A 461,373-nucleotide genomic window follows, 5' to 3' on the forward strand; every position below is an offset into this window, starting at 1 on the left:
GCAAGCTCTTTAACAATATAGACCTATCAATCTGTGTGGGCACTCGTTGATGATAATCGAATTAGAAGCTTTTGCTTCAAATACGGTTTCAATGAACTGAGTGACCAATCGAGATTAACTTGTTTAATCTTGGCACAGTCAATTCATTATCGTTCTGTTGGAACGATAATAGCTTTAAAATTACGTTTGTAGTTTGAAGTCAGTATTCGTTGAGCCGACAAAATCTTAAATTGAAGAGTTTGATCATGGCTCAGATTGAACGCTGGCGGCAGGCCTAACACATGCAAGTCGAGCGGAAACGACAACATTGAGCCTTCGGGTGATTTGTTGGGCGTCGAGCGGCGGACGGGTGAGTAATGCCTAGGAAATTGCCCTGATGTGGGGGATAACCATTGGAAACGATGGCTAATACCGCATAATGCCTACGGGCCAAAGAGGGGGACCTTCGGGCCTCTCGCGTCGGGATATGCCTAGGTGGGATTAGCTAGTTGGTGAGGTAAGAGCTCACCAAGGCGACGATCCCTAGCTGGTCTGAGAGGATGATCAGCCACACTGGAACTGAGACACGGTCCAGACTCCTACGGGAGGCAGCAGTGGGGAATATTGCACAATGGGCGCAAGCCTGATGCAGCCATGCCGCGTGTATGAAGAAGGCCTTCGGGTTGTAAAGTACTTTCAGTCGTGAGGAAGGGGATATCGTTAATAGCGGTATTCTTTGACGTTAGCGACAGAAGAAGCACCGGCTAACTCCGTGCCAGCAGCCGCGGTAATACGGAGGGTGCGAGCGTTAATCGGAATTACTGGGCGTAAAGCGCATGCAGGTGGTTTGTTAAGTCAGATGTGAAAGCCCGGGGCTCAACCTCGGAATAGCATTTGAAACTGGCAGACTAGAGTACTGTAGAGGGGGGTAGAATTTCAGGTGTAGCGGTGAAATGCGTAGAGATCTGAAGGAATACCAGTGGCGAAGGCGGCCCCCTGGACAGATACTGACACTCAGATGCGAAAGCGTGGGGAGCAAACAGGATTAGATACCCTGGTAGTCCACGCCGTAAACGATGTCTACTTGGAGGTTGTGGCCTTGAGCCGTGGCTTTCGGAGCTAACGCGTTAAGTAGACCGCCTGGGGAGTACGGTCGCAAGATTAAAACTCAAATGAATTGACGGGGGCCCGCACAAGCGGTGGAGCATGTGGTTTAATTCGATGCAACGCGAAGAACCTTACCTACTCTTGACATCCAGAGAAGCCGGAAGAAATTCTGGTGTGCCTTCGGGAGCTCTGAGACAGGTGCTGCATGGCTGTCGTCAGCTCGTGTTGTGAAATGTTGGGTTAAGTCCCGCAACGAGCGCAACCCTTATCCTTGTTTGCCAGCGAGTAATGTCGGGAACTCCAGGGAGACTGCCGGTGATAAACCGGAGGAAGGTGGGGACGACGTCAAGTCATCATGGCCCTTACGAGTAGGGCTACACACGTGCTACAATGGCGCATACAGAGGGCGGCGAGCCAGCGATGGTGAGCGAATCCCAAAAAGTGCGTCGTAGTCCGGATTGGAGTCTGCAACTCGACTCCATGAAGTCGGAATCGCTAGTAATCGTGGATCAGAATGCCACGGTGAATACGTTCCCGGGCCTTGTACACACCGCCCGTCACACCATGGGAGTGGGCTGCAAAAGAAGTAGGTAGTTTAACCTTCGGGGGGACGCTTACCACTTTGTGGTTCATGACTGGGGTGAAGTCGTAACAAGGTAGCGCTAGGGGAACCTGGCGCTGGATCACCTCCTTATACGAAAGATTATTGCGATGAGTGTTCACACAGATTGATACGGTTTATAAAGTTTAAGAGACGATACTGGGTCTGTAGCTCAGGTGGTTAGAGCGTTCGCCTGATAAGCGAGAGGTCGGTGGTTCGAGTCCACTCAGACCCACCAATTTCCTTCCCAGAAAATTGGCATACAGTATCGACACCTGATGGGGCTATAGCTCAGCTGGGAGAGCGCCTGCCTTGCACGCAGGAGGTCTGCGGTTCGATCCCGCATAGCTCCACCATCTTTAAGCGCATTCAATGAGTGTGTTTAAACATGGTTTTCATTAGAAAATCTAGCTCTTTAACAATTTGGAAAGCTGACTGATAACAACAACGTTGTTATCAAATAAAGTTCTCAATGTTTATCTTTAAGATAAACACCAAAACAACACATTCAAGTGTTCTTGGGAATATCACTATTGCAGTGATTATTCGAAATTGAGTCCGGCAAAATCGAAATGTCTCTCGCTCATTCAAATAATGAGAGACAACTTTGGTGATTTGAACATCAACTCGAAACTCCTTCGGGTTGTATGGTTAAGTGACTAAGCGTACACGGTGGATGCCTTGGCAGTCAGAGGCGATGAAGGACGTATTAACTTGCGATAAGCCCAGATTAGGCAGTAAAAGCCACTTGAGTCTGGGATTTCCGAATGGGGAAACCCACTTACATAAGTAAGTATCGCTGCGTGAATACATAGCGTAGCGAGGCGAACCGGGGGAACTGAAACATCTAAGTACCCCGAGGAAAAGAAATCAACCGAGATTCCGAAAGTAGCGGCGAGCGAAATTGGACTAGCCCTTAAGCTTTATAGGCGTCAGGTGAACAAGCTGGAAAGCTTGGCGATACAGGGTGATAGCCCCGTAACTGACGACGCATATGCAGTGAAATCGAGTAGGGCGGGACACGTGATATCCTGTCTGAATATGGGGGGACCATCCTCCAAGGCTAAATACTACTGACTGACCGATAGTGAACCAGTACCGTGAGGGAAAGGCGAAAAGAACCCCTGTGAGGGGAGTGAAATAGAACCTGAAACCGTGTACGTACAAGCAGTAGGAGCACCTTCGTGGTGTGACTGCGTACCTTTTGTATAATGGGTCAGCGACTTATATTCAGTGGCAAGGTTAACCATCTAGGGGAGCCGTAGCGAAAGCGAGTGTTAACTGCGCGACTTAGTCTCTGGATATAGACCCGAAACCAGGTGATCTAGCCATGGGCAGGTTGAAGATTGAGTAACATCAATTGGAGGACCGAACCGACTAATGTTGAAAAATTAGCGGATGACTTGTGGCTAGGGGTGAAAGGCCAATCAAACCTGGAGATAGCTGGTTCTCCCCGAAAGCTATTTAGGTAGCGCCTCGGACGAATACTACTGGGGGTAGAGCACTGTTAAGGCTAGGGGGTCATCCCGACTTACCAACCCTTTGCAAACTCCGAATACCAGTAAGTACTATCCGGGAGACACACGGCGGGTGCTAACGTCCGTCGTGGAGAGGGAAACAACCCAGACCGCCAGCTAAGGTCCCAAATTACTACTAAGTGGGAAACGATGTGGGAAGGCTCAGACAGCCAGGATGTTGGCTTAGAAGCAGCCATCATTTAAAGAAAGCGTAATAGCTCACTGGTCGAGTCGGCCTGCGCGGAAGATGTAACGGGGCTAAGTAGTAAACCGAAGCTGCGGCAATACTCTTTGAGTATTGGGTAGGGGAGCGTTCTGTAAGCGGTTGAAGGTGTGTCGTAAGGCACGCTGGACGTATCAGAAGTGCGAATGCTGACATGAGTAACGATAATGGGGGTGAAAAACCTCCACGCCGGAAGACCAAGGGTTCCTGTCCAACGTTAATCGGGGCAGGGTGAGTCGACCCCTAAGGCGAGGCCGAAAGGCGTAGTCGATGGGAAACGGGTTAATATTCCCGTACTCAATCAAATTGCGATGGGGGGACGGAGAAGGCTAGGTGGGCCTGGCGACGGTTGTCCAGGTTCAAGTGCGTAGGCTAAAGAGTTAGGTAAATCCGGCTCTTTTTAAGGCTGAGACACGACGTCGAGCACCTACGGGTGTGAAGTCATTGATGCCATGCTTCCAGGAAAAGCCTCTAAGCTTCAGATTTGATGGAATCGTACCCCAAACCGACACAGGTGGTCGGGTAGAGAATACCAAGGCGCTTGAGAGAACTCGGGTGAAGGAACTAGGCAAAATGGTACCGTAACTTCGGGAGAAGGTACGCTCTTGGCGGTGAAGTCCCTTGCGGATGGAGCTACTAGGAGTCGCAGATACCAGGTGGCTGCAACTGTTTATTAAAAACACAGCACTGTGCAAAATCGTAAGATGACGTATACGGTGTGACGCCTGCCCGGTGCCGGAAGGTTAATTGATGGGGTTAGACTTCGGTCGACGCTCTTGATCGAAGCCCCGGTAAACGGCGGCCGTAACTATAACGGTCCTAAGGTAGCGAAATTCCTTGTCGGGTAAGTTCCGACCTGCACGAATGGCGTAATGATGGCCACGCTGTCTCCACCCGAGACTCAGTGAAATTGAAATCGCTGTGAAGATGCAGTGTACCCGCGGCTAGACGGAAAGACCCCGTGAACCTTTACTACAGCTTGGCACTGAACATTGACCCTACATGTGTAGGATAGGTGGGAGCCTTTGAAGCACGTACGCCAGTATGTGTGGAGGCAACCTTGAAATACCACCCTTGTAGTGTCGATGTTCTAACTTAGCCCCCTCATCGGGGGTGAGGACAGTGCCTGGTGGGTAGTTTGACTGGGGCGGTCTCCTCCCAAAGCGTAACGGAGGAGCACGAAGGTGGGCTAAACACGGTTGGACATCGTGTGGTTAGTGCAATGGCATAAGCCCGCTTGACTGCGAGAATGACAATTCGAGCAGGTGCGAAAGCAGGTCATAGTGATCCGGTGGTTCTGAATGGAAGGGCCATCGCTCAACGGATAAAAGGTACTCCGGGGATAACAGGCTGATACCGCCCAAGAGTTCATATCGACGGCGGTGTTTGGCACCTCGATGTCGGCTCATCACATCCTGGGGCTGAAGTCGGTCCCAAGGGTATGGCTGTTCGCCATTTAAAGTGGTACGCGAGCTGGGTTTAGAACGTCGTGAGACAGTTCGGTCCCTATCTGCCGTGGGCGTTGGAGAATTGAAAGGGGCTGCTCCTAGTACGAGAGGACCGGAGTGGACGAACCTCTGGTGTTCGGGTTGTGTCGCCAGACGCATTGCCCGGTAGCTAAGTTCGGGATCGATAACCGCTGAAAGCATCTAAGCGGGAAGCGAGCCTTGAGATGAGTTCTCCCTGATACTTTAAGTATCCTAAAGGGTTGTCGTAGACTACGACGTTGATAGGCAGGGTGTGTAAGTGCTGCGAGGCATTGAGCTAACCTGTACTAATTGCCCGTGAGGCTTAACCATACAACACCCAAGGGGTTTTGATGGACTCAATACAAGAAAACTTGATTGTGTTAAGAACTGAAACAGCTTTCCAGATTATTAATTACTGCGTTGGCGGTAGTTAAAAAGAATTTGCTTGGCGACCATAGCGTTTTGGCCCCACCTGACTTCCATGCCGAACTCAGAAGTGAAACGAAATAGCGCCGATGGTAGTGTGGGGTTTCCCCATGTGAGAGTAGGACATCGCCAGGCTTTAAATTATGGACATTCGTTTTTACAACGGGTGATACCACTGCGGAGTGGTAGTTCAGTTGGTTAGAATACCGGCCTGTCACGCCGGGGGTCGCGGGTTCGAGTCCCGTCCACTCCGCCATTTATTTGAGAGTCGTCTCACTAAATACGTACTAAAGGGGTGTAGCTCCAATTGGCAGAGCAGCGGATTCCAAATCCGCGTGTTGGGAGTTCGAATCTCTCCACCCCTGCCATATTTAAAGCCTCAGCAGAAATGCTGAGGCTTTTTTGTATTTATCAAATTTACTTTAACTTTCTCATTTTTAAATCATATCAGACTCAATTTTTCTAGAAAAATTCCTGAGTATTTAAATTCAACGTTGTTGGATTCAGCCTAGTTGCCGCTTTAAGTGGCGTAGATGATTACAGGTTAAGTTCCTGTTATCATCATGCTTTAATGCTAATAATTAGGAATAAGTTTATGCCACATTTTAGATTGCGTGCTGTAGAGCCACAAACTGTTCAGGCACTATCAAAACCACTCACGGATGAGCTTTTGTCTTTAATGGATTGCCCACGTGAAGATTTTACTTTTGAGTATATCTACACTACGTTTTTCAGTGAAGGTGAGGTAAGTGCTGCATACCCTTTTATAGAAGTGCTTTGGTTTGACCGTGGTCAGGAAGCACAAGATAAAGTCGCTAAGATCATTACACAACAAGTTCGCGGTATCGTGGGTGCTGATATTGATGTAGCGGTTACCTTTTCAGCTCTGTCTCCTAAAGCTTATTATGATAACGGTGAGCATTACTAAAGGTTAAGAGTTATGAAGCTGAGTTTCGTTTTATCTTTAGTTTATGTTTCTCAGCTCCTATCCATGCAACTCCTTGGGAACAGGTCTCAGTCCCTACCCAAAACTCATCCTCCTCTATTGGCAGTTATGCGAATGGCTGTTTAGATGGGGCATTATCTCTCCCTCTTGATGGCGTCGGTTATCAAGTTTTGCGCCATAAAGCGAAACGCTACTATGGGCATCCTAATACGATAAGATTTCTTGAAAAGCTAGCACTTAAAGCTCATCAAGAGCTAAATACTACGCTACTGATTGGGGACTTATCTTTACCTCGTGGCGGACGTTTCTCTTCTGGTCACAAAAGTCATCAAACTGGTTTGGATATAGATATATGGCTACGGCTTGCTGATGAGCCGCTCTCAGATACTAAATTACGATTTCTTAAACCTATGAGTGTAGTGGATCTCAAGGGCTACGTGATATTAGATAACTACTGGGAAGGTCGACATTTTGAACTGATTCGCTACGCCTCACAAAGTGAAGATGTTGCACGGATATTTGTTCACCCCGTGATCAAAGAGAAACTTTGTGCGCAGGAAACGGGGAATAATCGGTCATGGTTACGTAAAGTGCGTCCTTGGTGGGGGCATCATTACCATTTTCATGTGAGATTATCTTGTCCTAACTCTAGCCGTTATTGTGTTGATCAAGCTCCTCCTCCTTCTGGCGATGGATGTGGATTTGAATTGGCGAGCTGGAAACCTAAAGTTATACCTCAATCTAAGACTTCTTCTAGGAAAACAGTTTCTAAACCAAAACGTGTAAAAGAAATTCCGCCGCAATGCCAACCTATTATCAACGCGAATTGAATTTGAGTATCTCTTTTATGAAACTGGAGAAACATCATACTTTTGTCTACAGTGAATAATACTAATACAAAAACTAATCTAATTGGTTCGGTGGCATGTTATAGAAATCTAAAATACACAGAGTTGCATTTATTCATAGGTCGCAATGACACCGTTATAATAGCCCTTTCATCACAATACTCTGATTTCTTAACAATATGGCTGTCAGTTGGTCAAAAAAGAGAAATAACAACGCAGACGAGGGTAGTTGTATTTACCTGCCGAAAGAGTAAATCAAGGATAAAACCATGACTATGATTTGTGCAAAAGAGTTTGCAGAGTGGTTAAGACACAGATTCAGCAGTGAAACTAAAGGGGTATTGTTGACTCGGGTAGATGTGAACCACCTGACAGGACGTCAGCGTCTTGACCCGGGCTTTGTTAATGATGTGCATTACGAACTGATGCAACACGGTATGGCTTTCGTTACGGATACGTGCCGAGAAAATTTTTATTTGGTACCAGTATTTCAGGCTGAAAACTGGCGGGATAGGTTGGAATATCACTTCGAAAAAGAGTTGTTCTGTAATATCTACCCTATTGAAAAATCAGGTTGAAAAAAGGTTCAACTTTGAAAGTTGAACCTCTTCTTTTTATGCGAACCCTTGAATAATTACGAATTTCTCAAGTAATTGCTCTTCTGTTTCAACATTGTTTGGATCGGTGATAATGCATTTTGTGATTGGGCAAACGGATTGACAGGTTGGCTTTTCGTAATGTCCCTTACACTCTGTACATAGAGCTGGGTCAATCTCGAAAATGTTCTCTCCCATGCTGATTGCCCCATTGGGGCATTCGGGGTCGCACATGTCGCAGTTAATGCATTTGTCAGTAATGAGCAAAGCCATGATTACTTACCAGTCGGATTACGGGTGTCCTGACCAACATTAAGGTTACGCATTAACAAGCCGTATTCTAAGTTCATATCTTCTGGAACTGGGATGAAGACAAAGTGACCGTTACCTTTTGCATCTTCAACTGGCTCAGACTTGCGGTTTTCCATTGCTTCCAGAGTGAACACAACGTTACCTTTAGGTGTCATCAACTCAAGACTGTCACCTACCAAGAATTTGTTCTTCACTTCTACTTCTGCCATGTCACCACGGCGTTTACCAGTGAACTCACCAACGAACTGCTGTGCATCTGATACAGAATAGCCGTAATCGTAGTTTTGATACGTGTCATGCGTATGGCGACGTAAGAAGCCCTCGGTGTAGCCACGATGAGCCAAGCTCTCTAATGTGCTCATTAGGCTTTCATCAAACGGGCGGCCTGCCACTGCGTCGTCGATTGCTTTACGGTAAACTTGAGCGGTACGAGCACAGTAATAGAACGATTTTGTACGACCTTCTATTTTTAATGAGTGAACACCCATCTTCGTTAGACGTTCAACATGTTGAATCGCACGTAAATCTTTCGAGTTCATGATGTAAGTGCCATGCTCATCTTCGTACGCTGCCATTTTTTCTTCTGGACGGTGCGCTTCAGAAAGTAGAACAACTTCATCCGTTGGTTTACCACGACCAATTGTGGTTTCAGGGCGTTCGTCTTGTACTTCGACAGGTTGAGCTTCAGACGGGTCAAATTTCTCAACGATATCACCAGCGTCGTTTTCTTTGCCTTCTTCCACTTTGTATTCCCAACGGCATGCGTTAGTGCAAGTGCCTTGGTTAGGATCACGTTTGTTGATGTAACCAGAAAGTAGGCAACGACCAGAGTAAGCCATGCATAGTGCGCCGTGAACGAACACTTCCAGTTCAGTTTCAGGACAATGCTCACGGATTTCTTCAATTTCTTCTAGAGAAAGCTCACGAGAAACGATCACACGCTCCACACCATTGGCAGCCCAGAATTTTACGGTCGCCCAGTTCACTGCGTTTGCTTGTACAGAAAGGTGAATTGGCATTTCTGGGAAAGCTTCACGAACCATCATGATTAGACCTGGATCTGACATAATCAGTGCGTCAGGCCCCATTTCTACTATTGGTTTTAGATCGCGGATGAAGGTTTTTAGCTTCGAATTGTGTGGTTGGATGTTACATACCACATACAGCTTTTTGCCTAGAGCATGCGCTTCATCGATACCGATTTTTAGGTTTTCGTGGTTAAACTCATTGTTACGTACACGAAGGCTGTAGCGAGGTTGACCAGCGTAAACCGCATCTGCGCCGTAGGCAAATGCGTAACGCATATTTTTAAGGCTACCTGCTGGAGACAGTAGCTCTGGTACGAATGCTTTCTCAGTTGTCATTGCTCAATTCTCTTTTATCTGATCACAAGTCAGGCCAATTCCACCTTATGGAAATGGGGCGCAAATTTTACGTCAAAATGTGAACTGTGACTAGGAGTATTGTGCTTTAGATGTAAAAACGCCCTCAGAAAAAGTGAGGGCGTTATGGTTAACCTTTATACAAGATTAAGCGTTAGGATTCGGTAAGCCGCCTAGTGCATCATACAGGTTGGGTAGGAAAGCACTGAACTCACCACACATTAAAGAGAAGTCTGCATCAAATCGAGCGGCTTGATCTTCACGTGGGATATCGTCGTTTTGATCTTTTAATTCATCAGAGAATTTTAGACGCTTAATACCCGCATCTTCGGTCATGATGAACTCGATACGATCTTGCCAATTCAGTGCAAGCTTCGTCACGACTTTATCTGCCGCGATGTGGTTGCGGATTTCATCTGTGGTCAACTCTTGCTTTTTACAGCGAATCACGCCACCTTCTTCAAGCACGGATTTTAGCTCAGCTTCGTCCATCATGGTGATGCCTTGAGGTGTGTCGCCCGTTTTCACCCACTCGGTTAGCGTCGTTTCAATCGCTACTTCTGGAATGGCAGGAACAACAGGCAAGCTACCCATGGTTTTACGAAGTAGTGCTAATACGTCTTCTGCTTTTTTGTAGCTGCTTGCGTCAACAAGAATGAAACCTTCTTTTGGCATGATCAATACGTGCGTATGGCTACTGCGACTGAAAGCGCGGGGGAGCAAATCCATCACGATGTCATCTTTGAGGTTATCTTTCTCTTTTTTCTTAAGAGGACGACCTTCTTGTTCTTCCATTGCTTCCACTTTTGCATTCAAAGACTCTTTGATCACGGATGCTGGCAGCATTTTTTCTTCTTTCTTGGCACAAATCAGAATGCGGTTTTCTGATACGTGAGTCATTATGTCGCCATGTCTACCCATTGCACTGACCCAGCCAAACTTTTGTTTATCTTGGCTGCCACACGGGGTGAATCGGAACTCAGCCAACTGAGTTTCTAGTTGTTCGGCGTTAAAAGTAACCTCGCGGTTAACGCGGTATACCAGACAGTTTTTAAACCACATAAATCTTCTCTAGGCTTGATGACAAGGAACTAATCATAGGGAATTTTTGTGCTGATGTCTTAATAGAAATGAAAAATATCCGAATGAAGTTCAAAAGAAAGTTATATGAAAATTTGTTTTCAAAGGTCACAAAAGTGTCATAATTGATAGTGATAATGCTGATGCATAGAGGGGCGCTTTGTCTCTTAAATTCATTAGCTCAACGAACATAAGGTTGCTCAATTATGTCTAGAAGGATTCTGGTTGTTGAAGACGAAGATCCGATTCGTGAAATGCTCTGCTTCGTACTTGAACAGAAAGGTTACCAAGCGGTAGAAGCGGCAGATTATGATACTGCAGTAACCAAACTGACTGAACCCTTCCCTGATTTAGTGTTACTGGATTGGATGTTACCTGGCGGTAGTGGTATTAACTTCATCAAGCATATGAAACGTGAAGAATTGACGCGCAACATTCCGGTTGTGATGCTGACCGCTCGTGGTGAAGAAGAAGATAAAGTGCGTGGTTTAGAGGTTGGTGCGGATGATTACATTACTAAGCCTTTCTCTCCGAAAGAGCTCGTTGCTCGCTTAAAAGCAGTGATTCGCCGCGTAACGCCTACCGCACTGGAAGACGTGATTGATGTGAAGGGCTTAAAACTGGACCCAGTATCACACCGTGTTACGGTTAATGATGAGCCATTAGATATGGGGCCGACAGAATTCAAAATGCTGCACTTTTTCATGACGCATCAAGAACGCGTGTATAGCCGAGAGCAGCTATTAAATAACGTATGGGGTACAAACGTGTACGTTGAAGACCGTACCGTTGATGTTCATATTCGTCGACTGCGTAAAGCATTGGAAGCCGCAGGCCATGATAAGTTGATCCAAACCGTTCGCGGTGCTGGATACCGCTTCTCAGCAAGGGCATAACACTTTACGCAGCTTATCTATACCATTTCTGGAGTTATGAGTGGTTGAAAGATTAACTTGGAAAAAGCTGGTTTGGGAGCTGGCTTTTTTTTACACCCCTTGGGTAATAGTAGGGTGGATATTTGGTTATATGCCGTGGTTGCTTTTAGCTGCCACGGCATTACAGCTTGCGTGGCATTTACATAACCAAGTGCGTCTGTCCTCTTGGTTGTGGGATGAAAAGCGCCTTACACCGCCCTCAGGTAGCGGCAACTGGGAGTCTTTGTTTAATGGTCTGTATCGCTTACAGCAGCGTCAGCGTCGTAAACGTAAAGAGCTGACTAATTTAATTCGCCGATTTAGAAATGGTGCAGAGTCTCTGCCTGATGCGGTGGTGGTTTTTCGTGCTGAAGGGAATATAGTTTGGTGCAACAAGCTGGCTCAGTATTTATTGGGTTTCCACTGGCCAGAAGACTCAGGTCAGCCAATATCAAATCTTATTCGAACGCCTGACTTCATTAAATACCTCAATAAGCAAGATTTCTCAGAACCATTAGAAATGCGTTCACCACTTAATGTGGAACGTATGTTGGAGTTACGTATTGTGCCTTACACCGAAGGTGAGCATTTGATGGTGGTGCGTGATGTGAGTCAGTTAAAAAAACTGGAAGGCATGCGTCGTAACTTCTTCGCTAACGTTTCCCATGAATTACGTACTCCTATGACGGTTCTGCAAGGGTACTTAGAAATGACGGAAGACCCTGACATGGTTGTGGGTCCTATGTGGAGTAAAGCTCATAGTGTGATGACAGAGCAGCTCAACCGTATGAACAGTTTAGTGAACCAGTTACTAACCTTATCTAAAATTGAAGCGGCGCCAATGCATGAGCTTGAAGAAGTGGTGAATGTGCCCGCAATGTTAGAAGTATTAGAAAAAGAAGCGGTCAGTTTAAGTGGTGATAACCATCATAAGTTGAACTTTGATGTTGATGCGAGTTTACGTGTGTTAGGGGATGACGATCAGTTACGGAGTGCTATCTCCAATCTCGTTTATAACGCTGTCAAATACACACCGCCGGGAGCGAATATTAACGTGCGTTGGTATCAGACAGAACAAGGAGCGTGTCTAGAAGTTGAAGATAGTGGTGACGGTATTGAGCCACAACACCTCCATCGTCTAACTGAGCGTTTTTATCGCGTAGATAAAGCAAGGTCACGCGATACAGGTGGCAGTGGACTTGGACTGGCGATTGTGAAACACGCGTTGACTCACCATGATTCTCATTTGGACATTCACAGCGAAGTTGGGGTAGGAAGTAAGTTCTCTTTCGTATTACCAAGCCGTTTGGTGGTTAAATAATGATATTCCAAGCAAGTAAAGCGTTAGGTTTGATTGCACTTGTGTGGTCAAGTGTTACTGCTGCTGAGGGGAAGCCGCTACCGAATTATCACAAAACGACAGGTATTGTCGGAAACTTATTGTCGGTAGGCTCTGATACGCTCGCCGGCATGACAACCTTATGGGTTGAAGAGTTTAAATCTATTTATCCAAATATTAATGCTCAGGTTCAGGCTTCTGGCTCCTCGACGGCTCCTCCCGCATTAACCGAGCAAACCGCTCAGTTTGGCCCCATGAGCCGTCCTATGCGTTTAAGAGAAATCGAAGCGTTTGAGCGTCAACATGGTTATAAACCAACGGCACTGCGCGTAGCGATTGATGCTATTGGCATTTTTGTTCATCAAGACAACCCCATCAAAGGCATTAATTTCAGTCAGTTAGATGCGCTGTTTTCTGCCACGTTACGCTGTGGAGAAAGTCAGTTTATTACCAATTGGCAGCAGTTAGGGCTGCAGCCCCAATGGGCGAAGCGCAATGTACAGTTGTTTGGTCGTAATTCGGTTTCCGGTACTTACGGTTACTTCAAAAATAATGCTTTGTGTGGCGGCGATTTCAAAACTCGCGTTAATGAGCAGCCAGGCTCGGCGTCGGTTGTGCAAGCCGTGGCTTCAACCATTAGTGGAGTCGGGTATTCAGGTGTTGGTTATCGAGTGGCGGGCGTCCGGTTGATCCCTGTGGCGAAAGTGGGCACTGATTATGTGACGTCAACTCGTGAAAATATTATTAGTGGTAAGTACCCACTGTCACGTTACCTCTATGTATATGTAAATAAACACCCTAACTACCCATTAACGCCCATTGAGGCTGAGTTTATTCGCTTTATCTTCTCTGCTCAGGGTCAAGCCTTGGTTGAGAAAGACGGTTATGTGTCAATTACGGCTGATTTTGCAGCAAAAGAGTTAAAAAAAGTCGGCTTATAAGTCGACTTTTTGTTTTAGAATGCGTGTAGAGATTATCAAAATGTGAGTGTCCACTTCGCGCTTTCCCACCGCTCTTGCTCTTCCTGTAAATCGGCATGCAGTAATTTATTATTTTCTAGCCACGCGCTATCTGTACATGTGAGTATCCACTTATCGTCTTTGATTGCCAACGTGATGTCCGGTAGCGGATCGTCATTACGTTGTCCATTGAGTAAGATCGAAAGTCGCAATATTTTGATGAGGCCTATCACGTCATCCTGTTTATATAGGTTAAAGTTTGCTAACTCTTGAAGCTTAAGTGCTTTACGTTGGAAGCGAGCTAACGTTGCCAGTACTAATTGCTGCTCGCGGTTAAACCCTTGCAGCGTAGAATGCAAAAGAATATAAAAAGAATGACGGTGGAAGCTACGCAAGTTGATACTCAGACCTACTTCATGAAGCAATGCTGCCCATTCTAATAGGTCAAATAACTCACTTTTTTTCTTAATGCCAAGTGCTGAGCGAACCTGACATAGCATCTCGCGCGCGTGCCCTTTAACACGAGCAGCATGCTCTAAATCGACGCGGTGTTTCTCGGCTAAGTTTTCAGTGGTACGCATACGGATATCGGAGCGAGCAAAGCGCTCTTCCATTTCATACAGCAACCCTTCACGAAGAGCCCCGTCAGAGAAGAACATCTGCTCGATGCACAGCGCTTTGAAAATAGCAGCCAAAATAGCCACACCAGCAGCAAAAACAGGTTTACGTTCTTCAGTAAGTCCGATGAGTTGAATGTCTTCAATTGAGTCAAAATTGCACAGGGCTTCAATCAGAATATTCAGTCGTTTGGTGGTGATCAGACCATCTTCAAAACCTAATCCGATTAGTACCTCTTGGATGGCTTTGATAGTTCCTGATGAACCGAGTGCGATGTCCCAACCTTTTTTACGGTACTTACTCGCGATAGACTCTAATTTTTGCTCCGTGGCTAACATCGCTTTATTAAAGTTTTTGACAGAAAGTTTACCGTTTTTAAAGAACTGCTCCGTAAAACTCACACAGCCCATCTGCTTGCTATTGAGAAGTTCAGGCTCAAACTCTTGACCAATGATCATCTCAGTGCTGCCGCCGCCGATGTCCACCACCAGCTTGGAGTTTGACTCTACTTGAGTATGCGCCACGCCTAGATAAATAAGGCGGGCCTCTTCTTCTCCAGAGATGATTTCAATGGGAAAGGGCATGACTTCTTTGGCCCGTTCTATAAACAAATGTGCATTATTGGCGCGTCTTAATGTATGTGTGGCGGCGATACGAACGTTTGACTCGTCAAAGCCTTGTAAACGCTCGGCGAACATCGCTAAGCACTCTAGCGCGCGTTCCATCGCGGCATGACTTAGGTTTAATTCACTATCAAGGCCTGAGGCCAAGCGCACGCGTTGTTTGTGGCGGCTTATCAGTTGTAAATCACTACCTACTACTTTGGCGACGACCATATGAAAACTGTTAGAGCCGAGGTCTATTGCGGCAATATGGCGTGTATCTTGTTCAAGCATTTGAGACATCTGACTTTTGTTTTCTAGTTTGTTTTTCTATATTTTTAAGATAGTCGTAGATAGCGACTTGTGAACGAACTTTCTTACGATTACCTCTCGGAACATAGGTGTTGCTCATTTCTTTATCGACGAAACGAGCCTTTACTGTATCGATAAAATGGATATTGATTATATCAATAATTCTCTGTTTCAAACGTGGATCACGAATTGGAGCGGCGACTTCTATACGATGATCGATATTTCGTGTCATCCAATCGGCGGATGAAATATAAACTTGTGGATCACCGTCATTATGCGTGATCACAACGCGCGGATGCTCTAAAAAACGATCCACAATGCTGATAATACGGATGTTGTCGCTTATTCCTTCAATACCCGGCACCAGTGAACACATGCCGCGAATGATCATCTTTATCTTCACACCAGCGTTACTCGCCCCATAAAGCTTGTTGACAATGCCTTTATCGACCAAGTTATTTACTTTGAGCGTTAGGCTGGCTTTTTTACCAAGCTTAGCATTGGCTATCTCTCCATCAATAAGGCGATAAAGTTGAGTGCGAGAGTTTCGTGGTGACACAATAAGATGATGAAACTTCACTGGGCGATATGGGTTTTCAATGTAATCAAACACGTTACGCACTTCATTCGTGATCTCTTGAACGGCAGTTAATAGCGTAAAGTCGGTGTAGATCCGCGCGGTTTTTTCATGAAAGTTACCGGTGCCAATATGGGCATAACGAATGATCTCTCCGTCTTCCCGTCGGCTTATCATCAATAATTTAGAATGAATTTTCAGCCCCGGTGCTCCAAATACCACATGTACCCCAGCATCAGTGAGCAGTTTTGACCATTCAATGTTTGCTTCTTCATCAAATCGAGCTTGCAGCTCAACCACCACCGTCACCTTTTTTCCGTTGTGAACCGCATCAATCAGTGAATGCATTAAACGAGAGTCTTTTGCTACGCGATAAATATTGATTTTGATACCCAAGACTTTAGGGTCAAAGGAGGCCTGACGAACCAGTTCACTGATATGGTCAAAGGTGTGGTAGGGATAATACAGCAGAATATCTTTGGCCTTAATCGCATCAAAGCTGTTGGCGTACCCTTCAAAGTCGGCGCACTGCATCGGAGGAAGCGGTTTATTTTCAAGATAATCTCGTCCAACATTAGGGAACGCAATAAAATCTTTAAAGTTGTGGTAACGGCCACCAGGAATGAGGTTATCGTAGTTTGAAATATTGAGTTTATTGCAGAGAAATTCCAACATTTGAGGTGGCATATCGCGTTCGTATACAAAGCGAACGGGTTTAGCGGTGAGCCGCTGATTGACGCCTACTGACATTTGCTCTAACAAGCTGTATTCTATCTCGTTACGTAGGTCGTACTCAGCATCACGGGTCATTTTCATGGCATAACCAGCCAATTCATCGTAATCGAAAAAGCCTTTAAACAACTCATCCAAACAGTGACGGATAATATTATCAAGTAAGATAATGGTTTTGCGACGCTTACCTTTTGGTTCTGGTACCATGACAAAGCGTGGCAAGTGATCGGTCGGGATTTCGATGAGAGCATACTGATAATGGTCTTTTTTACGTAATTCAACCGCGATGTAAGCATATTCATCTTTAAGAAACTGAAGAACGTCAATTTCATCTTTCATCAGAAGTGGCGTAATGTGAGGCATGACTTTTTTACGGAAGTATTTGGTGATCCACTTTTGTTGCGATTCATCCAGTTGCTGCTCGTTAACTAAGAAAATGCGCCGCCGTGCCATTTCTCGAATCAAGTCACTGTAAAGTTCGTCAAATCGTTCGTTCAGTCTCAACGCTTTCGACTGCATCTTGGTTAACAAACGTTTGGAACTATCGCTTCCGCCATGTTCTTGGCTGATTAATATCCGGCGCTTCACGTCAGCAAAGCGAACTTTGTAGAACTCATCTAAATTGTTGGAAAAGATCCCGAGAAAACGAATACGTTCAATTAAAGGGACGGTTTTGTCAGCGGCTTCTTGTAATACTCGTTCATTGAAAGACAACCAACTAAGTTCTTTTTCGATATATAGTTTTTCTGCGCTCATAACCTACCTAGCCAAAAGTGAAGTAATACGTACTCATCATGGAGGGAAAATCGATGAGTGAGAACATTATGAGATTTTCATTACAGATTAATTTCATACAACAAACGACATAGGAGTTGTATTCTTTTCAGGTGTTTAATGTGATCTGTAATATAATTGTCACCTTAACGACATATTCTAATACTAAGTAACAAAGGTAGAGAGATAAATGGCACAAGCCGAATTTTCATTGCAGGAAAAAGATAAGAAGCGATTAATTAAAGATCGTGTATTTCGACTTGCAGTGACATCCGGTGGAGTGGGCGTTTTGGCTGCGCTTATTTTGATCTTCGTTTATCTCGCCATCGTGATCATACCTCTCTTTTCTGATGCAGAGATTGAAACGAATCATAAGGTTCGAACTACTCAGGTGGGAGAGCCGCTGGCTATCTCGGTTGACGATTACGCTCAACTCGCCTTTGTGCTAACCCAAAGTGGCGAAATTCAATACTTTTCGATGGATGATCCGGCTAAACCGGCGATATATGCACAAGAAATTGTGAAAGAGCCGATGGCTTTTTCTCAGCCCGTACCAGGGGCGAGTTGGTATGGATTTGTTGACTTCAAAGGGAAAGCACATCTTTTCAAGCCTGAGTTTAACGCTAGGTTAAGAGAGAATACGCGCCCACCTGAGGTTATTGAGCTCAACAGCTCAATGGACTTGGTTTTAAGCCATCCCCATGACCCAGTAATTGATTTTGTGTTCGCTGCTTCAAGCCCCTTTCCTACCATTGTTTGGCAAACGCAACGTGGTGAAATCAAAGCGCGCTGGCAAGAGTCCTCATCTTTGGATCATCCACCGACAACGGTGAACTTTACGTTTTCATCCGGTTTTGATGCTCCACAGCAAATGTTACTCACACCAGACGGACAAACACTGTATTTACGCGATGGCTCTGAGTTGATCGTGTTGAAGAAAGCCGCACGCAAGTTTGCTGTGCGTGAAGTGATCGACCTCACTCAAGGCGATAAAAAGCATTCCGTTCGAACGATAGACTTATTAGCTGGCGCTTACTCGCTCTTGGTAACACACAATGATGGCAGTGTGTCGCAATGGTTTGATACGTTGCAAAATGAGAAACGTACGTTAACCCAGATTCGTGACTTTAAGTTGGCGTCTGAGCTGAAGTATTTATTACCTGATTCTCACCGCAAAGGATTTTACAGTTTCTATACTAATGGCACGCTACAAAGCCATTATACCACCAGTGAAAAGCTTGTGCTGTTTGAGCGAGCATATAACCAAGCGCCTGCAATGGCGGCAATGTCGAATAATGAACGCTACTTAATTACTTGGCAAAATAACGAATTAAATGTGGCACTTGTTGATAACGCTTACCCAGAAATCTCATTGTCTTCTTTATGGCAAGAGGTGTGGTACGAGGGTTACCCAGAGCCTGAGTTTGTTTGGCAATCCACTTCTGCAAGTGACGACTTTGAAGCTAAGTTTAGCCTCATTCCAATTGCCTTCGGCACCATTAAAGCGGCGATGTTTGCCATGTTGTTCTCTGTACCACTTGCCGTATTTGGTGCCATTTACACGGCATACTTTATGTCGCAACGAATGCGGCGCATCGTTAAACCGTCGATTGAATTGATGGAAGCATTGCCGACCGTGATAATTGGTTTTCTTGCGGGGCTATGGTTTGCTCCTATTGTCGAAGATCACCTGATCACTATTTTTGTGATGTTATTTGCTTTACCGCTGGGCACCATCTCGGTGGGAGGCCTCTGGGCCTTAATTCCTCAACCTTTACGCAACCGCCTGCCAAATGGTTGGCATGCGTTAGTGTTGATGCCAGTTATATTGTTGCTCACTGGTATTGGAGTGTGGGTTTCGCCCACCATTGAACAAACATTCTTTGGCGGTGACATGCGCTTGTTCCTAACAGAGCAGGGGATTGGTTATGATCAGCGTAATGCATTAGTCGTTGGTTTGGCCATGGGGTTTGCTGTGATCCCGACGATTTTTACCATTGCAGAAGATGCGATTTTTTCAGTGCCGAAGCATCTCTCTGATGGCTCTTTAGCGCTTGGAGCAACTCCGTGGCAAACGTTGATTTACGTGGTATTACTCACCGCAAGTCCAGGGATCTTTTCGGCTATCATGATGGGGTTAGGTCGCGCTGTCGGTGAAACCATGATTGTGTTAATGGCCACGGGCAATACCCCACTAATGGACTGGAACATTTTAGAAGGATTGCGCAGTTTGTCTGCGACCATCGCGGTGGAATTGCCTGAGTCGGAAGTCGGAAGTTCACATTATCGATTATTGTTCCTAGCGGCGCTAATCTTGTTTGTGTTTACTTTTGCCGTCAACGCATTGGCTGAGTGGGTTCGCCAGAGGTTAAGAGATAAATACCGTGCGTTGTAATAATGGTTTGAACAAAGAGCGAGTAATAACGTGTTAAATTGGATTCGTTCTGGCGCCCCTTGGATATGGTTAACGGGAGGCACTGTGAGTATCAGCTTACTCTCCGTGTTAGGCCTGTTATTACTGATTGGTTGGAAAGGCCTGACCTATTTTTGGCCCACGCCACTCTATCAATGGAATGTTGCTGCCCTGACGCCAGTGCAAGACGAGGTGTTGCATGAAAATACCATCTTGATTGGTCAAGTGTATGAACGCAGTTTTGTCCCTAAGGGTTACTTACCTAAAAGTGCCGCCCAACAGCTAGAGGACGATGAAGATTTCGCCACGCGGCTGAATATCAAAATCGCAAACCGAGAATTATACCCAGCGGATTTTATCTCTGTCCTGCAAATGCAACTGGACGAGCCAACGATGCCCAAAGAATGGGCGGTGATAGAGCGAAGTAGCGGTGGTTATTTTTTCGGTCAGCTGGTGGCGTTTCAGGATGGAGACAAGCTATACACAAGCGATATTCAAGCGGTTTTAAACAAGAAACTTGATGATGCAGAAACGCTGCGCCATGAAATTGATTCGCTGGTCGTCGATAAGCTCAAAGGACTTGGCTGGAAGCTAGAGCAATTGCGGTTAGAAAAACGTAAGCACGAGTTGAATGGTACCCTGACCGAAGATTTTTTAGCGCAAAATTTGACGCAAAAAGAGCAGGTAGAACAAGCGCTCGCGACGCTGGATTTACAACTTGATGGCTTAAGATTGCAGTTATCGGGTTATGCGTTAATCGTGGAAGATATGACCGGCTCTCAGGTATCTATCCCACTCGAAGACATTTTGGACTATTGGTACCCAAACCAAATGTCCTTACTGGATAAGGTCATGCATTGGGGGAAACAAGTCTGGAAGTTTCTTTCGGAAGACCCAAGAGAGTCCAATTCGGAAGGCGGGGTTTTTCCCGCGATATTTGGTACGGTATTCCTAGTTCTGATCATGTCGATCATTGTGATGCCGCTTGGCGTGATCGCCGCTATTTATTTACACGAATATGCGAAGAATAACACCCTAACCAGAGTGATCCGTATTGCGGTGATTAACTTGGCGGGCGTTCCGTCGATCGTTTATGGCGTGTTTGGTTTGGGCTTTTTTGTCTATACGATTGGCGGCTCGATTGACAATGTGTTTTATGCAGAGAAGCTGCCCGCGCCAACATTTGGCACTCCGGGCTTGCTGTGGTCTGCATTAACGCTCGCGGTGTTGACGCTTCCGGTGGTGATTGTCACCACCGAAGAAGGTTTAACACGTATTCCAAGCTCGGTACGTCATGGCTCTTTAGCGCTTGGCGCGACCCAATTTGAAACACTGTGGCGTGTGATTTTACCGATGGCAACACCAGCCATTATCACGGGGTTAATTCTTGCGATTGCCCGCGCCGCGGGAGAAGTGGCGCCATTGATGCTGGTGGGGGTCGTGAAGCTAGCCTCAAGCTTACCAGTCGATGGTCAGTTTCCTTACGTGCATTTGGATAGAAAATTCATGCACTTAGGTTTTCATATTTACGATGTTGGGTTTCAAACCTCGAATATTGAAGCGGCTCGTCCACTGGTGTACGCCACTTCTTTTTTACTCGTGACGGTCATTGTCGGGCTAAACTTAACAGCAATCAGTATTCGTAATAACTTACGCGAAAAATACAGAACGTTAGGACAAGATTAAGTATGTTTAATTTTGATAATACATTAGCTTATGAACCACCATTGGATGTCCATAATCTAACCGATGAACAAACGGCAATCTCGATAGAGAATCTTAATCTGTTCTACGCTCAGACGCAGGCATTGCACGATATTTCAATGCGTATCCCCAAAGGGCGAGTCACTGCATTTATCGGTCCATCAGGGTGTGGTAAATCGACGTTATTGCGCTGTATTAACCGTATGAATGATTTAGTCGAAGGGTGTCGGGTGTCCGGAAAAGTACGCTTGCATGGTAAGAATGTTTATAACTCGAATGTTGATGTGGCGACATTAAGACGAAGAGTCGGGATGGTATTCCAGCGGCCAAACCCATTTCCTAAGTCAATTTATGAGAACGTAGTGTATGGCTTACGCTTACAAGGTGTGAAAAACAGCCGAAGTTTAGATGACGCCGTAGAGCGTTCTTTGCGCTCGGCTGCATTGTGGGATGAAGTCAAAGATCGCTTACACGAGAATGCGTTTGGTTTATCGGGCGGTCAGCAACAACGCTTGGTGATCGCGCGTGCAGTGGCGATTGAGCCAGAAGTTCTGTTATTGGATGAGCCGACATCAGCATTGGATCCAATATCAACTTTAACGATTGAAGAACTTATCAATGAGCTTAAGACTCAATATACTGTGGTGATCGTTACCCATAACATGCAACAAGCCGCAAGGGTCAGTGATCACACAGCATTTATTCATATGGGGAAGCTGATTGAATACTCGGATGCAGATTCGATCTTCACCTCGCCAATGAAGAAAAAAACTGAAGATTACATTACGGGTCGTTACGGTTAAGCCGCGACCAAACACGGAATAAGGAAAACCATGCACTTTGGACGTCACATTTCAGGACAATTTAACGTAGAGCTAGAATCGATTCGGACCCATGTATTAACCATGGGCGGCTTGGTGGAGCAGCAGCTATCGTATGCTATTCAGGCCTTGCATAAAGAAGATGTCGAGTTAGCGCGTAAGGTTGTGCGTGAGGATCACAAAGTTAATGCGATGGAAGTATCGATAGACGATGCTTGTACCCGCATTATCGCTAAGCGTCAGCCTACAGCAAAAGATTTACGCCTGATCATGGCCATCATCAAAACCATTACTGATCTTGAGCGCATCGGTGATGTTGCGACCCGTATTGCGTACGTTGCAATCGAAAGCCAGTCATCCAAAGAGCGTCAGTTCCAAGTATCACTTGAACCGCTTTGCCATCAGGCGATTCAGATGCTACATCAAGTTTTAGATGCATTTGCACGTATGGATGTTGAAGCTGCGGCCAAGGTACACAAGCTAGACGACAAATTAGATGCAGAGTATGAAGCGGTGATTCGTCAGTTGATGACTTACATGATGGAAGATCCTAAGAATATTCCAAATATTCTTCAAGTCATGTGGTCGGCGCGCGCAATAGAGCGAGTGGGTGATCGTTGCCAAAACATTTGTGAATACATCATCTATTTTGTCAAAGGTAAGGATGTCAGACACCTCGGCGATCAAAGCATTGATGACGTGTTAAAATAAACGAAGTTGAAGCCAAGCAAAAGACCAGTTTGATGCTGGTCTTTTTTGTTTTTAAAACCAAGAGCTAATATTTATCTGGAACAAAAGTCTGATCGTCGACAGGCACCCTTACGTAGCCTTTTTTACTCAGCTTCGGTAACTCAATGGGCGGGTACTCAAGCGCTTGGTAATCAATTTGGTTGAGTAGATGACTGATGCAATTCAAGCTAGCTTTCTTCTTCGAATCTGAAGGGACGACCCACCAAGGACAACTCTTTGTGTCGGTGTAGGCGAACATCTTATCTTTCGCCTCGGAATACTCTACCCAGCGGTGACGCGATTCTAAATCCATAGGGCTGAACTTCCAACGTTTAATAGGAGTATTAATTCGGTCTAGAAAGCGTTTTTCTTGTTCTTCGTCGGAGACAGAAAACCAGTATTTGATCAGAATAATGCCAGAGCGTTGCAGCATACTCTCGAACTCAGGACACGTTTTCAGAAACTCTTCGTATTCATCAGGTGTGCAAAAATCCATGACTTTTTCGACTCCTGCGCGGTTGTACCAGCTGCGATCAAACAAGACGATTTCACCTGCAGATGGCAAGTGCGCCACGTAGCGCTGAAAGTACCACTGCGTTTTTTCTTTTTCCGTCGGTGCTGGCAGTGCTACGACGCGACAAACACGCGGGTTGAGCTTTTCAGTAATGCGCTTTATCACTCCGCCTTTGCCAGCGGCGTCGCGACCTTCGAATAGAACCACTACTTTTAATTTTTTGTGTTTGACCCACTCTTGAAGCTTAACTAACTCAATTTGCAGTTTTTTGAGTTCTTTCTCATATTCCTTTTTCTTTAACTTCGACATGAACCTTTCCTCACTCCTTGATAAATAATATGTTAGCTCTCAAAACAGTGTGCGTGAGGTTACGGTGGTCTATTTGAGAGCGGTGACGACGTCGGCAATGGCTTGTGTACTTGTGATGGGGATTAAAAAATCATCGACATCAGTCGCACCCATCTTACTTTGACTGGCGATAAAGGTCATTTTGCTCGGTCGAGTCGTTTTCCCTGACAAATGGATTTCTGGAACTTGAGTAGTGTCTACTAACGCACGAACGTTACTTGCATTAACGCCAGCCCCCGCCATGATAGCGATACGACCTTGAGCTTGGTTGACTAACGCTTGCAGTTCATCAATACCTTGTGGTGCCGAAGGGGCGAGTCCTGAAGTGAGAATGCGTTCGCAGCCCAAACTGATGATCTCTTCTAATGCTGATTGAGCGTTTCGACATTGGTCAAAGGCACGATGGAACGTCACCCCTAGTCCTAATTCCTGTGCAAATTCGCACAGTGCTTTTGAAAATGGTATATGAATATCACCTTCTTGGGAGAGTACACCAAGAACCACGCCGTCTAAGCCTGCTTGGTGAGCGGCTTCAATGTCCCAACGCATCATGTCTATTTCTTCTTCGCGATATAAGAAGTCGCCTTGACGCGGACGAATCATGGCATAAATAGGAACGGTGGAAAGCTTGGCGGCTTGCTGCATAAAGCCATAACTCGGAGTTAAGCCGCCTAAAGCAAGCGAGGAGCAAAGCTCAATCCGAGTTGCGCCACCAGCAATGGCGTAGTGCAGAGATTCAATATTATCGATACAGACTTCTATATGGGTAACCACGTTGATTCATCTCGCTAACGTTATAAGTAAGTGTTATGGCTAAGATATTAGCAGGGCTAGTAAGCAGAATCTGTATGGAGAGCATGAGAAATAGAGGTAAATTTTACGCCTAGGCGTTACCTCATTTTTGAGATTTTATTCGAGATAAAAGAAAGCCCAGAGCAAGGGCTCTGGGCTTTGATAAGACTTTACTTAGACTGATTGGCGTTTGCGATTTTCCGCTATAACTTTTTGTTTTATATACATCCAACCATGACACCCGTTGAGCTAGGGTGAAGGTCTATTATTTTTTGCCTAGGTCTGATGCGTGTTCAGATAGGAACGCTGCAACACCTTTTGGAGATGCGTCCATACCTGCTTTACCTTCTTCCCATTGTGCCGGACATACTTCGCCGTGCTTCTGGTGGAAGTTAAGCGCGTCAACCATGCGTAGCATTTCGTCGATGTTACGGCCTAGTGGTAGGTCGTTAACTACTTGGTGACGTACAAGGCCTTCTTCGTCGATTAGGAAAGAACCACGGAAAGCAACGCCTGCTTCTGGGTGCTCAACGTCGTAAGCTTTACAGATTTCGTGCTTAACGTCAGCAACGAGTGGGTACTTAACTTGACCGATACCGCCATCTTCGATAGCAGTGTTACGCCATGCGTTGTGAGAGAACTGAGAATCGATAGAAACACCGATCACTTCAACACCTTTAGCTTGGAAATCAGCCAGACGGTTGTCGAATGCGATTAGCTCAGATGGGCAAACGAAAGTGAAATCTAGTGGGTAGAAGAATACGACTGCTTTCTTACCTTTAGTGAATTCTGCAAAGTTGAAGTTTTCAACGATTTCACCGTTACCTAGAACAGCTGCTGCAGTAAAGTCAGGGGCTTGACGACCTACTAGTACCATTTTTTTGCTCCTAAAAAGTATGGTTAGTTCCAAACCGAATTCAGTTGTGTCGGTTTGGTCCGTGTTTGTACAAGACAAACTATAGTACAGATTGTAGTATAGAAAAAAGCGAAATAAATAGATTGAGTTAATCGAAAAAAGCGATAAAACCAAAACTATTATCTCGATCACTGGAACGACGGTATATACAAACAAAATTATGAATAAATGGCCCAGTTTGAAGCAGTTGCACTATTTAGTCACGCTGCATGAAACACGACATTTTAGCGATGCCGCAGAGCGTTGTTTTGTCAGTCAGTCAACTTTAAGTAAAGGTATTCAGAACCTAGAAGAATTGATTGGTTGCCCTTTATATGAAAAGAAAGACAAGAAGAGCCCATTAGTTTTTACCCAAACGGGTGAAATGGTGGTCAAGCAAGGACGAGAATTATTAGCGAAAGGGCAAGATTTGGTTGAGCTTGGACGCATGTGCCAAGGCGACGAAATGCAAGGGCAGTTAAAAGTGGGATGCATTCCTACGATTGCCCCGTTTTTATTATGTGATCTTGTGCAAGAAATAAACGACCGTTTCCCGCAGCTGAACCTTTTATTAAGAGAAGACACGACGACTAATCTACTGCAAGCGCTCAGACATGGTGAGTTAGATGTGCTCATTTTAGCGCTGCCTGTCGAAATTGATGGTATGGAAAGTCGAGTGGTGGGTAAGGACCCATTTCGGATGGTCATTAGTGCAAATCAAGCTCAATCGGTGCCTGTGCCGATTCGTTACGCTGATTTACCGGACGAATCCGTCTTTTTACTAGAGAAAGAGCATTGCTTAACGGAACACGCGGTATCAGCGTGTAAATTGACGGACAAGGAAAAAATCAATCCGTTTACGGCGACCAGTCTTCATACCTTAGTGCAGATGGTGGCGAATGGCTTAGGGACAACGTTTATTCCTCAAATGGCTATCGATCATGGTTTGCTGCACAATCAGAATTTAGTGGTGATCGATCCCCCAGGGAAACAAGCCTATCGCGAAATTGGCTTAGTGTGGCGCCCGAGTTCATCGCGAACGAAAACATTTAATCAACTTGCAGAAGTCGTTTCTGAACTACTTTAGCTATTAGTATTAGCTAACATTCTTCCTATATCCCTTCAAAAGCGCACTGTTTTTAGTGCGCTTCTTAGCATTTTATGCTGTTGGTGAACTTTAACTTGTAAAATTTCACAGCTCTTCTTTGATGAAGTTTTCATAAAATAGTGAAATTTCACAATGTTAACTTTACACAATGCCTCATGTGTCTTGTTTAATCCTTGTCTGAATTCATCACGCTAGCCCTTACGAATAAAGGTGTTTCTTTGTGAGTTCATATTCATACGCTCGTTTGAATTGAGAAAGCGACTTTAAAATTAACGTAATTTAATTACGTAATAATATACAAAAATAGGAGTCGAGATAGCGGTTTTTATCATGCGAATAAAACTTTGAATTTTCTGTTTTGTTGGTGTTGGGGGTTTCGCTAACCTCTGTGTTGATATAGCTTATTTAAAGGCAGATAAGACTTATGTCTAGATTGTAAATGCACTTAAGATTACGCAATCTATCGGCATAGCTAAATGAGTTGAACACAAAGTTGAAGGATGTGATTTGTTGTTCGTAACTTACAAATGTAGCTTTAGGTTGGCAGCCTAAGATAGATAAGCACGTTAAGGATGAATGATTATGCTTGCTCAGACAGAACAAAAAACACAACCATTACCACAGGCCCAAGCGATACTTGAAGTGACCGGAGTTGTAGCGCCTGAACATCAAATTATTTTCCCTGTTGAAGCCCAAACCTTTTTATCTCTACTGTGTGAAAAGTTTGCTGGACGTGTTGAACCGTTGCTAGAAGCACGAGAAGAGAAGCAAGCACGTATCGACGCTGGTGAGTTGCCAGACTTTTTACCTGAGACCCAAGACATTCGTGAAGGGAGTTGGAAGATCCTAGGGATTCCGCCAGATCTGCAAGATCGCAGGGTGGAAATTACAGGCCCGACAGATCGCAAGATGGTGATTAACGCACTGAATGCGAATGTGAAAGTATTCATGGCAGACTTCGAAGATTCAATGTCACCAGCCTGGAGTAAAGTGCTTGATGGACAAGTGAACTTGCGTGATGCCGTTAATGGCGCCATAAGCTACACCAATCCTGGCAATGGCAAGCATTATCAGCTGGAAGACGATCCAGCGGTGTTGATCTGCCGTGTTCGCGGTCTTCATTTAAAAGAAAAACACGTTACGTGGCACGGTAAGATCATTCCAGGCGCGCTGTTTGATTTCGCTCTTTATTTCTATAATAACTACAAAGCGTTACTGGAAAAAAACAGCGGTCCATATTTTTACATTCCTAAACTTCAGTCGCACCATGAAGCCAAATGGTGGAGCGAAGTTTTCCATTTCACGGAAGATTATTTTGGTCTTGATACCGGTACGATCAAAGCCACGGTTCTTATCGAAACGCTACCGGCCGTATTCGAAATGGATGAGATTTTGTTCTCGCTAAAAGAGCACATTGTTGGATTGAACTGCGGTCGCTGGGACTACATCTTTAGTTATATCAAAACACTGAAAAAACATTCAGATCGTGTGCTGCCAGATCGTCAAGTCGTGACCATGGATAAGCCGTTCTTAAATGCTTACTCGCGATTACTGGTGCGTACTTGTCATAAGCGTGGTGCTTTTGCGATGGGAGGAATGGCCGCCTTTATCCCATCCAAAGATCCGCAAGAGAATCAAAAAGTATTAGATAAAATCCAGACCGACAAGTCGTTAGAAGCAAACAACGGCCATGATGGTACGTGGGTAGCACACCCTGGCTTGGCAGATATTGCAATGGAAGTGTTTAGTGCAGTACTTGGCGAACGCACCAATCAATTAGATGTGAGTCGCTCAGAGGATGCCGCTATCACCGCGGCTGAATTACTCGAGCCATGTGAAGGCGAGCGCACCGAGACAGGCATGCGCCACAATATTCGTGTTGCGCTGCAATACATCGAAGCTTGGATTTCAGGAAATGGTTGTGTGCCGATTTATGGTTTGATGGAAGACGCAGCAACGGCAGAAATATCACGCGCTTCGATTTGGCAATGGATTCAGCATGGTAAATCGCTCGACAACGGTCAACAAGTTACCAAAGCCTTGTTTGAAACCTACTTAAAAGAAGAAATTGAAGTCGTCAAACAAGAAGTTGGAGAAGAGCGTTATCAAGCTGGTCGCTTTGAAGAAGCAGCGCAATTAATGGCGAAGCTAACTACTAGCGACGAACTGACCAACTTTTTAACCATTCCAGGTTATGACTACCTAGACTAGAAATTTCGATAGTAATACTCATCATAACGTGAAGAACTTTCAAGGCAGAGAGGGATGTACTGCCTGAGAACGGAAACTCAACGCACGCAAAAAAGTGCAAATTATAAAGAGGGATAGACCAATGACATTGACTCGCCGCCAACAAATTGAAGCTCTGGAAAAAGACTGGGCAACCAACCCACGCTGGAAAAACGTTAAACGTACTTATACGGCTGAAGAAGTAGTAGAACTGCGTGGTTCGATGATACCAGCAAACACAATTGCACAACGTGGTGCCGATAAGTTGTGGTCACTGGTCAACGGCAGTGCGAAAAAAGGTTACGTAAACTGCCTAGGTGCATTAACAGGTGGTCAAGCGGTTCAACAAGCGAAGGCTGGCATCGAGGCGATTTACTTATCCGGCTGGCAAGTTGCTGCGGATAACAATACCGCTTCAACTATGTACCCTGACCAATCTCTGTACCCAGTAGACTCTGTTCCGTCTGTGGTTAAGCGTATCAACAATTCTTTCCGTCGTGCTGACCAAATCCAGTGGTCTGCAGGTAAATCTCCTGAAGAGGGCGGCATCGATTATTTCTTACCTATCGTTGCCGATGCGGAAGCTGGCTTTGGCGGTGTGCTCAATGCTTACGAGCTCATGAAGTCGATGATTGAAGCGGGAGCCGCAGGTGTCCACTTTGAAGATCAACTTGCGTCTGTTAAAAAGTGTGGTCACATGGGCGGTAAGGTATTGGTTCCAACACAAGAGGCGGTGCAAAAACTGGTTGCGGCTCGTTTGGCAGCCGACGTAGCTGGCACTACAACGCTCGTTATCGCTCGCACCGACGCGAACGCAGCAGATTTGATCACGTCAGACTGTGACCCTTACGACAAAGACTTTATTGAAGGTGAGCGCACGGCAGAAGGTTTTTACCGCGTACGTGCTGGCATTGACCAAGCAATTTCTCGCGGCTTAGCGTACGCGCCATACGCCGATCTCATATGGTGTGAGACGGCAACACCTTGTCTAGAAGAGGCACGTAAATTCGCAGAAGCGATACATGCAGAGTACCCTGATCAATTACTGGCGTATAACTGCTCACCATCGTTTAACTGGGAAAAAAACTTGGATGCAGAGACCATTGCTAAGTTCCAGCAGGAATTGGCAAACATGGGTTATAAGTATCAGTTCATTACGCTAGCAGGTATTCACAACATGTGGTTCAACATGTTTGAATTGGCACACGCTTATGCTCAAGGTGAAGGCATGCGTCATTACGTTGAAAAAGTTCAACGCCCTGAATTCCAAGCGGCCAATAAAGGTTACACTTTCGTGGCGCACCAGCAGGAAGTGGGGACGGGGTACTTCGACAAAATGACTAACACCATCCAAGGTGGTCAGTCTTCCGTTACTGCATTAACGGGGTCTACTGAAGAAGACCAGTTCTAATTAACATCGACCCCCTTTCTTAACCAGCGTCAGTAATGACATTTGAGCGGCAACTCAGCCGCTCTTTTTTGGTTTTTTCTCGTGTGTTTTCCTTAAACTATCCCAGAAAACTGATTCACTGCGATCGGTCTTATTCTTCGGGTTCGATTTCTTCCGGCTCCACTTCTTCTTGCAGTTCTAATAAGTTAATCGCAATCGTCACAAAGTCGCTATCGGTGATAATCCCCACTAACCGACCTTTAGTTACTATTGGTAAACAGCCCACTTTATGTTTTTGCATATAAATGGCGCTCTCTTTGAGTCCTGCGATGGGTTCGGCAGTCATGATGTTGGTGTGCATCATTTCGTAGAGAGGGGTATCTAGAGTAAAAGATTGTTCTGCCTCATCTGGGTGCAAGCTGGATTCTTGAGCTGCAAGAATGTCGCGTTGAGTCACCAAGCCTTGTAAATGATTATTGGCATCAACAACCGGAATATGTCGAATATCGAGCGCGTCCATCATGCTTTTTGCATCATGTAAAGTATGCGTGCGTAACAAGGTATGAGGGTTGCGTGTCATCATGTCTTCTACCTTGATCATAGAGACCTCCAGCTGCATTGTTCTTTATTTAAATATAGAGAATATTTCACCGTATATCTGGGAGCTAACTCGTTTTTCATCAATTAAATAGTTTAATACGATGGCATGTTTTTTTTACGGCGCCATTAATCGACAATTTATACTTTTGTTAATTTAAAGGCAGCTGTTTTGTGTGCGAGGCAGTTGGCACTTTTTATGGGTAATAAATGAGCCTAAAAATTTAATCCAATGAATTGAATCGCACATTTTTACTTGTTTGATTCTCCTCGTTAAGCCTCTAGACGAAGATACAATTAGGCTTACTAGATCTGAAGATAACTATGTACAAGAAATTAATCGCGATAGCAGTCGTGGCATTCAGTGTGCAATCAGCACAGGCAATTATATTGGGTACAGAAGAGACCGATCCGGTGGATCGCGTGACATTACGAGTTAGTAACATGGCTGATTTTCCATCGTGTGGCGGAACCATGTTAGCTGAGCAATGGGTATTAACAGCGGCCCATTGTGTTGTGATGGGCGAGGGAATCAATGAAGCAAGCTACTATGTGACAGCGCCGGGCGAACTGTCGATCACGGCGAACGTTTATGACTTGAACGCTGCAAGTCTAGATAACTTCTATGCGGTTTCTCATGTTGTGGTTCATCCCGATTATACCCGTATTTCTAAAGCCAAAACCGATAGCAATGGTAACGTCCAACCGATTCAAACTGGCTTAGATTCAGATATTGCACTTTTATATTTAACGCGCCCAGTTGCAAATGCCAGATTTGCTGAATTAGCCACAAAGGTCGAGATGGAAAGCATTGAAGCACGTCTTGCTGCTGATTGGAACGATAATGACTTGACCAATCAGCGTGTAGATAACGTGCAAGTCTTTGGGTGGGGGACAACCAAGCCTGACGCGTCAGAATCATCTGATACGTTAAAAACGACCATCAGTAGTTTTCTTCCTATCGACAAATGTTATGAGCGTTTAGAAATTGGCAGTCGTTTCCCAGGGGTCATTAATTCGCGTGAAAATCAAACTAAGATTTGTACCCTGCCTACTAAGAATCAAGTGCTTGAACCGGACAGCAATACTCAATATGGTAACTCCGCATGTAAAGGCGATAGTGGAGGTCCGCTCTTGGATGTTGCTACGGGCAAACAGATTGGTATTGTTAGCGGCGCGCCTTTAATTCTGCCAACATGTGGCTCACTGACCATCCCGAGTTTTTATACCAAAGTGAGCCATTATTATGGCTGGGTGCAGTCTTATATTACGGCTGATGTTCCGCCGAGTGATTATATCATTGAGCCAAACTTCATTAGAGATGCCAATCAGGGAAGCGATGAAAGCGATGGTGGAGGGGGCTGTTACGATGGCATTGCCACCAACAACTGCAACTTCACGGGCTCAGAAGGCGATGGTGGTAGCGTCGGTGTTTGGTTGTTGGGGTTATTAATCACTCTGGGGTGGTTGCGTAGACGCGATAGCTAGATTCACCTCAGTGTTAAGAAAAACGAAAAGCAGCGAACTTCGCTGCTTTTTTTGTTTGTATATATTCTGAACATTTCACGTTTTATTACACTCTTAATAAAAGCTTTTACAGTCAATATTGGGGGATTAGCTTGCTATTGCAGCATGTAAACATATACTAGTCTGCTGCGAAAAACTCGTCGCAATTTTATTGTCGCTTTAGACGTGATTTTATCAATATATAAGACAAGTAGCATGCAAGTATCAGATTTCCACTTCGACCTTCCAGATGAACTTATCGCTCGTTACCCTCAACCAGAGCGTACCGCGAGTCGACTATTGTTACTGGATGGCAACACCGGAGAAATAATGGATGGCACGTTTACCGATGTACTAGACCAAGTTCAACCCGGTGACCTAGTGGTTTTCAATAATACCCGTGTTATTCCTGCACGTATGTTTGGTCGTAAGGAATCGGGCGGCAAGCTAGAAGTGCTGGTGGAGCGGATGCTTGATGAAAAAAGCATCCTTGCGCATGTTCGCTGCTCTAAATCACCCAAGCCAGGTAGCACTATTCTTGTGGGAGAGAACGATGAATATTCAGCCGAAATGGTGGCGCGTCATGATGCCCTATTTGAGCTGAAATTCAATTCTGATAAGACGGTTCTAGAGATTTTGGAAGAAATTGGCCACATGCCATTACCTCCATATATCGATCGTCCAGATGAAAACTCAGATAAAGAGCGTTATCAAACGGTTTATAACCAAAAACCAGGCGCCGTAGCCGCGCCGACAGCAGGTTTGCACTTTGATGATGTTCTACTTGAGCAGATCAAAGCCAAAGGGGCTGAGTTTGCTTACGTCACTTTGCACGTTGGTGCGGGTACATTCCAGCCAGTAAAAGTAGAAAACATCAACGATCACCATATGCACGCTGAGTACGTAGAAGTACCGCAAGAAGTCGTCGAAGCAATTAAAGCGACGAAAGCACGAGGTGGTCGCATTATTGCGGTAGGTACGACATCGGTACGCTCACTTGAAAGCGCTGCGCAAGATGCATTGAAGAAAGGCACCGAGCTCGTGCCATTTTTTGGTGATACCGAAATCTTTATTTTCCCAGGTTACGAATACCAGTTGGTGGATTGCTTGATCACTAACTTTCACCTACCAGAATCAACATTGATTATGTTGGTAAGTGCGTTCGCTGGTTATGAGAACACCATGAATGCTTATAAGCATGCGGTAGAAAACAAATATCGCTTTTTCTCATATGGTGATTCAATGTTCATCAAGAAGAAAATGATTTAGTAAAAAATAAGATTTACGAGTGCTAGCAGTAAGCTAAGAAATAGAGCAGAACCTCTGCTTTGTCTCTCGCAAGGAAAAGCGACCGCTCCTTAAAGTAGGGTAGAGCCCTAAACACTCAGTCAGATTGTTTCTCTGACACCCGGAGGCATCGTGAAATTAAAATTTGATCTTAAGAAGAAAAACGGCAATGCGCGTCGTGGTCAATTGACCTTTGAGCGTGGCACTGTTCAAACTCCTGCGTTTATGCCAGTTGGTACTTACGGTACGGTTAAAGGCATGACCCCTGAAGAAGTGAAAGGCACGGGTGCAGAAATTCTGTTAGGTAACACGTTTCACCTATGGTTACGCCCTGGTCAAGAAGTAATGAAAATGCATGGTGACCTGCATGATTTCATGAACTGGCATGGTCCTATTCTGACGGATTCAGGTGGCTTTCAAGTATTCAGCCTAGGTAAGATGCGCACCATCACCGAGCAAGGCGTTCATTTCCGCAATCCGGTAAATGGTGACAAGATTTTCATGGACGCAGAAAAGTCGATGGAAATTCAAAAAGATCTCGGTTCTGACATCGTAATGATCTTTGATGAATGTACGCCATACCCAGCGACCCATGACGAAGCGAAGAAATCGATGGAGATGTCACTACGTTGGGCACAGCGCTCACGTGATCACTTCGAGAAGCTAGAAAACCCGAACAACCTGTTTGGTATTGTTCAAGGTGGTGTTTACGAAGATCTACGTGATGTGTCGGTAAAAGGTCTAACGGAAATCGGTTTTGACGGTTACGCGGTTGGTGGTTTGGCAGTCGGCGAACCTAAAGAAGACATGCACCGTATTCTTGAGCACACTTGTCCGCAGCTTCCTGAAGACAAACCACGTTACCTAATGGGCGTGGGTAAACCAGAAGACTTGGTTGAAGGTGTTCGCCGTGGTATCGACATGTTTGACTGTGTCATGCCAACACGTAACGCGCGTAATGGTCACTTGTTTGTGACGGGTGGTGTGATCAAGATCCGTAATGCGAAACATAAAACAGATACAACGCCTCTCGATCCGCACTGTGACTGTTACACTTGTCAAAACTACAGCAAGTCGTACCTTCATCACCTAGAACGTTGTAATGAAATCCTAGGTGCGCGCCTGAATACAATCCATAATCTGCGTTACTACCAGCGTTTGATGGAAAGCATTCGTCAGGCGATTGATGAAGACCGTTTCGATGAGTTTGTACAAGAGTTTTATGCACGCCGTGACCGCGAAGTGCCACCACTAAGCAAAGCTTAAAAGAATTAAAGCCTTTGGCATGTCGCCAGAGGCTTTTGCGAATGAAGTAGGCTAACGTACGTTATTTTTGAGAGAGTGATCTCTATTCATTACTCTCAAACTTGAATCTAGAATGCGAAAGCCCAACTTGTTGGATTATTAAATAAAATATAATGAGGATGTTTTAATGTTTATTTCTCAGGCTCACGCAGCAGCAGAAGGCGCGCCAGCAGGCGGCGGTTTTGAAATGCTTATCATGCTTGGCATGTTCGCAGTGATCTTTTACTTCATGATTTACCGCCCACAAGCAAAACGTGTTAAAGAGCACAAGAGCCTTATGGCTTCTATGGGTAAAGGCGACGAAGTTTTAACCAGCGGTGGTCTAGTGGGTAAAATCACTAAGATTGCTGAAGATAATGACTACATTTCAATTGAGCTTAACGCGAACAATGAAGTCGTCATCAAGAAAGACTTCATCACTGCAGTGTTACCAAAAGGTACGCTTAAGTCTCTATAAAACAGCTAAAGGATCCTCGCTGTGCTAAACCGTTATCCATTATGGAAGTATTTGATGGTATTTTTTGCCATCATCACCGCTGCGTTATACGCACTTCCAAATATCTACGGTGAAGATCCGGCTATTCAAGTTACAGGGGCGCGTGGCGCCTCTGTAGATATGTCAACGCTGGATGCTGTCACTACTGCTCTTGATAAAGAGCAACTCTCTCACAAGTCCATTGCTCTCGAAAATGGATCAATTCTTGTTCGTTTTAACGACACTGACACTCAAATCAGTGCTCGTGATGTCATCAGCGAAGCGCTTGGTAAAGACACAATTGTTGCACTTAACCTTGCCCCTTCTACGCCAGACTGGTTAGAAGCAATTGGCGCGTCACCATTGAAATTAGGTCTTGACCTTCGTGGTGGTGTTCACTTCTTAATGGAAGTGGATATGGATGCGGCAATGGAAAAACTGGTCGGTCAACAAGAAGAAGCTTTCCGTAGTGAACTTCGCGAAGCGAAAATTCGTTACCGAGCGATTCGTCCTTCTGGCAAAGAAGCAGTAGAAGTGCTGTTGCGTAATGAAGAACAATTGGCTGAAGCTAAGCGTACGCTAGAGACGAATCATCCAGACATGAACTTTGTCGAGTCTGATTCAAATGGGCGTTACGCACTTACCGCAACTTTTACCGAGCAACGCTTGCAAGAGATCCGTAACTACGCGGTAGAGCAAAACATCACAATTTTGCGCAACCGTGTAAACGAACTGGGGGTTGCAGAACCACTGGTTCAACGTCAAGGTGCAAGTCGAATCGTGGTTGAACTTCCTGGTGTGCAGGACACGGCCCGTGCCAAAGAAATCCTGGGTGCCACGGCAACGCTAGAATTCCGCGAAGTCGATGACAAAGCCGACTTATCGGCTGCGGCGAATGGTCGTGCCCCCGCTGGCAGTGAAATCAAAATGGACCGCGATGGTCGCCCTGTCGTACTTAAGAAACGTGTTATTCTGGGTGGTCAAAGCATCACTGATGCAAGCTCGAGTGTCGATGAGTATGGTCGTCCACAGGTTAATATCTCGCTAGACAGTGAAGGTGGTAACAAGATGTCTGCGTTCTCTAAAAAGAACATTGGTAAGCTAATGGCTACCGTGTTTGCAGAGTACAAAGACAGCGATCGTCGTACGCCTGAAGGTAAAGTCATTCTTGATAAGTATGAAGAAGTCATTAACCAAGCGACGATTCAATCGGCTCTTGGGCGTAACTTCCGTATTACAGGTATCGACTCGGCTGCTGAAGCGCATAATCTCGCACTACTACTGCGTGCTGGTGCCCTTATTGCGCCTATCTCTATCGTTGAAGAGCGCACCATAGGCCCATCGATGGGTCAGCAAAACATCGATATGGGGATCATGGCGATGATTTGGGGTATGGCTGCGGTAATGCTCTTTACCTTGCTGTACTACCGTGGTTTCGGCCTGATTGCCAACATTGCTCTAATGGCGAACTTAGTGCTCATCATTGGTGTGATGTCGATGATTCCAGGGGCGACTATGACGTTGCCAGGAATTGCTGGGATTGTATTGACGGTCGGTATGGCGGTCGATGCGAACGTACTGATATTTGAGCGGATCCGTGAAGAGCTTCGAGATGGACGCAGTCCACAGCAAGCGATTCACCAAGGTTACGCGAACGCATTCAGCACGATTGCTGACGCAAACATTACAACCCTTATCACGGCGATTATCCTATTCGCGGTAGGTACAGGTGCAGTAAAAGGTTTTGCGGTAACACTATCAATCGGTATCTTAACGTCAATGTTCACCGCCATCATAGGTACACGTTGTATCGTGAACCTAATGTACGGCGGCAAACGCGTTGATAAATTGTCGATCTAAGGCTGGGAATTAATATGTTTCAAATTCTAAAAGCGGAGAAGACGATCGGCTTTATGCGTTGGTCGAAAGTGGCGTTCATTTTCTCAATCTTGATGATAGCGACCTCCATTTTTACTTTGTCAGCTAAAGGGTTGAACTTTGGGTTGGACTTCACGGGCGGTACGCTGATTGAAGTAGGTTTTGAAAAACCTGCAAATCTGGAAAAAATTCGTACCGGCCTAGACTCAAAAGGCTTTGGCGATGCGACGGTACAGAACTTTGGTAGCTCGCGTGAAGTGATGGTTCGTCTTCGTCCACGAGACGACGTTTCTGGTGAAATGCTGGGCAACCAAATTATTGGTGCAATCAAAGACAGTACGGGCGAAAGCGTAGAAATGCGCCGTATTGAGTTCGTGGGTCCAAATGTCGGTGATGAGCTAACAGAAGCTGGTGGTCTTGCGATCCTTGTTTCTCTGATCTGTATCCTGATTTATGTATCAATGCGATTCGAATGGCGTTTAGCGGCTGGTGCGGTAATGGCACTAGGGCACGATATCATCATCACGTTAGGTGTATTTTCGTTATTGCAGATCGAAGTTGACCTAACCATCGTGGCGGCGCTACTCACGGTTGTGGGGTACTCGCTCAACGATACCATTGTGGTATTTGACCGTATCCGAGAGAACTTCCGTAAAATGCGTAAAGGTGAGCCGGCCGATATCATGGACGCCTCCATCACACAGACATTGAGCCGTACCTTGATTACCTCGGGTACAACGTTGTTTGTGGTGATCGCACTGTTCATGCAGGGGGGGGCGATGATTCACGGTTTCGCGACTGCACTGCTGCTTGGTATTACGGTTGGTACTTATTCTTCTATTTATGTTGCATCAGCATTGGCTCTAAAACTGGGTATCCAGAAAGAGCATTTGATGCCACCACAAGTAGAGAAAGAAGGGGCAGAATTCGACGAGATGCCATAAAGCTAACTGAGAATATAAAACGAAAAACCGCTGAGCAATCAGCGGTTTTTTTGTTTCTGGGTTATCACGTACAGAGCTTAATTAAAAATAATAAAGGTCTTTACCTAACCAGTGTAAATACTCGCTCATAGCGTGGAAACATTAAGTATTCTTCTTACGTTTTACGTTATTTCTGCTCACTCATTTATTTGATAGGTATAACAAGGTTTGTGGAGAGTGAAATTGTGTAAGACACAAAAAAGCCCTGCTCATTGAGCAGGGCTTTTAAAATGGACTAAATATTCTTACTTAAGGAGTGCGCTGTTGCCACTTTCGCGAATGTGTTTAAGAATAGATTTTGTACCACGAGCGCTTGAAGCAACGATGTTTCCAGACTTCATGTACTCGGTACCGCCAGCAAAGTCCGTTAGGATTGCACCTGCTTCACGAGCGATAAGTTCACCCGCAGCCATATCCCATGGCTTTAGACCGAGTTCAAAGTAACCATCAACACGACCAGCAGCAACATAACATAGGTCAAGAGCTGCAGAACCGCTGCGACGGAAGTCAGCACATTCTGTGAATAAAGAGCCAATGATCTTGATGAAAGATTCAGAGTGTTGCTTCTGTTTGAATGGGAAACCTGTTGCTAGAATTGTACCTTGAAGGTCTTTTAGCGGAGTAACGCGGATACGTGCGCTGTTTAGCTGCGCACCAGCGCCACGTTGGGCGGTAAACAGCTCGTTTTGCATTGGATCGTATACACAGGCAACTTCAGTTTTGCCCTTGATGCGAACTGCAATAGAAACTGCGAAATGTGGATAGCCTTTAACAAAGTTATTTGTACCATCCAGTGGGTCGATGATCCATTGTACGTCTTGATCTTTACCTTCGATAAGACCTTGCTCTTCAGCAATGATACCGTGCTCTGGGTAAGATTGCTTGATAGTATCAATGATGATGTATTCTGCTTCTTTATCTACATTAGTGACAAAGTCATTAGTGCCTTTCAGTGAAGATTCTACTTTATCTGTGTTTTCTAATGATTTAGCAATATGATTGCCTGCTTTTCGCGCAGCGCGAATAGCAATGTTTAGCATTGGATGCATACGATTTTCCCAACGGATGTTAAAGAACAATTTAAAGCGGCGGCGAGTATACCAGAGATCAGTCAAAAGGGAAGTGGTTGTTTTTTGTTCTAAGTTGTTCAGTGTCATGTTATTGACCGAGTCGCACGCCACAACAATGACTAAGAATGATAGCAGAGGCCTGCTTCACTCTAGGGTGTGTTAAAAAATTATGGTAATATCCTGCGGTTTTAATTTAGGTAGCAAACACAGATGTTGGATCAAGTAAAAGTCGTACTCGTCGGAACTTCTCATTCAGGCAACATTGGTTCGGCTGCACGAGCGATGAAAGTCATGGGATTAAGTCAACTGGTATTGGTTGATCCTCAGTGTGAAGTGGATGAACAAACCCTCGCTTTGGCTGCTGGTGCCGCTGATATTGCACAAAATGCTCAGGTGGTCAGCACGCTAGAGGCCGCCATTGAAGATTGTAGTCTCGTTGTGGGCTCAAGTGCGCGTTCACGTACTTTAGAGTGGCCAATGCTTGAACCACGTGAGTGTGGAGAAAAGTTTGCTTTAGAAGGTCAAAAACATCCAGTTGCCCTCGTGTTTGGTCGTGAAAGAACGGGGTTAACAAACGAAGAGTTACAAAAGTGCCATTATCATGTTTGCATTCCTGCAAACCCAGAATATAGCTCGCTCAACTTAGCAATGGCCGTTCAAACGCTGAGCTACGAAATTCGCGTTGCGCACTTAAACCTTGAGCAGAGCCAGTTCGCCTTAAATGAATCAGAAGAGTACCCACGCCATAAAGAACTTGAGATGTTCTTCGAGCACCTTGAAAAGGTGATGGTGGAAACCCAATTCATTAACAAAGACCAGCCAGGGCAAGTGATGAACAAGCTTCGTCGTTTATACTCACGAGCAAGACCAGAAGCTCAGGAGCTAAACATTCTTCGTGGCATTTTGACCTCGATTGAAAAAACTTTGAACAAACAATAACCACTTTAGGTGTAAGGATGAATACCTGAGTAAAATGGTCAAATAAATACTTGACCATTTTACTCAGGTATGGAAAAATCTTAACCATTACAAACCATGTGGATACGGTGTGGTATGAAACTTACATCTAAAGGAAGATATGCGGTGACAGCCATGCTGGATGTGGCACTGCATTCGCAACAAAACCCTGTGCCTCTTGCTGATATTTCAGAACGTCAGGGTATCTCGCTCTCTTACCTAGAGCAGTTATTTTCAAAATTGCGCAAAGCAGGTCTGGTCTCCAGCGTTCGTGGTCCTGGTGGTGGTTACCGACTTGGTGCCGACGCAAATAGCATCGCTATTGGTACCGTGATTGCAGCCGTTGATGAGTCAGTTGACGCAACTAAATGCCAAGGTAAAGGAGATTGCCAAGGTGGGACCCGTTGCTTAACTCATACATTATGGCGTGACTTAAGCTCTCGCATTGGTGACTTCTTGAATAACATCACTCTTGGTGAGTTGATGAGAGACAATGAAGTCCTAGAAATTTCAGACCGTCAGAACATTGATCTGGTGGTAACCCATGGGCTATCAAACAAAAATACAACCGCCGCGCCCATCGGTGTAAACGTCCGCTCTTAGCGGTCAGCTTTTTACATTGGAGTAGAGAATGAAACTGCCTATTTATCTTGATTATTCCGCTACATGTCCAGTTGATCCACGTGTCGCTGAAAAAATGGTTCAGTACATGACAATGGATGGTACATTTGGCAACCCAGCGTCACGTTCGCATCGTTATGGCTGGCAGGCAGAAGAAGCGGTCGATACTGCTCGTGAGCAAATTGCTGACCTTCTAAATGCAGATCCTCGCGAAATCGTATTTACATCGGGTGCGACAGAGTCTGACAACCTTGCGATTAAAGGTGCAGCGCACTTTTACTCTAAAAAGGGTAAGCACGTTATTACATGTAAAACCGAGCATAAAGCGGTTCTTGACCCATGTCGTCAATTAGAACGTGAAGGCTTTGATGTGACGTACCTAGAGCCAGAGTCAAATGGCCTGATCGACCTTGAAAAGCTAAAAGCCGCGATGCGTGAAGATACCGTGCTGGTATCTATCATGCACGTAAACAACGAGATTGGCGTGGTACAAGACATCACTTCGATTGGTGAGCTATGTCGTGCACATAAAATTGTATTCCACGTTGATGCTGCACAATCTGCAGGTAAGTTGCCAATCGATGTTCAAGAGATGAAGGTTGACCTAATCTCACTGTCTGCACACAAAGCTTACGGGCCTAAAGGTATTGGTGCACTTTACGTACGTCGTAAGCCTCGTATTCGCCTTGAAGCGCAAATGCACGGTGGTGGTCACGAGCGTGGTTTCCGCTCTGGCACACTAGCAACTCACCAAATCGTGGGTATGGGTGAAGCATTCCGTATCGCAAAAGAAGATATGCAGAAAGACTACGACCACGCGCTAGCGCTTCGTAATCGTCTTTTTAACGGTGTGAAAGATTTGGAAGCGGTAACGGTAAACGGCGATTTTGAGCAGCGTGTTCCACATAACTTAAATATCAGCTTTGCTTTCGTAGAAGGTGAGTCACTACTGATGTCGTTAAAAGATCTCGCGGTCTCTTCTGGTAGTGCTTGTACTTCTGCAAGTCTAGAGCCTTCTTACGTTCTTCGTGCCCTTGGTATGGATGACGAGCTGGCTCATAGTTCGGTTCGTTTCTCATTCGGTCGTTTTACAACTGAAGAAGAAATTGATTACGCAATTGAACAAATCCGCGTTGCAGTAACTAAGCTACGCGACATGTCTCCTCTATGGGATATGTACAAAGAAGGGATTGATTTGAGCACAGTTGAATGGGCACATCATTAATCTCAGGGATTAGAATAGAGGATTCGAGGTAATTTATTATGGCATATAGCGAAAAAGTAATTGATCACTACGAGAACCCACGTAACGTTGGTTCATTTGACAAAGAAGATCTATCAGTAGGTAGCGGCATGGTTGGCGCTCCTGCTTGTGGTGACGTAATGAAACTGCAAATCAAGGTGACATCGGAAGGTATCATTGAAGATGCAAAATTCAAAACGTACGGGTGTGGTAGTGCAATCGCATCAAGCTCACTAGTCACAGAGTGGGTTAAAGGTAAGTCAGTTGACGAAGCCGCAGCAATCAAGAATTCGGAAATTGCTGAAGAGCTAGAGCTTCCACCAGTGAAAGTTCACTGTTCAATTCTTGCTGAAGATGCAATCAAAGCAGCGGTTGCAGACTACAAGAAAAAACACCAAGAATAATTATTTCGTAATATAATGGGGGCTTTTAGCGCTCCCATTCCAATCGTAATTTAGACAGACTAAGGTGCAGTATGGCCATCACAATGACAGAATCAGCGGCAAGTCGCATAAAAGCATTCCTAGATAACCGAGGTAAAGGTATCGGTTTACGTCTTGGAGTGAAGACGACTGGTTGCTCGGGCATGGCGTATGTACTTGAGTTTGTTGATGAGCTAAAAAAGGAAGATGAAGTTTTTGAACTCTCTGGAGTAAAAATTATCATCGACCCAAAGAGCCTAGTGTACTTGGACGGTACAGAATTGGATTACGTGAAGGAAGGGTTGAATGAAGGATTCGAGTTCAACAACCCTAACGCGAAAAGTGAATGTGGTTGTGGTGAAAGCTTCAACGTCTAATTGCTTGTCCTTCTGGGCAAACGAGTCCGGAAGGCTTTACTAGGACCCGATCTTAATGAATCACTTTGAATTATTTGGGCTACCAAGTCAGTTTAATCTGGATGGTGGCCTTCTTTCTTCTCAGTTCCGAGAATTACAAAAACGTTTCCACCCGGATAATTTTGCTTCGGGCTCTGAGCGTGATCGTTTAATGGCGGTACAGAAAGCGGCGCAGATTAACGATGCGTATCAAGTCCTTAAAAACCCTATCTCTCGCGCCGAGTATATTTTGGCAGAACAGGGAATGGAAATCCGCGGTGAACAGCAAACAATGCAAGATCCTATGTTCCTTTTGGAGCAGATGGAACTACGTGAAGAGCTGGAAGACATTGCTGGCAGTTCTGAGCCTGAATCAGCGCTTTTTGACTTCGATGTAAAGGTCAGCAAAATGTATAAACAGCATTTGGTAAGTGTCGAGCAAGAACTGGATCAAGGTCAATGGCCAGAGGCTGCAGACCGAGTTCGTAAGCTGAAATTTATTGCCAAACTAAAGAACGAAATTGAACTAGTTGAAGACAAACTTCTCAGCTAGTTAGCGTGACAAGGACCAATCATGGCACTACTTCAAATCGCAGAACCGGGCCAAAGCTCGGCACCTCATGAGCACAAGTTAGCAGCGGGTATCGACTTAGGTACCACCAACTCTTTGGTTGCTTCCGTACGCAGCGGTGATGCAACTCCTCTAGCGGACGAGCAAGGCCGTACCATTTTACCGTCAGTCGTAAATTATACGGAAGATTCTTCGACGGTCGGTTACGAAGCGAAAGCCAAAGCAGAGTTTGAACCAGAAAACACCATCATCTCGGTAAAACGCTTGATCGGCCGTTCATTACAAGATATTCAATCTCGCTACTCTTCGCTTCCTTACCGATTTAAAGAGAGCGAAAACGGTCTTCCGATTATACAAACGCCTCAAGGTGATAAGAATCCGATTGAAGTCTCGGCTGATATTCTAACAGTGCTTGGTAAGCGCGCCGAAGAGACATTGGGTGGTGAGTTAACTGGTGTGGTTATTACTGTTCCTGCCTACTTCGATGATGCGCAACGTGCCGGTACTAAAGATGCGGCCAAATTGGCGGGCCTACATGTACTTCGTTTGTTAAATGAACCAACGGCTGCAGCAATCGCTTATGGTCTGGATTCAGGTCAAGAAGGTGTCATCGCGGTGTATGATCTAGGTGGTGGTACATTTGATATCTCAATTTTACGCCTGTCAAAAGGTGTATTTGAAGTATTAGCGACGGGCGGTGACTCCGCATTAGGTGGTGACGATTTTGATCGTCTTTTAGCGGATTATCTTATGGCGCGAGCAGGACTTGAAGGTCCACTTTCAGCGGAACAAAACCGCACACTACTCAATATTGCCACCGCCACTAAGATAGCGTTTTCTGAGCAAGACAGCGTTGACGTTGATGTGTTCGGTTGGAAAGGTGCTGTGACTCGTGAGCAATTTGACGATTTGATCCGTCCACTGGTTAAGAAGACTTTGATGTCTTGTCGTCGGGCTCTGAAGGACGCGGATGTAAACGCAGATGAAGTGCTTGAAGTTGTGATGGTTGGCGGTTCTACACGTACTTTATTAGTTCGTGACATGATCGGCGAGTTCTTTGGTCGTACTCCACTAACCAGCATTAATCCAGACGAAGTTGTTGCGATTGGAGCTGGCATCCAAGCCGATATATTGGCGGGTAACAAGCCAGACTCAGAAATGCTGTTATTGGATGTTATTCCATTGTCACTCGGCATTGAAACAATGGGCGGATTAGTTGAGAAAATTATTCCTCGTAATACCACTATTCCAGTTGCTCGCGCCCAAGAGTTTACTACCTTCAAAGATGGTCAAACGGCAATGAGCGTACACATTGTGCAAGGTGAGCGTGAAATGGTGGATGATTGCCGTTCTTTAGCTCGCTTTTCGTTAAAAGGTATCCCCCCAATGGCGGCTGGTGCTGCCCACATTCGTGTGACCTATCAGGTGGATGCAGATGGTCTGCTTTCTGTTGAGGCAATGGAAAAGAGCACTGGTGTACAGTCAGAAATTCAAGTAAAACCTTCTTATGGTTTAAGTGACAACGAAGTCGCGGATATGCTGCGTGACTCAATGACGCACGCGAAAGAAGACATGCAAGCTCGTGCACTTGCTGAGCAGCGTGTAGAAGCGGATCGCGTTATTGAAGGGTTGGTTGCAGCGATGCAGGCTGACGGCGATGAGCTGCTGTCAGAGCAAGAAAAACAAACATTAGTAAAAGTGATTGAAGCGTTAATTGAGCTCCGTAATGGTGAAGATGCTGATGCGATTGAGCAAGGCATCAAAGATACCGATAAAGCGAGCCAAAACTTTGCATCACGCCGTATGGATAAATCGATTCGAGCTGCTTTGTCAGGTCAATCAGTAGACGATATATAAGAGATAAGTAGTTATGCCTAAGATTATTGTATTACCACACGATGATTTGTGCCCAGAAGGTGCCGTGTTGGAAGCAAACACTGGTGAAACCGTTCTAGACGTCGCACTAAAAAACGGTATCGGTATTGAGCATGCATGTGAAAAATCCTGTGCGTGTACTACCTGTCATGTGATCATTCGTGAAGGCTTCGACTCATTAGAAGAGAGTGAAGAACTGGAAGACGACATGTTAGATAAAGCATGGGGACTTGAGCCAGAATCACGTCTTGGCTGTCAGGCTAAAATTGTGGATGAAGACTTGGTGGTTGAGATTCCAAAATACACGCTAAACCACGCCTCAGAAGATCACTAAAACTATCCCCCATAAATAAAGGGAAAGAAATAAGGAAGATGAGCAATGAAATGGACAGATTCTCGCGATATCGCGATTGAGCTTTGTGACAAGTTTCCCGATGTCGATCCGAAAACCGTACGTTTTACCGATCTTCATCAATGGATCATGGAGTTGGATGAGTTTGAGGATGACCCAAATCATAGTAACGAGAAGATCCTGGAAGCCGTTATCATGTGCTGGATGGATGAAGCAGATTAAGTCTGTAAAACATAGCCTAGTTAACAATTCTTACTAAAAAAAGCGGACCTTAAGGTCCGCTTTTTTATCAAATTGACATTTTTATCCTACATAATGCTAACATCCGTGAGTTATTAAAAAGAAGCAGCGTAGGCAACGCCGCTATAAGACAAGGAGAAACCATGTCTACACAGATGTCTGTATTTATTAGTCAGGAATCGGCCGCACCACTCTGGGGTGAAAAAGCACTGCTTTCATTTGCTGAAAACGGCGCCACCATCCACCTAGGAGAAGGACACGATCTTGGTGCAATTCAACGTGCCGCTCGTCAACTAGATGGCCAAGGAATTCACTCTATTTTACTTTCTGGATCTCACTGGGATTTAGAGAGTGTTTGGGCTTTCCACCAAGGTTACCGCAATCCCAAAAAACATGGTTTAGTCGAGTGGACAGCACTGCCTGAAGAAGATCAAGTAGAACTGCAAGCGCGTATTACCGCGACGGATTTTACCCGCGATATCATTAACAAAACCGCAGAAGAAGTCGCGCCTCGCCAACTGGCGGCCATGGCTGCGGAGTTCATCAAATCTATCGCACCTCAAGGCACCGTAACGGCTCGTATCGTCAAAGATAAAGATCTACTTTCAGAAGGTTGGGAAGGTATTTACGCCGTTGGTCGCGGCTCTGAGCGCACTTCTGCCATGCTGCAACTGGACTACAACCCAACCGGCGATGAAAATGCGCCGGTATTTGCTTGTTTAGTGGGTAAGGGGATTACATTTGACTCTGGTGGTTACAGCTTGAAGCCCTCCCAATTTATGAGTTCGATGAAAGCGGATATGGGCGGATCAGGCACGATTACAGGTGGTCTTGGTCTGGCTATTTTGCGTGGTTTGAATCAGCGCGTGAAACTGATTCTGTGCTGTGCTGAGAATATGGTGTCAGGTCGCGCGCTCAAGCTGGGTGATATTATCACTTATAAAAACGGTAAAACCGTTGAAATCATGAACACGGATGCTGAAGGACGCTTAGTTCTTGCTGACGGTCTGCTCTACGCAAGTGAGCAAGAACCTGAGCTGATCATTGATTGTGCAACACTGACAGGGGCAGCGAAGAATGCGTTGGGTAACGATTACCACGCGCTATTGAGCTTTGATGATGAGCTATCTCATCAGGCATTAACGGCAGCGAATCAAGAGAAAGAAGGTTTATGGCCTTTACCACTGGCTGACTTCCATCGAGGCATGTTGCCGTCAAACTTTGCGGATCTATCCAACATCAGCTCTGGTGATTACTCACCGGGTGCAAGTACAGCGGCAGCTTTCTTGTCTTACTTCGTTGAAGATTACAAAAAAGGCTGGTTGCACTTTGACTGTGCTGGTACATATCGCAAATCTGCATCAGATAAATGGGCGGCAGGAGCTACAGGTATGGGCGTACGCACATTGGCTCGCCTATTAAATGAGCAAGCAGGTAAATGATACTAGTGACAGTGCTCATGGTTTGAGCGCTGCCATAGTCCAATTAGTCACTTTGATAAACAACCATTATTACAAGTATAGAAAGGAAACTTTATGGCTCTAGAAAGAACGTTTTCAATTGTTAAGCCTGACGCAGTGGAGCGAAACCTGATTGGTGAAATCTACGATCGTATTGAGAAAGCTGGTCTACGAATCGTTGCTGCAAAAATGGTTCATCTGACTGAAGAGCAGGCGAGCGGTTTTTATGCAGAACATGAAGGTAAAGAGTTTTTCCCACCATTAAGAGAATTTATGACCTCGGGCCCTATCATGGTTCAGGTATTGGAAGGTGAAAATGCTATTGCCCGTTACCGTGAATTGATGGGGAAAACGAACCCAGAAGAAGCAGCATGTGGTACGCTTCGTGCGGATTACGCACTTAGCATGCGCCATAACTCGGTTCATGGCTCCGATAGCCCAGAGTCTGCGGCACGTGAAATTGAGTTTTTCTTCCCAGATTCAGAAGTATACTCTCGTTAATTTAGGCTTGGTTTGCTTCAAATAAGCGCTAAGTCTAATCGCTAGAACATAACGTTAAGCCTCGGATATTTTCGGGGCTTTTGTTTATCTAAAAAACGCCTAAAGTTTATCATTATTGCTGTGCAAAAAAACAACCGCAGCAATGTTAATGCCTTAGCAAACTCAGGGTTTTATCCCCCTTGTTGTCGCTGCCTAAAGGCTGTACAATTCGCGCCCTTATTCTTGTTTCAGTCATTGAGAGGCAACATGACCACTGAAAAAATTAATCTACTCGACTTTGATCGCAAAGGTATGCGTCAGCTTTTCGCAGAAGAACTCGGCGAGAAAGCGTTCCGTGCCGATCAGGTTATGAAGTGGATCTACCATTTTGGTGTCGATGACTTCGAAAAAATGACGAACATTAACAAGAAGCTGCGTGAAAAGCTTTTGCACAAGTGTGAAATCAAAGCGCCTGTTGTGTCTGAGGCTCAGCACTCCTCTGATGGTACCATCAAGTGGGCCATGAACGTTGGTGACCAGGATGTAGAAACGGTTTACATCCCTGAAGATGATCGCGCAACACTGTGTGTTTCTTCTCAAGTCGGTTGTGCATTGGCATGTAAATTTTGTTCAACCGCACAACAGGGTTTTAACCGCAACCTCAAAGTGTCTGAAATCATTGGTCAAGTTTGGCGTGCTGCTCGTGAAATTGGTCTCGAAAAAGAAACTGGTCGCCGTCCGATTACTAACGTAGTAATGATGGGAATGGGTGAGCCGCTTCTTAACATGAAAAACCTAATACCAGCGCTAGAACTCATGCTTGATGATCTAGGCTTTGGTCTTTCTAAGCGCCGTGTAACGGTATCAACTTCAGGCGTGGTGTCTGGCCTTGATCAGATGACGGGAAAAATTGACGTTGCATTAGCAATTTCACTGCATGCACCAAACGATCAGCTACGTAGTGAAATCATGCCGATTAATGATCGTTGGGATATTCAAGACTTCTTAGCATCTGTGCGTCGTTACATCGCTTCTTCGAATGCAAACCGTGGCAAAGTCACTGTAGAATACGTATTGCTTGATCATGTGAACGACGATATGGATCATGCTCGCGAGTTAGCAGAGCTAATGAAAGATACCCCATGTAAGATTAACTTGATTCCTTTCAACCCGTACCCTGGCTCTCCTTATCAGAAACCAAGCAACTCACGCATTGACCGTTTTCAGAAAACGTTGATGCAGTATGAACACACGGTAACGGTACGAAAGACTCGTGGGGATGATATTGATGCTGCATGTGGTCAATTGGTTGGCGATGTTATTGACCGGACCAAGCGGACATCAATGCTAAAAGCATCACGTGGTGCCGATACCATTGAAGTCAAAGCAGTATAAAACGGCATCAGTTTATAGATAGCCAGAGCCATTTGCTCTGGCTATTTTGTATGTTGAAAGTGTAATTCAATCCAAAATGGGTGTTATAACCAAGAAACTTGAGGTGATTTGGCTATAATTTCGATTTCCTGTGTCAAAGTTTGGACAAAAGCTTGAGCTATCTGTTAGTTTGAGTGGAAAGGATTTTTGTCTTCGTTAGACATTCGCTTATTATAGGCATGATATTGACGTTGACACCGACAATTCTCAGCATTTTCTCACATACGCTTTGCTGATTTTTCGCAAACGAGTATTCACACTCAGATCGCTGAGAGTTTCTTAAACATATTATTTTGGTTAACACGTTTAGGCTAACTATCGTTCAGTAGGGCTTAAGAACAACAACGAAAATAAATAACCGCGTTAGCCATTAAAGCAGATTAAAATACCGCCATTATGACAGAACACGAAAATACGAATGAAGCGCCACTTTCTCTTGAAGCTGGCACACTACTGAAAAACAAACGCGAATCTCTAGGTATGAGCCAAAAGCAAATTGCTGACCGCTTGAGGCTTCGCGTTTCTGTTATTGAAGATATTGAAAGTAATCGTTTTGAATCTCAACAAGTTGCGACGTTTACACGGGGTTACTTGCGCTCTTACGCAAAAGTGGTTGGTCTTGATGAAAAAATGATCTTGACGGTTTTAGAACAAACCACAGATATACCGCCAAAAGAGCAAGAAATTGAAATGCAGAGCTTTTCTCGTAAAACCAAACAAGAGCAGCACAATAGCCGTATCATGCTACTGACGTGGGTGATCGGGATTATCATCATCGGTATTTCTGCGGCTTGGTGGTGGCAAAACCAACAAGAGAATAGCTTGACTAAAGAAGTCACGGAATCAAGCGTTGAATCGCCTCAGCCTACCGTCCAAGAACTGGCTGATATCGATTTAATGACCGCAAAAGAGTTAATTGCAAACTCGCCTGAAGACGTTACTTTAACAAATGACGAAGTTGTTGAAACGCAGACGACGTTAGTGGGACAGCAAACGGATATATTGGCAACAAAAACTGAAGAAACAGCAAGCTTAGATTCCGAACAATCAGTGGCAGTCATTGAAACTGAGGGAGAGGAACAACCTGCGCCATTAGTGCCTGAAGGCATGACACTTCTTACCATGAAATTTAAAGCGGACTGTTGGATTCAAGTGAAAGACACCGATGGCAAAACGCTGGTAAGTGGTACTCATAAACCAGGACAAGATGTAGAACTTGCCGGAAAAGCGCCGTTCAACGTAATACTGGGCGCACCGGAAGGGGTTACAATGACATTTGCAAGTGAACCTGTCGACCTTTCTGGGTATACTTCCGGCAAAGTAGCTAGATTCACTCTACCGTTATAAAGAATTATGCAACACGAATCTCCAATTATTCGTCGTAAATCGACGCGTATCTATGTGGGTGATGTGCCAATTGGTGATGGTGCGCCAATTGCAGTACAGTCTATGACTAACACTCGCACGACTGATGTAGAAGCGACAGTCGCACAAATCCGAGCACTAGAAAAAGTCGGCGCCGATATCGTTCGCGTCTCTGTTCCTACAATGGATGCCGCTGAAGCTTTTAAGCTTATTAAACAGCAAGTATCTGTGCCCTTGGTGGCTGATATTCATTTCGATTACCGTATAGCACTTAAAGTGGCAGAGTATGGTGTCGATTGCCTGCGTATTAACCCTGGCAACATTGGCAATGAGGAGCGTATTCGCTCTGTGGTCGATTGTGCTCGCGACAAAAACATCCCAATTCGCATTGGTGTTAATGGTGGCTCTTTAGAAAAAGATCTACAAATGAAATACGGCGAGCCGACGCCAGAAGCGTTGGTTGAGTCGGCAATGCGTCATGTGGATCATTTGGACCGCCTTAACTTTGAACAGTTTAAAGTGAGTGTAAAAGCCTCTGATGTATTCTTAGCGGTGGACTCTTATCGTTTACTAGCGAAGCAGATTGATCAGCCTCTGCATCTAGGTATCACTGAAGCGGGTGGCGCACGAGCGGGTGCTGTAAAATCATCCGTTGGTCTAGGCATGTTATTGGCAGAAGGTATCGGCGATACACTGCGCATCTCTTTGGCTGCCGATCCAGTTGAAGAGATCAAAGTGGGTTTCGATATTCTTAAATCTCTGCGCATTCGCTCACGTGGCATCAACTTTATTGCTTGCCCGAGCTGTTCACGTCAAGAATTTGATGTGATAGGCACCGTAAATGCACTTGAAGAACGGCTAGAAGACATCATTACACCGATGGATGTGTCTATCATCGGTTGTGTGGTCAATGGGCCTGGTGAAGCTGAGGTTTCCCATTTAGGGCTTGCAGGTAGCAATAAGAAGAGTGCGTTTTATGAAGACGGTAAACGTCAGAAAGAGCGCTTTGATAACAACAATCTTGTTGATCAGCTAGAAGCTAAGATCCGTGCAAAAGCATCTGTAATGGATAGCGAAAATCGCATCGAAGTGAAAGTACAAGATTAATCTCAACGATAATTACGGTAAGTATTGTGGCAAAAACAATTCAAGCAATTCGAGGTATGAACGACTGCCTCCCAACTCAGTCGCCACTGTGGCAGAAACTAGAAAACACAGTAAAAAATGTAGTTAGCGCATACGGTTATAACGAAGTGCGCATGCCAATCGTTGAGATGACACACCTATTTAGCCGCGCCATTGGTGAAGTGACCGATGTGGTTGAAAAAGAGATGTATACCTTCGAAGATCGCAATGGTGACAGCCTAACTCTTCGTCCAGAAGGGACGGCGGGTTGTGTGCGAGCTGGGATTGAAAACGGGTTACTTTACAACCAAGAACAACGTTTGTGGTACATGGGCCCTATGTTCCGTCATGAACGTCCGCAAAAAGGACGTTACCGTCAGTTCCACCAATGTGGCGTGGAAGTGTTTGGCCTCAACGGTCCAGACGTTGACGCAGAACTTATTATGATGACGGCACGTCTGTGGCGCGAGTTAGGCATTGAGAAACATGTGCGCCTCGAACTGAACTCAATTGGTTCGCTAGAAGCACGAACGAACTACCGTACAGCACTGATCGAATTCCTAGAGCAGCATATGGATATTCTGGATGATGATTGTAAACGCCGTATGCATACCAATCCGCTGCGTGTTCTTGATACTAAAAACCCAGACGTACAAGCGATTTTAGGTGATGCTCCTCGCCTTTCTGACCACTTAGATGAAGAATCTAAGCAACATTTTACCGGTCTGTGTGAACTTCTTGATGCAGCTGGCATCGAATACACAGTCAACGAGCGTCTTGTTCGTGGCTTGGACTACTACAACCGCACGGTATTCGAGTGGATCACTGAGAGCCTAGGTGCTCAAGGCACAGTATGTGGTGGTGGTCGTTACGATGGTCTTGTAGAGCAATTAGGGGGTAAACCAACACCAGCAGTTGGCTTTGCCATGGGCTTAGAGCGTCTAGTACTGATGTTAGAAACGTTGGAACTGACAGATGTTCGTCGCAGTGTTGACGTGTACGTAGTAACAGCAGGCGAAGGCACCATGATGGCAGGAATGAAGCTAGCAGAACAGCTTCGTGAGTCTATCCCTGGCGTTCGTGTGATGAATCACTTCGGTGGCGGTAACTTCAAGAAACAGTTTAAACGCGCAGACAAGGTTGGTGCTGTTGTAGCATTGGTTTTGGGCGAAAACGAAGTGGCGGATAATACCGTAGTACTGAAAGACTTGGCTGGTGGTGAGCAAGAAACTTACAATCAGGCCGAAGTTGCCGAAAAGATCGCAGCATTAATTTAAGGCTTTTAGTAAGCTAGCAAAAATTACATCCTAGTTCGTAAACTAAGGCTCCCAAATGTGGAGCCTTTAAACGAAATAGGAACAATGGCAGTTAAGCTGCCATTTACATGTTTTAAGAGGACAGGAAGTGGAACTTTACGATACTGAAGAACAACAAGTTGAAGCGATTAAAGACTGGTGGAAGGAAAATGGTAAAGCCGTCATCATCGGTGCGGTTGTTGGCTTAGGTGGCCTATTTGGCTGGCGTTATTACCAGGATTCTGTGATTCAGGCGAGTGAAACCGCTTCTCAAAGCTATACGACAGCAATGAACGCGTTGCAAGAGAAGGGGGTTGATGCGCAAGCAGACGTCCAATCTTTTATCGAGTCAAGCGAAGCGAAAGAATATTCAGTATTGGCTGCCTTGCAATTAGCGAAAGCACAGGTTGAGGCGCAAGACCTCTCAGCTGCGCTTGAGCAACTCAAATGGGCTCAAAGTAATACACAAGATGTAGCGCTATCGCCACTTATCAGCTACCGAATTGCTCGTATTGAAACTGAAATGGGTAACTTTGACGCCGCAAATGCAACGTTAGGTAAAGTAACAGATCCTGCGTGGAACGGTCGTGTTGCTGAACTTCGCGGGGATATTGCACTTCGCCAAGACGATCAAGATGCCGCTTACGCAGCGTACACGGAAGCGCAGCAAGCAGCAGACGCAAGCCCAACGCTACAAATGAAATTGGACGATTTGGCGAAATAAGGACCGTATTAAATGAAAAGAGTCTTTAAGAAAGCCTTGTTAGGGGCGTTAACAATGGGAATGCTTGCCGGGTGTGCTGGTGAAAAAGATACCATTGTTATGGCCCCATTGCCTCAGGTAGAGAGTGAATTTACACCTAATAGTAAATGGAGTACATCGATTGGTGATGGTGTTGACCATTACTTCTCTAAACTATCTCCAGTATTTGCGAATGACACCTTATTCGTCGCAAGTCGTGATGGTCAAGTTAAAGCTCTGGATCCTGAAAACGGCAAGCCATATTGGCAAGTGAATCTAGAAGAAGACGTGATTGCGCGTCTTTCTGGTGGTATCACGGCCGCTTACGGATACCTTTACATTGGCTCAGAGAATGGTGAGGCCATTTCTCTTGATCAAGAAACGGGTGAAGTAGTATGGCGAGTGAAAGTTGCTGGTGAAGTTCTGGCTAAGCCTGTGGCTGACTCTAATTTGATCATGGTCAATACCAGCCGAGGTATGTTGATAGCACTTGATAAGGACACTGGTGAGCAGCGTTGGGCGCTAAGCACGGAAGTGCCAAACCTTACCTTGCGTGGTGATAGCACGCCGACTGCGATTGGCGGTGGTGTTTTCTGGGGAACAGCGAACGGTCGACTAGCGGCAGCAATTGTTGAGCGTGGGCAGCTGATTTGGCAACAGCCAGTTGGCACACCAAAAGGTGCAACGGAGATTGATCGCCTAGTGGATGTCGACTCTTCTCCTATTGTTCTTGGCGGTACTCTTTTTACCATCGGTTACAACGGCCAGTTGATGGCGATCGATCTGCGCTCTGCAAATCCACTCTGGAAGCGTAATTATTCATCAGCGACTGATATTGCAACCGATGGTAGCCGTATTTTCGTTATTACTGAAAAAGATCATCTTGTCGCAGTTGACTCCCGCAGCGGTACAGAATTGTGGAAAAATAGTTTACTTGAGCATCGTCAGTTAACGGCGCCGGTCATTGTTGGTAATTATCTTGTCGTCGGTGACTCGCTTGGCTATTTACACTGGATGGACCGCTCGACCGGTGAATTCGTCGCACAGCAGTTTGTCGATGATAGCGGTTTTGCTGTTGGTCCAACGTTATTATCCGATGGTTATGTGATTATTACTCGCAACGGCGATGTAAAGAAACTAACCATTAACGAATAATAACGTGATATAATTCACATTCGGCTCCTGGTTGGTGACAGCTAGGAGCCGTTTTGTTGTTTGAATTTATTAACCCTGACGTGGTTATAGGTAAAGAGCTGGTTTGAGCTGGTTTGAGCTGGCATCGAGCAAGTCGTTACCTATAACTACAGAAGAAAGATTATTGTAGAGGTTGTTATGGTACCTGTTGTTGCTCTAGTAGGGCGTCCGAACGTAGGTAAATCTACACTATTTAACCGATTGACACGTACCCGTGACGCGTTGGTCGCGGATTTTCCAGGCCTAACGCGAGACCGTAAATATGGCCAGGCGAGACTTGGTGAAGAGCACGAATTTATTGTGATCGATACTGGTGGTATTGATGGAACAGAAGAAGGCGTGGAAACAAAAATGGCAGCACAGTCGTTAGCCGCTATTGATGAAGCTGATGTTGTGTTGTTTCTTGTTGACGGCCGTGCAGGTCTGACCCCTTCGGATGCCGCGATCGCGGCGCACCTACGTAAAGCCGAAAAACCAGCAATGCTGGTGGTAAATAAAATTGATGGTATTGATGCAGATGCGGCTTGTGCTGACTTTTGGCAATTGGGCGTAGAAGATATGTACCAAATTGCTGCGGCTCATGGTCGTGGTGTAACCGCATTGCTTGAGCGAGCGTTGTCTCCATTTTTCGATGATTTGCTAACCAGTGAATCTGAAGAAGGTGCAATTGAAGATCTGACAGAATTTGAAGATGCTGAAATTGAACCAGAAGAATACACAGAAGAAGAGGCCGAGCAAGAGTTTCAACGTCTTCAAGATCAGCCGATAAAGTTAGCTATCATCGGTCGTCCAAACGTGGGTAAATCGACGTTGACGAACCGTATCTTAGGTGAAGAGCGTGTGGTTGTGTACGATATGCCAGGCACCACGCGTGATTCAATTTATATCCCGATGGAACGTGATGGCCGTGAATATGTATTAATTGATACCGCAGGTGTTCGTCGCCGTGGCCGCATCAATGAAACGGTTGAGAAGTTCTCCGTTGTTAAAACTTTGAAAGCGGTAGAAGATGCGAACGTCGTGCTATTGGTTGTTGATGCACGCGAAAACATTTCAGATCAAGACTTGAGCTTACTAGGTTTCGCTCTGAATGCTGGTCGCTCAATTGTTATCGCTGTTAATAAGTGGGATGGCTTAGATAGTGAAGTGAAAGAAAATGTGAAGAAAGAGCTAGACCGTCGTCTAGGCTTTGTTGACTTTGCACGTATTCACTTTATTTCAGCATTACATGGTACTGGTGTTGGGCACTTGTTCGAGTCTATTCAAGAGGCATATAAGTCTGCGACGACTCGCGTTGGTACCTCAGTTCTGACGCGTATCATGAAAATGGCAGTGGATGATCACCAACCACCTATGGTTCGCGGTCGCCGTATTAAACTAAAATACGCACACGCAGGTGGTTACAACCCACCGATCGTGGTAATTCACGGTAACATGGTTCGTGAATTACCAGACTCGTATAAACGCTATCTGATGAACTACTTCCGTAAATCTCTGGAAATAATGGGGACACCGATTCGCATTAACTTCCACAACAGCGACAACCCATACGAGAACCGTACGAACAAGCTTACGTTGTCTCAAGAACGTAAACGCAAGCGTATGATGTCTGCGGTGAAAAACCGCAACAAATAATTGAACTCAAATACCCAAGTCTCTACTTGGGTATTTTTTTATATAAGAAGTAATGACAAACATGACTATCAAAGCAACAAAAATCCGTTTTTGTCACCAAACCTGGCATTTAGAAGTACAAGTACAACTTGTTAAATCGACAAATGATGTGACTTATATCGTTTCTGATCTAACCCCTTTTCATCCTGTTAGCCATATTTGGCCTGATCACCCAGCAGATAAAGGTTTTTTAAAAGCCAATGGTCTTACTTATGAAGTGATGGACTGCCAAGTTGGCGCTATTGAAGTTGCGACAGGAGAGCTCTATGTGGGCTCGTCTATTCCGGTAAAACGAGATGCACACGACTGGACGTTTGTCGTCGTGCATGTGTTAGCTCACACTGACTTGGTTAAGGTTGGTGATAGTATTGAGTTAGAAGTTGATAAAGAGCACCAACAGGCACTCAGTCGAGGTCATAGTGCGGGACACCTCGCTTACTTGGCTTTAAATAAAGTATTAGCGGAAGACTACTGGCGAAAGGACGCAGACCGTAAAGATCCTCACGGTCACTATGATTTTAATAGCTACGCGCAAGTCAGCAGTTTTGTCACACCGGATAAATGTCTAGATACGTATCGTTTAGGTAAAACACTCCGTAAAAAAGGGTTAAACAGTGCAAACATGCTAGAGGACCTTCAAGATATCGCGCTGAAGGTGAATGTCCAACTTCATAACTGGCTTCAGCGTGATGAGGCGATTGTTATAGACTGTCATGGTGATAACTTGACGGATTCACGTTATTGGAAGTGTGACTTAGGGGAAGACGAAATTGCTGTTATCCCTTGTGGTGGCACGCATTCAAGCCATTTGAAGGCGTTTGGTTCTATTCAGGTAAGGTTAGTTGAACTCGACTCTCAAACGATTGAAATGTACACCGATGTAAAGGCTCTCTTGTAGGGAATGGATCTTTTTATAAAGTTCTAAAAAATATTGATTTAAAATCAGTTAATAGATATTAATGTTGCTTTAAATTGAAATGCAGAATATGTAACTTATGCTTTCGGTGAGTGGTTATATAAATATTCTTTTAATAGGTGATCGCTGATCAAAGAGTAAATATCAGATGATCAGAACAGGATCTTTTTGAATCGAAACTATGGATGGTAACCAAAGCCAGCTAGAGCGGTGATGACGTTCAACGTGGAAAATACGATACTCAAATCGCTTCAAGATGTAGGGTTAGAGTACTCGTGCTGAACCGCAGATTGTGTGGTTATTTAGGTATAGAATAGAAGCACAAATAAACTGATGGAAAGTGATATGCAGCAGAATGTTTGCCCGACTTGTAAAGTCGAATTGGAATGGACAGGCCAATACTACTGTAGCCAGTGTGAGTCAGGCTTCAAAAAAGTAGGATTTTGCCCCGATTGTGAAGCTGAATTAGAGAAGCTACAAGCCTGTGGAGCCGCCAGTTATTTTTGCAATACATGCAGTGAACTCAAATCAAAATCGCGTGTTCGGTTTGAGTTCCAGAAAATCAATTAACTAAAATCGGATTAGTTAACCGTAGAGCGAATTTCGCCTTCGGCTAAACGGGTGATTAATACCTCACTCGCTTTTACATCTGAAGCTTGAGTGACCACCTTACCTTGCTCTGTTTGAGTGATCGAGTAGCCGCGCTTTAATGTGGCCAGCGGACTGACGGTATCCAGTTTTTCTGCGGCCATCGCAAGTTGATGGCGCATAGTCAGTAACTTGCGATCCATAGCATCCATCAGCTTTTGCTCAACACGCTCTAATTTGGACTTCTGCTCGCCAAGGCGTGTTACAGGAGAATTCAATTGCAGTCGGTAATGTCGACGTTCGATGCTCTGTTGGCGCAAGGCAATAAAACGACGCATTGCTCGCTGTAAGCGCATGTCTAAATCATCGAGTTGTTGAGATTGCCGCTGCAAGCGGTAGCTTGGGTGGTGTCGCTCTAAACGGTGCATTAATTGCGCAGATTGCTGCTTTTGTTGTGCTAGGTAGTAACGCATCGCGCTTGCTAACTTATGTTGGCGAGTAACTAAAGCTTGATCTTTGTGGCTGTTGTCACGGCTGACTAGCTCAGCGGCTGCTGATGGGGTAGGCGCGCGTACATCGGCGACAAAATCGGCTATTGTCACGTCTACTTCATGTCCAACGGCGCTAATAATAGGAATTTGGCTTGCTGCAATCGTGCGAGCTAATATCTCGTTGTTAAAACACCATAAATCTTCTAATGAACCGCCCCCGCGGCCCACAATTAGCACATCACATTCATCACGGCTGTTGGCGCGACCAATCGCTTGTGCAATTTGAATGGCAGCTTCTTCACCTTGCACCACTGTCGGGTAAATCACAACGGGTAGGGAAGGATCACGGCGTTTCAATACGTCTAAGATGTCGTAAAGCGCGGCACCAGTTTTCGAGGTGATCACACCAACTCGTTTTGGATGCTCAGGCAAAAGCTGTTTATTGGTTTGCGCGAACAACCCTTCTGCAGCAAGCTTCATTTTCAGCTCTTCAAACTCTTGCTGAAGACGGCCATCACCTTCCGGTTGCATGCTTTCGATGATCAATTGGTAGTCACCGCGAGGCTCATAAAGAGACAGGCGAGCTTTTACTAGGACTTGATTACCATTTACAGGTTTGAAAGTCACACGGCGATTGTTACCACGGAACATGGCACATTTAACTTGAGCGCGAGAATCTTTAAGAGTGAGGTACCAGTGACCAGAGACAGGAGCTGAAAAGTTGGATATCTCTCCGACGAGCCAAACGATCCCCATTTCGTTTTCAAGGAGTAAACGAACTTCTGCGTTGAGACGAGAAACAGTAAAGATGTTTTGATTGGTCTTGGAGAGCACAGCTAATCTCTTAGACGTGAATATGGAAATTAGCCGCAATATAATACATAGCAAGGGGGGGATTGCAAGAAAAAAAGTAAAAAATTTGTGGTCAAGCGATTGCGTTAAACGTATAATCCCTCCGCAATATCTAATCCAAATGTAATTGGTTACTTAAAACTAGTTACCCTCATTATGCGAAACGATGAGATTGGATTGTTCTTTTTACTCCTCTAATTGTGAGATATTGCAAATGCTAAGAATTGCCAAAGAAGCGCTGACATTCGATGACGTACTACTGGTGCCAGCACACTCCACCGTTCTCCCAAACACAGCTGATCTTCGCACTCAGCTGACGAAAAATATCACCCTGAATATTCCGATGATTTCTGCGTCGATGGATACAGTGACGGAAGCCCGTCTAGCTATCGCACTTGCGCAGGAAGGTGGCATTGGCTTTATCCATAAGAACATGTCTATCGAGCAGCAAGCTGCCGAAGTTCGTAAAGTAAAGAAATTCGAAGCTGGTATGGTGACTGATGCGGTAACGGTCAACCCAGACGCAACGATTGCGGATGTTGTTGCACTAACCGAGAAGCATGGCTTTGCAGGCTTCCCTGTCGTGACTGAAAGCCATGAGCTTGTCGGTATCATTACTGGCCGTGATGTTCGTTTTGTGACAGACCTTTCTAAGAAAGTCTCTTCAGTAATGACGCCAAAAGAAAAACTGGCGGCAATTAAAGAAGGTGCAACACGTGAAGAAGTGCAAGAGAAAATGCACGAAGCTCGCGTGGAGAAAGTGCTGGTAGTGAACGATGAGTTTCAATTGACCGGTATGATCACGGCAAAAGACTTCCATAAAGCGGAACGTAAACCAAATTCATGTAAAGATGAACGTGGTCGTCTACGTGTTGGTGCAGCCGTTGGTGCTGGAGCTGGTAACGAAGAACGAGTAGCCGCATTAGTTGAAGCGGGCGTTGACGTATTACTGATTGACTCTTCACACGGTCACTCTGAAGGTGTTCTAACTCGAATTCGTGAAACTCGCGCCGCGTACCCAGATTTAGACATCATCGGGGGTAATGTTGCTACGGGGGCTGGTGCTAAAGCCCTAATTGAAGCTGGCGTAAGCGCTGTGAAAGTGGGTATCGGTCCTGGTTCTATCTGTACGACTCGTATTGTAACTGGCGTTGGTGTTCCTCAAATTACGGCAATTGCCGATGCAACAGAAGTGGCGAACGAGTACGGCATTCCTGTGATTGCAGATGGTGGTATTCGCTTTTCTGGTGATATCTGTAAAGCAATTGTTGCAGGCGCATCTTGTGTAATGGTCGGTTCTATGTTCGCAGGAACAGAAGAGTCGCCGGGCGAAGTCATTCTTTATAATGGTCGTTCTTACAAAGCTTACCGTGGAATGGGATCACTTGGTGCCATGTCACAAGGTTCTTCAGACCGTTATTTTCAGTCTGATAATGCCGCAGACAAGCTGGTACCAGAAGGCATTGAAGGTCGTATCGCACACAAAGGTCGTCTAAAAGAGATCGTACATCAACAAATGGGTGGTCTACGTTCAAGCATGGGGTTAACCGGCAGTGCAACAATCGAAGATATGCGCACTAAAGCAGAGTTCGTTCGTATCTCTGGTGCGGGTATGCAGGAGTCTCATGTACACGACGTTCAAATTACCAAGGAAGCGCCAAACTACCGTTTAGGCAACTAGCTAATAATAGCTTTACGTAAACGGTTGCTTTTTTCTTGAAGCATTAATAAGAGGCGAGTACACTCGCCTCTGTTTTAATCACTTAGCTTATAAAGACTGCTCAAAATGACTAAAAATATTCATGACCAACGTATTCTTATCTTGGACTTCGGTTCCCAATACACACAGTTAGTCGCTCGTCGCGTACGTGAAATCGGCGTTTACTGTGAACTGTGGAGCTGGGACGTCGAAGAAGCGGATATTCGTGAATTCAATCCAGACGGTATTATTCTCTCTGGTGGTCCTGAAAGTGTGACGGAAGAAAACTCTCCACGCGCTCCTCAATATGTATTTGACTCTGGCGTTCCTTTACTTGGCGTATGTTACGGCATGCAAACCATGGCGGAACAGTTGGGCGGGAAAGTAGCAGGCTCTAACGAACGTGAGTTCGGCTACGCTCAAGTTAAAGTTTCTACTGAATGTGCACTATTTAAAGATCTTGAAGCAACTCAAGATGTTTGGATGAGCCACGGTGATAAAGTTGTAGAAATCCCTGTTGATTTTGAACAAGTAGGTAACACAGAAACTTGTCCGTTTGCTGCGATGGCGAACGAAGAGAAGAAATATTACGGGGTTCAATTCCATCCAGAAGTCACGCACACCAAACAAGGTTTACAGATGCTAGAGAACTTTGTTCTTGGCGTATGTGGCTGTGAGCGTTTGTGGACATCTGAGTCTATTATCGAAGATGCTATCGCTCGTATTAAAGATCAAGTAGGTGACGATGAAGTTGTCCTAGGTCTATCTGGCGGTGTTGATTCTTCGGTCGTCGCCATGCTGGTTCACCGTGCAATCGGTGACAAATTAACGTGTGTATTCGTTGATAACGGCTTACTTCGTCTCAACGAAGGTCAGCAAGTTATGGAAATGTTTGGTGATAAATTTGGCCTAAACATCATCAAAGTTGACGCTGAAGAGCGCTTCTTAGAAGCGCTGAAAGGCAAATCGGATCCTGAAGAAAAACGTAAGGCAATTGGTCATATTTTCGTTGATGTGTTCGATGAAGAGTCTAAGAAGTTAGCCAATGCGAAGTGGTTGGCTCAAGGCACAATCTACCCTGATGTTATCGAGTCAGCAGCCTCTAAAACGGGTAAAGCGCACGTGATTAAATCACACCACAACGTGGGCGGTCTTCCTGAAGAGATGCAAATGGGTCTTGTTGAACCACTACGTGAGTTGTTTAAGGATGAAGTGCGTAAGATTGGCCTTGAGTTAGGTTTGCCATACAACATGCTTTACCGCCACCCATTCCCAGGGCCTGGTCTAGGGGTTCGTGTTCTTGGTGAAATCAAGAAAGAGTACTGTGACTTGCTGCGTCGTGCAGACGCTATCTTTATTGAAGAGCTTCACGCCGCAGACTTGTATAACAAGGTTTCTCAAGCATTCACCGTATTCTTACCTGTTCGTTCTGTTGGTGTGATGGGCGATGGTCGTAAGTACGACTGGGTTGTATCACTACGCGCGGTAGAAACGATCGACTTCATGACGGCACATTGGGCACATCTGCCATACGACTTCTTGGGTAAGGTTTCTAACCGTATCATCAACGAAGTTGAAGGTATTTCACGCGTTGTTTACGACATTTCTGGCAAACCGCCAGCGACGATCGAGTGGGAATAATTTACACTCGATTGTTCAATTTATAAAAACCAGCCTTCGGGCTGGTTTTTTTGTGCTTAAAAATAGTGAAGGGGGATTTTACTTTTTTATTGAGAGATATATACATACGTTGAAATTAAATATATATTCACTTTAAGTGTTTATATATCTAAAGGTGTTGCTATGGAACAGGCTGAAGTTACCTCTCTTATTCCCATCCTTATTACTCTTTTTCTTGCTCTTACTACGAGAAATGTGGTCGTTGGTTTATTTGCTGGCGTGGTCAGCGGTGTAGCCATGCTTGAAGGCACATTTATCGAGACAGGGCTGCTCGACTCGTTTAGTGCATTAATGAAAAGCTATCTTTTACCTCAGTTAACCGATAGCTATAACGCGGGTGTGATCCTTTTATTGGTCTTTATTGGTGGTTTTGTCGCGCTGATGGAAAAGTCGGGTGGTGGGGTAGCTTTTGCTAAAAAGGTGACTCAATGGGTCGCGAGCAAATGCCAAGCTCAGTTATCCGCATGGTTTGGTGGTGTGGTGATCTTTTTCTCCGACCTTGGTACACCATTGATTGTTGGCCCGGTTTTCCGTCCTTTATTTGATAAGCTGAAAGTGTCACGTCAAAAATTAGCGTTTATTATCGACTCTACTTCTTCACCGGTCGCAATTTTAATCCCTTTTATTGGATGGGGGGTGTATATCATGGGACTGATTCAAAAAGAGTTTACGGCGCTTGAGATCAGTATGAGTGATTGGGATGCGTTTATCGGTGCCATTCCTTATCAGTTCTACGCATTCCTAGCGATTGCAATTGTTCCGATTATCTCTTTCTTCAAACTGGACTTTGGCCCAATGGCAAAAGCAGAACAGTTAGCTGAGCAAGGTTCTGATTTTGGAAAAGTTCAGGAAACGATGAATGTTTTTTCGCATAAAAATTCAAAATCCAGTTTTGTGTGGGCTCCTTTATTAGTGATGTTGGTTGTGCTGTGCACCATTCTCATTCCGCATGGCTTCCCTTTACAAAAAGTAGCGGGTTCAACGTTTCGTGCCGCGCTTTCTTCTGCTTATTTCTTTGCCGCATTAACGTTGATTATGCTGATGGCATTTTACGGAGTAAGAAAGCTGTCTGATGGTATCCACGTATACCTCAAGGGGATGTCAAATATGATGTCGGTTGCGGTTATCTTGGTGTTGGCTTGGGCTCTGAGTTCTGTAGGTAAAGAGTTAGGTGCAGCTGCTTATATTGCAGAGCAAGCTCAGTCAGGTTTCCCTTATTGGTTATTACCTGCGGTTGCCTTTTTATTGGCCGGTGTTATTTCTTTTGCTACAGGATCTTCTTGGGGGACTTTTGCGATCATGATGCCGTTAGTGATCCCAACCGCAGTTGCGATAGATGCACCAATGTTGGTTTGCATTGGCGCAGTCCTATCAGGCGGCTTGTTTGGTGACCATTGCTCGCCTATCTCTGAAACCACGATTCTTTCTTCAACGGGCGCAGGCTGCGAGCAGTACGAACATTTCCGCACCCAATTGCCTTACGCAGTGTTGAATGGAGTGATCGCGTTAGGGTGTTTTCTTCTGGCTGGGATATCAGCGTCGCCAGTGATTGTACTTGCGGCGATTGTTATTCAATGTACGATTTATTTTACGTTGTCTAAACAAAAACAAACCAAGCGGTTAGATTCGGTTTCTGCAAAACAATAGAGTAAAAATCACATCAGAAGGAGGTGAAAAATCCTCCGCTTTTCTTTGAGTAAAGGTAACACTTTTCTTGTGAAAAAATGTCTGTAAGGACTTATTTCCTCATTTTGTCTCGCAGAATGAGCCCACTCCGCACAGTGTTTTGTGCATATGATCCACTATGTGTCTAGCTATCCCTTATATATCGTCAATACTGGAGACTAGACATGTTTGCACTCAAACATCTTCCTATTGCATTAAGTTGTGTCCTAGCGGCGCAAGCGAACGCAAGTATGAATATCCAACCTGATCCGCAAAACCCAAATGGCTACGTCATTGTTCGTGGTGATATTCAGGTTGCAGAGCAGAGTAAGACCTCTGATCCTATGTATGCGACTTGGTCACAAGCCCTAGAAACGCGGCCCAATTCTGTGGTTGAGGCCATTTTTCCAAGTGCGGTAACCAACCCAATAAACGTTAAACGTGTTGAGCGTGTGTTCCCTGAGGGAGAATGGAACTTCCTTACCCAAATGGCGGCACCAGAATACACTTATACGCGTTTCCTACGAGCAATCGGTAAGTTCCCAGCATTTTGTGGCGAGTATACCGATGGGCGCGATTCTGATGCGATTTGTAAAAAGTCGATCGTGACGGCGTTTGCTCACTTTGCTCAGGAAACCGGTGGTCATATTTCGATTGATAACGTCTCGGACAACCCACTTGGTTTGGAGGAGTGGCAACAAGCGTTGGTTCATGTACGTGAAATGGGCTGGTCAGAAGGTCAAGAGGGTTACACCACCGGTTGTGGCCAGAACGATTGGCAGAACAAGCGTTGGCCGTGTGAGCCAGGACAGGGTTATTTTGGGCGTGGTGCTAAACAACTGTCTTACCACTTTAACTATGGCGCGTTTTCTGAAGTGATGTTTGATGGCGATGCGTCTGTATTGCTGAAAAACCCAGGATTGGTTGCGGATTCATGGTTGAACTTGGCGTCGGCAATTTGGTTTTTCCTAACCCCACAAGCGCCTAAACCAGCAATGCTCCATGTGATTGACCGTACTTGGGTTCCTTCACAACGTGAACTTGATGCAGGCATTGGCTACGGCTTCGGAACCACAATTAACGTGATCAATGGTGGCATTGAATGTGGTGAGCAAAACAAAGATAAAGGTCAGCCTGTTAACCGTATCCGTTATTGGGAAGGTTTGGCAGCACACTACCAAATCCCAATCGAAGCCGATGAAACGAACACCTGTTGGCAGCAAACGCCTTACGGCAGCCTAAACCTAAATGGTGCGACAGACGTTCTGTACACGAACTGGGATGGTAACTGGAAGTACTATTCAGATCGCCCAGGCGGCCACTCGTTTGAATGTGAACTGGTTGGTTTCCAAACGGCATACTCGGCGCTGGTGGCTGGGGATTACGAAAAGTGTGTGACTAACTTCTACCAATCTCATGCAGGGTGGCCAGAAGTTCGCGTGGTTGATAAGTTAGCCCCAGTTGATCCGGTCGATCCACCGGTAGGAGGGGTGGCAGCTTGGGATATTGGCAAAGTGTATAACACTGGTGACCAAGTCTCTTATCAAGGTGCGGTTTACGAAGCGAAATGGTGGTCTCAAGGTAATGAGCCAACACAGGGGGACCCGTGGAAACTGGTTTCTGGTGTGCCTAGCGAGCCGCCTACAACGGAACCAGAGCCGCCAATCACTGAACCTGAGCCACCGGTAACCAAGCCAGAGCCACCAGTGACAGGCAACTTTATTCAGTGGGAACTGGGGGCGACTCAAGTGGCAAACGGAGAAAAAGTCACATACCAAGGCAAATGCTTTATTGCTAAAAACGGTCCAGGCGTGTGGGAGACGCCAACGCAGAGCAATTGGTTCTGGGATGAGATCGCTTGCCAATGACTGAGCGATAAGTAGCCTAACTCTCTATTAAGACTCTGCTTTTCTAGCGGGGTCTTTTTTACGCTGAAAGATGATTATTTATGGAATCTAAGTTTCCAATAATGGGTTTTCTCTTTTGCTGGGAGGTCCATTAAAATTCGCGCGCATTTTTTATCAATTTTTTTGAAAAGGTATTTGTACATGTCGACAAAACTGGCTAACCCTGCACCGCTAGGTCTAATGGGTTTCGGTATGACCACTATTCTGCTGAATATCCATAACGCGGGATTTTTCCCAATTGACTCGATGATTCTAGCGATGGGCATCTTTTACGGTGGCCTTAGCCAAGTAATCGTTGGCATCATGTGCTTTAAGCGCGGTGATACTTTCGGTACTACAGCGTTTAGTTCTTACGGTCTATTTTGGCTAACACTGGTTGGTTTAATCGTGATGCCATACATGGGCCTACCTGCAAGCCCTGCAAGTTTTATGGGATGGTATCTAGCACTATGGGGAATTTTCACTGGTTTCATGTTTATTGGCTCTCTGTGCTACCCAACCGCAAAACAAGTAGTATTTGGTTCTCTGACTATCTTGTTCTTTTTGCTTGCAGCGCGTGATTTCACTGGTAGTGAAGTGATCGGGACTATCGCAGGTTTCGAAGGCATCTTCTGTGGTGCTAGTGCGATTTACTTCGCAATGGCGCAAGTACTAAACAACGAGTTTGGTCGTGTTGTTCTACCCGTAGGTAAAGCAAAAGTCGCGCGTAAAGTTGAAGTCGTAGCGACAGCTTAATACGGAATAAATAACAAAAAGGGGATTAACCTATGGTTAATCCCCTTTTTTATACCCCAACAGGGCCACTGCTTTTTCTTATTGTTAAGGTAGTGCTAGGTTGACGGTTGTTCTATCGTATCCGTTGTACCGCTGTCTGCCGTTGGCGCTTTGCCGGTTTTACGCGTGTATTTCTCTTCCCAGTAATCCGCGCCTTTGATGCCCAGAGCAACAGGGTTAAAGGTAAAGTCGGTCACACCGCGTTTTTGTTGTTCTTCATAATCGCTCAGTGCTTTTAGTGCTGGCTTAGACATGAAGAAGATGATCAGGATACCGACAATGTTCAACCATGCCATTAAACCAACGCCGACGTCACCCATTGCCCAAGCTAAGTTAGCCGTTTTTACCGTTCCATAGAATACCGATGAAATGATCACCACTTTTAGAATGAACATCAATCCATTGACTTTGAACGTACGACGAATGTAAGCAATGTTGGTTTCTGCAATATAGTAGTACGCCAAAATCGTCGTAAAGGCGAAGAAGAACAGAGCGATTGCGATGAATGGTTTACCGACACTCGGTAGAGCACTTTCAATTGCCATTTGTGTAAACACAGGGCCATTTGCACCAATATCCGCAGGTAAGTTCTGCACGAGGAAGGTGCCTTCTATCGCACCATTTACGTTGTATGCACCAGTGATAAGAATCATAAATGCCGTTGCTGAACATACAAGTAATGTATCGATGTAGATAGAGAAAGACTGAACAAGACCTTGTTGAGCAGGGTGGTCTACACTTGCTGCGGCTGCTGCGTGCGGGCCTGTACCTTGGCCGGCTTCGTTAGAGTAAACCCCACGTTTTACCCCCCAACCGATGGCCGCACCAAAACCTGCCATCGGTGTGAACGCGTCACCGAGGATCATGCCGAAGATGCGTGGAACTTCACCGATATTAAGAAGAATAATGACAAATGCCGTGATGATGTAAGCCAGAGCCATGAATGGCACAACGATTTGAGTAAAGCTGGCAATACGTTTTACACCACCAAAGATGATGAAAGCGAGAATAATACAGACAACCGTACCAGTGAAAATTTTAGCAAAACTGAAAGTACCAATAGCGGTTTCAATCATGTCACCGGAACCAAATGCAGCTTCTACCGCGTTGCCGATACTGTTCGACTGAACGCCCGGCAGTAGAACCCCACATGCAAAGATGGTTGCGATAGCAAAGATCCAAGCGTACCATTTTTGACCCATCGCTTTTTCAATGTAATAAGCAGGGCCACCACGGAATTCGCCTTCGTCTTCTTCTTTATAAATTTGTGCGAGAGTTGATTCTGCATAGGCAGTTGCTGCGCCAAAGAAGGCAACAACCCACATCCAAAATACGGCACCAGGGCCACCAAAACCGATGGCAGCGGCTACGCCGGCAATGTTACCTGTACCAACACGGCCAGATAATGAAACGGCCAGCGCCTGAAATGATGATATTCCCTTTGTTGAACTCTTTCCTGATAGCAACAAGCGCCACATTTCAAAGAAGTGACGAATTTGCACAAAACGAGTCATGATGGAATAGAATAAGCCTGCCCCAAGGCACAAGTAGATCAGAGCTGGACTCCAGATAATTCCATTCAAAAAATCAACTAATGACTGCATGAGTATTTTCCCTGTTAGTTGTGTTTATGGTTGTTTTTCACCCAAAACATTACCCTTTATGTAATGCAATTGTTAACTTTTTTGGCTAAAAATCCTTGGTATCGTGATGATGAACACAGAATAACTAGATGTTGTTAAAATTTGGTTCCTACTGCTTATTCGTCATTTTTAAGTCGTAAGATTTGTGTTTGATTAAATATGCAGCACGGTTTCATTGAAGTGTGCTGCCGTTTAGGTGAGTTAAAAATGCCAATTGTTATGCGCTTTGTGGAGTAATTAACTGTTGCTTTTGGTTCAATTTCGCGTTTAAGCATAGCGGTACAAGTTGAGTGCAGCGTTATCCATTACTTTTATTTTTTCTCCTAGCATGATGCTTGCCAAAAGTTGACCTGAGCCACAAGCCATGGTCCATCCTAGTGTGCCGTGGCCAGTATTAGTAAAAAGGTTACTGTAAGGGGTGGCACCGATGATAGGAGTGCCGTCGGGCGTCATTGGTCTAAATCCACTCCAAAACTCTGCTTGGTTGAAGTCTCCGCCGCGAGGGAAAAGATCACGGATAACCATTTCGATGGTGTCTTTTCTCTTTTGTGGGAGAGAAGCGTCGAATCCGGCGAGCTCTGCTGTCCCTGCTACACGAATTCTGTCATCAAAGCGGGTCATGGCGACTTTATAGGTCTCATCCATCACCGTGGAACGAGGAGCCCATTGTGCGTCTTTGAGAGGAATGGTGAGTGAATATCCTTTAACAGGATAAACCGGGATATCAATCTCGAGCTGTTTGAGTAGTGGCGTAGAATAGCTGCCAGAGGCGATAACAAATTGGTCTGCTTTGAATAACCCACGGTTCGTTTGGACACCTGTGACCTTTTTGCCTGCCGTAACCCAATTGCTCACTCCGGTATCGAACTCGAATCTGACGCCGTGGTTCTTTGCGAGCTCTGTTAGCTGTTGGCAAAACTGATAACAGTCCCCCGTTTCGTCATCGGGAAGATGCAAGCCGCCGACTAATTTGTCTTTCATTAGAGCCAGTCCAGGCTCTTGTCCAATGCAGCGTTCTACGTCCATCAGCTCAAATCGGGTTCCGCTCTGCTGCAGAAGCTGCACGTCTTTTTCTATCGCATCGAGTTGTTTAGGGGTGCGGAATAATTGCAGTGTCCCAAACTGGCGACCTTGATATTCAATGGCATGCTCTTGACGTAATTGTTCTAGGCACTGACGGCTGTGATTCGCAATGGAAAGCATGCGGGCTTTGTTAATCTGATAGCGCGGCAGGTTACAGTTCGCCACCATCTTACTTGCCCAACGGATCATCTCTGCATTGATAGACGGTTTGATTTTGAGTGGCGCGTGCTCTTCCATTAACCACTTGATGGCTTTAACAGGAATACCAGGTGCAGCCCAAGGGGAAGAATAGCCATAAGAGATTTGCCCTGCATTGGCGAAACTTGTTTCCATTGCGCTGCTGGGTTGGCGATCAATAACGGTGACTTGATAGCCTGCTTGAGATAAATACCAAGCAGAAGTTAAGCCGATAACGCCGCTGCCGACTACGATGACTTCCATTGATGTACTCCACACATTTATCAGTAGTGGTTAGTTTCTTTTCTTTACCTTTTGTTAACAATCGATATAAATTACATACAGCATTTAGAAAAACTATAGGCTTAAGGATGAGAGGTAATCGGATAAGTGGCTTATGGCTGTTTACTCAAGTGGCGGAGCATCAGACTTTTACTGGTGCTGCGAGGTTTTTACACCTTACGACCGGAGCGGTTAGTCAGCAAATTATTCAGTTAGAAGCGTCGTTAGGTTTTACTTTGTTTGAACGGCATTCTCGCGGTATTCGTTTAACCGCAAAAGGCGGTCAATTGCACCAAGCGACGCAGTTTCATTTTTCAGAGTTAAGTAAACTGCTTGATGAGTTGAAAGCTGAAAAGCACACCAATGAAATTCGTTTAAAGCTCACCCCTTCTTTCGCTTTCAAATGGTTGGTTCCGAAATTAGAGAGTTTTCATCACGATAATCCAGATATCCAAGTACAAATTTTTGCGGAAGGGGCCTTGGTAAATAGTGAACGAAAAGACTATGACGTCGCTATTGACTACGGGCTTCATCCATACCGAGACTGCAATGCAGAATTGATCCTCGATGAACAATTGCTGCCCGTGATGAGCCCAAAATACCTTGAGGATCATCTGTGGCTAAAAGCCCCTTTGAATGGTCAAAAAGGGTTAATGTCGTCAGAGCAGTGGCAGAAGGCGACGTTACTCCACGATGCGATGCCGTGGGAAAAAGCGACGCGTGACTATGAGTGGTTGTATTGGGCATCCAATATGGGGGTAGACTTGAAAACCGATGTCGGACACTTTTTCAACCGAACCGATATGGCGATGTCAGCAGCAGAAGCAGGGGTTGGCATTGCGATGGCAAGACTGGCGCTCCTCGACGATGAGTTGACGACGCAGCGTTTGGTTTCACCATTTGAGCCGATTCCGGCCAATGCTGGGTATTATTTGATCATGAACACACGTACTCATGCTACGGAAACGTTTCGAACTTGGCTGTTGCAACAATTGGGCTAGCATTTTATCTCTCTGTGAGTTATCCCTGTGTTCTTGGCTGAGAAAAACGGCAATATAACGTGATACCTCAAATAACACTGGGATACGATCACTAGAGCACCTTAGTGTGATTTTAAGGTGTGAATTAAATTAGACAAACATGCAGGGAAGAACATGAAAGACGAAACGCTGTCGATCCATTACGGCTATGAAACGGATCCAACCACCAAATCTGTTGCTACTCCAATTTATCAAACGGTCGCTTATGAATTTGAGAACGCCCAACACGGCGCTGATCTCTTCAACCTCGAAGTTCCAGGGAATATTTATACTCGCATCATGAACCCCACTAATGATGTACTTGAAAAGCGCATGGCCGCTTTAGAGGGAGGCATCGCGGGGTTGGTCGTCAGCGCAGGGAGCGCTGCGATTAACTATGCGATCCTGACACTGGCGCAAGCAGGCGATAACATCGTCTCTACACCGCAGCTTTATGGTGGCACTTACACCTTGTTCGCTCACATGTTGCCAAATCAAGGCATTCAGGTGAAGTTTGCTAAAGACGATAAGCCAGAAAGCTTGGCGGAACTGATTGATGAGAATACCAAAGCGGTGTATTGCGAGAGCATTGGTAACCCTGCCGGGAATATCATTGATCTAGAACGCGTGGCCGAGCTTGCTCATGCGCAAGGTGTCCCTGTGATAGTGGATAATACCGTTGCAACACCAGTGTTGTGTAAACCGATTGAATTTGGCGCGGATATCGTGGTGCACTCGCTAACAAAATACGTTGGTGGCCACGGCACAACACTCGGCGGCGTGATAGTCGATTCTGGCAAGTTCCCTTGGGCGCTACACAAAGAACGCTTCCCAGTATTCAACCAACCCGAGCCTTCTTATCATGGGGTGGTGTATACCGAAGCGTTTGGTGAAGCCGCGTTTATCGGACGCGCACGAACCGTACCACTGCGTAATACTGGCTCGGCTTTATCACCAATGAACGCGTTTATGCTGATGCAAGGATTAGAAACGCTCTCGCTACGGATGGAGCGCCATACCGAGAACGCACTCAAAGTCGCTGAATTTTTGGAACAACATGACAAAGTGAGTTGGGTCAGCTACGCCGGATTACCAAGTTCAAAACACTTCCCGCTCGCAGAAAAATACATGAAATGTAAGCCTTCGGCGATTTTGTCGTTTGGTTTGAAAGACGGTTATGAAGCGGGGGTGCGTTTTTATGATGCACTAACAATATTTAAACGCTTGGTGAATATTGGTGATGCGAAGTCACTGGCTTGTCACCCAGCGTCGACGACCCATCGCCAGCTGAGTGAAGCGGAACAAAAGCAAGCTGGAGTGTCACCTGAGATGATCCGTTTATCCGTCGGTATTGAACATATCGATGATATTTTAGCGGATTTAGAGCAAGCGCTAAACGCGTAAAAAAAAACTGATATAACGCTTTTGGGTTCCCATAGGCCAGCCTAGTAAAAGGCTGGCCTTATTGTATTTTTAATGATTTATTTCTTTTGGGTTGTGGTATGACAAAAGCTCATATGGGGTGAGTTTTATTCTCTTGTTCTTGCTGCCTTTACTCCTGATGATGTGGATGAATGTTGAACAGAGGAAGGGACTCAGATGTCGAATGTCTTTCATCGTTATTGTCACAACACACTACCAACTATCGACTATGGTGAAGGGGTTTACCTGTTTGATAAGCAAGGTAAGCAGTATCTCGATGTTTGTGGCGGCGCTGCGGTATCAAACCTTGGTCATAGCCATCGAGCCGTTAAGCAAGCCATGTTGGATCAAATTGAGCGCGTGCCGTTTGCCCATACTGGCTTTTTTACTAGTGAGAGTAGTGAGCGATTGGCGGAGCTGATTTGTCAGCACATGTCACCGCAATTTAATCACGTTTATTTAGTAAGTGGTGGCTCGGAGGCTATGGAATCGGCATTAAAAATGGCGCGTCAGTATTTTGTGGAAGCCGGAAAACCAGAGAAAAATCAGTTTATTGCTCGGCGACAGAGTTATCACGGTAATACGCTCGGTGCTTTGGCGGTGGGAGGGAATGAGTGGCGACGTGAACCTTTCAAACCCATTTTAGCACCCAGCCATCATATCGCACCTTGTTACGCTTATCGTCATCAGCAGCATCATGAGTCAGAGTTGGAGTACTCACTGCGCGCGGCAAATGAGTTAGAAGCGAAAATTCTCGAGTTGGGTGCAGAGAAAGTTATGGCCTTTGTGGTGGAGCCTATTGTAGGGGCGACGGCAGGTGCGGTGCCGGCAACTCAAGGTTACCTTACCCGTATTCGTGAGATCTGCGATCAATATGAGGTGTTGCTTATCATGGACGAAGTGATGTGCGGCGTGGGTCGAAGTGGGCGTTTTTTTGCTTTTGAACAAGAAGGTGCGGAGCCAGACCTTGTCTGTTTGGCGAAAGGGCTCGGTGCGGGGTATCAACCTATCGGTGCCGTAGTCGTGAATGACAACGTTTACCAAGCGATTGAAACCGGCAGTGGTTTTTTCCAACATGGACATACCTTTATGGCGCATCCCGTCGCTTGCGCGGCAGCGGTGGCGACAATTGAAACCATTTTCCAAGAAGACTTATTAGCCTCGGTTAATCAACAAGGGGCTCTTTTGTACAATGAGTTAATGGCAGCGTTGTCTCACTTGCCGTATATCGGAGATATCCGTGGGAAAGGATTATTTTTAGGCATTGAGTTAGTCGCGGATAAAGAGACCAAAGCACCGTTAAACAAAGCAACATTGGCAGATAAACGCATCAAACAGCAAGCGATGAAAAATGGACTCATGTGCTATCCAATGGGCGGCACGATTGACGGGATAAACGGACATCATATTTTGCTTGCTCCCCCTTTCATTATCCAGCCGCAACAGATTGACGAGCTAGTGGACAAATTAGCAGATACGTTAAACGAGGTCGCAAAAACATGGACGTAGAAAGAACGTTTACGAGGGAGCCGATCGCGCTTATCGTTGCGCCAAACGGTGCAAGGAAGAGTAAACAAGATCACGTTAACTTACCGATGACAATTGACGAGTTAGTTGCTGAAGCGATAGCGTGCCAAACGGCAGGGGCTGCCATGATCCATCTGCATGCCAGAGACGCCAATGGATGCCATTCATTAGACATTGCAGAGAACATGGCGATATACCAAGCCGTGAAAGAAGCGGTAGGAGAGGCGATGCTCGTCCAGCTCACCACCGAAGCGGTCGGCATATATACCCGACAACAACAAATGGCAGTCGTTAAAGCACTGAGGCCGGAAGCGGCTTCTTTTGCTTTGAGGGAATTGATCCCTGATAGTGGGTACGAAAATGAAGGAAGCGCCTTTTTTTACTGGGTGGCAGAGCAAAACATCCTGAGTCAAATCATTCTCTACGATCAGGCTGATATTGAACGCTATTTCTCACTGCGTGAGCGAGGCGTATTACCAATACATAATCAGCATGCGTTGGTGGTGCTAGGTCGTTATCAGCACGCACAACAATCGTGTCCATGGGATTTAAGAGGCTTGAGTTTGGAGCGTTTTATGGAACAAAAGGTGCGATGTGCGGTTTGTGCTTTCGGTGCGAAAGAGCAAGATTGTTTGACCAGTGCGATGTTATTGGGGCTAGATGTTAGAGTCGGGTTTGAAAACAATCATAGTGATGCAAGCGGCAAGTTGGCTCGGAGCAATGCTGCGCAAGTTGAAGCGTTAAGTAAGATAAGTCAACATTTGAAGATTCCGTTACACAATGCCCACTCATGGCATAACGCCTTACAGGTCACGAGATAGAAATAGAAAAAGGCACCAATGGCGCCTTTTATTGTTTTTTTTCGTTAACTTTCTGGCTGTATTACCGACTGTCGCGCTGGGTGTGTAACGAATACGGCGATCACGGCTGTAATTGCCAATGCAAAACAGTAATAAGAGTTGGCAACCACTTCGAGTGGAGACAAATTAAATACTGAGCCGAGTAACAGTACTTGAGCACCGTATGGTAAAACACCTTGAACCACGCACGAAAAAATATCCAACAAACTTGCCGAGCGACGAGGAGAGATATTGTTCTCTTCTGCTAACTGACGCGCAACACTGCCCGATACAATGATAGCCACGGTATTGTTAGCCGTACAGCCATTAACCATCGAAACCAGACCAGCAATGCCCAATTCACTTGCACGGCTGTTTGCGTGCTTAGAGTGGCGAGAGCCAAATGTGTGGATCAGGTTGCTGATTAAATTGGTCAAAAATGCAAGGCCTCCTTGACGACGCATGAGTTCACTCAGGCCACCGATCAGCATCGAGAGTAGGAAAATCTCCTGCATATTACCAAAGCCGGTGTATACGTCTTGCGCTAAGTTTGTCAGTCCATAATCATCAATCGACGCTAAGCTCACACTACCAGCTAACAAAATACCGATAGACAGCACAACAAATACATTTACCCCAGATATCGCCAAAATCAAAATAGTCACGTATGGCAGCACTTTCAGCCATTCAATGGCGCCAGTCTCAGGTACTTGGGTTGCGGTACTGTTGAAAGCAAAAATAACAATAGCGACCATTGCCGCAGGCAAGGCAATACGAATGTTTTCTTTAAACTTGTCTTTCATCTCACAGCCCTGAGAGCGAGTCGACGCGATGGTCGTATCAGAGATAATCGACAGGTTGTCACCAAACATCGCCCCACTTAGTACGACACCAGCTGTTAATGGCAAGCTCATGCCAGCAGACTCTGCAATCCCCAAGGCTACAGGAGCGACGGCCGCAATGGTTCCCATTGAGGTTCCCATAGCGGTGGCGATGAAAGCCGAGATCAGAAAGACTCCCGGTAAGATCATGCTTGTAGGGATGGCAGATAAGCCGAGGTTTACCGTTGCATCTACGCCTCCAGAGGCTTTTGCCACGGCGGCAAATGCGCCAGCAAGCAAGTAAATCATACACATAGCAATAATATCTTGATGACCTACGCCACGCATAAAGTGTTCAATAGAGCGGTTGAGCTTATCTTTACTTAGAAGAAAGGCAACGATGATTGCAGGCAATACCGCGATTGGAGCGGGCAACTGATAGAACGCAAATTCAACGCCCTGAAGAGACAAGTATGTACCTACACCAATAAAAAGCGCAAGAAAGACAATAAGAGGGATCAGTGCTACCGCAGAAGGTGTGATTGTTTTAGCTGTGTGCTGGGAACCGGACATGTAAACGACAATATTAATAATAAGAGAGAAGAGCAGACTAATCTCACATTTATGCATTGTCAACGTCTGGACGTCTAAATGGCTGTTGATTTTTTTCCTGACGAATAAGAGAAAAAGCTCGTGTTACATATCCAATTGATACCACGAGCTTTTATGTTGGCTAACGTGATTGCGTCGATTTGGCTTTTTTGCGCTTGATGACCCCAAAGAGCATCCACATAAACAGAATTGCAGCGAGTGCCCAAACAAGATATTTGTGCTCGGTATACAGGTTGCTAAGCAAGCTAAGGTGTTCGAAGGCATAGTTGGTAAACAAACTGAATACCAACACCCAGACTGTTGCTGCGAGTGCATTGCCGATTAAGAACTCTTTACGTGGCATCTTAGCAATGCCACAGGCAAGGGGCATAAATTGCTTCATGCCTTCAATAAAGCGACTTACCACCAAACATGTTGGCCCGTATTTTTGGATGGAGAGTTGAAGCGTCTGCATTTTTGGCCCAGAAATGTAGCCCTTTTTATCCAGCCAACCTTCAAAGTAGTAACCGATTAGGTAGCCACAGGTATTGCCCAAAAAGCAGCTCAACCAAGACACCATCATCACCATACTTAAGCTCATGACCTGTTCTGAAGAAAGGAGCGATGCTGCGATCATCAGAGACTGTCCTGGCATTGGAATGCCTACCCCCTCAAGAAAGATACTGACGATAAGCGCAAGATAGCCATATTGCTCCAGCAAAGGCTTCATGGACATGAGTAGATCGTTGATATGTTCCAAAAGCTTTCCCCTAATGAAGGCGAAACGAAGATGGAGTGATACTCCGATTGTATTATCCGGTCAATTGTTGTTTCTCAAAAGCACGGAAACTGACATCGTTTTAATAATTCTGGCTAACTTTACGTCGAAGATAAAGAACCCTCGCCAGCCATCGCAGGTGAAAAGCTAACGAGGTGTTGCCACTATTCTTTTGCTTTGGTGAATGCACCATACAAATCGAGGCGGCGATGACGTAAGTTGGTCACTGAGCCTTCGGTATTAAGTTGCTTCAACTTAGTTAGGTCAACGTCGGCAAAGATGATCATCTCAGTGTTGGCGCTGGCTTCTGTTAGCGTTGAGTCGTGTGGGAAATAGATATCGGAAGGCGAGAATACTGCCGATTGTGCGTATTGAATGTCCACGTTATCCACACGAGGTAGGTTCCCAACACTGCCGCCAATTGCAACGTAACATTCGTTTTCGATAGCGCGTGATTGAGAGCAGATGCGTACTCTTTGATAGCCGTTTTTGGTGTCTGTCCAGAAGGGGACAAACACAATTTGTGCGCCTTGTTCGGCCAACATTCTGCCCAATTCTGGAAACTCGCTGTCGTAGCAAATAAGAATACCGACTTTCCCTGCATCCGTTTCAAATACTTGAACGTGATCTCCGCCGTCAATCACCCAATCTCTTTGCTCATGTGGTGTGATGTGGATTTTATACTGTGCGTTGATTTGACCATCACGCTGCAGTAAGTAAGCGACGTTATAGAGTTTGCCGTCTTCGATAACTGGCATACTGCCCGCAATAATATTGATGTTGTAAGTCACCGCCATTTGCGAGAAACGATGTTTTATCTCTTCGGTAAAGCTCGCTAAAAAGCGAATCGCTTCTACTGAGTTTTTATCATTTTTTAATCCCATTAGTGGGGCATTAAAGAACTCTGGAAACAGAGCAAAATCCGCTTTGTAGTTAGCAAGAGAGGAGATAAAAAACTCGGCTTGATCCAATAAATCTTCCAAATCATTCATCGCCCGCATTTGCCATTGCACAACACCGATGCGGATCAACGTTTTTTCTACGTCGTGTACCGACTGAATATCTTCTTCGTAGAAAAAGTTATCCCATTCCAATAACGTTGCGTAGCCTTCAGAGGCGCTGTCTTCTGGTAAGTAACCACGCATAATGCGTTTAACATCGAAATCGTTGGCGAGTTGGAAAGATAAGATTGGGTCGTGCAGTTCTCGGCGCTTAACTTTATTGATGTATTCCGCGACGCTCAACTCATCTGAGTGATTATGGTAATTCGGAATACGACCGCCAGTTAATATTGCTTTGAAATTTTTGCTTCGACACAATTCTTTACGTGCATCATACAAGCGACGTCCTAAGCGAAGGCCTCGGTAATCTGGATGAACAAACACATCTAAGCCATACATCGCGTCACCCGTGACTTGATTTTGGATAACGTTATTTTCAGTAATGATGTCGGTGTATAAGTGAGGAAGTGAAAAACGATTGTAATTTACTTTTATTGTTAATGCTGCACCGATAATCTTGCCATTATCTTCGATACAGATCTGACCATCAGGAAACTGATGAATAAGATCCATAATTGTCAGACGGGGCCATGAGCCACCCACATCTGGAAAAACCAGGTCCATTAGTTCTGCGAGCTCAGGGTAGTCGGTTGGCTCAATGGTACGTAAAGAGAGCTTGGGCGAATTGGTGTCCATATCTTTCAATCCATTTATCCTTTTCAAACAATATTAATGAGAATGCCATAAATTTGAACATACATACACTAATAGCAATTTTGAGCTGCTGTGACTCATACAAATAAGTTAAGCGGAAGCACTGGTATGACTCAGCTTGCTTTTTAACCATTCGTGAAACATCACCACTTTGTTGGCGGATAAGCGATAGTTTGGAATCATCACGTAATAGCCATAACCACTTTCTAATGAAAGGTTGAGGATATGCTGAATATCTCCCCGCTGAATCGAATATCGCGCCATAAAGTCTGGCAGTAGCGCGAAGCCTTTTGTCATTCTGACCGCCTCACAAGCTAGATAAAAATGTTCAAACCCCACAGCGTGATAAGTGATTGGGTTATCCAAAGAGTGGGTGAGTTTGAATTGTTCCCATAATTGAGGGCGAGTGGTTTGAGGAATTAATGGATAATGGTTGATCGCTTGCTTCGTTTTTAATGTAGGGAGAGAGGCGTCGCCCACCAAAAGTAATGTTTCCTTACACAGAAGTTGGCTGTATTCATAATGAGTCGACAAAGGAAGGCATCGGACATGTAGATCACTTTCACCGTGAAGGTTTCTGAGTACGCTATCTCCGGTATGAATTTTTACCCGAACATTGGGATACCGCTGGTGGAAGTCATTAATATGCGGCACCAACCACAAACTCGCAAATGAAGGTGTAACATCTACTACCAGCAGCTCTTGCTCGGTGCCTGATTGAATCAGATTAGCGGTGGCATGCTGTATTAGCCCTAACGCTTCAGTAACTTCTGGTAGGTAACGCTGTCCTTCTTCCGTTAATTCAATACCATTTAAGCCTCGCTGAATAAGAGGCAACCCTACCAGTTGCTCTAGGCTAGCGATTTGTTTGCTTACGGCACTTTGCGTCACACACAATGTGTCTGCTGCTTTAGAAAAACTTAAGTGGTTTGCGACCGCGACAAAGGTTCTCAATGCCCGAATAGAAGGGTACTCACTGCCTTTTAACATTACTCATTTCCATTGAATGCTACTTATTGACAGAGTAGAGGATTTAATCGTTGGTGCAAACTTGTAACCCTCGTCCATCAGTGAGTGTCGTGGTACGGTGAGTAGGCAATGTGGTGGGGGGATAAATAACAGTTTTGTACAATACTTGTGTTAAAGAGAGTTTTATTGTGTAGCGAACGGTAAAAGGAATACACAATGATACCAAACAATGACAATTTTTGGCTTAGGCAAACCCCACACATAACCTCCATAGCAACACTAGGACCAGAAGGCTCAAGCAGCCAATGTGCAGCAAGATATCTATCCAGTCTTATTGGAGAGCAATTAGAAATATTATTATTCAGTACCTTTGAACAAGCGTCAGATCATGTAGAGTCCAATGATACATGTTTACTCCTCGTTGCAAATGCATATCAAAGGGTCGATAACTTCTACATGAATAATCAAACGCTCCTTTTAGGTTCGTTCTTTTTTCTCCTCCAGTCTATTACTAGGCATGTAAAAATATCACTGGTTACATTGAGTGATTTTTATTGATGTTCATCCTGTCACAAATAAAAATCTTGCGGTATTTGTCAATCAAAAAGGCTACGAAAGAGCAGAGTATTGGTCAGAAAACGGATTTAAATTCATTCAAGTAAATGAAATAACAGAGCCGTTGTACGGGCGCAATCCAATGTGGAATGGTGCGAAACAACCTGTGACTGAGATCAGATGGTATGAATCTGAGGCGTACGCAAATTTCGTTGATAAAGAACTATCAACAGAAGCCCAGTGGGAATTTTCAGCCAAAGGTAACGATAATAGGTTATATCCGTGGGGCGACTCCCAACCATCGACTTCAATAGCTAATTATGCTCCAGACTGTGAAACATTAGAACTTGATAGACGCTCTACTGAGTGGGATGACCACCCTCAAAATCGTTCTCCATTTGGGTACATGGATATGGCTGGGAATCTAGCAGAGTGGTGTCGAGATAATTACCAGCCTAACTATTCATGGGATAAGACTAATTCAGATCCTGTCTATATCAGTGTTCGACAAGATGATCACATCGTTCGTGGTGGCTCTGGTCTACATGATGAGGACTACATGCGTTGTACATGTAGAGATAATTATCCACCAACAGTACGAGACAACATTGTCGGATTGCGCTGCGTTAAAAATGTATAAGGGGAGATTCGCAACATGGAAACACCATATATTGAAAAGAAACCTTCTTCTCTTCGTTACTATCAAGAAGGACCGCCAGAGTCATTTGACGCAATAGATATGTCTACTTGGACACTAAAGGTATTTTTACCTTATGAGTCGTCACCGATTCAAATTACATTTGAAGAGCTCCAAAAGATCGCAACTATTACGGAAAATAGAAGAGTTGTTTGTGTATGTAATTGGAGTATCAGAAGAACTTGGACTGGTATTTTATTGGAAGAGCTATTCGAATATTTTGGGAGCAATCCATCGAGGTATCGTTGCTACAACCTTAAACAACTTAGTTTAGGCACAACGAAAGGAGTTTATGATTCAACTATCGAACTTGACAATGCTTTTGAAAACCGAGCTATAAACATTTGGGCTATTGATGGTGCGGCTTTGTCGTTGGAAGAAGGCTACCCAATCAGGTTGGTTGATTTCTCATTATATCGCTATAAGGGAGTCAAGTGTCTATCAGAGTTATATTTAACCGATGAGTTTGAGCAGGGGTATTGGGAGGGGAAAGTTGGCTATTGTAAGACGGGCAAGATAAAACCCAAAAGATATCGAATCGTTGATTTACAAGAGCACCGCTTCATTGATAGCACTGGCGAAGTAACCGATTTTTAAGGAACAATAATGATTTCACTACTAATAGCGATGACAGTTTTCGCACTGGTCACTTCGATCTCACCAGGTCCAGTAAATATTTTAGCCACTGTAACAGGAGCAAATCACGGATATACTCGTACTATGCCTCATATTACTGGCGCAACTTTCGGGTTTGTGTCAATTTTGTTTTTGTTGGGTTTTGGATTATCTCAATTTATGACCGAGACTCCTTATTTAGCAAAGGGTATGACGTAGGTAGGAGGAGGTTTTCTATTATATCTCGCCTATAAAGTTGCCACCCAAGAACCGGCTACTAAAGGTGAAGACTCAGAAGGAAGCAGTGCCGCGCCATCATTCTTACAGGGGATGATGTGTCAGTGGCTGAACCCTAAAGCGTGGATTGTTTCTCTTGCTGGTATTTCAGTTTTTTATACGGGACAAAACGTAGGACAGGAGATACTACTTTTATTCTGTGGGATATTCTTTGTCGTTTGCTACATTTCGATTTCAGCGTGGGCACTACTTGGGGTTACCATCAGTTCTATCATAGGGACCCCTAAGCAGTTCAGGACGTTTAACATTTCTATGGGGCTACTACTAGCGTTAACAGTTATATATACTTTCTTTATATCTAGTTGAAACAATATGAGTTCACATGACTAAACGGCAATTTTACCGATCCGATGTGGTTCCAATAGAACTGCGTTGTTCCACTAATTCAAACGCATGTTACGGCAAGCATACTCACGAAGAGTTCTCTGTTGGATCGGTAGATTCAGGCCAAAGTGATTACTTTAACAATAATATAGACAGGAAAATTGAAATGGGTTCTCTTGTCATAGTGAACCCATTGAAAGTGCACTCATGTAACCCCATTCCGGATACGAATTGGAGCTATAAAATGCTGTATGTATGCCCAAAGTGGTTGAGTAACATACAGTCCACGATAGTAGATAACCCGTCAAAAAAATTTATACCATTCTCGATTATCCATACTAATGATCCCGAGCTCTATTGGCAGTTCCAATCATTGGCTGACTCAATCATAAACAATGTCGGTCAGATGAAGGTAGAGGAAGAAAGCATCACATTCTTTTCTAATTTATTTCGCAACGCCAACAGTCTAGATATCGACGATTTGAGCCTAAAAAAAGCAAATATAACCAAGGCTCATAGCTTTATTCAGAACAACTTTAAAAACAATATCTCCATAAAAGAGATTGCTCATCATTCTGGCTTAAGTGAATACCACTTAATTCATTCATTTCGAAAATCTTATGGGATAACGCCTCATGCCATGCAAATTGCCATGCGGATAAATGAAGCCAAAGTGTTGCTAAAAAAAGGTCACAATATTGCTTCAGTAGCCACTGAGTTAGGGTTTAATGATCAAAGCCACTTTCATCGTAATTTCAAAAAGCTAGTAGCTGCCACTCCTGCTCAGTACAAAGATTAAGCCACATTAGCTCTTCCAGTGAATATTAGTGATGCCTCTGTGTATGGAAACAAATTTCTTGGTAAGAAATCAATTAAAAATAAAATGGTTTTCCGACTCTCACCTCCCGAACAAGGTGGTTGAGTTTTGACCGTTATAACCATTCTGCCAGAAAAAAGAGGGGGAGAAGTGGTGAAATGTTTTTCTGATATACATAGGTAATAAATAAAGGACCAGTATCATATACACTAGGGCGTGTTGACTTTTTCTGTGCATTTCATGTTCAGCAATACATTGGTAGCCACATTAACATAAATGCTAGCGATAACATGCTGACACAATTCCTTTCTAGCTTGTCATATCCTTTATCACAAACGATAATATTAACTTGATCGAGTTGCTCAACTCAACTTTCGACATGCACTATGTCGAAAGTTGACCTTCTGATAAATCAAAGCAAATCGGCAAGCCGCCACTATCCACTGCTAAATAAATTTTCGTTGAATTGCTCCCCCTATAGCTTTTTCCTATTTGTTCAGAGCTTTAAGTAGCCGCACCCGTACTATGTTGATGCGCTCGGACAATAAAGCCACCTAAAAAGACTCATTCAAAATCGTCAGAGCTTGATGACTGATTGAAAAATTTAACTAAGATGTCTTTCTTTGACCAAAGATTAAAACGCCTGTAGACAAAACTCCATTCACCAAACTCTTGAGGTAAATCTCGCCATGGGGTACCTGTTCTCATTCGATAGAGTATTCCTTCAAAAGTCATTCTGTGCTCAGACTTATCATAAATACGACCTGTGCTCTTCACAACTTGTTAATTTAGTAATCGCTGTAATTCAGAAATGTCCAATTCCGAGTTACCACGACTTGTTGTGTTTTGTGACTTATTGTGTTTTTAAGCTACCACCGCCAATGAAACTCTTGATTGAGATGCGTTGACGATATGCTTACTTCACCTATCCATAAGGTCTCTTCTGCGTTCTAGATAGTCTGTACGGTTATACGAACGCTGAGTGCTATCACCAATTGCGTGGGCAAGAGCAGCTTCCACCAACACGAAATCATGGCCATTCTCATTAAGGGTCGTACTAGCCATAGCTCTCATACCATGAGATACCAAGCGATCCTTAAAACCCATTCGCTTGAGTGCCATATTTGCGGTTTGACTATGCATTGGTTTTTTCGGATCTTTAATTGATGGAAACACATACTCGCTATTTCCATTCATTGCTCTCATTGTCTTCAGCAGATTAATTACCTCTTCAGTTAGAGGTATACGGTGTTCCTTTCGTTTTTTCATTCTTTCTTTTGGTATGAGCCATATACTTCTAGTAAATCAAATTCCGCCCATTTCGCGCCAGCCGCCTCATTTGGTCTTGTCATAGTATGAAGTTGAAACTCAATAAGGCAGCGTGTAGAGCGTTTAATGCTCGCGTTTGCTAGTGCATTCATTAGAGCTGGTAGTTCATTTGATTCCAGCTTTTTCATATTTTTCTTAGTGGGCTTTTTAAAAGCAGCTAGGATGTTGCTAATCGGATTTGATTGAAGTAGTCCGCAGTTCATCGCATAGACCATAACTTCATTTAAGCGCTGTGTTAGACGTTTAACAGTTTCCAGAGAACCTTTAGCTTCTACTACCTTTAGAGTTTCGATTACGGACTGTGCTGTAATCATAGATATAGGTTGTGAGCTTAAAGTAGGGAAAACATGAAGCTCAAATGAGCGCCAGATATCCTTCGCGTAGTTTTCGGTTACTTTTGATTTCTTTAGTTCCATCCACTCCAGTGACACATTGAATAGCGTGTGCTTATGTATAGCCTCGTGTTTTTCCTTCTCTTCTTTTTCGTGGTGTTTGGGATCGATGTTTAGTGCTACTAGCTCACGGTAGCCTTCTGCTTTTTTTCTTGCATTAGCTATCGATAGTTTCTTATATGTGCCTAAAGCTATATTAGCCCGTTTTCCTTTAGTGGGACTCTTGTATACAAAACGCCATGACTTCGTTCCATTTGGCATAACTCTAAGTTGTAAGCCTTGCCCGTCACTGAACACTTGTTCTTTTTCGGTTGGTTTAATGCCTTTTACTTTTTTATCTGTCAGTTGAATTACACGTCTTGCCATTTTTAAACCTATTTAGTACCCAAAGTATCTTGGATGAGAGTATAGGGTAATTGGTTGGGTACTAAAAACGTGAGCAGATATGAGACGCGATGAGACAGAATAAGACAGAGAAGTGAGTTAAATAATTGAATTTTTGAGGATTTAGATACAAAAAAGGCCACCCGAAGGTGGCCTTTTCCAAACGTTTGGGCTGGCGTAAGTTGATCTTGTTTGTTAATTTGTTGATTTTATTTAATATTGTTCAGTTTGATTTTTTACGGTGTACCTTGTGGTGTACCTATTGCTTACTATAACGATGAATCTATACTTTAGTCTCGCTTCAGAAGAGGTCTTCCAAAAGTTTTTGTTTCAAATATTTTATCCAAATTTGTAACCTTCTTTTTCTGATCCGATGGCATTGTAAGAGAGTCGTCGTTGGAATCTTGACCTACATTGCCCTCTTTAGCATTTTTTCGATTTTCCAACTCTCTATCGATCAACTTTTTAAGCTTGGCCTTGATCTCGTTTCTTCCATCGCTGCCAGTAAGCTCGATCAACTTAGCCCAATCCACCTCACTGAATGTTAGTGTTTTTTCTTCTTTAGTTTTGAAGGCGTTGCTTTGTGAAGATGAAGACTTAGCTTTTCTTGAAAACGAATCAGTGAGCTCTTTTGTTACCTTCTTAAATGCAACACCTTTGCTGTTTTCATCCCAAACTTCTGATGCAGTAGTAGCACAAAGTACGTCAAAAATGCACATAACGGTGTGTTTTTGTTTAATTGGGTCGTTCGTTGCATTTAAGCCTGTTCCTGGATACTTTTTCATTAAGTAGCGATAATACCAAGTATTCAATTTTTCATCGTTTGAGTTAAACACGTTCCACTCTGTGTTTACGTAACGACAACTTATTTGGTAAAGATTCTCAATATCATTAATTATGTCTAGGATTACTTTTTGGTCGTCTACATTACAAGAAACAGCAATGTACTGAAGTGCCCTGGCGATACTATCCCGAGCTGATGAAGATTTGTTTGGGCAGATGCTTTTTAGAGATGTAAGGAAGTGTGTTTTGTTGGTAGAGTCTAAGTGCATCTGAGCAAATGTACCCAGTGCAAATTTACCAGTATCTACCGTTGACTTTGCTGTTTTAAAGTCAATATTTGTTGCTTTAAAATCAACAGATGTTACAGGGTAAGACAAGTCTGCAATCTCGTTATTGATAACTGCACGCATCAATACTGAGAAGAAATATAGTGGCCTTGGTTCAGATAACCAATCTATCTGTTTACTAATATCTCCTCTTACTTGCTGAGCACGTGAAAATAAAGAGCTAATGAAATCATCCAAATCTTCGCTTTCATATTCAGTTAAATCATTTTCTTCTAAGTGTTTCCATTCAATGTCGAGCTTGTCTCTAATTAACTCTTTTAATGTCGATTGTAGTCCTGATTTATTCTTTCGGCTTAAATCAATAACCTCATCTCTTTTGTGCCCTAATTCCCATTCAATTATATAAATATAAAGTTCTAGGTCTTCTTCTGATGAGTTTTTAATCAGATCTAAATATCTGCTAGTGCTCATGGTCATTCGTTTGTACAGGATTTTTGTCGGTCTAGTGTAGGAGAAATGCAGGAGAATTGATAGTTTTACAACTGAGGTTTGTGGGTTTTTAGTGGGTTTGTCGTCGGTTTTTTGCTGGTTTTTCTATGGAATTTCAGATTCAACTCAGGATTGATGATTTAGAACGTCATTTAGTGATGAACAAAAATTGTACCGTCTATCCAGAACTGATATATAACTTAAATTATTTTTTACTTTGATTGAATTTAATATAATTCATAACTGAAGGATAATCAATTTAACGTTTTTATTTTATATAAACCGACTGGGGCATTACCCTATGGTAATCACATGTGTGAGTTTGAATGAATTAAAAGTTCTAAGGTGATAAGTTTCGAGTGAAATGAGAAATGATTATTCGTATGCGGATTTAAAGGTCATTACTCGATTCTTTAAATCCCTGAATGCCAAACTGGACGTCGATGTCAAACGAAAAGAAAACAACTAGGGAAGGTGCGGAGCTTGAGTAACAAGACCCGTTACATATGGGCAAAAGGGAAGAATACCTCTGAGCAGTATAGTGTCACTATCATGTGGCAGTTTTCTTGAATAAAGACATCTATCATCGACTTGGTGACGTAGTGTGCATTATCGAGATCTCACTCTTCATTAATTAGCTCAACGGATTGTCATTTAACTTGTAACTTACTTGGATTCGAGAGTGGAGAGCGGATATCGATTTTCCACAGTTCAGGGCCTAAGCGTTGATGATTAACTAGCACTTGCTTCTACAGATGGTCAGGAAATGAATACGTAGCAGTTTTTTGCATTGTCTGTCTGGTTAGTATTATTACCGTCATATCTACCATATTGATGTGCTCATTCCATCGGCATAAGTCCATCTACTGAGTCACCCCTAGTGACTCACAGTACGCAATTAAAAATAACGACACAGACCTATCTATGAACCTAAACACAGGAGTAGATAGGAATGAATGTACGTTCTCGCAAAAACAAAAACCTCAGACTGACCACCAAGCCAACCTTTTTGGGTAGACCTATCCAGACCGAGCACGGTCCACTCTACATCGACTACTTAGAAAAAATGTACGATACGGTTGATCTTGCATTAGACGAGTATCCTAGGCTAATGGCTGTTCGTGTGGATTTGAGGTTTCCCAAGCTAAGGAAAAACGAAAAGAGCGGTAATGTGATGACTGACTTTCTACGCTCATTACAGTCACAAATTGATCACTCGGGCAAACGAAAGAAAAGAGAAGGGAGTCGAGTGCATCCCTGCAAGGTTAGAATTGCTTGGGTGAGAGAACGTTCTAGCTCGATAAACGACCACTATCACCTAGTGCTCATGTTCAACAAAGATAGATTTAACTGGTTAGGGAAAACTCAAACACAACAGGAGAACTTAGGCTCCTTTATCGTAGAGGCATGGGCTAGGGTCGCTGGTGTCGACTACGAAGAAGCCAATGGATTAGTACATTTTTCAAAGAGAAGGAATAGCGACAGCGTGGTCATCCATCGCTTGAACAGTAAATCAGAAGAATTCGATGATGCGTTTGACGAGTTCTTTAAGCACATTAGCTATCTAGCAAAAGAGCGCACTAAGCACTTTGGTAGCGGTAGACGCAATTTCGGCCATAGTCACAAGTAGCTTAAAAATTACGGTAGTGACAGTTCCTGTGGGAATCACAACAAACCACAGGAACTCATCATGCCAAATCACATCAGCGTTGCTCACAACCGCTTAGAAGCGTCTAACCACCTCACTATCACTCATGACCGAACGTTTAATGGTAAACCACTCTACTACCATGAGGCTGGTCTTGTCTTTGAATACCTAGAGGGCATCGAGCGAGTACTGACTGAAGCACTAGGCCAATACCCTAAGCTTTGTGTCGCTCACTTTATTGTACGTCTACCGAGTGATTTCGATGGAGACCATTCTGAGGTCTTCAGTCGTTTCTTTCGCACTTTGGAGTTGGAAACCAATGAGTTGTGTCTAATGAAGTACAGGCGTAGATCACACCAATATCATCAAACGGTCATACGCTATGTTTGGTCCAAGGCGTGTGAGTCCACCAGCCAGTACCACCTTGTCTTGTTCTTTGATAAACGGCTGTATCTTTGTTTAGGCAAAAGTAGATTCGGGAGGAGTCGTTACCTGTCCAGAATCAGAAAAGCGTGGGATAGAGTGGTCGAAACCGACTATGGTAGAAAATGCTCAGGACTGGCGTATTCTCCATCTGATGACGTGTACGAACTTCTGAAAGGGGATGAAGCGTTTCCATTACACTTAAATGAGGTTTTCTATCGGATAAGCCGTCTCGCTAAGCCCACCACCAAACACGACGATAACCGTAGTACGAGTTTTGGTTGCAGTTACCACGCACCACTCACCTTAAAAAATACAGCGCGAGTAATTCCTATGCCATTCACAGACTCAGAGGGATTACTCATGTCAAACAACACTAACCTTCCAACCATCACCCATTCGAAAACGTTCAACGACTACCCCGTGTTTTTCAGTGACAAGGGGTTATACGAATCGGCCTTAACCAGAATGACGGAAGTTCTTGAACAAGCAATGGACGAGTTTGACGCGGCTTTGGCAACACGTCTGGATTTGTTTCTGCCAGAAGACCATCAAGATACCGACTTCAGCATCATTAACGATTACTTTACGCTGCTTAAAGAAAAGCTCGATACGGACTCTGTGTTCTATGTGTGGCGCAAGAGAGAGGACAAGGTGCCGTCACACAACTATCGCGTGATGCTGTTTACTGACTACAGCCAGCACTTTGGTCCCGCCATTTGCTGGGAAAAACGCAACGAATTGGTTGAGCACCTTAAAGAGGCTTGGCAAGAAGCGATAGAGAAGCACTACAGCGGCAAAGCGCGTTCATTGGTATTTCTCAATGACCGAGGTAATTATGGCTTGGGGACACGCTGTAGGGAGCAGGACACGAACATCAAACGCACTGTCTTTCATCGCATGAGCAGTCTTTCTGAGGCATGGAAAGAGCAGCGTTACTTCTTTGGCTCTAGTTCCGATTAGACCGACTGCACTTTTTTACAGTGGCGGCTTATTACATGGGTATATACAAAGCAGGAGACGATTCCCAATGACAATGAGATTTCTACGACTTAAAGACGTGATGTCACTAACAGGGCTAGGCCGCTCCACTATCTATAAATTCATGGCTGATGAAACCGACTTTCCTAAAAGTGTACCACTCGGTGGACGAGCAGTGGCTTGGGTAGAAAGTGAAATCGAGGAATGGATGGAATCGCGTCTGAGTATGCGAGACAACCAAGAATCTTTTCAGTAACACAAACATCAAATCACACCATCAATAGGGCGCTGGCTAAGTAAAGTCATGCGCCCTTTTTCAATTAGAGAGAGATAAAAAATGAGATATTCAATTTACGTAGACGGCGCAGCACCAAACAATCAACACGGATGTACACAAGGTGGCATTGGTATCGCAGCCTTTAACGAACACGGTGAACTAGAGTATCAAGATAGCATCACAATCAGACGCAGTACCACCAATGCAGAATTAGAGCTAATGGCCTTAATCGAAGGTCTAGAGTATGCGCAGGATGGCGACGTCATCTACTCAGACAGTGACTTTTGTGTGAAGGGTTATAACGGTTGGTTAGGTAACAATATAAGTTGAGGAAGAGGTCACACTAACCTCTTTTTTATGTGCTTATATTTATAAAAATAAATTCGTCTAATAGTCACATTTACAACTAAACACTGTTTAGTAAAGCCCGTGATTGCTTCATACATTCAGCTAATAAAACATCCCTTACACTGCTTATAACTTAATCATAACAGCTTATAGGTGGTTATAAGTCATGAGTACTAATGCAAAAGCTTGGGTTGAACAGGTTGTTCTTCCTACTTACCCAACGGGCAAGGTGGATTCCAATCCGCTGTTTTTAGAGAACCGTGTTTATCAAGGTTCATCGGGTTCCGTTTATCCTTACGGTGTAATTGATAGCATTACGGATCAAAAAGTCGATCAAAGTTATCAAGCGGTATATATCGAAAATGATTATATCAAAGTTATGCTACTGCCAGAACTTGGTGGGCGCATTCACCGTGCGTATGACAAGGTAAAAGGCCGTGATTTTGTGTACTACAACGAAGTGGTTAAACCCGCTCTGGTTGGTTTATTAGGGCCGTGGATTTCTGGTGGTATCGAGTTTAACTGGCCGCAACATCACCGCCCGACGACCTTTATGTCGAATGATTTCACCATTGATCATCATGATGATGGCGCTGTGACAGTTTGGATGGGCGAAGTTGAGCATATGTACGGTTTGCAAATCATGGCGGGCTTTAAGGTTTACCCAAACAAAGCCCTGATTGAGATCACGGGTAAAGTCTACAACGGTAATGAAACGCCCCGTCAATTCTTATGGTGGTCGAATCCCGCAGTTAAAGGTGGTGACGATCATCAAAGTATCTTCCCGCCTGATGTTACCGCGGTATACGATCACGGTAAGCGCGATGTCTCTAATTTCCCAATCGCTACGGGCGAATATTACAAGGTAGATTACTCGCCTGGTACCGATATCTCCCGATATAAAAATCTGCCTGTACCGACGTCTTACATGGCAGATAAATCGGCTTACGACTTTGTGGGCGCATACAGCCACAACGAACAGGGCGGTTTGCTTCATGTTGCCAATCACCATGTCTCTCCGGGTAAAAAACAATGGACCTGGGGTAACTGCGACTTCGGTATTGCATGGGATCGTCAACTCACCGATACCAATGGCCCTTACATTGAATTAATGACAGGTGTGTTTACCGATAACCAACCCGACTTTACATGGATCGATAGCCATGAAGAGAAGGTGTTTGTCCAGCACTTCTTGCCATACAGTTATCTTGGTAATGTGCATAACGCCAATACTGACGTGGTGATAAAACTTGAACGCTTAAATGGCACACTAGAGTGGGCAGTTTATGCCATTGCGGAAATCACTGATTACACTATGGTGATTTCAGGCGGCAAGAATACAGTGTACGAAACGTCATTAACCATGATGCCGGGTGATACTCGCCAAGGGACGTGCTTACTTGATGGTCAATGTGTCAGTCTTGTCGGCCAGAGCGAACTCACAACAACTAACCGCTTAACCATGACGGTCGCTTCTGCAGATGGTTTCAGCTCGTTATCTTATAGCGAACATATCGCCGCAACGGACGAATCAACGCCAGAACCTGCCACACCGCCCGCATTACCCGCTGATGTCGACAGCGTTGAAGCTTTGTATTTCATCGGCCAGCACCTTCAGCAATACCATCATGCAACGAGAAGCCCAGTTGATTACTACCAAGAAGCGTTAACGCGCGACCCGAACCATTACCAAACCAATGTAGCAATGGCATCGCTGGCGTATGAAGGTGCCGATTACCCCGCAACACTTGGCTACGCCAATGCCGCACTGGCGCGAGCTCATCAACTTAATAAGAATCCGTTATGCGGCAAAGCGAGTTACTTGCGTGGTTGTGCCAATGAGAAGTTAGGCCACTTGGACCATGCCTTTAGCGATGTCTTTAAGGCAACGTGGAGTGCTAACTGCCGTGATACTGGGTTTTTCGCCGCAGCTCGCATTGCCACTAAGCAATCTCGTTGGGGAGAAGCGCTGGATTATGCGAACCGTGCTTTACAACTTAACGGCATGCATTACCAAGCAGCGACTCTGAAAGCGCACTTGCTGATCACGCTGAACCGCGTCACCGAAGCGGCTGCCTTTATTAAAGCGCAAAAAACGATTCAGCCGCTGGGCTATGGGTTGGCTTTCGAGCAATACCAGCTCAGTCAAACAGCCGCAGATTTAGCTTTATTCAAGCACCTAATGAACGGGCGCGAAGCCAATGCGATCCATCTGGTGAATTTCTACTTATCGATTGGGGCAACGGAAAGTGCAAAAACCGTATTAGCTCAGTGTGATAGCCAAGGGGCAATGACTTGTATCTATCAGGCTTATTTGTCTGATGAGAAAGTTGACGTTAAGACGTGGCTAGACACGGCAGCACAAACCTTCGCTGATAACGTGTTGTTCCCCAATACCTTGACGGAAATTGGTGTGCTGGATGCCTTCCCCGATCATTACTTTACTCAGTACTTATTGGGTTGCTTCTTCTACGCCAAACGTAATTATTCTCGCGCAGTACGCCACTGGGAGCGGGTCTTACACCTAAATCCTGACTATGCGCCGGTCTTACGTAACTTGTCGGTTCACGCATACAACAAATGCCAAGATCCACAGAAAGCCATTGAGTTGATGTCGCGTGCGTTTGCACTTTCGCCTGACGATGCCCGTATTTTGTACGAGTTAGATTTTCTTCATCAAGCTGTAGCGACCGAGCCTACAACGCGATTAGAGCTTTTGCAATCGCACTTAGAGGTAGTTGCCAGACGGGATGATTTAACCGCAGAACTGCTCAATTTATACAATATCACAGGGCAGTTAGAGCAGGCTGCTGAGTGTTTAACTACAAGGCAATTTCACCCGTGGGAAGGAGGAGAAGGACGCATTACTGGTCAGTTTGTCGTGAACAAATTACGCACCGCTCTTGGCTTAATAAACCAACATGCGTATACCGAGGCAATTGAATGTTTACAAGGTGCGCTGCATTACCCACATAACTTGGGTGAAGGGCGTTTAGTTGGGCAAACCGATAACGATCTGTATTACTACCTAGGCTATTGCTACCAAAAGCTAGATCAACATCAACTGGCTGCTCAACATTTCAAGTGTGCTACACAGGGTAAACAAGAAATAGGGCAAAGCCGTTATTATAATGACCAACCTGCTGATTACTTGTTCTATCAAGCCGCAGCACTGTATCAGTTGGGTGATACTGAAAAAGCGGTTTCATTATATGAAAATATGGTGGCGTGGGCTGAAGCGGAAGCCGACACACCCGTTGAGACGGACTTCTTCGCGGTATCACTGCCTGCTTTGATTGTGTTTGACGGTGATTTACAGGCCGAGCATCAACAGCATTGCTTATTCGTAAAAACAATGGGGCAGCTAGGGTTGGCGTTGATAACCGAGCAGGGCAATCATATTGCGTACAGCGCAGAAGAACACGATACAGATAAACAATTAACGTTTGAACACACCTTGCAGGCATTGTTAACCCAATCGCCAGCACATACTAAAGCGAACTTATTTAAAGAAGTCGCGCAACATCGCTACGCCTTTGGCCGTTACGGTCAAATGTAATGGATAGGTCACCTCAGGTGATCTATCGCCTGAGGTGACCACAAAACAATAACTTGAATAAACGTGTACCTCTACAAGGATTGATTATGAGTAAGACAAGCGATCAACTTAACATGAGAAATATCTGGCTCATCAGCCTAGTTGCTGCCTGCGGTGGGTTGTTATTTGGTTACGACTGGGTGGTTATTGGTGGGGCAAAGCCCTTCTATGAAGCCTATTTTAATATTACTAGTGCGTCGTTGTCTGGTTGGGCAATGAGTTCAGCGTTACTGGGTTGTATGGCAGGGGCGTTCATCGCAGGTACTGTCTCTGATAAATACGGGCGTAAACGTCCTTTGATCTTAGCGGCATTCTTGTTTGTGATTTCTGCTTGGGGCACCGCAATGGCAGGCAGTTTTAATGCATTTATTGTCTTTCGTATTATTGGCGGGATAGGGATAGGTTTAGCCTCAGCGTTATCACCTATGTATATCGCCGAAATTGCACCTGCGGAAAAACGTGGTAAGTTTGTGGCGATTAACCAGCTAACCATCGTTATCGGGGTATTAGCGGCGCAAATCATTAACTTGGTGATTGCAGAACCTGTGGCAACTGGCGCAGCACAAGCTGACATTTTACAATCATGGAATGGTCAAATGGGTTGGCGTTATATGTTTGGTGCAGAACTGGTACCAGCACTCGCGTTTTTACTTCTGATGTTTGTGGTGCCTGAATCGCCACGTTGGTTAGTGAAAATGGGAATGGCAAAAAAAGCCAAAGGCACATTACGTCGTATTGGTAGTGAAAGCTATGCTAGCCGCACCGTGGCAGAAATTGAAAGTACACTGTCAGCCGAAACCCGTTCGCTACCTTTTAGTGCGTTGTTAAAGCCAGATGTAAAACCCATTTTAATCATTGGTGTAGTGTTGGCAGCGTTCCAACAGTGGTGTGGGATCAACGTGATTTTCAACTACGCCCAAGAGATTTTTGCTTCCGCTGGGTTTGACATTAACGACACCTTGAAATCGATTGTAGCCACGGGATTAATCAACCTAGTCTTTACGATTTTGGCGATTCCGTTTGTTGATAAAATCGGCCGTCGTAAATTAATGATTGTCGGATCATTTGGCCTAACCATTATTTACGGCTTAATGTCTGCGGCTTATGCATTCGGCATGTTAGGGCTTCCTGTGTTGTTATTGGTGCTGGTGGCTATTTCTATCTACGCACTGACTTTAGCGCCAGTGACGTGGGTTCTGTTATCTGAAATCTTCCCGAACAAAGTACGTGGTACAGCCATGTCGGTTAGCACGCTTGCACTATGGGTGGCGTGTTTCGCACTCACATATACCTTCCCATTGCTTAACGCAGGGCTAGGCGCATCGGGTTCTTTCTTACTGTACGGTGTTATTTGTGCTTGTGGCTTTGTTTTCATCTATCGCCACGTGCCAGAAACCAAAGGTCGCTCATTAGAAGAGTTAGAGAAAGAGTTGGTAGCTCAATCTGCTAATTTAGGCAAAGAAGTAAAAGTATAACCAATACAAATAACCATAACTAAAAAGATCACCTAACGGTGATCTTTTTTATGCGTGAAACAAACTATCTAGCTCCTGTTCAACCCATAAATAGCTCATGCCCATCACTCGTTCTATTTGGCTTAGCTGACCAAACGACACCAGTGTTTGATCTTGGCGGCGAGCATTCTTATCTTCAAACGGATTCGTGAGTGTTTGATCTGTGATCGTATTCAACCAAGGTTGACCCAAGGCACAAGTGTTGCCGTACAGAATGATCTTATTGATGTTTAGGGTGATCAGAAAATTATACAAAGCTTGACCAAGCACTATTGCGGCGCGTTGAGCGACATCTAATGCGATAGGATCGTTTTGTTGGTAGCGCAGAACAAAATCATCAAACGTGAGAGCTTGTTCTTTTTCTATCATTGCCTCAAGTGTTTGCAGGTAGTGCGTAATCTCACTCTTATGCTCCGCCTTACTTTGACTGTGTAACGCAGATTGTTGAGAGTAGCGCTCGCACAAGGCTTTTGAACTGGCTTCGGTCTCTAAACACCCTTCTCGGCCACAACCGCAAATAATGCCGTTATTTGCTACTTTAGTGTGACCGATTTGTCCACTACCAAACATTTTTCCGCGGTAGATATTATTGTTTATCAGGAACGAAGAGCCGATCCCGTAATCGATATTCAGTACACAGAAATCTTGCCTGCTGTGGCCACCTAACCATTTTTCTGCTAATGCCATCATTACACAATCATTATCAACTAGCACATCAACACGTAAGCGTTTTTCGAGAATGTATTTAAGCTCTATGGATTGTGTCCATGGGGCTTGTGGCATTCGCATTGACGATCCAACATGAGTATCCACTTGCCCATGTACTGCAATCGATAACCGATAAGGTGTGGTGCGGTTTATTTGGCGACAAGCAACAATCACAGTAACTATATCGTCGATGAGTGCCTCTGGAGTAGCAGGGGCGATGGCTTGATTGACGAACACAGAGCAAGGGGTAATTTGATTATCGACCATGACGGCCTGAATACGAGTCGGGGACACGTTAAGACAAATGGTATCGGGGCGATGGCGTGATACATTGTACAAGCCTTTAAAGTTGCCCTTGCTTACGTCTGGCGACACGGTATTTTCAACGCGACCTTGATCGATTAATGCATCAGTGATCTTGGTGATTGCTGGAATGCTTAACTGCGTTGCCTGCGCTAGTTGTGACTTGGTCATCCCTTTGTTTTTATACAGCAACTCCATGATGATACGGCAGTTATATTGTCGCACCTGTTGGTTGTTAAGGCCCTTATGGCCATTGAACCCTAAGGTATTGGTCATCATTGTTTGTCACCACCTAATCAAAGTCGCTCAATTGGCCGCATGATTAACCCTACTAATAAGCACCTTTAGGAGTCAGCGTTTAGTAATAAGTGTTTAGTAATCCCTGTGACCTCGCTATCACTTAACGAACCATCACCCACTTACAGTAGCTTCTAAGCCGGTTGCGGGTTAATTAGCAAGTAGCATGGTATCACAATGGTAGAAGGGTTAATTTATGGCAATTCACACACTCGAAAATGACACATTGAAACTGATAATTAATGAGTTGGGTGGGGTTATTGATGCCTTCCAATACACGCATAACAATAAATGCAATCAAGGTGAAGAACATGCTTTCAATATTCTGAGACCACGAACAAAGCTGAGTGAAAATAATGCGGGAGAAGCTAGTATGTTCCCTATGGTGCCCATGGTGAACCGCATTAGAGGTAATAGCTTTGAATGGCTAGGACATCAAATAACATTGCCTATTCATTCACAAATAGATCCCGATTTCTTTTTACACGGTGATGGTTGGTTAACCCATTGGCAATTGTGTCGACAGAACCAACAAGAGTTATGGCTAGAATTAGCGATGACGTCAGACATTAAAGGCGTGTGTCACTACCAAGCCAAGCAGCGTTTTCAGCTTGAACAAGACAGCCTGATTGTAACCATGACAGTGACCAATCTTAGCGAGGAAGCCTTTCCATTCGGGGCGGGTTTCCACCCTTTCTTTCATTGCTTACCGGATACGCGTGTGCAATTCCCTGCGCTTGGGTGGTGGCGAGAAGATGCGACTTATCTACCAATAGACTATACAAGCGTTATCCCTCCCCTATACAGTTTTGAACGAGCGAAGCCTATTCCCCAAATATGGATTAATAATGGTTACCGTCTGGATAAATCAGGAGTAAAAGCCACACTAAAGCACGATAACGGCTTATTGGTAACGCTTATCAGCCCGTGTAATTACCTACAACTGTATAAGCCTGTAGGGCAAGCAAGTTTTCTGTGTTTAGAGCCTCAAAGTCAAGCGGTCAATGCACATGCTTGTTTATCGTCATTATCCTCTTTTCACGGTAATTCAATTCATGAAAGCTTGGGACTAACCATACTTGAAATGCATCAAAGTATGGAGCTCACTATGACCATCAAAATTGATAGTAGTTTATATGGGCGTAACTCTAATGCTTGATAAAATTCAATTAGATGGCTTCTTAAATACAATCTTTTATATCATTAATTTATAGGTACAAGGTAACGAGTGCCGTCTATAAGATACAAGTGTTTTTATGTACAGAAGCAAAAAAAGAATGGGGAGCGCAATTGCTCCCCATTGTCATTTTTAGCCTTGGCTGGTGGCATTACTTATCTTTGATGGCTTCACAGCCTTTAGGTATCGCAACCGACGATACCTGTTTACCTGCGATTAGGGCTGCTTTCACATCCAGTTTGTATTGAGTGCATTTGCCTACACTGACGTTGACCGCTCCCGTTTCTACCGATGGATTACCTCCAAGCGAACCACCACCTTGAGCCAAAACAAAAGGTGATGCTAGGGTAGTCAGTAGAACAAGTGTGTTTGTTGTGATGTTTTTCATTGTGTCATTCTCACTATAATTTTAAAAAGAAAGTTGGGGATTAGTTAGACGTTTGTTCAGCTTCAGATGAGCACTTATTCTTATCGGAGATATGCCCGTTAAGCTTTCCACACGCATCGGCTGTCCAATGTAGAAGCGCTCCAGCGACAAGAGTGGATTGAGGGCCTTGTTTTCCATTCCAGTGTTTCTCCAGATGCTCCTTAGAGATATTTGGTGTTCCACCGAGCGCAGCGTTTGCCATTGATGAAACGCTTAGAGATGAGCTCAATGCAATCGCGATGAGTACGTATGATTTTTTCATATTCGATCCTTATTGGTGTTGATAAATAGATGAGTTGTTTTGCTTTCGGTTTAGAAGGTGTAAACAAAGGTGCCAGCCGTTGAAGTGACTTCAATTTCTTTCACGTTGTCTACGGTGCAGTTGTTGCTGTATCCCGTGTAGGTTTCCCCGAACTTCAATGAAACGTTTCTAGATAGCTCTGAGGCCGTACCAGCAGGAATACGACAATTACCTCGATTAATCACAACGTCGGTGATGACGGTGTTATCGGTAATCGCTTGTAGGTCAAAGATTAAGCTTCCCCAATGAGAGTTGGTGGATATCGATACTTCTATATCCGCAACGGCTTCAGGAGATTCTTCCTGTTCAGTGCATCCTGTTGCTCCTATAAACAGGGCCATCGTGACTGCGTATCGAACCGATTGGTTTAGTCGATGTTTTAGTTTGGTCATGGGTTTACTCTCCTCATTGGTGAGTGGAATTCTGGGTAGCCTGCTCCTTCGTGAGTCAGCATGAACTGCTCAACATTGAAGTCCGAGGGATAGGTAAATGAAAATGTCGATACACTGGCCTCATCAATGAGTGGTAAGGCAACGGTGTGTATTGGATGTTGGTCGGATAGCCGAAAGAGCAGCAAGAGCGCGTCGCACTGAACCGAGAGTCCCAGTGGTTCAATGAGCGTTTGCTCCTGCTGCAAAGCTTGGCTAGAGACCTTTAGCATTCGGTTGTTAAGTAATGCTTCATGGACTGACCTTAAGACTTGTTGCTGCTTGTTACTCCAGCTTCTCGTATTAGGTAGGTTGAGGTGTACTTTGCTTAGCCAAAGTTGTTCTTTTGAAATGGCTGAAGCCTTGTCCTGTAAGGGTTTGTCTCTCTCCGAGGACCGACCCTGTTCATAATTCAGCACATCAGGAATAAGCGGCTGTAAGTACTTGTTGGTCAGTTGCCAATAGAGCATTTCTTGCTTATTGAACGTCAGCAACTGCTCGGATGTTTTTCGGTAAACATGGGGCATGCTCATCGAATCACACTCCACGTTAAACACCTCCACAATGACTTCATCGAGGTAGCGTTTGATACTGCGCGTGGTGCGGTGGATATCGATTAGGGCCAACTGCTGCTGCAACTCCCTAACGGTGATCCATCGATGTTGAGGAATAAGCATCAGCGTGTGCAGCAAAGCAGATAAGCCTTCAATGCTGGTTTTATTGCTCATGGCTACTCTCTCAATACATAGCGCTCCACACCGGAGTCGGACATTTAATGTCGGGAGAATAGAGGTGGGTTCGACACATAATGTCCAACGGTTAAAGCGCCATCAATCGACTTAACGAAAGCGTGAGTCGATTAACATTATCGATGGTTGTTTTTATCTCTCAGCTCTGAGATGGCTACCAGCAATCCAATCAGCAGTACCACCAGAAAGCCTAAAGTTGTTAGGGTTCCTATGGCACCAAAGAAAGGGGAAAGAGAAAGTAACGTGATGAGGGCAGAGATAAGCTTGATGGTTTGTAGGAGAAGGGAAGTCATGAGTTATTGCGGGGTAAGAGTAATATCGTCGAATGCCTCCATCTCAACGTATGCGAGAAAATTACTCTCCCACAATTTATACAGCTCGACAGCGTCACGGTTATCGTTCATTGAAAACCAGCCGTGGTAGCTGGCAAAACATTGACGAGCGCGAAAGTCAAAATCCAAATTCCGCTCAAGCTCAGGGTAGTAGTTCCCCATATAAGCAAAGTCTGTGATGTACTCAACACACCATTCTCCTGTTGAAGACTGGCAAATAGAAATTTCGACAGGATGAAAGCCACCAGCATCAGCACTGTAAGTTTTATCACGAAGGTTAAAGACCACATGTCGGCTGGTGGAGAGCGTTTCATTGTTAAGCAAATGTGCCGAGTAACGCGCATTAAGCAATGCATACAGCTTCTTAGAAACAGGTAGGGGTAATGACGTAAAGGCTAATTGGGACATCGACAGTCCTCCTTGCTTAGGGATAAATCAGAAAGTAGTTAAGGGGTTAGTTAAACGAACTGACCAACGAGAGTTGCACGTTATCAAAGACGTTTCGGGTTAGGTGGCGAGTTAATGCGTTAATCCAAGCGGTGAGCACCTCTTGCACTTCTGGATGAGATAAATCCGTTGTTCCTGTATCGGGTTGATAGAACCAACGATTAGTAAGGTGAAAGTACAGCTCCGGCTCTACGCTAGTACTGTTATCATTAGGGTAAGAAAAGCTCGCAAAGAACACGATGAACCAAGGCTCTGAGATTGACTCTCGTTTGAGTTGTATCTCAATCGGGTGCAATCCTTGGCGATGGCGGTAGTAACTCATTTGACGGCAGTTCAGTACCAGTCTTTCAGCATGCATAGGAACTGTATGATCTGCTAGAAGATTTTCTAGTGACGAGAGCAGTGCATCATTGATACTGATGTCACCATAGTGTTGTTCAATCATAACCAGCCTCGCTCAGCAAATGAGGTGCAGACTTCACCCGTCACGATATGGTCCAATACGCGCACATCCACCAGCGCTAAGGCGTCCTTGAGCCTTTCGGTTATACGTCTATCCGCTTGTGAGGGGGTAGAGTCACCGGAAGGGTGGTTGTGAGCCATAATCACCGCTGCGGCATTCACTTCTAACACCGCTTTCACCACTTCACGTGGGTAGACGCTGGCCGCGTCCACCGTTCCTTGAAAGAGTTCTTTAAACTCAATCAATCGGTTTTGGTTATCCAGTAGCAGTAAAGCAAACACTTCACGCTCATAGCTGCCTAGCTTGCAGCGTGCATACTCTTTGGTCGCATCAGGGCTAATTAAGGCATCACCACGCACATAGCGCGTGGCGAGTATCTCAGCGGCATGCTCTAGGATTTCATTTTCCTGATAGCGCTGTTGTTTTTGGTAATCAGAATTTTGGGTAGTCATTACGGGCTCCTGTCGGATTCAATGATGGGGTTTCACATTGATGACATATGCCTGAAAATTTTTGGTTTAAGTCTTGTAGCGCAGAGGCTCAACGCATAACCGTCTTTTTTGCGTCAGAGCTTATTTAATGAGGACGGAATCGGCGACTGAAACATGAGATCTTTGAAGTTAAAAGAAGTAATAGGAAAGGCAGCACTGAACCGTTTAGCTTAGGATAAAGAGCGATTGCCTGGCTGGAAAGTGAAGTAGGTGATTGGATGGAAGGGCGCTTGTTTTTAAGTTTATTCATGCTGCTTTTTTAAGGAGGCCGTCACACTCTATCATTCTTCCATCATTCTTCATCGCCTTATGCAATCAGGCTGTATATTATCGTAACTTAATGATCTTTTAGGTATTGATAGGCTTTGATTAGTGGACAGTAGAAAAGAAAGCTCAATAAATATATTGAAATCCTGGCATCTCGTGGAGTTTTTTCAAGCCTACTCGGTGCCAGATAAAGACGATAGTAAAATTGCTCCAGTAAACGTGTCCGGTTACGAATTGCAGTCACATGGTAATCATCTACTTCCTTGGTTAAATCTGGCGACTCGTGACTCACTAGGTCTTACTCCGGGGAAAAAGTGTGTTTATACTCTTTATTTGGGCCTGTTTGATAAATCGTCGATAGATAAAAAAGTTGCAGAGTACTTTTCTACCAACAGCCAGGAGGATTGCTTCTCTGAAGAAATAGAACAAAGAAGAGACAATGAAGGGGCGTCTTGCTTTGCTAAGTTGATGTTGGATGAGTTTGGTACACCTCGACTCGATACCTTTTCGGTAAGCACGCTACCTTGGGCTTTAGCTGAGTTACTCGAGGGGAGAGCTGGGACAATATCTCAGGAGCGATTTGATAGTCGGTGCGACGACCTAAACGAGTTTGTGGAGCGCTGGGAAACAACCCTACCTAGCCACCCTAGCTCTGAGGGAAGGAATACTCTTTGTGTGAATAGCCTAATGAACTTGGTTCAAGGACTTTATCAATGGGCTGGTATTTCTAATCAGGACTTATTACTTTCAGAGAGCTCACAGGTTTACCCGTTTCAGATGGCTTTTTATGAGTATGAAGCGAAGTCTGACAACCTTTTGGCGGACAAAAACAAGCCAGGAAAAGTTGAAGACGATAATGAGGGTGACTCTAACGATGACGAATCTCAGCTACCCATTCTAAACAGCTTTTACATTCGAGATATAGAGCGTGCGATTAATGCGATTGCTTCCGACACGGCTAGTAAACCTCTTCAAGCTTATCTGGGACAATCCAGTCACAAGCACGTTGATCTATATACAAATGATTCTATTCCCCTAATTCATAAGCATTTGAATCCCAAGACGACGCCAGAAGGTAGATGGCTGACAGAACCCGCGCATAACATGTCTTTAATGCAGCAGTTTGCCATCAATACCGTATTTAAGGAGCTAAAAACAGGTGGCGTCATCTCCGTCAATGGTCCTCCTGGTACAGGTAAAACTACGCTGTTGCGGGATATAATTGCGCAAAATATTGTAGAAAGAGCGAAAGTTTTAGCTTCTTTTTCGAAAGCTCGTGACGGGTTAAGCCCTGAAGGGTTTCTTGTTGAAGAACTCACTGATTTTGAAATGGTCGTAGCATCATCGAACAACGCTGCGGTTGAAAATATTTCAAAGGAGCTTCCTCAAGCAAAGTCGATAGCTGGCAGATATGTTAATACAAGTTTTTTTCGTTCCGTAGCAAATCAAGTTAGTGCTGATGAAAAGAAAGGTCGTTTACAACCTTTGAATGACAAAAGACAGAACTGGGGAAATATCTCTGCTGCCATGGGGGCTTATAAAAAGAGGCAAAGGTTTCTCGATCGCTTTTTCTTTAAATATCACTATGAAAAAGGCAATGAGCCAGCGGTTAGAGAACCTTCTTTGGACTTCTTGAATTTTTGGCAATATCGCTCAACTTATACAGGGCCTTCTTTTAACACGGCCAAAAAATCTTTTAACGAGAAGTTATCTTGTTTCCATGAGTTAAATGACAAGTTAGCCTATTTTGATAGTCTGCAAAAAACTTTCGATGGCCAGCAATTCGATGTTGATTTACATCGAATGAACCGTGCTCTAAATGAGCTCGAAAACTATGCTCATTCGCTCTCTGTGGAGCTCGATGCCCTTAATTCAACAAGAAACGCTGAAGTGAAAAGGGAAGAAGAAATCGCAGTTTCCTTAGAGTTACTAAAGGTTAACTCTCCTGGTTGGTTCAGTCGGTTCTTTAACACTAAGAAAAATAAACAATACAAAGCCTCACTATCCCGAAAGCTTGGTGAGTACGAAAATGTCAAAAAAGCTATCCGGCTGACTGTTGGTGATGTTGAGGCCAAAGAGCTCAAGATAAAAGGATGTACAAAGAAAATTTCACAGCAGCTGGTTAATATTCAAGCTAAAGAGCTTGAAAAAAAGAAGCTTCTAGATGAGTTAGATGCCTATAGAACGGAGTTTAAAGGGTATCATCTACCTGAAATTACTGATGATATCGAGGGGCATGACAGGCAGAGGCATGCATGTTGGCAGCACGAAACCATTAATGGATTACGGTCTGACATTTACGTGGCAGCGTTAGAGCTTCACGAGGCTTGGTTGATAGAGGCCAGTAAGCAGAGTGTCTTTCTATCAAAGATAAGAAGTATCAATGATGTTGTGTTAGGGAAGAGTAGCGAAAATGCACTGGCGATTTGGCAGATACTATTTATGTTTGTCCCCGTGGTTTCGACGACTTTTGCTTCATTGGGAAATATGTTTTCTAAGTTGCCCCCAGAGTCTCTAGGTTGGCTCATGATTGATGAGGCCGGGCAAGCAATACCCCAAGCAGCGGTTGGTGGGTTGCTTCGTGCTAAGCGGGCTGTGGTTGTTGGAGACCCTCTGCAAATCGAACCTGTGTTTACTTCCCCACCAGAGCTTATTGATTACCTAATGCGATCTAAGTTGCAAGAGGAATCCGAGAAGTGGGACCCTTGTAAGTGGTCAGTTCAGACGTTAGCCGATCGCGTTAATCCATATGGCTGTATGATAGATATGGACGGTGAAGACCAATGGATAGGTATACCGTTATGGGTACATCGCCGATGTATAGAGCCAATGTTTAGCATTTCGAATGAAATAGCTTATAACAATCGAATGATACATGGCTCTGACAACAATAAAGATGTTGAGCCAAGAACTCATAAGGCCTTAGGACAAAATCGATGGAATGATTCACAAGGAGACTGTGTACTCAAACAGTACAAACGTGAGCTGGGCGAAGATGTTAAAGTTCTTCTACTCGAATTAGCAGCACAGAATGGTGACTTAAACAGTATCTATCTGATTACACCGTTTAAAGCAGTAAAAAAAGAGTTGAAAGAAGATCTAAGGCGTAGCAAGTCCGAGCTGCTTAGTCACTCGAGTTGGAATGGGAAGGAGTTTAATAACTTTTTGAAATACAACGTCGGGACTGTACATACCTTCCAAGGCAAGGAGAATGATATCGTTATTTTAGTTCTCGGTTGTGACACTAAAAACAGTGGTGGGGCATCTTGGGCTTCTTCGAAACCAAACTTGTTGAACGTAGCTGTTACCCGAGCCAAAAAACACTTGTATGTCATCGGCGATATTCAGGTTTGGTCCGACAAGCGCTATTTTGATAAAACATACAGTAAGTTGAATTATTTTAGTATGAATGACTATTCGCAGAGCGATAGTACAACGAAACACAAAGACCCATTGCCTGTTTAGGTTAGTAATAGTTCTATACTTATGATCTGCTGAATTATCAATATAGTGCGGAAGCTATCATTGCATTGATAACTATGAAACAAACCCCCACCAGCGAAAACTGGAGGGGGTTTGTATTTTTTCTATGCACTTAGTCTTGTATTAAGTCGCCCCACGTTGCCGATTCCCCAATTTTCCCATATTCTCTCACCATTAATTCTGATGAATAAAACCAACATGAGATAACACTCTGAATGGTCGACCAAATTTTAACCTTGAAAGAGGTGGCTGCTTACCTAAAGTTGGCCGAAAAAACAGCATACAGATTAGCAAGCGAAGGAAAGCTTCCTGGTTTCAAAGTCGGCGGTTCTTGGCGCTTCAAACGTGAAGACCTTGAAGCGTGGATAGAAGAGAATAAGAGCAAGCAATGACATTAATAAATCTCAAAGACTTAGAAGCGCACCTTTGGCATGCGGCCCACATCATTACGGGCCCTATTGACGCTTCAGACTACAAAACCTACATCTTCCCAATCCTATTCTTTAAGCGTATCTGTGATGTTTACGATGAAGAGTTCGAAGAGGCGATGGAGCAGGTGGGTGATGAAGAGCTTGCGAAAGGCGATATGTTTCACCGAATCCAAATTCCAGCTAACTGCCATTGGAAAGATGTGTTTGCAGAAACTAAGGATATCGGCCAAGCCCTAAAAGATTCATTCCGTGGCATTGAGCTAGAAAATCCACAGCTACATGGCATTTTTGGTGACGCGAGTTGGACGAACAAAGAGCGTCTATCAGACGAACTGCTATCGACACTACTCAACCATTTCAACAAGGTTAACCTTGGCGTATCGAGTGTGCGTAATGATGATATGGGTCGTGCTTACGAATACCTCATCAAGCGCTTTGCTGATAAAGCAAACAAGAAAGCAGGTGAGTTCTATACGCCACGTACCATTGTTCGTCTTATGGTTAATATTCTAGACCCACAAGCTAATGAAAGTGTATATGACCCGGCTTGTGGTACCGGCGGTATGCTGCTTGAAACTATTCACCACGTAAAAGAAAGCGGTGGTGATCCGCGTCTACTTAAGATCAAAGGGCAAGAGAAGAACCTGACCACCGAAGCGATTGCTCGAATGAACTTGTTCCTACACGGGCAAGAAGACTTCGAAATTGTTCGTGGTGATACACTTCGTGATCCTAAGTTTCTGAAGAATGACCAACTAGAAAACTTTGACTGCGTAATCGCAAATCCACCATTTAGCTTAAAAGAGTGGGGGCATGATTATTGGACCAGTGATCCTTATGGCCGTGCAAGCTTTGGCTTAGCACCAAAAAACAACGGGGATTTTGCTTGGGTTCAGCATATGTTTGCTTCATTGAATGATAAAGGGCGCATGGCGGTAGTACTGCCACATGGTGTGCTTTTCCGTGGTGGTGCAGAAGGTAAAATTAGAACCAAGCTATTAAAAGAAAATCGCATCGTGGCGGTAATCGGCGTGGCTTCAAACCTGTTCTACGGTACAGGCATCCCTGCTTGTATTCTCGTATTGCGTAAAGCAAGACCAGAAGAGCATAAAGACCATGTTCTGATTGTGAATGCGGAAGAGATCTTTACTAAAGGCCGAGCGCAAAACACCTTGTCAGAGCCTCAAGCTGATGAGATTTACGAAATCTATCAGAACATGCGCACCAATGGACCGAAGGCAGATGACATCGAAGGCGTCGCACGTTGGGTGCCACATAGCGAGATTGAAGAGAACGATTTCAACTTGAACATCGCTCGTTATGTACAAAAGCCGCTAGAAGAAGAAACCATTACCGTTGAAGAAGCATTGAAAGATTTCCAGCAAAAATTAGCAGCCTTAGAAGTTGCTGAACAAGAACTAGAAGCCTTGTTAATCAAAGAGGGCTTTGAGCTATGAACAAAAACAAATTAGAAGAGCTACTGTGGGGTGCAGCCGAGTTCCTGCGTGGGCAAATTGATGCGTCTGATTACAAGCAGTACGTATTCCCACTGCTGTTCTTTAAGCGTCTATCGGATGTATATCTAGAAGAGTATAACGAAGCACTAGAGTTGCATGAAGGTGATGCGGAATATGCCGCGATGTCTATGTACCACCGCTTCGATATTCCAGAAGAAGCGAGCTGGGAGAGAGTACGCAATACCAGTAAAGACATTGGTGAAGCGATTCAAAATGCACTGCGTTTGATTGAAGCAAAGAATGAACGACTACATGGTGTATTTGGTGATGGGCAGTGGACCAACAAAGAGCGCTTGCCAGATCACTTGCTATCAGACCTTATTCAGCATTTCAGTAAAATCCCACTAGGCATTAAGTCTGTGGCTCAAGATGACTTGGGTGAGGCTTACGAGTACCTGATCAAAAAGTTCGCTGACGATTCGGGTCACACTGCTGCTGAGTTCTATACCAATCGTACCGTTGTGCATTTGATGACCCGTATCATGAAGCTTAAACCTGGCGAGAGTGCGTATGATCCAACCTGTGGTACGGGTGGTATGCTGCTGAATGCTGTGATGGATTTACGCTCGCAAGGTGAAGAGTGGCGTGGTGTTCACTTGTATGGTCAAGAAGTAAACCTGTTAACTTCTGCTATTGCGCGTATGAACATGTTCTTGCATGACATTGAAGAGTTCGATGTGATGCGTGGCGATACCTTAGGTGACCCTAAGTTTATTGAGAATGATCAACTGAAACAGTTTGATGTAATTTTCGCTAACCCGCCGTACTCGATCAAAAAGTGGAACCGTGAAAAGTTCGCGGCTGACCCGTATGGGCGCAATATGTACGGCGTGCCACCACAAGGTTGTGCTGATTACGGTTTTTATACCCATATTATCAAAAGTCTAAAATCTGATACTGGCCGAGCAGCAATGCTTTGGCCTCATGGAATCCTGTTCCGCGATTCTGAGCAAGCGATCCGTAAACAGGTGATTGAATCTGACATCATTGAAGCGGTGGTAGGGCTTGGACCAAATCTGTTCTACAACTCGCCAATGGAGTCTTGCGTGGTCGTGCTTAACTGCAATAAGCCAGTTGAGCGTAAAAACAAGATTCTCTTTATCAATGGTGTAGAACATGTAACCCGCGAGCGTGCTCACAGCCGCTTATCTGATAATGATTTAGATGTGCTTTGTGAAGCGTATTTCAAACCGGACAACCAAAGTAGTATTACTGCGCTGGCTGATTTAAACACTATCAGTGAAAACCAATACAACTTATCTATTCCACTTTACGTGAAAGCCAAGGTTAGTGAGGAAGTACATGATATCGAACATGCTATTGAGGCATGGAAAATGAGCCGAGTACAACTGAAGAAGCAAACCAACAAACTATTAAATAGCCTCGAGCAGTTAGGTTACGAGGTAAAGAAAGATGACTGATAAGCAAACTGTAAAATTCGGTGATATCTGTAAAGAAGTAAAGCTAACGACTAAAGATCCTATTGGTGACGGCTATGAGCGTTACATCGGCCTTGAACACTTAGATTCTGGTTCTTTAAAGATAAAGCGTTGGGGAATCATTGCCGAAGACAACCCGAGCTTCACACGAGTGTTTAAGAAGGGGCATATCCTTTTTGGTAAACGACGCCCTTATTTAAAAAAAGCAGCAGTGGCTGAATTCGATGGAATTTGCTCAGGTGACATTATTGTAATGGAGCCGAAAGATGCACTTGAAGTACCTGCATTATTGCCATTTATAGTTCAATCAGAAAAATTTTGGGATTGGGCGATAAAAACATCATCAGGCTCTTTATCTCCGCGCACAAAATTTTCTGTACTTTCAACTCTTTCTTTGGATATCCCTGTTGTTGATAAACAACAGACGTTACTGAAGGTTTTGACAACTTCTCAGCAAGCAATTAACTGTGCAAGTGATATGTTGGTCAGTACCGAGAGGTTATTCCACTCAATGCTTACCGATATATTCAAAAAAGGGCTTAAAGACCCGAGCTGGAGTAGTTGTGTATTAGATGATTGCGCTGAAATACAAACCGGACTGGCTCTAAGCAGTTCCAGAGAATTTACTGAGGATACTTTTGATGTGCCTTACTTAAGAGTAGCTAATGTTTACGATGGTCGCTTTGAGCTGGATGAAATCAAGTATGTTAAGGCAACAAGAGCAATGATTGAACGTTTCAGAGTCAGACATGGAGATATTTTGGTCGCAGAAGGCGGCGATTTTGATAAGGTTGGGCGAGGTCATATTTGGACTGACGAAGTTCAAGATTTAATCCATCAAAATCACTTGTTTGCTATTCGAACAGATCAGAATGTTTTGCTACCTGAGTTCTTTAATTATCTAAAATCTAGCTTTATTGGCATCAAGTTTTTCTTGGGGATTGCTCAGCAAACCACTAATTTAGCGACAATAAATGCGACACAGGTTAGAAAGTTTCCTTGTATTTTTCCAACCCTTGAAAAGCAGCAACTGTTAATACAGCAACTTGATGATCTTAAAACCTCTTTGAAAGTAAGAGAGAGTCACGTTGAAGAGCTGAAGACTCTTAATCGTCACCTATTGGGCTAAGCAGGAACTGCCATAATGTTTAATGAACAAACCGTCACAGAAAATGGAATCATAGACCGTTTAAAAGGCTTAAGCGGAGTGAAGTGGAATTACTGCCATGGTGAAAGCTTACCCAAGCAAACACACGATATCTTCGTCGATACTTGGCTCAAAGATGCGCTTTGTTCGTTAAACCCCGATATTGGCAAAAATCCCGATTATGCCGATGAAGTTATCTACAAACTTCGTGGCTTGATGTTGGAAGCCAAACATACAGGCTTAGTCAAAGCTAACGAGAATTTTCATGAATGGTTAATGGCTGAGAAAAGCCTACCGTTTGGCGAGAACGGCGACCATATTACTATCAAGCTAATTGACTTTGATACCCCTGAAAACAACCACTTTGTTGTATCTCAACAGGTTCACTTCATTGCCGCGACAGAGGTGTTCTTCGATATCGTTCTGTATGTGAACGGTATTCCGCTGGTGGTGGGGGAAGTAAAATCTGCTACTCGTTCAAGTGTGACTTGGCAAGATGGCGCTGCTGATTTTATGGGCGGACAAAAGCACTATTGGAAAAATGTTGAGCCTTTCTTCGTGCCAAACCTTCTGTGTTTTGCTTCTGAAGGTCGCACCTTTGCTTATGGTGCAATCAATGCCCGAGTGAAAGACTGGGGGCCATGGCATAAAACCGATCAGCGAGATGAAATTCCAGCTAGCTTAGCTACCGTACTTGATAGCTGTGAAGGATTGCTGGATCCCGAAACTTTGCTACAAATGCTTGAGTCTTTCGCGCTGTTCTCTACTGTGAAAACAGGCAAAGACACGCCCCCCAAACGCATTAAGATTCTGCCGCGTTACCCGCAATTTGAAGCCGCAAAGCAAATTGTTGAACGTGTAAAAAAAGGCTATCCGAAAAAAGGTCTTATCTGGCACTTCCAAGGTTCAGGCAAGTCCTTGCTTATGCTCTATGCCGCACGCATGCTTCGTGCGGATAATAAATTGAAAAATCCAACCGTTCTTATTGTGGTAGACCGACGAGATCTCGATAGCCAAATTAATGAAACTTTCGGTGGGGCCGATGTTAAAAACCTCATCAAAGTACAAAGCTGTAAAAAGCTTGGCGAGCATATTGAACAAGATAGTCGCGGTATTTTGATCACCACAGTCTTCAAGTTTAAAGACGTCGAAATCGATGAGAGCAATGAAAACGGTTTAAACAGTCGTGACAACATTATCGTGCTGGTGGATGAAGCGCACCGTACTCAAGAAGGTTCGCTCGGCGACAAAATGCGCTGGGCACTGCCTCACGCTCACTTCTATGGTTTAACAGGTACGCCGATTTCTGGTATCGACCGTAATACCTTCAAACTCTTTGGTGCCGAAGAGGATGAAGGGCGTTACATGAACCGCTACAGCTATAAGCAATCCATACGAGATAAAGCAACTAATGCGGTCAAGTTCGAGCCTCGTTTGGCTGAGCTTCGAGTGGATCGTGCCGCGATTGATGAAGCCTTTGAACAAATGGTCAAAGACAACGACCTGGATGATGATGAGAAAATGGCGTTGTCTAAACGCGCCGGTCGCTTAGCGATTATGTTGAAGGCGCCAAAACGTATGGCCGCAGTAAGTGAAGATATTGCCAATCACTTTGTAAGCCATGTAAAGCCAAAGCAGATGAAAGGCATGGTTGTAGTCTATGACCGAGACGCTTGTGTTCAGATGTATTACTTACTCGGTAAGAAACTAGGCTTTGATGCGGTTGAAGTGGTTATGAACGTCGACCAAGCACCGATCAAAGACGACGATGAGAGTAAAAAGGGTAAGGTCAATAAAGACTGGCGTAAGTGGAAGCAAGAACTTGAGCTACCTATCATTGAGTCTGACTTTGAACGCTGGCAAGAGATAGACGGCAATGATCAAAAACAGAAGAGCCTAATTGAGGATTACAAAGATCCAAAACAACCACTTCAACTGTTGATTGTTACCGCAAAACTGTTAACAGGATTTGATGCACCTATCTGTTACTGCATGTACTTAGATAAGCCATTACGTGACCATACCTTGTTGCAGGCGATGTGCCGTACTAACCGTTTGTACGAGACTGACAATGTTAGCAAGCAAATGGGCCTTATCATTGATTACCTTGGCGTGTTTGAGAACTTGCGTACCGCACTGGCATACGATCCTGAAGAAATCGACGGTGTGGTGGAGGGCATTGAGGCCTTTAAAGAGCTATTGCCAGCTCAGTTAGATAAGTGCTTAAGTTTCTTCCCTAACGTCGACAGAACCATCGACGGCTTTGAAGGCATTATGGCAGCGCAAGCTTGCTTACCGACTAACGAAAAGCGCGATGAGTTTGCAGCCTCTTTCGGCGTATTAGCTAAGTTATGGTCTGCAATTAACCCAGACGCTTTCCTTACGCCTTACAGAGCCGATTATAAGTGGCTGGTTCAAATCTATGAATCAGTTCGTCCAGTAGGTCAGACAGGCTCGCTCGTGTGGGCTGCGCTAGGCCCAGAAACCATAAAGATGATCCATGAACATACCGACATTAATCGTATTCGTGATGATATTGATGAGTTGGTTATGGATGAGCACGCTATCTTCACCTTGACTGAGAAAGAACAAGAGAAGCGCGCAAGCCAGCTTGAAATCGATCTAATGGGCCGTCTACGAGGTAGCGGTAACCCGCAGTTCGTAGCATTAGGTGAGCGCTTAGAGAAATTACGCCAGGATTATGAAGCAGGCGTAATCAAAGCTATCGATTGGTTAAAAGGTCTACTCGATACAGCTAAAGACACTGTACAAGCCGAGCGTGAAACGGGCGATTCACCAGTAACCCAAGAAGATAACAAGCAGGCGTTAACAGAATTGTTTTTAGAAACACGCCCTGAAAGCACACCTAAGGTAATTGGTGATGTCGTCGAGCAGATAGATAAGATTGTAAAAGTCAAGCGCTTTAAAGGCTGGCAGAGCTCGAACAGTGGCCCAAGAGAGATTCAAAAGGCCTTGTTACTGACATTAGCCCAATTTGGTTTAGGAAAAGACAAAGAGCTGTTCGCCAAGGCGTACGGTTATATTGAAGAGCATTATTGATGAAGTATGTTGGTAATGAATTGCAGCGATTAGCATTAAATGAACCTGAAACAACGAATGCGGATTTGTTAGGTAGGAGTGCATTTAACCGTTATTATTACGCAGCTTTTTTAGTTACTCGAGAGACCTTAGGCTTTTTAAATAGCGGATGGAAGGGAACACCTCATGGCAATATTCCAGCACTGCTCGAAATGAGCTTAAAGAAAAAAGCTAAACCTGTAGCTGAAGGTTTCAAGCGAAAAGGGTTAATGACTCAAGGGGATTGTAGTCGTATCCTTACTGAAATTGATACCGTTGCTAAAGAGTTGGCGGAATTATTAAGGCATGCTTATGCGGCTAGAATATTGGCTGATTACGAGCCTGAAATTAAAACTGCTATAAAAGATAAGGTGATTTACTTAGAGATTCACAAGCTCACATCTGCAGAGATGTGGCCGAATAGAGCAGAAGCCCTTTGTAAAAGACTAAGAAAAGTATGGAAGGAGTTAGGTCTTGCTTGAGAAGTTAGATTCCCCTGAACTGGAGGCTTTAATTAAGAGTTACTTTGTTTCTGATGTTACGATTCGTTCATCTGATGGTTGTTATGTATTCTACGTACCAAAAGACCGTGTGAGTGAGGTTAAAAGTCAGGGGTTCATTTCCAAGAAGCAATTAAGTAACTTGCAAGATAAGCTAAATGAGCAGTATAAAATCAGGAGTGAAGTATTGCTTATCGACTCTGAGAAGTTAGATAAATTAAAGGTGAGTTTTGAAACTTTATTGCAGGTAACTTTTCCTGATGATATTGCGGATTGTAGCATTGAATTTTTAAACGCCCAAAGCGTGAGCGTTGAGGTTAGTCTCCATAGTATCGAAAGGGCTAATAAAAAAGCCATTCAAGGTCATCTAGAGTTAATACTATCTCCCGTTGGGGTAAGCCATGTTGCTTTGCGCTGGATTGATAATCAAGCTGAGTTTCCGTCTATTATTGAGGTTCTTTCTGCAACTAAGCGAGCGCAGCCAGCAACCATAGAAGAAATAGTTAACTCTCTATCTCGTGATTATGAACACGTTGGAGGAGGTTGGTTGAATAGGCAGCTAGACAAATTAATCAAAAAAAAACTAGTCGTTCGAGAGAAAGAAACTGCGACATACTGTCTTACTTTTAAGGGACTGAATGTGTTGCCTAGTGCCTCAAATAGAAATAATTCAGATATAGTAAGAGCACTTGATTTAGGTAGAAGAAAATGGTCCAATTGAAAAACGGAGCGGCGATAAATTGTCGCGAGGGTGTGTATCATGCCCGTTTGCGAAGGCTTGACACAGAAACACCGATGGACGAACGTCCATCCGTGCTTCGCCCGGCTGGACGTTCGTCCATCGTTGTAAACATCTTAAAAAGTACAGTGTCATGAATGCCGCGCCGCTCCTAGTTTCTTTCAACTCGATGGATAAGTTCATTGAGTCATTTCCGCTTTCTCAGGTTGAAAAATACCAGCAGAATATTCAATTTTTGTATGAGAACTCTCTTCCTCCAGCGGTATCTGCACCTTGTCTAGCTGTATTATTTGGCTATTCAACTGATTTTGTATACGCCTTATCTAAGAATCAGTATAAGTTCTATCGAACCTTTCAGATTAAGCATGGAAAGAAATTAAGAACTATTCATTCCCCTCGAGTTGCGCTGAAAGTGGTGCAGAAGTGGCTAGGTTATCATCTGAGTAGCGCAATCTCGTTTGACTCTCATGTTTGTGGTTTTATCAAAGGACGGTCTTTTGTCGATGCCGCCAAGATGCACGAAGGTGCTAAGTGGGTGTATTCTGTGGACATTGCAGACTTCTTCCCTTCAGTATCATCAGAGAAAGTCACAGAAGCTTTGGTAAGCATTGGTTATTTACCTGAGTCAGCAAAATTCATTGCGAACTTATGCTCACTAGATGAAGTTTTACCACAAGGTTCTCCGGCAAGTCCTGTCTTATCAAACCTAGTGATGAGAGATATGGATAAAGAACTCCTACAATTGGCAGATAAGTATGATTTGAAAGTTACTCGCTATGCTGATGACATTGTGTTTTCTGGTAGCGGAGATTTTATTCAAGAGCTTCCGGAAGCCCTTGATAGCATATTTGAGCAAAGTACTTTTTCGTTAAACCGCGATAAAACATTCTTTGCTGATACTGAGAAGGGGCAAAGACTCAAAGTCCACGGGCTGTTAGTCAAGGAAGATAAAGTTGTTTTAACCAAAGGCTACCGTAATAAAGTTAGGGCTTTTAAGCATATGCTAGCGCAAGGAAAAGTCTGTAAAGACGATATACCCCGTTTGCAAGGGCATATGAAATTTTCCGAATTTATCGAGAGTAAAAATACAAACAAGAAATAAGATAGTTGTTTTAGGGCTATATTACTTTCAGTTGTTTAGTACCAGTAACAGAAAGGCTGCCTTTGGCGGCCTCTTCTATATGCTCACTCCACCAGCACATCATTGGCCTACGTCGTTCAAGATAATCAGTTCGGTTATAGGCGCTACGTACTTGGTTATCATCAACGTGGGCTAATGACGCCTCAATTAAGTCACGATCAAAACCTTGTTCATTGAGTGTGGTACTTGCGAGAGAACGTAAGCCGTGACTAACAAGTCTATTTCTGAACCCCATGCGTTTCAATGCCATATTTGCCGTTTGGCTGTTACACGGCTTTTTAGGATCTCGATCTGAGGGGAAGATAAACTCTCTATGTCCACTAATTGGTTTCATTACTTCTAATAGCGCCAGCATCTGCTCAGTGAGCGGGATGCGGTGCTCTCTTCTTTTTTTCATTCTCTCTGCTGGAATGATCCATATCTTTTCTTCCAACTCAATTTCATCCCATTTAGCGCCTGCGGCTTCAGAAGGACGTGTCACAGTGTGAAGTTGCCACTCAATTAAACAACGAGTAGTACGCTTTATACTGGCATTTGCGATAGCTCCCATGAGCTCTGGTAGCTCGTCTGGTGCTAGTGCTGCCATGTTTTCTTTTTTGGGCTTTTTGAAAGCGGCTCGAATGCCTGTTAATGGATTAGCTTTAACAAGACCACAGTTTGCCGCGTAGTTCATTATTTCGTTTAAACGTTGAGATAAGCGTTTAACCGTCTCTAAACTGCCTTTTGCTTCGATAGGTCTAAGTAGGTCAATAACAAGAGGGGCATCAATATCTTTTACTGGCGTATTCGCTATTTGCGGAAATACATGAAGTTCTAGTGAGCGCCAGATATCGACAGCATAGTCTGGAGTGACTTCGTGCTTTTTGAGGTTGAACCAATCTTCAGAGACTTTAGCAAAGGTATGTTCGTAGATTTCTTTGTGAACGAGTTCTTGGCGTTTTCGTTCTTCTTGAGGATCAATCCGCTGAGCTAGCAGCTCTCTGGTTGCTATTGCATTTTTACGAGCATTGGCAAGAGATAAGTCTGGATATTTACCTAGGCTAAGGTTTGCTCGCTTCCCTGTAATGGGTTTGTAGTAGTTAAAGATCCACTGTTTTGAGCCGTTAGGCTTGATACGTAATCGAAGGCCATCACCATCAAACAAGTTGTATTCTTTATCTTTGGGCTTCGCTGATTTGATATCTTTGTCTGTTAGACGTGTAGTGATTTTTGCCATGTTGGGTACACCAGATTAACTCATTAAAACCAGTGTACCCTGTTGTGTACCCAAAGATCAAAGAAGTAGTTAGACGTCTTTGGATGTTAATGGATGATAAGTTATTGATTTTAGGTTGTTTTAGGCAAGAAAAAAGACGCCCTAGGACGTCTTTAAACTATGAATTGGTGGAGCTGGCGTACTCTGAATGATGTGTTTAAGTTGTTGCTTTTATTTGCATTAATCTTGAGGTGAATAATTTGGGGAACAAATTGGGGAACAGCAGTCAAGAAGGTGATTTAATTGCATTTTTTTGATGTTCCCCACATTGTTTTTTTCGATTCAACTGTTAAACGGGGAACTGAACCGAGATCTGAATCTTGAAGGACTGGATCTTGCGAGTGTAGCTCGATCTAGTGAATGATCTGATTAACGATCTAACCTGTCTGATTGCTTGTCTTTAACTTCTTCAAGTCGAATTCTTACCCTTCTAGCTACATCAGCAAGACGAAGCATTTTTGCTCGACTGGTGCGACCGATCTTCTCGCTCTGCTTCTTAACTTGTCTCATCATAAACACTCAGGGTGATTAAAGATGGTCGGCATTATACCTCATCTTGCTTGTGAATCCCCATCTCTGTGATTTTGTGCGCCGTTCAACTAGGAAGGAGTTCTTCCTGGTTCGGTCGGGGCGGAGAGAGTCAAGAGAAGAGTTTCCTTATGGTTTTGATTCTACTCGTACATGTCCATGCTTGTGATTTTTTACGATCTTTTAGCTACTTTTAAAACTTAAGTGCGAAAGTGCCTTCAGCCCTTATTCTACAAGGGTTCAGGTGTCAGAGAAAAAATATTATTTTATATAAGAAAAAGAGGGAAAAGTTCTGACACTCCAAAGAGGGAGGAATGAGAAGAAGTGTTAACTGCTTTGCAGTTAACTTCCCCTAATCCGTTTATCTTCTTTGAGTTTTTATTCATTATTTGTGCATATTATATTTCTTTGAGTTTAGAAACTGGCTCTTATCTATTTTTAAGCTCTAACTCGCTTTGAAGCCTTTCTAGATAAGGGCTTAGGCATGGACTATGTTTTACTTATTTTATATATAAATCAACATTACATAGTCCATAGTTTAGTGTGAATAAAAAATCATCCCGAAGGTAAGAACAGATAGAATAAGCAAACATGCGAAGCATTTTGCATTTAAATATAATCAAAACCGCTAAAGGTAAATATAATATTTAAAACTGGTTTTATTATATCAATCACTTTAGCGAACTTATTTATGACGATAATATTTATAATCTAGCTCCTTATGATTATAGTTAACCGAAAATTGAACCACCGTCACTCATAGCGTTGTCAGGAAATATAATGAAGAAAAATATTTCTGGGGGTGATAGTTATGAGGGTTTTTATAACCACACTCCAAACTCGCATCCCAATTAACTCCCCTGGTATAACCTTTGAATTTTTAATAGATTTTAATGGGTACTTATGCTCCTTGTTTTTAAAAAAAATTCTCTTTGGTGATTTTGAAAGTAAATCTTCCTTAAAGCCTTGCCAGATAAGGTTTGAGGTATGGGCTGTGGTTTACTTATTTTATATATAAATCAACACTAGATAATCCATAGGTTAGTGTGAATAAAAAAGCAAGCAATAAGCAAACAACAGATAGAGCAAGCAAACATGCGAAGCATTTTGTATAAAATAAAAACCAAGCACTCATGTATAATAAAAAATAATCAATTCACCTTTAATTTCTGTATTGGTAAAGATAGCTAAATTATAAGATTATAACTTGTAAAGTGAAATTAATTCACTTATACTGAAAGAGTAAAGTATAATTATAATCCCCATAGAGGGAAAGGCAGTTCTTAAAATGACGTGCAGTTGCATTAAAGGAGAAAGTGCAGTAGACACTCAACTCTTCATATTATCAGATGATGAAACACTTCTAGCTAAAGCAGAAGAATTCAATTCTACAGATAGAATAGTGGTTACACCTCAAAACAATCTTGTTTTGACTATCAGAAAGCATGAGGCTAAAGATAAAGTAATTGCAGCTATCCACTTCGACTTCAAAGCTAAGTATGCATCAAGCATTGCTCTTACTGCGATTAAGCATAAGCTAAATATGCACGACATAAGCACTGACACAAGAATCAACACAGGTAATAGTGATGTAAGTTTTGCTAAATATGTGTGCGAAGCTTTTAACCACTTCAACTCTGAGCTGCTTCTTAGAGAGAGCGCCAAGGCTGTTAAATCTCTAGTTCCTTCAGTACTTCCATCCGATGAAGAAGCTGTGAAAAGCCTTATCGAATGGACTGGCGTTAGCACAGAAAAAGTAGAAGCTATCTACGAAGAATCTCATTCCGACTTGATGGAAGAGATCATCAAATCTGTCACTCTCACTGCTGACCACAATACATACGAACTTCACGAAATGGAGATGGAAGTTTTCGCTCAGAACGAGCGTAACGTGGTTGTTCTGCGCTCTCCTACGGGTACGTGCAAAACTGAGTTTGCAAAAGCTCTAATTGAAAGAGAAGCAAGTAAAGGACGCAAGACAGCTACTATTACAGGTCTTATCGCTGTTGTTAAGCAGCACACACCATCAAATGTTGCCTCAGCGTTTTATGATGAACAAATGCATGTCATTGAAAATGCGACTCATCTAAGTGCTACTGTCAACTCTCTTACCAACGCTTTTACAGCAGAGACAGTAAAAGAAGCGGACACCATCATCATTGATGAGTGCGAGAAAGTTTTACAGTCCATCTTCGATCCGCGATCTGACTATATTAGCGAGTTAGCTAAAAGAACGATTAGAGCAGAACTAGCTCAAACTATAAGAAGCAACAAGAAAGTTATTTTTATGGACGCCGATGCTACTGACGCGATTTCCGTAAAGTATGCAAAAGCCTTTGGTCGCAAAGTTAAAACTGTGAATATGCGTAAAAACATATACAGAGATATCGTTACTACTGTCGATAGCATCGAGATGATGAATCAGGAGCTAATAGCTAAAAAGTTACTTGGTAAAAATCCGATGTTCATTGCTTGCGACAGAAAAAGCGAAATCGACCGCCTGGTCGAGCAGTCAGGCTACACAAACGCTAAAGGTAAGGTTGACTACAATAAAGCGCTAAAAGCGGGAATTCTGGTCGTACACAGCGAAAATAAGAGCGGGAAAGCGCAACGTGCATTTCTTAAGAATCCTAACAAGGAAATCGTTAAATACCGCACTGTTATTGTATCACCTTGCTTAAAAGAAGGTTTCAGCATTACTGCAAATCATGCTGATGAAGTCATAGTGCTTTGTAATCGCGTTATTCAGCCAGCAGCACTGGTGCAATTAGCAAGAAGACTTAGAACAGCAATCAGGTTGACTTTTGCTGTACCGACATTCTCACAAGCTGCTGCTTACACTGATTATCGTGCTGAAGCAATCAAAGGCAATATCACTAGCGAATTAGAAGCTGAGTTTCTTGTTCGAGATGAGCTACTTAAAAGTAACCTTCGATTTACGCTAGCTAAAACACTACAGCTACTAGGTTTTAATGTTGAGCGTGTTGATGTTGATTTTGAAGAAATTAAGGCAGCTTCAAAAGCAGATAAAGTATCAAAAGAAGCTTTCGAAAAGTCAGAGATGAAAGCTACTACTGAAGCACCTAACCTTAACAATGTATCAATTGCAGAACTAAAAGAAAAAGAAGAACTGACAACAGATGAAAGCTACGCAGTTAAGAAGTACGAGATAGCACAAAGACTGCGCATTAGCACTGAGCGTGTTGATGAAGATGTGTATGAGTTTAACAAAGTTTTCAAAAAAGATTTCCTGAAAGCACTTAAAGGCAACTTGCTTAACGGAGGCACCAACTCAAAAGAGGCAAAAGCTATGAAGGTGCTAGCTGATGCGCTTGGAGTTAAAGAGCTTAGTGTAGACACTGAAATCGTAGTTGAAGACACTACAGCAGTTTACAACCATCTCGTTGACAAACAGCATCGATCAACTTTTAACGCGGCAGGACTATCTGAACTAAAAGCTGGTAAGAAGCGCTCAGACACAAAAGGTAAAAAGGCTGCATCAAGAGCACTTAAAGAAATCATGACTGCACTTGGATTTGAAGAGAAGAGAAACAGAAAGGGCAACACCACGAATGGTAAAATCTACACGTTGCACAAGCTTGCCAAGTCAGCTTTGTTTGAAAGCAATGCAATAGACGAAATTCAAGCGCAGTTCGTTCTTGTTGATGACAAGAGAAGAGAAAGTGAAAGAGCTAGAGTTGAAGCGGAAGTCGCAGCAGAAAAAGCGGCAGCAGAAAAACACAGATAATAATATAAATAATAAGAAGGTAAATGCACATGCATAGTGTTAATAATTTAATCGAATCAAAACCATTCCTGAGCGGAAATGAAGTGTCATCAATATTGATCAAGAATGGTTACACATACAGAAACAAGGCATCTAGTAAAGCTTTAAGTGAAATGCTGTTTTGTACACAAAGAAAAGCGATTAATATAATAAATGACGGTTTAAAAGATAAAAGCACACTTGCATTGTTTTATTTGCAATTTGATTTGGCTGAAAGTGACATTTAAATGTTGATTATAATGTGTTAATTTGTTATATTAAAAGCGTGAGGTGATTGTACGTCAACTCATACTTTACAAAGCTTTTAACCCCAGTTGGAACTGGGGTCTTTTTCTGCCCTGACCTGTCGCTACTGGTCAGGGCATTTTTTTATCTTAAATAAATTATCTGTTTTAGTTGCATGAGTTTAAACAAACTAAAGACGCAATTGACAACAAGCGCCATTCTTCAAATCTTCTATTTTTCATTTATCTTCTCTGTATGTATTTTTTTAAATAAAATAAAATAAAAAATAACCATTAAAAATACGATTTATTATAATTTTACTATTTACAATTATAATGTAATACTTTATAATATAATTATGCAGTAAAGGAAAGCACTTAAACACCGAAAGCTAATAATAATAAAAAAACGGAAAATACAAAATGAAACCTCAATTCAAAATCAATTACAACAACCAAGTACTTTTAGTTGAAAAAGAAACAAGAATTGAAGAAAGCAACTTTGATGACGGTCAGCTTGCTGACAAGTACGTTACTTACAACATTACACTTGATGCTGAGTTTGTCGCTGTAATTCACATTGAGAACAGAAGTTTTCTTGACTGTGAAGATTCTGAGCTTATGTCTTTTGAAGAAGGATTCGAGCTTTCTAAAGTAATCGAAACTCTACCAAAAGTTGAAGCCAATGAAGCCAATGAAGCCAATGAAGCTGAAGAGGGCGTGGAGACTGAAGATGATGAATACATCAAGACACTTATTGCTGAACTTGAAGACAATGACTCAGAAGAGTTCGAGCTAGAACAAGATGGTGACATGCTAGAGCTTTACTATGATGGTGAGCTAATCGCTACTAAAGACACTGATACTGAATGTATTGATGAATTTGTTGATGTCAGTGCGTCATTGATTAGCCATAAATTCGATGTGCTTGAATACCATCGCTAGGTTGCACGAATAAAATCATGCAGTGAAGGAAAACACTTAAACACCAAAAAGCTAATAAAATAATAATAAAAATGGAAAATACAAAAATGAAAAATTTTAAAGAAACTGAAATAAAAGTTGAAAGTAAAAAAGAACTCCTTCTATCTCTAATGACAAAAGCTATCGCAGCACAAAAAGAAAGTCTGCTTTCAAGAGAGTGGGATGTTGATTACATGATCGAAGAAAGCGGTACTGTCTACCGATTCTTCGAAGAGAGCATTCTCAGTGAAGATGATGTATGCGCACGAGTCCTGTGGGAGTTCATCGATATTCACGAACTAGATTATAAGTTTGATTTGTTTGATTGTAGTTTTATCGATGAAGTAAGTGAAATGCGGTATGCGTTGATTAATGAGCTAGCCGAGCGCTATGAATCATAATCCTCCAAGAAGCCCCTGCGGGGGGGGGGGGCTTTAATAAAAATAATAAAGAGGCGCAGCATGCAACACACTAACGAAGTAATTGAATTTGCAGACAAGTATCTGCTCAAAGAAAGACACGGATACAACAACTCAGTCATCAACCCTGTTAGCAGTGTGGTGAAACTGACTGGGTTGTCTAGGAACACTGTTCAGCAAGCGTTCGCGGGAAAGAAATGCAGCAAGCTACAGGTTAAAGTTCTCGAACTTCTTGAAATCATTGTTACTGATGATCAAAAGAAAATGAAAGAGGTTCGAGAGATAGCAAGAAAAAATCAGTGATACCAAAAACACAAGCTAAAAGCCCCGTCGGGGCTTTTTTTATTTTCTGAAGATTTCTAATTATTAAAACCTGTAATCTGACAAAATATTTAACTTGTGTATAATTTGAGTTAAAAATAAAAATTAATTTAAAATAATCCGATTCATTTAAATTTATTGTTTGCAGTTATAAAGTAAATGCTTATTATGTAAACATAAACTAAAGAAATAAAATGATAATAAAAAGGTTTAGAGTATGGTTTACGAAGCAATAGATTTACTTTACAAGCAACAAGCAGATTTACAAGCGCAACAGCAAGCTCAGCTAGATAGAGTTGAAGCATTAACTAGTACTTTTGACGACAAGTTTAAATTAGAAATAGAAGCTGGAAAAGTTCATGCGTGGGGCGGTTCGAACAGAAATATAGATATAAAAGTAAGGTCATTAAAAACTGGTGAGACATTAGCTGTTGCTTCTGTGAATGCAGTGAGAGGTGACTACAGAGAACCTTTTAGCTGTCCTAAAAATACGGATAGGCTATTGATGGGGGGGGTAAGCAGACACGCACCAAAAATCATGCATGACTTTAATGAGTACATGAAAGAGAAAAAAATAAACATAGCTTTTAAAAAGTACTTGTTCAACAAAACTGATGAGTACTTAGAAAAGAAGCATAATGAAAAAGTTATGCACTAATAGAAATGCAATGTGAGAAAACACATAAAAACAATTAAACCTAAAACTATAATAAAAAGAGAATTTAAAAATGGAAAAACTAATCGAATTTTTAATAGACAGAAAACTTGAAGAAGAAGTATATGAGAGCAGCATCACTGGTACATTCTACTACAGAACTACTAGTCTATATGCATACAAAGTTATCGACAGTGAAGAGATTGTACTTTTAGCTGAAAGTCATGAACTCGAAGAATTATGGTCTAATGATGAAAAACTTATGGCTTACAAGCTTTTTGAAAATGAAGCGGAATACGATGAGTTTATTGAAGAATGCAAAGATGGATTGCATTACGGTGATTTTAACTTCACATCTAACGTATTTCATGAGCTTGAAGATGTAGATGAAGATGATGTCAATAGATATATAGAACGTTACGACCTGTGGAAACATATAAGTGACTAAACAAAGTAGAATCAAAAGCCCCGATGGGGCTTTTTTTATTTCTATCTAGGATAGGAGGTTTGATATCTTTAAATAATATAAATTGATTATAATTATAAATTTAATTAAAATGACATTTAATAATTAAAAGAATTCTTATAATAAAAGGGTGGTGTTAAATGTATTTTATATTTTACTCGCTACGCATTTCAGGTGCCATTGCTATTTTTGAAAATAATTAGATCATCGACCGTGTTTATATAAAAAAGACAAAATACATAAATACAAGGACCATCATTGATTTTCATAGGACAGTTCCACTTCTCTCTAACTTTCCCTATGCCATTTTTGTTTGTGAGCAATTCTGGGGTCAGCACAGAGACACTCCTACAACTGCTTTTGGGCATGGCAGAAGTTACGGATGCTTACTGCTAGCTGCTGAACAAGCAGGTCTTGAAGTCCACACAGTCTCACCTAGAAAGTGGAAAATAGATATGGGTTTCGGCAAAGACAAGCTAGAACCAGCTATCGAAATGCACTCTCGTTATCCCGAAATTCTCACCAAAAAAAGCAGGAAACCTTAATGAGAAGAAAGGTGACGCTATCGCTATAGGAGGGTGGTGGATAGAGCATGGCAAAGAAAAGCGCGAGATAGAGCTAATAGAAGAAGCTAAACGTGCAGAACGACTTAAAGCTAAAAAAGCAAAAAGCTACGAAGAACACTGTTCCTGCAAAACAAGAGGAACGGAATAATGGCAGGACGAAAAGCGTGGACACCTCCAGATCTAAAGATGGTTGAGAAAATAGCTGATAGCGGATTATCGCAGCGATAACTTGCAGTTTAGCTAAGTCTCTCTTACGCATAGAAGTGATTATGCAAAGAATGATGAACGAAACTATGTCAGAGAAATCAGTTTTGCATCATCTGTGTTAAGCTTGTGGCATAACAACTTTCTGGGCAGAGCCGATTTAGGGCAACCTGCCAGATTTGTTTCCATTGAGGTAACGAAACTGACAGATTGCATTCAGACTAATTCAGCTAATTTCAGGCTTGTTATCATGTGGACCAAGAAAACGGTCACCGTTGAAGTGAATCATATGATCTGGATTGTCTGCAATCCAAACCTCTGTTTCCCACGCAATGTCCGCTGCATTTTTTCTAAACTCAGCCCTATGAGGAAATGCGGTCACGTATACACGACCGACAGAGCAATCTTTCAAGGCTTCTTCAAGCTCTAGCCATCGCTTAGGGCTTACAGGACCATGGCTTGTCACTGCTTCAATCAGAAACAACCATTCACGCTTTTCATCATAAACAACAACATCTGGTAGTTTGTCGTGCGACATAGGAGGCACGTTTAATGATTCGAAATATTCAGTTTCAAGAACCATATGTTTCCCACCTTCGTCACGGCTACTTGCTGTATCGCCAATGTAGAGGACCTTACCTCCTTCACCCACGAACCTAGGACAAAACTCATGAACAATATCAGCATGAAGCTGGTTGTGAGCACCTGGGGACAGTTTTATTTCCTTACCGTCTGGCAATAGCACTGGAATCTTCTCTCTGTTGAGAGTTCGTTCATACATCTCCTGGAGTGTAGGAACATCATCAAGAAATTTGTTTACAAGTGCTTTCCAATCGCCATTTGGGTAGGCGTGAAGAATCTCAATGATAGGTGCATTTAAAGAGTAGTTATTGTCCTTGCTGTTTGTTGCTCGTGCAGGGTTGTCACGGTTTCTGTCAACAACTTGAGCTTGATCAAATTGATGTAAAGTTTGCCTTCTAATCGTTTCACGAGAGTTTGGCTTGTAATCCTTACCATATTCAGTCCGTATGAAATCCATAATATCTACAGTTGGCAGCAGGGGGGCAGTTGAAGCCTGCCAATCATCGTTTGGTTTAATATTCGCAAGTGCTAAAAACACCCAAGCAGATCTATCGTTGTATTGCTGCTTTGGTAACCCTAAAGCTTTGAGAATTTCCTTTGCTTGTTCTAGTTTTTTCTCTTTCATTTCTTTAATTATCAGTCATTAAAGTTTCAAGTTCCTCAATGTAACCTATGTGCAGGTTTTTTTCTTCCATTTGTGCAGGTTTTTTGCGATACTGCGAATTCAATAAATTACTGTATAAAAAAACATGTATGTCCGAATTGGCTAAAGACTTACCACTTAACTTAAATGACATAGCAGATGCAAACCGAGTTGAGGCAAATGGAAAACTCGATGAAAAGCTTAGAGGAAAGTTAGGTCAGTTTATGTCATCTTCTGCCGTATCTAAGCTTCTTGCTGATATGTTTGAAAGTGTAGAGGGTGAGCATCATCTTCTTGATGCGGGGGCAGGTGTTGGCTCTTTAACTGCTGCGTTTGTTGAACGAGTAAAGAGTGATGCAACAAGCATTGATTCAACTTGCTTCGAATTATCAAGTGTAATGAATCACTATTTATCAGATACATTAAAACATTGTTCAAATACTTGTGAATCGTATGGTGTCCAGTGGGATCAAACCGTAGTTGAAGAAGATTTTATTCAACATTCAGTAGAACAGCTTTTAGGTGATGATTTTAGACCTACATACAATAAAGCCATTCTAAACCCTCCTTACTTAAAAATTGCTGCAAGTGGCACAGAACGGTCAGCATTGAGAAAGGTTAGTTTTGAAACAGGTAATTTATACTCGGCATTTGTAGGGTTAGCAATAAAGCTATTACAAGAGGGGGGGAACTAGTTGCAATTACCCCGCGTTCATTTTGTAACGGTCCATACTTCAACGATTTTCGTAGGTTGCTATTAGATTCGTGCTCAATTAACAAAATTCACGTTTTTAATAGCCGTAAATCAGCGTTTAAAGCTGATAAAGTGCTACAAGAAAACGTTGTTTACCATTTAACAAAAGGCGAGACACAAAGAGACACCGTTATTGTTACCTCTAGCTCTTGTGCTGAAGACCCAAACCCGTATGTTTATGAAGTACCATTTGACAGAGTAGTAAGTGAAAACAATCCAGAACGTTTTATTCATATCATCACTGATGAAGAAGAACAGAACGTAGCGACCAGAGCAGGTGGTTTACCGTGTTCACTCGAAGATCTTGGTATTCAGGCAAGCACAGGTAAAGTTGTAGACTTTCGCACCAGAGAAAATTTAAGCATGGACTTTGTTAATGGTTCGGTGCCTTTAATCTTTCCGCAACACCTCCAAAAGTGTGCGATTGAATGGCCAGTAGAAAATGCGAAAAAGCCCAATGCGCTTTTAAACAACGAAAGCACTGCTAACCTGATGGTTAAGAATGGAACTTACGTCTTAACTCGTAGACTCACTGCCAAAGAAGAGAAACGTAGAATCGTTGCGTCAATCTATACGGCTGATATTGCAGGTGTTGATGTAGTGGGTTTTGAGAATAAAACAAACTACTTTCATGCACTTGGTAAGCCGTTAGATGATGATCTAGCAAAAGGCCTATGGGTATTCCTGAATAGTACGTTAGTAGATAAATATTTTCGTCAGATGAACGGTCATACCCAAGTAAATGCGACAGACTTAAGAACTTTACGATACCCAACAAGAGAGCAACTTGTAGCTATGGGAGAGATGGTTGATTTTAAAGAGTTTGATCAAGAACGTGTAGATCAAATTATTGAATATTTATTGTGATCTTTTGTTAGTTTTTACGGTGGTTAATTCATTCCCATGCATGGGAATGAACTAGCTAGCTGTAATTGCCATTCCTAAAATCGGAAGTGATCTCAACTGATATTGCGTTACTTATACGAAATGTTAATGCCTTAAATAAGGTGAGTTTTATTCGTTTTTAATTTTTATAACATAGTTTAACTACGTGGGTTTTTTAAAGTTATAAAACTATCAAAAAAATTAGACATACCGATGTAGTGATGCGCTGATATGCCGTGATTTTCAGCTAATGCTGTGATTTGACTCTTATAATTATTATAATAACACTCTGATAGTTTGATTAGCGAAGTACCATCATGTTCTGGAGCGAATCCACATAGCTGGTCATCTGTTAGATACGGTATGTCTGTTTCTTTTCTACTAGTAACTCTTATATAATTTTCTTTTAGTATAGATAGATCTAATGTACTGAATACAGGCCTTTTATTTTCGAATGTTTGTAAAAAAAAATCATAGTATTCTTTATTATCTCTCACGAGCGGGATAATTCAATCCAGCCGATGGAACTGGTTAGTATTTATAATCGGAATCCATTTGGGGTTGTGTAGCAAGCTCATTCCTAAAATAGGGTTGGTTATTGATTGAATTACAACACCATTTACCCACTCTAGCTCAAGTAACCGCTCTACTAAATAGTTCAAAACTCCTTTGTTTTGCCAGTGTTCTGTTAAGTATATTGAGTTAATTGCGGGATAAGAGATGTTGGGGTTAGGTATATCTTGAGCAAGTGATATTTCTAACTCTTGAAAAACTTCATTGTAGTAAAGAGTGAATGAATTTCTTGTCGCTAAATGGTTGAAAATGTTTTTTAATATATTATCAATGATATCTTTAACTTTATTGTTCATGATTATAATTGTTTATGGGTTGGTTTTTATTTTATAGCTTATCTATCTAAGTCTTTCAAGTTTTTATGTTTTATGTTTCTTGTTTTTAGTGTGGTAGTGAGTGGCTATTGTTTATTTGTTTTAATGATATATTTCTTTGCCATGTGGCAATAATGTAATGTGTTATATTAAATAATAATTTAATGAAAGGTAGTGGTGTTAATTTTTATCTATAATTTACAGTTTACATTCGAGTTGAATTTAAAGGTGTAGGCTTTTACAGCGCAACAGTAATATGAATAACCTAGAATAAAGCAATCCATACGTGGGAATAGAGCAGCTAACTTCAAATTAGCGGCACTTGATTTCGTTAACCATAACGATCTAGGTTGATTCCCATGCGTGAGAATGGGGGAGTCACCTTCACATCAGCGGCACTGGATTTCATTGAGTATGCCGAACATGGCTGATTCCCATGCGTGGGAATGGGGTAGTCAACTTCACATCAGCGACTCTCGATTTCATTGACCTGCCGATTCTGACTGATTCCCATGCGTGGGAATGGAGTAGCCAACTTCAAATCAGTGGCACTTGTTTTCACTGACGATACCGATCTAGGTTGATTCCCATGCGTGGGAATAGGGTAGTCAACTTCACATCAGCGGCTCTCGATTTCGTTGACCATAACGATCTAGGTTGATTCCCATACGTGGGAATGGAGTAGTCAACTTCACATCAGCGGCACTGGATTTCATTGAGTATGCCGATCATGGCTGATTCCCATGGGTGGGAATGGGGCAGTCAACTTCACATTAGCGACTCTCGATTTCATTGACCTGCCGATTCTGACTTATTCCCATGGGTGGGAATGGAGTAGCCAACTTCAAATCAGCGGCACTGGATTTCATTGAGTATGCCGAACATGGCTGATTCCCATGCGTGGGAATGGGGTAGTCAACTTCATATCAGCGTCTCTGGTTTTCACTGAAGATACCGATCTAGGTTGATTCCCATGAGTGGGAATGGAGTAGCCAACTTCAAATCAGTGGCACTGGTTTTCACTGACGATGCCGATCTAGGTTGATTCCCATGCATGGGAATGGGGGAGTCAACTTCACATCAGCGACTCTCGGTTTCATTGAGTATGCCGATCTAGGTTGATTCCCATGCGTGGGAATAGGGTAACTAACTTCACATCAGCGGCACTGGATTTCATTGAGTATGCCGATCATGGCTGATTCCCATGCGTGGGAATGGGGTAGTTAATCTCAAATCAGTGCCACTTAATTTCGCAAAGCATGCCGATCATAGCAAACACACCTTTGCCCCATTCCGATTTAGTCTCAATATTAAGACGCTAATTTCTCATAGTTATCGACTTACTTTTCCTAATCTAACTTATCTCTCAGAATCACATGTTTAATTGAAAAATTGACACATATGGAAAATAAGATATATGATATTTCATATGTTTAATAGTGTTGAATAGTTCCTATGTTCGATCCGATCCTGCTTTACAAAGCACTTTCTGAAGAAACTCGGCTTAAGTCTCTGCTGTTAATGCAGAAGCAAGGAGAGTTGTGTGTTTGTGATCTCATGGAAGCGCTGAATCTCAGTCAACCCAAAGTCTCTCGGCATCTTGCCGAATTGCGAAAGCACGAGCTTGTTCTGGATGAGCGACGTGGTAAGTGGGTTTACTACCGTATCAACCCCGCGCTAGCTCCTTGGGTCAAGCAAGTGCTGGAGATAACCCTTAAGCATAATTTGACATTTGTCGAGGCAGAGTTGCAGTTCATCAAAGGAAAATCATGTTCGAATGGTGTGAACGAATAATGCTCTATTCCGTTGGTTTATCAATTTTAAATGAAAGAGGTTTGTATGAGTAATGTCTCAAGCTGTGTCGAAACCAGCGCATCTGAAAAAATGAGTTTTCTTGATCGATACTTAACCGTATGGATTTTTCTTGCAATGGCAGTTGGTGTCGGGATTGGCGTGTTATTTCCTCAAGTCGCTCAGTGGAATGAAAGCCTATCTGTTGGTTCAACCAATATCCCACTTGCCATTGGCTTAATCTTAATGATGTACCCACCGTTGGCGAAAGTGAACTATAGCCTTTTAGGTGAGGTAACTCGTGATAAACGCGCGATAACGCTTTCTTTAGTGATGAACTGGTTCGTGGGACCGATTTTGATGTTCATCTTGGCTATCATTTTCTTGCGCGATCAACCTGGCTATATGGTGGGACTTATTCTGATCGGCCTTGCTCGATGCATCGCTATGGTGTTGGTTTGGAATGATATCAGTGGCGGAAACAAAGAATACGGTGCAACCTTAGTCGCTTTAAATAGCGCGTTTCAAATTGTCACGTACAGTTTTATGGCATGGCTGTTTATCACTGTTTTGCCCCCTTACTTTGGTCTTGAAAGTTTCGTTGTTGACATCACTATCTGGGACATTGCACAAAGCGTCTTAATTTATTTAGGCATCCCTTTCTTAGCTGGTTTCCTAAGTCGTAAGCTATTGGTCTCAGCAAAAGGTGAACAGTGGTATAACGAAGTGTTCATCCCTCGTATTTCGCCAATCACCCTGATTGCGCTTTTGGCAACCATCGTTTTGATGTTTAGCCTGAAAGGTGAAATGATCATTGAGTTACCGATGGATGTGCTCCGTATTGCAGTGCCACTTATCATCTATTTTATGGTGATGTTTTTTGTGAGCTTTTACATCGGGAAGCGTATGGGGATCCCTTACGACCAAAATGCATCCATCGCCTTTACTTCATCTGGTAACAACTTCGAGCTGGCTATCGCCGTATCAATCGCTGTATTTGGGTTAAACTCTGATCAAGCGTTTGCAGGCGTCATTGGACCTTTGGTTGAAGTGCCTGTCTTAATCGCTTTGGTTAACGTCGCCTTGAGGATGAAGCGTAAATATTATGCCTAAGAGCAGTATTTCGAAACAAACTTCAGCAGTGCCATGTCTCATTGAGACATGGCATCTTTACGAGTCCGAACTTTATTACTGGTTGCTTAAGCAAACAGGTGATCCTGAGCTGAGCTTTGATTTACTACAAGATACCTTCTTAAAGGCATTACAGCAGAGGCAAGCGTTTTGCGATATTCAAAACCAAAGAGCGTGGCTATATCGGGTAGCACGGAATATGCTCATTGATAAGCAACGTAAGGCGAATCAAGAACAAGTTCAGGATCTGAGTGATAATGAATCGTTATCGGAAGAACATGAACTCCCCGCCGTCGATAGCCTTGCGCAATGCCTACCTAAAGCGCTATCAAAACTGACTGAGCCTGAAAGCGAAATCATCAAACAGTGCGACCTACAAGGTCTTACTCAGCAGGCGTTTGCCGAGCAAAATGGACTTACGTTAGTGGCAACCAAATCACGCATTCAACGCGCCCGACAAAAACTCAAAAGTATTTTGCAAGCGCAATGTCACATACGTTTCGACGAACAGCAGCGTGTTTGCTGTTTTTTCAAAGATAGCGATAGTCTCTAAAATCGCATTAGTTCTAACTCACTAAGTCGATCTATATAGCCTTTTCCTATTCTTCATCACTACAGCACTCTTGCTGTAAGAAGTTGATTACTGCCTCTAAGCAATCATATTCGGCTACGCAATATAAGGTACGTCCCTCACGACGTTGAGAGATTAAACCTGCTGAGGCCAAGCTAGATATATGATGTGAAAGTGTAGACGCTGGAACGCCAAGTGCCTCTTGTATGACTCCCACCGCTATCCCGTGATGACCCGCTTTAACCACAACCTTGTAGATACTTAACCGAGTGGCATGCCCTAACTCTTTAAGCGCTTTCGCTACTTCTTCAAGTTCCATTGTAGTCTCTTTAAACAATCGTATCGAAAATACTTCGATGATAATGGAATCATTAATATCTGACAAACAGGTTCAGGCTGACTTCGATACAGTGAAAAACGACACACTCAATATTTCTATATTCTTAGAATTATGGTATTGACTGGCATTTGTCAAAAAACTAAAATTCCAGAATTATCGAAATATAGTTTCTAGCTGGTTGAACACTGTTACTGTTGAGAATGTGATTCGGAGATTCAAAATGAACCAAGAAATTGCCACCATGGTAAATGAAGCACTTGATATGTTTGCTTTTTTAGCGATAGAGCTAACCATACTTTTCCTAGTAATTAGTTATATTGTAGGTGCGTTGCAAGAAGTACTTACACCAGAAAAAATTCAATCAATCCTTAGCTCTAAGGGAGGAAAAGGGTGGTTCATCGCTGCCTTACTAGGTTCGATTACACCATTTTGTTCCTGCTCTACAATCCCATTCTTAAAAGGGTTGTTAAGAGCGAGAGCTGGTTTTGGCCCTATGATGGTGTTTTTATTTGCCAGCCCATTGCTTAACCTTGTGATCATTGGCTTGTTTGTCATCACCTTTGGGTGGAAAGTTGCCGTGTTCTATTTCGTGATTGCAATGACCGTGTCTGTGGTTTCGGGATATGTGCTTGAAAAATTGGGGTTTGAGCGCTATGTAAAACCTGAGGCGTATGAAGCGGCAGGTGGCTCTTCATGTGGCACATCCTGTGGGGAGCCAAGTAAGGAATCAGCATCAAGCTGTAGCCCTCGTTCTTGTTGTGAACCAACACCAGTTGTCGCCACAAAATCATGTTGTGGTGAGCGTACGCTAAAAGCTGAGCCTAAACTGGAAATATCTTGTTGCTCTGCCAATGGCAGTTCAAGTGCGACATTCGTTGAAACAAAACAACCAAGTCGTTGGATGCGAGTCTGGCATTCTACTTGGAAAGATTTTAAACAAGTGTTTCCATACCTCATGATGGGGATTGCAATTGGTTCCATTATTTATGGTTTTGTGCCAACAGATTTCATTGCGAAATACGCGGGTGAAACCAAATGGTATGCGATTCCAGTTGCTGCAATTATCGGTATTCCATTGTATATCCGAGCGGAAGCGGTAATACCGTTAAGTGCGGCTTTAGTGCAAAAAGGTATGGCTCTCGGTTCAGTAATGGCACTTATCATAGGTAGTGCTGGTGCAAGCCTCACCGAGGTGGTTTTGTTGAAATCTATCTTTAAGAACCAAATGATTGCCGCGTTCTTGTTTGTCATTCTCAGTATGGCGATATCTGCGGGTTGTTTGTATAGCTACTTCTTCATTTAAACATCGAGATCTTCGTTAGATTTAGAGGAAGGCATTCAGGAAATGACCACGGCGCTAAACAAGCCGTGGTCAACCTAACAATAAGCCCCATCACATCTTCCTCCACTTATCACTTAAACAGAGCTAAATCACTTTTCCCAAGCACGAAGATAATAAAAAATTCTTTGCATCCTTTCGGCACCAACTTCGTCTTAGTGACATCAAAGACAAATTATGAGGTTGAAGGGGCCGATATGTTTGAAGTCTTTACCCATCTTGCTGATTGGATGACCTACCAGCTATTTGCTATGCAGCAAGGTACTAAGCTGGCAGATGCTATTCACTTTTTTATAGAAGACACTAGTAAAATCATGGTGTTGCTGATTGTCATGATTTACGTCATTGCTTTGTTCCGCGCTTCTTTAAATGTTGAAAAAGTACGCCACTATCTTGCAGGAAAACGGCGTCTTTTTGGCTATGTGACGGGGAGTGTTTTCGGTGCAATCACCCCATTTTGCTCATGTTCAAGTATTCCCGTTTTTCTTGGCTTTACCTCCGCAGGTATCCCACTTGGGATCACCATGGCATTTTTGATTACCTCGCCATTGATCAATGAAATCGCAGTATTGCTTCTGTTTAGTCTACTTGGATGGAAATTCACCATCATGTACGTCCTGATTGGAATGCTTATCGGGATGTTGAGTGGCTGGTTGCTGGATCTGATAGGAGCAGAGCGTTGGTTACAGCCATTTGCAGCAAAGGCCATGCAGAAAGCCCAAGCCCAACAGCATACTCAGGGAAATCTGAACGTTAGTAACGAAGAGTCTGCAATCACACTTTCATATCGACATCAGTTTGCCAAACAAGAGATGGTTGAAATCATCGGTCGGGTTTGGAAATGGGTGTTTATTGGCGTGGGTATAGGCGCAGGCTTACATGGCTTTGTACCCGATGGCTGGATAGAAGCCCACTTAGGCGCGGGTCAGTGGTGGTCTGTTCCAGCTTCAGTATTGATTGGTATCCCTTTGTATTCTAATGCGACGGGTGTGATCCCCATCATGGAGAGTTTACTGAGAAATGGTCTTCCCATAGGCACGACATTAGCGTTTTGTATGAGCACTGTCGCTGCAAGTGTGCCTGAATTTGTCATGCTAAAACAAGTGATGCAATGGCGCTTACTGGGACTTCTTTTTGGTCTACTGCTAACAGCGTTTACTGTTATGGGGTGGATATTTAACTTACCGTTCTGGCAATTTTAGGAGATAAACATGAAAGCATTTAAAGTACTAGGGTCAGGTTGTGCCAACTGCGTTAATACCGCGAAACTGATTGAGAAAGTTGCGGAAGAGCAAGGCGTTGATGTTTCGGTTGAAAAAGTAACCGACCTTGAAACGATCATGAATTATGGCGTGATGTCTACACCAGGCGTTGTCATGGATGAAGAAGTGGTTCACGCAGGCGGGATACCAAGCTCCGAGAGCGTGATTAATTGGTTATCTCGCTAACTCAATATGAATGATAAAAGCCTTCCATTAGGAAGGCTTTAGATTCTATCGTATCAGTAGTTGAGGGAGTATCATGTCGTAAATGATTCTCGTCGAAAGTAGTTACAAGCTACTCTTTAAGTTTTCGTTTATGCTCTGTGTGACCTTGTTAGCTCCTCTCTTATTGCGGCCTAGGGCTATCTGTAGAGGTGGGGATCGAGAAAAATTGGTATTGCTGCTCTTTAGTTTATCTTCGAAATAGCGCCATTGTTCCTATAACTCTTGAACGAAAGTGTTGGCTTAGTTGATGTTTGAAGCGACTGGAAGGGACTGAGAGAAATTTGGATTTTTGCTTTTCATCCTCTGATAATGAAACAATAGGTCATAATGGATCAGGTGCTATTTGTCACATTCAATTGTCAAGAGCAAGTGAACGGGCTTTATGCGGGCTTTGTTGTACAGCTTCTAGTTAAGACGAGTGTTAATGGATGTAGTCGCTCAGATCGCGGCTTCTTGATTTAGCTAAGCAGCAACGCCATAGATATCGTAAGCCATAATATAATCATCAGGGTTTACAGATATAATTAGCATGATAGAATAAGAAATATTTACCGAGTAAAGCCAATGTAACATCTCCACTACATCATAAAAACGTGCAATAGTTTTTAGCTTATTTCCTATTTAGTGAAATAAGTGAAGTGGAGTATTTAAATTTATTAATCCTTTCACTTATTTTCATTAGATTAATTAATAGAGATTATTAAAGGATCTTAATGAACGATCAAGATATCAAACTTTATCACTATATGTTAAATATAGAATTAAAGCAGTTTATGAATCATCATCATCTTATCAATCATGATGATAAAAAATTCTCTGATTTTGTTAAAAAAGAATTTAAACGATTAAAAAATAATAAAAAAATAACATTGTCTGATTTTAAATATTTTCACGATGTTTTTCTGCCAAATAAAACTGGATTTAAAGAACGATGGAATAAACGACTAAACCGTTATCAGGAAATCTATAAAAAAAACAAAAAACTAATTAGAATATCTTTACAAGAAAGACTGAAATACTTTTTTAACGAGCTAGCTCGCTATCAATTTGTTATAAAAATACAACATGATGATGAAATTGAATTTGATGACTCTGAATCACATAAAATTCAAACTCTGGGATTTATTGGGATTCATAAAGATGAATTTTATAAAATTAATAGAGATCAAGAAGAATTACTGATAACTTATTATATTGGTCAATGTGGTGTAAAAGCAGAAACCATGTTGATTTATCACTTACAGAACTGTGGATTTAATATTGTATTAGGATCACAACGATCACAATGTCGATTAGCACATAATACATTCTCCTTCTTACAGATAGAACCTTTTTATCATAAACTCAGCTTTACCGAAGGAGAAAGCGAAAATGTTACAGCGTAAACAAAAAGCATTAGTGGTTGAAGGTGGAGCGATGCGTGGTATTTTTGCTGCTGGTGTATTAGATGCTTTTATCACTCATCATAACTATGATTTTGATTTCTGTGTTGGAGTTTCCGCAGGATCAACAAACCTAATTGGATATTTAAATAAACAATTTGGCCGCAGTGAAAAGATTATCAAGCAATATGCAACTAGTGATAAATTTATAAGTTTTCGACGTTTTTTAAAAGGGGGACACTTATGTGATGTCGAATGGTTATGGCGAGAGTCTTATCGTCGAGAGCCACTTAACCACCAGTTGTTTTGCCCTTTATGGGTTGTGACTACCAATGTAATTACTGGTCAGCCGCATTATCATCAAATGCATGGCTCCGATCTTTGCCATTCAGCTATCGTTGCATCTTGTGCAATACCTGTGGTATATCGAGATTACCCATTGATTAATGATATCCCAATGACTGATGGTGGAATAGCTGACTCAATACCTCTTGAATTTGCTTATCAACATGGAGCAAGAGATATTACCGTTATTTTATCTCGTCCTGATGGATATCGTAAAAGACCAATTTTTTTTACTGGCTGGCTAAAAAAGTTAACTAAAGAATATCCTAACCTTTATAAAGCAATTCGCAAGCGACATGAAAAATATAATCAAACATTAAGTTTTATGAGTTCACCACCAAAGGATTGTAAAATACGGATTATTTCACCTCCCCCTTTTTTTCCTGTTAAACGCTTTACTTATTCAAAAGATAAGTTGGAACTGGGATACCAGCAAGGTTTAGAAGCTGGAATTCGATTTCTTGATAATAATTCATAAAGTTTCCATTTCGATGATTTTAGGTGATAAAAATCCTTGTGAATAGTTATATACATTTTATACGTCAACAATGGCCACTGTTGACATTTGGCTTTCTGACCGTTTTTATCGGCAATGTTGGGCAGTCTTTTTTCTTAAGTTGGTTTGGAGCTGATATTCAACGTTCACTAGCTATGAGCGCTGATGATTATGGCTTTATTTATGCGATAGCTACTCTTAGCAGCAGCACTATAATTTTTATTGTGGGAGATATCGTTGATCGCTGGTCTTTATCACGAACAATTACTATCGTTGCACTATTATTAGCTGCTTCTTGCTTTCTTATGTCGCAAGTTCGCACCTCTTGGATGCTTTTTTTCTCATTTTGGGGATTGCGATTGGCGGGACAAGGGTTATTTCCTCACATTGCTCAAACCACTATGATTCGTAGTTATACTTATCAACGAGGGAAAGCACTCAGTTTATCCTCTAGTGGTGTAGCGTTTGGTGAAATGGTTTTACCTTTAACGTTAATGTTGATGATTACATTCTTAGGCTGGCGAACCAGTTGGATTGGATTATCTATTATTGTTCTTGTGGTGTATTTGCCTTGCGCTTTATGGCTATTAGGTCGATCTCAGCGCCACTTTGAAGAATTAAAAATAGCAGATAAAAAAATGTCGGTGAAACATTCTCGTGGACGGAAAGAAGTGATAAAAGATTGGCGATTTTGGTCAGTGATCCCGACAGTCTTAGCAGCTCCTTTCATTGTGACAGGCATTTTTATTCAGCAGCACTATTTACTGGATCAAAAATCGTGGCCTGCCTCTATACTCGCCAGTAGTTTTGTTGCTTATGGCTTTTTGCATTGGGTTAGCTCTATGATGGCAGGTTCTTTAGTTGACCGTTACCAAGCAAAACGTTTATTACCTTTTTTACCTTTACCATTAATTACTGGGCTACTTGTTTTAGCTACTTTAAACCAGTTATGGGCAGCCCCACTATTTATGATTTTATTGGGATTTGGAATGGGGGCTTCTAGTCCTATAATTGGATCGTTATGGGCAGAAATGTACGGTACTCAGCATATAGGTGCTATTCGATCAATGGTTACCTCAATGATGATTTTTTCCACAGCAGCGTCTCCATGGCTGTTTGGCTTGCTGATTGAGTTAGGTTGGTCGGCTTCAAGGTTATTTGGCTTTTTAGCGATAGGAACTGTAGGTATTTTATTACTATTATTACCTGCTTATCGATCGTTTCGAGCTGAACAAAGTACATAAGAAGATTTTCGTATCTCCTGTGCAGTTTAGAATTTGACGATTCTCTATTCTCGCTAAAACAACAAATCTCTCGTTGGTTATATGATTGTTACAGTCAGCATCTATGAACAAGACTCGTAGCGGTAAGGTTAACGACATAGCTTAAAGATCTGACCTTGTCCCAGTATCGTATCCTGAGTTTAACATCTTTTTTATATAAAGAAGCCTTCCGTTAGGAAGGCTTTAGATTCTATCGTATCAGTAGTAGAGGGACCGTTGTGTCGGTAATAATCCTTGTCGTATTACTTCCGACAAAGAACTGGCGAAGTTTAGAATGCCCGTAAGCCCCCATCACAATCATGCCAATCTTTTGCTGCTGCTGATAGGTCAAGATAGCGGAATGCACTTCACCTTGTAATTGGGCTTCAACAACGTTGATGCCCTTGGCCTTAAGTTTTTGCGCAGCATTTGAAAAAGCATCAGATTTACTATCAGAATCCTCAACCATCACAAGATGACAGGTCATGCCTTTTAGAAGTGGCGTGTTGATCGCTTTTTCAACCAGTTTCTCGCTGATAGTACTGCCGTCGAAGGCAAGTATATAACTATCTGGCGGAGAAAAATGACCTGAGGCAATCAGGATATGAGCCTTGAGCGAACGCACAACACTTTCTAACTGTGAGCCAATGGTTTTAGTGTCATTCTGATGAAGCTCACCAGACTTACCCATGACCAACACACGAATGTCTTGCTCCATATCGGTTAAAGTTTCAACAAGATTGCCATGCTTTTGTCGCTTCTGAATATTGTTGTGACCTTGTTCATTCAAGTGACTTTCTAGTTCACTTAATAGCGCTTTTCCGTGCTTAAGTGCAATCTTTGCTCGTTGCTCATCCAGTTCAACAAGCTCTGCCAGTAACTGCTCTCTCGCACCTAAGCCAATATTGCCACTTAATTCACTGTCCGCTTCTTGTGACGACGATTTGTCTAACACATGAAGTAACGTCAGGGGCGCAGATAGTTGTTGTGATGTCCATCCGCCAATGTCGGCAACCGCTTTAGAATAGCTTGACCCATCGATACACGCGATTATGTTTGTCATATGTGACTCCTTAGTGTCCGCCCATCAGTTTTTCAACTTCTTCTGGTTTATCGTGGATAGCAAACTTATCAACGATGGTGCTGGTCGCTTCATTCATACCAATCAAATTGACATCGGTGCCTTCGCGTCTGAACTTAATCACAACACGATCGAGAGAAGAAACCGAGGTAATATCCCAGAAATGCGCATTTGAGAGATCAATCGTGACACGATCAAGCGCTTCTTTAAAGTCAAACGCTTTTAAAAATTGATCTGACGAAGCAAAAAAGACTTGTCCCACAACACGATATGTACGCTCTTCACCACTTTCAGACAAATCGCTTTTCACCACCATGAAACGACCAATCTTGTTGGCAAAAAACAGCGAAGCCAGTAAAACACCGACAAAGACACCAATGGCGAGGTTGTGAGTCGCGACCACTACCACTACTGTCGCAATCATAACAATATTGGTCGATATAGGATGAGACTTAAGATCTTTAATCGAACTCCAAGAGAAAGTACCGATAGAGACCATGATCATCACGGCAACGAGCGCGGCCATTGGGATCTGTTTCAACCAATCGCCTAAAAAAACAACCATAACAAGAAGAAACACACCCGCGGCAAAGCTAGATAAGCGACCACGACCACCCGATTTAACATTGATAATGGATTGACCAATCATGGCACAACCAGCCATACCACCTAATAGCCCCGAACCAATATTGGCAATACCTTGGCCTTTACACTCGCGGTTCTTATCGCTGTTAGTATCCGTTAAATCATCCACAATCGTGGCTGTCATCATCGATTCAAGCAAGCCCACAATCGCAAGACCTAATGAGTAAGGTAAAATAATCCAAAGTGTTTCAAGGTTAAGTGGGACATCAGGCCATAAGAAAACAGGCAAAGTGTCAGGGAGTTGTCCCATATCGCCAACCGTACGAATGTCGATATTAAAGACAATCGCGACTGCCGTCAGAGAGATAATACACACAAGTGGTGATGGCAAAAGTTTGCCGACATAAGGGAGATAAGGGAACAAGTAGATAATCGCAAGACCCGCAGCCGTCATTGCGTAAACATGCCAAGTCACGTTGGTTAACTCTGGCAGTTGCGCCATAAAAATCAGAATCGCTAACGCATTCACAAAGCCAGTGACCACCGACCGAGAGACAAAGCGCATTAAATCCCCTAACTTGAGATAGCCTGCTGCGATTTGGATGATGCCTGTCAACACGGTTGCGGCTAATAGGTATTGTAAGCCATGCTCTTTAACGAGCGTGACCATCAATAGAGCCATCGCCCCTGTTGCCGCTGATATCATCCCTGGACGCCCACCGACAATGGATATGATAACAGCAATACTAAATGAGGCGTATAGACCCACTTTAGGATCTAAACCTGCGATAATAGAGAACGCAATCGCTTCAGGGATCAAAGCCAAGGCGACAACTATACCAGCCAGCACATCACCACGCACATTGGATAACCAATCACGTTTCATCGTTTCAATCATGAATTTACTCGTAAAATTAATAAATTAGTTAATGTATAGAAAGGAATTGAGGAAGGCGGGTGGTCTAAGGCGGCGTAAGTTGCATCGGCATATCCCTCTAAAATTTAAAAAACGTGACTATAATCACAAGCAGCATAAACTTCAACCTCTTTTTTGTTCTTCTTATACAGATAAGATCACTTACAATAATCACTTAAACTTGATGAGACATCAGAGGTGGTATGCAAATTGATTATAGTTGGTTTGATTCGATTAGAATGCCACTTATGATCGTGAATGATAAACTTGAACTTTGTTACCTTAATCACAGCGCTCAATCGCTTGTAGATAAGCATGAGAAAGGAAAGGATTTCATTCGTTGTTTGCGGCTTGAAAAGTACGATTGTCTAGTCGCTGATGTTATAGATCGGTTATTAAAAAATCTCAAATCAAATCAAACCACAGAATTAAATGAATGCTCCATCATAGGAAAACCTTTTGAAAGTCAGCTACTCATCACTAAATTATCATCTAGCCTATTTCTCATTCAGATTAATTTAAAACAAACTATCAGCACTGCTACACTATCTCTTTTTAATATTAGTCCAATAGCCATCATGATAACTGATGAAAACGATATTATTTTGTCAGTTAACCACGCTTTTGAACAATTACTTGGCTATGCTCAGCATGAGCTGCTAGGCCTAACCCCCACAGCTTTGCGAAGTAGTTTACATGATGATGAGATATTGACCTCAATGTGGCAAAAGGTGAACGATGAAGGTTTTTGGGAAGGCGAGATACATCATCGACATCGCAATGATTCAATAGTGACCAATACTCTATCAATCAGGCGTTATTTTGAACGTGAACGTTGTTACTATTTATCATTTTTAAATGACGTATCAGCTCATTTTAGAGAAATTAAGAAATTAAAAAAGCATGCATACTTTGATTATCTCACTAAATTACCTAATAGGTTTCTATTAGAAAGTGAGTTTAATCAATATAAAAGTAAATATAGCGAGTTTTATCTGACTTTTATTGATCTGGGTGACTTCAAAGAAATTAATGATAATTTCGGCCATGAAGTTGGAGATCAAGTTTTAATTGAGGTGTCAAGTTTTCTGCTAACACTATTCTGTGATAGTTTTGTCTGTCGATATGGGGGCGATGAATTTATAATATTAAGCACAACCAATGAGTTTAATTTTATCGATCCCCTCAATAAAGAAATTAATATTTGTAGTAATAATTTTAATATCCAAATTCATTTTGGAACCGCTCAGTATCCTAAGAGTGGAGATTGTCTTGAATCGATAATAAAAATTGCAGATAAAAGCATGTATGATCATAAATTTGGAAGGAAACAAAATGGACGTTAGAGACTTCAAAGAAAAGCTTCTTCAAATGGAAAGCGATCTCATTTCAGAAATGGAGATTAATAATTTCACAGGCTCTAAAAATACGGTTCACCTTGATCAACAAAGTGTAGGTCGCCTGTCTAGGATGGATGCGATACAAGCACAACAAATGGCGCTTGAGTCGCAAAGAAGAAGAGAAGTTAATCTAGCAGCGGTGAGGGCTGCATTACATCGAATTAAGAATAATGATTATGGTTATTGCCTATCATGTGGTGATGACATTAATCCTAAAAGATTAGATATTAATCCTTGTGTTGTTAAATGTATCAAGTGCGCAAGCTAGAATGAATAGAAGGACTTAATGGAATATTCCTTTATTCCTTGTGCTATTTTTTTAATAACTGAAATTCTGTTGGAAACTTTAATAAATTCAAGATTTCCACACAAGAATAAAGGGGCGAATATCGCCCCTTGTTGAGAACCATTAGTTATGAACTCTCCTTGAACGTAAATAGGGTATACCTTGAATTATGATGTTGTAAGTAATAACAAAAACACTGACACCGAATATCAATATACCTATTTCAGCACTATTGGGAGAATAGTTGATGGAAGAACCAAACCAAGTTATTTTTGGACCTAACACAAAATTCTGACCTTGGATAACAAATATAAGCTCTATGCTAAATACCGAAGCGAGTAAAAAGCTTGCGCTGATTTTCGGCAACGTTTTTACCAGCAGCCATGCTAATGCGACGCCTAGCACTGAGAATATTGGTAGCCATTGAGGCTCTTCTAACACATGTGCTCTTGCTAAATAACCCCATTTGATCGTAAGGAAAATCGTCAAAAGACCAAACATCCAACGTGCAACACTGAGATAATAATTGTTGATCTTATTTTTTGATGTTAATAGGATCATAGCAACACCAGAGCTTAAAGCACAGATGAAGGTTAAAAATGAAGCATCTATGCCACTGTAGCCTTCTCGTCCAATAACCGTACCAAAAACACTGCCCAACACTAAACTTGCCGTTACTGCCACAATAAGCGTAGCGTAAGTTAAAAACGTATCTAGTGACGAATGTTTATCAAATAGAATCATTGTTAACTTAATAAACAGTAAGAGCAGCTCTATTGAGTAAAGTGTCCCCATCCACCAAATCGGTGACAATAAGTTAGGGCTGAACACTAACCAGAATACATGTAAAGGCGACCCCATCTCTGTGGCTAGTGAAGCAAAAGCCCCGACTAAAAGCCCAAGAGCAAGGCCAATCAATGGAAGTTTGTTTGCCTCAATACCTTCTATCTGCTTAAGAGAACCATACGCATAAACAATGGACACGCCTGTACTGGACAAAGCCAAAAATATGTAGCTGATTAGAGGTAATGTCCAAATCATCGCGTCATTGGTAGAAAATGAAGGTTGAATAAACCACTCTTCTATCGCGAAAAAACCACCAAATACTAAACCAGCGAGACTGATGATGAGTAATATTTTATTGCTGATATTCATTGTAGCCTCCTGCTATCTTAGTGGCGTTGGGGAGTATAGCGTCGGATATAAAACACCTTCGCTTGCGTTCCCAACTCAGCTCGAAGAGGTTGTCCGTTGTATTTTTTGATCAGAACAGACACCTCACTATTTGGATCATCTAAATCCCCAACGACACGAGCACCAGAAGGGCAAGCATCAACACAGGCTGGGTTTAGCCCTTCTTTCAGACGGTGGGCGCAGAACGTACATTTTTCTACCGTACCTCTTGATCGCATCGAAGGGTAGATGTTCGCCGATTCTGGGTTGCTTTGTGGGCTACCCGTGCCTCCCGTTGCTTCCAACATGCTTTGACCTGTGAATCCGCCTTGAACCACTGGTATATCACTTTTCCAGCGCTGGTGAGGTTTTTCCCAGTTAAAGCTGATGACACCATATGGACAGTTCACCATACACGCTTTACATCCAATACATTTATCAGGATCGTGTAAAGTCAGCCCACCTTCTGCTTTGTGCATGGCTTGCGTAGGGCATCCCTTGACGCAGGGAGCATCATCACAGTGGTTACACATGGTTGAAATGTATTCAAACTCTATATTCGGATATTTGCCGCCTTGACGGATAATTTTATCGCACCAATTGATGGTTTCAGGTGTATGATTTTCGGCTTTGCAAGCCAAGACACATCCCGTGCAGCCAACGCATTTTTGTTGGTCGATTACCATGCCATATTTCATGATTCATTCTCCTCAAACTAGGCTTTTTCTACACGAACACCAATTTGTCCATAAAATGCAGATGAACCTGAGAGTCCCTCATAAGCTGGAGGTAGTAACTCATTATTATTTCCTCCTCTAGCTTTGGCACCAAACTTCTCAGAAGCAATACGACCATAAGCCCAATGCCCTTGACCATAAGCCTTTGCAATCGTTCCAGGGCGAACACCTTCAAACAGAGAAGCAGTGCAGTGAATGCTGCCTTGTTCAGAGGTAATCGTGATAGGGTCACCTTCTTGTATGCCAAGGGAATTGGCATCTACAGGATTAATTTTCGCGACATCGGCGTTTTTTCTAGAACCAGGGTCTATATCAAGATTGTTCTGATACCAAGGAGTATTAGCGCTGCGCCCTTCTCGGTTCAAGCGAGATTTATGATCCACCAATAGCATCGGGTACTGTTCGGGATCTCCGTATCTAAACGGCGGCTCATAGTGTGGCATGAAAGCCTGTTCCCCTCTCGCTGTGTAGCCTGTTGCTTGCATGACCTCATCAACAACTGCATGGTGTTTTTTCGCGTGTTTTTCCAACGCCAGTTTTAAAGTTTCACTATAAAATTCAAATTTTTTCGTTGCCGTTTTCATATCGCTCCAGCGTGCGCGGAAAGGATAAGGATCCGAGTTCCAAACACCTTTTTGTCTAAACTCCTTCCAGCCCGAAAATCTGTCGCCACTTTTATACATTTGTGGATCCCAAAGAGGTTGAGTTACAATTTTAGTTGCGTACTCAGCAATTTCTTGAGGTGACGCTGGCGATTTACCTGTTTCTGGATCACGAAATTCTTGAGTTAAGTAATCAAGTGGTTCAGTGAAACCACGAGCGGCGAGTTCCTGAGCAATAAGCCATGGAATACCACATTCGTCTTCATGTATTTCTCCCATCGCAGGAACAAGCGGTTGCGTAATTGACAACTGGGAGTATCGATTTCCAGAGGTTTTTTGGATCCCCCAACGCTCGAACATGAAGTGAGGTGCAGGTAGGAGTAGATCGGCATACCAACTGAATTCGCTCACGTTTGTTGTGATATGGGTAACAAAGTCTACTTTCTTTAGCGCCTCCTCCCACCTTTTAGCGCCAGGAGCAGAGAAGCTAAAATTATTAAAGTATCCCAATACCACTTTCGGTAGATAAGGGTCTTCTTCTAATATACTTTGAGCCACAGCATTGGTGACAACGCCCCCTCCACTCTTACCTTCTTTTAATGCAGGAAACTCTAATCGACCACGGCGATCAATTTTCTCGTATTTCAGCCCATTAGCACCGATTTCATCAACATAGTTCTTGCTAGAAGGGATTTTGTTTGCGGGTACTGAATTCCATTTCAATACACCGCCTTCTTGGTCAATCGCGCCCAGTAAGCCATTCAAAGCATGAAGCGTCATTGCGGTATAGGCACCACGGTGCTGCATCTGCACGCCACGCGAACGCCAAATTTGCACTCTCGGTGCTGCATCGACTAATTTAATTGCCAAGCGCTCAATCTGTTGCTTGGAAATACCACACAATGGCTCTGCCCATTCAGGAGTGCATGTTTTGAGTACTGAATTCCACCAATGAACTAAACCATGGGTATGTAGTTCATTAAAACTGTTTTCATCCACATCACAATTTGCGATGAAGCGATTGACTCCACCATTAAAATCCCCAACAAAGGGTTTATGCCAGCCACCGAGAACGAGTATTTGATGAGCTAGGGCTAACCCTAACGCACCATCTTGTCCTGGTTCAATCGGTAACCATTCATCAGCCTTTGCGGCTGATGCGGAATAGCGAGGATCAACAATCGCTACTTGAGCCCTGTCGAGCGTATTTCCCCACTCTGAGCAGTAATAGGAAACTTGTCGGTTTGCGCTTAATGGGTCAACACCAAAAGAGAGTATGTAACGTGTGTCTTGAATATCGTATTGACGATAGCCCCAGTCACCTTCAGTAAAAAAGCTACCGAGTTTGTCAGCTTCAGCACATAACGCACTGTGGGTAATATCATTCGGGGAACCAAGAACGTGCGTGAAGTTTTTGATTAGCACATCACTAAGCTCAGAATACCGACCGCGTAATGCAACGTATTTATGTGTCTCATTGGTTTCACGCAAGGCCATAATTTTATCGGCAATGAGCGCAATTGCACTGCCCCACGAAATGGGCTTAAACTGAGGATCTACGCCTCGCCCTTTTTTAGGATTCGTTCTGATAACAGGCTGGGCTAGGCGATCTGGGTCGTACAACTCCTGCAAAGCGATATACTGACGTGGGCAGCTTGACGTGCCATGTACTTTTGAGAATTCATTTCCTCGTATATGCAGTGCTCTTCCTTGTTGAACATAGACTTGTTTTGCACAAAAAGAAGTGCAGCCGTTGCATGTTGTTGCTATCCACTGACCACTATTGACAGATGCGGTCGTTGTATAACCTGCTCTATCCATCGCTTTTACAATAGGGTTTATACCAAATAGGGCTAGTGACGTGGCTGCGCCAGCGCCTATCAAAAAATGGCGTCGTGAAATATCCAGCGACTCTTTATTGATTATGTTCATACCACATTGCTCCTTATAATGTTATATGGATAACTGTATATGGAAATAAAGAGCAAATATTAGAAAGTGCTCACTCAATGCGGCGCTAATGATAAAAATATGAGCATCACTTGATTTACATCAAGTTAACACCAGATGATGAAGTGACTACGAGGGAAAAGCCAAGAATGGTATGAAGGTTTGAGGGAAGAAAATTGTCAGGGGTGCTCCCCCTGACAACTAAAACGAAGGATTAACCATTCACCATAAACTGTACGTCAGTGGCAATGTCACTGATATGATCACCTGCTCGCTCTAGCCCTTTCGCAATAAACAACAGTTCAACCAGTTGTTCAGATGATGTGGCTTGTTGGTTAAAGCTCTGAATGAGCAGTGTGTATACATCTCGATAATAGGCATCAAGCGTATCATCGCCTTCCCAGACAACATTCGCCTGAGTGGCATTTTTAGTATTGTATGCCTCAATGACACTACGCAGCATTGTCACTAGGTGACAATGCATCTGGTGAAATATCTCATTGAGTTCATCAGGGATGACTTGTTTGAACTGACTCGACTTTACCGCCATCGATTTTGCATAATCACCGACACGCTCTAACCTGGGTGCGATGCGCATTGATGAGAGGATAAAGCGCAGGTCATCGGCTACGGCATGTTGACGTGCTAATACCCTGGATCCATGTTGCTCGATGTTATTCAAGTACTGGTTGGCGATACGGTCTTGAGCAACAATGTTATCGGCTAGCTCAGTATTAGGTTTATCAAAGACATCAATCGCTTGCTCGAACTCTGTTAACACAATGTTGGCGAGTTCATTGAGTTCGATTTTTATCTGTTCTAAGTCACGATCAAATGTCTTTAGAGTATGATTTTCCATTTTATATTCCTAACCAAAACGGCCTGTGATGTAGTCGCGAGTCTTCTCTTTTGCTGGTGACGTAAACAAGGTATCTGTTGGCGCAAATTCAACCATTTCGCCCATATGCATGTAAGCGGTATAGTGAGAGATACGCGCCGCTTGTTGCATGTTGTGCGTCACCATGACTACCGTAGTCTCTTTGTGCAAGTCGCTCAGTAGATCTTCAATCTTGGCAGTTGCAATGGGGTCTAATGCCGATGTCGGCTCATCCAGTAGCAGCAAATCTGGCTTTGGCGCTAATGCTCGCGCGATGCAAAGGCGTTGTTGTTGCCCTCCAGATAACCCATAGGCTGAGGTGTGAAGTCTGTCTTTGACTTCATCCCAAATCGCTGCGCCTCTTAGCGATTCTTCTGCACGAGCATCAAGCTCGGCTTTGTTACTGACACCGCGAATACGCAGCCCAGCCACCACATTTTCATAAATGCTTTTCGGGAAAGGGTTAGGCTTTTGGAACACCATGCCGACCGTTAAACGAACTAGGCCAGGATCCATATCAATCAGATTGTGAGCACTAGGATGCAACAGGATTTCTCCTTCATAGCGATTGCCTGGATAGAGGTCATGCATTCGGTTAAAGCTGCGCAGCAGCGTACTCTTACCGCAACCAGATGGACCAATCAGTGCGGTGATCTTTTTATCCGCAATCGGTAAATTGACATTGTGCAAAGCATGAACCTTACCGCCGTACCAGAAATTGAGGTTTTTGACTTCTGCACGAAGCGTTTCTTTCACTGAGGAGGCGTACGATATCGCTGCGCTGCGTTTCACGCTATCTTGCTCGGTTGCCACTGATTGGCTAGAGAAAGTTGAAATAGTTTGTGTCGTCATTGCTTGGTTCTCTCTTACTTCAGGTTACGACGCAGTCGGTATCGGATATAAATGGCAATACCATTCATCAATATTGTCATCGCCATGAGCACAACACCTGTCGCAGCAGCGTTAATGTGGAACTCCGCTTGGGGGCGGGACACCCAGTTAAATAGTTGGATAGGCATCAAAGTGAACGGGCTGGACAACCACTCAAAATTAATGAATGGGAACTCACTTTGAAATGGTGAACTTGGCAAAAATGCAATAAAGGTTAGCGCACCAATGGTAATCACAGGCGCAGCTTCACCAATGGCACGAGCCAGACCAACTATCGTGCCTGTTAAAATGCCAGGTCTTGCTGCGGGTAATATGTACATGCGCACGGTTTGCCATTGGTCAGCCCCCAGACCATAAGCGGCTTCACGTAGCTCCTGAGGAATGCTGCGAATCGATTCTCGTGTCGAAACAATAATCACTGGCAGTATCAGTAGCGCGAGGACTAATCCCGCCGTAATGATGCTTTCCCCTAAACCAAAACCATAAATAAACAAGCCCAAAGCCAGTAAGCCGTAGATAATGGAAGGCACGCCTGCTAGGTTACTGACGTTGATTTCAATGATATTCGTCAGCCAGTTCTTTGGTGCATACTCTTCGAGGTACAACCCTGCGGCGACACCAAAAGGGATGGCGATACAAGCCGTCACCAACATCACAAGACTGGTGCCAACCCATGCAGATAAAATACCCGCACGCTCTGGGTGTCGTGAAGGAAAGTTGGTATAAAAATCAGCGTCAAAAAGACGAGGAAATCCAGAATAAATCAGCTCGGCAAAAACACTGACCAGCAGTGACATCGCAATAAGCAGGATAATGATCCCAATCGTTGCGACGGTGAGATCGGCTTGTTTATTTTTACGGACGATCTGTTCGAGAGTTAAAGTGGTGTTTTGCATTAGTAAACCTCTCTGAATCGACGGCGTAGATAGAAACCTAGGATGTTAAAAATCAGAGTGATGATGAAAAGTACTAAGCCTGCGGCAAAGACAGACTGATAGGCAATCGTGCCATGGGGTAAATCTCCCATCGCCATCTGTACGATGAATGATGTGATGGTGGCGGCTCCTTCAGTAGGATCAAAACCAAACCGTGGGTTTTGCCCCGCAGCAATCGCGACGACCATGGTTTCACCAACCGCGCGTGACATACCTAGAATACAAGCGGCTGTAATGCCAGATAAGGCAGCAGGGATCACGATATGTGTAGCAACGCGAAAGCGAGAATAGCCCAACGCATAGCCTGCTTCTCTTAAGTGCATAGGCACAGAACGCATGGCATCTTCACTCACGGAGGCCGTATACGGCAGGATCATAATCCCCATCACAATACCTGGTGCTAACAAGTTAAAACCAGAGAGACTTGGAATGAAGGTTTGCAGTAGAGGTGTAACAAAAAGCAGCGCAAAGAAGCCATAAACAACCGTTGGCACGCCTTCTAAAAGCTCCAGGAAAGGTTTAACTACTTCTCGTACTCGGTTGCTGGCGTATTCACTCAAATAAATGGCAAGGCCAATCCCCGCAGGAATGGCAACCCCAAGAGCGATACCTGCGACGGTGAGTGTTGCTGAGACTAACGTCATTACACCAAAGTGAGCATTAGCAAACATCGGTGTCCACTGAGTGTCAGTGAGAAAATCGAGAATAGATACATGCTGGAAAAAGGGTAATGATTCTGAAACCAGCACATACACAATACCCACTGTGACAAAAATGGAAGCCAGAGCCGCAGCCAGAAGAAGGTAACGGCTCACCACATTCCAAAATGCACGTCGTTTTAAAAAGGCTTCAGATACCAAGAGGCTTGAAGAACTGGATTGAGTAGTATTCATATTCATTGCCTGAGTAAAGAGAACAAGGAGGGCAGCAAAGCTTCCCTCCATGAATCAATACAATAATGACTTACTTAGGAGTACGAGCTAACAGCTCTTCAATGCCGACACCGACTTCGGCTCCGTGGAAAACAGAACCAGTGCGACGTTGCTTAAAGTTTTCTTGCGCCAACTGGTAGGCTTTGTTAGGCAGTGGAACGTAGCCAACTTCTTTTACCAGCTCAGGAGCGTGCGAAGTATCCATATAGAAGTTTACGAAACGTTCAACGTGGGCTTTTTCATCGGCTGATTTTTTGTTCACGTAGATGAAAATTGGACGTGAGAGTGGTTGGTAGGTTGCATTCTTCGCATTTTCAACACTTGGCTCTACAGGTTGACTGCCTTTCCAACTAATTGGTGCGGCTTTTAGTTTGTCTTTGTTTTCTTCATAGTAAGCCAAACCAAAGAAACCCAGTGCATCAACGTCATTAGAGACCCCTTGTACGATGATGTTGTCGTCTTCGCTGGCGGTGAAATCGCCACGGCTAGACTTGCCTTCAACAATCGCTTCAAGGAAGTAATCATAAGTACCAGAGTCAGTACCAGGACCAAAAAGTTTAAGTGGTCGATCAGGGAACGCAGGATTCATTTGCTTCCATGTCATGACCTTACCTTGAGCTGCTGGTTCCCAAGCTTTTTTCAGATCTTCGACGTTCAGGTGTTTAACCCAATCATTTTTCGGGTTGATAACCACAGTCAGTGCATCGAGTGCCGCAGGAAGTTCAATGAACTCAATGCCGTTTTCAGCACACAGTTTGCGCTCAGAATCCTTAATTGGTCTAGAGGCATTCGAAATATCCGTTTCACCACGACAGAACTTTTTAAAACCACCGCCAGTACCAGAAATACCAACAGTGACCATAGTTTTACCTTTCTCTGCAATCTGAAACTCTTCAGCCATCGCCTCTGTAATAGGGAAAACTGTACTAGAGCCATCAATTTTAACCAGATCACGAGCGAATGCGCCTTGACTAGCTGCGAGTAACGTCGCGCCAACTAAGGCTGCTGACAAAGTATGTTTCATGACTTATCTCCATGTTTTGCGTCATTGATAACTTCGATGGTTACGTTACTACTCATTTGTGACACTTTTGTGTCCGTTTATTTAAATATACATGTATCCATATGTACGAACTTAAAAATATACTGTATGTTTTTACGACCGTGGAATCTTACTTATTGATGAGAATGCCAGGATGGATAAGAGAACTGTACATTTCATTAGCTACCCAACCTCCGATCTAGCCTGTATTGCTGCTCAGCTTCTTTTTAGTCGCTCTAGTGACCGATATCACATCAGTTATGAAAGGCTGCCCAACGAAGAAGACTGCGGCGATACGCTGGATTGCTTTGGATATTTTGGTTATCTCTTTTTAGATGCCTCGGATGAGATAGAGCCAGGCTATGACTATGTCATTGACATCAACTATGCGATGCATCGAGTTGGAAGGCGTAGAGAGGCATATCAAAAAAACCTTTATTGGGAAGTGACTTGTAATCAAAACGCAATAGAAGAACTACAGAATCACATCAGCTATTTCTCTTCTCGTTGCGACGTCATCCTGTAATCTCCCTGCGTTTTTTTGTTGACAGACGATACACATCAAATAATATATACGCATATGCAGATAAATAGGATTTGGCATGTTACCTCACCAGTTTTTTAAATTACTTTCAGATGAAACGCGGGTTCGTTGCTTGTTAATGATTGCCCGTGAAGAAAAGGTCTGTGTCGGGGAGTTGACAGAAGCCCTTAATGAAAGCCAACCCAAGATTTCTCGCCACCTTGCATTGCTCCGTTCGAGTAGTGTGGTGGTTGATACCCGTCAGGGGCAGTGGGTTTTCTACCGTTTATCGGATCAGCTTCCTGGTTGGATGAGAAAACAGATCCAAGGGTTAGTTGACTCTAACTGCCTGAAAGCAGAATACCAGCAAGATATTCAACGCTTATCCGAGATGAAATCTCGTCCAGAATGTTGTGTTTAAAGGAAAAATTAAGATGTCTATCAAAGTAGGAATTAATGGATTCGGTCGTATTGGACGTTTAGCGCTGAGAGCGTCGTTTGATTGGCCTGAAATCGAGTTCGTTCAGATTAACGATGTGGCAGGTGATGCGGCAACCTTAGCTCACCTGCTTGAGTTTGACTCAGTGCAAGGTCGCTGGCACCACGAAGTGGCGAGTGAAGGTAACTCAATTGTCATCAATGGAAAAACCATCGCCACCTCGCAAGAAAAAGCTATCGATGCAGTAGATTGGTCTGGTTGTGATGTGGTGATCGAGGCAACGGGTAAACACCGTAAATCCGAGTTCCTGAATCAGTATTTAGCTCAAGGTGTTAAACGCGTGGTGGTTTCCGCTCCAGTCAAAGAAGAAGGTGTTGCTAACATTGTTGTTGGTGTTAACGACCACATTTTTGACCCAGAGAAACACCAGATTGTGACTGCTGCATCTTGTACTACTAACTGTATTGCACCTGTGGTGAAAGTGATTCATGAAAAACTCGGTATTGAGCAATCTTCGTTTACGACCATTCATGATTTGACAAATACTCAAACCATTCTCGATGCTCCGCATAAAGACCTTCGCCGTGCGCGTGCTTGTGGTATGAGCTTGATCCCAACGACCACAGGTTCTGCGAAAGCGATTATCGAAATTTTCCCTGAACTTAAAGGAAAAATTGATGGTCATGCAGTGCGTGTTCCGTTAGCTAACGCTTCATTAACCGACATTATTTTTGATGTTAAGCGAGACACTACGGCTGAAGAGGTGAACGACTTACTTAAAGAAGCGTCGCAGAATGAACTGAAAGGCATACTTGGTTTCGAAGAACGCCCTCTTGTTTCTATTGATTACAAAGGGGACCAACGTTCAACGATTGTCGATGCGCTTTCGACTATGGTTGTTGGCAAGCGTATGGTGAAAATCTATGCGTGGTATGACAACGAAATGGGTTACGCAACACGTACCGCAGAACTTGTTCGTAAAGTCGGCCTAGCATAAGGAAGCAAACCAATGACACATCCTACGTGGGAACTGCCTGTTGAAGACAATGTTGAAGACAATAACGCAGCGTTAGTACTAACTCCTTGTCCTGGCACTAAAGAAGCGTCGCTGAGTGACAGTATTGATCAACTCAAGTCTCAAGGTGTAACCATCGTTGTTACGGCACTGAGCACTCATGAGATGCAAGAAAAAGGCGTTGGTGACTTGCCAGACATTGTTGAGCAAGCAGGCTTGCAATGGTTCCATACACCAATAGAAGATGACTGCGCACCAAACGAAGCGTTCTTAGCTCGTTGGACACATATATCCCCTTCGTTACACAAAGCTATAGAAAATGGCGAAAAGATAGCGATGCATTGTATGGGAGGATCAGGGCGTACTGGTTTGCTTGCTGCCCATCTCTTGCTAGAGAAAGACTGGGAGTTGCAAGAAATCATTACCCATGTCCAGTCATTAAGACCTGGCGCGTTTACCAAAGATGTACAAGTTGAGTACATCCACCAATTTGCTAATCAATAGAAGCCTTGAAGAGCTGCCTTAGGCGGCTCTTTTTTTAAAGAGAGTGAATATGTTGTCTAAACTCAACCAAAATGTCCGCCAGTACATGTTGGTCACATTTAACTATTGGAACTTCACTGTTACCGATGGCGCATTACGCATGTTGGTGGTGCTCTATTTTTATGATTTGGGGTATTCAACCTTAGAGATCGCCTCCCTTTTTCTTTTTTATGAATTCTTTGGCGTCGTCACTAACCTCATCGGTGGCTGGCTAGGTGCTCGTCTTGGGTTGAACCGAACGATGAATATCGGTTTGGGAATGCAAATCATCGCTCTGTCAATGCTGGCTGTCCCTGCAAGTTGGCTCTCGATTCCATGGGTCATGGCGGCACAAGCCTTGTCAGGTATTGCCAAAGACCTAAACAAAATGAGTGCGAAAAGCTCCATCAAAACCTTGGTGCCAGAGAATGCGCAAGGAGCATTGTATAAGTGGATTGCCATACTTACAGGCTCTAAAAACGCGCTAAAAGGTGCAGGATTTTTCTTAGGTGGTGCGTTGTTATCGATGATTGGCTTCCAATATGCGGTAGCTGCGATGGCTGGTGTTCTTTTACTGGTCTTTATCGGCAGTGTGATTAGCCTTAAATCCGACCTGGGCAAAGCGAAAAATAAACCTAAGTTCTCTGAAATTTTTTCCAAATCTAGCAGCGTAAACATTCTATCCGCTGCTCGTATGTTCCTGTTTGGTGCGCGTGATGTTTGGTTTGTGATTGCACTGCCTATCTATCTGGGATCTGTGTTTGGATGGGATCATAGCGCAGTAGGTGGATTCCTGGCTATTTGGGTGATCGGTTACGGAATCATTCAAGGAATTGCACCAAAGATAACTGGCAGTAAGTCTGGGCATACTCCAGATGGTAAAGCCGCGATAGTGTGGGCGTTAGTATTGTCTGTAGTGACTGGCGTAATTGCTTACAGTGTGCAGCAACAATGGCACCCAGAAGTGGTTATTGTCGTTGGACTGATGATTTTTGGTGCTGTGTTTGCGGTTAATTCTTCTCTGCACTCGTACTTAATCGTCAGCTATGCCAAGGGTGATGGCGTCTCTCTGGATGTCGGTTTCTACTACATGGCAAACGCAATGGGACGCTTGATAGGGACTGTTTTATCTGGATGGGTGTTCCAAATGTGGGGGTTCTCAGCCTGTCTATGGGTATCCTTTGCCTTTTTAGCATTAACGACCATTATTTCGTTTTGGTTGCCTATAGGTACAAATCAAAAACTGGCTCAGCAATAAATAAAACTAAGCAGATTTGTTCACCAATGCCAGCAATCGTAGCTGGCATTATTTTTAAACCTTAAGTAATGGAAGAAACGAGAGCTGTAAGAAACCTTTAATGAAGTAGTATCAGTTCGTTACGCATACACTTATCGACATTGATTTTAGATCCAGAAAATGCTGTTTTTATTTCTTCAGAATCGAGAGTTTGAAAATCGATGTTTGCATGAGCTTCAATTCTTCGTTTTAGAGAGGAGTAAACGTTATCGCACTGCTTGTTAAATTCGGAAACTGAAGCTTCATCATTAGATCTGGATGGAAGCTCAGCCCTTCTTCCCATGACGAGCTGTGAAACTCAGAGGCATCAAAACCATGCATATCAAGGTATTGTGCAATAAGAGGATTGATCTGACCCTTAGGATGGCTACCGCCACTTGCGATTTGGAAATTTTCAGGCAGGTGTTTTTTTGCAATTGCTTCAGCCAAAATGCTTCTGTTTGCATTATGTTTGCACACAAGTAATATTTTCATCAATTGCCCTGTAAATGTTTAGGATTACTAAATTCGACATTTATCATGCTTCCATTACAGTTTTTTGACGATTGAAAATAGGCATGAGCTAACTCATGGAAATACGCTGAGAAAGCGAGTCGTCTGCACTATCAATCAATATTGCACAATAAGTTTTGCCATACTTTAGATAATAGATGGTTCACTAAATTAGAAAGATGTATAAAACAGTTCTGTTCAAAGGTGTACTAACGCAGCTCACAGAAAATACACCTTTGTTAAGAATTGAACTGTTAACACCTTACTTTAGGTATATCTAGCCAGTTGGTTGTGTATTGTGGAGTAAGCATTTCTCTCCGTATGCTCCATTTCTGCTCTATGCCTTGGGAACCAACAAAAAGCGTATCAGTGCCATACCGATTATTAAGACTATCAAACACTTTCATTAACTTATCATTACTCGGGGTTTGATTTAACAGATCTAATTGTTCGTGCTGCCCATTAACTAGATCGATCAAGCCGATGCCAATTTTGTAATAACGTACACCAGGTTTGAACAATTGTGTTGCTGCCTGTGTAGCAATTTTGACCAACTGCATTGAGTCAGCAGTTGGATAAGCAAAATGATGAACTATACGGAAGCTCTGAGGTTTATCATGGAATGGTGAATTGGAAGCAAAGCAGAGCATAGCTTTACACAGCGACTTTTGATTTCGTGCTTTATGTGCTGCTATAGCGGCGTGTTTACTTAGTGCTTGCTTCAGTAGTTCAAGGTCGGTGATTCTTGTTCCAACACTACGAGTTGAGTAAATCTGCTTTTTATCAGCTCTAGCTGTGTCCCAGCCCTTGCAAGCGACACCATTTAATTCACGAACGGTTCTTTCAATTTCGACTGAAAATTCTCTACGTGCTTGTTCTGGGGCATACTGAGACAAATCATAAGCCGAGTTAATCCCCATATGTTTTAATCGTGTTGATATTTTTTTGCCCACTCCCCATACATCACCAACTTCTAGCTGCTTTAATATAGAGGTACGCTGATGTTCATTGTCGATAACGCAAACGCCCTTACAGCCTTGAATTTTTTTAGCTGCATGATTGGCAATTTTGGCGAGGGTTAGCGTTGTTCCCATACCTATACATACTGGTAATCGACACTCTTTCCAAACGGCTCGTCGGATTAAAGAGCCATGTTTTCGTAAGTCTTTAATGGCAGGAAAGCAGCGATGAAAGGAAAGAAATGATTCAATGGAGTATACATATTGCTCAGGCGCAAACCGCCCGATAACATCCATCATTATTCGACAGAACGATTACGGGCTTACCTCTCCACTCGGGTCTAAAAACTTGCTCAGCACTACAATAAAAGGAATTAGCATCAACTAGGGCAAACATTATTTTCTACGAGATGAGAGTAAATAGCTTGGGCGGTGACAACGGATAGATTGAATCACTACACCTTCAATCGAAAATGTATCTTGAGCATGAATACAAATAGGCATCATTGTTTCATTTGCAGATAAGAGTGATCGACGTGTCATATCTAGCATTTTACAAACGAACTCACCATTATAATTGGCCACGATTACATCAAGGTTTTGGACGGCAACGTGACGATCTACAATCAATAAGTCACCATCAAAAATGCCAATTTCTTGAATAGATTCCCCCATTGCTTGTCCGATGAATGTAGCACTTGGATGCTCAACTAGCAGTTCATCAAGGCTGATTCCTAGTTGTCTGTATTCAGCAGCAGGGCTTTCAAAGCCTGTAATACCAGCGCTTGCTAAGATAGGGATAACTTTCATAATAAAAATAACTGTACATATATACAGTTATTTTGGAACTAAACGGTTTGATCGTCAAGGACATTAGAAAGAAAATACCGCACTTATCCTACTAAGTGTTTTAGGATGTGTCGGGTCGGCAGTAGGGCTACCTATCGTGCATAATTCGCCAATTTCATATACATACACCGATAAAAATGCATGAAAAGAGGGTTTAGCTGTTTCAGCAAAGAAGAAACCCAGCATTTCTTAGACTTCTCATGCACATAAGGGACGTTACGAAGCATTTTGGTATCCAACGCTCAGACACGATTTAAACGTACTTGATAGCAACCCAGCTTCGAAAACAATTGCTGTCGAGAACTGTTACTACAGCAGCTATACGCATGCTAATTATAAGCATCTTTATTTTTTGATGATCGATGGTTCTATTGAATTAAGAGAAGCAGTAAAAGCAACAGCGAGAGGTAACACAGAGCTTTTAGAGCTTGATTCAGCTTTATCTGAGATAGCTGTGGAACAGTGTTCTTTGCTGCACAAATGTAGGTTCGTAAGTGATGAGAGTCGTTTTTATCATAAGACTGATGAAGTAGCTGAAATTACTAAAACCTTGAAAGTTTTAAATGGATAACTGGATTTTAAAATCTGCGGTAGTTTTGCTTTTTAAGTCTGTTAGATTTTAAAATAAAGGGGCTGTTTTTGTTGTAATGTAATTACATTAAAAATTGTCATTATAAGGCTTTGGGGTTTGCATTGCATTGGGGGTCTTATAATTTCATATAAACCACACCTAAAGCCATGGAGTGCATAAATATTTATATCGGTCAATGAAATTTCAATGTTTATTCTCTGTGATTTAATTGCACAATTTGTTGCTTTTATATTTTTGTATCATGCCGAGGTTGAAAATTAACACGCTTAAAACGACAAGTCTCTTACTTTTTAAAATTGAAAAAAGAAAAGTAAAAAGTTAGAAATGCCCAAAAGTAAAAACCACCGCATCGGTGGTTTTACTTTGTTATCTAAAAGAGAATACTGTCTCTGATTCAATAACTTCATTATCTTCTATTCTTGCTTTATTTATTTCAAACTCCAGTTCGAAAAGATTTTCTCTGTAGTTGATATATCTCAAAAGCGTAGAAAGATTGTTTTTGTAGTGTGTACTGCCACCCTCGGTGTAGATAACCAGCTCGTGCGTGTCGGTCGGATCTATCTTGCTTGCAACTTCAGTATAAATCAACATGATAAATGCTTGTATAACTTTATCGATATTGTTTCTTATCGTAGCCTGCTTGTTGATGTTGCCTAGATCCTGAGCAGCTTCGTATGCGGTTTTGTTGTTTTTTATAACTTCGATAACACTCTCTCTAAGCTCGCCTTTTACTGCTCCAAAAGTAATGCTTTTAATTATTAACTCTTTCATGTTTTTAATACATTTTTATTCTAGTTTTTATTTTTCTTATTATGCCCAGTTTGCTAAGTCAAACTCTTGATAGATTTTTGACTTACCTCGCTTGGAAATTTTTCTGTAAATTATATTGTTATCCAAGTCAGCGTAGAACCTGTTAGCGTTCTCATTCAAGCTATAGCCTAGTTCTGTGATTTTGTTGAATTGATCTAGAGTTAAGTAAACTCTGTTGCAGTTGTGAGCTGTGTATTCTTTACCGCCAAGCTCTACTAGTCTTTCTTTTATTGTTTTAACTTCTTGTTTAGTCATTGCCCACGCCATCTTTAGTGATTCTGAAAAAAATTCTTTTGCTTTGTAACCAGTTCTTTCCGCTGCTTCTTTTGCGATGTTCCATGCTGTTTTCATTACTTCTGATTTAGTCATTTTATTGCTCTCTTTATTTTTATTATCATTTAGCTTATATTTTTATAATAATGCAATGATTATATTATTGCAATGGTTTTTTTTACTGCATTTGTTGTTTTTTATGTTTTATTTTAATTCAATAAAAAACCACCCGTTGGGTGGTTTAATATGTCAAATTAAATGTCTTCGTAATAACAACCGCATTCTTCGCATGTCCGTCCATAAATCACATCCTCATCGATATGATTATTTATACCCACCTTTTCTTCTTTGTGAACTGTTTCTTTACCGCATCTTAATAATCTCTTTGTTATTTTTTTGTTTTAATTGTAATATTATTTAAGTTAGGATAGATTAAATTATAAAAAATAAAAAATAAAAAATAAAAAATGGGTTTTATTTGTATTTTAAAATTGAGTTATTTTCTTTTAAAACAAGAAGCGGAAGTAAGGTTTGGAATTTAACGTCAGCAGATAGTGAATACCTTGCAAGTGACGGAGCTGTTTACACTCCAGCGGTGATCGGATGTCCCGCTTTTAAAACAATGACAAGTGAATATCGTCTCTGTGTACTTGTATTCGAAACCTGTCTAAATACCTGGATAATTTCGAAAAAATGGAGCTTTGCACTATTGAAAACCTAGTAGATGCAATTGTAATGTCTAGCTCATCATTTACCAGCGGCGTCAGTTTTTTTGAAGACGAGTCAGCTCTAACTAACTACTATGACTCAATCTTTAACTTGCTGTTTCTCGCAACGGGAGCGACTGACAACAATCTCAAAAACCACTTTTTGATTAAACTCAAAGAGGATGAAGTTTCAAGCTCTATTCCAAAGAGAGGGAGTGGTAAAAAGCTCATCAAGTTCACCCTTAAACCTCTCCTCAACACGACTAAAGCTGACTATGTTGCAAGACAATTAGCCGCCTGCTATGTCGGCGGGATGCAAGAGTATGACACTCTAGTCACAACTGAGCCTACCTTCTCATTAAGACAATACCTAAAGGTGTACCTTGTTGAATATGTTTCTTTAATACTTGAAGACGAAGAAGATATATTGCAACATTTGGGCAATGTGCTCATCGTTTATGAAGTTAAGTAGCCAATCTGAAGATATGGCTAGGTATTTGATTAGTTCATGCACAATTTTCAAAGTAAGAGGCTCGGTTTCGGCAAGTGGCGGACACATTCCAGAAAATATCTTGCGAGAAAAACTGACAGAAATGGGGCTTAAGCCTGATGTTGACTTTAATACTTCTGATGTTGTGATCGGTGAGGAAGTGGTTACTGAAGGGGGCAAACGTAAGAAAAAAACAAGAGCGTATGACTTCGTTCTCCCATACAAAACGGAAGGCTGGCAACCCAAGTTATTTATTCAGTCACAATTCTATGCGGGTGATAGCGGTAGCGTCTCGCACAAGGTAGTAGACCAAACCTCATCATCTAGACAATTCACAAAAGAAAAATACCCTGATGCGAAGTTTATCGAGTACTTAGACGGGGCAGGTTACTACGCTTCATTGAGAGGCGACTTGGAACATATGCTAACCATGTCAGACACTCATACTTTCATTCAAGTGAAATCAATACTAATCAGACTTCGACGCGAATTTCAGCACATTCAGTACCTTACGCCTGTTGAGTTTGAGCACGCAATTTTTGAAACCGCTCTCGGAGTTAGAGATGATGTATTCGCTAACTTAATAAGAGATGGCTACGACTTAAATGAGATCGAACGTGTTGAAGCAGAGGTACTAGCAGATAGCCAGATCACCATATCTAATTTACAGTACAATATCGAAGAAAACAGAATTAACTACTCAAGAAAGCTATTCTTGCTTGATATTGCAGCCACCAAAGCTGAGAAAATTACGAATGAACAACGCCGTTCGGGGAGGTATATCCTAGTCCCAGGTTTTGGCTCAAATTACGGAATACTTGGTTCTGAGCTTGCAGGCTTGGTTTGTCAAAAAGCAAACTATATAGAAATAACCCCTGCTCAATACGAGGAAGATCTGGAGTGGCTCCTTGATGAAAAGGTCATTGCTCGCTGCTAAGCCAGCGTCTGAGATTTTGAAGATAGTCAGTGTCTTATCAATCAGCTTAAACTAGAACTAAAGCTATTCCCACGCATGGGAATGGCTTGATTCTGACTCACCACTTCTCTCCGTCATCATCCGAGTTCGAGTAGATGCTTTCGCTTTTCTGAACAATATGCATTTCGAGATTTAGCGAAGATAAGATGCGAAACAATGTCTGAATACTTGTGGTTTCTGGATTAAGTTCAAACTTAGAAACAGTGTCTTGTTTTAAGCCCACAGGATCGGCAACCTTAGTTTGAGACAGATTCTTGCTTTTTCTGTCATCACGTAGATGTATGGCTAACTGCTTAGGCGATGTTATCAACATAACAATTCCTCGTATTTACCCGCTATAGAGGGTAGTTTGTGCTTTACCCGTAGTCAAGGGTAAAAAGGAAAAACAGCCCCATCGGGGCTGTTGGTTCTATTCTACTTTTTGTTTGAGTTCTTCGATTTTTCTTCTTAATGCTACTGCTTTTGTATCAGTTTTTGATGAGTCACGGTCACGAAGCTTTAGAGGGGTTAGCTTAGAAAAGACTTTAACAAATCTCATAAGGCTAGCTTTGTCTTCAAGATTAAACTTACGCTTGCTGCGCATATGCTCAACAAATTCTTTATCATCTTCTTTAAAGAGAAACTCGTTATAGTAAGTATCAGGCATTCTTGCTGCTCTGAGTCTGTTTTTCACTCTGTACAAAGCCTGATGGATTTCTTGTGCTTCAAGGACATCAATCTCATCTTCACCCTCTAGCTCGTCAAAAGCATTTGATGCTTGATGTATCAATGCAGCAATCTTGCAGACTTGCTTTTCTTTTGAATTAATAACAACACTTTGCTTTTCATGCAGCTCTTCTTTTCTGTACTTCTTATATAACTCGTTAGCTGGTCTGAAGTGAGACATGATCTCGTCAAAGTTGTGCTCAGTGATTTCGTACTTTCCAGATTTAGCTTCATCAGTACCGTACTTTGCAATTAAGTCTTTTATTGATCGTGGACATGTGGGAGCGGTAATCGGTAGCTTTATTAATGTTACATGCGTTGCGTTGCCGCTTGAGTTTTTCAGCTCTGGGTCTCTGACAATGATGTAAAGCATCTTGCCACTTTTGTTTTTCTGAAAGCGGGGGAGGGGAGATTTTTTCTGTTTCGCAGGAACTGTAACGTTATCAGTTAACTCATTATTTATCTTTTTAAAAACACTCATATTATTATCTTTTTATTATTATATTTATACTTTAATTATATCGTTTAAATTTGTAATATCAATCATAATGTAAGTGTTTATATTAAAATCATTATTTAATTTGATGGTTTTTAATAATAAATTATTTGTTATTTATATTGTTATAATAAAAATAGAGATTCAACCCTCTTTTTTTAAATTAATATGTATTTTCAACGATATCTTCGGGTTTCTTCTTGATATTGTGTCTTCTGTTCTGCTTTTTTTTGTCAGCAAAGACACCTTCGTTTCCATATGTTTTTTCTATATTTTCAATAGCTTGTTTAATTGCTGGCTCTTGGTCTTCGTGTTTCGCAACTGGGGTGATTTTTAATTCCCAGTGATTTTTCTTGTCCATTTCGAAGAGGATTAGTAGTAGATGATAGAAGAATTTACTAAGCGTTTTAGATGCTGAGTATATGCCCTTTTCTTGTTCATAAATTGCGTGAACGAAAGCTTTGTCGCGTTTGTTAATGCGCTTACCGTGATAGAGCCAAAAATCGATAGCATCTTCCATCGCTTTTTGGTGCTGCTTTTTGCACGAGATAATGAAGCAGTTAAACATGTGCTTATCCCACTCTTCAGCTTGCTTCTTTACTTTATCAGCATGTGCTTCAGCGTCTTTTCTTACTGTTTCAAATCTTTGCTCTGCAAAATCTTTTTGCGATTCAAACATTTCTCTAAGATCATAATTTTCGACTTGTGACTCGTCATAGCTACTTATAATGTTTGCATCACTTTTCAGGACACCAGATTTTATCAAGCCGCCGAGGGTGAACTTGTTACCGCTCCTGAGCTTAGAAGCTGGTATGATGAAGTCATTGTATTTGTAAACAAGACCAACGAATTTTTCGTTGCTTCTGTCTTCTTTAAGTATTACTTCAACGCCATTTCTTAATAGCGCTATTTGATAAAGAGCCAAGCTTGCTTTAGTAGTGTGCTCATCGTTTACACCTAGTTTCTTTAGCATGTTTTCTCTAGCTTGCACTAACGCTGGTAGCTCTTTAATGCTTGATTCAACTAAGCGCCTTACCATCAGCTTCACTGAGTTTGAATATTTGTCAGAAGTAACTGCTTCACCTCTTGCCAGTATCTCTGATGAGTTTTCTAGTTGTCGTAATCCAAATTCCTTTTCTTGTTCACGCATGATTTCTTGAGCAGCTTCTACAGCCATCCAATTTGATATCACTTTGTTTGTTTCGAGATCTTGTGTAGATGCTGTTATGTGTACGTGTTGAGAATCAGTATCTTCGTGTCTAAATGCGATGTAGCGTGCGTTTTTGTAACCAAGACTATTCATAGTCTTTCTTACTGTTTTACGCCACTGCTTGTCTGTGAGGTACTCTCCTTCGTCTATAGAGATGACAAAGTGGCGGAAAGGGTGCTTGACTGTCGGGTTGTGCTTATAGCTGCTTTGCAGTTCAGTGATAGCATCGTGCCAGTCCGCACCAGTGGCTAGTTCGCCCATGCTAACAGGGATAGAGTCTATTTCGTTAGCGCAGATGAAGAATGAGTGTCCTTTAGAGGCAGGAGCATGTTTTGTTTTACCTGCGCCATATTTCACCAAGTTATCTGCGTCTTTTTGTTTTGCGCCGTATTCTACGAGGTTCTGTGCATCCCTGGCTGTCTGTTGACTTCTTGTGCATTCTAATTCTGTAAATATCATTTTATTGTCTCTTTATTATTATTGTGAGTGAGAAAGTAATAAGAAAAGGTAGATAAGCCCTCCTTACATAAGGAGGGAATTCAGGCTTTATAATTCAGCTTCTTCTAGAATCTTTTGTTTACATAGCTCGTCTAGCTGACGCGAAGATAAGTATTTTAAAGCTAGTACTTTAGCTGTTGCTGATGAGTGAGAATCTATTGCTAGCTTGCGTGTAGCGTCAACGCTCTTCTTAAGCTCTTTAATGCATTTACTTAGTTTAGCTATCTTAGCGCTGTCAGCATCTTCAATGTCCTCTGCAAGCACTTGAAGTGCTTTTGATAGCTCTTTAGTTTCTTTGAAGTACTGTAAATACGCTTCGTCATTGTTCGGTCGCGGCTCGATTTGGTTTGAGATAATATCCCTCAGAAAAGCAGCATCAGAGCGGTAGTTGTAACTATTTCTGCACGCTGTGAAGCGTTTTTTGGTTTCTTTAGTTACATGTGTTTTTATTGCTACATCGCATAAGTCTTTAGTTTCTTTGCGCTCTTCTTTGAAGCCATTTTCTACTGCGTCCAGGATGTGACGCGAGTCATCAACAGCATTTTCATCAAAGTTATCTGGATTATTTTTAACGTAAATGCTTTTTACTATGAAGTTGCAAAAATGCGCATGAGAGCTAAATGTAATTTTTGATGTGTTTGAAAATTGCGGAAGTAAAGACGGTACAATAAATTGTAATTCTTCTAAGCTGTAATCTGTCTGCTCGATAAGCGCTCTTAGCTTGCCTTTATTTTCTCTTTTTGTGTTAACTACTACTTCTCTTATTATTTTATTTAAGTCTTCTTTTTCTGAAATCTTCATTTTATTATTTCTCTTTTTATTATTATTTTATTTTTATTATCTATAGAGCAACAGCGTGCGACTTAGCGATAACTGCGAAGCATGTTAGCGCAACCGACTGAAGGGAGGCTAAATCTACAAACTTGCCAATTTGGAACAAATTGGGAAGAGCAGTATCCGCTTGTTACCTTCTATATATTTATATTATAAGTTTATTAATATTATAATGTCCATTAAAATATTATTATAAAATATATTATTTCAATAAAAAATGGTCTTCGTGCATCGTGTTTTGTTTGCACTATATGTAAGCAGTCAAAGTGCGATGCACGAAAAGTTATTTTACGTGCATGCATGTTTTCTACTTAAGCATGCAACATCAATGCATATATACCATTAATTTAAAGGGGGTAACTAATGTAGTGTGGAGTTATTTTTATAAAATAAATGAATGAGGTGTGTTTTCTTTTTATTTCTAAATAAATTAAGGTGGTGCTATTTATATTCTTAAAATAGAATGCACTCGTTATGCGCTATTTTTGTAAATAATTTGTATGGTGAGTGCTGGTTATTTTTAAATGAGCGCTTTATTTACTCTTTGATTTGCTTTAAATTATACATAATGAAGTTCAAAAGTAGACACCAAAACAATGAGTAAAGAGCTAACAAACGAGCAATTGCAAGCACTTCTACAGTCACCAGACCTAGCTGAAAAGCTTGCCTCGCTCGGTGGCGATGCTGTTCAAGCATTCACTAAAGCAGCGACAGACGCTGTACAAGTGCAGAAAGAGAAGCAGGAAGCTGAGCGTAAGCAAAAGATTGAAGACTTGATTGATAGCATTGAGCGCGATTTAGAAGAAGAGTCTATCTCGAAAGAAGATTTTGCATTAGCTATTGCTGCTCGCTTTAAAGTGAGTGTTGCAGCTCGCACTAGAAGCACAAAGAGCAGTAATAACAAAGAGAGAAAGAACGCACCAACACGTCCGCAATACCGCATTGTTTTGGACGGCAAACCGCATGTCTGGTCGGGCAAGGGACGCTCTCCTGAAGCATTCAAAGCTGCGAAAGAGAATGGCGAGCTAGATAACTACAGAATGAGCGAAGAAGAAGTTGAAGCGTACATGCTAGCTCATCCCGAAAAATATGGTTTATAAACATCATACAAAAAAGCCAGCTCGGTGAGCTGGCTTTTTTAATTTCTTGAATCTTACATATACATCTCAAGGATCGGCTTAAACGTATCTTCTCGCTTCTCTAAGATTTTTTGTACTGTCTCTTTCTCATCTTTCTCAAGAATTTTACTAGCTAAGTAAAACTCTAGCTCTGATTTGATGAATACAATAGTGTTACCACCCATGCGAATCTGCGGTGGAAATTCGCCTTTTTTAATCTTATCGTAAATCGCAGTTTTCTTTAGTGTAACAAGTTCAATTACTTCTTTTAGCGACATAAATTGTAGTTCGTTCATTCTTTATTAAGCCTTCAAAACAAACAAAAGCATTCTTTAAATAATTAGTAAGTGAATTCTCTACATTGTGAGCTGATATCTTGCCAGCGCATCTTATGCATGATTCTTTTTTGTTATATTGTTTTAAAGTTATTTTGCTTATTATTTGTTTGCAACTTTCTAAAAAAGTAGTTACTACACTTTTTAATGCTTTTGCTTCGCAGTTGTGCGAGTTGATTAAGGTATGATCGATATGATGGTTTGTAAAGTGTTTTTTAAGGTTTTTGTATTAATAATTATAATCTGATTGGCTTAACGAGATGACTATGTATAATTAAAATAATTTTATTGCACTAGTTATGTATAATAAAAGACAGGTTTGTTTTTAAGAGAGTGGTGACAGAAGGGGGATTCAGCCCTCTCATGCTCAGAGGGCTGTAGTGTAGGTTACTTGAAGCGTGCGGCGATTGAGTGATAGTTAGCTGTTTGTTCGACGATATAATCGCCCCAAAATTCGAGAATTTCTCGTCTCATCTCTATGTACTCTGCGCTATTGTAGATATCACGAATCTTGTTTTTATCGTTGTGCGCAAGACAAGCTTCGATTGCATCAGGGTCAAATTTCTCATTCGCTCCGTACTTTTTAGAGTCATTCAAAAAAGTACTGCCTGTGTGTCGAAATCCATGCGATACAGCTTCATCTTTAAAGCCAGCTCGCTTTAGGTTTGCGTTGATGCTCTGCTGATTCATGTGATGACGAGTTGAGCGACCATCAGGCGGCAAGACATACTCTAGATGGGAGCTGAGTGGTTTTAAGTACTCCAGTAAGCCGCGCGTATACTTGGTCATCGGTATGAAATGTGGTTTTCTACGTTTAATGCGGTAGCCAGGTATCTTTATTAAATTATTTTCGAAATCTATCTCATCCCAGCGGGTTTTAACTATCTCAGACGCCCGAGACAATGTGTGAATTTGAAGTTCAAATCCGACACGAACAATTTTTGTCATGTTGCGTTCACCCATCGCTTGCATTAACTTATCGAGTCCTTCAGGGGCGACTGAGGGCTGGGGTTTGGACGTTTTGTTTACAAACACTTCGCTCAAGTCACTGAGAGTATTTGATTTCGTGTAGCCAAGTGTTTTTGCGTATCGCATTATGCGACTAGAGATTTGACAAATCTTGTCCATGTTTATGCCCTTCGCATAGCTCGGTAGCAGAGCTTCTTGAGCAAGATAAATCTCTATCTTAGCGATTGGAATATTGCCCAGCGCAGGTAATATATGATTATTTAAGCGTCCTCTTATGTCTTTTGCGTATCTGATATCGCGCAAGACTGTGTCAAGCTCTTGCTCAGAAGCTTTTCCTCGCCCCTCTGCTTTCGCACGTTTGTTTGCATCGTCAATTATGTCTTGTTGCTTCTTTTTGTCTTCAGCCAAGATTTTTTCTTCAAACCACTTTTCAGCTACGTCTTTAAATAGAATCTTTGTCTTGTCTAACGCTTCGACCCCGCCTGTGCGCTCGTACTCTTGCGGGTCGATGTTTTTTTTAAGTAACTTATGATATTCATTTGCTTTATCACGAGCATCAGCGAGTGAAATAGCTGGGTAGCTTCCAATTGTTAATTTGATGCGCTTTTTAGTCAGAGGATGATGATAGTTAAACTGCCACGATTTTCTCACCTCACCTTTTCCTGAACGCAAGCGCATATAGAGATTATCAATGTTGTCAGAGATGAGTTGTTCGTTCTTGCCCTCAAGAAGAGTTGCGTTTTTATAAGTTGTGTCAGAATTTTTTTTAGCCATCATTTAGATCCTTTTTAGTGCTCCCCAAAATGCTTGGGGACGCCAACTGTTCCCCAGCAATATAATTGGGGAAATTGGGGAACGCAATGGGGAACAAAAACTGGCGGATTGCACCGATTTCAACCGAACGCTTCCGAACGATTTGGATTTCTAAAAGTGTGATGAGCGCCCGTTCTATAAGGCTTCAGGCGAAAAAAAAAGCGCTCTTCCGAGCGCTTCTGTTTTGATGTTTGGTGGAGCTGGCGGGAGTTGAACCCGCGTCCGAAAACCTTTCATCATTGGTACTACATGCTTAGTCGATCTTTAATTTCGCCACCCATCTGCGAACCGACACGCTAATGAATGACTAGCCTGAATTAGAATTCGCCTTTCATCTCTCAGGCGGGAGAATCCGGGCTAGCGCGTTTGGGTTTGATCTCTCGTTATTCCCCGTCTTACGTGCGGAAGCTAGGGCGAGAGAGCTCTGAGCAGGTTATTAAGCTGCTAGTGCGTAGTTTTCGTCGTTTGCGACTATTTTTTTGCGGTTTGTTAACGAGGCCTACCGCACCTCGGCATGCACCTCAGACTTCTGAATTCCCGTCGAATCCTAAATCAGCCCCAGGTAATGTTGGCATAGTAACAGAAAAGCATTGCCTGTCCAGTACTATGCGTTTAAGTGGTCAAGATTAACGCAGTGTGCTCTTCATTACGCGTGCTTTTTCCCTTGCCCAATCTTTTTCTTTAAGATCTGTACGCTTGTCGTGTAGTTTTTTACCTTTAGCTATACCAATTTTTAGTTTCACCCAAGAGCGAGACCAGTACAGAGAGAGTGCCGTTAATGTCATTCCTTCACGGTTAACACGTCCAAATACGTTGTCTAACTCACGACGACTCATGAGTAGTTTACGCACACGAGTAGGGTTCGCCACTACGTGTGTCGATGCCTGATTTAAAGGAGTGATTGTCATGCCACTCACAAAGGCTTCACCGTCACGCATAAATACGTAACTTTCGGAAATATTGGCTTTACCTTGGCGAAGGGCTTTCACTTCCCAACCTTGGAGCTCCAAGCCAGCTTCGATTTCATCATCAATGAAATATTCGTGGCGAGCTTTTTTATTTAGCGCGATAGTGTTACTACCCGCTTTTTGCTTCGTTTTTTTCTTTGCCATAATAGACCATTATACGGATTGGATATCGGATAGGAAATCCTTTATTTGCGCAATCGTGGAATAAAAGTAAAATTGGCATGAGCTTAAGTCTGTACATGTATCGATAGGAGTATGTATGAAGCAGGTCACTCGTTCTGCATTGGTGTCTTTTAGCGCAGAACAGATGTTTAATCTGGTCAATGATATTGCTAAGTACCCTGATTTTCTGCCTGGTTGCTCAGGCTCTAGGATCATTGAGTCTTCGGGTAATGGTATGGTGGCTTCTGTCGATGTGGCGAAAGCTGGTATCAGCAAAACGTTCACCACCTCAAATGAGCTTATTCCCGGGCAAGCCATTATGATGAACTTGGTCGATGGACCGTTCAAAACGTTACGAGGTGGTTGGATTTTTACTGCTCTGGATGAACAAGCCTGTAAGGTTGAATTGAAACTAGAGTTTGAATTCTCTAGTAAAATGATTGAAATGGCTTTTGGTAAAGTTTTTAACGAGCTAACCCATAATATGGTTAACGCATTTACCAAACGGGCAAAACAGGTGTATGAGTGTTATGAGTATTGAGTCGGATATGATCCACGTCGAGGTGGTTTACGCGCTTCCACATGAACAACGTGTATTTAACTTAGTGGTGAATAATCACGCAACAGTAGAAGAGATTATTCGTCAGTCCGGTGTGCTGGAGTTGTACCCAGAAATAGATTTGTCTAAAAACAAAGTTGGCGTGTTTAGCCGTAATGTAAAGTTAGACGCTACCGTTCGTGATAGAGATCGAATCGAAATTTATCGACCATTGTTAGCCGATCCAAAAGAGATCCGTCGTAAACGTGCTGAGCAGGCAAAAGCGGCGGGGAATGCAGATCCTGTAACTGGCGGTAGACCAAGTTCGGTGCGTAAGAGTAATTAATACAATAAATAACGGGGCACCTAGCTTGTTTGATGACACGTAAGCAATGTTGAACTTTCGAATTTATAAAGCAAATGTGCTGAGTGAAAGGAGCCTTGTTTCTGCGTTATTTTAGAACACTATTTTGATTGGCGGAAGTGCAAGAGGTATGCAAAAAAGACCTTCCAATAGGGAGGTCTTTTACAAAAATTGTTTACTGAATTTGCTCGTAAAAGGCATCACTTTTCGGAAAGTTACCACTAATATCAGCTAATGTACCCTGATCGTTGAAGTTGACGATCAGGTCTTTTTGTTCAGGCTTTCCGTGCCCAGGGGTATGATGATAGATGTAATACCAAGTGTTTGGGTAGCCATTTTCGATAAGCATTGGCGAGCCTAATACGAAGCGAACCTGTGCTTTAGTCATCCCAAACTTTAATTTATCTACCGCACTTTGTTCTACATAGTTGCCTTGGTTGATATCAATGCGATAAACCAGTTTTTCTAATACCGAACATCCTGTCAGCAATGTCATTGCTAATGGTACGGCAACTAACCACTTCTTTAATTGCATAATAATTTCTTAGTAACCTTTAAAATACTGCGCTGATAATAAACAAGCTCGACGCAGATGTAAAAAACTATGCGCCGTATGATAGGAAATCTGACAATGAATTTTGAGTTGAGTTGCATTTATTAACAGTTGTGAGCGTATGTTTGTGCGCAGAAGTTATTGTCGATGAGTTTTACTGGTTTGTTGGACTACTTGCTTCTCAGTGTCTTCACTGAAGCAGCCTCAGAGCGAGTTACTGATTATGTGTCAGTAACTCGCTCTGTAAACTTGACGTTAAGCGGCGATCAGTAGCTCTTTGGCATTCGCGAGAGTTGAGTCTGTTATCTGGCTACCACCGAGTAAGCGTGCTAACTCTGCCACACGTTGTTGTTCATCTAAGGCATGCATTTGCGTTTCGGTTTGGCCCGCCTTAGTTTGCTTAGCGACAAACATTTGTTGGTGTCCATAACCTGCGACTTGAGGAAGGTGCGTCACACATAATACTTGGGTTGACTCCCCAAGTTTTCGTAGCATCTTGCCAACCACTGCTGCTGTTGGGCCACTGATCCCCACATCAACCTCATCGAAGATAAGGCTAGGAGTATCGACCTTTTGAGCTGTAATAACTTGAATGGCTAGAGAGATACGTGATAGCTCACCACCTGAGGCTACTTTTGCGATGGGCTGTAGCGGCTGACCCGGGTTGGTGGAAACCAAGAAACACACGCTATCCATACCAAGAGGAGATGGATGACCATTATCGCTGTTTACTTCGATTCTGAAGACGGCCTTTTCCATACTAAGTTCATGCATGCTTTGGGTAATGAGTTTGTTCAACTCTTTTGCATAACGGCTGCGTGATTTATGTAGTCTTTCTGCTTGGGTTAAGAAGTTTTGATATTTCTGTTCTACTTCTTGAGCCAGTTCATCCAACTTTTCATCAGAGCAATCTAACGCTTCTACTTGGGCTAGAAGATCTTGATGATGTTGATATAGTTCTTCTGGCATCACGTGATGTTTACGTGCAACAGACATTACTTTCGAAAAGCGTGTTTCTACATAGGCCATACGACTAGGATCGACATCAATACCATCTAAGTAACTACGTAATTCGTTCTTCGTTTCTTCGAGTTGGATCATTGCTTCTGAAAGCATATTTGGTAGCTCGGATAACTTTTCATCTAACTCGCCCAATTGAATTAGGGAGTGATTGGCCGATTGCAAAATACCAAGTGCATTGACTTCTTCACCCTCGTAAATCAGTTCGATGGCTTGCTGGCAGGTAGTGGCGAGCTCACCGCTATTGGATAATCTTTTGTGTTCTTGTTCGAGCTCTGCAAATTCTTCTTCATCTAGTGATAATTCATTCAGTTCTTTGATTTTGTATTCAAGTAACTGTTTTTGCGCTTGGTTCTGCTGGCTATTTTCTTTTAGCTGCTTGAGGCTATTATCTGCTTGGCGCCAATGTTGGTAGGCGCTTCTTGTGCTTTTTAATAGGTTTAAATGTCCTGCATATTGATCGAGCATAGCCATTTGATGATCGCTTTTCATCAATTGATGGTGTGCGTGCTGCCCATGGATATTGATTAGTAGCTGCCCTAGAGATTTGAGTTGTGATAGTGGAACAGGGCTGCCATTAATGAAGGCTCTTGAGCGGCCTTCTTTTGTGATAATGCGACGCAAAATACATTCACTGCCATCAAGCAGATCGTTATCTTCTAGCCAACGCGTTGCGTTTAGATTGCTGTCTAGTAAAAAAGCAGCGCTAACTTCGGTTTTTTCTTCACCTTGTCGCACCATACCAGTATCTGCTCGTCCACCTAAGCAGAGTCCTAGTGCATTGATAGCAATGGATTTACCCGCGCCTGTTTCACCTGTAATGGTGGTCATGCCCTTAGACAGCTCGAGTTGTAAAGATTTAACAATCGCAAAATTATTAACACTTAGATGACCCAGCATTTTATTTACCTGTATAACTGAACAATACTGTATAAGAAGACAGTATATACTGTTTCTTTATACAGTAAAGTCAGGTAAGAAAAATTTTCTATATGAGGCGTTTTTTGTGATGGAGTAGGAAAAATGAGCCGGTGTGATTACAACGACTCATTAAAATTGAACAGGTTACGGACGAGTTGGGTGAATCGTTAGTGGTTCTAGTGTGATGACGGCATTCACCCCAGCTCCTGGATGATCAACGTATGATGTGTCTTGCATTAATGTGTAGTAAACGTCGACAAAGTCATCGTCGTTCGTCAGCACACCGTCAGGAAGCGTGTCGATGATCTTATTCGTGATTTGCGGAATAATCGCGTAAGCCTGAACTTCTGGATCTGGAATCGCTTTTAGCATTTCTCCAGCAACTTGAACGAGGAGTTTTGCCAATTGTTTATAGTCTGTACCGTCGTCTTGCTCCATTAGTACAATGTCCGCAGCGCCCCATCGGTAACGAGACCAGTGAATAATAATCTGATTCGGGTAGTAATCTTGATTATCGTAGTCTAAGTATGGAAGTTCCACTAAATCAAGAGTGGGTTCATCACGACTTGGGTTGACGCCTGTTACGATAGCGTAGATTTCTGCCTTGCCAGAGACCCAAGGTTCTTTGTCATCAGCCAGACGGATGTTTTTAATAGTGTTGTCTGAATTGACGTTATTTCCCTAAGTAACAAAACGTTAGAACAATTTGCTAGACCAACCAAGCTTGTTACGTAAAACGTGGTAGTAACTGTAATCTTTTGGATGGATAAGTTTGAGCACATTTAAACTTTGATAAATATGGATTTCGTCACCAGGTGATACCGGTAATGATACTTGTCCATCGCAACTGACCTCTTGTGCACCGCGATTTTCCGGAGACACAATCAGCTTGACTCGTCGTTTTCCATCAACAACCAATGGGCGGCTTGAAAGCGTATGCGGAAACATCGGCACGAGCGAAATCGCGTTTAAACTTGGTGAAAGAATGGGACCACCACCTGAGAGTGAGTAAGCGGTTGAGCCGGTAGGCGTAGAGACAATTAAACCATCGGCACGCAGTGAGAAAGCAAAACTGTCATCAATGTAAACCTCAAATTCAATCATATGAGCTATCTGCCCCGGGTGGAGAACGGCCTCGTTTAAAGCTGCATTGTGGCTTTTTATTTGACCATGACGATGCACTTCAGCTTCAAGCAGAAAGCGTTCTTCTTCAATGTATTCTCCATCAAGTACCGCTTGCAGAGACGCTTGAAATTCGTCCGGATTTAAATCTGTCAAAAAGCCAAGGTTCCCTCGGTTAACACCTATCACGGGGACATCAAATCGTGACAAAATACGCGCTGCGCCGAGCATATTGCCATCACCGCCGACGACAATCGCAAGATCTGCGTTTTTTCCAAGCTCGACTAAGCTGGCAAATTGACTTTGCGGAATATCGTCTAAAATTGCAGCAAGGCGATCATCAATAAATACTTTGTAACCTTCTGAAGTTAGCCATTGGTACAGTTCTTTATGAGTTTGAATAGCTTGTTGATCTCTTGGTTTTCCGATAATCGCGATCACGTTACATGGATTTTTCATAGACTTTCCGCATTAAAGAGGCTTGAATCAGGAATCTTCATCCCCATAATAATGGCAAGTCACCTAAATATGCGAATTTTTATGTGGTTAAAGTCCGTAAAGTGTGCGTGGCTTTAAGAACATTATGTTGAATTCTGGAGATATCATGAGCAACGAAGAGAAAAAGATCCAAGAAGAAGAGCTAAAACAGCAAGAAACCGTTGAACAAGAAGCGGAAGCTGTCGGCACTGATGGTGATATCGAATGGAACGAAGAAGAAGTGGAACTGGACGAAACAGAAGCAAAAATTGCTCAGCTTGAAGCAGCGCTTCTTTCTAGTGAAGCGAAGGTAAAAGAACAGCAAGAGGCCGTTTTACGCTCTAAAGCTGAAGTGGAGAACATGCGTCGTCGTACCGAGCAAGAGATCGACAAAGCACGTAAGTTCGCGCTTAACAAGTTTGCGGAAGAGCTGTTGCCTGTTATTGACAACCTAGAGCGTGCAATCCAAGCGGCGGATACAGAAAATGAGACTGTTAAGCCATTCCTTGAAGGCGTAGAACTTACGCATAAAACCTTTATAGATGTTGTTGCTAAGTTTGGATTAACCGCAATTAATCCTGAAGGTGAAGCGTTCAACCCTGAGTTTCATCAAGCAATGTCTATTCAAGAAAGCCCTGATCATGAATCAAACACAGTGATGTTTGTTATGCAAAAAGGCTATGAGCTAAATGGTCGAGTGGTTCGTCCTGCGATGGTCATGGTTGCTAAATAATAATTATTAACATCCTTATATAGATAAAATGCTCGTCACAATAGTGATGGGCATTTTTTTTAACGCTTTTGGTGAGCTAATGACTTTTACTGGTATCTTTGCATTGGGGCGATCATTTTCCTTTAGCGTTTGATTGGCGAAGGTAGTGAGCCTAGCGGCGCGAAGTGATGGTAGGCATACTCCTACCTTAAACTAAGGTTTTATTGAGTCACGACAGTGAGACCAACTCCCAACAAATCAAAAAGAATAGGATTAATTCAGAAAAAAAACGCTTTTTTTTAATTCTGCCCTTGAAAAGCATTTTGCCGCCCTTATCTATGTGGCATAGAGAAGCAAACATTGATTATTTTTGTTTGTGAGCAAGGGTTGAAACCCGATTCTCCTTCCCCCACATTGGGGTTATAACCAAACGAAAATAGAATTTATTCGGAGATAGTCAGATGGGTAAAATCATTGGTATTGATTTAGGTACTACTAACTCATGTGTTGCTGTATTGGACGGCGACAAACCACGTGTAATTGAAAACGCAGAAGGTGAGCGCACCACAGCATCGGTCATTGCTTACACTGACGGAGAGACGCTAGTAGGTCAACCGGCGAAACGTCAAGCAGTCACTAACCCTGAAAATACGCTATATGCAATTAAGCGTCTGATTGGTCGTCGTTTTGAAGACGAAGAAGTACAGCGTGACATCCAAATCATGCCTTACAAAATCGTTAAGGCTGACAACGGTGATGCTTGGGTAGAAGCGAAAGGCCAAAAAATGGCGGCTCCTCAGGTTTCTGCTGAAGTTCTGAAGAAAATGAAGAAAACAGCAGAAGACTTCCTAGGTGAAGAAGTAACAGGCGCTGTTATCACAGTACCTGCTTACTTTAACGATGCTCAGCGTCAAGCAACCAAAGATGCTGGTCGTATCGCTGGCCTAGAAGTTAAACGTATCATCAACGAGCCAACAGCGGCAGCACTAGCTTACGGTCTTGATAAGAAAGGCGGCGACCGCACTATCGCGGTATACGACCTTGGTGGTGGTACATTCGATATTTCTATCATCGAAATCGATGAGGTTGAAGGTGAGAAGACGTTCGAAGTTCTAGCAACTAACGGTGACACTCACCTTGGTGGTGAAGACTTTGACAACCGTCTAATCAACTACCTAGTAGATGAGTTCAAGAAAGAGCAAGGTATCGATCTTAAAAACGATCCACTAGCAATGCAGCGTGTTAAAGAAGCAGCAGAAAAAGCGAAAATCGAGCTTTCTTCTACTTCTCAAACTGACGTAAATCTACCTTACGTTACTGCAGATGCAACGGGTCCTAAGCACATGAACATTAAAGTGACACGTGCGAAACTAGAATCTCTAGTTGAAGACCTAGTACAACGCTCTCTTGAGCCATTAAAAGTAGCTCTAGCTGACGCTGACCTATCAGTAAACGACATCACTGACGTAATCCTAGTTGGTGGTCAGACTCGTATGCCAATGGTTCAAGCGAAAGTGGCGGAGTTCTTTGGTAAAGAAGCGCGCCGTGACGTAAACCCTGATGAAGCAGTAGCTGTGGGTGCTGCAGTTCAAGCAGGTGTACTTGCTGGCGACGTTAAAGACGTACTATTGCTAGACGTAACTCCACTGTCTCTAGGTATTGAGACAATGGGTGGCGTAATGACTAAGCTAGTTGAGAAGAACACCACTATCCCAACTAAAGCGAACCAAGTTTTCTCTACTGCAGAAGACAACCAGAACGCGGTAACTATCCATGTTCTACAAGGTGAGCGTAAGCAAGCGATGTACAACAAATCTCTAGGTCAATTCAACCTAGAAGGCATCCAGCCTGCGCCACGTGGTATGCCACAAATTGAAGTAACTTTCGACCTTGATGCGGACGGTATCTTACACGTATCAGCGAAAGACAAGCAGACTGGCAAAGAGCAGAAGATCACAATCCAAGCTTCTGGCGGTCTAAGCGATGAAGACATCGAGAAAATGGTTCAAGAAGCAGAAGCTAACAAAGAAGCGGACAAGAAGTTCGAAGAGTTAGCGATTGCACGTAACCAAGCAGACCAAATGGTTCACGGCACTCGTAAGCAAGTAGAAGAAGCTGGTGAAGCTCTACCTGCAGAAGAGAAAGAGAAGATTGAAGCAGCTATTTCTGAGCTAGAAACTGCGCGTAAAGGTGAAGATAAAGAAGCTATCGACGCTAAAGTTCAAGCGCTAATGACTGCTTCTCAGAAGCTGATGGAAATCGCTCAACAACAAGCTCAAGCGCAGCAAGCAGAAGGTGCTGACGCCGGTGCACAGTCTAAAGAAGACGACGTTGTAGATGCCGAGTTCGAAGAAGTTAAAGACGACAAGAAATAAACGTTCTTAACCAGATGGCTGAAAAGCCATCTGGTGTCGATAAAACTTCTGTGTGCGGGCGTTAGGGGGGACTCTTACGCCCGTCTGTTTGTAAATGCTGTCTTTCTAGTTAAGTATGTTGCGGATAAGTGCACTTACCTAGAGCGATACAAACACTAAACGGTGAATTAATGCCGTTTGTAGTAATTAACTGGTGACGAAGAACATGTCAAAACGTGATTTTTACGAAGTATTAGGCGTAAGCCGTGATGCCTCAGAACGCGATATTAAAAAGGCGTACAAGCGTCTAGCGATGAAATTCCACCCTGACCGAAATCAGAGTGATGAGTCTGCGGCGGACAAGTTTAAAGAAGTAAAAGAAGCGTACGAAGTTCTGACCGACCCTCAAAAGAAAGCGGCGTACGACCAGTACGGTCATGCTGCTTTTGAACAAGGTGGCGGCGGTTTCGGCGGCGGCTTTGGTGGCGGCGGTGGTGCTGACTTCGGCGACATCTTTGGCGACGTATTCGGCGATATCTTCGGTGGCGGTCGTCGTGGAGGCGGAGGTCACCGTGCCCAGCGTGGTGCTGACTTGCGTTACAACATGGAATTAACGCTAGAAGAAGCGGTACGTGGTGTCACAAAAGAAGTCGAAGTACCGACCCTTGTACACTGTGATACTTGCGATGGAAGCGGTGCGAAGAAAGGCTCGTCTGCGGACATATGCGGCACTTGTCATGGTCATGGTCAAGTACAGATGCGACAAGGTTTCTTTGCTGTACAACAAACCTGTCCTACTTGTCATGGTAAGGGTAAGATCATCAAAGACCCTTGTAACGAGTGTCATGGTCAAGGCCGTAAACAGAAAACTAAAACACTTAACGTTAAAATCCCAGCGGGTGTTGACACTGGCGATCGCATTCGTCTATCTGGCGAAGGTGAAGCGGGAGAAATGGGGGCGCCAGCCGGTGACTTGTATGTACAAGTTCATGTGCGGGAACACCACATTTTTGAACGTGATGGCAACAACTTGTACTGCGAAGTGCCAGTTAGCTTTGCAATGGCGGCTTTGGGCGGTGAAGTTGAAGTGCCAACTCTAGATGGTCGCGTGAGCCTAAAAGTACCTTCAGAAACGCAAACAGGCCGTATGTTCCGTATGCGTGGTAAAGGTGTGAAGGGGGTTCGCGGTGGCGGTATCGGAGACTTAATCGTTAAGTTAGTTGTGGAAACGCCTGTGAAATTGAGCTCTCGTCAAAAAGAACTGCTAAAAGAGTTTGAAGAATCATGCGGCGGTGAGGCGGCGACACGGCATAAGCCGAAAGCTGAAGGTTTCTTCAACGGTGTGAAGAAGTTCTTCGATGATTTGACGAGCTAAGACTCAGCGAATAATTAGCTAAAAGAAATACAAAGGCCTGCAGAAATGCGGGCCTTTTTATATGTGTATTTCGAGACTTTTACTTCCAGCATGTGGCTGGTGTTTCAATATTCGTAGAGGTTAGTTTGATGCTGTTTTCCCGTGGAGGGAAGCAACCGTCTGCATCCTGTCCTAGGTCAGACTTCGCTGTCGCCTCAATCGTATAAGCCATACTTGCTGAACTGACGATAGAAAATGAAAACCTATCAGTATCAGAGTCACATAACGTACAACTGCCACCAGAAATAATATGGCTCCAGTCATATCCGTTATCATAAGACGTTTCTAACGCCAATTGAATGCGACTGAGGTCACTCAAAGCAACGGTGCGGTGAGACTTGATCACATGGCGAGTATAAGAAGGATAAGCAACCGCAGAAATGATCCCGATAATTACGACGGCGATCATTAATTCGATCAATGTCATCCCTCTTACTCTTTTTTTGTAGCTGTTACAACGAGAAATTCGAATCATCACGAGTAGTTCCCTTTTCACTTTTCCGCCTATTTTTGGCAGGTGATAGCATCAGTGCAAGATGAATTACAGCCTACTGGCTGTTTGCATAGGAATTTGGGAAATGCCTCGCGGGTTTACGTTATTGGAGCTTCTAATCACTGTTGCGGTACTGAGTATTTTATTGGTGACGGCAGCGCCATCTTTCCAGAGTATATTTGAAGCTAATAAAATGCAGCGTTTAGCAAATGAATTGCATGGTTTCATTATTCAAGGAAAGTCGGAGGCCGTATTACGTCGTGAGAGGCTTTGGGCCCACGTTATTATGCCTGGTAATTCATCCAGTGATGGTAACTGGCGTATCGAGCTGACTGATAACGGAACAGAAGGAGTGGGCACTGTGTTGTTTTCTTTTTCTGGCGAACCTTATGGCGGTATAGCCGTTACTCCTCACTATGCTTCCGACCAAATCAGCTTTGACGATGTTCACGGTCGGCCATCTTCTGGCAACATTCGATTTTATCCGGTTGGTGAGTCTTCAAAAGCACTTAAGTTAATTTCTTCTACTTTGTCTGCTCGCATTCGAGTGTGTAGCGATGATAACAATACCGAGTTCTTCGGTTATTCAACTTGCTCATAAAGGATGGATATGCTTAAGCAAAAAGGCGCGGGCCTAATTGAATTTATGATCGCATCCTCACTTGGGCTGATTTCCCTTGCTGTCGTTGGTTCGCTTTACATCAGTGGTCAAAAAATGACGATGGAGCGCTCTAAAGAACTGATGCTATTACAAAATACTGCGAGTGTTTTACAGATGCTAAAGAGTGATGTGCAGCGTGCTGGTTTCGATGGGAGCGGTGGAGACTCCCTAAAAATATCAGGCGCAACAAATACAATCTATACCAGTAATGATGTGAATAGAGGATTAGTTGCGTATGCCTATTACATAGGCGTTTCAGGAGCGAATCCGCTGTATAAAAATGTAATTTATGAACAGCGAGCCACTTCTCCTAAAGTGTTATATGTTTGTGAGAAAAAACGAGTTTCACTTATGCATGTCAATGATTTTGCAGGACTAACCGGTTGTAATAAGCTATTTGATGAAGGAGCTGTCTACGTAAATTTGTTCGATGTTAAAGAGGAATCGGTAGGAAGCTCTACTGTGAGTAGTGCGATAGTGACTATCTCTTTAGGCACAAGATTAGTCGGGGCGCCAAGCATTCATTCGGAGCAGTCATTTGCCGTAAAACAAAGGAATTGGCAGTAATGGGAAAACAACAAGGAGCTGTTGCGTTATTAGTTGTTAGTGTATTGCTTATCGCAGCATTGATGATGTCACTCGGCAGCTACAAATCTCTCTTTTACCAAATTAAACGCGCCAACAACCAAATCGAAGCTAGGCAGGAGCATTGGCGGGCGGAAGGTGGATTAGAGTGTGCCTTCGCCATAAATAAAGCCGATATGTCAATGATACCCAGTTCGCAAGACTATTCTAGTTGCTCGCTAAGTAATATTACAACTACTCAGTCTATGGTTGAACCTCAGTTCTTTCAGTTCTCTTCTATTGTAAATAATCGTGCTAAAGTTTTTAAAAGTATTGAAATCATTGGAAGACCGACTGGAGCTATTCAAGCTCGTTCCGATTTAAAACTTATAGGGTCTTATTCATTCACGCCTGAGTTTGTTTACCCAGATACATGTGTGTCTGTTCGCTTTCAAACATCAGTCATTTTGGAAGGTGGTTTTGTCACTAAAAATCCTTCCGGTAACACCTGTAGCTCTTCTCATATGACGAACACAGAGCGTGCAGGATTGTGTATTGCAGGTGACTCTAATTGCGATGGTTCAGGCGCCCCCAATAACTATGAAGTAAAAGTTATTGGGAACAACTCTAATTACATCGGTGACGAAAAGATGTTCGAAAATGATTTCATTCATGATAATCAACTTGATCCATTTGAGGCTTTTTTTGGGTTGCCAATATCAGATCTATCTGAAATAAAGCAAGATTTTGAAATTGTCACTGGTATAGTGAGTGGAGTTGGAACAGCAAGTTGCCAAAGCTTAATTAAGTCAGCTTTCTCTCTAAACTCTAAAGTTTGGGTTGAAGGCGATTGCGATTTAGAGGATGGGACGCAGCTTTCTACTGCCAGTATTGGTACTTCACCAAAATTACTCGTTATCGAGAATGGTCTCTTAGCTGTCGATGGATCTAATAGGTTTCCGGGAACCATCTATCATTTGATTTCTCCCAGTGTCACTAATATGACATCACGCTGGACATCTGATGTTTCGGTGAGTGCCTTTGTAAATGGTCTTTCTCCGAAAGAAAAAGAAAAGTTAACCTTTTACTCTAGAGGAGCGTTTAAACCTACAGGTGGCTACGTTTTTGATACTGTTGGCGGTTTGAGTGTATTCAATAGCGCGGTTGATCTAGAGTTTGATTCTGCGGCGGTTCCTAACGATCATAAGAAACTAGAATGGAAAAAGGGCTCTTGGAATGACCTCTAAACAACAAGGTTTTAGCTTAATCGAGGTACTGATTTCTTTTCTTTTACTTGGTGTTGGGGCGCTTGGGTTAACAAAGCTACAAATTTATATGGAGCGTGAATCCGACTATGCTATTCACAGTATTGAAGCGCTGCGTCTTGCAGAAAACCAATTGGAATGGTTTCGTACTCGCGGGGCGTCTGATGCACTCTCAACCATTTCTACGGCCAGTTTTGCTTCTATTGTAACAGGATCTTCTGTTGCCGGTGCGTATACCGTGGAGTGGGACGTGCCGCCAGCGACTGTCTCCGGTTCGCTCAAAACGATTACGGTTACCACAAGCTGGGAAGATAGAATGGGACAGGCACAATCCGTGAAGCTACAAACGATGATTTCGCAGTACAGCGAATTCGATAATTAAGCGGATGAAGTAAAAACAAACCTAATTTTTGATGAGACTTCTTGTATCTTAAGTGTGATTTCGTCTCATTTAACTCCGTTAATGGATGGTTTTTGAACTGTTAAAGTGAATGATGCGCAACTGTTTTTATTATGTTTAGTTGGGATGGTGTTTTTGCAAAATATGTCTCCAATTATGGAAAAACTTGTAGAACCTTGTGCTTTCTTTATTCGTATTCACTAGAATACTCGGTTGATAATAGGCCGTTATAATTATTCAAACAGGCTATGGCACCAACATCATTCATTATGGAGTTACCATGAGTAACCAAGCTGTAAATAAAGCACCATCATCGAAGCCGAGCGGGATGGAGCGCTTTCTAAACTTTATCGAGCGAACAGGTAACAAAATTCCAGATCCTGCGATTTTGTTCTTCTGGGCATTGATTCTCACTTGGGCTGCATCTGCACTTTTATCGAATGTCACATTCGACCTTCCAAACCCTCGAACGGGTGAAGCTCTGACTATCACCAACCTTTTGACGGGAGAAGCACTGGCAAGTTTCCTAGCGAACATGGTGACTACCTTCACCGGTTTTGCGCCGCTAGGTATCGTACTGGTTGCCATGTTGGGTGTTGGTGTGGCGGACTCTTCTGGCTTTATCACCACTGGCCTTAAGAAAATGCTGAACTTTACCCCAGCTAAGCTTCTTACCCCAATGCTGATCTTAGTGGCTATCGTATCGCATACTGCAGCAGACGCAGGTTACGTGTTGGTTATTCCTCTAGGTGGTATTATTTTTCACGCTGCAGGTCGCCATCCGTTGGCGGGTATTGCCGCGGCGTTTGCCGGTGTATCCGGTGGTTTCTCCGCAAACTTTATCCCTTCAGGTATTGATCCACTACTGGCGGGTTTTACTCAAACGGCAGCACAGGTTCTCGACCCTGAATATGTGGTTAATCCACTCGCAAACATCTTTTTTACTGGATTGTCTTCCGTTCTGATTGTGGCTATCGGTTGGTATGTCACCGAGAAAGTGATCGAGCCTCGTCTCTCTAAAATGCCGATAGATGATGATGCTGAAACTGCGCCAAACCTAGGCTCTTTCACTGAGATTGAATCAAAAGCATTCAGCTACGCAGGTTGGGCGATGATGGGGGGCATTGCACTGCTAGTCGCAGCACTGCTGCCAGAAACGTCAGCACTACGCTCTCCTGAAGGTGAAATAACGGCGTTCTCTGCGCCTATCATGAAGTCTATTGTGCCGTTGATCTTCATTTTATTTATCATTCCTGGTTACGTATACGGGCGAGTTGCAGGGACGTTCAGGACCAGTAACGACATCATTAAAGCAATGGCTGACACAATGTCGACCATGGGCGCTTACATTGTAATGTCTTTCTTTTGTGCGCAGTTTTTATCGTCGTTTGCTCAGTCAAATATCGGGACAATGCTTGCGCTATATGGTGCCGAAGGGCTGAAAGCGATGAACCTACCAGGTGAGGTTACCATCATAGGTATGATCCTTCTGACGGCGTCTGTAAATCTGCTTATCGGCTCGGCGTCAGCGAAATGGGCTCTGATTGGGCCGATTTTGGTTCCTATGCTTATGGCGGTTGGCATTTCCCCTGAACTTTCTCAAGCAGCGTATCGTGTTGGTGATTCGGTATCGAACATCATTTCACCTCTGATGGTATTCTTCCCTCTCGTGGTGGTTTACTGTCAACGTTACGTGAAGTCTGCCGGTATTGGCACGTTGGCGTCGATGATGATGCCGTTCTCTATTGCGATGCTGATTGGTTGGTCAGTGTTCCTAGTCGCTTACTGGATGATAGGTATCCCACTGGGAATTCAAGCACCCTACACTTACACTATGTAATTGATACTACAACCAAGCTTAAAGCGCAGCCCTAGGGCTGCGCTTTTTTTCTCAGAGAGGGAGGCTTTTTCCTTTGAATTTTTACTAGACGTTTCATTACCCAGTTGTGCGGCTGTAGCGAAACAAAACTTAGTGGTAATATTCCTGCACTCAACAGCTATTTTTCTCTGGAGCCCTCTTGTCTAACCATCCATTTACCCCTCAAGACGAATTGTTTATGCGCCGAGCCATCGAGCTTGCCAAGGTGGCCGAAGTGGAAGGTGAGGTGCCCGTAGGTGCCGTTTTAGTCAAAGACGGAGAGATCATCGCTGAAGGTTGGAACCGCTCTATCTGTGCTCACGATGCGACAGCACACGCCGAGATTCAAACATTACGCAAAGCCGGTAAAGTGCTAGAGAATTATCGTTTGCTTGATACCACGTTATACGTGACTCTAGAGCCATGTCCAATGTGTGCAGGGGCCTTATTACACAGTCGAGTCAAGCGAGTGGTGTTTGGGGCGCCAGATCTCAAAGCGGGCGCTGCTGGTACGGTACTTAACCTTTTTGAAAGTCAGGCTGCCTACCATTATGCAAGGATCGATAAAGGCCTTTTAGAAGATGAATGTCGTACACAGCTGCAAGCGTTTTTTAAGCGTCGCCGTAAAGAAACGAAAGCCAAAAAACAAGCACAAAAAGCGCTAGAGAACGGTCAGGGTGGACAATAAAACGAGCGAAACTGAGATTTAGTCGAGGTTTGCCTATGGATACAAACCACAAGTGCTCTCTTTGGTGCCAGTATGGTGCAGTGCTTCGTCAACAACCACAACGGATAAGAGTTACATTCAATTGTAAGAGGTAATCCGCTTAGGGTGCTCGAATGGATAATGGTTTGTATTACTCGCAATATTGGATTTTAGAGAAGCTTTAGCTTAGTTAGGGCTTAATAAAAATGACGAGCTTATGAGCTCGTCATTTTCTCACTTATTCTTCGAGAGCTTCTTTTATTGGCTCTTCAACCGTTACTTTTGAGGCGCCAGACACTTGCTCTGCCATTGTCTCTACGGCCCCTGAAGTGAGTAGCTCAGGGTTGAGTGGTGGAATGACTTGCAAGTCATCACCGTCCTCATCAACCGTTGGCGTCTGGCTAACATGCCCAACGATTGATTGATAGTAGCGACGAATGTTTTCGACGTAATTGAGTGCTTCATCCCCTCGGGCGTAACCATAGCGAGTTTGGCTGTAGTAACGCTTTTGGCGTAGTAACGGTAGCCTGTCTTTCACATCGGCCCATGCATTAGGATCGCCACCTTGTGCTTTGGTGAGCCGTCGAGCATCCATCATATGGCCATAGCCGATATTGTATGAGGCCAAAGCGAACCATATTTTTTCATGCTCATTGATACTATCCGGAACTCGGCCAACAATACGACGCAAGTACTCGACGCCTCCTCGAACGGATTGCTCCGGATCAAGTCGGTTTGTAACGTCAACACTCTTCGCGGTAGGGAGGGTGAGCATCATCATTCCTCTAACGCCGGTAGGGGACTTGGCTCTTGGTTTCCAATGGGATTCTTGATAAGCCAATGCTGCAATTAGGCGCCAATCAAATTCTTCACTGTATTTTTGGAATAGGGGGGCCCACTTCGGCAACTTATCATCAAGAGCTCGAATAAAGGCTCGTGTATCCACGTAGTCAAAAGCTTCGATATGACCGATGTACTTCTCTTCGAGTGTGGCGAGATCTCCCGATTGTTTGATGTTACCGAAAAACTCAATCAGCATGGCATACAAGCTTTCATCTTCAGAGCGGCGCGTAAACCAAGAGACTGGTTGATCTTCTGTCAGTTCGAAAGCAAGCGCTAAATCTGGATAAAGGCGCTGAGCCAGTGACAGCTCGACTGAGTCAGTTACCGTAAAACGAAGTTCACCCGTTGACACATATTTTAGTAAATCTCGAGTATCCGCATCTCCCACAATTTCAAATTGCAGTTCTGGATACTGTTTTCTCAATGCCGTCAGTGTGGGAACATATTGTGACTGCTCGACGATTTTCAGTGTTTGAGCACCAGCGTTGGTACCTTCTTCAGCTTGGCTGTCTTTCGATGCTTGGTACTCAATCAGTTGTTCAATGTCGCGAGGTCGAAGTTGTCCATTTTTATAAACAACTTGTTGGCTTACGTAGTAATAAGCTGGGCCGGGCCTAAATCGCTTCACGGCTTGAGGCGTTTGATTTAAACCTGTCGCAATAATATCGATATCCCCTTTCTTCAGAGCAGGGAAAAGATCAGCTTGACGAAACGCAGGCTTAATTTCGAGTTTTACGTCGAGTTGTTCTGCGAACTGACGTGCCAGTTCGTAGTCTAATCCTGCGGGACCGTCGGGGCCAATATAATAGGAAAGCTGGTCGTTTAGCGTGCCCACTCGAAGCACACCACGTTCTTGAATTTGTTCGAATTCACTTTTTGGATCCGATTCAATCTGACAGGCAGAAAGTAGTAGCACAGAAACAGAAAGTAGGGCGCTGCGCTTGAATCGGTTGAACTGACTTATTTGCATTAATAGGTACGTCTCGGGAAATTTCTATCTACCTTTATATCAAAGCGCGGTCATGGGGCAAAGTGAATCACACAGTTAGAGTGCGACGTTGTGTGTTTTATCGACATTTTGGCTTCAACTCATATTTGATGAAAAAATGACGCAAACGGTTGCCTCTGGTGTTACATCACAAAAACAATTGCTATATAATGCGCTCGCAGCGGAGAGGTGAAATCGGCATAAGTTCGAGGTTTATTGTTTTAACATACTGAATTTATTCCAATATCATCTTAATCAATAGTATAAGAGACCTAAGCTCATGAGAATTTTGCGTGGCTCCCCAGCTCTTTCTGAGTTCCGTGTTAATAAACTTCTGGAACTTTGTCGTGAACAAGCTCTGCCTGTAACGGGCATTTATGCCGAGTTTATGCATTTTGCAGATCTCAAATCTGACCTTGACGGCCAAGAGTTCGAAAAACTTCAAAAGTTGCTGACTTACGGCCCAACTATCGAAGAGCATAAGCCTGAAGGCCTTCTACTGCTTGTTACCCCTCGTCCTGGCACCATTTCTCCTTGGTCTTCTAAATCTACGGACATTGCCATTAACTGCGGTTTAGACAAAGTGAAACGTCTTGAAAGAGGCACGGCGTATTACATAGAAACGTCCACTGCACTTTCTAACGCCCAAGTAGCCGACGTAAAAGCACTTATCTATGATCGTATGATGGAAACGGTATTCACAGAATTCGAAGCTGCGTCAGCATTGTTCACAGTCGCAGAGCCTAAGCCTGTGGCGCATGTTGATATCTTAGCGGGCGGTCGTCTTGCGCTTGAAGAAGCAAACGTTTCCCTAGGTTTGGCGCTAGCCGAAGATGAAATTGATTACTTGGTAGAGAATTTTACTAAGCTTGGTCGTAACCCAAACGACATTGAATTGATGATGTTTGCTCAGGCTAACTCAGAGCACTGTCGCCACAAAATTTTTAACGCAGATTGGACTATCGACGGGGTTGAGCAACCGAAGTCGCTGTTCAAGATGATCAAAAACACGTTTGAAACGACACCAGACTACGTTCTATCTGCCTACAAAGACAATGCGGCGGTGATGACGGGGTCTAAAGCTGGTCGTTTCTTCCCAGATCCAAAAACACGTCAATACCATTACCACCAAGAAGATGCGCATATTTTGATGAAGGTTGAAACCCACAATCACCCAACGGCAATTTCACCGTGGCCTGGGGCTTCAACCGGTTCTGGTGGTGAGATCCGTGACGAAGGTGCAACCGGTATTGGTGGTAAACCAAAGGCTGGTTTAGTTGGTTTTACGACTTCGAATTTACGTATTCCTGGCTTTGAGCAGCCGTGGGAAACGGACTTTGGCAAGCCTGGCCGGATAGTCAACGCGCTAGACATTATGCTAGAAGGCCCTTTAGGTGGCGCAGCGTTTAACAACGAATTTGGTCGCCCAAACCTATTGGGGTACTTCCGTACTTACGAAGAAAAAGTGACGTCACACGCAGGCGAAGAAGTGCGTGGTTACCACAAGCCAATCATGATTGCTGGTGGTATGGGTAACATTCGTGACGAACATGTGCAAAAGAAAGAAATTCCAGTTGGTGCGAGCCTGATCGTACTTGGCGGCCCAGCCATGAACATCGGTCTTGGGGGCGGGGCTGCATCGTCAATGGCGTCTGGTCAGTCGGCAGAAGATTTAGATTTTGCGTCAGTACAGCGTGAAAACCCAGAGATGGAGCGTCGCTGTCAGGAAGTGATCGACCGTTGTTGGCAGCTAGGCGACGACAACCCAATCGCATTTATCCACGATGTGGGCGCGGGCGGTATCTCGAATGCCTTACCTGAGCTTGTCGACGACGGTGAGCGTGGCGGTAAGTTCCAGCTCCGTGATGTTCCCAATGATGAGCCGGGCATGAGCCCGCTAGAAATCTGGTGTAATGAGTCTCAGGAACGTTACGTGCTTGCGGTCGCACCAGAGAACATGGAAGTATTTGATGCGATTTGTAAGCGTGAACGAACACCGTACGCTGTTGTCGGTGTCGCAACAGAAGAACGCCATCTAATATTAGAAGATTCGCACTTCGATAACACACCTATCGACATGCCAATGGATATCCTACTTGGCAAAACACCGAAGATGCACCGCGACGCTAAAACACTGAAAGTGGAGAGCCCAGCAATGTCGCGTAATGGTATCGAAATCAATCAAGCGGCAGACCGAGTCCTACGTTTACCAGCCGTCGCGGAAAAGACCTTCTTGATCACCATTGGTGACCGCACAGTGTCAGGCCTAGTGGCTCGTGACCAAATGGTTGGCCCTTGGCAGGTACCAGTGGCGAACTGTGCAGTAACTGCCGCGAGTTACGATACTTATCACGGCGAAGCGATGTCGATGGGGGAGCGTACACCCGTAGCGCTGCTCGATTTCGGTGCATCAGCACGTCTAGCGGTCGGTGAGTCACTAACTAATATCGCAGCGACTGATATTGGTGATATCAAACACATCAAGTTGTCGGCAAACTGGATGTCGCCGGCGGGTCACCCAGGTGAAGATGCGGGTCTTTATGAAGCGGTGAAAGCGGTCGGTGAGGAGCTGTGTCCAGCGCTCGGTCTGACTATCCCAGTAGGTAAAGATTCCATGTCGATGAAAACTCAGTGGGAAGAGAAAGGTGAGATCAAAGAGGTCACATCGCCACTGTCTCTTGTGATCACGGCATTTGGCCGTGTGGAAGACGTACGTAAGACCGTGACCCCACAACTACGCACTGACAAAGGTGAATCTTTCCTTATTCTTGTTGACCTAGGTAACGGTAAGAACCGTCTGGGTGCGACAGCATTGGCACAGGTTTACAAACAGCTTGGTGATAAACCTGCTGATGTTGATAACGCTGAGCAGCTCAAAGGCTTCTTCGATGCGATGCAATCTTTAGTTCGTGATGACAAGTTGGTGGCTTACCATGATAAAGGCGATGGTGGCTTATTCGTGACACTTGCTGAGATGGCATTCGCGGGTCACTGTGGTGTGAAAGCAAACATCGCCGAGTTAGGTGATGATACGCTTGCTGCGCTATTTAATGAAGAATTAGGTGCGGTGGTTCAGGTTAAGAACGATGACCTAGATGCAGTGCTATCAACGCTAGCGGCAAACGGTCTAGAAACGTGCTCACACGTGATTGGCTCTGTTGAAGCTTCAGATAACGTCGTTATTACTTCAGGTGATGCAGTTGTACTTGAACGTTCTCGTACTGAACTACGCACTATCTGGGCTGAAACGACGCATAAAATGCAGGCGTTACGCGATAACCCAGCATGTGCAGACCAAGAATTTGAAGCGAAGAAAGACAACACAGACCCAGGTTTGAGCGTGAAGTTAAGCTTTGATGTTAACGAAGATATCGCAGCGCCTTACATTGCAAAAGGTGCGAAGCCTAAGATGGCGATTCTACGTGAGCAAGGCGTTAACTCCCACGTTGAAATGGCAGCAGCGTTTGACCGAGCAGGTTTTGAAGCGACGGATATCCACATGAGTGACATCCTAGCGGGTCAAGCCGTTCTGGATGAATACCACGGCCTAGTGGCTTGTGGTGGCTTCTCTTATGGCGACGTACTAGGTGCAGGTGAAGGTTGGGCTAAGTCTATCCTGTTTAACGCACAAGCTCGTGAGCAATTTCAAGCGTTTTTCGAGCGCAATAACACTTTCTCTTTAGGGGTGTGTAATGGTTGTCAGATGCTATCAAATTTGAAAGAGCTGATCCCCGGTGCTGACTTATGGCCGCGCTTTGTACGCAACCAATCAGAACGTTTCGAAGCGCGCTTTAGTCTCGTTGAAGTTCAGAAATCTGATTCTGTATTCTTCGGCGGTATGGCAGGTTCGCGTATGCCAATCGCAGTTTCCCACGGTGAAGGTCGTGTAGAAGTACGTGATACTGACCACCTAGCTGCGATTGAAGCATCAGGTACGGTTGCGGTTCGTTACGTGGATAATCTTGGTAACCCAACGCAACAATACCCAAATAACCCGAACGGTTCGCCAAATGCGATTACCGGCTTAACAACGCAAGACGGCCGTGTAACTATCATGATGCCTCACCCAGAGCGTGTATTCCGCACCGTGGCGAACTCATGGGCACCAGAAGGTTGGGGTGAGAACGGTGCATGGATGCGTATGTTCCAAAACGCGCGTAAGAATCTCGGTTAATCCAGTTTCGCCTTGAAAAATGACAAGCGCAGTTCGAAAGAGCTGCGTGTTTTTATTATTAGCGTGGAGAACATTGCATCGTGTATTTTTCGCGAAAAAATTACAGCAAAACATTGGATTTTATGCTCTAATACCGCGCTTACCAAGGGATGGTGTTAAACAGCTCAGCTTAGATGGAGTTATCAAGTTGACCGAATCCCTGATTAATCCCTTAGGAAATGAAAGACATGTCTAAAAATCCAAAATTTGCTATTCGTATCACTGAAAAACGTAATGGTTGGAGCGCTGAAATCACTCGACAAGTGACGTCTCGTAAAACCGTTGTATCAAAGCGTGAAACTGGCTTTGACAGTGAAGCCAAAGCGCAAGCTTGGGCTGAAAAAGAACTGGCTGAATTTATTCAAAACCAAGTTGTTCGTAACGAGCGTAAAGCAGTACAACGCCAAGAGCGTGAGGCTGAACAGCTTGCAGCAAAAGCTCGCAAAGAAGAAACTCGTCAAGCGCGCGAAGCCGACGCTGACGAAGAATAATTGCACATTGCCAAGCGTTGATTTTTATGCCGCGGGGCATGAAGTTAGAAATGCCCTGAGTTTATCTCGGGGCATTTTTATTTACGCAGAATTATAAACCGTTCGAAGAAACCGATAGATTAAACGGCCCTTTTACTCGCATTAAAAATTGCTCATTTCAGGTTGTTCATTATTTTCGTCGCTGACTGTACCAGTAGGTTGCTAGCTCGTAACCTGAGTCATTCACAATCTCACCATTGCCAGCTTTCATGTTATCAGAGTCTTCTTCTGGGCCATTTACGAGGAATAAAGTGAGTCGTTTTCGCCTAGAGTGTTAGCGTATAAGTATTTTTTCATGCGTGGCAAAGTACGAGGTAGCGTGTTATGAAGGAATAAAAAAAGCCCAGCAGTTGAGAAGCAGGGTTAGTAGTTGGTTGTATAAAAATGTAAACAAGGTAGGTCAGTTAATGCTTCACGTTGGCACTATGGGGTCTCAAGCCTAATCTGTCCGGTTGTGACTTGATCAACATCGAACTCCGTCAGCTCTTCGATATAATTTTCTACAACTTGTGCTGCCATACCATCACCTAGTTTGAAGTAAGCCAGATGGAAGGTGGCGTCGCCTTCATTAACCAATGGCAGTGTTTGTTGGCCGATAACAAAACCACTTTTTGGTGCCTTTACTTCGATCTCATTGTGGCCGAGAGGAGAGCTGATGTAAGCAAGGATTTCTCCTTGTTCGACTTTGTCTCCTAGGTTCACGACAGTGCGTAAAATGCCGTTTCCAGATGCGCGCACCCAGCTGGTGGATTTTGCAATCACAGGTTCTCGGCTCTTTTTGCGACTGGCGCGTAGCATACCGATGGCCTGCATGACGCGTTGAACACCCAGCACCCCTGCGCTGATTGATAACGGGTCAAAGCGCAACGCTTCCCCAGCTTCGTAAGTCAATACTGGAATATCGCATTTCTCGGCTTCACTGCGTAAAGAGCCGTCACGCAACGCAGAGTCTACAATCACTGGTGTGGCAAAAGCTTTGGCGATGCGCAGGGTTTCGGGGTTACTCAAGTTTGCACGGATCTGAGGCAGGTTGGTGCGGTGAATGGCACCTGTGTGTAGGTCCAAAATGTAATCACAGCGTTTAGCGATATTATTAAAGAAACCGTGTGCGATACGAGACGCGAGGGCGCCTTTTTCACTACCAGGAAAGCAGCGATTGAGATCTCGTCGGTCGGGTAGGTAACGGGATTTATGAATAAAACCGAACACGTTGACAATTGGGACCGCAATGACCGTGCCTTTCAGCTTTTGCGGATCCAGTTGATTGATGATCTGACGAACGATTTCTACACCATTAAGTTCATCGCCATGGATAGCAGCGTTCACCATTAATACTGGCCCTTCTTGTTTACCATGGATGATCTCCACTGGAATCGCGAGGGGGGAATGTGTGTACAATTGTGCCACTGCGAATTCGATCTCTAATCGTTGCCCTGGTTGGACTTGATATCCGAGAAGCTCAAATACTTTATTTTTTTTAGTTCTGGTCATAAACCATCTCTGCCGTATGCGTTAGCAACAATGTAACAACTGCTTCAAAATCACACTAATCATTCTCATTACCGACACGATAAATTGTTTTAATCAATCTGAGTAAAATTTCATCAGGTGTTATATTTTCGTTTTAATTCTAACTTTATATCAGTGTAATACATAGCTCGATAAAAAGAACAGATGGGAATAATAAGCTTTATCGCGACTTGTGCCGAAAGCTGCGATAAAGCATAAAAAAGGTGCCACTGAGGCACCTTTTTTATGTATGACGTTTGTTTTGCAATTATGCTTTTTCAGGAATGGCTTCTAACAACGCAACCATTTGATCCCAATATAATTGAACCGTATCAATCTTCACTTTCTCATCAGGAGAGTGAGGGAATTTGATCGTTGGACCGAAAGAAACCATGTCCATATGTGGGTAAGGTTCTTTGAACAGACCGCACTCAAGACCCGCATGGATCACCATAATATTTGGTTTATGACCGTAAATGCCTTCGTACATGTCACGGAAAATGGTCATGATTGCTGAATCTGCATCTGGCTTCCAACCAGGGTAAGCCCCAGAGAACTGAATTTGTGTACCCGATAATTCGGAGATTGAGCGAAGCATGCTTTCTACTTGGCTACGGCCAGAGTCAATCAGCGAGCGAATCAAGCAAAGCACGGTGACCTTGTTCTGTTGTGTATTAATTACACCAACGTTGAGTGATGTTTCTACGACACCTTCCACTTCATCACTCATGCGTATTACGCCGTTTGGGCAAGCATTAAGTGCGGCAATGAAACGCTGCTGATCCGCAACAGAAAAAACTTGGGCGTGAATAGTTATGGCTTCGTTGAAAGTGACGATATCAGTTTCAATTTTACCTAGCTCAGTTTTAAGTAGAGCTGTGTATTGATTAAATAGCGCCGATAATGTTGCTTGGTTTTTTTCAGGAAGGGCAACGGTGACAAACGCTTCACGAGGAATGGCGTTGCGTAAGCTACCACCACGGAACTCCACTAAACGTAAGTCTAGTTCCTGAGCATGGGCAGCGAGGAATCGACCAAGCAACTTGTTTGCGTTGCCTCGACCAGTGTGAATATCACAGCCGGAGTGACCACCTTTTAGTCCTTTAAGTGTTAACTGACGAGTGACGAAACCTGCCGGAATCGATTCTCGATTGATATCGAAAGCCATAGTCGCATCGACACCACCGGCACAGCCCATGTACACTTCGCCTTCTTGCTCAGAGTCAGTATTTAGAAGGATCTCACCTTCTAGCCAACCTGCTTGAAGGCCGAAAGCGCCCGTCATTCCTGCTTCCTCATCGATGGTTAGCAGTACTTCTAGAGGCCCATGCTGGATCTCTTGTGACGCCAGCACGGCAAGACAAGATGCCATGCCAATCCCATTGTCTGCACCAAGCGTTGTCCCTTTTGCGGTGACCCACTCGCCATCAATGTAAGGTTGGATGGGATCGGTTGTGAAGTCGTGCTCGGTGTCTTCATTTTTTTGCGGCACCATGTCGATATGCGCTTGAAGGACAACGCCCTTCTTATTCTCCATTCCAAGTGTCGCAGGTTTCTTAATAAATACGTTACCCGTTGGGTCTCGACGAACATCAAGTCCTTGCTCTGTGGCCCAGTTAGTTATGTATTGGGCTAATGCTTCTTCATGTTTGGATGGATGAGGGATAGAACAAATCTTATCGAAAAACTGCCAAAGTGGAGCAGGTGATAAGGTACTGACTTCAGAATGGAACTCAGACACGGAGGACTCCTTTTTTATGTGCTTTGCCAAATATATACCGTAAAAAGTTATTGGGTTAGCATTAAATGCTGGACGATTTGGCTTTCAGATTATCGTTTAGCATACCACCAGATAAAGGGGACGAGTAGTCGCTGGTGTAAGGATTTCTCCCTGAACTGCCACACGTTTATAAACGTTAAATCGGTCTTTGTGCTCTCTTTTTATACCGATTGAAAGGTAGCTTATTTTTAAATTACAGATATGTAGTTTAATTACATTAAAGATTTGACCTGGATCGGTATAAATAACTTTTTGTGACTTAAATCACCAAATTAGTTGTAATTAAATTTCTTAGTGGTATATTTATAACCAGCTTCTGAGAGAAGAACGAAATGCTCAAAGGATGAGTCCGTTTTATCGCCTCCAAGGAACCGAGAAATCAACGATTGTTTTAATTGATTTAAAAGGTGATAGTTATGAAAGGTTTACCAAGTGCAATGTTCTGGAATAGCAAATCTGTTTACACCGGCAACTTTGTATACCCAACAAGCTTTGGCTACTAATTGCAGTCAACGCATGTGACTCGAACAGTTTGTTCACCCCTATAAATTGGAATTTCTTTTCAGCGATAGCGCTGATATGATTCGCCGCCACCCAGTTTGGGTGGCGTTTTTTTATGCCTTTTTTCTACTGTTGGCTAAGTTATCGCCATCAAGCCTCCATTCTCTGACGAATCCTTCTTGTTATTTCATTTTTCTATTAAATCTGCCTGAATTTCATGCCAAAAAGCGTCTTTTTTGTTTGAAAGTTTAGTACATTGTTCAGTTTATACACGGTGCAAAGTTTCGGGTTTGTTTTTTTTAATCTTTGTTTTATATGCTTTTTTTCTATTTATGGTTTTGTATTTCTAACTAATAAGTTTCATATCCTACGAAAAAAAATGCATTAGAGTGAAGATTCTACCTAGAATTTACTATTTGATAACTTTATAATTCACGCCAATCGATTACGCAACCGTTTACTTCTTCACCTTTACAGGATTTGATCATGCTCGAGAGGCTATTTAAACTCAGTGAAAATGGCACTAATGTGCGCACTGAGATCATCGCAGGTATTACCACCTTTCTTACCATGGCTTACATTATTTTTGTAAACCCAGCTATCCTTTCGGATACAGGTATGGACCGTGGTGCTATTTTTGTTGCGACTTGTCTTGCGGCGGCTATTGGCTGTTTCATTATGGGATTTGTTGCTAACTACCCAATCGCCCAAGCTCCAGGCATGGGACTTAACGCATTTTTTACTTATTCTGTTGTATTGGGAATGGGTTACACATGGCAAGTCGCATTGGCTGCTGTGTTTGTTTCTGGTCTGCTGTTCATTCTTCTGAGTGTGTTTAAGATCCGAGAGTGGATCATCAACTCGATTCCACACTCTTTGCGTACTGGCATCTCGGCCGGAATCGGACTTTTCCTTGCTTTTATCGCATTGAAAAACGCAGGGATAGTGGTTGATAATCCGGCAACATTGGTTTCAATGGGAGACATCACTTCATTAACTTCAGTGCTGGCGGCTATTGGCTTTTTTCTAACGATTGCGCTGGTTCACCGTGGTGTGAGAGGCGCAGTTATGATTGCTATTCTGGGTGTTACGGCGCTGGGTCTGTTATTGGGTGATGTGCAGTGGGGGGGCATTATGTCAACACCACCAAGTATCGCCCCAACCTTCATGCAATTGGACTTCTCTGGTTTGTTTGAAGTTGGCATGATCTCAATTGTATTTGCTTTCCTATTTGTCGATTTGTTTGATACCGCAGGTACGCTAGTTGGTGTTTCTCAAAAAGCAGGCCTAACTGATGAGAATGGCAACATTCCTCGCCTAAACAAAGCGCTCCTTGCGGACTCAACCGCGACTTCTGTTGGTGCTCTACTGGGCACGTCGAATACGACTTCTTATATTGAGAGCGTTTCTGGTGTCGCTGCGGGAGGTCGTACTGGTCTAACAGCAGTGGTTGTTGGTGCACTCTTCCTGCTTGCTTTATTGTTCTCGCCACTAGCAGGTATGATCCCGGCTTACGCAACGTCGGGTGCTTTGTTTTATGTCGCGATTTTGATGCTGTCTGGGCTCGTAAGCATCGACTGGCGTGACCTAACTGAAGCCTCACCAGTGGTGGTGACTTGTTTGGTTATGCCATTAACTTTCTCTATTGCAGAAGGTATTACACTTGGTTTTATCGCTTACTCCGCTATCAAGCTATTCAGTGGCAAAGGGCGTGAGGTGTCGATGAGTGTTTGGGTGATGTCAGCTATTTTCATCGTTAAATACCTGATCGGTTAATTTTTCGCAACCAGTTAGTGTGAATGTTCGTCCACACTGACTGGTTGTTTGTAGAGTATACTCGAATTCACCGAATAGGATTTTTCTGCACAGTAGACAGAGAATTTTGACATCAGCGTTGGTATTAATAACGTGTTTCGGTAGAATAATCGTTTGCGCAGCTTGAAACCCCCATCTTTTTACGTAAGAAGATTCTAGTAAATACATCGCTATATTTAAGGAGTATTACTGGAGCTGGGGGATGCATATTTTCAAATTATTAGGTTATTACAATGAGTAAAAAATTCATTATCACTTGGGATGCAATGCAGGCTTATTGCCGTGAACTGGCTGAGAAACAAATGCCAGCTGAGCAATGGAAAGGTATTTGGGCGGTAAGCCGTGGTGGCTTGGTACCAGGCGCTATTTTGGCTCGCGAGCTAGGCATTCGTTACGTAGATACTATTTGTATTTCAAGCTATGACCATGATCATCAGCGCGATATGACAGTGCTTAAAGCACCGGAAGGCGATGGTGAAGGTTACTTAATCGTTGAAGACCTAGTAGACAGCGGTGATACTGCACGTAAATTGCGTGAGATGTATCCAAAAGCGAAAATGATCGCTGTTTGCGCTAAGCCATCGGGTAAAGAGTTGTTAGATGACTACGTCGTGGACATCGCGCAAGACACATGGATCGAACAGCCATGGGATATGTCCATCCAATATGCTGAGCCAGTGAATCGCAAACAAAAATAATTGCTATTGAAGAATATTGAGAAATGCCCCTGTATAGGGGCATTTTTTTTATTATCATTATATTTATTGCCAATAGCCTAGGGTTCTTTCTATGTCTGAAGACGTCAGTAAAAATATTTCCGAAACTTTGTTCGTGAAACATAAGCAAGCAAAAGAAACCTCAGCCCTCACTCAATACATGCCGAGCAGTCAAAAGATTCTTGATGAGCGAGAATCACAGGGGGGGAGTGCTTGGTATCGTCATTTACGCCGCTTACAATGGGCATGGCAAGGGTTGTCGCCAATAGAGATGGAAGGTGTACTGTCTAAGATCGCTTCTTCCTCACACTCTCGAACTAATGATAACTGGTTAGATACCGTCATGGGTTACCACAACGGTAACTGGACGTTTGAGTGGATCAAATTAGGCATGGAGCATCAAAGGCGTTCGAGTGAGTTGCAAGGTGAAGCGGCCGCGGATGAGCTGTTCACTGCCTCTTTGTGTTTCAGTATCGCAGGCTATCCACACCTTAAGAACGATAACTTGGCATTACAGGCTCAAGTGCTGGCAAATAAGGCTTATTCAGATGGTGCAGAAAAAACGCAGTACACCATTAAGCAAATTGAAGTGCCTTATCAAAATCGCAAAATCATTGCGAATCTGCATCTACCTAGAACCGATAAACAATTGCCAGTCGTGATGGTGAGCGCGGGGCTAGACTCGTTGCAAACCGATATGTGGCGTTTGTTCCGTAACCATCTCGCCCCGAAAGATATTGCGATGTTGACGGTCGACATGCCGTCAGTAGGGCATAGTTCACACTGGCCTTTAACTGAAAATTCAAGCTGCCTTCACCAAGCAGTACTGAATGAGCTTTATTCACTACCTTGGGTCGATCACCATAAAGTTGGTTTAGTCGGATTCCGTTTTGGCGGTAATGCGATGATACGTCTCTCATTTGTCGAACAAGAGAAGATCAAAGCGTGCGTCGCATTGGGCGCACCAGTGCACGATATCTTTACTTCCCCAGAAAAGCTGCAAAAGATGCCGAAGATGTATCTGGATCTTTTAGCTTCTCGGTTCGGTAAGAATACCGTCGATATTAACAGTATGGCTGGGCAGATGATGGCGTGGTCGTTGAAAGTACAAGGGTTTTTGAGTAGTCGAAGAACGAAGGTGCCTATTCTGGCACTGAGTTTAGAAGGGGATCCTGTCTCGCCACACAGCGATAACCAACTTGTCGCGTTGTTCAGTCAGTATGGCCGAGCTAAGAAGATCAGTTCCAAAACGATTACAAAAGGATATGAGCAATCCCTCGATTTAGCCATAAAGTGGTTAGAAGATGAACTATTAAGATGACAAAGCTTCTAAATTAGTTAAAAGTGATATAACTGAGCAAAAAACAAGCTCATGATAATTAAAATAATAATCATTCTGGGTGTGTACTTTTAACTATGGAAATGGAGATTCATATGTCAGAGACAACTAAGGGCCCAACCCACTTTCGCTTGATATCAAAGTTGAAGGCAATTGGCCCCTATCTACGCGAACCGCAATCACAAGAGGGGCGTTACTATTTTGATTGCTTATCGGTTTGTATAGACGAAAAAAAATCGCCAGAAAAGCGAGAGTTTTGGGGCTGGTGGATGGATTTGGAATCCATCGAAGGAGGCTTTACAGCAAAATATCACATCGGTAAATACAATAAAGAAGGCCTGTGGGTATCAGAAGTATTACCTAAAAAAACGACAGAGGAAGTCTACCTAACACAGAGAACCTTCCATCAAAAACTCGTTGATACTTTAGAAGAGCATTTCAAACTAGAAGTCGAATATCACACGGAGTCTTTCGATTTCGTCTAATTTGCTGGCTTTAATTTAGAACAAAACAAAAAGGTGCGTTTTCGCACCTTTTCTCTTGTTAAATCCTTATTTGATTGTTAAAACATCCCCTCTTTATTTGTTTTTCACTTCAGAAGACATCATGACAACGAATCAACAAAATGCAGTTGTTTCACAACCACAAACCGTCGTTGTGAAACTGGGTACAAGTGTGCTAACAGGCGGCACGTTGGCGCTCGATCGTGCTCACATGGTTGAGCTGGCGCGTCAGTGTGCAGAGCTTAAAAAACAAGGTCATTCAGTAGTAATGGTTTCGTCTGGTGCGATTGCAGCAGGCCGTGAGCACCTTGGATACCCCGCATTGCCCAACGATATGGCGAGCAAACAGCTACTTGCCGCGGTGGGCCAGAGCCGTTTGATTCAGGCATGGGAATCGTTGTTTAGTATTTATGGGATTAAAATTGGTCAGATGTTATTGACGCGTGCCGACTTAGAAGATCGTGAGCGTTTTCTTAATGCACGTGACACCATTAATGCCCTTGTTGCAAATGACATTATTCCTATCGTGAACGAAAATGATGCCGTGGCAACGAGCGAAATTAAAGTCGGTGATAATGACAACCTTTCTGCTTTGGTCGGCATTTTGTGCGGTGCAGATAAACTGTTGCTCCTCACCGACCAAAAAGGCTTATTTACTGCCGATCCGCGTAAAGATCCAAGCGCAGAGCTGATCAAAGAAGTGAAAACCATCGATGACACATTGCGTAAAATTGCAGGTGGAAGTGGGACAACGCTAGGCACGGGCGGTATGGCAACCAAACTGCAAGCGGCAGATATTGCTCGCCATGCGGGTATTGAAGTTATTATCGCTGCCGGCAGTGCACCAAATGTTATCTTTGACTCTTTAAGTTCAGAACCACAGGGCACACGTTTCTTGCCCTGTTCAGAAGCACTGGAAAATCGTAAGCGTTGGATTCTTGCTGGTCCTGCCGCCTCTGGCGACATCATTATTGATGATGGTGCCGTTAAGGCTGTAGTTGGTAAAGGCAGTAGCTTGTTGGCAAAAGGAGTGGTCAAAGTTAGTGGTGACTTTGCCCGTGGCGAAGTCGCACGCATAACAAATTCTCACGGAAAATTGGTGGCTCGGGGTATTAGCGCTTACTCGAGCGACGATCTTACAAAAATCACGGGTAAGCACAGTAAAGATATCATCTCTATTTTGGGCCATGATTATGGTTCAGAGGTGATTCATCGTGATGATCTGGTCGTCATTCAAGAATAAAACTAGAGGGAAGCAACGTGGATTTAACGAACATGGGTAAAGCTGCCAAAACTGCAGCTTTTGAACTGGCGACAGCGTCAACCGCGCAAAAAAATCAAGCACTCTCTATCATCGCTGACGAGTTAGAAGCGCACTCTGCAACTATTTTGGCGGCGAATGAAAAAGACATTGAGTTAGGCCGAAAAGCGGGCCTGACAGAAGCGCTATTAGATCGCTTACTTCTCAATGAAGAGCGATTAACGGCGATAGCCAATGACGTACGCAATGTTATTAGCTTGAATGACCCTGTTGGCAGTGAAATGGATAGCAAAGTGCTAGAAAACGGTATGTCGTTGTCTCGCCGCCGAGTACCACTGGGTGTGGTTGGTGTGATTTACGAAGCACGGCCGAATGTAACGATCGATATTGCAGCCCTGTGTTTAAAAACGGGCAACGCCAGCATCTTACGTGGTGGTAAAGAGACGTTTTTCTCAAATGTGGAACTGGTGAAAGTGATCCAGTCTGCATTGACAAAAGCCAACCTGCCAGCGGCATCCGTTCAATACATTGAGAAGCCAGATCGTGAGCTTGTCTCTCAGCTACTAAAATTGGATGAGTTCGTGGATATGATCATCCCACGTGGTGGTGCGAGTTTGCACAAAATGTGTAAAGAGAATAGTACGATTCCAGTAATTATTGGCGGCTTTGGTATCAGCCACATCTTTGTGGATGAATCGGCGGATCTTGAGAAGTCTTTAAATGTGGTTGAAAACTCAAAAGTGCAGCGTCCGTCGGCATGTAACTCTTTAGATACCTTGTTGGTGCATGAGAAAGTTGCAGCGCAATTCCTACCAATAATCGTTGAGCGCATGAACGACAAAGTCACGTTCGTTGCAGAGCAAAAAGCCAAAGTATTGATGGCGAAAGCGAAACAAGTACGTGATGCGGGGGAAGATGATTTTGATACGGAATGGTTGAGCTACACCCTAGGAGTCAAAGTTGTGTCTGACGTAAAAGACGCGATTGACCATATGCGTGTGCACAATGCCAGCCATTCAGATGCAATCATGACTAACAGTTTGGAAAACTCAGAGCTGTTCATCAATTCTGTAGGCTCTGCGGCGGTTTATGTGAATGCCTCAACGCGCTTTACTGACGGTGCGCAATTTGGTCTAGGGGCTGAAGTTGCAGTATCCACGCAAAAGCTGCATGCCCGCGGACCAATGGGATTGGAAGAGCTAACTAGCTACAAGTGGGTTGGTAAAGCAAATTACTTAGTACGCGGTTAACATATTCGACTTGATATTGATTGAAAAAGGGGCGCTAACGCCCCTTTTTGTTTTCTATGGCATATCAATTCCGCTACACTACAGGGGCTTTGATTCGGCTCTATACCCAAATGACTTCAAACAAGACGAAGTACATGGCCGTGGTTAACTGATGCCAACTTTCGAGGTTATTTTGGTATAGATATGGAGGTGATATGCATTGTCCTTTTTGTTCCGAGAACGATACAAAAGTGATTGATTCTCGCTTAGTCGCAGATGGCCATCAAGTCCGTCGTCGTCGTCAATGCCTAGCGTGCAGCGAACGTTTTACTACGTTTGAGACGGCTGAGTTAGTGATGCCAAAAGTGATTAAATCTAATGGTAATCGCGAACCATTTGATGAAGATAAAATGGTCGGCGGTATTCAGCGTGCGTTGGAAAAACGCCCAGTGAGCGCAGACGCGATAGAGTTAGCGATCAGTATGATTAAATCGCTACTGCGAGCAACAGGTGAACGTGAAGTACCCAGTGACATGATAGGTAATTTGGTGATGGACCAGCTTAAAGAGTTAGATAAAGTGGCTTACATTCGTTTTGCTTCCGTTTATCGTAGCTTTGAAGATATTCGCGAGTTTGGCGAAGAGATTGCCCGCCTTGAAGACTAAGTTGCCCATGACTCAATACACTCCTCAAATAGAATTTTTCTCTCAAGATTTTTCCATGATGTCGCGAGCAATCATGCTAGCGAAACGTGGTGTTTTCACCACCGCCCCAAACCCGAATGTCGGTTGCGTTATTGTGCGTGATGATGAGATTGTGGGCGAAGGCTACCATCATCGTGCCGGTGAGCCTCATGCTGAAGTGCATGCATTGCGTATGGCTGGTAAGAAAGCCGAGGGCGCGACTGCTTACGTTACCCTAGAGCCGTGCTCTCACTATGGCCGAACGCCACCTTGTGCTGAAGGGTTGATCAAAGCGAAAGTGGCACGTGTAGTATGTGCAATGCAAGACCCAAATCCTCAAGTTGCTGGTCGCGGTATCCAGATGCTGCGAGATGCGGGCGTTGAGGTTCATGTAGGCTTGTTAGAACATGACGCGAATGCACTCAATCCGGGTTTTATTAAATTTATGCGTACCGGGATGCCGTTTATTCAGTTGAAAATGGCTGCAAGCTTGGATGGCCAAAGTGCCCTGAGCAATGGCCAAAGCCAATGGATTACCTCCCTAAGTGCTCGCCAAGATGTACAGCGTTACCGTGCCATAAGTGGCGGTATTCTCTCTACCAGTAAAACCGTGGTTGATGATAACGCATCGCTGAATGTGCGCTGGGATGACTTGCCAGAAAGCGTCCAAGCACAGTATTTGCGAGAAGATCTTCGCCAGCCCGTAAGAGTGATTTTAGATCGCCAGAATCATCTTACGGATACGCTTAAGCTGTTTAATACTGAGGGGGAGCGTATCATCGTTAGCCAAAGTGGTGACATAGTTCCGCAATTGGATAGCTCTGGTCACGTGGATCTTGCGGCGATATTCAAAAGCGCTGCGAACGATTTCCAGATCAATCATTTATGGGTAGAAGCGGGAGCAACCTTCGCGAGTGCGCTAATTAAAGCTAATCTTGTCGATGAGTTGATTGTTTATCTCGCGCCAAAATTGATGGGAAGTGACGGTCGTGGCTTAATTGGTGCGCTTGGGCTGACTGAGATGGCGAAAGTCATTGATTTAAACATTACTGATGTTCGTATGGTGGGGGTGGACATCCGCATCACCGCTACGATCAAACGCACTGAAATCTAGATAAGAAGCATTATGTTTACAGGAATTGTAGAGGCAGTTGGCATACTCACTGCCATCACGCCGAAGGGCGAAGACATCACCGTCACCGTTGAAACAAGTCAACTTGATATGTCTGATGTCAAATTAGGTGACAGTATTGCGACCAATGGTGTTTGTTTGACTGTGGTTGATTTCGGCAACCACTATTACAGTGCCGACTTGTCTTTAGAGACACTGAAAAAAACGGGGTTTGCAGAATATCAGGTTGGCGATAAGGTAAATTTAGAAAAAGCCATGCTGCCAACCACGCGTTTTGGTGGTCATATTGTTTCTGGTCACGTCGATGGCGTGGGAGAAATTGTAGAACGTAATCACGTTGGCCGAGCGATAGAGTTTTGGGTCGCAATGCCAGCTGAAATCAGCAAGTATGTGGCAGGAAAAGGCTCTATCACGGTTGATGGTATTAGCTTGACCGTGAACGACTTACGTAAAAATGCGTTCAAATTGACGATTGTTCCTCATACTAGTGAAGAAACCACTATTGACCAATTTCAAGTGGGACGTAAAGTTAATCTAGAAGTTGATGTGCTCGCTCGTTACATGGAGCGCTTGCTGCAAGGTCAGCAAGAAGAGAAGTCAGAATCTGGAATCACCATGGACTTTTTACAGCAAAATGGTTTTGCCTAATGCCTGTATGGTCGAGGTGATTAAGTCAAACCAAAGCTCAGACGGTAACGTTGAGTGTATGAGTAACAAGACGTTAACCATTGCTGCCGCAATAATAAATTTAGAATAACGGGAAACAGATTATGCCAATCAGTACGCCACAAGAGATTATTGATGATATCCGCACGGGTAAAATGGTCATCTTAATGGATGATGAAGATCGTGAGAACGAAGGGGATTTGATCATGGCTGCCGAGCATATTACGCCGGAAGCGATCAACTTTATGGCAACTCACGGCCGTGGTTTGATTTGTTTGACAATGACAAAAGCGCGTTGTGAAAGTTTAGGCTTGCCACCAATGGTGCAAGATAATAATGCGCAGTACACCACGAATTTTACGGTTTCAATTGAAGCAGCTGAAGGTGTCACAACGGGAATTTCTGCAGCAGATCGCGCTCGTACTGTTCAAGCTGCGGTGGCTCCAAAAGCGAAAGCCGCAGACTTAGTTCAGCCTGGTCATATTTTTCCTTTAGCGGCACAAGATGGTGGCGTATTAACTCGTGCCGGTCATACAGAAGCTGGTTGTGATTTAGCTCGGCTAGCGGGTCTTGAACCAGCATCGGTTATCGTCGAAATCTTAAATGACGACGGCACCATGGCTCGTCGCCCTGATCTAGAGATCTTTGCAGAGAAGCACGGCATTAAACTAGGCACTATCGCCGACTTAATTGAGTACCGCAATAACACCGAAACCACCATCGAGCGTGTGGCGGAGTGTAAATTACCGACAGAGTTTGGTGAATTTACGCTGGTCACTTACAAAGATACCATCGATAACCAAGTGCATTACGCAATGTGCAAAGGTGACTTACAAGAAGGCGCTCCATTGGTACGTGTGCACCTACAAGATATCTTTACCGATTTGCTGCGCAGTGACCGAAATGCGGAACGCAGTTGGACGCTAGACAAAGCGATGAAACGCATCGGTGAAGAGGGCGGGGTGTTGGTCGTGCTTGGTCATGAAGAGTCAACAGAGTTACTCATCCATCGCGTGAAAATGTTCGAAGCGCAAGACAAAGGCGAAGCGCCAACGCTTGCGAAAAAGCAAGGAACGTCTCGTCGTGTGGGGGTGGGCTCGCAAATTCTGGCGGATTTGGGCATACATGACATGCGCCTTTTATCGTCGACTAACAAAAAATATCACGCATTGAGTGGCTTTGGTCTGAACGTGGTTGAATACGTCTGCGATTAACGGCTGGACGATAAGTTTCTAGTCTTTTACGAGCTTAAGCTACAAACGACTAGGAACTGGTGGTCTGCATCCAATTTCCATTAGATATTGCTCACAAATTTGTGCTAGAATCCGGCGATTCTCACTTGATGAACATATTTCACTTATAAATAGAGTTAAAGGAAAGCTTATGAAAGTGATCGAGGGTGGCTTCCCAGCGCCAAATGCAAAAATTGCTATCGTTATTTCTCGCTTCAACAGTTTTATTAACGAAAGCCTACTTTCTGGTGCGATCGATACACTAAAGCGTCACGGACAAGTAAGCGAAGACAACATCACGGTTGTGCGTTGTCCAGGTGCCGTAGAACTACCTCTAGTAGCTCAGCGTGTTGCTAAAACTGGCAAATTCGACGCTATTGTTTCTCTAGGGTCGGTTATTCGCGGTGGAACGCCTCACTTTGACTATGTTTGTAGTGAAATGAACAAAGGTCTGGCACAAGTGTCTATGGAATACAGCATTCCTGTAGCATTTGGTGTGTTGACTGTTGATACGATCGATCAAGCAATAGAACGCGCAGGAACCAAGGCTGGTAATAAAGGTGCAGAGGCTGCACTAAGCGCACTTGAAATGATTAATGTACTATCTGAAATAGATTCCTAATGGGGGCCAGTGTGAAACCAGCCGCACGTCGTAATGCACGTCAATTCGCTCTACAGGCGATCTACTCATGGCAAATTACTAAAGAGAACGTTGCCAAAATCGAAGAACAGTTTTTGTCTGGCGACAAATACGATGAAGAAGAACTTCACGCATCAGAGCCAGCGCTTGCTGCTCCAGAGACTGACGTCGCTTACTTCCGTGAACTACTAAGCGGTGTTGTACTTAGCCACGCTGAGCTAGATAGCAAAATTCGTCCATATACCTCTCGTCCGATGCAGGACCTAGATATGATGGAGCTTGCCCTTCTTCGCCTTGCTATGTACGAGATGACTCGTCGCGAAGATGTTCCTTACAAAGTGGTAATCAACGAAGCGATTGAACTTGCTAAAGTATTCGCAGCGGAAGACAGTCACAAATTTGTGAATGGTGTGCTAGATAAAGCCGCCCCTCACGTCCGTAAGAAATAACGATTTCTTCAGTGAAAAGGTCAGCTCATGCTGGCCTTTTTTGTATTATCCCCATACCATTAATCTCTATCCGGCTCTGTCTGGTTTAAGAGCACAAGAACGGCGTTAAAGGTATGCCTGTAGCGTTGCTATTTAACGCACTGTTTCTTTGTTTTTGCGCTCTTTCCAGCGCCGTTTTCGAACCCTAATAAATTGCATTGGCGTGAAAAGATAAATGAATTATGTCTGGTGAATTTAACCTGATCGATAAATACTTCGTTGGACGTCAGAACCAACGTAAAGATGTCCACCTCGCCGCAGGTGATGATTGTGCACTCGTCAAAGCTCCAGCTAATGTTCAGATTGCCATTAGCACTGATACGTTAGTATCTGGCACTCACTTTCTGTCACACGCCAACCCTGCTTGGGTAGCACATAAGGCGCTTGCTTCTAATATTAGTGATTTGGCGGCGATGGGCGCAACTCCTGCTTGGGTAAGTTTTGCGTTAACGATGCCAGAGCCGGATGAGACGTGGTTAGCTCCTTTCGGTGATGCGTTTTTTAAGTTGGCCGATTACTTTGGTATTCAGTTAATCGGTGGGGATACGACCAAAGGCCCTCTGAGTCTGACGTTGACAGTGCAGGGTTTTGTACCTGAAGGCAAAGCGTTAACACGATCAGGTGCTAAAGTTGGCGATTGGGTATACGTTACAGGCCATCTTGGGGATGCGAAAGCTGGGTTGGATGTCATTCTCAATGCGTCTCTGCGTAGCCGAACGGGCGCAGAAGAGCTAGAGCGGGCGCATTACCTCAGTACGCCTCGCATACTTGCAGGGCAAGCCTTAGTCGGCTTAGCATCATCCGCTATCGATATTTCAGATGGTTTGATGGCTGATATCAACCATATTTTGCGACGATCTCAAGTTGGCGTGAGTATTGATGTCTCTCAGTTACCCATATCTTCGGAATTAATGCAGTTTTTAGATGATAAGGTTAGTGCTCAGCAGTATGCTTTAGCAAGTGGCGAAGAATACGAATTGTGCTTTACTGTGCCTGAACAAAACCGAGGTTCACTGCAAAGTGCACTGTCGCATACTGGTTGCAAAGTTACATGCATTGGCCAAATTCGACCCAATGGTTTTTTTGAGCTGCATGACAGTAACCAACCTCTCGATTGGGATCTCAGTGGTTTCGACCACTTTAAGTGACCTTAAGATTGAAACCAAATTAGCAGTATAGGCTTTAAGGATATGACCAACCCTCTTTCTCTGATTTCACTAACGAATCCATGGCACTTATTGGCGACTGGGTTTGGTAGCGGCTTATCACCTTTTATCCCTGGCACTATGGGAACATTAGCGGCGATACCGTTCTTTTTACTTTTGGCTCAGTTACCATTTCCAGCGTATGTCATTGTCGTTCTGATTTCGTGTGTTATTGGCATTAAAATTTGCCAAATCACTTCTGCAGATATGGGGGTTCATGATCACGGGTCGATAGTATGGGATGAGTTTGCTGGTTATTGGATCACGATGGGTATCGTACCGGCTCTAAACATTCCATTAACCGAATGGAAGTGGCTGCTCACTGGTTTCATCTTATTCCGTTTTTTCGATATGGTGAAACCTTGGCCGATTGGTTGGTTAGATAAGCGCGTTCACGGCGGATTCGGCATCATGGTGGATGACATAGTGGCAGGTATTATGGCGGGGATTACGCTGTTTTTAGTCGCGAAATACGCGGGCTGGATGAACTAGATATTCATCAACAACAATCATGGAAGAATTAAAAAGGGATGCGCATGGCATCCCTTTTTCGCATTTTGGTTAGGCTATTTGTCGAGGTAATCGACAATGGACTTCTCTATCCCTTTCGCATCGAGTCCAAGCGCTGCATGCAACTCGTCTTGAGTCCCTTGGGGGATAAATTCATCTGGGAGACCTAGGTTTAAAACTGGTTTAATGGTTTTATCTTTCATCATAAATTCCACGACACCAGCACCAGCGCCGCCAGAAATGACGTTTTCTTCCAGTGTGACCAGTACGTCATGGCCTGCGACGAGTTGACGAATTAGTGCTTCATCAAGAGGTTTGACAAAGCGCATGTCAGCCACGGTCGCATTGAGCTTATCTGCCACTTCGAGCGCATTGCTTAAGAAGGTGCCAAAGTTCAAAATGGCGACTTTCTCCCCTTTACGTACGATGCGACCTTTACCAATTTCTAGCGCAGTGAATTCCGTTTCCATCTCTGCCCCCATACCATTTCCACGTGGGTATCGAACCGCACTTGGACCAGTATGCTTGTGACCAGTGTAAAGCATTTGACGACATTCATTCTCGTCGCTTGGTGCCATGATCACCATGTTTGGGATACAACGCATAAAGCTGAGATCGAACGCACCTTGGTGAGTTTGGCCATCAGCGCCAACGAGACCTGCGCGGTCAATAGCGAACATCACAGGTAAGTTCATGATCGCCACATCGTGGATCAGTTGATCATAACCGCGCTGCAAAAAGGTGGAATAGATGGCAACGATAGGGTGATTGCCCGCGATGGCCATGCCTGTCGCGAGCGTGACTGCGTGCTGCTCTGCAATCGCCACATCGAAGTACTGTTCTGGATACTCTTTTGAGAATCGAACCATGCCTGAGCCTTCACGCATCGCTGGCGTAATCGCCATTAGCTTCGGATCTTGCGCGGCCATATCACATAAAAAATCACCAAAGATTTTTGAAAAGGTGGGCTTTCCGCCGCTGCTTTTAGGCAGGCAGTGATGCGTGGGATCAAATTTAGGAACGCCGTGATAACCAATCGGATCTTTTTCTGCGGGTTCATAACCTTTGCCTTTCTTGGTCATGATGTGCAGGAATTGAGGACCTTTAAGCTCACGCATGTTTCTCAGGGTTTTGACCAGCTCATTCACATCGTGTCCATCGATTGGACCAATGTAGTTGAACCCAAATTCTTCAAACAGCGTGCCCGGTACGACCATCCCTTTTAGATGTTCTTCGGTGCGGCGAACCAGTTCTTTAATGGGGGGCACGCCAGACAGAACCTTCTTACCGCCTTCACGAATGGAAGTATATAAACTACCAGAAAGCACTTTGGCGAGGTGATTATTGAGAGCGCCAACATTTTCTGAAATCGACATTTCATTGTCGTTTAGAATCACTAACATGTCAGAGTGAACATCACCCGCGTGGTTCATCGCTTCGAATGCCATGCCTGCGGTAATCGCACCATCACCGATCACACTCACCACTTTACGACCTTTGCCTTCTTTTTGTGCGCTAATGGCCATGCCCAGTCCTGCACTGATAGAAGTAGAAGAGTGACCAACAGATAACGTGTCATACTCGCTTTCTTCACGCCAAGGGAAAGGGTGTAGACCATCTTTTTGGCGAATGGTTGGCATTTGATCGCGGCGGCCAGTGAGAATTTTATGCGGGTAAGCTTGATGACCAACATCCCAGATCAACTGATCGATTGGGGTATTGTAAACATAATGCAAAGCGACGGTTAGCTCTACGGTGCCTAAGCCAGACGCTAAATGTCCACTAGATTGGCTGACTGAATTTAGCAGATACGTTCGCAATTCATCACACAAAGCTGGTAATGTTTCTTTCGGAAGAAGACGTAGCTCTTCCGGAGTGTTTGCTAACGCCAGTGTTGGGTACTTTGAAATATCAAGAGTCATATAAATGCGCGCTTATAGTGTTAATTTTTGCGCTCGATGACATATCGGGCGAACTCTTCGAGTAACTGAGTATTGTATGGGATAGCTTCTAATGCTTGAAGCGCTTCCTGTAACAGAGTGTGAGCTTTCTCTATCGCTCCGTCTAAACCCAGCAAGGAAGGGTAAGTGCTCTTGTTCAATTCTTGGTCTGAACCTTGAGGCTTACCCAGTGTTTCTGTGTCACTGATGATATCAAGAATATCGTCTTGAACCTGAAACGCCAAACCAATAGCTTTCGAGTAACGTTTTAGGTGAGGTAAAACCTCAATACCTTTTTCACCAGCGGCGAGAGCGCCTAGTTTAACTGCGCAGTCAATCAGGGCTCCGGTTTTCTTCCGATGTATCACTTCCATTTCTTCAAGAGAGACTTGACGGTTTTCTGCACCTAAGTCCAGAGCTTGTCCGACGCACATCCCCTGAGCACCAGAAGAGTGAGCCAGCGCCTTTATCATATTGATACGTTGCGTCTCTGCGACTGGATTTAACTGGCCATCAGCAATAATAGTAAAGGCGAGAGTCTGGAGTGCATCGCCAGTTAGTATTGCCGTTGCCTCATCAAATTTGATGTGACAAGTGGGCTGACCACGACGCAGCTCATCATCATCCATGGCAGGCAGATCGTCATGAATAAGTGAGTAAGCATGAATACACTCAATAGCCGCGGCAGGCGTGTCTAAGTCTTCAGATTTACAGCCGAGCATTTGACCTGTGATGTAAACAAGAAAAGGGCGAACGCGTTTTCCACCTAGCAAAAGGCCGTACTTCATTGCTTGAATCAATGGCAACTCTTGATATGGGAGATGATCGAGCCACAAATTCAATTGCTGATTGTTTCTTTGTTGAAAAGACGTCAATGTCTGTTGCATCACATTGCTCACTACTGATGATTATTCTGAATCTGGTTTGAAGTCACTTAATGATACTTCGTCATCTTCGCTAAGAAGAATGCTTACGCGTTGTTCGGCGTCGCTGAGTTTGGTTTGGCCAGCTCGAGCTAAGGCAATGCCTCGTTCAAACTTACGTAGGGCATCATCTAGGGCAAGGTCGCCATTTTCTAATTTATCAACCAAGCTATCAAGCTCTTCAATGGTTGCTTCGAAGGTCATGTTTTCTGGTTTCTTGACCGCCATCTATTTTCTGCCTTAATCAAGCCTTGGATAAGATGCACGAAAGTTACCTTAGCCTAATAACTTGGTCAAATTTAACCTTGTATAATTGTCATAAAATTAGCTCTAAACGGGTCTCAGCGGTGAAACTCCATATTTTGGTTAAGGTTGTTCGGCGTAATTTGTGATCCATTAGCTAAGATTTTTCTAAAAATTCTGTTCTAGCTGTCGATACAGGTAGTATTCCGCCTAGTGGCAGTATTTGAGTATAGCGTGAGGAGTGCTTTGTGGATTTAGCTACCCTATTAGGTTTGATTGGTGGTTTGGCATTCGTCATTATGGCGATGGTGCTAGGAGGCAGCATTGGTATGTTCGCCGATGTTACCTCGATCCTTATTGTCGTTGGTGGCTCAACATTTGTCGTGTTAATGAAGTTCACGGTGGGGCAGTTTTTTGGTGCGACTAAAATCGCAGGTAAAGCCTTCATGTTTAAAGCGGATGAACCAGAGACCTTGATTGCAAAAATTGTAGAAATGGCAGATGCAGCTCGTAAAGGGGGGTTCCTTGCTCTAGAAGAGATGGAAATCAACAACACCTTTATGCAAAAGGGGATTGATCTGCTCGTTGATGGTCATGACGCAGACGTAGTGAGAGCGGCGCTGAAAAAAGACATCGCCCTGACGGATGAACGACATACGCAAGGTACTGGCGTGTTTAGATCCTTTGGTGATGTCGCGCCTGCGATGGGGATGATCGGGACCTTGATTGGTCTGGTCGCGATGCTTTCGAACATGGATGATCCTAAAGCGATCGGGCCAGCAATGGCGGTGGCACTTTTAACCACATTATACGGTGCGATCCTATCGAACATGGTGTTCTTTCCGATAGCCGATAAGCTCTCTTTGCGCCGGGATCAAGAAACGCTCAATCGACGCTTAATCATGGATGGGGTGCTTGCTATTCAAGATGGTCAAAACCCGCGAGTTATCGATAGTTACTTGAAGAACTATCTCAACGAAGGTAAACGTGCCCTCGAGATTGACGATTAACCTTGGAGAGTAGTGATGGATGATGATGACGATAATAAATGCGATTGTCCGCCACCCGGCCTTCCTCTCTGGATGGGGACTTTTGCGGACTTAATGTCGCTGCTGATGTGTTTCTTTGTTCTTCTGCTTTCGTTTTCTGAGATGGACGTACTGAAGTTCAAACAGATTGCGGGATCCATGAAATTTGCCTTCGGTGTACAAAATCAGCTTGAAGTGAAAGACATTCCCAAAGGCACTAGTATCATCGCGCAAGAGTTTAGACCAGGTCGACCTGAACCCACCCCGATTGATGTCATCATGCAGCAAACCATGGATATTACGCAGCAAACGCTCGAGTTCCATGAAGGGGAATCGGATCGTGCTGGTGGCACTAAACGTGATCAAGGTAAGTTAACGGGAGGGCAATCGCCTGAAACGTCAACGAAGAACAACCAATCAGCGGAAGCAGACATGCAACAACAGCAGTCTGAAGACATGTCTCAAGAGATGGAAACCTTGATGGAAAGCATCAAGAAAGCGCTTGAACGAGAGATTGAACAAGGCGCAATTGAAGTCGAAAACCTTGGGCAGCAGATAGTGATTCGTATGCGTGAGAAAGGCGCTTTCCCTGAAGGCTCTGCATTTTTACAACCTAAATTTCGCCCTTTGGTTCGACAAATTGCAGAGTTGGTGAAAGACGTTCCTGGTGTCGTGCGGGTATCAGGACACACAGACAATCGACCGCTGGATTCGGAGCTCTATCGCTCAAACTGGGATCTCTCTTCTCAGCGTGCGGTGTCAGTAGCGCAAGAGATGGAGAAGGTCAGGGGGTTCTTTCATCAGCGTTTGAGGGTTCGAGGAATGGCGGATACGGAGCCATTGTTACCGAATGATTCTGATGAAAATCGTGCGCTCAACCGGCGTGTTGAAATCAGCATCATGCAAGGTGAACCACTTTATAGTGAAGAAGTGCCCGTAATACAGTAATCACGCGTTATAAGGTCTAATCTAGCGACGAGGCCTTTTATTGCTTGCTGGCGGATAACTTTGCCTCCTCTTTTTTGATGAGGCAAAGACTTTCTTCATCTCGGGTATCTATCAGAAAGAAGCCATGTGGGAGCCGTCTTCTGTATCGAGTCAATAATATTCGTCATTTATTTATTAACAAGCTTGAACCTAATTGGATTAGGGCGACGGCATTTATCTGCCCTACCACAAAATGCCATCAAGCCTTTAGATTCTCTTTTTGATTAGCGTATCAATTAATTCGTAATGATGTGGCTGCACGCCGGCAAGGTTGCCATATTTCGGCTGATGGCGGTCATTCTCTTTCGCATAATGCCATCCGATTGTGTGACGCACAAAATGTTCTGCAAAATCGTGGGACACCTCTAGACAACCCGCCAAAACGGTGTCGACGTAGCTTTGCATAATTGGGCTTTTGCCACAGGGCGGTAATGGTTCATCTTTTACGTACACCCAGATGTCATGGTCGTGATGAAAGCTGGAATCAGTTTCAATCTGCTCTGGCTGGATTTGGATGCGATGGTACCCGCGTTCACGACGGTCAAATTCTGTTAATGCATCTTCATTCACTTCGAGCAAAACACCGTTTACCTGACCATCGCCTTCATTAACGATGAGTGGAGACAAAGTATAACTGTCATCGATTTTCCCCCAGTAGCGAACCAGTCCATGCGCAATGACGGGAATGGCTGTCCCCGTTTGTCCGGTCAACTTGCGTGAAGCAGAATTGATCAAACTGCCATAACCAAAAATGTACATCTTAGTTGCGTCCCTTAGCTTATTATGATCACTATTGGCTTTATACCTAACCCGCCACCGAAGCACAATGTTACCCCTAACGTATCACTCCAATCTTTAACATGTATTTTTTATGCATGTTTGTGTTAGCATGGAGCTCGTCGTTGAGTTAACCAGCATCGAGAGAAGCTTGAGGGCAAAATAATGCTGAATATTACTGATAAAAAAGTGGAAGAAAAAATTCCTGCATGGCTGCGATTAGGCTTTCGGCCGTTTTTCCTGTTTGGTTCGATTTACGCCATCCTTGCGATAGCGGTATGGGTGTGGATGTTCCAAAGCGGCCAGCCAAACGCATTAGGTGTGCCAGCGTTGTGGTGGCATGTTCATGAAATGTTATTCGGCTTCGCGATGGCAATCGTTGTGGGCTTTGTGCTAACCGCAGTGCAAAACTGGACAGGCATTAATGGTACCAAGCATTACACGCTTTTAGCGCTGTTTAGCTTGTGGCTAGTGCCAAGAGTATTGTTCTGGACACCTACACCGCTATGGTTAATCAGCAGTGTAGAAGCGATTTTTTTATTGTTCGTCACGTATGAGATTGGTATTCGTGTGTACCGAGCTAAAGGGTGGCGCAACTTGTTTTTTGTGCCGCTGTTTTTATTAGCCATCTTTGCCAATTTTGCCAGCTACGCAACGATCAAAGGTATGCCGCCGTTTACATCATCAGCTGTGTGGCAAGCCATGTTGTGGTGGTTCACGTTGCTGCTTTCAATAATGGGGGGACGAGTGATCCCATTTTTTACGGCGCGACGTTTTAATTTCGAAAAAGCACAACCGCTGATGTGGCTGGACTGGATGGCGAACTTGCCGCTGGTGATGTTGTTTGTGTTGAGTTTTTTCCCAGTGACGTTTGCGGAATTAGGTAAGCCTCTGATGTTGTTGGCTGGTATTGCACAGCTGAGCCGTTTCTTGCGGTGGAAGCCTTGGTTAACGTTAAGTGAGCCCTTAGTGTGGTCTCTGCATGTCGCGTATCTGTGTTTGCCACTAAGTTTGATTTTTCGTGGCGCGTGGGGAGACGCTTTTGCCAGTCATAACTTAATTCATTTATTTGCGATCGGTGCTTTGGGTGGTTTGATTTTGGCGATGATTACGCGTGTGACCATGGGGCATACTGGGCGGATGATCTACAAAGGGCCGAATATGAGTATCGCGTTTGTCGCCATTATTGCCGCTGCGTTGGTGCGCAGCTTGGCGGTGATATTTGACCCTGCCAACATGATGCTTTGGATTGACATCAGCGCCGGCTTATGGATTTTATCCTTTGGGATGTTTGTGTGGCGCTTTGGTATCATGCTCATTACGCCTCGAGTTGATGGTCACCCAGGGTAAGTATCAATAAAAGAAAGAAGAAGAGGAGCGAATGCCTCCTCTTTTTTTTGGCTTAAATGAGTTTAACTGTCATCATCTTTATTCGTAAACCCCAAACGTTTGAACAGTAGCCACTCGAGCGCGAAGATCACAATTAAAGCGATACAGAACCAAGTGAACGCCGCCGCTGACTCTACGCCTGGCATCCCCCCAATGTTGATCCCCAGTAGACCTGTTAAAAAACTCGTCGGTAAAAAAATAGTGGCAACTAAGGTAAATAAATAGCTGTTTTTATTCGTTTTCTCATCGCGGTTGTATTTTATCTCATCTTGGAAAAGAGCCACTTCACCAAGGTAAAACTCAATCGTTTCGTTGATTCGCGTAATGTTATTATGAGCAAAGCGATACTGGTGAGGCTTGGAGGCCACCAGCCCTGACTCGGAATCAATTAAATCTCGAATCGCGTACTGTTGCGGACGAATAAAACGTTTAATTGAAATAAGTGCTTTTTGAATTGAAAGATGCTTGTAGGTTGATTCGTCATTAACGTTGAATTGACTCAACGTATCTTCGATGGTGTCGAGGTACACGTCAATTTTACTGTTCAACCCTTCAATGATTTGATGGAGTAGGCTTGCGAGGCTTTTGGGACCGTTGTGCTCAACTAACGCTTGGCGGAGCTCCATAATGGCGCGCGATGGGATCTTACGCGTTGAAATAAGGGCACCTTGAAAGTAAAGAATGCGGATACTGAGCATATCCTCTGGTGATGCATTTTCGTTCATGTTAACCCCACGTAGAATCAACATAAAGTTTTCATCATCCAAGTGATGAAAAGAAGGACGGCTTTCGTCGGCCAGCAAATGATCAATGGTTGCACGAGGTACTTGATTGTGAGCTAGCCAGTCTCGAATGTCAGGGTGCTGCCTTTCGCAGTGGTACCAATGGTTTGCTTGGATATTGTCTGACGTTATTGCTTGTTGAGTCGCCACCGGAACCGAAAAATCCCAATGTTCAATCATAAAACCCATTTTATTTCCCTTATCATGAGCTTATTTACTTAATTACAATAATTATGAAGTCATTTGAGTATAAGTGCTACGAGTAATTAGGCTTAAACGCATTCTAGCGGTGCAAGATTGTGAGTCGTCAGTAGTGATGAAAAGCAACAAAGCCTGCCACGAGGCAAGCTTTGTCATCGGTGAGAAAAGGAACGGTTAGCCAACTTGAGAAAGATTAACCACCTTCTGCTGTAGTTTTTCTTTTAGGTACTCCGTAAGAGCGTGTTTTTCTTCATCGTTCATGTACAAACCAAGCTTAGTACGACGCCACAAAATGTCTTCATCGGTCATCGCCATTTCATGGTTCATCAAGTAGTCGATCTCGCGTTGATATACGCCACCGGCTTGTGAAGAGAAAGCATGGCCAAGGTCGGCTGCGCTTGTTGTTCCTGCCATTAAGTCCCATGTTTGTGTACCAAACTGAGTTACGTAACGAAGGATCAGTGCTTCAGGTGCCCATCGGTATTTTGCATGGATTTGTTTTGCTAATTGCTCACGGCTACAGCTAAAGTTACCGCCTGGTAATGTTTGGTTTGCTGTCCAATCACTGCCCATTTCTGGTAAGAAAGGAGCCAGTTTTTTCATGGCGGCTTCACCGAGCTTACGATAGGTTGTCAGTTTTCCCCCAAATACAGAAAGCAGAGGCGCGTGATCGTATTCAGCATCCAGTTCTAGGGTGTAGTCTCGTGTGATCGCTTGAGGAGAGTCAGATTCATCATCACATAAAGGGCGAACCCCGCTGTATGTCCAAACCACATCTTCACGAGTTAGCTGGTGAACAAAGTGTTGGTTAACGATATCAACGAGGTAATCGACTTCATCCTCTGAAATCGCCACTTCTCGTGGATCACCATTGTATTCCAAATCTGTGGTACCGATGATAGAAAACTTATCTAAGTACGGGATCATAAATACGATGCGGTTGTCTTTGTTTTGAAGAATGTAGGCTTGCGGCTCGTTGTGGATACGAGGAACCACAATGTGCGAACCTTTGATCAAACGTATGTTACGTGGGGAAGTTTGTTCTAATCCATCATCAAAGAACTGTTTTACCCAAGGCCCAGCCGCATTTACCAACGCTTTAGCTTTGCGTTCGAAGCGTTGATCCGTCATTACGTCATGGATAGTGACATGCCAGATGCCGCCTTCACGATGAGCTTTCTCTACTCGACAGTAGTTACGTACTTCTGCATGATTTTCACGTGCAGCAAGGACATTAAGCAATACCAAACGCGCGTCATCGACCCAGCAATCTGAATATTCGAAGCCAGTTTTTATTTCAGGTTTGAGCAAACCAGACTTTGCTAAGTTAACCGTTTTACTGCCCGGCAGCGTCGTCCGTTTACCTAAATTATCGTAAAGGAATAAACCACAGCGGATCATCCAAGCTGGACGCAAGAATGGGCGATGAGGTAAACGGAAACGCATTGGCAGCGCAACGTGTGGTGCTTTACGAAGAATCACTTCACGCTCTGCTAGCGCTTCCGAAACTAAACGAAATTCGTAATGTTCAAGGTAGCGTAATCCACCATGAATAAGTTTAGAGCTTGCCGAAGACGTTGCAGATGCAAAATCGTTAGCTTCGTACAAACCGACGTTTAAACCACGTCCTGCTGCATCGGCTGCAATACCAGCCCCGTTAATGCCGCCACCGATCACGATCAAGTCTAAGGCAGTGGATGAGCTAGTTGTGGCGTCATTTTGTTGTATACTCATAAATTTGACCTCTTGGTGAGCGAACGAGCATTTTAGAACATGTTGTAATCGTAGCTTAGCTTTCGTTTGTGATCATCTATTATTTTCGTTTGTGAGTGTTTTGTGTGATTTAGGCACAAAAAAACCTCTGCCAGATTAAGACAGAGGTCATTTGAAATGCCAAAATTGAATGATTTATTTATCCGTTTTGAACGCTATCTCGTTGGCCTCTACCACCTCAAGGGGGATCGCGGCTTCTTTCAAAATCGACAGAATTTCTTCTGGGGGCTGTTTGTTGGTGAATATCATATTCAATTGCGCGATATTGCCCAATTTCACCATTGCGTTGCGTCCAAACTTAGTATGATCGACTGCAAGGAATACACTCCGGCTGTTGTCGATGATTGCTTGCTTCACTCGCACTTCGTGGTAATCAAAATCCAATAACGAACCATCGAAGTCGATACCACTGATACCGAGAATGCCAAAGTCGAGACGAAATTGTTTAACAAAATCTAACGTTGCTTCCCCAACAATGCCACCATCACGATTTCGGACTTCTCCGCCAGCCAAGATAACCTTGATCTCAGGGTTAGGGAATAGAATGGTCGCGACATTCATGTTGTTGGTGACAACACGCAGTTGTTTATGACTTTTGTTGAGCGCTCGTGCTATTGCTTCGGGTGTGGTACCGATATCAATAAATAAAGTGGCACCGTCAGGAATGTGCTTCACCACCTCGTCTGCGATGACATCTTTTTCATTGAAGTTGAGCGCTTTGCGCGTGTTGTAAGATGTGTTTTCAGAACTGAGAGGGATGGTGGCACCACCGTGATAACGACGAATCTTGTTGTCGTCGGCGAGTTCATTCAGATCGCGGCGGATGGTTTGTGGGCTGACATTGAATCTTTCTACTAACTCATCCGTGCTGACATAGCCTTGTTTTTTCACCAATTCAACAATCTGCTGGTGTCTAGGTATTTGCTTCACTTACCACTCCCTTGTGCATTGGTAACGGCCAATGCTTCAAATTCGAAGCGTTATTGTGCGCGAATTTGCGCGTTGTGAGAAGTAAAGGGCATCAGGAATCCGGGATAAAACGCAAAAAAGAGCGCTCAAATGACGCTCTTTTTTCGTATGGATGGAAAATTAATCCTCTTCGTCGTGAAGTTCAGACCAAGTTTGTGCGCACTTCACTGCACGTTTCCAGCCTTTGTAACGACGATTACGTTTCTCTTCGTCATCATGCGGCTCAAAGGTGTGCTCAATAACGGCTTTGTTTTGTAATTCGTCGATACTGTCCCAGTACCCAACGGCTAGGCCTGCAAGATATGCTGCACCTAACGCCGTCACTTCGGTGACTTGAGGACGGTGCACTTCGGTGTTCAATACATCAGATTGGAACTGCATTAAGAAGTTGTTGGCGACCGCGCCACCATCTACGCGAAGGTTTGCGAGCTTAATCCCTGAGTCCGCTTGCATCGCATCCAGTACATCACGGGTTTGGTAAGCAATGCCTTCCAATGTCGCACGGATAATGTGGTTTGAATTGACACCACGAGTTAGGCCGAGAATAGTGCCACGTGCATACGCATCCCAGTACGGCGCACCAAGGCCTGTAAAGGCAGGCACCACGTAAACGCCATTGGAGGTGTCGACTTTTGTTGCGAAGTATTCGGAGTCTTCCGCGCCTTGGAGGAGCTTAAGTTCATCACGTAGCCATTGAATCGAATGCGCCCCCCATAAATACTGCACCTTCAAGCGCGTAAGCAGGCTCACCATTTGGACCACAAGCCAGCGTGGTTAGTAGGCCGTGCGTCGAGGTCACTTTTTCTTGCCCTGTGTTCATTAATAAGAAACACCCCGTGCCGTACGTGTTCTTCGCTTGGCCTGCCTTAACACACATTTGCCCATAAAGAGCGGCTTGTTGGTCACCTGCAATACCAGAGATAGGAATACGAGTACCGCCTTTACCACCGATGTTGGTTTTTCCGTAAACCTCTGATGAGCGTTTTACTTCGGGCATCATTGAGGCTGGAATGCCCAGTTCATCTAACATTTTTTGATCCCAACAGAGGTCATTAATGTTAAATAGCATGGTACGTGAAGCGTTGGTGTAGTCGGTTACGTGCACACGGCCTTGGGTCATCTTCCAAACCAACCAAGTGTCGACCGTTCCGAATAATAGTTTACCTGCTTCAGCGTCTTCGCGTGCGCCTTCAACGTTATCTAGAATCCATTTGACTTTAGTACCTGAGAAGTACGGATCAAGCACTAAGCCTGTATTGTCACGAACGTAATTTTCTAGGCCGCGAGCTTTAAGCTCTTCGCAGATTTCAGCAGTACGACGGCATTGCCATACGATAGCGTTATAAACAGGTTTACCGGTTTCTTTATTCCAAACGATGGTGGTTTCGCGCTGGTTGGTAATGCCGATGGCCGCCAGTTGATCGCTACGAATGCCTGATTTAGCTAAAGCTTCAACAAGGGTAGAGCTTTGTGTCGCCCAGATTTCCATTGGGTCGTGCTCAACCCAACTGGCTTGTGGGTAAATCTGAGTAAATTCGCGCTGCGCGACACTTACGATGTTCGCATCATGGTCAAGAATAACGGCGCGAGAGCTTGTTGTACCTTGGTCTAGGGCAACAATATATTTTTGCTCAGTCATGGTAAGAATCCTTTTGTTTCGTTATTTATATTTTAGTAAATGTTGGGGCTACATAGGGGTTAAGCTCTCGCTTCTTCTGTTTCTTCTTCCGTTTCACATTGGTTTGGAATAGTGCAGCCGTGCCCTTGTTGTGGAAGGTAAGCGGCAATCGCTTTTGGATATAGCCACCCACCGAAACACGCACCAGCGATTGGAGCAAGCAAAGGCACGATAAAGTAAGGAATATCTTTTGCGCCTGTTAGTGCGTAATCCCAGCCAGCAAAGTAAGCAAAAAGTTTAGGTCCAAAGTCACGAGCAGGGTTCATCGCAAAGCCTGTTAATGGACCAAGTGAGCCACCAATGACAGCGATCACAATACCAATTAATAGCGGGTTCATTGCCCCACGCTCTGCACCGTTTTTCTCATCTCCTAGGGCCAAAATTGCAAACATTAGCACTGCAGTAATAACGAATTCCACAGCAAAAGCGCCAAAGAAAGAAAGTGAAGCGTGTGGATAGGTTGAGAAGATACCCGCGGTTGCCAGTGCATCTTGGCTACTACGAACGAAGTTATGCGCAATTTCGTAATCAGTAAAAAGATTGCTGTATAACCCATAGACCAATGCCGCTGAGCAGAAAGCGCCGAGCATTTGAGCAATGATATATGGCAGTACTTTTGTTTTGTCAAAACCATGGAACATCGCCAGAGCAATAGTGACCGCAGGGTTGATGTGCGCACCTGAGAGGCCGGCAGTACAGTAAATGGCGATGGCGACACCTAAGCCCCAGATAATACTGATTTCCCATTGGCCAAAAGATGCACCAGTTAAAACTAAGGCGGCGACACAGCCTACGCCGAAGAAGATAAGTAAGCCTGTACCGATAAACTCGGCCAAACATTCTCCGAGCAGAGAGGGGTGTTTGTTTGTTGTCATGTTAATAGTCCTTTGTTCATGTTGACTTGTCTAACGCAGCAATATTGTGCACATATAAACGTTTGCGAAAACAAACGAGCATAAAAAGTGAGTGTTTGAGCGTAAAGTTGTTAGTTAAATTCTTTATTTTTGTTAAATGGCGCATTTTTTAATAGAAATAGAGCACAACGGAAAGAGACCTTGGGTGATGAACTGTGCTGGCGGAAGCGCTTAAATTACCGATGTGGAAAAGAATGCACAACTGGTAAGAGGAGTTTTGTGAGGCGGCGTCATTACTGAAGAGTTATTACGCACTTTTTGTATAGAGTTTAACCCTAAATAGGCATGGGAAGCGAGGTACAACAAAGGATCGAGGGGGGGGATGAATGTTTTCAACAATACCTCAGGTGATAAAGTGTTGCTTTTGATTGCAGATAACAATGTGTTTTTTAAAAATAATAAGGACGGTTTATGTCGTTGAGCTCTCCGGCATGGTTGCTATTGTTCGTCGATCGTTTTCAAGTTTTTTTATTTCGTTTAACACTAAATGTCAGTTTTTTTTAGCCTTTTAGTTATTACTCTTTTTTCAATCATTTAGTGGTGTTAATCGCATTATTTGTCCCTAATTTTTATTCCTATTCGAGTCCTAAGTTTGTTTTGTTGCGATCGTGAATGCTCAAATTCGCTCTTTTCATCTTAAATATATAGTAACGCTTTATGAGTAAAGTTGAATCACTGTCTAATTAATGATTTATAAAGCTCTGTATTTAAAGTGATTTAATATGTGTGCAACATTTATCACAAAAATAAAATCCTAACGCCATACAATAAATTTGCTTTCGAACGAATTTTTTTGTTTCGTTCGCTCCTTTTGGGTTTCTACCATCGCATACAAAATAATGAGGTTCCTATGTTTGGAATATTCAAACCTAAGGCGCACATTGATCGCTTATCGTCAGATAGCATTGATGGTGTCTACTCCCGATTACATTGGCAGCTTTTTATCGGTATTTTTGTTGGTTATGCCGGATACTATTTAGTTCGTAAAAACTTTAGCTTGGCGATGCCTTACTTGATCGAACAAGGGTTTAGTCGTGGTGAGCTTGGGGTTGCACTTGCCGCTGTTTCAATTGCTTATGGTTTATCTAAATTTTTGATGTGACCGTTCTAATCCGCGTTACTTTTTAAGTGGCGGCTTACTGATGTCTGCATTGGTTATGTTTTGCTTTGGTTTTATGCCATGGGCGACTGGCAGTGTGACGGCAATGTTTATTCTACTTTTCTTGAATGGCTGGTTCCAAGGCATGGGATGGCCCGCTTGTGGCCGAACCATGGTGCACTGGAGCTTGCGCCGAAGAAAGCCGCAGGTACGGCTGCGGGTCTAACGGGCTTATTTGGATACTTAAGAGGGGCGGTTGCCGCTAACGCGATTCTTGGTTATACCGTAGATCACTTTGGTTGGGATGGGGGATTCATCATCTTAGTTGGCTCTTGTATTACTTCCATCGTTTGTTTGCTGTACGCGTTTTTTGGAGAGCGTGCGCACCACGAACAAAAAGAGCGTGAAAAGGAAGCGCTAGCGTAATATTTATTTAAAGAGGCAGTGGAATACTGCCTCTTGGCTTTATCAAGATCAAGGAAATAACGATGAAAACAAAGTCAGTATGTCTTACTTTTTTAGCACTTGGCCTCTCTGCCGGTGCGATTGCGAAACCGCTTGTGATTGCTCACCGTGGCGCATCTGGTTACTTACCTGAGCACACGCTGGAAGCTAAAGCGCTTGCTTACGCAATGAAACCTGATTACATCGAACAAGATGTGGTGATGACCAAAGATGACCAGTTGGTGGTTCTCCATGATCATTATTTGGATCGCGTCACCGACGTTGCTGAGCGCTTCCCTGATCGCGCGCGCAAAGATGGTCGCTATTACGCGATTGACTTTACTCTGGCAGAAATCAAATCGCTACGAGTCACGGAAGGGTTTAACATCGACGAAAAAGGCAACAAAGTAGCGGGTTATCCAACTCGATTCCCAATGTGGCAATCGGATTTTACCGTGCCGACATTTGCTGAAGAGATAGAGTTAATTCAAGGTCTTAATAAAACATTGGGTTACGACATCGGCATTTACCCAGAGATCAAGGCCCCTTGGTTCCATCGCCACGAAGGCAAAAACATCTCTAAAGCTGTACTTAAAGTCTTGAAGCAGTACGGTTACGACTCGCAAGACGACAAAGTCTACCTGCAGTGCTTTGATGCGAATGAACTGCAACGTATCAACAGTGAGCTCATGCCTGCAATGGACATGGATTTAAAGCTCGTTCAGCTTATGGCTTACACCGATTGGAACGAGACCATGGAGTACAAAGACGACAAGGCCACACCATACAGTTATGACTGGATGTTCGAAGCCGGTGGTATGAAGAAAGTGGCGAGTTACGCCGAAGGGATTGGTCCTTGGAAACCGATGCTGGTGGATGTTAAGTCAACCAAAGACAACATCATCATTAAGCCTCTGATGAAGGCAGCAAAAGACGCTGGCTTACAGGTTCATCCATACACGTTTCGTGCCGATCCAGGACGCATTCCAGCGTATACGGATAGCTTTGATGGCATGATGGATGTTTTCTATAACCAAGTGAAAGTCGATGGGTTGTTTACTGACTTCCCAGACAAAGCAGTGAGTTTTTTAAATCAGTAATCAGTAATCAGTACGTCAGGCATTCTGCTTTAAGCTAAAAAATCCCCCAACAGTTTCCTATTGGGGGATTTTTAACACTGATACTACAGCTTAGTTGTTTTTATGCAGTTCGCTGTTCAGTTCAACCGCGCTCTTATTTGCAAGACACTCGATTTGACCCGTTACAGAGTTACGACGGAACAGGAGATCAGACACGCCTGCAAGGTCGCGCGCTTTTACGATTTCTACTTCATTGCCTTCAGAATCTAGCATGCGTACTTTAGAGCCAGCTGTCACGTATAGGCCCGATTCGATAGTACAACGGTCACCCATTGGGAAGCCTAGACCTGCGTTTGCGCCAAGGAGTGAGTTTTCACCGATAGAAACCACCACTTTACCGCCGCCAGATAGCGTACCCATGATAGATGCGCCACCGCCGATATCTGAACCGTTACCAACCACTACGCCAGCAGAGATACGACCTTCAACCATGCTCACGCCAGTTGTACCTGCGTTGAAGTTGATGAAGCCTTCGTGCATAACGGTTGTGCCTTCGCCCACGTGCGCGCCAAGACGTACGCGAGACGTGTCTGCAATACGAACGCCTGCAGGAACCACGTAGTCCACCATTTTAGGGAACTTGTCGACGCAATCAACGCTTAGCGTACGGCCAGCTAGGCGCGCTTCGATTTGACGCTCTGCTAGTTCAGGGAGGTCGATTGGACCTTCGTTTGTCCATGCGATGTTGTGCAGCAGGCCGAAAATGCCATCCAGTACTGTGCCATGCGGCTTAACTAGACGGTTAGAGATAAGTTGAAGTTTTAAGAAGCCTTCAGCAACAGATTGTGGCTGTTCATCCGTAGCGAGGATAACCAGTACAAGCGGTTGTGCTGATTCTGCTGCTTTCGCGGCGAAAGATGCGTTTGCTGCATCGCCGTTTGCTTCGAATGCTGTTGCAAGTTCTGCGCTTTGTGCTGCAGGACATCTCAATAACTTGGTTGCCTTGTTCATAACCAACCACTGCTGCTAGTGCGTTGACTAGTGCTTCGCTTGGGTTAAGAGCGGGGTTTGGGAAAAACGCTTCAATGATTTTGCCATCGCGGTTTTTAGTCGCTGTACCATAGGCTAGAGAAAAGAAAGCCATAGTTGTTCTCCATCTGTTGAGTCTGTGTCTCGTCTATTTGCTGACAAGAAATTATTTAGTTGTGAGTCATCATAAAGAGAGTGCTGGGGAGTTTAAAGAGGGGAGTTAGAGAAAGTCCGTAGATGGATATCGTTTGTCTTTTGGGAGATGCATCTGTCTGATGAGAAATATTTTCTAAGGGAGGGAAATCAGCATGATGCGAACGATGTTGTCGTAGTTGACGAAGCCTGACAGCGCTTTAATCTTTACTGGTTTTAGTTTGAAAGTACGCGCAAAAAGACATCGCTGTACTTTTTCCATGCTTCACATGGATTAAATTAGCAGCCTATTTTTTAGGCTGCTTTATTATTCTTATTTCTTCTTTCGTGGTAACCAGAGAGCCAGCGTTAAACTTAGCACCACCCAAAGGTACAATGGCCAGGAGCCAAAGGATCGGTAGGGCGTTTGTCCATCTGTTGGCGTCAGCTCTGCACGCAAAACGGCAGTCTCGAACTGAGGGATTTGTTCGATGATTCTACCTCTGTGGTCCGTCACTGCCGTTAAGCCATTGTTGGTCGAGCGGATCAGTGGTTTTCCTAGCTCTAATGCACGCATACGTGCGATTTCCATATGCTGAAGTGGGCCGATAGAGTGACCAAACCAGGCATCATTAGACAGAGTCAGAATGAAGTCTGTGTTGTTAGTAACATTCTGGCGTACTTGCTCGTTAAAAATAATTTCGTAACACAACGCCGGGTTCATGTGCTTACCGTTTGCTACGGTGTTTGGTTGGACAAAGTCCCCACGGCTAAACGATGACATCGGCAAATTGAAGAATGGTGCCAGTGGGCGCAATACGTCTTCAAAAGGGACAAACTCACCAAATGGCAGTAGATGGTGTTTGTGATAACGTTCGCTCATATCAAAGTTGTAATCGCCGTATGGTGTGACACCAAGCGACAGAATGCTGTTATAGAACTGGCCATTTTCATCTTGGTTGACCACGCCAGTGATAATCGCGCTATTGTTCATTTTCGCAGCCGCGTCAATGTTTTTCAGGAATGACGGCACTTCGATTTCAAACGCTGGAATCGCGGCTTCAGGCCATACGATGATGTCAGCATCCCAATTCTCACGCGTGAGATCGGCATACTTCATGATGGTCGGCCAGCGTTGGCTCGGTAACCATTTTAAACTTTGATCTACGTTGCCTTGAATAAGCGCTACTTTTGTTGTGTCTTCTGAGCGTGGAGTCACCCAGTCGTAATGGCGAATACCAAAGCCAGTGCTTAAGAAGACGGCAGGAATAAGAATCATCAACCACTGCTTGTGAATCCAAGCATAAGCTAATGCACCAGCACTGATAAGAATCAACAGCGTAAGTAGTTCTACACCGCCAATAGGCGCAAAACTTGAGAAAGGGGCATCGATTTGACTGTACCCCAGCCAGAGCCAAGGAAAGCCCGTCATCACCCATCCTCGCAACCAATCACTGATTAACCATAGCGCTGGAGCTGCAAGTAGTGCTTTCGTCAGAGTGAATTGAGGAAAGAGTTTGTTGTTGAGCCAAGCAAACAAGCCTGAATAAACCGCCAAGTAGGCAACAAGCAAGCCCATTAAAAATAAATTGGCAATCAGCGGCATTCCGCCAAAGCCAGAGATGCTGATGTAAACCCAGCTAATGCCCGTTGCAAACTGACCTAAACCCCAGGCATAGCCAATCCCAAGTGCACGTTTAGAGGATTGATTTGCGAGCAGGATAAGTAAGAGAGCCGGGCTTAGAATGGCAATAGGCCACAGCTGATAAGGAGCAAATGCTAGGGTAGTCGAGGCGCCAACAAAAGCGGCCGCTAAGGGCCGCTTGAGGCGATGAAAGAGTTCATTCATCATTATATTTTCTGATATTCCCGTAGGGGATCGCGTTACTCTTGAGTGATCTCAACCATGGACTCTTCGTCTGGAATCGTCACTTGAAGTTGAATGACACGACGGTTATCGGCAGCGGTGACTTTGAAGTTATAGTTTTCAATCTCAACCAGTTCACCACGAGAAGGTAGATGACCAAAGGCAGTCATGACCATGCCGCCAACGGTATCCACTTCTTCATCGCTGAAGTTGGTGCCGAATGTCTCATTAAACTCTTCAATGGTTGTTAGAGCTCTGACAGCATACGTGTGCTTACTCAGCTTACGAATGTCAGTCTCTTCGCTTTCATCGAATTCGTCTTCGATATCCCCGACGATTTCTTCAAGGATATCTTCAATGGTCACGAGACCAGAGACACCACCGAATTCATCAACAACAATTGCCATATGATAGCGTTCTTCACGGAATTCTTTGAGCAGGCGGTCAACACGTTTGCTTTCCGGTACCACGACTGCTGGTCGAATTACTGCTTCAATATCAAATGGGTTACTGTCCGAGCCTAAGTATTTAAGTAAGTCCTTCGCTAGGAGAATGCCTTCCACATGGTCTTTGTCTTCGCTGATCACAGGGTAGCGAGAGTGTTGAGCATCGGTAATTAACGCGACCAGTGTATCTAGATCGTGAGTACGCTCAACCGTAACCATTTGCGAACGCGGGATCATAATATCACGCACACGCATCTCGGCGATTTCCATAACACCCTCAAGCATATCGCGGGTGTCATGATCAATCAGGTCATTGATTTCTGAGTCGCGGATAACATCCACAAGCTCCTGGCGGTCTTTTGGTTCGCCCTGAAATAGTTGACCTAGACGTTCAAAGAAGGACTTTCTACTCGGACCTTCTGCCTTTTCTTTCTTACCTTCGTTAGAAGAGGGAGAATTATCTTCGTTCATTGTTTCTCAATTAAGTAACGCTATCAGAAGTGTGATAGCTCACATCGAGAGGCGAACACGAGAGTAATCTAGGTGGTTCGCCTTTCCTTATCGAGTGCCCAAGGGCTACTCTTTTTCAGCAATGTAAGGGTCTTCATAACCCATACCCTGCATGATTTCTGTTTCGAGGGACTCCATCTCTTGGGCTTCGTCATCCTCAATATGATCATAACCTAGCAGATGCAAGCTGCCATGTACAACCATATGCGCCCAATGTGCTAGCAGAGGCTTGCTTTGCTCAATTGCCTCTTTTTCAACGACTTGGCGGCAAATGACTAAGTCACCAAGGAGGTCTATTTCCATGCCCGGTGGGGCTTCAAATGGAAAAGACAGCACATTGGTGGGTTTATCTTTGCCTCGATATTCGTGGTTGAGTGTGTGGCTTTCATGCTCATCCACAATTCGAATCGTGAGTTCTGCTTGTGGCTGAAAAAGAGGAATGGTCTTATCGAGCCACAATTGCAAATCTTGTTTTGAAGGTAATCCTTCTTCGCTTTCGACTGCCAGTTGTAAATCAAGTTCAATCGCCATGATTATTCCTTAGTTGACGCAACTTGGGAGCTCAGTTCTGCTTTTGCTGTTTCTAGCAATTTGGCGTCACGCTCTTCACGACGGCGTTTTTCGAATTCTTTACGTTCTTTTTGGTCTTGCGCTTCCCACTTCTCATAAGCATTAACAATACGAGCCACAACTGGGTGACGTACCACATCGTCAGCTTGGAAGAAGTTAAAGCTTATGTCGTCAACCTCGCTCAATACTTCGATCGCATGGCGTAGACCAGACTTTGCACCGCGTGGTAAGTCTATCTGAGTTACGTCACCAGTGATGACGGCGCGTGAGTTAAAGCCAATACGTGTCAGGAACATTTTCATTTGCTCGACCGTCGTATTTTGGCTCTCATCGAGAATGATAAAGGCATCGTTTAATGTACGACCACGCATGTATGCCAGAGGTGCTACTTCAATCACGTTACGTTCGATCAACTTCTCAACACGTTCAAAGCCCAGCATTTCAAACAGAGCATCGTACAACGGGCGTAAATATGGGTCGACTTTCTGGCTTAAATCACCAGGTAGAAAGCCCAATTTCTCCCCAGCTTCAACCGCAGGGCGAGTCAATAGAATACGACGAATTTCTTGACGCTCTAATGCGTCAACCGCTGCCGCAACGGCGAGGTAAGTCTTACCGGTACCCGCTGGGCCAATACCAAAAGAGACATCGTGCGTGACCATGTTGACCAAGTATTGAGCTTGGTTTGGCGTGCGCGGTTTAATCACCCCTTTCTTGGTTTTGACGAAAACTTCTTTACCATGTTCAAAGTTGGACTCAGTGTTTTGTTCCAGAATGCCTGATTCTTTAATCGCTAAGTGGATCTGTTCAGGTTCGATATCTGGGAGCTCACCTCGGACAGGGGCGGTATCAACATAAAGAGTTTTTAGGATATCCAGCGCAGCTGCTGCGGTATGAGGTTTGCCCACAATGGTAAAATGGTCACTGCGGTGGTTGATTTCAACGCCTAGACGACGTTCTAAATGCTTGATGTTGTCATCGAATGGACCGCACAGGCTAGCAAGTCGGCGGTTATCTGAAGGTTCTAGGTTGATTTCTAAAGTTACGATTTTATTGCTCAATGTTGCCTCTCATTTTATGCCACTTAGTGAAAGCCTGATAACGACCAGGCTCTCCATGGCTATTTGTACGAGCTTAAGGCGTAAAAGTGGCTACACCCAGCTCATCTTCGCGGCGTGTTTTTGCCATCATCTGCGTTGGCGAAATCATGCTACGAAGATCCATGTCTGTTTCAGTACGTATTAGCTCACCACGCAGTGAGTTTGCAAATACGTCTACAATCTTCACATCAACGAACTGACCAATTAGGTCTGCGCTACCTTCAAAGTTTACTACACGGTTGTTTTCTGTACGAGCGCGCAGTTCCATAAGATTCTTCTTCGAAGGGCCTTCAACCAAGACACGTTGTTCTGTGTCAAGCATTAGACGAGAATAACGCATAGCTTGAGCATTAATGGTTTGCTGTAGTTCGTAAAGACGCTCTTTCTTTACTTCTTCTGACAGGTCACAAGGGTAGTCCGCTGCTGGCGTACCTGGACGTGGAGAGAAGATAAAGCTAAAGCTCATGTCAAAGTCGACTTCTTTGATGAGTTTCATCGTATCTTGGAAGTCTTTGTCTGTTTCACCTGGGAAACCCACAATAAAGTCTGAGCTGATTTGAATATCAGGGCGTGCTTTGCGTAGTTTACGGATGATAGATTTGTACTCGATTGCTGTGTGAGGACGTTTCATCATCGTAAGAATACGGTCACTACCACTTTGTACTGGTAGGTGCAGGAAGCTTACGAGTTCTGGCGTATCTTCGTAAACCGCGATGATATCGTCAGTAAACTCAAGTGGGTGACTGGTCGTGAAACGGATACGGTCGATACCGTCGATAGACGCGACTAGACGAAGCAGCTCTGCGAATGAACAAATCTCACCATCATGAGTCGGACCACGGTACGCGTTTACGTTTTGGCCGAGAAGGTTCACTTCACGCACGCCTTGTTCTGCTAGTTGTGCGATTTCGAATAGAACGTCGTCCATTGGACGGCTTACTTCTTCACCACGAGTGTACGGCACTACGCAGTAAGTACAGTATTTTGAACAGCCTTCCATAATCGAAACAAACGCTGTCGCGCCTTCAGCTCGTGGGTCTGGTAGACGGTCAAACTTTTCGATCTCTGGGAACGAAATATCCATAACTGGTGCATCGTCAGATTGAGATTTTCTGATCATCTCAGGCAAGCGGTGCAGAGTTTGTGGGCCAAAAATCACGTCAACATATGGAGCTCGTTCACGAATATGGTCACCTTCTTGCGTTGCTACACAACCACCAACACCGATAACCACGCCTGCTTTTTTATCTTTTAGTGTTTTCCAACGGCCGAGCTGGTGGAACACTTTTTCTTGCGCTTTTTCACGGATCGAACAGGTGTTAAGTAGAAGTACGTCTGCTTCCTCTGGCTCTTCCGTCAGCTCGTAGCCGTTTGCAGCATTAAGCAGGTCGGCCATTTTTGATGAATCATATTCGTTCATCTGGCAGCCCCAGGTTTTAATTAGCAGTTTCTTACTCATCTCACTTTCGCTCGTTCAGTTGTACTTAAATTGGAGAGCTGTTGCTCAAATTATAGCCGCCATCACGGCGGTAAGCGGCGTATTGTACTGCTTTAAAAAGCAGCTGACTAGTGATCCGGTTAATTCTCTGCAAAGCCTGATAATATCTAGGCTTTCGCCTTATATTGGGCAGGGTTTTTAATCTCGGGAATCAGGCCTAAACTTTAGGCTGTAAACTTAAAATACTACGCCTGCCACGCATTTTTTACAGGAAAGATAAACCGTTTTGTAAATACAATCGCTGAAAGTACAATTAACAAGGTTATAGACAATGAAGAACGAAAATGAATAGATATGACATCGCCGTAATTGGTGGAGGCATGGTTGGTGCGGCAATAGCGATAGGGTTTGCACAGCAAGGCAGAAATGTTGTCGTTGTTGAGGGGGCCGAGCCACAGGCATTCGATGCATCGCAAGCCATGGATATTCGTGTATCAGCCATCTCACATCAATCCGTAACGTTACTTGAATCTCTTGGTGCTTGGTCTTCGATTCAAGCAATGCGTATCTGTCCATACCGTCGTTTGGAAACGTGGGAGCACCCTGAGTGTCGTACCCGTTTTCATGCCGATGAACTCTCTTTAAAGCAGTTGGGCTTCATCGTTGAAAACCGCCTGATCCAATTAGGACTTTGGCAAACGTTCACTCAATACGACAATCTAACCGTGATGTGCCCAGAGCGATTAAAAGACATTGAATGTGCAGATGCGAATATTGTAACGCTAGAAAGCGGTGCGCAGTTCGAAGCACACTGGATTGTTGGCGCCGATGGTGCCAATTCTAAAGTACGTCAATTAGCGGGTATTGGTGTGACAGCGTGGGATTACCGTCAACACTGCATGTTGATTAACGTGAAAACAGAATTGCCACAGCAAGATATCACTTGGCAACAATTTACACCTTCAGGCCCGCGTTCATTTTTACCTCTGTGCTCTTTGACTAACGAAGACGGTCAAGAAGTCGGCCAAGGTTCGTTGGTTTGGTATGACTTGCCAAAACGCATTAAACAGCTGTGTGCGATGAGCAAACCTCAACTAAGGAAAGAAATCTTACGTCACTTCCCTGCTGAACTGGGAGACATTGAGGTTTTACAGTTTGGCTCATTCCCACTCACTCGTCGTCATGCGCAAAGCTACTCAAGCAAGAATTGTGTATTAGTGGGGGATTCTGCCCATACGATCAACCCGCTTGCAGGACAAGGGGTAAACTTAGGCTTCAAAGATGTAGACGTTCTCCTTTCGGTAACGGAACACCAAGAACTGCTGGAAGATGCCTTACTCGCGCAATACGAACGCACACGTCGACCTGACAACTTACTCATGCAGACGGGCATGGACTTTTTCTATAAAGGCTTTAGCAACGATCTTGGGCCTCTGAAGTTTGCGCGTAATGCGGCATTGAAGCTCGCTGAAAACTCAGGACCGATTAAGTCTCAAGTGTTGAAATACGCTTTAGGTATGTAAGCTATTCAACGAACAGATAGAAAAAAAGCGAGCCATGAGCTCGCTTTTTTAATTCGGAAAACCTAATGATTTCCCGAGTCCAGAATCAAAAAAAAGAAAAACCCAGCAAAATCATGCTGGGTTTTCCGATAATGGTGCGGAAGGAGAGACTTGAACTCTCACACCTTGCGGCGCCAGAACCTAAATCTGGTGCGTCTACCAATTCCGCCACTTCCGCAACTTAATCTATAGATATCAAGATAATTGGTAAAATCTCAACGTCGTTGTATGTGGCAGGGCTACCTGGATTCGAACCAGGGAATGGCGGCATCAAAAGCCGCTGCCTTACCGCTTGGCGATAGCCCTACAGCTTAAATAGTCGATGACTACTTAACTTCTCTTATCGAGAGAGATAATGGTGCGGAAGGAGAGACTTGAACTCTCACACCTTACGGCGCCAGAACCTAAATCTGGTGCGTCTACCAATTCCGCCACTTCCGCGTGTTTTGATAGTGTAGATTAATTTAAGATGGTGCGGAAGGAGAGACTTGAACTCTCACACCTTGCGGCGCCAGAACCTAAATCTGGTGCGTCTACCAATTCCGCCACTTCCGCATCTTAAATCTACACGACTGATAGCTTATGCTAACAGTTCAATCAATGGTGGCTACGACGGGATTCGAACCTGTGACCCCATCATTATGAGTGATGTGCTCTAACCAGCTGAGCTACGTAGCCATTTGAAACATTTGATCAAGAATGGTGCGGAAGGAGAGACTTGAACTCTCACACCTTGCGGCGCCAGAACCTAAATCTGGTGCGTCTACCAATTCCGCCACTTCCGCAACTTGATCTATAGATATCAAGATAATTGGTAAAATCTCAATATCGTTGTATGTGGCAGGGCTACCTGGATTCGAACCAGGGAATGGCGGCATCAAAAGCCGCTGCCTTACCGCTTGGCGATAGCCCTACAAATTAAATAGTCAAACACTACTTAATTTCTCTTATTAAGAGAAAGAATGGTGCGGAAGGAGAGACTTGAACTCTCACACCTTGCGGCGCCAGAACCTAAATCTGGTGCGTCTACCAATTCCGCCACTTCCGCAACTTATTCTGTAGTTATTAAGGTAATCGGTAAAACCTTAATAACGTTTTTATGGTGGCTACGACGGGATTCGAACCTGTGACCCCATCATTATGAGTGATGTGCTCTAACCAGCTGAGCTACGTAGCCATTTTAAACATTTGAACAAGAATGGTGCGGAAGGAGAGACTTGAACTCTCACACCTTGCGGCGCCAGAACCTAAATCTGGTGCGTCTACCAATTCCGCCACTTCCGCAACTTGATCTATAGATATCAAGATAATTGGTAAAATCTCAATATCGTTGTATGTGGCAGGGCTACCTGGATTCGAACCAGGGAATGGCGGCATCAAAAGCCGCTGCCTTACCGCTTGGCGATAGCCCTACAAATTAAATAGTCAATGACTACTTAACTTCTCTTATTTAGAGAAAGAATGGTGCGGAAGGAGAGACTTGAACTCTCACACCTTGCGGCGCCAGAACCTAAATCTGGTGCGTCTACCAATTCCGCCACTTCCGCAACTTATTCTGTAGTTATTAAGGTAATCGGTAAAACCTTAATAACGTTGTATGTGGCAGGGCTACCTGGATTCGAACCAGGGAATGGCGGCATCAAAAGCCGCTGCCTTACCGCTTGGCGATAGCCCTACAGTGTAAATAGCCAAAGACTACTTAACTTCTCTTGTTAAGAGAAAGAATGGTGCGGAAGGAGAGACTTGAACTCTCACACCTTGCGGCGCCAGAACCTAAATCTGGTGCGTCTACCAATTCCGCCACTTCCGCAACTTGATCTGTAGATATCAAGATAATTGGTAAAATCTCAATATCGTTGTATGTGGCAGGGCTACCTGGATTCGAACCAGGGAATGGCGGCATCAAAAGCCGCTGCCTTACCGCTTGGCGATAGCCCTACAGTGTAAATAGCCAAAGACTACTTAACTTCTGAAAGAATGGTGCGGAAGGAGAGACTTGAACTCTCACACCTTGCGGCGCCAGAACCTAAATCTGGTGCGTCTACCAATTCCGCCACTTCCGCAACTTATTCTGTAGTTATTAAGGTGATTGGTAAAAACCTTAGTAACGTTGTTTATGGTGGCTACGACGGGATTCGAACCTGTGACCCCATCATTATGAGTGATGTGCTCTAACCAGCTGAGCTACGTAGCCATCTTTTAGAGCGAAACAATATAAACCTTCGCGCTCTTAGTGACAACCCCTTTTATAAAGGAATATCACTGGAATAATGGCAGGGCTACCTGGATTCGAACCAGGGGATGGCGGCATCAAAAGCCGCTGCCTTACCGCTTGGCGATAGCCCTACAGCTTAAATAGTCAATGACTACTTAACTTCTCTTATTCAGAGAAAGAATGGTGCGGAAGGAGAGACTTGAACTCTCACACCTTGCGGCGCCAGAACCTAAATCTGGTGCGTCTACCAATTCCGCCACTTCCGCATCTATCCCTAACAGCTCTTATATAAAAGAACGTTTAGGGATGGTGGCTACGACGGGATTCGAACCTGTGACCCCATCATTATGAGTGATGTGCTCTAACCAGCTGAGCTACGTAGCCAAAACCATATTTTTGTTCTCAACGCTTTGTAGTCTTGTCGTCGGGAACGGCGCGCATTATGCGAAGTTGAGTGAGATCCGTCAACAGTTTTTTTTATAAATTTCGGAAAAAACCTTGTTCGCTTTCTTTTTGAACAAAGAGGCGCGTTTATGATCTAAAACTGGAAATAAATTAGCTTGCAATTAGGTAGTTAATTTTTTGAACTTTGATTGGAAGCATAAAAAAACCAGCACAACGGCTGGCTTTTAGTGTAAATGAAATGTTTAAAATTCATTCATTTAATTAAACGTTGAAGCGGAAGTGCACGACATCACCGTCTTTAACTATGTATTCTTTACCTTCTAGACGCCATTTACCTGCGTCTTTTGCGCCACTTTCACCGTTGTATTGGATGAAATCGTCGTAAGCCACCACTTCTGCACGAATAAAGCCTTTTTCAAAGTCGGTATGGATCTTACCTGCTGCTTTGGGCGCTGTTGCCCCTACAGGGATTGTCCATGCACGTACTTCTTTAACGCCGGCCGTGAAGTAAGTGTGTAAGTTAAGTAGCTCGTAACCTGCACGGATAACACGGTTTAGCCCCGGCTCTTCAATACCAAGATCCGCTAAAAACTCTTCACGTTCGTCATCTTCCAGTTCCGCCATCTCTGACTCGATTGCCGCACATACTGGAACAACAATGTTGTTTTCTTTTGCAGCGTATTCACGGACTGCGTCGAGGTATGCGTTGTCTTCAAAACCGTCTTCATTAACGTTAGCGATATACATCGTTGGCTTTAGAGTTAGAAAGTTCAGGTAACCTACTGCTGCGAGCTCTTCTTTAGCAAGCTCAACAGTGCGTGCCATCCCACCTTCTGTTAAAACAGGAAGCAACTTTTCTAGTACTGCCAGTTCGAATTTTGCGTCTTTATCGCCGCCTTTTGCCTTCTTCGCGTTACGTTGAATCGCACGCTCACAAGCATCAAGGTCAGCCATTGCGAGCTCAAGGTTGATAACTTCAATATCTTCGATTGGAGATACTTTACCTGAAACGTGAACAATGTTGTCGTTTTCGAAACAACGAACAACGTGACCGATAGCGTCAGTTTCTCGGATGTTAGCTAGGAATTTGTTACCTAGGCCTTCACCACGTGATGCGCCTGCAACTAGACCCGCAATGTCTACGAATTCCATTGTAGTAGGCAGAACTTTCTGTGGGTTAACGATCTTTGCTAATGCGTCTAGACGTAGATCGGGCACAGGAACCACACCAGTGTTTGGTTCGATAGTACAGAACGGGAAGTTTGCTGCTTCGATGCCCGCTTTAGTTAGTGCGTTGAACAGAGTTGATTTACCCACGTTAGGTAGACCAACGATGCCACATTTAAAACCCATGATAGTAACCTTATTCAGCTTTGAACGTGTGGAGGCGATTTTGTGCTTTAGATAGGCCATCCTTAATTAGGATGTCTAGACAGCGAACAGCTTCATCAGCCGCGGCGTCTAAAAGCTCTTGTTCTTTTGCTGGAGCTTTACCTAGTACAAAACCCGCCACTTTATCTTTGTGTCCCGGATGACCAATGCCAATACGAAGACGATAAAAATCTTTGTTGTTGCCCAGTTTGCTAATGGTATCACGCAGGCCGTTATGCCCTCCGTGACCACCACCTTTTTTAAATTTAGCGACACCCGGCGGTAAATCTAGCTCGTCATGAGCGACCATGATTTCTTCAGGCTTAATTTGATAAAACTTCGCTAAAGCAGCGACCGATTTACCCGATAGATTCATGAAAGTGGTAGGGATAAGCAAACGGAGATCCTGGCCGTTGACCATAATGCGCCCGGTTAGGCCAAAAAACTTTGGTTCATTCTTCAGTGTAACGTTGTGAACGCGTGCTAATTCTTCTACAACCCAAGCCCCTGCATTGTGACGGGTTTTGGCATATTCTGGTCCCGGATTAGCAAGACCAACAAGAAGTTTGATTGGTTGACTCAAGGTTAGGATCTCTCTGGAATCTCAAAAAGCGAAGTATGATAGCACAGAAAACTCACAGTGGGCGACCAAGTGATTTTCGTTCGATTAATATCCCCCAAGTAACCCCAAGAACTGTAGTTCTGCGAGAGTAACTTAGTCGATAGGTGCGGCAACGTTCTGAAATTGGCATCTTAGATATAGAATAAAAAACACCCCTAAAGAGGGGTGCTTTCAATTTGGCTTATCTGAAACGTCTGTATTAGTTGAACATTGCAGAAATTGATTCTTCGTTGCTGATACGACGAATCGCCTCAGCGAGCATGCGAGATAGGCTTAGTGTGGTCACTTTGCCAGTTGCTGCCATCTCTTTAGATAGAGAGATAGAGTCAGTCACAATAACTTGATCAAGAACGGAGTTCTTAATGTTGTCCGCCGCGTTGCCTGAGAATACTGCGTGAGTTGCGTAAGCGAATACACGCTTAGCACCACGCTCTTTAAGCGCTTCTGCTGCTTTACATAACGTGCCGCCAGTATCGATCATGTCATCAACAATCACACAGTCACGACCTTCAACGTCACCGATGAGGTTCATCACTTCAGAAACATTTGCACGTGGACGACGCTTATCGACGATGGCAATGTCGATATCACCTAGCGCTTTCGCTGTTGCGCGAGCGCGAACAACACCACCTAGATCTGGAGAGACGACAACAGGGTGATCTAGCCCACGAGCCTGCATATCTTCAAGTAGCACTGGAGTGCCAAAGATGTTGTCTACAGGTACATCGAAGAAACCTTGGATTTGCTCTGCGTGCAGGTCGATAGTAAGAACGCGGTCAACGCCAACGTTAGATAGAAAATCAGCAACAACTTTTGCAGTGATTGGCACACGCGAAGAACGTACACGGCGATCTTGGCGAGCGTAGCCGAAGTAAGGGATAACAGCAGTGATACGGCCTGCTGAAGCACGGCGCATTGCATCAATCATAACAACCAGTTCCATTAGGTTGTCGTTAGTCGGTGCACAAGTGGATTGAATGATGAAAACATCGCTACCACGAACATTCTCATTGATTTGAACTGCAACTTCGCCATCAGAAAAGCGAGAAACAGATGCATCACCAAGAGAGATGTAAAGACGATCAGCAATACGTTGGGCTAGTTCAGGTGTTGCGTTACCAGCAAATAGCTTCATATCAGGCACGGTGGAAACCTCAGGTTTGCGTCCAGTTTAAATAGGTCGGTGTGAGGCTGATTGGTATTCAGCCAAGGTCTCTTTTAGCGGCGAAATATTGCGCCCTTGAGCGACAAATGCCGAGACATTATCAGAGAGTTGTGCAAGGATAGTTTCTGCTTCAGGTTTGCTTGAAAACTCAGCAAAAATGCAAGAGCCTGTCCCCGTCAATCTTGACGGCGCGTATTGTAGCAGCCAAGAAAGTTTCTTATCAACCTCTGGGTAGAGCATTCGTACAATTTTTTCGCAATCGTTTACGCTTGGCGTATTCAAAAGCGTTTCTAAATCTCGTTTTGGTGTGTTTCTCGTCAAGTCTGGATGACGAAATACATCCACAGTAGCGATAGAAACATCCGGTCTAACAACGAGGTACCATTTTTCTTCCGGATAAGCGGGAGAGAGCTTTTCGCCTACACCTTCCGCAAAAGCTGCAAACCCTCTTACAAACACCGGGACATCTGCCCCAAGTGTTAAGCCGATTTCAGCCAGCTCGTCATCCGTCAATTCAAGTTGCCACAAATAGTTGAGCGCAACTAACGCGGTTGCGGCGTTTGACGAACCGCCACCGATGCCGCCACCCATAGGCAAGACTTTATGCAGCTCAATGTGCGCGCCAAACGGGCAATTTGCGTAAGTTTGTAATGCGGTTGCAGCTTTCCAAATTAAATTATCTTGAAGAGGAACGCCTTCTATCTCCGGCGAAATGGTGATTTTGCCAGAATGATTGGCTTGGATAGTCAGTTCGTCGCCATGATCGACGAACTGGAAAAGTGTTTGCAGCTCGTGATAACCGTTTTCTGTACGGCCATTAATGTAAAGAAAGAGATTCAATTTCGCAGGAGAAGGCCAGCGGGTTGAAAGTTCGATCATTGGGTGATGTTCCATTTTGTAATCACTAAATTTATTTTGACGTCTGACGAGGTGAGTCTCAGTTGGCTTGGAAGGGGCAGTGTCTGCTCATGCCATTGAATATCACCATAACGCTGATAAGCAATGTTCCAGTTATTTAAACCAATTTGTTTGTTTAGAGCTTGCAGTGTATTTGTAGGAGATAATTGGAACTTGTCTGCATCGGTCGGTAAACCCAATAACCAGTCAGGCATATGATCGACGGGCATCATCAAACCAGTTAGGCGGTAAATGAGTTGATTAGCGCTGCTTGATGAGAGGGTTTGATCATCGTAAGTCTCTACCGTTGCACCCTGCGGCGTTATAGTGAGCTTTAGTGCGGTTTGCCCAAGGATGGTCGTTAAGCGAAGTTGGCTGAGTGCCGCCGAGTGTTTCCAAAAAAAGTTTAGGTTTTGTCTTTGGTCCGGACCAATATAACCTAGCTTGCCTGTCGCTTGAAAATCTTGAATGGCTTCAAGTCGTTGCTCGTGAGCTTGCCATTCAACGCTGGTGATACTCTCGGGAACGGAAGTACAGCCAGCGAGTAGTAAGCTCGACAAGAAAAAAATAATAAAGGAGCGTAAGGTCATGGTTGATGGCTTATTAATCAGTTTCATCGAGAATCGCTCACAACTATAGCATTGAAAAGACACACGTAGGAAAACAAATCCGGCTTACCCTTTCAATAACTGCGTGCTTACAGTAAAATTCTGAACCTATTTTATAACCTATCTCAGAGATACCACGTTAGATGTCCTTGCTTGCTATTGGAATCAATCACAATACAGCGTCTGTCGACTTGCGAGAGAAGGTGGCGTTTGGTCCGGATAAACTCGGGCCGGCACTCGAGCAACTTAAACAGCACGAAGCGGTTAACGGCAGTGTGATTGTTTCAACCTGTAACCGAACTGAGTTGTACTGCGATGTTAAGCAAGGAGCGCGAAACAAGTTAATCGATTGGCTTGCTCAATTTCATCAAGTGAGCCGAGAAGACTTAATGCCGAGCTTGTATGTGCATGAAGAACAAGCCGCAATTAAACATTTGATGCGCGTATCATGCGGTCTTGATTCTCTGGTATTAGGTGAACCTCAGATTTTGGGTCAGGTAAAACAAGCGTTTTCTGACTCACGAGATCACCAAGCTGTCGATACGTCGATTGATAAGCTGTTCCAAAAAACATTTTCTGTTGCAAAACGTGTTCGAACGGAAACCGACATCGGTGGTAATGCTGTGTCTGTGGCTTATGCCGCATGTACATTGGCAAAACATATTTTTGAATCTTTATCTGATTCAACCGTGCTTTTAGTTGGTGCGGGTGAAACCATAGAATTGGTTGCTAAGCATCTAGCGTCCAACGGTTGCTCTAAAATGATCGTGGCGAACCGCACCAAAGAGCGGGCGCAAGGCTTAGCTAAACAATTTGGTGCCGAAGTGATCAGCCTGAATGAAATACCTGATCATCTGGCAAAAGCGGATATCGTGATCAGTTCAACTGCGAGTCCTTTGCCTATTATTGGTAAAGGTATGGTGGAAACGGCACTTAAACAGCGCCGACATCAACCCATCTTGCTGGTTGATATTGCGGTACCAAGAGATGTGGAATCGGAAGTCGGTGAGCTCAATGATGCGTATTTGTATTCTGTCGATGATTTGCAATCGATTATCGACAGCAACATTGAGCAACGTAGAGTAGAAGCGATTCAAGCTGAAGCAATTGTCAGTGAAGAGAGCGCTGCGTTTATGACGTGGTTGCGTTCACTCCAAGCGGTGGATAGTATCCGTGACTACCGTAAAGCAGCCAGTGAAATACGTGAAGAGTTACTGAGTAAAAGTTTGCAATCATTAGCTGCTGGCGCAGAGCCGGAGAAAGTGCTGCGCGAACTCAGTAATAAACTCACCAACAAACTGATTCACGCCCCTACTCGAGCATTGCAAAATGCGGCAGAGCAAGGCGAACCAGCAAAATTAACGATTATCCGCCAAGCACTTGGTTTGGATGATCTATAACTCACGCTTTTTATTAAGAAAACGACATTATGAATGCCTCTATTCTGACTAAGCTAGAAACGCTAGTAGAACGTTACGAAGAAGTTCAACATCTTCTTGGTGATCCTGACATCATTGGAGATCAGGACAAATTCCGTACTCTATCAAGAGAATACTCTCAACTAGAAGAAGTAACCAAGTGCTTCCAAGCTTATCAACAAGCGCAAGAAAATCTTGTCGCCGCTGAAGAGATGGCAAACGAAGACGACGAAGAAATGCGTGAAATGGCGCAAGAGGAAATCAAAGAGGCGAAAGAAATCATCGAACGTCTTGCTGATGAACTGCAAATTCTTCTTCTACCAAAAGATCCAAACGATGATCGAAACTGTTTCCTAGAGATCCGAGCTGGTGCTGGGGGGGACGAAGCAGGTATTTTCGCGGGTGACCTGTTCCGTATGTACAGCAAGTACGCGGAGAAGAAAGGTTGGCGTATTGAAGTGATGTCTTCAAACGAAGCGGAGCACGGTGGTTACAAAGAGATGATCGCAAAAGTGAGCGGCGACGGTGCGTACGGGGTACTTAAGTTTGAGTCTGGCGGTCATCGTGTTCAACGTGTTCCAGCAACAGAATCTCAAGGTCGTGTCCATACTTCTGCCTGTACCGTTGCAGTAATGGCAGAAATCCCTGAAGCGGAAATTCCGCAAATTAAGGCCGCAGACCTGAAAATCGATACTTTCCGCGCGTCAGGCGCAGGCGGTCAGCACGTTAACACCACAGACTCTGCAATTCGTATTACACACTTACCAACGGGCACGGTGGTTGAGTGTCAGGACGAGCGTTCACAACATAAGAACAAAGCGAAAGCAATGGCGGTACTGGCTGCACGCATCATCCAAGCGGAAGAAGCGAAGCGAGCAGCCGAAGTGTCCGACACACGTCGTAACCTGTTAGGCTCTGGTGATCGTAGTGACCGTATCCGTACTTACAACTACCCTCAAGGTCGTGTTTCTGATCACCGCATCAACCTAACGGTCTACCGTTTGAATGAAGTGATGGAAGGGGACCTACAAAGCCTGATCGACCCTGTGATTCAAGAGCACCAAGCGGACTTATTAGCGGCGCTTGCAGAGAACGGCTAATCGATGAGCCAAGTTCAATCTATTGAGCAAGCACTGAAAAGTGCAACGGCAACATTGACAGAAGGCGGCAAAGAGTCGCCTTCTCTCGATGCGACTGTCCTGCTTTGCCATGTTCTCGGCAAACCAAGAACTTACCTGCTTACATGGCCAGAGAGCAGATTAGAAACTGAGCAGCAAGCTCAGTTTGATGCTTTACTGGCAAGACGTTTAGCTGGAGAACCCGTTGCTTACATTATAGGTGAACGCGAGTTTTGGTCTTTACCGCTCAAAGTCTCTCATTCTACCTTGATTCCACGACCGGACACTGAACGATTAGTGGAAGTTGCGTTGGACAAAACTCATGGACAGGCTGGGCCGATTTTAGATCTCGGAACGGGAACGGGAGCGATTGCAATCGCTTTGGCTTCAGAGTTGCCGGAACGTCAAGTCATGGGTGTGGACCTTAAGCAAGAAGCAAAAGAACTCGCCGAGTACAATGCGGCGCAATTAAACCTTAAAAATGTGACGTTTGACCAAGGTAGCTGGTTTGAGCCTATCGCCAGCGGAACAAAGTTTGCTTTAATTGTTTCCAACCCACCATATATCGATGAAAAAGATCCGCACTTATCTCAAGGGGATGTGCGTTTTGAGCCAAAGTCTGCATTGGTCGCAGAGGAAAATGGTTTAGCGGATATACGCCATATTTCGGATTTGGCACGTCAATATCTTGAAGAAGGTGGGTGGCTTGCTTTTGAGCATGGCTATGATCAAGGCGACGCCGTACGTGAGATAATGCTTGGCTTTGATTATCATCATGTTGCTACGGAACAAGATTATGGCGGGCAGGACCGAGTGACATTTGGTCGCTTCGCCTCCAAATAATAAACGAGCAAGTCTGCAAACACTTATCAAAAGAGAAGAAACATGTACGTAGCTCTAAAACATATTCACTTAGTGACGATCGCACTTAGCGCGACACTACTATCGATTCGATTTGCGCTCATGATGATGGATTCACCAAAGCGTCATAATCGTTTTCTAAAAGTTTTCCCGCACATCGTTGATACCGCATTACTAGTGTCTGGGATTGGCCTTATTTTTATCACTGGCTTTATTCCGTTTACCGACGCCGCCCCATGGCTAACAAACAAGATTACCTGTGTATTGGCGTATATTGCTCTTGGCTTTTTTGCATTGAAATTAGCGAAAAATAAACTATTGAAAGTATTTGCTTTCTTCGGTGCGTTGGGCTGGTTAGTGATGGCTGCGAATATTGCTGTATCCAAAAACCCAACGTTGTTTGGGTAATGGTCATGCTTGAGTTTTTTGACGAAGATTTTGACAACGTTGCGTTGGTCGAAGGTGCGCTTGAGTTAAACAAGGCAATCAACCCAGAAACTAAGGTTCATTGGGCACAGCAAGAATTGGAACGCCTTTACCAAGACGCTAAAGCCGCTTTAATTGGCGAGACGGATGAAGAGCCGCGATTTGATGCTTTTTTGCACCTATTTTTCCAAGAGTGGGGCTTTAAAGGCGACGAGCAAGAGTATTTTATTTCTGACAATAGCTTTATTGATAAAGTGCTAGATCGCCGAAAAGGTATCCCTGTCAGCCTAGGTGCCATTTTACTGTATTTGGGTAAAAAGCTCGGTTTTCCATTGCAAGGCGTCACTTTTCCAACCCAGTTTCTTTTAAAAGTTGATTGGGAACATAAAAAACCGGATTACATCAACCCTTTCAATGGGGAGTATGTAAGCAAAAGGATTCTTCACGCTTGGCTGATTGGTCAAGAAGGGCCACTGGCACAGCTGAAGCCGGAACACTTTAAAGAGGCGGACAATCCAACCATTATTGGTCGTTGGTTAGCCCTTATCAAAAGTGCCATGTTACGTGAAGAACACTACACACAGGCGTTACGCTGTACAGACCTTGCGCTAACCTTTGTGCCGGATGACCCCTACGAAATTCGTGATCGTGGTTTCATTTTCCAACAGCTGGAGTGCCATCAAATCGCGGTGTCTGATTTTCAGTACTTTATTGACCAATGCCCTGACGATCCTGCGTCTGATCTACTAAAATCACAAGTTAATGTGATGAGTGAAAAGCACATTACGCTTCACTAAGTGTGACATGTCTAGAGCGACAAACACTAAATTTTATCGGTGTGCCTCACTAGGCGTACCGTAGACAGAAAAAAGAGAATCAAAATGGAACAGAAAATCGTTAATATTGGCGACATTCAGGTTGCTAACGACAAGCCATTCACCTTATTTGCAGGTATGAACGTCCTTGAGTCTCGTGACCTTGCAATGCAAATTTGTGAGCACTATGTCAAAGTGACAGACAAGTTGGGCATTCCATACGTATTTAAGGCGTCGTTTGATAAAGCAAACCGCAGTTCTGTTCATTCATACCGTGGGCCTGGCCTTGAAGAAGGTATGAAGATTTTCCAAGAGCTGAAAGACACATTTGGCGTGAAGATCATTACAGACGTCCACACGGAAGCGCAAGCGCAGCCTGTTGCTGAAGTGGTGGATGTGATTCAACTTCCGGCGTTTCTTGCGCGCCAAACGGATCTTGTTGAAGCGATGGCAAAAACCGGCGCTGTTATTAACGTGAAAAAACCTCAGTTCATGAGCCCAGGTCAAGTTAATAACATCGTAGAGAAGTTTGCTGAGTGTGGTAACGAAAATATCATCCTTTGTGAACGTGGTTCTTGCCACGGTTACGATAACTTAGTGGTTGATATGCTTGGCTTTGGTGTGATGAAGAACGTATCGAAAGGTAGCCCAATCATCTTTGACGTAACGCACTCATTACAAATGCGTGATCCATCTGGTGCTGCATCTGGTGGTCGCCGTGAGCAAACCGTTGAGCTTGCAAAAGCCGGTCTTGCAACCGGGATTGCGGGTCTATTTATTGAAGCGCATCCGAACCCAGATCAAGCACGTTGTGATGGACCATCGGCATTGCCATTAGACAAACTTGAACCTTTCCTAGCACAAATGAAGTCACTGGATGATTTGATCAAGAACTTCGCAGATATCGACATCAAATAATCAATAACACTAAACGGAAAGATGAAATGGTCAGCATTATGCTGGCCATTTTTGTTTTTTGGTCTCGAGTTTGTGCAAGATCACAGCAAAACGATTGCTTGTGAAAGTGTTTATAATTCAGTGAAATATTCTCGTAGCGTTGCAGTTTATAAAATAATAATGAGTGATCGAGGCATCATAACCTTGAGATCAATATGTTAGATCCATTTTTTTCTTTTAGACTGAATCAAGTTTTTGCTCTTCCACTGTCAGGAACAGAGCTTCCCCCATTACTTTGAAAGTGCAATGCCGTAGACCCAGACAATAAAAAGGTAAAACAATGAAAAAACGCCTAATGATAAAAACCGCTTTGAGTGCCGCGATTCTCGCTACGTTAGCTGGGTGCGCTACCGAGCCTGCGCATGAATGGAATGAAAAAACGACGTATAAGCTAACGGTTTTGCATACTAACGATCATCATGGCCGTTTTTGGCAGAATAAATACGGCGAATACGGCATGGCTGCACGCAAAACGTTGATCGATGATTTACGAGCAGACATCCAAGCGCAAGGTGGCAGTGTGTTGCTATTGTCTGGCGGGGACATCAATACGGGTGTTCCTGAGTCTGACCTGCAAGATGCGGAACCCGACTTCAAAGGTATGAGTAAAATTGGTTATGACGCGATGGCGTTGGGTAATCATGAATTCGATAATCCATTAGACGTACTCTTTAAACAGGAAGACTGGGCAAACTTCCCAATGCTTTCAGCTAATATCTACCACAAAGAGACGGATGAGCGCCTATTTCAACCATACGCCATGTTTAAAAAACAAGGCATCAAAATCGCGGTTATTGGCCTAACCACGGAAGATACTGCCAAGATCGGTAACCCAGAATACATTGTGCAAGTCGATTTTCGTGATCCAAAAGAAGAGGCGACAAAACTGATTGCCGAGCTAAAAGAGACAGAAAAACCAGATTTGATTTTTGCTGTGACACACATGGGACACTATGAAAATGGTAACCATGGTGGTAATGCGCCGGGTGATGTAGCGTTAGCGCGTTACCTAAATGAGGGCGATCTGGACATGATTGTGGGTGGTCACTCACAAGAGCCTGTGTGTATGGAAGGGGCAAACACATACAACACAAACTTCAAGCCGGGTGATGAGTGCAAACCGGATCAACAAAATGGGACCTACATTGTGCAAGCGCACGAGTGGGGAAAATATGTAGGCCGTGCTGACTACGAATTCCGCAATGGCGAATTATCCATGGTGAGTTATGACCTGATCCCAGTTAACTTGAAGAAGAAAATCAAAGTTGACGGCAAGTCACAGCGCGTCCTTATTGAAGATGAGATTGAGCAAGACCAAGATCTCTTAGAGTTTTTAAAACCGTACCAAGAAAAAGGCCAAGATAAGCTCAGTGTGAAAGTTGCCGAGTCAAACGGCAAGCTTGAAGGCGATCGAAATGTCGTTCGCTTTAAGCAAACGAATTTAGGTCGATTGATTGCAACGGCCCATATGGAGCGAGCGAAAGCTGACTTTGGCGTCATGAACTCTGGCGGTGTTCGAGATTCTATTGCGGCAGGAGACATCACTTATAAAGATGTGCTTACTGTTCAACCGTTTGGGAATATGGTGTCATACGTGGATATGACGGGTAAAGAAGTGCTGGATTACCTAAATGTCGTGGCAACAAAACCTATCGATTCTGGTGCGTATGCTCAGTTTGCGGGTATTGCGATGAGTGTTGAAAACGGTAAAGTGACCAATGTGTTTATTGGTGATGAGCAACTCCGCTTGGATGGTCATTACCGCTTTACTGTTCCAAGCTATAATGCTTCAGGTGGTGACGGTTACCCTAAAATTGATGAGCACCCTAATTACGTAAATACGGGTTTTACCGATGCTGAAGTATTGAAAGAATACTTGGAAGCATACAGCCCGATAGACGTGAATGAGTTTGCGCCCTCTGGTAACATCACTTACACAACTAACAACGTTATTGATCAATAGAGTAGATAAAAAGCGATTGACTCAAACTCGCTGATATCTTTAACTGAAAGCGCAGCCGCGACTTACTAAGGCTGCGTTTTTGTTTCTATTAGGAGAATCTTGATGACTCCGGCCATTAAGCTTGCAGAAAAGAAAAAAATCCCCCACACCATTCATCAGTACGTTCATGATCCTCGAGCTGATAGTTATGGATTAGAAGCGGCCGAGGTGTTGGGACAGGATACAAATAAAGTATTTAAAACGTTATTGTTTTGCCTCAACGGCGAGCCAAAGAACTTAGCGGTAGCGATTATTCCTGTCGACCAAAAATTAAATCTGAAATTGGCAGCCAAAGCAGCGAAAGGAAAGAAAGCCGACATGGCTGACCCAGAGATCGCTCAGAAAGCGACAGGCTATGTTGTCGGTGGTATTAGCCCACTAGGGCAAAAAAAGGCCTTACCAACATTTTTACACGAAAGTGCGGGCGTACAAGACACGATCTGCGTGAGTGCGGGCAAGCGCGGTTTAGAAATAGAGCTTGCGCCAAAAGACCTACTGGCGCTAACACGCGGCCAGTTTGCGGCGCTGTGCTTATAAGACGCATCATTATAAATAACGGGTTATCTTTGTTGGTTAACATTTTCGATAACCGCGTTATACAAGCTCAGCTTGCCCTTAAGTATTGCCCTCACGTCATTCATCAGCGCTGACTTTATGGTGTTATTATTTTTTCAGGCTTAACGTGCCGCTCGTTCGTTTTGCTGGTTTCTTTGGCTTGGTGGAGCCTAGGTTGTCATAGCGTAACTTTGGTTTACGCTCAGGGCCTGTGTTCTTAACGCTATCTTTGGAGGAGCGGGGGTTGTCGCTATCGTCACGGCGTCTTTGTTGACCCCTTTTAGAGTTAGGTGCATGACGGAAGTCATCGGCATTGTTACCGCGGTATGTTCGTGGCTTTTGATTACGGCGAGAGTTCGAGTCTTGGTGCTCGTCGCGGCTATCAAACAGCTTAGCATCCGTCGCTTTGCGAATATTGCGGCCTTTAGAATCAACTTGAGACGCCTCTTCTGTACTAACCGAACCATCACACATCGCTAGGATCTCTGACACTTCATTGTCCGTTAAATAACGCCATTTTCCGTTTGGAATGCCATCCAGAGAGATGTTCATAATGCGGACACGGCGAAGCTTAAAGACTTCGTAGCCTAACGTTTCACACATGCGACGAATCTGACGGTTTAAACCTTGAGTCAGTATGATACGGAAAGAGAATTTAGTCTCCTTGGTGACTTTACAAGGTAGCGTTACCGTATCAAGGATTTTTACACCACTCGACATCTGCTTAAGGAATTCACCTGTGATCGGTTTGTCGACGCGTACCACGTATTCTTTTTCGTGGTTGTTGCCAGCACGGAGGATTTTATTCACGATGTCACCATCGTTGGTCAAAAAGATCAGACCGTCGGATGGCTTATCCAAGCGACCGATCGGGAAAATACGTTTTTTATGCCCGATAAAGTCAACAATATTCCCTGGTACATCTCGCTCAGTCGTACAAGTGATACCGGTTGGTTTGTTGAGCGCGATATAGATAGGCTTCTCTTTTGCTGCGACCGGCTTGCCATCCACACAAACATCATCACCTAATAGGACTTTTGTTCCCATTTCTGGTTTATGGCCATTGACGGTGACACGACCTTGTTCAATCAGTCGGTCGGCCTCACGACGTGAGCAAAAGCCCGTTTCACTGATGAATTTATTTACTCGTTTTGCGTTGTCTTGTGACATGTTGTCTCCTAACGTTTCACAACGGCGAATGAAGTTTCCTTCCCCTAAAAGAAAGGAGGAATAAAGGCGGGCATTCTAGCACTGAGGTGAAAGTTAGCCTAACCGTTTTTGGTGACGTTCACGGGTTTCTAGCTTCTTTTCCGCGCTTTTTCTTAGTAGGACGTATACGGCTCCAGTTCCGCCATGAAAGCGCTGTGTACTATGCACGCACTGTACTTCCCTGATTTGTTGTAGCCAACTGCTCACAAAGCTTTTCATCATTGCTGGTGGGTTGGAGCGTTCTCCTCGACCGTGGACAATAACGACCGTTCGGATGTCCATTGAGAGGCACTGTTTTAAAAACTTCACGACCTCATCACGAGCTTCTTTTAACGTTTTACGATGCAGATCGAGGCGGGCTTGAATGGGATATTTACCAAGGCGAAGTTTGCGGTACACTCCGTCCTGCACCCCATCACGCTTAAACTCAACAAAGTCGTCTGGTTTTAGCATTTCGGCGTGATCAAGCGACAAATACTCAGGGTCGTCTTCCGTTAACCATATTGCCGCTTCACGTTTCGCAAGCTGCGCTTCGGTCACTTGGTGAACCTTTGGGTGTTCGGCGGTGTCTTGAGTGATTGGCTTTACATCGCCCATCATCTGTTGGAACAGATCAAAATCGTCATCGTGAGACATAGTAGTAATCTCATTAAGAACAGGGAGGAATAATAGGATTATATCAATGAGTGGTGCATTGAGATCAAATAAAAAACCGGAGTAGGCAAGTAACCGACTCCGGTGCAAAGCGTTTCTAGAGCTAAGCGAGATCTAGTGAGGAGATTTGTCGTTCATAATCTTGTATATGAAGAAACCGCCGTAAAACAACATCAGACCAATTGCCCCAAAGATTACTATCATTGATGATAGACCCACTGCATTACCAAATAGGAGATCAAGCCAAAAGTCCATATGTTTCCTCCAAGATATTTCCGACAAGCATAAAGTTAAAGGGCGGCGATTTTATGCACACTGATCTGGATCAATTATGTTGCTGAGGTTAATAAAGTGTATTTTGTTGTGAGTTATCAATCACATTTTACGTGCTAGTGTTCAGTTCATCATCAAACAAATTCAGATCTTTGTTTTTTTGTAAAAAGCACTTGCGTCTCAGATCAGAATCCGTAATATACCCAGTCGTTGACGAGGATAAGTCCTTGGTTAAACATCTCGGTGAATAGCGCAGTTTGGTAGCGCATCTGGTTTGGGACCAGAGGGTCGGGGGTTCGAATCCCTCTTCACCGACCATATTCAAAAAAAGGCTCTGTAGAAATACAGAGCCTTTTTTGTATCTGATAATAGGTGAGTGGGAGAGACTCGCCCGTGAGCTGGAACGTCAGGCCACCGAATGTCTCTTCTCCGATCATTTGATAAAGCCTGTTTTTATAGCAGGCTTTCGTTGTTGTGGCGCGGGTCAATTTCATGAGTCATGAGTCAGCCCCGAGTGGGTTCGTGTGAAGTTAGCATATGATACTTCATGAGAACTTTCTAAAAGGTTCTGGATAAAAACAGAACCTTTTTGACGGCTAATGTTTTGGCATCTTAATTTAGCTTTAGGTTCTTATTAAGATAATAAGCCTAGATATTACACATGGCTTGACGAGTATGACCGAGCGGCTTAACGTCAAAACCACGCTTTTCAAGTAGCTCAATAAGATTATCTTTACCGACCAGATGTAAACTGCCGACGACTACCGTGTAGCGACCTGAATTTTGAGGTAGTACGCTGCCAGTATCGAGCTGTTTCGCCCAATCTCGATTGCGTTCATATAAGAAGGCCTGATTAAAGTCGTCTGTTGCCTGATCAATTAATGAAACTTCTACCAACATATTGCCATCACCGCTTTTCCAGCTTTCTATCAGGCACCGGATTAACTCTTCTCCGCCATTATACTCTTCAATGGATGATAGAAGCATCTCTTTACCTGCGTCGGGTTGGCCAGCGAGCAAATCAATTTGAAATTGCACCGACTCTAATGGAATGACCGGAGTTTGATTTTTATCTGCTAATTCAATCAAATGCATGTCGACGCCGTAGTCTGGAATGTAACCGAGTTTATTGACTAAAGCGAGTTGAATGGTAAGTGCTGCGGCCCATGGTGGCGAGTTCAAAAGCTGAGTTTCAGGCAAGCCTAGATCTTTCGCTATTTTTACAAGATGGCGACGTTGAGTTCTGTCTAGGACGTTTTTAGAGCGAGTCGCGGTTTGTGGATAAACCACACCTTTTGAGTTTCTTACGTCCGCTTCGATAATTAATCCGGCACTTTGATTTAAATACTGAGTGATTTTTTTAGGTAATGGGTACATGCTTTTATCACCCACATGTACCGAACCGATGATCATCAGCTCTATTTCATCTTTTTTCGCTAACCAGTGTTGTGGCTCTGCATAGGATGAAAAAGAAGTAATGGCGACAAGTAGAGATGACATCAGCGTCAATAGACGGAACATAGTTTTATCCTCAGGTACGGGGTCTGTAAACTTTATCCCCAAACAAGCCGTGTGACGAGCATCGAATAATGGCGCTGGTTGTTTTACAATTAGAGGCTGTTTGCTGAAAGCCCTCAACATATGTTGAGGGCTTGGTTTTTTATTGGTCGTTACCTTCGTGATGGCGGTATTCGAATACTTGGCCTTGTTCGTTGAAGGCGTAAACCGTATAACTGTCTTTCTTATCGCCATACTCCATCCCCGGAGAACCCATTGGCATACCTGGTACAGCTAGGCCTTTGGCGTTACGTGGTGGATTTTCTAAGAAGGCTTTAATGTCTTTGGCTGGAATGTGACCTTCGAATAAATAGCCATTGATCTCCGCAGTGTGGCAAGAGTAAAGCTGTTCATTGTTGATCCCCAGATCGCGTTTGATGACATTCATTTCATCGTGCAATTTTTCTTCGACCGTAAAGCCGTTCTCTTCCATGTGTTTTGTCCATTCACCACAACAGCCACAGTATGGCGATTTGTGGTTAATGACATCGGCTGCCAATACGTTGGCGGATGCGGTCGCAAGCATTGCAAAGGTCAATAATTTCAACTTCATAATAGCCTCAAATATTAGTGGTTATTTTACTGAAAAAAGTCGTAGTCGATTTGCATTACTAACGACAGTAATAGATGACAGCGCCATTGCCGCGCCTGCGACTACTGGGCTGAGCAAAAATCCAAACGCAGGGTAAAGTATGCCTGCCGCAACAGGGATCCCCAGCGAGTTATAAACGAAAGCACCAAATAGGTTTTGTTTCATGTTTTTAAGTGTAGCGCGCGACAGTGCTATCGCATGTACGACTGCCATTGGTGACGTATTCAAAATCGTCATTTGTGAGCTCTCGATCGCCACATCGCTACCGCTTCCCATCGCAATACCAAGGTTGGCTAACGCAAGAGCAGGGGCGTCGTTAATGCCATCCCCCACCATTGCAACGGTGTGGCCTTGAGATTGAAGTTGCGCAATGTGCTGTGCTTTTTCATCAGGCATGACTTGCGCAATAACCTCATCAATGCCCAACTCTTTACCGATGGCATTGGCTACATGCTGGTTATCACCGGTTAGCATCACGGTTTTAATATTTTGCGATTTTAATGCAGAGAGCGCTTGTTTTGCGTCCGGTTTGATTGGATCAGCAATGGCTATCAAACCTATTAGCTCGCCGTTCAATGCCACAGCTACCGGAGTCCAAGCGCTTTGAGCGCATTCATCTATTGCTTGTTGAAGCGTCTCTGTTGCAACGTTTTCCGCCTGCATAAATTGCAGCGAGCCAATAAGCAGCGGTTTATCTTGATACGTTGCCAAAATGCCGCGCCCACGGATATTCTCAAATTTATCTAAGGTCACCTCTTGTGCATCGTGCTGTTGCGCGAAGTCACACACCGCTTTTGCCAGTGGGTGCTCTGACTGACGTTCGGCGGCGTACGCTAACCCCAACAGATCTTCTTGACTGGTGGCGTGAGTAAACACGTGCTGCACACTCGGTTTTCCTTGGGTAAGTGTGCCCGTTTTATCAAAGACGACGGTGTCAATTTTGCTGGCTAACTGCAACGCATCCGCGTCTTTGATTAAGATGCCTAGCTCTGCGGCTTTACCCACCCCAACCGTGACAGAAAGTGGGGTCGCGAGGCCAAGAGCACAGGGACAAGCGATGATCAGCACCGTCGTTGTTACGACTAACATGTAGCTGGCTTTTGGCTCTGGACCGACAGCAAACCAAACCAATGCAGCCAGTATCGCTATACCGACAACAACCGGCACAAATACCGATGAGATCTGATCGGCCAATTTAGCGATAGCAGGTTTACTACTTTGAGCAGTGCGTACCATACGAATGATGCGTGCCAGCATGGTGTTCGCCCCAATGCCCGTAGCCTCAATAATGAGAGAGCCGTCGGTATTTAATGTGCCTGCAGAAACGTGGGCCTCTTGTGTTTTGAGTACCGGAACGGGTTCACCCGTTAACATGGACTCATCGATGTATGACTCGCCATTAGCGACTGTACCGTCGACGGGCACTTTCTCTCCCGGCTTGATACGTAACTTCATTCCTAGTGTGATTTCTTCTACCGAGATTTGCTTATCACCTTGTTCAGTGATGACTGTCGCTTGTTGAGGCTGTAAGTTCACCAAAGCCTGCAATGAGCGAGTGGTGTTCGCTTTAGCTTTGGCTTCGATATAGTGGCCGAGTGAAATCAAACCAATGATCATCGCACTGGCTTCGAAGTAAACATGGCGAGAGGCGAGTGGGAACCAATCTGGGAAGATCACCACAAGCATGGAATAGAACCACGCCGCGCCAGTGCCGAGCGCTACTAAGGTATCCATCGTGGCGCGTTTGTGAGTAGCCGCTAACCAAGCGTTACTGAAGAATTGTTTTCCAGCAGTGGCAAGCAGCAGTAAACACACAACACCGATCGCGCCCCAAACCAATTGGTCATTGGTATTGCGAATCATCATATTACCGCCAGCAATCCCCCAGATCATCAAAGGAGCCCCGACGACTAAACCAGCCATGGCATCCAACTTAAAACGTTTTTGTTGCTGATGTTGTTGTTGTGCCTGCTTTTCTTGTTGAGTTGCGGCATCTTGAAGAACTTCCCCTTGATAACCCGCTTGTTTGACGGATTCTAAAATCGTTTGATGCAACGCATCAGAGTCCTCAGTGACAAAGACAAGCGCACTTTGTTCGGCTAAGTTCACTTGGGCTTTTTCTACCCCTTGGACCTTGGTCAGTGCTTTTTCTACGGAAGCCACACAACTGGCGCAAGTCATGCCTTGAATTAACATTTGCAGTTGAACCGTATCGGTTGGTGGCTCTGCTTTTGTTTGGTTGTCTGGCTCGGTATTTTGGTTTTGTTCTAACGTTGATGTTGCTGGTGATTGTTCTGTTTGAAATTCGTTGTTCGCGGTATAACCCAAGCTTGCAACGAGTTCGATGACGCGTTGCTCAGTGAGTAGGGTGCGAATCGCTAAATGCGAGGTAGAAGCGTCAAATGAAATCACTTCAGGGTCAGACGCTAGTAAAGAAGACAGCTTTTTAACGCAGCCGTCACAGCTCAAGCCAGATAAGTGAAACTCATAGTTATGACCTGCTTGATAGCCAAGAGATTCAATCGTTGCAACGATCTCGGATACAGCTGAATGGGTTTTGAGTTTTACTTGGGTCGGGGACAAATTGAGGATGGTGACATCGTGATCCGCGTGTAAAGCTTTTTCTACTTTTCTTGCACAACCCATGCAGTTAAGCCCCGCTAAAGGTACAACAAATTGATTCATAATTTGCCCTCGTTAATAGTGATGCATTGAGCTTAAACCTTGCCGTTAGGGTAAGGTCAAGCCTTTCAGCCTCGACATCAATTTCGTCAAAACCAACGGAAATGTGGCGGGAACGTCAGGTTTTCTTGCGAGTCACCTCAAGATTTTTTCTCTCTGAATATAAAGTTCCGTTAAAACACCTAAAAGGTGAATGAAGTCGATCGTGATTTTAAACCCGCCTCAATGTCAGCGCGGTGTGAAAAATCAATTTTGACGTTTTTTTGTTTTTACTTATTTGGTTAAGTTACTGAAAATATTTAATTTATATTCTTTTTGAATTTCTCACTTTGAAGTCGCTCAGATTGCTAGTGGTCGCGTTTTTTACCGCGAAAAAAGTTTGTCATATTTATCCCGTCCAAACGTTATTTCAAGTTCCTTTCATGTCCTAGTTAGCGAATTTGAAAATGGAAAAACTAAAAAAATATAGGGGTTAAAAATGTCTTACCTAAAGAAAAGCCTACTTGCTACGGCAATCACAGGCATGATGTTCAGTGGCGCTGCTTTTGCTGATGGTGCAAACAGCGATGCAGCGAAAGAGTACCTAACTAAAGATTCATTCTCTTATGAAGTTTATGGGATCATCGCGATGCAGGCCGCGTACCGCGATTACGATTCTGGTAGCCAAGCAACGGACGATGACCTTGGTGGTATGCAGCTCAACAACGAATCTCGTATCGGTTTTCGTGGTAAAAAACAATTTGCTAACTTCAACCCTACCTTTATTTGGCAAATCGAAGGGGGTTACGTAGACCCTAGCTTTGGTGGTGAAGGTGCAGGTCTTGGTGAACGTGACACATTCGTCGGTTTTGAAAGTGCATCTTGGGGGCAAGTTCGCTTAGGTCGCGTATTAACACCGATGTACGAGTTGGTGGACTGGCCAGCGTCGAACCCAGGCCTCGGCGATGTATACGACTGGGGGGGCGCAATTGGTGGTGCTAAGTACCAAGATCGTCAATCAAACACCATTCGTTGGGACTCGCCAATGTACGCAGACAAGCTCTCTTTGGACGTTGCTGCTGGTGCGGGTGATAAAGCGGGTCTAGGTGAAGGTGATGACTATTGGGGTGGTATCGCCGCTCACTACAAACTTGGCCCAATTCAGTTAGACGCGGCGTACGAGGGTAACCGCAACATTAAGACGGAAGGCCAAACATGGGAAAACAACACATACCTGGTTGGTGCGCAAGGTTGGTTTGATAACGGTATTTCTTTCTTCGCGCAGTACAAATACATGGAAGCCGACGCAAGCAACGGTGTGAATGAGAAGCAAGATGCGTTGTCGACGGGGTTGATGTACACCACTGGTGACTGGCAATACAAACTGGCTTATGCAGCGAATTTCGATTTAGAACGTGACGGCAAGACAATCGATGATACCGCAGATGATGTTGTTTCTGCTCAAGTCATGTACTTCGTCGACCCATCGGCAGTGCTTTACGTACGTGTTCGTACTCTAGACTTTGGTGACGGTGCATCTCAACTGGATAAACCAGCAGATGCACGTTGGAAGTCAGCGGACTACGACGAGTTCTCTGTCGGTGTTGAATACTACTTCTAATCTAGAAGCAGCTAAAAGGGCGGAAACGCCCTTTTTGTCTTGATAACTATTCAAATAAGCCTTTGAAATGACCAGTCTGTAAGTTTCAGAGGCTTATCTAAATTGGTATAAAGTGAGAACCACGATGAAAAAAACAACGACACTTCTCGGACTTTGCGCAATGCTTTCTGCGCCTGCTTTTGCTGCTCAACTGACTCTGCAAGCGGAATTGGTACCTCGCGTGCTCAATGGTGAGTTTGTGTACCCTGAGTGGATTTCTAAAGACAACAGCATTGAACTCAAAGAGGTTGAGAACCAGTTAGTTGTGACGGTTGGGCAAATTGTATATGAAGACGGCAAGCGCCGTAAGTTCGACTCGCAGCCGCTGGTATTGGAATTTGATGTAGAAAAAGACGCCGAACTATCGCTGACTTACAAAGCGTTCCGCACCATCGAAGAAGCGAAAGCCTTCGAACTCGAATCCAAAAGTGGTATTAAAAGACAAAAACGGCAAAGAAGTGGAATTCTCTATGGTTCAACTTCGTAAAGGTGGTTTGCAAGGTTTTCGTGATTACGAACGAGAAGTGGCAGACTATAACAACGCAATGAACAAAGCATCGACCAAGGCAAGCATTGCGTCTTCTCCGGTGGAAACCAAAACACTAAAAGTATCGTTTAATCATCTGAGCCGTGAAGAGCAACAAGAGTTTATGCAATGGGCGATGCAGAACCTGAAGTAATTTCGTTCCGCGCTTAAACCGTAAAATATGAGGGCAGTGCCTGTACTGGCGCTGCCCGTTTGTATTTCTGCTGTCAAACCGATTGTAGAATTGACTTACGGTGGTAAAATGTCGCCACTTTTATCCTTGACATTACAACGAGAGATCTCTCGTTGATCATTACCCCTAAGGAACTCAAATGACGGTTAAAACTCGTTTTGCTCCTAGCCCAACTGGCTATCTACACGTTGGTGGTGCACGTACTGCACTTTACTCTTGGCTATACGCTAAAAACCAAGGTGGCGAATTTGTACTGCGTATCGAAGATACAGACCTTGAGCGTAACTCTCAGGAAGCGGTTGATGCGATTCTAGAAGGCATGGAATGGCTAGGTTTGGAGTGGGATGAAGGCCCTTACTACCAAACTCAACGTTTTGATCGTTACAACGAAATGGTGGATAAGCTGCTGGCAGAAGGCAAAGCTTACCAATGTTACGCGTCTAAAGAGCTGCTAGATGAAATCCGTGCAGAGCAAGAAGCAAATAAAGAAATGCCTCGCTACGATGCCAACCATCCAAAAATCAAAGCGGCAAACGAAGCGGCAAAAGATGGCGATCCATGCGTAATCCGTTTCCGTAATCCAAAAGAAGGCAGTGTGGTATTTGACGACCAAATTCGTGGTCGCATCGAAATCCGCAACGATCAAATGGATGATCTGATCATTCGCCGTACCGATGGTTCACCAACCTACAACTTCTGTGTGGTTGTTGACGACTGGGATATGGGCATCACGCACGTTGTTCGTGGTGAAGACCACATCAACAACACGCCTCGTCAGATCAACATCTACAAAGCGTTAGGTGCGCCAGTACCGACTTTTGCTCACTGTGCCATGATCCTAGGCGATGACGGTGCAAAACTGTCGAAACGTCACGGCGCAGTATCGGTAATGCAATACCGCGACATGGGTTACCTGCCTGCCGCACTTAACAATTACCTAGTACGTCTTGGTTGGTCTCATGGTGACCAAGAGATTTTCTCTCAAGAAGAGATGATTAACCTGTTCAGCCTAAACGCCGTCTCTAAGTCAGCATCGGCTTTCAACACTGACAAACTGCAATGGTTGAACAACCACTACATCAAAAACTCAGATCCAGCGTACGTTGCAGAGCACCTACAATGGCATCTAGATCAACAAAAACTGGATGTGACTAACGGTCCTGCAATCACGGAAGTGATCAAGCTAGTAGGTGAGCGCTGTCACACGCTAGTTGAGCTAGCGGAGCAAATCCGTTACTTCTACGAAGATTTCTCTGAGTTTGAAGCGGGCGCAGCGAAGAAGCACTTACGTGGTGTGGCTAAAGCACCGCTAGAGCTGGCTCTAGCAAAAGCTGAAGCACTGACAGAGTGGACGACAGCGAACATCAAAGATGGTGTTATTTCTGCTGTCTGTGAAGAGTTGGAAATCGGCATGGGCAAAATCGGTATGCCATTACGTGTTGCTGTAACAGGCGGCGGTCAGTCTCCTTCTGTAGATGCAGTAATGGAACTGGTTGGCAAAGAGCGTTGTATTGCTCGCATCAAAATGGCACTAGCATTTATTGCCGAGCGTGAAGCAAACGCATAAACACGATGAATGACTAGTCAAAAAGCCGTGATATTTAACACGGCTTTTTTGTATTCTAAAATTGACAAGTATCCATTCTTCTATCTTTTGATTTCTATTTTTAATCGTTAAAGATCCCTCAAGATTCATCGCTACAGATGCATGGATTACTTGAGGTCAATACTATTTAATCGCCCCATGAACGTCAGGATCTCTAAGTTATCTTTGTGTGCTTCCAATAATGCTTTTTTGGTTTGCATATAGGCAGCCAACTTACCGTATTTACTGATAGAACGTACGATGGTTTTATATTTATATTCGCCATTTTCGTTAAACTCTCGCCATTTAGCGATGTAACAAGTATCTCGGTTGTCAGGGTTCTCAAGAGTTGGATTAGGTTTGTGAACAATTTTAGGTTCAACGCTGTGAGGCAGCCGAGTCATTAGGTAGGGATCTTTCAATAGACGTCGCCAAAATTTGCCCCACATTTGCCGACCTAATTCATTCCTGAGTTTGATGGCTTTCTTCAAGCCTTTCTTTTCTCCAGTACGCACAAATCCCACCGAGCGGTGCAGTACCGTATCCTCCGGTGTATGGATATGAATCTTGAAGGCAGTTTTGCCTTTCGAAATAAAGCGGTGTCCGGTGTTAGTGATTAAATTGCTCTTAGACATAGTGCTAACTAATAATCTTGTTAATAGCCAAAAGGGTAAGCAAAACTCATAGACAATTAAAGTAATAAAATACAAAACTGTAAATAGAGTGCCAATAAAATGATTTCAAGAGGAGGAGGTCTGAATAGTAAGTACTTACGTGTCAGGACATTCTCGGCAAAGGTTTGTACCTATAATGTCCCGGAAAATGAGTATAAAAAGTCTTAGCCCAGTAAGGAGCTAAGACTAAAATATGGCGCCCCCAGTAGGATTCGAACCTACGACCTGTCCCTTAGGAGGGGACTGCGCTATCCAGCTGTGCCATGAGGGCGTAATGCCAATAGTCGTAATTCATTGGAGCGTATTGCTGAGTCAAAGCTTGGCAACGGTATCGATTCATTTGTCCGTGTCAATCTGAACACCTAACGACGACAATGGGCATCATCAAAAAAGATGACTTGCCTATGATATTCAAAAGTGAGGATACCTCAAGGTTTAATGCTGCTTTTATAATATCTTGTTCATAACGTCGCCAATTTGGACACTCGATGCTAAATTTGGCTGATCAATGGTCAATTCTGCTTCGTTTTCATAAATACGTGATACCGTCAATGTGATCTCACTTTGTGAAACTTTGTTACGTGGTAAACCATTTTGGTCAATGAAAGAGGCGGTATGCCACAGTTGCAAGGTGTCACCTTCTTTTACGCCATGCATACGACCAAGATCCATGGTTACAGTGTTGCCATAAACCGCCACCACTTCTGGCAGTGTGATTTTACAAGACAACTCTGACTCCAAATCCAGCATGATATTACGACTAACGCGAAGCATCATCTCGCCGTAGGCCGACGCCCAAAAACGAGCGCTTCTGGTATCGACTTGACTGGTTTTCGCAAATGGCCAATGAGCGACTTCTCGATAGTTTTTGTGGAAGACTTCATGGCCGGTTTTGCCATCAAAAACCTTCATTTCTAACGCAAACTGACGGTTGATAATGTCACCTTGCAATATTTGAGACTCGACTGTGGCGGTTAAATCCGTAATCACGCCACCAATGATGTATTGTGCTCCGTTGTCTTGAGCAATCATTTGAGTGCGGGCAGGGTAATGGCTGTTGACGGAATAGTCAGTGGTTCCTACGGACACAAAGCTACGAGAGGTTTGATCCAATTGGCGGTTCACCACTCGGCTGAAGTCATCCCCAACTTGATAGAGCTGTCCCATTACGGCTTGCTGTGGTGATGCGATCTCAATGTTACCGACAAGCATCGTCTTCTTGTATTGAGCGGTATGGCAACCCGTTGCCGACGGATAAATGTCTACACGGATTTTGACCTCGACTTTTCCGCGGCGCTTACGTTCAGATTCGACCAGAATGTAACGGACTTCATGGTTAGTGAACAGATACTCTTTACGACTTTCTTCCAATAGCGGCATTAAATTGCTCACACTGCCAATATCGGCGCCCGAAAAATTAACAGCTTTAAATAGAGCGTCTTCCAGTGCATGTAATCTTGCCGTTTCTTCAGAAGAAACGATGGTGGCAACGCCTGTTACTTCGTACCACGATGCCACGGCTCTAAAAGGCAAAAGCATTATGAAAGTGATTGAAAATAGGCTGATTAATATTTTTTTCATTGATTATAACCATTCAGGTATAAATATTGCTTTAACAATTCTAGTGAAGTTTGGTGGATTTGTCTTCGTTAGGCAAACAAAGGAAAGCAAAGATTGTTCCAATATTCACTTTCTTGGAAAGTAATTAATGAGAGCTGTGTCACCTAAGATTATCTGGAGAATCAAACCATGAGAAAGTGGCTTATCGCCGCATCGATGATGGCGCTTTTGACATCATGCGCGTACTCACCAATTTACAATGGTAAAGAACCCTATTCGGGGAGCCAGTTCATGCTTATGGACAGTCCACGTCATACGATGGACTTTTTCATTGAAAGCATGACGGAAGATCTAATGGTTTCTAATGTAGCGGTATCAGCGCGCACGCCGATTGCTATTACGTCGTTTGTTGATCTACAAAGTATGGATGCAACGAACTGGTTAGGTAACTCTGTATCTGAAGGGTTTATTCATCAGTTCCAGCGCCGCGGTTTTAAAGTGGTTGATTTTAAAACCACAGGCTCAATTCAAGTGACTCATCAAGGTGACTTTGCGCTCAGTCGTGATTGGCAAGAGTTGGCCCACGAGCAGCAAGTTCAATATGTATTAACCGGAACCATGTTGCGTCAAGAAGGTGGCGTATTGGTGAACGCTCGTGTGGTGGGCATGCAAAGCCGTGTCGTCGTCGCAACAGCACAAGGTTTCTTGCCTGCGGATCGTATTGGTCGTGATTTAGATACATTAAACAGCATCCGCACACAAGATGGTGTGCTGATTCGTTCTGATCCAACCATTCGTCAGCCTTACACCGTGATCCTCCGTCCATAGGATAGAACCATGAAGAAGTTATTATTTATTATTGCCACACTGATTTTGGTGGGGTGTCAGCCATTACAACAGATGCGCCAAGATGAGATCTTAGTGGCGGTGGGTTATGCAAGTGTCACTGAACAAACTGGTCGTACCGTTGAAGAAAAGCGTGTGCGTGCTATGCGAGCATCAAAAATCGATGCTTACCGCGAGTTAGCGGAACAAGTTTACGGCATGAGAGTAAGCGGTCGTGCAGAGTTACAAGATCAGCGTTTAGGCATAGAGAATACGACGGGAGCCGTTGATGGCGTAATTCGAGGGGCTGAAGTCGTGCGGAGTTACCTCGTCGAAGACAGTTACGTGACAGAGCTTCGTCTCGATATTCGTAAAATGGATAAATTGCGTGATTACGGAGAAGTACAACAGGTGCCAGAGAAGCGACAACAGACCTTGTTCTAATTCGCATAGAGCGAATATTCCCAGTGTAGATAATCTGTCCAGCGGCTAATTAATAACAATTGGTCGCTTTTTTACACGTGACATACCGGACTGGGGGATTTAGCTGTGATAGTTAAGCTTTAATATTGGTGCCTAGTGTGGAAATAGTGTGGGTTTTCCCGCCAGCATTGTAAGTCATACCCACTTTGCCATGGGTGCGCTGAAGCATGTTATTGAGTTTATTAAAGCTCAATTGTGCGCGATGGAGCGATTCACCGTTGACTTGATTGACTTGTTGGCAGTCAAGCACGATTGATTGAATTTGGGTGACAACCTGACTTAGGTTTTCATCCTCACTAAGCTGATTGACGTGTGGATGAGAGGCGATTCGCTGATCTGTGGTTCTCAGTTGTTCAATAAGTGTCATTTTTTGTTTAGCAATACTTTCTATCTCTGTAGAAACATGGGCGGTAATCGCTTGTGTTTCCTGACGCAAAACAGCAGAAAGTGCCTTGGCATTTTCTAGTTGGAAGTTTACGAGATCGACTAATGCTGCCATACAATACTTACCTTGAGCCTAAGTCAGTTAGCTTTTGCCTTGCAATTCGTTTTCAAACTTAATCATATTGTCAGCCAGTTTTTCAGGGTCGACTTTGTATGAACCGCTTGTTATTGCTTCTTTGATTGCCGCCACTTTTGCGCTGTCATAAGCCGGTGAATCAGCCATATCCTTTTGGAGTTTGCTGACGGCTTTACCTTGTTGACTGAGTGATACCGCGTCTTGTTGTGCTGGCGATTTTTTTGATTCTGTCGTGCTGGTCGCATTCGAATCGTTACGTGCAGGTGTGCGGTTGGTCGTCGTCATCACTTGCCCTGAACGTATATTGTCTATACCTGCCATGTTTAACCTTTTGCCTTGTATCGTAATACGGGTATTCAGGGTATCGACCTATGCAAAAAGAACTTTAGTCCTATTTTGCGTTTTTATTGATCAAACTTGAACACGTTAACAGTGAGTATCAAAAATTAACAGTGATTTCCGCAATGTCAGTCACTATGCCTTCAATTATACGTTGTGACTTATCATTTTTCACTCTGACTTGATCGCCAGCTGCACCATCTTGCAGCGCTGTGCCTTGTGTTGTGATTGTCATGCCAGCATTTATCGCTTTTATGGTCACTCTCTCATTGCGGCACACTACGCAAACGTCATTCCGCTCAACAACATCACCAAGACGTACATTACGCTTCAGTTTTGCTCCAATAGCTTGTTCATAATGAGAAAAACCGTCTTTACGAAAGCGTTGTAACTCAATCATAGAAATCGTTACGTCGGCGGCGCTGATAATTTCTCCTCTTCCAAGCGGGCGCGTGGCCACAATCATGGGGATCGAGACTGAAACCCTCACAGGTACATACACTTTCCAATCGTCAGCTGGGCATTCGACCAAAACATTAATGTTGCTACGTGTGCTGCTGGTGGAAGAGGCAGAAGTATCAAGGGGGGCTGGACAATCCGTTGCTTTTATTCTTGAGTCAACATTTGCCGCATTAGCGGATAACTCGCCACCTGTAGGTTGTTCAACGGTGGCAAGAATATGCTGCTCTGCGGCCGCTTTTATTTGTTCTATCTGACTATCAGTGGCTGAGTGAACAAAAAAACTAAACATACTGAGTAAAATGCCGATAAACTTAGCGTATTTTGTAATTAGCGCTCTACATGTTGCCATAGTCAATGGTGTCGAAGTTAAAGTGAAATACGCCATACTGTCTCCTTGGTATCGTGTTGACCAAGGGTAGAGTATCATTTAAAAACAAAAAGTTTGAGATGGAGATGAGCATATGACGGGGATTCTTGACTCGGTGAATCAGCGTACGCAACTCGTCGGTCAGAACCGATTGGAATTATTGACCTTTCGACTGATGGGGCAACAGCGTTACGGCATTAACGTATTTAAAGTGAGAGAAGTACTGCAGTGCCCTAAGCTGACGTTAATACCGAATCTACACCCGCTGGTAAAAGGTATCGCTCATATCCGCGGGAATACTGTATCTGTTATTGATTTGAGCCTGGCAATTGGTGGCCGTCCAACCACTGATATTGATAAGTGTTTTGTTTTGATTGCTGAGTTTAACCGTTCTATCCAAGCGTTTTTGGTCTCGTCGGTTGAGCGTATTACCAACGTACATTGGGAGGCGATATTGCCGCCGCCAGAAGGGGCAGGTAAAGCGCACTACTTAACCGCAGTGACGAATATCGATAACGAGTTAGTTGAAGTTCTTGATGTTGAAAAAATCTTGGCTGAAATCGCGCCAGTGGATGAAACGATGGATTCCGCTATCGGTGAAGAGATTGCGCAAGCAGAACAAGAAAAGCCTATCGTGCGACGCGTGCTTATTGCTGATGATTCCACCGTGGCTCGTAAACAGGTAGAGCGAGCGATTACGTCAATTGGCTTCGAGGTCGTATCAGTGAAAGACGGCAAAGAGGCGTACAATAAGTTGATTGAGATGGCTCAAGAGGGCAACATCTACGAACAAATATCACTGGTGATTTCCGATATTGAGATGCCAGAAATGGACGGTTATACATTAACCGCTGAAATTCGAAGACATGTCGATTTGAAAGACCTTTATGTTATCCTCCACTCATCGTTAAGTGGTGTTTTCAACCAAGCGATGGTTGAACGTGTAGGGGCCAACTCCTTCATTGCGAAATTTAACCCAGATGAATTGGGTAACGCGGTTAAATCTGCATTAACACAATAAAAGAGACATTAATGACTGCTATTACAATCAGTGATCAAGAGTATCGTGACTTTAGCCGTTTTCTAGAATCGCAATGTGGCATCGTACTAGGGGATAGCAAGCAGTATCTCGTGCGTAGCCGACTGAGTCCGTTAGTGACGAAGTTTAAGCTCGCATCCTTATCTGATTTGCTACGTGATGTCGTATCAGGGCGTAATCGTGAGTTACGCGTAGCCGCTGTCGATGCGATGACGACTAACGAAACCTTGTGGTTTCGAGATACTTATCCGTTCACCGTTTTAGCTGACAAACTATTACCAGAAGTGGCGGCAAATAAACGCCCAATAAAGATCTGGTCTGCAGCCAGTTCATCAGGCCAAGAGCCATACTCTATTGCGATGACGATTCTGGAAACGCAACAGCGTAAGCCTGGCATGCTGGCAAATGTTTCCATTACGGCAACCGATATTTCTGCGAGCATGTTAGAAATGTGTCGCGCAGGCGTGTATGACAACCTCGCTTTAGGGCGTGGACTTTCTCCTGAGCGTCGCCGAACTTTTTTTGAAGATGCCGACGGTGGTCGAATGAAAGTGAAAGACAATGTGAAACGCTTAGTCAACTTTCGTCCACAAAACTTGATGGACAGCTACGCGCTCATGGGCAAGTTTGACATCATTTTTTGCCGTAATGTGTTGATTTATTTCTCACCTGAAATGAAGTCAAAAGTGCTCAACCAAATGGCAAACAGCTTAAATCCAGGCGGTTACTTGTTACTTGGTGCGTCAGAATCGTTAACGGGTCTGACTGACAAATTTGAAATGGTACGTTGTAATCCAGGGATCATTTACAAGCTTAAATAGCGAAATCTCTTAAATAGATAATAAAGCCTGACCTAGTGTCAGGCTTTTCTTTTTCTGTGTTCATTGTCACTTTGGTTTCGCCTTTATTCTTGAGTGTAGGCGATACACCTCGCGCTTCTCTTAACGAAACCGCCTCTCATTTTTGCCTAGTCATCTTATCTAGGTGTATCTTTACTAAACCTAAGCATCTTTAGTTTATTTGAGTATAAATAACCTGAACTCCGCTTATGTAAGTGAAGTGGGATGACATTCCAATCACTTTGGCTTACTTATTGCTGTCTAAACGGATGATAGCGAGCCACCTACATAGTGCTCCCTTTTTTTGGCACACTAATTGCTTTTAGTTATCAATAACGGTCAGTTCTTAATTGTAGAGGCAAACATGGCTATATCTTTTGACAATGCACTAGGCATCCACCAGCACACGGTGGGCGTACGTGAGCGTAATGCTGAGGTGATTTCTACCAACATTGCGCAAGCAAACACGCCTGGTTACAAATCAAGAGGTTTAGACTTTGCTAAGGAATTGCAGGCGGCAACCTCAGGGGCAAGCATTGGTCTTAGTCGTACTGATGGTCGGCATATTCCTGCCACTGCAACGTTGACAGGTGACAAACTATATCGTCTTCCCACTCAACCAGATACGGGTGACGGCAATACGGTCGATTTGGACTTAGAGCGTAACTTATTTATGCAAAATCAAATCAGACATCAAGCATCACTCGAGTTTCTAGGCAGCAAATTCAAGAACTTAACCAAATCTATTAAAGGGGAATGATTTAGATGAGCTTATTTAACGTTTTCAATGTGACAGGTTCCGCAATGAGCGCTGAGTCTGTTCGTCTGAATACTACCTCAAGTAACTTGGCGAACGCTGACAGTGTTAGCAGTTCTGCGAAAGACACCTACAAGGCGCGTCATGCTGTATTTGGTGCGGAGTTAAGTCACGCCATGCGTGGCGGTGATACGGTGCCAGTGAAAGTGATGGGAATTGTAGAAAGCGATAAACCGCTGAGTGCGGAGTACAAGCCTGATCATCCCCTTGCAAACGAAGAAGGCTACATTTACAAGCCGAACGTTAATGTAATGGAAGAAATGGCAAACATGATTTCGGCTTCTCGTGCATACCAAACCAATGTGCAAGTCGCGGATTCAAGTAAACAGATGCTGCTGCGTACGCTGCAGATGGGTCAATAAGGATAAGGAGGTAGCGTATGGCCGGAATTAATAACGTTGGTCAAAGCGGCTTGTCCTATATCGACCAGCTTAAAAGCCTACAAGAGAATAAAAAGACTGAAGAGAGCACTGGTAAGCAGGATCTTAAACAAGAAGACTTCCTATCTTTGCTTACTAAGCAATTGTCTCAGCAAGACCCTTTTAAGCCGGTCAGCAATGATCAGATGATTGCGCAAATGGCTTCATTTGCGACCGTAGATGGTATTGGCAAAATGAACACTCAGTTTGAGAGTTTAAACTCGTCAATGACATCGAACCAAGCGTTGCAAGCTTCCTCTTTGGTCGGGCGTGATGTGTTGGTCCCAGGCGCTGCTGGTGTGAAGCAAAATGATGCTTCGATGGCGGCAATGGTTAAGCTTTCACAACCTATCGACAATTTATTTGTTCGTGTAGAGGATGAAGCAGGCCAATTGGTTCGTACTTTTGAGGTCGGTGCGAAACCCGCTGGTGACTCTCGTGTGCTTTGGGACGGTAATGATCAAAACGGAAATCCACTGCCTGCTGGTAAATACAAAGTCAAAGCGTCTGGCTTAGTGGATGGGGAGTCAAAAGAGTTCCCAGTATCCACTTATGCCAATGTAAATAGCGTATTGCTGGGTAAGGGTGATGGAAACGTATTACTCAATCTAGCTGGTTTTGAATCACCAGTTCGACTTGCAGAAGTACTGGAAGTCGGTAAAGCGTAAGCAATAGCTCGCTAGATTAGGAGATTTTTGGAATGTCATATGTATCTTTAAGCGGTTTGTCTGCCGCCCAACTGGATTTGAACACCACCAGTAACAACATTGCGAACGCTAATTCGTACGGCTTTAAAGAGTCCCGTGCTGAGTTTGCCGATGTGTACTCAAATTCTTTATTCACTAACGCAAAAACCACACCAGGTGGTGGTGCACAAGCAAGCCAAGTGGCCCAACAGTTCCACGAAGGTTCAAGCATTAACACCAACAACCCTATGGATTTACGTGTGTCGGGAACCGGGTTCTTTTCTGTAGCAAAAGACCGATTGACCCCACAACAAAATGAAATGACACGTAATGGTGCTTTTCATTTGAATAAAGACAACTATATGGTGACCGCGAACGATGAGTTCTTACTCGGTTATCAAGTGAACCCAGACTCCGGTGAGGTTGCTTCTTACGAGCCTCAGCCAATCAATATTCCGGCAGAATTTGGAAAACCAAAACAAACGGCAAATATTGAAGTGGGCGCAAACCTACCTGCTAATGGCGACTTGAAAGATCCAGCGCAGTTTGATTTTTCAGATCCAGATACATATAACCGTTCAACGTCTTCGACTATTTATGACTCGATGGGTCAGTCTTATAAGTTAAGTACATACTACTTGAAAGATCAGACTCAACCGAACACTTGGAACACTTACTACACAGTAACGGATAAAACGGGTGAGAAACCTCTGGACGTCGCTGCGGGTGATGCTCAAACGGCAACAGGTCACGTCGGTCATACAATGAAGTTTAACAACGACGGCACATTGGCAAGTCTCAACGGTGGTAATCCCATTACGTCTGTTGCACTTGGCGACCCTGCAACCAATACGACCCCAGTCGATATGAATGGCGCCGATCCTGCACAAACTCTGAACTTTGGTTTAGGCTCTACAACGCAGTTTGCCGCTCCCTTCGAGCTGACGAAGTTTGACGAAGATGGTGCTACGACGGGCTTTTTAACCAAAGTTGACTTTGATGAAAATGGCAGCGTATTGGGTACATACTCAAACGGTGAGAACGTGACATTAGGTCGAGTGGCACTGGTGCGTGTTCCTAACGAGCAAGGTCTAGATAAGAAGGGTGGGACCCAATGGGATTCAACTCAGAACTCCGGTGACAAGATCTGGGGGGAATCAAATAAAGGCTCTTTCGGTACCATCAACAGCGGTATACTGGAGCAGTCAAACATTGATATGACTCAGGAACTGGTGGATCTGATTTCTGCTCAGCGTAACTTCCAAGCTAACTCACGGTCGTTAGAAGTACACAACCAGTTACAACAAAATATTCTGCAGATCCGTTAATTTACTTAAGTAAACATGGCGTGCACTTGTCGGTTTGCTCACATCATGACATTCAGCTGCTTAGTCTGACACACCTCAAGTCGGACTGAGCATGCTTCTATCTCTCACTTGCCGCTGTTGCCGCCAAGGGGGATCCAAATCTTGCCAGCTTTAATGGTTTATCCATTCGGATTGCCACCCACATTCTTCCTTTTATCTTATCCTGTTGATTAATAACACTATTTTTTATTGGCATAACTATTGCTTTCTCCATTGTATAAAGAAGTTTTGGGAGTAATTTATGGATCGCGCACTGTTTCTCGCAATGAGTGGCGCCAAGCAAAATATGCAGGCTCTACAATTGCGCGCCAATAACTTGGCAAACGTGAGTACGACAGGCTTTCGTGCTGATTTAGCGCAGGCTCGTTCAATGCAAGCGTATGGTGAAGGTCACCCTTCGCGTGTATTCAGCATGACAGAGCGTCCGGGACATAATTTTGCACAAGGCAGTGTGATTACGACAGGCCGTGATCTGGATGTCACGATTGAAGGCAGCGGCTGGATATCGGTCTTGGATCATACTGGAAAGGAAGGGTTGACCCGCAATGGCAACCTTAAAGTCGACCAAAATGGCATGTTAACAAACGCAAGTGGCCATTTGGTATTGGGCGAAAACGATGCGCCGATTACTTTGCCTATTCCTCTCTCCAAAATTGAAATTGGTCGTGATGGTACCATCTCTGTACTTCCTCAAGGTGCCCCGGCTGAAGCATTCCAAACGGTTGATCGTATCAAACTTGTTAAGCCTAACGATCAAGGCTTATTTAAAGACACCAATGGCTTATTTCGCCATAAAACTCCAAACCAACCTTACGAAGCAGACGCGACGGTCAGTCTCCAAACTGGAGCCGTTGAAGGCAGTAACGTCAATGCCGTAGGTGAGATGACGGCATTGATTGACTTACAACGTCAGTTTGAAATGCAAGTCAAGATGATGAGCACCGCTGAAGAGATGGACAAATCTTCAGATTCACTGCTTCGTATGAGTTAACAGAGTTAGAGGTTCACTATGCATCCAGCACTATGGGTAAGTAAAACGGGTTTAGATGCCCAACAAACCAATATCGCAACCATTTCAAACAACTTAGCGAACGCCTCGACAGTCGGCTACAAAAAGAGTCGTGCGGTATTTGAAGATTTGTTCTACCAAAATATCAATCAACCTGGTGGTCAATCTTCACAAAATACGGAACTGCCAAGTGGCTTAATGTTAGGTGCGGGTTCCAAAGTGGTGGCAACGCAAAAAGTGCATACCCATGGTAACGCACAAACAACGACTAATGCATTGGACATGATGGTTGAGGGGGATGGTTTTTTCCAAGTCACGCTCCCTGACGGTAATATCGGTTACACCCGCAATGGTCAGTTTACATTGAACGGTGAAGGAACACTGGTAACGTCAGGTTCTGGTTACCCTGTTGAACCTGAAATCGTAATTCCTGAAGATGCCATTTCCATCACGGTTGGCAACGACGGTGAAGTATCTGTCCGTGTTCGTGGTCAGCAAGACAACCAAGTCGTGGGCCAGTTGACGATCACTGACTTTGTTAACCCAGGAGGTCTAGAGCCAATCGGTCAGAACCTTTACTTACCAACGGGCGCAAGTGGTGATCCGCAAGAAGGTGTTCCTGGTTTGGATGGCTTGGGGGAAGTTCGCCAATCCATGCTAGAAGCGTCTAACGTGAATGTCACCGAAGAGCTGGTTAACATGATAGAAGCGCAGCGCGTTTACGAAATGAATTCTAAAGTGATCTCGTCCGTCGATAAGATGATGGGCTTTATTAACCAGCAGTTATAACAGTTGAGAGCAGGAAAAAGATGGCCACAATGAAGCGTATTTGCCTACTTACTCTGATTGTCACGATGTCTGGTTGTGCCATGTTGGAGCCGATTGATACGGATGAAGTGACTCAGTCAACAACGGTTGTTGACGCAGTTGAAGGTGATAAATCGAAAGAAGAAAGCAGCGGCATTGTGGATACCCTGCGTGGCAGAAGCGATCCGGTGGCGGGTGACCCTGCATGGGCACCGATCCACCCGAAAAAGAAGCCAGAACATTACGCAGCAGCAACGGGGTCTTTGTTTAGCGCCGAGCATATCAGTGACCTTTATGATGACTCTAAACCTCGTGGCATTGGGGATATCATTACGGTTACGCTCGATGAAACAACCAGTGCGACCAAGAGCGCTAATGCGGATTTATCCAAAACCAACGAAGCGCAAATGGATCCGCTCGAAGTCGGCGGAGAAGAGCTACAAGTTGGCGGTAAGTACAATTTCTCCTACAACTTAAACAACACGAACACATTCGCTGGTGATTCCTCAGCAAAACAGAGCAACAGTATCAGTGGCTATATTACTGTGGAGGTGATCGAAGTGTTGGCAAACGGCAACTTAGTGATCCGCGGAGAGAAGTGGATGACACTCAATACTGGCGATGAATACATTCGTTTAAGTGGCAGTATTCGCCCAGATGACATCAACTTTGACAACACCATTGCGTCAAATCGCGTTTCTAACGCAAGAATTCAGTACTCAGGCACAGGGCTACCACAAGATATGCAAGAGCCGGGTTTCTTGGCACGATTCTTTAATGTAGCACTGTAAGGTGTCGCGTTGACAGCAATTTGACGGCAAGAGATAAGTAAGCATGAAGAAAATCCTTTTAGTACTGATGAGCGTTGTGTTGTGGTCTACCGCAGCCCAAGCCGCACGTATCAAAGACGTCACGCAAGTGGCGGGCGTGCGGAGCAACCAACTCGTGGGTTATGGTTTGGTTTCAGGCTTACCAGGTACAGGTGAAGCGAACCCGTTTACTGAGCAAAGTTTCGCCGCGATGCTGCAAAACTTCGGCATTCAAATGCCGCCAGGCACCAAACCAAAAATCAAAAATGTGGCCGCGGTAATGGTCACGGCAGAGTTGCCGCCATTTTCTAAGCCAGGCCAGCAAGTGGATGTCACCGTCTCCTCCATTGGCAGTGCAAAAAGCCTGCGTGGTGGCACATTGCTACAAACCTTTCTAAAAGGTCTGGATGGTGAAGTCTACGCGGTGGCACAAGGCAACTTAGTGGTGAGTGGCTTTAGTGCCGAAGGCGCCGATGGATCTAAGATTGTCGGCAATAACCCGACCGTTGGCCTTATCTCTAGCGGCGCAACGGTGGAGCGTGAGATTCCCAACCCATTTGGTCGTGGTGATTACATTACCTTCAATTTACTTGAGTCTGATTTCACTACAGCACAACGCATGGCTGATGCCGTTAACAACTTTCTTGGCCCACAAATGGCCAATGCGGTCGACGCGACATCGGTACGTGTTCGTGCGCCGCGGGATGTGAGTCAACGTGTGGCATTCTTATCGGCGATTGAGAACTTAGAGTTTAATCCAGCCGATGGCGCCGCAAAAATTATCGTCAACTCCCGTACCGGTACTATTGTTGTCGGTAGGCATGTGCGACTTAAGCCAGCGGCGGTGACTCACGGTGGGATGACCGTCGCCATTAAAGAAAACCTTAACGCTAGTCAACCAAATGGTTTTTCTGGTGGCGAGACGGTGGTGGTCCCCGACACTGATATTGAAGTGAGCGAAGAGCAGGGCAAAATGTTTAAGTTTGAGCCTGGTTTAACCTTAGATGACTTGGTCCGTGCGGTTAACCAAGTGGGCGCTGCGCCTTCGGATTTGATGGCTATCTTGCAAGCATTAAAGCAAGCTGGTGCCATTGAAGGCCAGTTGATTATCATTTAAAAGGTTAGGCGCAAATTATGGTTAAAAATCCTAACGACATCGGCTTTATTCATGACATCAGCTCGCTTGACACGTTGCGTCAGAAAGCAGTCAAAGAAGGCAAAGAGGGTGAACAAGAGGCGCTGCGCGCGGCGGCTCGCCAGTTCGAATCCATTTTCACGTCAATGATGCTCAAATCGATGCGTGAGGCCAACGAAGGCTTTGAGTCTAATCTGATGAACAGTCAAAACGAAAAGTTTTATCGCCAGATGCAGGATGAACAGATGGCGAGTGAACTCAGTGCTTCTGGCTCGATGGGGTTAGCCGACATGATTGTGGCACAACTGACAGTCGGGCAAGGTAACGATAAGAGTGAAACGGCAATGCGTGATGCGTCGAACAACGCGGTGGAATACCGTCGTGTTGATCCGAAAAAAGCGCGTGAAATCGAGCAACGTTTGATCGAGTCAGGTCAGTTATCACGGCCAAATCGTGAGTTAACTCAATTCGATTCGCCAGAATCTTTCGTCAATTCAATGAAGCCATATGCTGAAAAAGCGGCAAAAGCGCTGGGTGTTGAACCATCTTTGCTTCTTGCCCAAGCAGCGCTTGAAACGGGGTGGGGACAAAAAGTCGTCAAGAATGCACGCGGCAGCAGTAATAACTTGTTCAACATCAAAGCCGACCGAAGTTGGCAAGGTGATAAAGTGACGGCTCAAACGCTAGAGTTCCATGACAACACGCCAGTTAAAGAAACCGCTGCTTTCCGTTCTTACTCGAATTATGAAGACAGTTTTAATGACTTCGTGCGCTTTTTAAACGATAACCCACGTTATGAGACTGCGCTACAGCAGGGTACAGGTTCTGAATCTTTCATTCGTGGTATTCACCGCGCCGGTTATGCAACGGATCCAACCTACGCCGATAAAGTTTTGCAAGTGAAGCAAAAAATCGAAACGATGTAATACCAGCCTTGGTTAATTACTGAGTACCCTCGTCTGTTCAACGACTAATCGAAATGTGGCTTTGTGTTCATGCATTTTTCCGCCGCTAGTTTCTAAACCATTACTCACGGTAATTTGAATAACTCCCTCCGTTATCCTTAAACTGCTTTTCGAAGGCTTGCCGTCATAGTGCAAGCTTTTATTTTCCGTTCTTCTTATAAGATTCAGCTGGCACGCCTTTTGCTTTAATTAAATCAGTGGTCGGTTTTGACCGATTTTATTTCGTTTTTGGGGGCATGTATGGCGTCAGATCTTCTGAATGTAGGTACTCAAAGTGTGCTTACCGCTCAGAGGCAGTTAAATACCACTGGTCACAACATTTCCAATGCTAATACAGAGGGTTATAGTCGCCAGTCTGTTATTCAAGGTACGAATGACCCGCGTATGTTTGGTGGTTCTACCTACGGTATGGGCGTGCATGTGGAAAATGTTCGCCGCTCGTGGGATCAGTTTGCCGTAAATGAACTCAACCTTTCTACGACTAACTATGCCCAAAAACTCGATGACGAAAAAAACCTAGACCTTCTATCGAGCATGCTTTCTTCGGCTTCCTCGAAAAAAATCCCTGAAAATATGAACGAATGGTTCGATGCTCTAAAAAGCATGGCGGATACTCCAAATGATATGGGGGCACGTAAAGTTGTATTAGAGAAAGCCCAACTGATCAGCCATGCCTTAAACGACTTTCATGAAACGGTACGTCAGCAATCGGATGTGACAAACAAATCTCTAGATATGGGCATTGAGCGTATGAATCAACTGGCTGTTGAGATCCGTGATGTTCATCGGTTAATGATGCGTTCTCCTGGTCCTCATAATGATTTGATGGATCAACATGAAAAGTTAGTGAATGAGTTATCCGAGTACACCAAAGTCACGGTGACGCCGCGTAAAAACGCTGAAGGGTTTAACGTGCATATTGGTAATGGTCATACCCTAGTTTCGGGAACAGAAGCCAGCCAATTAAAGATGATTGATGGGGCACCAGATGTTCACCAACGTCGACTAGCGATGGTTGAAGGACAAGGGATAAAACCGATCAAAGCGGATGGTATTGACGGCAAAATCGGTGCACTACTGAAAATGCGTGATGAGCATCTTCCACAGGTGATGGACGAGCTTGGTCGTCTGGCAACGGGGTTTTCTAGCGAAGTGAACCATCTACAATCGCAAGGTTTAGATCACAACGGCAACGTGGGTGAACCGTTATTTACCGATGTGAACTCTGAACGGTTGGCGACATCACGTGTGGTGGCAGGGCCGCAGTCGACGACTGATATGGCGGTATACATTAATGATATTAGTGCGCTGAAAGGTGGTGAGTACTCGCTACGTTATGACGGCGATAATTACAATGTGACAAAGCCAAACGGTGAAACCTCAAAGCTGAATACTGATGGCAATAATGCGTTTTATCTAGATGGTATGAAAGTAGAAGTACGTCAAGCACCGAAAGTCGGAGAAGCGATTCTACTTCGTCCTACACGTGCTGGTGCTGCTCAAATGACAGTAGAAACCAATGACCCTAAAGCCATTGCTGCGCAAAGTTATGAGGCATCGACAACTTTTGCGCAAGGTAATGCCCAGTTTGAAATCATGCAGGCAGGTGACTTACGTGAATTTGAAGTGGTGGTTTCTCCTGATGGAGGCCAATTTGCCGTTACTGATACCAAAGGCAATGTGATCATGGCGCCACAGGCATACCCGCCAACTGGCCCCGTTGCTGTCAGTTTACCCAGCAACCACCCCGACTTCATAAAGGGTGAGGCAACAGTATTTGAGCTCAGTGGTGGGGCATTTGCGAACGATAAGTTTGCAGCAAACTTAGTCCCATCTGAAGGTGACAACGGCAACTTACGCAAGATGCTAAACATTCAAACCGACAAGAAGATGAACGGTGACGATTCGACTATTTTAAATTTGTATTTTAATTTGAATACCGACGTGGGGTTGAAAACGTCAACAGCAACTCGATTAGCCGACGTGGCAAATTTAGAAAGTGAAGCGGCGCATGAGCGTGTAGCGTCTATTTCTGGCGTGAATTTAGATGAAGAAGCGGCAAACATGATGAAGTTTCAACAAGCATACATGGCCTCTTCACGCGTGATGCAAGCGGCGAACGATACGTTCAACACTATCTTGCAGTTGCGATAAGAGGAGGTTGTAGATGTTAACGCGTATTTCCAGCTTCCACAATTACCAGTCGGTGCAGAACGATCTACGCCGCCAGGAAAACAAAATACACCACAATCAGGAGCAGCTTGCTTCTGGTAAGCAGTTGACTAAACCAAGCGATGATCCGTTGGCGACACATTACATTCAGAGTATTGGTCAACAAGAAGAGCAATTAAACCAATACCTAGACGCAATTGTGTTGATTCGTAACCGTTTAGAGAATCAAGAAGTCATGATTGCCAATGCCGAAAACTTTGCCGATGAGTCTAAGCGCTTGACGATGGAAATGATTAATGGTGGGTTTTCCGTTGAAGACAGGCAAGCTAAGAAGCGTGAACTAGAAGAAATTGCGAGTAACTTTCTTCATTTAGTTAACTCGCAAGACGAGTCTGGTAACTATGTCTTCGCGGGCACAAAACCGAAAAATCAGCCTTTTTATCGTGACCAAGATGGTAGCGTGCAATATTCCGGCGATGACTACCAGCGCAAAATGAAAGTATCCAGCATGCTTGAAATGCCAGCAAATAACCCTGGCAGCAAATTATTTATGGAAATAGCTAACCCGTTTGGTGACTATCAACCGAATTACGATCTACAAGATGGTTCTGAACTACTTCTCAATAAAGCCACCAATGCTGATGCGAAAGACGAGGCAGCTTACCGAGTGACGTTTGTTGATATGAGCAATGGCAAATTTGGTTACCAATTGGAACGTAATGGAAAAGTCGTTGATGCTGATGAGTTTTCTCCGGAAAAAGGCATTGAATACAAAGGTCTGAATATGCAGATAAAAGGTCAAATTACGCCTGGTGATAGCATTGAGATCGAAAAGCGCGAGTCTTTCAGTATTTTTGATACCTTTAAGCAAGCGATATCTTGGTCTGATGAGTCGGTATCGGACACGTCGGCCACGGCCAAGCTGCATCAAATGACGGAAGAGTTCCAAGCCGCATTTATCCATTTAAACAAAGCACGATCCGATGCGGGTGCGCGGTTAAGTACGCTCAATATCCAAGAGCAAAACCACGAAGATTTTAATTTGTCTCTAGCCAAAGCGAAGAGCAACTTTGAAGACTTGGATTACTCCAAGGCGGTTATTGAATTTAGTGAAAACTCACGCGCGCTGCAGGCATCGCAGCAAGCTTTTGGTAAAACCAAAGACTTAACGCTGTTTAACTACATTTGATTTGGCTCACCGTTCATTGTGCGGATTTTAATGCCTTATGTGCCAAGCCTTAAGTGCGAAAAATCGACAGATAATGTGAGTAATTAACACTGAGCAACACGATGTTACCTAAAGCGGCAATACCCACTAAGCGGCAACAAGAAAACCGTAACGGCAATGAGGAAGATAGCCTCTATCGTGGTAGGCGTTTCAGTTTTGAGTGTAAGTTATTGTTAATTTTGGTTTTTTTGTTAGTTGTAAAGGTTGGCACACAAATTGTATTAAAAACACCAGAACAAGTTTGGAAATTCTATACCTGCGTTAAGGCAGATTTAGCAAGTTAGTATTACGGTCAGTGCTTATCCAAATGAGAGTACAGCTGGCCGCTTCGCAAAAGCTTGCGGACTCAAAAGGAGAGCAAAATGGCTGTAACAGTTAGTACTAACGTTTCTGCGATGACCGCACAGCGTTACTTAAACAAAGCGACAGACGAATTAAATACTTCGATGGAACGACTATCTTCAGGTCAGAAGATTAACAGTGCTAAAGATGATGCGGCAGGCCTACAGATTTCTAACCGTTTAACGGCACAGTCTCGTGGCCTTGATGTTGCCATGCGTAACGCGAATGATGGTATCTCGATAGCCCAAACCGCTGAAGGTGCGATGAATGAGACAACGTCGATTCTACAGCGTATTCGCGATTTATCGCTTCAATCTGCGAACGGAACGAACTCATTGTCTGAACGTTCCGCGATAAACGAAGAAGTTAACGCACTACAAGATGAGTTAAACCGTATCGCAGAAACAACGTCGTTCGGTGGGCGGAAACTGCTTAACGGCTCTTTTGGAGAATCTTCCTTCCAAATAGGTGCGAGCTCTGGTGAGGCGATCAGCATGGGTTTATCCAGTATCCGTGCCGATGATTTTCGTATGGGCGGCCAAAGTTTTATTGCGACTGAAGGCAAAAATAGTGAATGGGGCGTACCAACGGATGCAAACGACTTAAAATTTGAATTCACCACCCAAGATGGTGAAGCCGTTGTTGTTGACTTGTTTGCAAAGCAAGGGGATGACATTGAAGAGCTTGCAACGTATATAAACGGTCAGACAGACAAGCTGAAAGCGTCGGTTGACCAAGATGGTAAGCTGCAAATATTTGCCGCAGAATCGGATATTGAAGGTAACCTAGCAATTTCCGGTGGTCTAGCGACGGAATTAGGGCTTAATGATGGTCCAGGTGCTAAAACAACCGTACAAGACATTGATGTTCGTGATGTAGGCGGGGCACAAAACGCAGTCGCTGTTGTGGATGCTGCACTTCAATACGTCGATTCACAACGTGCAGATCTTGGTGCAAAACAAAACCGTTTAAGCCACAGCATTAATAACTTGGCAAACATCCAAGAAAATGTAGAAGCGTCAAACAGCCGTATCCGTGATACAGACTTTGCGAAAGAAACAACAGCGATGACCAAAGCACAAATTTTGCAACAAGCAGGTACCTCTATCCTTGCTCAAGCGAAACAATTGCCAAACTCTGCAATGTCTCTATTGCAGTAGTTTACCTAGCTTGTGTTCATATTATCCAGACGTGGATAGAGCGCGAGCTATTGGCAAGCAGCTTTAAAATGGAATGTGCGGCTCTCTCACTTTTATCTGCCAATCATTCTCGATGTAAAGCTGCCCCCGGTATGCCGGAATGGGGTCATTTCTCTTGATCTCCACATAGGCTCTGGCGACCAACCTAGCCCCAGTTCTCTCAAAGGAAAAGGGGCTTTTCTTTTCTTACTTGCTGAGATTGTTGTATTTTTATTGGTGGTTTTTCATATCATCAGGCCCTTCTGCTCAACTTCGAGAAACTTGATCTCTTCCTGACTTTTCTCCCATTTTTTAAGCTAAATCTCGCTCAGTTCTTTTTTTCAATTTTTTCCTAAAGCTTCTGACTTTGGTGTCGTTAATAAAGGTAACTTTGAGAGAACTACTTGGTTTTCCGAGACGTCGGAAACCGCATTACCGGAAAATCAATTGGAGAAATTATCATGGCAGTGAATGTAAACACAAACGTATCAGCAATGACCGCTCAGCGTTACCTCAACAACGCAAACTCAGCGCAACAAACGTCAATGGAGCGTTTGTCTTCGGGTTCTAGAATCAACAGCGCAAAAGATGACGCTGCGGGTCTGCAAATCTCAAACCGTTTGAATGCACAAAGCCGTGGCCTGGATGTGGCTGTTCGTAACGCGAACGACGGTATCTCAATGGCACAAACGGCGGAAGGTGCCATGAACGAGACCACCAACATCCTGCAACGTATGCGTGACTTGTCTCTACAATCGGCAAACGGCTCTAACTCAAAATCAGATCGTGTGGCGATTCAAGAAGAAGTAACCGCACTGAACGATGAACTCAACCGTATTGCAGAAACCACATCGTTTGGTGGTAACAAGCTGTTAAATGGTACCTTTACAACCAAGTCGTTCCAGATTGGTGCCGACTCTGGTGAAGCCGTGACACTCACGTTGAATAACATGCGTTCAGACAACGTGAGTATGGGTGGCTCTAGCTATAAAGCGACAACGGCAAAAGATCCGGACTGGGGAGTGTCAGGCACTGCAAATGATATCGCCATCGAACTGACTGACACGAACGGTGAAGCTCATACCATCAATATCGCGGCGAAAGAAGGCGATGACATTGAAGAATTGGCAACCTACATCAATGGTCAAACCGATTTGGTAAAAGCGTCAGTGGATGAAGAAGGCGCGCTACAAATTTTTGCAGGTACGAATAAAGTGGATGGCGACGTCACATTCAGCGGTGGCCTTGCTGATGAGCTAAACATGGGCGCGGCCAAGGCGGTCACGGTTGATAATATCGACGTCACCTCTGTTGGTGGCGCACAAGAATCGGTAGCAGTGATTGATTCGGCGCTAAACAACGTCGACAGTCATCGTGCAGAATTGGGTGCCTTCCAAAACCGTTTCGACCATGCGATCAGCAACTTGGACAACATTAACGAAAACGTGAATGCGTCGAAGAGCCGTATCAAAGATACTGACTTTGCGAAAGAAACCACCGCGATGACCAAGTCACAAATTCTATCGCAAGCGTCAAGCTCTATTTTGGCGCAAGCGAAACAAGCGCCAAACTCAGCATTAAGTCTGCTAGGTTAATGGTGCTAAGCAAGTCTTTAAAAAAAGCCAAGTTTTGCTTGGCTTTTTTTAGCGCATTAATATTTTAGGTGACCAGAAGAGAGCATGTGTAGGTCAGATGGTCTCTTTAAAAAGCAAGTTCTAAGTTTGGATGGTTAAATTAATAAATGACCGGAAATAAAAAACGCTGCCATTGGCAGCGTTTTTTTGTGTTCAACTCAGTAAATCTTTACTTAGTTACACGTAAAACCGGAGTCTCACCAACAGTTACAGAACCGGAAAGCTTGTTCAGCTCTTTGATTTCATCCATGTTAGAGATTACAACTGGAGTTAGCGTTGATTTCGCTTTTTCTTCTAGAAGAGCTAGGTCGAATTCAATAACTGTATCGCCAACTTTAACCGCTTGGCCTTCTTCAGCGATGCGCGTGAAGCCTTCGCCTTTTAGCTCAACAGTATCGATACCGAAGTGAACGAAAAGCTCAACACCGTCGTCAGATTCGATCGAAAATGCGTGGTTAGTTTCAAAGATCTTACCGATAGTACCGTTTACAGGAGCTACCATTTTGTTACCTGATGGCTTGATAGCAATACCGTCACCAACGATTTTCTCTGCGAAAACCACATCTGGCACGTCTTCGATGTTCACGATTTCACCAGAAAGTGGTGCGATGATTTCGATTGCACCAGCATCAGCGCTGTCATCAGATACAAGCTTCTTAAGTTTGTCAAACAGACCCATTGTGTCATGCTCCTAAGGTTTGGTTTTATTCTGTTGAATTATAGTATACCAATATAGTCCATTAGACGACTTTTTTCGCCGTCTAATGGTCATTAAGTATTGAATTAATTGGTACTACTGATTACTGAGCTTTCTCGGCAATAAACTTTTCTACGACTGCTTCGATTTCTGCTGCCGTTGGTAGAGAAAGGGCTTTTTCGGCCATTGCCTTCACGTCTGCGAAGTTAGAGTCACGAACCACTTTTTTCACTTTAGGGATAGAGATTCCGCTCATTGAGAACTCGTCCAAACCCATACCTAGAAGTAGCAATGTTGCACGTTCGTCACCTGCGAGTTCACCACACATACCAGTCCACTTACCTTCAGCATGCGAAGCATCAATAACTTGCTTGATTACATTCAGTACCGCGGGTGACAGTGGGTTGTATAGGTGAGAAATCATCTCATTACCACGGTCAACCGCTAGTGTGTACTGAGTTAAGTCGTTCGTACCGATAGAGAAGAAAGAAACTTCTTTTGCTAGGTGGTGCGCGATTGCTGCCGCTGCAGGTGTTTCAACCATTACACCAATCTCGATGTTTTCGTCGAATGCATGACCTTCAGCACGTAGCTCCTCTTTGTACTCTTCGATGGCTTTTTTAAGCTCACGAATTTCTTCAACAGAGATGATCATTGGGAACATGATGCGTAGCTGACCGTGCGCAGAAGCGCGCAGGATACCACGTAGCTGATCACGAAGGATTTCACGACGATCTAAGCTAATGCGTATAGCACGCCAGCCTAGGAATGGGTTCATTTCTTTTGGCAGGTCCATGTACGGAAGATCTTTGTCTCCGCCGATATCCATAGTACGGATGATGACAGCTTGCCCTTCCATTGCTTCAGCAACTTCTTTGTAAGCTTGGTATTGCTCTTCTTCTGTTGGAAGTGCATCACGGTCCATGAAAAGGAACTCAGTACGATACAGACCAACACCTTCACCACCGTTACGGATGATACCGTTACAATCTTTCACTGTGCCGATATTACCGCACACTTCTACACGATGACCGTCAGTGGTTTCTGCGTGTAAGTCTTTTAGTTTTGCTAGCTCTTCTTTTTCAGCGAGGAATTCCGCTTTAACGGCTTTCGCTTCTTCAAGTTCAGCTTCTGAAGGGTTAATAACGACCTTATTATTCATCGCATCAAGAATCAGCATATCGCCGTTCTTCACTTTCTTAGTGATGTCGTTAGTGCCAACGATAGCTGGAAGCTCAAGCGAGCGAGCCATGATAGACGTGTGAGAAGTACGACCGCCGATGTCACAAGCGAAACCCAGTACGTAGTCTAGGTTGATTTGCGCAGTTTCAGATGGGGTTAGGTCGTAAGCCACTAGGATAACTTCTTCACTGATGTCGCTTAGAGAGACAATATTGATGCCTAGTGCGTTTTTCACAAAACGAGAGCCGATATCACGGATATCTGTTGCTCGTTCTTTAAGGTATTCGTCGTCTAGTGATTCAAGAGCTTTTGCTTGCTCTTCGATAACTGAGTAGATTGCCTGATCCGCAGTCATCTTATCGTTTTTTATAAGTGCTAGGATTTCCTCTTCTAGCTCTTCGTCTTCAAGAAGCATGATATGACCTTCAAAGATCGCTTCTTTCTCTTCACCAAACGTTTCAAGCGCTTTTTGCTTGATTGTTTCTAGTTGAGCTGCAGATTTATCACGAGCGTCAAAGAAACTCTGAACTTCAGTTTCTACTTGATCGTCAGAAATAGTGTGTGTGTTTAGGACAATTTCATCTTCTTGAAGTAGTAATGCTTTACCGATTGCAATACCAGGAGATGCTAGGATGCCTGAAATCATAGCCTTACCTTAAGTTTGGTCAACTTTATAAAACGGGAGAATAATGGGTGCGCTAACGAATAGTTTTAGCTTAGTTTTGAGCTTATTTCCAATGAAGCCATTTTGCTTTCACAAAATGGCTTCTGAAATAGGAGACCGAGTTAGTGTAGTTGGTCCATTAGAGCAACTAGGTGATCAACGGCTTGCTGAGCTTGTGGGCCCTCAGCAGAAATAGTGACTTGAGTCCCTTTTACTAGGCCTAATGTTTGTAGTTTGAATAGGCTCTTCGCGCTAGCATTTTTACCATTAGAAGTCACAGTGATGTCTGCGTCGAATGCTTTTGCTTCTTTAACAAACTGTGCAGCTGGACGAGTATGAAGACCGTTTTCTGCTGTGATTTCTACTTGCTTCTCGTACATGTGATATACCCCAATAAATGTATTTTTTTGTTAGTTGTGACTAGATTTAGCTTAACTGCTTTATATCTTGTGCGCTAGCACGGGAGAGTTCAAAGCGAGTCAGTTCTGATACTAGTCAAAAGTTTGGTAACAACGCAACTGTTAGCTAGCGTCATTACTTTAAAACTTTTTTGTTTCGCTTCTTTATTTTGAAGCTAAAAATAAAACACCCTGATATTACCAAAGGTTGGGCAGGGATCAACAAAAAAGCCCCGTTCAGGGGCTTTTTTAAACGAAAAATTGATTTGGACACATATTATTGTTGGTTCTCTTTTTCGGTAAAGATACCTGCAAATAGTGCTGTACTGAGGTAACGTTCCCCTGAACTTGGCAGAATTGTAACAATGGTTTTCCCTTCAAATTCAGGGAGTTCTGCAAGTCGGTTGGCTGCAACAACAGCCGCACCTGATGAGATGCCGGCTAGGATACCTTCTTCTTCCATTAGGCGTCGAGCCATCTCAATCGCTTCTTCTGAGGTGACTTGTTCAACGCGGTCAATAATGTCTAAATCGAGGTTACCTGGAATGAAACCTGCGCCGATACCTTGGATTTTGTGCGGAGCTGGTTGGATTTCTTCGCCAGCAAGTGCTTGTGCAATCACTGGAGACTCTGCTGGCTCAACTGCGACAGAAGTGATGGCTTTGCCTTTTTCACCTTTGATGTAACGGCTTGTACCTGTGATAGTACCGCCCGTACCGACACCAGCAACGAATACGTCGATTTCACCGTCTGTCGCTTCCCAAATCTCAGGGCCCGTTGTCTTTTCGTGAATTTCTGGGTTAGCAGGGTTGTCAAATTGCTGAAGAAGTAGGTACTTCTCAGGGTTGCTAGCGACAATTTCTTCCGCTTTAGCAATCGCGCCTTTCATGCCTTTCGCTGCTTCAGTCAGCTCAAGGTTAGCACCTAGTGCTTTAAGTAGCTTACGACGCTCTAGACTCATTGATTCAGGCATGGTCAAGGTCAGCTTGTAACCGCGAGCGGCTGCTACGAACGCTAATGCAACACCTGTGTTACCACTGGTAGGCTCTACAAGTTCTACACCTGGCTTAAGAAGACCCGCTTTCTCTGCTTCCCAAATCATGTTTGCACCGATACGGCACTTAACACTGAAGCTAGGGTTACGCGCTTCAATTTTCGCGAGAACTTTACCTTTGCTCACTTTGTTTAGGCGAACGATAGGTGTGTTACCAATAGTAAGAGAGTTATCTTCGTAGATTTTGCTCATAGTGATGTTCCTTCATTACACGTTGTGTGAATATGGATAGAAGAATATGCGGTATGAAAAAAAGGGAAAAGGATTAAAAAGTTATATCTTATTAGGTTGGCCCAGATCTCAATAAAAGAAAAGGGAAAAGCTTGCGCTGATCCCTTTGCGTAATCTCTAGTAGATTATCGCTGGTGCTTAAATTCCGCTACCCACATTGCGGTTGCACCGCATATTGCTACGGGCATCACGATAAGGTTCAATATTGGAATCGTTGTAAAAACGGATACCAACACACCAAAGCTATATGCTTTACCTTGCTTTTGTTTCAATTTGTAACGCATGTCATTGAATGAGATTTTGTGGTTATCAAATGGATAGTCGCAGTACTGAATCGCTAACATCCAAGCCGTGAAAATAAACCACAAAAATGGTCCGACCGTTTGTCCCAGAGCTGGGATGAGTAATAGCAAGAACAAGCCAATCGCTTTAGGCAGTATGTACAGCAGCTTTCGCCATTCTCGACTTAAAACACGAGGAACATCTTTAATGACTGCGGTGAAACCATCATCATTCACTTTTTTCCCTGTCAGGCTCTCTTCCACTTTTTCTGCCAATAGACCATTAAACGGTGCGGCGATGAAGTTAGCGAGTGTGCTGAAGAAATAGGAAAAGGTGGCAAGGATGGTCAAGGCGAGTAAAGGCCATAGAATATAGGTCAGCCAAGATAAAAAATCGGGTAGTTGTCCAATCCAGTCTTCAATCCAAATGTTAAGGTTTGAAAACAGATAGAAGAGCGCACCACCCACGAGCAAAATATTTGCAAGTAAAGGTAACACGACAAAGCGTCTTATCTTGGGGGCAAGTGCTAATTGTATTCCGTATAGGAAGTAATCAAATCCGGTTCTTTGTTGATTATTTAGCTTCATGTCTTTATTTGCTTCGTGTGAATGGCAACTCATTGTACCTGTGAGGATTTTTCTTTCAATGTCCTGACAAATGAGGTGCTGTTAAGTGGAATCGTGGCAAGAATCACAACAAAAAATGGAACTTCTTGCATTAAGTTGTTCTAAATCTACATATAGTTTTGGTAAAGTAAACGCATCATTCAGATTTTTTGCACTTGGGTTGCTGCTCAAGAACTACGAGTAGTAAAAACAAGTATATTGAGAGTAAATAATGCAGGAATTGCGATTCGTACTCATTGTTGTTGGCGCATTAGCCATCGCGGCATTACTGTTTCATGGTTTATGGAGCAGTAAAAAAGAAGGCAAAGCAAAATTTGGTAACAAGCCGCTTGGTAAGCTGGATGTTGATCAAGGAGACAAAAACGACGTTGCCGATAAAGCACGAAACTTTGCTTCGGCTCCTGAGGATGACTTTGAGATCATTCGTAAAGATCGCAAAGAACCGGATTTTGGGGGGGAGAACGCGTTCGACAATAAGTTCGAGTCCGACCCTTTGTTTGACGGTATACCAGAAGTAAAACCCTCAAAACGAGAACCAGAAGATATCCCTCCTTTTGTCGCTGCCAAAGATAATGAAGAGGAAGTCGAGTCTGTTGCTCAAGCCCCATTGGTTGAAGAACCATCTCAGCCACAACATGTGGAGGAAGAGACGATTCCATCAGCGTTTGATATAGCGGATCAAGAACAAAAAACAGAAGCGGCTAGAGAACCTGATGTGGCAGAACCTCAACAAGAGTCAAAGCCAGAACCTGAAATGCAAGTGATTGTATTGAACGTCCATTGTGCTGGTGAAGAGCCATTTGTCGGCACAGACCTATTTGAAAGTATGCAGCAAAATGGCCTAATTTATGGTGAGATGAATATCTTCCATCGACATGTTGACCTATCTGGCAACGGCAAAGTGCTGTTTAGCGTCGCTAATATGATGCACCCTGGTACGTTTGAGCATGCTGATCCTGCTGAGTTTACAACGAAGGGTATTTCATTCTTCATGACATTGCCTTGTTATGGCGAGGCTGAACAGAACTTCAACTTAATGCTCCGAACAGCGCAGCAAATTGCTGATGACTTAGGTGGTAACGTACTTGATGACCAGCGCAACTTAATGACGCCCGATCGTTTAGCATCTTATCGACGTCAAATAGTTGAGTTTAATGCCGCTAACGCATAATCTTAACAGCAAATAATAATAGGGCTCCGGATGGAGCCCTTTTTCTTGGATTTCCCAACCTCACCGATTGAAAATACACGGGGCTTTACTATGTCTGAATCAGTACTTCAGCGACTAGAAGAACTAAAAGAGTCGTTGCATTACCACGCTGTGCGTTATTACGTGGAAGATAACCCAGAGATCCCTGATGCCGAGTACGACCGTTTAATGCGAGAGTTACTGGATATTGAAGCAGAAAACCCTGATTTAATTACCGTAGACTCGCCAAGTCAACGTGTGGGTGGACAACCTCTCTCTGCGTTTAGCCAAGTGACACATGAAGTACCGATGCTTTCGCTTGATAATGCGTTTGATGACAGCGAACTTGATAGTTTCCACAAACGAGCACAAGAGCGTGTAGGCACTCAAAGCGTTAAGCAATATTGTTGTGAGCCGAAATTGGATGGGTTAGCCGTGAGCTTGCTGTATGAGAACGGTGTGTTAGTTCAGGCGGCAACACGAGGCGATGGCACTACTGGCGAGAACATCACAGAAAACGTGCGTACGATTAAAGCCATTCCTTTAAAACTCAGAGGTAATGACTGGCCAAATCGTCTTGAAGTTCGTGGTGAAGTCTTTATGCCGAAAGCTGGGTTTGAAAAGCTCAATGAATTAGCAAGGAAGAAAGGCGAAAAAATCTTTGTCAACCCACGTAACGCTGCGGCTGGTAGCTTACGACAATTGGATTCACGCATTACGGCTTCTCGTCCGCTTAGCTTCTATGCATACAGTGTGGGCGTGGTGCAAGGTGCTGAATTGGCGGCAAGTCACTACGAACGCTTCTTGCAAATTAAATCTTTGGGATTACCAATGTGCCCGGAGACCAAGCGAGTTGAAAGCTTGGCGGATGTAAAAGCTTACTACCAAGATATCTTGCAGCGTCGTGATGCCCTTCCTTATGAGATCGATGGTGTCGTCATTAAAATTGACGATATTGCCGTGCAAGAGCGTCTTGGATTTGTTGCTCGCGCTCCACGTTGGGCGATTGCTTACAAATTTCCTGCTCAGGAAGAAATGACGACGCTGAATGAGGTGGAATTCCAAGTCGGTCGTACTGGTGCGATTACGCCTGTTGCTAAACTGGAGCCTGTATTTGTTGGCGGGGTAACGGTAAGTAATGCGACGCTTCATAACGCAGACGAGATAGAACGTCTGCAAGTTAAGATCGGTGACCAAGTCGTCATTCGTCGTGCTGGCGACGTTATCCCTCAGGTGGTGTCTGTTATTAAAGAACGTCGACCAGAAACGGTGCGAGACATTGTTTTCCCATGCCAGTGCCCGGTTTGTGGCTCTCACGTTGAACGTATTGAAGGGGAAGCCGTGACTCGCTGTACCGGCGGTTTGGTCTGTCAAGCTCAGCGAAAGCAAGCCCTCAAGCACTTTGTATCTCGTAAAGCATTAGACGTTGATGGTTTAGGTGATAAGGTTATCGAGCAGCTTGTCGACCGTGAAATGGTGAAAACACCGGCTGACTTATTCAAGTTATCGGCTGGAATTTTAACAGTGTTGGACCGTATGGGGCCTAAGTCTGCGCAGAACATTGTGAATGCGTTAGAAAAATCCAAAGAAACAACATTGCCTCGCTTTTTGTATTCTCTTGGGATTCGTGAAGTTGGCGAGACAACCGCCGCAAACCTAGCAAGGCACTTTAAAAGCTTAGAAGCGATTCAAAATGCAACGAAAGAGCAGTTGGTTGAGGTGCAAGATATTGGTGTGATAGTAGCTCAACATATCACGACATTCTTTAGCGAAGAGCAAAACCAAACGGTAGTTCAAGACTTACTCGAGCAAGGCATTCATTGGCCTGAAATTAGCGCGGCCGAACAAGAGGGTGAATTACCATTAGCGGGTAAGACGGTGGTATTAACGGGAACACTTTCTCAATTAGGTCGTACTGAAGCTAAAGAAGCACTCCAAGCTTTAGGCGCGAAAGTCACGGGCAGTGTCTCTAAGAAAACGGATATATTGTTTGCAGGTACAAGCGCGGGCTCTAAATTAACAAAAGCGCAAGAACTTGGTGTTGAGATTAAAACGGAGCAAGATTTAATCGAATTAATGAATTAATCCATATCAAAAAAAGTAAAAAATAACTAAAAGCCCCACAGGGTATGCCTGTGGGGCTTTTTCTTGCGCATAATTAAGTCGTTTTTTTCATCTATCTTAGAGTTTTAATCATTTCAATGATCAAGACCTATCCTTGAGTTATTCAAAGGGTTTTATCTTCTATTTTGCGACTTGCTTCATCTATAGTTTGTGCGTTTAAAGGTAACGTTTTGATATTGATAGGTTTATATAACTGCTAGGTAACATTGTTAAAAGTAAGATCTGGATCAACAACTTAGATGGAACTTTGGTGTGGCTCATATTTTTTTAGAAAAAAAATAAGTTCCATTTGGTTTTTTTTAGGTGCGAAGTTAGTCTTGTGCTCGTGGGTACACATTGTGTATGCAGTAACAAAAAAGAACCGAATTAATAATAATGAGGTTTGTTTAGGAATTGACTTCTCTCCTTCGGCGGCCAACTAAAGGCGAGATAGAAATTACAGCTATATCCATTTTTAGGAGTTTTTCCATGGACAAATTTTTTAAAGTATCTGCGATCACTGCAGCTATGATGGGCGCAGTCGCTGCCGCTCCAGCAATGGCGAATGATCCAGTTGGACCAGAGTATTCAGAAGCAGTTTCAGAGTTTTTCTCTGAGTCGACTATCAGCGGTAACCTTAACTTTTGGATGCGTGCTCGTGACCGTGGTAACGTAGATGCTAATGGTAATGACACTAAAAAGGTAACGAACCTAGACCACGGTTCTATCTTTGCAAACCTAGGCTTCAACTCTGGCTACGTTGGTGATGTTGCAGGTCTTGATGCTGTTATCTACAGCACATTTGATATGTGGCAAAACGGTGGTGCTGACCACGAAATGAACTTCTGGGGGGTAAACAACCCTTACGATAAAGAAGCAAAAGACAGCGCATGTTCTAATGTATGGACAGATTGTACTGACAACGGCGTTTCATTTTCTACAGTAGCGGCTAAGTTTAAGTTTGGTGAATCTGGTACTGCAAAACTGGGTTATTTCCAACCATCAGTACCTAGCTCCCTAGGTGTTAACTGGTCATTTGCTCCTGGTACATACCTAGGTGGCCAAGTTGGCGGCAACATCGGTGGTTTCGACTTAGGTTTGGTTGTTGCAACGGAATACAAAGCGCCTTGGTTTAAGTCCACTTATGAGTTCCAAACTACGAACGGTGAAGATGCAGGTACGCTGTACTCTGTAGGTGGTCGTTACACGCTAGACAATGGCATGTCTCTTGATGCGGCATATGGTGGCTTAACTGACGGTGATCGTTGGAATGCACACTTCAAAGTGAAAGGTACTACTGAGGGCGGTCTATACTGGTCTCCACAACTGTATATCGTTGATGACAGCGAGCAGTTCGATAGCACAGCATTCCAGGTAGCTTTATTAACTAGCATCTCTTCTGGTCAATACTCATACCGCGCTGAAGCAACGTACACGGGCGCAGATTCGGGTGATGCTAATGTCGTTGGTAACATGTCTTACCGTCTAACTAGCCAATATGGTGGTTCAAATGGTGCTTACGAAATCTGGTGGAACAACCGTTCAGACTTTAACCACGACGAAGAGCTAGCGGTATTTGGTTCTGTATCTCGTGACTTTTCTGACATCGGTGGTAAAGGCTTTAGTGGCGGCCTAAGTGCAGCTTACGGCTTTGGTTCATCTGCCCCTGGTGTGGATGATCTATCAGAGTACGCTTATAGCTTGTTTGCTAACTACGCAATTCAAGCTGGTGCGTTGAAAGATGCGAACATTAGCTTCTATTACACTAATTACTACAATGACACAAATGCTGGGAACTGGGCTCCATACACAAACCTGTTCCAAGACGAGGAAGATTTCAAACTAGCATTAACAATTCCTTTTACAGTTAAATAAGCGAACTGAATACTCTAAATGGTGTCTAAAAAGCTGAGCATTCGCTCAGCTTTTTTTGTATCCGAGGAGCTAATTATGAAGAAATTGCTTTTTATCCCTTTTATATTGTTAACTCTCCAAGCTTGTAATAGTACTCCCCAGACATCAGCAGAGTATTGGCATGGGCAAGGTGAACGTTTTGGTTCTAATGGCTACCAATACGACAATGATGTTTTAACTAACTTAAAAGAAAATGTCGATTTTGATGAGGATTCATACAAGGAAGGTTATGAGGCGGGTAGGGCAGCTTACTGTGATCCGTTTAAAGCATTTGAAAAAGGCATTCAAGGTATACGCTATACCAATCAATGTGAGGGGCAGACTCAAGAGGTTATGATCAAAGCAGAGTGGCAGAGAGGCTGGGATGCATTTATTGGTTCGGACTTTTATAAGTTTTAGACATATCAACCAACAACGTGTCAACGAAGTTTATCTAGTAAATTAAGCAGATAAACTTCGTTAAAAGCATTGAGAATATTTATTATTTAAATGTACCACCGTACATTCTACATAATTCTCTAGGTAGATGTTTGACTGTACCATCGCTAAATGTACACTCGATACCTGCACCAAAAACATGCCCCGCTGAATTTTGTGCCAAAGAAATTGGTGATGCAAAAATAAAGCACGCGATAAATAAAGCAATCTTTTTCATAACACATCCTCTTACTTACCAAAATAAACAGCATTTAAGTTAAATGCTATGCGTTAAGTATGTATAGGGACTTAAAAAGATCAAAAAATAATTCAATAGTATTTTATTTTTTTAAATTAAATTAGAAAGTATTTTTTAGTTCAATACGTTTCTATCTTATTGATTATGATATTTAGATAAAGAGGTTATTGATATTTAAGGAGAGGATGTTAATAATATCATGTTACTTAATTATTGTTGGATTTTAAATAAAATAATGAAATTAAAGAGTTTTTTAGATAAGCAGTAATGGAGCCGAGTTCGCTCCATTATTTTTGCATAATTTAATCAGACTCTGGCTCAATTATTAAAATTATGCCATCTACAGCAGTGATTTTTACGCGTGTGCCTGCTGGAAGTGCTCGCTCCGATTGTGCAGACCAAGTGGTATCGGCAACCTGAATTCGATTGAGTCCGATATTAAAGTCTTCTTCTATGGTGATGGTACGCCCTATGAGCTGCTTATATTTTTGGTTTAAGTCTCGCTCTTGATCTTCTTGTTTGTCTTTTGACCATTGTCGACGCCACCATAGCCAAGTTGTGATTAGGCTGAAAGTGGCAAAGCATAGCCATTGCAATTGCCAACTCATAGGAAGAACGGTAAGCAGAGCCCCGACAATAAGGGCTGAGAGACCAAGCCAAAGAAAGTAACCTACCGTGCCGAGCAACTCTACAGCCAGAAGGGCAAAACCGAATGCTAGCCAATGCCAGAAAGAGACACCTTCCAGTAAACTAAAAAAGTTCATAAGCTATTCTTTATTTTGTGGTTTAAACATCTCAGCAATACCAGCAACCGATCCCATTAGTCCAGTTGCTTCTAACGGTAGCATAATGATCTTACCATTTTCGGCTTGACCGATACTCTTGATCGCTTCGGTATAACCTTGTGCGATAAAGTAATTTACGGCTTGCATGTCACCTTTTGCAATCGCTTCTGAGACCATATAAGTGGCTTTCGCTTCTGCTTGCGCTGCACGTTCACGAGCTTCAGCATGGAGAATCGCAGACTGCTTCTCCCCTTCTGCTTTCAGAATATCCGATTGTTTATGACCTTCTGCTTTTAGGATCTCCGCTTGGCGAACGCCTTCAGCTTCAAGGATTTCAGCTCGCTTATTACGCTCTGCCTTCATTTGTGCGTTCATCGCTGCAGTCAGATCTGCTGGTGGTTGGACATCTTTAATTTCAATTCTCGTGACTTTTACGCCCCACGGATTTGTTGCTTGGTCGACGATAACAAGTAGTTTTGAGTTGATCATATCGCGTTGGCTCAGCATTTCATCCAGTTCCATGGAGCCTAATACGGTACGGATATTCGTGAGCGTCAGGTTTCTTATCGCATGCTCGAGGTCATTAACCTCATAAGCGGCTTTTGCGGCGTCAACGGCTTGGACAAAACATACCGCATCAATGACCACATTTGCGTTGTCTTTACTGATTACCTCTTGTGCAGGTATATCTAATACACGTTCCATCATGTTGATTTTATGACCGATTCGATCAATGAATGGAATAATCAAGTTTAGTCCTGGCTTAAGCGTAAGGGTGTAGCGGCCAAAACGTTCCACTGTCCAGTTATTTCCTTGAGGAACGGTTTTTATTGCGGAAGCAAGAATGACAACGGCAAGAACGACAAAAATACCGATGGTAATCAGTGAATCAATAGGCATGAGTTATTCCCTTAAGTGCATAATGTCGGATTCATTTTTACCTATTTATAGACAATAGACAATTGAAGTTCTGAGAACCTTAAGAGGTTATTGGGTTTTTTATATCACAAAGGCCGGAATATCCGGCCTTTTATTGAAGTTTTCGCTTTTCAGTAAGTTAGTACAGAATCGAATATAGCTGACGGCGATATTTGCTTGCTAACGCGTTGCCTTGACCTAGTGCGCTGAGAATATCCATAAAAGTCTTCTTCACTTCACCGTCTTGGGCTCCCAAGTCTTTTTTAAGAATATTCCAAAGTAGATCTAGCGCTTCTTCATCACGACCCACTTGGTTATATTGTACGGCAAGTTCACAAGCGAGTGCGAAGTTTTCCATATCTGCAGCATAGGTTTGCTCCAGTCGCTGCAATTCAGGGCTATCCGCGGCCTGTAAGTGCAGTTCGAGCTTTGCGATTAGGCTCTTGTAGTAGTTATCTTGGTATTCAAGTGAGATAGAGCCTAATAGCTCTTGGGCAACATCAAATTGTTTGGTTTCTAACAAACAATCTGCCATGGCTAATTTTACATCACCACGCTCTTGCAGCTCTTGTGGCAGAGTATGGATAATACTCAATGCTTGGGCATGTTCACCTTGCTGAAGAAGCTCGCTAACCTGCTTTAGCAGTTGTTCATCCGGGCTTGGTAAGTGTTTTTGCAACATAGTCGCAATGGCGTCAATAGGCTGAGGACCACCTAAACCATCAACGGCTTGGCCATTGACAAATAAAGCGATAGTTGGAAGTACTTGTACGCCAAACTGGGAAGCTAAGGCTGGTTGATCTTCACAGTTAAGTAAAGCAAGCGTAAATGCCCCGTTGTATTGTTGAGCCAGAGATTGTAACTCAGGGAGTACCTGTACGCTTTCTGGTTGAGTATTTGCCCAAAAGTGGATCAAAACAGGGGTGTTCATTGATCCTTCAAGTGTTTCGCGAAAGTTCTGTTCTGTTATCTCAACGATAAATGGGGATTGCATCAGAGTATCCTTGCTTTGTTTCTTGTCGTTGATTGTAGATATGGAGTTGATTTATGAGAAATTCAAGCAGTAGAAAAGAAAAACGCGACCTAAGCAGCGCTGTCGTTATAGCGCGCGAAGCTGCTATAAAAGTATAAAGCGTTCTCGAGGTGGATGGTGTGGTATCAAAATAGGATGAACATGGCCAACACTACACCCACACTAAGCCAGTTAAGCTGATTCAATGTCATTGTTGTCTCGCATTAGTACAAAACATAATGGGTGGCGGCGATACCAAATCTAGTCAAAGTTAAGTACTCAATTCGTATTATTGAGTGCAGAATTTTGTCTAGGAATTGATTCGTTTGGTTGAGGCTTTTTAACCTTCATGCTCATAATGACATCACATTATTACGCTAAAATTACATGACGACAAAAATCATGCGACTCGCTGCAAAATCTTATCAAGTGTGCGGGTTGGTAACACTCGTTTGAGTACCGAAAACAGTTTGGTTGGCATTGTAATACGATAACGAATTTTAGGAGAAGAGCTGGTTAATGCATGAAGAACCGGTTCGATACAGGCTGATGCGGGTAAAACAAACTTATTATTAGACTTATCGTTATCCAAACGTTTTTTTTGCCCTTCATAAGCGAGACGGTGCGGGCTGGACCCAACATCAATCCACTGTTCGAATGCTTTTAATGCATTGCTTCTAAATCGGGTCTCAATTGGACCTGGCTCTATCAATGCTACTTTGATGTTGGTATCGGCGAGTTCTAAGCGCAGTGTATCTGTCCAGCCTTCTAGTGCGAATTTCGATGCATTGTAGGCCCCTCGATATTTCATTGCAGCAAAGCCAAGCACGGAACTATTTTGGATAATACGTCCTTCGCCTTGTGAACGCATATGGGGGAGGACTTCCTGAACCAGTTGATGCCAACCAAAAAAGTTGGTTTGGAACTGGGCTTTTAAAGCCTCGGTCGGTAAATCTTCAAGGGCACCTGGTTGACCGTATGCGCCATTATTAAATAGTGCGTAAAGCTTACCGTTGGCTATTTTCAGGGTTTGTTCGGCACCAATACTGATGCTGTGGGGGTCATTGAGATCCAATTGGATACAGTTCAATCCTTCAGTTTGGAGCCGTTCCACGTCATGTTTATGCCGGCAAGATGCAATCACATGAAAGCCTTTCTTGTTCAGAGCATGCGCGCAGACATAACCAATTCCAGTGGAGCAACCAGTGATAAGAATCGACTTTTTCATAAATTTAGCTCACAGAAACGATGAATGAACCTCATCATTCATCAGCTTCGCTCTTGAAGCAAGTGCTTGAGTGCAGGCTCTATTCTGGAGTAGCTAAATTTAAAACCAAGTTCTGTAAGTTTTTTGGGTTTGGCTCTCATGCTATCGAATAATAAGCAGGCAGATTCGCCCATTGCGATTTCCATGACCCACTTCGGTGTGAAGAGAATGTGCGGCCGCTTTAGGGTTTTAGCGAGAGTGCTGCTGAAAATCCGGTTAGTGACGGGATGAGGTGCGCACATATTGAACGCACCGTGTGCATGAGAAGTTTCAAGCAGATACATGATGGCGCGAACCATATCGAGGATGTGGATCCAAGGCATATATTGATTGCCGTTTCCCAGTGGTCCGCCGACCCCAAGTTTATAAGGCAATAACATTTTCGCTAAAGCCCCGCCATGCTCTCCCAGCACCACGCCAGTTCGTAAAAAGCACACACGAGTCTGCTCTGACTTGGCTCTTTTGGCAATATGTTCCCATTGTGCGCAAACCACGTGCGGGAATTCATCACTGTTTACTTTGAGGCATTCGTCGAAAGGATGTTCTTGTTGATCGCCATAGTAACCAACAGCGGAACCGCTAATAAACACGGAAGGAGGTTCGGTGCTCGCGTGGATCAATTCAACGATTTTCTCGGTAATTTCCCAGCGGCTTTTGCAGATTTTCTCTTTTTGTTGGCGGGTCCATCTTTTGTCTGCGATAGGCTCACCCGCAAGGTTAATCACGGCGTCAATATGATTGAGATCGGCCAGGCGATCAAGAGAATCAAGGTATTCAATATTACCAAGATCAGTGTGTTGTAAGTGTTGTCTTGCGCGCTCAGGAGAGCGTGTGAGGAGCACCACTTGGTGTGTGGCGAGTAGCTTAAGCAACTCTGAGCCAATAAACCCAGTTCCACCTGTTAGTAATATTTTCATGGCATCTCTTTGAATGTACAACTATTACGACATTATAGTCGTTTTGTGCTTGGCTGATCATCTCTGCGCTTCTTATTTTGTTGATTCTCACGAAGCCGTAAAGCGCGCTATCTACTTCACATATTGAAAAAATGTAACTAAATGTTATTAGTGGAATGGGCTTGTTCACGGTAGGGGAAATGAATTTATGCCAAACTGAAAGAATCGCCAATGGAGCTGGTGTGGATAACAACAAACACGGCCAGCAAGGAGGACCAGTATGGAAGCATTTATCGCTCTCTTTAGAGCGCTGATGAATAGTACTCGAGACCTGCTACCTATTGTTATCGTCATCACTTTTTTTCAATTAGTTGTATTGCAAGAACCTCTTCCTCATCTTGCTTCCATTCTTTTTGGCTTATTGTTTGTCGTTCTAGGGCTTACCTTTTTTATTTTTGGTTTAGAGCTTGGCCTTTTTCCTATTGGAGAAAGCATGGCACAAGCGTTCGCGAAAAAGGGCAGTGTATTTTGGTTGTTGGTGTTCGCATTTTGTTTGGGATTTGGCACGACGATAGCTGAGCCGGCTTTAACCGCTGTTGCGGAAGAGGCCTCTGAGGTGGCTGCTGAAGGAGGGATGATCGCAAATTCAGAGCAGGCCATACAGGAATATGGTTTAGGCCTACGAGTGACCGTCGCGCTTTCGGTGGGGATTGCCATTGTTGTTGGAGTGCTGCGCATTTTAAAAGGATGGCCGATTCACTACATGATTATTGGAGGTTATGTGGGCGTCGTTGCATTAACGTGGTTTGCGCCTGAGTCGATAATTGGGATCGCTTATGACTCGGGCGGAGTAACCACATCAACGATTACCGTGCCTTTGGTGACGGCGCTCGGAGTGGGGCTCGCATCCGCAATTAAAGGGCGAAACCCCATGGTGGATGGCTTTGGGTTGATCGCTTTTGCTTCATTATTGCCGATGATGTTTGTCATGGTTTATGGAATGGTCGTGACATGATTTCGTTTGCGCACTTTACTGAGACATTGTTGTCGACGGTTCGTGATGTTATTCCCATTACGACCATTATTTTCGGGTTTCAATTGGCCGTATTACGGCGTCCGGTCAATAACCTCAAAAAGGTATTGTTGGGATTCTTTTATGTCATTTTGGGGTTGTCACTGTTTTTGCTTGGGCTCGAAATGGCGTTATTTCCGCTAGGGGAAACCATGGCGGCTCAGCTTACTGCACCTGATTTTTTACGTGAGTTTAAAGTGTCGGTTGGCCAGAGATTAATATGGGCTGATTATTACTGGGTTTACACTTTTGCCTTTTTTATTGGTTTTAGTACCACTATTGCAGAGCCATCGTTAATTGCGGTTGCAATAAAGGCAAATCAGGTATCGGGTGGCAGTATCAGTATTAATGGCTTACGAGTTGCGGTTGCACTGGGCGTTGCGATTGGCATTTCTCTTGGCAGTTATCGAATCGTCGTGGGAGACCCGATCCATTACTACATTATTGCCGGTTACATTGTGGTCGTGATTCAAACCTTCTATGCGCCTAAATTGATTGTTCCTCTCGCTTATGATTCAGGAGGCGTTACAACTTCTACAGTGACCGTTCCACTTGTGACCGCGCTGGGGTTGGGGCTTGCCTCGACAGTACCAGGGAGAAACCCAATGATAGATGGTTTTGGTCTGATTGCCTTTGCCAGTTTGTTTCCGATTATATCCGTAATGGGGTATGCGCAAATAACCCAGTGGCTGAATAAAGACACCTCGGAGGATGAATGAAATGCGCTTTAAATTGATACTTGCGTTTGTTGAAGACAGCAAAACAGACAAGGTGCTGGATGCGGCTCGCGATGCTGGCGCCACAGGTGCGACCGTTATTAATAATGCTCGCGGACAAGGCTTAAACCAAAAGCGAACTTTTTTTGGTTTAACGTTAGAAGTACAAAAAGATGTGCTGCTATTTGTGGTGGAAGAACATCTTTCACGACATATATTGGAAACCATCAATGAGGTTGGAGAATTTGACCGAGAGTCAGGACAGGGTATTGCGATTCAGATTGATATTGAAGACGCAGTAGGCGTCGCGCACCAAGTCGAGACGTTGACGAAAGTGGTCGAGGATGAGTTATGAGTAATCAAGAAATAGTCAGAGTTCGCGATGTGATGGCGGTTACTTACGTCATGGTCGATGGTTTAATGACGGTTTATGAAGGCATTACGCTCGCCAAAAAATATCAGGTTAAAGCGCTGGTGGTGAAAAAGCGCGATGATAATGATGAATATGGCATTGTCTTGATGAATGATATTGCGAAGAAAGTACTCGCAAATAATCGTTCTTCCCAGCGCACTAATATCTATGAAATTATGACCAAGCCAGCGTTGTGTGTCGCTCCTGATATGAATGTGAAATATTGTGCTCGTCTGTTTGAACGGTTTGGGATTAGCCGTGCTCCTGTCGTTGAAGATGGAGAAGTCATTGGCATGGTCAGTTATAACAATATCGTGATAAATGGCATGGTACGAGAGGAAGAGATGAATTTATATTTAGAACAATGATGCTTTTGAATGCGGAGACGAACAGTACGGTGTATGTCTCGTGGTGTTACTCCAGCTTTTAAATGGAATCAGTACGGCTCAGTCCTGGTTGAGCTGTTGTCAAAAAGCCGTAGAATAGCCTCATACTTTTTGAGGAGACGAAGTCGTGAAACTATTTTTTGCCTCAGATTTGCATGGCTCTTTGCCTGCAACCAAAGAAACCATCGAGTTGTTTCTTGCTTCTGGTGCTGAACACTTAATTCTGTTGGGTGACACACTCAATCACGGACCAAGAAATCCAGTTCCAGAAGGTTACAATCCGCCACAGGTTGCGGAGCTGTTGAACCAGTACAGTGAGAGCATCATTTCCGTACGTGGAAACTGTGATAGTGACGTCGATCAAATGTTATTGAACTTCCCTATGATGATGGATTACTCATGGGTGCTGCTTGAATCGGGTACGCGAATCTTTTTGACTCACGGCCATTTATACCATTCCACGAAACGACCGCCACTGCGAAAAGGTGATGTTATCGCTCATGGCCATACGCACATACCGGTTGCGGAGAGGCAAGAAGGTGTCGTGACCTTTAATCCAGGCTCAATGACGTTCCCACGTAATGGTTTACCGAGAAGCTTTGGTTTGCTGGATGAAGGCACTCTAACGGTGCAAACCCCAGAAGGTAAAGTACTGGCTCAGACAACCATTTAATTTGGCATAAAGTCGATGCATTTGAAAAAAGAAAGGCAAGGGAGCCGAGTGTTCCCTTGCCTTTCTTTTTATATTGACTGAGTTCAGGTTTTAGCCTCTGCATGACCTAAGTCGCGCTCAGGATCAATTATATCTCTTACTCGCTGTTTTAGTACTTTCGCTTCTGGGAATCCGCCGTCTTTTTTCCGCTCCCAAATCTGAATGCCATTACAAACAATCTCAAACCGACCACCTGTATCTGGGTGCAGACTAATGATTTCGATTTCTTCACTAAATGTGTGTAAGAGTTCTTGTGATAACCAAGTTGAACGCAACATCCAGTTGCACTGGCGACAGTAATAAATGTTGATACTCGCTTTTTCCATACCCCTTCCTCTGAGCGACCTCCAGCAAGAGTGAGAATACTTGGCCAGCCCATACGCAAAAACAAAGGGGCGTCTGCCCCTTATTATTCAAACAAAATTAGTTTTGAAACAGTACCGTAGAGCCGTGATTGAGGCTAGTGAGCAGCAACGTTTTTTCGTTGACAACGTCAATGCGACGACTTTGCTCCGCATCAAGTTTGAAAATTTGAGTGATCAAACGTAATTGCTTTTCAGAAAAATCTTTCGATTGAGAAGAGGAAATGTCTTTAAACTCAGAAGGCGATACGAGCAGATAGTTGTCACTCACTTCCCAATGGCCTTTTTCTGAAATATTAATGGTTGATTCTGCGGCCGAGCTTTGAGCGAAAAGCTTGATATTGGCTACGCGGATATAATTTCCGTTAGGCAGATATTTGACGTTAGATTCAACATTAACACGACGTAGTAGACCTACCGGATCATCGGGCAAATTATCTGATATGACGGTGACCATCGTCGATTGCCACTCATTCGAAGTGAGAACCTGTTCAACTTTTAAATCGCTATCCCAGTATAACCAAGCACTGAAAAGAACGGATACGGCCAAAACCGCAGATGCTACTTTTATCTTCATTCTGGCCTCCTTTACTTACATATATCGGCTAGGTCGTTTTGCTCGGCGAGAATACGCAAAGTCACGTTTTCATACGAATGTTGGCTGTCATGAATATAGTTCAGGATCAGTTGATTGTTTTGACCACCTGTCGCTATTACTTCAATCGGCATAGAGTCTTCTGCATGGTATTTAACATAGCGACTGATGCACTGCTCAATCGACGGTAGCCATTTATTAATTTGAGGGTGATTGACTGGCGTCATCACCGGCACTTTTTGGTATTCGCCGATCTGACGGAACTGAGACTCTGCCGGATTAGTGAATAACAATACACAGATCGGGAACAGCAGAGCGACTAGGACAATAACGCGAGAAAGCCAGTTGTTGTTCGTATGAGGCGCTGGTTTTGGCTGCGGCTCTGCTGGCTTAGTAAGCGGGTTAGCGTCTAACGTTGTTTCTGGAGTATATTCTGTCGATAAGGGCTCGTCAGTCATTTCAGCTTCAGAAACAGGAGCTTCATGGTCAGAAGTTTGTTGTTCCGCTTCTGTTGTAGAGTCAGCGGATAGTGGGCTCATGCGTTCAACAGAACAAATGAGTTGGTAGCCACGCTTTGGCACAGTTTTAACAAATTCTGGAGATTTTGTTGAATCTTTCAACATCTTACGCAGAGTAGAGATAGCTTGCGTTAGGCTTGAGTCATCCACCTCAAAACCTTGTTCACGCCAAACAAACTCGTGAAGCTCATGACGGGTTAAAATTTCGTTTGGTCTCTCTGCCAACATCAGGAGTATACGGCTTTCGTTGCTTCCTAATCGCACAATGTCGTTGTCGTTTTGTTGGTCAGCGAGCGAATTACTATTTGGGTCAAAGGTAAACCTTTGAGCAAGTAGAAATTTGGTGCCGATGTTAGTCATTTAGTTCTTCTTAGATGGATGATGTTGTAATAATAGTGATTTATATCACAAAATTACGTAGACGCATGGAATATGCGTGATGTTTTAGATGCTTTTAGTCGAGTAGGATAATTAAATTTTGCTAAAAAAACACCGTTTTTAGCAATATTGACCTTGAATTTACATTTGTCAGCCACATGTTACATGACATATCAGTAAGGCAATTTCCGGAGAGTTACACACTTCTCTCCATGGAAAAGCCGATTAGTTTAGATGTTATGGAGCAAACATGAGCGAAACCGTATCTCAAAACAAAGAAACGCGTGGTTTTCAATCAGAAGTTAAACAACTATTGAATTTAATGATCCACTCTCTTTACTCAAATAAAGAGATTTTTTTGCGCGAGCTGATTTCTAACGCATCAGATGCCTCGGATAAGCTGCGTTTCCAAGCGCTTTCAAACCCTGATTTATATGAAGGCAATGCCGAGCTTGGCGTTAAGTTGTGGTTTGATGAAAGTGCGAATACCTTAACCATCTCTGATAACGGTATCGGTATGAGCCGTGAGGATGTGATTGAGCACTTAGGTACCATTGCCAAATCAGGGACCGCGGAATTTTTCTCGAAACTATCCGAAGAGCAGGGCAAAGATTCACAACTTATCGGTCAGTTTGGTGTGGGCTTTTATTCTGCATTTATCGTTGCGGAAGCGGTGACCGTGCGCACTCGTGCTGCTGGCCTACCTGCAGAAGAAGCGGTTCAGTGGCATTCGACGGGTGAAGGTGAGTACACCATTGAAACCATTACCAAAGCGTCTCGCGGTACTGACATCGTTCTTCATATGCGTGACGAAGGTAAAGAATTCTTAAATGAGTGGCGTCTACGCGATGTGATCAATAAGTATTCGGATCACATAGGTATTCCTGTTTCAATCCAAACTGCCGTGCGTGATGACGAAGGTAAAGAAACGGACGAGAAAAAGTGGGAGCAAATCAACAAAGCTCAAGCACTATGGACTCGCAATAAATCTGAAATTTCAGAAGAAGAATACCAAGAGTTCTACAAACACGTATCGCATGATTTCGCGGATCCACTCGTTTGGAGTCATAACCGCGTAGAGGGTAAAAACGACTACACCAGCTTGTTGTACATTCCATCGAAAGCGCCATGGGATATGATGAACCGCGACCACAAGTCAGGTCTTAAGCTTTACGTACAACGTGTGTTCATTATGGATGACGCAGAGCAATTCATGCCGTCATACCTACGCTTTGTACGTGGTCTGATAGATTCAAACGATCTGCCATTGAACGTATCGCGTGAGATTCTACAAGACAACAAAGTCACTCAATCGCTACGTAATGCTTGTACTAAGCGTGTGCTAACGATGCTAGAGCGCATGGCTAAGAATGATGAAGAGAAATATCAATCATTCTGGAAAGAGTTCGGTCTTGTGATGAAAGAGGGGCCAGCAGAGGACTTCGCAAACAAAGAGAAGATTGCTGGTCTATTGCGCTTTGCTTCAACTGAAGTGGATTCTGCGGAGCAAACCGTGGGTCTGGCTGCTTACGTTGAGCGCATGAAAGAAGGTCAAGATAAGATCTACTACTTAACGGCAGACAGCTATGCGGCCGCGAAAAACAGCCCTCATTTAGAGCAGTTCAAAGCCAAAGGTATCGAAGTTATCTTAATGTACGATCGCATTGATGAGTGGTTGATGAACTATCTAACTGAGTTTGATGGTAAGCAATTCCAGTCAATCACTAAGGCTGGCCTTGATCTGAGTCAGTTTGAAGACGAAGCGGAAAAAGAAAAGCAAAAAGAAACGGAAGAAGAATTCAAGTCGGTCGTTGAGCGTGCAAAAACATACTTAGGTGATCGCGTCAAAGAAGTGCGTACTACGTTCAAGTTGGCTTCAACGCCAGCGGTTGTGGTAACGGATGACTTTGAGATGGGAACGCAAATGGCCAAGCTGCTTGCTGCTGCAGGCCAGCCAGTGCCCGAGGTGAAATACATCTTCGAAATTAACCCAGAGCATGAGCTGGTTAAGCGCATGGCAGATGAAGCCGATGAAGAAGCATTTGGCCGCTGGGTTGAGGTTCTTCTTGGTCAAGCGATGCTCGCGGAGCGAGGTTCAATGGAAGACCCAACGGAGTTTTTAAGCGCAATCAATACGCTTTTGACTAAGGTCTAACCGCCTAGCTACATCAAAAAGCTCGCACTTCGCGAGCTTTTTGTTTGTTGTCGCAAAAATTTGCATATCCGGTGTTGAGTTAGCAATCAATAAAAGGTGAAAGGGGACACTGTTAACATTCTTTAGTCTTAATTCACTTTTTGCTCATAGAACCTGTGGTAGAATTTGCGACTTGAATGTGAGTAATAAGGCGTGTATTTTTGCTCGCCTAAATGTTATACCGAAACTTATCGTTGCGAGTGCTTCTGAGGTTTAATATCTAGGAAGTCCGGCTATTGTGAGCTTCGGTATAAATCTTAAATATTAAAGAGGATAAATCATGCGCATCATTCTTCTAGGTGCTCCAGGTGCTGGTAAAGGCACACAAGCAAACTTCATCATGGAAAAGTACGGTATTCCACAAATCTCTACTGGTGATATGCTTCGTGCTGCTATCAAAGCAGGTACAGAGCTTGGCAAACAGGCTAAAGCTGTTATCGACGCTGGTCAGCTAGTTTCTGATGATATCATCCTTGGTCTTATCAAAGAGCGTATCGCTCAAGAAGACTGTGCAAAAGGTTTTCTGTTAGATGGCTTCCCACGCACTATTCCTCAGGCTGATGGCCTAAAAGAAATGGGCGTTGACGTAGATTATGTTATCGAATTTGACGTCGCTGACGATGTGATTGTTGAGCGTATGGCGGGTCGTCGTGCTCACCTTCCTTCAGGTCGTACGTACCACGTTGTTTACAACCCACCTAAAGTGGAAGGTAAAGACGATGTAACGGGTGAAGAACTTGTTGTTCGTGATGACGATAAAGAAGAAACGGTACGTGCTCGTCTAGGTGTTTATCACGATCAAACAGCACCACTTATTGATTACTACGGTAAAGAAGCAGCAGCAGGCAACACTAAGTACCTAAAATTTGATGGCACTAAGCAAGTTGCTGAAGTTAGTGCAGATATTGAGAAAGCACTCTCTTAATTTGCTGAAGTCAAAAAAATAATATTTTGATATATTGAAAGCGGCCCAAGTGGTCGCTTTTTTTATTCAGATGCTTGGTATGATGAACCTTTTCACTAAGTGATCGTACAATCCAAGCCGTTTACCATGATTAGGATGTTATGAAAGAGAATAATAAACAAGGTGTGCTCTTGGTTAACCTAGGAACACCTGACGAACCAACAGCTCCTGCCGTAAAGCGTTTTTTAAGTCAGTTTCTTCATGATCACCGAGTGGTAGACATGACTCGATGGCTTTGGTGCCCACTCTTACACGGAGTGATTTTGCCTGTACGTTCACCAAAAGTTGCTAAGCTTTACCAATCAGTTTGGATGGAAGAGGGCTCGCCTTTGATGGTGTACTCAAAACGTCAGGCAGAGAAGTTAGCTCAAAGGCTTAACATGCCAGTAGAACTTGGTATGACTTACGGCAACCCAAGTTTGCAATCTGGTTTCGAAGCATTGCTGGCTCAAGGTGTGGATGAAGTGATTGTATTACCTTTATACCCACAATACTCAGGAACAACGACAGCCGCCGTTTCTGACGGGATCACGAAAGCATTCAAAAGTTTACCAGTGATGCCAGCATTTAGTTTTATTCGCGATTACCATAATCACCCCCAATACATTGCTGCGCTGGCGCAATCTGTTCGAGATCACTGGCAAGAGCATGGCCAAGGTGAGTACCTACTGTGTTCATACCACGGTATTCCTCAGCGCTACGCAGATAATGGTGACATTTATCCTCTTCACTGTGAAGAGACTACGCGTTTATTGGGCAAAGCACTTGAATTAAATGAACAGCAAATAGGGATGACCTATCAATCCCGATTTGGCCGAGAAGAGTGGTTGCAACCATATACGGATAAGACACTTGAAACACTGCCAGAAAAAGGCGTAAAAAAAATCGATGTTATTACACCGGCTTTTTCTTCGGATTGCTTAGAAACGTTGGAAGAAATCTCAGAAGAGTGCCAAGCAATATTTCTTGAAGCCGGAGGAGAAAGTTTTAACTATATTGCTTGTTTAAATGATAATGCACTTCATATCGAGATGATGGCTGAACTCGTTCGTTCTAAGATTTAGCATAATCGCAAGATGCTTTGCATCTCGGTGCTTGAGCCAGTTTGGGTCAATACAAAAAGGGTCGCTGATGCGACCCTTTTTGTATTGTTTGCTAGAGCGATTAAGCAACCTGTACTTGTTGCTCTTCTACTTGCTCTGCAGTGCTGTTAGTGTTTTCGGCACCATGCATCCAACCAACCAGTGTATTGGAGAACAGGAGTAGGATCACACCACTGACGGTCGCACTTACCGCAATACCACTAAAGATAGCTAAAGCACCTAACTCACCCACGTGTGAACCGACATAACCCGCGACATAGTTTGCAATTGCATTACAACCAAACCATGCCCCCATCATCAGTGAAGCAAGGCGAAGTGGCGCAAGTTTTGTTACCAGTGACAACCCAATTGGTGATAAGCACAGCTCACCCAACGTGTGGAAGAAGAAGGCACCAACCAGCCAAAACATGGATGTTTTCGCGGCAGTATCACCACCTTGCTCTAGTACGGCACCAACCATACACAGAAAGCCAATCGCTAAGAAAAACAATGCCATTGCGAATTTCACGGGTGAGTTTGGTTCTCGCTTGCCCAGTTTGACCCACAGAACGGCTAGGACAGGAGCCAGCGTAATGATGAAAAATGGGTTCAATGATTGGAACCACGCCGCAGGAATTTCGAAGCTGCCGATCATTCTGTCCGTGTATTGTTGAGTATAAATGTTCATCAAGCCACCGGCCTGTTCAAAGCCAGCCCAGAACACAATGGTGAACAAGCTCATAACTAAAATAACTTTCAATCGATTTGCTTCTTCTTTTGTCAGTGGTTGCTTCTTGTTCGAGTGTTTATTATCGAGACCTCGTGTGGCTGCGGGTTCACGACCTATATTGCCTAACCAAGATTGAGCTAACCCCATTTGCATAACGAGACTGATCAGCATACCGATGCCCGCTGCGACAAAGCCAGCTTTCCAGCCATAAGAAGTCGTGACAGAACCTGAAATTACACCAGCGAGCAAAGCACCTATGTTGATCCCCATATAGAAAATTGTAAACGCGCCGTCACGACGGTTATCACCTTCATGATATAGGTCACCAACCATGGTTGAGATATTGGGTTTAAATAGACCATTACCTGCAATGAGTAGGCCAAGACCCAAATAAAAGCTATGCAGTGAGCCAATACCTAGAGCATCTGCTGGAAGTGCGAGGGTAAATTGACCGATTGCCATCAGAGCGCCACCCAGCAAAATCGAACGGCGTTGACCTAAGTAATTATCGGCAAGATAACCGCCAATAAGAGGAGTTATGTACACAAGTCCTGTATAGATGCCGTAAAGATCCAATGCATCTCTGGTTGACCAACCAAGGCCGCCATTCATTGTTGTGTCAGTAAGGTAAAGTACTAGAATGGCGCGCATTGCGTAGTAAGAAAAGCGTTCCCACAGTTCAGTACCGAACAATAAGAACAAGCCACGAGGGTGGCCGAAATATTGATGTTGGTTTGACATAAGGTCTTCTAATAGTAGTTATTACATTTTTAACGACTTTTACGTATACATCGCAATTCAACGACTGACAAACAATAAAATTTCGCTTAATGACCAAAGGTGATTATTAAGTCTCTGTTTTTGAGTGTTTTTATAGATTATATGGTGGTGATTTGGTCGTGTCACAAACTTAATTTTCATTTTTGACTATGGACTTGTTGCCGTAACCTTTTGAAAAGCATCTCTTATACGATCAATGTATCATCATAATCTTTGTCGATAGTTTGAATGGCAATGACGCACCTTTGGCTTAATGCTAGGATAAACAAAATTATAATTGGCTAGAATAAGATGAAGCGTTGGTATCTACTTTATTGTAAACGTGGGGAGCAAGTTAGAGCGAAAAAGCATCTTGAAAATCAAGGTGTTGAGTGCTTTTACCCTACAGTCGAAGTTGAAAAGATTTTGCGTGGGAAAAGGCAGAAGGTCGAAGAGCCGCTGTTCCCTTGCTATGTTTTTGCACATTTTGATTATGAGCAGGGGCCGAATTTTACCTCTGTTCGATCGACTCGCGGCGTTGTTGACTTTGTTCGGTTTGGTGCACAACCAAAAGAAGTGCAAGACGACTTAGTGTCCGAATTGATACAGTTGGAAAAATACTGTAACGACAACACTGCTTCAGAGTGCATGCCAAGGCCCGGTGACCAAGTTAGAGTGAAGAGCGGTCAGTTTGCAGGTATTGATGCCATCTTCCAAGAACAAGATGGTGAGAAACGGTCGATCATGCTGGTAAAAATGATCACCAAGCGAGTCCCCGTCAGTATCAAGAACAATGATTTAGATTTAAAATAACCAATGCTGCCAATGCCGAATCATAATCTGGAGCTATAAATGGCCTAGAGCTTGGTTCGATTGGTATAAATCAAGCAGAGAAGCTAATGCTCCTCTGCTTGATTTTATTATATTTGTTAAGAGTCAGATTTGTTCCCCAACGCTGGTGATTTAGTATGCGTCGTTGTGAACGGTTTGTATGGCACGGCCTGATGGGTCAACACAGTTTTGGAATGATTCATCCCACTCAATGGCTTTTGCTGACGAACAGGCGACGGAAGGACCACCTGGCACACACTCAGCCGCTGAAGGTAGTGGGAATAGCTCTTCAAAGATCTCGCGGTACACGTAACCTTCTTTTGTGGTTGGCGTGTTGTATGGGAAGCGGTATTGAGCCGTTTCCATCTGCTGATCCGTCACTTTTTGTTCTGCGACTTCTTTCAACGTATCAATCCAGCTGTAACCTACGCCATCAGAGAACTGCTCTTTTTGACGCCATGCGATTGATTCAGGCAAGTAGTGCTCAAAACATTCACGTAGAATGTGTTTTTCCATCTTACCGTTGCCACACATTTTGTCCGCTGGGTTCAGACGCATTGCAACATCAATAAACTCTTTATCTAAGAACGGTACTCGGCCTTCAACACCCCATGCCGCTAGCGATTTGTTTGCGCGCGCGCAGTCAAACATGTTCAGAGCAAGCAGCTTACGTACCGTTTCTTCGTGGAACTCTTTCGCGTTAGGTGCTTTGTGGAAGTACAAGTAACCACCAAAGATTTCATCAGCACCCTCGCCAGAAAGCACCATCTTAATGCCCATTGCTTTAATTTTACGACCCATTAAGAACATAGGCGTGGATGCGCGGATAGTGGTCACATCATAAGTTTCGATGTGGTAAATCACGTCACGAATCGCATCGAGGCCTTCTTGAATCGTGTAAGTCATTTCATGGTGAACCGTACCAATTTGGTCGGCCACTTCTCGGGCGGCTTTTAAATCTGGTGCGCCCTCTAAGCCAACAGCAAAAGAGTGCAATTGAGGCCACCATGCTTCTGACTTTTCATCATCTTCAATACGCATTGCCGCAAAGCGTTTCGCTACAGCCGATGTGATTGATGAATCTAGGCCACCAGATAGCAACACACCATATGGAACGTCAGTCATCAGTTGTCGCTTAACCGCTGCTTCAAGTGCTTCTGTTAATTCTTCCTTGCTGGTGGCGTTGCCTTGCACAGCTGCGTACTCATTCCAATCACGAATGTAATAGCGTTGTGGTGCTGAGTCTTTAGAACTGTAGTAACTGCCTGGAGGAAATTCGCTGACTGTTTTACAGACTGGTACAAGCGCTTTCATTTCAGACGCAACATAGTAGTTGCCGTGCTCGTCGTGACCTTGATAAAGAGGGATAATCCCAATGTGATCACGACCTACTAGGTATTGGTCTTTCTCCTCATCGTAAAGGACAAAGGCAAAGATGCCGTTCAGTTCTTCAAGTAGGTCGACACCCATGTCTTGGTATAGCGCCAGAATAACTTCGCAGTCTGAGTCTGTTTGGAAATCGTACTTGCCTTCGTAGCGTGCACGGATTTCTTTTTGGTTGTAGATTTCACCATTTACTGCAAGGATGAGTTTTTTATCAGGGCTGTATAGCGGTTGAGCACCACTATTTAAACCAACAATTGCTAAGCGCTCGTGCGCCAAAATTGCACGCTCAGAAGCGTAGATCCCAGACCAGTCTGGACCGCGATGACGAAGTTTTTTCGACATTTCTAATGCGATAGGGCGTAATGCAGCTGCATCACTTTTAATGTCTAAAATGCCAAAGACTGAACACATACAACATCCTTTTTAAACAAGATAATTTTTAATCGGTATGGCTTCAATTTGCCACTTTCAGTAAAAAAAGCAACGTTTTGTGATTATAAAAATAATAAAAAGCCTTTATGATTAGATTTAATTTAAAAATAACCTTGTTTTGGTGAATGAAATCAAAGTTCGGTATGGAAAGTGAACAAAAAAGCCTTTCTAATATTAGAAAGGCTCAAGGAAAATATTAATATCACTACCTATTTTTTTGCGTGAATGTCGGTTCAAGTTGTTGGCAGACATGCCGAGCAAATCCGCTGCCTGCCTCACTGTAAATGTTGAACGCGGCATCAACTCCATTTTCTAATAAACCTTCAAGCTGATCGGGGTATTCGGCAATAGCTGCAATTTGGCCTTTATAATGTCGACGCTGCAGCTGCTCTAGTGCTGTTTGGTTCCCTTGGTGATGGGGCATAGCAAGCAGCACCAGTTTTACATGACCAGTGTCTAAAATTCGCTCCCAAAAATCAGGATCAGTAGCATCACCTGAAATAACATTGCGCCCCTCAGAGCGGTGTTTTTGCGCGGCGTCTTCACGAATTTCTATGCCGAGTGAAATTTTGCCGTAACGAGTGTGTAATTCATCGTAGGCGCCGGTGCCGATTCGACCCATACCAAGAATCAGTACTTGAGCATGACCTGGGTTGATTAGTTGGTCGCGCTGATTGAGCTTTTCTGCCGCAGTTTCTTGCAGCCATTTACCTGAGTGCTGATAAATTTTGTGGCCTAAACGGTTGAGTGGTGCAGAAATGATAAAGGATAGTGATACAGCGACAGCAATTGCGGCCAGAATATCACTCGGCATCCAGCCCATTGTGTATGCCAAGCCAGCCACAATTAAGCCAAATTCGCTGTAGTTGAACAACGACAATGAGGCGAGTAAAGAGGTACGAACTCGAAATTTAAAGTAATTGAGCGTTACGAAGTACAGTAGCCCTTTTATTGGCAGCAACAAGATAAAGAGTAATGCGAGTGCGACCCCAGTGAAGCTGAGCGAAGCCGACAAACCTATGTTTAAGAAAAAACAGACTAAGAACAGCTCTTTCATGTTAAATAGTGATTTCGACAATTCTGAAGCTTTAGGATGACCGGCGAGCAGCATACCTAGAATGAGGGCACCGAGATCTGGCTTCATGCCTACCAGTTCAAATAGTCCCGCTCCGACGACAAGTGCGAAGAAGACGCCGAATAGTACCAGCATTTCGCCGTGTCCGACTTTATCGAGCAGTTTATAGAAGAGTGGACGCAGTAAAGGAAGCGCAAACAAGCCAATTGCATACCATTCTGGGATCTTACCAGTAGAGACTGTAAGAAAAATTACGGCAAAGATGTCTTGCATGACTAAGATACCGATTGCAAGCATCCCATAGGTTGCATTCATTTCCCCTTTTTCTTGCAGTATTTTTACAGCAAAAACGGTACTAGAGAATGAGAGGGCAAAGGCCAGAAGCAAAATTTGGCCATTGTCCATGCTGGCAAGCGAGGTCAGACCTAGCAGTTTTAGGCCTGAAAGCGCCAGCGCAAAAAAAGCGGTTGAAAGTAGATTATGTGCAGTCGCTCCTCCCCAAATCTCTTTGGAAAGCAGTGTTTTTACATCGAGTTTAAGCCCGATAGTAAAAAGGAGGAGGGTAACCCCGAGATCAGCAAGAGTGACGATAACATCATTGCTTTGATAACCGAATGCATGTAACCCAAACCCCGCTAATAAAAAGCCGACGAGGGGAGGAAGAGTGCATTTCAGTGCAATAAAGCCAGCTAAAAAAGCGGTTGTAATTAAAATAATTTCCATACTATTAAGCGAGATTCCTGATCGACAAAAACGGGCTGTGAAAACACAGCCCGAGATTGTAACTCAATTAGTTGTATAAGCTTAGTCTTCTAGTAACTTTTGTAACAAAACTCCGTTCAACATGGCACGCTTGATCATTGCGAATGCGCCCATTGTTGGATGTTTATCAATATGTGAGGCAACAATAGGAAGATCGTTATGGAAAGTTTTTAGTGACTGATTGGCTACGTTACGTTTAATTGCTGGAAATACAATCTCTTCTGCGGCAGTAATATCACCTGCAATAATAATTTTTTGAGGGTTAAACAAGTTGACAGTAATTGCTATCGCTTTACCTAATTGATTGCCAACGCGCACAAGACTCTGTTTTGCGAGTTCATCTCCACTCACTGCGTGCTTACAAACATCTTCAATCGTGATGTTCTCGACCTCAGTAAGGCTTGATTCATACCCTTGAGCAATCAGTTGTGTTACTCGCTGAATAATCGCAGGGTTCGCCGCCACTGTTTCTAAACAGCCAAAGTTGCCACACTGACATTGTTCACCAAGAGGATCGATTTGGATATGGCCGATTTCGCCAACGTTTCGGTTAAAACCAAGGAATACTTGACCGTTGACGATAATACCAGCGCCAGTTCCACGGTGGACGCTAACTAAAATTGAGTCCTGACAATCTTGGCTTGCACCAAAATAATGTTCTGCCAGCGCCATTCCACGCACGTCGTTACCGACAAAACATGCGGTACTGAATTTCTCGGCCACGATTTCACCAAGAGCAAGGTTGTCGATGTCGGTGTTTGGCATGTACTCAACCACACCTGTCGTTGGGTTAACCAAACCTGGTAGTGTAATGCCGATTGCAATGAGTTGATCTATTTTGTCTTCACAACGATTTACGAATCCTTTTAAAAGCTCAATAAGTCCGGCGATCAGGTCTGCTTGGTTGGTGTAGTGAAGTTCATATTGATCTTCAGCTATCGCTGTGCCACCTAAGTCGTACAAACAGAATTGCACGTAGTCTCGGCCTAAGCGAACGGCAACAGAGTGGAAGGGTTTGACCTCCGTGGTCAACGAAATCGCTCGTCGACCACCAGTCGAAGCTTGTTGAGCGACCTCTTTAATGAGGCCGCGCTCTAAAAGTTGGCGGGTTATTTTGGTAACACTGGCTGGTGCGAGTTGACTCACATCCGCAACTTGAATGCGGGAAATAGGACCTTGCTGATCTATCAGTCTATATACCGCAGCGCTGTTAAGCTGTTTTACTAAATCTACATTACCAATCTGTCCGCCATTCATGCTTAATTTTGCTCGTATTGTCCGTTAACTATCGTCGCTTTGACATTGAAGTCACGATCGAAAATAGTCAGGTTTGCCACCATGCCTTTTCGAACTCGGCCTAGTCGATCCTCAACACCAATTGCGGTTGCTGGGTACAAAGTAGCCATTCGTAGAGCTTCGTCTAAAGCGATCCCCGCGTGCTCAACTGAATTCTGAACTGCTTCAATCATAGTCAGAGCTGAACCGCCTAGTGTGCCATTTTCATCCACACACTTACCATCTCGGTAATATACTTTCTTACCGACAAAAATAAAGTGATCAATGTTAGCACCTGCTGGAGCTGTGGCATCCGTCACCAAAATGAGCTTTTCACCTTTAATTTTATGAGCAATTCGGATGTTAGCGTAGTCGACGTGGAAACCATCAGCGATAATGCCAGCATAAACTTCAGGAGTATCGTATATTGCACCAACAACGCCAGGTTCGCGGCCCATCATTGGCGTCATAGCGTTAAAGAGGTGTGTAGCGAAAGTAATACCAGCTTCAAAGCCTTTACGCGCTTCTGCGTAGGTTGCATTAGTATGGCCAATAGAAACGACAACTCCGGCTGTTTTCAGACGAGAAACATGTTTAGGGTCGTTTTGTTCTGGCGCCAGCGTTACTTTGGTAATGATGTCGGCGTTTGAGCAGATAAGATCAATCATTCCTTCGTCAGAAGGACGGATAAAATCGACATTGTGAATGCCTTTTTTCGCAACGTTAAGGTAAGGGCCTTCTAAGTGGAGACCTAGTGACTGATTTTTGAATTTGTTGTGGTATTCACGAGCGGCAGAGATAGCCGCGCGCATATCTTCATCGGAAGATGTGATAAGCGTAGGGAGAAAACTCGTGCATCCGGACTTAAGATTCGCTTCATACATAATTTGCATCGTTTCTGGTGTGATAGCGTCATTTAACATTACCCCACCACATCCGTTAAGTTGAAGATCAATAAAGCCAGGGCAGAGGTTTGCCCCCCCAAATCTTGAATTGTGGTGCTTTGTGGTAGTTCGGCAACAGGCACAATAGATTGAATCAGGTCGTTTTCGATGATGACCGCGTGATCGGTAAGAACATCACTACCGGTATAGATTTTACAATTACTTAGCGCGTACATAGTCAGCTAGTCCTTATAGATGAGAATTCAATTTCTGTATCGTTACCTAAGTGGTGATTACATGAGCCTTGTGGATACTTAGTTTGTATCACTGAATTAGATAACGAGTTAAATGCAGCAAGTTGCGTTTTTTTCGATGATATTTTTAAGGTAACTAACTGAAAATTTAATGAGTTATTTGTTTTTTTATGATTCTTTTTCAGAGCGAAGTTACGGTGAGTTACTTGCCTAAATACCAAAATAACACCGATTCTGCTTTGCATAAAGTGCGAGAATATTATCTCTAAAACACCATTCTTTTGTATAATAAAATAAGTTTTATGATCTCGCTAGCAAAAACCTTCTGAAAGGGCAAGTTCAGGTGATTATGATCACAAACAGTGAGCTTTTAATTTGCGGGGCAAAATTAATATCATAAACTGAGCATGACTAAATTGGACGACTAAAATAAGTCATTCAACATAACATCTAATCCTATAGGGGGAACTAAAGGTGAATATTCTCGGATACTTCCAGAAGGTGGGTAAGGCGCTTATGGTGCCGGTCGCCACACTTCCTGCAGCAGCAATACTCATGGGTATTGGCTACTGGATCGACCCAAATGGCTGGGGCGCGAACAGTGCACTTGCTGCATTTCTTATTAAAGCTGGTGCAGCAATTATTGACAATATGTCAGTATTGTTCGCTGTTGGTGTTGCTTACGGAATGTCTAAAGACAAAGATGGCGCCGCTGCACTTTCAGGCTTCGTGGGCTTCTTAGTTGTCACAACGCTTTTGGCCCCTGGTGCAGTAGCACAAATTCAAGGCATTGATCCAAGTGAAGTATCGGCTGCATTTGGTAAAATCAATAATCAGTTCGTAGGTATCTTGGTTGGTATTGTTTCTGCTGAATTGTACAACCGTTTTTCTCACGTAGAGCTGCACAAAGCACTGGCGTTTTTCTCTGGTAAGCGTCTTGTACCGATCCTAACTTCTTTTGCTGGTATCGTTATTGCGTTCATTTTAATGTACGTTTGGCCATCAGTTTACGGCGGTCTGGTAAGTTTTGGTGAAAGCATTCAAGGTATGGGTGAAGCAGGTGCAGGTGTTTACGCATTCTTCAACCGTCTTCTAATTCCTGTTGGTCTGCACCATGCACTAAACTCAGTGTTCTGGTTTGATGTTGCTGGTATTAATGACATTCCAAACTTCCTTGGCGGTGCGAAATCATTAGCTGAAGGCACGGCAACGGTAGGTGTTACGGGGATGTACCAAGCAGGCTTCTTCCCAATCATGATGTTTGGTTTACCGGGTGCTGCTCTAGCGATGTATCATACTGCGAAATCAAAGAATAAAGAGAAAGTGGCATCTATCATGATTGCGGCTGCGTTTGCTTCATTCTTTACCGGTGTAACAGAACCACTTGAATTTGCATTCATGTTCCTTGCTCCAGGACTGTACGTTCTTCACGCAGCATTGACTGGTGTATCAGTTTATATCGCGGCATCAATGCAGTGGATTGCAGGTTTCGGTTTCTCTGCTGGTTTAGTCGACTTAGTATTGTCAACTCGTAACCCGCTAGCAGTGAACTGGTACATGCTCATTGTACAAGGTCTTGGTTTCTTTGCGGTTTACTACTTCGTGTTCCGTACAGTGATTGTTAAGTTTGGTCTTAAAACACCAGGACGTGAAGATGATGAAGAAGTTTCATCTAATAACGTGGTTGGATCAAGCAGTTCTTCTGAGCTTGCTCGTCAATACTTGAAAGCACTTGGCGGTCATGACAACCTAAGTTCTATCGACGCCTGTATTACTCGTTTGCGCCTTTCTGTGAAAGATATGAGCGTTATCAATGAGAAAACTCTGAAAGATCTTGGAGCTATGGGAGTTGTGAAGCTTGGTACAAACAATCTACAAGTTATCCTTGGTCCATTAGCAGAGATTGTTGCTGGTGAGATGAAGAATGTATCAAAAGATGAAGACTTAAGTGGTGTCCAGCTACCAGCTTAACTGTTTAATAGTGGTGTGATTGTTTGTTATTATAGTATTGCAGACACTTGATACTACAACATTGAAAAAGGCCTCCTCAGGAGGCCTTTTCTTGTTTTGGCACTTTGAATCTGCTGTGCTTTCGCATTAATTCGATAAATATTGTCGTTTTAGCGCGAGTTCTTGTTGTTTAATTGGTTAGAATTGTGGATCATTAGAAATAATGCGCTCTGCAAAGCCGTGATTGGATGTAGAGTTCCGTTTTCTCTGACAATACTATTATTTTGAGGTGCTATAGATGAGTGAAGCTGATGCTCGTCCATCAAACTTTATTCGCCAGATCATTGATAAAGATCTAGCGGATGGCAAACACACTAGCGTGCATACTCGATTTCCGCCGGAACCAAATGGTTATCTGCATATCGGTCATGCAAAGTCTATCTGTTTGAACTTCGGTATTGCTCAGGACTACCAGGGTCAATGTAATCTACGTTTTGACGATACGAACCCTGAAAAAGAAGACATCGAATACGTTGAGTCTATCAAGAAAGATGTAAACTGGTTGGGCTTTGAGTGGAGTGGTGAAGTATGTTACTCATCAAACTACTTCGATAAGCTTTACGAATATGCAATTGAATTGATTAACAAAGGCCTAGCGTACGTAGATGAGCTAAGTCCAGAGCAGATTCGTGAATACCGTGGTACGCTGAAAGCGCCAGGTAAACCTAGCCCGTACCGTGACCGTTCTGTTGAAGAAAACCTAGTGCTATTTGAAAAAATGCGTGCAGGTGGATTTGAAGAAGGCAAAGCATGTCTTCGTGCTAAGATCGACATGGGCTCTTCATTTATGGTGATGCGTGATCCTGTGCTTTACCGTGTGCGTTTTGCGACTCACCATCAAACAGGTGATAAGTGGTGCATTTATCCAATGTACGACTTTACGCATTGTATCTCTGATGTGCTTGAAGGCATTACGCACTCTATTTGTACGCTAGAATTCATGGATAACCGTCGTCTTTATGATTGGGTGCTAGACAACATCACGATTGATTGCCGTCCACACCAGTATGAGTTTAGCCGTCTAAATCTTGAATACACAGTGATGTCCAAGCGTAAGCTTAACCAGCTAGTGACAGAAAAACTGGTAGATGGTTGGGATGACCCACGTATGCCGACGGTATCTGGCCTACGTCGTCGTGGTTTTACACCAGCTTCAATTCGCGAATTTTGTAAGCGCATTGGTGTAACAAAACAAGAGAATATGATTGAGTTCAGTTCTCTAGAATCTTGTATTCGTGATGACCTAAACGAAAATGCACCACGTGCCATGGCAGTATTGGATCCCGTTAAGGTTGTTATCGAAAACTTTAAAGAAGGCGCGGTAGAAACGCTGACGGTTGCTAATCACCCAAACAAACCTGAAATGGGTGTGCGTGAAGTGCCATTTACGCGTGAATTATGGATCGAGCGCGATGATTTCCGTGAAGAAGCAAACAAAAAGTACAAGCGTTTGGTTCTAGGTAAAGAAGTGCGTCTACGTGGAGCTTACGTGATTAAGGCAGAGCGCATTGAGAAAGACACAGAAGGTAATATTACGACTATCTTCTGTTCTTACGATATGGATACGCTAGGTAAGAACCCAGAAGACGGGCGTAAGGTAAAAGGTGTGATCCATTGGGTCTCGGCTGATAAGGCATTACCTGCTGAAATTCGTCTATATGATCGTTTATTTACCGTTCCAAACCCGGGCGCAGCAGAAGATTTTGCTTCTACAATCAACCCTGAATCTTTAGTTGTGATCAATGGTTTGGTCGAGCCTAGCCTAGCGTCTGCAGAAGCAGAGAAAGGCTATCAGTTTGAACGTACAGGTTACTTCTGTGTGGACTCGAAAGATTCTTCAGCAGATAATCTAGTATTCAACCGTACGGTTGGTCTACGTGATACATGGGCAAAGATAGAGAATCAATAATCTCATAAATGCTAATACTAATAAAAATGCCAGCTACTGCTGGCATTTTTATTATCGGAATCATATTTATAGATTGTAAGAAACAAAAAACGCCAGCAGTAGCTGACGTTCATTTTAAGTCTATAAGCAATTATTTTGCTGATTTGTGTGCATTTGGATTGTCTTTACAACCACCGTCACGACACTTACCGTACAAGTATAGGCTGTGATTTGTTAACGTTACATTGTACTTAGCTGCAATCTCACGTTGACGTTCTTCAATTACTTCGTCAGAAAACTCAATAACTTCACCACAGTCTAGACAAACTAGGTGATCATGGTGATGTTGAGTCGATAATTCGAAGACTGACTTACCACCTTCAAAGTGGTGGCGAGTTACGATACCAGCATCATCGAATTGGTTTAGAACTCGATAAACAGTTGCTAGGCCAATTTCTTCACCTAGGTCAATCAACTTTTTGTACAAATCTTCAGCACTGATGTGCTGGCAGTCTGGCTGCTGAAGTACTTCTAGAATTTTTAGCCTTGGAAGGGTTACTTTTAAACCCGCATCCTTCAGCGCCTGATTATTATCTGACATATACTTTCCCGTTGGATCATCTGCAGCGATTTAACAGAATTTAATCTGATTACCATTATAGGATAAGCGCTGAGAACATTAAACCACGAACTTCAAAGGGTTAATAGATTCTTTTTGTAAATTGGAAACTCGTCGATTATATTACAGATCTGACCAGTTACAAATTTATAACATGAGCTTAGGGAGGGCACGGATCGTAATGAATAAGCGACTTGCAAAGGTATACAAACCAGGGATTGTAAAACTCTCGTTGAATATTTGGCCCCCATTCTGGGGAGCTGGAATTAAAATCTTACATATTTCTGACGACTTTCGAACAGTGAAGGTGCGTTTGAAGCTTCGCTGGTGGAATAAAAATGCCAACCGGACCCAATATGGTGGCAGTATTTTCTCCCTCACTGATCCAATTTATTCACTTATGTTGATGGGCATTTTACGCGAAGAATATTACGTGTGGGATAAACAGGCGAGCATCAATTTTATCAAGCCGGGGGTGAGTGATTTATTTGCAGACTTTGAAGTTACGGAAGGGATGCTGGAAGATATTTATCAAATAACACGCAATGGAGAAAAGTGCTTTCCGGAATTTATTACTCATGTCAAAGATAAGCAGGGTAATGTCGTGTCTGAGGTTCAGCGCAAGCTCTATGTAAGAAAGAAACCGGAGTATCGTGAAGAGGAAGAACTCAGCAATGCTCTGTAATAAGTGCATACAAAAAGACCTCCAAGTGGAGGTCTTTAAAATGCTTACTCAGCCTTCAAGTTCTGCTAGGCACATTTCTTCGTAAATCTGTTTAACCCAGTTCTCTACACGTTCGTCCGTCAGTTCCGGTTGACGATCTTCGTCAATACATAGGCCTACGAATTGGCTCTCATCACCCTCAACAAGTGCTTTCGATGCTTCAAATTCATAGGTGTCAGTTGACGTATGGCCAAGGATTGTTCCACCTTTAGACTCAACGATGTCGCGTACTGTACCCATCGCATCACAGAAGTATTCTGCGTAGTCTTCTTGATCGCCACAGCCAAAGATAGCCACTAGCTTAGTAGAGAAATCGATCTGCTCAAGCTCAGGGAAGAAGTCATCCCAATCACATTGTGCTTCGCCGTAGTACCAAGTTGGGATACCTAAAAGGAGAAGATCAAAGTTATCGATGTCCTCTTTGCTGCTTTTTGCGATGTCTTGAACGTGAACTAAGTGCTTACCTAGTTGCTTTTGAATCATCTTTGCAACGGCTTCAGTATTACCTGTGTCGCTACCGAAGAAGATACCTACACTTGCCATAGAGTCTATACCTTTACATTGTTTGTTATTGGCGATGGTACTGAGGGTTTAACCTAACCCTGAGCCTTCCCAAGTTAGCTGAATTACACCTTTTGCCACAAAACCAGCACAGCCTAGGAAAAGGACTAACCATACAATACGACGACCAAAAACAGGTACATTGCCTTGCTTTAGCACATCTTTTATCGCCATCCCGATGAAAAAGAAGATAGCAGCAAAAAGAAGATCGAGCCCAATAGACTCGAGCATATCCATATAGTCGTAAAGCATTTTAGCCCTTCATGCCGAAAATTCTTGGGCGAACTATACCACTGTTAAACGGTAAAGTTAATGCACTACAAGAAGGGTTATTTCAATAATCTATCGTTGCTTTCCGATTTTGTTAACTCGAAATGTATTTCCGTATCACTCTCATTACTTCAGCGGGTTTTTCTGCATGCAACCAGTGACCTGTGTTAGCGATAATATGTGCTTTCGCTTGCTTGAACTGCTTTTGTACCGCTGGTTGGTGCTCTGGCATTAAGTAATCGGAATCACCACCTTTGACAAACAGTGTTGGTATTTCTGTGGGAAGGATTTCCTGCCAGCCAATAATTTCTGTGTAATTATTAAAAAGGTTTTGTACGTTGAACCGCCAGTCCATTTTATCGCCATTTTTGTAAAGAGATTTAGAAAGAAATTGCCTCACAGCATCAATGTCAATATGTTGAGCAAGAATATCCATCGCTTGTTGACGGTTGGTAGGACTGTCTTTGATAACGGCATGTAAACCGTTGAACACGTTGTCGTGGCGATTTGTCGTATAAGCGACTGGAGCCATGTCGAGTACGACCAACTGGCGGACTAGATCCGGTGCCAGATCTACGAGTTTCATGGCGACTTTACCACCCATGGAGTGACCGATAATAATTGCCTGTTCTATGTGCAAATGATGCAACAACTGCGCGACATCTTTTGCCATCTCATTGTAATTATGGGTATTAGAATGAAAAGAGAGACCATGATTTCGTAGGTCGATACTGATCACTGAGTGATCTTTTATAAGGTCACGAGCTAGTAGGCCCAGATTACTTAAACTACCAAACAATCCGTGAATCAAAACAACTGTTTGACCTTGGCCTTCCTGCTTATAATGGAGTAATGCTGACATTTTATCTTATTCGTGATGGGTTTAACGTGGAGTATCCGAGAGGATCTCGTTATAATCCCCCAGAGTTTAAACACTGAGAATGTGAAAAGCGAATGAAAACAATTGAGGTTGATGAGGATCTATACCGTTACATTGCTGGCCAGACTCAGCATATCGGTGAAAGTGCCTCGGATATTTTGCGACGCCTTTTAAACCTTGATGGTCAGTTGCAGGAAGCTGAAGCCGCTCCTGTAGTAGAAAAGCCACAAGGGATTGTAGTAAGTAAAGATGCGGGTAAAACAGAATTGGTTGATGTAGTGAAAGAAATGCGTTCACTGCTAATTTCTGATGAATTTGCCGCTCTAAATAAAGCGATTGATCGCTTTATTTTAGTACTATCGACCTTACATCAATTAAATCCAGAAGGGTTCGCTCAGGCTACGAATGTGAAGGGGCGCAAGCGCGTTTACTTTGCAAATAATGAAGAAACCTTATTGGCAAACGGTAATACGACCAAGCCAAAAGCCATTCCTGGCACGCCATTTTGGGTAATCACGAACAACAATACCAGTCGTAAAAGACAGATGGTTGAACAAGTGATGGCACACATGGGGTTCCAATCTGAGTTAATAGAAAAAGTAACAGGTTCAATCTAAGAAACCTGATAGAAGCCTCATAATGTACCGCAATTACTGGATATTATGGGGCTTTTTTAATTTTACTATTTTTAGAAGAAAGGATGTCAAACATGGCTATACACCCTCGTGCTGGGCAAAAAGCGCAGCAGGAAGATCTTCATAATATTCCGGCACTCGTTGCCAATTACTTCTTGCTTCAACCTGATGCTAATAACCCCGATCACAAGGTTCAATTCGGCACATCAGGTCACCGTGGTACCGCTGATAAGCATACATTTAACAAAAACCACATTTTGGCTATTGCTCAAGCGGTTGCTGAAGTTCGTGCCCAGCGGGGAACGACAGGGCCACTGTTTGTCGGTAAAGATACTCACGCACTTTCTGAGCCTGCTTTTTCAAACGTGATTGAAGTTTTGATTGCAAATGGCGTAAAAGTCATCGTTCAGAAGAATAATGGTTACACACCAACGCCAGGCATTTCTCATGCGATCCTGACTTACAACACCAAACATGTTGAAAATGCAGATGGTATTGTGATCACACCTTCTCATAACCCACCACAAGACGGCGGTATCAAGTATAACCCAACTCATGGTGGTCCAGCGGAAGCTGAGCTAACACAAGCGATTGAAGAACGAGCCAATAAGTTAATTGCTGATGGTCTAAAAGAGGTAAAAAGTCTTCCTCTAGCAGAGGCAAAAGCATCTGATTTGTTTGTTGAGATGGATTTAGTCAAACCATACATCGATGACCTAGTGAACGTTATCGATATGGACGCGATTCAAAATGCAAACCTGAAAATAGGTGTAGATCCATTGGGTGGAAGTGGTATCGACTATTGGCGTCAAATTGGTCAGGCATACAACTTAGATCTAACCCTAGTGAGCGAAGCTATTGATCCGTCTTTCCAATTCATGTCGTTAGATAAAGATGGTGTAGTGCGTATGGACTGTTCTTCTCCATACGCAATGGCAGGACTGCTCGCTCTGAAAGATGAGTACGATTTGGCGTTTGGTAATGATCCTGACTACGATCGCCACGGTATTGTAACGCCAAAAGGTTTGATGAACCCGAACCACTTTCTAGCAGTATGTATCGATTATTTGTACCGTCATCGTGATGCGTGGAGCAAAGACGTTGCCGTTGGTAAAACACTGGTATCAAGTGCTCTTATTGATCGTGTAGTAACTGACCTAGGTCGTGAGCTTTGTGAAGTGCCTGTAGGCTTTAAATGGTTTGTTGATGGCCTTTACAACGGTAAGTTTGGCTTTGGTGGTGAAGAGAGTGCAGGCGCATCTTTCCTTCGTAAAGATGGAACCCCTTGGTCGACAGACAAAGACGGTATCCTGCTTTGTTTGCTCGCTGCTGAGATTACAGCGGTAACAGGTAAGAACCCTCAAGAGTACTACGAAGAGCTTGCCGCTAAGCACGGTGAGTCGAAGTACAATCGAATCCAAGCGGTAGCAAATGGTCCGCAAAAAGACGTGCTGAAGAAACTGTCGCCAGAAATGGTCTCTGCAGAAACATTAGCGGGTGATCCAATTACGGCTCGTCTAACACATGCGCCTGGTAACGGGGCTGCGATCGGTGGGTTAAAAGTCACCACTGAAAACGGTTGGTTTGCTGCGCGTCCATCGGGCACTGAAGATATTTACAAAATTTACTGCGAAAGCTTCAAAGGTGAAGAACACCTCAAACAAATTGAAGCGGAAGCGCAAGAAATTGTGAATCAAGTATTTGCCGAAGCAGGTCTGTAAGAAGCAATCAGATTGTAACTGCATAAAGCAAAGGGTTGATGTCAAAGCATCAACCCTTTTACTTTTTAAGAGTGCTAAGTAGCGTGATTCTCTGGCCATGAATCCGGCACTACAAACCAGAATTGACCGTCCTCTGTTTGTGCATGCACAAATCGGTTTAAGGGCTTTTCAATCGGGTGAGAGAAATCATCTGTACCAATCGCCCAATAAGGTTTATGTAAGTGATACAGTGATTTGCCAATTAACTCCCACTGGCTTTGATAACACCAATAGCCATTAATCTGACTTGGATTTAGCTCAAAGCCTAAGCATTCTGTTGGCGTTGATTCAGCAGAAAAAGGGTTGATATAAAGGCGGCCTTGCATTAATAAACGCTTTTCAGGCGAAGTATCTAACGGAAGAATTTGTTGGAACTCAGGCCTTTCACTCATTTTCAATTGGTGGGTGAGCATTCTATCAAGCTTTTTATGCAGCTGATCGTGAGCATTTGGACCGTACCAGATCCCTTTATGTAGAAGATAAAATTTAATCGCGACTTCCCAGTGTTCTAATCGGTCGTCTTCCTTATTTTTTAACATCAAGTCTATCGCGCCAATTGTTCTACCATCGGCGTCATTTAGCTGGATTTCTTCTGCGATAAGTTGATAGCGATTTGAGCTGACGAGAGCAGACGTACACAAATGTTGATATAGAAATCCCAACCTCGGATTGCCATGGTATTGTTCAGAGTTATCTAGAGGTGTAATAGATAAATGTTCTAAGGTTGCAAATGGAAGGCACAACTGAAAAAGTGGCGGCGAAGAAACGATCCATTGATAAAAGCGTTGCAGTTGATTCATCCATATTCCTTAACAGCGTTGAAGAGATGATAAGCCGTACTATTGTAACTAAATTTAGTTATGAGGATAGGGTGGCTAGCATCGCGATCAAGGTTCGAGATACACTTTGAGGTACGTGCTACAAATTGGAAGTGATAGATAATGAATAATTTAAAGCTAGAACAGGTTCTTACTGACAAACTGTCACCACAGTCAATTAAAGACTATGCCCCAAATGGATTACAGGTAGAAGGGACATCAGCCATAAAACGAGTTGTCACTGGCGTAACCGCGTCTCAAGCCTTGATTGATAAAGCCATTGAGATCAACGCCGATGCACTATTAGTCCATCACGGGTACTTCTGGAAAGGAGAACCTGAGCCAATTCGTGGTATGAAAGGCAAGCGAATACGTAGTTTGATCAAAAATGACATCAATCTATACAGCTATCACCTCCCACTAGATATTCATCCCGAATTGGGAAATAACGCAGAACTTGCGCGTTTGCTAGAAATTGACGTAGTAGGTGGTTTAGAAGCACATCCTCAGTCAGTCGCGATGTGGGGGCGTTTGAAAAAGCCGATGTATGGCATTGAATTTGCCAATAAAGTAAATCAAGTGCTTAATAGAGAGCCTTTACATATTGCCCCTGAATATGTCGATAAAATCATTGAAACTGTCGGCTGGTGTACTGGCGGAGGGCAAGACTTCATTGAGCTGGCCGTACAACATGGATTAGATGCCTTTATTTCCGGTGAAATTTCTGAGCGCACAACCTATACCGCACGTGAGATGGGTATTCACTATTTTGCGGCGGGTCATCACGCAACAGAAAGATACGGTGTCAAGGCGCTCGGTGAGTGGTTGGCGGCTGAGTACGGGATAGACGTAGTGTTTATTGATATTGATAATCCGGTTTGATACCGCGCCGCGTCGAAGTCGAGGGCTTACATTGATTAAAACAACAAAAAAGGGTTGAGATGCCTATCTCAACCCTTTTTGTTTATCATCTATCATTCAAACTGAATGATTATTCGCGCTCGTGAAGCGGTGAAAATTCACGCTGCGTTTCACCAGTATAAAGCTGACGAGGACGACCGATACGGTTCAGTGGATCGCTGTGCATTTCGTTCCAGTGAGCAATCCAACCGATGGTACGAGAAATCGCAAAGATTACTGTAAACATCGACACAGGAATACCGATTGCTTTCAGGATGATACCAGAATAGAAGTCTACATTTGGATATAGTTTCTTCGACACAAAGTATTCGTCTGATAGTGCAATGCGCTCTAGTTCCATTGCCACATCAAGCAATGGATCGCTGATGTTTAATTCTTTAAGAACTTCGTGACACGTTTCGCGCATTACTGTTGCACGCGGGTCGTAATTTTTGTAAACACGATGACCAAAGCCCATCAAGCGGAATGGGTCATCTTTGTCTTTTGCTCGAGCGACATATTCAGGGATGTTATCGACGCTGCCAATTTCTTCTAGCATTCTCAAACAGGCTTCGTTTGCACCGCCGTGAGCAGGGCCCCAAAGAGAGGCTATACCCGCGGCAATACAAGCGAATGGATTAGCACCAGATGAACCAGCCAAGCGTACGGTTGAAGTCGATGCGTTTTGCTCGTGATCCGCATGTAGCGTGAAAATTTTATCCATCGCACGTGCAACAATAGGGTTAACTTCGTACTCTTCACATGGATTGGAGAACATCATGTGCAAGTAGTTTTCCGCATAGCTTAGATCGTTGCGAGGATAGATAAATGGTTGGCCAATCGAATATTTGTAACACATTGCCGCCAAGGTCGGCATTTTCGATAGCAAACGGTAGGCCGCTATATCTCGGTGTTTATTGTTGTTAACGTCAAGTGAGTCATGGTAGAAAGCTGCCAGAGCACCGACGACACCACACATTACAGCCATGGGATGAGCGTCGCGTCGGAAGCCATGGAAGAAGCTTGCGATTTGCTCATGAACCATAGTGTGACGAGTTACGGTCGTTTTAAATTTTTCGTATTGTTCACGGGTAGGGGCTTCACCGTAAAGAAGGATGTAGCACACTTCTAAATAATCGGCGTTATTGGCTAATTGATCAATCGGGAAACCGCGGTGCAAAAGAATACCGTTGTCGCCATCAATGTAAGTGATTGATGATTCACAAGATGCAGTGGCAAGAAAACCGGGATCAAAAGTAAAGTAACCATTGGCTCCCAGCTTACGAACATCAATTACAGGTGTACCGAGCGTACCGTCCATAATTGGCAGTTCGATTGGCGCTTGACCTTCAATATGAAGGGTCGCTTTCTTATCCGCCATAACAATCTCCTTTGTTTATTATTTAATCCGTCCAGGATGTTTATGTGCCATTTTTGTACTGGTGTTAAGGCTTAAAGTCAATTCTTCTCCATCTTTGTGTGCACTTATTATGATTTTTCTCATGAAAATCGTTAAAAATCTGTTCTATGTAGCATAATTTGTTACATCAATTGTATTAGAATGTTGCTCGCCGTATATTGGCTTAGAAAATTTTAGTTAAATCCTTATAAGTTCGGGGGCTAGAAACAAAGAGTGAGGTTTGTCGCTGGACTCCGTAAGTTAACAAATAGTTTACAATCAATCGAGGTGCTTATCTGTGATTGTTGTTAATAAGATGTTAACTTTTGTACGTTTGGAAGCTGAAATTAGTTATAACAATAAATGCTCAATGGAGCTGAGTGAGCAAGCCCGTGAAAGAAAGAAAGTCAAGACCTGTTAATTTAGATTTACAGACCATCCACTTTCCTATCACAGCAATCGCATCGATCCTACACCGTGTGTCTGGGGTAATTACGTTTGTTGCGGTGGGTATACTACTTTGGTTACTGTCTATTTCTCTGTCATCCCCAATGGGTTTTATGGAAGCTGCAGACATCGTCGATAGCTTCTTCGTAAAATTCATCTTATGGGGAATCCTGACTGCACTTGCCTACCATATTGCTGGCGGTATCCGCCATCTGTTGATGGATCTAGGTCATTTTGAAGAGCTCGATTCTGGCATGATGAGCGCGAAAGTCGCGTTTGGTGCAACTGCAGTATTATCACTATTGGCGGGGATCTTGGTATGGTAAAACACGTATCTTCATTTGGTCGTAATGGTGTTCATGATTACCTATTGATTCGTGCAACAGCCATCATTATGACGCTATACACGATTTATCTGATCAGCTTTTGCGCGTTTTCAGATATCTCTTACGCATCTTGGACCCAATTCTTTGGTGGTACCTTCACTAAAGTATTCACCATGTTGGCCCTTGTTTCGATACTGATTCATGCGTGGATTGGTTTGTGGCAAGTATTAACTGACTACATTAAGTGCTCTATGCTTCGTGGTGCGCTTCAACTTGGTGTTATTGCCGTATTATTCGGCTATGTCTTCTCTGGTCTATTTATTCTGTGGGGTGCGTAAGTGTCTATTCCAGTTCGTGAGTTTGATGCCGTGGTAATCGGCGCTGGTGGTGCAGGTATGCGTGCTGCACTACAAATTTCAGAACAAGGCTTGTCATGTGCTTTGTTATCTAAAGTCTTCCCAACTCGTTCTCATACTGTTTCCGCGCAGGGCGGTATTACTGTTGCCTTAGGTAACTCGCACAAGGACGATTGGCAATGGCATATGTATGATACGGTGAAAGGTTCCGATTACATCGGCGACCAAAATGCAATCGAATACATGTGTAAGAATGGCCCCGAGTCGGTTATCGAGCTGGAGAAAATGGGTCTCCCATTCTCTCGTTTTGATAATGGCTCAATTTATCAACGTCCATTTGGTGGCCAGTCGAAAGAGTTTGGTGGTGAGCAAGCTGCACGTACAGCGGCAGCAGCAGACCGTACTGGTCACGCGCTTCTTCACACGCTTTATCAACAAAATGTGAAACACAAAACCACCATCTTCTCGGAATGGTATGCACTAGACTTGGTGAAAAATCAAGACGGCGCGGTGATGGGTTGTACAGCGATTTGTATGGAAACAGGTGAAATCTGTTACTTCAAATCAAAAGCAACGATTCTAGCAACGGGTGGTGCAGGTCGCATCTACGCGTCGACCACAAACGCACACATCAACACTGGTGATGGTGTAGGTATGGCACTGCGTGCAGGCGTACCAATGCAAGACATGGAAATGTGGCAGTTCCACCCAACGGGTATCGCTGGTGCAGGTGTTCTTGTAACAGAGGGTTGTCGTGGTGAAGGTGGTTACCTTCTAAACAAAGATGGCGAACGCTTCATGGAGCGCTATGCTCCTAACGCGAAAGACCTTGCTGGTCGTGACGTGGTTGCACGTTCAATGATGATTGAAATTCGTGAAGGCCGTGGTTGTGATGGTCCTTGGGGTCCACACATCAAGCTGAAATTAGATCACCTTGGTAAAGAAGTGCTTGAGTCACGCCTGCCTGGTATCTGTGAGCTGTCTCGTACCTTCGCGCACGTTGATCCAGTGAAAGAGCCAATTCCAGTAATTCCAACTTGTCACTACATGATGGGTGGTGTGCCTACGCAAGTGTCTGGCCAAGCAATCAAGCAAAAGGCTGACGGTAGCGAGATGGAAGTGCAAGGTCTATACGCATGTGGTGAGATTGCTTCTGTATCGGTTCACGGTGCAAACCGTCTAGGCGGTAACTCATTACTAGACTTGGTCGTATTTGGTCGAGCAACAGGCCTACATCTTGGTGAAACGTTAGCAGCACAAGCGGAAGCGCGTCCTGCGACGGAGTCTGACATCGAAGCTTCTCTTGCACGTACTATGCGTTGGGAGAACAGCACCGGTGGTGAAGACCCAGTTCAAATCCGTAAAGACCTACAAGCATGCATGCAAAACAGTTTCTCGGTATTCCGTGAAGGCGATGCAATGGCAACAGGTCTAGAAGAGCTGAAAGTGATTCGTGAACGTTTGAAAGATGCACACTTAGCGGATAAGTCTTCTGAGTTCAATACACAGCGTATTGAGTGTCTCGAACTAGACAATTTGATGGAAACTGCGCTCTCTACTGCTGTCGCGGCTAACTATCGTACAGAAAGTCGTGGAGCACATGCTCGTTTCGATTTCCCTGATCGTGATGATGAGAACTGGCTATGCCACTCAATCTACAATCCGGAAACAGAGGCGATGACGAAGCGTGATGTCAACATGATGCCAACTCTGCGTGACGCTTTCCCGCCGAAAATACGTACATACTAAGGGAGGATACGACTATGAAATTGAACTTCTCTTTGTACCGTTACAATCCGGACGTAGATACTAAGCCTTACATGAAGGACTACACACTTGAAGTAGACGAAGGCTCGGATATGATGGTTCTTGATGCGTTAATTTTGCTGAAAGAGCAAGATCCTAGTATTGCATTCCGTCGCTCATGCCGTGAAGGGGTATGTGGTTCTGATGGTTTGAACATGAATGGTAAAAACGGTCTAGCATGCATTACCCCTCTGTCTGCGCTTCAAGGTGACACGATAATCATTCGCCCATTGCCAGGTTTACCAGTAGTGCGCGACCTTATCGTTGATATGACGCAATTCTATGATAACTATGCGAAAGTGAAGCCATTCTTGATTGATGATGGTGCATTACCGCCATCACGAGAGAACCTGCAATCGCCAGGTGACCGCGCCCACTTAGATGGATTGTATGAATGTATCATGTGTGCATGTTGTACAACGGCTTGTCCGTCGTTCTGGTGGAACCCTGATAAATTTATCGGTCCTGCTGGTCTACTTGCGGCTTATCGCTGGTTAATTGATAGCCGTGATACAGCAACAGATGAACGTTTATCTGATCTTGATGATGCATTTAGCGTTTTTCGTTGCCATGGCATCATGAATTGTGTAAGTGTTTGTCCTAAGGGACTAAATCCGACGAAAGCCATCGGTCACATTAAGTCGATGTTGGTCAATCGTTCGGTTTAATTTACTCGCGCTTACGAAAGTTGCAGTGTTGTGGTGTACGCGATGTGCCCACTGCGCTGCATCAACACTATTCGAGTAAAAGAATACAAAAATTGCTGACTATTTCTGGTTGGCTCTTAATAGCTCGGCAAAGACCGAAGCAAACGTGAAAACTACTGGTTAAGGGAAAATATGCACAACGGCGTGATGAAGGCATGGCTCGAGTCTTCACACTTGGCTGGCGCCAATGCAATGTATGTAGAGGACCTCTACGAACTGTATCTCAGTGACCCCGATCTGGTAAGTGAGGAGTGGAAACGTGTGTTTGAAGGCTTACCTAAGCCATCAGAAGAAGTGGTTGAACAACCACATTCACGTGTCCGTGACTACTTCCGACGACTCGCTAGAGAAACAACGCATTACAATGTCCAAGTTAGTGACCCTGATGTCGATGCAAAACAAGTAAAAGTTCTACAGCTAATTAACGCATACCGTTTCCGCGGTCACGAAGCTGCAGAACTAGACCCTCTAGGTCTATGGCAACGCCCATCCGTGGCGGAGCTAGCCCCTGCTTTTCATAGCCTCACCGAAGATGACTTTGAAGAAACTTTCAACGTAGGTTCGTTTGCCATTGGGCAAGAAACGATGAAGTTGAAAGATATTTATGAAGCTCTCAAGAAAACATACTGCGGCTCAATCGGTGCTGAATACATGCACATGACCGACACAGAACAAAAACGTTGGATCCAACAACGTCTTGAGTCTGTTGTAGGCCAGCCATCATTCAATAAAGATGAGAAACGCACGTTTTTGGAAGAGTTGACCGCAGCAGAAGGCCTAGAGCGTTATCTAGGGGCGAAGTTCCCTGGTGCAAAACGTTTCTCGTTAGAAGGTGGCGATGCCATGATTCCAATGACGAAAGAATTGATTCGTCATGCGGGAACAAGTGGAATGCGTGAAGTGGTTATCGGTATGGCTCACCGTGGTCGTTTGAACATGCTAGTGAACGTATTGGGTAAGAAACCACAAGACCTATTTGATGAGTTTGCAGGTAAGCACGACGAAACCTGGGGCACGGGTGACGTAAAATATCACCAAGGCTTCTCTGCCGACTTTGCTACACCGGGCGGAGATGTTCACTTAGCACTTGCATTCAACCCATCGCACTTAGAAATTGTAAACCCTGTGGTTATGGGGTCGGTACGTGCTCGTCAGGACCGTCTTGGAGATAGTCAAGGCAGCAAAGTGCTGCCAATTACCATACATGGTGACTCTGCCATCATTGGTCAGGGTGTGGTTGCGGAAACGTTCAATATGTCACTTGCTCGTGGTTTCCAAGTGGGTGGTACCGTTCGTATCGTTATTAACAACCAAGTTGGTTTTACAACTTCAAACCCACGTGATACTCGTTCGACAATGTACTGTACTGACATTGCAAAGATGGTACAGGCGCCGATTTTCCACGTTAATGCAGATGATCCAGAAGCGGTTGCTTTTGTGACTCGTATTGCGTTGGATTACCGCAACGAGTTTAAGCGTGACGTTGTGATTGACTTGGTGTGTTACCGCCGCCATGGTCATAACGAGGCCGATGAGCCAAACGCGACTCAGCCGTTGATGTACCAAAAAATCAAGAAGCACCCAACACCACGCAAGCTTTATGCTGACGTTCTAATTGATAAAAGCGAATCAGATATCGAGACGGCTACTCAACTCGTTAATGAATACCGTGATGCACTTGATCGCGGTGAAGTTGTGGTTAAAGAATGGCGTCCTATGGCATTGCACTCTGTCGATTGGTCCCCTTACTTAGGGCACGAATGGGATATGAAGTGGAAGTCGAAATACGACAAGTCGCGCCTTGTAGAGCTAGGTAATCGCTTATGTCAGTACCCAGAAAGTCATAAGTTACAAAGTCGTGTAAACAAGCTGTACAACGATCGTCTAGCAATGATGACCGGTGAAAAAGCGATCGACTGGGGGATGGCTGAAACACTGGCATACGCCACATTGGTTGATGATGGTAAGCGCATTCGCTTGTCTGGTCAGGACTCAGGTCGTGGTACTTTCTTCCACCGTCACTCGGTTCTTCACAACCAAACAGATGCCAGTACTTACGTTCCATTATCGAATATTCACGACAAGCAGGGGCCTTTCCAAGTATTTGACTCTGTACTTTCAGAAGAGGCGGTTCTTGCATTTGAATACGGTTACGCGACTGCTGAGCCTGGTGGTTTAACAATCTGGGAAGCGCAGTTTGGTGACTTTGCCAACGGCGCGCAGGTTGTGATTGATCAATTCATCTCGTCAGGTGAGCAGAAATGGGCACGTTTGTGTGGTTTAACGATGTTACTACCTCACGGTTATGAAGGTCAGGGACCTGAGCACTCATCAGCGCGTTTAGAGCGTTACCTTCAGTTGTGTGCTGAGCAAAACATGCAAGTTGTGGTTCCTTCAACACCTGCGCAGGTGTATCACATGATTCGTCGTCAAGTAGTACGCCCAATGCGTCGTCCGCTGATTGTGATGTCACCAAAATCGTTGCTGCGTCATCCTCAATGTACTTCGACGATAGAAGATTTAGCGGAAGGGACCTTCCAATCTGCAATTCCAGAAGTAGATGACTTAGACCCAAGCAAGGTGAAACGCGTGGTGTTTTGTGCGGGTAAGGTTTACTTCGACCTCATTGAGCAGCGCCGTAACAATGAGCAAGACGATGTTGCAATTGTACGGATTGAGCAGTTGTACCCATTCCCGATGAAAGAAGTACAAGCTGCCATTGTTCAATACACCAACGTTGAAGACTTTGTTTGGTGTCAGGAAGAGCCTCAGAACCAAGGTGCTTGGTACTGTAGTCAACATAACTTCCGTGCCGCTATTCCTGCAGGTGCAGATCTTAAATACGCAGGTCGCCCAGCTTCTGCTTCGCCAGCAGTGGGCTGACATGTCGGTGCACTTGAAACAACAAAAAGCGTTGGTTGAAGACGCTCTGAATGTGAACTCAAAAACTTCGAATTAAGAACTAGAAGTTAAAGGAAGAAACAGATATGACAATTGAAATTCTGGTTCCAGATTTACCTGAATCAGTTGCTGATGCAACCGTAGCGACGTGGCACAAACAACCAGGTGACGCAGTAGAGCGTGACGAGGTTTTGGTTGATATCGAAACAGATAAAGTTGTGCTAGAAGTGCCAGCTCCGGAAGCTGGCGTTTTAGAAGCTATCGTGGAGGCCGAAGGTGCCACGGTACTTTCAAAACAAGTGCTTGCGAAGTTAAAGCCAGGAGCTGTTGCGGGTGAGCCTACTGCGGATAAGACTGAGGGCACTGAAGCTTCGCCAGATAAGCGTCATAAAGCCGCGCTTAGCGAAGAAAGCAATGATGCACTAAGTCCAGCTGTACGTCGTCTGTTAGCTGAGCATGGCCTAGACGCAAGCCAAGTAAAAGGTACTGGTGTTGGTGGTCGTATTACGCGTGAAGATATCGAAGCGCATCTAGCAAGCCCGAAAGCAGCGCCGAAAAAAGATGAAGTTCCGGCGGCGGTTGATGTACCTGTGGCGGCTCGTAGCCAGAAGCGTGTACCAATGACTCGTTTACGTAAGACAGTAGCTAACCGTCTACTAGAAGCGAAGAACAACACAGCCATGCTAACGACGTTTAACGAAGTAAACATGAAACCAATCATGGATCTTCGTAAGCAATACAAAGACCAATTCGAAGAGCGTCATGGCATCCGTTTAGGGTTTATGTCTTTCTACGTAAAAGCCGTAACAGAAGCACTGAAGCGCTACCCAGAAGTGAATGCTTCTATTGATGGTGATGACATTGTTTACCATAACTACTTCGATATCAGCATGGCGGTTTCTACGCCACGTGGACTAGTCACTCCAGTTTTAAAAGACTGTGACAAGCTGGGTTTCGCGGATGTTGAAAAAGGCATTAAAGAACTGGCTATCAAAGGTCGTGACGGCAAGCTAACGGTCGAACAACTCATGGGCGGTAACTTCACGGTCACTAATGGTGGTGTGTTCGGCTCGCTAATGTCTACACCTATCATCAACCCACCGCAAGCCGCGATTCTTGGTATGCACAAAATTCAAGATCGTCCAATGGCAGTGGATGGCAAAGTGGAAATTTTGCCAATGATGTATCTAGCGCTATCTTACGACCACCGTCTAATCGATGGTCGAGAGTCTGTTGGTTTCCTAGTCACCATTAAAGAGCTGCTAGAAGATCCAGCGCGTCTGCTATTAGACGTTTAATATCGCTAAAACGTCTAGTTATCGTAGGTAGCTAGACGCTTAAAATTTCAATGGCTAGACTCGCTCAACGTCTGGCCTTCATTTGAATCCCACACCATGAGTACTCGTGATGGGGGATTGATTTGAGAAGACCCTACAGACGTACAAGCAGCCAAGACTGCAGCGTTATGGAAATAATAAATCCCTCAAGGGAAAAACAAACGGAATATCGAAATGAATTTGCATGAATACCAAGCCAAACAGCTGTTTGCAGAATTCGGTTTGCCTGTGCCAGAAGGCTACGCGTGTGATACACCACAACAAGCTTTTGAAGCTGCAGGCCGTATAACGACAGAAAAGAAAGTAGCTAAATGTCAGGTTCACGCTGGTGGCCGTGGCAAAGCGGGCGGTGTAGAGCTGCACGACACGAAAGAAGGCGTTAAAGAGTTTGCTCAAAAGTGGCTAGGCAAAAACCTTGTGACTTACCAAACTGACGCTAATGGTCAGCCAGTAACTAAAATCCTTGTTGAAGAAGCTTCAAACATTGCTAATGAGCTCTACTTAGGTGCGGTTGTTGACCGCGCGAGTCGTAAAATCGTGTTCATGGCTTCAACTGAAGGTGGTGTGGAAATTGAAAAAGTTGCGGAAGAAACGCCGGAACTTATCCACAAAGCAGCAATCGATCCACTAGTAGGCCCACAAGCTTATCAAGGCCGCGAACTCGCGTTTAAACTTGGTCTTGCAGGCGACCAAATAAAACAGTTCGTTAAGATCTTTATGGGTCTTGGTACGATGTTCTCTCAGTACGACCTTGCACTACTCGAGATCAATCCGCTGGTGATTACTGGCGAAGGCAACCTGCTATGTCTGGACGGTAAGATCAACATCGACTCAAATGCGCTTTACCGTCAGCCTAAGCTTCGTGAAATGCACGATTCCTCACAGGAAGATGAGCGTGAAGCCCACGCCGCTCAGTGGGAGCTGAACTACGTAGCACTAGACGGTAACGTTGGTTGTATGGTCAACGGCGCTGGCTTAGCAATGGGTACGATGGATATCGTAAACCTACATGGCGGCAAGCCTGCTAACTTCCTAGACGTTGGTGGCGGCGCAACCAAAGAACGTGTTGCTGAAGCATTCAAAATCATCCTATCGGATGACAACGTAAAAGCAGTTCTTGTTAACATTTTCGGTGGTATCGTACGCTGTGACATGATCGCTGAAGGTATAATCGGTGCGGTTAAAGAAGTCGGCGTAACACTTCCTGTTGTTGTTCGTTTAGAGGGTACTAACGCAGACCTAGGTCGTGAAGTGCTTGCTAATTCTGATGTTGATATCATTGCTGCTGAGTCGCTAACAGATGCTGCTCAGAAAGTTGTTGCTGCTGCGGAGGCGAAATAATGTCTGTATTAATTAACAAAGACACTAAAGTAATCTGTCAGGGGTTCACTGGTGGTCAAGGTACCTTTCACTCAGAACAAGCTATCGCATACGGCACTCAGATGGTTGGTGGTGTTTCTCCTGGTAAAGGTGGTCAAACTCATCTAGGTCTGCCGGTATTCAACACTGTGCGTGAAGCAGTAGAAGAGACTGGTGCAACGGCGACCGTCATCTATGTACCTGCTCCTTTCTGTAAAGATGCTATCTTAGAAGCGATCGATGCAGGTATCGAGCTTATTGTAACCATCACGGAAGGGATTCCTACAACAGATATGATCGACGTGAAAGTGAAGCTAGAAGAAACTGGCGTTCGCATGATCGGTCCTAACTGTCCTGGGGTCATTACTCCTGATGAGTGTAAGATTGGTATCATGCCTGGCCATATCCACAAGAAAGGCAAAGTTGGTATCGTATCTCGCAGCGGTACACTTACTTACGAAGCCGTTAAGCAGACTACTGATGAAGGCTTCGGTCAGTCTACTTGTGTTGGTATCGGTGGTGACCCAATCCCAGGTTCAAACTTCATTGATATTCTAAAACTGTTCCAAGAAGACCCTGAAACTGAAGCGATCGTTATGATCGGTGAAATCGGTGGTACCGCGGAAGAAGAAGCAGCCGCGTTCATCAAAGAGAATGTAACTAAGCCAGTGGTTTCCTACATTGCTGGTGTGACTGCTCCTCCAGGTAAACGTATGGGTCACGCTGGTGCAATTATTTCTGGCGGCAAAGGCACAGCGGAAGACAAATTCGCTGCACTCGAAGCGGCGGGCGTTAAGACGGTTAAATCTCTAGCAGAGATCGGCCAAGGTCTACGTGAAGTAACAGGCTGGTAATCACCGACTCGAAGCTTAAAACTAAAAAGCCTAGCAACTGAACTGACCCCCAATAGTTGGACACCAATTATTGGGGGTCTTTTTATGTCCAAATATAGCCGCGAGCTAAAATGTATCATTGCTAAACAATGCTTAGATGGTGCGTCATCTCGCTATTTAGCAAAACAATATTCAATGTCTTCAAGACAGATACGGTATTGGGTTCAAGTCTTTGTCATCCATGGTGCTGATTCATTTTTACCAACTAAGCATGCTACTGCTCAGGAAAAACGAAAAGCATTGAATTTAATGTGGACGAATGATTGGTCTCTCACGCACACTAGCGCAGTATTAAACCTCTCATCCCCGGGGATACTCTCTGTCTGGCTCAAAAGATTTAATGAGCTCGGTATCAAAGGGCTCAAAATGCGCCAGAAAGGAAGACCCTCAATGAAACAGCAACCTCAACGTACCACTAAACCTGATAATGAAATGACACTTGAGGAGCTAAAAGAGGAGTTGGTCTACTTACGAACTGAGAATGCCGTTCTAAAAAAGTTGGAAGAGTTGGAGCAGGAAAAAAACCGTCGAACAAAGAAAAAGCGGTCATAGCTCTAACTCTTAAAGGCAAGTACCCGTTGAAGCACTTACTGCACACTCTACAGTTGGCAAAAAGTGTCTTCTATTATCAGGCTCAAACGAGTAAGCGCCCAAATAGCTACGAACGTGAGCTGCGTTTGATAAAGTCAATTTATCATGAACATAAGGGTCGATACGGCTACCGCCGTATTCACTTGGAACTAAAAAATCAGGGGGTTATGCTTAATCACAAAACGGTTCAAAGACTTATGGCTCAGCTCAACCTTAAATCGACGGTCAGGGTTAAAAAGTATCGTTCATACCGAGGAGAATCTGGAACAGCAGCTCCTAACGTGCTTGAAAGAGATTTTAGTGCGACTCAACCCGATGAAAAATGGGTAACAGATGTCACGGAGTTCAAAATCAAAGAGCAGAAAGTATACTTGTCTCCCGTTGTCGACTTGTTTACTCAGGAAGTGGTTGCTTATAGAGTGGCCAAAAATGCCTGCTTGCCGCTTGTCACGGATATGCTGACGGAAGCTATATCAACGCTTAAACCCAACTCAAAACCAATTATACATAGCGATCAAGGTTGGCAATATCGCCATCGACAGTATCAGAAAAAGGTAGCGGAGAATGGGTTAACGCAAAGCATGTCGAGAAAAGGTAACTGCTTGGATAATGCTGTTGCTGAAAACTTTTTTGCTTTACTCAAAACAGAGATGTATCACAACCAAAGCTTTGAAGATGCAGATGCTCTGATAGAACAAATTAAAGAATACATCGAGTACTACAATACCAAGCGTATAAAAGTGAAACTAAAAGGCCTGACTCCGATAGAATATCGAACTCAGGTCTTGAAAGCCGCTTAACAGAAATGTCCAACTTTACGGGGTCACTTCAAACAGTTGCTAGGCTTTTTTGTATCAAGGTGTTTTTTACGATTTTTGGCGAATTAATTGGCTAAGCATAAACAGGGATGTTGCGCTGATTACCACTGATGGGCCAGCCGGCGTATCGAAGTGCCATGATAGGCTAAGCCCCATCAGTACTGCCACAGAACCAATAATCGATGCGAACAGCGCCATCTGCTCGGGTGATGAAGAGAGCTTACGTGCAGTAGCAGCAGGGATGATCAACAAAGATGTCATGATAAGTGCGCCGACAAACTTCATTCCCACAGCGATAACGACACCGACCATGAGCATTAATATCAAGCGAACCAAATCCGTGTTGACACCTTCTATGGCTGCGAGCTCCTCACTTACCGTGCTTGATAAGAGCGGTCGCCAAAAAATATACAAACATGCACTTACGGCCACTACACCAGCGTAGATAAATATCAAGTCTTGAGGTGATACTGCCAATAAGTCGCCAAATAAGTAACTCATTAAATCAATACGGACATTGTCTAAGAAACTGACGGATACTAAGCCAACAGAAAGGGCACTATGGGCGAGGATACCGAGTAGGGTATCTGTTGCCACGAGTTGTTGTTTTTGAAGCGTCACCAATAAAACCGCTAATACTAAACAGCAAACAAGTAAAGCCAAATAAAGGTTGACGTTGAGTAGGAAACCGAGAGCAAGCCCCATTAAAGAAGCATGCGCTAATGTGTCACCAAAATAGGCCATCTTACGCCACACGACAAACGAGCCCAATGGGCCAGCAATGATCGCGATGCCGATACCAGCAAGAATCGAAGGTAAAAGAAATTCAATCATGGTGGTGATGTCCGTGTTTATGGTTGGAGCATGATGTCGCATCGCCAGTTACTGGCGTTCCGGATAAATCATGATGGTGATGTTCGTGATCGTGATGATAAAACGCGAGTGATTCTCTCGCAGCATTGCCAAATAATGCAATGTAAGAAGGGTGCTGAGTAATGGTTGCGGGGGAACCTGAGCAGCAAACATGATGATGTAAACAGATCACATCATCTGTTTTAGCCATCACTAAATGTAAGTCGTGCGATACCATAAACACTCCGCAGTCAAAGCGGTGGCGGATGCTTTCAATTAAATCATACAGGTCGATTTGGCCTTGGATATCCACGCCTTGCGCGGGTTCATCCAAAACCAAAAGTTCTGGCCGTTGAAGCAAAGCTCGTGCAAGCAACACGCGTTGGTTTTCACCACCAGAGAGGCGATGCATATTGTTACCCAACAAATGTTCGGCACCAACCAATCTCAGCGCATCAATACATTCTTGTTTACTGTATTTACCCGCTAAATTTAGAAAGCGAGTAACGCTTAATGGTAGAGAGTCATTGAGTTTCAACTTCTGTGGGACATAACCAATTTTTAGCTTTCTTTTCTTGTTTAGTGTTCCACTCGTCGGTTTTTGGAGACCTAGAATAACTTTGACTAGCGTGGATTTCCCCGCTCCATTGGGGCCGATCAGGGTTGTTATTTTCCCCTTTTCTAATTCCATACTAATATTATCGAGAACTCTGCGGCCATCGAACTCGACGCATAAGTGCTTAAGATGGACTAATGAAGGCATGAATGAAACTCATTTGCAAAATGATAATGTTATAATGTAACATTATTGCACTTTCCACACTATATCCCAAGTCATACTATGAAAAGAGCAATAATTCTTGCTGCTACTGTAATGTTAACTCTGCCAGTGCAAGCAGTAACTGTACTTACCAGTATCAAACCGATTCAGTCGCTGGTGATGGAGCTTACTCAAGGAGTCACATCGCCCGATGTATTATTACAATCTAATACATCACCACATGACTACGCATTGCGCCCATCAGATGTAAAAAAAATCGCAGCCGCTGACCTAATCATCTGGTTTGGTTATGATCTAGAACCCTTTCTCGAAAAAGTTGTGGTTGATCGAGAAAATATTTTAACAATTAGCCAAATTCCAGAGCTTGAACTGCGTGAATTTGAGAGTGGGCATAAGGATGATCACGATAGTCACGATCATGGATCTCATGATCCACACTTTTGGCTAGGGATTAACCAAGCTAAGCAAGTTGCGCGTGCTGTGACGAATAAACTGATGGCGAGCGATCCAACAAATGCGGATCAGTACCAAGAAAACCTTGCTAAGTTTGAGACACAGATCAATAAGACCGATAACAAGATAAAACAACAATTATCACCAGTGAAAAACAGAGGTTACTTTGTCTTTCACGACGCTTACGGCTACTTTGAAGAGCGCTACCAATTAAATCAACTTGGCCACTTTACGGTAAGCCCAGATCGTAAGCCCGGGGCGAAAACGCTAATTCAAATTCGTCAAAAGTTAAACTCTGGGCAGGTTGCTTGTGTGTTTTCTGAGCCTCAATTCACGCCAGCAGTTGTAGATAGCGTTATGCGTGGCAGTAACGTGGCAAAAGGTGAGCTTGATCCATTAGGCAGCACAATAGAAGTAAAACCCGGCAGTTACTTCACTTTTCTCAACAATATAGCAAATAGCTTTGAGCAGTGCTTGAGTCAAAGCAGGATTAAGTAACTTTCTTGGTAGGAGTTATCGTTTTAACGTGATCCAGCAGTAAGAATTACAACCTTTGGCAAGACGACCCTTTTTTTAGATAATAATTAAGATATCATTATCAATAATTAGCAGCCCAAAATAACGGAATAAGACAGTATTACAAAAAGCATGGAAGGTTATGGGCTGATGTGAATGAATATAAAGGTTTTTGTCTTGCTACGCCAGTTGGCCCTTACTCTAATGGGCTTCGCCATTTCATTTCAAGCATTCGCACTTCACAATGCGAATGCCATTTTTTACCCTTTGCCGACCCAGGTTAAGGGGACTTTTATTGCGGCAAAAAAATTGTTCTTAGGCGAGCAAGGTGGTTTGTGGATACATGATGTCCATGACCGAGTCTTATTCTATGATGGACAAAATATCTTTCCAAAGTCAGGCAGTTTTTTACAAACAGCGGCCAAACAAGTTGCTTATCATAAAGGCTCGTTTTGGACTTTTGTCGAAAATGAGGTTTATCAAAGCTACCCCAACGAAGAAAGACGTTTAGTCTTTAGCTTAAATCCTGGATCGCAAATAAGAAAAATTGGCTCTTCAGAGAATTATATTTGGGTCAGTGATGGCGCGCATTTCTATACCTACAACCTCGATACTAACGAACTGAACTCTTTCTCTTTATTGCAACTCTATCAGCATAGTGACAACAGCTATGTTTATATCAATGATGCTATGCTGGTTAAAAACAAATGGGCGCTTGCTACGACCTCCGGTTTTTATCTATCGGAAGGTGACAAGTTTAACCACATTGTTTCCTCTGGCCAAAACCACATCGAAAAAATTTATTACTCTGATGCGAGACGCGAGATCTTAGTTGGAACGCTAAGAGGTGCACTGATTTTCAACATTTATGAACCAGATAAAGAAGTCATCAGAATTGGAGGCTCTCATGTTTTGACTTTTGCTGAGACCAATCAAGAGTACTGGGTTGGAACAGAGCATGGTTTGTATCTGTATTCATTTTTGTCTGGAGAAGTGACAGAAGTGACTCCTGCAAGTTTTCTTGAGTTGGAGTTAGACAACACTAAAATTTACTCGCTGTTGAATGACAAGATGGGCGGAATGTGGGTCGCAACGAATCAAGGTATTCGCTATTACTCTCTATTTAGCAAAAAATTTGAACGGGTTACCTTTAGCAGTTATGACTCACAGACCTTATCGGGCCGAATTAGACAAACGGTGGTCGGGCCGGATGGCGCACTCTGGTTTGCCGATGACCGAAAGCTTTACCGTGCTGGAAAAGGTCACAATACCAATGTGATAGAGGTTGATTCACAGATCAATGAATTTGCGTTCCAAGGTAATATGCTTTGGCTTGCCACATCGGAAGGGCTGGAAATATTTGAGTTAGATAGCTTGAATAAAGTGACATTTCCTTATTTGCAAGTGATGGCCGGGCATGCTGTCGAGCATATCACTGTCGATGGTGAAGATCGGCTTTGGGTTTCGAGTGGATACCATCTGTATAATGTCGATATTAAAAAGCAAAGCGTAAGGAACCTCGGCAGTGATTGGATAGTAAGTCAATACTTACCTGCGAAGATAACTCGTTTATACGATGCTGAAGGCTTGTTATTGATTGGTACTGACCATGGTGTATATGAATACGGTAATGAAAATATTAAGTTTAATCGCTTCTCAGAGAAGTTTGGTGAATCACTAGATATGATTACAGCCGTGGATGGCAGCAAATGGTTCGCCTCGTCCTACGGTTTGTTTAAGACGGGCAATGACAGTGATGAAAAGCGTGTTTTAGACATGAGTGTGGCTAATGCTCGACCTGCCTGTATGATCAGCGATGAACAAGGTGTTTGGCTGGCGTCTTCGATTGGACTCAGTTATTACCATCTTTCTGGCGAGTTACTAAAGCATTATTCATCTGCGTCGGGGTTGATCAACAATGAGTTTCTGCCTGGGGTATGCAGTGTTATACAAGGCACAGCAGAAGGTGAGCGTGAGCTGGTTCTTGGCTCGAAGTATGGCTTGGTAAAAGCGAAGGCGTCAAAGTTGCTCCTGTCTAACCCGCCCGAATCGAGGCTCATTGTCAGTCAAGTTGTGCTCGAGAATCAAGTTTTACAAGTTGGTAGCGCTGATCTTGAAGGGGTGAAACTAGCGTACGGCTCTTCTCTGAGCTTTCTTTTTGGTGTTATGCCCAAGCCAGACAACCAGAACTTGTATTATCGATTGAACAACGATGATGCTTGGCAAGCGTTGGAAGGTGGACAACTAACGCTTGAGCACCTCAACGCAGGAGAGTATTACTTACAAGTCAGTAATGAATCTCAGGTTGCAGCCGGTTTAGTAGGGTTGGAGTCACATTTTGTTGTGCTTAAACCATGGTATTTATCTCAACTTGCGATTTTAGTCTTTATCGTTTTAACCATCACTATCATAACGTTACTCATGTATTGGCGTTCGCGTTACATTGTACAAATCAACCGTGAACTGGCAGCACAAGTGACACTAAAAACTAACCAATTAAGACACCAAAGTCGTGTGCTCTTGAGCAGTAACCATCAATTGCGTAAGCAAATTCAAGTAAGAAAATTGCTAGTGGATCATGTTGCTCAATCAATTAAATCAAGCGTTGACTTTATCGCAGCTAAATTATTGCCAGTGACTCTGGATGCAACGACGGAAGATCATCTGGCTAAAACTTACTGGCAGTTAAATGAACTAAAAAGTGTGCCTGGTGAGGCGAGTAACGGTAGCCAAAACTATAACTTAAGTCAGATAACCCAATCGGTAATTGATGTATGGCAAGACGATTTTACCAAGGCTAGAATTGTGGTCGAGCTTGAAGATGAGCGGAAAGCGAGCCGAATTGCACTCGGAAGTTTTAACTTAGATGTTATCTTTAATAGTATTTTTGCCAATATTATCAAGCGTTCATTCAGAGGCCAGACGGTCAGAATCATAGTGAAAGAGGAAAATGATGTTGTGTCATTGAGCTTTCTTGATTACGGAGTGCAGTTGCCTAATAACCTATCGACAGGACGCCCTTCCAATATATCCCCCTCAGAACCGAACATCGACCATCTCGCTCAGTTGGTGACGATCAGTGGTGGTCATTTGGCGGTGTTTACTTCTGACGCCCAAAATAAAATAGAGATCACGTGGCCAATTGCAAAAGAACTGAGCCATGTAGATGACCCCTTGCCTGAGCTCGAAGCAAAACATCCCACAGAAGAAAAGGTGACCCCAGAGAAGGAGTGGCTACAAAAAGTTTATCAATTGGTTGCTGAGCATTATCATGATCCGGATTTTGGTACGGCTCTAGCAGCTAAAATGCTATTTATGTCTGAACGCAGTTTACAAAGGCGCTTTAAATCCGCTTCGTCAAGAACGTTACAAGATTATTTAACAGAAGTTCGTTTAGAAATGGCGTGCGAGCAGTTACTGGCTGGCGAAAAAATCAGCGAAGTGGCGTTCAATTGTGGCTTTAATGCTCCATCTTACTTTAGCCAAAAGTTTAAATTACATTTTGGTTTACCACCTTCAAAATTTGCTGTGACTCAGGAAAGCCCATAAGCAAACTAAAAACTCAGCTCTTATCTCTCTTATTTTTATACACTCTAGTTATTGAATTAACGAACTATACCGAAAGCAGAAGCGTAATGTTGACGCTTCAGGTCTATCGGTATTTGCAAGTCTCCTTTTTTAACCAAAGTATCTCATGTCCAATGATACAAGCCTATAGTCCCCCCTCGTTAACGCACCACCGCTCCTCTGGAAGTCTCAGTAGGATAAGTGCTAAGGCAGTATTAAGTTAAGATAGGGTCAAGCTTAGCTAACCTTTGTATGCTGTGGACTAAGTCGCTGTACTTAACACCCCAGTCCATAAACAATATTTGAAGTCAGACCTAAGGTCTAAGCATATAGCACGGAGCGAGTAACCACTATTTCTATAGTGGTGCTTCCTTCTGCCCATATCACTATTATCGCAGTGTGTGGCCTTCTATGGGGAGAATAAGAGAGCATTGAATAGATACTGGGTTTGGTCGATATTTGAATGATTGAATTTGAATAAAAAATAAGAAGAGTCTAAGTACTAGGGGTTGGTCGGGAAGAAAAAAATATCGTGGTATAGCCGGGGGACTATACCACGGGTGTCAATGACACCTTCGCTTGCTGCCGGAGTGACATGTTGCCATGCCACCTCTGGAATTAATTTAAGAGGTTGCCCTCTCGATGGATTAACTATACGAGAGGTTACTTATTTTTCTTATAAAAATAACGACATATTGATATTAGAAAAGCGACAATATTTAATTTTTTATTTAAGTTGCTGTTTTTATTGGCTTTTAAAATTTTATGTTGATTTTTATTACACTTTTGTTTCAGTGTGCCAGTTTCATAAACGTCAATTTTGACGTAAATGACGAGAAGAAACTTGACGGAGTTGACGTCTTAAACTGCGAAAGCATTTATGAAATCTTTGATTTCACACAATGAATGCAAGAAGGGAGAGGAGTAATATTGTCGTCCAAATTATTAAATAACAATGTTTCTCATTATCAATACTCATAAGGGCCACTATGAAGTTATCAGATATTAAACCTGGCGATACGGTGACAATAAGGTTGTTAGATGGTCTTTCATCGGATATCAGAAAAAAGCTTATGGTAATGGGGCTGCTTCCTAATACTGAAGTTAAAGTGATTCGACGGGCGCCGATGGGCGATCCATTACAAGTAGAAGTACGTGGTGTATCTGTGGCACTGAGAGGAACCATTGCTCAAAAAGTTGAAGTGGAGAGAATGTAATGCAATATCAAATTCTCACTGTAGGTAACCCGAATAGCGGTAAAACCACTTTATTTAATGGCTTAACTGGAGCTAAGCAGCAAGTTGGTAATTGGGCGGGTGTCACTGTTGAAAAAAAAACAGGTCAGTTTAAGCATGCAGGTGACGAATTCTTGCTCACAGACCTTCCGGGTATTTACTCTTTAGACAGTGGTAATGATAGTAACAGCATTGATGAATCAATCGCTTCGCGAGCGGTATTAACACATACAGCCGATTTAATTATTAATGTGGTGGATGCGACAAGTTTAGAGCGTAGCTTATATATGACGTTACAGCTTCGCGAACTCGGCCGCCCGATGATTGTTGTCCTCAACAAGATGGATGCGCTAAAACGTGAACGTCAAATGATTAACGTTTCAGAGCTTGAGAAAACGTTAGGTTGTCCTGTAGTAAGTTTATCTGCAACCAATAAAACTCAAGTTGCAGAGTTTAAAGAAAAGCTTCATAAGTCCATCGTTCAAGGAGTCGCGCTTAAAGAGATATCTTTGCATTACGGTGAGAAGATGGAGTCGGCGATCCAAACTATTTCCGCACTTTTTAATGATCAAACCGTCGCCCATCGTGCATTAGCGATTCGTGCGCTTGAAAAAGACACGATGGTTCTCAATAGCCTTTCCGATGTTGATAGAAGCAAAGTATTGGACGTCATTGCGACTTTAGGTTTGGATATCGATTTGCACGTCGCGGATACCAAGTACACGCATTTGCATGAACAGTGTAAAAAAGTGCGCCGAAGCGAAGGCAAATTAAGCCGTAGCGTAACTGAAAAACTCGATCAGTTTATTTTGAACAAGTGGATTGGGATCCCATTCTTCTTTGTTGTTATGTACCTGATGTTCATGTTCTCGATTAATATCGGTAGTGCATTTATCGACTTTTTTGACATCGGTGTAGGCGCATTACTGGTTGATGGTGGTCACCACCTTCTTGACGATCATTTACCGATATGGCTTGTTACCGTTATTGCTGATGGGCTAGGCGGAGGCATCCAAACTGTCGCTACCTTTATCCCGGTTATTGCGTGTTTGTACTTGTTCCTCGCGGTTCTTGAAAGTTCTGGTTATATGGCGCGTGCGGCATTCGTGCTCGACAAAGTGATGCAAAAAATCGGTTTGCCAGGTAAAGCCTTTGTTCCACTGGTTCTTGGTTTCGGTTGTAACGTACCGTCAATTATGGCGACGCGGACATTAGATCAAGAGCGAGAGCGTAAACTGGCAGCGTCGATGGCTCCATTTATGTCGTGTGGTGCACGTCTACCTGTGTATGCGTTGTTTGCTGCTGCTTTCTTCCCAGGATCTGGTCAAAATGTCGTGTTTGCGCTTTACTTACTCGGTATTGTCGCTGCAGTGTTTACTGGTTTGTTCCTGAAACATACGCTCTACCCAGGCAGTAGTGACAGCATGGTAATGGAAATGCCGAATTATGAACTGCCAACCGTACAAAACGTTGTCATCAAAACATGGCAGAAGCTGAAGCGCTTCGTATTGGGGGCAGGGAAAACCATCGTAATCGTTGTTGCCATTCTGAGTTTTCTCAACTCAATAGGCACCGACGGTAGTTTTGGTAACGAAGACAGTGAAAAATCTGTGTTGTCAAAAGCCGCACAAGTCGTGACGCCAATCTTTGCACCAATCGGTATTCAAGAAGATAACTGGCCGGCAACCGTCGGCATTATTACCGGTATTTTTGCCAAAGAGGCCGTCGTGGGAACGCTCAATAGCCTATACACCACGCCAACTGATGGCGACGAAGGGGAGTTTGACTTGATGGGTAGCTTAGAGGACGCGTTTATGAGTATTCCTGAGAATCTTGTTGGTTTAAGTTACTCTGATCCTTTAGGTATTGATGTTGGCGACCTAGCCGATTCTCATGCAGTCGCAGAGGAGCAAGAAATCGATGAATCGATCTTTGGTAACATAAAAGAGAAATTTGTTTCTGGTCATGCTGCTTTTGCGTACCTTATTTTTATCTTACTTTACACTCCTTGTGTGGCTGCGATGGGGGCTTATGTTCGTGAGTTTGGCAATAACTTCGCGCGCTTTATCGCGGTATGGACGATGGGGCTCGCTTACTTGAGCGCGACTTTCTATCATCAGCTTATGCATTTCGCTGATAGCCCTATCACCAGCGGCGTTTGGATTGCCGTAATTGTTGCGATTTTCTTTGGCACGTATCGCGTTTTCAAGCGCGTAGGCAAGAAACATCAAGGCGAGTTTGAGGCGCAAGTTGTATGATTTTAACAGAGCTTTATCAATATATTGCCGAAAAAGGCACGGTTTCCCAATCTGAACTAGCAAAGCAGTTCGGAATGAGTGAAGACGGGGCAGACGCCATGTTAAGTGTGTGGATTAACAAAGGTCGTATTTCTCGCTTGGTAGATACAAATAAAGCTCATCATATAACGCGGATACGCTATGCAGTCACAAAGCACGATGGTTTGTCACTTACCGTAACCATGTAGTAGACAGTAAACTGTCGTGCACAAACAACAAAGCCGCATCAGCAATGATGCGGCTTTTTAGTCTCTGGCTAAACCGAAAGTTATATAACGGTTACGCTTTACGAAAGATAGAGCTTAACGACAGCACATTGCGAATTCGGTTAAGAATCTCTTCCTGTTCTTCGTCAGTACGGAACTCGCCTTGGGTGTTGCCCCAAACAGGGCCTGGCCAAGCAACATCATCCTTAAAGCGCGCAATATGGTGAATATGCAATTGTGGAACCATGTTACCCAAAGCGCCAAGGTTTAACTTGTCTGGGCGGAATGTCGCTTCCAGTGCTTGGCTTACCGCTTGAGATTCGAGCAAAAACTGTTGTTGCTCTTGCATTGGCAAGTGGTGAAGCTCTTTCAAATTTGCGCGTTTAGGCACCAAGATAACCCATGGCACAGCATTGTCTTTATGTAGAAGTGCAACGCAAAGCAGGAAGTGGCCGATCACAGTGGTGTCTTTTGCCAGTTGAGGATGAAGTTCAAAACTCATGGTTGTTTTCCAATTTATTTTATTGGGATTAGTATACGTCAGATAAAACAAAGGTTGACGTTTTCACGCCAACCTTGGTGATCATTAAGCTTTAGCTATTTGAGTTGTAGACTAAAGTTGCTTACATGCGCTCTAGTGTATCAATACCTAGTAGAGATAGACCTTGCTTAATGGTCTTTGCCGTAAGTGCTGCAAGTTTCAGGCGGCTTTGTTTTACCGTTTCGTCTTCAGCAATGAGGATAGGGCAAGCTTCGTAGAAGCTAGAGAACTGACCTGCTAGTTCGAATAGGTAGCTACACATGATGTGTGGTTGACCTTCACGAGCGACAGATTGAACCGCTTCTTCAAACTGCATAAGCTTAGCGATAAGCGCTTTCTCTTTTTCGTCAGTGATTTTGATTTCACCTTGGATAGCGTCCATAGCAACGCCAGCTTTAGCAAAAATAGAGGCAACACGAGTGTACGCGTACTGCATGTATGGTGCAGTGTTGCCTTCAAACGCTAGCATGTTGTCCCAATCAAAGACGTAATCCGTGGTACGGTGCTTAGATAGATCAGAGTACTTAACCGCGGCCATTGCCACTGTTTTAGAGATCTTCTCTTTCTCTTCTGTACTCAACTCTGAGTTTTTAGATTCGATCAGTTTAGCTGCACGCTCTTCTGCTTCATCCAAAAGGTCAGCCAAACGAACAGTACCACCAGAACGAGTTTTAAATGGACGACCATCTTTACCCAGCATCATCCCGAATGCGTGGTGCTCAAGAGAAACCGATTCAGGAACATAGCCCGCTTTACGAACGATAGTCCATGCTTGCATAAGGTGCTGGTGCTGACGTGAATCAATGAAATAAAGCACACGATCTGCGCCTAGATTTTCGTAACGGTATTTCGCACACGCGATATCTGTGGTTGTGTATAGGAAGCCGCCGTCGCGTTTTTGAACGATAACGCCCATCGCTTCGCCATCTTTATTTTTGTATTCATCTAGAAATACCACTTGCGCGCCATCATCTTCCACCGCAAGGCCTTGCTCTTTAAGGTCCGCAACGATCTTAGGCAGCATGTCGTTGTACATGCTTTCGCCCATTACGTCGTCACGAGTCAGTGAAACGTTGAGACGATCGTAGTTGCGCTGGTTTTGGATCATGGTGACGTCAACGAGTTTCTTCCACATTTGTGCGCAGTACTCGTCACCACTTTGCAGTTTGACTACGTAGTTACGCGCTTTTACGGCGAATTCTTCATCTTCATCATAAAGCTTTTTCGATTCACGGTAGAACGCTTCTAGGTCAGCCAGTTCCATCGAAACTTCGCCAGACTCTTGCTGTACACGCTCAAGGTTGGCGATAAGCATGCCGAACTGTGTGCCCCAGTCACCGATGTGGTTGGCACGAATTACTTTGTGGCCAAGGAACTCAAGCGTACGGACTACAGCATCACCGATGATGGTTGAACGCAGATGGCCCACGTGCATTTCTTTTGCCACGTTTGGCGCTGAGTAGTCAGCAACAATGGTTTGCGCTTTTTCTTTAGCTACGCCAAGACGAGCGTCTGCTAGTGCTGCGTCTGCTTGTTTTGCAAGGAATTCTTCGCTTAGGAAAATGTTAATGAAACCAGGTCCTGCGATTTCTGTTTTACTCGCAATACCGTCTAGGTCTAGAACATCCAGGACTTTCTGTGCAAATTCTCGAGGGTTAGTACCCAGTTTTTTAGCAACGCCCATTACGCCGTTTGCTTGGTAGTCACCAAATTGTGGCTTTGCTGATTGACGAACCGCCGCAGGGCTGCCTGCAGGTGCGCCAGCGGCTTCTAGAGCCTGAGATACTTTGTCATTAATAAGTGCTTGGATATTCACACGCGTTTCCTTCAATTCAAGGACGAAAAACTCGGCAAAATTGGGCGCCGAGTTCTGTTGGAGTTCACAAAAATGGGGCTAATGATAACAACTTTATTGATTTTCATACAGAGAGGATTTGGGTAAATTTTTACTTTTTCGATTGAATGGAAATGTCACTCTATTTACGTTTATTATTACGCCCAAAATAGAGATAAGAATTGCCCGAAAAGAGAACAGCATGACCACTCCACTCGTTGAAAAACGCTTAACTCCTGAATTGATGATCCAAGACTTAGATGCCTTTATGTCAAAGGTTGAAGTGCTCGCTGAAATATTGAAGCTCGATCTACATTTGGCTCAAGCCGATCACATCGCCTTACGCATCAATGATGCGAACACCGCAAAGGCTGCTCATGAGGCGTGGATGCCGTACGGTAAGGTGATTTCCCAAGCTCAAATCAATGGTCGGCCAATTATTGTCATTGAATTTGATAAAGCGTTGGAAAGCCGTGGGTGGAAGATTGAGTGCTTAGAGTTGCCATACCCAGCTGAAGGAAAAGTCTACCCAGTTGAGAGTTGGGAGCACGTGGAGTTTGTGATTCCATCATATGCCGAAACCGCAGATGAGTTTCTGCATGATCTGAAACATACTTATCCGAGTTTTGGAGCACAGGTTGAGAAACTTGATGAACTGGGTGTAAAGATCAAACTCTCTAGCCCGAAAGGCGAGGGGGAGCGTCTACATAACCCGACCGTAGCATTTAAGTACCAAGGTTTGTGTATCAAGCTTCACCCACACTCTCTTAAGCGTATTGTGGAATCGGAACGAGCATGATTTAGAGCTTGCTTGTTGTGAGCGCGTAATAAATAGGAGCAGCTTGCAAACTTATCACACGCTCACCTCTGACTTCCTGAGCCTTATCGAAAAGTCTATGCGGCTCGATGACGACTGTTACAGAATCACGGTTTTGTTGCCGTAAACAAAAACGTGGTCGTTGAGTACTTTATTCAGCGCTCTACTCAATACGTTCTTCTCAACATCGCGTCCTGCTTGCGCCATATCTTGAGCGCTCAAGGTATGATCGACTGGAATCACATCTTGCTTAATAATTGGGCCTTCATCTAAGTCATTGGTCACAAAGTGCGCGGTAGCTCCAATGATTTTCACGCCGCGGTCGTACGCTTGCTGATAAGGTTTTGCGCCGATAAAAGCAGGCAAGAAACTGTGGTGAATATTAATGATCTTATGATGATACTTTTCTACAAATGCTGGTGTAAGCACGCGCATGTATTTTGCTAGTACCAAAAAATCCGCCTTGTACTGACTGATCACTGCTGACATTTTTTGTTCGTGTTCTTCACGAGTCAAACCTTCATGTGTGACATAGTGATAAGGGATATCGAAACGTTCGGTCAGTGTTTGTAATTTGTCGTAGTTACCGACAACAGCAGCGATTTCGATATCTAGACTTCCATCATAATTCTTCATCAAAATATCGCCCAAACAGTGCGCTTCTTTCGTAACGAGGATCACGATACGCTTGCGGCGAGAGCCCACCAATTTGTGCTTCGCACCTTGTGGTAGCGCTTGGTCTAAATCGGCAAGAAACGTTTGATCGTTGAAGTACCCCTCCAACTCCGTTCGCATGAAAAAGTGCCCACTGGTATTATCAACAAATTCGTTATTGTGAACGATGTTGAGTTGGTGTTTGTAACAGATATTCGTGATTTTTGAGATTAGGCCCGGAGCGTCAGAGCAATGGGTCAACAGTGTTTTCTTTTCCATAAATCAGGTACTTCCATGCATTAATTATTTTCGCGTACGAAATGTTTGTTATCCCTTATCGGATTAATCGTACTGCCATCTTTGACCATAAATAATCTATTCTTACGTCGGTTTCAACAAAATATCCGTGTGTCGCCGCAAGCGGGTGTAGTTGTGGGCTGATGTCACTCCTATTCCTCTGGTATACTCTCAACACTTTTTCAAACCAGATATCAGACATGATCGCAAAAACTTTTTCCTCTGATGGTGCGTTGGGCAAGGCCATTCCTGGCTTTCAGGCTCGTCAGCCACAAATCGATATGGCAGAAGCCGTCAGTCGCGCGATCAAAGAACAAAACCAACTGGTGGTTGAAGCGGGAACAGGAACAGGCAAAACCTTTGCATACCTTGTCCCCGCGTTATTAAGTGGTAAAAAAGTGATCATCAGTACGGGGTCGAAAAACTTGCAAGAGCAGTTATACCATCGTGACCTACCGCTGATGGTCAATGCGCTGGGTTTTTATGGCCAAGTGGCATTATTGAAAGGCCGTTCAAACTATCTGTGTTTGGATCGCTTGAGCCGCCAAATGATCGAAAGCCACACTAATGAATCTGACCCGACGCTGTTAACCCAACTGGTTAAAGTACGAGCTTGGTCGTCAGAAACCAAAACTGGTGATCTTGGTGATTGTGATGATCTGCCAGAAGACAGCATGATCATTCCAACCATCACTTCAACTAATGATAATTGTTTGGGTAAGGAGTGCCCGAGCTACACCGATTGCTTTGTATTGAAAGCGCGTAAGCGAGCCATGGACTCTGATATTGTCGTGGTAAACCATCACTTGTTCCTCGCTGATTTGGCGATCAAAGAAACAGGGTTTGGCGAACTGATTCCAGAAGCCGACGTGTTTATTTTTGATGAGGCTCATCAGTTACCGGATATTGCCAGCGAATACTTCGGCCAGTCAGTTTCAAGCCGCCAAATTCACGATCTCGCCAAAGACATTGAAATTGCTTATCGCACCGAAGCAAAAGACATGCGCCAATTGCAAAAAGTGGGCGACAAACTCATGCAAAGTGCGATGGATATGCGGATTGTACTGGGTGAGCCTGGCTTTCGTGGCAACTGGCGTGAGGCGTTGCAATCAGAATCCATTAAGCGAGAATTGTTGCGCTTAACCGATAGCCTTGAATTGGCGATCGATGTTCTCAAAATAGCCCTAGGGCGCAGTCAGTTACTGGATACCGCCTTTGAGCGTGCTAATTTGATTAAAGGCAGAATAAATCGAGTTTGTGATGTCGACATCACAGGGTATTCATATTGGTTTGATACGTCACCTCGTCATTTTACTTTGCATATCACGCCGCTTTCGGTCGCCGACAAGTTTCATGAGCAAATAGAGATTAAACAAGGCGCATGGATTTTTACCTCGGCGACCTTGGCGGTATCGGGTGACTTTAAACATTTTACTGATCGTCTTGGTCTGAAGCCTACACAGCAGTTTTCATTGCCGTCCCCCTTTGATTACCAAAAGCAAGCGCGCTTGTGTGTGCCTCGGTACTTACCAGAACCAAACAGCAATGGTTTAGCGGATAAACTGGTCAAAATGCTTGCTCCGGTGATTGAAGAAAACGATGGTCGTTGTTTCTTCTTATGTACGTCCCATAGCATGATGCGTGAACTGGGTGAAAAGTTTCGTGAAGTACTTGATTTGCCAGTGCTGATGCAAGGGGAAATGAGCAAACAGAAGACGCTTGCAGAGTTCATGGAGTTGGGTAACGCTTTACTGGTGGCGACGGGCGCTTTTTGGGAAGGGATTGATGTTAGAGGTGATGCGCTGAGCTGTGTTATTATCGATAAATTACCGTTTACCGCCCCTGATGATCCATTGCTTAAAGCCCGAATCGAAGATTGTCGGTTACGCGGCGGTGAGCCATTTGCAGAAGTGCAAGTTCCGGATGCCGTGATTACGTTAAAGCAGGGAGTAGGGCGATTAATTCGAGATCAAAAGGATCACGGTGCGTTGATCATTTGTGATAATCGCCTCGTCACGCGAGATTACGGTGGTGTTTTCCTTGGAAGTTTGCCTCCCATCCCAAGAACGCGAGATTTAGATGGAATCAAAGCATTCCTAAAAACCGAACAATCTGTCACAGACGCAAGTGCTGAGGCATAACCCAATAAATGAGAGTTGTAGAGAGTTAAATGAGCGCAAAAATTCTTGCTATCGATACCGCAACAGAAAACTGTTCAGTTGCCCTATTGGCTAATGATCAAGTGATTTCACGCAGTGCGATTGCGCCACGTGATCACACCAAAAAAGTACTGCCAATGGTTGATGAAGTACTCAAAGAAGCAGGTCTGACTCTACAAGAGCTAGACGCGCTAGCATTTGGACGTGGTCCAGGTAGTTTTACTGGCGTTCGTATCGGTATTGGTATTGCCCAAGGTTTAGCATTTGGTGCTGAGCTACCCATGATTGGTGTGTCAACATTGGTGGCGATGGCTCAAGGTAGCTATCGTTTGCATGGTGCGACTGATGTCGCTGTGGCCATTGATGCGCGCATGAGTGAAGTTTACTGGGCGCGCTATTCTCGTCAAGAGAATGGTGAATGGGTTGGTATTGATGAAGAATGTGTTATTCCACCATCTCGCCTAACTGAAGAAGCACAAACAGATGACAAAACGTGGACGACAGCAGGTACGGGTTGGGATGCATACCAAGAAGCGTTAGCAGACCTACCGTTTAATTTGACTCGTGGCGAGGTTCTGTACCCTGATTCACAAGACATCGTGATTCTTGCTGAACAAGAATTTAAAAAGGGTAATACCGTGCCGGTAGAAGATTCGAGCCCTGTTTATCTGCGTGATAATGTGACATGGAAAAAACTTCCGGGCCGCGAATAATCCGTTTTCATTAACATAATAAAAAGCAGGGTATTTGCCCTGTATTTTAATGGAGCGTTATGGCGTCGATTAATGGCTTACCTCCTTCACTGGCCCCTAGTGCGAATCGCAGCAATAAAGTCAGCAAAAAGAAGCAGGTAAATAAATCACAAACAAAGCAACCTGTCGGTCAGCCTTCAAAGGTCGCTAATGCCGTGGCGCATTCCATAAAACACATGGATGAGTCCCAAATTCACCGAGCTCAAGTGCAATATGACCTTCCCGAAGGAAGCGCACGTAAAGCGATGGAACAGTACATGGATATCATGAATCGAGCTAAAAAAGAGGAACTGGCTCAGTTACTTGGTGTCGATATTTACGTGTGAGATTTCCTCTGCTTGGGATTACTAATAGTGAAAGGTGGTTTATGAAAGTTTTTGGACGATTTTTTCTCGCGTTATTTGCTGCGGTTACTTTGTCTGCGTGTAGCTCGTTGCCTGAGGAGCTAAATGCCAGCACAGAACAAGTCGTTACTGATTATAAAGCTTTCGCTGAGTCTCAGGGGCAAGTGAGTGAAGATGTTCGCCTTGGCGGAATCATCGCAAAAGTGGATAACTTCAAAGCTAAAACCCGTCTAGAGATCGTAAACCTACCAATCAATAAATCGGGTAAACCGGATATTGATCAAGAGCCAATGGGACGCTTTATTGCTTATTTTGATGGTTATTTAGAGCCTGTCGCCTTTAGTGAAGGCCGTTTGGTGACGGTGGTAGGCAAAGGCGCCGGAGAAGAAGAAGGAAAGGTTGGTGAACACCAATACGTATTCCCGATCATTAAAGGGCAAGGGTACCGTTTGTGGAAAATTGAAGAACGTGTCCGCATGTATGACTCACCAACTTACTTTTACCCGTGTTACTCAATCAATTGCCGCATGTGGCGTAATGATTTTCCACAAGACGGTAAAGTGATAAAACAGGTCAAATAATCTGTGATACATGAGCGTCAATTCAAGCTTCCTGCCGGAAAAATGGCAGCCCTAGAGATAGGGAACGAAAAAACGGCTGACCTGTCAGTCGTTTTTCTTCATGGATGGTTAGATAATGCGGGCAGCTTTAAAGCACTCATGGAACAGTTGAATCAACTTCACCCTCACTTACACCTTCTTGCCATTGATCTGTTTGGTCACGGTTGGTCTAGCCATAAATCTCACGATAATTATTACCCCTTTCACGACTATATTGCCGATTTATATCAGTTGTTGGATGAATTATCACCAAACAGACTGATATTAGTAGGGCATTCACTTGGTGCTTTAATCGCAAGTTGCTATAGTGCTGCGTTTCCAGAGCAGGTCGAAGCTCTTGTGCAAATTGAGGGAGCGGGTCCTCTTACTGAAGATCCTGCTAACAGTTTGCCTCGTCTTCGTGATGGCGTTTTAAGTCGAGTAAGACAGCACAACAAGCCAGAGCGAAGCATTACCTCCTTCGATCTGGCGTTAAAATTACGCATGCAAGCCAACCAACTAACCGCTGAGCAGCTTCTGCCGATAGTCGAGCGTGGAACTGAGCTGCGAGGAGATAAATGGTATTGGCGGCATGATACCAAGTTAAAGTGTGCGTCGCTTTACCGAATGGCGCAAACGCATGCTAACTCGATTACCAGCCAAATACGTTGCCCTCATTTGATCGTATTAGGCGATCAAGGATTTCAGAATTTACCATCTAACCCAGTTTATTGGGGAGAGAATCCACCGCAAGTAGTTTCTATCGAGGGTGGTCATCACTGTCATTTAGAGCAAATACTCGAGGTTGCAACGCGAATTCTTGGTGTAGTTAACAAAATTTAAACAAGTGTTTGAGAGTTGCGTGCTCAAGCACGTTCGCTGTGCTGTAATAGCTTTCAAAATAAAAAGGACGCTATTTTTTAGCCAGTTATAAACGAGGAGTAACATCGTGGATAAACCATGGCTTTCACGTTATCCAAGTGACGTACCTGAAACCATTAATCCAGAGCAATATGAGTCTTTGGTAGAAATGTTTGAGCAGTCTGTACAAAAATATGCAGACCAACCGGCATTCATGAACATGGGCTCGGTTATGACCTTCCGTAAATTGGAAGAGCGTAGTCGCGCATTTGCAGCGTATCTGCAAAACGAGTTAAAACTGCAAAAGGGTGACCGCGTTGCTCTAATGATGCCAAACCTACTGCAATACCCAGTGGCGTTGTTTGGTATTTTGCGGGCAGGTTGTATCGCCGTCAACGTTAACCCACTTTACACTCCTCGTGAACTTGAACACCAATTGAATGACTCAGGTGCGACGACGATTGTGATTGTGTCTAACTTTGCCAACACACTTGAGCAAATTGTCGATAAAACACCAGTCAAACACGTAGTGTTAACCAGCCTTGGTCAAATGCTGCCACGCGCGAAAGGCACGGTTGTCGATTTTGTCGTGAAGTACGTTAAGGGCATGGTACCTAAGTACGATTTACCTGGTGCGATCTCAATGCGTCAGGCATTGCGTAAAGGTCGTCGTCTACAATACGTTAAACCGTTTATGTCTGGGGATGACATCGCATTCCTACAATATACAGGTGGTACGACAGGCGTCGCGAAAGGTGCAATTCTTACACACCGTAATATGATTGCGAACGTTCTACAGGCGAAAGGCGCGTACGGACCGGTTTTATCTCCGGGCCGTGAATTGGTCGTGACAGCGCTACCGCTGTATCACGTATTTGCTCTTACCGTAAACTGCTTACTGTTTATCGAAATGGGTGGTCGTAACCTACTTATTACGAACCCTCGAGATATTCCAGGGTTCGTAAAAGAGTTACAAAAACATCCGTTTACTGCGATTACAGGCGTGAACACCTTATTTAATGCACTGGTTAACAACGAAGATTTCCACGAGTTGGATTTCAGCAACCTACGGTTAGCCGTCGGTGGTGGTATGGCTGTGCAGCGCTCAGTGGCAGAAAGATGGCAGAAGACCACCGGTTGTTATCTACTAGAAGGTTACGGTCTAACCGAGTGTTCTCCATTGGTTGCGGCATACCCGCATGATCTTGTTGAGTACAACGGCTCTATCGGTTTACCTGTGCCATCAACAGAAGTTCGAATTGTGGACGAAGAAGGCAACGCACTTCCAAATACTGAAACCGGTGAGCTTCAAGTTCGTGGCCCTCAGGTGATGCAAGGTTATTGGCAGCGCCCTGAAGCAACGAAAGACACGATCAACGAAGACGGCTGGTTATCCACCGGTGATATCGTTAAGTTCGATGACGAAGGCTTCCTACATATAGTTGACCGTAAGAAAGACATGATCTTAGTGTCTGGCTTCAACGTTTACCCGAACGAAATTGAAGAGGTGGTTGCATTGCATGGTAAAGTGCTCGAGGTTGCAGCCATTGGTCAGCCACATGAAGTGTCAGGCGAATTAGTTAAGATCTACGTCGTAAAACGCGATCCGAGCTTGACTAAAGACGAAGTGATTACACATTGTCGTCAACATTTAACAGGCTACAAAGTGCCTAAGTTGGTCGAGTTTCGTGAAGATCTGCCTAAGACCAACGTTGGTAAGATCTTACGTCGTGTTCTTCGTGAAGAGAATGATGCCGAACAGGCCAAGAAGAGCGCTTAAGCCGATTTCGTTGAGTCGAGATAATTAAAAAATGATAGAATGCCAGCGTTTTGCTGGCATTTTTTATAGCGAGAAGTATGTGAATTATAAAATTATTATTAAAAACAAAGAACTAGAAGATGTTTGCGCTCAAGCCAGAGATGCAGACGTAGTCATGTTGGATACCGAATTCGTTCGTATTCGAACTTTCTATCCTCAACTAGGTCTGATTCAGCTTTTCGATGGTAAACATCTTTCATTGATTGATCCGACTGAACTGACAGACATGACACCGTTTGTCGATTTGCTGAAAGATACTTCTGTACTAAAAGTTCTGCATGCTTGCGGTGAAGATCTAGAAGTCTTTCAAAATGCTTTCGGTTGTACCCCATTTCCAATGGTCGATACTCAGTTGATGGCGGCTTTTCTTGGTCATGGTTTATCTACGGGCTTTGCAACCCTAGTGGACGAATATCTTGGGGTAGAGCTTGATAAGAGTGAATCACGTACTGATTGGATGGCGCGTCCACTGACACAAAAGCAACTTGATTATGCTGCCGCAGATGTTCATTACCTACTACCACTTTACGAAAAATTATTGGATAACGTCACTGAAGCAGGCTGGTGGGGTGCGGTTCAACAAGAAAGTGACTTGTTGGTTTCTAAGCGTATCCGTGAAATCAATGAAGAAAATGCCTACCTCGATATTAAAGGCGCTTGGCAGCTTAAGCCTTCAGAGTTGGCCGTTTTAAAGCCACTGGCGACATGGCGTTACCGCGAAGCAATCAAACGAGATTTAGCACTAAACTTTATTTTTAAAGAAGGCGACTTGCTGACGGTGGCTCGCCTCGGTCTGACTAGTTTTAAAACGATGGAAGCCGAAGACATCGATGTCCGCGCGATCAATCGCCATGGTGCAAGGATTGCTGCGATCGTGAAGCAAGCGAGACAGACGCCTGTGGATGAATATCCACCTAAGATTGAGCGATTAATGGACTGTACGGGCTACAAGCAAGTCTTCAAAAATATGAAAGACATAGTGAAATCGGCGTCGCAGAAGTCTGGCTTAGCAACGGAGTTCCTTGCTTCTAAAAAGCAGATCAATCAATTAATCAGTTGGGCTTGGAAAAAAGAACGTGATCCAGAAATAGTACCAGATTTAATGAAAGGTTGGCGCTTTGAGCTATTGGGCGAACAGATGAATAAAGCGTTGAAGTAATCGCAAACTAAAAAGGTTGACCATAGCGTCAACCTTTTTTGAATCACATGAGACCGTCAATCGATGAGCCTAGAGGAGAGCTGGGCGATATATCTTGAGAAAATAAAGACAAGTTACTTGCACAGCGTCTTTACAACACCCAGTAGTAACTTACTTCTCGTCGTCAGGTAACTTCACGTTCAGCTCAAGAACAGAGATATCATCGTCTTTGTGCTCAAACGTCAAATCGACCATATTCGGGTCAATCGCCACGTACTTGCTGATCACCTTCAAGATATCCTCTTTTAATTGAGGCAAGTAAGAAGGCGCGGGATCATTTTGGCTGCGGCGCTCCGCAACAATGATTTGTAAACGCTCTTTAGCTAGATTCGCAGAAGTTTTCTTCTGTGGGCGGAAAAATTCTAATAGTGACATGTCTAGCCTCCAAACAGTCGTTTAAAGAGTCCTTTCTTTTCCTCGGTAAGGAAACGAAATTCAACCTGATTGCCTAATAAGCGATCAACAGTGTCAGAATAAGCCATACCCGCATCAGTATTTTCATCAAAAGTGACAGGCACACCTTTGTTAGATGCGTTAAGCACTGCTTGGCTTTCTGGAATCACGCCCAATAGTGGAATGTGTAAGATATCTTCTACGTCCTCAACGCTCAGCATCTCGCCTAGAGTGACTCGAGATGGGTTGTAGCGAGTCAGCAGCAAATGTTGCTTCACTGGCTCTAGCCCTTGTTCTGCGCGCAGAGACTTAGAATCTAAGATGCCTAAAATGCGATCAGAGTCGCGAACAGAAGACACTTCAGGGTTGGTGGTTACAATTGCTTCATCGGCGTAGTAAAGCGCCATGAGTGCGCCTTGCTCGATACCGGCTGGTGAGTCACAAATAATGAAGTCAAAGCCCATTTCATCTAGCTCACTAAACACGCGCTGTACGCTATCTTTGGTTAGGGCTTCTTTATCGCGTGTTTGTGACGCTGGAAGAATGAACAGGTTGTCTGTGCGTTTATCTTTTATCAGCGCTTGGTTCAATGTCGCTTCACCGTTAATGACATTCACAAAGTCATACACAACACGACGCTCACAACCCATGATGAGATCGAGGTTGCGCAAACCGATATCAAAATCGATCACCGCGGTCTTATTTCCCTTCAGAGCTAGACCAGAGGCGATGGCTGCGCTTGAAGTGGTTTTACCAACGCCGCCTTTACCAGACGTTACTACAATAATGCGTGCCATTTTTTTTCCTTTTTAGACTAAATCGCGAGTACTTCTAAATGTAATGAGTTTTCGGCTTTACTGATCATTATTTTCTTTTGCCAGTACTCACTCTCAATTTGATCGCTTAACCAGTAGTCACCTGCAATGGATACTAGTTCCGCTTGTAAGTCGTGGCAAATAATACGTGCTTCCTGCTGGCCACTTGCCCCAGCAATCGCTCGGCCTCTCAAAGTACCATGGATATGAATCGAACCATCGGCTATCACTTCAGCGCCAGCGCTAACGTGCGCGAGGACGACTAAATCGCCGTCTTTAGCGTAGATTTGCTGCCCAGAGCGAACTGGTGTTCGTACCACTTTGGTTGGCGCCATTTCCGCTGGTGCTTGGCTTGGTGATTTGCTCGCCGACATGATCGCGAAGCCGGCTTCGGAAGCAAGATTTTGTACACGTTTATCTTTACAGCCCGTTACACCGACCGGAATAAAACCCGCATCCGCAATGCCCTGTTTAAGCGTTGGGAAATCAATATCGCCTTGTACTTTTGCTATATTGATTACCAAAGGCGCTGATGCAAAAAAAGAAGGTGCTTGAGATACTTTTATTTGCAAAAATTCGATAGTCTTTGTGATCTCATTGTCAGAAAGGTGTAAAACTGACAAAGTAAAACTGCTACCTTTAAGGTCTGGTGAATAGGTCATCGTGGACTTCTTGCCTTTGTTGAAAGAGCGTTGCCTTAAACTAGGTCTGTCATGTTATATTTCATCCTTTGACGCAGCAAGTTCTCTCGCGGGCAAATAGGTGAATTAATCCCAAATTTGCTATTAAGTTTGCGAGAATTTGACGTTTATAACTCAATCCGCACTCAAAGCGGCTAAATCAGCATAAAAGGCGTGTCATGCTTTGTTCTATTTATAAAAGCTCAAAAAAAGAAGGTACTTATCTCTATATTCCTAAAAAGGATGATTTTTCACAGGTTCCTGACACCTTAATGCAGATGTTCGGTAAGCCTATCGCTGTCATGACGATTAAACTTGATGGCCGTAAATTGGCACAAGTTGATATCGAAAAAGTGAAGGCTTCATTGCAAAATGACGGCTTCTTTTTGCAGGTTCCGCCTCCGCCGGAAAACTTACTAGAAAAGTACAAAGAACAAAAAGCCCAGCAGAAAGGCGAATAACGTCATCGTTTTTCATCTGGGATTTCTGCCTTGCTCAAGGAGGGCAATATGAAAAAAATACTGGCTACCATGCTTAGCGTTGGTGTGTGTACCTCGGCTTTTGCAAGTAGCGAGGGCTTCGATGAATACTTGAATAAGCTGCGTGCTGAAGCGCGTGATAAAGGTATCTCAGAGCAGGTCATTAGTGCTGCTTTTGCGAATGTTGAGTACAAACCTCGAGCAGTAAAAGCGGACCGAAACCAACCAGAGAAGAAACTGACGCTGGATGAATACATTCCTCGCGCGGTGCCCGAATGGAAGGTGAAGCAAGCCAGAGAGTTATACAAAGAGTATGACACCGAGCTAAAGCGTATAGGCGATGAGTATGGTGTGCAGCCTCGCTTTATCGTGGCGCTGTGGGGGGTAGAAAGTAACTTTGGTAAATTTACCGGTAACTTCAAAGTGATTGACGCGCTATCAACCATGGCATTTGAAGGTCGTCGTGAAGCATTTTTCCGTAAAGAAACCATGTCGGCATTGCAGATCCTCGATCAAGGCCATATTGAACTAGAAAACTTCAAGGGGTCATGGGCTGGTGCGATGGGGCAATGTCAGTTTATGCCAAGCTCTTTTCTTCGTTTTGCCGCTGACGGCAACGGGGATGGTAAAAAAGACATTTGGCAATCTGAAGCCGACGTGTTTGCCTCTACTGCTAACTATTTGAGCAAGTCCGGCTGGGATGACAAATACACTTGGGGTCGCCAAGTGAAAGTCCCTAAAGGCATTGATCGTAGCTTAGAAGGGCGCACGGCTGAAAAAGGTAAATACCTTCAGGAGTGGAGCAAACTTGGCATCACAAAATACGACGGTAGTCCGTTGCCAAAACTGGATGAAGACATCAAAGCATGGTTGATCATGCCGGATGATGAAAATGGTCGTACGTATTTGGTTTACAATAACTACAACGTACTGATGAAGTGGAACCGCTCTTACTACTTCGCACTCGCCGTGAGTCACTTGGCTGACCGGATAAAATATTAAGTTAGTATCAAGTCTTCGTTCATAAGGGCTCCTTTCGGAGCCTTTTTAGTCTCTGAATATGGTTACTTTTTGGTGTGGAACTGTTCGCAAGCAAGCATAGTGTTCTCAATTAAGCTTGCCACTGTCATTGGCCCAACGCCACCCGGTACGGGGGTAATAAAGCTAGCGCGTTCACGTGCCTTATCGTACTCCACATCGCCCACTAACTTACCTGTTTCAAGACGGTTGATACCTACATCAACGATAACGGCACCTTCTTTAATCCACTCACCAGGAATGAAGTTTTGCTTACCAACCGCGACGACAACAATCTCTGCTTGGCGGACATGGCTTTCCAGATCTTTGGTGAATCGGTGACACGTCGTGGTTGTGCAACCAGCAAGAAGCAGTTCAAGCGTCATGGGACGGCCAACAATGTTTGATGCGCCAACAACCACGGCATGTTTGCCACGCAGCTCAATATTGTAACGGTCGAGTAGGGTAATGATGCCTTTTGGTGTACAAGAGCGAAGCTTAGGAATTCGCTGAGCAAGGCGGCCGACGTTGTATGGATGGAAGCCATCGACGTCTTTTTCTGGATGAATGTGCTCTAAAACGTGCGTAGTATCGATACCTGCTGGCAAGGGTAATTGAACTAAAATGCCGTCAATGTCATCATCGTTGTTCAATTCATCAATCAGTGCTAACAGTTCTTCTTCAGGGGTAGATGCAGGAAGGTCAAAAGACTTAGAAACAAACCCCACCTCTTCACATACGCGGCGCTTACTGCCTACATAAACTTGTGAAGCAGGATCTTCACCAATTAGAACCACGGCAAGACCTGGAGCACGCAACCCAGCTTCAACACGAGCTTTAACCCGTGCTGCAACCTCGGAACGAACCGTTTGGGAAATGAGAGTTCCGTCTATATTTTGAGCAGTCATGACTTTCCTTATAAATTTAAAAGGCAAATTATTTGCCGCGCATTGTCGCAGAAATTCGATTTAACATCCATACGCAAACGTTTGCCTTGTGGCGTTTTTGAACATCTTTCGTTTTGGTGTCCTTTTTTTAGGCACTCAGATCATAATGTCAGTAAAAGCCGTTGATTTACCTGTTTGAACTCGTATAATCCTCTCCCTGTAGCGCGCCCTTAGCTCAGCTGGATAGAGCACGTCCCTTCTAAGGATGTGGTCGCAGGTTCGAATCCTGCAGGGCGTGCCATTTATTTCAGGGCGTAGCAAGTTAATACTTGCTACGCCCTTTTTCGTTTCTGCTATTTTTTGGTAGAAATCATGAAAAATGGACTAATGTTATTCCACATATTTTTAATATCTCGCCCAATGAAACTGAAATAGAGAATATTTAAGAGTGATTCACAACGCTGGACGCTCTCGGTTCAGGTTGAATCTTTCGTGTGCGGTGCAATGGTTTAAGTTAAGTGCCAGCGTTGCCATTAGCTTAATGCAGCACTATTACAACAAGTTAAGTTTGGCAGGAGGCATGAACTCATGGGCAAGCTCCTCTTTCTCACATTATCTATGCTTTGTTTTTTTGCTAATGCAAATATCAATGTGACTTCATTCGATACAACAGGCATTGGTGCATGGGATAAACAGCTATTTTCAGGTGAAACCGTATATGAGTTAGTTTCATTTGAGGGTGAGAAAGCATTAAAGGCGTCGAGTCATGGCAGTGCTTCGGGGCTTGCTTTAAAAACGCGAATTGACTTGCTGGATACACCGTATATGAGTTGGCGTTGGCGAGTGTCCCAAATGCTCCCTATGTTAAATGAGCATAATAAAAATGGGGATGACTATGCTGCAAGGATTTATGTCGTCATTGAAAAGGGTTTTATGGGCTTAAGCACGAAAGCTCTTAATTACGTTTGGTCGAGTTCGCAAAAGGTTGGTAATGTCTGGGATAATGCTTATGCTGGTTCGAGCGTTAAGATGATCTCAGTTCGTGGACATCAGTCAAATGTAGACACTTGGTACTATGAAAAACGTGATGTGTATAAAGACTTGATTGATTACTTCGGTGATATGGGAAGTATAGAAGAGAACGTAGAAGCTTATCGTTATATAGATATTATTGCTGTCATGACAGATACCGATAATAGTGGTGTGATGGCGGAGGCCTATTATGGTGATATTTATTTTAGCTCCGAGTAGTGTTGTTATAACAAGAGACAATGAATCCATTACTAATCTCTGGCGATATTGTGGAAGGTGACCACCTAACGTGACGAGATAGGACAAGTGTTTATTCTATATCTTTACTATTTAGTTGGATCTTCAAGCTCTTTTAGTACTCTGACTTGCATGATGCGATGTTTTTTTATATGGAGTATTTCAAACCGCCAGCCTTGGTACACAATATGCTCACCAGCGTTTGGTACTCGGCCCGCAAGGCAGGTCAAAAGACCATTCAGAGTTTGAAATCCTTCGCGTTCTTCGCCTTCAATACTGCCAAGTTCAAGTTTATGCTTGAGCTCATTGAGTGGGATCAAAGCATCCATTAACCAACTGCCATCTTTCTGTTGCTTTGCCCATACTTGCTGTGGTGCCATGCCTAATTCGCCTGCAATGGACTTCAACAAATCATAAAGAGTTACTAAACCTTGTACATCGCCATACTCATCCACAATGAATACCATTTCAGCACTGGTTTGCTGCATATAGTTAAGCAGGGGTAGTCCTTTCATTGATTCAGGAACAAAACGGGGGCGTTTAAGTTGCTTGGCCAGCGTCCCGATAGAGAGATTCTCGTATTCATCCAGCAATACTTTGGAAGAGATGGTGCCAATGATGTTGTCTAAACCGCCTTTACAGACAGGCCATACCGAATGCTGGGTTTGGCGAAGGTGGATGAGAATGGCATCAATGGGTAGGTTTGCGTCTAGATAGTGAATATCACAACGTGGTGTCATCAACGATAGAGCTAAACGATCGTTGAGATGCAATAAGTTACGAATCATCAACTGTTCTTGTGGTTCAATGGCTCCAGAGACAGAACCCTCGCTAACGATTGCAAAAATATCATCTTCCGTGACGATTTCTCCGTTGTTGTCGTTTTGGCGGAATAACTTGAGGAAGGTATCTGTCGAAAAGGTTAATAGGAAAACAAAAGGAGTGGTGAGTTTGGCTAACCAATGAATCGGGAAAGCCACAATGGTAGCGATGTTCTCAGCATTATTTTGGGCGAAACGTTTGGGCACCAATTCGCCGACGACAATAGCAAAATAGGTGATCAGCAATACCACGCTCGTCGTTGATAACACCGTGGCGATTTCTCTTTCTAAGCCTTGAGTTACTAACCAGTTCTCGAAGGGCACGGAAAGTGCCGCTTCGCCAAAAATGCCGCTTAATAATCCAATAACAGTGATGCCGATTTGAATGGTTGAAAGAAACTGAGTGGGATTATTTTTGAGCTCGAGGGCTAAGGCGGCAGCGGTATTGTGTTCTGCCATTAACTTCAAGCGTCCACTTTTCGCTGCAACCAAAGCGATTTCTGACATTGCAAAGGCGCCATTGAGTGCGATTAATCCAACTAGCAATAAAATGTCCATAAAGCCTTCCAGTAATGTGCACATTAGCAGCATAGCGAGATTCACCTGCAAGAAATGTGACGTTGCAAATAAACCGCGTACTTATACCCTAATGACGTTAAGAGGCAGCTTAAGAGCATTGTCACGGAAGCACGCGTCTTACGGTTATTGAGTTATATTCAAATAGCCTTCGCGAGTGAATCCTTCTGTTACTTAATTCGGATTCTGATACACTACGCGCCCATTTCCTCAGTTGAGACCTTTCTATGCCATTTTCTAAGCTTGGTTTAAGCGCGCCCATTATTGATGCAGTAAAGGCGCTAGGCTATGAAAAACCGACTTCTATCCAACAAAAAGCCATTCCAATTGTATTACGTGGTAGCAATTTAATTGCTGCAGCACAAACAGGGACCGGTAAAACGGCTGGTTTTGTTCTGCCAATCTTAGAAAAGCTTAGCCAAGGGGAAACACAACGCAAAAAACGTGCGCGTGCAATCATCTTGACACCAACACGTGAACTGGCACTTCAGGTTCACCAAAGTATTGAAGCATACGGCAAAAAACTATCACTGCGCTCAATGGCGATGTTTGGTGGCGTAGACTACGCGCCGCAAAAACAAGCACTGATTGATGGCGTTGATATTGTGGTAAGCACGCCGGGGCGCTTGATTGATCTGTACGGCCAGCGCGCGATTCACTTTGATGAAGTGGAAATGCTAGTGCTGGATGAAGCAGACAAAATGTTGGATATGGGCTTTATCGATGCGATCGATAAAATTGTGGACTGCATGCCTGAGGATGTACAAAGCTTGTTGTTCTCGGCAACGTTATCAAACCCTGTCCGTGATTTGGCGAAGAACGCGATTGTGGACCCTGAAGAGATCACGATTGCGAAACACAGTGCATCAAAATCAAACATTAAGCAGTGGATCACGACAGTTGATAAAGACGTGAAGTCTTCGTTACTCAGTCATATGTTGAAAGAGAATGACTGGTCACAAGTGCTGGTGTTTATTGAAACGAAACACGGTGCAGCGAAGTTGGTTAGCCAGCTTGAAAAACGCGGTATTATCGCGGAGGCCTTCCATAGCGGCAGAAACCAGCGTGTTCGCCAGGAACTGATTGAGAAGTTTAAAGCGGGTGAGATCCAATATTTAGTCGCCACGGGTGTTGCGGCGCGTGGTATCGACATTGATAATCTGCCGGTCGTAATTAACTATGATTTGCCATTTCCTGCCGATGAGTATGTACACCGTATTGGTCGTACTGGTCGCGCTGGTGCGCAAGGTGAAGCGATTTCTTTGGTATCGAAAGATGACTTTAAAAACCTTTGCATGATCGAAAGTCGCTTAGGGCACTTATTAGAACGTGTTGAAATCGAAGGTTTTGCCCCAAGAAAGCCCGTTCCCATTTCCATTCTAAATTACATGCCTAAAAATAAACGCAAGCCATAGGATGAGCGACTACCGCGTTGAATAGTACCGTGAACAATACGCAGTTGTGATAAATAGTCGTTCAAAAAAGAAGCCGCAATAAATGCGGCTTCTTTTTTGGTTTATTTCAGCAAGACGAGCGTTTAATTCGTTTTCACTTTAGCCAAACGCTGCTGAACGAATTGAGGTTCAGTTCGCATCCCCATGACCAAGCTGACACACATCACCAGAAGAATGATGGTGAACGGCAGACCTGTCGAAATGGTGCCGGCTTGTAACGCTTGTACGGCTTCCGTACCACCAACCCAAAGTAATACCGCAGCAATTGCGCCTTCTATTGAAGCCCAAAAGATGCGTTGTGGGACAGGGGCGTCGACTTTACCACCGGCAGTGATGCTATCTATAACGAGTGAAGCCGAATCAGAAGACGTGATAAAGAAAACCATGATCAACACGATTGAAATAACAGAGAGTACGGTACTCATTGGCATTGCTTCATAAGCATAAAATAGCGAGAGTGTAATATCAGTGAGGCCGTTAGTACCCAGCTCGCCGACTTGGTTCACTACTTGCTCAATAGCGAGACCGCCAAAGGCTGACATCCAAACTACTGTAATTATCGTTGGTATGAGAATGACCGCGGTTAAGAATTCACGAACAGTTCTTCCCTTCGATACGCGAGCGATAAACATACCGACACATGGTGACCAAGAAATCCACCATGCCCAGTAGAAGACAGTCCAACCGTGCATCCAAGCTTCATCTTCACGTCCATGTGGATTGCTTAATGGAATAATGTTTTCAATGTAGCCCATTAGCGTGGTAGGTATCGTACTTAGCGTAATGGCTAATCCAGCGACAATGACAAAGACAAGCAACGCAAATGCGACCACTAAGTTTAAGTTACTCAGTACTTTGACTCCGCCATTAATCCCTCGGATAACAGAGACTACCGCCAGGATCGTGACAAACGTGATCACGGCCAGCTGCATTCCAATACCCGTTTCGATGCCCAGCACATGCCCAATACCACTTGCCGCCTGTTGAGCCCCAAGGCCAAGAGACGTAGCCAAGCCAAATAGGGTGGCAATGACTGCCATTACATCGATAGCATGACCAAATTTACCCCATGTCCGATCGCCAAGAAGAGGATAGAATGCGGAACGCATAGACAGGGGCAGGCCTTTATTAAAAGCAAAAAACGCCATAGAAAGTGCGACAACAGCGTAAATGGCCCATGGGTGCAAACCCCAATGGAACATGGTGGCGCCAAGTGCTAACTGTTTCGCTTGTTCGGTGAAGGGTTCCACACCCAGCGGTGTTTCATACCAACCGGTAAAGTACGCGACAGGCTCTGCTACCCCCCAGAACATCAGCCCTATGCCCATCCCTGCAGCGAATAGCATCGATACCCACGACAGGTTGGAGTGTTCTGGGCGAGCTTGTTCACCGCCGATTCGGATCTTACCAAAAGGTGAAAAAATAAGCCCAATGCAGAAGAGCAGAAAGATATTTCCCGCCCACATGAAGAGTGCATCAAATGAGCCGATGATCTGCCATTTGATACCGTCAAGTGCTGCTTTTGCCGTAGCTGGGTCGACCATTAAAAGTGCAACTATAAAAAGAATCATCAGACCCGCGCTAGCACCAAAAACAGGGTTGTGAACGTCAAAACCCCACTTCTGCACATTGTCTTGCCCGACCGTATAATCAGTATTTTCAATACTGTATTTATCCTTATTTGTAGACATCATCCCTCTCAAACTAATTAGAGTACAAACTATTTTGTCGGCGCGAACTATAGCAAAGGTCAGATTAAATGGCTAATTTAATGAGTTTTTGGTCATTTGCATTGCTATTTATGCATGTCAAATACAATGAGGACGAAGTATATTCTCAAGTCATCAGGCGGTATAAACCGCTCAATAGAGAAGCGTGAATCACCGCTAAAAAGTTTCACAAAACTGGCGTCAAGAAACGTTAATAAGGCGCTATCCATCGTGCAGTCTTGGTAAAGTGAAATCATGTCATACGCGAATAACCATGCACAATTTATGGCTGAACTGGAGGCGGATTCAGACGTATACTCAGGATAGAACGTCTTTGATACAAGGAACCCAATATGTCCATTTGGCAACGGGTCAATTTTACCCATCGATTCAGCGACCTACCATCCCCATTCTATACGCGAGTTGCGCCCCAATCGTTAACGAATACACGTTGGGTGGCATGGAATAGTGAGTTTGCCGAGCAGTTTGGCTTGCCCAAGGTTCCCAATGACGAGTTATTGCAGGTTTTTTCTGGCCAATGTGACTTTAATGGCTTTTGTCCACTGGCGATGAAATACGCTGGGCATCAGTTTGGCGTTTACAACCCAGATTTAGGCGATGGACGTGGGCTACTGTTGGCTGAAATTCAACACCAACAGGGAACTTGGTTCGATATACATTTAAAGGGCGCCGGTTTAACGCCATATTCGAGAATGGGGGATGGCAGAGCCGTACTGCGTTCAACAATTCGTGAATATCTGGGCAGTGAAGCCATGGCCGGCTTGGGTATCCCAACGACCAGAGCGCTTGGGATGATGGTGAGTGATACTCCGGTATATCGTGAAAAAACCGAATTTGGCGCATTACTCATTCGAATGGCCGAGACTCATATTCGCTTTGGTCATTTTGAACATTTCTTTTATACCAATCAATTAATGGAACACAAGCTTTTAGCTGACAAGGTGATCGAATGGCACTTTTCTGATAGTGCTTTGGCAGAAAAACCTTATGCCGCCATGTTTGAAGCGATAGTCAGCCAAACAGCGGAGATGATTGCTTATTGGCAAGCTTATGGCTTTGCTCACGGGGTTATGAATACCGACAATATGTCGATACTTGGACAAACTTTCGATTACGGGCCATTTGGGTTTCTGGATGATTATGAGCCGGGGTACATTTGTAATCACTCGGACTATCAAGGTCGTTATGCGTTTGATCAGCAACCGAGAATCGCACTATGGAACCTCTCAGCATTGGCGCATGCTTTGTCGCCATTGGTGGAACGTGAAGACTTAGAAGCCGCATTAGGTCAGTTTGAAGTACGTTTAAGTCAGCAATTTAGTCAGTTAATGCGCAGTAAGCTTGGCTTGAATACCAAAGTGGCGGAAGACGGACGATTGTTTGAAGCGATGTTTGAGCTTCTTCATCAAAATAAAACGGATTACACCCGTTTCTTTAGAGAATTATCCAACCTTGATTGGCAATCCTGCCAAGTGGTTATAAACCTATTCATTGATCGAGACGCCGCTCGTGCTTGGCTCGATTTGTATTTGGCGCGCTGTGAGTTAGAAGTCGCTGAGAGTGGCGATGCAATTTCTGCAGAGCAACGTTGTGAGCAGATGCGTAAAGTAAACCCAAAGTATATTTTGCGTAACTATTTGGCCCAGCTAGCCATTGATAAAGCAGAGCAGGGGGATTTTAGCGAAGTACAACGCTTAGCTGAACTATTAAAGTCTCCGTTTGATGAGCAACCTAATTTTGATGATTACGCCAAGTTGCCACCTGAGTGGGGCAAAAAGATGGAAATCAGCTGTTCCTCATAATGGGTCACTTTCCACCCATTAAGTGCATCTCTCTGTCTGTTTATTCCTTGGGATGATTGTTTAAAACCAAAATGAAAACTTATAACTACTTATGGTTAAATTTATTAAAGTGTGACTGTTAATTAACAAAAATACATGAACTTACAGACATCCCAACGCTCTTATCCTGTTTTGTCATAACTAAGCTGTGTTAACATAGCGTTTCGTTCATTATTTAGTTGAATCTCTATGTTAGAAGTGTCTAACCTGACAGCGATCCGTGACGAAAGGGTTCTGTTTGAAAATTTGCAATTTGAAATTAAGCCGAGTGAGTTAGTCCAGATTGAAGGACGTAATGGTACAGGTAAAACCACGTTGCTGCGTATCGTAACAGGGTTAGGCGATAGAGAAGAAGGCATTATCAAATGGAAGGGCGTTGAGGTTGAAAATTCCCGTGATATTTTTCATCAAGATTTGCTTTTTCTAGGGCACCAAACCGGGGTAAAACGAGAACTTACTGCGCTCGAAAACTTACGTTTTTACCAATCGATCCAAAATAATCGTTCTTCTGATGAAGAAATCTTTACTGCTTTGACCCAAGTAGGCTTAGCTGGCCGAGAAGATGTGCCTGTAGCACAGCTTTCTGCGGGACAACAGCGAAGAGTCGCTCTTGCTAGGCTATGGCTCAGTAAACAGATTTTATGGATTTTGGATGAGCCTCTTACTGCCATTGATAAGCAAGGTGTCAAAGTGCTTGAAGCGTTGTTTGCCAGCCATGCAGAAAATGGTGGGATTGTGATTTTGACCACGCACCAAGATATGTTTGCAGACCACTCGACACTTAGAAAAATAAAGCTGGGTGATTGATATGATTTCGTCCATGACCACTATTATCCGTCGTGAACTTTTGATCGCGTTTCGTCGTCAAGCCGATATTCTGAACCCGCTTTGGTTCTTTATTATTGTTATTACACTGTTCCCACTAAGTATCGGACCTGAACCAAATTTGTTAGCACGTATTGCAGCGGGCATTGTTTGGGTTGCCGCATTGCTATCTGCCTTATTATCATTAGAGCGTTTGTTCCGTGATGACTTTCAAGACGGTGCATTGGAACAAATGATGCTGATGCCGATTCCTTTGCAACTTGTGGTGATGTCTAAGGTCATCGCACATTGGCTGTTAACTGGGCTGCCGCTTATCTTAATTAGCCCGTTACTGGCGGTTTTACTTTCTCTTGATTTCAGTACTTGGTTGTCTATTGTGCTGACATTAGTGGTGGGTACGCCAACGCTGAGTTTTATTGGTGCCATTGGTGTTGCACTAACGGTGGGTCTACAAAAGGGTGGTGTGCTTTTGAGTTTGCTTATTCTTCCGCTCTACATCCCAATTCTGATTTTCGCGACATCGGCAATTGATGCCGCCGCGCTCGGTCTGACGTATAACGGTCAATTAGCGATTTTGGGGGCGATGTTGGTGGGAGCGATGACGTTAACGCCTTTTGCCATTAGTGCAGCATTGCGAGTTAGTGTTAACTAACTCAATAAAGTATCGACGAACCGACGCTCGATCAAAGAATCATTATTAAAGCACTGCTACGGTCTCAACCTTTTAGCAGTGTCCCTGAAGTAAGAGTGAGAACTAACATGTGGAAATGGCTACATCCTTATGCCAAGCCAGAAGCCGCTTATCTGTTGAGCGGTAAGCTTCTGCCTTGGTTTGCTGTATTGGCCCTCGTATGCTTATCGGTTGGTACGGTTTGGGGGCTCGCATTTGCGCCTTCAGATTATCAACAAGGAGATAGTTTCCGAATCATTTATATCCATGTCCCGTCGGCTATCTGGTCTATGGGGGCGTACATGTCGATGGCGATTGCGGCGTTTATTGGTTTGGTATGGCAGGTGCGTCTATCAGACATGGCGGCGCTTGCGATGGCACCGATTGGTGCGGTTTTCACCTTTATCGCGTTATTGACAGGGGCCGTTTGGGGTAAGCCAATGTGGGGCACTTGGTGGGTATGGGATGCTCGCCTGACTTCTGAACTCATTCTTCTGTTTCTTTACTTGGGTGTTATCGCGCTTTATCACGCATTTGATGAACAAAAAACAGCAGCGAAAGCAGCGGGTATTTTGGCCATCGTGGGCGTTGTGAATTTACCAATTATCCATTTCTCTGTTGAATGGTGGAACACACTTCACCAAGGTGCGACGATTACGAAATTTGAACAGCCCTCTATTTCATCCGATATGCTTTGGCCGTTGTTGTTGAATATCTTTGGTTTTGCGTTCTTTTTTGGCGCTGTGACGATGGTGCGTTTTCGTAATGAAATCATCAGTAAAGAAAGTCACCGCCCATGGGTTCGTCAACTCGTTAATGAAAAAACTCAGTGAGGTAATTGATTATGCATTTTGAATCTCTGAGCGACTTTTTTGCCATGGGTGGCTACGCATCATACGTATGGAGTGCGTTTGGTATTACTTTCTTATCCATGCTGATTCTTCTGATCACTAGCCTTCGCCGCGGTGATGCATTACTAAAAGAAGTGAAAGCAAAAATTGACCGTCAAGCGCGTATTGACGCTGCGAAGAATATGGAGAACACCTTATGACCCCGAGACGTAAAAAGAGGCTCGGCATTATCCTAGCTATCTTTATCGGTATTAGTACCACCATTGGTTTAATACTTTATGCGCTTAACCAAAACATGGACTTGTTCTATACCCCAACAGAATTGGTCAATGGGAAACCTGATGGCACTAAGCCAGAAGTTGGCCAACGTCTACGGATTGGTGGCATGGTGGTTGAAGGCTCAGTGCGTCGTGATCCTACCTCTTTAAAAGTGAACTTTGACCTGCACGATGTCGGCCCAAAAGTCACGATTACTTATGATGGTATTCTTCCGGACTTGTTCCGTGAAGGGCAAGGTATTGTGGCTCAAGGTGTTTTAAAAGACGCGACGACAGTTGAAGCCTTTGAAGTCCTTGCAAAGCACGATGAAGAATACATGCCGCCAGAAATTGCTGAAGCGATGCAGAAAACGCATCAACCATTGCAATACAGTACAGAACAGACAAAAGGAAGCGGCCAATGATTGCTGAAATCGGTCACTTTGCTCTCATCCTCTCGCTAGCAATGGCAGTATTGCTAAGTGTATTACCATTGTGGGGAGCATCGAACAACAACACCATGCTCATGAACACGGCACGACCGCTTTCATGGTCCATGTTCATCTTGCTGTTGTTTTCTTTTGTGATTTTATGTTGGGCGTTTTATACCAATGATTTTACGCTGCAATACGTTGCGGGTAACTCAAATAGCCAACTTCCTTGGTACTATCGTTTAACCGCAGTATGGGGCGCCCACGAAGGCTCATTATTACTTTGGGTGTTGATCCAAGCCGCATGGACCGTCGCTGTTGCCACTTTCAGTCGCGGGATGCCGCAAGAATCTGTCGCGCGAGTGTTGGCGGTGATGGGGATGATCTCGGTGGGTTTCCTACTGTTTATTATTATCACGTCTAATCCATTTTTGCGTACTTTGCCATTCTTCCCGGTCGATGGTCGAGACTTGAACCCGCTTCTGCAAGATCCGGGGTTGATCGTACACCCTCCAATGCTCTACATGGGGTATGTAGGTTTCTCGGTCGCCTTCTCATTTGCGATTGCATCTTTAATGACGGGTCGCCTTGACACGGCGTGGGCGCGCTGGTCTCGCCCATGGACAACCGCGGCATGGGTCTTTTTAACGGTAGGTATCGCACTCGGTTCTTGGTGGGCTTATTATGAGCTTGGCTGGGGCGGCTGGTGGTTCTGGGATCCCGTTGAAAACGCATCGTTCATGCCATGGCTAGCTGGTACGGCGCTAATGCACTCACTAGCGGTCACTGAGAAGCGCGGCACATTTAAAGCATGGACGGTACTGCTGGCCATCTCTGCGTTCTCATTGAGTCTGTTAGGCACTTTCTTAGTTCGTTCCGGCATCTTGATCTCGGTACACGCATTCGCGTCAGACCCATCACGCGGTATGTTTATCCTAGGTTTCTTGGTCTTTGTCATCGGTGGTTCTCTGCTGCTATTTGCGCTGAAAGGTGCATCGGTGCGAGTGCGAGGCAGCTTCAATTTAGTGTCGCGTGAGAACGCGCTACTAGGGAACAACGTGCTCTTGATTGCTGCGCTTGTGGTTGTCTTGGTCGGGACGTTACTACCATTGGTTCATAAGCAATTGGGCTTGGGATCAGTCTCTATTGGTGCGCCATTCTTCGACATGCTGTTTGCGTGGTTAATGATACCATTTGCATTTCTACTTGGGATCGGCCCTCTAATACGTTGGAAGCGTGATAACCTGTCAAAACTCGTTAAGCCAATGATAGTTTCTGGCGTGCTTTCTTTCACGTTGGCAGCGATTTGTATATTCCTATTTGCAGACTTCTTCTCAACGATGGCTTACATCGGTTGGGTAATGTCAATCTGGATCATTTCAATGCATGGCTTCGAATTATACGAGCGTGCGACACACCGTCACCGTTTTATAGAAGGTGTTGGTAAATTGCAACGCAGCCACTGGGCCATGATGTTGGGTCACATCGGCCTTGCTGTCACGGTGATTGGTATCGCTATGGTGCAAAACTACAGCATCGAGCGTGATGTTCGTTTAGCGCCGGGGGAGAAGTTCCAGATCCAAGGTTATGATTTCTATTTCTCTGGTCTGCGTGATAAAGATGGCCCTAATTATGATGGGTACATCGCGGATTTCGAAGTGACACACAATGGCAACTACGTCAACACACTTCATGCTGAGAAGCGTTTTTACCGCACGGCCAAGTCTATGATGACAGAGGCTGCCATCGATCGAGGTATTAGCCGTGATCTTTACATTGCCATGGGGGAGCGCTTGGATGACAACCGTTCTTGGGCAGTACGTATTTACTACAAACCGTTTGTTCGTTGGATTTGGGCTGGTTCTTTAATTATGGCTTTAGGCGGAGTATTAGCGATTTCAGATAAGCGCTACCGCTTCCGTAAATCCTCAAAGAAAAATGCAAAGTCAAAAGAGCAGGAGGCGTAATATGAATAAGAAAATCTTGTTTATCCCGCTGATCGCTTTCATGGTTTTAGCGGCTATCTTCGCCACCCAGTTGGTACGTAACCAAGGCGGCGATGATCCAACGAAGCTGGAATCAGTATTGGTTGGGAAACCGGTTCCGGAGTTTCACTTAGAAGATTTGGCGGAGCCTGGTAAGCAATACGACCAATCGATCTTTAAAGGTGAGCCTTTGCTTTTAAACGTTTGGGCGACTTGGTGCCCAACTTGTTACGCTGAACATAAGTATCTAAATGAACTGGCGAGTGAAGGCGTAAAGATCATCGGTATGAACTATAAAGATGATCGCAACAAGGCTATTGGTTGGCTAAACGATTTAGGCAATCCGTACTTGATAAGTTTGTTTGATGGTAGCGGTATGTTAGGTCTTGACCTTGGAGTTTATGGCGCGCCAGAGACTTTTATTATCGATGCAAATGGCGTTATCCGATACCGCCATGTGGGAGACGTAAACTCGCGTAATTGGCAGGACACGCTAGCGCCGCTTTACAACCAATTGGTTGAGGAGGCGAAGCAATGAAAAAATTGATCCTTGCCGTTCTCGCGGCAATGACGTTATCACTTGCGGCTCACGCGGCAATTGAAGTGTATGAGTTCGAGAACCTAGAACAAGAGCAGCAATTCAAAGAGTTAAGTCACACGCTGCGCTGCCCTAAATGTCAAAATAACACGATCTCGGACTCCAACGCTGAATTGGCGCAAGATTTACGTCATAAAGTCTATGAAATGACCAAAGACGGTAAGTCTAAAGAAGAGATCGTTGATTATATGATTGCGCGTTATGGTAACTTCGTGACTTATAACCCACCCTTTACCGTCGCGACGGCAATTTTGTGGCTTGGCCCGCTGGCTGTTGTATTGGGCGGTTTTGGTTTGATTGTACTGCGCAGTCGCAAGTCTAAAGTTAAAGCCGTTACGAGCAGTGGCGAGCAATGGGACGAGCAAAAAGAAGCGCGTTTAAAAGCACTGCTTAAAGAAGAGAACGACGGAGATAAGAAGTAATGACACTATTTTGGATTTCCACCGTTGTTCTAACGCTAATAGCTTGTGCATTAGTGGCATTACCACTAATAAAACAGAAAGCGAACAACGATGAGATGTTGCGCGATGAGCTTAATAAAGCGTTTTATAAAGACCGTTTGTCTGAGCTTCAAGAAGAAACGGAAGAAGGCTTGGTCGAGAGCCAAGAAGATTTGATTTCTGATCTCAAACAATCTCTGTTGGATGATATTCCAGGAGATCAAGAGAGTAAGGAAACAAAAATTTCTCCTATTGCGGTATTAGTGCCTTCAGTGATTCTCACGGTCGTGTTGAGCTACGGACTGTATTATAAGTTTGGTGCGTCGGACGATATTGTAAAATGGCAAGGAGTGTCCGCAAGCCTGCCTGAACTGTCGAAAAAGTTGATGTCAGCATCCTCTGAACCATTAAGTGATGAAGAAATGCAAGATCTGACGTTGGCGCTGCGTACTCGTCTGCATTACCAACCGGAAGATTCAACGGGATGGTTACTACTGGGTCGTATAGCGTTGGCAAATCGTGATGTGACGACGGCTATCGACGCGATGGAAAAGTCATATCGTCTACAGCCAACAGATCCTGATGTCATGTTGGGGTACGCACAAGCTTTGATGTTGTCTCAAGAGGAAATGGAACAAGCAACAGCACGCTCGTTACTGGGGAAACTAATGCAACAGGATTATGTTGACCTAAGAGTCTTTTCGTTGTTGGCCTTTGATGCGTTTGAGCGTCAAGATTTCCCAGCGGCGGTTAAATACTGGGGCATCATGCAACAAATGATTGGCCCTGAAGATAGCCGTTATGAAATGCTGTCTCGCAGTATTGAGAGTGCTCGCAAGCAAATGGGCCAAGCGGTTGCCCCAGGCAAGAGCGTCTCAGTGACCATCAATGTAGCGCCAAACGCACAACTTGACCCTAATGCAGTGTTGATTGTGTCTGTTCATCAAGCGGATGGTTCGCCAATGCCTATTGCTGCGGCTCGTTATCCACTCGGTACCTTTCCTCGTACGGTAGTACTGGACGATGGCAATGCCATGATGCAGGGTCAAAAGCTGTCATCACTAGAAAAGCTCATTGTACGTGTACGAATCGATTCAGATGGCAACGTAGCAACGCGTGATCAAGATTGGCACGGGGAAAGCGAGGTTGTTGAATTTGGTCAACCTGTTGAGGTGAGTATTGACCAACAATATCAATAATTAACCCTTGTCTCTGAATCATAACCTCGGGTTAGAATCAATCGCCTTCAGTGGTATGATTTTAACCATTCGAGTAGAATGACCAAGGCCAGCATTAGCTGGCCTTTATTTATTCCCATACCTAAGCCATCTTTATAAGTGCATTGCTTAACATACGTACACAGTTAACTGGGTAACTTAGGTACATTAATAGTCGTTATGGAAAAGAAAATGTATAAAAAAGGTAAATCCATCTTCTTGTTACTGTTAGCCGTTGGACTGGTTGGCTGTTCAACTGCTCCGGATGAAGCAGCAAGCGGAGAAGAAACAAATCAAGCGACTTCTGATGTGTATGATCCGTTGGAAGGCTTTAACCGCACGATGTGGGATATCAACTACGATTATTTAGATCCGTACTTAGTACGCCCAGTATCACTGGCGTATGTGAACTATACGCCAGTACCAATCCGTACTGGTATCGCCAATTTTTTATCCAACCTAGATGAGCCATCTAGCATGGTGAATAATTTAATCATGGGAAACGGTACTAAGGCGGTGGATCATTTTAATCGATTTTGGATTAACTCGACGTTTGGTATTTTCGGTTTGCTTGATATCGCAACGGCAGCGGGAATTACAAAGTACGATGAAAAAGCATTTGGTGATGCCGTCGGCCACTATGGGGTCGGCAATGGCCCATTTTTTATGCTGCCAGGTTATGGTCCTTACTCTTTGCGTGAGGTGACTGATACCGTCGATGGTATGTATCTCCCTCTTTCTTATCTGAATTTTTGGGCTAGCTTAGGGAAGTGGGCGTTTGAAGGTATGGAGAAGCGTGCATTGCTCGTTCCGCAAGAGGCGCAATTAGATTCCTCACCAGACGCATACATTCTAACGCGTGATGTTTATATTCAGCGCCAAAACTTTAAAGCAGAAAGAGAGACTGTTGAAAAAATAAACGTTGAAGAAGAAGCTTACTTAGATGAATATTTAGAAGACTTTTAAACGCGTTTGTGCACGTAATAGCAAGATATAAAAAAGGCTTAGCAGCAATGCTAAGCCTTTTCTGTATTTGTTGCTTGCTTAGAAGCGGTAGTTTGCTTGAACGCCAATTAGCCAAACATTACCTGTCGTTTCACCAACGAATTGACCGCCGACTGCTTCTGCAGCGTCGTCTGACGAGTAGCCACGAGATTCAACGATTGGCGCATCTTTCGCGATGATGTATGTGAAACCGGCGTCTAGGCTCAGATCTTTATTCCAATCATAGGTTGCGCCGATGCTTAGCCATGTACGGTCAGTTTCTGGGATAGTGATCGTACGGTTTTTATCGCTTACCGCAGACGTATCATAAGCAATACCAGTACGTAGCGCTAACTTTGGTTCAAGTTGGTAAGTAGCACCAACAGCAAAGCGATAGTTATCTTCCCAGTTTTCTACTTTAACCATATGCGTGCCAGCGGTATCTAAACGTGCTTCCAATTTCTCGAAAGAGCTCCAATCCGTCCAGTTGAAGCTTGCATGTAGCGCCAGTTGGTCTGTTACTTGGTGGAAACTTGCCAACTCAGCCGTTGCAGGCAGGTTTAGGTACATATAGCCGTTATCACGCGTCTTATTTGGGTAAACGGTACCAAAGCCAAATCCAAGACCTTCAGCATGGCCTTCAAGCTTCAGTTCAACTTCGGACTTGTATGAGAAACCGATACGGTTATTGTCATTGATCTGCCATGCAGTACCAACTTGCCAGCCCCAAGCGGTATCGTCACCTTCCATGTATTTTAGAGCGGTACCTTGAGGTTGGTTTAGTGCGTTTATTTGTGGGGTTGTCGCACCAAAGCTGCCTTCACCGAGGATGTAACGAACACCACCACCAATGCTGATTGATTCATGAATTTTGTAGGCGGCGTTTAGGTTCGCTTCCATCGTGGTTACACTTGCTTCGTTACCGAAGTGTGAGGCACCAAAGCCTTTGCCGAGGTCGGTTTCCATGCCGTAGTTGGTGCCAAATGCCAAACCAATCGCGAATTTGTCATTGTATTGGTGGGATAGGTAGAAGTTTGGAATGATTGCATCATGGGCGAAATCATCTGAAGATGCAGAAGAAGTGCTACCGTGGAAGTTTACATCACCTTTCACATCAATGTTTGGGTTTACATAGATTGCACCAACGGACACTTGAGTGCCTTCCAAATAAGTTAGCATGGCAGGGTTACGCCATTGTGCACTTGCGTTGTCAGCCATTGCTGCTTCACCAGCGTATGCACGACCTAGGCCTGTTGCTGAATATTCAGCAAGTTGGAAACCTGCCGCGTTAGCCATGCTTGTAGTGCCAAGTAGGCTCAGTGCCACTGCTGTAGATAGAAGAGTCTTATTGGTTTTCATTCTTATGTTCGCTGATTTGTTTATAACGTGGGGACAAAGTTTACGTTTAGAGTGATCACTTTAAAAATGAAAATCCGATAAAATCGTGTTTTTAGTTGAATTGTCTGTCCATGAGATTTTATCTAGTGGATTTATCCAACTGTGAAAACACTGTGAAGGAATTTCAGCGAACAGTTGTGCGTCATAATTGCCAGTTTTAGTACAGGTGTTCACTCAAATGAAGCAGGCAGTAAATGGTAGATAATAAAAAAGACTGGTAATCCAGTCTTTTATATCGAGTGTTTTTTCTATTCACTCACTACTGCGAACTTAGAAGCTGCGGCTGTATTGTAAGCCGAATAGAATTGCATCCGCGCGTGTTGTTGCTGACAAGCTCGAGATGTTCTGAGGGCTTTGAGCGTCACTTGGGTCGTACATTGGATTCGGTGTTGATTCATTTACATCAACATCTTTACCCATTAGGTAGGTAAAGCCAAAGTCGACATTTGATTTACTATTAATGTGATAAGTAAAGCCAGTAGAGAACCATTGGCGATCTGAATCAGGAACGGAAACAGACGTTAAGTCAGCTTGAGCGCTCGTGTCGTACATATAACCAGCACGCAGTGTCCAGTTGTTGTTTAGGTAGTAAGTACCACCAATGGCGTAGTGCCAACCGTCCTGCCATTGATACTGTTTGTTGTACGTTGAACCTAAAGGTGAACCTTTTAGGTTAGAGAACTCAATTTGATCAAAGGTTTCCCAGCCAATGTATTGGAGGCTGTAGTGCACGGCAAAGGGAGTGTCTTGGATTTTGTGGAAACCTGAGAACTCGGCCATACTTGGTAGCGGCAAAGCTATCTTTTGGCCTTTATCGTCTTTCGCTTCCATTTCTGGGCTGTGACGGTATGCAAGACCAAAACGGTTGTTTTCATCCATCTCGAACACAGTACCAACGTTGAAGCCTACCGCCCAACCATCAGCTTCATCGACATTAACTAGCGTACCTAGTGCCGCATGTTCACGTTTCATGGTGCCTTGACCGTAGATTAGGTCTACGCCTGCACCGAAGCTCCATTGATCATTTAAGCGGTATGAACCTACTAAACCTAAGTTGAAACTCTTAACGTCAGTTAAGCCACCATATTCTTTTGCAGCAAAGCTATTATCGAATTCTGTCTTAGTGCCGAAGTTAGAGTAAGCATTTACGCCCCATGCAAACTTGTTATTAACAGGAACGATTAGATGAATGTTCGGTGCAATAGAAGTATCGCCAGCATCATCATAATTAGAGTCAACGGACTTGAAAAGTGTTGGTACAGCTTGGCACGATGCGCCGCAGTATTTCGCATCTTTCACTTCAATCATGGAAGTAATGCTTTCAAAACCAAGCGACAGTTCCATTTTATCAAATAGCGCCATGGCTGCTGGGTTACGAGCCATTACAGAGGCGTTATCTGCGATTACTGCATCACCAGCAAATGCACGGCCGATGCCTGTTGCTGATTGGGCGTTGATTTGGAAACCTGCTGCCATCGATTGACCTGAGGCAAAAGCTACCGTGACGGCTAGGAGAGTCTTGTTAAACAGACGCGTGTTCTGAGTCATTTATTTTTCCTTATTAGATTCGTCTCTTTGGACGATAAATTGAGCTTTTGCTCAGTTGCGCAGATAGTAGTATCAACAAGGAGTTAGACAAATCCGACCATTGGATAAAAGTGAATAAAAATTGCAGAAATGATGTCTAAATGAAGGGAAATTGCTCTCAAATTGCATAAATTAGAGCTTTAGCTCTAAATGTTAAGGGTTAATGAGTGAATGGTTTATCATGGATAAAAAAGCCGCCAAATAGGAACATTTAGCGGCATTTCTTAGATATTAACTTGGTAGCATCGAATGTCTTACATGGGTTTGATCATTGGGGCAAGGGTGTTGGCGATAGCATCGACATCTTCACTGCCTTCTCCAATTAAAATGAGACTAGAAGTTCCGATGGGATGGACGATTCCTGTCATACCGTCTTGGTTAAAGTTGACACTTTGTTCACTCGAAATACCAGTCATAAATAGCGTAACCTTACCTTTGGGGCCTTGGAATACCATGTGCACGGCGTTAGAGTCACCAAAACCACAGTGATTTAAATAGTAAACGTGATATGGGAAGTTCTCGCTAAACTGATAATGAAACGGAGACATTTTGGCGTTAATTTGCGAGCTTGGAACGCCTTCATTTATATGTCGGATAAATGGTTCTTCATGAATCACGTGTTTAATCGCGGTATCTGCAAGGCTGGCTTGCGCTGGAGAAACAAGGACGTTGCCCCAATTTATTTGGCCAACCAGTAATCCAGCGGTAAAAGCAACAGAAGCCGCAAGCGCCATCGCTTTGCGCACAAAGTTTGGTCTAACCACCTTCTTGTCATCAAGCACGCTGGATGTCTGACTGAACAGAATCTTATCAGCAAGATCTTCAGGAACATCCACATTCATGGCTTGTTTAATCTTTGTGTCGAGACCCAAAACGTCATCAGCAAACTTATTATTGGCCTCATTGCCAGCCAAAGCTTGCAGAATCTCCTCATCCTTCTGTTTTGGATCCGACAAAATACGACGACGAAATTCTAAATCATCCATTTTTTTGTCCTCTTTTAGTATCTTGAGAATCCAACATCTCTTTCAGCTGATTGCGAGCACGAAATAGTCGAGTCATCACCGTATTTTTATTCAAATCGAGGATGCCTCCAATTTCTTCTCCGCTAAAACCTCCTACAACTTGCAGAAATAACGGTTCACGGTATTCAACGTCTAATTTCATGATTTGTGCTTGCAGCCACTCTTGTTGATGGTGAGGATCATCGCTGACCTTAGCATCGTTGCCATAATCATCGATATCCACTAAATCAAATTGTTTGCGTTCGAAGCGGCGCGCATTTTCTCGTCTTAGTATGGTAATAAGCCAAGATTTGGCAGCTTTTTCATCCTGAAGACTATCGAGAGACTTCCAAGCTCTAAGGCAGGTTTCTTGAACCAAATCTTCGGCTACGGCTTTATTTTTGCACAGCCAGTATGCGTAGCGGTACAAGTCTCGGTGATAACCCCGGACGAGCGCTTCGTATTTTCTTTGCTTGTCCATATCAGAGTTGACCGGACTGTTGGACTTTTTCTTTCCAAACATTGTTAATATGGCCACAGGAGCCTCCATCCTCGCTCTGCGAATTTATCGATCTTATGAGCAGATTTCCTCACTGCCCAATATCGCTAAGACAGCATTGGGTGATATATCAAGTTTATACGCAAAAGCCACCAATAGGCATACGTGCGATGGTAATAGGTGTTAATAATATCATTATCTATTTATCAATGACTTAGTTAAATGAGTATGAGTTACGATTTATCAACGATTCACATGACTACGGGGTCATACCGCAACGCATCTTGAAGAGGGCTGCGTGAAGTGCGCGCTTAGCCATCGTTCGGAGAGCTGAGTGATTCGTGTATAGATGCATTCAGTGATCGTAAAATCACTATAAAATTGATCTATTTCAAAATATCGAGCCGTGAAGGGGTTATAGTACATCTTGTCATCTCGTTAGTCATTGCGACTAGCATGTTGAGCAAGATGACACTTCCTTTTGAAGGCTGACTTTACTTTCTCCTAATCAGGAAACTGATTAATTTTCAATTGGCGTAAGTTAATTGTTTTATAGATATTCCGACCACACAGTTCTGTGTGGTTTTTTTTTGCCTCAATTTTATCTTAAGCGCACTTCCCGTCGTTATTACTCTCTATAGTTAATCAGGTTATATTGCAAAATAATCAATGCACTAAAGTGATTGATCTACTTGCTTCACGTTTATTTAAACGCACGTTTGATAAATTTAACAACTTGGTTACAATAAATCAGGTCAGACCTCTTGTATTTAAGGAGAAACAATGGGCAAGCAGGAAGTAAAAACACGTAATGGTGAACGTGTTGCTATTGTCGCAGGGCTTCGAACGCCCTTTGCTCGTCAAAGCACGGAATTTAGCCAAGTGCCGGCGGTGGATTTAGGTAAAATGGTAGTAAGCGAAATGCTTGCTCGCACAGATATTGATCCAACGTTAATCGAACAAGTGGTATTTGGACAAGTGATACAAATGCCTGAAGCACCGAATATTGCACGAGAAATTGTGCTTGGAACGGGGATGAATGTCCACACTGATGCTTATAGTGTGACGCGCGCGTGCGCCACTAGTTTCCAGGCGGCGGTAAACGTTGCAGAAAGCATCATGGCAGGAAACATTGATATTGGCATCGCGGGCGGTGCGGATTCTTCTTCCGTGCTGCCGATTGGTGTGTCAAAGAAACTTGCCGCTAACCTACTTGCTCTGAGCAAGACAAAAACGCTAGGTCAAAAACTTAATATCCTAAAAAACCTGAACTTCAAAGATTTAATGCCCGTACCACCTGCGGTAGCTGAATATTCTACTGGTTTGTCAATGGGGCAAACGGCTGAGCAAATGGCTAAAACGCACGGTATTTCCCGTGCGGATCAAGATTCATTGGCACACCGTTCCCATACTTTAGCATCGCAGGCCTGGAAAGAAGGCAAAATCCAAGGCGAAGTGATGACGGCGTTCCCAGAACCATACAAAAAGTGGATTGCAGAAGACAATAATGTCCGTCATGACTCAACGGTTGAAGGGTACGCAAAATTGCGTCCGGCATTTGACCGTCAGTATGGCAGTGTTACTGCGGCGAATAGCACACCGTTAACCGATGGTGGCGCGGCAGTGATGTTAATGCGCGAGGGAAGAGCGAAAGAGCTCGATTTAGAGGTATTAGGTTATATCCGAGGTTATGCATTCTCTGCAATTGGTGTTGAAACCGACATGTTGATGGGGCCTTCTTACGCAACGGCGAAAGTGTTGGAAAATACGGGTCTAGAGCTTTCTGATCTGACGCTGATCGACATGCACGAAGCGTTTGCTGCCCAAGCCTTAGCGAATGTGAAGATGTTTGCTTCAGATAAGTTTGCTCAAGAGAATCTAGGCCGTTCGAAAGCGATCGGTGAAATCGACATGGATAAGTTCAACGTGCTGGGTGGCTCAATCGCTTATGGTCACCCATTCGCGGCGACAGGTGCGCGCATGATGACGCAAACCCTACGTGAGCTGAAACGCCGTGGCGGCGGTATTGCATTGAATACCGCATGTGCAGCGGGTGGTCTTGGCGCGGCAATGATTCTGGAGGTTGAGTAATGAGCGAGCAAAAAGCATTTAGTCTAAAAGTTGATGAGCAGAACATTGCTTGGTTAGCGATTGACGTACCTAATGAAAAAATGAATACGCTGCAGGCAGCTTTTGCTGATGAAATGAAAGAAATCTTTGCTCAGCTAAAAGACGCCAGTGGCATCAAAGGGATGATCATCCATTCCCTAAAACCGGACAACTTCGTCGCGGGTGCCGATGTTCGCATGCTAGAAGCGTGCACCACCGCAAGTGAAGCAGAAGCACTAGCGAGGCAAGGTCAAGAGCTATTCCAGCAGCTATCAGACTTACCATATCCCGTGGTTGCTGCGATTCATGGCCCGTGTTTGGGCGGTGGCTTAGAGCTGGCTCTTGCATGTGATTATCGTGTTTGTACGGATTCAGATAAAACGCGTTTAGGCCTACCAGAAGTACAGCTTGGCTTACTGCCAGGTTCTGGCGGAACTCAGCGCCTGCCCCGTTTGATTGGCTTGTTACCTTCATTGGACTTAATTCTGACGGGTAAACAGCTTCGTGCAAAGAAAGCCAAAAAGCTGGGTGTGGTCGATGCCTGCGTACCTGATACTATTTTGCTTGATGTTGCGAAGCAATTTATCGAAAAAGGTAAAAACAAAGACAAGAAAAAGCAGTCGACCAAAGAAAAAGTGATGTCGGGTAGCGGGTTAGGGCGCAAGTTTGTGTTTGAACAGGCAGCGAAGAAAACTAACCAGAAAACCCGTGGTAACTACCCTGCAACGGTCGCGATTTTAGACGTTATTCAGCATGGTTTAGAGAAAGGTTTCGCCCAAGGTCAAGAGCTTGAAGCGAAACGCTTCGGTGAGCTTGTGATGAGCTCTGAATCAAAAGCGCTACGTTCGATCTTCTTTGCGACAACGGAAATGAAGAAAGAAAATGGTACGGATGCGAAACCTGCGCCAGTTCATAAAGTTGGCGTGCTGGGCGGCGGCTTGATGGGCGCAGGAATCAGCCATGTGTCTGTTGCAAAAGCGAAGGTGCTTGTTCGCATCAAAGACGTCAGCAACGATGGCGTTCTAAACGCACTCAACTACAATCACAAGTTATTTGAGAAACAGCGTAAACGCCGTATTCTATCCAAAGCCGATCTGCAAGCGAAAATGCTGCAACTGTCTGGCGGTGTCGACTTTACCAGCTTTAAACATATTGATGTCGTAATTGAAGCGGTTTTTGAAGACTTAGATCTTAAGCAAAAAATGGTGGCGGATATTGAAGCGAATGCCAAACCAGAAACTATTTTTGCGACCAATACTTCTTCGTTGCCAATCCACAAAATTGCAGAAAAAGCCGAGCGTCCAGAAAACGTCGTTGGTTTGCATTACTTCAGCCCGGTAGAAAAAATGCCGTTGGTGGAAGTGATTCCGCATGAAACGACGTCAGATGAAACCATTTCAACAGTCGTTGCACTTGCTAAGAAGCAAGGTAAAACTCCGATCGTAGTGAAAGACAAAGCGGGCTTTTACGTGAACCGCATTCTTGCGCCATACATGAACGAAGCGGCGCATATTTTGCTGGCTAACGAACCGATCGAAAAGATTGATACGGCGCTGCTTGATTTTGGTTTCCCTGTCGGCCCGATTACCTTGCTTGACGAAGTTGGTGTCGATATTGGCGCGAAGATCATGCCGATTTTGGTCAACGAGCTAGGTGAGCGGTTCAAAGGACCTGACGTGTTCGATGTCTTGTTAAACGATGGACGTAAAGGCCGAAAGACTGGTAAAGGTTTCTACACTTACAAAGGCAAGAAGAAGGAAGTTGATAAGTCCGTCTACAAGCTGCTTAAGCTCGAGCCTGAATCTAAGCTGAGCGATAACGATATTGCGCTGCGCTGTATACTACCAATGCTGAATGAAGCGGTACGCTGTTTGGATGACGGCATCATTCGCTCGCCACGTGATGGTGATATTGGCGCGATATTTGGTATCGGTTTCCCTCCATTCTTGGGTGGTCCATTCCGTTATATGGATCAGTTTGGCATTAAAGAACTGGTCGAGAAAATGAACGAGTTTGCATCCAAGTATGGCGATCGTTACGCACCGTGTGATGGCTTACTCACTCGAGCTGGTGAAGGGACCACGTTCTACTAAACATTGCTTCGGTAAAGAAAAAGGCTTGCACTGGCAAGCCTTTTTTATACTTAAGACGTAGTTACTTTTTCTTGTCTTGCTTATCTTTCCTTGCTCTCAGTATTTCCTGCATTATGACTGAGAGCTAACTTAAGCTGATTAGCCTTACCCTAAACCACAGTCTTTTGGTCTGAGTTGAAACTCTTCAATAGAACCTATTTCTTGACCTAAGTGAATGCGAGGTGCGTCTAAATGCGCTTGACCCTGAGAGTGCATAACCAACCGATTCGCTGTACGAGGCTTAAGTTCATTAACAACAAAGCGAATCATGTCTGCTCTTGTCAGTTTCTTAAGCTCAGCCAGAACTTTTTCTCGTTGATTAAACTCAGTATCTTTATTACCAATTGCAACCCAAAGACGCTGAGCACGCCCACGGAGTGTTGTATCCGGTGTTGATATTTGGTTCCATAACCCGCGTTTACTGCTGTGCCATTGATAATCGTTGAGTTCTAAAAGCACCATGTAAAAAGCATTTAAAAACTCATCGATGGACGTGACCAGTTCAGACGGCGCGGCATTGGGAGACTGCACATAAAGTACTATGCCCGGATGGCGATTGAGTGGCATATTGCCCGTCCCCACCATATAACCAAGTTGTTGTTTGGTGCGAATCTCATGAAAGAACGTCGCGGACATTAAGTGGTTCGCCAATGAGTAAAGCGCAATATTACGTGGTTCAATATCTTCGCATTGGTGGTAAATCACAACCGCTGAGTCTTGTTGTTTACAGTGCACTTCACGCTGGAAGCTACCATTTTGACCAAGCATCACGAGTGGACGTAGCGCTTCTTCATAGCGTTGCTCTTTTACTCGTAACGCATCTTTTAATGTTTTTGCCATAGCGTGCGCTTGCTGACGTTGCCAATCACCGTACACGAACATTTCGACGTGCAACTCAGCAAGAATCGATTGGACGAAAACCGAGAGTGAATCGACTTCAATGTCTTCTAATGCTTCTGCTAATGTCGCAAAAGGAGGGTTATTGGGCTGAAGTAGCCCCGTGAGTGCATTAAATAGTTGGGAAATAGGACGATCTTGCGAGGCATTGCGCCAGTTACGCAGTAGCTGCTGCTTGATAGTCTCAAAGCGAGTAGGGCTGAACTCCCGAGCAGCGAAACGATGCAGGATCATTTCTAGCAGCTGAGGCAGTTTTTGGCTGAACCCAGAGAGAGTCAAGGTGACACCACCTTGATGAGCGTACATGTTGTAGCCCATTCCTGCTATCTCGGCTTGATACGTTTCTTTTGCGAGTGAGTCCAAAAACATTTCCACACAAAGACGCGTTTTGACAATGTTTTTTGGGGACGCAACGGCGTGAGGGCTATCAATGGCAATGTATAGAACACCTTTTGGCACGCGGAATTCATCATCTTGTAAATGCCATAGGCGAAAGCCGTCGAGAACTTCGATTAACTCCGGCAGTGAACTGCCATTTTCAAATGGCATTGGATCTAAGCCATAACAAATATAAGGGTTCTTATCAGGTAAGAGGAACTGCCAGCCAGGATCGATTTGTTGGTAGAAGCGGCGTTGCTCTTGACTAAAAGGCGTGACGGAATACGGAGTAAAGTACCACTCGGCAGTGCGATTGTATTCCAACCCTTTTGCAATCAGTGTTACGCGAACATTGTCGATGGTTAAGTATTGCAGCAACGCACGTTGTAGTTCTTCATCATAGCCAGCCATTTTGTAATCACCATAAATAGTATCTTCTGGCTGATAGTGCTGCATGTTGATAACAAGGTGACTGACCAAGTCCATTGGGCGCAAAGGCTCTTGAAAGCGAAATGCTGATTCTAATACAGCTTGTTTTTCAAGGTAGCGCCATTCGTCCATGCCATCTTGTTTTATCATGGAGAGGTATTGAAAAACCGCCTGAATGATATCGTCAACATGGTCGAGGCCGTTTGGCGTTAATGTGCAGCTTACGGTGAAGTCACGATAGTTGCTGCCGCTCGCCCCGCCACCTGCAGAAAGCGAAGTAATCCACCCTTCGTTTTTTAGTTGGATCATTAAGCTACCCTCACCTTCATAGCCTAATAAATGCGCAAAGTAGGAGAGCGGTTTAATGCCGTAATATTTATCCATACCTGGCATCGGGAAGGTTAAGATTAACTTGCGAAACTCTTTAATTGGTTCAACTTGAACTAAAATCCCGGTACTGTCGTTGGTACTAATCGGTACATCAATCGATTTACCACGTAAATGGTGATTTGGGATTTGCGAAAACATGGTTTCTACCCACGCTTGCTGTTCATCAAGCGATTGTGGACCAAACAGTGTGAGCGTCATGAGATCGGCAGAGTATTGAGAATGATGGAATGCGACAATTTCATCACGAATGGATTTTCCGTCACTATCACCTAGGGTCTCGAGATTCCCAACCGAAAATTTAGAGAATGGATGGGCGGGGTTGATGACTTCTTTATTGACCTGATATAAGCGGCGAGCGTCATCATTGAGTTTGAGTTTGTATTCCGAGTCAACGGCCAGACGCTCTTTGTCTAACGCTTCTTCGTTAAACAGTGGTGCGGTAAAGAATTGGCTGAATCGGTCTAAAGCATTTTCAAAGGCACTGGGGGCGACGTCAAAAAAGAAACAGGTGTGTTCTGTCCCCGTCCAAGCGTTATTTGTTCCTCCATGCTGGCTAATATAGCTTTGAAATTCGCCCACTTTAGGGTATTTTTCCGTACCCAAAAAAAGCATGTGCTCTAAATAATGTGCCAGACCTTGGCGTTCATTGGGGTCGTCGAAGTGTCCAACGTTCACTGCTAGAGCCGCTGCTGATTGTTGAGCAGTATCGGAATGAATCAGCAGTACGCGCAGATCATTGCTCAACGTAATGTAGCGGTATTGATTTGAATCGTTAGGACTTAGATGCACGACGCGTCTCCAGATTTCGCATTACAGTAATTATGAATCCCTAGTGGGGTTGTGCAAAGTTTGCGTTTTGATAAATACGGCTTGGCGCGTTTTGGTCTTTGTAAGACTTTTGCACAGGCCCATGCATTTGCATATGGGAATAGAACGGTTTGTGTTGAACGCACCAAGTTCATGAAACGATTAATGACAATGATAAACTCGGTATATTCTTTTGATAGATTGTTAAGAAAGTCGCTATCTTTAACAAGCGAATTGGTATAATGAACAGATAATTATATCAGTATTTTTGTTTCGTCATCATTAAATTAGCCTCGTTTATCTTATAAAGGTAGCACTCAACCTTTTGGTAGCGTTAGCTATCCCTAGGAAATAACATGAAAATATTCATTATGCGTCACGGCGAAGCCGAGCATTTTGCAGATTCAGACGCAGCAAGACAACTGACCCAAAGAGGCAGACTAGAGTCAGAAGCCGTAGCCCGAGCTTGTAAAGAGCAAGGGGTTGCTCAATTTGGCAAAGTACTGGTGAGCCCGTACCTGCGAGCTCAGCAGACATGGGAGGAGATCAGCGCCCACTTCGACGCAAAAAGCATCGACACTTGTGAAGATATTACGCCATATGGTCAATCTGAGCATGTATTTGATTTTGTGAGTGCATTGATTGAAGTAGAAAAGCTAGAGTCGTTACTGCTTGTTTCTCACTTGCCGCTTGTCGGCTATCTCACATCAGAGTTTGTGCAAGAAATGACGCCCCCCATGTTTCCGACATCCGGTTTGGTGTGCATTGAATACGAACCGCAAACACAACGCGGTGAAGTACTTTGGCACATAACACCGTAAGTCAGAATGTCATGCAGCGAAACAGAAGGCAGGATTAACCTGCCCTTTTTTGTTTTGACGTGAATTATTTCTCTGGTATTGAGAGTAGGACCAACAAGGCACCATTGCCACCAAACTCAAGAGGCGCTTGGTGAAACGCCATCACGTCTGGGTGCTGAGCCAACCAGAGCGGTGCTTTCTTTTTTAAGATATGTTTACCAATCCCGTGTTGAACACACGCACAGTGAATTTCGTTTTTGACGCAATAAGCGATCATCGCACCGAGTTCACGTTTTGCTTCTTGTTGCGTCATGCCGTGCATATCGAGAAACACGTCAGGAGTATACACGCCACGACGTAGACGTTTGACTTCATAGGTGGAGACGTCGTCACGAGCATAACGAGTCGGACCTTCTTCATTTAATCGAGGAACAAACTCGTCGGAAAAATAAAACTCAGAGTCACTCGCTTCACGGTTGGAGCGCTTGATTTCTTTTTGTTTAGTATTTTTTTTTGGTCGCTGGATTATGGTATCCTGTCGCAACTTTTTTACGCCCTGTACTGCTTCCTGAAACAAGGCGAAATCGTCATCGTATTCGGTGTCTTTTTTGCTCATTAGGTAAACAATTTCATTCATAAACTTAATTAGCAGTATTGTAGCGCTTTTCGGAGGCAATTTTGGATAAGATTTTTGTAGAAGAGGCGGTGTCAGAGCTGTATACCCTTCAAGATATGATTCGTTGGACGGTAAGTCGCTTTAATGCAGCGAACCTGTTTTACGGTCATGGTACTGATAATGCGTGGGATGAAGCGGTGCAGCTTATTCTACCAACCTTATACTTGCCGATTGATGTGCCTCCACATGTCTTGAACTCTCGTCTCACCACCAGCGAGCGTATGCGTATTGTCGAGCGTGTTGTTAAGCGTATTAATGAGCGCACCCCAACCGCTTACCTTACCAACAAAGCGTGGTTCTGTGGTCTGGAATTCTTCGTCGATGAGCGTGTACTTGTGCCTCGTTCTCCAATTGGTGAATTGATTCAAGCTGAGTTCCAACCTTGGTTGATAGAAGAGCCTGCTCGCATCATGGATCTGTGTACAGGTAGCGGCTGTATCGCGATTGCATGTGCTCACGCATTCCCAGAAGCAGAAGTCGATGCAATTGATATTTCTACAGATGCGTTGCAAGTGGCTGAGCAAAATGTTCAAGACCATGGTATGGAGCAACAAGTATTCCCAATCCGTTCAGACTTGTTCCGTGACCTACCAAAAGAGAAGTACAACCTGATTGTGTCTAACCCACCATATGTGGATGAAGAGGACATGAACAGCCTACCAGACGAGTTCACCCATGAGCCAGAGCTTGGCCTTGCTGCCGGGACTGACGGTCTGAAATTGGTTCGCCGTATTCTAGCCAATGCTCCGGATTACCTAACTGACAGTGGTATTTTGATCTGTGAGGTTGGTAACTCAATGATTCACATGATGGAACAATACCCACAAATTCCATTTACTTGGATCGAATTCGAGAACGGTGGTCATGGTGTATTTATGCTGACGCGAGATCAACTAGTGGAATGTGCAGAAGAGTTCAAACTGTATAAAGACTAAAATATTGTGAGCGAAATATCGAAACACCGAGCCCTGTGCTCGGTGTTTTTTTATGCGCATTTATTCTTTACATCAAAACGTAATAAAGCCACTATGAAACCATGAAGAATTGAAAGCAGTTGCGCCTTGGCTTGACGGGCGTAGCGAAACAAACTTGAGGAAGTAATGGCAGGAAACAGTATCGGACAACATTTCCGAGTGACGACATTCGGGGAAAGTCACGGTATCGCACTGGGATGTATCGTAGACGGATGTCCTCCGGGATTAGCAATTACAGAAACAGATCTGCAAACTGATCTTGACCGTCGTCGCCCCGGCACGTCACGCTACACCACACAACGTCGTGAACCGGACGAAGTAAAAATTCTTTCTGGCATTTTTGAAGGTAAAACCACAGGAACTTCAATAGGACTCTTAATCGAAAATACCGATCAAAGGTCTAAAGATTATTCTGAGATCAAAGACAAGTTCCGCCCAGGGCATGCTGATTATACTTATCATCAAAAATACGGCATCCGTGATTACCGTGGAGGCGGACGTTCGTCTGCTCGTGAAACCGCCATGCGTGTCGCGGCCGGTGCGATTGCGAAGAAATACTTGAAAGATGAGTTCGGTGTGGAAATTCGTGCATACTTGTCACAAATGGGTGACGTTTCTATCGATAAAGTCGATTGGAATGAAATCGAAAACAACGCGTTTTTCTGCCCAGACGTAGACAAAGTCGCGGCGTTTGATCAACTCATTCGTGACCTGAAAAAACAGGGTGATTCTATTGGTGCCAAAATTCAGGTTGTCGCAACTAATGTGCCTGTGGGGTTGGGTGAACCTGTATTTGATCGCTTAGATGCGGACATTGCACATGCCTTAATGAGCATCAACGCAGTAAAAGGCGTAGAGATCGGTGACGGCTTTGATGTCGTCAACCAAAAAGGCAGCCAACACCGTGATCCACTTTCACCACAAGGATTTGGTAGTAATCACGCGGGTGGCATTCTTGGAGGGATCTCTACTGGGCAAGATGTCATCGCAAATATTGCGCTTAAACCGACGTCAAGTATCACCGTTCCGGGTGACACCATCACCAAAGAAGGTGAAGCAACTCAATTGATTACCAAAGGTCGTCACGACCCATGCGTTGGTATCCGTGCGGTGCCCATTGCAGAAGCGATGCTCGCGATAGTCGTGATGGATCACTTGTTACGTCACCGTGGCCAAAACCATGGCGTCACAACAGAAACGCCGATGATTTAAATTTAGCTGTGAATTTCACGAAAATAAAAGGCTGCTCAATGAGCAGCCTTTTAAGTCTTGGCTAATATAAAAATCACTCAGTGGATGGAACCTTCAGTTTCTAGATGGAACGAAGGTAAACGCCATTTAAAGCGAACTGCCGCCATACGCAACATATAACCAGTAACAAGCGTGATGCTGGTGGCCGTCACATCGGTTACATTAAACTCTAAAAGTGTTAAGTACAGACCAGATGCAATAAGAGCGACAGACGCATAAAGCTCTTCGTGCAATACCAACGGCGTTTGACGACAAATTAAATCTCGAAGTAAGCCTCCAAATACACCGGTGACGAGCGCAGACACCATGCAGATCCCGAGATGCAAGCCCATGTCCATAGCAATCTTAGTACCGATAATACTAAATACGATCAAACCAAGTGCATCAAGGCGGATGAATAAGCCTTTAAACTTGATGACCCACTTAGCCAAACCGGTCGTTAGCACGCCAGCAACACACGTAATTGCCAAAAACTCTGGGTTCTTTACCCAACCAAGAGGATAATGCCCTAATAAGATGTCTCGCACAGTGCCACCACCAATAGCCGTCGCACTTGCCACTAACATGACACCAAACCAGTCCATCTTTCTTCTACCAGCGCTTAACGCACCTGTCATGGCTTCAGCCGTGATACCAACGATATACAACACACTTAGCAACATATCGGAACACTCAAAGTAACAATGACCACGTTCTACAAAAGAAGGGTAGAAGCAGTAACAACACTTACAAAAGGCTCTATCATTCTTAAAAAGTGATAAAAAGCCACAACATGCCTATAGTCAAATTGCTTATAAAACAGTAGTTTGAGAGGCATTAAAATAAAGCGAGAGTGTAGTAGTAAATCGGTGCGCTGACGAATGAGAAATTATATGGATAAAGCGACATTCAGATAAATTCAACTAATAACCAAAACTGTGGTACAGCCTTTACCTTATAAGTGAAAACAGTAACAATATGCAGCGAATGTCAAATTGAAGTACAGACTCGACAATGACCCACGAATACCAAGACCTGATCACCATTTTCAATCACACCTTTTTAGACCAATTTAATACTAAATTAGAGCGAGGTGGTGACGAGCCCATTTATCTCCCAGCGAATGATGAACATCCTCATCATCGGATTATTTTTGCTCGGGGTTTTTATGCTTCGGCACTGCATGAGATTGCTCATTGGTGTGTCGCCGGTCCAGAACGTCGCTTATTAGAAGATTTTGGCTATTGGTATGAGCCCGATGGACGCACGGCCGAAGTTCAAGCTGAGTTTGAGAAAGTTGAAGTGCGCCCTCAAGCATACGAATGGATTCTGGCACAAAGTGCTGGCTTCCCTTTTACTGTCAGTTGTGACAATCTACACGGCGATTTTGAACCAGATAGGCTTGGTTTTATGCAAAAAGTGCATAAAGAAGTGTTAGGTATTTTGGAAGCAGGACTGCCGCCTAGGGTAAAAATGCTCTCGGAAGCATTACGTGCTTTCTACCACACTAAGCCGCTGGAAACGTCTGACTTTATACCTAAGTAACCTCGAGATACACCATGATTATTGAATTTGAAGAAAAACTATTAGAGTTGATTGATGCGCGCATTGAAACGGCATCTGATGATGAATTATTTGCTGGTGGTTATCTACGCGGTCACATTTCTCTGTCTGCGGCCTCTTGTGAAGAAGAAGGCATTAATGATATCGAGGAACTCAAATCTCGTATCACGCACAGTATTGAAGAAGCTCGTACAGAGCTTAGCCCTGCAGATCGCAGTATTGTGAATGATTTATGGCAAGAGCTCCACGCTCAAGCTTGATCCGAACCACAATATCTTCCCTATTCTTAAAGATTGCATTTATTTCGAAAAATTTGACTCTCTCCATAAAATTTTTGTGGTTGTAGCGTAACTGTTCAAGTTTTATTCTGCTTAGTATGAAACCTGAACAAAGGACGACAACCATGAAAATTATCGCATTTGGCGCTTCTACTAGCTCAACTTCAATCAACAAAGTGCTGGCAACTTACGCCGCGAACCAAATCAAAGACGCTGAAGTGGAAGTTTTGGACTTGAATAATTATCAAGTACCGATGTTTAGTGAAGACAAAGAGAAAGAAATTGGTCAAGCAGAAGGAGCCAGCGCTTTTTTGCGTGACCTAGCGAAGGCTGATGCCATTATTGTTTCGTTCGCAGAGCACAATGGCTCTTATACGGCGGCGTACAAGAACTTATTTGATTGGGCGACGCGTATAGACAGTAACGTGTTCCAAAATAAGCCAGCGGTTTACCTTGCAACGTCTCCGGGGCCTGGAGGGGCACAAAGCGTATTAGCTGCAGCAACGGGCGCAGCACAGTTCTTTGGTGCGGAGGTGAAAGCGTCGCTATCGATACCAAGTTTCTATGAAAATTTTGATGTGGAAGCGGGTCAGGTTTTGAATCAGGAAGTCGCAGAGCAAGTGAAGCAAGCGGTGGCGAAATTGGCGTAAAGCCAACCAGATTCAGATTCCCGAACACGGTGCTCAGCCGTGAGCGGGAACCTCGATATTGCGCGTCGATTAAAGTTTCGTAATCGCTTTACCTTTGCGTAATTTGCGTACCCACATCCGACTCGGATGAAGGCCAGTTAATACATCAACAGGCAGTGGTAGAGGATCGCCACATATTTGCGACGCTAACACTTCAGCCAATAGTGGCGCAGAGCTCAAGCCGCGCGAGCCTAATCCTAAAAAGCAGAAGAGGTTAGGGTAATGGCGAATCGTCTCTACTTGGTCTTGTTTCTTGCCCTGTAAATGGGCGTATTGTGCCTTGATAGTCTCGAAGCCACTCACGTTACCCACAAAAGGCAAATGGTCGCGGCTGACGCAACGAATGGCTTGGCGAGATAAATTGTTGCTGATATCTACTTCTTTTGTCCATTGCTGGTTTGGTATGCATTGGAGGAGTTTTTTCGCATTATCTTTTTGTGCGCTTGCATCAAACTCATAATCTAAGTGGTTGCGGTCATAGCTTGCACCAATACAAAGGTGTTGGTTGCTCGGGTTAACTGGTGTCATGTAACCGTCGTAGCACAGCACGGTTTTTAACTTAGATAGCGTTTCTGTTGCTGGAGCATGGCTTACTTGTCCTTTCACTTTGCCCATGGGTAGATCCGCCGTTTGGCTTAGGGCTTGAAATTCATGACCATTGGCGATGACCACGACAGAATGTTCGAATGTCTGAGCATTCGCAGTCAGAGCCCAGAGTTGGTTGGTATCACTCCATTCTAATGACTCTACGTTATGTTCAAATTGAACACTGAAGAGGTTCGTTTGTTCCAGTTGGGTAATTAAGCCGCCAGTCAGTTCAGCAGGACATAACCAGCCCCCCAGAGGGTAGTGCACCGAAGCCATATCAATGGGTAAACCGATTTTCGCCGTAGTATCTTCAGCAGATAACTTGTGGATTAATTCAGGTGGAAAATTACCATTCAGCATTTTTCCTAACTTCTCTGCGGATTTTTCATCCCACATCAATTGCGTGACGCCGCACCAGTCATGGTCGAACTCAATACTTTCTGCTGCTTGCTCTACAAACTGGCGAGCAAATAAAAAGGCGGGGGCAAAGACGCGAGAGACACCAGCATGTGGACCATTTAATAGGGGATACACTGCGCCTTGTCGGTTGCCCGATGCGCCTTTTGCTGGTTGCGTGTCTTTACAATAAAGCGTCACGTTTTGACCACGACGAACCAGCGTCTTCGCTAATGCCGCGCTCGCAATGCCACCTCCAATGATGGCAATCGAGTCATGGTTTGTTGCTGCTGTTCGATGGAACCAAGGTAAGTGATTGGAGTGCATGTTGCGCTGCTCCATTGAGCCGGCGATCATGTCACGTTTGGTACCAAAGCCTTTGACTTTCTTCATGGTGAAGCCAGCGTCATTCAGGCCGCGACGAACAAAGCCCGCGGCAGTAAATGTCGCGACCGTACAGTCTTGCTTCGCCAGTTTTGCCATGCCATCAAACAAGTGTTGGTTCCACATTTCTGGATTTTTACTGGGTGCAAAGCCATCAAGGAACCACGCATCGGTCAGGCCGTGCTCTGTGTAAGGTACTTGTGGCATGCAGTCTTGGATGTCACCAAACCAAAGGTCGAGTGTGACGGCGCCATCTTCTAGCACAATGCGGTGGCACTCAGGCACCGCTGCTGGGTAGTACTGTTGCAGCTTTTTCGCATATTCAGCTAATTCTGGCCACGCTTCATGCGCTTTTTTTAAGTCGGCTTTGCTTAGAGGGTATTTTTCAAAGCTAATAAAATGCAGCTCTTTGAGTGGTGCTTCTGGGGAATTATGGCGAAATTCGCGAAACCATTGCCACACAGCTAAAAAGTTCAATCCAGTGCCAAATCCCGTTTCACTAATAACAAAACGTCTTTGTTCGAACGTCTGCCATCTCTCTGGGAGGTGATTTTGTTTTAAGAAAACGTAGCGTGTCTCTTCAAGACCGTTTACGTTAGAGAAGTAAACATCATCAAATTGGTCTGAAACCGGAGTACCAGCTTCGTTCCAACCAAGTTCTGCGTTTTTTATTGAAGTCATAATGGTGCAAATTGTGATTTGGCGCGGTAAGAATGGGGCGATTGTACGAATTTATGGGAAAGCTGACCACTTTTGTTGACTATCTTAGTTATCATCTAGCGGATTTTTGAATTATAGGAATGTCATAATGAAACGAGTCGTAATCACCGGTATGGGTATTGTTTCAAGTATCGGTAACAACGTCGAAGAAGTTCTAGCGTCTCTTAAAGCGGGCAAATCTGGCATCACTGCATCTGAGCAGTTCAAAGAACACGGTCTTCGTTCGCAAGTATGGGGTGATCTGAAAATCAACCCAGCGGAGCACATCGACCGTAAGCAGATGCGCTTTATGGGTGATGCGGCGGCTTATGCATACCTATCAATGGAGCAGGCAATCGCAGACGCTGGCCTAACAGAAGATCAAGTTTCAAACGATCGCACCGGTATCGTTGCTGGTTCTGGTGGTGCTTCTGCATACAACCAAACAGTTGCAACAGACACGATGCGTGCGAAAGGCGTAAAACGCGTGGGCCCTTACATGGTTCCTCGCACGATGTCATCAACGGTTTCGGCTTGTTTAGCTACGCCATTTAAGATTCGTGGTGTGAACTACTCAATGAGCTCCGCTTGTGCAACATCAGCACACTGTATCGGTCACGCGATGGAGCTGATTCAGCTTGGCAAGCAAGACATTGTTTTTGCCGGTGGTGGTGAAGAACTTGATTGGTCTCAGACTATGATGTTTGACGCGATGGGCGCCTTATCAACGAAATACAACGACACACCAGATAAAGCCTCACGTACTTACGATGTCGATCGTGACGGGTTTGTGATCTCTGGCGGCGGCGGCATGCTGGTGATCGAAGAGCTTGAACATGCACTGGCACGTGGCGCGAAAATCTACGGTGAGATCGTCGGTTATGGTGCGACATCAGACGGCTATGACATGGTAGCACCATCAGGTGAAGGCGCGATCCGTTGTATGAAGATGGCGATGCAAGACGTTGATGGTGTGGATTACATTAATACGCACGGTACGTCGACGCCAGTCGGTGACGTAAAAGAGCTTGGCGCTATTCAACAACTATTTGGTGAAAAGAGCCCTGCAATATCTGCGACAAAAGCAATGACAGGTCACGCTCTTGGTGCAGCGGGCGTGCATGAAACTATTTACTCTACGCTAATGCTAGACAAAAACTTCATTGCTCCAAGCATCAACATTGAAAACTTGGACGAAGCAGCTCAAGGCTTAGATATCGTGACAGAAGCTCGCGATGCAGAACTGACGACTGTGATGTCAAACAGTTTTGGCTTTGGCGGCACAAACGCAACTTTGGTTATTAAAAAATACCAAGGTTAACTGAATGTATTGGAGCCTTGACGCAAAGTGATATTGACTCCAATAAAGCAGTTTCCAGAGCTTGATCAGTGACACTGATCGAACAGACGCAGACTCTATCCCATGGAGAGCGGGATAGGATCCTTTTGTTCTGGAACTTTGCCCGGCTATTTTAGCCGGGCTTTTTCTTTTCTAATTTTCCGTTTTGGTTACGCTATTTCTTGAGATTCTCAGGGAAAAGGGCACAATCTCTGTACCCAGACCCCTTATCCCCTCAGACTTTGACGGGATACAAACTCTTAAAAATGGATCTTAGAAACGCTGGCGCTATGAAAATTATTGTTGATGAAAATATGCCGTACGCTGAAGAGCTCTTCGGCCAACTCGGTGAAGTGATTCTAAAACCGGGTCGTACTTTAACCGCGGATGACCTAATGGATGCCGATGCGCTGATGATTCGCTCCGTAACCCAAGTCAATGCAGCGTTACTAAGCAAAGCAAGCAAGCTTAAGTTTGTCGGTACCGCAACGGCAGGCATGGATCATGTTGACCAAGCGCTTTTACAAGCAAAAGATATTTCTTTCACTGGCAGCGCCAGGATGTAACAAAGTTGGCGTGGCCGAGTACGTATTTAGTGTGATGATGGTGCTAGCACAACAACAAGGTTTTTCTATTTTTGATAAAACCGTTGGTATCATCGGTGCTGGTCAAGTGGGGAGCTACCTAGAGAAATGTTTGAAAGGTATGGGCATTAAGGTACTCATCAATGACCCATTCAAACAGCAAGAGGGAGACCCTCGCACCTTCACTCCGTTAACAGAGCTGATTGAAAGCTCAGACATCATTACACTGCACACGCCAATCACCAGAGATGGTCCATATCCAACTCATCATTTAATTGATGAAACCGTTTTAAACTCGCTTCGTGGTGATCAAATTTTGATTAACGCCGCGCGAGGTCCAATCGTTGATAACGCCGCATTGAAGCAACGCCTGTTGAAAAACGACGGTTTCACCGCAGCGCTGGACGTCTTTGAATTTGAACCAGAGGTTGATATGGAGCTTCTGCCTCTGCTAGCATTCGCCACCCCTCACGTTGCAGGCTATGGCTTGGAAGGGAAAGCTCGCGGTACCACAATGATTTTTAACAGTTACTGTGAGTTCTTAAATAACGAATTACGTGCGCACGCCAGTGATTTGCTGCCAACCGCGCCTGTGCCAACAATGGTATTGGACAGAGCTTGGGATGAAGCAACACTGCATAACATCACGCAGTTAATCTATGATGTGCGTAGAGATGACGCTCTTTTCCGTCGTGAGATCAGTAAGCCAGGCGCTTTTGACCTAATGCGTAAAAACTACTGGGATCGCCGTGAATACAGCGCTGTCACGCTAATGGGTAACCAAAAATGCAATCTTGCCCCATTAGCAGAATTAGGTTTTCAGATTGAGGTAAGTCAATGAGCCAGCAATACAATGTTGCCATTTTTGGTGCGACCGGTGCGGTCGGTGAAACAATTTTAGAAGTGCTTCAAGAACGTAAATTCCCAGTGGATAAAATCCACCTTTTGGCAAGTGAACGCAGTGAAGGCAAGGCTTACCGCTTTAATGGTAAAACTATCCAAGTACAAAACGTAGAAGAGTTTGATTGGTCTCAGGTTCACATTGCATTCTTCTCTGCGGGTGGTGAGCTATCGGCAAAGTGGGCGCCGATAGCGGCAGATGAGGGCGTTATCGTCATCGATAATACGTCACACTTCCGTTACGAGTTCGACATTCCTTTGGTGGTGCCAGAAGTTAATCCAGAAGCGATTGCGGAATTCCGTAACCGCAATATCATCGCAAACCCAAACTGCTCGACTATCCAGATGCTGGTGGCACTAAAGCCAATCCATGATGCAGTAGGGATTGAGCGTATTAACGTATCGACTTATCAATCGGTATCTGGTGCGGGTAAAGCAGGGGTGGATGAACTGGCAGGTCAAACGGCAAAATTGTTGAACGGACTTCCAGCTGATAAGGCGCAGTTCTCTCAACAGATCGCATTTAACTGTATTCCTCAAATCGATCAGATGACAGAAAACGGCTACACCAAAGAAGAAATGAAAATGGTGTGGGAGACGCAGAAGATCTTCAATGATCCAACGATCACCGTGAATCCTACCTGTGTTCGTGTACCAGTATTTTACGGCCACGCAGAAGCGCTGCACATCGAGACTCGTTCACAAATTGACGCACAAGAAGTAACCAGCTTACTTGAGCAAACGGAAGGTATTGAAGTTTTCCCGAGCGATGACTTCCCAACTCAAGTTCGTGATGCGGGTGGTAAAGACCATGTCATGGTTGGTCGAATTCGCAATGATATTAGTCATCATAGTGGTATTAATTTGTGGGTGGTTGCTGATAACGTACGTAAAGGTGCAGCAACAAATGCCGTCCAAATCGCAGAAGTACTGATCCGCGATTACTACTAAGCGAATTCAGCGACTCACTTCAAAGCCTCACACGGTGTGAGGCTTTTTTGTACGAATGGAACAAAATTGTGTGAGATTAGTACGAATATGGCGAGAACCACACAAATTTTATCTTCAAGGCTATAGTTTTGCATCCTATATCCGATATATTTGTCCGATCATTATTTTAAATTATATTTAGCACAAAACTGAGCCTTCTATGCGTCAAAATTATAAGCGTTTGTTAGCAGCCCTTGTGTTGATGAGCGCGACTCAGACATCGTCAGTGGTTCAAGCCGAAGGAATTCGTCTTGTCGGCCCGTCTGGTGAAGTGCAATCATCTCCAAGTTATGCTGAAGAGATTGAGCGAGCATTACCGACTCCTCCTATCAATACCCAGCCTTCACGTTTCTTTGGCCCAACTGGTGAAAACCAAACGCTATGGTCGATTGCTACAGAATTGCGGCCTTCACGTGGTGCTACCGTTCAACAAACGCTTCTCGCCATTTATCGCATTAACCCTCAAGCGTTTGATAAGCAGAATATTCATGAGCTAATTCCTGGAAGCCGACTTCGTGTCCCTTCATTAGAGCAAGTGCAAAGCGCGACAACAGAACAAGCCGTTGCCATCATGAAGGCGCATGAGGCACGCTTAAAACAACCTAAGCCCGCTAATAAACCAGCGCCAACAGAACGAGTGGCGGAACCAGAAAAAACCCAAATCAAGGTGGTGCCTAAATCTGAGCCTCCTCAAGCAAAAACCGTTGCGCCTGTACAGCCAGATCCTATTCAAAAAACGATACCTGTCATGCCAGTTCCGCCTGTGAACACATCTCCACAGGGCGAAAAGCAGGTCAGCGAACTGAAAGGCAAGCTTCAAGGTTCTCAACATGAATTGGAAGCACTAGAAGAGAAAAACCATCGCTTACGTTTGATGCTGTCAGAGGTACAAAGCGAAGTTGAAACGTTGAAAAATGAGCTTAATGACGAAGCGCGTATTCGAACCGAGGTAGAAAAGCTTCTGGAAGAAGAACGCCAGCGTCTTGCCGAACAGCAACGTATGCAGCCAAGTATGATGGATAAAATGTTGTCCAACGGTTGGTTAGTTGGCTTAGCAGCTCTTATTCCTGGAACATTACTGGCTTTCTTAGTGGTTATGTTATTAGGACGTCGCTCTAAAGAGAAAAGTGAAGAGTCAGCAACTCAGGGTACTCAAGACACCGATCCATTAGCGACACCGATTGCCCTAACGGGAACGGATGAACTTGATGAAGAGTTAACGCTCGATGATGATTTGTTCGCGAATGATGACGCCGAGGAGCTGACTGATCAAGAAGTGACACCAGAGATAGAAGAGGATGTCTTTGCTAACCTTGACGACGAAGAGCTCGACTTTAATCTAGAAGGGGATGATGACCCATTTGCAGGTATCGGTGACGACGGTAACCTTGAAGTAGGTTCGGATGAGTTTGAATCATCGAGCAACGGTATCAAGGTCAATGGAGCAGAGAAAGCACTTGGCTTAGAAGAAATGGAGCGTGCACTTGATGAGGTTGCGCCAGAATTAGCAGTGCTTGATGATGAGACTGATTTTGATCTCTCAGACAATGATAGCACTAATGCTGATTCTCTATCAGAAGATGCCTTTGCTGAGCTACTTGCTACTGATGGGCCGTCAGAAGAGATGTCGCACGACAGTGTTGATCAAGCTCTGCTTGATGATCTGTTTGCCGAGCTTGGTAGTGACGACTTAGATCTCGATATTGATAAACCGGCATTAAAACAGTCAGTATCAGAGGATGATTTTACCGCGGGTGAAGCATCTGATGATGATATTGATAAGTTATTGGCCCAATACGAACCGTCAGTCACTGAATCGTCTGAACCAGAAGAACCAGAGCTTGCCACAAGCGATGATGATACCAGTCTTGGCCAAAACAGCACTGAACTGTTGGATGAGCTTGTTGACTTTGATGAAAATGAAGACGATGAAGAGTTTGACCCACTTAATGAACTAGAAGCGCTCTCTGGTTTCAAAGGCGATGACAGCATCGAAGAGTTGGATGCTGATAGCACGGATCTACTGGATGAATTGCTCGGTGAAGACATTACTCCAGAAATTGAAACAGAAACCACGACCGAGCAGGATCCATTTGATGATCTGATTCGAGAAGATGAAGAACCCGAGCAAGACCCATCAAATGAAGAAGACTTATTAGCGTCACTTGGCTTTGATGGACTTGAACCTGAAGGAAAACCATCTCCGACGACTGAGCCAGAGCAAATTGAACAAGAGCCAGAAGTTGAATCCGGCCTAGACCTTGATGCGCTAGTGAGTGAAAGTCAGCCAGACGAGAAAGAGCAGCAAACGGTTGAAACCGAGCGAGTTGAACCATTAAATAACAATGAGCTCTCAGGAGAGTTAGAACAACACTCTCCAAAGCACGATCCTGTAATGAATGATCTGGATGACGTATTTGAATCAAACAGTGAAGACGTTCAGCCGACAGAACAAGAAAGTGCAGACTTTGCTGCCGAGCTAGATGCATTATTTGACGGCTCGGAAGAGCCAGAAGGGCGACTTGATGAGCCGCAGAGCGACGTGGAAGATGCCCTTCAAGACGATAAGCGCTTCGACGAGGAAGTCGCACCGGAGTCGCCTGTAGATCAAGCAGTAGAACAACAGCCACAAGCTGAAGAGGCGCCAGCATTTACTCCAACGCCAAACATGATGGAGAATGAATTCGGTGTTCCACAAGAAGAAGATTGGTTACTGGACCAAACAGAGCCGGAAACTGATATTCAACACGAGCAAGAAGCTGTGGTTGGCAATGAGCCTCAACGCTCAGAGGTAGAGGCGGTTACCGAAGCGGGATCCGATCTCAACGTCGATGAACTCGATTTGCCTGATCCCCGTAGTGAAGAAGATGCGCAGGCGTCTGTGGCGGACGAATCGGCTTCCGAAACGGTTGACTTAATTGAGCCTCAAAACGCGGAAACAGAACCGGTTATTGAAGCGGAAGACGAATTCAACTTTGATGAGCTTGAACTGCCAGAGTTCAGCGAAGAAGATGCGCTGGCGTCGATGGCGGATGAGCCTAAATTGTCTGACTCTGAAATGGCAGACGTTGAGCCAACCTCTGATGAAGACGAAGATCTTAGCTTTGACGACCACGACCTTCCAGAGTTTAATGAAGAAGACGTCATGGCTTCTTTGACAAATGAAGGTTCGTTGAAGCAAGCAGAGTCGCCAGAAAAAACCAGACCGATAATTCAGGCAGATAACGATCATGATGCCTTATTTGATGTCTTCGCCCAGCAGAATAGTTTTGATGCCGAACCCGAGTCGCATCTCGTCACTCCAAATCAGGAATCGATAAGTGACTTTGACGAATCAGCAATGGCGAACTTGCTTGCAGAAGATGCTCAATCAGAAGTGTTTGATAGCAAGCTCGATAGCGACACTATCGCTAGTGCGGGCATGGATTTTGAGACGATGCTTGATGTCGGTGATGATTGGGATGGTTTCAAACCAGCTTCGAATAGTTCTGCTTTTAGCGAAACAGAAGAAGTACCTGAAGACCAGCGTGACGTTTGGAATTCGATGGATGCACTCAGCCAGCCTGAAATCACGAAAGAAGATTGGGCTGAGCAAAATAACTTGGATGACTTTGATCCGAAGAAAACTCAATTCATGACGATTGATGAGCTGATGGCTCAAGTCGACCAAGAAGGCGACGATTTCGAAGAGGAAGACTTAAAACTGGACGTTGGGTTAAATGAGTTTCCTGATGTGATTGGTGATATCGGTGATGTTGATGTTGATACCAACGCAGAAGCCACGGGAAAACTCGACTTAGCAAAAATGTACCTTGAAATGAATGACCCTAAAGGGGCGATTAAGTTGCTAGAAGAGGCGATTGTTTACGGTGAAGATGATATTCGCCGTGAAGCAAAGGGACTCATTGACGCGATTAATGGTCGATAAATCAAAGAGGGTAGCGTTAGCTGCCCTTTTTGTATCTGGAAGGACTTACGTATATACTTCCCGCCCCATTTTAGAGTTCGAAGGTTAAGATGAGAATCGCATTAGGTATCGAATACAACGGTACAAACTACTTTGGTTGGCAGCGCCAAAGGGATGTGGAAAGTGTTCAAGAGGCGCTAGAGAAAGCGTTATCTGTCGTCGCCAATCATCCCGTAGAAGTGCAGTGTGCGGGGCGTACCGACGCAGGGGTCCATGGTACCGGGCAAGTCGTTCACTTCGATACCAACGTAAGTCGAAAAATGGTAGCTTGGACTATGGGTGCAAACGCGAACATGCCAAGCGATATTGCGGTTCGCTGGGCGAAACACGTATCAGATGATTTCCACGCGCGATTCTCAGCGACAGCGCGTCGTTATCGTTACATTATTTTCAATCATGCTCTGCGTCCAGGTATCCTCAACTCAGGGGTTAGCCATTACCATGGTGAGTTAGACGAGAGAACAATGCACGAAGCGGGTCAATACCTGTTGGGTGAAAATGATTTTACTTCATTCCGAGCGGCGCATTGTCAGTCTCGAAGCCCATTTCGTAACTTGATGCATCTAAACGTGACGCGTCATGGAGATTATGTGGTTATTGATATCAAAGCCAATGCGTTCGTGCATCATATGGTACGTAACATCACGGGGAGCTTGATAAAAGTCGGACGTGGTGAAGAAAGTCCAGAGTGGATTGAGTGGTTGTTAGAGGCCAAAGACCGCAAACTGGCTGGTGCGACTGCGAAAGCTGAAGGTTTGTATTTGGTTGACGTGGACTATCCTGAAGAGTTTGGCTTACCAGAAGTTCCGATTGGTCCACTGTTTTTACCAAATAATTTGAACTAAATTCACAAACTGCTTCCAAAATGTCGGTAGTGTTTAGCCTAGAGGCCGTTGTTGACGATATCAAAAATAGGTACAACCAGTTTTTTATCTACAGTAGCGGCAATATATGGTTTAATTCCTCGTTATTATGTCGAATTTATATCTTTCGTAATACAGCGTAAGATTTGAGAGAAAAGGTCTTCCATGAGTTGGCTTGAAAAGATTTTAGAGAAAAGTAACCTTGTAAGTTCACGTAAAGCTTCAATCCCAGAGGGGGTGTGGACTAAATGTACCTCTTGTGAGCAGGTTTTATACCATGCAGAGCTTGAGCGCAACCTAGAAGTTTGCCCTAAGTGTAGCCATCACATGCGCATGAAAGCGCGTCGTCGTTTGGAAACATTCTTAGATGAAGGCAATCATGTTGAACTAGGCACTGAACTTGAGCCACAAGACAAACTGAAGTTTAAAGATTCTAAGCGATACAAAGAGCGTCTCTCAGCAGCACAAAAAAACAGTGGTGAAAAGGATGCGCTTATTGTAATGCAGGGTGAGCTGCTAGGCATGCCACTCGTGACATGTGCGTTTGAATTCTCCTTTATGGGAGGGTCAATGGGCTCTGTCGTCGGTGCTCGTTTCGTTAAAGCAGTCGATGCGGCAATTGAAAACAACTGTGCGCTGGTTTGTTTCTCGGCAAGTGGTGGTGCACGTATGCAAGAGGCATTAATGTCTCTAATGCAAATGGCGAAAACCAGTGCTGCGCTTGAGCGTTTGTCTGAGAAAGGCTTGCCATTTATTTCGGTACTGACTGATCCAACAATGGGTGGCGTATCGGCGAGTTTGGCAATGTTAGGCGATATCAATATTGGTGAACCTAAAGCTCTGATCGGTTTTGCTGGTCGACGTGTGATTGAGCAGACAGTACGTGAAGACCTTCCTGAAGGCTTCCAACGTAGTGAATTCCTCCTAGAGCATGGTGCGATTGATATGATTGTTGACCGCCGCGAGATGCGTCAACGTGTCGGTGGTTTAATCGCTAAGATGACGAACCATAAATCTCCTTTGGTCGTTTCGGTTAACGAATCTCCAAATGAAGAACCATATTCTGTACCAGAAGTCGACGAAAAAGGGTAAAGTAACAACTAACATAAACCAAAGAATTTGATGGTTACAGTTAGATGACCCAAAATCCTATTCCTCAAGCCACATCCTCTTTAGAGGTGTGGCTTGACTATTTAGCAAATATTCATTCTTCAGCAATTGACCTTGGCTTAGACCGCGTCCAAGCGGTGGCAAACAAAGCCAACCTCACCAAACCTGCTCCTATTGTTATCACCGTTGCCGGCACCAATGGTAAGGGCTCAACGTGTGCACTAATGGAAGCGGTTCTGTTAGACGCTGGTTACTCTGTAGGCGTGTATAGTTCTCCCCACCTTATTCGCTATAACGAGCGTATACGCATCAACGGTGTCGATGTACAAGACAGCAAGCACTGTGAAGTATTTGATTACATCGAAAAACAGCGCGCCGATATCAGCCTAAGCTTATTTGAATTTGGCACATTAGCCGCATTGCGTATTTTTCAAGTAGAAAAAGTTGACGTTGTATTGCTCGAAGTGGGCCTTGGTGGTCGCTTAGATGCAACGAACGTCGTTGAGCATGATGTTTCCGTGATCACGAGTTTAGCCATCGATCATGTGGAGTGGTTGGGTGACGATATTAATGTGATTGGTTTCGAAAAAGCGGGGATCTACCGTCCAGGGAAACCAGCAATTTGTGGTCAATCAACGCCTCCAGCGACCGTAGCTGCACATTCGGATGATATAGGCGCGGAGTTTTTCCAAGTTGGTATTCAATATGATTATCAGTTAACGGAGAACGGGTGGAAGTGGAGTTGCGGGGCATTTGGGTTAGAAGACTTACCTATCCCATCTCTTCCTCTGCCAAACGCGGCGACGGCATTGATGGCGTTGGGTGCATCAGAATTGCAAATCAGTGACATAAACATCGTAAATGGTTTGAATAATGCTCGACTTGCGGGTCGAATGCAGGTGCTGCAGAACGATCCGACGATCGTACTTGATGTTGCACACAACCCGCACTCTGCTGAATACTTGGTCGAGAAAGTGAAGCACCAATATTTGGGTAAGAATATCCATATTGTGGTCGCGATGCTGCATGACAAAGACATTCAAGCAACCATTGAAGCGCTAACTCCAATTGCAACACAATGGTATCCAGCGTCGTTAACCGGACCGAGAGCGGCGACAGCTGGTGAGCTGTGCCAATACTTACCTGATGGACAAGCTCAGTTCCAAACACCTGTTGATGCATTTGAACATGCGAGAGAAAGCTCGAAACAAGAAGACGTCATTTTAGTGGTTGGTTCATTCCATACTGTTGGAGAGGTATTGGAACATTGGCAATCAAAGAATAAATAAGCAAAGGTATTTTGATGGCAAGTAAATTCCAAAGCCGTTTAGTCGGTACCATCATTCTAGTCGCAGTCGGAGTGATTGTTCTCCCAGATGTGCTAGATGGTCAGAAACTGCACTATAAAGAAGAGTTTGCCAGCATACCTATCAAGCCTGAGCTTGATAGTGATGTGGAAAACTTCGAAATATTAGAGCCCGTGGAAGATGATATTGCGTTACCGAACTCCCCTGTTGAAGCCGTAGTGCAAGGGTCGAAAGACACCCAGCTCGCTGTTTCTAAGCCAGAGTTAACGGAGCCTTCGCAACCAGAAGCTACTAAACAATCAGAAAAAGTAGAGGTAGCAACGCGCCCCGTTGAAGAAAAAAATCAATACGCAGATTCTGCGTGGATTATTCAGTTGATGGCGCTCAAAAACCACGAAAACGCTGTCGCGCTTGTCGCCGATTTGCAAAAGCGTGGTTACCAAGCTCACATGAAGCAAGAAAACGAGTTTACAAGAGTGATTGTTGGTCCTGATGTGTCAAAAAGTAAACTTGAACGACAGGTCAAGGAATTACAAAAAATCACAGGTTCAAAAGGTCAGTTGCTTAAATTTAAGCCATTAAATCCATAAGAAAACGTTTGCGTCAGCATTTTTTCTGTTAAAATGCGCGCCAACTTAAGATGAAGAAAGCATGAATTGGATAGATTTTATCATTTTAGGTGTGATCGGACTTTCAGCTCTGATCAGTTTAGTTCGCGGTTTTGTTAAAGAAGCCTTGTCTTTGGTTATTTGGTTTGGAGCATTTTTTATCTCCAGTAATTATTATGCCAAATTAGCGGTGTACTTCACCAACATCGAAGACGACATGTTTCGAAACGGAGCGGCAATAGCGGCCTTATTCGTCGCAACCTTGGTAGTTGGTGCAGTGGTGAATTACGTCATTGGTCAACTGGTACAAAAAACAGGGCTGTCAGGTACTGACCGACTTCTTGGGATGGTATTTGGTGGTTTACGTGGGGTGTTAATCGTTTCTGCGGTGCTGTTTTTTATGGATGCGTTTACGGCATTCCCAAGCTCGGATTGGTGGAATGCATCACAGTTGCTTCCTGAGTTTCAACGTGTGATTGCGCCATTTTTCGAGCATTTACAAGCAACATCGAGTTTTCTGTCTGGCACTATCTAGTAGTGCCAGCTACTGTCGCAAATCGAGGATTAGGACATGTGTGGTATTGTTGGAATTGTGGGCACAACGCCTGTAAACCAGTCTATTTATGACGCGTTAACGGTGTTACAGCATCGTGGCCAAGATGCCGCTGGTATTTGTACCATAGAAAGCAATCGTTTTCGTCTGCGTAAGGCGAATGGTTTAGTTACCGATGTGTTTGAAGCAAGACACATGCAGCGCTTACAAGGGGAGGTCGGGATCGGCCACGTTCGTTACCCAACCGCAGGCAGTTCGAGCTCGTCAGAAGCACAGCCTTTCTACGTAAACTCTCCTTTCGGTATTACTCTTGCCCACAATGGTAATTTAACCAACGCACATGAAGTTCGGCAAAAGCTGTTCGAGAAAGATCGCCGTCACATCAACACCACTTCAGATTCAGAAGTCCTACTCAACGTCCTTGCTCACGAAATTGATTCGGTAAAAGGAAACGTCACCACAGAAGATGTATTCCGAGCTGTCACCAATGTGCATCGTACCATTCGTGGTGCTTACGCTGTGACAGCAATGATTATCGGCCACGGCATGATCGCTTTTCGCGACCCAAACGGTATTCGTCCATTATGTCTGGGCAAGCGCGAAGTGGATGGTAAAGCTGAATACATGGTAGCGTCTGAATCTGTTGCCCTGGATGCAGTTGGTTTTGATTTTGTTCGTGATGTTTCACCTGGTGAAGCTATTTACGCTACCTTCGATGGTGAGTTATTCACGAAACAATGTGCGGACAACCCTAAGCTCAACCCATGCATTTTCGAATTCGTTTATTTTGCTCGCCCTGACTCATTCATTGATAAGATTTCGGTTTATAGCGCACGTGTAGAGATGGGTAAGAAATTGGGCGAACGTATCCGTGAAGATTTCTCAGAGCTTGATATTGATGTGGTCATTCCAATCCCAGAAACATCTTGTGATATCGCACTGCAGATTGCTCAAGCGATCAATAAACCCTATCGCCAAGGCTTCGTGAAAAACCGTTATGTAGGTCGGACATTTATTATGCCGGGTCAGCAACAGCGTAAGAAGTCCGTACGTCGAAAGTTGAATGCGATTCGCTCTGAGTTCAAAGGTAAAAATGTACTGTTGGTTGATGACTCCATCGTCCGTGGTACAACATCAGAACAGATTATCGAGATGGCGCGTGACTCGGGCGCGAACAAAGTATTTATGGTTTCTGCTGCGCCAGAAGTGCGTTTCCCGAATGTGTATGGAATCGACATGCCAAGTGCAACAGAACTGATCGCACATGGCCGAGACAATGACACTATTTGTAAACAGATTGGCGCGGATGCGCTGATTTACCAACGTTTAGAAGATTTGGTTGAAGCGGTTGGTTTTGGTAACCAAGACATTAACCAGTTCGATACATCGGTTTTCAATGGTGAGTACGTGACAGGTGATATCGATCAGAAGTATCTAGACTTTTTAGATGGTATTCGCAACGATGACGCGAAGACACAGCTAGAAATCCAACAAGATCTTGCAAACCTAGAATTACATAACGAAGGCGCTTAATTTTATCGTGATAAAATGAGAGAGCAGCTCGGTTCGGGTACCTGACGAAGCTCAATGATAGATTCATTGTCAGCAGTCGAGGTGTGATTGTTCACACCTCTTCGTCTATCGGCTTACATTTGGGTTTTCGTGGGTCGGGATATATTCTGCGCTCATACCAAGGCCACTTCTTTTTGTTCTTGCGGCGCTCTTCGCCAAAGCGCCTTTCTTCTTGATAATGACCCTCCACCAATACAGTATTGGTAATGATCGGTATTCTCACTTTCTCATTCATATCCATATGAACCATAAAGAGGCCGTTATTAAAAATTATGATTCAACTTGGATATAACGACAAACCGCTAGCCACGTTTTATTTGTACAGGTATTTATCTATTTGATAGTGATACATTTATCGGCGAAAGTTTTTCAGGTACATTCAGGTTTAGTGGTGTCAGCATCAGATACATAACCGTTCTTGACGGCTGTTACTTTATTGGCTGCATTGTTCGATTCTAGATATCTGCTCGTGATCACAATCTGAGATTAGTGTTTATCGGGCTATAATTGCTCTCTACTCGGAGAAATCTTACGGCTGCCGATGAGGGCACATAAGAAATATAAGTTGAATAATCAGTAGAATACGATCTCTTATGGCATGCTTATATTTCTTAAACCTTTTCTTTGCCGACGTAATGAATGTTAATGATTTGTGGTAAAAATGGGGCTTTAGTTTTCAACTCGGTGGAATAAAACAAGAGCAAGATCTCTTTTTACGGTTTTCAATAAAAAAACCAGCCGATTCTCTTGAAAAAGTCGCTATTGTCCCCATTCTAGATATGCTAGCGCTGTTTGAATCCCATTTTTTAATAAAAAATAGGACAGTATTCGAGAATTTAGCGCAGACAATGCCCACATAGTGGCTACTGGCTCGACAGAGTAGCGACAGATCGCTAGAATGTCGCGTCTAAAAATTCTGTCCTGAGGCTAATAGGAGGCACCTTTGGTAGTTTCGCCGAAGATATCACTGATTAGTCAGGTGCTGATAAACGGCATCGATGCTCGATTCTAAATTAGGTGTTCGGACAGAACACTACACAAGGATGAAGCGTGTACTCCGCAGAGTACCGCTCATACGCTCGGAAAACCGAGCCACTTTAGAGGTTTATAAATAATGCAAGTTACTGTTGAAACGCTAGAGGGCCTAGAACGCCGTCTAAACATTACTGTTCCAGCTGCAAACATCGAAGACGCTGTAACAGCTGAACTACGCAATATCGCTAAAAACCGTCGTTTCGATGGTTTCCGTAAGGGTAAAGTGCCTCTAAAAATGGTTGCTAAGATGTACGGCAAAGCTGTACGTCAAGACGTGTTAGGTGAGGTTATGCAACGTCACTTCATCGAAGCGATCGTGAAAGAGAAGGTTAACCCTGCTGGCGCTCCTACTTTTGCTCCTGTAGAAAACAAAGAAGGTGCAGACCTAGTTTTTACTGCAACTTTTGAAGTTTACCCAGAAGTCGAACTAAAAGGCTTAGAAAACATCACTGTTGAAAAGCCAAAAACAGAAGTGAAAGATGCGGACGTAGAAGAGATGATTGACACTCTACGTAAACAACAAGCAAATTGGGTTGAAGTTGACGAAGCTGCTGAAGACGGCAAGCGCGTAAGCATTGACTTTGTTGGTTCTATTGACGGTGAAGAGTTCGAAGGCGGTAAAGCTGAGAACTTCCCACTAGAAATGGGTGCTGGACGTATGATCCCAGGTTTCGAAGACGGTATCGCAGGCAAAACGGCTGGTATGGAATTCGACATCGACGTGACTTTCCCAGAAGACTACCATGCTGAAAACCTAAAAGGTAAAGTAGCTAAGTTCTCAATCAAAGTAAACAAAGTTGAAGCTCGTGAACTACCTGAACTAAATGACGAATTCGTTGCTAAGTTTGGCGTAGCCGAAGGCGGTGTTGAAGCGCTTAAAGCTGAAGTTCGCAAGAACATGGAGCGCGAACTGAAGCAAGCGGTTAAAAACCGCATCAAAGAGCAAGCTATCGACGGTCTCGTTGAGCAAAACGACATCAACGTACCAACAGCACTTATTGAGCAAGAAATCCAAGTTCTACGTCAACAAGCGGCTCAACGCTTCGGTGGTAACCCAGAAGCAGCGGCACAACTGCCACGTGAACTGTTCGAAGAACAAGCTAAGCGTCGCGTAGTAGTTGGTCTTCTGCTAGGTGAAGTAATCAAATCTGAAGAGCTAAAAGCGGACGACGAGAAAGTTAAAGCGCTAATCGAAGATATGGCTACTGCATACGAAGACCCATCAGAAGTTGTTGCTTACTATGAGCAAAACGAAGAAATGATGAACAATATGCGCAACGTTGCTCTAGAAGAACAAGCAATCGACGCGATCATCGCTAAAGCACAGGTTTCTGAGAAAGAAGTAGGCTTTAACGAGCTTCTTAATCAGCAACAACCTGCTGCTTAATAAGCAATATCTAGCGTAGGAGGTTGACTTAACGTTAACTATTCTGCTAACAATGGTCCGTATGATAGGCATCATCCGGGCCATTTATTTTAGGGACATAAGAATATGAGCTACCAAGAAAAAAATGCAATGTCGCCAATTATGGACGCGTTAGTGCCAATGGTGGTTGAACAAACTTCCCGAGGCGAACGCTCTTACGACATCTACTCACGTCTGCTTAAAGAACGCGTGATTTTTTTAACGGGTCCAGTGGAAGACCACATGGCAAACCTTGTCGTGGCTCAGCTGCTTTTCCTAGAATCTGAAAATCCAGATAAAGATATTTTCCTATACATCAACTCTCCGGGCGGCAGCGTGACTGCGGGTATGTCTATCTACGACACCATGCAGTTTATTAAGCCAAATGTAAGCACTGTATGTATGGGGCAAGCATGCTCTATGGGGGCCTTCCTGCTAGCAGGTGGTGCGCCAGGTAAGCGTTACGTACTGCCAAACTCTCGTGTGATGATCCACCAACCACTGGGTGGTTTCCAGGGTCAAGCTTCTGATATCCAAATCCATGCCCAGGAAATTCTGAGCATTAAACAGAAGTTAAACATGCTGTTAGCAGAACATACAGGCCAACCTCTTGAGGTGATTGAGCGCGACACCGATCGCGACAACTTCATGGCATCAGAGCAGGCTGTGGAATACGGTATTGTGGATGCAGTGTTAAGCCACCGCGGCGAGTAATTAGCCAGCGCATTTTGGCTAAATTTGATATACACTGATTCATGAAGAGTAAAGGCTAAGAGGTTAGCGAATGACAGATAAAAGCAAAGAAAGTGGCAGCGGTAAATTGCTGTACTGCTCTTTCTGCGGCAAGAGTCAGCACGAAGTTCGCAAGCTAATTGCAGGTCCTTCAGTATACATTTGCGACGAGTGTGTCGACTTATGTAACGATATTATTCGCGAAGAAATCAAGGATGTTCTCCCTAAGAAAGAGTCTGAAGCGTTACCAACGCCTAAACAGATCCGTGAGCACCTTGACGAATATGTGATAGGGCAAGATTACGCGAAAAAAGTGCTCGCAGTTGCGGTATATAACCACTACAAGCGTTTACGTAATGGTGATACAACGAGTGAAGGTGTGGAGCTTGGTAAAAGTAACATTCTTCTTATTGGTCCAACAGGTAGCGGTAAAACGCTGCTTGCTGAGACATTAGCTCGATTCTTGGATGTGCCATTTACAATGGCAGACGCGACAACACTGACCGAAGCGGGTTATGTGGGTGAAGACGTTGAAAATATCATCCAAAAGCTTCTGCAAAAATGTGATTACGATGTTGCTAAAGCTGAGCGCGGCATTGTATACATTGATGAAATTGACAAAATTTCTCGTAAAGCTGAGAACCCATCGATTACGCGTGACGTGTCGGGAGAAGGTGTTCAGCAAGCGCTATTGAAACTTATCGAAGGTACGGTTGCTTCAGTACCACCTCAAGGTGGTCGTAAGCATCCTCAACAAGAATTCCTCCAAGTGGACACGTCTAAGATTTTGTTCATCTGCGGTGGTGCTTTTGCTGGCCTAGATAAAGTGATTGAACAGCGTGTGGCGACAGGTACTGGTATTGGTTTTGGTGCTGAAGTTCGTTCTAAGAATGAATCGAAGACAGTAGGCGAGCTATTTTCTCAGGTTGAGCCTGAGGATCTGGTCAAATACGGCCTAATCCCAGAATTTATTGGTCGTCTACCAGTGACAACAACGTTAACTGAGCTTGATGAAGAAGCGTTAATTCAGATCCTATGTGAGCCGAAGAACGCATTAACTAAGCAATATGCAGCATTGTTTGAACTTGAAAACGCAGAACTAGAATTCCGTGAAGATGCGCTTCGCGCTATTGCGAAAAAAGCAATGGAGCGTAAAACAGGCGCTCGTGGCTTACGTTCAATTCTTGAAGGTGTGCTTCTTGAAACCATGTACGAATTACCATCTGAAACAGATGTTAGTAAAGTCGTGATTGATGAATCAGTCATTAATGGTGAGTCAGAGCCATTGCTTATTTATAGCAATGCCGATAATCAGGCCGCTGGCGCAGAATAAATATAGCCATAAATAAAAAGGAGGTAAGTAATTACCTCCTTTTTTTATTTCTCTTATTGAATCCAAATAATTAGCCCCCATATACTGCCTAAGTAATACGTTAAACGTGAAAGCGGAAGAGAGAATTTTATGAACTTGGAACGTTCCGAGCGTATCGAGATCCCGGTATTACCTCTACGTGACGTAGTGGTCTACCCGCACATGGTTATTCCATTGTTTGTTGGTCGTGAGAAATCGATTAGCTGTCTAGAAACGGCGATGGAAACCAACAAACAAGTTCTGCTTGTGGCACAAAAGCAAGCAGATACTGACGAGCCTACGGTTGACGACCTATTTGAAGTGGGTACGGTGGCCACCATTCTCCAGCTTCTGAAGCTCCCTGATGGTACAGTAAAAGTACTGGTTGAAGGTCAGCAACGAGCAAGAATTGATCACTTTAAAGAAAGCGACTTCTTCTTAGCGGAAGCTGAATTCGTTGTGACACCAGAATTGGAAGAGCGTGAGCAAGAAGTGATTGTTCGCAGTGCGATCAATCAATTTGAAGGCTTTATTAAGCTAAACAAAAAGATCCCACCAGAAGTTCTCACATCACTGAATGGCATTGATGAAGCCGCGCGTCTAGCGGATACCATCGCAGCGCACATGCCTCTCAAATTAGTAGATAAACAACAAGTACTTGAAATCGTTGAAGTGACTGAGCGTCTGGAATTTCTGATGGGCCAGATGGAATCAGAGATTGATCTTCTACAAGTCGAAAAACGCATTCGTGGTCGCGTTAAAAAACAAATGGAAAAATCTCAGCGAGAGTACTATCTGAATGAGCAAATGAAAGCGATTCAGAAAGAGCTCGGTGAGATGGAAGACGCGCCAGACGAGTTTGAAGCGCTACAAGAAAAAATCGACGCATCGAAAATGCCTCAAGAGGCGCGCGAGAAGACAGAGCAAGAGCTACAAAAGCTCAAGATGATGTCTCCAATGTCTGCCGAGGCAACGGTTGTACGTAGCTACATTGATTGGATGGTCAGCGTACCATGGGCTAAACGTTCTAAAGTTAAGAAGAATCTTGCGAAAGCAGAAGAAATTCTGAACGAAGATCATTATGGTTTAGACCGTGTCAAAGAACGAATTCTCGAATACTTGGCAGTGCAAAACCGTATCAATAAATTAAAAGGTCCGATCCTTTGTCTGGTTGGTCCTCCTGGCGTGGGTAAAACCTCTTTAGGTCGTTCAATTGCATCGGCGACGGGTCGTAAGTATGTTCGTATGGCTCTGGGTGGTGTACGTGACGAAGCAGAAATTCGCGGTCACCGTCGTACTTATATTGGCTCATTGCCAGGTAAGTTGATTCAGAAAATGTCGAAAGTGGGGGTGAGAAACCCACTGTTCTTGCTGGACGAAATCGATAAAATGTCCTCAGATATGCGTGGCGATCCGGCATCAGCATTACTAGAAGTGTTAGATCCTGAACAGAACAACTCGTTCAACGACCACTATTTAGAAGTGGATTATGACTTGTCCGACGTTATGTTTGTGGCAACTTCTAACTCGATGAACATCCCAGGACCATTGCTAGATCGTATGGAGGTGATCCGTCTATCTGGTTATACAGAAGATGAGAAACTGAACATTGCGAAACGTCACCTTGTTGAAAAACAGGTGAAACGTAACGGTCTGAAACCAAATGAGATCGTTATTGAAGATTCAGCGATTGTTGGCATCATTCGTTACTACACGCGTGAAGCGGGTGTTCGTAACCTAGAGCGTGAGATTTCTAAGATCTGTCGTAAAGCAGTGAAGAATATCTTACTGGATAGCGATCTTAAGTCGGTAACGGTTACGATGGATAATCTGAAAGAGTATTTAGGTGTTCAGCGTTTCGATTACGGCAAAGCAGAAGAAAGTAACCGCATTGGTCAAGTGACAGGTTTAGCTTGGACTGAAGTGGGTGGTGACCTGTTAACGATCGAAACACAGTCTATGCCAGGTAAAGGTAAGCTGACACAAACGGGTTCTCTTGGTGACGTAATGCAGGAGTCTATCCAAGCTGCGATGACGGTGGTTCGCTCTCGTGCAGAAAAGCTGGGTATCAACGCTGACTTCTACGAGAAGCGAGATATCCACGTGCATGTGCCTGAAGGCGCGACACCAAAAGATGGTCCAAGTGCTGGTACTGCTATGTGTACGGCATTGGTATCGAGCTTGACGGGTAACCCTGTTAAAGCTGAAGTGGCGATGACCGGTGAGATCACTTTACGTGGTGAAGTTCTACCTATTGGTGGTCTAAAAGAGAAGTTACTTGCGGCACATCGTGGCGGTATTAAGACGGTATTGATCCCAAAAGATAACGAACGTGATTTGGAAGAGATTCCTGATAACGTGATCACTGATCTGGAAGTTATTCCGGTACGTTGGATTGATGAAGTACTGAAAGTTGCACTCGAGCGAGACCCGACGGGCGTTGAGTTTGAAGCTGAAAAATAGTGATATGCAGCAAAAATAAGTAAAAGTTTACGCTGATAAGTCTAAAAAGGCTTGTCAGCGTTTTTTTTGGGCGCTAAGTTAGTTTCGATAGCTGTCAGCCCTTGATGAGTAAGGGGTGAGGCATGTTTTCTTAATTATGGAACGAAAGTCATCAAAAAAATAATCACAGATGACACAAGGGGAAATTACAGTGAATAAAACTCAGTTAGTCGAACAAATTGCAGAAAATGCAGACATTTCTAAAGCGTCAGCGGGTCGTGCTCTAGATGCACTCATCGAAGCAGTAAGTGGCACGCTTCAGTCTGGTGAGCAAGTTGCTCTGGTTGGTTTCGGTACATTCAGTGTTCGTACTCGCGCTGCACGTACTGGTCGTAACCCAAAAACGGGTGAAGAAATCCAAATCGCAGAAGCCAAAGTACCTTCTTTTAAGGCTGGTAAAGCACTAAAAGACGCTTGTAACTAATTAGAGCGTGACTTCGGCAATCGGCTCTTTGCTTAACTTTTTGCTCAAGCAGCAAGTTTCGAACAAAAATTTACAAACTTCGAGCCGAACTTTTTTAAATTATGCGCATCATACTGATGCGCATTTCTTTTTCTGTTATTATTGCGCCATTATTTCTATTAGATAGAAGCAGTAGCTTCAGTTGTGGAGAGCAGTTAAATTATGATGGATCGACTACGCGAGGGCGTGAATAGCATCGCGGTCAAAATAATCCTTGGACTTATCATCCTGTCGTTCGTATTTGCAGGTGTAGGTAGCTACATCGTTGGTGGTAACAACAATTCTGCAGCGAAAGTCGGCAATACCGAGATTCCTCGAGGTGAGTTCGAGATGGCTTACCAAAACGAGCGTAATCGCATGCAAACTCAATTGGGTGACTACTTCTCTCAAATGCTAGCTGACCCTGCATACGTTGAATCGTTTCGCAAGTCAGTGCTCGACAGAATGATTAATGATGTTTTGCTTGACCAACAAGCCGAAGCATTAGGTCTGCGAATTAGCGATACTCAAGTGCGCAGTATGATTCTGGAAATGCCTCAATTTCAATCTAACGGTCAATTCGACCAAGATATCTACCAAGCATCTCTGCGTCGTGCAGGCTTCTCTCCAGACACTTTCGCTGAGTATATGCGTCGTGAATTGGTGCGCGAGCAACTGCTTAATGCATTGCAGACAAGTGAGTTTACATTACCAGGTGAAGTACAGGCAGAAGGTAAGTTGTTTACTCAAACTCGTGATATTCGCACTGTCACTATCGACCTTGCTGAGTTTGCAAAAAATATTGAGTTGACTGAAGAAGAAATTCAAGAGTACTACCAAACGAACCCAGATAACTTTACTCGTCCAGAGCAGGTTAAAGTTGCGTATATCGAGCTTTCTGCAGAAGCACTGAAAAAGCAGGTTACAGTATCTGACGAAGACGTTAGAAAGTATTACGACGAGAACCTAGATAAATATTCTTCTGAAGAGCAACGTCGCGTGGCGCATATTCTTGTTGAAGGTGATGACGAAGCGAAAGCACAAGCCGTACTTGACGCACTCAATGCCGGCGCAAATTTTGCGACACTTGCTCAAGAAAAATCTGATGACTTTGGAAGTGCTGAAAACGGCGGTGACCTAGGTTGGATTGAGCGTGATGTGATGGACCCTTCCTTTGAAGATGCAGCATTTGCGCTTAAGAACCCAGGCGATATCTCTGGACTAGTGAAGTCAGATTTTGGTTACCATATTATCAAGCTTGAAGAGCTAAAAAATTCTGTGGCGAAGCCGTTTTCTGAAGTATCTGCTGAAATCAAGCAAGAGATGGCCGACCAACAAGCAGTTGACCAGTTCTATGAGTTACAAAACGAACTTGAACGCGTAGCGTTTGAATATCCTGACTCTCTGTACGATGCGTCTCAAGCGGTTAATCAGGAGGTGAAGACGACTGACTTTATCTCTCAAATTGATGCACCGGAAGTGCTTCGTACCCCTGCTGTCATGCAAGCAATCTTAAGCCCTGAAGTGAAAGAGGATGGTCTGAACTCTGAAGCGATTGAAATCGCACCAGAGCACATCATTGTCGTTCGCGTTGAAGATATGCGTGACGAAACCATTCTTCCGCTTGAAAAAGTGAAAGATCAGGTGGTTGCAGAACTATCTCGTGTTAAAGCAGAGCAAGATGCACTGGAACTTGGAACAAAAGTTGTAGCGGCATTGAAAAAAGGCAATACAGAAGTACTGGCTGAAAACAACCTAGCGTTTGGTGAGCAAGAAACTGTGGATCGCCGTGATCCGTTGGCAACAACGGTGTTCGCGATGGCTAAACCAGTTGATGGTAAGCCAGTTTATGGTCAGTCTAAAGATCTTGAAGGCAACATTGTTATCATCGAGCTTGATGCTGTCAGTACTGAGTTAGATAGCGAACTAGAAGAACAGGTGGCAATGCAAATGCAACGCGCCTCTTCTCAGCAAGACCTCTCTTCTGTACTAGCCGTACTCCGCGCCAATACTGATATTGAGTACTTTATTGTGAGCAACTAAACACTAATGATGTAATTTGTATGTTAACCAAAACGGGCCGCATAAGCGGCCCGTTTTATTTTTGTCTCTATCAACTTCAATCTTCAACATGCATTGCTTAAATTAATGCGCGTTTAAGTTATATCAGTTGTGGTAAACACTTGATCTTCTAGATTATTAAAATACCGATAGCGACGTTAAAAATTTTTGGCTGTAGAAGTCATGGCTTATCAAGATTTTTGCCTTGTTCTCAAGTATTTTCCTACGCTATTTCTGATCAATTATTTACTGTGGCCGAGTATTAGCCCACTACCTTTTGGAGATTGTATGTTCAATATGAAATGGATTTTGACGTTGTGCTTGTGTGTATTTGCACCATTTAGCTTTGCAGCAGACTCTGTTACTGACAAGTATGAAGGAATTGAAATTACGGTAAATATCAATACCGCTTCGGTAGAAGAGATTGCGACCATGCTGAAAGGCATTGGTGAAAAGAAAGCGCAAAGCATTGTTGAGTATCGTGCTGAGCACGGACCTTTTAAGACCGCCGCTGATTTGACGAGCGTAAAAGGTATCGGTGAAGTGACAGTAAAGAAAAACGAAGACCGTATTTTACTGTAGACGAAGGAATATTTTTGAGCTGGCGTAAGCTGGGATTGAAGCCATTTTTGTCTCATTGTTTCCCGAACCGACTCTCTTACGTGGTTCGGGATTTTGTCTAATCTATCCAAATAGACGACGGTGAAAGCTTTTTTCTAGTAGCGCCATTCCGAGTCCTCCAACGGCCCCAAATAGATGTGCCTCGATTGCAACACGAGCACCAATCATTTCAACAGTACTGGCAGAAGGGCCATAGAGTTGCTCCCATACAATTTTAGCGATGAGGCCAGCAACTAATAGTGCACTGCTTCTTCTGCTTTCAAATACCTCCCTTAGTGCCCAAAAACCGAATAATCCGTGTAGCACTCCGGATAAGCCAACATATACCGACATATTCGTAAATAAGTTCATCGTGCCAACAAACGTACAAATTAGCGAGAAGACGGTCAGGAAGTTACGGGTACTTGGGCGAAAAATAAAGCTAATCACCCATAACCCAGTCAAGTTCATGGCTAAATGTGCAAAGTTGGTATGTGTGAGGTTTCCTGTTACGATTCGCCACCATTCGCCATGACGTATATTGTAAGCGTGCCATTCGGTTAGGCTTGCCATTGGTTCGAATTGAAGTATTAAACAGATAATGCTGATGATGCTCAGCAATGTATAAAGGTTCACTCTATGTCTCGTTATTGTTCTCAATGTGGAAAATCACGCAAAGCTTGTATTTGCCAATGGATTATACCGCTAATAAGCGAGGTGGAACTTATCATTCTTCAGCATGTGAGTGAAGAACATCGTTCACTTGGTACGGCACGGATTCTCAATTTGAGCCTAAACAACTGTACTTGTTTGATTGGTGAAGACTTTTCCAACAATGCGATTTTAAACAAATTGCTTGCCGATGAGTGTTATCAGCATTTTATTCTTTATCCGTCTGATCAATCTCTGTGTCTTTCAGAATTGACGAACAATGTGAGCTCCCAAGCTCAAAAAGTGCGGCTTATTTTGCTGGATGGGACATGGAGAAAAGCTTATAAGATCTGGCTGCTCTCAGCTAACTTACACAGTTTGCCAACGGTAAAGTTACCTCAAGAGCTGCGAGGTCATTACACGATCCGTAAGGCGCCATCACAGAATAGCTTATCAACGGTTGAGGCGGGTTATCATGCCCTTAGCCTGTTAGAGCCGGAAAGGGACTTTACCCCACTGTTGCATGTATTTGAGAAGATGATTGAGTTTCAAATTGCCCAGATGCCTCCGGGCGTATTTGAAAAAAACTACCTGAAAGATTGATTGATTGTTAAAGCACGATGGAAGAGAACAGTTGACGGTGCAGTTTTTGTGCATGGCCATCGGTCATCGCGGAAATATAATCAGCGATGACTCTCATCTGGTCACTTTCATTATTTACCTGGCACCAAAGATCTCTGGTGTGAATTGGCAGTAAGCGCTCAGGATCTGCCGTTAGTGCCTCAAAAATATCCATAATAATTTGTTGACCTTTGTATTCCACTATCTGGACCTGCGGGACTTGGATCACATACTGACTCACGAAGTGTTTTAGTACATCGAGTGCTTTGGCCATTGGCGGCTCTAAATACGCGTTCCAAGACAGCAATGGATTACTAAACGGCTCATCCACGACTTTGATTGAAATACTGGTTAGCAGCGCATTGACCATTCCGCCGATCGCATCTTTTCGTTCATGATGCTTACCGCTAAACAGCATTTGGCCGATGGAATGAATATGTGCTTCAAACCAAGGGTCGCCACAATCGGCCAATTGGCTCGCTGCTCCTTCTTGCCATTGTTGGCGAGTTACCATACTCAGTACGATCGCGTCTTCTAAATCATGCACACCATAGGCAATATCATCCGCCAGCTCCATGATGGAACAATCGAGTGATTTAAAACGTGTCTTACTGTGCCCAAACTCTGACTCTGGTTTAGACCGCATTTGACTAAGCAGTGCTTTGTCGTTGTTAGAAAGAGGTGCTATTACCCAATCAAACAAGTCTTTATCGCAATCGTAAATGCCTTTGGCTGGGCTCCATTCCTTAGCTTTTAGTTTGCGCTGATGCTCGGCTGGTTTAGGTAATTTGACGGAGCGAGTTTGACTAATGAAGGCTGGGTACTTAATCAAGCCAAGCAGAGTGCGGCGGGATAAGTTCATGCCAAAGTGCTCGGTATAAGGTTCTAATTTGGTGACAATACGAAATGTTTGTGCGTTGCCTTCAAAGCCACCATGCTCACGCATCATATAGTTGAGCGCGACCTCGCCGCCATGGCCATAGGGAGGGTGGCCGATATCGTGGGCTAAACACAAGGAGTCAATCAAGCTGTCCGAAGGCAATAAGTCACGGAATTCGGACTGCTTTTTCTTAAGTTGAGCAACGATACCTGTCCCTAATTGTGCCGCTTCTAGAGAGTGTGTTAAACGGCTGCGGTGGAAATCTTCTAAACTATTTCCGTGTACTTGTGTTTTAGCTTGTAAGCGTCGAAAGGCCGCCGAATGGAGGATTCGTGCTCGATCACGTTGATATGGACTGCGGTGATCGTCACGGCGGATCTTATGTTCATCGTTATGGCGTGCTAACCATTGTGGGGGTAATTCAAACGACACTTGTCTCTCCGTAGGCTAACTGATTTCGTCCAGCGACAGTTCGAAGCTAGGTGCAAAAGTATTGAGAAAGTAATCCATCTCTGGTGTTTTGCGCTCTTGTAAGGTGATTTCAAGACGTTTTTTGGCCAAGGCAAACTCGTGATTACCAGCACTTAACTCTTCTAGGCATTTAAGGTAAGCGCAGAGTGAATCTGCTTGTTTGACGATTTTAGCATCGTCCTCGTGAGCAGAATGAGAAAGCAGATAGGGCGCAAAATTATCTTGAAATTCTTCAGGTAACATAGACAGCAACTTTTGCTCTGCGGCTGCCTCTATCTTCTTATATTCTTTTGAAATTTCCGGGTTGTAGTACTTAACGGGGGTCGGTAAGTCCCCTGTAAGAACTTCACTGGAGTCATGATACATTGCGAGAATGGCTATGCGCTCCGGATTGAGAGCACCACCGAATTTTTTATTTTTGATTAAGGCGAGAGCATGAGCGACAAAAGCAACTTGTAAACTATGTTCTGAAACGTTTTCTGGTGATATAGAGCGCATCAATGGCCAGCGTTGGATCAGCTTCATTCTAGCCAGGTGGGCGAAAAAATGGCTCTCTTTCATGGTTTTCTCCGTTTCTGGTGTAAAAAAGGAACTCACTAGGAGTTCCTCTAAGCATATGAGAGTTGAACACTAATTACTACTGGCTGTAAGTCGATAAGAAGCGTTCGAAGCGCCCAATAGCGATTTCAAGATCTTCAACATGAGGTAACGTTACGATGCGAAAGTGATCTGGCTTCGGCCAGTTGAAACCTGACCCCTGTACTAACAGTACTTTTTCTTGTTTCAAGAAGTCTAATACCATTTGCTGATCATTGGTTATGTTGTACATCTTGGTATCAATTTTAGGGAATAAGTACATGGCGCCTTTCGGTTTGACACAAGAGACACCAGGAATTTGATTGATTAATTCGTAAGCACGGTTACGTTGCTCTAGCAGGCGGCCGCCAGGTAGAAGCAGCTCATTGATGCTCTGATAGCCTCCTAGCGCAGTTTGAATGGCATGCTGCATCGGTACGTTCGCACAAAGACGCATCGAGGAAAGCAATTCCAAACCATTCACATAGCCTTGGGCAAGGTGTTTGGGCCCAGTTAAAAACATCCACCCACCACGGAAACCGCAAACTCGATAAGCTTTGGATAGGCCGTTAAAGGTCATGACCAAGACATCTTCAGTTAATGTTGCCACAGAGGTATGCGTTGCACCGTCATACAGAACTTTGTCGTAGATCTCATCTGCAAAAATGATTAATTTGTGCTGACGAGCGATTTCAATCACTTCTAGTAAGAAGTCACGGCTGTATACGGCACCGGTTGGGTTATTGGGGTTGATAAGCACAATACCGCGAGTTTTCGGCGTGATTTTCTTTTTGATGTCGTCTAAATCAGGATACCAATCCGCTTGCTCATCACATAGGTAATGGACTGGTTTGCCGCCAGACAATGCCACCGAGGCTGTCCATAACGGATAGTCTGGCGCTGGGATCAGCATTTCATCGCCATTATTTAACAACGCTTGCATTGCCATAACAATAAGTTCAGACGCGCCGTTGCCCACATACACGTCCTCGACATCTAGAGATCGGATACCTTTACGCTGATAGTGTTGAACAACCGCTTTACGAGCAGAGTAAATACCTTTGGAATCACAATAGCCTTGAGACGTCGGCAGATTACGAATCACATCGACTAAAATCTCGTCAGGGGCGTCAAAACCAAAAGGGGCAGGGTTACCAATGTTTAGCTTTAGGATTTTATGCCCTTCTTCCTCCATGCGCTTAGCATGTTTGAGTACAGGACCCCTAATGTCATAGCAGACATTATCGAGTTTTGACGACATCCCGATATTTTGCATTGTACAATTCCTAAAAATTCGTTAATTTCTTTATTAAAATACAATAATTTGTTTTTTATTAGAATATATATCTTTAAATTATCGTTGTGCTGGTTGGTTTTTGCTCGCTTACTATCACAGGATTTTGCAAAAGATCGCATACGACCTTGATTTGCTTTAGGTCTAAACTTAGAGTAGCCGTCAGTTACCATTTGTCCTCACCTACTACGAGGTTGATTTGTCACAGTTCCATCAAGCCGTAAAGAGAATTATCGAGCGAGTTCAGCAAGCGGAAGGCAATCAAACACGTCTGGTCGAGCCCCTGAGCGAGAAACCTAATTTCTCATTTATCGATTGGCTTGATGCACAACCCCTTTTCCCTAAATTTTACTGGCAGTCCCGCGATACTCGTGAAGAGGTCGTTGCACTAGGGCAATTACACGCCTTTGTTGAGCCAGGCCCGGCTTACACCATTCTAGGTGAAGGGCAACGGGTCTGGGGTGGACGCTCTTTTGATGGCCAGCATGAGAAGAATCGTCGCTGTATGCCTTCTTTCTTCTTTTTGCCTCAAATTGAGTTAATTCGATTGGATCAGCAATGGTCTCTGGCCGTGAATATTTCAGAAGACAAGGCTTGTACCCTAACAGGGTTGAATAAACTCGTCTGTGAGGTTGCGACGTTATCGCCAGTTTCCTCGCATATTCGTTCTATTGTGCATACTCCAAGTAAATCTCAGTGGGACCAGTTAGTGCATAAAGTGCTGACGGGCATTGAGAATGATGATTTTAAAAAGGTGGTATTGGCGCGTCGTTCCACGGTGCAACTTGACAATACTTTGAGTGCGGCGCAACTGCTTAAAGCAAGCTATTTGAATAACCATCATAGCTTCCACTTTATGTTAAGCCTAGACAGCAAGCACAGTTTTATGGGCTCAACGCCCGAGCGTTTATATTCTCGGATAGGGCATGAACTTCACACGGAAGCGTTGGCAGGCACGATCGGCCGAGGTGACAACGCCACTCAAGATATGCAGTTGGCGAATTGGTTATCCCAAGATCAAAAGAACCTCAACGAAAACCAATATGTGGTTGATGACATTATCGAACGCTTGTCACCTCACTCCGAAACTATTGAAGTAGAGACGGAGCCAAGGCTAGTTAGGCTACGAAAAGTGCAGCATCTTAAACGAAATATCCACGCCAACCTAAAGGCGGGGGTCAACGGTGTTCAGTTACTGTCGGCGCTTCAGCCGACGGCGGCGGTTGCTGGCTTACCTCGACAAGAATCCATGCAGTTTATTCTTGATAATGAGCCCTTTGCGCGCGGCTGGTATGCGGGGTCAATGGGTTACATCAGCCATGAACGAGCAGAGTTTTGTGTCGCGATCAGAAGCGCGCTTGTGCTCGGTGACCAAGTACAACTGTTTGCGGGGGCTGGTATTGTGCCAGGATCCGTTGCTGAACATGAGTGGGCAGAACTTGATAAGAAAATGTCGACGTTGCTTACGCTGATTTCTGATCATCCGCCGTTGGGAGTCGCATCATGAATCATGACCAAGCGGTGCTCAATCGAATTTGGTCAGCAACCCTATTGATTGAGCTTCAGCGATTTGGCGTTAAGCATGTTTGTATCGCCCCGGGTTCGCGTTCTACCCCTCTCACTCTTGAGGCCGCAGACCAGCCGAACTTTTCCATCCATACTCATTTTGATGAGCGTGGTCTCGGCTTTATGGCTCTTGGCTTAGCGAAAGCCACTCAGGAGCCGGTGGCAATTATCGTTACCTCTGGTACGGCAGTGGCGAACTTATTACCAGCCGTTGCGGAGGCTAGGCTTACTGGTGAAAAGCTGGTGCTGCTCACTGCGGACCGTCCGGTGGAGCTCGTTGGCTGTGGCGCAAACCAAGCGATTAACCAGTTGGGTATTTTTTCGCATCATGTTTCGGCCAGCTTGAATTTACCAAGCCCAGCTTTAACAACATCGCTTAATTGGTTGCTGACCTCTGTTGACGAAGTGATGTTTACTCAGCAACTGCAAGGCAGTGCTGTTCATATTAACTGTGCATTTCCAGAGCCTTTGTATTCCAACGGCGCAAAAGCGGATTATCAAACTTACTTAGACTCGGTAGCCGGATGGCGAAAAGGAAGTGGTACTTATACCCAGCGTTTTAGCCACTTGTCACAGGCGCACATCCCGTCTTGTGCGGATAAAAAAGGCTTGGTTGTGATTGGCAGCTTACCGCTTGAACAAGCGAAGTCGGCGCAGGCATTTGCACAAAAGATGGGATGGCCGATACTGGCAGACCCGCAAAGTGGTCTCCGTTCGGATTGGGCGCATTACGATGTATGGCTTCAACTTCCCGAGTTCGTAAACGAGTTTGAGTCTTGTGAACTTATTATCCAATTTGGTAGCCGAATCATCTCCAAGCGTTTGAACCAGTGGATTGATAAACAAGTTTCGCAAAATCAACAAAGTAAAGACGTTCAGTACTGGTATATCTCGCCGCGTATGGACCGTAATAACCAAAATCATCTGGCGCAAATGCACTGGGTTGAGCCTCCTCAAGCTTGGGTTTCTCGCGTTAGTTTTGAGAAGTCAATATTCGCTGGTTGGGCTGATCGGTTAGCGAATGAAGTCAAGCGAGTTCATCAACGTATCGAAGAAGCCTTCCTATCTTATTCTGTTTCTACCATTGACGAAATTGCGTTGGCAGCAGACATCAATGAGCGCACTAAAAACGCTGATGTCTTTTTGGGTAACAGTTTGTTTGTTCGACTTGTCGATATGTACGGCAAACTTGATGATGTAGAAGTGTTCACTAATCGAGGCGCGTCAGGAATTGACGGTTTGTTTGCTACCGCATCAGGCGTGCAACGAGCAAAAGGTAATCCGTTACTGATGTATATCGGTGACACATCAGCATTGTATGATCTCAATTCACTGGCGCTGTTTTCTCACAATAAACTGCCGACGGTGCTTGTGGTCACAAACAATGATGGTGGCGCAATTTTCGATATGTTACCGGTGCCTCAGGAGCATCGCACTGCGTACTACCAAATGCCCCACGGTTATCAGTTTGAACATGCAGCCAAACAGTTTGGTTTAAAGTATGAGAAGCCAACTACGTTAGAAATGTATCAAGCAATGGTTGCCGAGCATCTGTCGGGCGACCAAGGCACACTGCTGGTGGAAGTCCAAACCCCACCAAGCCAAGCCGCAGAGTTGATAAAGGCATTTAATAAGAGCCTGCATGCTTCACTCTGAGCGTTTCTCTCCAACTGAAAAACACCAAAGTGGTGATCTTCCCACTCTGGTGTTTTTGCATGGCTTGTTAGGAAATGGTGCTGATTGGAAAGCTTGTTTGGATGGGCTGACTCAGTTTGAACGAGTCGTTATAGACCTTCCTGGTCATGGTCGCAGTCAGTTTACAAAGTGCAACGATCTCGATGACTGCTGCAAACTTCTTAATTCCACATTATCTTTATTATTTCTCTCACAACAACCACTTATTTTGATAGGTTATTCAATGGGTGGCCGTATTGCGATGCATGGTATTGCCAATCAATGCTTCCCAGATCTCAATATTGTGGGCGCAATTGTTGAAGGGGGAAACTTCGGGCTTCAAACTGAGTCAGAGAAACAGGTGAGATTGGAGAATGATGCTCGCTGGGCAGAGCGTTTCAAAACTGAACCACTTGAACGTGTTTTGAACGATTGGTATCAGCAAGCGGTGTTTTCTTCACTAAACCATGAGCAAAGACAAACATTAATTGCGAAGCGAAGTGATAATCTTGGCTCGGCGGTCGCGGGCATGCTGATGGCAACATCGTTAGCCAAGCAGGCGTATTTGTTGCCCACACTGAAAAAGCAGAACATACCGATGTATTACTTGTGTGGTGCGAAAGACCAAAAACTTAGCCAACTGGCACAACGTAGCGGGTTGGCGTATCGACAAGTTGAAGGCGCAGGGCATAACGTCCATCAAGAGCAGCCTCAACAATTTGCGATGCATATTAAGCAAATAATTCAATCTCACTTTGGTGAGAGTAACGAGAACAATGGGAATCACCATGGCTAAAACAGTAGGCATTTCTGAAGAAGAACTTTACGCTCCGGTTCAATGGAAAGATTGCGGCGAGAAATACGAGGATATTCACTACCATAAATCTGAAGATGGTATCGCGAAAATTACCATTGCACGCCCTCAAGTGCGTAATGCATTCCGCCCTCAAACCGTAAAAGAGATGATTGATGCGTTGGCAGATGCGCGTTATGACTCTGGTGTTGGCGTGATCATTCTGACAGGTCTAGGTGAAGACGCATTCTGTTCTGGCGGCGACCAGAAGATCCGTGGTGACTACGGCGGCTATAAAGACGACCAAGGTACACACCACTTAAACGTATTGGACTTCCAACGCGATATTCGAACTTGTCCAAAACCTGTGATCGCATCAGTTGCCGGCTGGGCGGTTGGCGGCGGTCATGTCTTGCACATGATGTGTGACCTAACCATTGCAGCGGACAACGCACAGTTTGGTCAAACGGGCCCTAAAGTGGGTTCATTTGATGGTGGTTGGGGCGCGTCTTACATGGCTCGTATCGTAGGCCAGAAGAAAGCACGTGAAATCTGGTTCCTATGTCGTTTCTACAATGCTCAAGAAGCGGTAGACATGGGCTTGGTCAACACGGTTGTACCACTATCGGATCTAGAGAAAGAAACCGTGCGTTGGTGTCGTGAAGTTCTGCAACACAGCCCAATGGCACTACGCTGTTTGAAAGCGGCATTGAATGCAGACTGTGATGGTCAAGCGGGGCTACAAGAACTTGCAGGCAACGCAACAATGATGTTCTACATGACCGATGAAGGCCAAGAAGGTCGTAATGCTTTTAACGAGAAACGTCGTCCAGATTTCGATAAGTTCCCTCGTAACCCATAATCCGTATAAAAAGAGGAGTGTTTTAGCTCCTCTGTTCCATTTTTTCTGAGCGCCTCGCCCTCTGGGAGGCTGATGAAGTTCCTTGTCAGAACGCTCAAAATATACGGCATTACATAGGACTCGAATTATGCGTGAAGCGAAAATTTATCGTTATAGCTTGCCCATGGATAGTGGTGTCATCCTGCGAGATAATAAGCTAACTGAACGTGTTGGTTATGTTGTTGCGCTTTCAGAAGGTGACAAAATCGGACTTGGAGAAGTCGCTCCTCTTCCTGGTTTTAGTTTAGAGAGCCCCGAAGATGCTGGTATTCAGCTACAAGAACAAGCGGAGCGTTGGGTTGCAGGGTTGGATGTGGATTACGCCAACATGTATCCATCGGTCGCGTTTGGTTTATCGATGGCACAGTTAGAGTTAGCTGGTGGTTTACCCCAACAAGGTAAGTATCAAACAGCGCCACTATGCACTGGCGACCCAGACGAGCTCATTCCAAAGCTGAACGAAATGGAAGGTGAGAAAGTCGCGAAAGTGAAAGTCGGGCTTTATGAGCCAATTCGTGACGGCATGCTTGTGAATCTGTTCCTTGAATCGATTCCTCAATTAACGCTTCGACTTGATGCGAACCGCGCTTGGACACCAGAAAAAGCGCAGCAGTTTGCGAAATACATTACCCCGTCGTTGCGTCAGCGGATTACTTTCTTGGAAGAGCCGTGTCGTTCGCCCGGGGATAGCCTTTCTTTTGCGATTAACGCTGGCATTGCGATTGCTTGGGATGAAACGCTGCAAGATGCGGTTCGCCGTGAAGATTTCTGTCTAGAGGATCTGACCGGTGTGAAAACGATCATTATTAAGCCGACACTCATTGGGTCGGTGGATTTCTGTATTACACTGATAGATAAGGCTAAGTCATTGGGGATTAAAGCGGTCATCAGTTCGAGTATTGAGTCCAGTTTAGGTCTCACTCAACTGGCGCGATTGGCTCAATGGCAATTACCTGATGAAGTTCCCGGTTTGGATACTGTTGGTTTGTTCACAGTACAGCTAGAACAGGGTTGGCCAAAATGTGAACTTCCTATTGTTCCTCTAACCCAACAGGAGATCGTGTGGCATTCAGCATAGACAATATTGCGATGGCGCCATGGAACCATTGGGCTCACACGAGCCCTTTTTCTATTGCACTTGAAACATCGTCAGAAACGTTAAATTGGCAACAGCTCGCGTTACGGATTCATCAATATACGCACTACTTGAACCTACAAGGTGTGACTCGTGGTGATGTGGTGACCTTAGTCGGTAAAAACCAAACGGAGACTTTGCTACTTTATCTCGCCTCTCAGCAGCTTGGTGCGATTTCTGCCTTAACCATGCTCCAACCGATAGGCTCATTACAAAATAAACTCACTACGCTCTATAAGCCTGAACAAACGCGATTCATTTGGTTTGCCAAGGACTGTGCTTCGACGTTTACACCTCATGAACTGGAATCCTTGAATGCGACTGTGCTTAGCACATCAGAAGTGCTGAATTTAAACAGCGATCTAATACTTGAAGATGGGTATCATCATGATCGGCTCGCTTCTGTGGTTTTCACCTCGGGCTCGACTGGTTTCCCCAAAGCCGTGGTGCACACGCATCGACAACACTTTGCTTCAGCAGAAGGCTTGCTGAGTGAGTTTACTTTCACTCAACAAGACACTTGGCTGCTGTCGCTTCCTCTCTATCATGTTTCTGGTTTGGCGATTGTTTACCGTTGGTTATTTGCGGGTGCAACATTGAAAGTAGGCGACGGGGAATTAGCAGAAGATATCCAAGGTGTTTCTCATGCTTCGCTCGTTGCAGCGCAGCTTAAACGTCTGTTAGGTAACAAGATAGACTTGTCTTTAACTCATGTGTTACTGGGCGGCAGTCACGTCGATCACGAGCTGGCACTACGCGCCACAGAAAAGGGGGTTGAGGCATGGTTGGGTTACGGCATGACAGAAGCGGCCTCCACCGTAACGGCAAAGAAAGTTGATGATGTGATTAGTGCCGGGCACTTATTAAAAAACCGTAAGGTCAAGCTGGTGGATCAGCGTATTTTGGTCGGTGGGAAAACGCTCGCGGCAGGGTATTTCTATCAAGGTCAAGTTACCCTGTTGTTGGATGAACAAGGCTGGTTTGATAGTAAAGATTTAGGAGAATGGCAGGGGGATGAATTAAAGATCATCGGTCGTGCCGACAACCAGTTTATTTCTGGCGGTGAGAATATACATTGTGAAGAGGTTGAGGCCGCGCTCAACCAAATGGATAGCATTGTTCAAAGCATAGTGATACCTGTTGAGGATGCTGATTTTGGTCATCGTCCGGTTGCTGTGATTCAATCAGACGGTTTGCTCACCAAGGCTGAATATGAACAGCATCTACAGGCGAGATTAGAAAAATTCAAATGGCCGATTGAGTATCATTTAATGCCACAAGACTTATTGGAAGGTGGAATTAAAGTCTCTCGTAAAGCGGTGAAAAAATGGTTGTTGTCCTTGACGTAGTATTAGTCAATTTCGCTATGTGTTAGTCGGAAAGAGAATTTCGTATCCTTATAACCCTGAATCATAATTGTGCCTCAAGACAGACAGGAAAGAGGCATAAGGTTCAGGATGGTCAAAATGACATTAGTGGTAGCGGTTGTGCTGCAAATCTGCATTGCTGTCAGCAGCGAAGGGCTGACTCGTTCCTTGGCTGAACTGACGGCTTTTTTGATTGCGTTCGCACTGATGTTTGTACTGAAGAATAACAAACTTAATCAGATATGATCGCAGCACAACTAACCGAAGACAATTACCTAAAAACTAACCAGCTTAGTGAGGTGGTTGAAATTAATACCCATAAGCTCACGCCAAATAATAATGGCTTCGCTCCCGCGCTTCTCAACGTCGAAGTCGAAATACTGCAGCCAATCAAAAATAAGCACACCACCAGTGCTTGTTTTGCAACGGTGAATATACCGTGGTACACCCCCTCAAACTGTGGGAATAAATCACTGAAAGCGATAGCTGCACAGTACCAGAAAATAAAGTAAGGGATCACTAGCTTACGCGATCCACTGTCGTCATTTCCCCGTGAAAAAATAACAGCACTGAGTAATGCCACAGGAATGATCCATAGCGCTCGTGCCAGTTTTAATGTGGTAGCAGTGGTAAGTGCTTGCTCACCGTAGGCCGATGCCGCTCCAACGACAGAAGAGGTGTCATGTATGGCAATTGCCGCCCATGTGCCAAATGTGTGCTGATCTAGCTCTAAAGCATGACCTATTAGCGGAAAAATAAATAGCGCCAGAGAGTTCAACACAAATACAGTCGCCAGTGCCAACCCTATTTGCTCATCTTTTGCTCTAATTGCAGGCGCGACGGCCGCAATCGCGCTACCACCACAGATGGCTGTACCTGAAGAGATTAAGTAAGCCGTTGTACGCTCTAACTTTATTACTTTGGCGATAACCGAGCCGATAGCTAACGTACCAACTATGGTGGCAATAATTAGACCGATACCGTCCGATGTGACGGTAAGTGCTTGTTCGAAATTGATCCCAAAGCCTAAACCAATAATAGAGTAGGAAAGTAATTTCTTAGTGAAAGAGGCGATAGGAAGCTGGGACGGCACAAAGCCAAAACTGGTGAGTAAAAAACCGAGAACCAGAGCAATAGGAGAGGATACAAAAGGACTTAAGCAAAAGAGTAACGCGAATCCAAACAGGAGGTATTTTTTATTCAAGGCTTACTATTCGTTGTTGTGAGTAAACCGAGAGTATATCTCATCGTTCATGGTCAATTTGTATTAATGACTTGAACGCACGTTCAGCTATTCTAAACGTGCGTTCATTCTCTTTACCATCAACGCCAATCGCCACGGAGTTGATGAACTTTATTAAACATGACGTTGGCCGTAGCCTCACTCGGTGGTATTGGTTCGCCAGCTTCAATTTCCAATTTAGACCAAAATCGGGTTGGTAAACCTCGGCAAGCTCGTCCCTTCGCTCGGCTGAAATAGCTACCCCATAAGCCTTTCAACGCCATAGGAATCACGGGAACAGGGCTGCGACGAAGAATGATATTGATACCACGCATAAATTCATTCATTTCGCCGTCAGACGTCAATTTTCCTTCTGGGAAAATACAGACGAGATGGCCTTCGTTTAATGCAGTTTCTACATCACTAAATGCACGTCTGATAGAGCTTCGGCTATTCGCTGAAATAGGAATCACTCCCGTTCGACGTAAAAAGCGTCTTAACGGTGGCAGGTTGGCATAATCTTCTTCCATGACAAAGCGAATTAATCGTGGGCACACCGCACTTAGCAGTAAAGCATCCATATAGCTAACATGATTACATACGATCAATGCGCCGCCTTGCTCTGGCAAATGATGTAGATTTTTGTGCTTCACTCGATAAATGCTGTGAGTGAGCATCCAAACCACAAAGCGCACGACGAAGACTGGGATTTGCAAAAAGAGGTAAGCAGCGACTAAAAAGTTCAGGATGGCCAACAAAGCGAACAGCTGTGGAATGGACATTTTAAGCACACTTAGGCACACAATACCTAATAGCGCACTCCCTACCATCAACAGAGAGTTGAAAATATTAAGCCCAGCGATAACTTGCGCACGTTCTGTTTCTTTTGCTCGGAATTGCATTAAGGCGTAAAGCGGTACGATAAATAGTCCACCTGAAGCGCCGATCATTAATAGATAGAAAAAGAGCGGCCTAAAAGGCTCATAACTAAAGAAGTCAACGAATGTATTAAACTGAGGTAATTCGCTTGGGATTGATGTGGCCATTAAATAACCGAATATCGTAATCCCGAGCGAGCCAATAGGCACAATACCTATCTCGATCCGATGGTTAGAGATCCAGTTGCAAACTAGCGACCCTAGGGCTATCCCAATAGAAAATAATGCGAGTAAGAAAGAAACCGCGCTCTCTGTGCCATTCAGATACACCTTGGTGAAGTTTGGGAACTGAGTCAGGTACGCTGCGCCTAAAAACCAAAACCAGCTGATCGCCATAATACATTGGAATACAATCCGATCAGACTTGGCGATAGACAAGGTGTGCTTAGTTTGTTGATACGGTTGCCAATGGAACTTAAGCTCGGGAGCACTTGCGGCGGCAAAGGGGATAGAACGGCTCGACAAGTAACCCAACACCGCAAATATAACCACGCAAAGCGCAGCAAGGTACTTAGCATTGTCGGCAGATGCAATGAGGCCTGCTCCTAGTGTGCCAATCAGGATGGCGATAAAAGTGCCCGCTTCAACTAGGGCATTGCCCGGTACCAACTCTTTGGCGTTTAATTTTTGTGGTAAGAGCGCGTACTTGACAGGGCCAAAGAATGCAGACTGAGTGCCCATTAAAAACAGTAGCAGCAACAACACGCCGTAACTTTCAGTAATAAAGCCGATAGCCCCCAAGATCATAATGGCGATTTCAAATAGCTTTACCTTACGAATAAACCATGACTTCTCGTATTTGTCGGCTAAAACGCCTGCTGACGCAGAAAATAAGAAGAATGGCAGGATGAACAAGCCAGCGGCTAAGTTGATGAACAGGTTACTTGAAATTGGCAACGCGCTAGAACCCGCAAAAGCAACAAACAGCAATAAAACGTTTTTGAAAATGTTGTCGTTGAAAGCGCCAAAAAATTGAGTAATAAAATAGGGCAAGAACTTTCGTTGCGTCAGCAAGAACGACGGTCTGTCGGATGACATGAATAACCCTTTATTACCAGTTAGTGAGATAGTTAGACAGCAAGTTACCGATCAATTCTTTGCCATCAACAGGCTCGCTAGAGAAAAACTTATCATCAACACTGAGCAAGGTAATACCATGCACGCCAGACCATAATACGCGGCTTGCTTTCACAACTTCAGATTCTGTTCGATGGGGTGCAATTTCAGCCAGTAATGACTCAAGCATGCCAGTCATACCATCAATCCGTTTCGCATGCCAGTCAGGGAGTGGTGCGCCGTTCATATTGTGTTCGAAAACAAGTTGCCAGCGGTAAGGGTGCTTTTGAGCAAAATCATGGTAGCAGTATGCGAGTTCAAATAGAGCTTGGTGGGCATCTTTGCTGTTATTTGTGGCTTTTTGAGCCTCTTGCGCTAATTCATCTAAAGTTTGGGCGACAACATGCAGCAGTAATATGTTGTAATTACCAAAAATGTTAACAAGTGTACTCGGCACATAGCCAATCATGTTAGCGATTTTACGCAGGCTCAGCTCGTGGTAAGAGTGCTCATCTAAAAAGTTTTTGACTGTGGTCAGCGTCAAATTTATTAACTCTTCTCTAGTGTGATCGTTTCTGCGTGCCATACTCTCAAACTGGTTTATTGAACATTGTTCAATATGATAGTCAGCTACTTATTAACCGTCAATAACGCAATCAAGTGCAAGCCAACAGACTTGGCAATATTCTGATACATGTCAGCTTCTTTAGGCTATTTTCATCAACTGACATACAGAGTATGATAACCTCACTATCATCTTTGGCGTGCTACTGTTTGAAACCATAATTGTTTCGTATTGATAGGGCACCACCTTAGATATGTTAACTTTAAGGATAACGATGAAACGTTTATTTTCTATTGTTGCTCTATTAATGTTTACTGTCGCTGTAACACCTATCGCAGAAGCGAAAAGGTTTGGTGGTGGTAAGTCTTTTGGTAAGAGTTACAAAACTGCCCCTGCGCCTAAACAACAGCAACAAAACACTAATACGATCGGTAAAGAGAAGACGGCAAAATCTTCAAGCAAAAAAGGCTTGATGGGTGGTCTCCTTGGTGGTCTTTTAGCTGGTGGACTGCTTGCTGCTTTCTTTGGTGGTGCTTTTGAAGGTATCCAGTTTATGGATATCCTAATTATTGGTTTGATTGCCTTCTTCATCTTTAAGTTGATGCGCGGCATGTTAGGTGCAAAGCAAGGCAGCATGAACCAGCATCGTCATCAACCAGCATTTGGTGGTAACACGTCTAAGTTTGAGCAACCTAATATGCAAAACTTTGAACAGCAGCCAAACTCAAATACAAGTGGTTTTACTGGTTTTGGGTCTCAAAGTGATGTACCACACAATTACCCACCAGGTTTTGACCAAGCCGCTTTTGTTAATGGTGCTCGTGAGCACTACCGAATCTTACAAGGCGCCTGGAACCACAATCAGCTAGAAACCATTGAAGAGTATGTCTCTCCAAGCTTGTTGGATGATCTTAAAGCAGAACGAGCGAAGCTAGAAGGTGAGCAGCACACGGATGTCATGTATGTTGATGCTGAAATTGTACGTGCAGATTATGACGCGAATAAAGCACAATTAAGTTTGCAGTTCAGTGGTCGTTACCGTGACGCCGTTGAAGGCGTCGAAGAGAGTATCGAAGATATTTGGCACCTAGAGCGTGATCTTACTGTACCTAACGCGCCTTGGTTGATTGTTGGTATTCAAGGCTAGTCACCTTTAAACCAATTTAGTCTTAAAAAAATCCCGCACCCCCTGCGGGATTTTTTGTATCTGATGTATAGCGATGGACTTTTATCTTTCCGTCAATCGCTTGATAGTCCAATTAAGAAAGCGAGAGGCATCGTTCTAAACTAACATACAGTTCAGGATTACTGCGTATTACTACATACAATTCATTAGAAGTCGCCTAAATCAGCATCGCATCTTGGGTGATCTAATCATACGTTGACGTTCACCAGCCCTGAAACGAAAAAATCCAGCTCAATGAGCTGGATTTTTTATATGGTGGAGGGAGACGGATTCGAACCATCGAAGGCAGTGCCGGCAGATTTACAGTCTGCTCCCTTTGGCCACTCGGGAACCCCTCCAGGGTGTTTTATACTTGAATAGTGTTTTCCCAACACAACTTTCCAAGTTGTTTCTCATGATGCAATCACAAGAAGAAATATGGTGGAGGGGGACGGATTCGAACCATCGAAGGCAGTGCCGGCAGATTTACAGTCTGCTCCCTTTGGCCACTCGGGAACCCCTCCAGGGTGTTTTATACTTGAATAGTGTTTTCCCAACACAACTTTCCAAGTTGTTTCTCATGATGCAATCACAAGAAGAAATATGGTGGAGGGGGACGGATTCGAACCATCGAAGGCAGTGCCGGCAGATTTACAGTCTGCTCCCTTTGGCCACTCGGGAACCCCTCCAGGGTGTTTTATACTTGAACAGTGTTTTCCCAACACAACTTTCCAAGTTGTTTCTCATGATGCAATCACAAGAAGAAATATGGTGGAGGGGGACGGATTCGAACCATCGAAGGCAGTGCCGGCAGATTTACAGTCTGCTCCCTTTGGCCACTCGGGAACCCCTCCAGGGTGTTTTATACTTGAATAGTGTTTTCCCAACACAACTTTCCAAGTTGTTTCTCATGATGCAATCACAAGAAGAAATATGGTGGAGGGGGACGGATTCGAACCATCGAAGGCAGTGCCGGCAGATTTACAGTCTGCTCCCTTTGGCCACTCGGGAACCCCTCCAGGGTATTTTTATACTTAGTAAGATGTTTTCCCAACTCATCTCCCAAGTGCGGAGCGAATCATAGCAAACTCGCTCAGGCTGTAAAGCGTTTTTCTGGCGTTTTTACGTTGAATGCTGTCTTTTTGGGCAAGGGTGGTAGAAATTCAGCGTTTTGTATGTACTTTAAACAAAACAAAAATACTCTTTTACTTGAATTTACACTACTTGACGTTAGACAACGTATCTATTGGTAAACTGTGAGTAGTTTAATGACATCAGTTTATTCTTTTAGAAGCCAATATCATGAGCATGAAAGCCACTTTATCCTTATCTGTTTTATCGTTTTTTATATTAATGAACTCTCCTGCAGCGTTGGCTGCGATGCGAGGGCCATCAGCGGTCACCGTTGTGACTGAGCAAGTAGAAACACATAACATCAACCAGTCATTGTCGCTTATCGGAAAATTAGAGGCGGCAGAATCTGTGATTGTCGCGTCTGAAGTCGCTGGAAAAGTAAATCAGATCGCCGTAAAAGCGAATCAAAACGTGCAACAGGGACAATTATTAATCCAATTGGACGATGATAAGGCCCAAGCTGCTTTAATCGAAGCGAAAGCATACCTTAAAGATGAACAACGCAAGCTAAAAGAATTCCAGCGTTTGGTACAGCGAAATGCGATAACTCAAACGGAAATCGACGCGCAAAAAGCCAGCGTAGAAATCGCGCAGGCACGCCTTGATGCAGCCAAAGCGAACCTAGCCGATCTTCATATTACAGCCCCTTTCTCGGGGACGGTGGGCTTTATTGATTTTAGCCGCGGAAAAATGGTGAGTGCTGGGACTGAACTTCTGACACTCGATGCCCTTTCCGTGATGCAGTTAGACTTACAAATACCAGAGCGATATTTATCAATGCTTTCTGTTGGCATGGAAGTCGTCGCCAAAACAAGTGCATGGGATAACAAAACGTTTACAGGCAAAGTCACGGGGATTGACACTCGGATCAGTGCTGAAACTCTCAACTTGCGTGTTCGTATTGAGTTTGATAACCCTGAAAATCGTTTAAAACCGGGCATGTTAATGAATGCCTCATTGGCTTTCCCGGCTATTGAAGCGCCGATTATTCCTGTCCAAGCGTTAGAATATTCAGGTACTAAACGCTATGTATATGTCATTGATAGCAACAATAAAGCAGCACGGCAAGAGGTTGCTCTTGGTGCTCGTGTTGACAACGAAGTTGTTATTGAATCGGGTGTCGAAGTTGGCGATAAGATTGTTGTTCAAGGCATCGTTAATATGCGTGATGGTGTAGAGGTAAAAGAAATTGTCGTCCCTTCCAAAGCGAAATCAGCCAATCCCACCAACCTTAACCAAGCATCGGCTAAGGATGAAAACTAATGTTACTTTCTGACGTTTCGGTCAAACGCCCAGTCGCAGCGTTGGTGTTGAGCATGCTGTTGTGTGTATTTGGTTTTGTTTCGTTCACCAAGCTTGCGGTACGTGAGATGCCAGATATTGAAAGTCCGGTAGTCTCTATCAGTACCCGTTACGAAGGGGCGTCGGCCACCATCATCGAAAGCCAAATCACCTCCGTATTGGAAGATCAGCTTTCAGGTATCAGTGGCATAGATGAAATCAGTTCTACAACACGCAACAGCAGTTCGCGTATCACGATTACTTTTGAGTTGGGGTATGATCTCAATACCGGGGTAAGCGATGTTCGCGATGCTGTTGCTCGAGCCCAACGTTCATTACCTGATGAAGCGGACGATCCGATAGTTTACAAAAATAACGGGTCAGGTCAGGCTTCGCTATACATTAATCTTAGCTCAGCAGAAATGGATCGAACTCAGCTGACGGAGTATGCGGAACGTGTGTTAATGGACCGCTTCAGCTTGATCTCTGGGGTGAGTTCTATTGATCTGTCTGGTGGTTTGTACAAAGTTATGTACGTTGAGCTTAAGCCTGAATTGATGGCTGGCCGTGCAGTGACCGCTTCGGATATTACGTCCGCCCTTCGCAGCGAAAACCTAGAAAGTCCTGGCGGTGAAGTTCGCAATGACTCGACGGTAATGTCGGTTCGAACTGCTCGTAGTTATAATACGCCAGAAGACTTTCAGTATCTTGTGGTTAAGCGCGCGAGCGATAATACGCCCATTTATTTGAAAGATGTGGCGGATGTGTTTATCGGTGCGGAGAACGAAAACTCGACCTTTAAAAGTGATGGTGTTGTGAATGTTAGTTTGGGGGTGGTCCCTCAGTCTGATGCTAATCCGCTTGAAGTGGCAAAGCTGGTGCGTACCGAAGTGGATCGTATTCAGAAGTTTTTACCAGATGGAACCCGTCTGGCTATCGATTACGATGCCACGGTGTTTATAGAGCGGTCGATAGAAGAAGTATACAACACACTATTTATTACAGGTGGCTTGGTTATCTTGGTGTTATACATCTTTATCGGCCAAGCGCGGGCAACATTGATACCAGCTGTTACGGTTCCGGTTTCACTGATTTCCTCTTTCATTGCCGCTTACTATTTTGGTTTTTCGATCAACTTGATCACTTTGATGGCGCTGATCCTTTCCATCGGTTTAGTCGTGGATGATGCCATCGTTGTGGTAGAAAATATTTTCCATCATATCGAACGTGGTGAGTCCCCTTTGCTTGCCGCATATAAAGGCACACGTGAAGTCGGTTTTGCAGTTATTGCAACGACGTTAGTGTTGGTCATGGTGTTCCTGCCAATCTCCTTTATGGATGGTATGGTTGGCTTGCTCTTTACTGAATTTTCGGTATTGCTAGCAATGTCGGTGATCTTTTCTTCTTTGATTGCTCTGACGCTAACTCCTGTACTAGGGAGCCAGATCCTTAAAGCTAATATAAAGCCAAACCGATTTAATCAAGTTGTTGATCGCCTATTCAGCAGGTTGGAGAACGGTTACCGAGCCGCGTTGAAAGGCGCACTGAAAGTTCGTTGGGCAGCCCCTCTTGTGATACTGGCTTGCATGGGCGGAAGTTACTTCCTAATGAATCAGGTGCCAGCGCAACTCACCCCACAGGAAGATCGCGGGGTAATTTTTGCCTTTGTGCGTGGTGCTGATGCGACATCCTACAACCGTATGTCAGCAAACATGGATATTGTTGAAGACAGACTCATGCCACTCTTAGGCCAAGGTTATTTGAAGTCTTTCAGTATTCAAACGCCAGCGTTTGGTGGGCAGGCAGGCGACCAAACAGGTTTTGTGATCATGATTCTTGACGATTGGAATGAACGTGATGTAACGGCTCAACAAGCTTTAAGTAAGGTTCGAGGTGCGTTAGCAGGCATGCCTGACGTGAGAGTCTTTCCGTTTATGCCAGGATTTAAAGGTGGTTCGAGTGAGCCCGTTCAGTTTGTTCTGGGTGGCTCTGATTATGGTGAGTTGTTGGTTTGGGCGGATATGCTCAAGAATAAGGCAGAAGAGTCACCCATGATGGAAGGGACAGAAATTGATTACTCAGAGAAAACGCCAGAGCTATTGGTCACGGTAAATAGACAGCGCGCCGCAGAACTTGGCGTCAGTGTAAAGGACATCTCTGATACGTTGGAAATCATGCTCGGTGGTAAAAGTGAAACTACGTATGTTGAGCGTGGTGAAGAGTACGATGTGTACCTGCGTGGTGACGAAAGCAGCTTCAATAATGCGGCGGATTTGAGCCAAATTTATTTGCGCACCACCAATGGCGGGCTTGTAACATTAGACACAGTGACCAAGATAGAAGAAGTCGCGGCTTCCATTCGTCTCTCTCACTACAATAAGCAGAAATCGATTACAATTTCCGCCAATTTGTCAGAAGGGTATACCTTGGGTGAAGCATTGAACTACCTCGATCAACAAGCGATAGACAATCTACCGAGTGATATCTCGGTGAGCTACTCTGGCGAGTCGAAAGACTTTAAAGAGAACCAAGCCAGTGTTGCTATTGTGTTTGCCTTAGCGTTACTGGTTGCTTACTTAGTTTTGGCGGCTCAGTTTGAAAGTTTCGTCAATCCTTTGGTGGTGATGTTTACTGTTCCAATGGGGGTGTTTGGTGGATTTTTAGGTTTAGTCGTCATGGGCCTAGGGATGAATATTTACAGCCAAATTGGCATGATCATGTTGATTGGTATGGTGACGAAGAACGGTATTTTGATCGTAGAGTTTGCCAACCAATTACGTGACCGCGGCGCTGAGTTTGAAAAAGCGATCATTGATGCAGCTGCACGTCGTTTACGTCCGATCCTGATGACGGCGTTTACCACACTTGCTGGTGCGATCCCGTTGATACTGTCGACAGGGGCGGGGTATGAGAGTCGTATTGCCGTCGGTACGGTTATCTTTTTCGGGATGGGATTTGCAACGTTAGTCACCTTATTCGTCATCCCAGCGATGTACCGTTTGATATCTGCGAAAACACAATCGCCTGGCCATGTCGAAGCAGAACTGAAGAAAGCACTCCGTCACGATACCAAAGGACGAACCGTTCACCCGTAGCAGAAAACGTAACAGTGACTGATGTTAATATTGATTGAACCAATAGTATGGATGATGCTCATCGGTCAATTTTTGATACAAGGTCGTGACTGTGCACAATAAGACTTGTTGAGCTAGAGCAAATTTTCTGCTTGATAAAGCTTGCTTATAGTATACCAGTCATGTTGCACGGAAGCGGAGCCAATTACTCTGATAAAGATAGAACTGGTATGGGTTTGCTGATACTAGCCAGCTCGACTTTTCTGCTCACGATGTGCTGTTCCTGACATAAGGTCGGCGGGTGTTTGTCGATTGGCTCATTTGTGTTCATTCTGAGTTAAGTAACTTTTGAGTGGCTCAGTCTATTTTGAAAAGACGTCATGAGTGGGCGGTTTGTGTGGGTTTGATGTACCAGAGGGGAGAGGATCATATGGGGGCTATTATATCCATAGCACCCTATGTTGAATTCTCCCCACCTAAGCTGTCAGATTATGTATAAGTCCGTACACTTATTAATCTTTTTTCGCTTGGCGAGCTTCGAATGCTGCTAGTTGTTCAGGAGTAGCTTTTTGCTGATGGTTGGTCTTCCATTCAGTATAAGTCATCCCATAAACGCGTTCTCGCGCATCATCTAAGTCCAGATTAATACCTAACTTTTCTGCTTCTGCGGCATACCATTTACTGAAACAGTTGCGGCAGAAGCCTGCCAAGATCATTAGGTCGATATTGGCAACTTCCTTGTGATCATCTAAATGTGCTAATAAGCGACGAAATGCTGCTGCGTCGAGCTTATCTTGTTGATCTTGAGACAATTGCTTGTATTTAAATTGAGCCACAATCTTTTCCTTGTTCAAACTACTTTTTTTCCTGTTACAGTCTACAGGGTGATTTGATGCAATCAAGCACTCAATCGATAGGCCAGTTTCATTCATTCTTTGGTCTATCTATAGTAATGGTTTTGAGGATCGCATCCGTGAATCCTATTTCAAATACCTCATCACCGTTTGCATTCTCAAATGCTACCACCTTCACCTAACCTTAGATCAAGCGTCTTTAGTCTTTTGGGACTTCAGCGATTCATAGTCAGTCTCGGTCAAGTGAGGATACGAATTATCAGAGTGAGGTGATGATTGGGTGAGGGTAAACACCAGGTTGCTGTATCTGGTCTATCCAATACTAGTGGATCATTACACCTGCGGCAACACCAGAACGATTGGCTACTTTTGAAGCTCGTCAAAAGAAATAATTCAACGAACTGAAGATGAGATACGCAACAGCCCGCTTGATCGCGGGCTGTATTATTAATCGGCTGTATGATGGTTAAATGTTTATAGGGTCATGGCACGCTGGCTCGACACAGCCTTTTGCTTGAATCACTTCAAGTTGAGCGAGATAAGGCTGAATATCACCGACGTTCTCTTTTACCCATGCCAAGTCGTAATACGTATCTAAGTAACGCTCACCTGAATCACACAATAATGTCACGATAGATCCCGTCTCACCACGTTGTTTCATTTCACACGCAATCTGAAGTACGCCGTAAAGATTAGTGCCAGTTGATGCTCCGACTTTACGTCCAATCAACCGAGATACCCAATGCGCTGTTGCGACGCTTGCTACGTCTGGAATTTTACGCATTTCATCAATTACGCCAGTGATAAAGCTTGGCTCTACGCGTGGCCGGCCAATGCCTTCTATTTTACTACCACAGTTGCCTTTTAAGTTTGCATTGCCTGATTGGAAAGCGTCATAAAAGACGGAATTTTCTGGGTCTACCACACAAAGTTGAGTGTCAAACTTTTGGTAGCGGATAAAGCGGCCGATGGTGGCAGATGTCCCACCAGTGCCAGGGCTCATTACGACCCAGCTTGGGATCGGGTGATCTTCTAATTTCATTTGGTTGAAGATAGAGTTCGCAATGTTGTTATTGCCTCGCCAGTCGGTGGCACGTTCCGCGTAAGTGAACTGGTCCATATAATGACCATTTAGTTCACTGGCCAGACGTCTTGATTCATCGTAAATCTGATCAGAACGCTCCACAAGGTGCGCTTTACCACCATAAAATTCAATTTGTTCGATCTTTTTGCGTGCTGTGGTTTTTGGCATCACCGCGATAAACGGCAGACCAAGTAAACGAGCAAAGTAAGCTTCGGACACCGCCGTGCTACCAGAAGAGGCTTCAATCACGGTGGTTTCTGGACCGATCCAGCCGTTACAAATCGCATACAGAAATAGTGAGCGTGCTAGTCGATGTTTCAGAGAACCAGTAGGGTGGGTGCTTTCATCTTTCAAATAGATATCGATACCGTCGAGAGAGGGTAGGTCTAGTTTAAATAAATGAGTATCAGCAGAGCGTTGAAAGTCTGCTTCGATTTTACGCACGGCATTGTTGATCCAATTGTGGTCAGTACACATAGCCTCTCTCCTTGGGAATCGATAAATAGGAATTAGATAGGGATAATTTACCTATAAAATGAAAGAAAAACTTTGCTATAGTTGCTTTTAATTGACGGTTATGGAGAAAGTTTTTCTCCTTATGTATGGTTTTGTGGAAATTAGTTTAGATAAAATAGATAGGCAGCTACTTTCTTTGCTGCAAAACGACAGTACGTTATCACTGAGTGAGTTAGCAGAGCGAGTCAATCTGACGACGACGCCATGTTGGAAGCGGCTAAAGAAGCTCGAAGATGACGGCTATATTGAAAAGCGTGTGGCATTACTCAGTGCGGAGAAGCTTGATCTGTCTTTTATTGCCTTCGTTCAGCTTAAAACCATCGATCATTCAGAAGATTGGTATCACCACTTTGTTACAACAGTGAGTGATTTTCCTGAGGTGATGGAATTTTATCGGATGGCTGGCGAGTACGATTACATGATGAAGGTATTGGTCAAAGATATGAAGTGTTTCGATGATTTTTATAAGCGTCTAGTCAATAGTGTAAAGGGGCTGTCTAATGTGACGTCGACCTTTGCCATGGAGTCGATCAAGTACACGACAGAGTTACCAATCAATGGAGGTAATTAGCCATAGCTGGATCCGTTTGGGCACAAGAGCGTTACAAAAGCTTCATTATGCCCGTCGAGTTTACTTAGTGTAGCGCATGACTCCTTCTTGGACCGCGGTGGCAACTAAATGGCCTTGTTGATTATAGATTTCGCCGCGTACTAAGCCTCGAGTGTTGCTTGCCGTTGGGCTTTCTATTGCGTACAACAACCATTCGTCCATGTTAAATGGACGATGGAACCAGATGGAATGGTCAATCGTCGCGACTTGGAAATTTGGCGTCATTAAGGATACTTGGTGGGGATGCATCGCGGTGACAAGGAAGCCCCAATCAGACGCGTAGGCCAATAAATATTGATGAATCAGTTGATTCTTTGGCATTTCCCCGTTCGCACGAATCCATAAATACTGTTTTGGCTCTGCTTTTTTAGGTTTGAGCGGATTGATAACGGTGACGGGGCGCGTCTCTATAGGTTTTTCACCACAGAAAGTCTTACGTAACCGTTCAGGAAGAAACTCTGCAATATGGCTGGCAAGCTCGCTCTCTGAGGCAAAGTTTTCCGGACCAGGAATGTCTGGCATTGTTTTTTGATGCTCGAACCCTGGCTGATCACCATGATATGACGCTGTAAGGTAGAAAATAGGGCGACCATTTTGGATCGCCTTAACGCGCCGGGTGCTGAAGCTGCGGCCGTCTCGCAGGTTTTCTACGTCGTATATAATCGGTTTTTCCGGATCGCCAGGATATAGGAAATAGCTGTGAAAGGAGTGCACCGTTCGCGTCGCTTCGACGGTGTAACGTGCTGCAGAAAGGGCCTGTCCAATGACTTGGCCACCATAAACTTGAGGTAAACCTAGGTTTTCACTTTGACCACGAAACAAGCCTTCTTCTAGCTTTTCGAGTTGTAGTAGGCTGAGCAATTCTCGTAATGGTTTACTCATTGTGTCTCCTCACCGTTATTTTTCATCCCAAGTTACCTTAACACTCGTACTCTTGTGAAGTACTACAGCGAGAGCTGTTGAGTGACTTAAAAGTAGTACCGTTACAATTATGAAACAAAATCCATTGTTTGATAAATTTAACTCAGTCAAACTATTGTCAAATAAGCACACGGGAAGCAGACAGTTTTATATTCCGGCCTTATACTTATCTCGGTTGAACATTCTCATTGAGGAATATATGAAAAAAACACTACTACTTGTTTCATCTTTACTTTTTGGTGCAGTGTTGGTGGGATGCCAATCTTCTCAAACAACAAATATGGCCTCTGCTGAATCGTCAATGAAGACCATTACAGGTACCGTGGCCTACCGTGAACGCATTGCTTTGCCACCAAACGCTGTAGTTACCGTTTCGTTAGAAGATGTGTCTCTGGCCGATGCACCGGCTAAGGTTCTTGCAAAGCAAACGTTCGAAACACAGGGTAAGCAAGTTCCTTTTTCGTTTGAATTGAACTACGACAGTAACGAAATTAAACCTAACCATCGCTATAGTGTCCGTGCACGTATTGAGGTGGATAGTAAATTGCGTTTTATCAGTGATACGCACAACGCGGTCATCACTGATCAAGCACAAACCCACCAGTTGGACATTCGTTTAGTGGGGACGCGTTAATCTCTATTTAATCGCGAACAAAAATGGCAGTCTAAGGCTGCCATTTGTATGTTTTGAGCGATACTATACCGCTCTCGGACACTGCTATACCTTCCGCTTCTAACTTCTCTTTTTGTTTGTCTAAGTCTCGACCTTTGAGTGAGATGCTTCCTCGGCTGTTGATGACTCTAAACCATGGCAATTTGCTGTCCTCTGGCAGGTTTCCGAGCGCTTTGCCGACCTGCCTTGCGTAGCCAGGGTAGCCAGCCATCGTAGCTATTTCGCCGTAGGTCGATATTTTCCCTTTTGGAATTTGGTGAATCACAGTAAAGATTTGTGCCAAGAATTGGTCCATACTCAAAGTGTCTGTTGTGAATTGCCAAGGAATAGTAATCCACCTGACTTGTATTTTACTAACAGTTCTTGTCTTGAATCGTACCTGCTGCTGACTTTGATAATAATTTCATCTTTTTATTTTTAGTAGTACATTGATGTCAATGGATTTTAAACAATGTAAAACCAACACAAGCTAAGCTTGAATCTAGACCCAATTAACGACTTTCAGAATCCCAGTTTTTTGTCGTTGAGTTACCAAGTAGGTGGGTGAGCCAGGAGGCGCTATGATTTTATCGACACTTCAATTTTTCATTACGATTTTACTCGTTGTGGTGTGTGCACGCGCGATGAGTTTGAGCGAAGGGGATATCCCGGTTCTTGCTCTAATGATCCCCGCATTATGGATGTTGCCACAAGGTGGATTTGCCGGTTTGGTGCTGTTGGGAGCGATGATGGCTTTTGGTGCTACGCTCTCAATGCAACCCATCGCTTTATCAGTGGGTATGCTGATTCTCTTCCCACTCTTAATGGTGGTCTTTTCTCGAAGGAGCTCTCTAGGCGTGTTGCTGACCACTGGCTTAATTGTTGTCACTTTACAGGTTGGCCTCATGGTGACCCAGCAAGGGGGCAAGCTTGATGGTTCTGCATGGATTACCGTCGTTCAAACGATCCTAGTTCTGGTTATGTGGTGGTCAATAACACACTGGACCCCCTCTAATAAGCACAGTTGGTGGCCGATGTTATTACTAGTTCCATTATGGATTGCTGACTTACCTTATGCTGTGCTTGTCGCGCTCTGTTTGACTGGTATGCTGTCATCCATCGAGGCACTGGTTAAACGCGAGCATTCAATCCGCTGGAGTAAGTTACTCTGTTGGACACTACCAACCGTCGGTTTTGCGGCTTTAGTTGTGAGTCCAACGTCGGAGGTACCCAATCCAGTTTTTGTTGTCTGGCTCTGTTTGTTGGGAACCGCATGGATGACAGACTACATCTTGCGTAGCAATGATGAACAAGCCGAATTATGATCCAACTATTGCGTATCCTCCTCATTCCTCATTGAGAGATTATGTTATTCAATCTTAAAATGGTGAATTGATCGAGTTTTGTCCAAACGATAATCAAATGGTGAAATTCAAGAGTTTTACTCTTGCATTATGAAGGCTGATACTGAATAATCGCCCCATCGATTGAGGCAAGTCCTCTCGAAAAGAATTATGGGGCTCTGGTCCTCTCGCAACAATAACTCGTGAACTCGGTCAGGTCCGGAAGGAAGCAGCCGCAGCGGGCGACTTGTGTGCCGGGATGTGGCTGGGGTCCCACCCCTTGTGAAGCCTGCAATATATGTTCGCATAAATTGCAGGCTTCTTTTCTTATTTGCATCCTAAGTCTTCATGGTCTATTTTTTGTTGTAGGTTTACAACAAAAGTGCTTTTGCTATGTACGACCAAACCAAAAAATCATCAGCTGTTCACAACATTTGTAAATTCATGAGTTTGAAAAATGACTCAGTTGTTCGAACAATGTCCATGCTTGAGTATGATTTTTGTTTTCATGCTGAATACAATCCTCAAATAGTTAGATATGAATCTCAGCCACATGGGTTTGAGTACTACTTCAATGGGCGCTACTGCCGCTACACACCAGACTTTCAGCTTTTCGATAGCATAGATACGCCTTCTCTGATTGAAGTAAAGCATTCAAGTCAGATCCTTAAACCAGATTTTCGAGCAAGGTTTAAAGAAAAGCAGCTTGTTGCTCAAGCTGAGTATGGAAAAAAGCTCATCTTAGTGACCGAGAAGCAGATTCGAACTGGTTTTCTACTTAGTAACCTTAAATTACTCCATGGCTATTCAGGGATTCGTACAATCACTGATATTCAAAAACATGTACTTCAGTTTGTTCAAGCTAATAGAAGCGTGACCCTTCATCATCTTTCACACCAACTTAAAATCTCTCCAGATGAAACATTAACAGCTGCTTTGTGCTGGCTATCTTCAGGTGAAATACAAACAGATTTTAATCAGAAAAAATTTGATTTAGAAAATTCTGTTTGGTGCTAGCCAATGAGTGATGATCTCTTTGGTTTTAGTGATGAATTTAATAGCTTCGACAATGATGTAGCTGATGATAAAACGCTTTCGACAGAATTTTTAGCAGAAGACGAAAATCTTGAATTAGCATTTGGTGACTTGCCAAACAAAGAGACGGCACTGTTTCGTTTGGATCTAATTCGTTATTTGGAAAGGCGCGTAAAAGGAGGTTGGACGCCCAAAAACCTAGATAAGCTCTTGGAAGAGTATGCCCTATTGAAGAAAACTTCGGTCCCGTCATCCAGAACGATAGCTGATTGGAAAAAGCTCTATTACGAGTCAGGTAAAGATGTAGCGTCTCTTATTCCTGGGCATAGCAAAAAAGGAAACAGAAAACTAAAGAACGATTCATCTGATTTAGTTACAGAAGCGATTCAAACCAAGTTTCTGACCAAAGAGCGAGTATCGGTCAATACCGCCTATGAGTACTACAAATATCGAGTTATTGAAGAAAACCGACAACTAGAGCAAGTTAAAATAGCGCCAATTTCCCAACGGACATTTTACAATCGTGTAAATGCACTACCTCCCTATGAAGTTGCTTTAGCTCGTTATGGAAAACGATATGCTGATAATAAGTTTAAGACTGTTGGGTCAATCATTCCGGCAACGCGGCCAATGGAATATGTAGAAATAGATCACACTACAGCTCCTGTGATTTTACTTGATGATGATTTGGAGCTTCCTCTTGGCAGACCACACTTAACAATACTTTATGATAGATACTCCACTTGCATTGTTGGTCTTTCTGTCAATTATAGAGACCCTAGTTACGAGACAGTACGAGCAGCTTTTCTTAATTCAGTTCTTAAGAAGGATTGGGTTAAAGAAAAGTACCCAAGCATTAAATCTGAATGGCCTTGCTACGGAAAAATTACAAATTTGATAGTGGATAACGGTGCGGAGTTTTGGAGTGATAGCCTAGAGTCAGCATTAAAGCCATTAGTAACAGATATTCAATATAATCAACGTGGTAAACCGTGGCGAAAAGCTGGTGTTGAAAAGTCTTTTGATACCTTCTACAAGAAACTATTTAGTCGTTTCCCAGGAAAAACCTTCACCAACCCTACTCAGTTAAAAGACTATAACCCGAAGCGAGACGCTGTCATTAATGTGTCTGATTTTCTCGAGCTGTTACATAAGTGGCTTATTGACGTTTATCATAAAAAAGCTGACACGAGGTATAAGAGAGTTCCTTACCAGAAATGGACAGAGTCGCAAGGAACGATAATCTTTTGTGAAGGCCCGGAAGCAGAGCAATTAAAGATTGAGCTTGGAGTTGTAAACCATCGGACTATAAGAAGAGGTGCTATTGAATTGCATTCTCTCAAATACCAATCTGATGAGTTGGAAGAGTACGGTAAGCAATTTTCTAGTCGTGCAAGAAAAAGCGCTTATGTGAAAACCAAGACAGACCCAAATGACATCAGCTCGATTTACGTTTACCTTGAGGAAGAGAAGAGATACATCAAAGTCCCAGCAGTCGATCATACGGGTTATACAAAAGGCCGATCTTTATATGAACATCAACGAATTAACAGTTTAAGAAGGTTGAAAGTCCGTTTGGGAGAGCAAGACGAATCATTAGCCGATGCGTCATTGTATTTGGATAGGGCTATGGATGAAGCAATAGAACGTATGAGTCGTTCTAAGTCCAAAAAATCGGCACTTCCTAAAACCACTCATGCTTCAAAAATAGCAAAGCAAAGAGGTGTTGGTAGTGAAGGGCCTAGCACCATTGTCACTACGTCACCTAAACCTATCAGTGAAGTACCAAAAGAAGTAATAGATATTGGTACAGCTAGTGATGACCTCAGCGATATAGAGGGGTATTAGTGAACATACTTAGTGATCTTCAAATAGAGCAATATACATCTTTTAGAGAGTGTTTCTTAGAGTACCCTCAGTTAACGGAAATTTATAACGTCTTTGATCGAATGGTACTGAACAGCTCTCTTGGAGGGGAGCAAGAGTCACTATTGTTAACGGGAGATACAGGAGTTGGCAAGACGGCGATGATTGATAATTATGTTGCAAGGTTTGCTACTAAGGGGAGCCGCTGGGCTGAAATGCCAGTATTAAAAACTCGCATCCCAAGTAAAGTTCGTGAGCAAAATACGTTAGAAAGATTATTAATTGACTTAGATAGTCGAGCCTCTAGCCGCCGCAGGAGACCATACAAGGAAGGAGCGTTAGAACAAGGAGTTATCAAAAGTTTAATTGAAAAAAAAGTGAAGCTTGTGATTGTTAATGAAGTTCAGGAACTGATGGAATTCAAAGATGCTAATGAACGACAAACAATAGCGAATACTTTTAAGATGATAAGTGAGGAAGCGCAAGTTTCATTTGTATTGGTAGGTATGCCTTATGCGACTATGCTCGCTGAAGAAGACCAATGGAATTCTCGTTTAGGCTGGAAGCGACACTTAAGGTATTTTCACCTTTCTAAGCTGAGCGAAGCCGATAACAAAAGTTATATTCCTGATGCAGAAGGGAAACGGCATTTTGCAAGCTTTGTTGCTGGACTTGCAGGCAGAATGGGGTTTGAAAAACGGCCTAACTTAACTGGGGATGAAATTCTATTACCTTTATTCTCAGTCTGCCGTGGAGAATGCCGTGTGCTGAAGCACTTTCTTGCAGATGCGTTACTCAACGCATTGCAATCTTCAAAGGATACGATTGATAAGCCATTATTATCGGCTTGTTTTGATACTAAATACCCTTATGCGAAACAGAATCCTTTCGAGTGTAAGTTAACAGAACTCAAGCTAGTAGAACTGAAAACAGAAACTTCGTACAACAAAGGTGCTCAATTTAAAGAAGACCGATTAATAGGTCGGTCATTTACTGATTTATTACCAGTTCATATGTTGCTGAGTAAGACACCTTTAAAAGCTCAGTGATACGCACATTGTTATTTATTCAGATTCTCCAACAACACCGCCTTCTCTTCATCACTCATCTTGTCAATTGCGCACGCTAACTCAGCGCTCAATTCGCTCCTACAGAAAAAGTAGTTTAGCGGCACATCTAATTCTTCAGCCATACGTTCAAGCGTACCAATATCAGGTACATGCCTGCCTTTCTCGTAATGATTCATACGACCGCTAGCAGAACTCTGCTCCATACCAATTTTCACCCCTAAATCTTTTTGGGTGATCTTGGCTTTTTTACGCGCAGCTTTGAGCCTCGCAGGGATGGGGTTGTCTTTTTGCACTTACACATTTCTTTTCAACCTTTAGATAACTTAGATTGTCTAAGTTTTACTGATTTTTGTATACTTAGCAATCCTAAGTTTTTATTACCTGTAAGAGTCACATGAAGAAAGTAACCAGAATTAACCCTCACATGTTTAACCTATTGATTGAGAAAGGGATGGATAATTTCTCCGTCACAGAAGCTAGGGATGCTTTGCTAAACAGTGCTTCAACCTTCCCGAGCAAGGACGACGCTCGAAAGTATGTTTATAAGCAACTTCTATCTTTTGAGGAGAAAGGCTGGCTTTCTGTCATTGGGTCTCGAAGAGACAAGCGCTACCATCAAACTAACGAATTCAAAGCGCTCACAATTGAGCCGAGATCGGGTCGAAATAGGAAAGCTAAGGTCGACTCAACGGATATTCAAATTCCAGAGTGCTCTCTAAATGCACTAGAGCGAGAGAAGAAACAGCATGAAGGCGAACTAGCGATTACTTTAGGCGAGATTGAGGAATACCAATCGTTGTTCACGCGTTTTCCAAACAACAAGCAAGATATGCAGCCGCTATTTAATGCGGCAAGAGAGCGCTCAGCCAAGCTATTAGGCCGAATTAATGCACTAACCAACTGGATGCAAGTCGCCCAAAGCAAGGCTCCACAATGTTAAGAGCATGGCAAGCCGAGTGCGCATCTCTAGCTATCGAGAAATTTACGTTAAACAAGCATTCACACTTCTTCTGCCAAGCGACTCCTGGAGCGGGTAAAACCGTTATGGCCGCCGAGGTCGCGGGTCGGTTATTTGAACAAGGCATGATTGACCTAGTGCTGTGCTTCTCGCCCTCTCTGACTGTTGCGGAAGGGATGAAAAAGACCTTTTCATGGAAGCTCGAATGTTCCTTTAATGGAGGTTTGGGTTCTCTTGGGGGCTCTTACACCTATCAATCGATCCGTTTTTTAGATGAGAACTTCTGGAACACAGTCAGTAAATATCGAGTCTTAGTCGTATTTGATGAGATCCACCATTGTTCGTTTGATGATGAGGGGCGGTCAAATTCATGGGGGCTAGAAATTGTCTCGAAGATCCAAGGTTTTGCCCGTTATACATTAGCGCTGTCGGGCACTCCTTGGCGTTCTGATCGACTACCGATTGTCATGGCTGAGTATTCCGACCCTGATGGCAAGGTTGTTTGCGATTATCAATACGGCTTGCAACAGGCCGTTGAAGATAAAGTATGCCGCCGCCCTAAAATCGTTTTAATCGATAATGAACACCTAAGCGTTAAAGCTGGCAGTGACAATCAACACTTCGCCTCTATTCTTGATTGCCTTAAACAATCCGATGTCTCTTACCAAAGCGTCATCCACAACGAAGACGCTATGAATTACATACTAAATAGCGGTTGCCAAAAGTTAGAGCAGATAAGGCAAGAGTCCCCAAGTGCTGGAGGCTTGGTGGTCGCCTCTTCTATTAAGCACGCTAAAGACATTCAAAAGCGACTTGTTGAGCACTTTAATCAATCAGCATGCATAGTGACTTATCATCATGATAATCCGTTACATGAAATTGAGTCTTTTCGTCACTCAACGGTTCAATGGATAGTCAGTGTTGGGATGATAAGTGAAGGAACGGATATTCCAAGGCTGCAGGTTTGTTGTCATATGAGCTCGGTAAAAACGGAACTTTACTTCAGGCAAGTGCTCGGGCGAATTTTAAGAATCAATGATTCCCCCAACCAAGAAGCGTGGTTGTATACCTTTGCTGAAGAAAGTCTGATTGGGTTTGCTGAAAGAATTGAGCAGGATATTCCTGATAGCTGCATGTACATTAAACAAGAGAATAACGTGCCGGATGCTATTGATGAAAAACGCCTACCATCAAGTACTGCATCGGAAAGCGTTCAACCTAATCGATCCCAACCAAGCTTACTCGGTTGGGGAGAAATTTCAGATATGATTAATTCAAACAATGCAGGGTTTACTTTAGCATTTGATGAACTGAGGTTAGGCCAATTTAAACAGCGAGTTATCGCCGCATTTATCTAAATAGATTCTGCTTCAATCTCTTTCAGTGTTTTACCTGTAGCACTTCTCCAGTAATCGGGCCCGCTGCAAGGGTAACCAAGTAGTACTGCGGCGGCTTGAGATACTCTCGGCTCCAATAATTTGTGCCCTAGATAATCAATAACATTACCGCTCGGTGATCACAGACATAGTAGACACGTTTGCAACAAACTTTTGGACAAAAGTGATTTAGAGATATTGTAACTTCTGAGGCACATCGGGTTAGAAAAAGTATCTTAAAACCTTAATCTCTTGTTATGCGCGATTTTTAATTTTACCTACAAACTCTTCGACAGATGAACCAGTGGGTAATTTTATATAAGACGAGGTCTGATATGGGCGGTCAGTAATACCAAGGTAATACTCGATTTTTCCAAATAGCGCCCAAGAACTATTAAGGATTATTTCTAACTTAGAAACTGTAACCTCAAGCTCAAGAACCTTGTTTCCACGTAGAGTGCTTACGTCATTGTGCGCTAAGATCTTATTGCGGTATTTCTTTAAG

Annotated in this window: 403 protein-coding genes, 32 tRNA genes, 3 rRNA genes, 2 other RNA genes and 17 pseudogenes (1 of these 457 only partly in view); 276 read left to right on the forward strand and 181 right to left on the reverse strand. The window is 44.2% G+C overall.

Features of this window, described 5'->3' with window-relative positions; all coding sequences use genetic code 11:
• Window positions 1-227 precede the first annotated feature (227 nt).
• The 10 genes and pseudogenes from AC3D28_RS00005 to AC3D28_RS00050 all read left to right on the forward strand — a co-directional run bounded on the left by AC3D28_RS00005 (window position 228) and on the right by AC3D28_RS00050 (window position 7,694).
• Window positions 228-1,780, forward strand: a 16S ribosomal RNA gene (locus AC3D28_RS00005).
• A gap of 68 nt (window positions 1,781-1,848) precedes the next feature.
• Window positions 1,849-1,925 (forward strand) — tRNA-Ile (locus AC3D28_RS00010).
• A gap of 42 nt (window positions 1,926-1,967) precedes the next feature.
• Window positions 1,968-2,043, forward strand: a tRNA-Ala gene (locus tag AC3D28_RS00015).
• Window positions 2,044-2,336: 293 nt separating this feature from the next.
• Window positions 2,337-5,226: ribosomal RNA gene (locus AC3D28_RS00020) — 23S ribosomal RNA — on the forward strand.
• A 114-nt stretch (window positions 5,227-5,340) separates the two neighbouring features.
• Window positions 5,341-5,457 (forward strand): 5S ribosomal RNA (gene rrf, locus AC3D28_RS00025).
• Together the 16S, 23S and 5S rRNA genes with 4 tRNA genes alongside form the textbook arrangement of a ribosomal RNA operon.
• A 44-nt stretch (window positions 5,458-5,501) precedes the next feature.
• A tRNA-Asp gene (locus AC3D28_RS00030) sits at window positions 5,502-5,578 on the forward strand.
• Window positions 5,579-5,613: 35 nt separating this feature from the next.
• Window positions 5,614-5,690, forward strand: a tRNA-Trp gene (locus AC3D28_RS00035).
• 227 nt (window positions 5,691-5,917) lie between these two features.
• A complete protein-coding gene (locus AC3D28_RS00040; RefSeq protein WP_488535152.1) occupies window positions 5,918-6,250 on the forward strand; it encodes a DUF1904 domain-containing protein in 333 nt (110 codons plus the stop codon).
• Window positions 6,251-6,262: 12 nt separating this feature from the next.
• Window positions 6,263-7,098: pseudogene (gene mepA / locus AC3D28_RS00045) on the forward strand (penicillin-insensitive murein endopeptidase).
• Between the two features lie 287 nt (window positions 7,099-7,385).
• Window positions 7,386-7,694, forward strand: coding sequence for a hypothetical protein (locus AC3D28_RS00050; RefSeq protein ID WP_488535153.1), 309 nt, complete (start codon window positions 7,386-7,388; stop codon window positions 7,692-7,694).
• 36 nt (window positions 7,695-7,730) lie between these two features.
• Here the strand turns inward: AC3D28_RS00050 and AC3D28_RS00055 are convergent, their stop codons facing one another.
• The 3 genes from AC3D28_RS00055 to rdgC all read right to left on the reverse strand — a co-directional run bounded on the left by AC3D28_RS00055 (window position 7,731) and on the right by rdgC (window position 10,468).
• Entirely contained in the window at window positions 7,731-7,985 is a 255-nt protein-coding gene (locus AC3D28_RS00055; protein ID WP_488535154.1) for a YfhL family 4Fe-4S dicluster ferredoxin, read from the reverse strand.
• Between the two features lie 2 nt (window positions 7,986-7,987).
• Window positions 7,988-9,388 carry a prephenate-dependent tRNA uridine(34) hydroxylase TrhP gene (gene trhP / locus AC3D28_RS00060; RefSeq protein ID WP_488535155.1) on the reverse strand — a complete coding sequence of 467 codons (1,401 nt, stop codon included), beginning with the start codon at window positions 9,386-9,388 and terminating at the stop codon, window positions 7,988-7,990.
• A 165-nt stretch (window positions 9,389-9,553) separates the two neighbouring features.
• Window positions 9,554-10,468, reverse strand: coding sequence for a recombination-associated protein RdgC (rdgC, locus tag AC3D28_RS00065; RefSeq protein WP_488535156.1), 915 nt, complete (start codon window positions 10,466-10,468; stop codon window positions 9,554-9,556).
• A gap of 224 nt (window positions 10,469-10,692) precedes the next feature.
• On the opposite strand from rdgC, the gene phoB reads away from it, so the two are divergent.
• From phoB to AC3D28_RS00080, 3 genes are read left to right on the forward strand one after another with little or no spacing between them, the layout of a single operon-like run.
• Window positions 10,693-11,382 carry a phosphate regulon transcriptional regulator PhoB gene (phoB, locus tag AC3D28_RS00070; RefSeq protein WP_098416417.1) on the forward strand — a complete coding sequence of 230 codons (690 nt, stop codon included), beginning with the start codon at window positions 10,693-10,695 and terminating at the stop codon, window positions 11,380-11,382.
• Between the two features lie 40 nt (window positions 11,383-11,422).
• On the forward strand, window positions 11,423-12,721 hold the full coding sequence (gene phoR, locus AC3D28_RS00075) for a phosphate regulon sensor histidine kinase PhoR (protein ID WP_098416416.1): 1,299 nt from the start codon (window positions 11,423-11,425) through the stop codon (window positions 12,719-12,721).
• Complete coding sequence (locus AC3D28_RS00080; protein ID WP_488535157.1) at window positions 12,721-13,680, forward strand: PstS family phosphate ABC transporter substrate-binding protein; 960 nt, start codon at window positions 12,721-12,723, stop codon at window positions 13,678-13,680. The genes phoR and AC3D28_RS00080 overlap by 1 nt, the downstream gene beginning before the upstream one ends.
• Before the next feature lie 35 nt (window positions 13,681-13,715).
• Here AC3D28_RS00080 and ppx read toward each other — a convergent pair whose 3' ends face one another.
• Together ppx and ppk1 are read right to left on the reverse strand one after the other, a co-directional pair.
• Complete coding sequence (ppx, locus tag AC3D28_RS00085) at window positions 13,716-15,221, reverse strand: exopolyphosphatase (protein ID WP_488535158.1); 1,506 nt, start codon at window positions 15,219-15,221, stop codon at window positions 13,716-13,718.
• Entirely contained in the window at window positions 15,205-17,295 is a 2,091-nt protein-coding gene (ppk1, locus tag AC3D28_RS00090; RefSeq protein WP_488535159.1) for a polyphosphate kinase 1, read from the reverse strand. The genes ppx and ppk1 overlap by 17 nt, the downstream gene beginning before the upstream one ends.
• Window positions 17,296-17,503: 208 nt before the next feature.
• Between ppk1 and AC3D28_RS00095 the strand changes: the two genes are divergently transcribed.
• From AC3D28_RS00095 to phoU (AC3D28_RS00115), 5 genes and pseudogenes are all read left to right on the forward strand, one after another.
• A complete protein-coding gene (locus AC3D28_RS00095; protein ID WP_488535160.1) occupies window positions 17,504-19,708 on the forward strand; it encodes an ABC transporter permease subunit in 2,205 nt (734 codons plus the stop codon).
• 30 nt (window positions 19,709-19,738) lie between these two features.
• Window positions 19,739-20,183: pseudogene (locus tag AC3D28_RS00100) on the forward strand (phosphate ABC transporter permease PstA); the annotation flags it as partial.
• 260 nt (window positions 20,184-20,443) lie between these two features.
• Window positions 20,444-21,412, forward strand: a pseudogene (pstA, locus tag AC3D28_RS00105) (phosphate ABC transporter permease PstA); the annotation flags it as partial.
• 2 nt (window positions 21,413-21,414) lie between these two features.
• Complete coding sequence (pstB, locus tag AC3D28_RS00110; RefSeq protein ID WP_098416410.1) at window positions 21,415-22,233, forward strand: phosphate ABC transporter ATP-binding protein PstB; 819 nt, start codon at window positions 21,415-21,417, stop codon at window positions 22,231-22,233.
• Between the two features lie 30 nt (window positions 22,234-22,263).
• The gene (gene phoU, locus AC3D28_RS00115) at window positions 22,264-22,962 is read left to right on the forward strand and encodes a phosphate signaling complex protein PhoU (RefSeq protein WP_098416409.1); all 699 of its coding nucleotides are present in this window, start codon (window positions 22,264-22,266) and stop codon (window positions 22,960-22,962) included.
• A gap of 64 nt (window positions 22,963-23,026) precedes the next feature.
• Here phoU (AC3D28_RS00115) and ppk2 read toward each other — a convergent pair whose 3' ends face one another.
• The 3 genes from ppk2 to AC3D28_RS00130 all read right to left on the reverse strand — a co-directional run bounded on the left by ppk2 (window position 23,027) and on the right by AC3D28_RS00130 (window position 25,511).
• The gene (gene ppk2 / locus AC3D28_RS00120; RefSeq protein WP_488535161.1) at window positions 23,027-23,803 is read right to left on the reverse strand and encodes a polyphosphate kinase 2; all 777 of its coding nucleotides are present in this window, start codon (window positions 23,801-23,803) and stop codon (window positions 23,027-23,029) included.
• Between the two features lie 69 nt (window positions 23,804-23,872).
• Window positions 23,873-24,616: a copper homeostasis protein CutC gene (locus AC3D28_RS00125; protein WP_488535162.1), complete on the reverse strand. Its 744-nt coding sequence runs from the start codon at window positions 24,614-24,616 to the stop codon at window positions 23,873-23,875.
• A gap of 283 nt (window positions 24,617-24,899) precedes the next feature.
• The gene (locus AC3D28_RS00130; RefSeq protein ID WP_098416406.1) at window positions 24,900-25,511 is read right to left on the reverse strand and encodes a peroxiredoxin C; all 612 of its coding nucleotides are present in this window, start codon (window positions 25,509-25,511) and stop codon (window positions 24,900-24,902) included.
• A gap of 199 nt (window positions 25,512-25,710) precedes the next feature.
• Between AC3D28_RS00130 and AC3D28_RS00135 the strand changes: the two genes are divergently transcribed.
• From AC3D28_RS00135 to aceA, 3 genes are all read left to right on the forward strand, one after another.
• A complete protein-coding gene (locus AC3D28_RS00135) occupies window positions 25,711-26,616 on the forward strand; it encodes a hydrogen peroxide-inducible genes activator (protein WP_488535163.1) in 906 nt (301 codons plus the stop codon).
• Window positions 26,617-27,219: 603 nt separating this feature from the next.
• Window positions 27,220-28,848, forward strand: coding sequence for a malate synthase A (aceB, locus tag AC3D28_RS00140; RefSeq protein ID WP_488535164.1), 1,629 nt, complete (start codon window positions 27,220-27,222; stop codon window positions 28,846-28,848).
• 121 nt (window positions 28,849-28,969) lie between these two features.
• Window positions 28,970-30,277, forward strand: a complete 1,308-nt coding sequence (aceA, locus tag AC3D28_RS00145; protein ID WP_098416402.1) for an isocitrate lyase — start codon at window positions 28,970-28,972, stop codon at window positions 30,275-30,277.
• Between the two features lie 130 nt (window positions 30,278-30,407).
• Here the strand turns inward: aceA and AC3D28_RS00150 are convergent, their stop codons facing one another.
• A complete protein-coding gene (locus AC3D28_RS00150) occupies window positions 30,408-30,857 on the reverse strand; it encodes a CBS domain-containing protein (RefSeq protein WP_488535165.1) in 450 nt (149 codons plus the stop codon).
• Window positions 30,858-31,177: 320 nt separating this feature from the next.
• Between AC3D28_RS00150 and AC3D28_RS00155 the strand changes: the two genes are divergently transcribed.
• The 6 genes from AC3D28_RS00155 to secF all read left to right on the forward strand — a co-directional run bounded on the left by AC3D28_RS00155 (window position 31,178) and on the right by secF (window position 38,248).
• The gene (locus AC3D28_RS00155) at window positions 31,178-32,341 is read left to right on the forward strand and encodes a trypsin-like serine protease (protein WP_488535166.1); all 1,164 of its coding nucleotides are present in this window, start codon (window positions 31,178-31,180) and stop codon (window positions 32,339-32,341) included.
• 234 nt (window positions 32,342-32,575) lie between these two features.
• Window positions 32,576-33,628: a tRNA preQ1(34) S-adenosylmethionine ribosyltransferase-isomerase QueA gene (gene queA, locus AC3D28_RS00160; RefSeq protein ID WP_488535167.1), complete on the forward strand. Its 1,053-nt coding sequence runs from the start codon at window positions 32,576-32,578 to the stop codon at window positions 33,626-33,628.
• A 150-nt stretch (window positions 33,629-33,778) separates the two neighbouring features.
• Window positions 33,779-34,912 carry a tRNA guanosine(34) transglycosylase Tgt gene (gene tgt / locus AC3D28_RS00165; protein WP_098416398.1) on the forward strand — a complete coding sequence of 378 codons (1,134 nt, stop codon included), beginning with the start codon at window positions 33,779-33,781 and terminating at the stop codon, window positions 34,910-34,912.
• A 166-nt stretch (window positions 34,913-35,078) separates the two neighbouring features.
• Window positions 35,079-35,408 (forward strand): preprotein translocase subunit YajC, encoded by a 330-nt coding sequence (yajC, locus tag AC3D28_RS00170; RefSeq protein ID WP_098416397.1) that lies wholly within the window; start codon window positions 35,079-35,081, stop codon window positions 35,406-35,408.
• Between the two features lie 21 nt (window positions 35,409-35,429).
• Window positions 35,430-37,286 (forward strand): protein translocase subunit SecD, encoded by a 1,857-nt coding sequence (gene secD / locus AC3D28_RS00175; RefSeq protein ID WP_098416396.1) that lies wholly within the window; start codon window positions 35,430-35,432, stop codon window positions 37,284-37,286.
• Between the two features lie 14 nt (window positions 37,287-37,300).
• Complete coding sequence (secF, locus tag AC3D28_RS00180) at window positions 37,301-38,248, forward strand: protein translocase subunit SecF (protein WP_488535168.1); 948 nt, start codon at window positions 37,301-37,303, stop codon at window positions 38,246-38,248.
• 284 nt (window positions 38,249-38,532) lie between these two features.
• On the opposite strand, the gene suhB is transcribed toward secF, so the two are convergent.
• Window positions 38,533-39,336 (reverse strand): inositol-1-monophosphatase, encoded by an 804-nt coding sequence (gene suhB / locus AC3D28_RS00185; RefSeq protein WP_488536024.1) that lies wholly within the window; start codon window positions 39,334-39,336, stop codon window positions 38,533-38,535.
• Window positions 39,337-39,567: 231 nt separating this feature from the next.
• On the opposite strand from suhB, the gene trmJ reads away from it, so the two are divergent.
• The 20 genes from trmJ (at window position 39,568) to AC3D28_RS00285 (ending at window position 58,288) form a co-directional block, all read left to right on the forward strand.
• Complete coding sequence (gene trmJ, locus AC3D28_RS00190) at window positions 39,568-40,296, forward strand: tRNA (cytosine(32)/uridine(32)-2'-O)-methyltransferase TrmJ (RefSeq protein ID WP_488535169.1); 729 nt, start codon at window positions 39,568-39,570, stop codon at window positions 40,294-40,296.
• Window positions 40,297-40,410: 114 nt separating this feature from the next.
• Entirely contained in the window at window positions 40,411-40,917 is a 507-nt protein-coding gene (iscR, locus tag AC3D28_RS00195) for a Fe-S cluster assembly transcriptional regulator IscR (protein WP_098416393.1), read from the forward strand.
• Window positions 40,918-40,945: 28 nt separating this feature from the next.
• Window positions 40,946-42,160 (forward strand): IscS subfamily cysteine desulfurase, encoded by a 1,215-nt coding sequence (locus AC3D28_RS00200; RefSeq protein WP_098416392.1) that lies wholly within the window; start codon window positions 40,946-40,948, stop codon window positions 42,158-42,160.
• A 38-nt stretch (window positions 42,161-42,198) separates the two neighbouring features.
• On the forward strand, window positions 42,199-42,582 hold the full coding sequence (gene iscU / locus AC3D28_RS00205; RefSeq protein WP_098416391.1) for a Fe-S cluster assembly scaffold IscU: 384 nt from the start codon (window positions 42,199-42,201) through the stop codon (window positions 42,580-42,582).
• Window positions 42,583-42,653: 71 nt separating this feature from the next.
• A complete protein-coding gene (gene iscA, locus AC3D28_RS00210; protein WP_098416390.1) occupies window positions 42,654-42,977 on the forward strand; it encodes an iron-sulfur cluster assembly protein IscA in 324 nt (107 codons plus the stop codon).
• A gap of 55 nt (window positions 42,978-43,032) precedes the next feature.
• Complete coding sequence (gene hscB, locus AC3D28_RS00215; protein WP_098416389.1) at window positions 43,033-43,548, forward strand: co-chaperone HscB; 516 nt, start codon at window positions 43,033-43,035, stop codon at window positions 43,546-43,548.
• Between the two features lie 21 nt (window positions 43,549-43,569).
• Complete coding sequence (gene hscA / locus AC3D28_RS00220) at window positions 43,570-45,423, forward strand: Fe-S protein assembly chaperone HscA (RefSeq protein WP_488535170.1); 1,854 nt, start codon at window positions 43,570-43,572, stop codon at window positions 45,421-45,423.
• Window positions 45,424-45,436: 13 nt separating this feature from the next.
• Window positions 45,437-45,775, forward strand: coding sequence for an ISC system 2Fe-2S type ferredoxin (gene fdx / locus AC3D28_RS00225; protein WP_098416387.1), 339 nt, complete (start codon window positions 45,437-45,439; stop codon window positions 45,773-45,775).
• 45 nt (window positions 45,776-45,820) lie between these two features.
• Window positions 45,821-46,015, forward strand: a complete 195-nt coding sequence (gene iscX, locus AC3D28_RS00230) for a Fe-S cluster assembly protein IscX (protein WP_098416386.1) — start codon at window positions 45,821-45,823, stop codon at window positions 46,013-46,015.
• Window positions 46,016-46,176: 161 nt separating this feature from the next.
• On the forward strand, window positions 46,177-47,475 hold the full coding sequence (gene pepB, locus AC3D28_RS00235; RefSeq protein WP_488535171.1) for an aminopeptidase PepB: 1,299 nt from the start codon (window positions 46,177-46,179) through the stop codon (window positions 47,473-47,475).
• A 93-nt stretch (window positions 47,476-47,568) separates the two neighbouring features.
• Window positions 47,569-47,994: a nucleoside-diphosphate kinase gene (gene ndk, locus AC3D28_RS00240; RefSeq protein WP_098416384.1), complete on the forward strand. Its 426-nt coding sequence runs from the start codon at window positions 47,569-47,571 to the stop codon at window positions 47,992-47,994.
• A gap of 246 nt (window positions 47,995-48,240) precedes the next feature.
• Complete coding sequence (gene rlmN, locus AC3D28_RS00245; RefSeq protein ID WP_098416383.1) at window positions 48,241-49,368, forward strand: dual-specificity RNA methyltransferase RlmN; 1,128 nt, start codon at window positions 48,241-48,243, stop codon at window positions 49,366-49,368.
• Between the two features lie 435 nt (window positions 49,369-49,803).
• Entirely contained in the window at window positions 49,804-50,754 is a 951-nt protein-coding gene (rodZ, locus tag AC3D28_RS00250; RefSeq protein ID WP_488535172.1) for a cytoskeleton protein RodZ, read from the forward strand.
• Between the two features lie 6 nt (window positions 50,755-50,760).
• Window positions 50,761-51,879, forward strand: a complete 1,119-nt coding sequence (gene ispG / locus AC3D28_RS00255; protein WP_488535173.1) for a flavodoxin-dependent (E)-4-hydroxy-3-methylbut-2-enyl-diphosphate synthase — start codon at window positions 50,761-50,763, stop codon at window positions 51,877-51,879.
• Window positions 51,880-51,905: 26 nt separating this feature from the next.
• Window positions 51,906-53,174 (forward strand): histidine--tRNA ligase, encoded by a 1,269-nt coding sequence (hisS, locus tag AC3D28_RS00260; RefSeq protein WP_098416380.1) that lies wholly within the window; start codon window positions 51,906-51,908, stop codon window positions 53,172-53,174.
• 127 nt (window positions 53,175-53,301) lie between these two features.
• Entirely contained in the window at window positions 53,302-53,916 is a 615-nt protein-coding gene (locus tag AC3D28_RS00265; protein ID WP_098416379.1) for a YfgM family protein, read from the forward strand.
• Window positions 53,917-53,928: 12 nt separating this feature from the next.
• Window positions 53,929-55,089 carry an outer membrane protein assembly factor BamB gene (gene bamB, locus AC3D28_RS00270; RefSeq protein WP_488535174.1) on the forward strand — a complete coding sequence of 387 codons (1,161 nt, stop codon included), beginning with the start codon at window positions 53,929-53,931 and terminating at the stop codon, window positions 55,087-55,089.
• Between the two features lie 177 nt (window positions 55,090-55,266).
• Complete coding sequence (gene der / locus AC3D28_RS00275; protein WP_098416377.1) at window positions 55,267-56,763, forward strand: ribosome biogenesis GTPase Der; 1,497 nt, start codon at window positions 55,267-55,269, stop codon at window positions 56,761-56,763.
• 52 nt (window positions 56,764-56,815) lie between these two features.
• Window positions 56,816-57,700 carry an alanyl-tRNA editing protein gene (locus AC3D28_RS00280; RefSeq protein ID WP_488535175.1) on the forward strand — a complete coding sequence of 295 codons (885 nt, stop codon included), beginning with the start codon at window positions 56,816-56,818 and terminating at the stop codon, window positions 57,698-57,700.
• 363 nt (window positions 57,701-58,063) lie between these two features.
• Window positions 58,064-58,288, forward strand: a complete 225-nt coding sequence (locus tag AC3D28_RS00285; RefSeq protein ID WP_488535176.1) for a zinc ribbon domain-containing protein — start codon at window positions 58,064-58,066, stop codon at window positions 58,286-58,288.
• 11 nt (window positions 58,289-58,299) lie between these two features.
• On the opposite strand, the gene xseA is transcribed toward AC3D28_RS00285, so the two are convergent.
• Entirely contained in the window at window positions 58,300-59,631 is a 1,332-nt protein-coding gene (xseA, locus tag AC3D28_RS00290) for an exodeoxyribonuclease VII large subunit (RefSeq protein ID WP_488535177.1), read from the reverse strand.
• Window positions 59,632-59,863: 232 nt separating this feature from the next.
• On the opposite strand from xseA, the gene guaB reads away from it, so the two are divergent.
• From guaB to AC3D28_RS00315, 5 genes are all read left to right on the forward strand, one after another.
• A complete protein-coding gene (guaB, locus tag AC3D28_RS00295; RefSeq protein ID WP_098416374.1) occupies window positions 59,864-61,330 on the forward strand; it encodes an IMP dehydrogenase in 1,467 nt (488 codons plus the stop codon).
• Between the two features lie 105 nt (window positions 61,331-61,435).
• A complete protein-coding gene (gene guaA, locus AC3D28_RS00300) occupies window positions 61,436-62,989 on the forward strand; it encodes a glutamine-hydrolyzing GMP synthase (protein WP_098416373.1) in 1,554 nt (517 codons plus the stop codon).
• A gap of 162 nt (window positions 62,990-63,151) precedes the next feature.
• Window positions 63,152-64,675, forward strand: coding sequence for a Na+/H+ antiporter NhaC family protein (locus AC3D28_RS00305; RefSeq protein WP_488535178.1), 1,524 nt, complete (start codon window positions 63,152-63,154; stop codon window positions 64,673-64,675).
• Between the two features lie 203 nt (window positions 64,676-64,878).
• The gene (locus tag AC3D28_RS00310; RefSeq protein WP_488535179.1) at window positions 64,879-66,561 is read left to right on the forward strand and encodes a chitinase; all 1,683 of its coding nucleotides are present in this window, start codon (window positions 64,879-64,881) and stop codon (window positions 66,559-66,561) included.
• Window positions 66,562-66,741: 180 nt separating this feature from the next.
• Window positions 66,742-67,335 carry an acetate uptake transporter gene (locus tag AC3D28_RS00315; protein WP_098416370.1) on the forward strand — a complete coding sequence of 198 codons (594 nt, stop codon included), beginning with the start codon at window positions 66,742-66,744 and terminating at the stop codon, window positions 67,333-67,335.
• Between the two features lie 95 nt (window positions 67,336-67,430).
• Here AC3D28_RS00315 and AC3D28_RS00320 read toward each other — a convergent pair whose 3' ends face one another.
• On the reverse strand, window positions 67,431-68,978 hold the full coding sequence (locus tag AC3D28_RS00320; protein WP_098416369.1) for an alanine/glycine:cation symporter family protein: 1,548 nt from the start codon (window positions 68,976-68,978) through the stop codon (window positions 67,431-67,433).
• A 306-nt stretch (window positions 68,979-69,284) separates the two neighbouring features.
• Window positions 69,285-70,541: a D-amino acid dehydrogenase gene (locus tag AC3D28_RS00325; RefSeq protein ID WP_488535180.1), complete on the reverse strand. Its 1,257-nt coding sequence runs from the start codon at window positions 70,539-70,541 to the stop codon at window positions 69,285-69,287.
• A 107-nt stretch (window positions 70,542-70,648) separates the two neighbouring features.
• Between AC3D28_RS00325 and AC3D28_RS00330 the strand changes: the two genes are divergently transcribed.
• The 4 genes from AC3D28_RS00330 (at window position 70,649) to AC3D28_RS00345 (ending at window position 75,348) form a co-directional block, all read left to right on the forward strand.
• Entirely contained in the window at window positions 70,649-71,560 is a 912-nt protein-coding gene (locus AC3D28_RS00330; RefSeq protein WP_488535181.1) for a LysR substrate-binding domain-containing protein, read from the forward strand.
• 153 nt (window positions 71,561-71,713) lie between these two features.
• The gene (locus AC3D28_RS00335) at window positions 71,714-72,982 is read left to right on the forward strand and encodes an O-acetylhomoserine aminocarboxypropyltransferase/cysteine synthase family protein (RefSeq protein WP_488535182.1); all 1,269 of its coding nucleotides are present in this window, start codon (window positions 71,714-71,716) and stop codon (window positions 72,980-72,982) included.
• Between the two features lie 195 nt (window positions 72,983-73,177).
• A complete protein-coding gene (locus AC3D28_RS00340) occupies window positions 73,178-74,509 on the forward strand; it encodes an aspartate aminotransferase family protein (RefSeq protein WP_488535183.1) in 1,332 nt (443 codons plus the stop codon).
• On the forward strand, window positions 74,500-75,348 hold the full coding sequence (locus tag AC3D28_RS00345; RefSeq protein WP_488535184.1) for a beta-keto acid cleavage family enzyme: 849 nt from the start codon (window positions 74,500-74,502) through the stop codon (window positions 75,346-75,348). The genes AC3D28_RS00340 and AC3D28_RS00345 overlap by 10 nt, the downstream gene beginning before the upstream one ends.
• 44 nt (window positions 75,349-75,392) lie before the next feature.
• Here AC3D28_RS00345 and AC3D28_RS00350 read toward each other — a convergent pair whose 3' ends face one another.
• From AC3D28_RS00350 to AC3D28_RS00370, 5 genes are all read right to left on the reverse strand, one after another.
• Window positions 75,393-76,760: a Na+/H+ antiporter NhaC family protein gene (locus AC3D28_RS00350; RefSeq protein ID WP_488536025.1), complete on the reverse strand. Its 1,368-nt coding sequence runs from the start codon at window positions 76,758-76,760 to the stop codon at window positions 75,393-75,395.
• A gap of 160 nt (window positions 76,761-76,920) precedes the next feature.
• Window positions 76,921-77,514, reverse strand: a complete 594-nt coding sequence (locus AC3D28_RS00355) for a DedA family protein (RefSeq protein WP_488536026.1) — start codon at window positions 77,512-77,514, stop codon at window positions 76,921-76,923.
• Between the two features lie 206 nt (window positions 77,515-77,720).
• Window positions 77,721-79,253, reverse strand: a complete 1,533-nt coding sequence (locus AC3D28_RS00360) for a bifunctional GNAT family N-acetyltransferase/carbon-nitrogen hydrolase family protein (protein WP_098416362.1) — start codon at window positions 79,251-79,253, stop codon at window positions 77,721-77,723.
• Window positions 79,254-79,361: 108 nt separating this feature from the next.
• Window positions 79,362-80,261, reverse strand: a complete 900-nt coding sequence (locus tag AC3D28_RS00365; protein ID WP_488535185.1) for a LysR family transcriptional regulator — start codon at window positions 80,259-80,261, stop codon at window positions 79,362-79,364.
• Window positions 80,262-80,304: 43 nt separating this feature from the next.
• Window positions 80,305-80,466 carry a hypothetical protein gene (locus AC3D28_RS00370; RefSeq protein ID WP_488535186.1) on the reverse strand — a complete coding sequence of 54 codons (162 nt, stop codon included), beginning with the start codon at window positions 80,464-80,466 and terminating at the stop codon, window positions 80,305-80,307.
• A 318-nt stretch (window positions 80,467-80,784) separates the two neighbouring features.
• Between AC3D28_RS00370 and AC3D28_RS00375 the strand changes: the two genes are divergently transcribed.
• The 5 genes and pseudogenes from AC3D28_RS00375 to AC3D28_RS00395 all read left to right on the forward strand — a co-directional run bounded on the left by AC3D28_RS00375 (window position 80,785) and on the right by AC3D28_RS00395 (window position 83,527).
• Window positions 80,785-81,435, forward strand: coding sequence for a formylglycine-generating enzyme family protein (locus AC3D28_RS00375; protein ID WP_488535187.1), 651 nt, complete (start codon window positions 80,785-80,787; stop codon window positions 81,433-81,435).
• A 15-nt stretch (window positions 81,436-81,450) separates the two neighbouring features.
• Entirely contained in the window at window positions 81,451-82,089 is a 639-nt protein-coding gene (locus AC3D28_RS00380) for a molybdopterin-dependent oxidoreductase (RefSeq protein ID WP_488535188.1), read from the forward strand.
• A gap of 9 nt (window positions 82,090-82,098) precedes the next feature.
• Window positions 82,099-82,326: a LysE family transporter gene (locus tag AC3D28_RS00385; RefSeq protein ID WP_488535189.1), complete on the forward strand. Its 228-nt coding sequence runs from the start codon at window positions 82,099-82,101 to the stop codon at window positions 82,324-82,326.
• A 60-nt stretch (window positions 82,327-82,386) separates the two neighbouring features.
• Window positions 82,387-82,710: pseudogene (locus tag AC3D28_RS00390) on the forward strand (LysE family translocator); the annotation flags it as partial.
• Between the two features lie 16 nt (window positions 82,711-82,726).
• Complete coding sequence (locus AC3D28_RS00395; RefSeq protein WP_488535190.1) at window positions 82,727-83,527, forward strand: AraC family transcriptional regulator; 801 nt, start codon at window positions 82,727-82,729, stop codon at window positions 83,525-83,527.
• A 262-nt stretch (window positions 83,528-83,789) separates the two neighbouring features.
• Here AC3D28_RS00395 and AC3D28_RS00400 read toward each other — a convergent pair.
• From AC3D28_RS00400 to AC3D28_RS00415, 4 genes and pseudogenes are all read right to left on the reverse strand, one after another.
• A pseudogene (locus AC3D28_RS00400) lies at window positions 83,790-84,322 on the reverse strand (IS5 family transposase).
• A gap of 144 nt (window positions 84,323-84,466) precedes the next feature.
• Window positions 84,467-84,814, reverse strand: coding sequence for a tyrosine-type recombinase/integrase (locus tag AC3D28_RS00405; protein ID WP_488535191.1), 348 nt, complete (start codon window positions 84,812-84,814; stop codon window positions 84,467-84,469).
• Window positions 84,811-85,632, reverse strand: coding sequence for an integrase arm-type DNA-binding domain-containing protein (locus AC3D28_RS00410; protein WP_488535192.1), 822 nt, complete (start codon window positions 85,630-85,632; stop codon window positions 84,811-84,813). Before AC3D28_RS00410 ends, AC3D28_RS00405 begins: the two co-directional genes overlap by 4 nt.
• 308 nt (window positions 85,633-85,940) lie before the next feature.
• The gene (locus tag AC3D28_RS00415; protein ID WP_488535193.1) at window positions 85,941-87,191 is read right to left on the reverse strand and encodes a hypothetical protein; all 1,251 of its coding nucleotides are present in this window, start codon (window positions 87,189-87,191) and stop codon (window positions 85,941-85,943) included.
• A gap of 397 nt (window positions 87,192-87,588) precedes the next feature.
• Between AC3D28_RS00415 and AC3D28_RS00420 the strand changes: the two are divergent.
• The 8 genes and pseudogenes from AC3D28_RS00420 to AC3D28_RS00455 form a co-directional block, all read left to right on the forward strand.
• A pseudogene (locus AC3D28_RS00420) lies at window positions 87,589-87,811 on the forward strand (YagK/YfjJ domain-containing protein); the annotation flags it as partial.
• 350 nt (window positions 87,812-88,161) lie between these two features.
• Window positions 88,162-88,839 carry an inovirus Gp2 family protein gene (locus tag AC3D28_RS00425; RefSeq protein ID WP_488535194.1) on the forward strand — a complete coding sequence of 226 codons (678 nt, stop codon included), beginning with the start codon at window positions 88,162-88,164 and terminating at the stop codon, window positions 88,837-88,839.
• A 60-nt stretch (window positions 88,840-88,899) separates the two neighbouring features.
• A pseudogene (locus tag AC3D28_RS00430) lies at window positions 88,900-89,580 on the forward strand (inovirus Gp2 family protein); the annotation flags it as partial.
• 63 nt (window positions 89,581-89,643) lie between these two features.
• Window positions 89,644-90,243 carry an inovirus Gp2 family protein gene (locus tag AC3D28_RS00435; protein ID WP_488536027.1) on the forward strand — a complete coding sequence of 200 codons (600 nt, stop codon included), beginning with the start codon at window positions 89,644-89,646 and terminating at the stop codon, window positions 90,241-90,243.
• 73 nt (window positions 90,244-90,316) lie between these two features.
• Entirely contained in the window at window positions 90,317-90,517 is a 201-nt protein-coding gene (locus AC3D28_RS00440) for an AlpA family transcriptional regulator (RefSeq protein ID WP_001211742.1), read from the forward strand.
• Between the two features lie 81 nt (window positions 90,518-90,598).
• Window positions 90,599-90,850 (forward strand): annotated as a pseudogene (locus AC3D28_RS00445) (RNase H family protein); the annotation flags it as partial.
• A gap of 202 nt (window positions 90,851-91,052) precedes the next feature.
• The gene (locus AC3D28_RS00450) at window positions 91,053-94,445 is read left to right on the forward strand and encodes a DUF5107 domain-containing protein (RefSeq protein WP_488535195.1); all 3,393 of its coding nucleotides are present in this window, start codon (window positions 91,053-91,055) and stop codon (window positions 94,443-94,445) included.
• Between the two features lie 86 nt (window positions 94,446-94,531).
• A complete protein-coding gene (locus AC3D28_RS00455; RefSeq protein ID WP_488535196.1) occupies window positions 94,532-95,959 on the forward strand; it encodes a sugar porter family MFS transporter in 1,428 nt (475 codons plus the stop codon).
• 48 nt (window positions 95,960-96,007) lie between these two features.
• On the opposite strand, the gene AC3D28_RS00460 is transcribed toward AC3D28_RS00455, so the two are convergent.
• Window positions 96,008-97,288, reverse strand: coding sequence for an ROK family protein (locus tag AC3D28_RS00460; RefSeq protein WP_488535197.1), 1,281 nt, complete (start codon window positions 97,286-97,288; stop codon window positions 96,008-96,010).
• 214 nt (window positions 97,289-97,502) lie between these two features.
• Between AC3D28_RS00460 and AC3D28_RS00465 the strand changes: the two genes are divergently transcribed.
• Window positions 97,503-98,465 carry an aldose 1-epimerase gene (locus tag AC3D28_RS00465; RefSeq protein WP_488535198.1) on the forward strand — a complete coding sequence of 321 codons (963 nt, stop codon included), beginning with the start codon at window positions 97,503-97,505 and terminating at the stop codon, window positions 98,463-98,465.
• Window positions 98,466-98,634: 169 nt separating this feature from the next.
• Here AC3D28_RS00465 and AC3D28_RS00470 read toward each other — a convergent pair whose 3' ends face one another.
• The 7 genes from AC3D28_RS00470 to radC all read right to left on the reverse strand — a co-directional run bounded on the left by AC3D28_RS00470 (window position 98,635) and on the right by radC (window position 102,082).
• Entirely contained in the window at window positions 98,635-98,871 is a 237-nt protein-coding gene (locus AC3D28_RS00470) for a hypothetical protein (RefSeq protein WP_488535199.1), read from the reverse strand.
• Between the two features lie 40 nt (window positions 98,872-98,911).
• A complete protein-coding gene (locus AC3D28_RS00475) occupies window positions 98,912-99,172 on the reverse strand; it encodes a hypothetical protein (protein WP_488535200.1) in 261 nt (86 codons plus the stop codon).
• A 50-nt stretch (window positions 99,173-99,222) separates the two neighbouring features.
• Window positions 99,223-99,552, reverse strand: coding sequence for a hypothetical protein (locus AC3D28_RS00480; protein WP_488536028.1), 330 nt, complete (start codon window positions 99,550-99,552; stop codon window positions 99,223-99,225).
• A gap of 47 nt (window positions 99,553-99,599) precedes the next feature.
• Window positions 99,600-100,367: a transcriptional regulator gene (locus AC3D28_RS00485; protein WP_488535201.1), complete on the reverse strand. Its 768-nt coding sequence runs from the start codon at window positions 100,365-100,367 to the stop codon at window positions 99,600-99,602.
• 317 nt (window positions 100,368-100,684) lie between these two features.
• Window positions 100,685-101,128 (reverse strand): DUF2787 domain-containing protein, encoded by a 444-nt coding sequence (locus AC3D28_RS00490; RefSeq protein WP_488535202.1) that lies wholly within the window; start codon window positions 101,126-101,128, stop codon window positions 100,685-100,687.
• Between the two features lie 46 nt (window positions 101,129-101,174).
• Window positions 101,175-101,612, reverse strand: coding sequence for a DUF2787 domain-containing protein (locus AC3D28_RS00495; protein ID WP_488535203.1), 438 nt, complete (start codon window positions 101,610-101,612; stop codon window positions 101,175-101,177).
• Entirely contained in the window at window positions 101,609-102,082 is a 474-nt protein-coding gene (gene radC / locus AC3D28_RS00500; RefSeq protein WP_488535204.1) for a RadC family protein, read from the reverse strand. Before radC ends, AC3D28_RS00495 begins: the two co-directional genes overlap by 4 nt.
• Window positions 102,083-102,315: 233 nt before the next feature.
• Between radC and AC3D28_RS00505 the strand changes: the two genes are divergently transcribed.
• The 10 genes from AC3D28_RS00505 (at window position 102,316) to AC3D28_RS00550 (ending at window position 115,824) form a co-directional block, all read left to right on the forward strand.
• Window positions 102,316-102,384: a hypothetical protein gene (locus AC3D28_RS00505; protein WP_488536029.1), complete on the forward strand. Its 69-nt coding sequence runs from the start codon at window positions 102,316-102,318 to the stop codon at window positions 102,382-102,384.
• A 109-nt stretch (window positions 102,385-102,493) separates the two neighbouring features.
• Complete coding sequence (locus AC3D28_RS00510; RefSeq protein ID WP_488535205.1) at window positions 102,494-105,853, forward strand: DEAD/DEAH box helicase; 3,360 nt, start codon at window positions 102,494-102,496, stop codon at window positions 105,851-105,853.
• Window positions 105,854-106,086: 233 nt separating this feature from the next.
• The gene (mads1, locus tag AC3D28_RS00515; protein ID WP_009842282.1) at window positions 106,087-106,263 is read left to right on the forward strand and encodes a methylation-associated defense system helix-turn-helix domain-containing protein MAD1; all 177 of its coding nucleotides are present in this window, start codon (window positions 106,087-106,089) and stop codon (window positions 106,261-106,263) included.
• A complete protein-coding gene (locus tag AC3D28_RS00520; protein ID WP_488535206.1) occupies window positions 106,260-107,759 on the forward strand; it encodes a type I restriction-modification system subunit M in 1,500 nt (499 codons plus the stop codon). Before mads1 ends, AC3D28_RS00520 begins: the two co-directional genes overlap by 4 nt.
• On the forward strand, window positions 107,756-109,240 hold the full coding sequence (locus AC3D28_RS00525; RefSeq protein WP_488535207.1) for a type I restriction-modification system subunit M: 1,485 nt from the start codon (window positions 107,756-107,758) through the stop codon (window positions 109,238-109,240). The genes AC3D28_RS00520 and AC3D28_RS00525 overlap by 4 nt, the downstream gene beginning before the upstream one ends.
• Window positions 109,233-110,387 carry a restriction endonuclease subunit S gene (locus AC3D28_RS00530; RefSeq protein ID WP_488535208.1) on the forward strand — a complete coding sequence of 385 codons (1,155 nt, stop codon included), beginning with the start codon at window positions 109,233-109,235 and terminating at the stop codon, window positions 110,385-110,387. Before AC3D28_RS00525 ends, AC3D28_RS00530 begins: the two co-directional genes overlap by 8 nt.
• A 15-nt stretch (window positions 110,388-110,402) precedes the next feature.
• Entirely contained in the window at window positions 110,403-113,465 is a 3,063-nt protein-coding gene (locus tag AC3D28_RS00535) for a type I restriction endonuclease subunit R (protein WP_488535209.1), read from the forward strand.
• Window positions 113,465-113,965, forward strand: coding sequence for a hypothetical protein (locus AC3D28_RS00540; RefSeq protein ID WP_488535210.1), 501 nt, complete (start codon window positions 113,465-113,467; stop codon window positions 113,963-113,965). The genes AC3D28_RS00535 and AC3D28_RS00540 overlap by 1 nt, the downstream gene beginning before the upstream one ends.
• Complete coding sequence (locus AC3D28_RS00545) at window positions 113,958-114,704, forward strand: hypothetical protein (protein WP_488535211.1); 747 nt, start codon at window positions 113,958-113,960, stop codon at window positions 114,702-114,704. The genes AC3D28_RS00540 and AC3D28_RS00545 overlap by 8 nt, the downstream gene beginning before the upstream one ends.
• Window positions 114,705-114,855: 151 nt before the next feature.
• On the forward strand, window positions 114,856-115,824 hold the full coding sequence (locus AC3D28_RS00550) for a reverse transcriptase family protein (RefSeq protein WP_488535212.1): 969 nt from the start codon (window positions 114,856-114,858) through the stop codon (window positions 115,822-115,824).
• Between the two features lie 16 nt (window positions 115,825-115,840).
• On the opposite strand, the gene AC3D28_RS00555 is transcribed toward AC3D28_RS00550, so the two are convergent.
• On the reverse strand, window positions 115,841-117,079 hold the full coding sequence (locus AC3D28_RS00555) for an integrase domain-containing protein (protein ID WP_488535213.1): 1,239 nt from the start codon (window positions 117,077-117,079) through the stop codon (window positions 115,841-115,843).
• Between the two features lie 408 nt (window positions 117,080-117,487).
• Window positions 117,488-117,631 carry a hypothetical protein gene (locus AC3D28_RS00560; RefSeq protein WP_488535214.1) on the reverse strand — a complete coding sequence of 48 codons (144 nt, stop codon included), beginning with the start codon at window positions 117,629-117,631 and terminating at the stop codon, window positions 117,488-117,490.
• A 1,303-nt stretch (window positions 117,632-118,934) separates the two neighbouring features.
• On the opposite strand from AC3D28_RS00560, the gene AC3D28_RS00565 reads away from it, so the two are divergent.
• The 7 genes from AC3D28_RS00565 (at window position 118,935) to AC3D28_RS00595 (ending at window position 124,463) form a co-directional block, all read left to right on the forward strand.
• Window positions 118,935-121,394, forward strand: coding sequence for a DEAD/DEAH box helicase family protein (locus tag AC3D28_RS00565; protein ID WP_488535215.1), 2,460 nt, complete (start codon window positions 118,935-118,937; stop codon window positions 121,392-121,394).
• A 29-nt stretch (window positions 121,395-121,423) separates the two neighbouring features.
• Window positions 121,424-121,660: a hypothetical protein gene (locus AC3D28_RS00570; RefSeq protein ID WP_488535216.1), complete on the forward strand. Its 237-nt coding sequence runs from the start codon at window positions 121,424-121,426 to the stop codon at window positions 121,658-121,660.
• A 420-nt stretch (window positions 121,661-122,080) separates the two neighbouring features.
• Window positions 122,081-122,602 carry a hypothetical protein gene (locus AC3D28_RS00575; RefSeq protein ID WP_488535217.1) on the forward strand — a complete coding sequence of 174 codons (522 nt, stop codon included), beginning with the start codon at window positions 122,081-122,083 and terminating at the stop codon, window positions 122,600-122,602.
• A gap of 86 nt (window positions 122,603-122,688) precedes the next feature.
• Window positions 122,689-123,021 (forward strand): hypothetical protein, encoded by a 333-nt coding sequence (locus tag AC3D28_RS00580; RefSeq protein WP_488535218.1) that lies wholly within the window; start codon window positions 122,689-122,691, stop codon window positions 123,019-123,021.
• 60 nt (window positions 123,022-123,081) lie between these two features.
• Entirely contained in the window at window positions 123,082-123,342 is a 261-nt protein-coding gene (locus AC3D28_RS00585; RefSeq protein WP_488535219.1) for an ATPase, read from the forward strand.
• Window positions 123,343-123,577: 235 nt separating this feature from the next.
• Window positions 123,578-124,018, forward strand: coding sequence for a hypothetical protein (locus AC3D28_RS00590; RefSeq protein WP_488535220.1), 441 nt, complete (start codon window positions 123,578-123,580; stop codon window positions 124,016-124,018).
• 70 nt (window positions 124,019-124,088) lie between these two features.
• Window positions 124,089-124,463 (forward strand): hypothetical protein, encoded by a 375-nt coding sequence (locus tag AC3D28_RS00595; protein WP_317409459.1) that lies wholly within the window; start codon window positions 124,089-124,091, stop codon window positions 124,461-124,463.
• Between the two features lie 1,014 nt (window positions 124,464-125,477).
• Here the strand turns inward: AC3D28_RS00595 and AC3D28_RS00600 are convergent.
• Window positions 125,478-126,458, reverse strand: a complete 981-nt coding sequence (locus AC3D28_RS00600; RefSeq protein WP_317409460.1) for a BsuBI/PstI family type II restriction endonuclease — start codon at window positions 126,456-126,458, stop codon at window positions 125,478-125,480.
• Between the two features lie 128 nt (window positions 126,459-126,586).
• Between AC3D28_RS00600 and AC3D28_RS00605 the strand changes: the two genes are divergently transcribed.
• Window positions 126,587-127,171, forward strand: a complete 585-nt coding sequence (locus AC3D28_RS00605) for a hypothetical protein (protein WP_488535221.1) — start codon at window positions 126,587-126,589, stop codon at window positions 127,169-127,171.
• 131 nt (window positions 127,172-127,302) lie between these two features.
• Window positions 127,303-128,097, forward strand: a complete 795-nt coding sequence (locus AC3D28_RS00610; protein WP_488535222.1) for a hypothetical protein — start codon at window positions 127,303-127,305, stop codon at window positions 128,095-128,097.
• Window positions 128,098-128,624: 527 nt separating this feature from the next.
• On the opposite strand, the gene AC3D28_RS00615 is transcribed toward AC3D28_RS00610, so the two are convergent.
• Entirely contained in the window at window positions 128,625-128,984 is a 360-nt protein-coding gene (locus AC3D28_RS00615) for a hypothetical protein (protein ID WP_488535223.1), read from the reverse strand.
• 1,473 nt (window positions 128,985-130,457) lie between these two features.
• Here AC3D28_RS00615 and AC3D28_RS00620 point away from each other — a divergent pair.
• From AC3D28_RS00620 to AC3D28_RS00630, 3 genes are read left to right on the forward strand one after another with little or no spacing between them, the layout of a single operon-like run.
• The gene (locus tag AC3D28_RS00620) at window positions 130,458-130,796 is read left to right on the forward strand and encodes a metalloregulator ArsR/SmtB family transcription factor (protein WP_488535224.1); all 339 of its coding nucleotides are present in this window, start codon (window positions 130,458-130,460) and stop codon (window positions 130,794-130,796) included.
• Window positions 130,797-130,841: 45 nt separating this feature from the next.
• A complete protein-coding gene (gene arsB, locus AC3D28_RS00625) occupies window positions 130,842-131,906 on the forward strand; it encodes an ACR3 family arsenite efflux transporter (RefSeq protein WP_488535225.1) in 1,065 nt (354 codons plus the stop codon).
• The gene (locus tag AC3D28_RS00630) at window positions 131,899-132,477 is read left to right on the forward strand and encodes a sigma-70 family RNA polymerase sigma factor (protein WP_488535226.1); all 579 of its coding nucleotides are present in this window, start codon (window positions 131,899-131,901) and stop codon (window positions 132,475-132,477) included. Before arsB ends, AC3D28_RS00630 begins: the two co-directional genes overlap by 8 nt.
• Window positions 132,478-132,523: 46 nt before the next feature.
• On the opposite strand, the gene AC3D28_RS00635 is transcribed toward AC3D28_RS00630, so the two are convergent.
• Entirely contained in the window at window positions 132,524-132,814 is a 291-nt protein-coding gene (locus tag AC3D28_RS00635) for an ArsR/SmtB family transcription factor (RefSeq protein WP_488535227.1), read from the reverse strand.
• Window positions 132,815-133,055: 241 nt separating this feature from the next.
• Between AC3D28_RS00635 and AC3D28_RS00640 the strand changes: the two genes are divergently transcribed.
• The 6 genes from AC3D28_RS00640 to AC3D28_RS00665 all read left to right on the forward strand — a co-directional run bounded on the left by AC3D28_RS00640 (window position 133,056) and on the right by AC3D28_RS00665 (window position 139,128).
• Window positions 133,056-134,138 carry a permease gene (locus AC3D28_RS00640; protein WP_488535228.1) on the forward strand — a complete coding sequence of 361 codons (1,083 nt, stop codon included), beginning with the start codon at window positions 133,056-133,058 and terminating at the stop codon, window positions 134,136-134,138.
• A gap of 233 nt (window positions 134,139-134,371) precedes the next feature.
• Complete coding sequence (locus AC3D28_RS00645) at window positions 134,372-135,376, forward strand: permease (protein WP_488535229.1); 1,005 nt, start codon at window positions 134,372-134,374, stop codon at window positions 135,374-135,376.
• Window positions 135,377-135,385: 9 nt separating this feature from the next.
• Window positions 135,386-135,622, forward strand: a complete 237-nt coding sequence (locus tag AC3D28_RS00650) for a thioredoxin family protein (protein ID WP_488535230.1) — start codon at window positions 135,386-135,388, stop codon at window positions 135,620-135,622.
• Window positions 135,623-136,374: 752 nt separating this feature from the next.
• On the forward strand, window positions 136,375-137,046 hold the full coding sequence (locus AC3D28_RS00655) for a hypothetical protein (RefSeq protein ID WP_488535231.1): 672 nt from the start codon (window positions 136,375-136,377) through the stop codon (window positions 137,044-137,046).
• Window positions 137,033-137,866: a patatin-like phospholipase family protein gene (locus AC3D28_RS00660; protein ID WP_488535232.1), complete on the forward strand. Its 834-nt coding sequence runs from the start codon at window positions 137,033-137,035 to the stop codon at window positions 137,864-137,866. Before AC3D28_RS00655 ends, AC3D28_RS00660 begins: the two co-directional genes overlap by 14 nt.
• Before the next feature lie 23 nt (window positions 137,867-137,889).
• Entirely contained in the window at window positions 137,890-139,128 is a 1,239-nt protein-coding gene (locus tag AC3D28_RS00665; RefSeq protein ID WP_488535233.1) for an MFS transporter, read from the forward strand.
• A gap of 229 nt (window positions 139,129-139,357) precedes the next feature.
• On the opposite strand, the gene AC3D28_RS00670 is transcribed toward AC3D28_RS00665, so the two are convergent.
• A complete protein-coding gene (locus tag AC3D28_RS00670; RefSeq protein ID WP_488535234.1) occupies window positions 139,358-140,209 on the reverse strand; it encodes a universal stress protein in 852 nt (283 codons plus the stop codon).
• Window positions 140,210-140,219: 10 nt separating this feature from the next.
• On the reverse strand, window positions 140,220-141,710 hold the full coding sequence (locus tag AC3D28_RS00675; RefSeq protein WP_488535235.1) for a SulP family inorganic anion transporter: 1,491 nt from the start codon (window positions 141,708-141,710) through the stop codon (window positions 140,220-140,222).
• Between the two features lie 221 nt (window positions 141,711-141,931).
• On the opposite strand from AC3D28_RS00675, the gene AC3D28_RS00680 reads away from it, so the two are divergent.
• Together AC3D28_RS00680 and AC3D28_RS00685 are read left to right on the forward strand one after the other, a co-directional pair.
• Complete coding sequence (locus AC3D28_RS00680) at window positions 141,932-143,074, forward strand: GGDEF domain-containing protein (RefSeq protein ID WP_488535236.1); 1,143 nt, start codon at window positions 141,932-141,934, stop codon at window positions 143,072-143,074.
• The gene (locus AC3D28_RS00685) at window positions 143,064-143,396 is read left to right on the forward strand and encodes a TraR/DksA family transcriptional regulator (protein ID WP_488535237.1); all 333 of its coding nucleotides are present in this window, start codon (window positions 143,064-143,066) and stop codon (window positions 143,394-143,396) included. Before AC3D28_RS00680 ends, AC3D28_RS00685 begins: the two co-directional genes overlap by 11 nt.
• 141 nt (window positions 143,397-143,537) lie before the next feature.
• On the opposite strand, the gene AC3D28_RS00690 is transcribed toward AC3D28_RS00685, so the two are convergent.
• The 8 genes from AC3D28_RS00690 to AC3D28_RS00725 all read right to left on the reverse strand — a co-directional run bounded on the left by AC3D28_RS00690 (window position 143,538) and on the right by AC3D28_RS00725 (window position 152,535).
• Window positions 143,538-144,569 (reverse strand): hypothetical protein, encoded by a 1,032-nt coding sequence (locus tag AC3D28_RS00690; protein WP_488535238.1) that lies wholly within the window; start codon window positions 144,567-144,569, stop codon window positions 143,538-143,540.
• A gap of 17 nt (window positions 144,570-144,586) precedes the next feature.
• Window positions 144,587-145,285, reverse strand: a complete 699-nt coding sequence (locus AC3D28_RS00695; protein WP_047886783.1) for a 4Fe-4S dicluster domain-containing protein — start codon at window positions 145,283-145,285, stop codon at window positions 144,587-144,589.
• Between the two features lie 17 nt (window positions 145,286-145,302).
• The gene (locus AC3D28_RS00700; RefSeq protein WP_488535239.1) at window positions 145,303-147,858 is read right to left on the reverse strand and encodes a molybdopterin-dependent oxidoreductase; all 2,556 of its coding nucleotides are present in this window, start codon (window positions 147,856-147,858) and stop codon (window positions 145,303-145,305) included.
• 232 nt (window positions 147,859-148,090) lie between these two features.
• A complete protein-coding gene (phoU, locus tag AC3D28_RS00705) occupies window positions 148,091-148,735 on the reverse strand; it encodes a phosphate signaling complex protein PhoU (protein WP_488535240.1) in 645 nt (214 codons plus the stop codon).
• Between the two features lie 9 nt (window positions 148,736-148,744).
• On the reverse strand, window positions 148,745-149,605 hold the full coding sequence (gene pstB, locus AC3D28_RS00710) for a phosphate ABC transporter ATP-binding protein PstB (protein WP_488535241.1): 861 nt from the start codon (window positions 149,603-149,605) through the stop codon (window positions 148,745-148,747).
• 14 nt (window positions 149,606-149,619) lie between these two features.
• Window positions 149,620-150,540, reverse strand: a complete 921-nt coding sequence (gene pstA, locus AC3D28_RS00715; protein WP_102969022.1) for a phosphate ABC transporter permease PstA — start codon at window positions 150,538-150,540, stop codon at window positions 149,620-149,622.
• Complete coding sequence (gene pstC / locus AC3D28_RS00720) at window positions 150,540-151,472, reverse strand: phosphate ABC transporter permease subunit PstC (protein WP_102969023.1); 933 nt, start codon at window positions 151,470-151,472, stop codon at window positions 150,540-150,542. Before pstC ends, pstA (AC3D28_RS00715) begins: the two co-directional genes overlap by 1 nt.
• Window positions 151,473-151,542: 70 nt before the next feature.
• A complete protein-coding gene (locus tag AC3D28_RS00725) occupies window positions 151,543-152,535 on the reverse strand; it encodes a PstS family phosphate ABC transporter substrate-binding protein (protein WP_488535242.1) in 993 nt (330 codons plus the stop codon).
• A gap of 172 nt (window positions 152,536-152,707) precedes the next feature.
• Between AC3D28_RS00725 and AC3D28_RS00730 the strand changes: the two genes are divergently transcribed.
• The 5 genes from AC3D28_RS00730 (at window position 152,708) to arsJ (ending at window position 156,310) form a co-directional block, all read left to right on the forward strand.
• A complete protein-coding gene (locus AC3D28_RS00730) occupies window positions 152,708-153,079 on the forward strand; it encodes a hypothetical protein (protein ID WP_161441077.1) in 372 nt (123 codons plus the stop codon).
• A 76-nt stretch (window positions 153,080-153,155) separates the two neighbouring features.
• Window positions 153,156-153,497 carry a metalloregulator ArsR/SmtB family transcription factor gene (locus AC3D28_RS00735; protein WP_488535243.1) on the forward strand — a complete coding sequence of 114 codons (342 nt, stop codon included), beginning with the start codon at window positions 153,156-153,158 and terminating at the stop codon, window positions 153,495-153,497.
• A gap of 13 nt (window positions 153,498-153,510) precedes the next feature.
• Complete coding sequence (locus AC3D28_RS00740; protein ID WP_161441076.1) at window positions 153,511-154,512, forward strand: ArsJ-associated glyceraldehyde-3-phosphate dehydrogenase; 1,002 nt, start codon at window positions 153,511-153,513, stop codon at window positions 154,510-154,512.
• A gap of 12 nt (window positions 154,513-154,524) precedes the next feature.
• On the forward strand, window positions 154,525-155,034 hold the full coding sequence (locus tag AC3D28_RS00745) for a cyclin-dependent kinase inhibitor 3 family protein (protein WP_488535244.1): 510 nt from the start codon (window positions 154,525-154,527) through the stop codon (window positions 155,032-155,034).
• A gap of 49 nt (window positions 155,035-155,083) precedes the next feature.
• Window positions 155,084-156,310, forward strand: a complete 1,227-nt coding sequence (gene arsJ / locus AC3D28_RS00750; protein WP_085342758.1) for an organoarsenical effux MFS transporter ArsJ — start codon at window positions 155,084-155,086, stop codon at window positions 156,308-156,310.
• 228 nt (window positions 156,311-156,538) lie between these two features.
• Here the strand turns inward: arsJ and AC3D28_RS00755 are convergent, their stop codons facing one another.
• The 3 genes and pseudogenes from AC3D28_RS00755 to AC3D28_RS00765 form a co-directional block, all read right to left on the reverse strand.
• The gene (locus AC3D28_RS00755) at window positions 156,539-156,823 is read right to left on the reverse strand and encodes an arsenate-mycothiol transferase ArsC (protein WP_488535245.1); all 285 of its coding nucleotides are present in this window, start codon (window positions 156,821-156,823) and stop codon (window positions 156,539-156,541) included.
• A gap of 272 nt (window positions 156,824-157,095) precedes the next feature.
• A pseudogene (locus AC3D28_RS00760) lies at window positions 157,096-158,197 on the reverse strand (Y-family DNA polymerase).
• Complete coding sequence (locus tag AC3D28_RS00765) at window positions 158,197-158,610, reverse strand: S24 family peptidase (protein WP_488535246.1); 414 nt, start codon at window positions 158,608-158,610, stop codon at window positions 158,197-158,199. Before AC3D28_RS00765 ends, AC3D28_RS00760 begins: the two are co-directional and overlap by 1 nt.
• A gap of 394 nt (window positions 158,611-159,004) precedes the next feature.
• On the opposite strand from AC3D28_RS00765, the gene AC3D28_RS00770 reads away from it, so the two are divergent.
• A complete protein-coding gene (locus AC3D28_RS00770; RefSeq protein ID WP_488535247.1) occupies window positions 159,005-159,220 on the forward strand; it encodes a hypothetical protein in 216 nt (71 codons plus the stop codon).
• Between the two features lie 387 nt (window positions 159,221-159,607).
• Here the strand turns inward: AC3D28_RS00770 and AC3D28_RS00775 are convergent, their stop codons facing one another.
• Window positions 159,608-160,012: a hypothetical protein gene (locus AC3D28_RS00775; RefSeq protein WP_488535248.1), complete on the reverse strand. Its 405-nt coding sequence runs from the start codon at window positions 160,010-160,012 to the stop codon at window positions 159,608-159,610.
• Window positions 160,013-160,051: 39 nt separating this feature from the next.
• Window positions 160,052-160,420, reverse strand: a complete 369-nt coding sequence (locus tag AC3D28_RS00780; protein ID WP_488535249.1) for a hypothetical protein — start codon at window positions 160,418-160,420, stop codon at window positions 160,052-160,054.
• Between the two features lie 639 nt (window positions 160,421-161,059).
• On the opposite strand from AC3D28_RS00780, the gene AC3D28_RS00785 reads away from it, so the two are divergent.
• Window positions 161,060-161,503, forward strand: a complete 444-nt coding sequence (locus AC3D28_RS00785; RefSeq protein ID WP_488535250.1) for a hypothetical protein — start codon at window positions 161,060-161,062, stop codon at window positions 161,501-161,503.
• Window positions 161,490-162,458 carry a hypothetical protein gene (locus AC3D28_RS00790; protein WP_488535251.1) on the forward strand — a complete coding sequence of 323 codons (969 nt, stop codon included), beginning with the start codon at window positions 161,490-161,492 and terminating at the stop codon, window positions 162,456-162,458. Before AC3D28_RS00785 ends, AC3D28_RS00790 begins: the two co-directional genes overlap by 14 nt.
• A 97-nt stretch (window positions 162,459-162,555) precedes the next feature.
• Here the strand turns inward: AC3D28_RS00790 and AC3D28_RS00795 are convergent, their stop codons facing one another.
• The 4 genes from AC3D28_RS00795 to AC3D28_RS00810 form a co-directional block, all read right to left on the reverse strand.
• Complete coding sequence (locus AC3D28_RS00795) at window positions 162,556-162,810, reverse strand: helix-turn-helix domain-containing protein (protein ID WP_276434068.1); 255 nt, start codon at window positions 162,808-162,810, stop codon at window positions 162,556-162,558.
• A 96-nt stretch (window positions 162,811-162,906) separates the two neighbouring features.
• Window positions 162,907-163,683 (reverse strand): hypothetical protein, encoded by a 777-nt coding sequence (locus AC3D28_RS00800; RefSeq protein ID WP_488535252.1) that lies wholly within the window; start codon window positions 163,681-163,683, stop codon window positions 162,907-162,909.
• 178 nt (window positions 163,684-163,861) lie between these two features.
• Window positions 163,862-165,367 (reverse strand): relaxase/mobilization nuclease domain-containing protein, encoded by a 1,506-nt coding sequence (locus AC3D28_RS00805; protein WP_488535253.1) that lies wholly within the window; start codon window positions 165,365-165,367, stop codon window positions 163,862-163,864.
• An 87-nt stretch (window positions 165,368-165,454) separates the two neighbouring features.
• Window positions 165,455-166,207 (reverse strand): chromosome partitioning protein ParA, encoded by a 753-nt coding sequence (locus tag AC3D28_RS00810; protein ID WP_488535254.1) that lies wholly within the window; start codon window positions 166,205-166,207, stop codon window positions 165,455-165,457.
• Window positions 166,208-166,836: 629 nt separating this feature from the next.
• Between AC3D28_RS00810 and AC3D28_RS00815 the strand changes: the two genes are divergently transcribed.
• Entirely contained in the window at window positions 166,837-167,340 is a 504-nt protein-coding gene (locus tag AC3D28_RS00815) for a DNA-binding protein (RefSeq protein ID WP_488535255.1), read from the forward strand.
• A gap of 53 nt (window positions 167,341-167,393) precedes the next feature.
• Here the strand turns inward: AC3D28_RS00815 and AC3D28_RS00820 are convergent, their stop codons facing one another.
• The 4 genes from AC3D28_RS00820 to smpB all read right to left on the reverse strand — a co-directional run bounded on the left by AC3D28_RS00820 (window position 167,394) and on the right by smpB (window position 170,587).
• On the reverse strand, window positions 167,394-167,654 hold the full coding sequence (locus AC3D28_RS00820; RefSeq protein ID WP_017789142.1) for a helix-turn-helix transcriptional regulator: 261 nt from the start codon (window positions 167,652-167,654) through the stop codon (window positions 167,394-167,396).
• A gap of 426 nt (window positions 167,655-168,080) precedes the next feature.
• A complete protein-coding gene (locus AC3D28_RS00825) occupies window positions 168,081-169,439 on the reverse strand; it encodes a tyrosine-type recombinase/integrase (RefSeq protein ID WP_488535256.1) in 1,359 nt (452 codons plus the stop codon).
• Between the two features lie 228 nt (window positions 169,440-169,667).
• Window positions 169,668-170,035, reverse strand: a transfer-messenger RNA (tmRNA) gene (gene ssrA / locus AC3D28_RS00830).
• 66 nt (window positions 170,036-170,101) lie between these two features.
• The gene (gene smpB / locus AC3D28_RS00835; RefSeq protein ID WP_098416318.1) at window positions 170,102-170,587 is read right to left on the reverse strand and encodes an SsrA-binding protein SmpB; all 486 of its coding nucleotides are present in this window, start codon (window positions 170,585-170,587) and stop codon (window positions 170,102-170,104) included.
• A gap of 115 nt (window positions 170,588-170,702) precedes the next feature.
• Here smpB and AC3D28_RS00840 point away from each other — a divergent pair, with 115 nt between their 5' ends.
• Window positions 170,703-171,146, forward strand: coding sequence for an SRPBCC family protein (locus tag AC3D28_RS00840; RefSeq protein WP_098416317.1), 444 nt, complete (start codon window positions 170,703-170,705; stop codon window positions 171,144-171,146).
• Entirely contained in the window at window positions 171,136-171,489 is a 354-nt protein-coding gene (locus tag AC3D28_RS00845; RefSeq protein WP_098416316.1) for an RnfH family protein, read from the forward strand. The genes AC3D28_RS00840 and AC3D28_RS00845 overlap by 11 nt, the downstream gene beginning before the upstream one ends.
• Window positions 171,490-171,682: 193 nt before the next feature.
• Here the strand turns inward: AC3D28_RS00845 and bamE are convergent, their stop codons facing one another.
• From bamE to nadK, 4 genes and pseudogenes are all read right to left on the reverse strand, one after another.
• Window positions 171,683-172,042 carry an outer membrane protein assembly factor BamE gene (bamE, locus tag AC3D28_RS00850; RefSeq protein WP_098416315.1) on the reverse strand — a complete coding sequence of 120 codons (360 nt, stop codon included), beginning with the start codon at window positions 172,040-172,042 and terminating at the stop codon, window positions 171,683-171,685.
• Window positions 172,043-172,315: 273 nt separating this feature from the next.
• Window positions 172,316-173,980 (reverse strand): DNA repair protein RecN, encoded by a 1,665-nt coding sequence (recN, locus tag AC3D28_RS00855; protein WP_488535257.1) that lies wholly within the window; start codon window positions 173,978-173,980, stop codon window positions 172,316-172,318.
• A gap of 165 nt (window positions 173,981-174,145) precedes the next feature.
• A pseudogene (locus tag AC3D28_RS00860) lies at window positions 174,146-174,655 on the reverse strand (DUF3103 family protein); the annotation flags it as partial.
• A 42-nt stretch (window positions 174,656-174,697) separates the two neighbouring features.
• Window positions 174,698-175,582, reverse strand: a complete 885-nt coding sequence (nadK, locus tag AC3D28_RS00865; RefSeq protein WP_098416313.1) for an NAD(+) kinase — start codon at window positions 175,580-175,582, stop codon at window positions 174,698-174,700.
• Window positions 175,583-175,727: 145 nt separating this feature from the next.
• On the opposite strand from nadK, the gene grpE reads away from it, so the two are divergent.
• The 3 genes from grpE to dnaJ all read left to right on the forward strand — a co-directional run bounded on the left by grpE (window position 175,728) and on the right by dnaJ (window position 180,041).
• Window positions 175,728-176,333 (forward strand): nucleotide exchange factor GrpE, encoded by a 606-nt coding sequence (gene grpE / locus AC3D28_RS00870; protein WP_098416440.1) that lies wholly within the window; start codon window positions 175,728-175,730, stop codon window positions 176,331-176,333.
• A 440-nt stretch (window positions 176,334-176,773) separates the two neighbouring features.
• Entirely contained in the window at window positions 176,774-178,687 is a 1,914-nt protein-coding gene (dnaK, locus tag AC3D28_RS00875) for a molecular chaperone DnaK (RefSeq protein ID WP_098416312.1), read from the forward strand.
• Window positions 178,688-178,892: 205 nt separating this feature from the next.
• A complete protein-coding gene (gene dnaJ, locus AC3D28_RS00880) occupies window positions 178,893-180,041 on the forward strand; it encodes a molecular chaperone DnaJ (protein ID WP_098416311.1) in 1,149 nt (382 codons plus the stop codon).
• 79 nt (window positions 180,042-180,120) lie between these two features.
• Here dnaJ and AC3D28_RS00885 read toward each other — a convergent pair whose 3' ends face one another.
• Window positions 180,121-180,555, reverse strand: coding sequence for a type IV pilin protein (locus tag AC3D28_RS00885; RefSeq protein WP_488536030.1), 435 nt, complete (start codon window positions 180,553-180,555; stop codon window positions 180,121-180,123).
• A gap of 103 nt (window positions 180,556-180,658) precedes the next feature.
• Between AC3D28_RS00885 and AC3D28_RS00890 the strand changes: the two genes are divergently transcribed.
• The 6 genes from AC3D28_RS00890 to tadA all read left to right on the forward strand — a co-directional run bounded on the left by AC3D28_RS00890 (window position 180,659) and on the right by tadA (window position 186,009).
• On the forward strand, window positions 180,659-181,174 hold the full coding sequence (locus AC3D28_RS00890; protein WP_488535258.1) for a GspH/FimT family pseudopilin: 516 nt from the start codon (window positions 180,659-180,661) through the stop codon (window positions 181,172-181,174).
• Window positions 181,175-181,183: 9 nt separating this feature from the next.
• On the forward strand, window positions 181,184-181,801 hold the full coding sequence (locus tag AC3D28_RS00895) for a PilW family protein (protein ID WP_488535259.1): 618 nt from the start codon (window positions 181,184-181,186) through the stop codon (window positions 181,799-181,801).
• Window positions 181,801-183,045, forward strand: coding sequence for a hypothetical protein (locus AC3D28_RS00900; RefSeq protein ID WP_488535260.1), 1,245 nt, complete (start codon window positions 181,801-181,803; stop codon window positions 183,043-183,045). The genes AC3D28_RS00895 and AC3D28_RS00900 overlap by 1 nt, the downstream gene beginning before the upstream one ends.
• Window positions 183,035-183,445, forward strand: coding sequence for a type IV pilus modification PilV family protein (locus AC3D28_RS00905; RefSeq protein ID WP_488535261.1), 411 nt, complete (start codon window positions 183,035-183,037; stop codon window positions 183,443-183,445). Before AC3D28_RS00900 ends, AC3D28_RS00905 begins: the two co-directional genes overlap by 11 nt.
• Before the next feature lie 298 nt (window positions 183,446-183,743).
• The gene (locus tag AC3D28_RS00910) at window positions 183,744-185,303 is read left to right on the forward strand and encodes an AbgT family transporter (RefSeq protein ID WP_098416306.1); all 1,560 of its coding nucleotides are present in this window, start codon (window positions 183,744-183,746) and stop codon (window positions 185,301-185,303) included.
• 178 nt (window positions 185,304-185,481) lie between these two features.
• Window positions 185,482-186,009, forward strand: a complete 528-nt coding sequence (gene tadA / locus AC3D28_RS00915) for a tRNA adenosine(34) deaminase TadA (RefSeq protein ID WP_488535262.1) — start codon at window positions 185,482-185,484, stop codon at window positions 186,007-186,009.
• Window positions 186,010-186,265: 256 nt separating this feature from the next.
• Here the strand turns inward: tadA and mltF are convergent, their stop codons facing one another.
• On the reverse strand, window positions 186,266-187,840 hold the full coding sequence (mltF, locus tag AC3D28_RS00920; RefSeq protein WP_488535263.1) for a membrane-bound lytic murein transglycosylase MltF: 1,575 nt from the start codon (window positions 187,838-187,840) through the stop codon (window positions 186,266-186,268).
• Between the two features lie 298 nt (window positions 187,841-188,138).
• Between mltF and purL the strand changes: the two genes are divergently transcribed.
• Both purL and AC3D28_RS00930 read left to right on the forward strand, forming a co-directional pair.
• A complete protein-coding gene (gene purL, locus AC3D28_RS00925; RefSeq protein WP_488535264.1) occupies window positions 188,139-192,032 on the forward strand; it encodes a phosphoribosylformylglycinamidine synthase in 3,894 nt (1,297 codons plus the stop codon).
• Window positions 192,033-192,259: 227 nt separating this feature from the next.
• A complete protein-coding gene (locus AC3D28_RS00930; RefSeq protein WP_098416302.1) occupies window positions 192,260-192,562 on the forward strand; it encodes a DUF3622 domain-containing protein in 303 nt (100 codons plus the stop codon).
• Window positions 192,563-193,024: 462 nt separating this feature from the next.
• On the opposite strand, the gene AC3D28_RS00935 is transcribed toward AC3D28_RS00930, so the two are convergent.
• A complete protein-coding gene (locus AC3D28_RS00935; RefSeq protein WP_488535265.1) occupies window positions 193,025-194,092 on the reverse strand; it encodes a succinylglutamate desuccinylase/aspartoacylase family protein in 1,068 nt (355 codons plus the stop codon).
• 286 nt (window positions 194,093-194,378) lie between these two features.
• Window positions 194,379-195,851, reverse strand: a complete 1,473-nt coding sequence (locus AC3D28_RS00940; protein WP_488535266.1) for an aminoacyl-histidine dipeptidase — start codon at window positions 195,849-195,851, stop codon at window positions 194,379-194,381.
• Between the two features lie 476 nt (window positions 195,852-196,327).
• Between AC3D28_RS00940 and vcdP the strand changes: the two genes are divergently transcribed.
• The 15 genes from vcdP to pgpA all read left to right on the forward strand — a co-directional run bounded on the left by vcdP (window position 196,328) and on the right by pgpA (window position 209,792).
• A complete protein-coding gene (gene vcdP, locus AC3D28_RS00945; RefSeq protein WP_479729366.1) occupies window positions 196,328-196,393 on the forward strand; it encodes a small protein VcdP in 66 nt (21 codons plus the stop codon).
• A 484-nt stretch (window positions 196,394-196,877) separates the two neighbouring features.
• Complete coding sequence (locus AC3D28_RS00950; RefSeq protein ID WP_488535267.1) at window positions 196,878-198,167, forward strand: NCS2 family permease; 1,290 nt, start codon at window positions 196,878-196,880, stop codon at window positions 198,165-198,167.
• A 272-nt stretch (window positions 198,168-198,439) separates the two neighbouring features.
• The gene (gene gpt / locus AC3D28_RS00955; protein WP_054389787.1) at window positions 198,440-198,904 is read left to right on the forward strand and encodes a xanthine phosphoribosyltransferase; all 465 of its coding nucleotides are present in this window, start codon (window positions 198,440-198,442) and stop codon (window positions 198,902-198,904) included.
• A gap of 91 nt (window positions 198,905-198,995) precedes the next feature.
• Complete coding sequence (gene frsA / locus AC3D28_RS00960) at window positions 198,996-200,243, forward strand: esterase FrsA (RefSeq protein WP_098416298.1); 1,248 nt, start codon at window positions 198,996-198,998, stop codon at window positions 200,241-200,243.
• A 113-nt stretch (window positions 200,244-200,356) separates the two neighbouring features.
• On the forward strand, window positions 200,357-200,746 hold the full coding sequence (crl, locus tag AC3D28_RS00965; RefSeq protein WP_098416297.1) for a sigma factor-binding protein Crl: 390 nt from the start codon (window positions 200,357-200,359) through the stop codon (window positions 200,744-200,746).
• Between the two features lie 121 nt (window positions 200,747-200,867).
• A complete protein-coding gene (proB, locus tag AC3D28_RS00970) occupies window positions 200,868-202,007 on the forward strand; it encodes a glutamate 5-kinase (protein ID WP_098416296.1) in 1,140 nt (379 codons plus the stop codon).
• Window positions 202,008-202,024: 17 nt separating this feature from the next.
• A complete protein-coding gene (locus AC3D28_RS00975) occupies window positions 202,025-203,275 on the forward strand; it encodes a glutamate-5-semialdehyde dehydrogenase (protein WP_488535268.1) in 1,251 nt (416 codons plus the stop codon).
• 194 nt (window positions 203,276-203,469) lie between these two features.
• Window positions 203,470-203,919: a transcriptional regulator NrdR gene (gene nrdR, locus AC3D28_RS00980; RefSeq protein ID WP_488535269.1), complete on the forward strand. Its 450-nt coding sequence runs from the start codon at window positions 203,470-203,472 to the stop codon at window positions 203,917-203,919.
• A 7-nt stretch (window positions 203,920-203,926) separates the two neighbouring features.
• On the forward strand, window positions 203,927-205,051 hold the full coding sequence (gene ribD, locus AC3D28_RS00985; protein WP_488535270.1) for a bifunctional diaminohydroxyphosphoribosylaminopyrimidine deaminase/5-amino-6-(5-phosphoribosylamino)uracil reductase RibD: 1,125 nt from the start codon (window positions 203,927-203,929) through the stop codon (window positions 205,049-205,051).
• A gap of 12 nt (window positions 205,052-205,063) precedes the next feature.
• Window positions 205,064-205,717 (forward strand): riboflavin synthase, encoded by a 654-nt coding sequence (locus tag AC3D28_RS00990; protein ID WP_488535271.1) that lies wholly within the window; start codon window positions 205,064-205,066, stop codon window positions 205,715-205,717.
• A 122-nt stretch (window positions 205,718-205,839) separates the two neighbouring features.
• A complete protein-coding gene (ribBA, locus tag AC3D28_RS00995) occupies window positions 205,840-206,949 on the forward strand; it encodes a bifunctional 3,4-dihydroxy-2-butanone-4-phosphate synthase/GTP cyclohydrolase II (RefSeq protein ID WP_098416291.1) in 1,110 nt (369 codons plus the stop codon).
• 169 nt (window positions 206,950-207,118) lie between these two features.
• Window positions 207,119-207,589 carry a 6,7-dimethyl-8-ribityllumazine synthase gene (gene ribH, locus AC3D28_RS01000; protein ID WP_098416290.1) on the forward strand — a complete coding sequence of 157 codons (471 nt, stop codon included), beginning with the start codon at window positions 207,119-207,121 and terminating at the stop codon, window positions 207,587-207,589.
• The gene (nusB, locus tag AC3D28_RS01005; RefSeq protein ID WP_098416289.1) at window positions 207,589-208,056 is read left to right on the forward strand and encodes a transcription antitermination factor NusB; all 468 of its coding nucleotides are present in this window, start codon (window positions 207,589-207,591) and stop codon (window positions 208,054-208,056) included. Before ribH ends, nusB begins: the two co-directional genes overlap by 1 nt.
• Window positions 208,057-208,277: 221 nt before the next feature.
• Window positions 208,278-209,243: a thiamine-phosphate kinase gene (gene thiL / locus AC3D28_RS01010; protein WP_488535272.1), complete on the forward strand. Its 966-nt coding sequence runs from the start codon at window positions 208,278-208,280 to the stop codon at window positions 209,241-209,243.
• Window positions 209,244-209,285: 42 nt separating this feature from the next.
• Window positions 209,286-209,792 (forward strand): phosphatidylglycerophosphatase A, encoded by a 507-nt coding sequence (gene pgpA / locus AC3D28_RS01015; RefSeq protein WP_098416287.1) that lies wholly within the window; start codon window positions 209,286-209,288, stop codon window positions 209,790-209,792.
• 74 nt (window positions 209,793-209,866) lie between these two features.
• On the opposite strand, the gene dxs is transcribed toward pgpA, so the two are convergent.
• Genes dxs through xseB form a run of 3 tightly spaced genes read right to left on the reverse strand, consistent with a single transcriptional unit; the run spans window position 209,867 to window position 212,901 of the window.
• Window positions 209,867-211,732, reverse strand: a complete 1,866-nt coding sequence (gene dxs, locus AC3D28_RS01020; protein ID WP_098416286.1) for a 1-deoxy-D-xylulose-5-phosphate synthase — start codon at window positions 211,730-211,732, stop codon at window positions 209,867-209,869.
• A gap of 20 nt (window positions 211,733-211,752) precedes the next feature.
• On the reverse strand, window positions 211,753-212,637 hold the full coding sequence (gene ispA, locus AC3D28_RS01025) for a (2E,6E)-farnesyl diphosphate synthase (RefSeq protein ID WP_098416285.1): 885 nt from the start codon (window positions 212,635-212,637) through the stop codon (window positions 211,753-211,755).
• Between the two features lie 21 nt (window positions 212,638-212,658).
• Window positions 212,659-212,901 carry an exodeoxyribonuclease VII small subunit gene (xseB, locus tag AC3D28_RS01030; RefSeq protein WP_098416284.1) on the reverse strand — a complete coding sequence of 81 codons (243 nt, stop codon included), beginning with the start codon at window positions 212,899-212,901 and terminating at the stop codon, window positions 212,659-212,661.
• Between the two features lie 263 nt (window positions 212,902-213,164).
• Between xseB and pomA the strand changes: the two genes are divergently transcribed.
• Together pomA and AC3D28_RS01040 are read left to right on the forward strand one after the other, a co-directional pair.
• Window positions 213,165-213,926: a flagellar motor protein PomA gene (pomA, locus tag AC3D28_RS01035; protein ID WP_488535273.1), complete on the forward strand. Its 762-nt coding sequence runs from the start codon at window positions 213,165-213,167 to the stop codon at window positions 213,924-213,926.
• Between the two features lie 15 nt (window positions 213,927-213,941).
• Window positions 213,942-214,892: a flagellar motor protein MotB gene (locus AC3D28_RS01040; protein WP_098416282.1), complete on the forward strand. Its 951-nt coding sequence runs from the start codon at window positions 213,942-213,944 to the stop codon at window positions 214,890-214,892.
• Window positions 214,893-215,138: 246 nt separating this feature from the next.
• Here AC3D28_RS01040 and AC3D28_RS01045 read toward each other — a convergent pair whose 3' ends face one another.
• A complete protein-coding gene (locus AC3D28_RS01045; protein ID WP_098416281.1) occupies window positions 215,139-215,690 on the reverse strand; it encodes a gamma-glutamylcyclotransferase family protein in 552 nt (183 codons plus the stop codon).
• A 183-nt stretch (window positions 215,691-215,873) separates the two neighbouring features.
• On the opposite strand from AC3D28_RS01045, the gene AC3D28_RS01050 reads away from it, so the two are divergent.
• Window positions 215,874-217,058, forward strand: a complete 1,185-nt coding sequence (locus tag AC3D28_RS01050) for an NnrS family protein (protein ID WP_488535274.1) — start codon at window positions 215,874-215,876, stop codon at window positions 217,056-217,058.
• 62 nt (window positions 217,059-217,120) lie between these two features.
• Here the strand turns inward: AC3D28_RS01050 and AC3D28_RS01055 are convergent, their stop codons facing one another.
• From AC3D28_RS01055 to AC3D28_RS01075, 5 genes and pseudogenes are all read right to left on the reverse strand, one after another.
• Window positions 217,121-218,068 (reverse strand): CorA family divalent cation transporter, encoded by a 948-nt coding sequence (locus AC3D28_RS01055; protein ID WP_488535275.1) that lies wholly within the window; start codon window positions 218,066-218,068, stop codon window positions 217,121-217,123.
• 186 nt (window positions 218,069-218,254) lie between these two features.
• Window positions 218,255-219,814 carry a glycerol-3-phosphate dehydrogenase gene (gene glpD / locus AC3D28_RS01060; protein ID WP_488535276.1) on the reverse strand — a complete coding sequence of 520 codons (1,560 nt, stop codon included), beginning with the start codon at window positions 219,812-219,814 and terminating at the stop codon, window positions 218,255-218,257.
• A 174-nt stretch (window positions 219,815-219,988) separates the two neighbouring features.
• The gene (locus AC3D28_RS01065) at window positions 219,989-220,783 is read right to left on the reverse strand and encodes a DeoR/GlpR family transcriptional regulator (RefSeq protein ID WP_488535277.1); all 795 of its coding nucleotides are present in this window, start codon (window positions 220,781-220,783) and stop codon (window positions 219,989-219,991) included.
• Between the two features lie 159 nt (window positions 220,784-220,942).
• Window positions 220,943-222,461 (reverse strand): annotated as a pseudogene (gene glpK, locus AC3D28_RS01070) (glycerol kinase GlpK).
• 59 nt (window positions 222,462-222,520) lie between these two features.
• On the reverse strand, window positions 222,521-223,375 hold the full coding sequence (locus AC3D28_RS01075; protein WP_488535278.1) for an MIP/aquaporin family protein: 855 nt from the start codon (window positions 223,373-223,375) through the stop codon (window positions 222,521-222,523).
• A gap of 889 nt (window positions 223,376-224,264) precedes the next feature.
• Between AC3D28_RS01075 and AC3D28_RS01080 the strand changes: the two are divergent.
• Window positions 224,265-224,939, forward strand: a pseudogene (locus tag AC3D28_RS01080) (MFS transporter).
• 62 nt (window positions 224,940-225,001) lie between these two features.
• Entirely contained in the window at window positions 225,002-226,057 is a 1,056-nt protein-coding gene (glpQ, locus tag AC3D28_RS01085; RefSeq protein WP_488535279.1) for a glycerophosphodiester phosphodiesterase, read from the forward strand.
• Between the two features lie 90 nt (window positions 226,058-226,147).
• On the opposite strand, the pseudogene dapD reads toward glpQ, so the two are convergent.
• The 6 genes and pseudogenes from dapD to miaB all read right to left on the reverse strand — a co-directional run bounded on the left by dapD (window position 226,148) and on the right by miaB (window position 233,149).
• Window positions 226,148-227,180: pseudogene (gene dapD / locus AC3D28_RS01090) on the reverse strand (2,3,4,5-tetrahydropyridine-2,6-dicarboxylate N-succinyltransferase).
• A 351-nt stretch (window positions 227,181-227,531) separates the two neighbouring features.
• Window positions 227,532-229,049: an apolipoprotein N-acyltransferase gene (gene lnt / locus AC3D28_RS01095; RefSeq protein ID WP_488535280.1), complete on the reverse strand. Its 1,518-nt coding sequence runs from the start codon at window positions 229,047-229,049 to the stop codon at window positions 227,532-227,534.
• Between the two features lie 32 nt (window positions 229,050-229,081).
• A complete protein-coding gene (corC, locus tag AC3D28_RS01100) occupies window positions 229,082-229,981 on the reverse strand; it encodes a CNNM family magnesium/cobalt transport protein CorC (RefSeq protein WP_098416269.1) in 900 nt (299 codons plus the stop codon).
• Between the two features lie 105 nt (window positions 229,982-230,086).
• Window positions 230,087-230,551 (reverse strand): rRNA maturation RNase YbeY, encoded by a 465-nt coding sequence (gene ybeY / locus AC3D28_RS01105; RefSeq protein WP_098416268.1) that lies wholly within the window; start codon window positions 230,549-230,551, stop codon window positions 230,087-230,089.
• Window positions 230,552-230,553: 2 nt separating this feature from the next.
• Entirely contained in the window at window positions 230,554-231,651 is a 1,098-nt protein-coding gene (locus AC3D28_RS01110; RefSeq protein WP_098416267.1) for a PhoH family protein, read from the reverse strand.
• A 73-nt stretch (window positions 231,652-231,724) separates the two neighbouring features.
• A complete protein-coding gene (miaB, locus tag AC3D28_RS01115) occupies window positions 231,725-233,149 on the reverse strand; it encodes a tRNA (N6-isopentenyl adenosine(37)-C2)-methylthiotransferase MiaB (protein WP_488535281.1) in 1,425 nt (474 codons plus the stop codon).
• Window positions 233,150-233,472: 323 nt separating this feature from the next.
• Between miaB and AC3D28_RS01120 the strand changes: the two genes are divergently transcribed.
• A complete protein-coding gene (locus tag AC3D28_RS01120) occupies window positions 233,473-234,651 on the forward strand; it encodes a 2-octaprenyl-3-methyl-6-methoxy-1,4-benzoquinol hydroxylase (RefSeq protein ID WP_488535282.1) in 1,179 nt (392 codons plus the stop codon).
• Window positions 234,652-234,783: 132 nt separating this feature from the next.
• On the opposite strand, the gene AC3D28_RS01125 is transcribed toward AC3D28_RS01120, so the two are convergent.
• The 25 genes from AC3D28_RS01125 to lolB all read right to left on the reverse strand — a co-directional run bounded on the left by AC3D28_RS01125 (window position 234,784) and on the right by lolB (window position 241,982).
• Window positions 234,784-234,868, reverse strand: a tRNA-Leu gene (locus tag AC3D28_RS01125).
• 53 nt (window positions 234,869-234,921) lie between these two features.
• A tRNA-Gln gene (locus AC3D28_RS01130) sits at window positions 234,922-234,996 on the reverse strand.
• Window positions 234,997-235,046: 50 nt separating this feature from the next.
• Window positions 235,047-235,131 (reverse strand) — tRNA-Leu (locus AC3D28_RS01135).
• Between the two features lie 29 nt (window positions 235,132-235,160).
• Window positions 235,161-235,245, reverse strand: a tRNA-Leu gene (locus AC3D28_RS01140).
• A gap of 46 nt (window positions 235,246-235,291) precedes the next feature.
• Window positions 235,292-235,368 (reverse strand) — tRNA-Met (locus AC3D28_RS01145).
• A gap of 22 nt (window positions 235,369-235,390) precedes the next feature.
• Window positions 235,391-235,475, reverse strand: a tRNA-Leu gene (locus AC3D28_RS01150).
• A gap of 53 nt (window positions 235,476-235,528) precedes the next feature.
• Window positions 235,529-235,603: transfer RNA gene (locus AC3D28_RS01155), tRNA-Gln, on the reverse strand.
• A 50-nt stretch (window positions 235,604-235,653) separates the two neighbouring features.
• Window positions 235,654-235,738, reverse strand: a tRNA-Leu gene (locus AC3D28_RS01160).
• Window positions 235,739-235,790: 52 nt separating this feature from the next.
• A tRNA-Met gene (locus AC3D28_RS01165) sits at window positions 235,791-235,867 on the reverse strand.
• Window positions 235,868-235,889: 22 nt separating this feature from the next.
• Window positions 235,890-235,974, reverse strand: a tRNA-Leu gene (locus AC3D28_RS01170).
• A 53-nt stretch (window positions 235,975-236,027) separates the two neighbouring features.
• Window positions 236,028-236,102 (reverse strand) — tRNA-Gln (locus AC3D28_RS01175).
• A gap of 50 nt (window positions 236,103-236,152) precedes the next feature.
• Window positions 236,153-236,237: transfer RNA gene (locus AC3D28_RS01180), tRNA-Leu, on the reverse strand.
• Window positions 236,238-236,290: 53 nt separating this feature from the next.
• Window positions 236,291-236,365, reverse strand: a tRNA-Gln gene (locus AC3D28_RS01185).
• Between the two features lie 50 nt (window positions 236,366-236,415).
• A tRNA-Leu gene (locus AC3D28_RS01190) sits at window positions 236,416-236,500 on the reverse strand.
• Between the two features lie 53 nt (window positions 236,501-236,553).
• Window positions 236,554-236,628: transfer RNA gene (locus AC3D28_RS01195), tRNA-Gln, on the reverse strand.
• Window positions 236,629-236,668: 40 nt separating this feature from the next.
• A tRNA-Leu gene (locus AC3D28_RS01200) sits at window positions 236,669-236,753 on the reverse strand.
• A gap of 54 nt (window positions 236,754-236,807) precedes the next feature.
• Window positions 236,808-236,884 (reverse strand) — tRNA-Met (locus AC3D28_RS01205).
• Between the two features lie 77 nt (window positions 236,885-236,961).
• A tRNA-Gln gene (locus AC3D28_RS01210) sits at window positions 236,962-237,036 on the reverse strand.
• 50 nt (window positions 237,037-237,086) lie between these two features.
• Window positions 237,087-237,171: transfer RNA gene (locus AC3D28_RS01215), tRNA-Leu, on the reverse strand.
• A gap of 41 nt (window positions 237,172-237,212) precedes the next feature.
• A tRNA-Met gene (locus AC3D28_RS01220) sits at window positions 237,213-237,289 on the reverse strand.
• Window positions 237,290-237,571: 282 nt separating this feature from the next.
• Entirely contained in the window at window positions 237,572-238,663 is a 1,092-nt protein-coding gene (ychF, locus tag AC3D28_RS01225; RefSeq protein WP_098416264.1) for a redox-regulated ATPase YchF, read from the reverse strand.
• 10 nt (window positions 238,664-238,673) lie between these two features.
• Window positions 238,674-239,264 (reverse strand): aminoacyl-tRNA hydrolase, encoded by a 591-nt coding sequence (pth, locus tag AC3D28_RS01230; protein ID WP_488535283.1) that lies wholly within the window; start codon window positions 239,262-239,264, stop codon window positions 238,674-238,676.
• A gap of 238 nt (window positions 239,265-239,502) precedes the next feature.
• Complete coding sequence (locus AC3D28_RS01235) at window positions 239,503-240,447, reverse strand: ribose-phosphate pyrophosphokinase (protein ID WP_098416262.1); 945 nt, start codon at window positions 240,445-240,447, stop codon at window positions 239,503-239,505.
• A 27-nt stretch (window positions 240,448-240,474) separates the two neighbouring features.
• On the reverse strand, window positions 240,475-241,347 hold the full coding sequence (ispE, locus tag AC3D28_RS01240; RefSeq protein WP_488535284.1) for a 4-(cytidine 5'-diphospho)-2-C-methyl-D-erythritol kinase: 873 nt from the start codon (window positions 241,345-241,347) through the stop codon (window positions 240,475-240,477).
• Window positions 241,344-241,982, reverse strand: a complete 639-nt coding sequence (gene lolB / locus AC3D28_RS01245) for a lipoprotein insertase outer membrane protein LolB (RefSeq protein ID WP_488535285.1) — start codon at window positions 241,980-241,982, stop codon at window positions 241,344-241,346. Before lolB ends, ispE begins: the two co-directional genes overlap by 4 nt.
• Before the next feature lie 134 nt (window positions 241,983-242,116).
• Between lolB and hemA the strand changes: the two genes are divergently transcribed.
• The 8 genes from hemA (at window position 242,117) to ybaK (ending at window position 250,107) form a co-directional block, all read left to right on the forward strand.
• Window positions 242,117-243,373, forward strand: a complete 1,257-nt coding sequence (hemA, locus tag AC3D28_RS01250) for a glutamyl-tRNA reductase (protein WP_098416259.1) — start codon at window positions 242,117-242,119, stop codon at window positions 243,371-243,373.
• A gap of 29 nt (window positions 243,374-243,402) precedes the next feature.
• Complete coding sequence (gene prfA / locus AC3D28_RS01255) at window positions 243,403-244,491, forward strand: peptide chain release factor 1 (protein ID WP_098416258.1); 1,089 nt, start codon at window positions 243,403-243,405, stop codon at window positions 244,489-244,491.
• 3 nt (window positions 244,492-244,494) lie between these two features.
• Window positions 244,495-245,352, forward strand: coding sequence for a peptide chain release factor N(5)-glutamine methyltransferase (prmC, locus tag AC3D28_RS01260; RefSeq protein WP_488535286.1), 858 nt, complete (start codon window positions 244,495-244,497; stop codon window positions 245,350-245,352).
• A 42-nt stretch (window positions 245,353-245,394) separates the two neighbouring features.
• Window positions 245,395-245,778 carry a SirB2 family protein gene (locus AC3D28_RS01265; RefSeq protein ID WP_098416256.1) on the forward strand — a complete coding sequence of 128 codons (384 nt, stop codon included), beginning with the start codon at window positions 245,395-245,397 and terminating at the stop codon, window positions 245,776-245,778.
• A gap of 5 nt (window positions 245,779-245,783) precedes the next feature.
• Window positions 245,784-246,593: a SirB1 family protein gene (locus tag AC3D28_RS01270; RefSeq protein ID WP_098416438.1), complete on the forward strand. Its 810-nt coding sequence runs from the start codon at window positions 245,784-245,786 to the stop codon at window positions 246,591-246,593.
• A gap of 84 nt (window positions 246,594-246,677) precedes the next feature.
• A complete protein-coding gene (gene kdsA / locus AC3D28_RS01275; protein ID WP_098416255.1) occupies window positions 246,678-247,529 on the forward strand; it encodes a 3-deoxy-8-phosphooctulonate synthase in 852 nt (283 codons plus the stop codon).
• Between the two features lie 319 nt (window positions 247,530-247,848).
• The gene (gene ushA, locus AC3D28_RS01280; RefSeq protein ID WP_488535287.1) at window positions 247,849-249,531 is read left to right on the forward strand and encodes a bifunctional UDP-sugar hydrolase/5'-nucleotidase UshA; all 1,683 of its coding nucleotides are present in this window, start codon (window positions 247,849-247,851) and stop codon (window positions 249,529-249,531) included.
• 102 nt (window positions 249,532-249,633) lie between these two features.
• On the forward strand, window positions 249,634-250,107 hold the full coding sequence (ybaK, locus tag AC3D28_RS01285) for a Cys-tRNA(Pro) deacylase (RefSeq protein WP_098416253.1): 474 nt from the start codon (window positions 249,634-249,636) through the stop codon (window positions 250,105-250,107).
• Window positions 250,108-250,233: 126 nt separating this feature from the next.
• On the opposite strand, the gene rluF is transcribed toward ybaK, so the two are convergent.
• From rluF to AC3D28_RS01300, 3 genes are all read right to left on the reverse strand, one after another.
• On the reverse strand, window positions 250,234-251,295 hold the full coding sequence (rluF, locus tag AC3D28_RS01290; protein WP_488535288.1) for a 23S rRNA pseudouridine(2604) synthase RluF: 1,062 nt from the start codon (window positions 251,293-251,295) through the stop codon (window positions 250,234-250,236).
• A 93-nt stretch (window positions 251,296-251,388) separates the two neighbouring features.
• Window positions 251,389-251,970 (reverse strand): DNA endonuclease SmrA, encoded by a 582-nt coding sequence (gene smrA, locus AC3D28_RS01295; RefSeq protein ID WP_098416251.1) that lies wholly within the window; start codon window positions 251,968-251,970, stop codon window positions 251,389-251,391.
• A gap of 132 nt (window positions 251,971-252,102) precedes the next feature.
• A complete protein-coding gene (locus tag AC3D28_RS01300) occupies window positions 252,103-252,243 on the reverse strand; it encodes a DUF3149 domain-containing protein (RefSeq protein ID WP_005382236.1) in 141 nt (46 codons plus the stop codon).
• A 259-nt stretch (window positions 252,244-252,502) separates the two neighbouring features.
• Between AC3D28_RS01300 and AC3D28_RS01305 the strand changes: the two genes are divergently transcribed.
• Window positions 252,503-252,579: transfer RNA gene (locus AC3D28_RS01305), tRNA-Pro, on the forward strand.
• Between the two features lie 330 nt (window positions 252,580-252,909).
• On the opposite strand, the gene AC3D28_RS01310 is transcribed toward AC3D28_RS01305, so the two are convergent.
• From AC3D28_RS01310 to AC3D28_RS01320, 3 genes are all read right to left on the reverse strand, one after another.
• Window positions 252,910-253,782, reverse strand: a complete 873-nt coding sequence (locus AC3D28_RS01310) for a TraB/GumN family protein (RefSeq protein ID WP_098416437.1) — start codon at window positions 253,780-253,782, stop codon at window positions 252,910-252,912.
• 139 nt (window positions 253,783-253,921) lie between these two features.
• On the reverse strand, window positions 253,922-254,371 hold the full coding sequence (locus AC3D28_RS01315; RefSeq protein WP_098416250.1) for a DUF411 domain-containing protein: 450 nt from the start codon (window positions 254,369-254,371) through the stop codon (window positions 253,922-253,924).
• 21 nt (window positions 254,372-254,392) lie between these two features.
• Complete coding sequence (locus AC3D28_RS01320) at window positions 254,393-257,095, reverse strand: heavy metal translocating P-type ATPase (protein WP_488535289.1); 2,703 nt, start codon at window positions 257,093-257,095, stop codon at window positions 254,393-254,395.
• 475 nt (window positions 257,096-257,570) lie between these two features.
• Between AC3D28_RS01320 and chiP the strand changes: the two genes are divergently transcribed.
• From chiP to gltX, 3 genes and pseudogenes are all read left to right on the forward strand, one after another.
• Window positions 257,571-258,692, forward strand: coding sequence for a chitoporin (gene chiP, locus AC3D28_RS01325; RefSeq protein WP_488535290.1), 1,122 nt, complete (start codon window positions 257,571-257,573; stop codon window positions 258,690-258,692).
• Between the two features lie 124 nt (window positions 258,693-258,816).
• Window positions 258,817-259,411 (forward strand): annotated as a pseudogene (locus AC3D28_RS01330) (YccT family protein).
• A gap of 178 nt (window positions 259,412-259,589) precedes the next feature.
• Window positions 259,590-261,017, forward strand: coding sequence for a glutamate--tRNA ligase (gene gltX / locus AC3D28_RS01335; RefSeq protein WP_098416246.1), 1,428 nt, complete (start codon window positions 259,590-259,592; stop codon window positions 261,015-261,017).
• A 146-nt stretch (window positions 261,018-261,163) separates the two neighbouring features.
• Here the strand turns inward: gltX and AC3D28_RS01340 are convergent, their stop codons facing one another.
• From AC3D28_RS01340 to AC3D28_RS01350, 3 genes are all read right to left on the reverse strand, one after another.
• Window positions 261,164-261,670, reverse strand: coding sequence for a Fe3+-citrate ABC transporter substrate-binding protein (locus tag AC3D28_RS01340; protein ID WP_488535291.1), 507 nt, complete (start codon window positions 261,668-261,670; stop codon window positions 261,164-261,166).
• A 233-nt stretch (window positions 261,671-261,903) separates the two neighbouring features.
• A tRNA-Arg gene (locus AC3D28_RS01345) sits at window positions 261,904-261,980 on the reverse strand.
• Between the two features lie 176 nt (window positions 261,981-262,156).
• Window positions 262,157-263,290: a flagellar assembly protein FlgT gene (locus tag AC3D28_RS01350; RefSeq protein ID WP_488535292.1), complete on the reverse strand. Its 1,134-nt coding sequence runs from the start codon at window positions 263,288-263,290 to the stop codon at window positions 262,157-262,159.
• 168 nt (window positions 263,291-263,458) lie between these two features.
• Between AC3D28_RS01350 and AC3D28_RS01355 the strand changes: the two genes are divergently transcribed.
• On the forward strand, window positions 263,459-264,097 hold the full coding sequence (locus tag AC3D28_RS01355; protein ID WP_098416243.1) for a FlgO family outer membrane protein: 639 nt from the start codon (window positions 263,459-263,461) through the stop codon (window positions 264,095-264,097).
• Window positions 264,098-264,106: 9 nt separating this feature from the next.
• On the forward strand, window positions 264,107-264,538 hold the full coding sequence (gene flgP / locus AC3D28_RS01360; protein ID WP_098416242.1) for a flagellar assembly lipoprotein FlgP: 432 nt from the start codon (window positions 264,107-264,109) through the stop codon (window positions 264,536-264,538).
• A 112-nt stretch (window positions 264,539-264,650) separates the two neighbouring features.
• On the opposite strand, the gene AC3D28_RS01365 is transcribed toward flgP, so the two are convergent.
• The 3 genes from AC3D28_RS01365 to flgA form a co-directional block, all read right to left on the reverse strand.
• Entirely contained in the window at window positions 264,651-265,076 is a 426-nt protein-coding gene (locus tag AC3D28_RS01365; RefSeq protein ID WP_098416241.1) for a flagella synthesis protein FlgN, read from the reverse strand.
• Between the two features lie 27 nt (window positions 265,077-265,103).
• Window positions 265,104-265,418 (reverse strand): flagellar biosynthesis anti-sigma factor FlgM, encoded by a 315-nt coding sequence (gene flgM, locus AC3D28_RS01370; protein WP_098416240.1) that lies wholly within the window; start codon window positions 265,416-265,418, stop codon window positions 265,104-265,106.
• A 118-nt stretch (window positions 265,419-265,536) separates the two neighbouring features.
• Complete coding sequence (flgA, locus tag AC3D28_RS01375) at window positions 265,537-266,283, reverse strand: flagellar basal body P-ring formation chaperone FlgA (RefSeq protein WP_488535293.1); 747 nt, start codon at window positions 266,281-266,283, stop codon at window positions 265,537-265,539.
• Window positions 266,284-266,359: 76 nt separating this feature from the next.
• On the opposite strand from flgA, the gene AC3D28_RS01380 reads away from it, so the two are divergent.
• The 16 genes from AC3D28_RS01380 (at window position 266,360) to AC3D28_RS01455 (ending at window position 282,672) form a co-directional block, all read left to right on the forward strand.
• Complete coding sequence (locus tag AC3D28_RS01380; RefSeq protein ID WP_098416238.1) at window positions 266,360-267,286, forward strand: chemotaxis protein CheV; 927 nt, start codon at window positions 266,360-266,362, stop codon at window positions 267,284-267,286.
• An 11-nt stretch (window positions 267,287-267,297) separates the two neighbouring features.
• Entirely contained in the window at window positions 267,298-268,125 is an 828-nt protein-coding gene (locus tag AC3D28_RS01385) for a CheR family methyltransferase (protein WP_098416237.1), read from the forward strand.
• Between the two features lie 382 nt (window positions 268,126-268,507).
• Window positions 268,508-268,903 carry a flagellar basal body rod protein FlgB gene (gene flgB / locus AC3D28_RS01390; protein ID WP_488535294.1) on the forward strand — a complete coding sequence of 132 codons (396 nt, stop codon included), beginning with the start codon at window positions 268,508-268,510 and terminating at the stop codon, window positions 268,901-268,903.
• 5 nt (window positions 268,904-268,908) lie between these two features.
• Window positions 268,909-269,322 carry a flagellar basal body rod protein FlgC gene (gene flgC, locus AC3D28_RS01395; RefSeq protein WP_488535295.1) on the forward strand — a complete coding sequence of 138 codons (414 nt, stop codon included), beginning with the start codon at window positions 268,909-268,911 and terminating at the stop codon, window positions 269,320-269,322.
• A gap of 17 nt (window positions 269,323-269,339) precedes the next feature.
• Window positions 269,340-270,047 carry a flagellar hook assembly protein FlgD gene (gene flgD, locus AC3D28_RS01400; RefSeq protein WP_488535296.1) on the forward strand — a complete coding sequence of 236 codons (708 nt, stop codon included), beginning with the start codon at window positions 269,340-269,342 and terminating at the stop codon, window positions 270,045-270,047.
• Between the two features lie 32 nt (window positions 270,048-270,079).
• On the forward strand, window positions 270,080-271,393 hold the full coding sequence (flgE, locus tag AC3D28_RS01405) for a flagellar hook protein FlgE (protein ID WP_098416234.1): 1,314 nt from the start codon (window positions 270,080-270,082) through the stop codon (window positions 271,391-271,393).
• A 280-nt stretch (window positions 271,394-271,673) separates the two neighbouring features.
• Window positions 271,674-272,423 (forward strand): flagellar basal body rod protein FlgF, encoded by a 750-nt coding sequence (locus AC3D28_RS01410; protein ID WP_098416233.1) that lies wholly within the window; start codon window positions 271,674-271,676, stop codon window positions 272,421-272,423.
• Between the two features lie 18 nt (window positions 272,424-272,441).
• The gene (flgG, locus tag AC3D28_RS01415) at window positions 272,442-273,230 is read left to right on the forward strand and encodes a flagellar basal-body rod protein FlgG (protein WP_098416232.1); all 789 of its coding nucleotides are present in this window, start codon (window positions 272,442-272,444) and stop codon (window positions 273,228-273,230) included.
• Between the two features lie 29 nt (window positions 273,231-273,259).
• Window positions 273,260-274,039 (forward strand): flagellar basal body L-ring protein FlgH, encoded by a 780-nt coding sequence (gene flgH / locus AC3D28_RS01420; protein ID WP_488536031.1) that lies wholly within the window; start codon window positions 273,260-273,262, stop codon window positions 274,037-274,039.
• Between the two features lie 43 nt (window positions 274,040-274,082).
• Window positions 274,083-275,174, forward strand: a complete 1,092-nt coding sequence (locus AC3D28_RS01425) for a flagellar basal body P-ring protein FlgI (protein WP_488535297.1) — start codon at window positions 274,083-274,085, stop codon at window positions 275,172-275,174.
• 17 nt (window positions 275,175-275,191) lie between these two features.
• On the forward strand, window positions 275,192-276,118 hold the full coding sequence (gene flgJ / locus AC3D28_RS01430; protein WP_488535298.1) for a flagellar assembly peptidoglycan hydrolase FlgJ: 927 nt from the start codon (window positions 275,192-275,194) through the stop codon (window positions 276,116-276,118).
• 279 nt (window positions 276,119-276,397) lie between these two features.
• Complete coding sequence (flgK, locus tag AC3D28_RS01435) at window positions 276,398-278,311, forward strand: flagellar hook-associated protein FlgK (protein WP_488535299.1); 1,914 nt, start codon at window positions 276,398-276,400, stop codon at window positions 278,309-278,311.
• Between the two features lie 13 nt (window positions 278,312-278,324).
• A complete protein-coding gene (gene flgL / locus AC3D28_RS01440; RefSeq protein WP_488535300.1) occupies window positions 278,325-279,518 on the forward strand; it encodes a flagellar hook-associated protein FlgL in 1,194 nt (397 codons plus the stop codon).
• Window positions 279,519-279,619: 101 nt separating this feature from the next.
• Window positions 279,620-279,841: a hypothetical protein gene (locus AC3D28_RS01445; RefSeq protein WP_488535301.1), complete on the forward strand. Its 222-nt coding sequence runs from the start codon at window positions 279,620-279,622 to the stop codon at window positions 279,839-279,841.
• A 78-nt stretch (window positions 279,842-279,919) separates the two neighbouring features.
• Window positions 279,920-281,059, forward strand: a complete 1,140-nt coding sequence (locus AC3D28_RS01450) for a flagellin (protein WP_098416227.1) — start codon at window positions 279,920-279,922, stop codon at window positions 281,057-281,059.
• 479 nt (window positions 281,060-281,538) lie between these two features.
• A complete protein-coding gene (locus tag AC3D28_RS01455; protein WP_098415093.1) occupies window positions 281,539-282,672 on the forward strand; it encodes a flagellin in 1,134 nt (377 codons plus the stop codon).
• Window positions 282,673-282,880: 208 nt separating this feature from the next.
• On the opposite strand, the gene crr is transcribed toward AC3D28_RS01455, so the two are convergent.
• The 5 genes from crr to cysZ all read right to left on the reverse strand — a co-directional run bounded on the left by crr (window position 282,881) and on the right by cysZ (window position 287,806).
• Window positions 282,881-283,390: a PTS glucose transporter subunit IIA gene (crr, locus tag AC3D28_RS01460; protein WP_098416226.1), complete on the reverse strand. Its 510-nt coding sequence runs from the start codon at window positions 283,388-283,390 to the stop codon at window positions 282,881-282,883.
• A 121-nt stretch (window positions 283,391-283,511) separates the two neighbouring features.
• The gene (ptsI, locus tag AC3D28_RS01465; protein WP_098416225.1) at window positions 283,512-285,236 is read right to left on the reverse strand and encodes a phosphoenolpyruvate-protein phosphotransferase PtsI; all 1,725 of its coding nucleotides are present in this window, start codon (window positions 285,234-285,236) and stop codon (window positions 283,512-283,514) included.
• A gap of 140 nt (window positions 285,237-285,376) precedes the next feature.
• Window positions 285,377-285,634, reverse strand: coding sequence for an HPr family phosphocarrier protein (locus AC3D28_RS01470; RefSeq protein WP_098416224.1), 258 nt, complete (start codon window positions 285,632-285,634; stop codon window positions 285,377-285,379).
• A 295-nt stretch (window positions 285,635-285,929) separates the two neighbouring features.
• Complete coding sequence (gene cysK, locus AC3D28_RS01475; protein WP_488535302.1) at window positions 285,930-286,898, reverse strand: cysteine synthase A; 969 nt, start codon at window positions 286,896-286,898, stop codon at window positions 285,930-285,932.
• Between the two features lie 164 nt (window positions 286,899-287,062).
• A complete protein-coding gene (gene cysZ, locus AC3D28_RS01480; RefSeq protein WP_488535303.1) occupies window positions 287,063-287,806 on the reverse strand; it encodes a sulfate transporter CysZ in 744 nt (247 codons plus the stop codon).
• Between the two features lie 250 nt (window positions 287,807-288,056).
• Between cysZ and zipA the strand changes: the two genes are divergently transcribed.
• The 4 genes from zipA to AC3D28_RS01500 all read left to right on the forward strand — a co-directional run bounded on the left by zipA (window position 288,057) and on the right by AC3D28_RS01500 (window position 293,450).
• Complete coding sequence (gene zipA / locus AC3D28_RS01485; protein WP_488535304.1) at window positions 288,057-289,016, forward strand: cell division protein ZipA; 960 nt, start codon at window positions 288,057-288,059, stop codon at window positions 289,014-289,016.
• A gap of 90 nt (window positions 289,017-289,106) precedes the next feature.
• Window positions 289,107-291,119, forward strand: a complete 2,013-nt coding sequence (ligA, locus tag AC3D28_RS01490; RefSeq protein ID WP_488535305.1) for an NAD-dependent DNA ligase LigA — start codon at window positions 289,107-289,109, stop codon at window positions 291,117-291,119.
• Between the two features lie 507 nt (window positions 291,120-291,626).
• Window positions 291,627-293,012, forward strand: a complete 1,386-nt coding sequence (locus AC3D28_RS01495) for a multidrug transporter (protein ID WP_488535306.1) — start codon at window positions 291,627-291,629, stop codon at window positions 293,010-293,012.
• Window positions 293,013-293,087: 75 nt separating this feature from the next.
• Window positions 293,088-293,450, forward strand: a complete 363-nt coding sequence (locus AC3D28_RS01500) for a DUF2799 domain-containing protein (protein ID WP_488535307.1) — start codon at window positions 293,088-293,090, stop codon at window positions 293,448-293,450.
• An 82-nt stretch (window positions 293,451-293,532) separates the two neighbouring features.
• Here AC3D28_RS01500 and AC3D28_RS01505 read toward each other — a convergent pair whose 3' ends face one another.
• The 6 genes from AC3D28_RS01505 to AC3D28_RS01530 form a co-directional block, all read right to left on the reverse strand.
• On the reverse strand, window positions 293,533-293,706 hold the full coding sequence (locus AC3D28_RS01505) for a hypothetical protein (protein ID WP_488535308.1): 174 nt from the start codon (window positions 293,704-293,706) through the stop codon (window positions 293,533-293,535).
• A gap of 323 nt (window positions 293,707-294,029) precedes the next feature.
• Complete coding sequence (locus AC3D28_RS01510) at window positions 294,030-294,491, reverse strand: NfeD family protein (RefSeq protein WP_488535309.1); 462 nt, start codon at window positions 294,489-294,491, stop codon at window positions 294,030-294,032.
• 3 nt (window positions 294,492-294,494) lie between these two features.
• The gene (locus AC3D28_RS01515) at window positions 294,495-295,412 is read right to left on the reverse strand and encodes an SPFH domain-containing protein (protein WP_098416217.1); all 918 of its coding nucleotides are present in this window, start codon (window positions 295,410-295,412) and stop codon (window positions 294,495-294,497) included.
• A 157-nt stretch (window positions 295,413-295,569) separates the two neighbouring features.
• Complete coding sequence (locus tag AC3D28_RS01520) at window positions 295,570-296,424, reverse strand: co-chaperone YbbN (protein WP_488535310.1); 855 nt, start codon at window positions 296,422-296,424, stop codon at window positions 295,570-295,572.
• Window positions 296,425-296,842: 418 nt separating this feature from the next.
• A complete protein-coding gene (locus AC3D28_RS01525; protein WP_488535311.1) occupies window positions 296,843-297,670 on the reverse strand; it encodes an SDR family oxidoreductase in 828 nt (275 codons plus the stop codon).
• 41 nt (window positions 297,671-297,711) lie between these two features.
• Window positions 297,712-298,626 carry a TIGR01777 family oxidoreductase gene (locus AC3D28_RS01530; protein ID WP_488535312.1) on the reverse strand — a complete coding sequence of 305 codons (915 nt, stop codon included), beginning with the start codon at window positions 298,624-298,626 and terminating at the stop codon, window positions 297,712-297,714.
• Between the two features lie 259 nt (window positions 298,627-298,885).
• Here AC3D28_RS01530 and AC3D28_RS01535 point away from each other — a divergent pair, with 259 nt between their 5' ends.
• The 5 genes from AC3D28_RS01535 to yfcE all read left to right on the forward strand — a co-directional run bounded on the left by AC3D28_RS01535 (window position 298,886) and on the right by yfcE (window position 301,864).
• Entirely contained in the window at window positions 298,886-299,620 is a 735-nt protein-coding gene (locus AC3D28_RS01535) for a DUF1538 domain-containing protein (protein WP_098416213.1), read from the forward strand.
• On the forward strand, window positions 299,617-300,396 hold the full coding sequence (locus AC3D28_RS01540; RefSeq protein WP_098416212.1) for a DUF1538 domain-containing protein: 780 nt from the start codon (window positions 299,617-299,619) through the stop codon (window positions 300,394-300,396). Before AC3D28_RS01535 ends, AC3D28_RS01540 begins: the two co-directional genes overlap by 4 nt.
• Before the next feature lies 1 nt (window position 300,397).
• Complete coding sequence (locus AC3D28_RS01545) at window positions 300,398-300,748, forward strand: P-II family nitrogen regulator (RefSeq protein ID WP_005382084.1); 351 nt, start codon at window positions 300,398-300,400, stop codon at window positions 300,746-300,748.
• Window positions 300,745-301,173, forward strand: coding sequence for a CBS domain-containing protein (locus AC3D28_RS01550; protein ID WP_488535313.1), 429 nt, complete (start codon window positions 300,745-300,747; stop codon window positions 301,171-301,173). Before AC3D28_RS01545 ends, AC3D28_RS01550 begins: the two co-directional genes overlap by 4 nt.
• A gap of 145 nt (window positions 301,174-301,318) precedes the next feature.
• Window positions 301,319-301,864 carry a phosphodiesterase gene (gene yfcE, locus AC3D28_RS01555; protein ID WP_488535314.1) on the forward strand — a complete coding sequence of 182 codons (546 nt, stop codon included), beginning with the start codon at window positions 301,319-301,321 and terminating at the stop codon, window positions 301,862-301,864.
• An 83-nt stretch (window positions 301,865-301,947) separates the two neighbouring features.
• On the opposite strand, the gene AC3D28_RS01560 is transcribed toward yfcE, so the two are convergent.
• The 3 genes from AC3D28_RS01560 to AC3D28_RS01570 form a co-directional block, all read right to left on the reverse strand.
• On the reverse strand, window positions 301,948-302,229 hold the full coding sequence (locus AC3D28_RS01560; RefSeq protein WP_488535315.1) for an Rdx family protein: 282 nt from the start codon (window positions 302,227-302,229) through the stop codon (window positions 301,948-301,950).
• 97 nt (window positions 302,230-302,326) lie between these two features.
• Window positions 302,327-302,842 (reverse strand): regulatory protein ToxS, encoded by a 516-nt coding sequence (locus tag AC3D28_RS01565; protein WP_488535316.1) that lies wholly within the window; start codon window positions 302,840-302,842, stop codon window positions 302,327-302,329.
• An 11-nt stretch (window positions 302,843-302,853) separates the two neighbouring features.
• On the reverse strand, window positions 302,854-303,738 hold the full coding sequence (locus AC3D28_RS01570) for a transcriptional regulator (protein WP_098416207.1): 885 nt from the start codon (window positions 303,736-303,738) through the stop codon (window positions 302,854-302,856).
• A gap of 268 nt (window positions 303,739-304,006) precedes the next feature.
• On the opposite strand from AC3D28_RS01570, the gene htpG reads away from it, so the two are divergent.
• From htpG to hemH, 3 genes are all read left to right on the forward strand, one after another.
• Window positions 304,007-305,911 (forward strand): molecular chaperone HtpG, encoded by a 1,905-nt coding sequence (htpG, locus tag AC3D28_RS01575; protein ID WP_488535317.1) that lies wholly within the window; start codon window positions 304,007-304,009, stop codon window positions 305,909-305,911.
• A 319-nt stretch (window positions 305,912-306,230) separates the two neighbouring features.
• A complete protein-coding gene (gene adk, locus AC3D28_RS01580; RefSeq protein ID WP_098416205.1) occupies window positions 306,231-306,875 on the forward strand; it encodes an adenylate kinase in 645 nt (214 codons plus the stop codon).
• Between the two features lie 140 nt (window positions 306,876-307,015).
• Window positions 307,016-307,978, forward strand: coding sequence for a ferrochelatase (gene hemH / locus AC3D28_RS01585; protein WP_488535318.1), 963 nt, complete (start codon window positions 307,016-307,018; stop codon window positions 307,976-307,978).
• Window positions 307,979-308,078: 100 nt separating this feature from the next.
• Here hemH and AC3D28_RS01590 read toward each other — a convergent pair whose 3' ends face one another.
• Window positions 308,079-309,467: a peptide MFS transporter gene (locus AC3D28_RS01590; protein WP_488535319.1), complete on the reverse strand. Its 1,389-nt coding sequence runs from the start codon at window positions 309,465-309,467 to the stop codon at window positions 308,079-308,081.
• A 330-nt stretch (window positions 309,468-309,797) separates the two neighbouring features.
• On the opposite strand from AC3D28_RS01590, the gene rfaH reads away from it, so the two are divergent.
• Window positions 309,798-310,298, forward strand: a complete 501-nt coding sequence (gene rfaH, locus AC3D28_RS01595) for a transcription/translation regulatory transformer protein RfaH (protein ID WP_488535320.1) — start codon at window positions 309,798-309,800, stop codon at window positions 310,296-310,298.
• A gap of 150 nt (window positions 310,299-310,448) precedes the next feature.
• Here rfaH and asnB read toward each other — a convergent pair whose 3' ends face one another.
• The 4 genes and pseudogenes from asnB to nagA all read right to left on the reverse strand — a co-directional run bounded on the left by asnB (window position 310,449) and on the right by nagA (window position 316,366).
• Window positions 310,449-312,113 (reverse strand): asparagine synthase B, encoded by a 1,665-nt coding sequence (gene asnB / locus AC3D28_RS01600; protein WP_488535321.1) that lies wholly within the window; start codon window positions 312,111-312,113, stop codon window positions 310,449-310,451.
• A gap of 226 nt (window positions 312,114-312,339) precedes the next feature.
• Window positions 312,340-313,932: a cation:proton antiporter domain-containing protein gene (locus AC3D28_RS01605; protein WP_488535322.1), complete on the reverse strand. Its 1,593-nt coding sequence runs from the start codon at window positions 313,930-313,932 to the stop codon at window positions 312,340-312,342.
• Between the two features lie 81 nt (window positions 313,933-314,013).
• Window positions 314,014-315,228: a DNA-binding transcriptional regulator NagC gene (nagC, locus tag AC3D28_RS01610; protein ID WP_488535323.1), complete on the reverse strand. Its 1,215-nt coding sequence runs from the start codon at window positions 315,226-315,228 to the stop codon at window positions 314,014-314,016.
• 2 nt (window positions 315,229-315,230) lie between these two features.
• Window positions 315,231-316,366: pseudogene (nagA, locus tag AC3D28_RS01615) on the reverse strand (N-acetylglucosamine-6-phosphate deacetylase).
• Window positions 316,367-316,858: 492 nt separating this feature from the next.
• Between nagA and nagE the strand changes: the two are divergent.
• Window positions 316,859-318,355 (forward strand): N-acetylglucosamine-specific PTS transporter subunit IIBC, encoded by a 1,497-nt coding sequence (gene nagE / locus AC3D28_RS01620; protein ID WP_488535324.1) that lies wholly within the window; start codon window positions 316,859-316,861, stop codon window positions 318,353-318,355.
• A gap of 277 nt (window positions 318,356-318,632) precedes the next feature.
• A complete protein-coding gene (gene glnS, locus AC3D28_RS01625; RefSeq protein WP_488535325.1) occupies window positions 318,633-320,303 on the forward strand; it encodes a glutamine--tRNA ligase in 1,671 nt (556 codons plus the stop codon).
• Between the two features lie 130 nt (window positions 320,304-320,433).
• Here glnS and fcrX read toward each other — a convergent pair whose 3' ends face one another.
• Entirely contained in the window at window positions 320,434-320,883 is a 450-nt protein-coding gene (gene fcrX / locus AC3D28_RS01630) for a ferric iron uptake transcriptional regulator FcrX (RefSeq protein ID WP_098416195.1), read from the reverse strand.
• A 199-nt stretch (window positions 320,884-321,082) separates the two neighbouring features.
• Between fcrX and AC3D28_RS01635 the strand changes: the two genes are divergently transcribed.
• Window positions 321,083-321,586 (forward strand): DUF4442 domain-containing protein, encoded by a 504-nt coding sequence (locus AC3D28_RS01635; RefSeq protein ID WP_488535326.1) that lies wholly within the window; start codon window positions 321,083-321,085, stop codon window positions 321,584-321,586.
• Between the two features lie 48 nt (window positions 321,587-321,634).
• Here the strand turns inward: AC3D28_RS01635 and fldA are convergent, their stop codons facing one another.
• From fldA to AC3D28_RS01650, 3 genes are all read right to left on the reverse strand, one after another.
• Window positions 321,635-322,168, reverse strand: coding sequence for a flavodoxin FldA (gene fldA / locus AC3D28_RS01640; RefSeq protein WP_098416193.1), 534 nt, complete (start codon window positions 322,166-322,168; stop codon window positions 321,635-321,637).
• 48 nt (window positions 322,169-322,216) lie between these two features.
• Window positions 322,217-322,438 carry a DUF2788 domain-containing protein gene (locus tag AC3D28_RS01645; protein WP_098416192.1) on the reverse strand — a complete coding sequence of 74 codons (222 nt, stop codon included), beginning with the start codon at window positions 322,436-322,438 and terminating at the stop codon, window positions 322,217-322,219.
• Window positions 322,439-322,550: 112 nt separating this feature from the next.
• Window positions 322,551-323,318 carry an alpha/beta fold hydrolase gene (locus AC3D28_RS01650; protein WP_488535327.1) on the reverse strand — a complete coding sequence of 256 codons (768 nt, stop codon included), beginning with the start codon at window positions 323,316-323,318 and terminating at the stop codon, window positions 322,551-322,553.
• Window positions 323,319-323,410: 92 nt separating this feature from the next.
• Here AC3D28_RS01650 and seqA point away from each other — a divergent pair, with 92 nt between their 5' ends.
• On the forward strand, window positions 323,411-323,953 hold the full coding sequence (seqA, locus tag AC3D28_RS01655) for a replication initiation negative regulator SeqA (RefSeq protein ID WP_098416190.1): 543 nt from the start codon (window positions 323,411-323,413) through the stop codon (window positions 323,951-323,953).
• A 92-nt stretch (window positions 323,954-324,045) separates the two neighbouring features.
• On the forward strand, window positions 324,046-325,692 hold the full coding sequence (gene pgm, locus AC3D28_RS01660; protein ID WP_488535328.1) for a phosphoglucomutase (alpha-D-glucose-1,6-bisphosphate-dependent): 1,647 nt from the start codon (window positions 324,046-324,048) through the stop codon (window positions 325,690-325,692).
• 74 nt (window positions 325,693-325,766) lie between these two features.
• Here pgm and AC3D28_RS01665 read toward each other — a convergent pair whose 3' ends face one another.
• The gene (locus AC3D28_RS01665) at window positions 325,767-326,531 is read right to left on the reverse strand and encodes a DUF1853 family protein (RefSeq protein ID WP_488535329.1); all 765 of its coding nucleotides are present in this window, start codon (window positions 326,529-326,531) and stop codon (window positions 325,767-325,769) included.
• A 141-nt stretch (window positions 326,532-326,672) separates the two neighbouring features.
• Here AC3D28_RS01665 and AC3D28_RS01670 point away from each other — a divergent pair, with 141 nt between their 5' ends.
• Complete coding sequence (locus AC3D28_RS01670) at window positions 326,673-327,431, forward strand: Nif3-like dinuclear metal center hexameric protein (RefSeq protein ID WP_488535330.1); 759 nt, start codon at window positions 326,673-326,675, stop codon at window positions 327,429-327,431.
• A gap of 109 nt (window positions 327,432-327,540) precedes the next feature.
• On the opposite strand, the gene AC3D28_RS01675 is transcribed toward AC3D28_RS01670, so the two are convergent.
• Window positions 327,541-328,830 carry a citrate synthase gene (locus tag AC3D28_RS01675; protein ID WP_488535331.1) on the reverse strand — a complete coding sequence of 430 codons (1,290 nt, stop codon included), beginning with the start codon at window positions 328,828-328,830 and terminating at the stop codon, window positions 327,541-327,543.
• A 398-nt stretch (window positions 328,831-329,228) separates the two neighbouring features.
• Here AC3D28_RS01675 and sdhC point away from each other — a divergent pair, with 398 nt between their 5' ends.
• From sdhC to AC3D28_RS01725, 10 genes and pseudogenes are all read left to right on the forward strand, one after another.
• Complete coding sequence (gene sdhC, locus AC3D28_RS01680; RefSeq protein WP_098416185.1) at window positions 329,229-329,621, forward strand: succinate dehydrogenase cytochrome b556 subunit; 393 nt, start codon at window positions 329,229-329,231, stop codon at window positions 329,619-329,621.
• Window positions 329,615-329,959 carry a succinate dehydrogenase, hydrophobic membrane anchor protein gene (gene sdhD, locus AC3D28_RS01685; RefSeq protein ID WP_098416184.1) on the forward strand — a complete coding sequence of 115 codons (345 nt, stop codon included), beginning with the start codon at window positions 329,615-329,617 and terminating at the stop codon, window positions 329,957-329,959. The genes sdhC and sdhD overlap by 7 nt, the downstream gene beginning before the upstream one ends.
• Complete coding sequence (gene sdhA, locus AC3D28_RS01690; protein WP_098416183.1) at window positions 329,960-331,726, forward strand: succinate dehydrogenase flavoprotein subunit; 1,767 nt, start codon at window positions 329,960-329,962, stop codon at window positions 331,724-331,726.
• Between the two features lie 14 nt (window positions 331,727-331,740).
• Window positions 331,741-332,451, forward strand: a complete 711-nt coding sequence (locus tag AC3D28_RS01695; RefSeq protein WP_488535332.1) for a succinate dehydrogenase iron-sulfur subunit — start codon at window positions 331,741-331,743, stop codon at window positions 332,449-332,451.
• A 171-nt stretch (window positions 332,452-332,622) separates the two neighbouring features.
• A pseudogene (gene sucA, locus AC3D28_RS01700) lies at window positions 332,623-335,449 on the forward strand (2-oxoglutarate dehydrogenase E1 component).
• A 28-nt stretch (window positions 335,450-335,477) separates the two neighbouring features.
• Window positions 335,478-336,689 carry a 2-oxoglutarate dehydrogenase complex dihydrolipoyllysine-residue succinyltransferase gene (gene odhB / locus AC3D28_RS01705; protein ID WP_098416180.1) on the forward strand — a complete coding sequence of 404 codons (1,212 nt, stop codon included), beginning with the start codon at window positions 335,478-335,480 and terminating at the stop codon, window positions 336,687-336,689.
• Between the two features lie 213 nt (window positions 336,690-336,902).
• Entirely contained in the window at window positions 336,903-338,069 is a 1,167-nt protein-coding gene (gene sucC, locus AC3D28_RS01710; protein WP_098416179.1) for an ADP-forming succinate--CoA ligase subunit beta, read from the forward strand.
• Window positions 338,069-338,941 (forward strand): succinate--CoA ligase subunit alpha, encoded by an 873-nt coding sequence (gene sucD, locus AC3D28_RS01715; RefSeq protein ID WP_098416178.1) that lies wholly within the window; start codon window positions 338,069-338,071, stop codon window positions 338,939-338,941. The genes sucC and sucD overlap by 1 nt, the downstream gene beginning before the upstream one ends.
• A gap of 84 nt (window positions 338,942-339,025) precedes the next feature.
• Window positions 339,026-339,532 (forward strand): helix-turn-helix domain-containing protein, encoded by a 507-nt coding sequence (locus AC3D28_RS01720; protein ID WP_098414183.1) that lies wholly within the window; start codon window positions 339,026-339,028, stop codon window positions 339,530-339,532.
• Window positions 339,529-340,371, forward strand: coding sequence for an IS3 family transposase (locus tag AC3D28_RS01725; protein ID WP_488536032.1), 843 nt, complete (start codon window positions 339,529-339,531; stop codon window positions 340,369-340,371). Before AC3D28_RS01720 ends, AC3D28_RS01725 begins: the two co-directional genes overlap by 4 nt.
• A 66-nt stretch (window positions 340,372-340,437) precedes the next feature.
• Here the strand turns inward: AC3D28_RS01725 and znuB are convergent, their stop codons facing one another.
• Together znuB and znuC are read right to left on the reverse strand one after the other, a co-directional pair.
• On the reverse strand, window positions 340,438-341,223 hold the full coding sequence (gene znuB, locus AC3D28_RS01730) for a zinc ABC transporter permease subunit ZnuB (RefSeq protein WP_488535333.1): 786 nt from the start codon (window positions 341,221-341,223) through the stop codon (window positions 340,438-340,440).
• Complete coding sequence (znuC, locus tag AC3D28_RS01735; RefSeq protein WP_098416176.1) at window positions 341,216-342,004, reverse strand: zinc ABC transporter ATP-binding protein ZnuC; 789 nt, start codon at window positions 342,002-342,004, stop codon at window positions 341,216-341,218. Before znuC ends, znuB begins: the two co-directional genes overlap by 8 nt.
• Before the next feature lie 78 nt (window positions 342,005-342,082).
• Here znuC and znuA point away from each other — a divergent pair, with 78 nt between their 5' ends.
• The 5 genes from znuA to AC3D28_RS01760 all read left to right on the forward strand — a co-directional run bounded on the left by znuA (window position 342,083) and on the right by AC3D28_RS01760 (window position 350,278).
• Entirely contained in the window at window positions 342,083-342,973 is an 891-nt protein-coding gene (gene znuA / locus AC3D28_RS01740) for a zinc ABC transporter substrate-binding protein ZnuA (protein ID WP_488535334.1), read from the forward strand.
• Between the two features lie 195 nt (window positions 342,974-343,168).
• Window positions 343,169-346,540 (forward strand): helix-turn-helix domain-containing protein, encoded by a 3,372-nt coding sequence (locus AC3D28_RS01745; protein ID WP_488536033.1) that lies wholly within the window; start codon window positions 343,169-343,171, stop codon window positions 346,538-346,540.
• Between the two features lie 1,007 nt (window positions 346,541-347,547).
• On the forward strand, window positions 347,548-347,775 hold the full coding sequence (locus AC3D28_RS01750) for a FeoA family protein (RefSeq protein ID WP_098416172.1): 228 nt from the start codon (window positions 347,548-347,550) through the stop codon (window positions 347,773-347,775).
• Window positions 347,775-350,051, forward strand: coding sequence for a Fe(2+) transporter permease subunit FeoB (feoB, locus tag AC3D28_RS01755; RefSeq protein ID WP_488535335.1), 2,277 nt, complete (start codon window positions 347,775-347,777; stop codon window positions 350,049-350,051). Before AC3D28_RS01750 ends, feoB begins: the two co-directional genes overlap by 1 nt.
• A complete protein-coding gene (locus tag AC3D28_RS01760; protein WP_098416170.1) occupies window positions 350,048-350,278 on the forward strand; it encodes a FeoC-like transcriptional regulator in 231 nt (76 codons plus the stop codon). The genes feoB and AC3D28_RS01760 overlap by 4 nt, the downstream gene beginning before the upstream one ends.
• Window positions 350,279-350,369: 91 nt before the next feature.
• Here the strand turns inward: AC3D28_RS01760 and AC3D28_RS01765 are convergent, their stop codons facing one another.
• On the reverse strand, window positions 350,370-350,798 hold the full coding sequence (locus tag AC3D28_RS01765; RefSeq protein ID WP_179885701.1) for an HIT family protein: 429 nt from the start codon (window positions 350,796-350,798) through the stop codon (window positions 350,370-350,372).
• Between the two features lie 121 nt (window positions 350,799-350,919).
• Complete coding sequence (argS, locus tag AC3D28_RS01770) at window positions 350,920-352,653, reverse strand: arginine--tRNA ligase (RefSeq protein ID WP_098416168.1); 1,734 nt, start codon at window positions 352,651-352,653, stop codon at window positions 350,920-350,922.
• A 220-nt stretch (window positions 352,654-352,873) separates the two neighbouring features.
• Here argS and AC3D28_RS01775 point away from each other — a divergent pair, with 220 nt between their 5' ends.
• Window positions 352,874-353,470 carry a VOC family protein gene (locus tag AC3D28_RS01775; protein ID WP_488535336.1) on the forward strand — a complete coding sequence of 199 codons (597 nt, stop codon included), beginning with the start codon at window positions 352,874-352,876 and terminating at the stop codon, window positions 353,468-353,470.
• A gap of 117 nt (window positions 353,471-353,587) precedes the next feature.
• On the opposite strand, the gene purU is transcribed toward AC3D28_RS01775, so the two are convergent.
• Window positions 353,588-354,421, reverse strand: a complete 834-nt coding sequence (gene purU, locus AC3D28_RS01780) for a formyltetrahydrofolate deformylase (RefSeq protein ID WP_488535337.1) — start codon at window positions 354,419-354,421, stop codon at window positions 353,588-353,590.
• 218 nt (window positions 354,422-354,639) lie between these two features.
• Between purU and yoaA the strand changes: the two genes are divergently transcribed.
• From yoaA to rnd, 7 genes are all read left to right on the forward strand, one after another.
• Window positions 354,640-356,580, forward strand: coding sequence for a DNA repair helicase YoaA (gene yoaA / locus AC3D28_RS01785; RefSeq protein ID WP_488535338.1), 1,941 nt, complete (start codon window positions 354,640-354,642; stop codon window positions 356,578-356,580).
• Between the two features lie 29 nt (window positions 356,581-356,609).
• Window positions 356,610-357,311 (forward strand): tRNA (adenosine(37)-N6)-threonylcarbamoyltransferase complex dimerization subunit type 1 TsaB, encoded by a 702-nt coding sequence (gene tsaB, locus AC3D28_RS01790; protein ID WP_488535339.1) that lies wholly within the window; start codon window positions 356,610-356,612, stop codon window positions 357,309-357,311.
• A gap of 59 nt (window positions 357,312-357,370) precedes the next feature.
• Entirely contained in the window at window positions 357,371-357,676 is a 306-nt protein-coding gene (locus tag AC3D28_RS01795) for a chromosome partitioning protein ParA (RefSeq protein WP_488535340.1), read from the forward strand.
• A gap of 41 nt (window positions 357,677-357,717) precedes the next feature.
• Entirely contained in the window at window positions 357,718-358,275 is a 558-nt protein-coding gene (locus tag AC3D28_RS01800) for a Slp family lipoprotein (protein WP_488535341.1), read from the forward strand.
• 6 nt (window positions 358,276-358,281) lie between these two features.
• Window positions 358,282-359,136: an alpha/beta fold hydrolase gene (locus AC3D28_RS01805; protein WP_488536034.1), complete on the forward strand. Its 855-nt coding sequence runs from the start codon at window positions 358,282-358,284 to the stop codon at window positions 359,134-359,136.
• A gap of 106 nt (window positions 359,137-359,242) precedes the next feature.
• The gene (gene fadD / locus AC3D28_RS01810; RefSeq protein ID WP_488535342.1) at window positions 359,243-360,934 is read left to right on the forward strand and encodes a long-chain-fatty-acid--CoA ligase FadD; all 1,692 of its coding nucleotides are present in this window, start codon (window positions 359,243-359,245) and stop codon (window positions 360,932-360,934) included.
• A gap of 79 nt (window positions 360,935-361,013) precedes the next feature.
• A complete protein-coding gene (rnd, locus tag AC3D28_RS01815; protein WP_488535343.1) occupies window positions 361,014-362,132 on the forward strand; it encodes a ribonuclease D in 1,119 nt (372 codons plus the stop codon).
• Window positions 362,133-362,282: 150 nt separating this feature from the next.
• Here the strand turns inward: rnd and minE are convergent, their stop codons facing one another.
• The 3 genes from minE to minC are packed head-to-tail and all read right to left on the reverse strand — an operon-like array spanning window position 362,283 to window position 364,041.
• Window positions 362,283-362,546, reverse strand: a complete 264-nt coding sequence (gene minE, locus AC3D28_RS01820; RefSeq protein ID WP_005396037.1) for a cell division topological specificity factor MinE — start codon at window positions 362,544-362,546, stop codon at window positions 362,283-362,285.
• A gap of 2 nt (window positions 362,547-362,548) precedes the next feature.
• Window positions 362,549-363,361, reverse strand: a complete 813-nt coding sequence (minD, locus tag AC3D28_RS01825; protein WP_098416159.1) for a septum site-determining protein MinD — start codon at window positions 363,359-363,361, stop codon at window positions 362,549-362,551.
• Between the two features lie 17 nt (window positions 363,362-363,378).
• Complete coding sequence (gene minC / locus AC3D28_RS01830; RefSeq protein WP_488535344.1) at window positions 363,379-364,041, reverse strand: septum site-determining protein MinC; 663 nt, start codon at window positions 364,039-364,041, stop codon at window positions 363,379-363,381.
• Window positions 364,042-364,238: 197 nt separating this feature from the next.
• Between minC and AC3D28_RS01835 the strand changes: the two genes are divergently transcribed.
• Window positions 364,239-364,520 (forward strand): YcgL domain-containing protein, encoded by a 282-nt coding sequence (locus tag AC3D28_RS01835; protein WP_005382303.1) that lies wholly within the window; start codon window positions 364,239-364,241, stop codon window positions 364,518-364,520.
• Window positions 364,521-364,568: 48 nt separating this feature from the next.
• Window positions 364,569-365,540, forward strand: a complete 972-nt coding sequence (locus tag AC3D28_RS01840) for a lytic murein transglycosylase (protein WP_488535345.1) — start codon at window positions 364,569-364,571, stop codon at window positions 365,538-365,540.
• Between the two features lie 62 nt (window positions 365,541-365,602).
• Here the strand turns inward: AC3D28_RS01840 and folD are convergent, their stop codons facing one another.
• A complete protein-coding gene (gene folD / locus AC3D28_RS01845) occupies window positions 365,603-366,463 on the reverse strand; it encodes a bifunctional methylenetetrahydrofolate dehydrogenase/methenyltetrahydrofolate cyclohydrolase FolD (RefSeq protein ID WP_488535346.1) in 861 nt (286 codons plus the stop codon).
• Window positions 366,464-366,666: 203 nt separating this feature from the next.
• On the opposite strand from folD, the gene AC3D28_RS01850 reads away from it, so the two are divergent.
• A tRNA-Arg gene (locus AC3D28_RS01850) sits at window positions 366,667-366,743 on the forward strand.
• A gap of 287 nt (window positions 366,744-367,030) precedes the next feature.
• Window positions 367,031-367,693: a DUF3047 domain-containing protein gene (locus AC3D28_RS01855; RefSeq protein WP_488535347.1), complete on the forward strand. Its 663-nt coding sequence runs from the start codon at window positions 367,031-367,033 to the stop codon at window positions 367,691-367,693.
• Window positions 367,694-367,800: 107 nt separating this feature from the next.
• Here AC3D28_RS01855 and AC3D28_RS01860 read toward each other — a convergent pair whose 3' ends face one another.
• Window positions 367,801-369,090 carry a hemolysin family protein gene (locus AC3D28_RS01860; protein ID WP_488535348.1) on the reverse strand — a complete coding sequence of 430 codons (1,290 nt, stop codon included), beginning with the start codon at window positions 369,088-369,090 and terminating at the stop codon, window positions 367,801-367,803.
• 245 nt (window positions 369,091-369,335) lie between these two features.
• Between AC3D28_RS01860 and AC3D28_RS01865 the strand changes: the two genes are divergently transcribed.
• Window positions 369,336-370,523, forward strand: a complete 1,188-nt coding sequence (locus AC3D28_RS01865; RefSeq protein WP_488535349.1) for a DEAD/DEAH box helicase — start codon at window positions 369,336-369,338, stop codon at window positions 370,521-370,523.
• Window positions 370,524-370,645: 122 nt separating this feature from the next.
• On the opposite strand, the gene AC3D28_RS01870 is transcribed toward AC3D28_RS01865, so the two are convergent.
• Window positions 370,646-372,253: a BCCT family transporter gene (locus tag AC3D28_RS01870; protein WP_098416134.1), complete on the reverse strand. Its 1,608-nt coding sequence runs from the start codon at window positions 372,251-372,253 to the stop codon at window positions 370,646-370,648.
• A gap of 371 nt (window positions 372,254-372,624) precedes the next feature.
• Here AC3D28_RS01870 and AC3D28_RS01875 point away from each other — a divergent pair, with 371 nt between their 5' ends.
• The 11 genes from AC3D28_RS01875 (at window position 372,625) to AC3D28_RS01925 (ending at window position 382,373) form a co-directional block, all read left to right on the forward strand.
• Window positions 372,625-374,094: a protein adenylyltransferase SelO gene (locus AC3D28_RS01875; protein ID WP_488535350.1), complete on the forward strand. Its 1,470-nt coding sequence runs from the start codon at window positions 372,625-372,627 to the stop codon at window positions 374,092-374,094.
• Between the two features lie 228 nt (window positions 374,095-374,322).
• Window positions 374,323-374,940, forward strand: coding sequence for a cytochrome c biogenesis heme-transporting ATPase CcmA (gene ccmA, locus AC3D28_RS01880; protein ID WP_488535351.1), 618 nt, complete (start codon window positions 374,323-374,325; stop codon window positions 374,938-374,940).
• Window position 374,941: 1 nt separating this feature from the next.
• Window positions 374,942-375,610, forward strand: a complete 669-nt coding sequence (gene ccmB, locus AC3D28_RS01885) for a heme exporter protein CcmB (protein ID WP_488535352.1) — start codon at window positions 374,942-374,944, stop codon at window positions 375,608-375,610.
• Window positions 375,611-375,717: 107 nt separating this feature from the next.
• Window positions 375,718-376,461 (forward strand): heme ABC transporter permease, encoded by a 744-nt coding sequence (locus tag AC3D28_RS01890; RefSeq protein WP_488535353.1) that lies wholly within the window; start codon window positions 375,718-375,720, stop codon window positions 376,459-376,461.
• A gap of 11 nt (window positions 376,462-376,472) precedes the next feature.
• The gene (ccmD, locus tag AC3D28_RS01895) at window positions 376,473-376,679 is read left to right on the forward strand and encodes a heme exporter protein CcmD (protein WP_005380515.1); all 207 of its coding nucleotides are present in this window, start codon (window positions 376,473-376,475) and stop codon (window positions 376,677-376,679) included.
• Window positions 376,676-377,161: a cytochrome c maturation protein CcmE gene (gene ccmE, locus AC3D28_RS01900; RefSeq protein ID WP_488535354.1), complete on the forward strand. Its 486-nt coding sequence runs from the start codon at window positions 376,676-376,678 to the stop codon at window positions 377,159-377,161. The genes ccmD and ccmE overlap by 4 nt, the downstream gene beginning before the upstream one ends.
• Window positions 377,158-379,134 carry a heme lyase CcmF/NrfE family subunit gene (locus AC3D28_RS01905; RefSeq protein WP_488535355.1) on the forward strand — a complete coding sequence of 659 codons (1,977 nt, stop codon included), beginning with the start codon at window positions 377,158-377,160 and terminating at the stop codon, window positions 379,132-379,134. Before ccmE ends, AC3D28_RS01905 begins: the two co-directional genes overlap by 4 nt.
• A gap of 1 nt (window position 379,135) precedes the next feature.
• Window positions 379,136-379,690: a DsbE family thiol:disulfide interchange protein gene (locus AC3D28_RS01910; RefSeq protein WP_098416126.1), complete on the forward strand. Its 555-nt coding sequence runs from the start codon at window positions 379,136-379,138 to the stop codon at window positions 379,688-379,690.
• Entirely contained in the window at window positions 379,687-380,172 is a 486-nt protein-coding gene (locus AC3D28_RS01915; protein WP_488535356.1) for a cytochrome c-type biogenesis protein, read from the forward strand. The genes AC3D28_RS01910 and AC3D28_RS01915 overlap by 4 nt, the downstream gene beginning before the upstream one ends.
• Complete coding sequence (ccmI, locus tag AC3D28_RS01920; RefSeq protein ID WP_488535357.1) at window positions 380,172-381,389, forward strand: c-type cytochrome biogenesis protein CcmI; 1,218 nt, start codon at window positions 380,172-380,174, stop codon at window positions 381,387-381,389. Before AC3D28_RS01915 ends, ccmI begins: the two co-directional genes overlap by 1 nt.
• 210 nt (window positions 381,390-381,599) lie before the next feature.
• Window positions 381,600-382,373: an MlaA family lipoprotein gene (locus AC3D28_RS01925; RefSeq protein ID WP_488535358.1), complete on the forward strand. Its 774-nt coding sequence runs from the start codon at window positions 381,600-381,602 to the stop codon at window positions 382,371-382,373.
• A 78-nt stretch (window positions 382,374-382,451) separates the two neighbouring features.
• On the opposite strand, the gene AC3D28_RS01930 is transcribed toward AC3D28_RS01925, so the two are convergent.
• From AC3D28_RS01930 to AC3D28_RS01945, 4 genes are all read right to left on the reverse strand, one after another.
• Window positions 382,452-383,750 carry an outer membrane protein transport protein gene (locus AC3D28_RS01930; RefSeq protein ID WP_488535359.1) on the reverse strand — a complete coding sequence of 433 codons (1,299 nt, stop codon included), beginning with the start codon at window positions 383,748-383,750 and terminating at the stop codon, window positions 382,452-382,454.
• 309 nt (window positions 383,751-384,059) lie between these two features.
• The gene (locus tag AC3D28_RS01935; protein WP_488535360.1) at window positions 384,060-385,337 is read right to left on the reverse strand and encodes an outer membrane protein transport protein; all 1,278 of its coding nucleotides are present in this window, start codon (window positions 385,335-385,337) and stop codon (window positions 384,060-384,062) included.
• Between the two features lie 293 nt (window positions 385,338-385,630).
• Window positions 385,631-386,362 carry a DUF3379 domain-containing protein gene (locus AC3D28_RS01940; protein WP_488535361.1) on the reverse strand — a complete coding sequence of 244 codons (732 nt, stop codon included), beginning with the start codon at window positions 386,360-386,362 and terminating at the stop codon, window positions 385,631-385,633.
• Window positions 386,355-386,930 carry a sigma-70 family RNA polymerase sigma factor gene (locus AC3D28_RS01945; RefSeq protein WP_098416119.1) on the reverse strand — a complete coding sequence of 192 codons (576 nt, stop codon included), beginning with the start codon at window positions 386,928-386,930 and terminating at the stop codon, window positions 386,355-386,357. Before AC3D28_RS01945 ends, AC3D28_RS01940 begins: the two co-directional genes overlap by 8 nt.
• Window positions 386,931-387,662: 732 nt before the next feature.
• Between AC3D28_RS01945 and fadI the strand changes: the two genes are divergently transcribed.
• Together fadI and fadJ are read left to right on the forward strand one after the other, a co-directional pair.
• Window positions 387,663-388,970: an acetyl-CoA C-acyltransferase FadI gene (fadI, locus tag AC3D28_RS01950; RefSeq protein WP_488535362.1), complete on the forward strand. Its 1,308-nt coding sequence runs from the start codon at window positions 387,663-387,665 to the stop codon at window positions 388,968-388,970.
• Window positions 388,970-391,081 (forward strand): fatty acid oxidation complex subunit alpha FadJ, encoded by a 2,112-nt coding sequence (fadJ, locus tag AC3D28_RS01955; protein ID WP_488535363.1) that lies wholly within the window; start codon window positions 388,970-388,972, stop codon window positions 391,079-391,081. The genes fadI and fadJ overlap by 1 nt, the downstream gene beginning before the upstream one ends.
• Window positions 391,082-391,225: 144 nt before the next feature.
• On the opposite strand, the gene AC3D28_RS01960 is transcribed toward fadJ, so the two are convergent.
• Window positions 391,226-394,003: an insulinase family protein gene (locus AC3D28_RS01960; RefSeq protein WP_488535364.1), complete on the reverse strand. Its 2,778-nt coding sequence runs from the start codon at window positions 394,001-394,003 to the stop codon at window positions 391,226-391,228.
• 374 nt (window positions 394,004-394,377) lie between these two features.
• Between AC3D28_RS01960 and sixA the strand changes: the two genes are divergently transcribed.
• The gene (gene sixA, locus AC3D28_RS01965) at window positions 394,378-394,842 is read left to right on the forward strand and encodes a phosphohistidine phosphatase SixA (RefSeq protein ID WP_488535365.1); all 465 of its coding nucleotides are present in this window, start codon (window positions 394,378-394,380) and stop codon (window positions 394,840-394,842) included.
• 64 nt (window positions 394,843-394,906) lie between these two features.
• Here the strand turns inward: sixA and smrB are convergent, their stop codons facing one another.
• A complete protein-coding gene (gene smrB, locus AC3D28_RS01970; protein ID WP_098416430.1) occupies window positions 394,907-395,437 on the reverse strand; it encodes an endonuclease SmrB in 531 nt (176 codons plus the stop codon).
• 62 nt (window positions 395,438-395,499) lie between these two features.
• Here smrB and prmB point away from each other — a divergent pair, with 62 nt between their 5' ends.
• Window positions 395,500-396,432 (forward strand): 50S ribosomal protein L3 N(5)-glutamine methyltransferase, encoded by a 933-nt coding sequence (gene prmB, locus AC3D28_RS01975; RefSeq protein WP_488535366.1) that lies wholly within the window; start codon window positions 395,500-395,502, stop codon window positions 396,430-396,432.
• Between the two features lie 165 nt (window positions 396,433-396,597).
• The gene (gene aroC / locus AC3D28_RS01980) at window positions 396,598-397,683 is read left to right on the forward strand and encodes a chorismate synthase (protein WP_098416113.1); all 1,086 of its coding nucleotides are present in this window, start codon (window positions 396,598-396,600) and stop codon (window positions 397,681-397,683) included.
• A 77-nt stretch (window positions 397,684-397,760) separates the two neighbouring features.
• Here the strand turns inward: aroC and AC3D28_RS01985 are convergent, their stop codons facing one another.
• The gene (locus AC3D28_RS01985) at window positions 397,761-398,384 is read right to left on the reverse strand and encodes a trimeric intracellular cation channel family protein (protein ID WP_488535367.1); all 624 of its coding nucleotides are present in this window, start codon (window positions 398,382-398,384) and stop codon (window positions 397,761-397,763) included.
• A gap of 331 nt (window positions 398,385-398,715) precedes the next feature.
• On the opposite strand from AC3D28_RS01985, the gene AC3D28_RS01990 reads away from it, so the two are divergent.
• The 3 genes from AC3D28_RS01990 (at window position 398,716) to AC3D28_RS02000 (ending at window position 400,192) form a co-directional block, all read left to right on the forward strand.
• Window positions 398,716-399,246 carry an elongation factor P hydroxylase gene (locus AC3D28_RS01990; protein WP_488535368.1) on the forward strand — a complete coding sequence of 177 codons (531 nt, stop codon included), beginning with the start codon at window positions 398,716-398,718 and terminating at the stop codon, window positions 399,244-399,246.
• A gap of 14 nt (window positions 399,247-399,260) precedes the next feature.
• On the forward strand, window positions 399,261-399,524 hold the full coding sequence (locus tag AC3D28_RS01995; protein WP_098416110.1) for a YfcL family protein: 264 nt from the start codon (window positions 399,261-399,263) through the stop codon (window positions 399,522-399,524).
• 143 nt (window positions 399,525-399,667) lie between these two features.
• A complete protein-coding gene (locus tag AC3D28_RS02000) occupies window positions 399,668-400,192 on the forward strand; it encodes an NADPH-dependent FMN reductase (protein WP_098416109.1) in 525 nt (174 codons plus the stop codon).
• Between the two features lie 69 nt (window positions 400,193-400,261).
• Here the strand turns inward: AC3D28_RS02000 and mnmC are convergent, their stop codons facing one another.
• Window positions 400,262-402,280: a bifunctional tRNA (5-methylaminomethyl-2-thiouridine)(34)-methyltransferase MnmC2/FAD-dependent 5-carboxymethylaminomethyl-2-thiouridine(34) oxidoreductase MnmC1 gene (mnmC, locus tag AC3D28_RS02005; protein WP_488535369.1), complete on the reverse strand. Its 2,019-nt coding sequence runs from the start codon at window positions 402,278-402,280 to the stop codon at window positions 400,262-400,264.
• 127 nt (window positions 402,281-402,407) lie between these two features.
• On the opposite strand from mnmC, the gene fabB reads away from it, so the two are divergent.
• The 10 genes and pseudogenes from fabB to purF all read left to right on the forward strand — a co-directional run bounded on the left by fabB (window position 402,408) and on the right by purF (window position 416,052).
• A complete protein-coding gene (gene fabB / locus AC3D28_RS02010; protein WP_098416107.1) occupies window positions 402,408-403,619 on the forward strand; it encodes a beta-ketoacyl-ACP synthase I in 1,212 nt (403 codons plus the stop codon).
• Window positions 403,620-403,927: 308 nt separating this feature from the next.
• Window positions 403,928-405,062, forward strand: a pseudogene (locus tag AC3D28_RS02015) (4-phosphoerythronate dehydrogenase).
• On the forward strand, window positions 405,059-406,072 hold the full coding sequence (locus AC3D28_RS02020; RefSeq protein WP_098416106.1) for an aspartate-semialdehyde dehydrogenase: 1,014 nt from the start codon (window positions 405,059-405,061) through the stop codon (window positions 406,070-406,072). Before AC3D28_RS02015 ends, AC3D28_RS02020 begins: the two are co-directional and overlap by 4 nt.
• Window positions 406,073-406,271: 199 nt before the next feature.
• On the forward strand, window positions 406,272-410,039 hold the full coding sequence (locus tag AC3D28_RS02025; protein WP_488535370.1) for a FimV/HubP family polar landmark protein: 3,768 nt from the start codon (window positions 406,272-406,274) through the stop codon (window positions 410,037-410,039).
• Between the two features lie 89 nt (window positions 410,040-410,128).
• On the forward strand, window positions 410,129-410,923 hold the full coding sequence (gene truA, locus AC3D28_RS02030; protein WP_488535371.1) for a tRNA pseudouridine(38-40) synthase TruA: 795 nt from the start codon (window positions 410,129-410,131) through the stop codon (window positions 410,921-410,923).
• A 183-nt stretch (window positions 410,924-411,106) separates the two neighbouring features.
• Complete coding sequence (gene accD, locus AC3D28_RS02035) at window positions 411,107-412,033, forward strand: acetyl-CoA carboxylase, carboxyltransferase subunit beta (RefSeq protein WP_098416103.1); 927 nt, start codon at window positions 411,107-411,109, stop codon at window positions 412,031-412,033.
• A gap of 44 nt (window positions 412,034-412,077) precedes the next feature.
• Complete coding sequence (folC, locus tag AC3D28_RS02040; protein ID WP_488535372.1) at window positions 412,078-413,340, forward strand: bifunctional tetrahydrofolate synthase/dihydrofolate synthase; 1,263 nt, start codon at window positions 412,078-412,080, stop codon at window positions 413,338-413,340.
• 14 nt (window positions 413,341-413,354) lie between these two features.
• On the forward strand, window positions 413,355-413,948 hold the full coding sequence (locus AC3D28_RS02045) for an SPOR domain-containing protein (RefSeq protein WP_488535373.1): 594 nt from the start codon (window positions 413,355-413,357) through the stop codon (window positions 413,946-413,948).
• Between the two features lie 61 nt (window positions 413,949-414,009).
• Entirely contained in the window at window positions 414,010-414,501 is a 492-nt protein-coding gene (locus AC3D28_RS02050) for a CvpA family protein (RefSeq protein WP_098416100.1), read from the forward strand.
• A gap of 36 nt (window positions 414,502-414,537) precedes the next feature.
• Window positions 414,538-416,052 (forward strand): amidophosphoribosyltransferase, encoded by a 1,515-nt coding sequence (gene purF / locus AC3D28_RS02055; RefSeq protein WP_098416099.1) that lies wholly within the window; start codon window positions 414,538-414,540, stop codon window positions 416,050-416,052.
• Between the two features lie 91 nt (window positions 416,053-416,143).
• On the opposite strand, the gene AC3D28_RS02060 is transcribed toward purF, so the two are convergent.
• A complete protein-coding gene (locus AC3D28_RS02060; RefSeq protein WP_098416428.1) occupies window positions 416,144-416,326 on the reverse strand; it encodes a hypothetical protein in 183 nt (60 codons plus the stop codon).
• 879 nt (window positions 416,327-417,205) lie between these two features.
• Here AC3D28_RS02060 and tig point away from each other — a divergent pair.
• The 7 genes from tig to AC3D28_RS02095 all read left to right on the forward strand — a co-directional run bounded on the left by tig (window position 417,206) and on the right by AC3D28_RS02095 (window position 426,201).
• Entirely contained in the window at window positions 417,206-418,513 is a 1,308-nt protein-coding gene (tig, locus tag AC3D28_RS02065; RefSeq protein WP_098416098.1) for a trigger factor, read from the forward strand.
• Window positions 418,514-418,618: 105 nt separating this feature from the next.
• Window positions 418,619-419,245 (forward strand): ATP-dependent Clp endopeptidase proteolytic subunit ClpP, encoded by a 627-nt coding sequence (gene clpP, locus AC3D28_RS02070; RefSeq protein WP_098416097.1) that lies wholly within the window; start codon window positions 418,619-418,621, stop codon window positions 419,243-419,245.
• Between the two features lie 70 nt (window positions 419,246-419,315).
• Window positions 419,316-420,596, forward strand: a complete 1,281-nt coding sequence (clpX, locus tag AC3D28_RS02075; RefSeq protein ID WP_488535374.1) for an ATP-dependent protease ATP-binding subunit ClpX — start codon at window positions 419,316-419,318, stop codon at window positions 420,594-420,596.
• Window positions 420,597-420,725: 129 nt separating this feature from the next.
• Window positions 420,726-423,077, forward strand: a complete 2,352-nt coding sequence (lon, locus tag AC3D28_RS02080) for an endopeptidase La (protein WP_488535375.1) — start codon at window positions 420,726-420,728, stop codon at window positions 423,075-423,077.
• Between the two features lie 190 nt (window positions 423,078-423,267).
• The gene (locus tag AC3D28_RS02085) at window positions 423,268-423,540 is read left to right on the forward strand and encodes an HU family DNA-binding protein (RefSeq protein WP_098416427.1); all 273 of its coding nucleotides are present in this window, start codon (window positions 423,268-423,270) and stop codon (window positions 423,538-423,540) included.
• Window positions 423,541-423,741: 201 nt separating this feature from the next.
• Window positions 423,742-425,601, forward strand: a complete 1,860-nt coding sequence (gene ppiD, locus AC3D28_RS02090; RefSeq protein ID WP_488535376.1) for a peptidylprolyl isomerase — start codon at window positions 423,742-423,744, stop codon at window positions 425,599-425,601.
• Window positions 425,602-425,916: 315 nt separating this feature from the next.
• Window positions 425,917-426,201, forward strand: a complete 285-nt coding sequence (locus AC3D28_RS02095; protein ID WP_488536035.1) for a ComEA family DNA-binding protein — start codon at window positions 425,917-425,919, stop codon at window positions 426,199-426,201.
• A gap of 102 nt (window positions 426,202-426,303) precedes the next feature.
• On the opposite strand, the gene rrtA is transcribed toward AC3D28_RS02095, so the two are convergent.
• Entirely contained in the window at window positions 426,304-426,855 is a 552-nt protein-coding gene (rrtA, locus tag AC3D28_RS02100) for a rhombosortase (RefSeq protein WP_488535377.1), read from the reverse strand.
• Window positions 426,856-426,858: 3 nt separating this feature from the next.
• Between rrtA and AC3D28_RS02105 the strand changes: the two genes are divergently transcribed.
• Window positions 426,859-427,473 carry a tRNA-uridine aminocarboxypropyltransferase gene (locus AC3D28_RS02105; protein ID WP_488535378.1) on the forward strand — a complete coding sequence of 205 codons (615 nt, stop codon included), beginning with the start codon at window positions 426,859-426,861 and terminating at the stop codon, window positions 427,471-427,473.
• Window positions 427,474-427,480: 7 nt separating this feature from the next.
• Here the strand turns inward: AC3D28_RS02105 and AC3D28_RS02110 are convergent, their stop codons facing one another.
• From AC3D28_RS02110 to AC3D28_RS02120, 3 genes are all read right to left on the reverse strand, one after another.
• Window positions 427,481-428,803 (reverse strand): anti-phage deoxyguanosine triphosphatase, encoded by a 1,323-nt coding sequence (locus tag AC3D28_RS02110; RefSeq protein ID WP_488535379.1) that lies wholly within the window; start codon window positions 428,801-428,803, stop codon window positions 427,481-427,483.
• 15 nt (window positions 428,804-428,818) lie between these two features.
• Window positions 428,819-429,403, reverse strand: coding sequence for a 5'-deoxynucleotidase (yfbR, locus tag AC3D28_RS02115; protein WP_488535380.1), 585 nt, complete (start codon window positions 429,401-429,403; stop codon window positions 428,819-428,821).
• Between the two features lie 76 nt (window positions 429,404-429,479).
• Entirely contained in the window at window positions 429,480-430,694 is a 1,215-nt protein-coding gene (locus AC3D28_RS02120) for a pyridoxal phosphate-dependent aminotransferase (protein WP_098416088.1), read from the reverse strand.
• Window positions 430,695-430,911: 217 nt separating this feature from the next.
• Between AC3D28_RS02120 and AC3D28_RS02125 the strand changes: the two genes are divergently transcribed.
• From AC3D28_RS02125 to AC3D28_RS02155, 7 genes are all read left to right on the forward strand, one after another.
• A complete protein-coding gene (locus tag AC3D28_RS02125; protein ID WP_488535381.1) occupies window positions 430,912-432,219 on the forward strand; it encodes an isochorismate synthase in 1,308 nt (435 codons plus the stop codon).
• Entirely contained in the window at window positions 432,216-433,934 is a 1,719-nt protein-coding gene (menD, locus tag AC3D28_RS02130; RefSeq protein WP_488535382.1) for a 2-succinyl-5-enolpyruvyl-6-hydroxy-3-cyclohexene-1-carboxylic-acid synthase, read from the forward strand. Before AC3D28_RS02125 ends, menD begins: the two co-directional genes overlap by 4 nt.
• The gene (gene menH, locus AC3D28_RS02135) at window positions 433,921-434,748 is read left to right on the forward strand and encodes a 2-succinyl-6-hydroxy-2,4-cyclohexadiene-1-carboxylate synthase (RefSeq protein ID WP_488535383.1); all 828 of its coding nucleotides are present in this window, start codon (window positions 433,921-433,923) and stop codon (window positions 434,746-434,748) included. Before menD ends, menH begins: the two co-directional genes overlap by 14 nt.
• The gene (gene menB / locus AC3D28_RS02140) at window positions 434,741-435,607 is read left to right on the forward strand and encodes a 1,4-dihydroxy-2-naphthoyl-CoA synthase (RefSeq protein ID WP_488535384.1); all 867 of its coding nucleotides are present in this window, start codon (window positions 434,741-434,743) and stop codon (window positions 435,605-435,607) included. The genes menH and menB overlap by 8 nt, the downstream gene beginning before the upstream one ends.
• Before the next feature lie 127 nt (window positions 435,608-435,734).
• Window positions 435,735-436,724, forward strand: a complete 990-nt coding sequence (menC, locus tag AC3D28_RS02145) for an o-succinylbenzoate synthase (RefSeq protein WP_488535385.1) — start codon at window positions 435,735-435,737, stop codon at window positions 436,722-436,724.
• On the forward strand, window positions 436,709-438,130 hold the full coding sequence (gene menE / locus AC3D28_RS02150) for an o-succinylbenzoate--CoA ligase (protein ID WP_488535386.1): 1,422 nt from the start codon (window positions 436,709-436,711) through the stop codon (window positions 438,128-438,130). Before menC ends, menE begins: the two co-directional genes overlap by 16 nt.
• A gap of 117 nt (window positions 438,131-438,247) precedes the next feature.
• Window positions 438,248-438,394 carry a hypothetical protein gene (locus tag AC3D28_RS02155; RefSeq protein ID WP_488536102.1) on the forward strand — a complete coding sequence of 49 codons (147 nt, stop codon included), beginning with the start codon at window positions 438,248-438,250 and terminating at the stop codon, window positions 438,392-438,394.
• Window positions 438,395-438,419: 25 nt separating this feature from the next.
• Here AC3D28_RS02155 and AC3D28_RS02160 read toward each other — a convergent pair whose 3' ends face one another.
• From AC3D28_RS02160 to AC3D28_RS02170, 3 genes are all read right to left on the reverse strand, one after another.
• Complete coding sequence (locus AC3D28_RS02160) at window positions 438,420-439,352, reverse strand: YeiH family protein (RefSeq protein WP_488535387.1); 933 nt, start codon at window positions 439,350-439,352, stop codon at window positions 438,420-438,422.
• Between the two features lie 119 nt (window positions 439,353-439,471).
• Entirely contained in the window at window positions 439,472-441,346 is a 1,875-nt protein-coding gene (locus tag AC3D28_RS02165) for an MFS transporter (RefSeq protein WP_488535388.1), read from the reverse strand.
• A 13-nt stretch (window positions 441,347-441,359) separates the two neighbouring features.
• Window positions 441,360-441,950: a TetR/AcrR family transcriptional regulator gene (locus AC3D28_RS02170; RefSeq protein ID WP_488535389.1), complete on the reverse strand. Its 591-nt coding sequence runs from the start codon at window positions 441,948-441,950 to the stop codon at window positions 441,360-441,362.
• Window positions 441,951-442,203: 253 nt separating this feature from the next.
• On the opposite strand from AC3D28_RS02170, the gene AC3D28_RS02175 reads away from it, so the two are divergent.
• Window positions 442,204-443,076: a Tim44 domain-containing protein gene (locus AC3D28_RS02175; protein WP_488535390.1), complete on the forward strand. Its 873-nt coding sequence runs from the start codon at window positions 442,204-442,206 to the stop codon at window positions 443,074-443,076.
• Window positions 443,077-443,368: 292 nt separating this feature from the next.
• Here the strand turns inward: AC3D28_RS02175 and AC3D28_RS02180 are convergent.
• The 5 genes from AC3D28_RS02180 to AC3D28_RS02200 form a co-directional block, all read right to left on the reverse strand.
• A tRNA-Tyr gene (locus AC3D28_RS02180) sits at window positions 443,369-443,453 on the reverse strand.
• Window positions 443,454-443,533: 80 nt separating this feature from the next.
• Window positions 443,534-443,618 (reverse strand) — tRNA-Tyr (locus AC3D28_RS02185).
• 80 nt (window positions 443,619-443,698) lie between these two features.
• Window positions 443,699-443,783 (reverse strand) — tRNA-Tyr (locus AC3D28_RS02190).
• An 80-nt stretch (window positions 443,784-443,863) separates the two neighbouring features.
• Window positions 443,864-443,948 (reverse strand) — tRNA-Tyr (locus tag AC3D28_RS02195).
• Window positions 443,949-444,028: 80 nt separating this feature from the next.
• Window positions 444,029-444,113, reverse strand: a tRNA-Tyr gene (locus AC3D28_RS02200).
• 283 nt (window positions 444,114-444,396) lie between these two features.
• On the opposite strand from AC3D28_RS02200, the gene AC3D28_RS02205 reads away from it, so the two are divergent.
• Together AC3D28_RS02205 and vmeF are read left to right on the forward strand one after the other, a co-directional pair.
• A complete protein-coding gene (locus AC3D28_RS02205; RefSeq protein WP_098416077.1) occupies window positions 444,397-445,491 on the forward strand; it encodes an efflux RND transporter periplasmic adaptor subunit in 1,095 nt (364 codons plus the stop codon).
• Window positions 445,491-448,604 carry a multidrug efflux RND transporter permease subunit VmeF gene (gene vmeF / locus AC3D28_RS02210; protein WP_488535391.1) on the forward strand — a complete coding sequence of 1,038 codons (3,114 nt, stop codon included), beginning with the start codon at window positions 445,491-445,493 and terminating at the stop codon, window positions 448,602-448,604. The genes AC3D28_RS02205 and vmeF overlap by 1 nt, the downstream gene beginning before the upstream one ends.
• Window positions 448,605-449,095: 491 nt before the next feature.
• Here vmeF and AC3D28_RS02215 read toward each other — a convergent pair whose 3' ends face one another.
• On the reverse strand, window positions 449,096-449,419 hold the full coding sequence (locus tag AC3D28_RS02215; protein WP_488535392.1) for a DUF1244 domain-containing protein: 324 nt from the start codon (window positions 449,417-449,419) through the stop codon (window positions 449,096-449,098).
• Window positions 449,420-449,903: 484 nt separating this feature from the next.
• Window positions 449,904-450,998, reverse strand: a complete 1,095-nt coding sequence (locus tag AC3D28_RS02220) for a PLP-dependent cysteine synthase family protein (RefSeq protein ID WP_488535393.1) — start codon at window positions 450,996-450,998, stop codon at window positions 449,904-449,906.
• Window positions 450,999-451,137: 139 nt separating this feature from the next.
• Between AC3D28_RS02220 and AC3D28_RS02225 the strand changes: the two genes are divergently transcribed.
• Window positions 451,138-451,608 carry an Lrp/AsnC family transcriptional regulator gene (locus tag AC3D28_RS02225; RefSeq protein ID WP_098416426.1) on the forward strand — a complete coding sequence of 157 codons (471 nt, stop codon included), beginning with the start codon at window positions 451,138-451,140 and terminating at the stop codon, window positions 451,606-451,608.
• 60 nt (window positions 451,609-451,668) lie between these two features.
• On the opposite strand, the gene tesB is transcribed toward AC3D28_RS02225, so the two are convergent.
• Entirely contained in the window at window positions 451,669-452,529 is an 861-nt protein-coding gene (tesB, locus tag AC3D28_RS02230) for an acyl-CoA thioesterase II (RefSeq protein WP_488535394.1), read from the reverse strand.
• A 238-nt stretch (window positions 452,530-452,767) separates the two neighbouring features.
• On the opposite strand from tesB, the gene AC3D28_RS02235 reads away from it, so the two are divergent.
• Complete coding sequence (locus tag AC3D28_RS02235) at window positions 452,768-453,202, forward strand: YbaY family lipoprotein (protein ID WP_098416072.1); 435 nt, start codon at window positions 452,768-452,770, stop codon at window positions 453,200-453,202.
• Between the two features lie 31 nt (window positions 453,203-453,233).
• Here the strand turns inward: AC3D28_RS02235 and AC3D28_RS02240 are convergent, their stop codons facing one another.
• Window positions 453,234-453,536: a DNA base-flipping protein gene (locus AC3D28_RS02240; RefSeq protein ID WP_488535395.1), complete on the reverse strand. Its 303-nt coding sequence runs from the start codon at window positions 453,534-453,536 to the stop codon at window positions 453,234-453,236.
• Window positions 453,537-453,801: 265 nt separating this feature from the next.
• On the opposite strand from AC3D28_RS02240, the gene AC3D28_RS02245 reads away from it, so the two are divergent.
• The 5 genes from AC3D28_RS02245 (at window position 453,802) to AC3D28_RS02265 (ending at window position 458,513) form a co-directional block, all read left to right on the forward strand.
• Entirely contained in the window at window positions 453,802-454,545 is a 744-nt protein-coding gene (locus AC3D28_RS02245; RefSeq protein ID WP_488535396.1) for a VP0952 family biofilm-associated protein, read from the forward strand.
• A gap of 195 nt (window positions 454,546-454,740) precedes the next feature.
• Window positions 454,741-454,837: signal recognition particle sRNA small type (gene ffs, locus AC3D28_RS02250), an RNA gene on the forward strand.
• Between the two features lie 119 nt (window positions 454,838-454,956).
• Window positions 454,957-455,580 (forward strand): TnsA endonuclease N-terminal domain-containing protein, encoded by a 624-nt coding sequence (locus AC3D28_RS02255; protein WP_008220689.1) that lies wholly within the window; start codon window positions 454,957-454,959, stop codon window positions 455,578-455,580.
• A 3-nt stretch (window positions 455,581-455,583) separates the two neighbouring features.
• Window positions 455,584-457,446, forward strand: coding sequence for a Mu transposase C-terminal domain-containing protein (locus AC3D28_RS02260; RefSeq protein WP_372021601.1), 1,863 nt, complete (start codon window positions 455,584-455,586; stop codon window positions 457,444-457,446).
• Window positions 457,446-458,513, forward strand: a complete 1,068-nt coding sequence (locus AC3D28_RS02265; RefSeq protein ID WP_046225063.1) for a TniB family NTP-binding protein — start codon at window positions 457,446-457,448, stop codon at window positions 458,511-458,513. The genes AC3D28_RS02260 and AC3D28_RS02265 overlap by 1 nt, the downstream gene beginning before the upstream one ends.
• An 11-nt stretch (window positions 458,514-458,524) precedes the next feature.
• Here the strand turns inward: AC3D28_RS02265 and AC3D28_RS02270 are convergent, their stop codons facing one another.
• Window positions 458,525-458,827, reverse strand: coding sequence for a helix-turn-helix domain-containing protein (locus AC3D28_RS02270; protein WP_008220694.1), 303 nt, complete (start codon window positions 458,825-458,827; stop codon window positions 458,525-458,527).
• Window positions 458,828-458,928: 101 nt separating this feature from the next.
• Here AC3D28_RS02270 and AC3D28_RS02275 point away from each other — a divergent pair, with 101 nt between their 5' ends.
• A complete protein-coding gene (locus tag AC3D28_RS02275) occupies window positions 458,929-459,474 on the forward strand; it encodes a hypothetical protein (protein ID WP_193846876.1) in 546 nt (181 codons plus the stop codon).
• The gene (locus tag AC3D28_RS02280) at window positions 459,468-460,850 is read left to right on the forward strand and encodes a DEAD/DEAH box helicase (RefSeq protein WP_193846877.1); all 1,383 of its coding nucleotides are present in this window, start codon (window positions 459,468-459,470) and stop codon (window positions 460,848-460,850) included. The genes AC3D28_RS02275 and AC3D28_RS02280 overlap by 7 nt, the downstream gene beginning before the upstream one ends.
• Window positions 460,851-461,123: 273 nt before the next feature.
• On the opposite strand, the gene AC3D28_RS02285 is transcribed toward AC3D28_RS02280, so the two are convergent.
• Window positions 461,124-461,373, reverse strand: partial view of an AbiU2 domain-containing protein gene (locus AC3D28_RS02285; protein ID WP_488535397.1) — the 3' portion only. The gene runs 311 nt beyond the window's last position; the window shows 250 of its 561 coding nt (coding positions 312-561); the start codon falls outside the window, past its right edge; the stop codon is at window positions 461,124-461,126.

This window comes from Vibrio sp. TAP-3B, assembly GCF_057784735.1.

Excerpts from the sequence above, each read along its gene's own strand:
- flgD (WP_488535296.1), top strand. The coding sequence starts at position 269,340 with ATGGCCGGAATTAATAACGTTGGTCAAAGCGGCTTGTCCTATATCGAC.
- nrdR (WP_488535269.1), top strand. The coding sequence starts at position 203,470 with ATGCATTGTCCTTTTTGTTCCGAGAACGATACAAAAGTGATTGATTCT.
- sixA (WP_488535365.1), top strand. The coding sequence starts at position 394,378 with ATGAAAATATTCATTATGCGTCACGGCGAAGCCGAGCATTTTGCAGAT.
- pstB (WP_098416410.1), top strand. The coding sequence starts at position 21,415 with ATGTTTAATTTTGATAATACATTAGCTTATGAACCACCATTGGATGTC.
- AC3D28_RS01720 (WP_098414183.1), top strand. The coding sequence starts at position 339,026 with ATGTCCAAATATAGCCGCGAGCTAAAATGTATCATTGCTAAACAATGC.
- AC3D28_RS00540 (WP_488535210.1), top strand. The coding sequence starts at position 113,465 with ATGAAGTATGTTGGTAATGAATTGCAGCGATTAGCATTAAATGAACCT.
- mltF (WP_488535263.1), bottom strand. The coding sequence starts at position 187,840 with ATGCAAATAAGTCAGTTCAACCGATTCAAGCGCAGCGCCCTACTTTCT.
- AC3D28_RS00815 (WP_488535255.1), top strand. The coding sequence starts at position 166,837 with ATGAGTAAAGAGCTAACAAACGAGCAATTGCAAGCACTTCTACAGTCA.
- prmC (WP_488535286.1), top strand. The coding sequence starts at position 244,495 with ATGAGCCAAGTTCAATCTATTGAGCAAGCACTGAAAAGTGCAACGGCA.
- AC3D28_RS01875 (WP_488535350.1), top strand. The coding sequence starts at position 372,625 with ATGTCCATTTGGCAACGGGTCAATTTTACCCATCGATTCAGCGACCTA.
- vmeF (WP_488535391.1), top strand. The coding sequence starts at position 445,491 with ATGTTACTTTCTGACGTTTCGGTCAAACGCCCAGTCGCAGCGTTGGTG.
- AC3D28_RS01515 (WP_098416217.1), bottom strand. The coding sequence starts at position 295,412 with ATGCCTATTGATTCACTGATTACCATCGGTATTTTTGTCGTTCTTGCC.
- AC3D28_RS01540 (WP_098416212.1), top strand. The coding sequence starts at position 299,617 with ATGATTTCGTTTGCGCACTTTACTGAGACATTGTTGTCGACGGTTCGT.
- pstA (WP_102969022.1), bottom strand. The coding sequence starts at position 150,540 with ATGCAAAACACCACTTTAACTCTCGAACAGATCGTCCGTAAAAATAAA.
- AC3D28_RS01800 (WP_488535341.1), top strand. The coding sequence starts at position 357,718 with ATGAAAGTTTTTGGACGATTTTTTCTCGCGTTATTTGCTGCGGTTACT.
- ppk2 (WP_488535161.1), bottom strand. The coding sequence starts at position 23,803 with ATGTCGAAGTTAAAGAAAAAGGAATATGAGAAAGAACTCAAAAAACTG.
- ccmI (WP_488535357.1), top strand. The coding sequence starts at position 380,172 with ATGACACTATTTTGGATTTCCACCGTTGTTCTAACGCTAATAGCTTGT.
- yfbR (WP_488535380.1), bottom strand. The coding sequence starts at position 429,403 with ATGAAAGAGAGCCATTTTTTCGCCCACCTGGCTAGAATGAAGCTGATC.
- zipA (WP_488535304.1), top strand. The coding sequence starts at position 288,057 with ATGCAGGAATTGCGATTCGTACTCATTGTTGTTGGCGCATTAGCCATC.
- fldA (WP_098416193.1), bottom strand. The coding sequence starts at position 322,168 with ATGGCAAGTGTAGGTATCTTCTTCGGTAGCGACACAGGTAATACTGAA.
- AC3D28_RS01315 (WP_098416250.1), bottom strand. The coding sequence starts at position 254,371 with ATGAAGTTGAAATTATTGACCTTTGCAATGCTTGCGACCGCATCCGCC.
- cysK (WP_488535302.1), bottom strand. The coding sequence starts at position 286,898 with ATGAGCAAAATCTACGAAGATAACTCTCTTACTATTGGTAACACACCT.
- glpD (WP_488535276.1), bottom strand. The coding sequence starts at position 219,814 with ATGAGTATACAACAAAATGACGCCACAACTAGCTCATCCACTGCCTTA.
- clpX (WP_488535374.1), top strand. The coding sequence starts at position 419,316 with ATGACAGATAAAAGCAAAGAAAGTGGCAGCGGTAAATTGCTGTACTGC.
- rodZ (WP_488535172.1), top strand. The coding sequence starts at position 49,804 with ATGACAGAACACGAAAATACGAATGAAGCGCCACTTTCTCTTGAAGCT.
- dxs (WP_098416286.1), bottom strand. The coding sequence starts at position 211,732 with ATGACTCTTGATATTTCAAAGTACCCAACACTGGCGTTAGCAAACACT.
- AC3D28_RS02060 (WP_098416428.1), bottom strand. The coding sequence starts at position 416,326 with ATGAATGAGAAAGTGAGAATACCGATCATTACCAATACTGTATTGGTG.
- AC3D28_RS00395 (WP_488535190.1), top strand. The coding sequence starts at position 82,727 with ATGACTAAACGGCAATTTTACCGATCCGATGTGGTTCCAATAGAACTG.
- AC3D28_RS00565 (WP_488535215.1), top strand. The coding sequence starts at position 118,935 with ATGACGTGCAGTTGCATTAAAGGAGAAAGTGCAGTAGACACTCAACTC.
- AC3D28_RS01545 (WP_005382084.1), top strand. The coding sequence starts at position 300,398 with ATGCGCTTTAAATTGATACTTGCGTTTGTTGAAGACAGCAAAACAGAC.
- AC3D28_RS00930 (WP_098416302.1), top strand. The coding sequence starts at position 192,260 with ATGTCTAAAAATCCAAAATTTGCTATTCGTATCACTGAAAAACGTAAT.
- AC3D28_RS00285 (WP_488535176.1), top strand. The coding sequence starts at position 58,064 with ATGCAGCAGAATGTTTGCCCGACTTGTAAAGTCGAATTGGAATGGACA.
- AC3D28_RS01890 (WP_488535353.1), top strand. The coding sequence starts at position 375,718 with ATGTGGAAATGGCTACATCCTTATGCCAAGCCAGAAGCCGCTTATCTG.
- prfA (WP_098416258.1), top strand. The coding sequence starts at position 243,403 with ATGAATGCCTCTATTCTGACTAAGCTAGAAACGCTAGTAGAACGTTAC.
- ndk (WP_098416384.1), top strand. The coding sequence starts at position 47,569 with ATGGCTCTAGAAAGAACGTTTTCAATTGTTAAGCCTGACGCAGTGGAG.
- AC3D28_RS02220 (WP_488535393.1), bottom strand. The coding sequence starts at position 450,998 with ATGTGTACTGACCACAATTGGATCAACAATGCCGTGCGTAAAATCGAA.
- AC3D28_RS00580 (WP_488535218.1), top strand. The coding sequence starts at position 122,689 with ATGAAAAATTTTAAAGAAACTGAAATAAAAGTTGAAAGTAAAAAAGAA.
- AC3D28_RS01865 (WP_488535349.1), top strand. The coding sequence starts at position 369,336 with ATGCCATTTTCTAAGCTTGGTTTAAGCGCGCCCATTATTGATGCAGTA.
- rlmN (WP_098416383.1), top strand. The coding sequence starts at position 48,241 with ATGACCACTGAAAAAATTAATCTACTCGACTTTGATCGCAAAGGTATG.
- AC3D28_RS00735 (WP_488535243.1), top strand. The coding sequence starts at position 153,156 with ATGTTACCTCACCAGTTTTTTAAATTACTTTCAGATGAAACGCGGGTT.
- corC (WP_098416269.1), bottom strand. The coding sequence starts at position 229,981 with ATGAACGAAGATAATTCTCCCTCTTCTAACGAAGGTAAGAAAGAAAAG.
- AC3D28_RS01835 (WP_005382303.1), top strand. The coding sequence starts at position 364,239 with ATGCTTTGTTCTATTTATAAAAGCTCAAAAAAAGAAGGTACTTATCTC.
- AC3D28_RS00150 (WP_488535165.1), bottom strand. The coding sequence starts at position 30,857 with ATGATCAAGGTAGAAGACATGATGACACGCAACCCTCATACCTTGTTA.
- AC3D28_RS00040 (WP_488535152.1), top strand. The coding sequence starts at position 5,918 with ATGCCACATTTTAGATTGCGTGCTGTAGAGCCACAAACTGTTCAGGCA.
- AC3D28_RS01340 (WP_488535291.1), bottom strand. The coding sequence starts at position 261,670 with ATGTCTAAGAGCAATTTAATCACTAACACCGGACACCGCTTTATTTCG.
- AC3D28_RS00570 (WP_488535216.1), top strand. The coding sequence starts at position 121,424 with ATGCATAGTGTTAATAATTTAATCGAATCAAAACCATTCCTGAGCGGA.
- AC3D28_RS01040 (WP_098416282.1), top strand. The coding sequence starts at position 213,942 with ATGGATGATGATGACGATAATAAATGCGATTGTCCGCCACCCGGCCTT.
- iscR (WP_098416393.1), top strand. The coding sequence starts at position 40,411 with ATGAAACTTACATCTAAAGGAAGATATGCGGTGACAGCCATGCTGGAT.
- AC3D28_RS01905 (WP_488535355.1), top strand. The coding sequence starts at position 377,158 with ATGATTGCTGAAATCGGTCACTTTGCTCTCATCCTCTCGCTAGCAATG.
- pstB (WP_488535241.1), bottom strand. The coding sequence starts at position 149,605 with ATGACGACACAAACTATTTCAACTTTCTCTAGCCAATCAGTGGCAACC.
- ptsI (WP_098416225.1), bottom strand. The coding sequence starts at position 285,236 with ATGATTTCAGGCATCCTAGCATCTCCTGGTATTGCAATCGGTAAAGCA.
- AC3D28_RS00055 (WP_488535154.1), bottom strand. The coding sequence starts at position 7,985 with ATGGCTTTGCTCATTACTGACAAATGCATTAACTGCGACATGTGCGAC.
- AC3D28_RS00530 (WP_488535208.1), top strand. The coding sequence starts at position 109,233 with ATGACTGATAAGCAAACTGTAAAATTCGGTGATATCTGTAAAGAAGTA.
- smrB (WP_098416430.1), bottom strand. The coding sequence starts at position 395,437 with ATGAGCAAAAAAGACACCGAATACGATGACGATTTCGCCTTGTTTCAG.
- AC3D28_RS00885 (WP_488536030.1), bottom strand. The coding sequence starts at position 180,555 with ATGATTCGAATTTCTCGTTGTAACAGCTACAAAAAAAGAGTAAGAGGG.
- pgpA (WP_098416287.1), top strand. The coding sequence starts at position 209,286 with ATGACCAACCCTCTTTCTCTGATTTCACTAACGAATCCATGGCACTTA.
- AC3D28_RS01675 (WP_488535331.1), bottom strand. The coding sequence starts at position 328,830 with ATGGCGGATAAGAAAGCGACCCTTCATATTGAAGGTCAAGCGCCAATC.
- AC3D28_RS02235 (WP_098416072.1), top strand. The coding sequence starts at position 452,768 with ATGAAAAAAACACTACTACTTGTTTCATCTTTACTTTTTGGTGCAGTG.
- flgP (WP_098416242.1), top strand. The coding sequence starts at position 264,107 with ATGAAGAAGTTATTATTTATTATTGCCACACTGATTTTGGTGGGGTGT.
- AC3D28_RS00780 (WP_488535249.1), bottom strand. The coding sequence starts at position 160,420 with ATGACTAAATCAGAAGTAATGAAAACAGCATGGAACATCGCAAAAGAA.
- nadK (WP_098416313.1), bottom strand. The coding sequence starts at position 175,582 with ATGAAAAATCCATGTAACGTGATCGCGATTATCGGAAAACCAAGAGAT.
- AC3D28_RS00485 (WP_488535201.1), bottom strand. The coding sequence starts at position 100,367 with ATGAGCAATAAAACCAGCATTGAAGGCTTATCTGCTTTGCTGCACACG.
- AC3D28_RS01530 (WP_488535312.1), bottom strand. The coding sequence starts at position 298,626 with ATGAAAATATTACTAACAGGTGGAACTGGGTTTATTGGCTCAGAGTTG.
- AC3D28_RS02240 (WP_488535395.1), bottom strand. The coding sequence starts at position 453,536 with ATGGACCAATTCTTGGCACAAATCTTTACTGTGATTCACCAAATTCCA.
- flgH (WP_488536031.1), top strand. The coding sequence starts at position 273,260 with ATGAAGCGTATTTGCCTACTTACTCTGATTGTCACGATGTCTGGTTGT.
- AC3D28_RS00910 (WP_098416306.1), top strand. The coding sequence starts at position 183,744 with ATGAGTAACCAAGCTGTAAATAAAGCACCATCATCGAAGCCGAGCGGG.
- AC3D28_RS01760 (WP_098416170.1), top strand. The coding sequence starts at position 350,048 with ATGATTTTAACAGAGCTTTATCAATATATTGCCGAAAAAGGCACGGTT.
- flgE (WP_098416234.1), top strand. The coding sequence starts at position 270,080 with ATGTCATATGTATCTTTAAGCGGTTTGTCTGCCGCCCAACTGGATTTG.
- AC3D28_RS00650 (WP_488535230.1), top strand. The coding sequence starts at position 135,386 with ATGAAAGCATTTAAAGTACTAGGGTCAGGTTGTGCCAACTGCGTTAAT.
- AC3D28_RS00365 (WP_488535185.1), bottom strand. The coding sequence starts at position 80,261 with ATGTTAAAAGGCAGTGAGTACCCTTCTATTCGGGCATTGAGAACCTTT.
- suhB (WP_488536024.1), bottom strand. The coding sequence starts at position 39,336 with ATGCATCCAATGCTAAACATTGCTATTCGCGCTGCGCGAAAAGCAGGC.
- AC3D28_RS00495 (WP_488535203.1), bottom strand. The coding sequence starts at position 101,612 with ATGATTGAACAACACTATGGTGACATCAGTATCAATGATGCACTGCTC.
- AC3D28_RS00635 (WP_488535227.1), bottom strand. The coding sequence starts at position 132,814 with ATGGAACTTGAAGAAGTAGCGAAAGCGCTTAAAGAGTTAGGGCATGCC.
- hemH (WP_488535318.1), top strand. The coding sequence starts at position 307,016 with ATGAAAGAGAATAATAAACAAGGTGTGCTCTTGGTTAACCTAGGAACA.
- ccmE (WP_488535354.1), top strand. The coding sequence starts at position 376,676 with ATGACCCCGAGACGTAAAAAGAGGCTCGGCATTATCCTAGCTATCTTT.
- AC3D28_RS00585 (WP_488535219.1), top strand. The coding sequence starts at position 123,082 with ATGCAACACACTAACGAAGTAATTGAATTTGCAGACAAGTATCTGCTC.
- rdgC (WP_488535156.1), bottom strand. The coding sequence starts at position 10,468 with ATGTGGTTTAAAAACTGTCTGGTATACCGCGTTAACCGCGAGGTTACT.
- AC3D28_RS00320 (WP_098416369.1), bottom strand. The coding sequence starts at position 68,978 with ATGCAGTCATTAGTTGATTTTTTGAATGGAATTATCTGGAGTCCAGCT.
- ribD (WP_488535270.1), top strand. The coding sequence starts at position 203,927 with ATGACTCAATACACTCCTCAAATAGAATTTTTCTCTCAAGATTTTTCC.
- AC3D28_RS01590 (WP_488535319.1), bottom strand. The coding sequence starts at position 309,467 with ATGTCAAACCAACATCAATATTTCGGCCACCCTCGTGGCTTGTTCTTA.
- AC3D28_RS01945 (WP_098416119.1), bottom strand. The coding sequence starts at position 386,930 with ATGGAGGCTCCTGTGGCCATATTAACAATGTTTGGAAAGAAAAAGTCC.
- AC3D28_RS00560 (WP_488535214.1), bottom strand. The coding sequence starts at position 117,631 with ATGATGAGACAAGTTAAGAAGCAGAGCGAGAAGATCGGTCGCACCAGT.
- flgC (WP_488535295.1), top strand. The coding sequence starts at position 268,909 with ATGAGCTTATTTAACGTTTTCAATGTGACAGGTTCCGCAATGAGCGCT.
- guaB (WP_098416374.1), top strand. The coding sequence starts at position 59,864 with ATGCTAAGAATTGCCAAAGAAGCGCTGACATTCGATGACGTACTACTG.
- AC3D28_RS01910 (WP_098416126.1), top strand. The coding sequence starts at position 379,136 with ATGAATAAGAAAATCTTGTTTATCCCGCTGATCGCTTTCATGGTTTTA.
- AC3D28_RS01670 (WP_488535330.1), top strand. The coding sequence starts at position 326,673 with ATGAATAATTTAAAGCTAGAACAGGTTCTTACTGACAAACTGTCACCA.
- mads1 (WP_009842282.1), top strand. The coding sequence starts at position 106,087 with ATGGTCGACCAAATTTTAACCTTGAAAGAGGTGGCTGCTTACCTAAAG.
- gltX (WP_098416246.1), top strand. The coding sequence starts at position 259,590 with ATGACGGTTAAAACTCGTTTTGCTCCTAGCCCAACTGGCTATCTACAC.
- AC3D28_RS00465 (WP_488535198.1), top strand. The coding sequence starts at position 97,503 with ATGGCAATTCACACACTCGAAAATGACACATTGAAACTGATAATTAAT.
- AC3D28_RS01995 (WP_098416110.1), top strand. The coding sequence starts at position 399,261 with ATGATTATTGAATTTGAAGAAAAACTATTAGAGTTGATTGATGCGCGC.
- AC3D28_RS02275 (WP_193846876.1), top strand. The coding sequence starts at position 458,929 with ATGAAGAAAGTAACCAGAATTAACCCTCACATGTTTAACCTATTGATT.
- iscU (WP_098416391.1), top strand. The coding sequence starts at position 42,199 with ATGGCATATAGCGAAAAAGTAATTGATCACTACGAGAACCCACGTAAC.
- AC3D28_RS01450 (WP_098416227.1), top strand. The coding sequence starts at position 279,920 with ATGGCTGTAACAGTTAGTACTAACGTTTCTGCGATGACCGCACAGCGT.
- adk (WP_098416205.1), top strand. The coding sequence starts at position 306,231 with ATGCGCATCATTCTTCTAGGTGCTCCAGGTGCTGGTAAAGGCACACAA.
- gpt (WP_054389787.1), top strand. The coding sequence starts at position 198,440 with ATGAGTAAAAAATTCATTATCACTTGGGATGCAATGCAGGCTTATTGC.
- AC3D28_RS01445 (WP_488535301.1), top strand. The coding sequence starts at position 279,620 with ATGTTACCTAAAGCGGCAATACCCACTAAGCGGCAACAAGAAAACCGT.
- AC3D28_RS01635 (WP_488535326.1), top strand. The coding sequence starts at position 321,083 with ATGAATAAGCGACTTGCAAAGGTATACAAACCAGGGATTGTAAAACTC.
- trmJ (WP_488535169.1), top strand. The coding sequence starts at position 39,568 with ATGTTGGATCAAGTAAAAGTCGTACTCGTCGGAACTTCTCATTCAGGC.
- AC3D28_RS00435 (WP_488536027.1), top strand. The coding sequence starts at position 89,644 with ATGTCAAACAACACTAACCTTCCAACCATCACCCATTCGAAAACGTTC.
- AC3D28_RS01410 (WP_098416233.1), top strand. The coding sequence starts at position 271,674 with ATGGATCGCGCACTGTTTCTCGCAATGAGTGGCGCCAAGCAAAATATG.
- yoaA (WP_488535338.1), top strand. The coding sequence starts at position 354,640 with ATGATCGCAAAAACTTTTTCCTCTGATGGTGCGTTGGGCAAGGCCATT.
- tig (WP_098416098.1), top strand. The coding sequence starts at position 417,206 with ATGCAAGTTACTGTTGAAACGCTAGAGGGCCTAGAACGCCGTCTAAAC.
- AC3D28_RS02105 (WP_488535378.1), top strand. The coding sequence starts at position 426,859 with ATGTCTCGTTATTGTTCTCAATGTGGAAAATCACGCAAAGCTTGTATT.
- ybaK (WP_098416253.1), top strand. The coding sequence starts at position 249,634 with ATGACTCCGGCCATTAAGCTTGCAGAAAAGAAAAAAATCCCCCACACC.
- AC3D28_RS00350 (WP_488536025.1), bottom strand. The coding sequence starts at position 76,760 with ATGTCCGGTTCCCAGCACACAGCTAAAACAATCACACCTTCTGCGGTA.
- AC3D28_RS01320 (WP_488535289.1), bottom strand. The coding sequence starts at position 257,095 with ATGAATCAATTTGTTGTACCTTTAGCGGGGCTTAACTGCATGGGTTGT.
- AC3D28_RS01605 (WP_488535322.1), bottom strand. The coding sequence starts at position 313,932 with ATGGAAATTATTTTAATTACAACCGCTTTTTTAGCTGGCTTTATTGCA.
- AC3D28_RS00130 (WP_098416406.1), bottom strand. The coding sequence starts at position 25,511 with ATGGTACTAGTAGGTCGTCAAGCCCCTGACTTTACTGCAGCAGCTGTT.
- ispA (WP_098416285.1), bottom strand. The coding sequence starts at position 212,637 with ATGCAACAGACATTGACGTCTTTTCAACAAAGAAACAATCAGCAATTG.
- AC3D28_RS00680 (WP_488535236.1), top strand. The coding sequence starts at position 141,932 with ATGCAAATTGATTATAGTTGGTTTGATTCGATTAGAATGCCACTTATG.
- kdsA (WP_098416255.1), top strand. The coding sequence starts at position 246,678 with ATGGAACAGAAAATCGTTAATATTGGCGACATTCAGGTTGCTAACGAC.
- AC3D28_RS00685 (WP_488535237.1), top strand. The coding sequence starts at position 143,064 with ATGGACGTTAGAGACTTCAAAGAAAAGCTTCTTCAAATGGAAAGCGAT.
- AC3D28_RS01310 (WP_098416437.1), bottom strand. The coding sequence starts at position 253,782 with ATGTTCCGTCTATTGACGCTGATGTCATCTCTACTTGTCGCCATTACT.
- AC3D28_RS01380 (WP_098416238.1), top strand. The coding sequence starts at position 266,360 with ATGACGGGGATTCTTGACTCGGTGAATCAGCGTACGCAACTCGTCGGT.
- AC3D28_RS01265 (WP_098416256.1), top strand. The coding sequence starts at position 245,395 with ATGTACGTAGCTCTAAAACATATTCACTTAGTGACGATCGCACTTAGC.
- AC3D28_RS01860 (WP_488535348.1), bottom strand. The coding sequence starts at position 369,090 with ATGGACATTTTATTGCTAGTTGGATTAATCGCACTCAATGGCGCCTTT.
- AC3D28_RS00525 (WP_488535207.1), top strand. The coding sequence starts at position 107,756 with ATGAACAAAAACAAATTAGAAGAGCTACTGTGGGGTGCAGCCGAGTTC.
- AC3D28_RS00770 (WP_488535247.1), top strand. The coding sequence starts at position 159,005 with ATGATCGATGGTTCTATTGAATTAAGAGAAGCAGTAAAAGCAACAGCG.
- bamB (WP_488535174.1), top strand. The coding sequence starts at position 53,929 with ATGAAAAGAGTCTTTAAGAAAGCCTTGTTAGGGGCGTTAACAATGGGA.
- AC3D28_RS00590 (WP_488535220.1), top strand. The coding sequence starts at position 123,578 with ATGGTTTACGAAGCAATAGATTTACTTTACAAGCAACAAGCAGATTTA.
- AC3D28_RS02155 (WP_488536102.1), top strand. The coding sequence starts at position 438,248 with ATGACATTAGTGGTAGCGGTTGTGCTGCAAATCTGCATTGCTGTCAGC.
- aceB (WP_488535164.1), top strand. The coding sequence starts at position 27,220 with ATGCTTGCTCAGACAGAACAAAAAACACAACCATTACCACAGGCCCAA.
- AC3D28_RS00135 (WP_488535163.1), top strand. The coding sequence starts at position 25,711 with ATGAATAAATGGCCCAGTTTGAAGCAGTTGCACTATTTAGTCACGCTG.
- AC3D28_RS00645 (WP_488535229.1), top strand. The coding sequence starts at position 134,372 with ATGTTTGAAGTCTTTACCCATCTTGCTGATTGGATGACCTACCAGCTA.
- AC3D28_RS00155 (WP_488535166.1), top strand. The coding sequence starts at position 31,178 with ATGTACAAGAAATTAATCGCGATAGCAGTCGTGGCATTCAGTGTGCAA.
- AC3D28_RS00335 (WP_488535182.1), top strand. The coding sequence starts at position 71,714 with ATGAAAGACGAAACGCTGTCGATCCATTACGGCTATGAAACGGATCCA.
- AC3D28_RS01645 (WP_098416192.1), bottom strand. The coding sequence starts at position 322,438 with ATGCTTTACGACTATATGGATATGCTCGAGTCTATTGGGCTCGATCTT.
- AC3D28_RS01775 (WP_488535336.1), top strand. The coding sequence starts at position 352,874 with ATGACCACTCCACTCGTTGAAAAACGCTTAACTCCTGAATTGATGATC.
- AC3D28_RS00660 (WP_488535232.1), top strand. The coding sequence starts at position 137,033 with ATGTTACAGCGTAAACAAAAAGCATTAGTGGTTGAAGGTGGAGCGATG.
- AC3D28_RS00670 (WP_488535234.1), bottom strand. The coding sequence starts at position 140,209 with ATGACAAACATAATCGCGTGTATCGATGGGTCAAGCTATTCTAAAGCG.
- AC3D28_RS00470 (WP_488535199.1), bottom strand. The coding sequence starts at position 98,871 with ATGAAAAACATCACAACAAACACACTTGTTCTACTGACTACCCTAGCA.
- fdx (WP_098416387.1), top strand. The coding sequence starts at position 45,437 with ATGCCTAAGATTATTGTATTACCACACGATGATTTGTGCCCAGAAGGT.
- ybeY (WP_098416268.1), bottom strand. The coding sequence starts at position 230,551 with ATGGCGATTGAACTTGATTTACAACTGGCAGTCGAAAGCGAAGAAGGA.
- flgM (WP_098416240.1), bottom strand. The coding sequence starts at position 265,418 with ATGGCAGGTATAGACAATATACGTTCAGGGCAAGTGATGACGACGACC.
- AC3D28_RS00620 (WP_488535224.1), top strand. The coding sequence starts at position 130,458 with ATGTTCGATCCGATCCTGCTTTACAAAGCACTTTCTGAAGAAACTCGG.
- trhP (WP_488535155.1), bottom strand. The coding sequence starts at position 9,388 with ATGACAACTGAGAAAGCATTCGTACCAGAGCTACTGTCTCCAGCAGGT.
- AC3D28_RS01565 (WP_488535316.1), bottom strand. The coding sequence starts at position 302,842 with ATGAAGATAAAAGTAGCATCTGCGGTTTTGGCCGTATCCGTTCTTTTC.
- AC3D28_RS00460 (WP_488535197.1), bottom strand. The coding sequence starts at position 97,288 with ATGATGACCAATACCTTAGGGTTCAATGGCCATAAGGGCCTTAACAAC.
- minD (WP_098416159.1), bottom strand. The coding sequence starts at position 363,361 with ATGGCACGCATTATTGTAGTAACGTCTGGTAAAGGCGGCGTTGGTAAA.
- phoB (WP_098416417.1), top strand. The coding sequence starts at position 10,693 with ATGTCTAGAAGGATTCTGGTTGTTGAAGACGAAGATCCGATTCGTGAA.
- AC3D28_RS00490 (WP_488535202.1), bottom strand. The coding sequence starts at position 101,128 with ATGTCCCAATTAGCCTTTACGTCATTACCCCTACCTGTTTCTAAGAAG.
- ccmB (WP_488535352.1), top strand. The coding sequence starts at position 374,942 with ATGATTTCGTCCATGACCACTATTATCCGTCGTGAACTTTTGATCGCG.
- fadJ (WP_488535363.1), top strand. The coding sequence starts at position 388,970 with ATGAGCGAGCAAAAAGCATTTAGTCTAAAAGTTGATGAGCAGAACATT.
- flgK (WP_488535299.1), top strand. The coding sequence starts at position 276,398 with ATGGCGTCAGATCTTCTGAATGTAGGTACTCAAAGTGTGCTTACCGCT.
- AC3D28_RS00935 (WP_488535265.1), bottom strand. The coding sequence starts at position 194,092 with ATGACCAGAACTAAAAAAAATAAAGTATTTGAGCTTCTCGGATATCAA.
- AC3D28_RS02095 (WP_488536035.1), top strand. The coding sequence starts at position 425,917 with ATGAAATGGATTTTGACGTTGTGCTTGTGTGTATTTGCACCATTTAGC.
- AC3D28_RS01990 (WP_488535368.1), top strand. The coding sequence starts at position 398,716 with ATGACCCACGAATACCAAGACCTGATCACCATTTTCAATCACACCTTT.
- secF (WP_488535168.1), top strand. The coding sequence starts at position 37,301 with ATGTTTCAAATTCTAAAAGCGGAGAAGACGATCGGCTTTATGCGTTGG.
- AC3D28_RS00325 (WP_488535180.1), bottom strand. The coding sequence starts at position 70,541 with ATGGAAGTCATCGTAGTCGGCAGCGGCGTTATCGGCTTAACTTCTGCT.
- AC3D28_RS00200 (WP_098416392.1), top strand. The coding sequence starts at position 40,946 with ATGAAACTGCCTATTTATCTTGATTATTCCGCTACATGTCCAGTTGAT.
- AC3D28_RS00800 (WP_488535252.1), bottom strand. The coding sequence starts at position 163,683 with ATGAGTGTTTTTAAAAAGATAAATAATGAGTTAACTGATAACGTTACA.
- glnS (WP_488535325.1), top strand. The coding sequence starts at position 318,633 with ATGAGTGAAGCTGATGCTCGTCCATCAAACTTTATTCGCCAGATCATT.
- ligA (WP_488535305.1), top strand. The coding sequence starts at position 289,107 with ATGTCTGAATCAGTACTTCAGCGACTAGAAGAACTAAAAGAGTCGTTG.
- AC3D28_RS00675 (WP_488535235.1), bottom strand. The coding sequence starts at position 141,710 with ATGATTGAAACGATGAAACGTGATTGGTTATCCAATGTGCGTGGTGAT.
- mnmC (WP_488535369.1), bottom strand. The coding sequence starts at position 402,280 with ATGACTTCAATAAAAAACGCAGAACTTGGTTGGAACGAAGCTGGTACT.
- rfaH (WP_488535320.1), top strand. The coding sequence starts at position 309,798 with ATGAAGCGTTGGTATCTACTTTATTGTAAACGTGGGGAGCAAGTTAGA.
- chiP (WP_488535290.1), top strand. The coding sequence starts at position 257,571 with ATGTCTTACCTAAAGAAAAGCCTACTTGCTACGGCAATCACAGGCATG.
- sdhD (WP_098416184.1), top strand. The coding sequence starts at position 329,615 with ATGGTAAAACACGTATCTTCATTTGGTCGTAATGGTGTTCATGATTAC.
- arsJ (WP_085342758.1), top strand. The coding sequence starts at position 155,084 with ATGTTGTCTAAACTCAACCAAAATGTCCGCCAGTACATGTTGGTCACA.
- phoU (WP_488535240.1), bottom strand. The coding sequence starts at position 148,735 with ATGGAAAATCATACTCTAAAGACATTTGATCGTGACTTAGAACAGATA.
- tsaB (WP_488535339.1), top strand. The coding sequence starts at position 356,610 with ATGAGCGCAAAAATTCTTGCTATCGATACCGCAACAGAAAACTGTTCA.
- AC3D28_RS01500 (WP_488535307.1), top strand. The coding sequence starts at position 293,088 with ATGAAGAAATTGCTTTTTATCCCTTTTATATTGTTAACTCTCCAAGCT.
- AC3D28_RS00440 (WP_001211742.1), top strand. The coding sequence starts at position 90,317 with ATGAGATTTCTACGACTTAAAGACGTGATGTCACTAACAGGGCTAGGC.
- AC3D28_RS00405 (WP_488535191.1), bottom strand. The coding sequence starts at position 84,814 with ATGAAAAAACGAAAGGAACACCGTATACCTCTAACTGAAGAGGTAATT.
- purF (WP_098416099.1), top strand. The coding sequence starts at position 414,538 with ATGTGTGGTATTGTTGGAATTGTGGGCACAACGCCTGTAAACCAGTCT.
- purU (WP_488535337.1), bottom strand. The coding sequence starts at position 354,421 with ATGGAAAAGAAAACACTGTTGACCCATTGCTCTGACGCTCCGGGCCTA.
- AC3D28_RS00785 (WP_488535250.1), top strand. The coding sequence starts at position 161,060 with ATGTCTAGCTCATCATTTACCAGCGGCGTCAGTTTTTTTGAAGACGAG.
- lolB (WP_488535285.1), bottom strand. The coding sequence starts at position 241,982 with ATGAAACTGATTAATAAGCCATCAACCATGACCTTACGCTCCTTTATT.
- AC3D28_RS02205 (WP_098416077.1), top strand. The coding sequence starts at position 444,397 with ATGAGCATGAAAGCCACTTTATCCTTATCTGTTTTATCGTTTTTTATA.
- fadI (WP_488535362.1), top strand. The coding sequence starts at position 387,663 with ATGGGCAAGCAGGAAGTAAAAACACGTAATGGTGAACGTGTTGCTATT.
- AC3D28_RS02025 (WP_488535370.1), top strand. The coding sequence starts at position 406,272 with ATGCGTCAAAATTATAAGCGTTTGTTAGCAGCCCTTGTGTTGATGAGC.
- phoU (WP_098416409.1), top strand. The coding sequence starts at position 22,264 with ATGCACTTTGGACGTCACATTTCAGGACAATTTAACGTAGAGCTAGAA.
- AC3D28_RS00050 (WP_488535153.1), top strand. The coding sequence starts at position 7,386 with ATGACTATGATTTGTGCAAAAGAGTTTGCAGAGTGGTTAAGACACAGA.
- ribBA (WP_098416291.1), top strand. The coding sequence starts at position 205,840 with ATGCCAATCAGTACGCCACAAGAGATTATTGATGATATCCGCACGGGT.
- clpP (WP_098416097.1), top strand. The coding sequence starts at position 418,619 with ATGAGCTACCAAGAAAAAAATGCAATGTCGCCAATTATGGACGCGTTA.
- AC3D28_RS01525 (WP_488535311.1), bottom strand. The coding sequence starts at position 297,670 with ATGAAAAAGTCGATTCTTATCACTGGTTGCTCCACTGGAATTGGTTAT.
- lnt (WP_488535280.1), bottom strand. The coding sequence starts at position 229,049 with ATGATGAATGAACTCTTTCATCGCCTCAAGCGGCCCTTAGCGGCCGCT.
- rluF (WP_488535288.1), bottom strand. The coding sequence starts at position 251,295 with ATGTCACAAGACAACGCAAAACGAGTAAATAAATTCATCAGTGAAACG.
- AC3D28_RS00640 (WP_488535228.1), top strand. The coding sequence starts at position 133,056 with ATGAACCAAGAAATTGCCACCATGGTAAATGAAGCACTTGATATGTTT.
- dnaK (WP_098416312.1), top strand. The coding sequence starts at position 176,774 with ATGGGTAAAATCATTGGTATTGATTTAGGTACTACTAACTCATGTGTT.
- AC3D28_RS02175 (WP_488535390.1), top strand. The coding sequence starts at position 442,204 with ATGAAACGTTTATTTTCTATTGTTGCTCTATTAATGTTTACTGTCGCT.
- AC3D28_RS01355 (WP_098416243.1), top strand. The coding sequence starts at position 263,459 with ATGAGAAAGTGGCTTATCGCCGCATCGATGATGGCGCTTTTGACATCA.
- AC3D28_RS00730 (WP_161441077.1), top strand. The coding sequence starts at position 152,708 with ATGGATAAGAGAACTGTACATTTCATTAGCTACCCAACCTCCGATCTA.
- smpB (WP_098416318.1), bottom strand. The coding sequence starts at position 170,587 with ATGGCAAAGAAAAAAACGAAGCAAAAAGCGGGTAGTAACACTATCGCG.
- AC3D28_RS00425 (WP_488535194.1), top strand. The coding sequence starts at position 88,162 with ATGAATGTACGTTCTCGCAAAAACAAAAACCTCAGACTGACCACCAAG.
- AC3D28_RS01075 (WP_488535278.1), bottom strand. The coding sequence starts at position 223,375 with ATGACAACAAACAAACACCCCTCTCTGCTCGGAGAATGTTTGGCCGAG.
- AC3D28_RS00900 (WP_488535260.1), top strand. The coding sequence starts at position 181,801 with ATGGGAAAACAACAAGGAGCTGTTGCGTTATTAGTTGTTAGTGTATTG.
- AC3D28_RS00550 (WP_488535212.1), top strand. The coding sequence starts at position 114,856 with ATGAATGCCGCGCCGCTCCTAGTTTCTTTCAACTCGATGGATAAGTTC.
- AC3D28_RS02000 (WP_098416109.1), top strand. The coding sequence starts at position 399,668 with ATGAAAATTATCGCATTTGGCGCTTCTACTAGCTCAACTTCAATCAAC.
- znuB (WP_488535333.1), bottom strand. The coding sequence starts at position 341,223 with ATGATTGAATTTCTTTTACCTTCGATTCTTGCTGGTATCGGCATCGCG.
- hemA (WP_098416259.1), top strand. The coding sequence starts at position 242,117 with ATGTCCTTGCTTGCTATTGGAATCAATCACAATACAGCGTCTGTCGAC.
- odhB (WP_098416180.1), top strand. The coding sequence starts at position 335,478 with ATGACAATTGAAATTCTGGTTCCAGATTTACCTGAATCAGTTGCTGAT.
- AC3D28_RS01765 (WP_179885701.1), bottom strand. The coding sequence starts at position 350,798 with ATGAGTTTTGAACTTCATCCTCAACTGGCAAAAGACACCACTGTGATC.
- AC3D28_RS00410 (WP_488535192.1), bottom strand. The coding sequence starts at position 85,632 with ATGGCAAGACGTGTAATTCAACTGACAGATAAAAAAGTAAAAGGCATT.
- AC3D28_RS00655 (WP_488535231.1), top strand. The coding sequence starts at position 136,375 with ATGAACGATCAAGATATCAAACTTTATCACTATATGTTAAATATAGAA.
- pgm (WP_488535328.1), top strand. The coding sequence starts at position 324,046 with ATGGCTATACACCCTCGTGCTGGGCAAAAAGCGCAGCAGGAAGATCTT.
- AC3D28_RS00455 (WP_488535196.1), top strand. The coding sequence starts at position 94,532 with ATGAGTAAGACAAGCGATCAACTTAACATGAGAAATATCTGGCTCATC.
- proB (WP_098416296.1), top strand. The coding sequence starts at position 200,868 with ATGACAACGAATCAACAAAATGCAGTTGTTTCACAACCACAAACCGTC.
- AC3D28_RS00840 (WP_098416317.1), top strand. The coding sequence starts at position 170,703 with ATGAAGCAGGTCACTCGTTCTGCATTGGTGTCTTTTAGCGCAGAACAG.
- AC3D28_RS01470 (WP_098416224.1), bottom strand. The coding sequence starts at position 285,634 with ATGTACGAGAAGCAAGTAGAAATCACAGCAGAAAACGGTCTTCATACT.
- AC3D28_RS00415 (WP_488535193.1), bottom strand. The coding sequence starts at position 87,191 with ATGAGCACTAGCAGATATTTAGATCTGATTAAAAACTCATCAGAAGAA.
- dnaJ (WP_098416311.1), top strand. The coding sequence starts at position 178,893 with ATGTCAAAACGTGATTTTTACGAAGTATTAGGCGTAAGCCGTGATGCC.
- AC3D28_RS01750 (WP_098416172.1), top strand. The coding sequence starts at position 347,548 with ATGAAGTTATCAGATATTAAACCTGGCGATACGGTGACAATAAGGTTG.
- accD (WP_098416103.1), top strand. The coding sequence starts at position 411,107 with ATGAGTTGGCTTGAAAAGATTTTAGAGAAAAGTAACCTTGTAAGTTCA.
- AC3D28_RS00905 (WP_488535261.1), top strand. The coding sequence starts at position 183,035 with ATGACCTCTAAACAACAAGGTTTTAGCTTAATCGAGGTACTGATTTCT.
- minC (WP_488535344.1), bottom strand. The coding sequence starts at position 364,041 with ATGACCTATTCACCAGACCTTAAAGGTAGCAGTTTTACTTTGTCAGTT.
- iscA (WP_098416390.1), top strand. The coding sequence starts at position 42,654 with ATGGCCATCACAATGACAGAATCAGCGGCAAGTCGCATAAAAGCATTC.
- AC3D28_RS00775 (WP_488535248.1), bottom strand. The coding sequence starts at position 160,012 with ATGAAAGAGTTAATAATTAAAAGCATTACTTTTGGAGCAGTAAAAGGC.
- der (WP_098416377.1), top strand. The coding sequence starts at position 55,267 with ATGGTACCTGTTGTTGCTCTAGTAGGGCGTCCGAACGTAGGTAAATCT.
- AC3D28_RS00700 (WP_488535239.1), bottom strand. The coding sequence starts at position 147,858 with ATGAACATAATCAATAAAGAGTCGCTGGATATTTCACGACGCCATTTT.
- flgL (WP_488535300.1), top strand. The coding sequence starts at position 278,325 with ATGTTAACGCGTATTTCCAGCTTCCACAATTACCAGTCGGTGCAGAAC.
- crr (WP_098416226.1), bottom strand. The coding sequence starts at position 283,390 with ATGGGTCTGTTTGACAAACTTAAGAAGCTTGTATCTGATGACAGCGCT.
- AC3D28_RS00695 (WP_047886783.1), bottom strand. The coding sequence starts at position 145,285 with ATGAAATATGGCATGGTAATCGACCAACAAAAATGCGTTGGCTGCACG.
- AC3D28_RS01300 (WP_005382236.1), bottom strand. The coding sequence starts at position 252,243 with ATGGACTTTTGGCTTGATCTCCTATTTGGTAATGCAGTGGGTCTATCA.
- grpE (WP_098416440.1), top strand. The coding sequence starts at position 175,728 with ATGAGCAACGAAGAGAAAAAGATCCAAGAAGAAGAGCTAAAACAGCAA.
- AC3D28_RS01560 (WP_488535315.1), bottom strand. The coding sequence starts at position 302,229 with ATGGAAAAAGCGAGTATCAACATTTATTACTGTCGCCAGTGCAACTGG.
- hscA (WP_488535170.1), top strand. The coding sequence starts at position 43,570 with ATGGCACTACTTCAAATCGCAGAACCGGGCCAAAGCTCGGCACCTCAT.
- AC3D28_RS00480 (WP_488536028.1), bottom strand. The coding sequence starts at position 99,552 with ATGGCCCTGTTTATAGGAGCAACAGGATGCACTGAACAGGAAGAATCT.
- AC3D28_RS00345 (WP_488535184.1), top strand. The coding sequence starts at position 74,500 with ATGGACGTAGAAAGAACGTTTACGAGGGAGCCGATCGCGCTTATCGTT.
- AC3D28_RS02050 (WP_098416100.1), top strand. The coding sequence starts at position 414,010 with ATGAATTGGATAGATTTTATCATTTTAGGTGTGATCGGACTTTCAGCT.
- ccmA (WP_488535351.1), top strand. The coding sequence starts at position 374,323 with ATGTTAGAAGTGTCTAACCTGACAGCGATCCGTGACGAAAGGGTTCTG.
- AC3D28_RS01505 (WP_488535308.1), bottom strand. The coding sequence starts at position 293,706 with ATGAAAAAGATTGCTTTATTTATCGCGTGCTTTATTTTTGCATCACCA.
- queA (WP_488535167.1), top strand. The coding sequence starts at position 32,576 with ATGCAAGTATCAGATTTCCACTTCGACCTTCCAGATGAACTTATCGCT.
- smrA (WP_098416251.1), bottom strand. The coding sequence starts at position 251,970 with ATGTCTCACGATGACGATTTTGATCTGTTCCAACAGATGATGGGCGAT.
- flgG (WP_098416232.1), top strand. The coding sequence starts at position 272,442 with ATGCATCCAGCACTATGGGTAAGTAAAACGGGTTTAGATGCCCAACAA.
- cysZ (WP_488535303.1), bottom strand. The coding sequence starts at position 287,806 with ATGAAGCTAAATAATCAACAAAGAACCGGATTTGATTACTTCCTATAC.
- AC3D28_RS02255 (WP_008220689.1), top strand. The coding sequence starts at position 454,957 with ATGTACGACCAAACCAAAAAATCATCAGCTGTTCACAACATTTGTAAA.
- AC3D28_RS00595 (WP_317409459.1), top strand. The coding sequence starts at position 124,089 with ATGGAAAAACTAATCGAATTTTTAATAGACAGAAAACTTGAAGAAGAA.
- AC3D28_RS00690 (WP_488535238.1), bottom strand. The coding sequence starts at position 144,569 with ATGAATATCAGCAATAAAATATTACTCATCATCAGTCTCGCTGGTTTA.
- ppx (WP_488535158.1), bottom strand. The coding sequence starts at position 15,221 with ATGTCTCAAATGCTTGAACAAGATACACGCCATATTGCCGCAATAGAC.
- tesB (WP_488535394.1), bottom strand. The coding sequence starts at position 452,529 with ATGAGTAAACCATTACGAGAATTGCTCAGCCTACTACAACTCGAAAAG.
- iscX (WP_098416386.1), top strand. The coding sequence starts at position 45,821 with ATGAAATGGACAGATTCTCGCGATATCGCGATTGAGCTTTGTGACAAG.
- AC3D28_RS00805 (WP_488535253.1), bottom strand. The coding sequence starts at position 165,367 with ATGATATTTACAGAATTAGAATGCACAAGAAGTCAACAGACAGCCAGG.
- menH (WP_488535383.1), top strand. The coding sequence starts at position 433,921 with ATGCTTCACTCTGAGCGTTTCTCTCCAACTGAAAAACACCAAAGTGGT.
- AC3D28_RS00280 (WP_488535175.1), top strand. The coding sequence starts at position 56,816 with ATGACAAACATGACTATCAAAGCAACAAAAATCCGTTTTTGTCACCAA.
- AC3D28_RS00360 (WP_098416362.1), bottom strand. The coding sequence starts at position 79,253 with ATGGACACCAATTCGCCCAAGCTCTCTTTACGTACCATTGAGCCAACC.
- glpQ (WP_488535279.1), top strand. The coding sequence starts at position 225,002 with ATGAAAACAAAGTCAGTATGTCTTACTTTTTTAGCACTTGGCCTCTCT.
- AC3D28_RS00535 (WP_488535209.1), top strand. The coding sequence starts at position 110,403 with ATGTTTAATGAACAAACCGTCACAGAAAATGGAATCATAGACCGTTTA.
- AC3D28_RS00740 (WP_161441076.1), top strand. The coding sequence starts at position 153,511 with ATGTCTATCAAAGTAGGAATTAATGGATTCGGTCGTATTGGACGTTTA.
- aroC (WP_098416113.1), top strand. The coding sequence starts at position 396,598 with ATGGCAGGAAACAGTATCGGACAACATTTCCGAGTGACGACATTCGGG.
- AC3D28_RS01650 (WP_488535327.1), bottom strand. The coding sequence starts at position 323,318 with ATGTCAGCATTACTCCATTATAAGCAGGAAGGCCAAGGTCAAACAGTT.
- pstC (WP_102969023.1), bottom strand. The coding sequence starts at position 151,472 with ATGAATACTACTCAATCCAGTTCTTCAAGCCTCTTGGTATCTGAAGCC.
- AC3D28_RS00630 (WP_488535226.1), top strand. The coding sequence starts at position 131,899 with ATGCCTAAGAGCAGTATTTCGAAACAAACTTCAGCAGTGCCATGTCTC.
- seqA (WP_098416190.1), top strand. The coding sequence starts at position 323,411 with ATGAAAACAATTGAGGTTGATGAGGATCTATACCGTTACATTGCTGGC.
- flgJ (WP_488535298.1), top strand. The coding sequence starts at position 275,192 with ATGGTTAAAAATCCTAACGACATCGGCTTTATTCATGACATCAGCTCG.
- AC3D28_RS01840 (WP_488535345.1), top strand. The coding sequence starts at position 364,569 with ATGAAAAAAATACTGGCTACCATGCTTAGCGTTGGTGTGTGTACCTCG.
- AC3D28_RS00615 (WP_488535223.1), bottom strand. The coding sequence starts at position 128,984 with ATGAACAATAAAGTTAAAGATATCATTGATAATATATTAAAAAACATT.
- fabB (WP_098416107.1), top strand. The coding sequence starts at position 402,408 with ATGAAACGAGTCGTAATCACCGGTATGGGTATTGTTTCAAGTATCGGT.
- AC3D28_RS00310 (WP_488535179.1), top strand. The coding sequence starts at position 64,879 with ATGTTTGCACTCAAACATCTTCCTATTGCATTAAGTTGTGTCCTAGCG.
- AC3D28_RS01270 (WP_098416438.1), top strand. The coding sequence starts at position 245,784 with ATGCTTGAGTTTTTTGACGAAGATTTTGACAACGTTGCGTTGGTCGAA.
- fcrX (WP_098416195.1), bottom strand. The coding sequence starts at position 320,883 with ATGTCAGATAATAATCAGGCGCTGAAGGATGCGGGTTTAAAAGTAACC.
- AC3D28_RS00605 (WP_488535221.1), top strand. The coding sequence starts at position 126,587 with ATGTCCGAATTGGCTAAAGACTTACCACTTAACTTAAATGACATAGCA.
- ccmD (WP_005380515.1), top strand. The coding sequence starts at position 376,473 with ATGCATTTTGAATCTCTGAGCGACTTTTTTGCCATGGGTGGCTACGCA.
- AC3D28_RS01855 (WP_488535347.1), top strand. The coding sequence starts at position 367,031 with ATGGGCAAGCTCCTCTTTCTCACATTATCTATGCTTTGTTTTTTTGCT.
- AC3D28_RS01570 (WP_098416207.1), bottom strand. The coding sequence starts at position 303,738 with ATGACTAACATCGGCACCAAATTTCTACTTGCTCAAAGGTTTACCTTT.
- AC3D28_RS00385 (WP_488535189.1), top strand. The coding sequence starts at position 82,099 with ATGATTTCACTACTAATAGCGATGACAGTTTTCGCACTGGTCACTTCG.
- menB (WP_488535384.1), top strand. The coding sequence starts at position 434,741 with ATGGCTAAAACAGTAGGCATTTCTGAAGAAGAACTTTACGCTCCGGTT.
- AC3D28_RS01870 (WP_098416134.1), bottom strand. The coding sequence starts at position 372,253 with ATGTCTACAAATAAGGATAAATACAGTATTGAAAATACTGATTATACG.
- AC3D28_RS02260 (WP_372021601.1), top strand. The coding sequence starts at position 455,584 with ATGAGTGATGATCTCTTTGGTTTTAGTGATGAATTTAATAGCTTCGAC.
- crl (WP_098416297.1), top strand. The coding sequence starts at position 200,357 with ATGTCAGAGACAACTAAGGGCCCAACCCACTTTCGCTTGATATCAAAG.
- AC3D28_RS00950 (WP_488535267.1), top strand. The coding sequence starts at position 196,878 with ATGCTCGAGAGGCTATTTAAACTCAGTGAAAATGGCACTAATGTGCGC.
- AC3D28_RS00745 (WP_488535244.1), top strand. The coding sequence starts at position 154,525 with ATGACACATCCTACGTGGGAACTGCCTGTTGAAGACAATGTTGAAGAC.
- AC3D28_RS00080 (WP_488535157.1), top strand. The coding sequence starts at position 12,721 with ATGATATTCCAAGCAAGTAAAGCGTTAGGTTTGATTGCACTTGTGTGG.
- ychF (WP_098416264.1), bottom strand. The coding sequence starts at position 238,663 with ATGGGTTTTAAATGTGGCATCGTTGGTCTACCTAACGTGGGTAAATCA.
- AC3D28_RS01795 (WP_488535340.1), top strand. The coding sequence starts at position 357,371 with ATGGCGTCGATTAATGGCTTACCTCCTTCACTGGCCCCTAGTGCGAAT.
- AC3D28_RS00450 (WP_488535195.1), top strand. The coding sequence starts at position 91,053 with ATGAGTACTAATGCAAAAGCTTGGGTTGAACAGGTTGTTCTTCCTACT.
- AC3D28_RS00330 (WP_488535181.1), top strand. The coding sequence starts at position 70,649 with ATGAGAGGTAATCGGATAAGTGGCTTATGGCTGTTTACTCAAGTGGCG.
- AC3D28_RS00755 (WP_488535245.1), bottom strand. The coding sequence starts at position 156,823 with ATGAAAATATTACTTGTGTGCAAACATAATGCAAACAGAAGCATTTTG.
- feoB (WP_488535335.1), top strand. The coding sequence starts at position 347,775 with ATGCAATATCAAATTCTCACTGTAGGTAACCCGAATAGCGGTAAAACC.
- AC3D28_RS00095 (WP_488535160.1), top strand. The coding sequence starts at position 17,504 with ATGGCACAAGCCGAATTTTCATTGCAGGAAAAAGATAAGAAGCGATTA.
- znuC (WP_098416176.1), bottom strand. The coding sequence starts at position 342,004 with ATGCCTTCATTAGTCCATCTTAAGCACTTATGCGTCGAGTTCGATGGC.
- AC3D28_RS01425 (WP_488535297.1), top strand. The coding sequence starts at position 274,083 with ATGAAGAAAATCCTTTTAGTACTGATGAGCGTTGTGTTGTGGTCTACC.
- ppiD (WP_488535376.1), top strand. The coding sequence starts at position 423,742 with ATGATGGATCGACTACGCGAGGGCGTGAATAGCATCGCGGTCAAAATA.
- folC (WP_488535372.1), top strand. The coding sequence starts at position 412,078 with ATGACCCAAAATCCTATTCCTCAAGCCACATCCTCTTTAGAGGTGTGG.
- AC3D28_RS00600 (WP_317409460.1), bottom strand. The coding sequence starts at position 126,458 with ATGAAAGAGAAAAAACTAGAACAAGCAAAGGAAATTCTCAAAGCTTTA.
- AC3D28_RS02245 (WP_488535396.1), top strand. The coding sequence starts at position 453,802 with ATGATTTTATCGACACTTCAATTTTTCATTACGATTTTACTCGTTGTG.
- ppk1 (WP_488535159.1), bottom strand. The coding sequence starts at position 17,295 with ATGAGCGCAGAAAAACTATATATCGAAAAAGAACTTAGTTGGTTGTCT.
- radC (WP_488535204.1), bottom strand. The coding sequence starts at position 102,082 with ATGACTACCCAAAATTCTGATTACCAAAAACAACAGCGCTATCAGGAA.
- AC3D28_RS01455 (WP_098415093.1), top strand. The coding sequence starts at position 281,539 with ATGGCAGTGAATGTAAACACAAACGTATCAGCAATGACCGCTCAGCGT.
- AC3D28_RS00825 (WP_488535256.1), bottom strand. The coding sequence starts at position 169,439 with ATGATGGCTAAAAAAAATTCTGACACAACTTATAAAAACGCAACTCTT.
- AC3D28_RS00845 (WP_098416316.1), top strand. The coding sequence starts at position 171,136 with ATGAGTATTGAGTCGGATATGATCCACGTCGAGGTGGTTTACGCGCTT.
- AC3D28_RS01510 (WP_488535309.1), bottom strand. The coding sequence starts at position 294,491 with ATGAACTTTTTTAGTTTACTGGAAGGTGTCTCTTTCTGGCATTGGCTA.
- AC3D28_RS00725 (WP_488535242.1), bottom strand. The coding sequence starts at position 152,535 with ATGAAACATACTTTGTCAGCAGCCTTAGTTGGCGCGACGTTACTCGCA.
- lon (WP_488535375.1), top strand. The coding sequence starts at position 420,726 with ATGAACTTGGAACGTTCCGAGCGTATCGAGATCCCGGTATTACCTCTA.
- AC3D28_RS00890 (WP_488535258.1), top strand. The coding sequence starts at position 180,659 with ATGCCTCGCGGGTTTACGTTATTGGAGCTTCTAATCACTGTTGCGGTA.
- znuA (WP_488535334.1), top strand. The coding sequence starts at position 342,083 with ATGAAAAGAGCAATAATTCTTGCTGCTACTGTAATGTTAACTCTGCCA.
- AC3D28_RS01385 (WP_098416237.1), top strand. The coding sequence starts at position 267,298 with ATGACTGCTATTACAATCAGTGATCAAGAGTATCGTGACTTTAGCCGT.
- thiL (WP_488535272.1), top strand. The coding sequence starts at position 208,278 with ATGTCTGGTGAATTTAACCTGATCGATAAATACTTCGTTGGACGTCAG.
- flgB (WP_488535294.1), top strand. The coding sequence starts at position 268,508 with ATGGCTATATCTTTTGACAATGCACTAGGCATCCACCAGCACACGGTG.
- menC (WP_488535385.1), top strand. The coding sequence starts at position 435,735 with ATGCGTGAAGCGAAAATTTATCGTTATAGCTTGCCCATGGATAGTGGT.
- AC3D28_RS01365 (WP_098416241.1), bottom strand. The coding sequence starts at position 265,076 with ATGGCAGCATTAGTCGATCTCGTAAACTTCCAACTAGAAAATGCCAAG.
- AC3D28_RS01495 (WP_488535306.1), top strand. The coding sequence starts at position 291,627 with ATGGACAAATTTTTTAAAGTATCTGCGATCACTGCAGCTATGATGGGC.
- AC3D28_RS01045 (WP_098416281.1), bottom strand. The coding sequence starts at position 215,690 with ATGTACATTTTTGGTTATGGCAGTTTGATCAATTCTGCTTCACGCAAG.
- AC3D28_RS00820 (WP_017789142.1), bottom strand. The coding sequence starts at position 167,654 with ATGAACGAACTACAATTTATGTCGCTAAAAGAAGTAATTGAACTTGTT.
- AC3D28_RS00895 (WP_488535259.1), top strand. The coding sequence starts at position 181,184 with ATGCTTAAGCAAAAAGGCGCGGGCCTAATTGAATTTATGATCGCATCC.
- AC3D28_RS00475 (WP_488535200.1), bottom strand. The coding sequence starts at position 99,172 with ATGAAAAAATCATACGTACTCATCGCGATTGCATTGAGCTCATCTCTA.
- AC3D28_RS01055 (WP_488535275.1), bottom strand. The coding sequence starts at position 218,068 with ATGGGTTTTATGATTGAACATTGGGATTTTTCGGTTCCGGTGGCGACT.
- AC3D28_RS00355 (WP_488536026.1), bottom strand. The coding sequence starts at position 77,514 with ATGTCCATGAAGCCTTTGCTGGAGCAATATGGCTATCTTGCGCTTATC.
- AC3D28_RS00315 (WP_098416370.1), top strand. The coding sequence starts at position 66,742 with ATGTCGACAAAACTGGCTAACCCTGCACCGCTAGGTCTAATGGGTTTC.
- AC3D28_RS00765 (WP_488535246.1), bottom strand. The coding sequence starts at position 158,610 with ATGAAAGTTATCCCTATCTTAGCAAGCGCTGGTATTACAGGCTTTGAA.
- hscB (WP_098416389.1), top strand. The coding sequence starts at position 43,033 with ATGAATCACTTTGAATTATTTGGGCTACCAAGTCAGTTTAATCTGGAT.
- asnB (WP_488535321.1), bottom strand. The coding sequence starts at position 312,113 with ATGTGTTCAGTCTTTGGCATTTTAGACATTAAAAGTGATGCAGCTGCA.
- truA (WP_488535371.1), top strand. The coding sequence starts at position 410,129 with ATGAGAATCGCATTAGGTATCGAATACAACGGTACAAACTACTTTGGT.
- recN (WP_488535257.1), bottom strand. The coding sequence starts at position 173,980 with ATGCTGGGTCATCTAAGTGTTAATAATTTTGCGATTGTTAAATCTTTA.
- AC3D28_RS00575 (WP_488535217.1), top strand. The coding sequence starts at position 122,081 with ATGAAACCTCAATTCAAAATCAATTACAACAACCAAGTACTTTTAGTT.
- ribH (WP_098416290.1), top strand. The coding sequence starts at position 207,119 with ATGAAAGTGATCGAGGGTGGCTTCCCAGCGCCAAATGCAAAAATTGCT.
- ispE (WP_488535284.1), bottom strand. The coding sequence starts at position 241,347 with ATGATCGAACTTTCAACCCGCTGGCCTTCTCCTGCGAAATTGAATCTC.
- AC3D28_RS01695 (WP_488535332.1), top strand. The coding sequence starts at position 331,741 with ATGAAATTGAACTTCTCTTTGTACCGTTACAATCCGGACGTAGATACT.
- AC3D28_RS02165 (WP_488535388.1), bottom strand. The coding sequence starts at position 441,346 with ATGTCATCCGACAGACCGTCGTTCTTGCTGACGCAACGAAAGTTCTTG.
- AC3D28_RS02020 (WP_098416106.1), top strand. The coding sequence starts at position 405,059 with ATGAGCCAGCAATACAATGTTGCCATTTTTGGTGCGACCGGTGCGGTC.
- sucD (WP_098416178.1), top strand. The coding sequence starts at position 338,069 with ATGTCTGTATTAATTAACAAAGACACTAAAGTAATCTGTCAGGGGTTC.
- AC3D28_RS00305 (WP_488535178.1), top strand. The coding sequence starts at position 63,152 with ATGGAACAGGCTGAAGTTACCTCTCTTATTCCCATCCTTATTACTCTT.
- bamE (WP_098416315.1), bottom strand. The coding sequence starts at position 172,042 with ATGCAATTAAAGAAGTGGTTAGTTGCCGTACCATTAGCAATGACATTG.
- yajC (WP_098416397.1), top strand. The coding sequence starts at position 35,079 with ATGTTTATTTCTCAGGCTCACGCAGCAGCAGAAGGCGCGCCAGCAGGC.
- AC3D28_RS01935 (WP_488535360.1), bottom strand. The coding sequence starts at position 385,337 with ATGACTCAGAACACGCGTCTGTTTAACAAGACTCTCCTAGCCGTCACG.
- AC3D28_RS00795 (WP_276434068.1), bottom strand. The coding sequence starts at position 162,810 with ATGTTGATAACATCGCCTAAGCAGTTAGCCATACATCTACGTGATGAC.
- AC3D28_RS02045 (WP_488535373.1), top strand. The coding sequence starts at position 413,355 with ATGGCAAGTAAATTCCAAAGCCGTTTAGTCGGTACCATCATTCTAGTC.
- purL (WP_488535264.1), top strand. The coding sequence starts at position 188,139 with ATGAGAATTTTGCGTGGCTCCCCAGCTCTTTCTGAGTTCCGTGTTAAT.
- AC3D28_RS01985 (WP_488535367.1), bottom strand. The coding sequence starts at position 398,384 with ATGTTGCTAAGTGTGTTGTATATCGTTGGTATCACGGCTGAAGCCATG.
- miaB (WP_488535281.1), bottom strand. The coding sequence starts at position 233,149 with ATGAGTAAGAAACTGCTAATTAAAACCTGGGGCTGCCAGATGAACGAA.
- AC3D28_RS01940 (WP_488535361.1), bottom strand. The coding sequence starts at position 386,362 with ATGGATGATTTAGAATTTCGTCGTCGTATTTTGTCGGATCCAAAACAG.
- AC3D28_RS02280 (WP_193846877.1), top strand. The coding sequence starts at position 459,468 with ATGTTAAGAGCATGGCAAGCCGAGTGCGCATCTCTAGCTATCGAGAAA.
- AC3D28_RS01915 (WP_488535356.1), top strand. The coding sequence starts at position 379,687 with ATGAAAAAATTGATCCTTGCCGTTCTCGCGGCAATGACGTTATCACTT.
- nusB (WP_098416289.1), top strand. The coding sequence starts at position 207,589 with ATGGGGGCCAGTGTGAAACCAGCCGCACGTCGTAATGCACGTCAATTC.
- nagC (WP_488535323.1), bottom strand. The coding sequence starts at position 315,228 with ATGAATGGCGGACAGATTGGTAATGTAGATTTAGTAAAACAGCTTAAC.
- menD (WP_488535382.1), top strand. The coding sequence starts at position 432,216 with ATGAATCATGACCAAGCGGTGCTCAATCGAATTTGGTCAGCAACCCTA.
- AC3D28_RS00555 (WP_488535213.1), bottom strand. The coding sequence starts at position 117,079 with ATGGCAAAAATCACTACACGTCTAACAGACAAAGATATCAAATCAGCG.
- xseB (WP_098416284.1), bottom strand. The coding sequence starts at position 212,901 with ATGGCGGTCAAGAAACCAGAAAACATGACCTTCGAAGCAACCATTGAA.
- guaA (WP_098416373.1), top strand. The coding sequence starts at position 61,436 with ATGACTAAAAATATTCATGACCAACGTATTCTTATCTTGGACTTCGGT.
- htpG (WP_488535317.1), top strand. The coding sequence starts at position 304,007 with ATGAGCGAAACCGTATCTCAAAACAAAGAAACGCGTGGTTTTCAATCA.
- AC3D28_RS02170 (WP_488535389.1), bottom strand. The coding sequence starts at position 441,950 with ATGGCACGCAGAAACGATCACACTAGAGAAGAGTTAATAAATTTGACG.
- sucC (WP_098416179.1), top strand. The coding sequence starts at position 336,903 with ATGAATTTGCATGAATACCAAGCCAAACAGCTGTTTGCAGAATTCGGT.
- AC3D28_RS01535 (WP_098416213.1), top strand. The coding sequence starts at position 298,886 with ATGGAAGCATTTATCGCTCTCTTTAGAGCGCTGATGAATAGTACTCGA.
- AC3D28_RS00810 (WP_488535254.1), bottom strand. The coding sequence starts at position 166,207 with ATGAAGATTTCAGAAAAAGAAGACTTAAATAAAATAATAAGAGAAGTA.
- ushA (WP_488535287.1), top strand. The coding sequence starts at position 247,849 with ATGAAAAAACGCCTAATGATAAAAACCGCTTTGAGTGCCGCGATTCTC.
- AC3D28_RS02120 (WP_098416088.1), bottom strand. The coding sequence starts at position 430,694 with ATGCAAAATATCGGGATGTCGTCAAAACTCGATAATGTCTGCTATGAC.
- AC3D28_RS01050 (WP_488535274.1), top strand. The coding sequence starts at position 215,874 with ATGCTGAATATTACTGATAAAAAAGTGGAAGAAAAAATTCCTGCATGG.
- minE (WP_005396037.1), bottom strand. The coding sequence starts at position 362,546 with ATGTCACTATTAGAATTTTTCCGCCCACAGAAGAAAACTTCTGCGAAT.
- folD (WP_488535346.1), bottom strand. The coding sequence starts at position 366,463 with ATGACTGCTCAAAATATAGACGGAACTCTCATTTCCCAAACGGTTCGT.
- flgA (WP_488535293.1), bottom strand. The coding sequence starts at position 266,283 with ATGGCGTATTTCACTTTAACTTCGACACCATTGACTATGGCAACATGT.
- arsB (WP_488535225.1), top strand. The coding sequence starts at position 130,842 with ATGAGTAATGTCTCAAGCTGTGTCGAAACCAGCGCATCTGAAAAAATG.
- AC3D28_RS01550 (WP_488535313.1), top strand. The coding sequence starts at position 300,745 with ATGAGTAATCAAGAAATAGTCAGAGTTCGCGATGTGATGGCGGTTACT.
- pepB (WP_488535171.1), top strand. The coding sequence starts at position 46,177 with ATGTCTACACAGATGTCTGTATTTATTAGTCAGGAATCGGCCGCACCA.
- AC3D28_RS01930 (WP_488535359.1), bottom strand. The coding sequence starts at position 383,750 with ATGAAAACCAATAAGACTCTTCTATCTACAGCAGTGGCACTGAGCCTA.
- AC3D28_RS00790 (WP_488535251.1), top strand. The coding sequence starts at position 161,490 with ATGAAGTTAAGTAGCCAATCTGAAGATATGGCTAGGTATTTGATTAGT.
- frsA (WP_098416298.1), top strand. The coding sequence starts at position 198,996 with ATGTCTGAAGACGTCAGTAAAAATATTTCCGAAACTTTGTTCGTGAAA.
- AC3D28_RS00340 (WP_488535183.1), top strand. The coding sequence starts at position 73,178 with ATGTCGAATGTCTTTCATCGTTATTGTCACAACACACTACCAACTATC.
- AC3D28_RS00990 (WP_488535271.1), top strand. The coding sequence starts at position 205,064 with ATGTTTACAGGAATTGTAGAGGCAGTTGGCATACTCACTGCCATCACG.
- ispG (WP_488535173.1), top strand. The coding sequence starts at position 50,761 with ATGCAACACGAATCTCCAATTATTCGTCGTAAATCGACGCGTATCTAT.
- AC3D28_RS01520 (WP_488535310.1), bottom strand. The coding sequence starts at position 296,424 with ATGCAATCCCCATTTATCGTTGAGATAACAGAACAGAACTTTCGCGAA.
- aceA (WP_098416402.1), top strand. The coding sequence starts at position 28,970 with ATGACATTGACTCGCCGCCAACAAATTGAAGCTCTGGAAAAAGACTGG.
- AC3D28_RS00380 (WP_488535188.1), top strand. The coding sequence starts at position 81,451 with ATGGAAACACCATATATTGAAAAGAAACCTTCTTCTCTTCGTTACTAT.
- AC3D28_RS01120 (WP_488535282.1), top strand. The coding sequence starts at position 233,473 with ATGAATAGATATGACATCGCCGTAATTGGTGGAGGCATGGTTGGTGCG.
- AC3D28_RS01925 (WP_488535358.1), top strand. The coding sequence starts at position 381,600 with ATGTATAAAAAAGGTAAATCCATCTTCTTGTTACTGTTAGCCGTTGGA.
- AC3D28_RS01350 (WP_488535292.1), bottom strand. The coding sequence starts at position 263,290 with ATGAAAAAAATATTAATCAGCCTATTTTCAATCACTTTCATAATGCTT.
- AC3D28_RS01665 (WP_488535329.1), bottom strand. The coding sequence starts at position 326,531 with ATGAATCAACTGCAACGCTTTTATCAATGGATCGTTTCTTCGCCGCCA.
- AC3D28_RS00520 (WP_488535206.1), top strand. The coding sequence starts at position 106,260 with ATGACATTAATAAATCTCAAAGACTTAGAAGCGCACCTTTGGCATGCG.